Below are 456,023 nucleotides of genomic sequence, written 5' to 3'. Positions count from 1 at the left end.
GGTGGTCGACCTGCTGGCCAACGGCCAGGCCGACCTGGCCATCAGCAAGCTGTCACGCACGCTGGCGCGCTCGCAGACCATCGCGTTCAGCGACGCGTACCTCACGCTGAGCCACTCGCTGATCCTCAACCGCGTGAAGTTCGCGCAGCTCTCGCGCGGACGGCCGCTGCCCGAGGTCATCCGCAACTTCGACGGCAGCATCGGCGTGATCGCCAAGTCGTCGTTCGCCGACTACGCGCGCACCAACTTCCCGCACGCCAAGGTGCAGGAGTTCCCGACCTGGAACGACGTGCTGGTGGCCCTGCACAAGGGCGACATCGTGAGCGCGTACCGCGACGAGTTCGAGGTCAAGCGCGTGCTCAAGGCCGACCCCACCGTCTCGCTCGTGCTGCGCACCGTGACGCTGAAGGATCTGGAGGACACGCTGGGCATCGGCGTGGCCGTGACCGACACCACGCTGCTGGCCTACGTCAACCAGTTCCTCGCGCAGCGCGCCGAGAAGCTCGATATCCAGAAGGTGCTGCAGGCACTCGACCGCTGAGCGGCACAGGACGCGCAAACATCATGAACACCTCCAAGCTCTACGCCTTCGTCCTCAACCCGTGGGTCGTCATCATCAGCCTCGGGGCCGGCGTGGCCTTCGGCATGCTCGCGCCCCCGCTCGCCACGCCGCTGGCCTTCGTGGGCGACATCTACGTCGACCTGCTGAAGATGATCACGCTGCCCTTCATGGTCTCGGCCGTGATCTTCAGCCTGCAGCGCCTGTTCCGCGACGGCGGCACGGCCAGCCTGCTGGGCCGGGTGGCGCTCGTGTTCCTCGCGTTCTCGGCCTTCGTGGCCATCGCGGGCGCGGCCACGCTGCTGATCCTGCGTCCCGGCGAGAACCTGCCCAGCAGCACCATGCAGACCTTCGGCCAGATCGTGGGCGGCGATCTCAGCGCCAGCGACACGGCCATGAACCTGCGCGGCGTGGACGAGGTCAAGAAGACCGCCAGCTTCGCCGACATGCTGGTGAGCCTGGTGCCCGCCAACATCTTCTCGGCGCTGGCCAACGGCGACACGCTGAAGACGCTCGTGTTCGCGCTGCTCTTCGGCCTGGCGGTGGGTCACGTGCCCACGCGCATCTCCGACGGCCTCACGCAGGCGCTGGAGACCGTGTACCACGCCTGCCAGACGCTGATGCGCTGGCTAAGCTTTCCGCTGCCGGTGGTGCTGTTCTGCATGAGCGCGGCGCAGCTGGGCAAGACGGGCATCGAACCGTTGAAGGCGATGGGCGCCTTCGTGGTCGCCTTCCTCGTCGTGTCGGCGCTGCTGCTGGCGGTGGCGGCGGTCATCATCTGGAAGCGCTCCAACGGCACGCTGGGGCAGACGCTCAACGCGCTGCGCGGCCCCTTCGCGCTGGCGCTGGCCACGCGCAGCAGCGCCACCTGCATGCCGATCATGATCGAGAGCCTGGTCACGCGCCTGGGCTTCGCGCGCTCGCGGGTGGAGCTGCTGGTGCCGCTCACGGTGTCGCTGCTGCGCATCGGGCCGGTCGTGTACTACGTGTGCGCCACGCTCTTCATCGCGCAGATCTACGGGCGTTCGCTCACGCCGGTGGAGATCGGCATCGTGCTCACCTCTTCCGTGCTCGCGGGCTTCGCCTCTGCAGGCATGACGGGGCTGGTGACGGTGTCGCTCATCGGCATGACCTGCACCTACCTGGGCCTGCCCTTCGAGGCGGCCTTCATCCTGTTCCTGGCGGTGGACCCGGTGTGCGACATGCTGCGCACGCTGGTGCTGGTCATCGGCAACACCGCCGCAGTGGCCGTGGTGTGCCCGCGTCCGCTGAAGATCTAGGGAGCGCGCCTTCATGTCACGCATAGGCGTTCTCGGCGGCATGGGTCCATCGGCGACGGTGGACTTCATGGACAAGATCATCCAGCTCACGCCGGCCACGCGCGACCAGGAACACCTGCCGGTGATCGTCGCGAACCTGCCGCACGTGCCGGACCGTTCCAGCGCCATCCTGGGCACCGGGCCCGACCCGCTCGATGCGCTGCTCGCGGGCATCGACGTGCTCAACGACGCCGGCGTCGGCGTGATCGCGATTCCCTGCAACTCGTCGCACCACTGGTATGCGCAGATCGCGGCGCACAGCCGCGCGCCGGTGATCCACATCGCGCAGTCGTGCGTGGCCGCCATCGCGACGGCATCGGACGACCGGCCGGTGCGGGTGGCGGTGCTCGCCACGCGCGGCGCGCTGGCCTCGGGCTTCTACCAGCAGGCGCTGCGCGAGCGCGGAATCGATTTCATCGTGCCCGATGCCGGCACCGGCCAAGACCACGTGGACGCCTGCATCCGCTCGGTGAAGGGCGGCGACATCGACGCCGGCGCTGCGGCGTTCGGGCTCGCGCTGCAGGCGCTGGCCGCCACGGGCGCCACCGCCGTCATCATGGGCTGCACCGAGCTGCCCATCGCTGCGAAGGCCGCGAAGGTCGCACGGGCCACCGGTCACACGCCGCTGACGCTGGTCGACAGCTCGCTGGAACTGGCGCGCGCGACGGTCGCCTTCGCGCTCGACAAGGGATGGAACAGGCCGGCATGGCTTTCCTGACGCGCATGTCCCACAGCCTGCTCGCCCTGCTCCTGTGCATGGCGGCAGGCGCCGTCGCGGGCGTGTATGCGCCCGCGCTGGGCGACGTGGCGTACACGGCGGCGCAGGTCTACCTGGCGATCGTGAGCATGGCAGCCATTCCGCTGCTGGTGGTGGCGACCTTCTTCGGCCTGCGCCAGACCATGGGCCTGCCCTTTCCCGGAAGGCGCATTGCGATGATCGCTGGCCTCGCGCTGCTGCTGGTGGTGAGCTGCGCCGCCACCGGGCTGGCGCTGGGCTGGGTGAACGCGCCGGGCGCGCACCTGGACGCCGAAGCGCGCGAGCACCTCGGCGAACTGGTGCAGCGGGCCGGCGACGGCGGCGACATCGAGATGCGACTGCACGACAACGGCATGCAGGCCACGCCCATCGAACGCCCGCGCGCCACCGTGGTGCCCGACAACTTCTTCCGCGTGCTGGCCGAGGGCCGCTCGCTGGGCATCCTCTCTTGCGCACTGCTGTTCGGCCTGGCTTTCGCGGCGCTGGCGCGCACGCAGCACGCGGCGCTCAACCACATGTTCGAGGGCATCTACCGCACGCTCGAACTCATCATCGCGCGCGCCAACATCCTGCTGCCGGTGGTGGCCTTCGGCATGTCGGCGCACGTGCTGTCGCAGACCGATGCACTGACCATCCGCGCCATGAGCGGCTTCCTGCTGCACTTCGTCGTGCTGGTGGCACTGCTGGGCGCGCTGGCCATCGCGGTGATTCACCGACGCGGCAACCAGCCGCTGGCCGAGGTGCTGCAGCACCTGAAGACGCCGATGCTGGTGAGCCTGATGTCGTCGAGCACTACGGCCAGCATTCCGCACACCATCGAGACGATGAGCGCGCGCCTGGGCTTCAGCCGCGGCATCGTGGAACTGGTGGTGCCCACCGCCTCGGTGTTCCTGCGCGCGGGCTCGGCGCTCTACTACGTGCTGGCGGCGCTCTTCGTCGCCAACCTCTACGACCGCACGCTCAGCGCGGCCGACATCGGGATGATCGGCACGGGCGCGACCATCGCGGCCTTCGCCTCTGCCGGCAACAGCAGCCTCACCAACGTGGGCTACGCGGGCATCGTGCTGTCGATGCTGCAGCTGCCCATCGAGGCGGCGCTGGCGCTCTTCCTGGCCATCGACCTGATCTGCGAGGGCCCGCGCAACCTGCTGACGCTGCTGGCTACCTGCGCGCTGATTTCGATGGTGTCGGCCGGCTTGCCCTCTGAGCGCGTGGCGGCGCCGGCTGCCGAGATCAAGCCCGCCCAGCCGCTGCGCTTCGTGTTCGCACGCGGGCACGTCGCACTGCTCGCGGGCTGCAGCGTGCTGGCCTCCGTGCTGATCCTGCTGATGGGCATCGCGGTGGGCGTGCGGCAGGCGCAGTCGGCGGTCACGTACGCATCCCCCGCCGCGGCGAACACAGGAATTTCGCGATGAACCGGACGAAGAAGCTTCTCATCAAGCGGATGGCCGCGCTGCTGCTCATCGTGCAGCTGGCCGCATGCGGCAGCCTCTTTCCCAAGGGCACGCGCGTGAGCTGGAACGAGCTCACGCTGTCGGCCGCGCCCGGCGCCAACCAGAACAGCCCCGTGGCCGTCGACGTGGTGATGGTGCTCGACGACGCCATGCTCGCGCGCGTGACCGAGCTCACGGCCGCCAAGTGGTTCGGCGCGCGCGCCGACCTGCAGAAGACCTTTCCGCAGAGCCTGTCGTACCTCTCGTGGGAGCTGGTGCCGGGCCAGACGATCCGCGTGCCCGCCAGCGCCATCGGCTCGCCGCGCGTTTCGGCGGTGCTGGTCTTCGCGAACTACACCACGCCCGGTGCGAACCGCATCCGGGTGGAAGACCTCAAGGGCTCGATCGTGGCCCGCTTCGATGCACAGAGCTTCGACGTGTCGGCCGCGTCGCGCTGAACAACACGGATTCCTTCAAGTGAACCAACAACTCCAATCCAGCCGCGCGGGAGCACGCCATGTCTGACCTGCACCGCGCCGCCCCCGTCACCGACCGCGTCGAGTGGCATGAAGGCATGCTGCTGTCGCCGCAGCACTTCCAGCAGTTCTCCTCGCGCATGGACACCCTCGTGGCCTGGCAGACGCTGGCCGCCGCGCCCTTCGCCTGGGGCGTGCGCCGCCTGGTGTTCGACCAGGGCCTGCTGCCCGCCGGCCTGCTGCGCGTGCTGGCGCTCGAAGCCATCCTGCCCGACGGCACCGCGGTGCAGTTTTCGGCTGCCGAGGCCGCGCACGGCGCGCTGGAGCTTTCCCTCGCGCCCTACGCGGAGCGGTTGGCCAACGAGCCGCTGGACATCTACCTCACGCTGCCGGTCACCACGCCCAACCGGCATCGCGCCGCGACCGTGCGCTTCCGCTCGGTGGCCGGCGCGCCGGTGGAAGACGCGGTGTCCGACGCCGAGCCCGCGAACATCCCGCGCATGCTGCCGCGCCTCGCGCTCAGCGCCGGCGCGGTGCCGCCCGGCACGCACGTGCATCTGCGGCTGGGCCAGGTCTTCAAGGACAACGAGGTGGTGAAGCTCGGCGACGCGCAGCCGCCGCTGCTGGAAGTGGCGCGCGACAACCCGCTGTGGACCGCCGCGTCCGCCCTGCTCGGCCAGCTGCGCGGCAAGGCAGCCTTCGTCGCCAAGCAGACGGCCGTGCCTTCCTCGCGCATCGACGACCGCCTCGCGCACCTGGAGCTGAAGGACCGGCTGCGCAGCCTGCTGTCGGGCCTGCCGCATGCGGAGGCGGTGATGCGCACGCCGCACCTGCATCCGCTTCCGATGTACTGGTCCCTTTGTGCGCTGCTGGCCTCGCTGAGCCTGCTGCGCCCGGGCGGCGTGCCGCCTGTGCCGATGGACTACGACCACGCCGACCCCTCGCGCGTGTTCCAGCCGCTGCTGCTGGCGCTGCGCGACGCGGTGTCGGAGGTGAGCCAGGAGTATCGCGAGCACAAGTTCGATTTCCGCCAGGGCGCCTTCGAGACCACGCTGCAGCCGCAGTGGGTGGCCGGCGCGCGCATCGTGGTGGGCCTGCGCGGACAGTCCGACAAGGACCTGCTGGCCTGGATGGACAGCGCCATCGTCGGTTCGCAGTCGGCCTATCCCTCGCTGCGCGAGCGCCGCGTGCTGGGCGCGGTGCGCCGTTCCATCGAGTCGGCCGACGAGCTCGGCCTGCGCCCGGGCTCTGGCTACCTGCTCTACGCGATCCAGACCAGCGCCGCGCTGACCGTTCCCGGCGAGCTGCTGGTGATCGCCAACGCCAACGAAGGCGCCACCGCCCAGCCGCCACAGGAAATCGTCCTGTTCATCAAGGACTGAAGCCATGGCACGCAACCTACCCGAGCTGGCCGTCGACGACCACATCACGCGGCAGTTCCGCGCCTTCTACGACGAGATCGTGAAGGCACGCGACCGCACCGCCGAATCGCGCGAGAGCGACATCGACATGGTGGCGCAGACGCTGGCGCGCCACCTGGAGAACCTGCTGGAGCTGCAGTCGCTCGAATCGCGCCGCGAGAGCACGCGCTTCGAGCTCGAGAACGTGGCCGACGCGCGCTACCTCAAGGCCGCGCTGGCCGACGAGATCCTGCTGCACACGCCGTGGATCGGACGCGAGCGCTGGACGGCGCACCTGCTGGAGTCGTCGCTCTTTCGCACCAACATCGCGGGCGACCTGGTGTTCAGCCGCATCGAGGAACTGCTGTCAGGCCGCGAACCGTCGAAGCGCGACATCGCGCGGCTGTATCTCTTCGCGCTGGCGCTGGGCTTCCAGGGCAAGTACCGCGGCGCGGGCGAGGAAGCCCGCCTGCTGGGCTACCGCGAGGAGCTCTTTCAGTTCGTCTACCAGCGGCCGGCCGATTTCTCGGGCCGCGACCGCGTGGTATCGGAGCGCGCCTACGCGAGCACGCTTTCGCACATCGCGCCGCGCAAGCTGCCCACGCTGAGCCGCTGGACGGTGCTGTTCATGCTGGGCGTCGCCACGCTGCTGGCGGTGTCGGAGCTGCTGTGGCTGTGGCAGTCGTGGCCCGTGCGGCAGGTGCTGCAGCCGGGAGCGGTCGACGCATCGGGGGCCTACCAGCGATGAACGACCTGCGCCACCCAAGGAGCATCAGGAGGTCGTCGACATGCTGACTGACCAGCTCTTCCTCGTTTCCATCGCGGTGCTGACGCTGGTGGTGCTGCTCGTGCTCGGCATGGTGCTGTACTTCGCGGCACGCCGTTCGCACGCCAAGCCATCGAGCGATCCGAAGGTCGCGCGCATCCGCTTCGACTCGCTGCGCAGCTCGTTCCGCCAGGCGGTGGAGCTGATCGAGGGCAACATCGCCTCGCGCGCCGACCGCTACGGCATTCCGTGGATCATGCTGCTCAACGAGGGCGACGACCACCGGCAGCTGCCGATCGAGCAGTCGGGCGTGGCGAGCGCACTCAGCACCGAATCGGCCTCGGCCGCGGCCACGCAGGGCATCTCGTGGCACTTCTTCGACCGCGGTGTGGTCATCGACATCCAGGGCGCCTACCTCGGCTCGCCCGACGACGACGATGCCTCCGAGAAGCCGTGGGACGAGTTCCTGGGCATGTGCCGGTCGTACCGGCCGCAGCGGCCCTTCGACTCGGTGGTCATCACCATTCCGGCCGCGCTGCTGCTCGACGACAGTACCGACGGCCGGCTCGAGCTCTCCAAGCGCGCCAAGCTCGCGCACCGGCGCCTGTGGCTGGCGCAGAACCGCTTCGCTATGCGCTTCGCGGTGTACGTGCTTGTCACCGGCGCGGAGCACCTGGAGGGCTTCAGCGCCTTCGCGAGCGCCCTGCCCGAGCCGCTGCGCGCGAGCATGCTGGGCTGGTCCTCGCCCTACGACCTGTCGACCACCTACCAGCCCGCGTGGGTCGACGAGGCGGTGGGCACGGTGGTGCGCTCGGTGTCCGACGTATCGGCCGAGCTCTTCGCCACCGGCACTGAGCCGCAGGGTGCCGGCGCGCAACTGCTGCTGCCTTCGCGCATCGAGGCGCTGCGCGGCCAGCTGCAGCTGTACGTCGACGAACTGATGCGCCCGAGCGCGTACCACGAGCCCTTCTTCTTCCGCGGCATCTACCTCACGGGCGACAGCGGCGAATCGGCGCAGACCGTCGCGGCCATCGACTCGGAGCACGACGCCTACGGCCGGAAGGACCTGGAGCCCATCGGCGGCGACCTGATCGCGCAGCTGATGCGCCAGCCGGCCTTCCTGCGCGACCTGTTCGAGAAGAAGATCTTCCTGGAGTACGGCCTCACGCGGCCCTCGCGCACGCAGACGCTCACGCGGCCCGTGCTGCATCGCGCGCTGCGCTGGGCGGCGGTGCTCTTCCTGGGCGGCTGGGGCATCGGGCTTCTGGTGGCGACCTGGCAGCTGAACAGGCACAACGCGACGCTGGTTTCCGCGCTCTCGCAGCTGCAGCATGACGCGCAGTACCGCATGCGCGCGCTGCAGCGCGGCGAGACCATTCCCACCGCCTGGTACCGCAACAAGGCGCTGTCCTTGCTGGCCATGAACGAGCGGCTGCGCACTGACGGCACGTACTCCTTCTTCATGCCCGGCTCCTGGCAGCCCTTCGACGACCTGAACGAGCGCGTGATAGAGCGCATCGAGCGCGAGTTCGGCGACATCGCAGTGAGCACGCTGCGGCGCGAGCTGATGGCGCGCGTGAGCCAGCTCAGCGGCGTGGAGCAGGACGAGGCCACCGGCGAATTCATCACCGGCGCGAGCTGCGGACTCCCGCCGAGCTTCAAGACCATTGGCGACGCGCCACGCAAGAACGGCCTGCTGGTGGAAGACCAGCCGGAGTTCGGCGCGCTGCAGCGCTACCTGGGCTCGGTCGAGCAGCTCGATGCCGCACTGCAGGCGGTGGAGCGGCTGCGCCAGCCGGCCACCGGCAATGCGGAAGACCTTCGCGTGGCCGTGCGCTACGCGCTGGGCGCGGAGCTGCCGGCGGACCTGAGCCGCAACCTGCGCTACTTCAGGCAGGCGGCAGAGGGCAACGCGCTGGCCATTCCGCTCGCTCCCGTGCAGTCGGCGCTGCGCTGCGCGCTCGACAAGGGCACGGCACAGCTGGATGCACGGCTCTTCGTCAACAACGAGCTGCTGGTGTCGGAGCAATCGCTGGCACGGCTGCTGCCATCGCTGGCGAGCACCGGCACCTTCACGCGCACGACGGCCAGCTACCGGGAGGTGATCGCGGCCATCAAGGACCAGGAAGACCTGGTCGCCTCGGGCAAGGGCGGCTGGATGCGCCAGCCGGTGCTGGTGCTGGGCGCCTCTTACGACCGCACGATCGCGCGCATCGAGCAGAACCGGCTGCTGGGGCTGGAACCTGCGGACGCGGTGCGCTCGCGGGCGCAGGACGCCTTCCAGAAGTTCCGCGCCGAGTTCAACCTGCGCTTCGGCGGCGCGCAGCCGGGCCTGGTTTGGCAGGACAAGGACGGCCGCTTCGCGCTGGCGCCCGAGCGCATCGCGCTGCGCGACGCGCTCACCGCCCTGCTGGCGCAGCCTTTCATGGCCGCCGCGCGCGACCGCGAACTGCCGGGCGCCGGCATGCGCGGCCTCGCCGCGTGGGACCTGCCGCGGCTCGACCAGGCGCTGGCCGTTGGCGACATCCGCAAGCGCTACATGAGCGAGGGCATGCAGGCATTTCCGGCGGCGCTGCGCCCGGGCATCGAGGCCGCGCTGAACGCGCACTTCGCGCAACTGGTGGTCGACCAGGTCGCCGAAGCCGCGAACGGCATGGGCGACGGCGGCCGTGTCACCGACACGCAGGCATCGGCCTACGAAGCCTCGCGCCAGCGCCTCGCCAAGCTCCAGGCGCTGCTCTACGAGCTGGGGGCCGGCTCGCGCGCCGAAGACCTGCGCGCGATGGTCTCGCGCGACGCGCTGCTGCGCCTGGAGGCCGTCGACGACGCCTTCAACCAATCGGAGCTGTACGCCATGCGCGGACGCGACTTCCAGGCCTGGCGCGGCGAGCGCGGGCCGATGCTGGTGGCCTTCGGCGTCTCCGACGCGGGCTCGCTCGCGGCCTACCTGGGCCAGCAGTTCAATCGCACGGAGGCGCTGGGCAAGCTGGCCGACAGCTACATCTCGGCGCTCGACGGCGCGGGAGCGGGCTCGGTGCTCGCGCAGCGCTGGCAGGCCATCAACCGCGACCTGGAGCGCTACCGGCTGAAGAACCCGAACAGCAGCCTGCTGCTGCTCGAACAGTTCCTGGGCACGACCGGCGCCGAGATCGATCGCGAGTCCTGCGGCGCGAAGCTGGCCGGCAAGGCACCGGCCACGCGCATCGGCGACTACTTCGCCGACCGGCACCAGCAGATCTACAGCGCACTGCTCGCGCGCTGCCAGGAGCTGCAGTTCGGCGACCAGCAGGAGCTGTGGACGCAGTTCTCCACCCGTTTCAACCGCTCGCTGGCCGGCCGCCACCCCTTCGGCCCGGCCACCGGCCGCGCCTTCGAGCTGGCGGATCCGGCGGACGTGAACGACCTGGCCCGCGCCTTCGACCCGCTGGCGCGCGCGCTGAAGGAGAACCGCGCGATCGACGCGGGCGGCATGCGCGGCCCCGGCATGCAGGGCGCGGGCGCGCGCCGCTTCGCCGAACAGTTCGCCCGCGCGCGCGACTTCCTGCTGCCGCTCTTCCCCACAGAGGACGGCGCCGCGCCGGGCTATGACCTGAGCGTGGACTTCCGCGCGAACACCATGGGCGAAATCGAAGGCAACAAGATCATCGACTGGTCCTTCGAGGTCGGCGACCAGGTGCTCCGGCTGCGCGACGCGCCGCGCACGCTGCGCTGGGAATACGGCATGCCGGTGGCGCTGGTGCTGCGCATCGCGAAGGACTCGCCGCTGATGGCGCGCGCCGACCCGCAGCAGCATGCGCTGATCACCGACGGCCAGACCGTGAGCTTCCGCTTCGCCGACCCGTGGGCGCTGTTCACGCTGGCCCAGCGCCAGCGCGAAGGCGACCCGGCGCAGCGGCCCGACGGCCGCTCGCAACTGCTGAAGTTCGAGTTTCCGCTGGTGGCCCAGTCGGCCGGCGACGCCGCCCAGGCGCCAGACGGGGGACGCGCGCGCGTGTTCCTGCGTATCGCCGCCAGCCCCGCCGGAAAGAAGAACGCCCTGATCTGGCCCACCGCGTTTCCCGCGCGCGCTCCCGAATGGAACATGCCCTGATGGCCGCCCTGATGTCTCCCTTGAACGCCGATATCGACGAAGCCACCGGCGGCTTCGCGCCCGACCTCGCGGCCTTTCTCTCGCCGCTGGAGGGCCCCGAAGGCCCGGCCGGCCCGCCGCTGCGCTACGACCCGGTGTGCGCCCGCATTCGCGAAGCGCGCACCGAGGAAGACGCCAGCCTGCCGATGGGCGAATGGACTCGTCCGCTGAAGAAGGCCGACTGGCGTACCGCCGAAATGCTGTGCACCGAGGTGCTGCAGCGCCGCAGCAAGGACCTGCAGATGGCCGCCTGGCTCACCGAGGCCTGGGTGCACCGCCATGCGGTCGACGGGATGGCCGCCGGGGCGCGGCTGCTCGAAGGCCTGGCGCGCGAGTTCTGGGAAGACGTGCATCCGCGCATCGGCGACGACGGCGACGCCGACATGCGCACCGCCACCTTCGTGTGGGTCAACGACACCATCGCGCAGGCGCTGCTGATGCGCGTGCCGCTGCTCGAATGGCCGGATTTCTCGCCGCCCTTCATCACGCTGGGTGACTGGCAGCGCGCGCTGAGCAGCGAGTACGGCACGGGCGCGGCCGGCGTCGCGGGCAACGCCAAGGGGAAGGCGAAGGAAGTGGCCGAGGAGCCGAGCGCGCAGACGGTGTCGCGCCAGGACATCCTCGAGCGCGCCGCGCGCGACCTGCATGCGCTCGCCGCGCTCGACGACCGGGTCGCTGCGGCCGCCGATGCATGGCGCAGCCTGGAAGCCCTGCTCGACGAGCGGCTGGGCGTGGACGCGCCCAGTCTGTCGAAGCTGACGGAGATGCTCGCGCGCATGCGGCAGGCGCTGCGCAGCCTGCTGCAGGGGCGCGATCCGCGCGACGAAGAGAAACCAGTCACTCCGGCTCCGACCGGATGGGTGCCGGATGCCGAACCGCTGCCCACCGCAACCCCGATGGACGACAACGACATGAGCGACGCTCCTCCTGCCTCCTTTCCTCCCCCTCCCTCCGAGGCGCTCCCGCAGGTGCTGGCGGGCGGCCGCATCGGCAGCCGCGCCGAGGCCTATCGGCTGCTCGAGCTGGCCGCCGCCTACCTGATGCGCGAGGAGCCGCACAGCCCGACGCCCTACCTCGTGAACCGCGCCGTGGCATGGGGACGCATGCCGCTGCCGCAGCTGATGCAGGAAGTGCTGCGCGAGGACGGGGACCTGAACCGCTACTTCTCGATGATCGGCGTCAGGCCGGACCTCTAGGGTGAATCCGTTTTCTTGAATACGTCACGTCGTCAACCTCATGGCAACCTCCACTCCCCTGTTCAATGCGCTCGCGAGCGCCAAATTCACGCACAAGTACGAAGTCGTCTGGGCCGAGTTGCCCGGCGGCGAGTTCAACACCAAGACCAAGGCCTGGCTCAAGCAGCTCGGCAAGATCATCGGCGGCCCCTCCAGCAAGGAGCGCAAGGCGCTCGCGCAGGAGTTCCTGCAGTTCCTCTACGTCTACAAGCAGATGCTGGAGAAGCTCACGCAAGGCACTCACTCGCCGGAACCCGCGCTGGTGCTGCAGAAGATGAACGACTTCAACGCCGAGTACAAGCGGCAGTTCGGCGGCCTGCTGGACATGCCCATCCTGCGGCTGCCCAGCGAGCTCGCCTCGGTCGCGGACAAGATGGCGGTGAACGCGGTGCGCCGCGACCTCATCGTGCGCAAGAAGCAGCTGCTCAAGTTCTGGATGGACGGCCTGCGCAACGGCTCCGAGTACATGGAGGACGTCTCGCTCCCGCTGCAGTACATGGGCAACAACGAGCCCGCCAAGGTGCGCCTTTTCCTCGACGTGCTGTGCAAGGACCTCACCAAGATCAGGTTCGCCGATCCGCGCCCGTGGCTGCAGACCAGCGGCAAGATCGAGACCGGCCTCATGCGCGGCGGTGAGAACGGCAAGTTCGGCAAGGTGACCTGGACCAACGAGGAATTCAAGAAAGCGGTGAAGGCCGAGGCCTCCGTGGGCTACGGCGTGCGCGCCACGGGCGAGTGCGTGATCGAGATCACCGGGCTGCGCGCCGAGTTCAAGGCCGATGCGTTCGCCGGCGCCTCCGCGTCCGTGGAGGCCGAAGCGAGCTACGAGCGCGGCAAGGGCGTGACGGCCAAGGCGAGCGTCGAGGCGATGGTGGGCGTGAAGATCAAGCTCGACGCGAAGATCGACGTGGCCGACATCTTCCTGATCGAGGCCAGCGCCGAGGCCTTCGCGGGCGCCATGGCAAAGGCCGAGGTCGAGTTCAACGCCACGGTCGACGGCGTGAAGTTCAAGGTCGGGGCCGAGGCCTTCGCCGGCGCGCGCGTGAAGGGCGAGGCCTCGCTCTCGGTGCGCATGTGCGGCTACGACATCGTCAAGGGCACGGCCAAGGGCTCGCTGTCGGCGGGCGTGGGCGCGTCCTTCTCGCTGGAGTTCGAGTCGTCCGCGTTCGGCGGCTCCAAGCTCGGCATCGAGGCCGACGTGACGCTCGGCGTGGGTGCCGGCGGCGGCGGCGAGTTCACCGTCTACCAGGACAACATCGGCCGGGCCTTCAACTCGCTCTTCTACAGCGCCTATCTCACGCTGCTGGGACAGTCGAAGGAACGCGACACCTGGCGCACCTACTTCCGCGACCTGGAAGACAACCAGATCCTCTTCGAGCGGGCCGACAAGATCATCGACGAGGCGCTGACCGGCTGCTACATCGAGTACCAGACCAACTTCACGCAGCTGCAGGCCTGGAAGCAGATGGAGGCGCTGTCGTGCTTCAAGGCGAACAAGCCGATTGCGGATGTGATTGCGCTCTAGGACGAAGGCAGCCGGCCACCGGCACCGGCGCGCGCCCAGGTCAGACCGCCCCGTGCGCCTCCACATAAAGCGCATACAGCGAATGGCTGCTCGCCATGTAGAGCCGGTTGCGCTTCGGCCCGCCGAACTCCAGGTTCGCGCAGCGCTCGGGCAGGCGGATGAAGCCGATGGGCTTGCCCTGCGGGTTGAAGACCTTCACGCCATCCATTTCCTCCGACTTGCCGGTGGGCAGGTAGGCCTTCATGCCGCCGCCGACGTCGGTGGGCTCCGAAGCGATGGCGCCGGAGTGACCCCAGCCGCACCAGAGGTTGCCGTCGCGGTCGACGCGGAAGCCGTCGAGCGAGCCGGGGCCGTCGGCGTCGATGAGCTTGGTCTTGTTGGAGACGCTCGTGCCGTCCGGTGACACGTCGTAGCTCCAGATGCTGCGGTTGGGCGTTCCCTTCCACTCGACCACGTAGAGCTTCTTCTCGTCGGGCGAGAAGGCGATGCCGTTCGGATTGACGAGATCGGTGATCACCGCCGTGAGCTTGCCGTCGGTGGCGATGCGATACACGTTGGTCGTGGCCTGCTCCGGCGCGGCCCTGCTTCCCTCCCATTCGCCGTTGATGCCGAAGATGGGGTCGGTGAACCAGACGGTGTCGTCCGATTTCACGACGACGTCGTTCGGCGCGTTGAGGCGCTTGCCCTGGTAGCTGTCGGCCAGCACGGTCATGCGGCCGTCCTTCTCGGTGCGCACCACGCGCCGCGTCACCGAGTGCTCGCAGGTGACGAGGCGGCCCTGGCGGTCGCGGGTGTTGCCGTTGGCGTAGTTGACGCCGGTCTTGTGCACGCCGAACTTGCCGGTCTTCTCGTCGTACTTCATGAGCCGGTTGTTGGGAATGTCGCTCAGCAGCAGATAGCCGTGCTCGGGAAAGTACACCGGCCCCTCGGCCCAGCGCATGCCGGAGCCCAGCTGCTCCAGTGTGCTGCTGTAGAGCCTGTACTTGGTGAAGCTCGGGTCGAGGATCAGCACCGCCGGGTCGGGATAGCGCTGGCTGGGCTTGAAGTCGAAGGCCTGGGCGCCTGCGAGCGTGCCGAAGGCTGCGGTGCCGACACCCGCGGCTGTGCCCACGGCTGTCTTGAGGAATCGGCGGCGGTCGTCGTTCGTCTTGTTCTGCATCGGTTGTCTCCTTGGATTCTTGTCGGTTGCTCCTGGCCGTTGTTCCTGGCCGTTGTTCCTGGCCGTTGTTCCTGATCGTTCAGTCGGCGACGGCACCGGACTTCTTCACCAGCTCGGCCCAGCGCGGGATCTCCCTGGCCATGTGGTCGCGCAGTTCTTCGGGCGTGCTGCCCACGAGTTCCATCGCGAGCTGGCCCGAGAGCTTGGCCTGCACGTCGGGCTGGTGCAGGGCCTTCACGATCTCGGCGTTGAGGCGCTGCACGATGGGCTTGGGCGTGCCCTTGGGGGCATATACCGCTTGCCACGACGACATCTCGAAGCCGGGAATACCCGATTCGATCATGGTCGGCAGGTCGGGCACCAGCGCGATGCGCTTCGCGGTGGTCACTGCCAGCAGCTTGAGCTTTCCGCTCTTGACCAGCGGCAGCGCAGCGGTCACCTGGTCGAACATGAAAGGCACCTGCCCCGCGGCCACGTCGGTCAGCGCCGGAGGCGTGCCCTTGTACGGCACGTGGGTGAGCTTCACGCCGACGAGGTCGGCGAACATCTCGCCGGCCAGGTGCGTCGAGGTGCCGGCGCCCGAGGAAGCGAAGGTGCGCTTGCTCTCGTCCTTCTTCAGCAGCGCCACGAGCTCGGCCACGGAGTTCACGCCGAGCTGGCTGTTGACGATGAGCACGTTGGGCAGTCGCGCAACCAGCGAGACGGGCTCGAAGTCCTTCATCGGGTCGTAGGCCAGCTTCTTGTAGAGGCTGGCATTGATGGCGTGCGTGCTGATGGTTCCGCCGAAGAGCGTGTAGCCGTCGGGCGGCGCCTTCGCCACGTAGGCGGCACCGATGCCGCCGGCCTGGCCGGGCTTGTTGTCGACCACCACCGACTGCTTGAGGCTCTCGCCCAGCTTCTGGGCCAGCGTGCGGCCCACGATGTCGGTGGAGCCGCCGGGTGTGAACGGCACCACGTACACGATGGGCTTGGCGGCGGGCCAATCGGTTGCCTGGGCCGATGCGGCCAGAGGAACGAGCGCAGCCGAAAGCAGCGCCGCAGGGAGGAACGCCGCAGCGAGGCGGATGGAACGCATGTCTTGTCTCCTTTGTGTTCTGTGATCGGCGGGCCGGCTCAGCGGCCCCTGGCCTGGCGCCATGCCGCGAAGTCGGTGCGGCTCTGTTCGTCGGTGGGCGGATAGAGGCCCAGGATGGAGCGGCCTTCGAGCACCTTCTCCTGCACGAAGTCCTCGAAGGCGGTCATCTCGGTGGCCTCGGCGGCGATCTCGTCGGCCATGTGGGCCGGGATGACGACGACGCCTTCCGCGTCGCCCACCATCACGTCGCCGGGGAATACCGGTGCATCGCCGCAGCCGATGGGCACATTGATGTCGATGGCCTGGTGCAGCGTGAGGTTGGTAGGTGCGCTGGGGCGCTGGTGGTAGGCGGGAAAGCCGAGCTTCGCAATGTCGGGACTGTCGCGGAAGCCGCCGTCGGTGACCACGCCGGCCACGCCGCGCTTCATGAGCCGCGTGACGAGGATGCCGCCGGCCGATGCGGCGCGCGCATCTTTGCGGCTGTCGATGACGAGCACCGCACCCTCGGGGCACTGCTCCACGGCCTTGCGCTGCGGATGGTCGCGGTCGAGGAAGACGCCGATCGGGTTCAGGTCTTCGCGCGCCGGCATGTAGCGCAGCGTGAAAGCCTCGCCGACCATGTTGGGCAGGCCGGCATCGAGCGGGCGCACGTCCTGGATGAACTGGTGGCGCAGGCCGCGCTTGAACAGGGCCGTGCACAGGGTGGCGGTGCTCACCTTCATGAGCTGCTCGCGGGTGGCGGGATTCACGTGGGGTCTCCGTTGTCTGGAAGTGGGTGGAATCGGATGGCGGTCAGAAGATGTCCGGCTCGGGCACCGGCTTGCCGAAGCTGGTTTCGAGGAAGTCGAAGTCGCAGCCCTCGTCGGCCTGGCGGATGTGGCGGCCGAACATCCAGCCGTAGCCGCGTTCGTAGCGCGGCGGCGGCGGAGTCCACGCGGCCTTGCGGCGCGCGAGCTCCTCGTCGTCGATCTCCAGGTGGATGCGGCGCGCGGGCACATCCACCGTGATGCGGTCGCCGGTTTGCACGAGCGCGAGCGGCCCGCCGACAGCGGCCTCTGGCGAGCAATGCAGCAGGCAGCCGCCGTAGCTGGTGCCGCTCATGCGTGCGTCGGACAGGCGCAGCATGTCCTTCACGCCCTGCTTCAGCAGCTTGGTGGGGATGGGCAGCATGCCCCACTCGGGCATGCCGGCGCCACGCGGACCGGCATTGCGCAGCACCAGGATGTCGTCGCCGGTCACGTCGAGTTCCGGGTCTTCCACGGCCTTCTTGAGCGACGGGTAGTCGTCGAAGACCAGCGCACGGCCCGTGTGCTTCAGCAGATGCGGCGCGCAGGCGCTGGGCTTGATGACCACGCCGTCGGGCGCAAGGTTGCCGCGCAGCACGGCCAGCGCGCCTTCGGCGTAGATGGGGTTGGTCAGCGGCCGGATCACGTCGTCGTCGTACACCTCGGCGCCTTCGATGTTCTCTCCGATGCTGCGGCCGTTGACGGTGAGCGCCTCCGTGCGCAGGTGGCCGCGGATGCGCTCCAGCATCGCCGGCAGCCCACCCGCGTAGAAGAAGTCTTCCATCAGGTAGGCATCGCCGCTGGGCCGGATGTTGGCGATGACGGGCACGCGGCGGCTGAAGGCGTCGAAGTCCTCGAGGCTCACGGCGTGACCGGCGCGGCGCGACATCGCGATCAGGTGGATGACGGCGTTGGTGCTGCAGCCCATGGCCATCGCGCAGGCGATGCCGTTCTCGAAGTTGGCGCGCGTGAGCATCTTCGCGGGCGTAAGGTCTTCCCACACCATATCGACGATGCGGCGGCCGCAGTCGGCGCTCATGCGGATGTGGTTGGCATCCGCCGCGGGAATGCTCGACGCGCCGGGCAGTGTCAGTCCCACAGCCTCGGCGATGCCCATCATGGTGGCGGCCGTGCCCATGGTCATGCAGGTGCCGTGGCTGCGGGCGATGCCGGCCTCCATCTCGGCCCATGCCTGTTCGCCCAGGCGGCCGGCGCGGCGCTCGTCCCAGTACTTGAAGGCGTCGGAGCCGGAGCCCAGCACCTTGCCCTTCCAGTTGCCGCGCAGCATGGGGCCGGCCGGCAGGTAGATGAAGGGAATGCCCATGCTGAGCGCGCCCATCGTGAGGCCGGGCGTGGTCTTGTCGCAGCCGCCCATCAGCACGGCGCCGTCGATGGGGTGGCTGCGCAGCAGCTCTTCCGTCTCCATCGCGAGGAAGTTGCGATAGAGCATGGTGGTGGGCTTGACCATGCTCTCGGAAAGCGAGATCGCCGGCAGCTCGAGCGGAAAGCCGCCCGCCTGCAGCACGCCGCGCTTGACGTCTTCCACGCGCTGTTTGAAATGCGAGTGGCACTGGTTGGCGTCGCTCCAGGTGTTGACGATGGCGATGACGGGCTTGCCCATCCAGTCGGCGTAGCTGTAGCCCATCTGCAGCACGCGCGAGCGATGGCCGAAGGAGCGGAAGTCGTCGGGCGCGAACCAGCGGGCGCTGCGAAGGGATTCGTAGGGGCGTTTCGTCAAGGGGTTGTCTCCATGGCCGCTGCGTGGAAAGTGCGGCCTCGCCAGGCCTTGCCGGCGTCTTTCGTCGAATTAAAACACTAGTATATTAGTGCGTCAATGACACAATCGCCGGCGATGAGCGCCTCCCCGAAGATCCGACTTGACCGCACCCGCCTCGCCGCGCCACAGGTGCTTGAGAACCTGCGCGAAGCCATCCTCGCGCTCGAACTCGTTCCCGGCACCGTGCTGCAGCGGCAGGAGCTGGCCGACCGCTTCGGCGTGAGCCAGACCCCCGTGCGCGAGGCACTGCTGAGGCTCAACGAGGAAGGCCTGGTGGACGTGTTCCCGCAGCACGCGACGCTGGTGAGCCGCATCGACATCGCGGCCGCACGCGAGGCGCACTTCCTGCGGCGCTCCATCGAGCTGGAGCTGGTGCACCAGCTGGCCCTCGACGAAACACCGGGCCTGGTTGAGCAGCTCAAGGGCGTCATCGCCCAGCAGGCCGCGCTCGCGAACTCGCAGCGCTATGGCGACTTCGTCAACGCGGACCGCGCGTTCCACCGGCTGATGTACGAGGCCGGCGGCGTGCTGGGCCTGTGGGATCTGGTGGGCCGCGTCTCTGGCCACGTCGACCGCCTTCGCCGCCTGCACCTGCCGACCGCCGGCAAGACCGAGGCGATCCTGCGCGACCACCGCGCCATCGTGCGCGCCATCGAGGCGAAGGACCCGGACGCAGCCCAGGCCGCGTTGCGCAAGCACCTGTCGGGAACGCTCAGCGCCGTCAACGAGATCTGCAAGCAGTATCCCGACTACGTGATTCCCTGAAAGGGCTGCGCCGCCCCCTACTTCACCCCAGCGCGTCGTTCACCTGCTCCCTGAACTCGCTCAGGCTCACCGCCGCGCCGATCTCCCTCGGCAGCGCATCGCGCACCGAGAACACGCCGAGCACCTTCGCGCCCGACACCAACGGCAGATGCCGGAAGCCGCGCTCGAGCATCAGCACCACCGCGTCGGACACCAGCGTCTCGGGCGGCACGCAGATCGGGTTGGGCGTCATCACCTCGCGCACCGGCGTCGCGTCGGGATCGAGTCCCTTGGCGAGCACGCGGGTCATGAGGTCGCGCTCGGTCAATATGCCCAGCAGCGTGTCGGGCAGTTCCATGACGAGCACGCTGCCGCAGTTGGCGCGCGTCATCGCGCAGGCTGCGTCGCGCACGCTGGCCTGCGGTGCCAGGCTGAGCACGTGCGTGCGCGAAATCGATTGGAAAACGGTGCGCTCGGACATGATGCGCCCTCCGTGAGTCGAACCCTGAATGGTGCCGCCGCCGTTGCTCAGCGCAAGGAGGCGTTGAGCCGCTCCAGCGCCTGGGCGCCGGGGCACAGCTGTTCCGGCCCCAGTGCGTTGAGCGGCCGGTCGCAGGTGTTGAGTGCCGTATGAAGGTCGGTGGCCAGCGGGTCGACGTACAGCAGCCCCGTGACCACCTCGCCCATCTCCTGGTGCCGCTGCATGTAGGCCATGGCGGCGAAGCGGTCGCCCGGGTCGTAGTCGGGGTGCAGGCTGCGCAGGCGCAGCAGCGTGCCGTCGTGCTGGCGCACGTCCATCACTTCGCCGGGCTCCATGTCCACGGCGATCTCCTCCCGCCCGCTGATGAAGTCGATGCGGCTGACCGCCTCGTTGTGCTCGCGGATGTAGTCGTAGCTCTTGGTGCTGCCCGGATGGTTGTTGAAGGCCACGCAGGGGCTGATGACGTCGATGAAGGCGGAACCGCCATGGCTGATCGCGCCCTTGATGAGCGGCACCAGCTGCGCCTTGTTGCCCGAGAAGCCCCGGCCCACGTAGCTCGCGCCGAGCTGCAGCGCCATGGCCACCAGGTCCACCGGGCTGTCGGTGTTGACCACGCCCTTCTTGCTCTTGGAGCCCTGGTCGGCCGTGGCCGAGAACTGGCCCTTGGTGAGGCCGTAGACGCCGTTGTTCTCCACGATGTAGGCCATGCGCACGCCGCGCCGCATGGCGTGCGCGAACTGGCCCAGGCCGATGGAGGCCGAGTCGCCGTCACCCGAGACGCCCAGGTACAGCAGGTCGCGGTTGGCGAGGTTGGCGCCGGTCAGCACGCTCGGCATGCGGCCGTGCACGGTGTTGAAGCCGTGCGATGCGCCGAGGAAGTAGTCCGGCGTCTTCGAGCTGCAGCCGATGCCCGAGAGCTTGGCGACGCGATGCGGCTCGATGTCGAGTTCCCAGCAGGCCTCGATGATCGAGGCCGAGATGGAGTCGTGCCCGCAGCCCGCGCACAGCGTGGAGATCTTTCCTTCGTAGTCACGCCGCGTGTAGCCGACCTTGTTGGTGGCCAGCGTCGGATGCCGGAGCTTCGGCTTGGCGAGGTAGGTCATGCGGGCTCCTTCGCGCCGGTGATGGCGGCACCTTGCGCGTTCGCCTTGCCGACGTGCGCCTCTATCGCCTGCACGATGAAGCGCGCGGTGATGGGCGTGCCGTCGAAGTGCAGCACGCGCACCAGCTTGGCGGGATCGGCATCCAGTTCGTTGACCAGCAGGCTGCGCATCTGCGCGTCGCGGTTCTGCTCGACCACGAACACGCGCTCATGCTCGGCCAGGAACTGCACCACGCTCTCGGGCAACGGAAAGGCCCGCAGCCGCATGGCGTCGAGATGGATGCCGTGCTCTTCCAGCTCCTGCAGCGCCTCGTGCATCGACGGGCTGGTGGAGCCGAAATAGATCACGCCCAGGTCGGTCTTCCGTGCAGCGGGCCGCAGCACGGGCTGCGGCACCAGCGTGGCCGCGGTCGCGAACTTCTTCAGCAGCCGCTCCATGTTGTAGATGTAGTCCGGCCCGCGCTCCGAGTAGCGCGCATAGGCATCGCGCGTGGTGCCGCGCGTGAAGTAGCTTCCCTTGGTGGGATGCGTGCCGGGCAGCGTGCGCCACGGGATGCCGTCGCCGTCCACGTCCTTGTAGCGGCCGAAGTCGCGGCCCGCCTCCAGCTCCTCGGCGGTCATGACCTTGCCGCGGTCGTACACCTTGCTGTCGTCCCACTCGAAGGGCTTGCACAGGCGCTGGTTCATGCCGATGTCGAGGTCGGTCATCACGAACACCGGCGTCTGCAGCCGGTCGGCCAGGTCCAGCGCCGCTGCCGCGTGCTCGAAGCACTCGTGCGGGTCTTCAGGGAACAGCAGCACGTGCTTGGTGTCGCCGTGCGATGCATAGGCGCAGCAAAGAATGTCGGCCTGCTGCGTGCGCGTGGGCATGCCGGTCGAAGGGCCGCCGCGCTGCACGTTGATGAGCGTGACCGGAATCTCCGCGAAGTAAGCCAGCCCGATGAACTCCGTCATCAGCGAGATGCCCGGCCCCGAGGTCGCGGTGAAGGCCCGCGCGCCGTTCCATCCGGCGCCGACCACCACGCCGATCGATGCGAGTTCGTCCTCCGCCTGCACGATGGCAAAGCGGTGCTGGCCGGTGGACTGATCGACGCGGAACTTGGTGCAGTACTTCTGGAAGGCCTCGGCCACCGACGACGACGGCGTGATCGGATACCACGCCGCCACGGTCGCGCCGCCGTACACGCAGCCCAGCGCCGCCGCGCTGTTGCCGTCCACGAAGATCCTGTCGCCCACACGGTCGGCGCGCCGCACCTTCAGGCCCACGGGCTCGCGCAGGTTCTCGCGCGCGAAATCGCAGCCCAGGTGCAGTGCCTGCACGTTGGAGGCGAGCAGCTTCTCCTTGCCCTTGTACTGCTCGGAGAACAGCTTCTCGACCACCTCGGGCTCGATGCCCAGCAGGATGGCCAGCGCGCCTACGTAGACGATGTTCTTGAACAGCTGCCGCTGGCGCGGGTCTTGATAAACCGCGTTGCAGATCTCGGTGAGCGGCATGCCGATCACGCGGATGTCGTCGCGGAACTTCGAGGGCGGCAGCGGACGCGTGCTGTCGTAGAACAGGTAGCCGCCGGGCTCCAGCTCGGCGATGTCGGCGTCCCAGGTCTGTGGGTTCATCGCCACCATCATGTCGGTGCCGCCGCGCCGGCCGAGGTGGCCCTCTTCGGTCACGCGCACCTCGTACCAGGTCGGCAGGCCCTGGATGTTGCTGGGAAAGATGTTGCGCGGGCTCACCGGCACGCCCATGCGCAGGATGGCCTTGGCGAACAGCTCGTTGGCCGATGCGGAGCCCGAGCCGTTGACGTTGGCGAACTTGATGACGAAGTCGTTGACCGCCTCGATCTGCTTCATGCGGCCTCCTTCCGGACTTGCGGTTCCGTGGCCTTCTCCTGGCCCGCGAGCGTCATCTTCAGCAGGAACTTCTGCATGTCCCACGCGCCGGTCGGGCAGCGCTCGGCGCACAGGCCGCAGTGCAGGCAGACGTCTTCGTCCTTCACCATCACGCGGCCCGTCTTCAATCCGCCGGACACGTACAGGTCCTGCGCCAGGTTCAGCGCGGGCGCCTTCAGCCGCGGGCGCAGGCTCTCTTCATCGGCGTTTTCGACGAAGTTGATGCAGTCCATCGGGCAGATGTCCACGCACGCATCGCATTCGATGCAGGCGGGCTCGTTGAACACCGTCTGCACGTCGCAGTTGAGGCAGCGCGCGGCCTCCTTGAAGGCGGTGGCGGCGTCGAAGCCCAGCTCCACTTCCACGCGGATGCTCGCCAGCGCCGCCTCGGCCTTGGCCCAGGGCACCTTGTAGCGCAGGTCGTTGGAGGTGTCGTTGTCGTAGCTCCACTCGTGGATGCCCATCTTCTGCGACACCAGGTTGGTCATCGGCGGTGGACGGACCTCGATCGGCTCCGAGCGCAGCAGCTTGTCGATGGACACCGCGGCCTCGTGGCCGTGGGCCACCGCGGTGATGATGTTCTTCGGCCCGAAGGCCGCATCGCCGCCAAAGAACACGTTGGGCACCGTCGACTGGAAGGTGGTCGCATCCAGCAGGGGCAGTCCCCACTTGTCGAAGTCGATGCCGCAGTCGCGCTCGATCCACGGGAACGAATTCTCCTGGCCCACCGCCACCAGCACCTCGTCGCATTCGAAGTACGCCTCGGGCTCGCCCGTGGGCTCCAGCGTGCGGCGGCCCTTGTCGTCGTACACCGCCTTGACGATCTCGAAGCGCATGCCCACGAGCTTGCCGTCGTCGTGCACGAAGGCCTTGGGCACGTGGAAGTTGATGATCGGGATGCCCTCGTGCGCGGCGTCTTCCTTCTCCCAGGGCGAGGCCTTCATCTCGTCGAAGCCGCTGCGCACGATCACCTTCACGTCGCTGCCGCCCAGGCGCCGGGCCGAGCGGCAGCAGTCCATGGCCGTGTTGCCGCCGCCCAGCACGATCACGCGCCGGCCGATGCTGCTCACGTGGCCGAAAGAGACGGAGCTCAGCCAGTCGATGCCGATGTGGATGCTGGCCGCGGCTTCCTTGCGGCCCGGAATGTCGAGGTCGCGTCCGCGCGGCGCGCCGCAGCCGACGAAGATCGCGTCCCAGCCCTGGCCCATCAGCGCCTTCATCGAATCGATGCGCTCGCCGCCGCGGAACTCCGCGCCCAGGTCGAGCACGTAGCCCGTCTCCTCGTCGATGATCGATTCGGGCAGGCGGAAGCGCGGTATCTGCGTGCGGATGAAGCCGCCGGGCTTGGCCTCGCCGTCGAACACCGTGACCTCGTAGCCCAGCGGCGCCAGGTCGCGTGCCACGGTGAGCGAGGCCGGCCCCGCGCCGATGCAGGCCACGCGCTTGCCGTTCTTCGGCACGGGCTTGGGCATGCGTGCGCGCACGTCCTCCTTCATGTCCGCGGCCACACGCTTGAGCCTGCAGATGGCCACCGGCTCCGGCGCCTCTGTATTGCTTTCTTCCACACGCCCGCGCCGGCAGGCCGGCTCGCAGGGCCTGTCGCAGGTGCGCCCCAGGATGCCGGGGAAGACGTTGGAAACCCAGTTGACCATGTACGCATCGCCGTATCGGCGCTGCGCGATCATGCGTATGTATTCGGGGACGGGAGTGTGCGCCGGGCAGGCGTACTGGCAATCGACGACCTTGTGAAAGTAGGCCGGGTTGGCAATGTTCGTTCGCTGCAACACGTGTCTCCTGGCTGTCGCCCGGAACCCCGCAGGGGCCGACGAGTGGCTTGTGGCGCTTTTGGCGGAGTATGCGCCCCGCGCGCGGAAGCGCAATCTTGGTGGAATCCCGCAGCCGCGCGGGCCGGCCAAAGCATCTGCGCCGGGAGGGCGATTCCCCCGTTGCGGACTTCATGCGCTCACAATGTCCGCCGGTTACTCCACGGGACGACACCATGAGCGTTTTGCACATGTTTCTACCGGTTTGCGAGCCGGCGCGCAGCGAGGCGCTGGCCCAGTTGCGCAAGACTCACCACCTGCCCCGCCACCTCGTCAAGGGCATCGCGATAAAGCATCACGCCGAAAGCGAGCCGGTCGCTGGGTCCGATGCGCCCGACGCGCAGCAGACCCAGCAGCAGGCACAGACACCACCGCCGCAAGCGCAGGCACCGGCCTCGCCGCAATAGCTGCGGGCGCTTCGGCGGCTGCGAGAGCTTCGGCGGCTGCCAGGCCGAAGCCCGCTCACTGGCTCGCGTTCGGCGTCGCGCGCGCCAGCAGCCGGATGTGCTCGAAGTCGAGCAGGTCGAGTGCGTGCCGCACCGCCTCGACCAGCGCCGAATGGCGCGTATCGGCCGCGAGCCTGTCGGCCCATTCGTGCAGGTCGCTCCAGCGGCCGTCGCGCGCGAGCGTTTCGAGTTCGTCGAGCACCGCCGCGGGCAGCGGCGCGATCGCGGGTACCGGCACGCGCCTGGGCGCGGGGGCCGGGGCGGTCGCAGGCTGTGCGGGGCGCTGCGGCGGCTTCGCGACGAAGGGCACCAGCTCCTTCGGCGCCTCTCTCACGATCACCGAGAAGCGCACGCGCGTGCCCAGGTTGCGGCGGCTCTCCAGCTGCATCCGTCCGCCCATGTTCTGCACGATGCGCCGCGCGATCGTCAGCCCCAGGCCGTGGCCGTTCGAGCTGGGCGCGCCCTGCTCGAAGGCCCGCATGATGCGCGCCTGGTCTTCCTTCTCGATGCCCACGCCGCTGTCCCACACGTCGAACTCCAGCCGCCATGAATCCTGGCGCGGCCTAGCCTGCACGCGCAGGCCCATCTTGCCGTCGCGCGTGAATTTCGCGGCGTTCGACAGCAGGTTCAGCAACAGCTGCTGGAAGCGCTTGCTGTCGAGGTACACGGCGGTGGGCAGCGCGCCCAGCACGTCGAGCTCGAAGCGGTTGTGCTGGCGCTGCGCGAGGGTGTCGGCGTACTGCGCGACGTCGTCGATCAGCGCGCGCAGGTGCACCGCCTTCGACTCGAAGGAAAACGGCAGCAGCTCGCTCCTGGCGTAGTCGAGCAGGTCGTCGATGAGCGCGAACTGGTAGGCGGCGCTGCGCTCGATGGCCTGCAGCCGCTCGGGCTGCACGGAGCCGTCGTCGTTGAGCCGGCGCACGTTGCCGATGATGGTCGACAGCGGTGCGCGCAGGTCGTGGCTGATGTAGGCCAGCAGCTGCGTCTGCTCGCGCGACTGCTGCTCGGCCTGTTCCAGCGCCGCGTTCAGCGCGTGCGTCTTGCGCTCCACCTCCTCGCGCAGCCGCTGCTGCTCTTCCGCCTGCCAGTGCGCCAGCGAGCGCTGGGCGGAATGCCGCTGGCGCGAGAGGTGGTGCGCCCACACCGCCAGCGCCACCAGGCCGACCAGCATGCCCGGGAAGCCCAGCGCGTAGGCGTCGAAGCCGGGAATCATGTGCGAGGGCATCGTCAGCTCGACCAGCCGCAGGCACACGCCGACGGCGACGATGGTCATCACCGGGAACGCCAGCCGCCCGCCGGGCCCCGCGCGGCGCATGTAGATGAAGGTACTGACGGTCAGCGACAGCACCACCAGCGGCGCGCTCAGCGTGCCCGCCGTCGCGAAGGGCGCGTAGGGTCCGAAGAGCGTGCCCAGCACCACGACGCATTGCACCAGCGCGAGCACCACCAGCCAGCGAAGCCCGGGCACGCGCACCGGGCCGCGGCGCGACATGGTGTACAGGTAGAACATCAGCGACAGCACGCAGCAGCCGGCGGTGACGCCCGCCGCGCGGTAGCTCCACTCGATGCTCTCGGGCCACAGCGCGAGCCGCGCGTGGCCGCGGTAGGCGCTCTCGTAGAGCGCCACCAGCGCGAATCCCATGCTCTGCACCGCCATCGCCAAATTGCGCGAGATGACCCACAGCGACAGCGAATACACCGACAGCACCAGCAGGCCGCCGATGAGCAGGCCGTCGAGCAGCGCGCGGCAGCTTTCGGACGCGCGCCATGCGTCCGCCGAATACAGCCTCGGCACGAGCTTGACGCTGCTGTCCGTGCGCACGCGCACCAGCACGCGCGCCTGCTCGCCGGGGCGCAGGTCGAGGTTCAGCGTGGGCACGCGGTCACGGTCGCGCGCGCTGCTCGGACGCACAGACACGCCGGCCTGCTCGTGCGTCCAACTGGCCCAGCCCGCGAGTTCGCGGCGGGCATGGAAATCGACGTGCTGCAGCCATGTCGCGTCGAGCACCAGCCGCAGCGGCTGGATCGCGTCGGTGCCGTTCACCACGGTCAGCCGCAGCCAGAACGCCGACTTCGAAAAGCCCGGCCGCATGCGCGCGGGCGTGCCGGGCTGGAAGCCGGCGGGTGCGTCGCCCTGCAGCGCGTCGACCTCGTCCAGCGTCAGTTGCGCGCCGGTGTCCTCGAACACCTCGACGCGCGTGTCGAGCGCAATGGGCCAGCGGGTCTCGTCGTCGATGCGCAGCACGTCCGCGCGGGCCGCGGCCAGCGCCACCAGCCAGAAGAAGGCGAACAGCAGGAGCGCGCGAGTGCCGCGAAGGCCCGGGGTGGTCACCGCCTTTGCCGTGGCGCGTCAGGCCGAAGGCACCGACGGCGGCGCGACCGGGGCCAGCCGCGCCTGGCGAAAGGCGGTGGGCGTGCTGCCGAAGCGTTCGCGGAATGCGGTCGAGAAATTCGCTGCGCCCGAGAAGCCGACGGCCAGCGCCACTTCCTCCACGCTGAGCGCCGAGTTCGCAAGCAGCCGCTGCGCCTCCGCAAGGCGCGCCTCGCGCACGAACTCGAACACCGTGCGGCCCGTCCGCTCCCGGAACACGCGCGACAGGCGCTTCTCGTGCGTGCCCACGCTCGCGGCCAGCGCGGGCAACGTGGGCACCTTGGCCAGGTCGGCCCTTATCAGCCGTTCGACCGCCTGCGCGAGCACACGGTCAGCATGGTCAGCATGGTCGGCATGGTCGGCGCCAGGTTCGCCCCTGGCGTGCTCGAGCGCGCTGTCGGCCTCTTCCATGCAGGCCTGCGCCTGGTGCCTGCAGCTTGCGAGCGCAAGGTGCACGGCCACGCGCGCGAGCACTTCCGCCGGCTCGAAGGGCTTGAGGATGTAGTCGACCGCGCCTTCGCGCAGGCCCGTGAGGCGCTCTTCCACCGTGCTCGAAGAGGTCACGAAGATGACCGGGATGCGTGCCGTCGTGCGGTCGGCCTTCAGCAACCGGCAGGTCGCGAAGCCGTCGGTGGCGCCCATGCGCACGTCGAGCAGCACCAGGTCGGGCTGCAATGCGGTCGCCCTGCGATAGCCCTCCAGCGCATCGAACGCCAGGCTGATGCGGTGCCCCGCCTCGCGCAACACGCCGAGCAGCAACTGCAGCTCTTCGATGTTGTCGTCGATGACGAGGATGTGCGCGCGCCGGGGCGGCGTTGTCGACCAGTAGGACATGGGCGTCGAGCGTAGAAGTGCGTCGCCGAAACGCAGCGTGAATTAGTTCACATTTGGTTCACATTATGTTGCATTAGTAAACAAATGTCATCACTGGCAAAGCTTTCGTCCTGAATCGCAAAGGCGCCTCTCGGGGTGGCGCCGAAGAATCCCGCCCTTTCCGGAGCACCTGCCGCCTTCGCGGCGCCACAAGAAACGGTGCCCGGCCAACACAGAGCCATCACGAGGGACGGGATGTTCAGGACCCCATCGAATCTGTCGCACGCGCAGGCGCGGCGCGACGTGTCTTCCAGCGCCGCGAGTCCGCGGCACGGCCATTGGCGCCGCCGCACGGCGCACCTTGCCGCGCGGCTCGCAGCGCCTCTTGCGGCGCTGCTGCTCGCCACCGCCGCGCACGCGGTGCCGCAGGTGTCGAGCCTGGTGCATTCGCCGGACATCCTTCCCGCCGGCGGTACGGTGACGAGCACCGTCACCATCGCCGAGAGCGACAGCCTGCCGATCGGCGCGCCGGGCGCTTCGTTCACGTACACGATTCCCGCCAACAGCATCTACATGGGCACCGGCACTGTTCCCGTAGGCAGTTGCTCGGCCGACGTGTCCGTTGGCGCCGCCGGCCCCGGCACGCTGACCTGCTCGGGCATCACGCTCGCCGCGAACCAGCAGCGCAATTTCGAGGTGCTGCTGCGCACGGTCTCGCAGGGCACGCTGACAGTGAAGGCCGAGCCCAGCGGTGGCGGCTCCAGCGAGACCAAGATCATCACCGTGAACCAGGGCGCCGACGTGGCGGTGTCGATCAGCGCACCGGCCACCGCTCCGAGCGGCTCCACGGTGCCGATCGTCTTCACCGTCACCAACAACGGTCCCGACACCAGCACGGGCTCGACGCTGACCTACCCGATTCCCACGGGCCTGTCGGTCTCGGGCAGCGGCCTGCCTTCGGGCTGCTCGATCAGCGGCAGCCAGCTGACGTGCAACGTGCCGGCCACGCCCGCAGGTGCCGGCAGCAACACCCGCACCTACAGCATCAACGCCGTGGTCACCGCGGGCGCGGGCTCCACCATCACGCACCAGCCGGCCGTGGCGCCCGCGGGTTCGGTGGGCGACGGCGTTTCCACCAACAACAGCGCCACCGCCAACACGACCGTGACCGCGGGCTACGTGCTCGCGCTGGCCAAGAGCCATGACGGCGGCCAGCTGCTGGTGGGCCAGCACTTCAACTTCAGGCTGAGCCCGAGCTTCAGCGGTACCGCTCCCACGGGCGTGACGCTGACCGACACCATTCCCGCCAACTTCGCGATCCAGCCGCTGCCCGCGCAGTCCACCGGCTGGACCTGCTCCGTCAGCGGCCAGACGGTGAGCTGCACGCGCAGCAACATCGGCGGCAGCGGCGGCGCCAACGTGGCGCTCGGCGACGTCGTGGTTCCGGTCATCGCCATGACGGCCGGCACCGGCATCGTCAACGAAGCCACCGTGAGCGCGACCGGCCCCATCTCCAACTCGGCCACCGGCAGCGTACCGGCCGACGTGGCGGTGTCGGCCACCGACTTCCGCGCCGACAAGCGCCGCAGCTGGCCGCAGAACAACGTACCGCTGGGCCAGGCCTTCGACTACCAGGTCGGCAGCACCAACCTCGGCAGCACCCGCCTGCTGGCGGGCAGCACCATCCAGCTGGTGGACGACCTGCCGGCCGGCGTGCAGATCAACAGCGTCACGCAGCGCGACGGCTACACCTGCACGGTGACCAAGGGCGGCGCCACCGTCGTGCCGACGCCCGCGACGCCGGTGCCCGGCCCGGCCACCGTGACCTGCACACGCACGCTCTCGGCCGACATCAGCGTGGACACATCCAACGGCAGCAGCGCGCGCAACGGCGGCTACATCATCGTGAACGCCACCATCCCGTCGCTGCCGCCGGGCGGCCAGATCGTCAACAGCATGTGCGTGAACGTGGCGCTGCCCGCGGGCGCCCCCACGCTCGGCGCCGACCCCGACGCCAACACCGGCAACGACTGCGTGAGCCTTGGCACCGGCGCGAACGACGGCGCCACCGCGGCCGACGTGAAGGTGCTCAAGCGCGTGGTGGGCATCGGCGACAGCGCTGGCAACCGCCAGATCGCGGGCCAGGACGTCACCTGGCAGATCGAGGTGGTCAACACCGGCCCATCCGAGGCGCAGAACGTGGTCGTCACCGACGCCTTCGCGCAGGTCATCGGCGCAGGCAGCGTCTCGCAGACGCCCAACGGCGGCACCTTCGCGGGCACCTGCGCGCTGCCGGCCAACGGCAGCGGCTTCGGCCAGGCGTCGCTGTCGAACTGCACGCTGTCGACCTTGCCGGTCTGCCGCGCGAGCACCGACCCCGCCAGCGCCCTGCCGCTGTGCCCGGTCATCCAGGTTGTCGCAAAGCACTACGGCGATGGCGCCTCGGCCACCGACCACGGCTTCCAGATCAACAACACCGCCAATGCACTGGCGACCACGCCGGCCGATCCGGACCTGGGCAACAACAATGGCAGCGCCTCCGCCTTCCTGCTCGCGCGCACCGACGTGACGGTCACCAAGTCGGCCAGCCCCGCCTCGGTGCCCGTGGGCCAGCTGCTCACCTACACGCTGACGGCGCGCAACCAGAGCCTCGCGCAGGGCAGCCTCAGCCGCGCCTACGACGTGCACGTGGTCGACACACTGCCGGCCAACCTGATGTTCATCTCGGCCACCGCCTCGGGCGGCGGCAACTGCAGCACGAAGCCGAACACCACGCAGCCCACGGGCACCGGCACCACCAACAACCAGCTCGAGTGCGCCTGGACCTCGCTCGATCGCAACGTGCAGCAGACCGTGACGGTGCAGGTGCGGCCGCTGTATGTGCTCAACGGCTCCACGGTGACCAACACCGCGCAGGTCTCCACGGCCACGCCCGAGATCAACACGGCCAACAACAGCGCCGCCGTGCCCGCCACGATCACCGCACCGGTGTACGACCTGGTCGTCACCAAACGCGACGACGTCGACCCGGTGAACGTGGGCGATGACGTGGGCTACACCATCACGGTGTCGAACAACAGCGCCTCGACGGCGGAAGACGTGCGCATGGTCGACACGCTGCCGCTGCCAGGTCCGAACGGCGAGGCGCCGCCCACGCTGGTGTCCGTGAGCATTCCGGCGAATGCACCGGCAGGCACGACCTTCGCGCTGGCCAGCGGCGCGGCCATAGGCTCGGCCGGCGGACAGATCGTGTTCACCATTCCCACGCTGGGAGGCACCGGCGCCACTTCCACCGGCGACCTCAACACGCTGCAGTTCCGCGTCGTGCTGCGCGGCGTTTCTCGCGGCACCTTCCAGAACAACGCCAAGGTCGATTTCTTCGACGCCGCGCGCAACGCCTTCGACACCGTCCAGGGCAACAACGCGGTGGCCGAGAACACCACCTTCCGTTTCAAGGCCGACGTGCAGGTGGTCTCCAAGGCCGCCGTCTCCTCCGGCACTGCCGCGCCGGTGACCACCGCGTCCTCGGCCGTGCCCTTCGACTGGCTCGTGCAGCTGCGCAACAACGGCCCCGACAGTGCCGAGACCACCAGCTTCACCGACACCCTGCCCGCACCGCTGGTGCTGGCGGGCACCCCAGTGTTCACCGTGACCGGCGGCAGCTTCACGCCCGCCGCGCCCACCTGCACCGGCACGGCCGGCAGCACCGCCGTGAGCTGCGCCATCACCTCGATGCCGGCCAACGGCACGGCCACCGTGCGCATTCCGGTGCGCTTCAGCGGCGCGGCACCGGCCAACGGCACCGTGCTGACCAACCGCGCGCACATCGTCACCACCGGCTCGGGCGACACCAACGGCGGCACCGATCCGGACGGCGGCAACAACTTCAACGACGGCAGCGTCACCTTGCAGAACAGCGCGCTCTCGGGCCGCGTGTACGAAGACCTCAACGGCAACGGCCTGATCGACGGCGGCGAACCCGCCATCGCCGGCGTGACCATCCGCCTGAGCGGCACCGACAGCGCGGGCAACCCCATCGCCCTCACGACCACCACCGATGCCGGCGGCAACTGGAGCTTCACCGTGCCCGCCGGCACCTACAGCGTGGTGGAGGACCAGCCCGCCGCGTACCTGCCCGGCATCACCCGCGCGGGCACCGTCAGCGGCGCGGGCAGCACGCCCGGCACCGTGCCGCCGGGCACCGGCAACGGCCCGAACGGCTCGAACGCCAACCGCATCGACAACATCGTGCTTGGCACCGGCGGCGCCTCCAGCGCCAACAACTTCGGCGAGGTGCGCGCGTCCAGCCTGGCCGGCCGCGTCTACCAGGACGCCGATTACAACGGCTCCTCCAGTGCGGGCGACCCCAGCATCGCCGGCGTGACCGTCACCCTGACCGGCACCGACATGTACGGCAACCCGGTGTCGCTGACCACCACCACGGCGACGGGCACCGGCAACTACGCCTTCAACAACCTCACGCCCGGCAACTACACGCTGACCGAGACGCAGCCGGCCGGCTTCGTCGACGGCACCGACGCGGCAGGCTCCGCGGGCGGCACCGCGGGCAACGACGTGGTGAGCGCCATCACGCTGGCTTCCAACGTGAACGGCACCGGCTACAACTTCGGCGAGCAGCTCACCCGCATCACGACGCGCGTGTTCGTCGACGGCAACAACGACGGCGTCCCGCAGGCCGGCGACACCGGCATTCCCAACGTCGAACTGCGCCTCACGGGCACCGACGCCGCGGGCAACCCGGTGAACCTCCTCGCGGTGGCGACAGGCACGACGGGCGCCTACGAGTTCCGCAACGTGCCCCCCTCGGGCGCTGGCGGCTACACCATCACCGAGACGCAGCCGGCCAACTTCGCGCCCGGCAAGGCCAACAACAACGGCCAGCCCGGCACGCCCCAGGGCGGCGGCAACGTCATCACCGGCGTGACCGTCTCGGGCACCAACGTACCGTCGACGCAGGGCGAGTACTGGTTCGGCGAGCTGCTGCCCGGCGGCATCTCCGGCCGCGTCTACTACGACCGCGACGGCAACGGCGCGCAAGGCGCACCGGCCACGGAGCCGGGCCTGGCTGGCGTGACCATCACGCTCACCGGCACCGACGTCAACGGCCAGGCGGTGTCGCGCACCACCACCACCGACGCCAGCGGCGACTACAGCTTCCCGAACCTCGCGCCGGGCAGCTACGCCGTGACCGAGGCGCGGCCCGCGGGCTACCTGCCCGGCATCACGCGCGCCGGCACCGTCAGCGGCGCGGGCAGCACGCCGGGCTCGGTGCCCACCAGCGGCAGCGGCGTGACCAACGGCCCCAACGGCTCGACCGCGAACGTCATCCAGAACATCGTGCTGGGCGCCGCGGGCGCGGGCTCCGCCGGCAACAACTTCTCTGCCGTCAAGCCAGCGAGCCTCTCGGGCTACGTCTACGCCGACGTGGCGCCTTCCAACGGCACGCGCGACACCGGCGAGCCCGGCATCGCAGGCACCACCATCCGCGTGACCGGCACCGACTTCCAGGGCAACGCGGTCGACCGCACGGTGCAGACCGCCGCAGACGGCCGCTACCTGGTGGACGCGCTCACGCCCGGCACCTACCAGATCGACGAGACGCAACCCGCCGGCGTGGCCGACGGCCCCGAGTCGCTCGGCACGGTGGGAGGCGCGCCGCGCGGCACTGCCAACCCCGGCGGCACCAACGACCGCTTCGGCGGCCTCGCGCTGGTGTCGGAAGACGCGGGCATCGACTACAACTTCGGCGAACGCGGCGGCCAGATCGCGGGCTGGGTGTACGTCGACACCAACAACGACGGCGTGCGCCAGCCCACCGAGGCCGGCATTGCGGGCGTGACGCTCACGCTCACCGGCCGCTCCGCCAGCGGCCTCGCGGTGAACGCCACGGTGGTCACCGATGCGAACGGCCGCTACGTCTTCACCGGCCTGCTGCCGGCCGACGCGGCGGGCTACACGCTGCGCGAGACGCAGCCCGTGACCTACGCCGACGGCCTGGACGCCGTGGGCACGGTCGAGGGCGCGGCCACCGGCACGCTGGGCAACGACGTCGTCAGCGCCATCGCCTACCGCGGCGGCAACGGCGACAACTACAACTTCGGCGAACGCGGCGCATCGCTGGCGGGCACCGTCTACAACGACGCCAATCGCAACGGCAAGCGCGAGCCGCAGGACCTTCCGATCGCCGGCGTGACCATCACGCTCACCGGCACCGACGCAGCCGGCCAGCCGGTGACGCGCACCGCCGTCACCGACGCCAACGGCCGCTACGAGCTGCCCGGCCTGCCCCTTCCGGGCAGCGGCGGCTACACCGTCACCGAGACGCAGCCGAGCGGCTACGACGAAGGCATCGCCATCCCCGGCACGCTGGGCGGTACCGCGCAGGGCACCAACCAGATCCGCGTGAGCTTCACCGGCCTGGAAGCCAACGGCACCGGCTACGACTTCACCGAGCACAGCAACCAGCCCGCGTCGCTCACCGGCACCGTGTGGTTCGACCAGAACCACAACCGCAGCCGCGAATCGGGCGAGGGCCAGGGCGAAGGCTGGACGGTGGAGCTGATGCGCTGCGCCGACGGCGGCAACGCCTGCGCCGAGAACGCGGCCACCGTGCTCTACACCGTGACCACCAACGCCGACGGCAGCTACCGTTTCGGCGACCTGACGCCCGGCGAATACCGCGTGCGCTTCCGCTCGCCCGACGGCCGCGTGGTGGGCGGCGTGTGGCCGACCGATGCCGCGCAGAACGGCGCCAACGGTCCCTACCCGACGCCGGCCGCGAGCGACCCGCGCTTCAGCATCAAGGTGCGCGTGACCGCGGGCGCCAACATCCAGAAGCAGGACCTGCCCTACGACCCGGGTGGCGTGGTGTACGACAGCGTGGGCGGCACGCCCGTGCCCGGCGCCGTGGTGAAGCTGGTCGGCCCGCCGGGCTTCGACCCCGCGCAGCACCTGCTCGACGGACGCGACAGCTACACCACCGGCGCCAACGGCTACTACGATTTCTTCGTGCTGCCGGGCGCGCCGGCCGGCGAGTACCGCCTGGCCATCACCCCGCCGGGCGCCTACCTGCCCTCCACCATGTACCCGCCCGCGGCCGGCGCGCTGGGCACGCAGTCGTGCGCGGCGCCCGCCAACGGACCGGCGCCCGCGCAGACCAACCCCTGCGTGGTGAGCCCCGGCGCGGCACTGGTGACCGGTGCCGGCTACTACCTGGTGTTCAACATGCCGGGCGGCGGCGGCCAGCACGTGGTGGCCAACAACATCCCGCTCGACCCGTCGAACGCCACGCTCATCGAGCTGCGCAAGACCACCTCGAAGCTGACCGTGAAGAAGGGCGAGCTGCTGCCCTACCGCATCACGGCGCGGAACACGCGAAGCACCACGGTGCCGGGCGTGGCCGTGGTCGACACGCTGCCGCCGGGCTTCCGCTACATCCAGGGCTCGCTCAGCGTGCGCACGCTGCCCGGCGGCGTGGCGCTGCCGGTGATCCCGCAGGTCAACGGCCGCCAGGTCGTGGTGCCCGGCCAGAACTTCGCGCCCAACGAGACCAAGGAATACCTGATGGTCGCGGGCGTGGGCGTCGGCGTGGGCGAAGGCGAGTTCGTCAACCAGGTCGTCGCCACACAGGGCGTGGGCGGCCGGACGCTCTCGAACCTGGCCACCGCCGCCGTGCGCGTGGTGCCCGACGCCCTCTTCGACTGCACCGACGTGATCGGCAAGGTCTACGACGACAGGAACGCCAACGGCTACCAGGACGACGGCGAGCCGGGCGTGGCCAACGTGCGCATCGCCACCGTCAACGGCGTGCTGGCCACCACCGACGCCGAGGGCCGCTACCACATCGCCTGCGCCGCCATTCCGAAGGAAGGCACCGGCAGCAACCTGGTGCTCAAGCTCGACGAGCGCACCCTGCCCTCGGGCTATCGCACCACCAGCGAGAACCCGGCGGCCGAGCGCGCCACGCGCGGCAAGGTGCTGAAGATCAACTTCGGCGCCACCGTGCACCGCGTGGTGCGCCTCGCGCTGCAGGGCGCGGCCTTCGACGACGGCGCCGCCACGCTGCGCGCCGCCTTCGCAGGCGAGCTCGACCGCACGGTCGCCGTGCTGGCGGAGAAGACCTCGGTGCTGCGCCTGGCCTACAAGGCCGCGCCGGGCGAGCCCGCATCGCTGGGCCGCGACCGCACCGACGCGGTGAAGGCCGCGGTGCTCTCGCGCTGGAAGCAGCTCGGCGAGCAGCGCGCCTCGCGCAAGGAGCCGCCGCTCTTCAACCTGGACGTCGAGATCGAGCTGGTGCCTGCCGCCGCCTCTTCCGAAGAGGTCAAGCCATGACGCGAGGAAAAGACACCGCCGCCATGACCCGACAACAGACACCGAACCCGATCGAGCGAGCCGACATGAGAAGAAAGAAGAAGGCGCTTCCGAAGCGCATGGCCCTCGCGGGCGCCGTGGCCGCCGCCTGCCTGGGCATGGGTCTGGCCGCCGCGCAGGAAAGCGCCGTGCGCGGCCGCATGCTGGACCGCGCCGCGGCCGACCCGCGCGCGATCGACATCGACGGCGCGCGCCACCTGCCGCGCAGCAGCGAGCGCGAGCTGCCCAAGGCCACCTTCGTGCTCGGCGACGAGCGCGTGGCAGCGGCCGCCCCGGTTTCATCGCCAGTCGCCACGCCCGCCGAACGCAGCGACGCCAGCACGCCGCATTTCGATTCCGGCGCCGACGCACTCTCCCCCGCCGACCGCGCGCAACTCGACCGCATCGCCGAGCAGGTGAAGGGCCGCGACGGCCTGCGCTTCGAGATCGTCGGCCACACCGACACGCAGGCGATGAGCGCGAAGTCGCGCGAGCGCTTCGCCGACAACCACGCGCTGGGCCTGGCGCGCGCGCAGCAGGCCGCGCGCTATCTGACGCAGCGCCTCGGCTTGCCGGAGACCGCCGCGGCCGCGAGCTCGCGCGGCCCCGACGCGCCCGTCGCCACGCCAGCCACCGACCCCGCCAACTGGGCGGCCAACCGCCGCGTGGAGGTGCGCGTGTACTGGCGCGACGCGCCCGTCGCCGCAACCCCGGTCGCCGCGCCCGCCGACCCCGGCGTGTGCCGCACCTTCACCGCCTTCGGCACCGACGACGCGCCGCTGCGCCTGAGCGTGGACGGCCAGCTGCTGTCGCCCGACGGCAAGCAGGCTTCGGCGGACGGCACCACCAGCGCCGACCGCCAGCGCTGCGTCGACGTGCAGCTAGAGCGCAACCAGTTGCGCCTGCAGTACGACAACCTCTCGCAGCCACGCCGCCTGAGCGCCAGCGCCTGGCCCACCACCGTGGTGGCCGGCGACACGGTGCGCTTCGCGGGCTACAGCAACTACCTGCTCTTCACCTCGAAGGCCGAGCTGCGCGTGTACACCGCCAACGAGGCGATGCAGCGCCGCCTGCTGGCCACCGTGCCGCTGGACGCCGGCCTGCGCGGCGAATGGCAGGTGCCCGAGGGCCTGCTCGACCGCATGCCCGAAAGCGCGACCGGCAAGCTCTACTACCGCGTGCGCGTGTACGACCGCCAGGGCCGCTTCGACGAGACCGACGACCTCTCGCTCACGCTCGTGAAGCGCCACAAGCCCGAGACCGGCACGCCGCCCGATGCGGCGCGCGAGCTGCTGCGCGGCTACGGCCAGAACAACATCGCCATCGCCAACATTCCGCTGAGCGCGGGCACCGTCACCGCCAGCGGCGCGGCCATCCGCCCCGGCGAGAGCGTGCGCGCGCTGGGCTTCGCGGTGCCGGTGGACGAGAGTGGGCGCTTCGTGTTCCAGCAATTGGTGCCGCGCCGCGTGCAGACCGGCGAGATCGCCGTCACCGACGCGCAGGGCGCCACGCGCGCCTACCGGCGCGACTTCGACCTGCCCTCCAGCGACTGGTTCTTCGTGGGCCAGGCCGACCTCACCGTGGGCAGCAACAGCGTGAGCGGCCCGGCCGCGATCATGACCAACGACAAGAACCGCTACGGCGGTGGCGGCTGGAGCGAAGGCCGCATCGCCGGCTACGCCAAAGGCCAGCTCAACGACCGCTGGACGCTCACCGCCAGCGTCGACACGGAAGAGCGTCCGCTGAAGGAGTTGTTCCGCAACATGGACCGCAAGGACCCGACCTCCCTCTTCCGCCGCTTCGACCCGGAGGATTCGTGGAGCACCTTCGGCGACGACTCCACCACCGTCGAGGACGCGCCCACCCAGGGCCGCTTCTACCTGCGCGTGGACGACGGCCGCTCGCAGGCGATGTGGGGCAACTTCAAGCTCAACTTCGGCGACACCGAACTCACCCGCGTGAGCCGGGGCCTCTATGGTTTCCACGGCCGCTACCTGGGCGAGGAATCGACCTCCTTCGGCGAGGCGCGGCTGAAGGTCGACGCCTTCGCCGCCGAGCCCGGCACGCTGGCCGCTCGCGAAGAGTTCCGCGGCACCGGCGGCTCGCTCTACTACCTGCGCAACCAGGACATCACGCGCGGCGCCGAGCGCGTGACGCTCGAAATCCGCGACCGCGACTCCGGCCTGGTGCTCAAGCGCACGCAGCTCGTGCCCACCACCGACTACGAGATCGACTACCTGCAGGGCCGCGTGCTGCTGTCGGCGCCGCTGCCCAGCCTGTCGGACGACGGCTCGCTGGTGCGCGCCGGCGGCTTCACCGGCATGCCGACCTACCTGGTGGTGGACTACGAATACACGCCGCTGGCCACCTCGCTCGACACGCTGGCCGTGGGCGGCCGCGTCTCGTGGTGGGCCAACGACAACGTCGGCGTGGGCGTCACCGCCTCGCGGCAGGACCAGATCGGCGGCGACCAGCGCCTGGCCGGCGTCGACCTCACGCTGCGCAAGACCGAGAACACCTACGTCAAGGGCGAGTTCGCGCGCAGCAAGGGCCCAGGCACCAGCCAGCTCGACTCGACGGACGGCGGCTTCAGCTTCACAGGCCGCAACGGTTCCCTGACCAACGGACTGGGCAACGGCCCCACCGGCAACGCCAACGCATGGCGCCTCGAAGGCCAAGCCGACCTGGGCGACTTCGACATCCGCGGCGGCGGCCGCGTGAGCGCCTATGCGCAGTCGCGCGACGCCGGCTTCTCGGCACCGGGCCAGTACGCGAGCAACGCCACGCGCCAGGTCGGCGTGCAGGCCACCGTGCCCTTCGGCGAGAAGGCGGAGAACGGCGAGCTGCGCCTGAAGGCCGACCGCCGCGACGAACAGAACGGCTACAACAGCAGCGTGCTCGACGCGCAGTACTCGCTGGCGCTGTCGTCCGAGTGGAAGCTCGGCCTCGGCCTGCGCTACGACGACAAGACCGGCGACGCGCTCATCACCAGCCCTTCCTTGCCGACCACGCAGGCGGTGTCGGGCGAGCGCGCCGACGCCGCCGTGCAGCTCGAATACACCGGCGCCGACCGCTGGAGCGCCTACGGCTTCGCGCAGAAGACGCTGCGGCGCACAGGCACGCGGCTGGAGAACGACCGGCTGGGCCTCGGCGGGCGCTACCGCGTCAACGACAAGCTGGCGCTGCGCGGCGAGCTCTCCACCGGCGACGGCGGCTTCGCGGGCAAGGCCGGCGTCGACTACCAGTACGACGACCGCTCCAGCGTCTACATGACCTACGTGTCGGACACCGGCCGCACCGACGAGAACCTCATCGGCCGCGGCGGCAGCCTGGTGACCGGCGTGCGCTCGCGCGTGGGCGACGGCCTGACCATGTTCACCGAGCATCGCCAGGCCACCGGCGCGCAGCCCGGCCTCACGCATGCCTACGGCGTGCAGTACGCGCCCGACACGCACTGGACTTTCGGCGTCAACTTCGAGAACGGCTGGGTCGGCGCCGAAACGCTCGGCGCCACGCGCCGCCAGGCCGTGGCCTTCACCAGCGGCTATTCGAGCGAACGCCTGAAGTACAGCGGCGGCCTCGAATACCGCAAGGACCGCACCACCGCCGAGACCCGCACCAGCTGGCTGGTGAAGAACTCCTTCAGCTGGAAGGTGGACGACGACTCGCGCTGGATCGGCAAGTTCAACTGGGCCGACAGCGACAGCACCACCGGCACGCTGGCCGCGGCCAAGTACACCGAGGCCATGCTGGGCTACGCGCTGCGCCCGGCACTGAACGACAAGCTCAACCTGCTGTTCAAGTACACCTACCTGTACGACCTCTCGTCGCCGGGCCAGGTGGTGTCCGGCGGCGTCGACTCCACGCTGGGCACGGTCTCCACCACCGGCATCGACTACCAGCAGCGCAGCCACGTCTTCGCCATCGACGCCACCTACGACATCGACCCGCGCTGGACCATCGGCGGCAAGTACGCCTGGCGGCTGGGCGAGCTGCGCGCGAGCCGCGACAGTTCCGCGCCGTGGTTCAAGAGCTCGGCCGAGCTCGCGGTGCTGCGCGTCGACTGGAAGCTGGTGCGCAACTGGGACTGGATGCTCGAGTGGCGCACCCTGCGCGCCAAGGAACTCAAGGACCGCAAGAGCGGCTGGGTCACGGCCGCGTACTACCACGTCAACGAGAACCTGAAGGTGGGCATCGGCTACAACTTCACCGACTACTCCGACAACCTCACCGACATGAGCTACCGCAGCAAGGGGTGGTTCCTTAACGTGCTGGGCAAGTTCTGAAGGAGTCGGCCATGCATGAACGCAACGCCGGGATTCCCATCACCGTGCCGCTGGTCGACATCGCGCAGACGCTGGCGCGCGCAGGCTTCATCGACCCTCATGGAGAACGCTACAGGCTCTACGAGGAATGGGCGCGCGACTTCCAGGCCGACTTCGAGGCCCGCGCCGCCGCGGGCCGCAAGCCGGGGTGCACCTACCTGCGCGACGTGACCGCCTTCGCGCTGCGGCGCGCCGCGGCGTACGGTTTCGAGGTACGCTGCGAGGACTACGGTCCCCGGCTTTGCAGCGAAGTCCGGCTCATCGCCGGTGCGCGCTGAGGGCGATCGTCACCGGCGAACAATGCTCTACCCGCCCACCGGAAGCAGGACGAAATGAAGAAGACCGATGTTCTCGTGACAGTGATGGGAATGGCCCGATCGGGCCTGGGCTTCACGCCCACCGACGCACTCGCCTGCATCTCCGAGCTCATCGAGCAGGAGGACGCGCAAAGCCCCTACTACGACAGCAACGTCGAAAGGCTGCTGCGGCTGGGCGCCTGCGTGTGGAGCCTGAGGCACGGCATGCTGGCATCGCCGTCCTCCGGGATGCTGCCGAAGCAGTAAGCCCCCAGGGCGCCCCGCAGCCCCCGGGGCCCCGAAGCGTCCCATCACCCCGCGGTCTTGCCCGCCGGCGCATAGCCGCCAAGGAACACCTGCAAGGCACGCTGGGTCGCCTCGCGCAATTCCTTGCGGGTCATCGGCCCCTGGATGCCCAGCAGGCGCGGCTTGACGGTCTCCGAATCCAGCAGCGCCAGCAGGTGGTGCGCCGCCACCGTCGGGTCGGCCGTGCGCAGCCGGCCCTTGCGCATCTGCTGCTCCAGGAAGCCCGCCATCGCGGCGAGCCCCTGCCTTGGGCCGCCCTCGTAGAAGAGACGCCCGATGTCGCTGCGGCCGGACTCGGCGATCACGGCCCGTTGCGACTCGATGACTTCCTGCGAGCACACCACCGCCAGGACCTTCTCGCCGAAGCGCTGCAGCACGCGTTCGAGATCGTCGTCGGCTTCCTGGCCCAGTGCCTCGAAGATCGGATCGAAGTGGCTCTTCGCCGCGCCGAGCATCACCGCGACGAACAGTTCCTCCTTGGAGGCGAAGTAGCCGTAGAGCGTTGCCCTCGAGCCGCCCACGCGCGCGGCGATCTCCACCATGGAGGCGCCCTCGAATCCCAGCTCCCTGAAGACTTCCGATGCCACCTGGACGATGGCGTCGCGCTTCGCTTCGGTCTTTACCCGCATACGGTGTCCCTCCTTATTTCTGTACACGCCTGACTATTTTAATTGACAGCCCATTCAAGTCAAAATACATTTCAGTACAGCACTGTCTATTTAAACGCCGACTGAACCTACCTGCGTCCGGTCGTTTTCCCAGGAGAACCGCAATGCGCCCCCCTCTCACCTACGGCCTGACCTTTGCCGCGGCCGTCGTGTCCACCCTCATGCTCGTCGCCTGTGGCAAGCCCCCGGGCGGCCCGCCCCCGGCGGCAGGCACGCCCGAGGTCGGCATCGTCACCGTGCAGCCGCAGCGCGTGGCCATCACGACCGAGCTGCCCGGGCGCACCGTGCCCTTCCTCATCGCCGACGTGCGACCGCAGGTCGGCGGCATCGTGAAGTCGCGCAAGTTCCGCGAAGGCAGCGACGTGAAGGCCGGCGAGGCGCTCTACCAGATCGACTCCGCCACCTACCAGGCGACCTACGACAGCAACGTCGCCGCGCTCGCCAAGGCGCAGGCCAGCCTGGGCACCACGCGGCTGAAGGCCGAGCGCTACAAGGAGCTGGTGGCCATCAAGGCAGTGAGCCAGCAGGACTACGACGACGCCGCGGCCTCGCTGCGCCAGGGCGAGGCCGACGTCGCGGCGGCCAGGGCGAACGTCGAGACCAGCCGCATCAACCTCGCCTACGCGCGCATCGACGCGCCGATCTCGGGGCGCATCGGCAAGTCGTCGGTCACGCCGGGCGCGCTGGTCACGGCCAGCCAGTCGAGCGCGCTCGCCACCATCCAGCAGCTCGACCCGATCTACGTCGACGTGACGCAGCCCAGCGCCGCGATGCTCCAGCTCAGGCAGGCGATGGCGCGCGGCGATCTGCAAAAGAGCGGCGCCAACGCCGCGAAGGTGCGGCTGCTGCTGGAGGACGGCAGCACCTACGCGCTCGAAGGCAAGCTCGAGTTCTCGGACGTCACCGTGGACCAGAACACCGGCGCCATCACGCTGCGCGCGGTGTTCCCCAACCCCGACGCCGTGCTCCTGCCCGGCATGTACGTGCGCGCCGTGCTGCAGGAAGGCGTGAAGGAGCAGGCATTGCTGGTGCCGCAGCAGGCCGTGTCGCGCGACGGCGCCGGCAAGCCCACGGCCTACGTGGTCGATGCGCAAAGCAAGCTGCAGCGCCGCTCGCTCGAGACCGAACGCGCCATCGGCGACCAGTGGCTGGTGCGCGGCGGCCTGCAGGCCGGCGACAAGCTCGTGGTGGACGGCCAGCAGCGCGCGGCGCCCGGCGTCGCGGTGAAGACCGTGCAGTGGAGCCCCAAGCCGAAGACCGGCACCGACACGGCCAGCGCGGCCCCGGCCGGCACCGCCGGCGCGGCGAACTGATCGATCGGGAGAGACCTTCATGGCACGCTTCTTCATCGACCGCCCCATCTTCGCGTGGGTGCTCGCCATCATCGTGATGCTGGGCGGCGCGATGTCCATCGCCACGCTGCCGATCGCGCAGTACCCGAGCATCGCGCCGCCCGCCGTCGCGATCACCGCCAACTACCCCGGCGCTTCAGCGAAGACGCTGGAAGACACCGTCACCCAGGTCATCGAGCAGAAGATGAAGGGGCTGGACCGGCTGAGCTACATGGCCTCGACCAGCGAATCGTCGGGCTCGGTCACCATCACGCTCACCTTCGAGAACGGCACCGACCCCGACACCGCGCAGGTGCAGGTGCAGAACAAGCTCTCGCTGGCCACGCCGCTGCTGCCGCAGGAAGTGCAGCAGCAGGGCGTGACCGTCACGAAGTCGGCCACCAACTTCCTCAATGTGCTGGCCTTCACCTCCGAGGACGGCAGCATGAACGGCTCCGACCTGTCGGACTACGTGGCCGCGAACGTGCAGGAGGCCATCAGCCGCGTGGAAGGCGTGGGCGACACCACCCTCTTCGGCTCGCAGTACGCCATGCGCGTGTGGCTCGACCCGAACAAGCTCTCCAACTTCAGCCTCACGCCGCTGGACGTGAAGACCGCGATCCAGGCGCAGAACGCGCAGGTGTCCGCCGGCCAGCTCGGCGGCATGCCGGCGGCCGCCAACCAGCAGATCAACGCGACCATCACCTCGCAGACGCGCCTGAAGACCGCGCAGGAGTTCGAGGACATCCTGCTGCGCACCCAGACCAACGGCGCCCAGGTGCGCCTGCGCGACGTGGCCCGCATCGAGCTCGGCAGCGAGTCGTACAACACGGTCGGCCGCTACAACGGCAAGCCGGCCGCCGGGCTGGCCATCAAGCTGGCCGCGGGCGCCAACGCGCTCGACACGGTCAAGGCCATCGACGCGCGCGTGGCCGAGCTGGAGAAGTTCTTCCCGCAGGGCATGAAGGTGCAGAAGCCCTACGACACCACGCCCTTCGTGCGCATCTCCATCGAGGAAGTGGTGCGCACGCTGGTCGAGGCCGTGGTGCTGGTGTTCCTGGTGATGTACCTCTTCCTGCAGAACTTCCGCGCCACGCTCATTCCCACCATTGCGGTGCCGGTGGTGCTGCTGGGCACCTTCGGCGTGCTCGCGGCCTTCGGCTTCACCATCAACACCCTCACGATGTTCGCGATGGTGCTGGCCATCGGCCTGCTGGTGGACGACGCGATCGTGGTGGTGGAGAACGTCGAGCGCGTGATGACCGAGGAAGGTCTCTCGCCCAAGGAGGCCACGCGCAAGTCCATGGGACAGATCACCGGCGCGCTGGTGGGCGTGGCGCTGGTGCTGGCTGCCGTGTTCGTGCCGATGGCCTTCTTCGGCGGCTCCACCGGCGTGATCTACCGGCAGTTCTCGATCACCATCGTCTCGGCGATGACGCTGTCGGTGCTGGTGGCGATGGTGCTCACGCCCGCCCTGTGCGCGACGCTGCTCAAGCCCGTGCCCAAGGGCCATGCGATGGCGAGCACCGGCTTCTTCGGCTGGTTCAACCGCAGCTTCGACCGCGGCAACCGCCGCTACCAGGGCTTCGTGCGCCACATGATCGGCAAGGGCTGGCGCTACATGGCCGCGTACGCGGTGGTGCTGGCGCTGGTGGTGGCCGGCTTCATGAAGCTGCCGGTGGGCTTCCTGCCCGACGAGGACCAGGGCACGATGTTCGCGCTGGTGCAGCTTCCGCCGGGCGCTACGAACGCGCGCACGGAAGAGGTCATGCGCCAGATGGAGCACCACTTCCTGGTCGACCAGAAGGACGCGGTCTCGGGGCTCTTCACGGTGGCCGGCTTCAGCTTCGCGGGCAGCGGGCAGAACACGGGCTTCGCCTTCGTCAAGCTCAAGCCCTGGGACGAGCGCAAGGGCGAGGCCCTGAGCGTGAACGGCGTCGCGGCCAAGGCCGGCGCCTTCTTCAACACGATCCGCGACGCGAAGGTGTTCGCCTTCGCGCCGCCGGCCGTCGCCGAACTGGGCAACGCCACCGGCTTCGACCTGATGCTGCAGGACCGAGCCAACCTCGGGCACGACGCGCTCATGCAGGCGCGCAACCAGCTGCTCGCCACGCTGGGCAAGGACAAGCGCCTCGTGGCGGTGCGCCCCAACGGCCTGGAGGACTCGCCCGAATTCCGGCTGGAGATCGACCCGCACAAGGCGCAGGCCCAGGGGCTTTCGATGAGCGACATCAACGACACCTTCTCGGCCGCCTGGGGCAGCAGCTACGTCAACGACTTCATCGACAAGGGGCGCGTGAAGAAGGTGATGCTGCAGGCCGACGCGCAATACCGCATGCTGCCCGAGGACATCGACCGCTGGTACGTGCGCAACAGCGCCGGCACGATGGTGCCCTTCACCTCCTTCGCCAAGGCCGGCTGGAGCTCGGGCTCGCCGCGCCTGGAGCGCTACAACGGCGTTCCCTCGGTCGAGATCCTGGGCATGGCGATGCCGGGAGCCGCATCCAGCGGCGAGGCACTGGCCATCGTCGAGGAGGCGGTGTCGAAGCTGCCCGCGGGCATCGGCTACGAGTGGACCGGCCTCTCGCGGCAGGAGAAGGCCTCCAGCGGGCAGACCACCCTGCTCTACACGCTGTCGATCCTCATCGTGTTCCTGTGCCTGGCCGCGCTCTACGAGAGCTGGTCCATCCCGCTGTCGGTAATCCTGGTGGTGCCGCTGGGCGTGTTCGGTGCGCTGCTCGGAGCCTTCCTCACGTGGAAGATGAACGACGTCTACTTCCAGGTGGGCCTGCTCACCACGATCGGCCTCGCGTCGAAGAACGCCATCCTGATCGTCGAGTTCGCGAAGGACCTGCACGCGCAGGGCAAGGGGCTGGTCGAGTCGGCGCTGGAGGCTGCTCGGCTGCGGCTGCGACCCATCCTGATGACCTCGCTGGCCTTCATCCTCGGCGTGCTGCCGCTGGTGCTGGGCAGCGGCGCGGGAGCCGGTGCGCAGCACGCGCTGGGCACCGCGGTGATCGGCGGCATGCTGTCGGGCACCGTGCTCGCGATCTTCTTCGTGCCGCTTTTCTTCGTGCTGGTGCGCGGGCTCTTCAAGAGCGGTTCCGCCGAGCCTGCCGAACCCATCGCGCATGCACAACCGGCCACGGCCGCATCCTGAACGAGGCACATGCCATGAATCCATTTCGCCTTGCGCCGCTGTCCCTCTCCGTCTCGCTCGCCGCGCTCACCGCGCTGATGGCCGGCTGCAGCCTGATACCCACCTACCAGCAACCCGCAGCGCCGGTGCCCGGCAAGTTCGCCGGTGACACGGCGGACGCGGGCTCCTCATCCGCTCCCGTGGCCGACCTCGGCTGGCGCGACGTGTTCACCGATCCGTCGCTGCAGCGCGTGATCGAGATGAGCCTCGCCAACAACCGCGACCTGCGCGTGGCGGTGCTCAACATCGAGAAGGCGCGCGCCCAGTACCGCGTGCAGGACGCGGCGCTCTTCCCCACAGTGAATGCGAGCGCGGGCGGCAGCGGCAGCCGCACGCCGGCCAGCCTGTCGTCCACCGGCGAGACGCTCATCGCGCATCAGTACAGCGCCTCGCTGGGCTTCAGCTCCTACGAGATCGACCTCTTCGGCCGCGTGCGCAGCCTGGGCGAGCAGGCGCTGCAGCAGTTCCTGTCCACGGCGGAGGCGCGCCGCAGCACCCAGATCAGCCTGGTGGCCGAGGTGGCGACCAGCTATCTCACGCTCGCTGCCGACCAGGACCGGCTGAAGCTCGCGCGCGACACGCTGCGCAACCAGAGCGACGCCTACCGGCTCAACCAGCGCAGCTTCGAGCTGGGCACGGCCTCGGCGCTCACGCTGAGCCAGGCACAGACCAGCGTGGACAGCGCGCGCGTGGACGTCGAGCGCTACACCGCGCAAGTCGCGCAGGACCGCAATGCGCTGGTGCTGCTCGTGGGCGCGGACGTGCCCGACGAACTGCTTCCGCAGGCCCTGCCCGACGGTGCGACGGCGGCCACGAACCCGCTGGCGACCATACCGCCGGGCCTGCCCTCGGAGCTGCTGCAGCGCCGCCCCGACATCCTGCAGGCCGAGCGCGACCTCAAGGCCGCCAACGCCTACATCGGCGCGGCGCGCGCGGCCTTCTACCCGCGCATCAGCCTCACGGCCTCGGCGGGCTCGTCGAGCAGCGAGCTCTCCGGCCTGTTCAAGGGCGGCTCGGGCGCCTGGAGCTTCGCGCCGCAGATCTCGCTGCCCATCTTCGACGGCGGCGCCAACCGCGCCAACCTGAAGATCGCCACCGTGAGCCGCGACATCTCGGTGGCGCAGTACGAGAAGGCGATACAGACGGCGTTCCGCGAAGTCTCCGACGCGCTGGCGCAGCGCAACACGCTCGGGCGCCAGCTCGATGCGCAGCAGTCGCTGGTGAATGCCACCGCAGACAGCTACCGGCTGTCGCAGGCACGCTTCAGCCGCGGCGTGGACAGCTACCTCAGCGTGCTCGACTCGCAGCGCTCGCTCTACACCGCGCAGCAGGACCTGATCGGCACCCGGCTGTCGCGCTTCACCAACCTCGTGACCTTCTACAAGACGCTGGGTGGCGGATGGAACGAGACCACGGGCGCGGCCGTCCCCGTGGCTGCGGCGCCTTCGGAAAAGAGCTCCCGGCTCATGCCATGAGGACAGCCCATGGCACGCCGGACGGAACCGCTCGCGGATTCCCGGCCTGTCCAGCCGAAAGGCCGCAGAGGATTCTCGAAAGGAAAAGATGATGGCTTTCGCGAAGAAGCCGCAAAGGCTCTCGGGTCCGCCAAGGTGGTGGGAGACGATGGCGGGTGCACCGCTGGCCTACTTCCTGGTGCTGGGCGGGCTGTTCGGCGTGCTCTTTCTGCTCAAGGGCCTGTTCTCGGCCTGGTAGCGGAACCCGCCTGGGCCTCGCAAGGCCCAGGCTACTTTCCAGGCCGGTGTTGACCAGCCCCACCCTCTATTGGTGGCAGGCCGACAGCCGGCGCATTCGTCATGCGGCGGCTCCAGGCGCTGGCTCGGTTCACACCAGCGGCGGATCGGTTTCGCGCGCCAGGTGCCGGTGCATGCCCACTGCGGCGATGAACGCCAGGCCCGCATCGGTGGCATCCGCCGCGTCGGCCATGATCAGGCCGGGATCGGGGGAGCCGTCGGGCAGCATCGCCGGAATGCCGGCCTCGGTCAGCAAGGCCTGCGATGCACCGAAGGCCAGGATGGTCTTGCAGTGCCGGTACTGGTCCTTCACGAACTCCATCGTGTGGCCGTCCTGCGCGAGCCATTCCACACCGGGCAGGCCGTCGGGCAGTACTAGCGCGTCGAAGAGCACGCCGGGGCTGTTCTCCAGGCTGGCATCGGCCTCGAAGACGGTGCCGTCCGCCGCGGTGCAGCGCCCCAGGCGCGACGCCACGAGGCGCGGCACGGCGCCGGCACGCACGAGCACCGACACCAGCTCGGCCACTGGAGCGCCTTCGATCCCGTCGGCAATCAGGACGGCGATCTTGCGCGTGCGGATGCCGCCGTCGCCCGGACGCGCGAACAGCGACAGCGCGGGCGAGCGGTCGACCTCGGGCGCGGTCGGCTCGTCCAGCACGCGCGGCAGCGGCGCGGGCAGCTCCATGCCCAGCCCCGTCGCCACCTGCTGCGCCAGCTCCGGCGAGGCATTCAGCAGCCCGGCGACCATGCGCTCACGCACTGCGGGCACCGTCACCTTCGAAAGTTCGAAGCGGAACGCGGCCGCGATGTGCGCCTGTTCGGCCGGCGACTGGCTTTCGTAGAAGAGGGACGCCTGCGTGTAGTGGTCGGCGAACTTCTCGGGCTTGATGCGCACCTTGTCGCTCGACTCCTTCGCGTCGAGGCGGCGTGCCACGCTGACGAAGCCCTGCGCGGCGCCGGCCTGGAACGGGCAGCCGCCGCCGAGCGAGTTGGGCTCGTAGGCCGTGCGGCCGCGGTGGATGGCCTGCCGGTGCATGCCGTCGCGCTGGTTGTTGTGGACCTGGGCCACCGGCGCATTGATCGGCAGCTCGTGGAAGTTGGGCCCGCCGAGCCGGCTGATCTGCGTGTCGACATACGAATGGATGCGTCCGGCCAGCAGCGGATCGTTGGTGAAGTCGATGCCCGGCACCACGTGCGCCGTGCAGAACGCGACCTGCTCGGTCTCGGCGAAGAAGTTGTCGGGATTGCGGTCCAGCACGAGCCGCCCCACCACGCGCAGCGGCACCAGCTCCTCGGGCACGATCTTGGTGGCGTCGAGCACGTCGAAGCTGAACCCCGCCGCCTGCTCCTCGGTGAAGATCTGCAGCGCGAGCTCCCACTCGGGGTACTCGCCGGCGTCGATGGCCTCCCAGAGATCGCGCCGGTGGAAGTCGGGGTCGGCCCCGGCAATCTTGACCGCCTCGTCCCACACAAGCGAATGCGTGCCGAGCTTGGGCAGCCAGTGGAACTTGACCAGGCACGACTCGCCCGCGTCATTCACCAGCCTGAAAGTGTGGACGCCGAAGCCCTGCATGGTCCTGTAGCTGCGCGGAATGGCGCGGTCGCTCATCTGCCACATCAGCATGTGGGTCGACTCGGGCATCAGCGAGACGAAATCCCAGAAGGTGTCGTGCGCCGAGGCGGCCTGGGGCATGGCGTGGTGCGGCTCGGGTTTAACTGCGTGCACGAGGTCGGGGAACTTCATCGCGTCCTGGATGAAGAACACCGGCATGTTGTTGCCCACGAGGTCCCAGTTGCCCTCGTCGGTGTAGAACTTGACGGCGAAGCCGCGCACGTCGCGCGCCGTGTCCTTGGAGCCGCGCTCGCCGGCCACGGTGGAGAAGCGCACGAACACAGGCGTGATCTTGCCGGCCTCGCGAAACGGCGCCGCCCTGGTGTGGGCGGTCAGCGGCTCGTAGCACTCGAAGAAGCCGTGCGCGCCAGAGCCGCGCGCGTGCACGATGCGCTCGGGAATGCGCTCATGGTCGAAGTGCGTGATCTTCTCGCGCAGGATGAAGTCTTCGAGCAGCACGGGGCCGCGGGCGCCGGCCTTCAGCGAGTTCTGGTTGTCCGCCACGGGCACGCCCTGGTTGGTGGTGAGCCGCTGGCCGCTGGAATCGACACGCACGCGCTCGAGAGGACCGACCGTGGGATTGGTGCCCTCCGGCGCCATGCCACCGGTCTTGGCCGAGACATTGGCTTCCGAAGGCGTACTGGCGGTGGCGAGCCGCGATGCGGGCTGCGCGTGCTGGCCCTGCGGCGCGGAGAGCGCATTCGCGTCGCCGTGTTCCGCCGGCTTGCTGGCATTGGCCGGCATGGCGGCGGCCAGCGCCTGGGTCTCGATCGCCTTGCGCGCGGGCAGGTCGCCGCTGCCGGCTTCCGGCGGTGCCGCATGGGCAGGGCCGCTGTCGGTGTTGCGCGCCGCGGCGCGGGCGGCGTCGATGGCGACAGGCGTGGCGGAGGACGATGGAGCGGCGGCTGCAGGGGTTCGGCTGGAGGTTCGGGAAGTCTTGGGCATGGATGCTTTCGTGAGGTTGCGGGAGGGAAGGACAGGACCGGACGAGGCGGTGCGAGACGAGAGCAGGAGGAGACAAAAAAGGAGACGGAAAAGAAGAGCGCCGGGCCAAGCTAGAGCCACCGCAAGCTCGCGCCTGTAGGACTTCCCGCAGTGATGCGGTCGTTGTGGCGGTCGTTGCGCCGCCCGCCCCCTCTGGTTGCCTCACCGGTGCAGGCTTTCCAGCGAATGCGCGTAGAAGGCGGTCTCCTCGGGCGTCATCGCGTCCTCGAGTTCGGCCAGCTCCAGACGCTCGCAGTCGTGCGCCACCCACTCGAACAGGTGCGATGGCGGGATGTGGGCAAGGTCGCTGCGGTCGTCCCACGGCGCCAGGCGCGCGGCCGCGCTTTCGAGCATCCGGCGCAGGTGCAGCGCGCGGGCGACGCGCACCGCCGTCGCCAGTTCCGGGTTCACCAGTTCGGCACGGCAGTGCTCCCAGCTCGCTTCGCAGCCCCGAAGCCGACGACAGGCCGTGGACAGCTCGGGCGGCGACACGGCGCTGCCCGCATGCACCTGTCTCTGGCGATGAAACTCGCAGAGGATGCGCGCGTAGGCCAGTCGCTGCAGGACCAGCAACGCCTGGGTCAATCGGTTCGACATGAATCGGGATTTCGCTAGCGGCCGCGGCTCGCCGCGGTAGGACATGGCGCACAGCGCACGCCCGTCTGCACGCCCGTCTTGCCGAACGGACGAAAAAAAAGCCCGGCGTGGCCGGGCTCGAAACCTCATGCTTTCGCGCATCAGGCACCCGCTCAGGGAGGAAAGCGGGGATGGATCGCTCCATCGATGCGAATCGTCGGGCACCCGCCGCGCCCGCGGAACGGGAAGCAGCGCTCCTCCGTTCGTAGGACCCGGCGCACAGGACATCGCATGGGCGCCTCCATCGGACTCGCGGTGGTGTTCCCCGAGCTTGTGCAGAGCAACTTCATGCGGCCGAGGCATCCGAGGCACCCGAACAACCGAGCGGCGTAGCGGGTAGCGGAATGCGTGCAGACCGACAGCGCCCTCTCCTACACCCCGGTGCCCGACGCCGTTCGTAGCGTGGCCTTTCGCATCGGCAGCACAGCAAGCACAGCAGCCACAGCACAAGCACAGGCAGTCACGCGCCCGCAACGTCGCGGCACCGATCGCCTCCCGATTCAACCGAAGGAACCGACATGGCCACACACAACGTCACGGGCAGCGGCGACGGCACGCGCCCCACCACCAGCGGAGGCGTCGACAACATCGGCGGCGCGGAGCGGTTCACGCAACGGCGCAACGCCGAGGGCGAGGAGATCTCCGGTCCCGCGCCCAGGGAGCGCATGCAGGACAAGCGCAAGGACGTGGAAGCCACCAGGCACGACGGCTCCGACGCCTTCGGCCTGCACGAGGACCTGACGCCGGAGTCCAACCAGGATCCGGTACAGCCGCAGACTCCCGCGCAGAAGGCGATGAAGCAGTTCTCGAAGACGCCGGCCGAGCGCGGCGAGCCGGAAGGCGCCGCCGGAACGGCGCCCGCGCGCCCTCCCCCTTCGGCGGGCGACGCGCCGGTCGGCGAATCGGACAACCAGGGCAGTTCGCCCTACGCCGACCGCAGCCGCAAGGAAGCGCCGGAGCGCGATCGTTGACGACGCCCTCCCGGTGCCCATCCCGGCGCCCATGCCTGAAGCGCGGGAAGAAAACCGACACGCGCGAGGGGCCCGCTTTGCTACATTTTTCGGCCATGCCCCCGAAGATGCCGAAGAACCACAACCAACCCGGCCCAGAGGCCATCCGCCATGGCCGCTGAGACGCCCGTTCCTCCTGCTTCCGCCTCTCCTGCGCCTGCGTCTATTTCGCGGCGGCTCTCCCCCGACACCCTGTCCGATGCGGACTTCCGCCTGATGGTGGAAGCCGTCGGCGATCACGCGATCGTCATGCTCGATCCCGACGGGATCATCGTGGACTGCAACCCGGGAGCGCAGGCGCTGTACCGCTGCGACCGTGCCTGGGCGGTCGGGCAGCATGTCTCGCTGTTCTACACCCCGGAGGCGCTCGATGAAGGCCTGCCGGCGCGAGACCTGCAGCAGGCGCGCGAGAACGGCCGGGTGCACGGCGAAGGCTGGGAAGTGCGGCAGAACGGCCCCCGCTTCTGGGGCGACACCGTCATCACGCGGCTCGACGGCCCCGACGGCACCGTGCGCGGCTTCGTGAAGATCACGCGCGACTTCACCGAGCGCCGCCAGCAGGAGGAACTGCTGCGCGCGAGCGAGGAGCGCTTCCGCCTGATCGTCGAGGGAGTGAAGGACTACGCGATCTTCATGCTCGACCCCGGCGGTCACGTGGCGAGCTGGAACCTCGGCGCGCAGCACACCAAGGGCTATGCGGCCGAGGAAATCATCGGCCAGCACTTCTCGAAGTTCTATCCGCCGGAGGTGGCGGCGCGCGGCTGGCCCGCTGAGGAACTGCGCAACGCGCTGCGCGACGGGCGCTTCGAGGACGAGGGCTGGCGCGTGCGCAAGGACGGCAGCCGCTTCTGGGCCAGCGTGGTCATCACCGCCGTGTACGACCGCGCGGGGCGCCACAGGGGCTTTGCGAAGGTCACGCGCGACCTCACCGAGCGCCGCCGCATCACCGCGCTGGAGGACGAGGGCCGGCGCATGACCACCTTCCTGGCCATGCTGGGACACGAACTGCGCAACCCGCTCGCGCCCATCTCCAACGCGGTGGCGCTGCTCAAACGCGAGCAGACGGAGTCGCGCGTGCTGCGCAACACCCGCGACATCATCGACCGCCAACTCAGGCAGATGACGCGGCTGATCGACGACCTGCTCGACGTGGGCCGCATCACCAGCGGCAAGATCCAGCTCGAGGCCAAGCCGGTGCGGCTGCGCGACGCAGTGCTGGACGCGGCCGACGCCGTGCGTGCGCTGGCGGCGCAGAAGGAGCAGCGGCTCGAGGTGCAGGTGCACGCCGCCGACCCGTGGATCACCGGAGACCGCGCGCGCATCGTGCAGGTGGTGAGCAACCTGCTGCACAACGCCTGCAAGTTCACGCCCATCGGCGGGCAGGTGACGGTCACGCTGGGTGCCGGCGCGGCCGATGCCGCCACGGGCATGCCCGAGGCGGAGATCTCCGTGCGCGACAACGGCATGGGCGTGCAGCCGCAGGACCTGCAGAAGATCTTCGACCTGTTCGTGCAGGGCGAGCAGGACGTCGCGCGCAGCAGCGGCGGGCTCGGCCTGGGCCTGAGCCTCGTGCAGCAGCTGGTGTCGCTGCACGGCGGGCGGGTGAGCGTGTTCTCCAGCGGGCGCCCCGGCGAGGGCAGCGAGTTCCTGGTGCAACTGCCCGCCGCGGCGCCGCCCGAGCCCGGCGTCGGCCTGTCCCGCTCGCCGGAGGACAGGCTGGTGCTGGTGGTGGACGACAACAAGGACGCGGCCGAAACGCTGTCGCTGCTGGTGCAGTCGCTGGGCTACGCGACGCAGGTGGTGCACGGCGGACTCGCCGCGATCGAGGCGGCGAAGGAATTGCGGCCAGACGTGATGCTGATCGACATCGGCATGCCCGACCTCGACGGCCATGCGGTGGTACGCCGGCTGCGCGCCGAGCTGGTCGATCCGCCCGTGGCGATTGCCGTCACCGGCTACGGGCAGGCCGCGGACCGCGAGACCAGCTACGAGGCCGGCTTCCACAGCCACCTGACCAAGCCGGTGGACGTCGAGCGGATGACCGACATCCTCACGCACCTGCTGCGGCCGGTGGAGCAGCCGGGCAGCTGACGCGGCGCTCCGGTCGTCGCACCGCCGGATGTCATGACGCGGCAATCGCGGACGAAACGGAAGCGCTCCTACAGCCCGAGCCGAGCATTGCCGATGAGACGCGGCCTCGATAAGAGGGAGACCGGTGGCCTGGGCTCTGAAGCATTCGTCGATGCCCCCCAGACGCGTCGACAAGGAGAAAGCCATGGCCATTCCGGCAAACGTCATCTCGTCGGATCGGGTCGAGGGAACGACTGTCTACAACACCGCGGGCGACAAGCTCGGCAGCATCGACGACCTCATGATCGACAAGCTGTCCGGCCAGGTGCGCTACGCCGTGATGGAGTTCGGCGGCTTCCTCGGCATCGGCACCGACCGCTATCCCATTCCCTGGAGCATGCTGAAGTACGACACCGCCCAGGAAGGCTACGTGGTTCCGCTTCGGAAGGAAACGCTCGAAGGCGCGCCGAAGTACGACGACACCCGCATTCCGGACTACGACGAGAGCTACACCGCCAGCATCAACAAGTACTACGGCCTCTGAGCGATCGGGGGTTGCCAGCAGCCCCGCGATGCGGCTCTTGCTGATGGTGCCTTCTGGAAAGGTCCTCCACGAGCATGCCTTCGACCCGCCGCCTTTCCCTTTCCGCCAGCGCCTCGCCTTCGCGCGGCGCGCTGGCCGTCGAGGAGGCCAAGGGCGGCACCGCCCTGCTCATCGTCGACATGATCAGCTGCTGGGACTTTCCCGACGCCGACAAGCTGCTGCCCGCCGCTGTGGCGGTCGCCCCTTCCATCGCCGCGCTGAAACGCCGATGCAAGGCCGGCGGCGTGCCCGCGATCTACGCCAACGACAACCGGGGCCGCTGGCGTTCCGACTTCAGTGCGCTGGTCGAACTGTCGATGGCCGGCGGCGGGCCCGGCGCGACCGTCACCGCCAGCCTGGCACCCGACAACGACGACTACTTCGTGCTCAAGCCGCAGCAGTCGGCCTTCGTGGCGACGCCGCTCGAGCAGTTGCTGGGCGTGTTGAAGGTGCGCCGCCTCATCGTGACCGGGGTCGCCAGCGACCAGTGCGTGCTGAGCACCGCCAACGACGCGCGCATGCACGGCCTCGAGGTGGTGCTGCCCAAGGACTGCACCGCCACGCAGACGGCCCGGCGCCACGCGATGCTGCTGGAGCAATGCGCCACGGTCTTCGGCATCGCGACCACTTCCGGCTCCCGCATCCGCCTGCCCGCCGCGCGGGCGCGCAAGCGCTGACCGCCTAACTTCATTCAGTTGTCCTGCAGCGGTTTCGCGGCCCCTGCTCCGGCTTGCGCACGCCGTAGAAGAAGAGCGTGCCGCGAGGGCTGTGTCATCCACCCCGCAGGCACGCTGCCGCTCATTTGCCGCCGCTCAGGCCACTTCGACGTTGATCCGCCTCGGCTTCGCGTGCTCGGCCTTGGGTATCCGCAGCTTCAGCACGCCCTGCGCGAGTTCGGCGGAAACCTTCTCGGTGTCCAGTTCCTTGCTGAGCGTGAAGACGCGCTGGAATCGCCCGAGCCCGACTTCCGTGTGGCTGGTCTTCAGGCCATCGGGCACGCTCAGGCTCGACTCCGCCTCGATGGTCAGGGTTTCCGCTTCCACATGGAGGTTCAGGTTCTCGCGCGAGACGCCCGGAAGGTCGGCATAGAGGGTGATGCCGCCCGCGTCCTCGATCACGTCGACCGGAGGCGTGAGCGCGGCGCTGCCGTAGCGCGGCGCCTTCTCCTTCTGCCTGGCATCGGTGCTTCCCGGAGCACCGGAAGAACGAGTCTGGATATCGTTGCTCATGGTGTTCATCTCCTTGCTTTATTGGACTCACTGGACGGCGATGCGCCGCGGCTGTGCCGACGCGCGGCGGCGAACGGTGATGTGCAGCACGCCGTCGCGCAGCTTGGCGTCGACCGCCTCGGGGTCCGCATCGTCGGGCAGCGTGAGCATGCGGCGAAACGGCCCCTCGAAGCGCTCGTTGATGTGCACGGCCGCCTTCGCGTTCGCCTCGGGCAGCGCGCTCTTGCGCTCGCCGGCGATGGTGAGCAGGCCGCGCTCGAGATGGACCTCCAGCGTGGCCGGGTCGACGCCGGGCGCGAAGGCATAGATTTCCACCGCCTGCGGGGTCGCGCCTACGTTCAGCGCCGGAAAGCCGTTGCTGCCGAAGCCGCGGATGGTGGGGGCCAGATCGAACGCCTGCCGCATGTCCCGCTGCAGGCGATCCATTTCCGCGAGCATGTCGCGAGGGAAGAAAGATCGGTACATGGCTGAACCTCCAAAAAACATGGAACGAACGAAACCTGGAATGGGCCGCAGCCCTTACTGCGGCAGGTTGTGCACGCCGGCCGGCTGCGAGGAGCCGCCCGCGTAGGAGCGAAGCCGTGCGGTGATGCGCGGCAAACGGTTTCGCCAGCGCGGAGGTCGTGACTCCGGATAGTTGAATCTCGCCAGTTCCTCGCGCCCCTTCTGGGTGATGGCCAGGACCTGCGCGGCCTGGGCGGAACCGGACAGGGACACTGGGTTCGACGGCGATGGCACCAGGGCGACGACGAGCCCGGCGGCGCGCAACAGCCGGACCTGATCGATGTCCTGCGTGCGATAGAACGTGACGGGTAGGCGAGAGCCGGCGATTTGCTTGAGCAAGTTCATGGTCATTGCAGTACCTCCTTTTCGGTCGACCAATTTCCGACGGAGGTGAAGATAGGCCGCGCGCCGCCGATTTCAAGAGGGAATTTTTCGACACCCGGGCTCATGCGCAAGGCGTGCGGGCCACAAGAAAAAAAGCCCGGCCGCAAGGGCCGGGCTGAGGTTTACAGCAAGCCTGCGGGAGACCGCAGGAGCGGAAATTTACGACATGGCGGCGGCCTGCCGATGTCGGACGAATCCGACATCTGGAGCCCGGTGCTCGCCGGGACCCGCTCGCGCCGCAGTCGAGCCGCCGATATAGTTTTGCGCGCGCAACTGCAAGAGATCCAGCGCGGCTTCCCGCGTGGGTTGCGCCACGACGACGACCAAGATCAGTCCTCGATGCCGCAGGGGAAATGACAACGCTCTACCTCACCATGACCGAGAAGCTCTCCGAGCACTGGAAAGCCCACCACAACGTCTATCCGCGAAAGTTCGTGCTGTCGCCGGCGCTGCGCGACGAATACCTGAAGTGCCTCGGCTGGATGACCGGCAACCAGGGCCGCACGGTCACCCTGCCCGAGAAGCACATGGGCGTGCGCATCGAAGTCGACGAGAGTTCGCCGGGCGTCATGGTGGCCGCGGACGGCACCGAAGTCCTGCTGCGCCAGTGACGGCAGCGCCTGCTTGCCGGTGAGCTCGGGCTCGGCCCATCGCGGGCCGGTGTGGCGCCCGCGGTACTCGCGGTCGAATGCGTCCGCCCTCGGAGTGTTGCCACGCTGCCGCGTCTCACCCGCTCTGCTATGCGGAAACGGTGCTTTCCTACGCGAGTGCCCCGATCGCCGCTTCAACGTTCGGCATTCCACAACCCGATCAACCCAAGATCAACCCAAACCAACGGAGCCCACGATGCCAACTTCCCGACGCGCCGAACCCGATGCCTGCAGCCTTCTGGATGCCGACCATCGCAACGTCAAGAAGATGTTCAAGGAGTACGAGGAACTCACCCATTCGCGCGCCGCTTCGGCGCAGCAGAAGAAGCGCGAGCTCGCCAACGAGATCTGCATGGAGCTCACCGTCCATGCGCAGATCGAGGAAGAGATCTTCTATCCGGCCCTGCGCGAGGCGATCAAGGAAACGGACCTGCTCGACGAAGCCGAGGTTGAGCACGCGAGCGCCAAGGACCTGATCGCGCAGATCCAGGAAGCCACCGAGGTCGACGACAAGTTCGATGCCAAGGTGATCGTGCTGGGCGAGTACATCGACCACCACGTGAAGGAAGAGCGCAACGAGATCTTCGTGAAGGCGCGCGCCGCCCGGGGGCTGGACTTGGTCGCCATGCGCGAGCAGCTGGCCGCCCGCAAGGAGGAACTGATGGAGGAACTCGGCGCCACGGCCTGAGTTCGCCCGCGCCCGAAGACGCCGGCCGCGCGTCTTCGGGTCCATTCACCCAGCTTCACGCTGCCCTGACGTTCTGGAGGCCCTCGTGACCGGACTTCTTTCCCGACTTTTCCCGAGCGCGACGAACATGATCCGGCTGGATCACACGCACGTGCTTTCCACCTTCCACCAGTACAAGGCCAGCGCGCCGAGGCGCGTGAAGAAAGGCCTGGTCAACACCATGTGCACCGCGCTCGAAGTCCATGCGCAGCTCGAGGAAGAGATCTTCTATCCGGCGGTGCGCGCGGTCACGCAGAACGAACTCATCGCCAAGTCGCAGGAAGAGCACCAGGAGATGCGGCGCCAGATCGAGCTGCTGCGGCAGATGGAGCCCGAGGCGCGCGACTACGACGAGACGGTCGCGAACCTGATGCGCGACGTGATGCACCACGTGGCCGACGAGGAAACGCTCGTCATCCCAGAAGCCGAGCGGCTTCTTGCCGACCAGCTGGGCGAACTGGGCATGCGCATGACCAAGCGCCGCCTGCAGCTCGTGGGCCCGCGCAGCGGAGAGATCGCGCTCGACATGGGACGGGCCGCATCGGGCAACGTCCTGGGGCTCACGCTGCTCGGACTCGGCGCCATGGGCCTGCTGGCGGCGCAGCGCACAGGGCTTCTGGGCTTGCCGGCGCGCAAGCGCCGCGAGACGGCTTGAGGGGTCGGGTAGCTCGGCTGGATCGAAGCCGATGGAGAACGGCCTCCACCCGGCTCGCGCTGACGCATCTTCGAAGCTTTGCTGCAGGCTTCTCGCGGCGATGACCGACGCACGGACGCCGCGGCTTCGGCCAATCTCCACGGCAGGAGAGCTTCACCCAATGGACCAGATCTTCGCCCGCTTCGCCAACAGGATCGCGCATATCGCGGGGAGCCCCATCACCTTCCTTGCCTGCGTGAGCCTGGTGATCGCATGGGCCGTGGCCGGCCCGTTCTTCGGTTTCTCGGAAACCTGGCAGCTCCTCATCAATACCGGCACCACCATCGTGACCTTCCTCATGGTGTTCCTGATTCAGAACACCCAGAACCGCGACGGCGTGGCGCTGCAGACCAAGCTCGACGAACTCATCCGCTCGTCCGACGCGCAGGATGAATTCATCGGCATCGAGAAGCTCACCGACCAGGAATTGACGATCCTGCATGAAAGATGCGAAGCCGCGGCCAGGAAAAGCCGCGTCACGCTCGAACGCACGCGCGCCGAACGCCGCAGGCGCGGACACGAGCAGCCCGCCCGCAGGCATGAAGCACCCGAGGCCGGCCAGGGTTGAGTGGCCAGGCGGGCCCTGGCCGACGCCGGCCCGCCAGCCCGGTTGCCTCCTGCTACGAGGGTTGCCCGGGCTTTTGCTAAGCTGCCCCGCTCTGCATCCATCGCCAAAGCACAGCGAACCATGAAAATCGCCACCTGGAACGTCAACTCCCTCACCGCGCGCCTGCAGCACGTGCTCGACTGGCTCATTGCCAACCCGGTCGACGTGCTGTGCCTGCAGGAGCTCAAGATGACGGACGACAAATTCCCGCTCGACGTGCTCAAGTCGGCAGGCTACGAGGCTGCGGTGTTCGGCCAGAAGACCTACAACGGCGTCGCGATCCTGAGCCTCGCGCCGGTGCGCGACGTGGTGAAGAACATCACCGGCTTCAGCGACGACCAGTCGCGCGTGATCGCGGCCACGGTGGAGACGCCCTCGGGCCCGCTGCGCGTGGTCAACGGCTACTTCGTGAACGGGCAGGCGCCGGGCACCGACAAGTTCGAATACAAGATGAAGTGGCTCGATGCGCTGCGCGACGCGCTGCGCCAGGAGCTGGTGGCCAACCCCGACCTCGTGCTGCTGGGCGACTTCAACATCACGCCCGAGGACCGCGACAGCTTCGACCCCGTGGGCCTGAAGGAAACGATCCACCACACGACCGAGGAGCGCAACCATTTCAAGGCGCTGCTCGACCTGGGCCTGAAGGACAGCTTCCGCATGTTCGAGCAGCCCGAGAAGAGCTATTCGTGGTGGGACTACCGCATGCTGGGCTACCAGAAGAACCGCGGGCTGCGCATCGACCACATCCTGGTGAGCGAGCCCCTGGTGCCGCACGTGAAGGGCTGCGTCATCGACCGCGTGCCGCGCAAGTGGGAAAAGCCGAGCGACCATGCGCCCGTGGTGCTCGACCTCGACCGTGGTGCCTGACGCCATGCGCTCGACGCTCCTTCGGACCGGCCGCCGCCTGGCGATTGCAGCAGCCGCGCTGTCGCTCGCGGCATGCTCGCTGCTGAAGCCCGCCGACAAGGCTGAGGAAGGCGACAAGGGCACCGCGACCACACCCGCCGGCGAGACCGCGACGGACGGCCGCGAAGTGCCGACGGTAAGGCTCATCACCGCGCAGACGCCCGCGGTACGCACCTACCGCAAGATCGGCGCGCGCCACATCTACAACAAGTACGCAAGCCGCATCTACAAGGGCAAGCTGCCGCCGCTGGTGTATGCCGTGGTGGTGGTCGAGACCGACATCGACGCGACGGGCAAGGTGGTCAACGTCACCTTCAGCCGCACGCCGAGCCACGCGCCGGAGGTGGCGCCGATGATCGCGGAGATGATCAAGGCCGCGTCTCCCCTGCCCAACCCGGGCAAGCTGGGCGGCCATACCTACGTGGACACCTGGCTCTGGGACAGGAGCGACAAGTTCCAGATCGATTCGCTGACCCAGGGGCAGAGAAGCCGCTGAAAAGAAAAAAGGCCCGGAGAGGGCCTTTTTCATTCGATCCCGAGTTCCTGGATCTTCCGGGTGATGGTGTTGCGCCCGATGCCGAGCTTCTGGGCAGCCTCTATGCGGCGGCCTCGCGTGTTGGCCAGCGCGGTGAGGATCAGCCTCGACTCGAAGCGGCGCGAGAGCACGTCCCACACATCGGTGCGGCCGGCCGCGAGCAGGGCCTGGGCTTCGGCCTCGAGGCCGCCTTCCCAGCTGCTGGTGCCGGTTGCGGGAGCAGGAGTCTCGGCAGGCTCGGAAACGGCATGCGCCGGCGCCACCGATTCGCCACCCGACGTCGGGAACGAGGACACGGGCTGTGCCGTCACGGCCGACGCAGCGGCCGGCGCCTCCGACACCGCATGCGCCTCGGCGACGCTGCCGCCCGCCATCACCTCCGGCGGCAGGTCCTTCGCCTCGATCAACTGGGCCGGCGCCATCACCGTAAGCCAGTGGCAAATGTTCTCCAGCTGGCGCACGTTGCCGGGGAAATTGAATGCCGCGAGCTTCGCCAATGCGGCATCCGAGATGCGCTTGGGCTCCACGCCGAGCTGGCGCGCGCTCACCTGCAGGAAGTGGCGGGTGAGTGCGGGCACGTCTTCGCCGCGCTCGCGCAGGGCCGGCAGACGCAGGCGGATCACGTTGAGGCGGTGGAACAAGTCTTCGCGGAAGCCGCCGAGCTTCACGCGCTGCTCCAGGTCCTGGTGGGTCGCCGCAATGACGCGCACGTTGGCCTTCACCGAGTTGTGGCCGCCCACGCGGTAGAAATGGCCGTCGCTCAGCACGCGCAGCAGGCGCGTCTGCAGGTCGAAGGGCATGTCGCCGATTTCGTCGAGGAAGAGCGTGCCGCCCTCGGCCTGCTCGAAGCGGCCGCGGCGCATGGTCTGTGCACCGGTGAAGGCGCCGCGCTCATGGCCGAAGAGTTCGCTTTCCAGCAGGTCCTTCGGAATGGCGGCCGTGTTGATGGCCACGAAGGGCCCATTGGCGCGCGGCGAGTGCTTGTGCAGCGCGCGTGCCACCAGCTCCTTGCCCGAACCCGACTCGCCGGTGATGAGCACCGTGACGTTGCTCTGCGAAAGCCGGCCGATCGCGCGAAACACGTCCTGCATGGCGGGCGCCTGGCCCAGCATCTCGGGCGCGGCGACCATGCGCTCCTCGGCCACTTCCTCGCGCTGGCTTTCGTCGACCGCGCGGCGGATGAGCTCGACCGCGCGCGGCAGGTCGAAGGGCTTGGGCAGGTATTCGAAGGCACCGCCCTGGAAGGCCGAGACGGCGCTGTCGAGGTCGGAGAACGCCGTCATGATGATGACGGGCAGGCCCGGGTGCATGGCCTTGATCTTGTCGAGCAGGTCGAGTCCGGAACCGCCGGGCATGCGGATGTCGCTCACCAGGACCTGAGGTGCGAGTTGGTCGTCGTCGGCGGCCTGTTCGAGTGCTGCGAGCACCTCGCGCGTGTTGGTGAAACTGCGCGTGGGCAGGTCTTCGCGCAGCAGAGCCTTCTCGAGCACGAAGCGAATCGATTGGTCGTCATCAACTATCCAGATCGGCTTCATGCATCTCCTCTGTTGCCGGTGGCTGCGCTAGGGCAGCGGTATCAATATCTTGAAATCGGTTCGGCCCGGGACGCTGTCGCACTCGATCACGCCGTGATGCTGTTGCACAAAAGTTTGTGCGAGCGTCAATCCCAGCCCTGTCCCGCCTTCCCTGCCCGATACGAGCGGATAGAAGATGCGGTCCTTGATCGTGTCCGGCACACCCGGTCCATTGTCGATTACATGCAATTCCAGTGCCAGTCGATACCACTGCTTGTTGAAGATCACCTGACGGGCCACCCGCGTCTTGAAAGTGATCTGCGCGTCGCCCGCCGCGCGGCGCTCGGCCAGCGCCTGCGCCGCGTTGTGCGCGATGTTCAGCGTGGCCTGGATGAGCTGCTCGCGGTCGCCGCGGAACTCGGGAATGGAGACGTCGAAGTCGCGCTCGATGTGCAGGTCGCGCGGAAACTCCGCGAGGATGACCGAGCGCACGCGCTCGCAGACTTCGTGGATGTTGACGTCGCCCACCACGTGCGGGCGGCGGTGCGGTGCCAGTAGACGGTCGACTAGCGTCTGAAGCCGGTCGGCCTCGTGGATGATGACCTGGGTGTATTCGATGAGGTCGCGCGACTCGACCTCCATCTGCAGCAGCTGCGCCGCGCCGCGGATGCCGCCCAGCGGGTTCTTGATTTCGTGCGCGAGGTTGCGGATGAGTTCCTTGTTCGCCTGCGCCTGGTCGATGAGCCGCTCCTCGCGGTCCTGCCGCACCTGCTGCTCGAGCGGCGACATCTCGATGATGAGCTCGCCCTTCTTCTCGCCGTGGGCGAGCGTGACCTGCACCGGCATCAGCTCGTGGTTCACGCGGCGCAGGAACGCCTCGTAGCGCAGCGTGGCGAAGTCGTTGCTGCTGGCGCCGTCGATGGCCGTGCGCAGCACCTGCGGCTCATGGAAACATGCGCCGAACTGCGAGCCCTCGAGCGTGCGGCGCGAGGTGCCCAGTGCGTCTTCGAGGCCTGCGTTGGCGAACAGCACGGAGCCGTTGCTGTTGACCACGGCGATCATCGTGGACAGCAGGTCGAAGGACTGAAAGCGCGAATTGGCGCCGGCCGCCTTCTTACCGAACACCATGGCGTCTTACTGGGGCTGCTTGGCCGGCAGCCGGGCGATCTCGCGGCGGATGCCGGCGATGTCGCTCTCGTTGCGCGCCAGCTCGGCCTTCATCTCGGCGACGCGGTCCAAGTACTTCTGGTAGTTGCGGCCTTCGCTGCCCTGCTTCTCGGGCTCGCCGTTGTTGTATTCCTTCTGCAGCTCGGCCTGGCGCGCCTCGGCCTTCTTGAGCTCGGCCTCGAGCACCGATCGCGCCTCGCCGTCGCGGGCACGCTGGTCAACGCCTTCCACCCTCGGACTGCCCGCCGGCGAACGCGCGGCGGACGAACCGCCCGACGGGGAAGAAGCGGAACCGCCACCCGACGCCCGCGTGCCCTGCACGACCGTGACGTTGCCGCCTTCCATGATCTTGCAGCCCTTCTGCTGCGCGACGGTGGAATTGTTCGTGTACTCGTTGCCGCAACGCCAGACACGCTCCTGCGCGAGCGCCGGCAGCGCGATCAGTGAACCGGCCAGAAAGATGAGGGAAGCTGTCTTCATGTGTATCGGTGGGAAGCGGCGACAAAGGGGCATTTTCGTGCAATTCGACGGCAAAAGTGACCAGATGTTCCATCCCAAAGAAAAAGGACGGCCCAGCCGTCCTTCGTAACCCATCAGGCCTACAAGCCCCAAAAACCTCTTCCCGGGAGATACCGCGGAACCGGCTCTGCCGGGTCGCAGGTATCGCCCCCCGGTAGGGGGCTGGCGAAGCGACACGAAGTGCGCGAAGCCTGGGGGGCGAGCCAATTACAACGAGTAGTACATGTCGAACTCGACCGGATGGGTCGCCATGCGGAAGCGCGTGACTTCCTGCATCTTCAGTTCGATGTACGCGTCGATGTAGGCATCGGTGAACACGCCGCCCTTGGTCAGGAACGCACGGTCCTTGTCCAGGTATTCCAGGGCCTGGTCGAGGCTGTGGCAGACGGTCGGGATCAGCGCGTCTTCTTCCGGCGGCAGGTGGTACAGGTCCTTGCTGGCGGCTTCGCCCGGATGGATCTTGTTTTCCACGCCGTCCAGGCCGGCCATCAGCAGCGCGGCGAAGCCCAGGTACGGGTTCATCAGCGGATCGGGGAAGCGCGCTTCGACGCGGCGGCCCTTCGGGTTGGCCACGAACGGGATGCGGATCGAGGCCGAGCGGTTCTTGGCCGAGTAGGCCAGCTTCACCGGGGCTTCGAAGCCGGGCACCAGGCGCTTGTAGCTGTTGGTGCCGGGGTTCGTGATGGCGTTCAGGGCACGTGCGTGCTTGATGATGCCGCCGATGTAGTGCAGGGCGAAGTCCGACAGGCCTGCGTAGCCGTCGCCGGCGAACAGGTTCTTGCCGTCCTTCCAGACCGACTGGTGCACGTGCATGCCGGAGCCGTTGTCGCCGACGATGGGCTTGGGCATGAAGGTGGCGGTCTTGCCGTAGGCGTGGGCCACGTTGTGGATCACGTACTTCTGCAGCTGGACCCAGTCGGCGCGCTGCACGAGCGTGCTGAACTTGGTGCCGAGTTCCATCTGGCCGGCGTTCGCCACTTCATGGTGATGCACTTCGACCGGGATGCCGAGCGATTCGAGCACCAGGCACATTTCCGAACGCATGTCCTGGAAGCTGTCGACCGGGGGAACCGGGAAGTAGCCGCCCTTGACTGCCGGACGATGGCCGGTGTTGCCGTGCTCGTATTCCTTGTCGGTGTTCCACGAGGCTTCTTCGGATTCGATCTTCACGAAGCAGCCCGACATGTCGTTCTTCCAGCGCACGCCGTCGAACACGAAGAATTCGGGTTCCGGACCGAAGTAGGCGGTGTCGCCCAGGCCCGATGCCTTCATGTAGGCTTCGGCGCGCTTGGCGAGCGAACGCGGATCGCGCTCGTAGGCCTTGCCGTCGGCGGGGTCGATCACGTCGCAGGTCAGGATCAGCGTCGTTTCTTCGAAGAACGGGTCGATGTTGGCGGTGTTCGGGTCGGGCATGAGCTGCATGTCCGAAGCTTCGATCCCCTTCCAGCCGGCGATGGACGAGCCGTCGAATGCGTGGCCCGAGGTGAATTTGTCTTCGTCGAAAGCCGAGACCGGCACGGTCACGTGCTGCTCTTTGCCGCGGGTATCGGTGAAGCGGAAGTCGACGAACTTGACCTCGTTTTCCTTGACGAGCTTGAGTACATCGGCGACGGTCTTTGCCATCAGTTTCTCCTGAGTTGGATGGTGGTTAGGAATACAGGGACGTGGGATGCAGTTTCTGTGCCATTGTCGCCTCACCGGATGAGGCTTCGATGACCGCCTCAGAACCCAAATGAAGGCGGAAACTCACTATTTTGGTGCATTGATTTTTATCGCACCAATTCGGGGCCAAGCTTGGCGTCAAAAGTGTGCAGGCCTTCGATCAACTGGGCATAGGCGGCATCGAGCCGCTCGGCATCGCCCTTGACGCCCAGTTCGATGTGCCGGCCGTAAGTCGGATGGTCGACACTGGGCAGGCTGAACACCTTGATGCCGGCGTGATTGGCCTCGATCGCCTCCATGAGCGGCGTCAGCGTGGCCTCCATGGCACCGAAAACGATCACGGATTTCTCGGCGACGGCCTTGGTGGCGAACAGCCCGGCGTAGCGGCCGTCGAGCACGGATTCGATCATGGGCCAGGCCATGACGGGGAAACCGGGCACGAAGTGGACGTCGCCCACGCTGAAGCCCGGGATCTTGTTGTACGGGTTGTAGATGAGCGTGGCCCCCTGCGGAAACACGCCCATGTTGAGCCGGTGCACGTTGTCGGCCCGGTCGGGCTCGTAGGGCAGGCCCTGCTCGCGCGCGGTGTCCTGCATGCGCTCGCGGATCAGCAGCTCGGCCTCGGGGTGCAGCGCCAGCGGCACGCCAAGCGCCCTGGCGGCGCACTGGCGGGTGTGATCGTCGGGCGTGGCGCCGATGCCGCCGGTCGAGAAGACGATGTCGCCCGAGGCGAAGGCGCGCTGCAGCGCCGCCGTGATGCGATCGGGCTCGTCGCCCACGTACTCGGCCCAGCTCAGTTGAAGGCCGCGTGCGGCAAGCAGTTCGATGACCTTGGCCATGTGCTTGTCGGCACGCTTGCCGGAAAGAATCTCGTCGCCGACGACGATGAGACCGAATGCGCGTGTCATGGAGAACCCCATTGGGAAAGAGCGGCCTTGCTGGCTTCGTCGGCCTCGATGGCCGGCATGCCGCCGCCGGCAGCCGCTGCCTCGGCCGCCGCGCGCTGGGCGCGAAGCTGCGCAAGCGCATCGAGGCAGTAGTGAGCGAACCACACAGCCGAGAAGGCGAAAACCAGCGTGTAGATCCAGATCGCGATCGGCACCAGCACGAAGAAAGCGGCGGCGAACAGCAGGCCCGAGGCCCAGACGATGCTGGGCGCGGCGCCCAGGTAGCCGCACAGCACGCCGATGCAAAGCAGCGGCACCCGGTGCGCGCGGATGAGGGCGGCGCGCTCCTCGGGACTGGCGTGCTCGGCGAGTGCGTCGAAGCTCATCACGCGGTAGGTGAGCCAGCCCCAGATCAGCGGCGGCAATATCAGCACCAGCGGCGGAATGAGCCACAGCGGCATCGACACGACCAGCGCGATCACCGCCAGGATGGTGGCGCCCAGCGAGCGCGCCACGCTGCCGAAGAAGGAGGCGCCCTTCTTCTGCTCGAGCCCCGGAAAGCGCCGCTCGCCCACCAGCTTGGTGAGCGCGGGCGCCATGAATCCGGCGACGATCAGCAGGCAGACCACCACGATCACCGGCGTGGCCGCGAACACCACGACCAGCGAGGCCAGCACGGAAGTGACGTCGCCGGAGAAAAGCCGGCCGAGCCAGGACCAGAAGCTCGACAGCAGCGGCCAGGCGTCCAGCGCGCCGCGCGTCCAGACCACGGCCGCATCCCAGTAGAAGTAGCCCAGCACCGAGGCCAGCACGATCATCAGCGCCAGCGGGAGCAGCGACAGCACGATCACGCGCGGCAGCATGCAGTAGGCGACCGCGCGCCAGAAGGAGTCGAGGAGCAGGCGCATGAAGCAGCGAGGATAACGCCTCGGGCGGGCCGTCCAGGGCCCGTAGCCCCTCAGCCGCGGCCGACCATCCGCTTCAGCCCGAGCCACTGCTGGGCCCAGAAGCCCCGGCCGTACTCGCGCACGCGGCCGTCGGCGCCGGGCTCGACCTGGTCGCGGATGCCGGTCGGGTCGTAGCGGTCCTCGAAGTTGGCGGTGCGAAAGAGCATGTCCCACCAGGGCAGCAGCACGCCGAAGTTGTGGCCGCCGAGCGTGCTGCGGCCGTTCGATTCGTGGCCCAGCCCGATGCTGTGGTGCAGCCGGTGAAAGCGCGGGCTGATCCACAGCCGCTCGCCGATGGCGCCGAAGCTCAGCCGCAGGTTGGCGTGCTGCAGGCTCTCGCTGAGCTGGGTGAAGGCGACGAAGGCGATGAACTGCCCCGGCGCCACACCGATGAGCTGCGCCACGATGACGATCAGCGTGTCGTGGACGATGTCGTCGAGCAGGTGGTTGCGGTCGTCGCTCCACATGGTCATCTGGCGCTGCGAGTGATGTAGCGAATGCAGGCCCCACCACCAGTTGAACTGGTGCTGGCCGCGGTGGATCCAGTAGCCCACGAAATCGAGCACCACCAGGTAGATGGCGAAGGCCACCCACGGGATGTCCGTGACGCCGGGCCAGACCTCGTCGAGGTGGAAGGTGCCCCACCCCGCTGTTCTCAGCGCGCCCATGGCGTCGTCGAAGAAGGGCTGCAGCGTGAAGAAGATCGCCAGCCGGAACAGCCCCAGCCGGTGGATGAGCGTGTAGAGCACGTCGATGCGGATCGCGTGGCGGTCGACCACCGGCTCCACCGAGCGCCAGCGCTGCAGCGGGCCGATCACCGCGATCAGCACCAGGATCTGGATGACGCCCACCAGCAGCCAGCCGGTGGCGTCGAAGGCGTCCTCGGTCCAGCCGCCCAGGCCCACGGCGTAGACGAGCGGCTGCACGGCGGTTTCGAAGAACCAGCCCTGCAAGGCGGAAAAGGCGTCTGTCAGCCAGTCGATCACGATCAGGAAAACTCGTCGTTCAGTCGTTCAGGGGTGGGAGGCGATCCAGGCCTTGAAGTCGGGATGCTGGCGCAGCGTGCGGAAGCAGAAGCCCTTGGCCTTCAGTCCGACGATCAGCGGCTCGAGGTTGGCGGGCGCCCACGGGTCCTTGCGCGACCAGATGCCCAGGTGCGCGAGCAGGATGTCGCCGGGGCGGATGGTGTCCAGCGCCTGCGTCAGCAGCTTCGCGTTGCTGAATTTCTCGCTCGGCAGTTCGTCGCCGAGGAAGCCCGCCGGCGCCCATCCCACGTACTTGTAGCCGCAGCCTTCGGCCGCCGCCAGCAGCGCGGGCGAGGTCTTGCCGCCCGGCGCGCGGTACAGCGGCAGCGGCTTCTTGCCGGTGACCGCCGCCAGCCGGTCGGAAGCCTTCTTGATATTGGCGCAGTACTCGGCCGCGCTCCAGGTCGACTCCTTGCCGTTCTGGGGGCCGGCCGAGGGTTTGATGCGGAAGCTGGGCGGTGTGCCCTTCACGTCGCCGCGCCAATAGGCGTGGTCATAGGTGTGGGAGCCGAATTCGTTGCCTTCGGCCGCCCTCGCCTTCCACCAGGGCGCCCAATGGTCGTCCAGGCTGTCGCCGTCGGTCTGGGTGCGTTCGGCGGCGGCGAAGAAGGTGACGCGCACGTCCTGCCGCTTGAGCACGTCTGCCACCAGGGGCGCGATGCCCATGTGGCCGGTGTCGAAGGTCAGGTAGACGGGCTTCTCGCAGGCGGCCGGCTCCTGCGCCGCCCAGGCGGTTGGCGACAGCGCCGCCGCCAGGGCGAGCATGGAGGCGGCAGCGGCGGCGGCAATGCCGGCGCGCCTAGATGCGCTTCGCATGATCCAGCGTCCACACGCCGTGCGGCGAGCGGCCGACGTTGACCTGGCGCACGACCTTGTTGCTGGCCAGGTCGACCACGCTGAGCTTCTTGGCCCAGCGCGAGGTCACGTAGAGCGTCTTGCCGTCGGCCGAGACGTCCATGCAGTCGGGGCCGCCGGGCACCGGGTAGGTCGCGACCACCTTCAGCGTCGTCAGGTCGATGCGGCTGATGGAGTTGGCCACGCGGTTGCTCACGAACACGGTCTTGCCGTCGCCGGCCGAGCGGAAGGCATGGGCGCCCTTGCCGGTGGGAATCTTGCCGACCAGCTTGGGCTCGGCGCCGGCCACGTCGAACACCTGCACGCCATCGCTGCCGGTGAGGCCCACGAGCAGGGTCTTGTCGTTGTGCACGCCGAAGATGTCGGCCGGCATGGGGCCGGTGGCGGTGCGCCACTTGATGGTCTGGGTGGGCAGGTCGACCGCGATCATCTCGTCGCTGTCCTGCATCGTCACGTAGGCGATGGTGCTGGTGTTGTCGATCCAGATGTGGCTGGGCGTCTTGCCGCTGGCGATGCGCTTGGCCAGCTTCAGGTCCTTGCCGTCCCAGCGGTAGACGTCGACGTGGTTCAGCCGGTTGCCGGCCGTGACGAACCACTTCATGTCGCGCGAGAACTGCAGCTGGTACGGATCGATGATGCCGTAGACCACGCGCTGCACTTCCGCCGTGCGGGGGTTCAGGAAGGTCAGGGAGTCGCCCGCCGAATTGGCCACGATGACCGACTTTTCGTCGGGCGTCATGTAGATGTGGTGCGGCTCCTTGCCGGTGGGAATGCGCAGCTTTTCCGTCCAGTCGACGGGATTGATCACGCTAACGTTCGCGTCCAGCGAGTTGAGCACGAAGATCGGAGGGGGTTCCGGCGCTGCGGCGGCGGTGTGGGCCGCGAAGGCCGTCATGCAGGCAAGCAGGAAAGCCGCGATGCGGCCGTTCGGTCGGGCAGGGAGTCGCAAGGGAAGATTCCGGGAGAGAGTTCGGAATGTTAACGGCCGGCCCTTAAGACTGGCTGACCGGAGTCGTGCCCTTTTCCCTCGTTTCCCTGCGTTTTTCCCTTCTATTTCAAGGCCTTGGCGGGTTTGGCCGGGGCGCGCAGGCCCGCGACCTCGTCGGCCGTCAGCCAGCGCCACTGCCCGGGCGCGAGGTCGGCGGGCAGCGCCAGGTCGCCGATGCGCGAGCGGTGCAGCCCCTCCACCCGGTTGCCGACCGCGGCCAGCATGCGCTTGACCTGGTGGTACTTGCCCTCGGTGAGCGTCAGCCGCAGGTGCAGCGGGCCGTCGGATTCGCAGGCGGCGGCGCGTACCGGCTTCGGATCGTCGTCGAGCACCACGCCGGCCAGCAGTTTCGCGATCTGCGCCTCGTCCACCGGGTGCTTGGCCGTCACCTCGTAGACCTTGGGCACGTGGTGCTTGGGCGAGCCCATCTTGTGGATGAACTGGCCGTCGTCGGTCAGGAGCAGCAGGCCGGTGGTGTCCTGGTCGAGCCGGCCGATGGCCTGCACGCCCTGCACCGCGCCCTTGTTGGGCCGCAGCCGCAGCGGCGACGGCAGCAGCGTGTAGATGCTCGGATAGGTCGAGGGCTTCTGCGAGCACTCGGTGCCAGCGGGCTTGTGCAGCATCAGGTAGGCCTTCTCGTGGTACGCCCACGGGGTGCCCTGCACCGTGTATTGAAGGCCTTCGGGGTCGATGTCGGCGAACGGGTCGTCCACCGCCTTGCCGCCGATGAGCACGTGGCCCTGCTGGACCAGCCCCGCGCACACGCGTCGCGTGCCGAAGCCCTGGGTATAGAGGATGTCTTGCAGATGCATGGGAAAAGAAAAAAGCGGCCGCACCGCCAGGGGCACGACCGCCTTCGAGTTTGCCGCAGGATCAGTACCCTGCCGCCAGGCCCGTGTTGCGGCGCGGGTCGTTGGCGCCGTAGAAGCGGTTGTTGCCCACCGGCTTGCCGCCCAGCGAAGGCGCGCCGACGATGATCGCCGCCAGGTGGTTGGCCGGCTGCGGCACGCCCAGGTTGTGGCCCATGTCGGTCAGGATCTTGCGGGTGTCGGGGCTCAGCGCATAGGTCTCGACGTTGGTGACGTCGGGCAGCCACTGCTGGTGGAAGCGCGGCGCGTCGACGGCTTCCTGCACGTTCATGCCGTAGTCGATCGCGTTGATCATGGTCAGCATCACCGCGGTGATGATGCGGCTGCCGCCCGGCGTGCCGACCACCATCACCGGCTTGCCGTCCTTGGACACGATGGTCGGGCTCATCGAGCTCAGCGGGCGCTTGCCCGGTTCGATCTTGTTGGCCTCGCCCTGCACCAGGCCGTAGAGGTTGGGCACGCCCACCTTCGAGGTGAAGTCGTCCATCTCGTCGTTCAGCAGCACGCCGGTCTTGGCGGCCGTGACCTTGGCGCCGAACCAGTCGTTCAGCGTGTAGGTCACCGAGACCGCGTTGCCCCACTTGTCGGCGATCGAGTAGTGGGTGGTGTTGCTGCCCTCATGCGGCGCGACGCCGGGCTTGATGTCCTTGGAGACGCCGGCCTTCTTCGGGTCGATGACGGCGCGGATCTTCTCGGCGTAGCCCTTGTCGAGCAGCCGGTCGAGCGGGTTCTTCACGAAGTCGGGGTCGCCCAGGTAGCTGTTGCGGTCCACGTAGGCGTGGCGCATGGCCTCGATCTGGTAGTGCACGGCCTGTGCCGAGCGGTAGCCCAGGTCCTTGAGCGGATAGCCCTCGAGGATGTTGAGCATCTCGCAGATGATCACGCCGCCCGAGCTCGGCGGCGGCGCCGACACCACGCGGTAGCCGCGGTAGTCGCACTCCACGGGCGCCATCTCGCGCGTCTTGTACTGGTCGAGGTCGGCCTGCGTGATCAGGCCCTTGCCGGCCTGGCTGGAGGCCACGAGGGCGCTGCCGACCCAGCCCTTGTAGAAGCCGTCGGTGCCCTTGGCGCTGATCTCGCGCAGCGTCTTGGCCAGGTCCTTCTGCACCAGCTTGTCGCCCACCTTGTAGGGCTCGCCCTTGTTCAGGAAGATGGCCGCCGTGGCCGGGTCTTCCTTGAAGTCGGCCGTGGCGGTGCCGAGCAAGTCGACGTCGCCCTGCTGCAGCGCGAAGCCCTTCTCCGCCAGCTGGATCGAGGGGGCGAGCAGGTCGCCGCGCTTCATGGTGCCGTACTTCTCGCGCGCGTACTCCATGCCCGAGACGCTGCCCGGCACGCCCACGGCGAGGTGGCCCTTGGTGCTCAGGCCCTTGATGACGTTGCCGTCCTTGTCGAGGTACATGTTGGCCGTGGCGGCCAGCGGCGCCTTCTCGCGGAAGTCGAGGAAGGTCTTGCGGCCATCGGCCAGCTGCACGGTCATGAAGCCGCCGCCGCCGAGGTTGCCCGCCGCAGGGTAGACCACCGCGAGCGCATAGCCCACGGCCACCGCCGCGTCGACCGCATTGCCGCCGCGCTTGAGCACGTCGACGCCCACCTTGGTGGCCAGGTGCTGGGCGCTCACGACCATGCCGTTCTCGGCGGCGACGGGCGCCACCGACGCCGCGGTCGACGCGCCGGCGGCCGCCAGCGCGAGCACGGCCGCGACGGCGGTGCGCAGCTTGGGAGTCCAGTGGATTTGTTGCATATAAGAGTCTCCTCTAGAGCGTGATGAAGTGAAGGTGAGCGGACGAACGAATGAATGGAAGAAGGACCGACAGGCGACCGCGGTTCAAGCCGTGAGCAGTGCCTTGCGACGCAGGGCGTCGAGCGCCAGGGCCACCTGCCCGCGAGCGAATTCCCTGATCGCCGACGGCTCGGTCAGCGGCTTGTCGTCCTTGACGAAGCGCAGGCGGTCGCTGCGCACTTCGGCCTCGAGGTGCTCGGCCAGTGCCTCGTGCGAGTGCCTTCCATCGAGCAGCGGCAGCAGGCTTCGCTCGAGCAGCGACACCGTCACGTGCTCGTGCCACTGGTTGCAGGTGCTGACGGTGGCGGCGGAACCCTGCACCAGGCCCACCGTGTTGCGCACCGCGGGCAGCGCCCGAGGCAGGCCGGAAACCGCAACGGCCGCAGGCACCGGCGAGCGCCTGATGCGCAAGGCGCCGAGGATCAGCAGTTCCTCAACCATCCCCATCACGACCGGTTCGGCGGCCGCGAGCGGCTGCCCCGCCAGCCCGGCGGCGGCCTCGACGAGGGCCGATACGGACATCGAGGCGGGATAGCGGGTGTCGAGCAGGTGCGCCACGGCCTTCTGCACGGGCAGGCGCATCGTGACCTTCAGGTTCCGGATCGCGGTGCAGGGCTGCTCGCGGGCATCGAGCGTGAACGCGGCGCCATCGTCGGTCTTGAACATGCCGGCGAATTCGAGCTGGCGGATGCGCGCGGGGTCGAGCTTGTAGCGGATGCTCCCGGCCAGCGGCTGCCTGACGAGCAGGGTCTGGCGAAAGGTGCGGTTGACCAGGAAATCGAGGTACTGCTCCATCATCACCTGGCTGCCGCCGCATTCGCGCAGCAGCGGATCGCGCACCTTGTCGCCGTAGTTCTGCACGAACATCGTCGACGGTTCGGCATCGCACAGGTAGGCCAGGCCACGAGCCTCGGCGCGCGCGACGAATTCCTTGAAGTAGCAAGGCGCATTGCAGGGCTCGAGGAACTCGTGCAGCAGGTACGAACTGTTGGCGCTGCGCACGATGGGCATCGCCTCTTCGAGCGTCTTCTTGAGCACGCTGTCGGCGCGGGCCGACTGCTCGAGGAAGTCGAGCATGCCGCGCGCATAGGAGAGCTTTTCTTCCGGCGTGTCGCGCGGGCCGCCGCGCAGGATCATCGCGTCGCGCACGATCTCGCGCGCCTTCCAGCCGGGGTACACGTTGTAGCTCACGTAGGCCACGCCGTTCGGCGCGAGGTTCTCGCGGCAGATGCGCAGGATCGCGTCCTGTACCGGCCCCGGCACCCAGCTGTAGACGCCGTGGCACACGATGTAGTCGAACTCGCCGAACGAGGCATCGATGTCGGCGAGATTGAAAGCCTTGAGCTCGATGTTCGACAGGCCGGCGCGCCCGATGGCCGCCATGCCCTGGGCCACCTGCACCGTCGACAGGTCGACGCCGATCGCGCGCGCCTCGGGATGCCGTGCCGCAAAGGGAATCAGGTTGCCGCCGGCCGCGCAGCCGAGTTCCAGCACACTGGCTGTTGCGGGAGGAGGAACGTCGAGACCGAAGAGAAAAGCCAGCGCTTCCAGGTGCTCCATCGCCGACTGAGGGAACGGATGCGAGTCGTAGGGCACCGCGTCGTAGTAATTCGTCAACTCGGAGGTCAGGGAATCCGGCACGGGCGTCCTTTTCGGGATCTGGGCAGGCGGCAAGAGCGGGAGATTGCAGTGACTGCAATGTGACAGTGCCCGCCGACTATAGCCTTGCCCCCAGGCAAAAAGAAGCGCGGCTGCACGGGGCGGCACCACGGACACCGCATGCATAAAAAAAGCCCAGCACGAGGCTGGGCTTGAAAAGCCTATCTGCTTGGCAATGCATCAAGGCCCCCGCACAGGTTGACCAGCGGGGGACGGTTTACCCGTCAAGGAGAAATCAGAAAACCGGATGGACAGGCCGGACAGTCATCGAGCCGCGGGGGCGCGTTTGCGAACGGCGTGTTTTCCATGGGCATAGTTTACTGTATATTTGTACAGTCTTTTCAGCAAGGATGCCCGCCATGTCCCCAACCGAAGAAACAACCGCCCCACCCAATCATGCGCTCAAGGATGCGCTGGCCTGGATCTCCAAGTTCGCGCATGCCTGGAAGGCGATCGAGCCCTCCCCCAAGAGCCTCAGCATCGACGGCTTCATCATCTGGGGACCCGTGCTCTACGAGAAGCACAAGGGCGAAGACCCGGTCCAGCTGGCGCGGCAATTGTTCGGGCGGTCAGGCGAGTACTTCAAGTATCTCTACCCCGAGCGTGGGCGCAGCTCCAGCGATCCGCAGTCTTAGAATGCCCCGATGATTTGGCGCACACTGCTTCCGCTTGCTCTCCTGGTCCTGGCCGGCTGTTCGACCCCACCCAACGAAGTGATGCAAGTCCGCGAAGGCGTGCTGCGCGCCACGACCTATGTCCAGGCCTCCGACTATTGCGATGCGCGCGACAAGACGCCGCGCTGGCTTGGCAGGGCTCCTGCGGAACAAGGCGTGCTGTTCCAGTGCTACTGAGTTGAAGCCGGGCGTTCCCCGGCTCTGCGTTGGCTGCGAGTGGACTCCGTCGGAATCACTGGGCTCCCCGACTGGCGGAGGCGGACTGGCGATTTCCCAATGAAAAAGGGCGTTCACCGGACTTCAGTGAACGCCCTCGGACGTTGTGTGGTGGAGCTGGGGGGATTTGAACCCCCGTCCGCAAGCCTTCATCGCGCAGTTCTACATGTTTAGTGATCTGTTTTGAATCTCGCTTCCGGAGTCGCGCAGTCACACGCTAAACCGGACGCCAGCACCCTATTTTCTCGCCCCGACCCAAGGTACCCGGATCGGAGCCAGCCCATGTAGTTATCCTTGCAGCCGGGAGGTCAGGATTGCTCCAGACCCCCTTGCCCAGCCCATCGGCCAACTGTTGCAAGGCTCACTGGCAATTAAGCAGCGAGTGCGAAACGTTCGTCGTTTGCAGTTAGTTTGTTTGAATCTGTTTTACGAGCGCATTCAGCTCGACATGCCCCGCTGCGACTCCGAACCCACGTCGAAACCAGTGCAGCCCCAAGGGAGAGTATTTTAGGCGCTATCGAGCAACTTCAAGAGCTCGAGGGGTGAAGTTATCGAAGCATCGGCTTCCCAGAGCGTCGAATCGGCCTGGGTGCCCATGTAGCCGTATGTCGCCGCGACCGTGCGCATGCCCGCCGCGCGGCCCGCGATGATGTCGCGCTCGTCGTCGCCGACGTAGATGCAGGCCTCGGACGGCACCCCGAGCCGACGCGCAGCCTCATGCAGGGGCTCGGGATGAGGCTTGGCGAACGGCGTGGTGTCGCCGCTCACCACCGCACCCGCACTCCCGAAGAGCGGAATGGCCCGCGTGAGCGGGTCGGTGAAGCGCATCGACTTGTTGGTGACGACTCCCCACAGCAGCCCGCGCTCGCGCAGCGCCTCGATCAGCGCCTGGATACCGTCGAACACTTGGGTGTTGAGCAGCATGCGGCGTTCATAAGCCACGAAGAATTCTTCGCGCAACTCGGGAAATTCCGGCGATTCCGGCGTGATGCCGAACGCAACCCCGAGCATGCCGCGCGCGCCCGCCCCGGCCATGGGACGGTAGCGTTCCAGCGGGAGCGAGTCGAGGCCACGATCGGTGCGCATCTTGTCGGCAGCAGCTCCCAGATCGGGGGCGCTGTCGATCAACGTGCCGTCGAGGTCGAACAGCACGGCCTTTGTCTCGACGCCCATCATCCTTGCGATCCCGGCTTCTGCGTGGCGAACATGTAGTTGACGCTGGTGTCGTCGCTGAGCCAGTAGCGGCGGGTCAAAGGGTTGTGCTCCAGCCCGCGGGTGTGCCGCAGATCGAGGCCCGCCGCCCTGCAATAGCCGGCCAGTTCACTGGGCCGGATCAGCTTTGCATATTCGTGGGTACCGCGCGGCAGCATGCCGAGCACGTACTCCGCGCCCACGATGGCCAGCATGAAGGCCTTCAGGTTCCGGTTGATCGTCGAGAAGAACACCCATCCGCCCGGCTTCACAAGAGTGGAACACGCCTGGATCACCGAGGCCGGCTGCGGCACGTGCTCGAGCATCTCCATGCAGGTGACGACGTCGAAGCTCCCGGGCTGCTCCGCAGCCAGTGCTTCGGCGCTGATCTCGCGATACTTCACGCCCTTGGTGCCGGCCTCGAGCGCGTGCAGCTGCGCCACCTTGAGCGCCCTGCCCGCGAGGTCGATCCCCAGGACCTCGGCCCCCTTGCGAGCCATCGAGTCGGCCAGGATCCCGCCGCCGCAGCCGATATCGAGCACACGACGTTGCGAAATTGGCGCAATACCGTCAATCCATTCCAGGCGCAATGGATTGATTTCATGCAGCGGGCGAAATTCGCTTTCCAAATCCCACCAGCGATGAGCGAGCTCTGAAAACTTGGCCAGTTCGGCCGGGTCCGCATTCAGGTTTTCTGTCATGAAGCGATTATGAAACGGGCGATGTCCGATAAACACCGCAAGCCTTTACCGAAGATCAATCGCGAATTCGGCAGCCATAAAAAAACCCCGCCGAGGCGGGGTTTCATTGTCGATGGAATCGATCGATTAGTTGGCGCGGGTGCCGACCACTTCGATTTCCACGCGACGGTTCTTGGCGCGGCCTTCCTTGGTGCGGTTGTCAGCCACGGGCTGCTTCTTGCCCTTGCCTTCGGTGTAGACGCGGTTGCGTTCGATGCCCTTCGAGACCAGGAAGGCCTTGACGGCTTCGGCGCGACGCACCGACAGACGCTGGTTGTAGGCGTCCGTACCGATCGAGTCGGTGTGGCCGACAGCGATGATGACTTCCAGGTTCACGCCACGGATCTTCTCGACCAGGTCGGTCAGCTTGGCGCGGCCTTCGGGCTTCAGAACCGACTTGTCGAAGTCGAAGAAGGCGTCAGCAGCGAAGGTCACCTTCGAAGCGGCGACTTGCGCAGCGGGCGGGGGAGTCGGGGTACCGGGGGTCGGAGCCACGGCAGCCGGAGCGGGAGGAACCAGAGCGCCGTCGCAACCAGCAGCAGCCGTTGCGGGCGTCCAGTTGGCATCGCGCCAGCACAGTTCGTTCGTGCCGTTCTTCCAAACCAGTTCGCCGGTGCCGTTTTGCCAGTTGTCGATCGTAGGACCGCCGTCCGCAGCGGTGACACGGGTCTGCGCGCCGGCGGCAGTGGCGAGCGCAGCGACTGCAAACATCATCGCCACTTTATTCAGTTTCTTCATGGTTCTCCTCTTGGGGAAAAAGCCGCAGCCGCGCTGCGAATCAAGGACGCTTTAAGTGACCACCACCCAAAACGTTGAGGCGATTGTGCCATAGGGTCTTTGGCAAACAGGCCGCCGGACGGCCCGGAAGCGTAGGACGGAGGCGGAATAGGCGCCTTGTGTTGCGGCGGTGCGACACCCCTCACAGCGTAAAATTTCGCCTTCCTGCCGCCAGCCCCTTGCTCATGACCTCCTTCGCAAAAGAAACCCTGCCCATCAGTCTCGAAGAGGAAATGCGCAGCAGCTATCTCGATTACGCCATGAGCGTGATCGTGGGCCGAGCGCTCCCCGATGCCCGCGACGGCCTCAAGCCGGTGCACCGCCGCGTCCTCTACGCGATGCACGAGCTCAACAACGACTGGAACCGGCCGTACAAGAAGTCGGCCCGTATCGTCGGCGACGTGATCGGTAAGTACCACCCGCACGGCGACCAGTCGGTCTACGACACCATCGTCCGCCTGGCCCAGGACTTCTCGATGCGCCACATGCTGGTCGACGGCCAGGGCAACTTCGGGTCCGTCGATGGAGACAACGCGGCCGCAATGCGGTATACGGAAATCCGGCTGGCCAAAATTGCGCATGAAATGCTGGCCGATATCGACAAGGAAACTGTCGACTTCCAGGACAATTACGACGGCTCCGAAAAAGAGCCCAAGGTGTTGCCGAGCCAGCTGCCGAATTTGCTGGTCAATGGCTCCGGCGGTATTGCGGTCGGCATGGCCACCAATATCCCGCCGCACAACCTGAACGAAGTGGTGGACGCCTGCCTGCACCTGCTGCGCAACCCCGAGGCCAGCATCGACGAGCTGATGGAGATCGTGCCCGCGCCCGACTTCCCCACGGCCGGCATCATCTACGGCATCAACGGCGTGAAGGACGGCTACCGCACCGGCCGCGGCAAGGTCGTGATGCGCGCCAAGTGCCATTTCGAGGACATCGACCGCGGCCAGCGCCAGGCGATCATCGTCGACGAGCTCCCCTACCAGGTCAACAAGAAGACGCTGCAGGAGCGCATGGCCGAGTTGGTGCACGAGAAGAAGATCGAGGGCATCAGCCACATCCAGGACGAGTCCGACAAGTCGGGCATGCGCCTTGTCATCGAGCTCAAGCGCGGCGAAGTGCCCGAGGTGGTCCTCAACAACCTCTACAAGCAGACCCAGCTGCAGGACACCTTCGGCATCAACATGGTGGCGCTGGTCGACGGCCAGCCCAAGCTGTGCAACCTGAAGGACCTGATCGAGGTCTTCCTGCAGCACCGCCGCGAAGTGGTCACCCGCCGCACGGTGTTCAACCTGCGCAAGGCGCGCGAGCGCGGCCACGTGCTCGAAGGCCTGGCGGTGGCGCTGGCGAACATCGACGAGTTCATCCGCATCATCCGCGAATCGCCCACGCCGCCCGTCGCCAAGGCCGAGCTCATGACGCGCAGCTGGGACAGCAAGCTGGTGCGCGAGATGCTCACGCGCACGCGCGCCGATGGCGGCGTAGTCAACGCCGACGACTACCGCCCCGAAGGCCTCGAGCGCGAGTTCGGCATGGGCAACGACGGCCTCTACCGCCTGTCGGAAACGCAGGCCCAGGAAATCCTGCAGATGCGCCTGCAGCGCCTGACAGGCCTCGAGCAGGACAAGATCGTTGCCGAGTACAAGGAAGTCATGGCCGAGATCGACGACCTGCTCGACATCCTGGCCCGGCCGGAGCGCGTCTCGACCATCATCGGCGAGGAGCTCGGTGCCATCAAGCAGGAGTTCGGCCAGTCGAAGATCGGCGCGCGCCGCAGCCAGGTGGAGCACAGCGCCTACGACCTCTCGACCGAAGACCTGATCACGCCGACCGACATGGTGGTCACGCTCTCGCACAGCGGCTACATCAAGAGCCAGCCGCTGGGCGAGTACCGCGCGCAGAAGCGCGGCGGCCGCGGCAAGCAGGCCACCACCACCAAGGACGACGACTGGATCGACCAGCTCTTCATCGCCAACACGCACGACTACATCCTGTGCTTCTCCAACCGCGGCCGGCTCTACTGGCTCAAGGTATGGGAAGTGCCGGCGGGTTCGCGCGGCTCGCGCGGGCGCCCCATCGTCAACATGTTCCCGCTGCAGGAAGGCGAGAAGATCAACGTCGCGCTCGCGCTGACGGGTGAAAAGCGCAACTTCCCGGCCGACCAGTACGTGTTCATGGCGACCTCGATGGGCACGGTCAAGAAGACCGCACTCGACGAGTTCAGCAACCCGCGCAAGGGCGGCATCATCGCCGTCAACCTCGACGAGGGCGACTACCTGATCGGCGCGGCGCTCACCGACGGCAAGCACGACGTGATGCTCTTCAGCGACGGCGGCAAGGCCGTGCGCTTCGACGAGGAAGACGTCCGCCCGCTCGGCCGCAATGCGCGCGGCGTGCGCGGCATGTCGCTCGAAGCCGGACAGGGCGTGATCGCCATGCTGGTGGCCGAGGACGAGCAGCAGAGCGTACTCACCGCCACGGAAAATGGTTACGGAAAGCGAACAAGCATTACCGAATACACCCGTCACGGCCGGGGAACCAAGGGCATGATCGCGATTCAACAGAGTGAGCGCAACGGCAAGGTCGTTGCTGCGACTCTCGTGCACGCCGATGATGAGATCATGCTCATCACCGACAAGGGTGTGCTGGTGCGCACCCGGGTGGCCGAAATTCGTGAAATGGGTCGCGCGACGCAAGGCGTTACGCTGATCGGTCTCGACGAAGGCGCCAAACTCAGCGGGCTACAACGTATCGTCGAAAACGACGCGAACGGCGAAACCGAGCCGGACGCAGACGATACTTCCTCATCTTCAACGGAGAATCCTCAGTGAAAAAAATCAAACTCGCACTTCTGACGGTCGCCCTGGCGAGCAGCTCGATGGCAGCCCTGGCCCAGGACAAGGCCACGCTCATCAAGCAGTTCATCGACATCCAGCGTCCCGGCATCGAATCGCTGGCACGCGGCCTGGTCGAGCAGTCGAGCGCCCCGATCGCACAGGCGGGTTCGCAATACCTGCAGACGCAAGTGCCCGAAGCCAAGCGCGAAGCCGCCGCCAAGGCCGCCGACGCCGAGCTGAAGAAGTACTTCGACGAGACCTACCCCATCGTGCGCGACAAGGCCGTTCAGCTGGCACCGGGCGCTCTCACCCCGCTGATGGAGCAGAACTTCAACGAAGACGAGCTCAAGCAGCTGCTGGCCTGGATCAACTCGCCCCTGAGCAAGAAGTACCAGGAACTCAACCCCAAGATGCAGACTGCCCTGACGGAAAAGCTCGTGTCCGAGACGCGTGCAACCGTCGAGCCCAAGATGCAGGCGCTCGACACCGCCGTCGCCAAGGCCCTCGGCGCTCCGACCGACGGTGGCGCAGCCCCCGCCAAGGCACCTGCCAAGGCTCCAGCCAAGAAGTAAGGGCAACGTGACCCAGCAGCAGACCCCGACCGGCAAGCGTCCCTACAACTTCTCGGCCGGTCCGGCCGCCATGCCGGAGGCGGTGCTGCAACGTGCCGCCGCCGAAATGCTCGACTGGCAGGGCAGCGGCATGAGCGTGATGGAGATGAGCCATCGCGGCAAGGAGTTCGGCTCGATCTGCACGCAGGCCGAAGCCGACCTCCGCACGCTGCTGGCGATTCCCTCGAACTTCCACATCCTGTTCATGCAGGGCGGCGGGCTCGGCGAGAACGCCATCGTTCCGCTGAACCTGTCGCGCGGCAAGACCGCCGACTTTGTCATCACCGGCAGCTGGAGCACCAAGTCGCACAAGGAAGCGCAGCGCTACTGCAGCGCGCGCGTGGCAGCCAGCAATGCCGACGACCAGCACACGAAACTGCCCGATCCCGCGACCTGGCAGCTTTCCAAGGATGCCTCGTACGTGCACGTGTGCTCGAACGAGACCATCAACGGCATCGAATTCCAGCAGTTGCCCGACCTGGCCGCGCTCGGCAGCAGCGCTCCGCTGGTCATCGACTTCTCCTCGCACGTCGCCTCGCGCAGCGTCGACTGGAGCCGCGTGGGCCTGGCCTTCGGCGGCGCCCAGAAGAACCTTGGCCCGGCCGGCCTGACCATCGTGGTCGTGCGCGACGACCTGCTGGGCCACGCGCTCGATATCTGCCCGAGCGCCTTCAACTACAAGACGGTGGCCGACAACCAGTCCATGTACAACACCCCGCCGACCTGGGGCATCTACATGGCGGGGCTCACGTTCAAGTGGCTGCTGGAGCAGACCGAAGGCTCGCATACCGGTGTCGCCGCCATGGAGCAACGCAACATCGCCAAGGCGAAGCTGTTGTACGACTTCATCGACGGCTCCGACTTCTACGCCAACCGCATCGACCCGGGCTGCCGTTCGCGCATGAACGTGCCGTTCTTCCTGGCGGACGAAAGCCGCAACGAGGCCTTCCTGGCCGGCGCACGCGAAGCCGGGCTGCTGCAGCTCAAGGGGCACAAGTCGGTCGGGGGCATGCGCGCGAGTATTTACAACGCCATGCCGCTGGCAGGGGTGCAGGCTCTGGTGGCCTACATGCGAGAATTCGAGCGATCGCATGCCTAGGCGCATGCCCAGCCGCTCGCACCGATGACCGCCTCCGCCCCCACACCGCCCTCCTCCTCTCCCGACAATTCCGAAAGCCTGGCCGATCTGCGCGTGCAGATCGACTCGCTCGACCAGCGCCTGCTGAGCCTGCTCAACGAGCGGGCCCATGTGGCCGAGCTGGTCGGCGAGGTCAAGAAGCGCGAGGGCACGCCGTACTTCCGCCCCGACCGCGTGGCGCAGGTCATCGACAAGATGCAGAAGAGCAATGGCGGCCCGCTCAAGGACATCCATGTCGCCGCCATCTGGCGCGAAATCATGTCGGCCTGCCTGGCGCTCGAATCGCCTCAGCGCGTTGCCGTGCTCGGCCCCGAAGGCACCTTCTGCGAGCAGGCCGCCATCGAATACTTCGGCGGCGCCGCCGACCTGATCTACTGCGCCAGCTTCGACGAGGTATTCCACGCCACCGCCGCGGGCAGCGCCCAGTACGGCGTGGTCGGCGTCGAGAACTCGACCGAGGGCGTGGTCACGCGCTCGCTCGACCTGTTCCTGCACTCGCCCACGCACGTCGTCGGCGAAGTCAGCCTGCTGATTCGCCACCACCTGCTGCGCAGCAGCAACTCGCTCGAAGGCGTCGAGGCGGTGCTGGCCCATCCGCAGGCGCTGGCGCAATGCCAGACCTGGCTGTCCAAGCACCTGCCCAATGCCGAGCGCCGTGCCGTATCGAGCAACGCCGAGGGTGCGCGCCTAGCGGCCACCAATCCTAAATGGGCCGCGCTGGCCGGTGAACGCGCCTCCACGCGCTTCGGCCTGCACATCGTGGCGCATGCGATCCAGGACGACTCGTACAACCGCACCCGCTTCTCGGTGATCTGCCTGCCGCAGACGCTTGCCATGCCGCCGGCATCGGGCCGCGACTGCACGAGCCTGATCGTCTCGGTGCCCAACCGGCCCGGCGCGGTACACGACCTGCTGGTGCCGCTGAAGCTCAACAACGTCTCGATGACGCGCTTCGAGTCGCGCCCCGCGCGCACCGGCCAGTGGGAGTACTACTTCTACATCGACCTCGACGGCCATCCCTCGCAGCCCAACGTGGCTGCCGCGCTGGCCGAGCTGCGCGGCCTCTGCGCCTTCTACAAGGTGCTCGGCGCCTATCCCGTCAAGGCCTGAGCGGCAGGCAGACACACAGAGACAGCATGTTCGAACAACTGGGACTGATCGGCTGCGGCCTGATGGGCGGCTCCTTCGCGCTCGCACTCAAGCGCGCGAAGCTGGTGAAACGCGTGGTGGGGTACAGCAAGTCGCCCTCCACCACCGAACGGGCGCGCCAGCTCGGCGTGATCGACGTGGCGGCGCCCTCGGCGCTGCTGGCGGTGTCGGGCGCCGACATCGTGCTGCTGGCGGTGCCGGTGGCGGCCTCGGAGGCCACCTTCAAGGCCATCCGCCATGGCATCTCGAACGAGACGCTGGTCATGGACGTGGGCTCGACCAAGGGCGACGTGATCGAGGCCGCGCGCAACGGCCTGCAGCGCCAGTTCGCGAGCTTCGTGCCGGCGCATCCCATTGCCGGCAAGGAGCTTTCGGGCATCGAGCATGCCGAGGCGTCGCTCTTCACTGGCCGACAGGTGGTGCTGACCCCGGTGAAGACCACGCTGCGCTCCAACGTGCAGCGGGCCACGCAGGTGTGGAGCGGCATCGGCGCCAATGTCGTCACCATGACGCACGAGGAGCACGACGGCGCCTTCGCCGCCGTGAGCCACCTGCCGCACCTGCTGGCCTTCGCGTACATCAACGGCCTGGCCGCCCAGCCGCAGGGCGAGCGCTTCCTGAGCCTTGCCGGCCCGGGCTTCCGCGACTTCTCGCGCATCGCCGCGAGCGACCCGGTCATGTGGCGCGACGTGCTGCTGGCCAACCGCGAGCACGTGCTGGAGCAGTCCCGCGCCTTCCGCAAGGCACTCGACGACTTCGAGGCGATGATGACCGCGAACGACCTGCCCGGCCTCGAGCTGTCGATCGCCGCCGCCAGCAGGACGCGGGCTGCCTGGAAGCCGGCCACGGACACATCGTCGCAGCAGCAGGACAACTGAGATGTTCTCGACGACCTTCCTCGACCTCCCGCCGCTTGCCGGCGCGGCCGGCACGGTCCGGCTGCCGGGCTCCAAGAGCATCTCCAACCGCGTGCTGCTTCTCGCGGCACTCGCCAGCGGCACGACAACGATCCACGACCTGCTCGATTCCGACGACACCCGCGTGATGCTCGACGCGCTGCGCGCCCTGGGTTGCGGCATCGACCAGACGGGCAGCACGCTGCGCATCACCGGTCTCGGCGGCCAGCTGAAACCCAACGAGGCGCTGCTGCCGCTGTTCCTCGGCAACGCCGGCACGGCGATGCGCCCGCTGACGGCGGCACTGTCGCTGCTGGGCGGCGAATTCGAACTCAGCGGCGTTCCGCGCATGCACGAGCGCCCCATCGGCGACCTCGTCGATGCGCTGACCCAGCTCGGCTGCCGCATCGACTACCTCGGAAATCCCGGTTATCCGCCGCTGCGCATCCATCCGGTGCCGCACGGCGACCTGGCGCTCGACGCCCCGATCCGCGTACGCGGCGACGTGTCGAGCCAGTTCCTCACCGCCCTGCTGCTGGGACTGCCGCTGGCTGCAGCCAACGACATCGTGATCGAGGTGGTCGGCGAGCTGATCTCCAAGCCGTACATCGAGATCACGCTGAACCTGCTTGCACGCTTCGGCATCCAGGTGCATCGCGACGGCTGGGAACGCTTCACGATCCCCGCCGGCAGCCGCTACAGCTCGCCCGGCGACATCCACGTGGAGGCGGATGCCTCCTCCGCCAGCTATTTCATCGCGCTCGGCGCCATCGCCTCCGGCGTTTCCGGCAAGGAAGGCATCCGCATCGAAGGCGTGGGCGCCGACTCCATCCAGGGCGACATCCGCTTCATCGACGCCGCCCGCCAGATGGGCGCGCTGGTCGACAGCGGCCCCAACTGGCTCGAGATCCGCCGCGGCGCCTGGCCGCTCAAGGCCATCGACCTCGACGCCAACCACATCCCCGACGCCGCGATGACGCTGGCCGTGATGGCGCTCTATGCCGACGGCCCCACCACGCTGCGCAACATCGCGAGCTGGCGCGTGAAGGAAACCGATCGCATCGACGCCATGGCCAACGAGCTGCGCAAGCTCGGCGCCACGGTCGAGGCCGGGCCCGATTTCATCCGGGTGCATCCGCTGGCGCAGGCCGGCTGGCGCCCCGCGAGCATCCGCACCTACGACGACCACCGCGTGGCCATGTGCTTCTCGCTGGCGGCGTTCAACCCGGCGGGCGTGCCGGTGCGTATCCTCGATCCGCACTGCGTCGCCAAGACCTTCCCCGACTACTTCGAGACGCTCTTCTCCGTGGCCCAGGCCACCGAGGTGCCGGTGATCTGCATCGACGGCCCGACCGCCTCGGGCAAGGGCACGCTGGCGGCCGAAGTCGCGCGCCTTCTTGGCTACCACTACCTCGATTCGGGCTCGCTCTACCGCGTGACCGGCCTGGCGATGCGCCGCGCGGGCCTGAGCGCCGACCCGGAACACGAGACCGAAGTCGCCGCCCTTGCCGCCGCCCTGCCCCTGCAGTTCACCGAAGGCAAGGTGCTGCTCGACGGCGAGGACGTCAGCGACGAAATCCGTACCGAAGCCGCCGGCATGGACGCCTCCCGCGTATCCACGCTGCCGGCCGTGCGCGAGGCGCTGCTGGCCCTGCAGCAGCGCTTCCGCCAGCTGCCCGGCCTGGTGGCCGACGGCCGCGACATGGGCACGGTGATCTTCCCCGACGCCGCGCTCAAGGTCTTCCTCACGGCCAGCGCTGCCCAGCGCGCCGAACGGCGCCATAAGCAGTTGATTTCAAAGGGAATTTCGACTACACTCGACAGTCTTCGCTCCGACTTGGAGGCCCGTGACGCCAGGGATTCGTCCCGCAGCGTCGCCCCCCTGAAGCCGGCGCAGGACGCCCGCCACCTCGACAACTCGCAGTTGTCCATCGAGCAATCGATCGACACCGTGTTGGACTGGTGGCAGGAAATTCAGCCGTTCAAGTCCGCTTGATCGGCCTGAAGTGACAGCTCTTCAGGTCCGCTTGAAAAGCTGGCGCCCAACGGCATATCCGTAGGTGCATACCGCTCCAGCAGGCTCCTTCCGCGCGACAGCGCACCGGCCTGCTGGTTGTTCAACCAACCGGGCTCACGCCCACAAAACCGCCGTCTACAGACCCACAGCAGCCGCACGCAATTTCGCAAGAGCGCCTGCCAACCCTGCCTGACGGAAGGAAACTAAATGTCTGAATCTTTTGCCGATCTGTTCGAAGAGTCCCTGAAGCGTTCCGAAATGCGCACGGGCGAGGTCATCACCGCCGAAGTCGTGCGTGTCGAACACAACCACGTCGTCGTCAACGCCGGCCTGAAGTCCGAAGCGTATGTGCCGATCGAAGAGTTCAAGAACGACAAGGGCGAACTCGAAGTGCAGGCCGGCGACTTCGTTTCCGTTGCCATCGGCAGCGTTGAAAACGGCTACGGCGACACCATCCTTTCGCGCGACACCGCCAAGCGTCTGGCTTCGTGGCTGGCCCTCGAGAAGGCGCTGGAATCGGGCGACTTCGTCACCGGCACCACCAGCGGCAAGGTCAAGGGCGGCCTCACGGTCCTGGTCAACGGCATCCGCGCATTCCTGCCGGGCTCGCTGATCGACACGCGTCCGATCAAGGACCTGACCCCCTACGAGAACAAGACCCTCGAATTCAAGGTCATCAAGCTGGACCGCAAGCGCAACAACGTCGTGCTGTCGCGCCGCGCCGTGGTCGAGGCCAGCATGGGCGAAGAACGCGCCAAGCTGATGGAAACGCTGAAGGAAGGCGCAGTGGTGCGCGGCGTGGTCAAGAACATCACCGAATACGGTGCGTTCGTGGACCTCGGCGGCATCGACGGCCTGCTGCACATCACCGACATGGCATGGCGTCGCGTGCGCCACCCGAGCGAAGTCGTTCAGGCCGGCCAGGAAATCACCGCCAAGATCCTCAAGTTCGACACCGAGAAGAACCGCGTGTCGCTGGGTCTGAAGCAGATGGGCGACGACCCGTGGATGGGCGTTTCGCGCCGCTACCCGCAAGGCACCCGCCTGTTCGGCAAGGTCACGAACATCGCCGACTACGGCGCGTTCGTCGAGCTCGAGCCCGGCATCGAAGGCCTGGTGCACGTCTCCGAAATGGACTGGACCAACAAGAACATCGCTCCGAACAAGATCGTCTCGCTGGGCGACGAAGTCGAAGTCATGGTCCTGGAAATCGACGAAGACAAGCGCCGCATCAGCCTGGGCATGAAGCAGTGCAAGGCCAACCCGTGGCAGGAATTCGCGCAGAACACCAAGCGCGGCGACCGCGTCAAGGGCCCGATCAAGTCGATCACCGACTTCGGCGTGTTCGTGGGTCTGGCTGCCGGCATCGACGGCCTGGTTCACCTGTCCGACCTCTCGTGGAACGAAGCCGGCGAAACCGCCGTTCGCAACTACAAGAAGGGCCAGGAAGTCGAAGCGATCGTGCTGGCCGTGGACGTGGACCGCGAGCGCATCTCGCTGGGCATCAAGCAGCTCGACAGCGACCCGTTCACCACCTTCACCACGGTGAACGACAAGGGCCAGATCGTGACCGGCAAGGTCAAGACGGTTGACGCCCGCGGCGCTGAAATCGACCTCGGCGAAGACATCGTCGGCTACCTGCGTGCTTCGGAAATCTCGCGCGACCGCGTCGAAGATGCCCGCAACGTGCTGAAGGAAGGCGACGAAGTCACGGCCATCGTCGTGAACGTGGATCGCAAGACCCGCAACATCCAGCTGTCGATCAAGCAGAAGGACATGGTCGACGAGCAAGGCGCCATGGCCAGCCTGAGCCAGCAGTCGGCACGCGAGAACGCGGGCACGACCAGCCTGGGCGCCCTGCTGCGCGCCAAGCTGGACAACAACGACAGCAAGTAAGCTGAGCCGGAAGACAGAGCAGGCCCTTGGGCCGCTCTGTCTTTTTTTTCGTCCACGTTTTTCGTTTATGTTTGGCCTATGACACGCTCGGACCTCGTCGAAGAACTCGCAGCCCGCTTTGCACAGCTCACGCACCGCGATGCCGAATACGCCGTCAAGACCATCCTCGACGCCATGAGCGACGCGCTGGTGCGCGGACACCGCATCGAGATCCGCGGCTTCGGCAGCTTCTCGGTCAACCGGCGTCCGCCGCGCATCGGCCGCAATCCGCGTTCGGGCGAGAGCGTGCAGATTCCCGAGAAGCGGGTGCCGCACTTCAAGCCCGGCAAGGCGCTGCGCGAAGCCGTCGACGCAAAGACAGCCGAGCTCGACGTGGGCAAGGAAGCCAAGGGCCGCAAGGCCTGACGCGCGGACGATCTAAATGCCTGCAAACGTAGAATGCTCCCGGCAACGGGAACGGCTATGAAATACCTCCTGTGGCTGCTCAAGGCAGCCATTTTTTTTACGCTCTTCGCCTTCGCGCTGAACAACCAGCACGACGCGACCGTCTATTTCTTCTTCGGCACCTACTGGCGCGCGCCGCTGGTGCTGGTCGTGCTCGCGGCCTTCGCGGGCGGGCTCGTGGTGGGAGCGCTGGGCATGCTGCCGGGCTGGTGGAAGCATCGCTCCGCAGCGGCGCAGGCACCGGCCGCAGCCGACACCCAGCCGGCCACCCCTTCGGCCGCCACGGCCGCTGCCTCGGCAGCAGCACCGACCATCTCCGCCACCGATCTTCCGGCCGTACGTCAACATGGACTTTGATCCCAGCTGGCTGCTGATCAGCCTGCCCGTCGCCTTCGTGCTGGGCTGGCTCGCATCGCGCTTCGACATCCGCCAGCTCAAGCTGGAGAACCGGCAGGCGCCCAAGGCCTACTTCCGTGGCCTCAACTTTCTGCTCAACGAGCAGCAGGACCAGGCCATCGACGCCTTCATCGAGGCCGTGCAGAACGACCCCGACACGCAGGAGCTGCACTTCGCGCTCGGCAACCTGTTCCGCCGCCGCGGCGAATACCAGCGCGCGGTGCGCGTGCACGAACACCTGCTGGGCCGCGGCGACCTCAGCCGCAGCGACCGCGAGCGCGCGCAGCACGCCCTGGCGCAGGACTTCCTGCGCGCCGGCCTGCTCGACCGCGCCGAAGCCGCGCTGCAGAAGCTCGAGGGCACGCGCTACGAGAACGAGGCACGGCTCGCGCTGCTGGCCATCTACGAGCGCTCGCGCGAATGGGCGCAGGCCGCCGACGTGGCGCAGAAGCTCGACGAATCCGACCAGGCCAGCTACAGCACGCGCCGCGCGCACCATCTCTGCGAGCAGGCGACGGAGCGCGTCGCCGCAGGCGACCTGCCCGGCGCCGAAAAGCTGCTGGCGCAGGCCGTCGAACTCGCGCCGCAGGCACCGCGCCCGGCCATCGACACCGCCAGCCTGCAACTGCGCAAGGGCGAGGCGAGCGCGGCCTTCGACACGCTCGTGGCCCTGAGCGACACCGCGCCGCTGGCGCTGCCGCTCTATGCCGCCACGCTGCAGCAGGCCGCCGTGGCCGCGCATCGCGAGGCCGATGCGCTCGAGCTGCTGCAGCGCCGCTACGTCGAGTCGCCCTCCATCGACGTGCTCGAGGCGCTGATGGCGCTCGGCGGCAAGCCATCCGCGACCACGGAAGAACCGAACCCCACGCCGCGCGACGGCTACATCGCGCATCTTGCGCAGCAGCCTTCGCTGGTCGCGGCCTCGCGCTGGCTCGCGGGCGAGCGCTTCGAGCACGAGCAGTTCCATCCGCAGGTGCAGCGCGCGCTCGACCAGGCCACGCGGCCACTCATGCGCTACCGCTGCGCGGCCTGCGGCTTCGAGGCGCACCAGTACTTCTGGCACTGCCCGGGCTGCCAGGCGTGGGACAGCTATCCGCCCCGCCGCGTCGAAGAACTCTGATCACGTTTCTGAACAATGGTCACATGAAGGCCGGCACGGCTTTCATGCGTCAACGCCCTGCTTTCGTGTCTCGTTGAGCGCGGGCCGACATTTCCGTCGGCTGTCACTCATCAACAAAATACAGGGAGTTTTCATCACCATGTTCAAGAAGATCCTGGCCACCACGGCCATGCTGTTCGCGGTTGCTTCGTTCGCCGCGGTCGACGTCAACAAGGGCACGGAAGCCGATCTCGATGGCATCAAGGGCGTCGGCCCGTCGATGTCCAAGCGCATCCTCGACGCACGCAAGCAAGGCGAGTTCAAGGACTGGCCAGACTTCATGCAGCGCGTGAAGGGCGTAAAAGAGAAGAAGGCGGCCAAGCTCTCGTCGGAAGGCCTGACGGTCAACGGCAAGGGCTTCGGCGACGCGGCACCCGCCTCGTCGAAGGGAACAACGAAGAGCACGAAGGAAGCGAAGTCCGCCAAGCCCTGATCCCGCTCCGGTAGAAATATGCAAGGCCGCCTTCGGGCGGCTTTTTCATGCGCGCGAGCATGCACGCCATGGCAGGGAAAAGCCTCAGAAAGTGGCCCGGAATTTGCACGTAAGCTTCCTTTCGTTTTGCTTTCACTACATTCCGGAGCGAGTCAATGAATCACAAGTTCGGCATTGCCCTCGCGGGCCTGACCCTCGGCGCCGCGGCCTTCGCCCAGACCAAGTGGGACCTTCCCACCGCCTACCCGGCAACCAACTACCACACGGAAAACATCACGCAGTTCGCGAAGGATGTCGACGCGGCCACGGGCGGCAAGGTGAAGATCACGGTGCATGCCAACGCGTCGCTCTTCAAGGCGCCCGAAATCAAGCGCGCGGTACAGAGCGGCCAGGCGCAGGCCGGCGAGATCCTGCTGGCCAACTTCGCCAACGAGAACCCGATCTACGCGCTCGACGGCGTTCCCTTCCTCGCCACCACCTACCCCGAGGCACGCAAGCTCTACGACGCGTCGAAGCCCGCCATGGAGAAGCTGCTCGCGGCCCAGGGCATCAAGGTGCTGTTCGTGGTGCCTTGGGCGCCGCAGGGCATCTACACCAAGAAGGAAATCGGCTCGGTGGCCGACCTGCGCGGCATCAAGTGGCGTGCCTACAGCCCGGCCACGGCCAAGATCGCCGAACTCATCGGCGCGCAGCCGGTGCAGATCCAGCAGGCCGAACTCAGCGCGGCCATGGCCACCGGCGTGATCGAGAGCTACATGAGTTCGGGCTCCACCGGCTACGACACCAAGACCTACGAGCACATCAAGAACTTCTACGACACGCAGGCCTGGATCCCCAAGAACGCGATCCTGGTGAACGCGAAGGCCTACGACGCGCTCGACGCCACCACCAAGGCCGCCGTCGCCAAGGCCGCGGCCGATGCCGAAGCCCGCGGCTGGAAGGTGGCGCAGGAGAAGAACGAGGAATACAAGCGCCTGCTCGCCGAGCGCGGCATGAAGATCCACAAGCCCTCGCCCAAGCTCGACGCCGACATGCGCCAGGTCGGCGGCATCATGCAGGCCGACTGGCTGAAGGTGGCCGGCGCCGACGGCGCCGCCATCGTAGACAACTACAAGAAAAAGTAGGCGATGCGCCGCTTCCTCGACCGCCTGTACGACGGTGCAGGCGCGCTCGGCGCGCTCTGCGTGTTCCTGATCTTCGTGCTGATGATCCTGGCCGGCGTGGGCCGGCAGATGAACTGGCACGTGAGCGGCCTCAACGACGTGGTGGCCTGGCTGTGCGCCGCCGCCGCGTTCTTCGCGATGGCGCATGCCTTCCGCCACGGCGACTTCGTGCGCGTGACGCTGCTGCTCGAATCGGTGTCGCCGAAGATCCGGCGCGTGCTCGACGTGGGCTGCCTGCTGGTGGCCGCGGTGTCGGTGGCCTATCTCACCTACTGGGCCACCAGCTTCACCTACGAGAGCTACGAGTTCGCCGAGATGGCGACGGGCCTGGTCGTCATTCCGATCTGGATCCCGCAGTCGACCTTCGTGATCGGCTGCTGGCTGCTGCTGATCGCCATGATCGACGAACTGGTCGGCGTGGTGCGCGGCGAGAAGCCCAGCTACCAGCGCGCCATAGAGGAGCGCCACGCGGCGGGCGACTTCTCCTCCGACGTCTGAACAACAACAGCAACAAAGACACCCGATGTTCGAAAACCTCTGGATGGGCGCGCTGCTGCTCGCGATCATGCTGCTGCTCCTGGCGGGCGGCGTGTGGATCGCGATGACACTGGCCATCGTCGGCTGGGTCGGCCAGGCCTTCTTCACCAACACGCTGCCGGGCAAGAACCTGTTCTCGGCCTTCTGGGAAAGCAATGCGAGCTGGGAGCTCGCCGCGCTGCCGCTCTTCATATGGATGGGCGAAATCCTGTTTCGCACCAAGCTCAGCGAGGAGATGTTCGAGGGCCTGCGCCCCTGGCTCAACCGCGTGCCGGGCCGCCTGATGCACACCACCATCCTCGGATGCGGCGTGTTCGGCTCGGTCTCGGGCTCGTCGGCCGCCACCTGCGCGACCATCGCCAAGGTGGCGCTGCCCGAGCTCAAGCGCCGCGGCTACAACGAGAAGCTGGCGATCGGCTCCCTCGCCACCGCAGGCACGCTCGGCATCCTGATTCCGCCGTCGATCACCATGGTGGTGTACGCGGTGGCGGCAGACGCGTCGATCATCCGAATCTTCCTAGCCGGCTTCCTGCCGGGCTTCCTGCTGATGCTGCTGTTCTCGGGCTACATCGGCTGGTGGAGCCTGCGCAACCCGGGCCAGGTGCCGCCGGCCGATCCGCCGACCACCTTCATGGAGAAGATCAGGCTGTCGGGCAACCTCATTCCCTGTGCCTTGCTGATCGTGTTCATCGTCTGGGTGCTGGTGGCCGGCTGGGCCACCGCCACCGAGTGCGCGGCCTTCGGCGTGCTGGGCTCGCTGGCCATCGCAGCCTGGGGCCGAAGCCTCACCTGGAAGAACTTCAAGGACGGCATCATGGGCGCCACGCGCACCAGCTGCATGATCATGTTCATCCTGGCCGGCGCCGCCTTCCTCACCAAGACCATGGCCTTCACCGGCATCCCGCGCGAGCTGGCGGAGTGGGTCGACAGCATGCACCTGTCGCCCTACGCGCTGATCGGCGCGCTGGTGCTGGTGTACCTGGTGCTGGGCACCGCGCTCGACGGCATCTCGATGATCGTGCTCACAAGCGCGGTGGTGCTGCCGATGATCCAGAAGGCGGGCTTCGACCTGATCTGGTTCGGCATCTTCATCGTGCTGCTGGTGGAGATCGCCGAGGTCACGCCGCCGGTGGGCTTCAACCTCTTCGTGCTGCAGAACATGACGGGCAAGGACAGCAACGTGATCGCCAAGGCGGCGATCCCGTTCTTCTTCTGCCTGGTGCTGTGCATCGTGCTGATTACGCTGTTCCCGAGCATCGTGACGATCCTGCCGGACGTCGTGATGGGCAGGGAGAAGTAGCGCGGCCTGGCAGCCCGGCGGCATGCGGATAATCGCCGTCATGCTGCTGAACGTCATCGTCATCTGCCTCGCCGCATGCGTCGGCGCCCTCATGCGCTGGGGCTTCGCGCTCTGGCTCAGCCCCGGCGGCCTCATTCCCTGGGGCACGCTGGCGGTGAACCTGATCGGCGGCTACCTCATCGGCGTGGCCATCGGCGTCTTCAGCGGCCTGCCGGACATCAACCCCGCATGGCGGCTGATGGTGATCACCGGCTTCCTCGGCACGCTCACCACCTTCTCGAGCTTCTCGGCGGAAGTGGTGGGCATGCTGACCAGCGGTCGCTTCGGACTCGCAATGGGCACCATCGCGCTGCACCTGGGCGGTTCGCTGTGCATGACCTGGCTCGGGCTGCGCACAGTGCAGGCTTTCTCCTCCTGAATCGCATGAAAGCCGGGTGAAAAACTGCCTTATGTCTTGCGGTTATAGATAAGGCTTTCCATAGGGTCGGCCGATAGAATCGACCCCAATGCCCCTGGTCTTTCTCGTCGCCCTCCCCTTCATTGCCAGCGTGCTGGCCGCGTTGATGCCTTCCAACGCGCGCAACAGGGAGTCGACGCTGGCAGGGCTGGTCGCGCTGGGCTGCGCCATCCAGGCCGCATGGTTCTTCCCGCAGATCGCCAACGGCGGCGTGTTGCGGCAAGAAATCGAATGGCTCCCCGCACTCGGCCTGAACCTCGTGTTCCGCATGGACGGCTTCGCATGGCTGTTCTGCATGCTGGTGCTGGGCATCGGCGCGCTGGTGGTGCTGTATGCGCGCTACTACATGTCGGCCTCCGACCCGGTGCCGCGCTTCTTCTCGTTCTTCCTCGCGTTCATGGGCGCGATGATGGGCGTGGTGCTCTCGGGCAACCTGATCCAGATGGTGCTGTTCTGGGAGCTCACCAGCCTGTTCTCCTTCCTGCTGATCGGCTACTGGCACCACCGCCGCGACGCGCGGCGCGGCGCGCGCATGGCGCTCACCGTCACCGGCGCGGGCGGGCTTTGCCTGCTGGCCGGCGTGCTGGTGCTGGGGCGCATCACCGGCAGCTACGAACTCGACAAGGTGCTGGCCTCGGGCGACATCATCCGCGCGCACGCGCTCTACCCCGTCGCGCTCACGCTGATCCTGCTGGGTGCCTTCACCAAGAGTGCGCAGTTCCCCTTCCACTTCTGGCTGCCGCGCGCCATGGCCGCGCCCACGCCAGTGTCGGCCTACCTGCACTCGGCCACCATGGTGAAGCTGGGCGTGTTCCTCATGGCGCGGCTGTGGCCGGTGCTCTCGGGCACCGAGCAGTGGTTCTGGCTGGTGGGCGGCGCTGGCGCCATTACGCTGCTGCTCGGCGGCTTCATCGCGATGTTCCAGCGCGACCTGAAGGCGCTGCTGGCCTACTCGACCATCTCGCACCTCGGGCTCATCACGCTGCTGCTGGGGCTGAACAGCCCGCTGGCCGCCGTGGCCGCCGTCTTCCACGTGATGAACCACGCCACCTTCAAGGCGTCGCTGTTCATGGCGGCCGGCATCATCGACCACGAGACCGGCACGCGCGACATCCGCAAGCTCAGCGGCCTGATGCGGCTCATGCCGATCACCGGCACCCTGGCCATCATCGCCAGCGCCTCGATGGCCGGGGTGCCGCTGCTCAACGGCTTCCTCTCGAAGGAGATGTTTTTCGCGGAGACGGTGTTCATCCAGGCCACGCCGTGGGTCGACTTCAGCCTGCCGCTGATCGCCACGGTGGCCGGCATCTTCAGCGTGGCGTACTCGGCGCGCTTCGTGTTCGACGTGTTCTTCGGCCCGCCCTGCGGCGACGAGGTGCCCAAGCATCCGCACGAGCCTCCGCACTGGATGCGGGTGCCGGTCGAGCTGCTGGTGCTGGTGTGCCTGGTGGTGGGCGTGGCGCCGGCGTGGTCGGTGGGGCCGATGCTCGCCGCGGCTGCATCTCCGGTGGTCGGCGGCACGCTGCCCGAATACAGCCTGGCCGTGTGGCACGGCTTCAACCTGCCGCTGCTGATGAGCTTCGTGGCACTGGCGGGCGGCGCCGCGCTGTACCTGCTGCAGCGCCGCCAGCGCGAGCGCGGCGGCCTCGAGAACACGCCCCTGCTGCACCGCTTCGACGGCCAGGTCATCTTCGAACACATCATCGCGCTGCTGAGCGAGGCCGGCCGGCGCAGCCGCCGCCTCTTCGGCACGAAGCGCATGCAGTGGCAGTTGCTGCTGCTGGTGGTGGTGGCAGTGGCGGGCGCGACCGCTTCCCTGCAGCTCACGCCCGCCGCGCCCGGCACGCGCGAGCTGCTGCCCTTCTCGCCGATGTTCGCCATGACCTGGCTCATCGGCGGCACTTGCGCGGTGGCCGCCGCGTGGCAGGCCAAGTTCCACCGGCTGGCGGCGCTGATGCTGGCCGCGGGCGCGGGGCTGGTCTCGTGCGTCACCTACATCTGGTTCTCTGCGCCCGACCTGGCGCTGACGCAGCTGGTGGTCGAGGCCGTCACCACGGTGCTGATCCTGCTGGGCCTGCGCTGGCTGCCGATGCGCAGCAAGGACGTGGTGCAGCCCGCGCGCGCGCGGCTCAAGCCGTGGGGCCGGCGCGGGCGCGACCTGCTGATCGCCGCCATCGCCGGCAGCGGCATGGCCGCGCTCGCCTGGGCCATGATGACGCGCACCTTTCCGCAGAGCATCTCGCCCTTCTTCCTCGAACGTGCGCTCACCGAGGGCGGCGGCACCAACGTGGTCAACGTGATGCTGGTCGACTTCCGCGGCTTCGACACCTTCGGCGAGATCACGGTGCTCGGCATCGTCGCGCTCACCGTGTATGCGCTGCTGCGGCGCTTCCGCCCCGCCATCGAATCGATGTCCCTGCCGATCCAGCAGCGGCTGCAGGCCGACGACGGCAGCAGCGACCTGCTGAACCCGCGCCGCGCCAAGGACACCGCCGTGGGCTACCTGATGGTGCCGGCCGTGCTGGTGCGCCTGCTGCTGCCGGTGTCGGTGCTGGTGTCGGTCTACTTCTTCATGCGCGGCCACAACGCGCCGGGCGGCGGCTTCGTCGCGGGGCTGGTGATGTCGGTCGCGCTGGTGCTGCAGTTCATCGTCTCGGGCACCGAGTGGGTGGAAGAGCACCTGCGCATCTACCCGCGCCGCTGGATCGCCATGGGCCTGCTGCTGGCGCTGGCCACGGGCGGCGGCGCCGTGTTCTTCGGCTACCCCTTCCTCACCACCCACACCGCGCACCTGCACCTTCCGCTGCTGGGCGAGGTGCACGTGCCCAGCGCCCTCTTCTTCGACATCGGCGTGTTCGCGCTGGTGCTCGGCGCCACCATGCTGATCCTGACCGCGCTGGCCCACCAGTCGATACGCAGCCACCGCTGGGCCGACGAGCAGAAAGAAAAGGAAGCCGAGGCGACCGCCGCCGGTGCGACCGAGGGAGGAGCCGGCTGATGGAAATCGTGCTCGCGCTCGCCATCGGCGTGCTCACCGGCTCGGGCGTCTACATGCTGCTGCGCCCGCGCACCTTCCAGGTCATCATGGGCCTGACGCTGATCTCGTACGCGGTCAATCTCTTCATCTTCAGCATGGGGCGGCTCAAGGTCGACAGCGAGCCGGTGCTCATCAAGGGCCTGACCGCCACGCTGGCCAACACGGCCGACCCGATGCCGCAGGCACTGGTGCTCACCGCCATCGTGATCGGCTTCGCGATGACGGCGCTCTTCCTCGTCGTGATGCTCGCCTCGCGCGGCATCACCGGCACCGACCACGTGGACGGTGAAGAACGGCAGGAGGCGGAGTGAAGGAGGTTTTTCATCTGCTCGACCAGTTGCTCGAGTTCAGCATGCCGCACCTGGTGGCGGTACCGATCCTCGTGCCCATGCTCACGGCCGCGCTCATGCTGCTGCTGGGCGAGAACCGCCGGCGCGCCAAGTCGGCGCTGAGCGTGGTTTCGGGCCTGGTCGGCCTGCTGGCCGCGCTGGCGCTGCTGCGCTGGGTGAATGCGCCCGACACGGGCGGCGGCCCGGGCTCCATCGGCGTGTACCTGCCGGGCAACTGGCGCGCGCCCTTCGGCATCGTGCTGGTGGCCGACCGGCTCTCGACCATGATGGTGGCGCTCACCGGCGTCATCGCCTTCGCGGCGTCGATCTACTCCACCTCGCGCTGGGACCGCGCGGGCGTGCACTTCCATCCGCTGCTGCAGCTTCAGCTCATGGGCCTGAACGGCGCCTTCCTCACGGGCGACCTGTTCAACCTGTTCGTGTTCTTCGAGGTGATGCTCGCGGCCTCCTACGGCCTGCTGCTGCACGGCTCGGGCCGGCTGCGCGTGCAGGCGGGGCTGCACTACATCGCGATCAACCTCGCGGCGTCGTCGCTGTTCCTGATCGGCGCGGCCATCCTCTACGGCGTGACCGGCACGCTCAACATGGCCGACCTTGGCATGCGCATCGCCGAACTCGCGCCGGGCGACCGCGGACTGGTGCACGCGGCCACGGCCATCCTCTTCACCGCCTTCTTCGCCAAGGCGGGCGCGTGGCCGCTCAACTTCTGGCTGGTGCCGGCCTACAGCTCGGCGGTGTCGCCGGTGGGCGCGGTGTTCGCGCTGCTCACCAAGCTGGGCGTCTATACCGTGCTGCGGCTGTGGACGGTGCTCTTCGCGCCAGACACCGGCGCATCGGTCGCCTTCGGCCAGCCGGTGCTGGTGGGCGCGGGCATCGCCACGCTCTTCGTGGCGGCCTTCGGCATCCTCGGTACGCAGCGGCTTTCCAACCTCGCGGGCTTCAGCGTGCTGATATCGGCCGGCACGCTGCTCGCCGCCGTGGGGCTGGGGCAGCCGGCCGTGTGGGCCGGCGCGCTCTTCTACCTGCTGAGCTCCACCCTCGCGGTGAGCGCCTTCTTCCTGCTGATCGACATGATCGAGCGCTGGCGCAACGCAGGCATGAGCGTGGCGCCGCACGAGGCCGCCGGCACCGCGCCCTTCCTGGCGGAAGACCTGAGCGCGCTGAGCGACGTGAACCTCGACGACGACGCGCAGGCGCTCTATGGCCGCGCCATTCCGGCCGGCGTCGCCTTCCTGGGCCTGAGCTTCATGATCTGCACGCTGCTGCTGACCGGCCTGCCGCCGCTGTCGGGCTTCGTCGGCAAGTTCGCGATGCTCTCGGGGCTGATGAACGGCAGCGGCGGCAGCGGCGTGATCGGCACGACCGGCTGGACCTTCCTGGTGCTGCTGATCGCCTCGGGCTTCCTTGCGCTGATCGCGCTGAGCCGCACCGGCATCCGCCATTTCTGGACCCAGCCGCACGGCAACCTGCCGTCGCTGCCGGCGCTCGAAGTGCTGCCGGTGGCCGGGCTGATCGCGGCCTGCATTGCGCTCACGGTCTGGGCCGAGCCGGTGATGCGCCACGCGCTGGCCACCGCCGAGGGCCTGCGCGCGCCCACGGCCTATCGCGCGGCGGTGATGGAGGCGCGGCAGGTGCCGAACCCGGTGCCCACCGCCAAGGCCGAAGGAAAGGCAGGCGCGCAATGAAACGCCTGATTCCCTCTCCGCCGCTGTCGCTCGCGCTGTTCGTCATCTGGCTGCTGCTCAACCAGTCGCTCGAAGCGAGCACGCTGTTGTCGGGCGTGCTGCTCGCCATCGCCGTGCCGCTGCTGACCAAGGGCCTGCGGCCCGCCACGGTGCGCATGCGCCGCCCCGGCGTAGCGCTGCGGCTGTGCGGCGTCGTGCTCTACGACATGTCGGTGTCGGTGTTCGCGGTGGCGCGCGCGCTGCTCACGCGCCGCAGCGAACACATACAGGCGAGCTTCGTGCGCATCCCGCTCGACCTGCGCGACCCCAACGGCCTCGCGGTGCTCTCGATGATCATGTGCCTCACGCCCGGCACCGCCTGGGGCGAGGTGGCCTTCGACCGCAGCACCCTGCTGATCCACGTGTTCGACCTCGACGACGAAGCCGCCTTCATCGCGCAGATCAAGCGCCGCTACGAACGTCCGCTGATGGAGATCTTCGAATCATGACGCCCATCCTTTTCTGGTCGCTCAAGTTCGCACTGTTCCTGCTGGCGGTGGCGATGCTGTGCGCCGTCGCGCGCCTGCTGATCGGCCCTTCCGCCCAAGACCGCGTGATGGCGCTGGACTGCCTCTACATCAACGGCATGCTGATGATGCTGGTGCTGGGCATCGTCTACGCGAGCGACGTGTACTTCGCCGCCGCGATGCTGATCGCGCTGTTCGGCTTCGTGAGCTCGACGGCGATGGCAAAGTTCCTGCTGCGCGGGGAGGTGATCGAATGAGCGCCGCGCCGGGCCGCCACCAGCAAGCTCGCACCGCAGTGCGAAGCACGGAGGTATTCCGATGACCGATTTCATCGTGGGCCCGCTGCCGCTGTGGGCCGAGATCGTCACAGCCGTCTTCGCGGTGCTGGGCGCGGCCTTCGCGGCCATCGGGTCCTTCGGCCTGGTGCGGCTGCCGACCTTCTTCCGACGCATCCACGCGCCCACGCTGGGCGCCACCGGCGGCGTGTGGTCGATGACGGTCGCGACCATCGTGTATTTCTCGGTGCAGGGCCACAGCCTCTCGCTGCACGGCGTGCTGATCGTGCTCTTCGTGGCGCTCACTACGCCGGTCACCACCATCTTCCTGATGCGCGCCGCCTTGTTCCGCGAACGGCAGAAGAACGGCGACGTGCCGCCGCCAGCACCTTCGGACCAGGGGCCGATCCCGCCCTACGAGGGCTGATCGAACCGGGTTGCGGCCCCGGTCACGCGGCCAGCAGCCGCTCCTTGGCCTGCGCCACTTCCATCTCGCGCGGCAGCGTCACCGCGTTCTTCACCGCGAGGATCTCGGCCATCACGCTCACCGCGATCTCCGGCGGCGTCTTGCTGCCGATGTAGATGCCGATGGGCCCGCGCAGGCGCGCGAGCGACTCCTCGGTCTGGTCGAAGTGCTCGATCATGCGGCCGCGCCGGGCATCGGCATTGCGCCGCGAGCCGATGGCGCCGACGTAGAAGGCCTCGCTTTGCAGCGCCTCCAGCAGCGCGAGGTCGTCGAGCTTGGGGTCGTGCGTGAGCGCGACCACGCAGCTGCGGCGGTCGGGTTTGAAGGCAGTCACGGCGTCGTCGGGCATCTCGGTCGTGATCTGCACGCCGGGCAGCGACCAGGCCGTGCGGTACTCGGCGCGCGGGTCGCACAACGTGACTGCGAAGCCGCTGAACTTGGCCATGGTGGCGAGGTATTCGGCGAGCTGGCCGGCGCCGATCAGCAGCATGCGGTACTCGGGGCCGAAGGTGTTGGTCAGCTCGGTGTCGTTCACCGTGAGCTCGTCGGGCGCCTTGGCTTCGGCGAGCCGTACCGCACCGGTGGCGAGCGTCACCGTGCGCTGCATCAGCTTGCCCTGCTCCAGCTGCGCTACCAGCAGTTCGAGCGAGCCGGCGTCGGGCGCGTATTCGAGCAGCAGTTCCAGCGTGCCGCCGCAGGGCAGGCCGAAGCGATGCGCCTCGTCGGCGGTGATGCCGTATTTCACGAGCGAAGGCGGCGCGCCAAGCGGCACGTCTTCCGCCTTGCCGTGGGCATGGCTGTAGCGCGCGATCAGGTCGTCCTCGATGCAGCCACCGGAGACCGAGCCGACCACCGCACCGTCTTCCGCCAGGGCCATGATCGAGCCCACCGGGCGGGGAGACGAGCCCCAGGTACGCACCACCGTCGCCAGCAGCGCGCGCTTGCCGGCACGCCGCCAGTCGCGCAGCGTGCGCAGCACCATGACGTCGAGGTTTTCCATGACGCTGCCGTCCCGCGTTCAGGCCGCGTCGCCGCCGGGAGCGGCGGGCGCGTCCTTGTCGTCCTTCTTGCCGAGGCCGATCTTCTTCATGAGGCCGGACATCATCCCGCTCTTCTCGGCGGGCGCCTCGGCAGCTTCCGCGGCAGGAGCGGGCGGCGGGCCGTAGCGGCTCTGCATCTCGGCCTCGAAGCGCTTGAAGAAGTCGTCGGCCGTGGACTTGGCGGCGCCGTCTATCAGCCGCTGGCCGAGCTGGGCGATCTTGCCGCCGACCTGGGCCTGCACGGTGTAGTCGAGTTCGCAGCCCGTGGGGGCGGCGTCGGGCGGCGTTGCCGAATCGGCCTCGTGCGCGACGGCATCGCCGGCAGGAGCTGCTGCCGCTTCCACGGCAACCGGCTTGAGCGTGACGCTCGACGATCCCTTGGCGAATCCGGCCACGCCGCCCTGCCCTTCGAAGGTGAGCTTGTAGCCGTCGGGCGCCACGATGTCCGACAGCAGCACCTTGCCGTTGAACTTGGCCGAGACCGGACCGATCTTCACGGCCAGCGCGACGCTGTACTGGTTCTCGCCCGTGAGCTCGAACTTGTCGCAGCCGGGAATGCACTTCTTCAGCGTTTCGGGGTCGTTGAGCGCTTCCCAGGCCTGTTGTTGGGTGACGCCTAGGCGGCGGTTTCCGAGCATTTCCATGGTGGGTTTCCTTTATCTTCCTTCCCGTGCGCCGCTAGCGGCCCGACCGCATCAGGGCGGCGAGGCTCGCTGCGAGCTGTTCGAGTGCGCTGAGATTGTGAACCGCCAGCATCGCATCTGCTTGCCGGTGCAGCACGGCGGCCCCACGCGCCAGAGGGGCGTAGCCCTCGAAGCGCAGCAAGGGGTTGAGCCACAGCAGGCGGCGCGAATGGCGCTTGAGCCACAGCAGCTCATGCTCCAGCAGCGAAGGCTCGCCGGTGTCGAGCCCGTCGCTGATCACCAGCACCAGCGTGCGGCGGCCGGTCAGCCGGCGGGCATGCGCGTGGCGCAGCTCTGCCAGCGAGGCGCCGAGCCGGGTGCCGCCCGCGAAATCGTCGATGGCGAGGCTGGCGGCGCCCAGCATCGCGTCGGTGTCGGCCAGCCGGAAGGCCGGCGTCAGGTCGGTCAGCCGGGTGCCGAAAGCGAACACGTCGCGCCGACCCGCCCGGCGTGTAGAGGCATGCAGGAACGCCAGCAGCAGCCGCGCGTAGCGCTCCATCGAGCCCGAGACGTCGACCAGCACCAGCAGCGGCAATGGCTGCTCGCGCCGGGCCAGCCGTGGCAGCCGCATGATCTCGCCGCCGGTGCGCGCTGCCTCGTGCAGCACGCCCGGCCAGTGCATGCGGGCATGCTGCCGGCCCGCCTCGCCGGCCACGCGCAGGCGGCGCGACGGCAGTTCGGGAATGGGCAGGCGGATATCGCGCGCGAGCCGCTCCACCAGCCGGTATTCGGCGGCGCCGAGCGCGTTGAAGTCGGCGTGCTGCAGGCGCTGCCTGTCGCTCGACGTCATGGCGGCATCGAATTCGACTTCGCGATCGGGCTTGGCCGGCTCCACCGGCTTGGCAAACGCGCGCGGTGCGCTGAGGGCCTCGCGCACGCGCGGCCGGCGCTTCGAGGGCTCGGCCTTGCCTTCGGCGCTCGGCAGCATCTGGGCAAGCAGCTTGTTGGCCAGCTCCGGGTCGCGGAACCAGGCGTCGAAGAGTTCGCGGAACACCATGCGGTCCTGCTCGCGGCTGACCATCACCGCCTCCATGGCGGCGCTCAGATCGAGCTTGTCTTCCACGCCCACCAGCGTGGCGGCCTCGTCGGCCAGCGCGATACGCATCGCGTCGGTGCGCACGCCCGCCCGGCGCAGTGCGCGGCCGAAGGCGGCGATGTTGCCCGCGAGCTTGCCGCTGCGGACGTCGCCGAGTTGCTGCACGCCGGTGGTGGCCATCGACCGTTCACGCCTCGGGCTTGAGCAGATCCGACGCCAGCTCCTGCGTCAGCGCGGCCACGTCGTCGCGCTGCTTGAACAGGATGCCGGCGGTGTCGACCACCACCTCGGGGTCGAGCTCCACGGTGTCGAGCGCGATCAGCGCCCTCGCCCATTCGACGCTCTCTGCGATGCCGGGCGCACGCTGGAAGGCGTTGGCGAACGGCGTCTCGCGCAGCCGCGCGACGAAGGCCGCCACCTGGGCCGACAGCTTCTCGCCGGCCTCGGGCACCTGCGCGCGCACTATGGCGAGTTCGCGCTCGCGCTCCGGGTAGTCCAGCCAGTGATAGAGGCAACGGCGCTTCACTGCGTCGTTGAGTTCGCGCGTACGGTTGCTCGTGAGGATGGTGACGGGCGGCGCCACGGCGCGCACCGTGCCCAGCTCGGGAATGCTCACCTGGTACTCCCCCAGGTATTCGAGCAGGAAGGCCTCGAAGGGCTCGTCGGCACGGTCGACCTCGTCGATCAGCAGCACGGCGCCCGGCAGCGGCGTCTGCAGCGCCTGCAGCAGCGGGCGGCGGATCAGGTAGTGCGGCTGGTAGACCTCCGCCTCCACGTCGCGGGCCGCGCCGGTGGCCTCGGCGGCGCGCATGTGCAGCAGCTGCGCCGCGTAGTTCCATTCATAGAGCGCCTCGCGCTGCTCCAGACCGTCGTAGCACTGCAGGCGCAGCAGCTCTCGGCCCAGCGCCGTCGACAGCGCCTTCGCCAGCTCGGTCTTGCCGACGCCGGGCTCGCCTTCGAGCAGCAGCGGGCGCTGCAGCTTCAGCGCGAGGAACACGGCAGTCGCCAGCCGCCGGTCGGCGAAATAGCCGGCCTGCATGAGTCCGGCGGAGAGGGAGTCGATGCTCGGGAAGATCATGGCGAAGCGTAGCGGAAGACGCGAGGCTGTCGCGTCTTCCGGCAAGCGAACAGAACGCCTCCGGGCTTCTTTAGCCCAAGGCCTTGGTGACTGCGCGCTGCGTCAGCACGCTGATCAGGTTCGCGCGGTACGCGGCCGAGGCGTGCAGGTCGCTGTTCAGGTCGCTCGCGTCGATCTTCACTGCGGCGGCGGAAGCGGCGGTGAAGCTCTTGTTCAGCGCATCCTCCAGCCCTGCATGGCGGAACACGCCGTTGCCCGCGCCGGTGATCGCCACGCGAACGCCGCTGTCGTACTGCGCGAGGAACACGCCGACCAGCGGGAAGTTGGACGCCTTCTGGCGCAGCTTCTCGTACACGGCGCGCTTCGGGATGGGGAAGCGGATCGCGGTGATCAGCTCGTCCTCTTCCAGCGCCGTGGTGAAGAGGCCGAGGAAGAAGTCGTCGGCCGCGATCTCTCGCTTGGAGGTGACGATGGTCGCGCCCGAGGCCAGCACCGCGCTGGGGTAGCAGGCGGCCGGGTCGTTATTGGCCACCGAGCCGCCGATGGTGCCCATGGCTCGCACCTGCCGGTCGCCGATGCGCGAGGCCAGGTCGGCCAGCGCCGGATAGGCGGCCTTCACGTCGGCGTTGTTCGCCACGTCGAGGTGGCGCGACATGGCGCCGATGGTGATGGCATTGCCGTTCTTCGCGATGCCGGTGAGCTCCTTGATGCCGCTCAGGTCCACGAGCTGCTCGGGTGCCGAGAGCCGCAGCTTCATCGAGGCAAGGAGGGTCTGTCCGCCGGCCAGAGGCTTGCCGCCGGCGGCGATGAGCCTGGCGGCATCGGCCACGGAAGCGGGCCGTTCGAGTGTGAAGGCGTACATGGCGTGGTTCCTTCTTTGTTTTAGTTGATCAGGGTTTGGCGGCTGCGGCCTGCATAGCTTCCCAGACGCGGGCGGGCGATGCGGGCATGTCGAAATCCTTGACGCCCAGCGGCGCCAGCGCGTCGAGCACGGCATTGATCACGGCCGGCGGCGAGCCGATGGCCCCCGCCTCGCCGCAGCCCTTGGTGCCCAGCGGGTTGTGCGTGCACGGGGTGCACACGGTGTCGAGCTTGAACTGCGGGAAGTCGCCGGCGCGCGGCATGGCGTAGTCCATGAAGCTGCCGGTGAGCAGCTGGCCTGTTTCCTTGTCGTAGACGCAGTTCTCTAGCAGCGCCTGGCCGATGCCCTGCACCAGCCCGCCGTGCACCTGGCCCTCCACGATCATCGGATTGATGATGGTGCCGAAGTCGTCCACCGCTGTGAAGCGGTCGACACGGACCTCGCCGGTCTGCTTGTCGACCTCGACCTCGCAGATGTAGGTGCCGCCCGGGAAGGTGAAGTTGGTCGGGTCGTAGAAGGCGGTCTCGTTCAGGCCGGGCTCCAGCTTGTCGAGCGGGTAGTTGTGCGGCACGTAGGCCGTCAGCGCCACCTGGCCGAACGGGATCTTCTTGTCGGTGCCCTTGACCGTGAACTCGCCGTTGGCGAACTCGACGTCGGCGTCGCTCGCCTCCATCAGGTGCGCGGCGATTTTCTTCGCCTTGGTCTCGATCTTGTCCAGCGCCTTCATGATGGCCGCGCCGCCCACCGAGATGGAGCGCGAACCGTAGGTGCCCATTCCGAAGGGCACGCGGCCGGTGTCGCCATGCACCACGTCGACGTTCTCGACCGGAATGCCCAGTCGCGCCGCCACGACCTGCGCGAAGGTGGTCTCGTGGCCCTGGCCGTGGCTGTGCGAGCCGGTGAACACCGTCACGCTGCCGGTCGGGTGCACGCGGATCTCGCCGCACTCGAACAGGCCCGCGCGCGCGCCGAGGGCGCCCGCGATGTTCGAAGGCGCGATGCCGCAGGCCTCGATGTAGCTCGAATAGCCGATGCCGCGCAGCTTGCCCTTGGCTTCGCTCGCCGTCTTGCGCGCCGCGTAGCCGTCGACTTCGGCGAGCACCCGGGCCTTGTCCATGCAGGCATGGAAGTCGCCGGTGTCGTACTGCAGCGCCACCGGCGTCTGGTAGGGGAAGGCGGTGATGAAGTTGCGCTTGCGGATCTCGTCCTGCCCCAGGTTCATTTCCCAGGCGCAGCGCGACACCAGGCGTTCCAGCAGGTAGGTGGCCTCGGGCCGTCCTGCCCCGCGGTAGGCATCGACCGGCGCGGTGTTGGTGAACCAGGCATCCACCTCGACGTAGATCTGCGGCGTGGTGTACTGGCCCGCCAGCAGCGTGGCGTAGAGGATGGTGGGCACCGCGGTCGAGAAGGTCGACAGGTAGGCGCCCAGGTTGGCGTCGGTGTGCACGCGCAGCGCGAGGAACTTGCCGTCCTTGTCCATCGCCATCTCGGCGTGGCTCACGTGGTCGCGGCCGTGCGCGTCCGACAGGAAGCACTCCGAGCGCTCGGCCGTCCACTTGATGTTGCGGTTGAGCTGCCGGGCGGCCCAGGTCAGGCACACGTCTTCCGCATACAGGAAGATCTTGGAGCCGAAGCCGCCGCCCACGTCGGGCGCGATCACGCGCACCTTGTGCTCGGGCAGGCCCAGCACGAAGGCCGTCATCAGCAGGCGCTCGACGTGCGGGTTCTGGTTGGACACGTAGAGCGTGTAGTCGTCGCTCGCCCGGCTGTAGCTGCCGATGGCAACGCGCGGCTCGATGGGGTTGGGCACCAGCCGGTTGTTGACCAGGTCGAGCTTCGTCACATGCGCGGCGCTCGCGAACACCGCGTCGACCGCCGCCTTGTCGCCCAGCGCCCACTTGTAGCACTGGTTGTCGGGCGCCTCGTCGTGCAGGGTGACGCCGCCGGCCTTCTTCGCCGCGTCGGCCACGCTCACGAGCGCGGGGAGCACGTCGTAGTCGACCACCACCGCCTCGGCCGCGTTCTTCGCCTGCTCGACGGTCTCGGCCACCACCATGGCCACGTGGTCGCCGACGTAGCGCACCTTGTTGATCGCCAGGATCGGGTGCATCGGCTCCTTCATGGGGGTGCCGTCGGGGTTGTTGATGAGCCAGCCGCAGGGCAGCCCGCCCATCTTGCCCTCGATGTCCTTGCCGCTGAAGATGCCGATCACGCCGGGCATCTTCAGCGCCTGGGCGGTGTCGATCGATTTGATGGCAGCGTGGGCGTGCGGCGAGCGCACGAAGACCGCATGGCTCTGGTTGGCCAGCGTGATGTCGTCGGTGTAATTGCCGGCGCCGGTCAGGAAGCGATAGTCTTCCTTGCGCCGTAGAGCTTCGCCGATGTGCGGCAGGTTCGAGAAGTCGGAAGCACCCATGATGTCGCTCCCTTCATGCCGTGACGGTTGCCTTGACGGGAGTGCCCGAGGCCATCGCCTCGCCGCCCATCTTCACTGCCTTCACGATGTTCTGGTAGCCCGTGCAGCGGCACAGGTTGCCGTCGAGCAGCTCGCGGATCTCCGACTCGCTCGACTTGGGGTGGTGGGTGCACAGGTCGATGGCGCTCATGACCATGCCGGGCGTGCAGAAGCCGCACTGCAGGCCGTGGCACTCCTTGAAGGCCGCCTGCATGGGGTGCATGGTGCCGTCCGCCTCCGCAATGCCCTCGATGGTGGTGACTTCGGCGCCGGCCGCCTGGGCCACCAGCACGTTGCAGGACTTGACGGCCCGGCCGTTCACGTGGACGGTGCAGGCGCCGCACTGGGCGGTGTCGCAGCCGACGTGGGTTCCGGTGAGATGGAGGTGCTCGCGCAGAGCATGGACCAGGAAGGTGTTGGGAGGAGCGTCGACCGTGACCTGGCGGCCGTTGACCTTGAAAGCGACCTGCATTTGGCTGTCTCCGTAAAAGGTGATGGCTTGTTTGAGCGAAAGCATCTTGGATGCCGACCTTTCGCACTATCCTAGGCAAAACCCTTGACACTTGCACAGACCGCGCGAAATTCTCAAAATGAAACAGCTTGCCATCCGGCAGGCCGGGAAAAGCCTGCATACATGCGCGAAAAACCACGATGTCTGTATCAATCGTTTCGCAGCCTCCTGAGCGTTCCCTGGCCATTGCCCAAGCCCGCCGCGAACTGATCGAAGGCGAATCGCCCGCCCGTGCTCGCGGCGGCGCCTGCATCGATTCGTGGATCACCCGCTCCTGGCAGCGCTGCATCGAGGCTGGTCACAGTCCGCGGCAGCGCGTCAGTTTCGATCCGGTGAGCCGATCGGCCAGCATCGACGTCGCCGAGCGCAACCGGGCGCTGGTCTCCGCGGCCCGCCCGATCATCGACCAGCTCTCGCGCGCCATCGCCGACACCCGCTATTTCGCCGTGCTGACCGACGCCGACGGCATCGTGGTCGACGTGGGCAGGCTACCCGACGGTACCGACGCCGCCACCCGCTATGCGCGAGACCTCGCGCGCATCGGCGTCGACCTGTCGGAACGCGCCATCGGCACCAGCGCCATCGGTACCGCGCTGGCCGAGCAGGAATCGGTCTGGCTGCATCGCGGCGAGCATTTCTTCGACGACACCAGCGTCTACAGCTGCGCCGGAGCGCCGCTCTTCGGTCCCCGGGGCGACTGCATCGGCATGCTCGACCTGACCGGCGTGCAGGTGGTCGAGCGGCCCGAGCTTCGCCACCTGGCGACCCTTTCCGCGCGCAGCATCGAGAACATGCTGGTGAAGCGCGAGCCCTGCGAGCTGCTGCTGCGCCTGGCCTGGCCGGGCAACGCGGGCAGCGAAGCCACCGAGGGCCTGCTGTGCATCGACGCCGTGGGCAACGTGACGGGCGCCAACGCGGCGGCGAGGCAGATGCTGCACCAGCCGCTGCCGCGCAGCGAGCATGCGCTGAACTTCAACGACCTGTTCGCGCTGCCGCTTCACATGATGTTCGACGCGGCCCGCCGCGGCGACGCCGTGCTCGAGGTGCCGCTCTGGTCGGGCCTGCGGGTGCAGGTTCGGCCCCAGCGCGGCGGCAGCGGCGCCACGGCGCCCGCAAACGTTTCCGACAACCGGCCGCGGCTGCGCGACGTGGAAACGGCGCTGATCCGCAAGGCGGTGGCCGACGCGCGCGGCAACGTGGCCGAGGCCGCGCGGGCGCTGGGCATCAGCCGGGCGACGGTCTACCGCAAGCTGTGGCGCGGACGGGCCGCCGGCGCGCCGGACTGAAACGCCGGCTGGCTGTTCAGCCTTCGTTCAGCCTTCGGCATTCAGGCGCCGACCGGCACCTTGTCGAGGAAGCCAGTCACCGAACGCAGCTTGCCTGCATCGACCCGCGCGAAGTCGGTGCCCTGGATGAGATCTTCCGCGCCGCTGGGCCCCAGCGTCCACGAGAAGCGCAGGTGGTCGCCGTGCGAATCGGCCTTGCCCAGCAGGTTGAAGCGGAAGCCCGGATAGCGCTGGTGCACCGCGCCGACGAGAGCGCTGATCTGCTCGTGCCCGCTGGCCTGCGCCATCGGGTCGGCGTAGTGCGCGTCGGCGGTCCAGCCGGCTTCGATGAGTGCGGCGCGGCGCGCGGCATCGGTCTCGTTCCAGACGGCGATGTAGCGTTGGGCGATCGTGGTGGCGTCGTGTGCGGCGGCGTTCATGGTGACGATTCCTTTGGTGGGTTCCGACCCGCAACATCGCGGGGTGAAGGAATGGTCGCGTCGCACGCGATTTGCGTCGATGACGTCGCAGGTCATGGAACAGGGGCAGCAGCCCCCGCCAGTCAGAGTGCGTCGAGCGGAAAGACCGGCCGGCTCACCTTGCTGAACGGAAAGAGGCTGTAGTCCGAACTGGTGACACCGGGGCTGTCGCACTCCACCAGCGCGGCCGACAGCGGTTCGAACACGGGCCGGCAGTACATGCGCGACTTGAGCAGCAGAAAGCGCTCCTTGCGCGGATCGAGCCCCGCGCATTCGAAGACGCCGATGTCCCACGGCTCCTGCGTGCGCTCGGTCACCACGATGCGCGCCGCGCCGATGTCGAAGAGCACCGTGCGCCCCATGCTGCTGCGCTGGCCGGTGTAGGTGGGGCCTGTGATCACGTACTCGCCGTCGGAGATGGCGCGCACCGTGCCCGTCAGGCGCACCGGCGTCTTCTCGAGGCCGATGCCCGCGAGCGAGACCTTGTTGCCCAGCGCCACCGTCGCCTGCGCACCCTCGCCCGCCGCGATGAGCTGCGCCACGGCCTCGGGATCGCACAGCGGCCCCACGCCGATGCCGTGCAGGCCCTGCGCGAGCGCCTCCTGCAGCACGTCCATGGTGTCGCAGCTTCCGCCCGACATGCAGTTGTCGCCATGGTCGAGCAGCAGCACCGGGCGCGTCGCGCCCTCGGCAATCAGCTTCGCGCGCGTGACCGACTCCGCCAGCGGCTCGCTGCGATAGACGAAGGCTTCGCGCTCCGCCCACATCTGCGCCGCGATGCGGTCTGCCGTGGCCTGCGCTCGCTCGGGCGAATGCGCATCGACGACGATCACGCTCATGCACGGTGCCTCGATGTCCGACAGCGAGAAGCCGGCCAGGATCGACACCGCCAGCGACTCGGCCTTCTCGGCCTCGCACGCCGTCTCGATGGCGCGCTTCATCGCGCCGGTGAAGGAGGCGCTGCGCAGCGTGTGCGCCATCAACGGCAGCCGGTGCCAGCGCATCGCCGGCCTGCTGCGGCCGGCGAGCAGGTCGAGCAGCAGGCGGCCGGCGTGCTCGCCGGTCTCGTACATGTCGACGTGCGGATAGGTCTTGAAGCCGACGATCACGTCGGCGTTCTCCACCATCGCCGGCGTGACGTTGGCATGCAGGTCGAGCGCCACGCCGATCGGCACGCCCGGCGCGGCCGCGCGCAGGCGCACCAACAGGTCGCCTTCGCCGTCCACGCTGTTCTGCGCCACCATCGCGCCGTGCAGGTCGAGCAGGATGGCGTCGCAGCCCGGGGCCGCGTCGACGATGCATTGCGTCAGCACCGTGTACGCCTGCGCATCGACCGGCCCGCTCGGATTGGCCGAGGCCGACACCGGCGTGACGACCTCGGCGCCCGCCGCCTCGGCCAGGTCGATGAAGGCCGACATCGCGGTGCGCATGCCCTTGTTGTCGCGGTAGGCCTGCTCGCCGAAGGTCGGGCCGTCGGGGCCGAAGGCCGCGAGCGGCGTGGGCACCGGCGAGAAGGTGTTGGTTTCGTGGTTGAGACGTGCGATCAGTACTTTCATTGCGCAAACTTTCCACCGCTGGCCAGCATGGTGATGTCGCCGAAGCTGGAGCCGTTGCGGTTGTCGGGCCTGAAGGCGAGCGTGTATCCGCCCAGCTCCACGGGAGGCGAAGTCTCGATGCTGCGGCGAAGCGACTCGGTGGTCACCGGCCCCTTCACGCGCTGCAGCGCTTCGGCGAATGCCTTGGCCGTGATGTAGCCCTCCAGGCCCAGGTAGGAGCCCTCGCCCTCGCTGCCCGCAGCCTTGCGCGCGCGCTGGTACTCGTCGACGATGGGAAAGCGCGTCTTCCAGAACGGCGGCATCACCTGCGACAGCACGATGCCGCGGCTCTTGTCGCCCAGCTCCTTGTAGAGCAGGAAGGAGCTGGCCACCGAGTTCGTGTAGATCTGCGGATGCACCGGCGCCGCGACCAGCGCGCGGATGACGTTGATCGCCGGCATGCCCGCCGCGATGACGTACGCCGCCTGCGCACCGCTGGCAATCACCTTCTGCGCGACGCTCGCAAGCTCCTTCTCCTGCGGATCGAAGCGCAGCGACAGCACCGGGGACAGGCCGTTCTTCTGCAGCGCCTCCAGCGCGTCCTTCTCGATGCCCTTGCCGTAGGCGTCGTCGCTCGACACGATGGCGATGCGAACCACGCCCACGGTCTTCAGGTGATTCATCACGCGGTGCACCTCGTCGGCGTACGACTCGCGCACGTGGTAGATCGGCACCTTCGGCCCGCGCAGCACGGCCGCGCCGGTCAGTCCGCCGAAGATGAAACTGTCGTACTTCGCCGCGACCGGCACCATGGCCGCGCCGATGCCCGTACCCATGGTGCCGAAGAGGCAGACCACGCGGTCGGTGCCGAGCAGCTTCTCGGCGTTGGCCGCGGCCTTGTCCGGCGCATAGGCGTCGTCGTAGGTGATCAGCTTGACGGGCCGCCCGCCGATGCCGCCCGCCTTGTTCAGCTGGTCGAACACCAGTTTCTGGCCTTCCATGAACGCAAGGCTGTTGGGCGCCAGCGGGCCGGTCAGCACCGCGGACTGGCCGACAAGAATGGGCTCGGCGGCCGGTGCCGCCGCGGCCCAGGCCAGGCTGAACGCCGCCAGGGCGAAGCGCCAGCCCTTCACGATGCCACCCCCGCGCTTTGCAGCATCGCCTGCAGCAGCACGTTGCAGCCGGCCTCCAGGTGATCGGGCTGCGCGTCCTCGATCTCGTTGTGGCTGATGCCGTCGAGGCAGGGCACGAAGATCATGGCCGCGGGGCACACGCGAGCGAGATACACCGCGTCGTGGCCCGCGCCGCTGATCACGTTCATCCAGCTCATGCCCTGCGCCTGCGCGGCATCACGCACGGCAGACACCAGCTTGGGCGTGAAGGGCTGCGGCGGGAAGTACACCACCTGCTCCACCGACATCTCGACCTTGGCTTTGGCCGAGATGCGCTGCACGGTCTCCTTCAGCGCAGCGTCCAGCGCCGACAGCACCGTGTCGTCGGCCGCGCGCAGGTCGACGCTGAGCTTCACGCGGCCCGGGATCACGTTGCGCGAGTTGGGATAGTTGTCGATCCAGCCGACCGTGCCGCGCGCATGCGGCGCATGGGCCAGCGCGATGCGGTTGACCTCGATCACGAGTTCGGAGGCAGCCAGCAGCGCGTCCTTGCGCAGTTCCATTGGCGTGGGCCCGGCATGGGCCTCCATGCCCTGCACCACCACGTCGTACCAGCGCTGGCCCAGCGCACCCTCGACCACGCCGATCACGCGCTCGTTGGCTTCGAGCACAGGGCCCTGCTCGATGTGCGCCTCGAAGTACGCGCCCACGGGCGACGCTGCCGCCGAGACGGGTGCGCTGCCGGCATAGCCGATGGCAGCCAGCGCCTCGGACACGCTGATGCCGTCGTTGTCGCACTGCGCCAGCGCATGCTCCAGCGTGAAGGCGCCGGCGAACACGCCCGAGCCCATCATCACCGGCACGAAGCGCGAGCCCTCCTCGTTGGTCCACACCGCCACTTCGAGCGGCGCCTCGGTCTGCACCCCGGCGTCGTTCAGGGTGCGGATCACCTCCAGCCCGGCGAGCACGCCGTAGTTGCCGTCGAACTTGCCGCCCGTGGGCTGGGTGTCGATGTGGCTGCCGGTGGCGACCGGCGGCAGCGCGTTGTTGCGGCCGGCACGGCGCGCAAAGATGTTGCCGATGGCGTCCACGCGCACCTCGCAGCCGGCCTCGCGCACCCAGCGCACGAACAGGTCGCGGCCCTGGCGGTCGAGGTCGGTCAGCGCGATGCGGCAGACGCCGCCTTTCTCGGTGGCGCCGAGCTTCGCCAGCTCCATCAGCGAGTTCCAGAGCCGCTGGCCATCGATGCGGAGTTCGGTATGTGATGTCATGGTTTTGCGAGTGAGATGAGAAGTGCGGGAAGCCTCAAGCAAGGCCCACGCCCAGATAGCGGTCTTTCACTTCATGGTCGGCCATGAAGGCTTCGTTGCCGGCCTCGTGCACGATCACGCCCTGCTCCACGATGTAGTGGCGGTCGGCCAGCTGCACGCAGACTTCGAGGTTCTGCTCGACCAGCAAAATCGCCACCCCGGCGGCCTTGATGGTCTTGAGCTGCGCGACGATCTCTTCCACGATCACCGGCGCGAGGCCCTCCACCGGCTCGTCGAGGATCAGCAGGCGCGGATGGTTCATCAGCGCCCGGCCGATGGCCAGCATCTGCTGCTCGCCGCCCGAGAGCTGCCCGCCGCCGTTGCGCCGGCGCTCCTTCAGGCGCGGGAAGATGCGGTAGATGTCGTCCAGCTGCCAGGGCGACTGGCGCCGCAGGCCGAGCAGCAGGTTCTCTTCCACCGTCAGCAGCTTGAAGATGCCGCGGTGCTCGGGCACCAGGCACACGCCGCGCGTTGCGATACGGTGCGCCGGCATGCCCGCGATGTCCGCCCCCTGGAAGCGCACGCGCCCGCTGGTGGGCGTGACCGCGCCCGCGATGCTCTTGAGCGTGGTCGACTTGCCCGCGCCGTTGCGCCCGAGCAGCGTGACCAGCTCGGCCTCGCCCACGGTCATCGACACGCCCTGCAGCACGTGGCTCTTGCCGTAGTGGGCGTGCAGCTTCTCGACTTCGAGGATGTTGTTGCGGGCGCCGCTCATGCCTTGCCTCCGGTGATCATGTTGCCCAGGTAGGCGGTGCGCACGCGCGCATCGGAACGAATGTCGCCCGGCAGCCCCTCGGCCAGCACGCGGCCCAGCTGCATCACGGTGACGGTGTCGGAGATGTCCATCACGATGTTCATGTTGTGCTCGATGAGGACCACGGTGTGCGCGTCGCGCAGGCCGCGGATCAGCTGCTTCATGTCGTCGAGGTCGTCGATGCCCATGCCCGATGTCGGCTCATCGAGGAAAATCGCCTTCGGCCTCGCCGCAAGCGCCATACCCACTTCGAGCCGGCGCTGCTGGCCGTGCGAGAGCTCGGCGGCCGGCGTGTTCGCCAGCCGCTCCAGCCCGATGCGCTGCAGCACCTCGTCGACGATTTGCGTGCAGGCCAGTTCGCCGACCGGCGCGCGCCAGCAGTTCATGGCCTGCCGCGGCGAAACGCCCTGCGCCGCCACGCGCAGGTTCTCGCGCACCGCGAGGCTCGCGAACAGCGCCGTGACCTGGAACGAGCGCGCCATGCCGCGCTGCACGCGCTTGTGGTCAGGCTCGCGCGTGACGTCGTGGCCGTCGAACAGAATGCGCCCACCGGTGGTCATGCCGGTGCCGGTGAGCATGTGGAACAGCGTGGTCTTGCCCGCGCCGTTGGGGCCGATCACCGAATGCACCGTGTTGCGCCGGATCTTCAGGTCGACCCCGCCGAGCGCCGCGAACTTGCCGTAGTGCTTGGTGACGCCGACGGCTTCGATGAGAACGTCGCTCATGCTTTTTCTCCTTGCGCGGCAGGCGAGACAGCTGCGGCAGCTGCGGACGGAACCGCCGGTGCCTTGCGGAAGATGCGCTTCCACGCGCTCTCGCCCAGCCCCCAGAGCCCGCGCTGCATGCCGATGCTCACGCCGATCAGCAGGAGCCCCAGCAGCAGCAGCCAGCGCGGCCACAGCGTGGAGAGCCAGTCGGCCAGCAGCACGTAGAACGCCGAGCCCAGCACCGAGGCGAACAGGTTGCCGGTGCCGCCGATCACGGTGATGACCAGGATCATCTCGCTCGTGTGGTACTCGGCGTTCGACAGCGGCGCGATGCCGGTCATCATCGCGTGCAGCCCGCCCGCGAGGCCGGTGACGGCGCCCGAGATCACGAAGGCCAGCAGCTTGAAGCGCTTGAGGTCGTAGCCCACGGCGGCGGCGCGGTCCTCGTTGTCGCGGATGGCCAGCAGCGTGCGGCCGAAGACCGAATCGGTCACGCGCAGCAGCAGGCCGAAGGCGACCAGGAACACCACGGCCACGAAGGCGTAGTACTTCCAGGGCGTGTCCATGAAGCCGGGGCGCGGCACGTCGAGCAGGCCGTTGTCGCCGCCGGTGAGGCCGGTGGCGGTGTAGGCGATGAAATAGAACATCTGCGCGAAGGCCAGCGTGAGCATCACGAAGTAGGTGCCGCGCTGCCGGATGGCCACCCAGCCCACCACCGCCGCGCCCAGCGCGCCCATGGCCACGGCCGCGGCCAGCGCGAGCGGCATCGGCAGGCTCAGCCGCGTGAGCAGGATGGCGATGGTGTAGCTGCCCAGCCCGAAGAAGATGCCCTGCCCGAAGGACAGCAGCCCCGTGTAGCCTAGCAGCAGGTTGCAGCCCAGCGCGGCCAGCGCATAGATCAGCACCTCGCTCGCGAGCGAACCCGAGCTCAGCACCAGCGGCAGGCCCAGCACCGCGATGAGCGCCAGAAGGAAAGTGATTTTTCTCGGCATGGCTTGTCCGTTCATGCTTTCCGGCCGAGCAGGCCGTGCGGGCGCAACAGCAGCACGGCTGCCATCGCGATGTAGACCATCAGGCTCGCGCCCGGCGGCCAGATGGTGCTCATGAGGCTCTGCACGATGCCGATGAGCAGGCCACCCACGAGCGCGCCGCCGAAGCTGCCGAGCCCGCCGATCACGACCACCACGAAGGCCACGGCCAGCGCCTCCACGCCCATGAAAGGCTCGGCGCCGCGGATGGGCGCGGCCAGCACGCCCGCCAGCGCCGCCGTGGCCGCGCCGAGCGCGAACACCAGGCTGAACACGCGGAACACGTTGATGCCCAGCAGCGACACCATCTCCGTCGATTCGCTGCCAGCGCGCACCGCGCTGCCCAGGCGTGTGCCTTCGAGCACCCACCACAGCAGCACCGCGAGCACGGCGGTGAAGCCGATCACGAAGAGCCGGTATTTCGGATAGACGAACGAGCCCCACATGACCACGCCCTGCAGCAGGTCGGGCGTGGCGACGCTGTTGCCCAGCGGACCCCAGAACACGATCACCATCTCCTGCACCACGAGCGCGAGGCCCACCGTGACGAGGATGTGGAATTCATGCGCCTTGGCATACACGCGGCGCAGCAGCAGCTTTTCGGCCAGCCAGCCCAGCGCGCCCACGAAGAGCGGCACCAGCAGCAGCGCCAGCCAGAAGTTCAGGCCCCATTGCATGGCCTGGAAGCAGAGGTAGGCGCCCAGCAGGTAGAAGGCTCCGTGCGCGAAGTTCACGAAGCGCAGCAGGCCGAACACGATGGACAGGCCGACCGCCAGCAGGAAATACAGCATGCCGATGCCGATTCCGTTGATGGTCTGTAGCAGGTAGACGGACATAGATGAAGGTATTGGCGGAGTGCAGGCGCATACGCGCGGCCCCTTCCAGGAACACCGCGGAACCGGCTCGGCCGGGCCGCAGGTGTTGCCCCCTGCAAGGGGGTTGGCGGCCACACGAAGTGGGCAAGCCTGGGGGTCAGCCCAGCTTGCAGCCGGTCTTGTCCACGGCCAGGAAGGACTTGCCGGAACTGACCACGTCGACGTAGTCCGCAGCGTCCTTCATCTTCGACTTGGCCTTGCCCTTGAGCAGGTAGTAGTCCTTCACGACCTGGTGGTCGGCCTTGCGGATTTCCTCTGCGCCGGTGAGGCCGTCGTACTTCATGCCCTCGAGCGCGGCGATCACCGCCTTCTGGTCGACCGAGCCGGCCTTCACGATGCCGTCGATCAGGATCTTGGTGCAGATGTACGAGCCGGCGAGGCTGTAGTTGGGCACGATCTTGAGCTTGTCGGCCGTGCGCTTCACCAGGTCCTTGTTGAGCGGCGTATCGGCCGTGTGCCAGTACTGCGCGCCGAAGTAGACGCCGTCGCACAGGTCCGCGCCCAGTTCGTCGAACTGCTCCAGTCCCGAGGCCCAGGCCATGAGGATCGTCATGTTCTTGTGCATGCCGAAGCTCACCGCCTGGCGCAGCGCGGCCGACGACTGCGCGCCGAAGTTCAGCAGCAGCAGCACGTCGGGCTTGGCGGCCATGGCGTTGGTGAGGTAGCCGCTGAACTCCTTCTCGGTGAGCGAGTGGTAGCTGTTGCCCACGTGCTCGATGCCCTTCTCCTGGAAGATGTTCTTGGCGGCGCTCAGCAGGCCGTCGCCGAACACGTACTGCGGCGTGATGGTGTACCAGCGCTTGGCCTTGGGCATGGAGGCGATCAGCGGGCGCACCGTCTGCTCGATCGCACCGAAGGTGGGCACCGACCAGCGGAAGGTGGCGGGGTTGCAGTCCTTGCCGGTGATCTCGTCGGCGCCCGCGGTGGTGATGAAGAGGCCGCCGGCCTTCTCGGCTTCCTTGCCCATGGCCAGCGCTTCCGACGACAGGATGCCGCCCGCGAAGAACTTCGCGCCCTGCTGCTGCGAGGCTTCCTGCACCTTGCGCACGGCGGTGGCCGGCTTGCCTTCGGTGTCGAGCACCGTGTAGGCCAGCGGGCGCTTCAGTACGCTGCCGTATTGCTCGATGGCCAGCTTCATGCCCAGGTCGGCAAACTTGCCGTTGGCCGCGAAGGCGCCCGACATCGGGACCGGGCAGCCGAATCGGATCGCGTCCGCCGATTGGGCAAAGGCGGCGCGGCCGCCCAGGAGCGAGGCGGGGGCAGCCGACAGGGCGGCCAGCTGAAGAAGTTGTCTGCGTTGCATGAGTTCTCCGGTCGTGGTGGGGAGTAAGGAAAAAGGGATGCCAGCGATCGCGGCGAATTTAAGCGGATAAATTGGATTAATATGCTGGTAAAAACCCTCTAGCAACAGCCGTGCCAAAATCTGCGGCGCTCCCCTTGGGGCCCAATACCTGCTTACAGGTCACCTTCTGTTTTTCCATCGCTCCGAACGCATGAATTCGTCTCCATCTGATCGTGAAATGCCGCGGAACCGGCTTTGCCGGGCCGCTGGCATTGCCCCCGGCGAGGGGGTGGGCGAAGCGACACGAAGTGCGCGCAGCCTGGGGGTGAGCAAGTGAAAGTGGGGCAGAACCGTCCTAAGCGGCAGAAGCTCTCGGACGTCATCGTCGAAGACGTCAAGCGATGGATCGTGGCGGAGCGCAAGCAGCCCGGCGACCGGTTGCCGAACGAGAAGGAACTGATCGAACTCTTCGGCTATTCGAAGAGCACCGTGCGCGAGGCGCTCAAGGCGCTGGAGGTGCGCGGCCTGATCTCCATCCGCACCGGGCCGGGCGGCGGCGCCTACCTGCAGCAGGTGTCGGTGGAGCACGCGTCGGAGCCGCTGCGCAACTTCCTGCACTTCCACCATCTCGATGGCCATCACATCTACCAGCTGCGCAAGGCGCTGGAGCCCGAGTTGGCCGTGAGCGTGGTGGGCAAGCTGACGCCGGAGCAGTTCGAGAAGCTCGAAGAAAACGTGCGGCTGTGCACGATCGAGCCGACCGGCGAGGACGAACTGCGCATCCAGCGCGAGGCAGAGCTGGCCTTCCACACCATGCTGGCGGAGAGCTGTCCCAATCCGGTGCTCTCCTTCATGTGCCGCTTCCTCAACGACCTGCTGCGCGACCTCGTGGTCTACAAGAAGGCGCTCGACCATCACCACTTCGGCGAGGCGAACGTCGACTACCACACGCAGCTGCTGGCGGCCTACCGCAAGGAAGACGCCGAAGAGGTGCGCCGCCTGATGACCGAGCACATGGTCGATGCCGAGCAGCACATGCACGAGATGGAGGCGCACATCGGCGCCAAGCACCTGCTGCTGCCGAGCGGGCAGCGCTGACTTCTTTTACTTCTTCTTCCGGTGCGCCTGCTCCAGGCACTCCTGGAACGCCAGCACCGCCCGCGACGGCTTCGGAGAACGCCGCAGCAGGCTCACGAAGCGGCACGCGTAGTTGAAGCGCGCCGGCAGCACCGCCTTCATGAGCCCGCGCTCCTCGAACACCTGCGCGTAGTGGTCTGGCAGGAAGCCCAGGAAGCGCCCCGAAAGAATCAGCGTCGCAATCGCCTCCTGGTCGAAACCCGTGGCCATGCGCGAGAGCTTCGCGCGGTGGCTCAGCTCCATGTTGGGCGAGTGGTAGCCCAGCCCCGCGAAATGGTGCTCGCGCAGCCTGGCCCAGGTGAGCTTGTCGTGGCGCACGCCGAAGAGCGGATGCCCCGCGCCGCAATACAGCAGCATGGTCTCGTCGAACAGGTCGGCGTACACCAGGCTCTTGGAGGCGCGGTGCGCCGGGATGATGCCGATCTGGAAGTTGCCCTCCAGCACACCCTGCTCGATGGCGTTGATCGAGCCCACGTGCACGGCCAGCCGCACCTCGGGCGCGATCTCGGTGAAGCGCGCGATCGCCTGGCCGATGCGCGCCTGCGGGTTGGTGGCCGTCTTGTCGAACAGCGCCACGTCGAGCTGGCCGCCCATGCGGTTGTGGATGTCGTCGATGCTGCCGCGGAAGGCGTCGACCGAGGCCAGCAGGCGCAGCGTCTCGTCGTAGACGCGCTGCCCCTCGGCGGTGAGCGCGAAGCCCGCCCTGCCCCGGCGGCACAGCACCAGTCCGAGGCGCGTTTCGAGATCCTTCACGTGGCGGCTCACGGTGGAGGTGCCGATGTTCAGCTCCAGTTCCGCGGCCGCCATGCCGCCGCAGTCGACCACGCTCTTGAACACCTTGAGCAGGCGCAGGTCCATGTCGCTGAGCTGCCCCAGAACGGCGCGGTTGCGGGCACCGCTTTGGGTACCGTCTTCGGCTTTGGCCTTTACTTGCATGAAACGTCAAGTGAACATTGATATTGCGCCATTCTCCACACTGAAGGCTCTACGAACAATCGGCGCATTCCCATCACCCCGGAACCCGCCAGCGCGGGAAACGCCATGACCATCGCAACGCCCGTCACCGAACCGACGCCCGCCGTGCGCACCGACGCCGCCTGGCTCGACGCGCACTGGATGCCCTACACCGGCAACCGCAACTTCAAGGCCGATCCGCGGATCGTCGTGGAAGCCAAGGGCGCCTACTTCACCGACGCCGACGGCCGCAAGATCTTCGACGGCCTCTCGGGCCTGTGGTGCTCGGGCCTGGGCCACGGCCGCCCCGAGATCACCGAGGCGGTGAGCCGCCAGATCGCCAAGCTCGACTACTCGCCCGCCTTCCAGTTCGGCCATCCGCTCTCGTTCGAGCTGGCCAACAAGATCAAGGAGATGACGCCCGCCGGCCTCGACTACGTCTTCTTCACCGGCTCCGGCTCGGAAGCCGCCGACACCTCGCTGAAGCTGGCGCGCGCCTACTGGCGCACCAAGGGCCAGGCGAGCAAGACGCGCCTGATCGGCCGCGAGAAGGGCTACCACGGCGTCAACTACGGCGGCATCTCGGTCGGCGGCATCGCGGCCAACCGCAAGCTCTTCGGCCAGGGCGTGGAGGCCGACCACCTGCCGCACACGCAGCTCGCCTCCAATGCCTTCACGCGCGGCATGGCCGACAACGGCGTCGAGCTGGCCGACCGCCTGCTGGACATCATCGCGCTGCACGACGCGTCGAACATCGCGGCCGTGATCGTCGAGCCCTTCGCGGGCTCGGCCGGCGTGGTGATCCCGCCCAAGGGCTACCTGAAGCGCCTGCGCGAGATCTGCACCGCCAACAACATCCTGCTGATCTTCGACGAGGTCATCACCGGCTTCGGGCGTTGCGGCGCGCTCACCGGCGCCGAGGCCTTCGGCGTGACGCCCGACATCATGAACATCGCCAAGCAGATCACCAACGGCGCGCAGCCGATGGGCGCGGTGGTCGCGAGCAAGGACATCTACGACACCTTCATGGCAGCGGGCGGCCCCGACTACATGCTCGAGTTCCCGCACGGCTACACCTACAGCGCCCACCCGGTGGCCTGCGCCGCCGGCATCGCCGCGCTGGACGTGCTGCAGAAGGAAGACATGATCGGCCGCGTGCAGGCGCTGGCGCCGCATTTCGAGAACGCAGTGCACAGCCTGAAGGGCAGCAAGCACATCACCGACATCCGCAACTACGGCCTCGCCGCCGGCCTGACCATCGCCGCGCTGCCGGGCGAGCCCGCGCGCCGCCCGTACGAGATCGCGATGAACTGCTGGAAGAAGGGCTTCTACGTGCGCTACGGCGGCGACACCATCCAGCTCGCGCCGCCCTTCATCACGGAGAAGGCCGAGATCGACCGCCTGGTGAACGCGCTGGCCGACGCGCTGGCCGAGACGGCCTGATCTTCTAGCGTCTTTCAGCGGCTGTAGGCAGCGCCCGCGAGCGGCGCGGTCCTACACCTCGGCGCCCCGCAGGTTCGCAGAATCTGTCGGGCCGCCGATGACCACGCTGCAGACAGACATCCCCGCCCGCCTCGACCGCCTCCCCTGGTCGCGCTGGCACTGGCGCGTGGTGATCGCGCTGGGCGTGGCCTGGGTGCTCGACGGGCTGGAGGTCACGCTGGTGGGCTCCATCGGCGCGGTGCTGGAGCGGCCCGACACGCTGGGGCTCACGGCCGGCGAGATCGGGCTGTCGGGCTCGGTGTACGTCGCGGGCGCGGTGCTCGGCGCCCTACTCTTCGGGCGCATGACCGACCGGCTCGGGCGCAAGAAGCTCTTTCTCATCACGCTCGCGGTCTACACCGTCGGCACGCTGGCAACGGCCTTCTCGCCGAACTTCGCCTTCTTCGCACTGTGCCGGTTCGTCACCGGGCTGGGCATCGGCGGGGAGTACGCGGCCATCAACTCGGCCATCGACGAACTGATTCCGGCGCGGGTGCGCGGGCGCGTGAACCTCGCGATCAATGGCAGCTTCTGGATCGGTGCGGCGCTGGGCGCGGCGCTCAGCCTCGTGCTGCTCGACGCACGCGTGATCGGGCCGGTGTGGGGCTGGCGAGCCGGCTTCGCACTCGGCGCGGTGCTGGCGGTGGCCATCCTGCTGGTGCGGCGCCACGTGCCCGAGAGCCCCCGGTGGCTGGTCGCGCACGGGCGGGCCGACGAGGCGAAACGCATCGTCGAGCGCATCGAGGCGGAGGTCGAGGCGCAGCACGGCCCGCTGCCGGCGCCGCCGGGCTTCGTCGTGAACTACACGGCCGCGCGGCCCAACAGCCCGCCCATGCGCCAGGTGGCGCGCGTGCTGTTCAAGCGCTATCCGCAGCGCAGCGTGGTCGCGCTGGCGCTGATGATTTCGCAAGCCTTCTTCTACAACGCGATCTTCTTCACCTACGCGCTGGTGCTCACCCGCTTCTACGGCGTGCCCGAGGGCGACGTGGCGCTCTACATCTTTCCGTTCGCGCTGGGCAACGTGCTGGGACCGCTGCTGCTGGGACCGCTCTTCGACAGCGTGGGCCGGCGCCGGATGATCGCGGCGACCTATGTGCTCGCGGGCATCGGCCTCGCGCTGACCGGCTGGGCCTTCATGCAGGGCTGGCTCGACGCGCGCGGGCAGGCGCTGTGCTGGTCGGCGGTGTTCTTCCTGGCATCGGCCGCGGCGAGCTCTGCGTATCTCACGGTGAGCGAGGTGTTTCCGCTGGAGATGCGCGCGATCGCCATCGCCATCTTCTACGCGATCGGCATGGGCGCGGGCGGCTTCGCGGCGCCGCTGCTGTTCGGCCTGCTGATAGAGACTGGCAGCCGTGGTGCGGTGATGGTGGGCTACTGCATCGGCGCCGGGCTGGTCATCGTGGCGGGACTGCTGGCGCTGCGCCATGCGGCCGATGCGGAGCGCAAGCCGCTGGAGGAAGTGGCGCCGCCTTTGGCCTCCGAGGCCGGTGGGGAGCGGTGAGCGCCTGACTACCGGTCAGAGCGCGCAGGTCCGGAAACCGAAGAAACCGTCGTCGCGCCCGGGCAGCGCGAAACCGCGGCGGCGCAGCGAGCGCAGGCGCGCGCGCGTAGCGAACGAGGCCCCGCGCAGTACGCGCGCCCGTCCGAAGACCGCTGCCGGATCGAACTCGGTGCCCGCGCTCCACGGGTCGGCCCGATAGCCGGGCCAGGGCTGCAGGGTGCCGGCGGTCCACTCGTGCACGTCGGCCCAGCGGAAGCCGCGGCGCGCCGCCATATGCGCGGCGATCTCCCATTCGACCTCGGTCGCCACACGCCGCCCGGCCCAACGCGCCCAGGCATCGGCCTCCCACCAGCTCAGGTGCACGGCACTGTGGTGGCCCGCCGCGCGCACGGTGGCGCCAAAGCGCTGCTGCAGCACCGAGCCGCCCGTGCCGTTGCGCGCCGCGCCGATCTGCTCGATGTGGCGCGGCCCGCGCCGGCCCTCTACCTGCGCCGAGAGCCAGCGCCAGCCTTCGCCGTGCCAGAGCTCCTCGCGGTCGTAGCCGCCGTCCTCGACGAACTCGACGTACTGGTTCCAGGTGACGGGCTGGGCGTCGATCTCGAACTCGGGCACGTCCACCCGGTGCGCCGCGCGCTCCTGCGCGAAGGCGAAGCCGCTTTCGGGCATGCCCAGCTCCCAGCGCGTGGCCGGCAGCAGCAGCGGCTCGCGCGTGACGGCCATGGGCGCCTGCTCGACGCCCAGGGGCAGCCCCATGGTCTGCGCCATCACCACGAACTGCTCGCCGCGCATGTCCTCGTGGAACAGGGCGAGGCGGTAGAAGTACAGGCCGGCGTCGGTCTCGGCGGCGTTGTCCAGCAGCTCGAGCGTGCTTTCCAGGGTTTCGAGCAGGTAGGCCTTGGTCTGGGCGAGGTCCGGCAGGTCGGGCGGCCAGCGGCGTCCCGGGCCGGAATGGGCAGGGTTCCACCAGTCGTCCGCACCGGGGTCGATGGCGGCCAGCCGCGTGGGCCGCATCGGGCAGTCGGCGCCGAAGGCACGCTGGGTGTTGCGCCCGATCCACCATTCGGCGAACCAGCCGATGTGGCCGGCCAGCCAGGCCGCGGGCACCACGCCGTCTTCGTCGGACCCCGGCGGCCGGGCGAGCGCTTCGGCGCCCAGCGCCTGCTCGTAGAGCGACAGAAGGTGCAGCGTGTGGTTGCGCGCGTCGATCAGCGCCAGCGAAAGAAGCTCCCGGCCGGCCCGGCACATGTCGGGCGAATCGATCGAATGGGGCTGGCCAGCTGCGCCCGAAGGCGTGGAAGGCGGAAGGCGCGAGGACATGGACGATTATGGCGACCGGCTCCCCCGCGACGCCGGCCGGCCGGCCCGCATTCCGGGTAAACCCCTGCCCCGGTTGCAAGGCAATACAAAGGTTCACCGGGGTAACATCGCGGGCTTTGCGCAGCCCCCACCAGGGGCCGGCGCTCCACCTTCGGGATTCGTGGGAGACACCCCCTTGTCTGCATTCCTCAAGTTCGCGACCGGCATGGACTGGATCAGCGAAAAACTCGGCAAGATCGCTGGCTACGCCGTCCTGGCGGCATCGCTCATCTCGGCCGGCAACGCACTCATCCGCTACGGCCTCGATTTCAGCAGCAACGCCTGGCTCGAGATCCAGTGGTACCTGTTCGCGGCCACCGTGATGCTGGGCGCCCCCGTGGTGCTGCGCTTCAACGAGCACGTGCGCGTGGACATCATCTACGGCAAGCTCAAGGGCTACGGGCCGGTCTACGTCGACCTCTTCGGCCTCATCTTCTTCCTGCTGCCGGTGATGGGCCTCTTCACCTACCTCACTTGGCCCTTCTTCTGGAACATGTGGGTCACGGGCGAGATGTCGGGCAACATCGGCGGCCTCATCCGCTGGCCCGCGGCGCTGCTGATGCCCGTGGGCTTCGCGGCGATGTTCCTGCAGGGCGTCTCGGAAATCATCAAGCGCATCGCCTACCTGCGCGGCCTGATCGAGATGGACACGCACTACGAGAAGCCGGTGCAGTGACGGGCGCAGTTCCCCGCGCCCTTACGCCACCGCCCTCTCCCGCACCGCAGGACAAGTAGAAATGCACATGGAAAATTTCGCCCCGATCATGTTCGCGGGGCTCGTGGTGATCATGCTGATCGGCTTCCCGGTCGCGTTCTCGCTCTCGGCCCTCGGCCTGATCTGCGGCTTCTTCGCCATCGAGATGGGCTGGTTCCCGGCCGGCTTCATGGCCAACCTGCCGCTGAACGTCTTCGGCATCCTCTCGAATGAAACGCTGCTCGCCATTCCGTTCTTCACGTTGATGGGAGCGGTACTGGAGAAATGCGGGCTCGCCGAGGACATGCTCGACTCCATGGGCCAGCTCTTCGGCCCGGTGCGCGGCGGCCTCGGCTACTCGGTGATCATCGTGGGCTTCATCCTCGGCGCCATCACCGGCACGGTGGCCGGCCAGGTGATCGCGATGGCGATGATCTCGCTGCCGATCATGATGCGCTACGGCTACAACATGCGCTATTCCACCGGCGTGCTGGCGGCCTCGGGCACCATCACGCAGCTGGTGCCGCCCTCGCTGGTGCTCATCGTCATGGCCGACCAGCTCGGCACCGACGTGGGCCAGATGTACAAGGGCGCATGGGGCCCGTCGATCCTGCAGGTGATCATCTTCGCGATCTACACCTTCATGGTCGGTCGCCTCTACCCGAGCTACGTGCCGGGCCTGCCGGCCAGTGCGCGCACGCTCAACGGCTGGGCGCTGTGGGGCAAGTGCCTGCGCGGCATCATTCCGTCGGCCATCCTGATCTTCGCGGTGCTCGGCTCGATGGGCGGCCTGCCCTTCATGGACAAGGCCATCGCCACGCCGACCGAAGCCGGCGCCATGGGCGCGGTGGGCTCGCTGGTCCTCGCGCTGATCCACCGCCGCCTGAACTGGCAGCTGCTGAAGGACGCCATGGAAGGCACCATGCGCCTGACGGCCATGGTGGTGTTCATCCTGATCGGCTCGCGCGTGTTCTCGCTGGTGTTCCAGGGCGTGGACGGCGCCAAGTGGATCGAGCACATGCTCTCGGGCCTGCCCGGCGGCCAGGTCGGCTTCCTGATCGCGGTGAACATCTTCGTGTTCTTCCTCGCGTTCTTCCTCGACTTCTTCGAGATCGCCTTCATCATCCTGCCGCTCTTGGGCCCGGTGGCCCACAAGCTGGGCATCGACATGGTGTGGTTCGGCGTGCTGCTGTGCGTGAACATGCAGACCTCGTTCATGCACCCGCCCTTCGGCTTTGCGCTGTTCTATTTGCGGGGCATAGCGGACACGCTCTTCAAGAACGGGGCGCTGCCCAAGAAGGTGGAGTCGCGCGACATCTACCTGGGCGCGGTGCCGTGGGTGGCGATGCAGCTGCTGCTGGTGGCCATCGTGATCTTCTTCCCGCAGACGGTCACCGTGTTCCTCGAGAAGGAAAAGGTCGTCGACATCGACAAGGTCAACCTCGACATGCCGGTGGAAGAGCAGCCCAGCTCGCCCGACAACAACGGCGTGAACATGGAAGACCCGTTCGGCAACGAGAAGAAGGACGAGTCCTCCACGCCGCCGCCGTCCACCGATGCGCCGCCGGCTTCCGGTGAAGCCGCCAAGCCGTGAGCGACCGAGCCCACGGCCCCGCTGAAGAACCAAAACAACAAGACGACGACAACAGCCCCGGCGACGAAGCAGCCGGGGCAATCATCGAAAGCCCCGCCTTCCCGCCGCTGCTGCGCACGCTGGCGGTGGTGCTGGTCGTCGACCTTTTCGCCTTCGCGATCTGGAGCCTCCCCTCGCTGCGCACGGCCGACTGGTCGGCCAGCGCGCTGGTGGTGATGGGCATCGCGGCGCTGTGCGTGGTGTGGGTCGGCTACTGGATCGTCTACAGCCGCACCCGGCTCGAAGGCGACGTGCTGGTGCAGACCTGGCTCTGGGACAAGCGCGTGAGCGCGCAGGAAGTGGCGCAGCTCAAGCTGGTGCACATCCGCATGCTGGAGCGCGTGATCGCACCGCGCCTGCTGGTGCGCCGGCGCTTCGGCGGCATGACCTGGTTCCACTCGGCCGACGCCGCCGTGCTCGTGGCCTTCGGCGAGCAGGTGGCGAAGCGGACCATTCCGCCCACGCCGCCGCAGGCATAGCGAACCCTATCGGCGCAGCAGCCGCTGCATCGCTTCGCCGATGGCCTGCGGCTTGTCGGCGCCATCACCGGCCGGGCAAATGGCAGCCTGCTCCCTCTCCTTGCCCTTCGGACCCACCGCGGCGTGGAGCCGCTCGCAATCACAGCGCAGCCGGCCCTTCAGCGCCTTCGTGCGCGCATCGCGCAGTTCGGCCACCCAGCACGAATCGCCGCAGCCGCAGGAACGGTACTCCAGCACCTCGCCGGGCGTGTTCCACGGCAGCGTATAGCTGCCCGTGCCGCCGGCGGCCTGGGCGGCCGGAGCGAGCGCGGCCATGAAGAGCAAAGCGGCGAGGGACGACGTTCGGAGCATCGGGCGGGACCTGCTGGAAAGTGGAAAGCCGCGCATCGACGAAAAAAAGCCCCGCCGGGACCGGCAGGGCTTCCTGTTCGACGAGGCGAGGCCTCTTACAGCTTCTGCTGCTGCATGAAGCGGTCGAAGGTGCCTTCGGTGTAGCGGAACCAGGCGTTCTGGTCGGCCAGGAATTTCGACCAGTCGCCGTAGATCTTCTTCCACTCGGGGTTGGTGTTGTTCAGGTCCGAGTAGATCTGCTGGGCCGACTTGAAGGCGGCGTTCATCACGTCCTGCGAGAACGGGCGCAGCTTGGTGCCCGAGCCGACGAGCTGCTTCAGCGCGATCGGGTTCTTCGAGTCGTACTTGGCCGTCATCGTGATGTTGGCGTGCGAGGCAGCCGCTTCGACGATGGCCTTGTACTCGGCCGACAGGCCTTCCCATGCCTTGGTGTTGATGTAGAAGTCCAGCTCGGGGCCGCCTTCCCACCAGCCGGGGTAGTAGTAGAACGGGGCGATCTTGTTGAAGCCCAGCTTCTGGTCGTCGTAGGGACCGACCCACTCCAGGCCGTCCAGCGTGCCCTTCTCGAGCGCGGGGTACAGGTCGGCGCCGGGAATGGATTGCGGGATCACGCCGAAGGGCTCGAGCACCTTGCCGGCGAACGGGTTGGTACGGAACTTCAGGCCCTTCAGGTCGGCGACCGACTTGATCTCCTTGCGGAACCAGCCGCCCATCTGCGCGCCCGTGTTGCCGCCGGGCAGGTTGATGATGTTGTACTTGGCGTAGAAGGCGCGCATCAGCTTCAGGCCGTTGCCTTCGTACATCCAGGCGTTCTGCTGGCGGGTGTTCATGCCGAAGGGCACTGCGCAGCCCAGGCAGAAGGTCGGGTCCTTGCCGTAGAAGTAGTACGGAGCCGTGTGGGCCATTTCGACCGAGGCGTTCTGCACGCCGTCGACCACGCCGAACGCGGGCATCAGCTCGCCGCCGGCATGCACGGAAATCTGGAACTTGCCGCCCGACATGTCGCTGACGCTCTTCGCGAACACTTCGGCCGTGCCGTAGATGGTGTCCAGCGACTTGGGAAAGCTCGACGCCAGGCGCCAGCGAACTGCGGCTTGCGCGTGAACCGCGGGGGCGATGCCGGCAGCCAGAACGCCGGCGATGCCGGCGTTTTTGATGAGGGAACGACGATCCATTAGATAGCTCTCCGAGTTCTTTGAAAAAACGAAACGCGGCTTGTGACCGCGTTGGGGACTTTTGTGTAAGTCCCGGGGATTGTAAAAACGCGCTTACACGTCCCGGGGCGGGTTTACCCTGCGCTGTTGCCGCTATTGCGAACGAATCGCTCGCGGATCGACGCCTCGATGCCGATCGCATCCAGCCCGATGGATGCGAGCAGCCTGGCCGGATCGCCATGCTCGATGAAGCGGTCGGGCAGGCCCAGCTGCAGCACCGGCTTCTGCACGCCGGCCGCCTGCAGCGCCTCGAGCACCGCGCTGCCCGCGCCGCCCATGATCGCGCCCTCTTCCAGCGTGACGATGGCATCGTGCGTGCCCGCGACCTTCAGCAGCAGCTCGACGTCGAGCGGCTTGGCCCAGCGCATGTTGACCACCGTGGCGTCGAGCGATTCCGCCGCCGTGAGCGCCGGATACAGCAGCGTGCCGAAGGCCAGGATGGCGATGCGCCGGCCTTCGCGGCGGATCTCGCCCTTGCCGAAGGGCAGCGCATCGAGCGTGAGATGCGGCGCGGCGCCGGCACCCGAACCGCGCGGATAGCGCACGGCCACCGGATGGTTCTGCTCGTATGCGCTGGTCAGCAGCTGGCGCGTTTCGCGCTCGTCGGCCGGACAGGCGATGCTCATGTTCGGAATGCAGCGCAGGAACGGGATGTCGTACGCGCCCGCGTGCGTCGCGCCGTCGGCACCCACGAGGCCAGCGCGGTCGAGCGCGAACACCACCGGCAGGTTCTGGATGGCGACGTCGTGGATCAGCTGGTCGTAGGCGCGCTGCAGGAAGGTCGAGTAGATCGCGACCACCGGCTTCAGCCCTTCGCATGCGAGGCCCGCGGCGAAGGTCACGGCGTGCTGCTCGGCGATGCCGACGTCGTAGTAGCGGTCGGGGAAGCGCTTCTCGAATTCGACGAGCCCCGAGCCCTCGCGCATCGCGGGCGTGATGCCCACGAGGCGGCCGTCGGCCGCGGCGGTGTCGCACAGCCACTGGCCGAACACCTGCGTGAAGGTCTGCTTGGGTGCCGAGGCCGGCTTGACCAGCCCCACCTGCGGGTCGAACTTGCCGGGGCCGTGGTAGGCCACGGGGTCGGCCTCGGCCAGCTTGTAGCCCTGACCCTTCTTCGTGACCACGTGCAGGAACTGCGGGCCGTCGAGGTGCTTGAGGTTCTCGAGCGTGGGCACCAGCGAATCGATGTCGTGGCCGTCGATCGGGCCGACGTAGTTGAAGCCGAACTGCTCGAACAGCGTGGCCGGCACGACCATGCCCTTGGCATGCTGCTCGAGCCGCTTGGCCAGCTCGAACAAGGGCGGCGCATTGCGCAGCACGCTCTTGCCGACGTTCTTGGCGGCGGCGTAGAAGTTGCCGCTCATCAGTTGAGCCAGGTAGCGGTTGAGCGCGCCCACCGGCGGGCTGATCGACATGTCGTTGTCGTTCAGGATCACCAGCAGCTTGCAGTCGCACACGCCCGCGTTGTTCAGGGCCTCGAAGGCCATGCCGGCAGTAAGCGCGCCGTCGCCGATGATGGCCACGGTGTAGCGGTCCTCGCCCTTCTGCTTGGCAGCCATGGCCATGCCGAGCGCGGCCGAGATGCTGGTCGACGAGTGGGCGGTGCCGAAGGTGTCGTACTCGCTCTCGTTGCGCTGCGGAAAGCCCGAGATGCCGCCGATCTGCCGCAGCGTGGGCATGCGCTCGCGCCGGCCCGTGAGGATCTTGTGCGGATAGGTCTGGTGGCCCACGTCCCACACCAGCCGGTCGTGCGGCGTGTTGAACACGTGGTGCAGCGCGACCGTGAGTTCGACCGTGCCGAGATTGGAGCTCAGGTGGCCGCCGGTGCGGGAAACGTTGTCGAGCACGCAGGCGCGCACCTCGTCGGACAGCTGGCGCAGCTGGGCCCGGTCGTATTTGCGGATGGGCGAAGGGTCGTGGAGTGTGGGAAGCAGCGGAGCAGCCATGGGGGAGGTTTGTTCTTTTCTCTCAGCGGTCGCGGTCGACCACCATGTGGGCCAAGGCGCGCAACGCGGCGGTATCGGCCAGGCCGCTGCGCTCCAGCGCGGCGAGCGCGTCGGCCAGCAACTGGCGGGCCTGGGCGCGGGCGCCGTCGAGGCCGAGCAGCGACACGTAGGTGGGCTTGTCGGCCGCGGCGTCCTTGCCGGCGGTCTTGCCCAGGGTCTGCGAATCGGCCGTGACGTCGAGGATGTCGTCGACCACCTGGAACGCGAGGCCGATGGCCGCGCCGTAATCGCGCAGCGCGGCCAGCGCGGCAGCGCTCACCGTGCCGCAGGCGGCGCCCATCTCGACGCTGCCCTGCAGCAGCGCGCCGGTCTTCAGGCGGTGCATCTCGCGCAGTTGCGCTTCGTTCAAGGCGATGCCGACGCTGGCAAGGTCGATGGCCTGGCCGCCGGCCATGCCCTGGCTGCCCGCGGCGCGCGCGAGCAGGCGGCACAGCAGGGCCTGGGTGGCGGCGGGAATCTCGTCGCCTTCGGGGGTGAGCAGCTCGAAGGCCAGCGCCTGCAGCGCGTCGCCGGCCAGCAGGGCATCGGCTTCGCCGAACTTGACGTGCACCGTGGGCTTGCCGCGGCGCAGCACGTCGTTGTCCATGCACGGCAGGTCGTCGTGCACCAGCGAATAGGCGTGGATCAGCTCGGTGGCGCAGGCCGCGCGCAGGGCCGCGGCCTTGTTGCCTCCCACGGCCTCGCTGGCGGCCAGCACCAGCAGCGGCCGCAGCCGCTTGCCGCCGTCGAGCACGGCGTAGCGCATGGCGTCGCCCAGCAGCACCGGGGCATCGACACCGACCCAGCGCGACAGCGCAGACTCGACATTCGCCAGGTGGGGTTCGCTCCAGCCGGCGAGCGTGCGGGCGTCCCAGTGGCCGGAATTCAGCGTGGCGGCGCTCATTCAGGCGTCCAGACCTTCAGGCTGCCCGAATCGAGCACCTTGATCTGGTCTTCGACCGCCTGCAGCTTGTCGCGGCAGAAGGCCAGCAGCGCCGCGCCGCGCTGGTAACTGACTAGCAGCTGGTCCAGCGGCAGCTGGCCCGACTCGAGTTCCGCGACCAGTTGCTCCAGTTCCTGGAGCCCGGCTTCGTAACTGGCTGGCAGCGGACCCGTGTCGGGCGTTGCCGCCGGGCTGGACGAGGAAGGAGGGGGCACCTTGGGCATGCAAGCGAAACGTGGGTGAAACGAGGCATTTTAGGACCGTGACCGGAACAAGTGGCGGGCGGGCCGCCCCCTCCTCTGGCGGAGGCCGATCGCACATTGCGAAACGGCGCGGGAAGCCGGGAGGCCGAAAAAATGGCCCCGGGTACAATGCGAACTTCTCTCGTTGACGACGTTCAACACTGCTTCGGGCCGCCGAATCCTCCTGGCGGCGCCTTCCGTTCTTTTCTTCCTTTTCTCCCTGTGGGGAGCTTGGTCAGGTCCTCCATGTCTGATTTAAGTCTTCAACTGCAGCAGGCCGCGAGCCAACTTCCAGTTTCCGCGTATTTCGACGAGGCGCTCTTCGCCCGCGAGATGCAGAACCTTTTCTCGCGAGGGCCCCGCTATGTCGGCCATCGCCTGGCCGTGCCCGAGATGGGCGACTTCCACACCCTGCCCCAGGAGCACCAGGGCCGCGCCCTCGTCCACACGCCCAAGGGCGTGGAGCTGATCTCCAACGTCTGCCGCCACCGCCAGGCCCTGATCCTGCAGGGCCGCGGCCAGCTCGAGAGCCAGTCGGGCGGCAACATCGTGTGCCCGCTGCACCGCTGGACCTACGCCGCGGCCGACCCGCGCACCACCGGCACGCTGATCGGCGCCCCCCACTTCGAGCAGGACCCCTGCCTGAACCTGCACAACTACCCGCTCACGGAGTGGAACGGCCTGCTGTTCGAGAAGAACGCCGACGGCTCCGGCCCCGACGTGGCGGCCGACATGGCCGGCCTCGGCCCGCAGGCCGACCTCGACTTCTCGGGCTACGCGCTCGATCGCGTCGAGCTGCACGAGTGCAACTACAACTGGAAGACCTTCATCGAGGTCTACCTCGAGGACTACCACGTCGGCCCGTTCCACCCCGGCCTGGGCAGCTTCGTCACCTGCGACGACCTGCGCTGGGAGTTCAAGCCGCGCTATTCGGTGCAGACGGTGGGCGTGGCCAACCGCCTGGGCCGCGCGGGCAGCCCGGTCTACCAGAAGTGGCAGGAGCAGCTGCTCAAGTACCGCGAGGGCAAGCCGCCCAAGTACGGCGCCATCTGGCTGACCTACTATCCGCACGTGATGGTCGAGTGGTATCCGCACGTGCTCACGGTGTCGACCCTGCACCCCGTGAGCCCGACGAAAACGCTCAACATGGTCGAATTCTTCTACCCCGAGGAAATCGTCGCCTTCGAGCGCGAGTTCGTCGAGGCCCAGCAGGCCGCCTACATGGAGACCTGCGTGGAGGACGACGAGATCGCCGAGCGCATGGACGCCGGCCGCCGCGCGCTGATGCTGCGCGGCGACAACGAGACCGGCCCCTACCAGAGCCCGATGGAAGACGGCATGCAGCAGTTCCACGAGTGGTACCGCAGCGCGATGCAGAACGCCTGAGTCGATGACTGCCTCATCGACGGGTGTTTCAGGAACACCGCGGAACCGGCTTTGCCGGGCCGCTGGTGTTGCCCCCCGGCGAGGGGGTGGGAGAAGCGACACGAAGTGCGCGAAGCCTGGGGGAGAACCAATAGTGCAAGCCCTGTGGATGGTGCTCGGCGCCTTCTTGTTCGCCACGATGAGCGTGGTCGTGAAAGTCGCCTCGGCGTGGTTCAACAGCGGCGAGATGGTGCTCGGGCGCGGCCTGATCGGCATCGTCTTCCTCTGGCTGCTGGCACGCAACCGCGGCGTGTCGCTGGCCACGAAGTATCCCGGCATGCATGCCTGGCGCAGCACCATCGGCGTTGTGTCGCTCGGCGCGTGGTTCTATGCCATCGCCCACATGCCGTTGGCCACGGCCGTCACGCTCAACTACATGAGCAGCGTGTGGGTCGCGGCCTTCCTGGTCGGCGGCGCGCTGCTGGCCTGGGTGCCGGTGCCCGGACGCGACGGCCGCGTGGAGCGCCCGCCGCTGCAAGGCACGCTGGCGATGACCGTGCTCGCGGGCTTCGTGGGCGTGGTGCTCATGCTCAAGCCCACGGTGAACGGCAACGAAGGCTTCGCGGGCCTGCTGGGGCTACTTTCGGGGCTGACGGCCGCCTTCGCCTACATGCAGGTGGTGGCGCTCTCGCGCATCGGTGAGCCGGAGCTGCGCACGGTCTTCTACTTCGCGGTCGGCTCGGCCGTGGCCGGCGGCATCGCCACGGCCTTCACCGGGTTTTCGGGCGACAGCTCCTGGACATGGCAGCATGCGCTGTGGCTGCTGCCGATCGGGCTGCTCGCCGCGCTCGGCCAGCTGTGCATGACGCGCGCCTACGCCACCGCCAAGACGCAGGCCGGCACGCTGGTGGTCGCCAACCTGCAGTATTCGGGCATCGTCTTCGCGGCGTTCTACGGCGTGGTGCTGTTCCACGAACGCATCGACGCCGCGGGCTGGGCCGGCATGGCCCTTATCATCGCCAGCGGCATTGCTGCAACCGTGTTGCGACAACGGGCCGTGCCCAAGGCGCCGGCCGAGGAACACTGACGCAGGCAGCGTGCATTTCCAGATTCCCCAAGGAGCAAGCGCCATGTACGACACCCTCATCTCCGCCGAACAACTGCAGCAGCTGCAGGCCAGCGGCAAGCCCTTCATGGTGTTCGACTGCAGCTTCGACCTCATGAAGCCCGAAGCCGGCGCGCAGCAATACGCGGCCGCGCACATTCCAGGCGCGCTCTACGCCAACCTCGACACCGACCTCAGCGCGAAGCACGGTGCCCCCGGCGCGCACGGCGAAGTCGTCGTGGCAAAGGAAGACGGCGTGCCCGCATCGGGAGGGCGCCATCCGCTGCCCAGCCGCGAGAAGTTCGCCGCGTGGCTCTCCAGCATCGGCTTCGCCAACGACATGCAGGCCGTGGTGTACGACCGCAACGGCGCCAACTACTGCGGCCGCCTGTGGTGGATGCTCAAGTGGATGGGCCACGACGCGGTGGCCGTGCTCGACGGCGGCCTGCAGGCCTGGCAGGCCGCGGGCGGCGAGGTCACCGACCGCGAGGAGCCCGCGCGCTTCCAGTCGAACTTCGTCGCGGGCGAGCCCATCGCGAAGCTCGTCACCACCGACATGGTGGTGCGCCGGCTCGGCCAGCCTGACCAGAACCTGATCGACGCACGCGCCGGTGCCCGTTACCGCGGCGAGGTGGAACCTCTGGACCCGATCGCCGGTCACATCCCCGGGGCCCTCAACCGGCCTTTCGCCGACAACATCGGTCCCGACGGCAAGTTCAAGCCGGCATCGCAATTGCGTGCCGAGTTCGAAGCGCTGCTCGCGGGACGCGATGCGGCGACAGTCGTCCACCAGTGCGGCAGCGGCGTGAGCGCCGTGCCGAATCTGCTTGCCATGCAGATCGCGGGATTCGGGACGACCGCGCTCTATGCCGGCAGCTGGAGCGAATGGAGCAACACGCCGGGGCTGCCGACCCGGCAAGGCGCCGAACCATGAAGCACATCCGACTCCGACGCAACACCGGTCTCGCAATCGCAGCCGCCGCGCTCTTCGCGGCGGCCCCCTTCCTCACCGCCCAGGCCCAGCAGCAGCACGCCCACGTGCACGGCCAGCTCAAGCTCGACGTGGCCGTCGACGGCCCCACGGTGGTGATCGACATGGAATCGCCTCTCGACAACATCGTCGGCTTCGAACGCGCCCCCAAGACCGACGCCGAGAAGAAGATCGTGGAAGACGCCGTGGCCCAGCTGCGCGCGGCCGACAAGCTCTTCGTGGTCGACCCCGCCGCCAACTGCAAGCTGGGCCCGGTCGACCTGCGCTCCGGCGCGCTGGGCCTCGGCAACCCCGACCCCAGCGAGCCCGTCGGCCACGCCGACCTCGACGCCACCTTCTCCTTCAACTGCACCAACGCGGCCGCCGCGAAGTTCATCGACCTGAACCTGTTCGGCGCCTTCAAGGGCCTGCGCCAGATCGACTCGCAGATCGCCACCGCGCAGGGCCAGTTCAAGCGCCAGCTCAAGCGCCCTGCCGGCGCCCAGGCCTCGCAGCCCGCGCGCCTGAGCTGGGGCAAGTGACACCGTGAGCGACCTCCCTCCAGCGCAGGCCTCGTCGGCCCTGCGCGTCGTGCTCGCGGCCGAGGCGCTGCGCTTCACATGGCCCTCGGCCAAGACTCCGTGCATCGACATCGAGGCCTTCCGCATCACTGCCGGCGAATCGGTGTTCCTGCACGGCCCGAGCGGCTGCGGCAAGAGCACGCTGCTGTCGCTGCTGGCCGGCGTGCTGGTGGCCGACGAAGGCCGCGTCACGCTGCTGGGCCACGACTGGTCGAAGCTCTCGGGCACGCAGCGCGACCGCAGCCGCGTGGCGCACGTGGGCTACATCTTCCAGCAGTTCAACCTGCTGCCGTACCTGAGCGTGATCGACAACGTGCTGCTGCCCTGCCGCTTCTCGCAGCGGCGCGAGGCCAATGCGTCGCGCAACGGCAGCTCGCGCGGCGAGGCCGAGCACCTGCTCGACCAGATGGGGCTGGACCGCAACCTGTGGGGCCGCCAGGCGCTGCAGCTCTCGGTGGGCCAGCAGCAGCGCGTGGCCGCGGCGCGCGCGCTCATCGGCCAGCCCGAGGTGGTGATCGCCGACGAGCCCACCTCCGCGCTCGACGAGGACCGGCGCGAAGCCTTCCTCGACGTGCTGCTGACGGCCTGCGCCGAGCACCGCAGCGCACTCGTGTTCGTGAGCCATGACCAGCGCATCGCGCAGCGCTTCGCGCGGCATGTGCTGCTGCCTGAAATCAACCGCGCCGCCACCAACGCGATGGCGGTGGATGCATGAAAGCACTCTTTTCCATCGCATGGCGCAGCGCCTGGAACCGGCGCTTCACGCTCGCGCTGACGGTGTTCTCCATCGCGCTTTCCACGTTCCTGCTGCTGGGCGTGGAACGCATCCGCACCGAGCTGCGCGAGAACTTCGCATCGTCCGTCTCGGGCACCGACCTGATCGTCGGCGCGCGCACCGGCTCCACGCAGCTGCTGCTGTACTCGGTGTTCCGCATCGGCGCGGCCACCAACAACATCTCGTGGAAGAGCGTGCAGGCGCTGTCGGCGCATCCGGGCGTCGACTGGGTGGTGCCGCTGTCGCTCGGCGATTCGCATCGCGGCTTCGCGGTGCTGGCCACGTCCACCGACTACTTCACCCGCTTCCGCTACGGCGACAGGCAGACGCTGAAGCTGCGCGAGGGCAAGCCCTTCAGCGAGCTCTTCGACGCAGTGGTCGGCGCCGAGGTGGCCGACAAGCTCAGCTACCACGTGGGCCAGAAGATCACGCTCGCGCACGGCAGCGGCGAACTCAACGTGGCCGAGCATGCGGACAAGCCCTTCACCGTGGTCGGCGTGCTCGCGCGCACCGGCACGCCGGTCGACCGCACGGTGCACATCGGCCTCGCGGCGATGGAAGCCATCCACCTCGAATGGGTGGGCGGCGCGCCGATGCCGGGCGTGCACATCTCGCCCGAGCAGGTGCGCAAGTTCGACCTCACGCCCAAGAACGTGACGGCCGTGCTGGTGGGCCTGAAGAACCGCGCTGCCGTGTTCGGCGTGCAGCGCTGGATCTCGACCTACACCGGCGAGCCGCTGATGGCCATCCTGCCTGGCGTGGCGCTCGACGAGCTGTGGAGCGTGATCGGCATCGGCGAGAACGCGCTGCTGCTGATGTCGGCACTTGTCGCGCTGGTGAGCCTCGCGGGGCTGGTGTCGGTGGTGATGGCGGGTCTGAACGAGCGCCGCCGAGAGCTCGCGGTGCTGCGTGCGGTGGGCGCGGGCCTGCGCCATGTGCTAGCGCTGCTCGCGCTCGAAGGCGCGCTGGTCACGGTGCTCGGCGTGGTGCTGGGCTTGGTGATGGCGGTGCTTGGCATCGCCCTGCTCTCGCCATGGCTGCAGTCGCAGTTCGGGCTGACACTGAGCCTTTCCGAACCTACACTGAACGAATGGCTGCTGATGGCGAGCCTGCTGGCCGCCGGTTGGCTGGCGAGCCTGCTGCCCGGCATCCGCGCCTATCGCCTCTCCCTTGCAGACGGCCTCTCGCCGAGGATTTGAACCATGCCCATCGCACAGAAGACCTTGTCCACGAGCAAAGCTTTCACTCGGCTTTCAATGCTGATCGCAGGTGCCGGCCTCGCCGCCGCCGCATGGGCCGCCGAGCCTGCCCCCAAGGACACCACCGCCACCAATCCGCTGGGCGGAAAGGCATCGCCCGCAACGGCGGCCAAGCCCGCTACCGGCCAGCCGCGCCAGATCACCTGGGAAGAACTGGTGCCCAAGGACTGGGACCCGGCCAAGGAGTTCAAGGGCATGGACCTGAGCGCACTCGACGACGGCGACCCGCGCGCCAACGAGCTGCTCATGAAGATGCAGGAGGTGTCGAACAACGCGCCGACCAATCCGGCGATGAACGGCGCGGAGATCAAGATCCCCGGCTTCATCGTGCCTCTCGAAGAAGCCAAGGGCGAGGTCACCGAATTCCTGCTGGTGCCCTACTTCGGCGCCTGCATCCACACGCCGCCGCCGCCTGCCAACCAGATCCTGCACGTGGTGCCGCAGAAGGGCGCCAAGTTCCGCGCCATGGACACCGTGTGGGTCACCGGCAAGCTGCAGACGCTGCGCAACGATTCGATGATGGGCGTGAGCGGCTATCACGTGAGCGCGGCCACCGTCACCAAGTACACCGGCGGCTCCAAGTAGAAGGCTAGGAGGCCGCGGCCTCCGCCCCGTGTGGTTCTGCGCCGACAGGCTTGACGGCACGGAACCGACACAGACCGTTGCATCCGCGGCGCAAGCTCTGTCATCGCTTGCTGCCGAGTTCCGTTGAAGAAGTCCGGGCATGCCCCGGGCGTCTTCATGGAAATCCAGATGACAAAAAAACTCCCTACTGCCCCGCGGCTGTTGACGATCTCGCTGTGCATCGGCGCCCTCGTCCTCGCAGGCTGCGACAAGGGCCCCACGAACACTCCCGCCCCGCTCGCTTCGACGCAGGATCCGGCGACTTCCATCCCACCGCCTTCGGTGCCGCAGACGCAGCAGCAGCCTCCAGCCGCCGCGCCCGTGCAGGCCGCCTACACGCCACCGAGCGCCGAGCAGCTCTACCAGATGGTCGCACCCATCGCGCTCTACCCCGACAAGCTGGTGGCGCAGATCCTGGCCGGCGCCACCTATCCCGACCAGATCACCGCGGCGCACGACTGGCTCGCGCAGAACCGCAACCTCAGGGCCGGTCCGCTGGCCGATGCCGCCAACCAGCAGCCGTGGGACCCGAGCGTGAAGTCGCTCACCGCCTTCCGCCCCGTCCTCGACCAGATGGCCGGCAACATCCCGTGGACCCAGGCGCTCGGGCAGGCCTACTACAACGACCCGGCCGACGTCATGAACGCGATCCAGGTCATGCGCCAGCGCGCGGCGAAGGCGGGCCGCCTCAAGAACAACGACAAGCTGCGCGTGGCCACCGCCGCGCCGCCGCCCAACTACGCACCCGCTCCCGACGTGCAGCCCGTGTACGCGGGCCCCGCGGTGGTCGAACCGCCGCAGGAGTTCATCACCATCGAGCCGGTGCAGCCCGACGTGGTGTACGTGCCTGCCTACGACCCGCAGGTGATCTACGGCGCGCCGCAGCCTGTGTATCCGGGCTACGCGTACGCGCCGCCGGTGCAGGTGGTGTCTACGCCGGGCTACAGCGGCGGCCAGGTGCTGGCGGCCGGTGCGCTCGCATTCGGCGCGGGTGTGATCGTGGGCGCCGCGCTCGAGCGCCACGACTGGGGCTGGCATTCGTGGAACATGAACTGGGGCGCGCCGCGCTGGCGCGACCGCGGCCCCGCCGTGCAGCCGGCGTACGCGCGGCCGGCGGTGGTCTACAACAACAGCACCTACGTCTCGCGCTCGACCACGGTGGTCAACAACGTGCGCAACGTCAACATCTACAACAACAACGGCGGACCGCGCGGCGTGCTCCCGCCGGGAGCGCCGCCCAACTTCGCTGCAGGGCCGGGTGCCGCGCAACAGGTGCAGCAACAGCAGCAGCGGGCCCTCTTCGCCCAACAGCAGGCCCAGCAGCAGCAGGCCCAGCAACAAGCGCAGCAACAGCAACAACAGCGCCTCCAGCAGCAGGCCGCACTCGCGCAGCAGCAGCAGCAGCAGCAACAACAGCAGGCACGGGCGCAGCAGCAAGCCCAGCAGCGTCAACAGGAACAGATCCAGCGCCAGCAGGCCATGCAGCAACGGCAGGCACAGGACCAGTCCCGCCAGCAGCAACAGCAGATGGCCCAACAGGAGCAGACGCGCCGCCAGCAGCAGATGCAGCAACAGGCCCAGCAGCAGGCGCGCGACCAGCAGGCCCGCCAGGCGCGGGGACTGGTGCAGACCCAGCAACCCCAGCAGGCGCAACTCGCACAGCAGCGCCAGCAACAGCAGGCCGCGCAGGAGCAACAACGCCAGCAGCAGGCCCAGCTCGAACAATCACGCCGCCAGCAGACGCAGCAGGACCAGATGCGGCGCCAGCAGCAGGCGGATCAGCAAGCGCGTGCGCAACAGCAGGCCCAGCGGCAACAGGAGCAGATCCAGCGCCAGCAGGCCCAGCAACAGCAGCAGGCGCAGAACCAGGCCCGCCAGCAGCAACAGCAGATGGCCCAGCAGGAGCAGATGCGCCGCCAACAACAGGCGCAGCAGCAGGCACAGCAACAGGCCCAGCAGCAGGCCGCGCGCATGCAGCAGCAACAGCAGATGCAGGCCATGCAGCAACAGCGCCAGCAGCAGATGCAGCAGCAACAGGCCCGCGCGCAGCAGCAGGCGCAACAGCAGGCTCAACACCAACAGCAGCAGGCCCAGCAACAGCAGCAACGCATGGCCGCCGCGGCCGCGGCACGGCAGCAGCAGCAACAACAGCACCAGCAGCACCGGCCCGGCGACCCCAGGCAGCAGCAATAGTGCGGCGCCCGGCGGCGCCTGCCGCCGGTCTCAGTTCTTGCCGATCTCGGTCAGCAGGCGCGTGACGAGATAGATGCGCGGCACGATCGAGTCGACCTCGATGTACTCGTCGCGTGCGTGATAGCCGAAGCCCGCGAGGCCGAAGCTCTCGACCACCGTGGCCTTGCCCGAGCGGCCCGCAAAGCCCGCGTCGGTGCCGCCGCCGGTCATCGGCGTCAGCACGAGCTCGCGATCGATTTCCTTGTAGATGGCCTGCGCCTTCTCGGCCAGCGCGCGGCCCTTGTCTCCCGCGATGAAGGCCGGGCGGCCCACCTCCACTTTCACCGTGGTCTCTGTGTCGGGGATCAGCTTGCCGGAGGCGACCTTCGCCTGCAGCGCCTCGGCGAGCTTCTTCTCGGCGCCGGGCTGGGTGATGCGGATGTCGCCCTGGGCCTGCGCCTTCTCGGTGATCTGGTTGAGCGGGCCGGTGGCGCGCGCCACGGTCCAGTTGAGCGTGGCGCCGGGGATGTCCTTGGCGAGGTCCTTGGTCTGCAGCATCTGGTACGACAGCTCGTACAGTGCGTTGCGGCCCAGTTCAGGCGCGGCGCCCGCGTGCGACGCCCGGCCCTTCACCTCGAGCGTGGCGGTGGCAATGCCGGCCGCGCCGAGCAGCAGCGACTCGCCCTTGGCCACCGACTTCGCCGCCGTCGGCTCGAACGACAGCACCGTGTCGTGCTGGTCGGCAATCGTCGCGATCAGCTCGCCGGAGCCGACCGAGCCCACTTCCTCGTCGGGGTTCATCAGCACGGTGAGCGTGTCGTAGTCGCGCCAGCCGGCGTCGGCCAGGATCTTCAGCGAAGCCAGCATGACCGCGAGGCCGCCCTTGTCGTCGGCGATGCCGGGGCCGTAGATGCGGTTGCCGTCGACCTTGTACGGCTGGCTGCCCAGGATGCCCGCCGCGTACACGGTGTCCATGTGGCCCTGCAGCATGATCTTGCGCTTCCCAGTGCCCTTGAGGGTGCCGATCACGATGTCGGCGCCCGCGCCGGCCGTCGCCTTGCGGCGCTCGGTCTTGAAGCCGGCGGCCTTCAGCCTCCCCTCCACCACGTCGGCCATCTTGAGCAGGCCGTCGACGTTGAGGCTGCCCGATTCGATCAGCACCATTTCCTTGAGGTTGTCGATCACCGCCGGCTGCGCCTTCTCGGCCGCCGCGAGCAGCTTCGCATCGGGCGCGGCATGCGCGCCGGCGGCGGCACCGAGCGCGAGACCGCAGGCCAGGGCCATGGAACGAAGCGGGAAGGAGGGCAAACGCAAGGTCATGGTGTTTTTCTCGGGAGTGGATGACGGCGCACAGCATATCCAGCCCGACCCGCATGGCGAGCAAATCGGGGACACGCCGCGAAGGCGGCCGGGCCATGGCGCGCCGGGCTCCACTCCCGGCCCCGGTACTCAGTACTGTTCGAAGATGCGCTGCAGTTCCTTGGGATCGCTGGTCCTGGTCAGCCCCAGCATCAGGAGGATGCGGGCCTTCTGCGCGGTATGCATCATCGAGCTCACGAAGCCGGCTTCGGTGAACGGGCCGGTCGGCGTGACGATGCCGCTCACGGTGCGGGAACCGACGACGACGGCCACGCCCTTCTGCTGCGCGGCCTTCAGGCTCTGCATCGTGACCTCGGGCATGTTCGCATGGCCCACGCCAGCGTTGACGATGCCCCTGGCGCCGGCGGCCACGGCCGCGTCGATGAGCACGCCGTCCGAGCCCAGCGTCGTGTAGTTGATGTCCACGCGCGGCAGCTTCTGCAGACCGGAGACATCGAACTCGCTGTGCACGGTGTGCCGCTTCAGCGGCTGTGCGACGAAGAACGGCGTCGAGTTCTGCATGTAGCCCAGGTCGCCGCCGTCCAGGCTCTTGAAGGTGGCGACGTTGGTCGTGTTGGTCTTGGTCACGCTGAACGCGCTGCCGATCACCTCGTTCATGCTCACCATCACGCCCTTGTCGCGGGCCGAGGGGCTTGCCGCAAGCGCCACCGCGTTGACCAGGTTCAGCGGGCCGTCCGCGCTCATGCCGGTGCTGGGACGCATCGAGCCCACCAGCACGACGGGCTTGGCGCTCTTGACCACCAGGTTGAGGAAGTAGGCCGTTTCCTCGAGCGTGTCGGTCCCGTGGGTGATCACCACGCCGTCGACGTTCTTCGACGCGAGGATCTCGTTGGTGCGCTTCGCCAGCGTGAGCCAGTTGTCGATGCCCAGCTTGGAGCTGCCGACATTGAAGATCTGCTCGCCCGTGATGTTGGCGAACTTCTCGATCTCGGGCACGGCAGCCACCAATGCCTCGACGCCCACGGGCTTGAGACCCTTGCTCAGCCCGTAGTCGGTGAGCGCCAGGCTGTCCGCGCCCCGGCTGGCGATGGTGCCGCCGGTGGCCAGGATCACCACGTTGGGCTTGGCCGGGGTCTGCGTCTGCGCGCCTGCCTGCCCGGCGCCTCCGAGGAGGCCGATGGCTGACAGAAACGTCAAGGCGATCTTCTTGGGGTTCATGATTCGACGGTTTTGAAGGAAGGAGGAAAGAAAGAGAAATGCCGGATCAGTGCCGCTCGAGCACCCTGCCCGGCCGCAGGCCGGTGGGGCGCTGCCCGTCCCAGACCCGCTGTCCGTTGACCCAGACGCCCTCGATGCCGCGGCTGGCCTGCACGGGTTGGTCGAAGGTCGCGAGATCCGTCACGCGCTGCGGATCGAAGGCCACCAGGTCGGCCCGCAAGCCGGGTTGCAGCAGGCCCCTGTCGCGCAGCCCGTAGTTGGCTGCGGCCAGGCCGGTCATCTTGTGGACGGCGGCTTCCAGGGTCAGCAGGCCCTTGTCGCGAACCAGCCGCGACAGCACCCGCGTGAAGGTGCCCCATTGGCGAGGATGCGGGTGCGGGTCGAACGGCAGCCCGTCGGATCCGACCATGGTGCGCGGGTGCGCCAGGATGCGCTCGACGTCGCGCTCGTCCATCAGGAAGTAGATGGCGCCTGCGGGCGCGAGCCGCTGCAGCATGGCGTCGTCGTCCAGCCCCCATTCGCGCTGGAGCTCCGCGAAGTCGCGCCCCTGGGCGGACGGATCGCCCTTGGACCACGCGATGAGCGTGCGGCGCGCCAGCCGCACGCGGTCGAGCCGCAGCATGGTCGAGGTGGCCGGATAGGGATGGCAGTCGAGGCACACCGGCTGCATCGCACCGGCCTCTTCGATCCGCGCGAGCGTCTGCACGGAGCGGCCGTGGTTGCGCTCGCCCGCCAGCTTGTGGTGCGAGAACACGACGCGCGCCGCCAGCGCGCGCCCGATCTCCAGGGCCTCCTCGATGGCATCGTCGATCCGGTCGGATTCGTCGCGCAGGTGAACCGCGTAGACCATGCCACCACGGCCCCGCATGGTCTCGCCGATGTCGATGATCTCCTGCGTGGTGGCGTGCTGCGCGGGCGGATAGAAGGTGCCGGTGGACATGCCGAAGGCACCCGCGTCCAGCGCTTCGGCCAGCAGCCCGCGCATGCTTGCGCATTCCTCGGAGGTCGCGGGCCGCTGCAGGTCGTCCATCGTGCTCACGCGCAGGCTGGCGTGCCCCACGAGCGGAATCACGTTGACCGCCGCGGGCGCTTCCCGCAGGGCCTGCATCCAGGCGGAGAAGGTCGGGTAGCGGAACAGTTCGGGCGGCCCGAGCAGGTCCAGCGGCTGCGGCAGCGGGCAGCCAGGCGGAACGGGCGCCAGGCTCACGCCGCAGTTGCCGGTCACCACCGTGGTCACGCCCTGCGAGACCTTGGGCACCATGTCCGGATGCGCCAGCAGGTAGCCGTCGTCGTGGGTGTGGGAGTCGATGAAGCCGGGTGCCACGGCCAGTCCGTCGAGCTCGACGACCTCGGCGCCGGCAAGCTCGCTTCCCGGCGGCAGGATGTCCGCGATGGTGTCGCCTTCGAGCAGCACGTCCGCGCGGCGCGGCGGGGAGCCGCTGCCGTCGATCACCGTGCCGCCGCGCAGGAGCACCGGCGGCCGCGATGGCGTCGCGAGGCCCGCCATCAGTCGAGCTTCTCGATGCGGTTGCGCTCGATCAGCTCTCCCCAGCGCCTGGTCTCGCGGTCGATGGTGCGCTGGAAGTCGGCGGGCGTGCCGCCGGCCGGCACGGCGCCCAGCTTGGCGAGGCCCTCGCGCACGCTGGGGGTGGCCAGCGCGGCGTTGATGGCGGCGTTGAGCTTCTCGATCACCTCGCGCGGCGTGCCGCGCGGCGCGACCACGCCGCCCCAGGCCACGGTCTCGTAGCCCTTGATGCCCGCCTCGTCCAGCGTGGGCACGTTGGGCAGCATGGCGATGCGCCTGGCGCTGCTCACCGCGAGCGCGCGCACCTTGCCGGACGCGACCAGCGGACCGACCTCGGAAGAGTTGGCGAACAGGTAGTCGATGCGCCCGCCCATCAGGTCCTGCAGCGCGGCCGGCCCGCCGTTGTAGGGAACGAAGAGCACGTCGATGCCGGCCATGCTGCGGAACAGCTCGCCGCCCATGTGGCCGGTGGTACCGATGCCGGGTGCGCCGAAGGACAGCTTGCCCGGCTGCTTGCGCGCCGCGGCCACCAGCCCGGGCACGTCCTGGATGGGCGACTCCCTGGGCACGATCAGCACGTTGTAGAGGTCGAAGGCCTGGGCCACCGGCATCAGGTCGCGGTTCACGTCGTAGGGCAGCTTCTTGAACAGCGTGCGGTTGACCGCCAGCGTGTTCACGTTGCCGTAGCCGATGGTGTAGCCGTCGGCCGGCTTGCTCTTGATCTGCAGGATGCCGATGTTGCCTGCCGCGCCGGGGCGGTTCTCGATGACCACCGGCACGCCCAGCGACTTCGAGACCTCGTTGGTCACGAGCCGCGAGAGCACGTCGGGCGAGCCGCCGGCCGCCGAGGGCACGACGAAGGTGATGGGCCTCTCGGGCCACGCGGCCCAGGTAGGGGCCGAGCCTGCCAGCAGGCCGAAGGCGGCGGCCAGCACGGCCATCGGGCGGGAGAACTTGCGATGGGTCATCGGAAGGGGATCTTTCGTGGAAGTGGGAAAGGGATGGCGCCTCAGTGCCCCAGGCGGCAGTGCGCGATCGCGGCCAGGGCCAGCGCGTCGATGGAGTCCGTGAGCACGCAGTCGAACTCGCCGCGCCGGTGATGCGGAACCGCCAGCGGCAGCTCGGTGCAGCCGAGCACCACGGCCTTCGCGCCGCGTGCGACCAGCGCGCGGATGCCTTGTGCTGCAGGTTCCCAGGCGGCATCGACCTGCCCGGACTTGACCGCCGCGATGGCCGCCACGCAATGGCGCTGCACGTCGTCGGCTGCGGGCACGATCGCCTCGTACCCCGCCTGCTCCAGCGCCCGCTGGTACAGGCCGAGCGCCAGCGTGGCCGGCGTGCCGAGCACGCCCACCTTGCCCTGCAGGAGCCCGTGGCCCCGCAGGTCCTGCACCACCGCCTCGGCGATGTTGAGCAACGGCAGATGGGTGGCGCCCTTCAGGTCGTCGAACCAGAGGTGCGCGGTGTTGCAGGGCACGGCGATGCAGCCGGCGCCCGCTGCCTCCAGCAGCCGGATGCCGCGCTGCATGGCCGGCAGCGGGCTCTCGCCGCCCTGCAGCATGGCGCTCGAGCGATCAGGGATGCGCGGGTCGTTGCACAGGATCGTCGGGATGTGGTCCTGGTCGACGGCGGCCTCGGTCAGCTGCACCATCCGCAGCGCGAAGGTCGCGCCCGCCAGCGGCCCCATGCCGCCCAGGATGCCCAGCGCGCTCGGCGCCGGCTGACGTACGCTCACGGCAGCGGATCCCCCGCGCCGGTGCGCTCGACAATCAGGCGGTAGTGCTCCGGACGGCGGTGCTTGGCGAAGTTGAAGACGTGCTCGCGGAAGTGCGCGCCCAGCGCGAGGTCGGCGCGCACGCAGATCACTTCGTCCTCCTCGCTCACCGTGCGCGCGACGATCTCCCCGGTCGGCGCCACGATCACGGAGCTTCCGATCATGTGGTGCCCGTCTTCCGAGCCGCACTTGGCTGCCGCCGCCACCCAGATGCCGTTCTGGTAGGCATTGGCCTGCAGCGAGATCAGATGCGTGGTGGTGCGCAGGTGCGCCGGCTCGTTCCAGTGGATGTTGAGCGAGGGCGTGTTGTAGCCCAGCACCACCACCTCGGCGCCCTGCAGCGCCATCACGCGGTAGGTCTCGGGCCAGCGGCGGTCGTTGCACAGGCACATGCCAATGCGCACGCCATCGGTGTCGAAGGCGCGGAAGCCCAGGTCGCCGACCTCGAAGAACTTCTTTTCAAGATGCTGGAAGGGAGCCTCGGGCTTGTGTTCCGAATGGCCGGGCAGGTGGATCTTGCGGTAGCGGCCCGCGATGCCGCCGTCGCGCCCGACGATCACCGCCGAGTTGAAGCCGCGCCCGTCCCCGGTGAGTTCCGCGTAGCCGAGATAGAAGCCCACGCCGAGCCTGCGCGCCTCGTCGAACAGCGGCTGCGTCGCCGGACCGGGCATGCTGCGCTCGAAGAAGCGCTCGCGGGCTTCCTCCTCGGTCATCCAGTAACGCGGGAAGAAGGTGGTGAGCGCGAGCTCGGGGAAAGTCACGAACTCCGCGCCGCGGCTGTGGGCCTGGCGCAGCATGTCCACCAGGCGTGCCACCACGGACTCGCGGCTGTCCGACAGGTGGACCGGGCCCATCTGGGCGACGGCGAGGCCGAGAAAACGTGGGGGAGAGCCTGGGCGCGATGTCATCTGAACCTTCTTCGTTGCAGCCGTGTGACTGGTGCAATCGATTATTCGAAGCGGTTCGCGCGACGTCGAATTCCGATTTGTCGCTCGGGTTTAACAGCGTGCTAAAGGCCTGCCTTCCGATGGTGCGCAGGCGCCCCGCCGCACCGGCGCAGGGCGCGGCAAGCCCCTCGGGACGCGCTCAGCGCAGGATCTCGTCGTCGTCCGCCAGAGGCAGCGCCAGCCCGCGCTGCAGCAGCACGCTGTGCAGCGCGCGCAGCAGCGCCTGGGCCGCGGGCGACAGCGGCTCGGTCTGCAGGTACACCAGGTCGGCCACGATCGGCAGTGCGTCGCGCACCGGTATCGCCACGAAGTGCGAACCCAGCCAGCCCTGCAGCGAATACTCGTCCACCAGCGCCACGCCCGCGCCGGCATGCACCAGCGAGCAGGCGTACTGGGGCGAGGTGACTTCCACGCTGATGCGCGGCGAGGCATCGCGGGTCTCGAACATCTGGTCGATGCGCAGGCCCAGCGGCGAGCCGTGCGGATAGCCGATGAACTCGTGGGGCAGCAGCTCGTCCAGGCCGACTTCCTGGTACGCGGCCAGCGGGTGGCTGCGCGGGCAGATGCACATCAGGCGGCTGCTGGCCAGAGGTTTGGTGGCGAGGTTCGGGTGGTCGACCGGAAAGGTGGAAATGCCCAGGTCGGCCCGCTGCTGCAGGATGCGCTCCTTCAGCGCCTCGTGCGTGAGGCAGTGGAAATGGACCTGCACGTCGGGCATCGCGTTGCGCAGCTGCGCGATCGCCTGCGGCACCAGCGTCTGCCCGATGCTCGGGCTCGAGAGAATGCTCAGCAGGCTGCGCCGCCGCAGCGCGAGCTCGTGCGAAAGGCTGCCGATGCGCTGCACGCCGCCATAGACCTGCTCGACTTCCAGGTACAGGCGCCGCGCCTCCGCCGTGGCATGCAGGCGTCCCTTCACCCGTTCGAAGAGCAGGAAGCCCAGGCGCGTCTCGGTATGCGAGAGCAGCCGGCTGACGGCCGGAATGGAAACATGGAGCAGCCGCGCGGCGCCGCTGACGGAGCCGGTGATCATCACCGCGCGGAATACCTCGATCTGTCGCAGGTTCATGCCTGATTTTCCGATATCGGCGCGCCGACGATGTCCCCGCGCGCTTTCCTTTCTGTAGACAATGGCCCGATCCAAACCGGTGAAAGGTTCAAGATGTCAGCCGACGACTGGTGGAAGCACGGCATCGTCTATCAGGTCTATCCGCGTTCGTTCCAGGACAGCGACGGCGACGGCATCGGAGACCTCGACGGCATCCGGGCACGGCTGGACCACCTGGTCTCGCTCGGCGTCGATGCCGTCTGGATCTCGCCGGTCTACCCGTCGCCGATGGCCGACTTCGGCTACGACATCTCCAACTTCTGCGACATCGATCCGCGCTTCGGCACGCTCGATAGTTTCGATGCGCTGGTGCGGGAGGCCCACGCGAAGGGGCTCAGGCTCATCATGGACTTCGTGCCCAACCACACCTCCGATCGCCATCCGTGGTTCGTGCACAGCCGCAGCGCACGCAGCGATCCGCATCGCGACTGGTACATCTGGCGCGACCCCGCCCCCGGCGGCGGGCCGCCCAACAACTGGCTCAGCAACTTCGGCGGCCCGGCCTGGAGCTTCGATGCGGCCACCGGCCAGTACTACGCCCATTCGTTCCTGAAGGAGCAGCCCGACCTCAACTGGCGCAACCCCGAGGTGCGCGCCGCGATGTACGAGGTGATGCGCTTCTGGCTGCGGCGCGGCGTGGACGGGTTCCGCGTGGACGTGCTCTCCCAGATCGTCAAGGACGCGCAGTTCCGCGACAACCCGCCGAACCTGGACTTCGTCGAGGGCCAGGACCCGTTCCTGCGCTGGACGATGCTCTACAACACCGACCTGCCCGAGGTGCAGCCGATCGTGGCCGAGATGCGCTACGTGGTCGACGAGTTCAGCGACGCGCGCTCGTCGCGCGTGCTGATCGGCGAGCTCTACCTGCCGCTCGACCGGCTGGTCGCCTACTACGGCCCGAATGCGGAAGGCCTGCAGCTGCCCTTCAACTTCCAGCTGATATCGACCGAGTGGCAGGCGGCGCGCATCGACCGCTTCGTGCGCGACTACGAAGCCGCCCTGCCCCCCGGCGCCCAGCCGAACTGGGTGCTGGGCAACCACGACAAGTCCCGCATCGCGAGCCGCGCCGGGCCGCGCATGGCCCGGCTCGCGGCCATGCTGCTGCTCACGCTGCGCGGCACGCCGACGATCTACTACGGCGACGAGATCGGCATGGCGGACGTTCCCATTCCCGCCGACGAAGTGCAGGACCCGTTCGAGAAGAACAAGCCCGGCATGGGCCTGGGTCGCGATCCGGTGAGAACGCCGATGCAGTGGAGCGCCGCGGAACACGCGGGCTTCACGACCGGCACGCCGTGGCTGCGGCTGGCGGCCGACTGGCGAACGTGCAACGTCGAGGCGCAGTCGCGCGACCCGCGTTCCATGCTGGCGCTCCACGGGCGCCTGATCGCACTGCGCCGCGCGAAGCCCGCGCTGCACCGGGGCAGCCATGAAGCGCTCGAGGCCGGCGACGAGGTTCTCGCCTACGCGCGCGAGTGCGAGGGACAGCGGCTGGTGGTTGTCCTGAACTTCGGTGCCGCCGCAGCGCCCGTGCCGCCAGCGCTGTTGCCGCGGCAGCCTGTGGTGCTGGCATCGACCGATCCCGAGCGCGCCGGATCGATCGATGGCCCCTTGGTACTGGCGCCCGGCGAAGGCGTCGTGATCGGCACCTGAGCGCGACCGGGAAAGCGCGGCAGGGAATCAGGGCTTGCCGCCCTGGATCTCGATGTAGCTGCGCGCGTGCCAGCGCACGCGCACGGGCCATTTCGCGTCGGCGATGGTTTCGGAGTTCACGTCCTTGCCGCTGCCGTAGTTGACCTGCCTGTCGGCGCGCCGGTTGATGCCGACCACCAGCACGATGCGGCTGCCTGCCGAGAGCCTGCGAGCCGTCACGCGCTCGGTGGTGAACGCAAGCAGCTGCCGCTCCCCCGCCCGCAGGAGCCGCCGGCGCACGCGATGGCCGGCATAGCTGGCGCGGAAGTCGTAGGGATCGAACAGCAGCAGGTATTCGCCGCTCGCCGTCTGCTCGTACAGCGAGACGTTGAAGTCCATGTCCTGCCGCGACGGCGTGATGTCGAACACGCCGCGCAGGCTGCCGGCGATTTCGGTGTCTTCGGTCAGCGGATCGCTGGCGAAGCTGATGCCGTTGCGCGCCGTCAGCCGGTCCGCTCGCAACGCGTCCGGCCAGGGGATGCGCGCGTCTCGTCGATCGGCCAGATCGACCGCGAGCCGCGCATTGCCGCCGCCCTCGGAGGGCGATGGCAGCAGGCCGTGCGGTTCGTCGCGCCTGCGGGTGTCGAGGTACAGGCGCAGCCGGGGGCGCTCCGGCGCCTCCAGTGCCGGCACGTGGCGCCAGCGGTCCGCGCCCATCACCTGGTAATTGACGCGGTCCAGCAGCAGCGAAGGTTTGTCGGCGCCCTTCAGGACGTGGTCTAGCCATTGGTAGCGCAGCCCGGGCAGGTCGACGCGCGCGACGGGGTCGGTCGTGTAGCCGCGCAGCGTGGCCGCCGTGCCGCGCCGGATCGAACCCGCGTCGTAGGGGCCGAGCAGCAGCGTCGTGTCGGCCTGCGGCCGGTTGCGAAGATGCTCGTTGTGGAAATAGAGCGCGCCGGCATCGGCGCCGTAGTAGCCGGCGATGCCGAGCACCGGGATGTCGATGCGCGCGAACTGCTGCGCCGAGGGCAGGAACTTCTGCCAGAAGCGGTCGTGGCTCGGGTGCGTCAGCCAGGACCGGATCAGCCTGCTGCGCTTGCCCAGCAGCACGCGGTCGATGTCCCAGTAGGGTCGGTTGCCGCGGTGCCAGCGCGCGTCCAGTGCCTGCCAGACCGCATCGGGGCCCGCGTCGGCGTCGATGCCGGCGTGCAGCGGCTCGGCCAGCGCGTGCTCCTGCGCCCAGCGGACCATGGCGTTGCGGAAGATCTGCCCCGCCATCGGGAAGTCGATGCCCGGCGCCATCGGCGCGATGGTGGCGATGGCCTTGAGCGCCGGCGGCTTCCTGCGGGCCGCCGCCCAGGCGGCGTAGCCGGAGTAGCCTTCGCCGAGCATCGCGACGCGGCCGTCGCTCCACGGCTGCCGGGCGATCCAGTCGATGACTGCGGCGGCGTCATCGCCGTCGCGCACGAACGGCCACACCGCGCCCTTGCCGTCGGGCGTGCGCCCGCGCACGTACGCGGTGACGCCCACGTAACCCCTGGCGGCGCTCAGGCGGGCGTCGTCTTCCGAAGGGTCGAGCGTGAAGCGCAGCAGCGCCGGCAGGCCTCCATCGGCACGGCCGGGCCGGATCACGCTGGCATGGATGACGCCCCCGCGCACGGGAATCCTCACGTCGGCTTCCGCCACGTAGCGGCTGCCGTTCTGCGCCGCGAACAATTCGGGCAGCAGCGCATTGAAGCCGCGGCGCGACTGGTAGGACAGCCAGGTCCGCACCAGTGCCAGGGCATCGGCCTCCGGCAGGCTGCCCTTCGCGCGCCACTGGTCGAAAGCCTGGCGCAGCGGCTCCCTGAACGCCGCCGGCGGAATCTCCAGCCGCGCCATGACGGCCTGCGCCTGCGGGTTGTCGAGCGGCGACACCAGTTCGTGGAACGAGCGCGCATAGGCTTCGGCGAAGCCGGTGCGCCCGTCCGCCTCGAGCATGCGCGCGTTCGCATAGATGCCGTCGAGCACCGCCCGCTCGGCCAGCAGGTCGAAGGGCTTGCCCTGGCGCCGCTCGCGCAGGGACTTGCTGCTGCCAGCGGCCGCGCGGTAGGCGCCGCTGACGATCTGCAGGGCGGTCACGTTGGCCAGGAAGGAGTCGGTGTCCGCGTCCTGGTACACGGGCAGGATGCGCTCGGCCAGATCGCGCATCAGGCCCTCGGCGGCGGGATCGTCCGGATCGCGCGGCGGCCGGAAGCCGAAGTCCGCCGCCCAGGTCCACGAGGGCAAGGCAGGCAGCGCGAGACCCAGCCGCATGAGGGCGCGGCGCACGCGGCTGACGGTCGACACTTTGCGTCTCATGGTCGCGGCTCCTCGGGCACGTCGTGCGGCGCCTTGACCAGATGCACCACCTGCGTGAACAGCCGGTCGTGCGCCCCGCCGGCCGAGCCTATGTGAATGATGCCCGTGCGCGTGAGCTTGCCCAGCGCGCCGATTATCAGTTCGAGCGTGTCGTCGTCGAAGGCGCCGAAGGCCTCGTCCATCACCAGCCAGGGCGGCGCCTGCAGCACCACGCGGGCGAAGCCCAGGCGCAGCTGCTCGTCCATGCTGAGTTCGCTCTCCCAGCGGCCCGTCCTGTCCAGCAGGGGCTCCAGGCGGTGCAGGCCAACGCTCTGCAGCGCGGCCACCAGCGCTTCCCGCGGATAGGTCGCCGGCTCCATCGCATACGACAGCACCTCGGCCAGCGTGCCGCGGGGAATGTAGGGCGTGCCGCGCGGCATGTAGTGGATCGTCTCGCCGACGGGTCTTCGCACGGTGCCCGAGCCCCAGGGCCACAGGCCCGCGAGCGCCCGGAACAGCAGCGTCTTCTCGGTGCCCGGCGTGCCGAGGACCAGCACGCACTGGCCGGGCCGCACGGCGAGCCCCGGCACGTCCAGCCGGTCATGGCCGCTCCAGGAGCGGACCTCGAGCGCATCGATCGCGAGCGTCCCTTCTTCGCCCTCCTCGTAGGCGATGCGGCTGCCGCCCGCCTGCGATTCCAGGTCGGAGGCCAGCATCCGTCGCAGGTCGGTCACGCGCAGCAGCGTGGCGCGCCAGTCGGCAATGATGCTGAAGTTGTCGACGAACCAGCGCAGCGACGACTGCGCCTGCGTGAAGGCCGCGGCGGCCATCATCAGGCCGCCGAAGGACACCTTGCCCGAGAAATACAGCGGCGCCGCCACCAGCGTCGGCGCGATGACGGTGACCCAGCCGAAGCCCGCGGTGGCCCAGGTCAGGTTGGTCAGCCCGAGCACCACGCGCGAGGTGGCGCGCAGCACGTCGCCGAAATGCAGCGCGACGCGGCGCTTCTCGTCGGCCTCGCCGCCGGCCAGGGAGACGCCGTCGAGGTGCTCGTTGATGCGCGTGAGCGAGAAGCGCAGCTCGCCCTCGCGCGCGTAGCGTTCGGCGTTGCGCGAAATCAGGCCATTGCCCACCCAGTAGGTGACCAGCGAGCCGACGACCGCGTAGCCGATCGCCGCCCACAGCATGAAGCCCGGCAGCACGTGGTCCTGGCCGTTGAAGAAGATGCTGAAGTCCTTGGAGAGCACCCACAGCACGCTCGCGAAGCTGCCGAACAGCATCGTGGCCTGCAGCAGGCCCACGCCGAGGTTGACCGAGAGGTCGCACAGCTTCAGCGTGTCCTCGTGCATGCGCTGGTCGGGGTGAGCCCCCATCGGGCCGCTGGCCTGGAGCCAGAACGCACGGCGCGGCTGCAGCCACAGCCCGACGAGGTCGCTGACCACGGCCTCGCGCAGCCTCATCTGCAGGGTTTCGCTCAGCCACCGCTGCGCGACGTTCAGCACCAGCAGCGCGCCCGCGATCACCGCGAAGACGCCGACCTGCACGATGAATTCGTTCAGGTCGCGGCGCGAGATCGCGTCGTAGAAGGGCTTGTTCCAGCTGTTGAGCTCGATCTGCCCATACGCCGTGAGCCCGATCACCACGACGATCGCGGCCAGCAGGCCGACCAGCTTCTTCGCGACAGGAGACACGCGCAGGGCGCCGAGCAGCTCGCCGACCTGGCCGAAGACGCCGACCCTTGCGGCCGGCTCGGTGCGGTCGTCCGGGCTCGTGCTCATCCCTGCTGCGGCGCCTGGCTGGCGGCGAGCGCGGCGCGGCGCGCCGAGACGCACGAAATGAAGGCGGCATGGCTCCAGGCGAGCTGCTTCGCCGAGGTCTGCGCGCCGCTGCGCTGGTCGAACTGTTCCGACAGGTCGCCGCTTTTCGGCGTGTAGGCGCGCACGGTGGCGAGGTAGGCGTCGCCGCGCTCCAGCCACTGCCGCCGATGGCGCGCGTCGCCGCCCTCCGCCGCCGCGGCGCGGAAGCAGAACTCGGCGGCGCCGAGCGTCGAGAAGTAGTACGCGCCGCCCGAGCAGTACACGTCGCCGTCGTACCGCCCCATCGCAGCGCCATGGCCAGCAGCGCGGCCGTGGTTGATCGGGTAGGCCGCGTCGAACAGCGCGTCGAGCCGCGCCAGCGTGGCCTGCATGCGCGCATCGGTCGGGCCGTGCGCGGGCGCGGTGCCGAGACTGTGGATCGCGGACAGGATCACGGCGATGTCCAGCGCCTTCGGGCTGGGCTGCCCGTCCGGGAGCATGCGCGAACGGTAGTAGCCGCGCGTCCCGTCGCGGCCGCCGTCATCGGCTTCCTCGTCCACCCAGTAGCCGTCGAGCAGGCTCAGAACGGCCTGCGACTCCTCCCGGCAGCGCCGCGCCTCGGCCGTCTCGCCCAGTCCCTCCAGCCACGCCGCGCCTTCGGCCAGCGCGGCCGCCGAGACGCGCAGCGTGTAGTAGTGGTGGCCGCTTTCCTCCTCCCAGATGTCGAAGGAGGGCTCGCGCCAGTGGCGCAGCGTGAAGTCGAGGTCGAAGCGGATCAGCGACGCGACCTCGGCCAGCAGCGCGGCATCGAGATGCCCGCCGGCCACCCAGCGCAGCAGCGCCAGCGCGCGCAGCGGCGGTCCGTCGTGCTGGGGGCGCGCCCACCGCAGGATGTCGAGCGTGCCGTCGGGGTTCACCCGCGTCTCGGCGACGACTGCGTCGCCGTGCACGCCCGCGAGTTCATCGTCCTCGCGCAGGTACTGCAGCAGTCCGGGCGCCACGCGCGCCCTGCGGTCCTGCACCGCGACCACCGCGCGGCCGTCGAGTCCGTTCAGGGCAAGGCTGAAGCGGGTGAAGTCGCGCAGGTGCCGCAGGGCCTCGTCACCGATGCGCCGGTCGGCATGGAGCAGGCGCAGCGCATCGATGACGACGGCGGAATCGCGGAACCAATGGAAGAAGTAGTCCGGGTCGGGGTCGTAGTTGCCGAGGACGGGCGAGGCGACGATGGCACCGGCGACCGGCCGCACGGTCTGGCCGAAGCCGTCCCTGTGCTTGACGATCGACACCGGCGAGATGCTGCTCAGCATCGCGCTCGCCGAATGCGAGAGCTGCCGTTCGAGCCAGGACTCGAGCGCCGGGTCTTGCCGGTTCACCGCGCCGAAGCTCACGCAGGCGACTCCCACGCGGGCGACTCCAGATGCGGGCTGCTGAAGTCCAGGCGGCGCAGCCCGGCCTGCACCTCGGGCGCGCTCATGAACAGCTTCCACAGCAGGCCCGTGCGGTGGTTCTCCATCATCACCACGATCGGGCCCTGGTCGATGGCGAGGTAGGTGTCCGCGAACCAGCCGCGCGACTCGCAGAACGCGTCGACGAAGCCGTAGTCCCGCCAGAGCCGCTCGCCATGCGCGGTGAGGAAATGCCGCAGCACCTTCATCACCTCGGCGGGTGCGTACGGCAGGCTGGCCAGCGCGGCCGTGGGCGAGATGGTGCCGTTGTCGTTGTTCGGGTCGTGCGCGAGGTAGCCGTCGGGGTCGTCGCTCGCGGTCAGGCCCCAGCACGATTCGCCGTAGCCCTTGAAGCCGCGCGGATTGGCGATGCAGTGCGCGCGGTTGACCTGCACGTGGCGGCGGTTGAGCTCCCAGTAGTCGGCGTAGCGGTCCTTCAGCCCGCGCGGATCGAGGCCGCAGAACGAGTAGTGCGCGAAGAACAGCGGCCCGCCGTTCGGCGGTCCCAGCGGCAGTTCGATGCCGTGGTACGAGCGGCCATTGAGAAAGTCGGGGCCGGAGGCGTAGCCGCGGTGGTAGACCTTCGGATCGATCGCGTGGGTCGGCGATGCCGCGGCCATGAAGTAGGTGATGAGGCACTCGTTCCAGCCATGCACCTCGTGGTTCATCGCCCAGCCGTGGTTCGGGCTCCAGTGCCAGTACAGCACGTCGCGCCCGCCCTGGGTGAACCAGTTCCATTCGACCTCGTGCCACAGCGTGTCGAAGTCGGCGCGCAACCGGCGCACCATGGCCGTGTCCTCGTTGAAATACTGGCGCGCGCACAGCAGGCCCATGCAGAGGAACGAGGTCTCGACCAGGTCGCCCGCGTCGTCCTTCGGGCTCATCGGGATCGTCTTGCCGCTCGCCCCGTCCATGAAGTGCGGGAAGGTGCCGTGGTAGCGCCTGGCGCGAAGGAGCGCGTCGCGCATGCGGCCCAGGCGCTCCAGCGCCGCTTCTCGCGAGACCCAGCCGCGCTCCACCGCGACGATCAGCGCCATGATGCCGAAGCCCGTGCCGCCGATCGCCACCCTCTCGTCGGCCAGGTCTTCGCCCGTGGCGCGGACCAGCGTACGGCGGTCCAGCGCCAGGCCGCTGGCGGCATCCGCGCCGTCCCAGAAGTAGCGGAAGGTCTGGCGCTGCACGGCGTCGATCAAGGCTTCGTCGGGCAGGGCAGCCAGCGCCCCGGGGCTCTTGTCATCCTTCAGCACGAACGGTTCCTTTCGCAGTTGTCCGCAGTTGTCCCGGCCTGTCACTTCCGGTTTCATCGAGGCATCGGCGCCACACGGCCGATGGCCCTCACCCGCAGCATGCCATCATTAGGTCCCCTGGGTTCTATTCGAAATCCCTGATGAGCCGCATCGATACCCTCATGGCCCGGATGACGCTGCCCGAGAAACTCGGCCAGCTCACGATGACCGCCTCCAGCTATACGGTCACCGGACCGGTGCTCGCGGGAGACTCCACGCAGTCCATCATCGACGGCACCGTCGGCAACCTGCTGAACATGGTCGGCGCCGGGCCCACGCACGAGATGCAGCGCCTGGCCGTCGAGAAGTCGAGGCTCGGCATTCCGCTGCTGATCGGCCTGGACATCATCCATGGCCATCGCACGCTCTTTCCCATCCCGCTCGCGGAGGCCGGCACCTTCGACGAGGCGCTGTGGGAGCGCACGGCGCACGAGGCCGCGCGCGAAGGCGCCGCCGACGGCCTGGCGATGACCTTCGCGCCGATGCTCGACGTCTCGCGCGATCCGCGCTGGGGCCGCACCGCGGAGGGCCCCGGCGAAGACCCCTGGCTCAACGCGCGCATCGCGCAGGCCAAGGTGCGCGGCTTCCAGGGTGCCGACCTGTCGTCGGCCGAATCGCTGGCCGCGTGCGCGAAGCATTTCGTCGCATACGGCGGGGTCAACGCGGGGCGGGAATACGCCCCGGTCGACATCTCCGAGCGCACCCTGCACGAAGTGCACCTGCCGGGCTTCGCGGCGGCCGTGCGCGCGGGCGTTGCGACGCTGATGCCCGCCTTCACCGATCTCAACGGCGTGCCGATGACGGCGCACGTCCCGTTGCTGCGCGACTGGCTGCGCGGCGAGATGGGCTTCGACGGCGTCATCGTCAGCGACTACAACGCGATCGCGGAGCTGATCAAGCACGGCGTGGCCGCCGACCTGGTCGATGCCGCGGTGCTGGCGCTGAAGGCGGGTGTCGACATCGACATGATGGCCGACGCGTACCGCAAGGGCCTGCCCATCGCGCTCGAGCAGGGACGGGTGACGATCGAGGAGATCGACGCGAGCGTGCGCCGCGTGCTGCGGCTCAAGGAGCAGCTGGGCCTGTTCGACGATCCCTACCGCCGCGGCGCGACACCGGAACCCGCGGCGGTCGTCGCCGGGCGGCGCGACGTGGCGCGCGACGCCGCGCGCAAGGCAATCGTCATGCTGAAGAACGAGGGCGACGCCCTGCCCTTGCCCGCGAAGGCGAAAGCGCTGTGCGTCGTCGGCCCGCTAGCCGATGCGGTCACCGAGATGAAGGGTCCGTGGTGGGGCGCCGGCGAACACGAGCCGGCCGTCACCGTGCTTGCCGGCCTGCGCGCCGCATTGCCGCAGACCGATATACGCCACGCGCCGGGCGTCGCCATCGAGAGCGACGACGAGAGCGGCATCGAGGCCGCCGTCGCTCTGTGCGACGGTGCCGACGCCGTGCTGCTGTGCCTGGGCGAGCGCGCCACCATGAGCGGCGAAGCGGCCAGCCGCGCCACGCCCTCTCTTGCCGGCCGGCAGCAGGCGCTGGCCGAGGCGGTGACTGCGCGCGCGAAGGCGCAGGGCATCCCCGTCATCGCGATCCTGTTCTCGGGCCGGCCGCTCGTCGTGCCCTGGCTGGCCGAACACGCCGACGCGCTGCTGGCCGCGTGGTTCCTCGGCGTCGAAGCCGGCAATGCGATCGCCGACGTCCTCACGGGCCAGGCAAGCCCCGGCGGCCGCACGCCGATGAGCTGGCCGCGCGCCGTCGGCCAGGTGCCGGTCTTCTTCGGCCAGCGCCCTTCCGGCCGGCCGATGAGTCCCTCCGACTACTTCACGAGCAAGTACCAGGACGTCGAGAACTCGCCGCTCTATGCCTTCGGCCATGGCCTGACCTACGGCCGGTTTGTCTACGACGAGCTCCAGGTCGAGCCGCGCGGCGTGCACGAGCAGGGCACGCTGAAGATCGGCGTCAGGCTGCGCAACACCGGCGCACGCGAGGCCGAGGAAACCGTCTTCCTCTTCGTTCGCGCCAAGGTCGCCCGCGTCACCCGGCCCCTGCTCGAACTCAAGGGCTACGCGAAGCTGCGGCTGAAGCCCGGCGAAGCCGGTTCGGTAAACCTGGAACTGCCGGCGGCCGAGCTGCGCTATCTGGGGCCGGACCTGCAGCCCCTGTTCGAGGCGGGCGAGGTCGAGATTCTCGTCGGGCCTAGCGCCGAGCAATCAGGGTTGCTGCGCCAGACCGTCGAGCTGCGTTGAGGCCTGGGCCGCTCAGTTCCAGTTCTCCTGAACCCAGCTGCGCACCTGCGCCCACTGCGTCGATGTCTCGATGTAGTTCAGCGTCGCGCTCACCAGTTCGCCCACGTTCTTGTAGTCGTCCAGCCCGAACGGCTGGGCGAGCGGCAGGTTGGCGCGCATGTAGTTGCCGCCGAGCAGCTGGCCGGCCTGGGTCGCCGCCAGTTCCGCGGTGGCATCCATCGTGAGGTTGAGCAGCGCGGTGGCCGGCACCACGCCGTCGCTGAACGGCCAGAGCCAGTGCGTCACGCCCCAGTCGAGCGGATCGGACACGGAACTTGGCGGCACGCCCACCGGATTGGCGCCGGTGCCCAGCGACAGCATCACGATGTCGGACGTGCCGCTGGCATAGCCCTGGTAGATCGCTTCCACGATCGCCGTCATCGAGGGGTTGTTGGCGAAGGTGCCGCCATCGGCGAAGTAGCCGAAGCCGCCCACCTGGTACGGCGGGAAGTAGGTCGGCGCGGCCGAGGTGGCCAGCGCTGCATCCACCATGCTGATGCCGCGATAGGCGTTGCTCGGGCCGTTGGAGATGGTGCACGGCTCCCAGCTGTTCTGGCTCGCGTCCCACAGCCGCGCGGAGTTGACCGCCACGAAGCGGCCGGCGGAAGACAGCGCGCCGCTGCCCACAAGCTTCTGGGCGACCGACTGCAGGCCGGTGTTGACGTACTGGCACTCGAAGATGCCGGGGCCGCTGCCCAGCAGTTCTTCGGTCGACTGCGCGGGCGCCTTGTCCTGCTGCTTGGCCTGTGCATCCAGCAGCCAGCCGTTGGGCTTGAAGATGGTGGAACCCTCGTTCTCGTAGAGATCGACGATGGCGTCGATGCCCACGCCGTTCACGAGGCCCAGCGAGATCAGCCCGCCGGTGGAAGTGCCGGCGAAGCCGTTCGCGTTGGCGACGACGCCGAAACTCTTGTCCAGGTCCTGGATCAGCAGCGCCGTGATGACACCGCGAATGCCGCCGCCGTCGCAGCAGAGAATCTTGAAAGACATGGCTGTGCTCCTTGCTCGAGTGAATGAACGTCGGCGCGCCTTCTCTCCTCGGTTGCCTGCCTGCCTCCGCGCACCGACGGAAACTGGACACCGGGGCACTGTGGCGCCGCTTCACGCGCCGATCCATTGCGTTCCATTACATCGAACAGGAATGAGAACCTAAGAATTCCTGTGCCTGTCGAGCCCCGATGAAAGAGACAAGGAGGCATCGGTTCGACTACGGCCGAACGCCTTCCGCCCTCGCCGCCGGCTCACCCGATCGCGGCGCGAACGCTTCGCCAACAAGTCCGGAATGCCGCGCCGTTGCAGCAGCGACGTCGACGGGTGCATCCAGCAACGGCCCCGCGAGGAACGCGGCCAGCACGTCGTTGCCGGCCGCCTGCGTCCGCGCCGGGCCGCGCGACCCGCCGATGAGCGCGGCAGCCGCGAAGCGCGCCGGCGCCGACAGATACAGCGGCACGTCCGTGAAGCCGTAGTGATTCGCCTCGGCGATCTGGTAGCGATAGCCGCCGGCGCGCGCGTGCTGCACCAGCGCCAGGTTGCCTTGCAGGTAGTGCCGCGAATGCCGCGTCTCGCGGTGATCGCTTTCCAGCAGCAGGAACGGCACCGGCATCGGATCGGCGGCCGCGCGGCCGTAGAGCGTTCCGTCGATGTTGGCGACGGCGCGGATGCGCGCATCCTCCATGGCCGCCTCTACCGCACTCGCGCCGCCGAAGGAATGGCCGATCGCGGCGATGCGTTGCGCGTCGAGCCGCCCGGACAGCATCGGCCCGAAGGCGCCGGGCCGGCCGACCTGCCCGACGACGAAGCGCAGGTCGGCCGCACGCACCGACTGCCGTTCGCTCATGTAGCGCAGGCGATCCGGATCGTCGGGCAGGAAGCGCTCGGTTGGCGTCGCGAGCCGGCCGTCGGCCAGTTCGACCACCGGCGCCTCGTAGGCATGGTCCAGCGCGAGCACCACGAAGCCACGGCTTGCCAGGTCGGCAAGAAGCCCGGAATAGAACGCGCGCGACGCGCCATACCCCGGCGAGAACAGCACCACCGGCCAGCGCGCCCGTTGCGCAGCCACCGGCGCGTCGAGGCGCGCATGCGCGTCGATGCGGTCGTAGCGCTGCATCGCCAGCCCGGGGATGAGCGACACGAAGGACGGCAGCCTTCCCAGGCCGTCGATGTAGCGCGGCGCCACGCCCTGCCCCGGTTCTGCCGGATACCAGGCCTGGACCACGACGTTGCGCCGGTCATCCGGATCGGCGGTCGCATCTTCCGCCCGCTCGCCGTCCACCCATCGGAACACCTGGCTGCCGACCGCATAAGGTCCGTGCGGCGCGGGCAGCTCCGGCACCGGCACGAAGCTCCACGCGAGCAGCGCCGCCACGGCCAGCCCCGCGATGCCACTGCGCCCGAGCCATGCGAGCGCGCGCCGCGGCGCCGGCCGGCTTCGCCTCCATCCGAGCACCAGCAGCGCCGCAAGCAACGCATGGACGGGCAGGTATTGCCAATAGAGGCCATCGCGCCAGAGCTGGAAGGCGCAGGCGGCCAGCAACGCAGCCGACACCGCGAAGACCGCGCGCCCGCTCACCCGCCTCGTCGCCGCCGCGATCAGCCCCAGGCCGACCGCGACCAGGACGATCGCGCCATCGAGCATCGACATCGCCCGCGCTCCGTTGCCGTCCCGTCAGCCGGCGTAGCGGGCCAGCATGCCCAGCTTCTCGTTCAGCGCGGCCTGGAAATGCTCGCGCTGCGAGGGCACCCACATCGGCGCGTCGAAGGAGGCGACGACGCGATGGCCCTCGATGCGGATCGTGCCCGCCAGCGGCTCGCGCACCGCGAAGTCGTCGCCCTGCGGCTCGATCCTGAAACCCAGCGCCTCGACCTCCTTCAGCTGCGCCTTGAGCGCCTCGCGCAACACGGCCGGGCGACCGGCATGCGCAACGGCGATCTCGACCGGCCGCAGCTCCGGCAGCGGCAGCAGCACCGGCGCGATGAGCTTCGAGGGCCCGCCCGCGGCCGGAAAGCGCAGCTTCGCCGCCGCATCGAGCACCAGCGCGCGCGCCGCCGCGACCTCGTCGTTCGCTTCGTAGCCGCTTTGCGCGGTGACGAAGTTGTCGGTCAGCACCTCGACCGACTCCACGCCGCCGCCGGCCGCCACCGCGAGGCGGAAGCTCATCACGCCCTGCACGTCCCTGAGGGGCCTCAGCGGTTCGGCGAGCGCGCGATGGAATCCGGCGACCACTTCGCGCGCGGCAGCCTCGTCCAGCGGCCCCGCCACCACCGGCGAGCCGGCGCGCAGGTGACCGACCAGCGCGATGCGCGCTTCCAGCGGGTCCATGCTGCCCTGGATGGCCGGCGTGCCGTGGACGATGCGGTCGTCGAACAGCAGCAGCTGGTTGAACTGCGCCGGCACCAGCTCGTACAGCGCCTCGCCGTGCACGTGGTGTTTCTTGTAGCTGGGCACGCCGTCGCGCATCAGCAGCGTTTCGCCGCCGGCGAACTTGCGCGACTGCCAGCGCGTGAGCGAATAGACGAAGCCCAGCGTGCCGTTCTGGAAGTCGCTGTGCAGGCCCAGCGTGCAGCCATTGACCATCAGGTGCAGGTTGGGCTCGCCGGTCGGAACCAGCCCCGCGTGCTCCATGCACCACTGCCGCAGGTGCCGGTCGAAGCGCCGCCACAGCGGCTGCGGAAACACCTGCTGCGGCGTCGTGCGCAGGTAGGTGTACATGCGCGGATCGCAGAAGTACTGCCACTGGACCGACTGTCGGTAGGCGTTGCCCACCTTCTCGTCATAGGCCGCGCGCAGGGCCTCGGCTTCAGCAAAGAAGTCGGCGGCGACGTGCTGGCGGCGGATCACGCGGCCACCTCATGCATGTCGCCCAGCGCCACGCGCACCTGGCGGTTGCCGCTGTAGGGCAGGCGGCCGTGGGCCATCAGCAGGTTGTTGACCAGCAGCACGTCGTGGGCCTCGGTCGGGATGCGGACCGAGCATTCCAGCAGCACGCGGTCGATGGTGCGCACCCAGTCCGCCGGGATCGGGCTGCCGTCGCCGAAGAACACCGTGCGCGGAAACTCGTCGCGGCGGAAGTGCTTGCCCAGCATCGCATCGACCTCGGCCGGCAGCGCATCGGGGTGGTGCAGCAGGATCTGGTTGAACCAGGCCTCGGTGCCGCGCCCGGGAATCCGCAGCACGGCATGGGTGCGGTACGACACGGTGATGTCGTTCTCGGAGATGGCGTCGATCTCGTGCCCGCTGGCCTCGATCTTCCCGCGCAGCTCGTCCAGGGTCTGGACCTTGAAGAACTGCTGCCACGAGGTGTCCAGCCCGCGGATGAAGCGCCGCCGATACACCAGGCCCAACTCGCGGAAGCGCTCGAGCATCTGCGCGGGCAGCCGCTCGATCACCTGGCGTCCGTCGGACAGGGTCCACTCGCCGCCCTCGGAGGCCGGCTCCAGGCAGAAGAAGAGCTGGCGCGAAGGCCAGCTCTGCGTGTGCGAGGCCTCGTTGTGGAAGCGGATCTCCAGGTGCTTGGGATACGGCGTGGCGAAGTAGACGTTGTCGCCCGCGCTGGCCAGCGGCAGGTCGCCGTAGTGCCTGTAGAGCGCGTCGCAGGCCGAGGCCGCGCAGTCCTCGAAGCCCGGCAGGCCACCGACCTCGAAGCCGCGGAACAGCACGTGGCCGTCGCTCCACAGCGCCTCGTCGATGCGATCGCGGTTCTGCCGTATCCAGGGCGCCAGCGGCTCGCGGGATGTCGAAGTGATTTGCATGGGTTCTTTCACAGCTTCGTTCGTTGATCTCTTCAGGACATGGCCACCAGGATGCGGCGCGGCCCGTCGAAGGGCAGCCGCCCGTGCGCCGCCAGCAGGTTGTCCACCACCAGCAGGTCGCCCTGGCGCCACGCGAAAGTGCGCCGCTGCGCGCGCAACACCTCGCGCACGGCGGCCAGCGTGGTGCCGTCGATGCGCCCGCCGTCGCCGTAGTACGCCGCCATCGGCAAGCCGGCCTCGATGCGCGCATCGACCTTGGCGCCCGTCGGCGTATTGGAGGCGTGGAACAGGTGCACCTGGTTGAACCAGACGCGCTCGCCGCTCAGCGGATGCACGCGCGTGGCGGGCCGCCGCTCGTGGATGCGCAGGCCGCCGCCGGGCTGCCATTCGCAGCCGATGTCCATCTCGCGGCAATGGGCCTCGACCTGCTCGCGGTCGGAGGTCTCGAAGGCCTTGCTCCACGCGTTGTAGGGCGCATGCGCCGGCGCGAGGTTGCGCACGTACATCAATTGGCGGCGCTCGAACTCCTCGGCGATGGAGGCCGGCATCGCCTGCAGCACGCGCCGCGAATCGGCCAGCGGCGTCTCGCCGCCCGCCTGCGGCGCGGTCGCGCAGAAGAAGTAGAGGCGCTGCGGCCATCGCAGGCTGTACGACATCTCGTTGTGAAGCGGAATCTCCAGCTGCTTCGGATACTCGGTCGAGGTGTAGACGCCCTCGGCCACCTTGCTGCGCGGCGAGGTGCCGCCCGCGTAGTCGAGCAGCTGCCGGGGCGCCATCGCCGCGACCGCGCGGCGGAAGTCTTCGGCCTCACGCAACGGGAAACCGCGAAACAGCAGCGCGCCTGCGCGCAGCAGCATGGGCTCCAGGCGCGGCATCGCTGCGCCGAACCAGCCCTCGGCATCGGCCGTGCTGCCACCGGCCAGCTCGGCATCGGCGTGGATGAGATGCGGAAGGCCGTCCTCGAAGTCCTCGGCCTCGCGCGAGTCCGCGAGGGTTGCCGCCGCCCCGCTCATGCGCGCTGCCCCAGGTACCAGTGGCGCCCGACGATCTCGATCACGCGATCCACATGCGGCGGCCTGAGGATCGACAGGTGGTGGCTGCCGGGCAGGTCGAAGCTGCGCAGCCGGGGCTCGTGCGTGCGCCAGGCGTCGAGGTTCACGGCGTCGTCCTCGTCGCCGGAAACCGCGCGCAGCAGCAACGCCAGGCCGGTGAACTCGCCCTCGGGGCGGTAGCCGATCGCGCACTGGCGGCAGAACATCTCCAGCACCGGCGCGAAGTCCGCGCGCCGCGCGCTGGGCGGCAGGAGGCGGGCGCGCCGCATGGCCTCGAAGACCGATGCCGTCTGCTCGCCGGCCGGCAGCACGGCCAGCGTGCTGGCGTCGAGCCCGTGCTCCTTTCCGCCCTGCAGCCGGATCAGTGCCAGGTACTCGCGCAGCGCGTGGGCGCGGTCGCCGAAACCTTCGGTGCGCGGCGCATCGGTGTCGACCAGCACCACCGGCGCGACCGTCGCACCGGCTCCGGCCAGCTGCCGCGCCGCTTCCAGCGCGACCCAGCCGCCGAAGGAATGGCCGATCAGGTGATAGGGCCCCTGCGGCTGCAGCGCGCGGATCGCATCCACGTAGCGCCGCGCCGCCTCCTGCAGCGTGGGCGGCTCGCCGTCGCGGCCCAGCAGCGCGGGGGCTTCCAGGCCGATGAAACTGGCGTCGCCGGGGCTGCGCGAAGCGAACTCCAGGAACGAAGTCGCATTGGCACCCGCCCCCGGCAGGCAGAACACCTTGCGTGCCTGCGTGCCCCCGCTTCTGATCGTCACCGCCGCACCGTGCGCCGGTGGGCGGCCGGCCACGGCAGGCGCACTCGCCGTGCCATCGAGCCGGGCCAGGATCGAATCGATCGCGGCGCCGACACGCGCCGCGTGCCCGGTGTCCATCATGATGCTCCAGTGGTCGCCGCCCACCGGATGCACCTGCAGCCGGTTGCCGAAGACCGCGCCCCAGCCGTTGGTAGGGTCGCCCGCATCCCCCGGCAGTGCCGAGAACAGGTGCGCATCGAGCTCCAGCGGCCGCGCGTGATAGCGATGGGCTGCCGCGCGCAGCTCGAACCAGAGCCCCGCGCGCGCGTCGAACTCGGCCGGGCTCATGTCCTTCTTCAGCCACCCCTCTGCGCGCGCCAGCGCGATCGCCGCGGGCAGGCCGTCGGCCGCGAGAAGCCGCTCGATCTCGCCCGCCTCCAGCTTGCGCCCGTAGTACTCGGCGAAGGCCACCAGCAGCAGCTTGCGGTCCTGCTCGCCCAGTTCGGACACGCCGCGCTCGCCCGCGCCGGGGTGCCAGCTGTCGACGAGCCCGAGGAACTCGACCCGCTCGCCCGCCGCGATCAGCTGCCGCGCGACCTCGAAAGCCAGCACGCCACCAGCCGACCAGCCCGCGAGCCGGTAGGGCCCGCGCGGCAGCGCCTCGCGGATCAGCCGCACGTAGCCCGCGGCCAGGTCCTCGTAGCGGCTTCCGGCCTGCACCGCGTCGCGGTCGGCGCGGATGCCGTAGAGGCCGACTTCCGGATCGACGTGCCGCGCCAGCCGCTCGTACGACAGCACCTCGCCGCTGGGCTCGTGGATGAACACCAGCGCGCGCCGCGCGTTGCCGCCCTTGCGGATGGTCACCCACTGCGCATTTGCGTCCGCCACGTTCTCGCGCGGCTTGCCGATCAGCTCGGCCAGCGCGCTGAGCTGCTGCGCCAGCAGCACGTCCTGCAGCGCGACCTCGTAGCCCTTCTGCTTGAGCCCCTCGATGACCTGGAACACCATCAGCGAGTAGCCGCCCAGGTCGAAGAAGTTGTCGTGGCGGCCGATGCGCTCAATGCCCAGCAGCTCCGACCAGAGCGCGGCGATGGTGCATTCCGCCTCGCCCCGCGGCGCCTCGTAGCGGCCCAGCGCCAGGCCCTGCGCGTCGGGCGCGGGCAGCGCCTTTCGGTCGAGCTTGCCGTTGGGCGTGAGCGGCAGCGCGGCCAGCGCCACGAAGGCCGAAGGCAGCATGTACTCGGGCAGGTGCGCGGCCAGGCCGGCGCGCAGCTTCGCCGGATCGGGCGTTTCCGTGCCGGCCACCACGTAGGCGACAAGCCGCCTGTCGCCGGGAATGTCCTCGCGCACGACCACCGCCGCCTCGCGCACGCCCGGCAGCCGCGCGAGTTGGGCTTCGATCTCGCCGGGCTCGATGCGGAAGCCGCGCAGCTTGATCTGCTGGTCGTTGCGGCCGAGGTATTCGAGCGTGCCGTCCTCGCGCCAGCGGCCGAGGTCGCCGGTGCGGTACATGCGTGCCTGCGCATCGTGCACGAACGGATCGCGCGGAAAGCGTTCGGCGCTGAGGTCGGCCCGGCCGAGATAGCCGCGCGCGACGCCGGCGCCGCCGATGTGGATCTCGCCCGCCACGCCGACAGGCACCGGCTGCCCCGCCGCGTCGAGCACGTAGATCCGCGCGCCAGGCATCACCTGCCCGATGTGCGGCCGGCGCCCGTCGATGACGCCGCAGCTCGCATCCACGCTGCATTCGGTCGGCCCGTACATGTTGAAGAAGAGCCGCCCTTCGACGGCCGCCAGCGTGCTCCAGGTGGCCGCGTCGATCGCCTCGCCGCCGAGCAGCAGCTTGCGCAGGCTCGGCGCGCGCCCCTGCAAAAGGCCCGCACCCTGCATCAGCCGCAGGTGCGAAGGCGTGCACTCCATCGCCTCGATGCGATGGGTTTCGAGGAAGGCCAGCAGCTCCTGCGCGCCCAGCCGGTCGGCCTCGGGCAGCAGGAACACGCTGCGGCCGAAGGCCAGCTGCCCCCAGGCCTTCACGGCCATGTCGAAACCGAAGGAGGAGTTCCATGCCACGCGCCGGCAGTCGGGCGCCGTGCCGTGCACGCAGGCCTCCATCGCGCGCAGGAAGAAGGCCACGTTGCGGTGCTCGACCATCACGCCCTTGGGCTCGCCGGTCGAACCCGATGTGTAGATCACGTAGGCCAGGTGCGAGGGCCTGAGGCCGACGGCAGCCGGATCCGGGTTGGTGGACGGCGCCGCGGCCAAGTCCGGCAGCTCGGCGTCGAGCAGCACGCGTGCGCATCGCTGCGGCGCCTGCAGCCTTGCGTCGAGGCGCTGCTGGGTCAGCAGCACGATCGCGCCGCTGTCTTCCAGCATCTGCGCCAGGCGCTCGTCCGGATGGACCGGATCGAGCGGCACGAACGCGCCGCCGGCCTTGAGCGTGGCCAGCATCGCCACGACCATCCCGATGCTGCGTTCGGCGCAGATCGCCACGCGGTCGTCGGGCTTCACGCCAAGCGAGCGCAGGTGATGGGCGAGCCGGTTGGCGCGCTCGTTGAGCTCGCGGTAGCCCAGGCTTTCGCCCGCGTATTCGATCGCCGGCGCATCGGGCCGGCGCGCCGCCTGCTCCTCGACGAGCGCATGCACCAGCACGGGCTCGGCGGTGGCGGCATGGCTTTCGTTGAAGCCTTCCACGATCGACTCGCGCTCATCGGCATCGAGCAGGTCGATGCGGTCCACCGGCTGGCTGTCGTCGGCGACCATGGCGCGCAGCACCGCTTCCAGGCATTGCCATTGGCGGCGCACCGTGGCCTCGTCGAACAGGGCACAGGCGTAGTTGAGCTGGCCGGCAATGCCCTCGCCGTTCTCGCGCAGCTCCAGCGACAGCTCGAACTGCGCGCTGTCCGCGCCGCCGCCGAGGCTCTGCGCCTGCAGGCCGGGCAGGTCGAGCCCGGCCTCGGGCGTGTTGTGCCACGACAGCATCACCTGGAACACCGGATGGTGGGCCAGCGAGCGCGGCGGGTTGAGCGCCTCCACCAGCCGCTCGAAGGGCACGTCCTGCAGGCTCTGCGCCTGCACCGCCGTCTGCCGCGCCTGCGCCAGGAGCGCGCCCACGCTCGGGCCGTCCGAAAGATCGATCTTCAGCGCCTGCGTGTTGACGAAGAAGCCGATCAGCGGCTCCACCTCCACGCGGTTGCGCCCGGCATGCGAGCTGCCGATCACCACCTGCTCCTGTCCGCTCAGCCGGCCCAGCACCACCGCCCATGCCGCGAGCAGCGTCATGTACAGCGTGGTGCCATGGCGCTGGCCCAGCGCGCGCAGGCCCCGGCCCAGCGCCGCGTCGAGTTCGACCGCGATGTTGGCGCCGCGGTAGTCCTGCACCGGCGGGCGCGGCCGGTCGGTCGGCAGGTCGAGCAAGGCCGGCGCGCCGCGCAGCTGCCGCACCCATTGCTCCAGCTGCTGCTGCAGCAATGGCCCTTGCAGCCACTGGCGCTGCCACATGCCGAAGTCGGCGTACTGGATGGCCAGCGGCGGCAGCGGGTCGGGGCGGCCCTGGCGAAAGGCGCCATACAGCGCCGAGAACTCCTTCGCCAGCACCCCGCCCGACCAGCCGTCAGAGACGATGTGGTGCATCGTGACCAGCAGCACGTGGTCGTCGGGCCCCAGAGCCAGCAGCTGGCCCCGGATCAGCGGGCCCAGCGCAAGGTCGAAGGGCCGCAGCGCCTCCTCGCGCACGATGCGCTCCAGCGCCTCGTCCGTGATGCCGCGCCGGTCTTCGTGCAGCAGCGCGAAGCCGCGCGGCGCGTCGATGACCTGCCGCACCTCGCCGCCGATGCCGACGAAGCGGGTGCGCAGCACCTCGTGGCGCTCGACGATGCGGTCGAAGGCGGCCTGCAGCGCCACGGTGTCCAGCGGGCCGCGCAGCCGCACCGCGTCGGGCACGTGGTAGGCCTTGCTCGCCTCGGGATCGACCCGCGCGATGAACCACAGCCGCTGCTGCGCGAAGGACATCGGCAGCGGCGCCGAGCGGTCGGCGCGCGCGATCGTGCCCAGCGTGTTCTGGCTCGCCTGCGCCACCTCACGCGCCAGGTCGGCAAGCCGCGGATGGGTGAACAGCGCCGGCAGCGGCAGCTCCACGCCGAGCCGCTCGCGCAGCTGCGACACCAGCCGCACCGCGAGCAGCGAGTGGCCGCCCAGTTCGAAGAAGTCGTCGTTGCGCCCGACGCGTTCCATGCCGAGCAGCTCGCACCAGATCCGCGCGAGCGTGTCCTCGATCTCGCCCATCGTCGCCTCGTAGCTTCGATGGGCGAAGGCCAGGCCCTCGGGCGCCGGCAGCGCCTTGCGGTCGAGCTTGCCGTTCGGAGTCAGCGGCAGGGCCGCGAGCGGCACGAAGGCGCCCGGCAGCATGTGTTCGGGCAGACGGATTGCCAGCTGCCGGCGCAGTCCGGCAGGGTCGATGGCGTCCTGCGTGCCGTCCGCGACGACGTAGGCGACAAGGCGCCTCTCGCCGGGCACGTCCTCGCGCGCGACCACAGCCGCCTCGCGCACGCCGGGCAGCTCCGCGAGGCGCGCCTCGATCTCGCCGGGCTCGACGCGGTGGCCGCGGATCTTGAGCTGGAAGTCGTTGCGCCCGAGGTACTCGATCGTGCCGTCGTCGCGCCAGCGGCCGAGGTCGCCGCTGCGGTACATGCGTGCACGCTCGTTGTCCGCGAACGAATCGCGCAGGAAGCGCTGGGCGCTCAGCGCGGGCTGGTTCAGATAGCCGCGCGCCACCTGCGCGCCGGCGATGTGGATCTCGCCCGCCACGCCGCGCGGCACGGGCCGGCCCTGCGCATCGAGCAAATACAGCCGGCAGTTGCCGACCGGCGTGCCGATGGGCGGCAGGTCGTCCCATTCGTCCGGGGAGCCTGCGAGCGTGTACGTCGTGACCACGTGGCTTTCGGTGGGGCCGTAGTGGTTGTGCAGGCGCGCCGTACTGCCGCCATCGAACAGCCGCCGTATCGCCGGCGTGATGCGCAGCTGCTCGCCCGCGACGATCAGGTCGCGCAGCGTCGGCGGCAGCGCCGCGCCATGCTGCGACCACAGCTCGCTCAAGGCATTGAGCGCAATGAAGGGCAGGAAGAGCCGCTCGATGCCCTGCCCGCCGAGCCAGCCGGCTAGCGCGGGCAGGTCGCGCCGCAGCTCCTCGGGCAACGGCACCAGCGTGCCGCCCGTGGCCAGCGTCGAGAAGATTTCCTGGAACGCGACGTCGAAGCCCGGCGCCGCGAACTGCAGGGTGCGCGCCGCACCCGGCAACTGTTCGCGCTGCCAGGCCAGCAGGTTGACCAGCGCGCGGTGCGGCATCACAACGCCCTTGGGCACGCCGGTGGAGCCGGAGGTGTAGATCACGTAGGCCAGGTGCTCGCCGCGCAGGCCCAGCGCGTGCGGGTCGGGCCGCGGCGCGGCGGCCTGCGCCCATGGCGCCGCGGCGATGTCGTCGAGCAGCACGCGCTCGCAGGCAGGCGGCGCGGCGAGGCGCTGCACCAGCCGCTCCTGCGTGAGCAGCACGAGCGGTGCGCTGTCGGCGAGCATGTGCACCAGGCGTTCGCCGGGCAGCGCGGGGTCCAACGGAACGTAGGCGCCGCCGGCCTTGAGCGTGGCCACGATCGCGATCACCGATGCAGCCCCGCCCTCCAGGCAGATCGCCACGCGCTGGTCGGGCACCACGCCCAGCGTGCGCAGGTGCCGGGCCAGCTGGTTCGACCGGGCCTCCAGCTCGCCATAGCCCAGCCGTTCGGTGGCGGACTCCAGTGCGGGCGCCGAGGGGTCGCTGTCGGCCTGGCGCTCGAACAGCGCGTGCACCAGTTCGCCGATGTCGCCGCGGTCAACGCGGGTGGAGTTGAAGCCTTGCAGCACCTGCTCGCGCTCCGCCGCCGGCAGGGTCTCGATGTCGCGCATCGGCGTGTCGGGCGCCCGGTCGAGCGCACGCACGAGGTTTTCCAGGGTTTCGCGCATCCAGCCGGCGATGCGCGCGGCGTCCACCTGCTTCACGATCTCGGCGGTGATGGAGAAGCCCTCGCCGTGGTCGTCCACGTGCAGCACGAAGGGGTAGTTGGTGCGGTCGCGGCTCTCCAGGTGATGGATGCCGGTGACGCCCTGCTCACCTTGCGCCGCTGCTTGCTCGCGGCTGTGGCGGTAGTTCAGCAGCGCCGAGAACAGCGGCGTGTTCGCGGGCAGGCCGCTGCAGCGCTGCGCCAGCGTGAGCGATGCGTGCTCGTGGCGCAGCAGTTCCGCGAGCGCGGCGGCCGTCTCACCGAGCGCAGCGCCTGCGCCGCGCCCCTCCAGCCGCACCCGCAGCGGCAGGGTGTTGATGAACATGCCCATGGCGCGGTCGGCGCCTTCGCCGCCCTGCAGCCGGCCGAGCAGCACGGTGCCGAACACAACGTCGCCGCGGCCATTGCCGCTGCAGCGCGCGAGCACCTGCGCCCACGCCAGGTGGAACACGCTGGCGGCGGTGGTTCCGTGCCCACGGGCAATGCGCCGCAGGTCCGCGCACAGCGCCGGCGCCAGCCGCAGCTTCGCCTGCACCGCGTCGCTGCCGTTGCCCTGCACGTCGAGCAGGTCGAAGGGCGCGGTCGGCTGCTCGACGTCGCCCAGCATCGCGCGGAAGAACTTCTCGTGCTCGGCTTCGCGTGCGCCCAGCCGCGCCTGCGCGACGAAGTTGCGAAAGGGCACTGGCTGCGGCAGCTCGGCGCTGCGGCCCTGCATCACCACGGCCACCTCGTGGGCCAGCAGCTCCAGCGTGACGTGGTCCATCGCCAGGTGGTGATAGAGCATCTGCAGCAGCCAGCGTCCGCCTTGCGCTTCGTCGAAGGCCGCGAAGCCGCGCATCATCGGCGCGCGGCGCACGTCGAGGCGGTAGCGGGCCGGGTCGGCATGCGCCTGCAGCCGCGCCTGCACGCCATCGCCATCGCCATCGCCATCGCCATCGAACTCCAGCGTCTCGACTTCCAGCCGAGCCCGCCGCCACACCACCTGCACCGGCTCGGGCAGTCCGTCCCACTGCACGGCGGTCCGCAGCACGTCGTGGCGCGCGATGGCCTCGTTCATCGCGGCGACGAAGCGGTCCAGCAGCTCGCGGCTGTCGAAGGCCATCAGCAGCCGGGTCAGGTAGGCATCGCCCTGCTGCTGCAGCAGGTGATGGAACAGGATGCCCTCCTGCAGCGGCGCGAGCGGATAGATGTCCTGCACGTTGCCCGCACCACCGGGCGTGGCGGCGACGATGCGGTCGATCTGCGCCTGCTCCAGCCGCACCAGCGGCAGCATGCCCGGGGTGATGCGCGGCTGCTGCTCCTGCTCCTTCCCCTTCTTCTGCCGCTGTGTTGCCGCGGCAGCACGATCGTCGTTGGCGGCCACCCAGTTCATCAGCGCCTGCTTGTGCAGCTTCAGCGACGCCATCACGCCGGGCGTCAACACGCCGCGCGGCGCCTTGAGCACCAGCTCGCCCTGCTCGATCCGCGCCAGGACCCGGCGTTCTTCGAGCAGGCCGATCAGGGCCGGCGCGTCCATCGATTGCGTGCTCGCGACTTCCAGATTCACAGTCTGAACTCCTCGGTTTCCGATTCGGTTTCCCACTCCGCCTGCTGCTGTGCGAAGTGCGCCGGGATGGCGTTGTGCGGCACATGGATCTCGCCCGCGTCCGGCGCGGTGCGCACGGCGGCGGCCATCGCGGCCAGCCCCGGCCGGTCGAAGACCGCGCGCACGTCGATGGCCCAGCCGCGCCTGCGCAGTTGCTCCAGCATCTGCACCGCCAGCAGCGAATGCCCGCCGAGCGCGAAGAAGCTGTCGTGCCGGCCGATGCGCTCCACGCCGAGCAGCCGCGACCAGATCTCCGCCAGGGCCTGTTCCACCTCGCCCTGCGGAGGCACGAAGGCGCGGCGGTCGAAGGCTTCGCCGTCCGGCGCCGGCAGCGCCTTGCGGTCGAGCTTGCCGTTGGCGCCTAGCGGCAGCGCGGCGAGGCACACGTAGGCGGCGGGCAGCATGTGTTCGGGCAGGTGCTCGGCGAGCAGGCCGCGCAGCCGCGCGGGCTCCAATGCTTCATCTGGCGAGGCCGGCACCACGTAAGCGACGAGCGACGGCGTGCCCGACCGGTCCTCGCGCGCGAGCACCACGGCGTCGGTGACGCCGTCGATCGCGCGCAATCGCGCCTCGATCTCGCCGGGTTCGATGCGTTGCCCGCGCAGCTTGATCTGGAAATCGCACCGGCCCAGGTATTCGATCGCGCCATCGGCACGCCAGCGGCCGAGGTCGCCCGTGCGGTAGAGCCGGCCACTCCCGCCGAAGGAGTCGGCAATGAAGCGCTGCGCCGTCAGCTCCGGCTGGTTCAGGTAGCCGCGCGCCACCTGCACGCCGCCGATGTAGAGCTCGCCCGCAACGCCGATCGGCACCGGGCGCAATGCGTCGTCGAGCAGGTACAGGCGGGTGTTGGCGACCGGCCTGCCGATCGGCACCGAGTCGCCGTCGTCGCTGCCGCAGGTCCAGGCGCTCACGTCCACCGCCGCCTCGGTGGGGCCGTAGAGGTTGTGAAGACGCGCATGCGGCAGGCGCTCGCGGCACCGGCGCGCGAGCCCGGCGGAGAGTGCCTCGCCGCTGCAGACCACGCGCCGCAGGCTCTTGCAGGCGGCCACATCGCCGACGTCATCGAGCCGCGCAAGGAAGAGCTGCAGCATCGAGGGCACGAAGTGCAGCGTGGTCACGCCGCTCGCGCGGATCAGCTCGCAGAGGTAGGCGGGGTCCCTGTGCCCGTCGGGCCTGGCCAGCACCAGCCGCGCGCCGGCCATCAGCGGCCAGAAGAACTCCCACACCGACACGTCGAAGCCCAGCGGCGTCTTCTGCAGCACCACGTCGTCCGGCGTCAGCGCGTAGGCCTGCTGCATCCAGTGCAGGCGGTTGACGATACCCCGGTGCTCGTTCATCACGCCCTTGGGACGGCCGGTGGAGCCGGAGGTGTAGATCACGTAGGCGAGATTGTTTTCGTGGAGGCCTGTGCCGGGCGTGGTGCCTGCGAACGCCTCCAGGAGATCGTCGCGATCCACCGGCAGCGTGCGCACCGTGGCCGACAGCATCGGCGCGAGTTCGGCGTCGGCGAGCACGGCTACCGGACCGGCTTCTTCGATCATCTCCAGCAGCCGTTGCGGCGGATGCGATGGATCGAGCGGCAGGTACGCGCCCCCGGCCTTGAGCACCGCCAGCAACGCCACCACCAGCATCTCGCTGCGCTGCATGAAGATGCCGATGCGCGCGTCAGGCACCACGCCCAGCGCACGCAGTCGCCGCGCCAGCCGGTTGGCTCGTGCATCGAGCTCGGCGTAGCTGAGGCTGCGGCCCTCGAACACCAGGGCGGTCGCATCGGGGCGCTTCGCGGCCTGGCGTTCGAACAGCTGGTGCAGCAGCAGGCCGCGCGGATGGTCGGCGTCGGTGGCGTTGAAGTCGCTCATCACCCGCCGGCGCTCGTCTTCCGGCAGCACATCGATGCGCCGCAGCGACAACCCGGACCTGGCTTCCAGCGCATCGACCAGCGAACGCAGCGCCTTTTCGACGAAGCCGCGGATTCGCCGTGCATCGACGCAGCGGTCGATCTCGGCGGTGATGCCGAAGCCGTCGCCATGATCGTCCACGTGCAGCACGAAGGGATAGTTGGTGCGGTCGTGGCCGCCGAGCGATTCGATGCCCGGCACGCCCGTGATGCCGTCTTCGTCCTGGCGGGGGCTGTAGCGGTAGTTGAGCAGGCTGGTGAAGAGCGGCGCATCGGCCGGCAGCCCGCTGCAGCGCCGCGCGAGGCTCAGCGAGGCGTGTTCGTGGCGCAGCAGCTCGGCAAGATCCGCGTGCACGCGGCGCAGTGCAGCGTCGGCTTCGCCGTCGATGCGCACGCGCAGCGGCAGCGTGTTGAGGAACATGCCCATCGCCCGCGTCGCCTCCGCGCCGGCCTGCAGGCGGCCGAACAGCACCGTGCCGAACACCACGTCGTCGCGGGCGCTGCAACACGCCAGCACCAGCGCCCACGCCAGGTGGAACACGCCGGCCGCGCCCACGCCGCGCAGCCGCGCCTGTTCGCGCAGGCGCCGCGCGAGCCCGGGCTCCAGCTCGCCGCGCGACTGCAGCACGCCGCTGCCGTCGCCGCGCACCTCGTCCAGCCCGAAGGGCGCGGTGGTGGCATCCACGTCGCCCAGCACGCGGCGGAAATAGGCTTCATGGCCCGCTTCCGCCCCGCCCTGCCGCGCCTGCGCGACGAAGTGCCGGAACGGCACCGGCGCCGGCAATTCGGCGCGGCGCCCCTGCAGGATCAGCAGGACCTCGCTCACCAGAAGCTGCGAGGCCGTGTGGTCGAGGATCAGGTGGTGATGCAGCAGCTGCAGCAGCCAGCGTCCGCTGCCCTCTTCCTCGATGGCGTGGCCGCGCAGCATCGGGGCGCGCCGCACGTCGAGGCGGCAGCGGCGCGGATCGGCCAGCGCGCCCAGGCGTTCGCGCGCCTCTTCGACTGGCGCAGGAGCCAGCATCGCGATCTCCAGACCTGCCTCGCGCTGCACCAGCTGCACGGGCTGCTGCAGTTCCTCCCAGTGCACGCTGGTGCGCAGGATGTCGTGGCGCGAAATCACCTCGCGCAGGGCCTGCACGAACGCCTCCAGCCGCTGGCGGCTGTCGAAGCGCAGCAGCGTCGGCATGACGTAGGCGTCGCCCCCATCCTCGCTCTCGCGGTGCAGGCGGTGATGGAACAGGATGCCCTCCTGCAGCGGCGCGAGCGGATAGATGTCCTGCACGTTGCGCACACCGCCGGGCACCTTCGCCACCAGGCGGTCGATCTGGTCCTGCCCAAGCGCGAGCCCGAGCAGCGGCAGCATCTGCGGCGTGATCGTCTCGGCCTTCTCTTCGATGCGGTAGTCGATGCGGTAGTCGAGCGGATCGGCACGCCGGCCCTCGCGCAGCAGCGCGATCAGCTCCGCCTTGCGCTCGCGCAGGGCCTGCACCAGTGCCGAATCGGCGAGCAGCCGCGCATCGCCCTGCAGCGCCAGGCGCTCGCCGTCCAGGCGCAGCGAGAGGCCGCGCGAGGCCAGCGCGTCGAGCAACTCGGCCGGGGTCGCTGTCTGGTGGTTCACAGGACGATCTCCTCCATCTGCACGGTGGCCGCGGCAAGCTCGGCCAGCGTCGCGGCGTTGAACACCATCTGCACGTCGACCTGCAGCTGCTGCTCGCCCATGGCGTGGATCAGCTGAATCGCGAGCGCCGAATGCCCGCCGAGCTCGAAGAAGTTGTCGTGGCGGCCGACCTGCGCCACCCCGAGCAGTTCGCTCCACAGCGCCGCCAGCCGGGTCTCGATGCCGGCCTGCGGCGCGGCGTAGGTCCGGCGCGCGATGCCGCTGTCGTCGGGCATCGGCAGCGCCTTGCGGTCGAGCTTGCCGTTGGCGTTGAGCGGCCAGGCCGGGAGCACGACGTAGGCGGCGGGCAGCATGTAGTCGGGCAGCTGTGCGCCGAGCTGCGCCCGCAGCGCGGAAGGCTCCGGCGCCGCGCCCTGCTCCGCCAGCAGGTAGGCGATCAGCCTGGGCTCGCCGGGCTGGCTCGCATCGGCCACCACCGCGGCCTCGCGCACGTTGTCCAGCCGCGCGAGCCTTGCCTCGATTTCGCCAGGCTCGATGCGGTAGCCGCGGATCTTCACCTGATGGTCGTTGCGGCCGAGATATTCGATGCTCCCGTCGGCACGCCAGCGACCCAGGTCGCCGGTCCTGTACATGCGCGCGCCGCTCTCGGATGCGAACGGATCGGGCAGGAAGCGCTCCGCCGTGAGCTCCGGTCGCCCGAGGTAGCCCCGCGCGACGCCAGCGCCGCCGATGTGGATCTCGCCCGCGACGCCGATGGGCACCGGTTCGCCATGCGCATCGAGCAGGTAGACGCGCGCGCCCGGCATCGGCCGGCCGATGTGCGGCACCGCGCCTGCGACTGGCCCGCAGGTGGCGTCCACGCTGCACTCGGTCGGGCCGTACATGTTGTGGAACTGCACCGTGCCCGCTTCGGCAAGGCCTTGCCAGGTGTCGGCGTCGAGCGCCTCGCCGCCCAGCAGCAGCTTGCGCAGCGATGTGGCGCGCCGCTGCGGAAAGCCGGCCGAGCGCAGCATGCGCAGGTGCGAGGGCGTGCACTCCATCGCCTCGATGGCATGGCGCTCCAGGAAGTCGAGCAGCGCCTGCGCATCGAGGCGGGTGCGCTCGGGCAGCAGGAACACGCTGCGGCCGAAGGCCAGCTGGCCCCAGGCCTTCACGGCCATGTCGAAGCCGAAGGACGAGTTCCATGCCACGCGCCGGCAGTCGGGTGCCGTGCCGTGGATGCGTTGCTCCATCCCGTGCAGGAAGTTGGTCACGTTGCGGTGCTCGACCATCACGCCCTTGGGCTCGCCGGTCGAACCCGAGGTGTAGATCACGTAGGCCAGGTGCGCCGGGGTCAGCCCCACCGCTTCCGGATCGGGATCGTGCGCGGGCTCGTCCGTCCATGGCGATGTGGCGCCATCGAGCAGCAGCACCGCGCATCCTTCGGGCACCGCCAGGTGCGCCAGCAGGCGAGACTGCGTCAGCACCGCCACTGGCGCACTGTCGCGCAGCATGTGGGCGAGGCGGTCGTCGGGATGCACCGGGTCCAGTGGCACGCAGGCGCCGCCTGCCTTGAGCGTGGCCATGAGCGCCACGCCCAGATCCACGCTGCGCTCAAGGCACAGCGCGACGCGGTCGTCGGGGCGCAACCCAAGGCCGCGCAGGTGGTAGGCGATGCGGTTGGCGCGGGCGTTGAGCGTGGCGTAGTCCAGCGCTTCGTCTTCGCACGCAAGCGCCAGCGTGCCGGGCTGGCTTGCGGCCTGCAGCTCGAAGAGGCGGTGCAGCAGCTCGCCTTCGCCGCCTTCATCGACTTCACCGGCTGCGGCATTGAAGCCGTGCAGCGCCTGCTCGCGTTGCTGCGGTGCCATCAGGCCGATGCGGTCCACTGGCACGGCGGCATCGGCCACCATGCCTCGCAGCATCGCCACCAGCGCATGCCAGTGGCGCCGCACCGTGGCCTCGTCGTACAGCGCGGTCGCGTAGTTGACCTGGCCTTCGATGCGCTCGCCGGTCGGCTCCAGGTCGAGCGAGAGATCGAACTGCGCGCTGCCCGCGTGGCTCGCGAGGTTGTCGAACGCCAGCCCCTCCAGCGCCAGTCGCGCGCGCGGCGTGTTCTGCCAGGCCAGCCGGACCTGGTAGACGGGGTTGTAGGCGCTGGAGCGCTGCGGGTTCAGCGCCTCGACCACCTGCTCGAAGGGCACGTCGCGGTGCTGCTGGGCCTCCAGCGCGACCTGTCGCGCCTGCTGCAGCAGGCCGCTCACGTCGAGGCCCTCGTCGATGTCGAAGCGCAGGGCCTGTGCGTTGACGAAGAAGCCAATCAACGGCTCGAGCTCGGCCCGGTCGCGTCCGGCGACGGCGCTGCCGAGCACCACGCGCGGCTGGCCGCCCAGGCGCGCCAACACCGCCGCCCACGCCGCGAGCACCACCATGTAGACGGTGACGCCGTGGCGCCGTGCCAGCGCGCCCAGTTCGCGCGTCAGCGCCTCGTCGAGGCCGACCTCGATGCTGGCGCCGCGATAGTCCTGCTGCGGCGGGCGCGGCCTGTCGGTGGCCAGGCCGATCAGCGGCGGCGCGTCGCGCAGGCGGTCTACCCAGTAGCGCAGCTGCGCCTGCGCGGCCCCGCCCTGCAGGCGCCGCCGCTGCCAGGCGACGTAGTCGCCATACCGCACCGGCAGCGCCGGCAGCGGATCGGGTTCGCCACGGCTGAACGCGCCGTACAGCACCGAGAACTCGTGCGCCAGCACCGCCAGCGACCAGCCGTCGCAGACGATGTGATGCATCGTGAGCAGCAGCACGTGCTCGTCCGCGGCCAGCCGCAGCAGGCGCACGCGCAGCGGCGGCTCGCGCTCCAGGTCGAAGGGCGCGGCGGCCTCGGCCAGGCACAGCGCGCGCAGGGCGCTGTCGCCGAGCTCGTCGAGCGCGTCGACCCCCTCAATCTCCTGCAGGCTCAGCGCCACGGATTGCGCCTCTTCGATGCGCTGGCGCGGCTGGCCGTCGACCACGACGAAGCGCGCGCGCAGCGACTCGTGCCTCTCGACGATCCGGTCCAGTGCGCGCTGCAGCGCGACGCGGTCGAGCACGCCGCGCAGCCGCAGCGCGGCGGGCAGGTGGTAGGCCGCGCCGGCCTGCGCGTCGATGCGCGTCACGTACCAGAGGCGCTGCTGCGAGTGCGAGAGCGGCAGCAGCGCGCCGCGCTCCAGGGAGACGATCGGGTCGGCCCCGTCGGGCGCCGCGCGCGCCACCTCGGCGGCGAGCTCCGCGAGCCGCGGCCGCGCGAACACCGTCGTCAGCGCCAGCTCGACGCCAAAGCGCTGGCGCAGCTGCGAAACCATGCGCACCGCCAGCAGCGAATGGCCGCCGAGCTCGAAGAAGCCATCGTCACGGCCGATGCGCGCCACACCGAGCAGCGATTCCCATATCAGCGCCAGCGCCTGCTCGTGTTCGCCCTCGGGTGGTCGGTAGCCGCGCCGTGCATGGGCCTCATCGTCGGGCGCGGGCAGCGTGGCGCGGTCGAGTTTGCCGTTGGCGTTCAGCGGCAGCGCGTCGAGCGGCACGAAGGCGGCGGGGAGCATGTATTCGGGCAGGCGCTCCGCCAGGCGTGCACGCAGCTGCGCCGGGTCGGGCTGCGGTCCGGCGGGGTCGACGGCCACGTAGGCCAGCAGGCGTCTTTCCTCGTTGTGCTCCAGCGTGGCGATCACCGCCGCTTCGCGGATGCCATCGATGCGCATCAGCTCCGCCTCGACCTCGCCGGGCTCGATGCGGAAGCCGCGGATCTTCAGCTGCCGGTCGTCGCGGCCGAGGAACTCGATGGAACCATCGGCGCGCCAGCGGCCGATGTCGCCGCTGCGGTACATGCGCGGCGATGTGCCCGCGCAAGCTGGCGCGAACGGATCGGGCGCGAAGCGCTGCGCGGTCAGTTCGGGGCGATGCAGGTAGCCGCGCGCCACGCCCGCTCCGCCGATCCAGATTTCGCCGACAGCGCCGACCGGCACCGGCTCGCCATGCGCATCGAGCAGATAGATGCGCGCGTTGGCGACCGGGCGACCGATGTCCAGCGGCGAATCCCCGGCGCGACAACGCGCGACAGTCGCGTTGATCGTGGTTTCCGTCGGCCCGTAGGCATTGGCCAGCGCCGGGCGGTGGCCCTCGCGCCGCCACCAGGCCTCGAGCGCAGCCGCGCCGACTGTGTCGCCGCCGATCACGATCTGGCGCAGCGACGGCGCAAACACGGCTTCGCTCGACAGCGCCAGCCGCTGCCAGAACAGCGTCGGCAGATTGGCCACGCTGAGTCGGTGGTCGGCGCACAGCTCGCACCAGCGCGCGGGCTCGGCGAGCCACTCGTCGGTGCGCAGCACCAGCGTCGCGCCATGGCTGAGCGCGCCGAAGATCTCCTCGCCCGCGACGTCGAAGCTCAGGCCGGAGAACTGCAGCACCCTGTCCTGCGCGCCGAAGCCGTAGAGCGCCTGCAGCGCCGCGATCTGGTGGGAGAGCTGCCGGTGCTCGACCATCACGCCCTTGGGCGTGCCCGTGGAACCGGAGGTGTAGATCACGTAGGCCAGGTGCGCGCCGTCGCCGGGCAGGTCGGGCGATTCCATGGGCTCGCCTGCCGGCAGTGGGTGCGCGTCGAGCTCAATCGTCGTGCAGCGCGACGGTGGATGCAGGCGCATGCGCAAGGTGGAATGCGTCAGCAGCACCGCCGGTGCGCAGTCTTCCAGCTGCCAGGCCAGCCGCTGGTCGGGGTACGAGGGGTCGAGCGGCACATAAGCGGCCCCTGCCTTGAGCGTGCCCAGCACCGCGACGATCAGGTCGAAGCCGCGCGGCAGGCACAGCGCGACGCGGTCCCCGGCGCCGGAGCCCAGGCGGCGCAGGTGGTGCGCGAGCCGGTTGGCGCGCTGGTCGAGTTCGGCATAGCTCAGTCGTTCATCGTCGTGTTCGAGTGCGATGGCCTGTGGCCGCAGCGCGGCCTGCTGCTCGAAGGCGGCATGGGCGAAAGCGTGCGCGGGCAATGCAGGCGCGCTTTCGGAGAAGACGTGCAGCAGGCGGTGGCGCTCCGCATCGTCGAGCAGCGCGATGCGATCGACCGGCCGGCCCGCATCGCCTTGGGTCATGCCGCGCAGCATCGCCAGCAGCGCTTGCCAGTGCCGGCGCACCGTCGCCTCGTCGAATAGCGCCGTGGCGTAGTTGAGCTTGCCGGCGATGCGGCCGCCCTCTTCCTGCAGATCCAGCGCCAGATCGAACTGCGCTCCAGCCGGCAGGCTTTCGACCCGCTCGACTTCCAGTCCCGCGAGTTCCAGCGCGATGGGCGGCGTGTTGTGCCAGGCCAGCATCAGCTGGAACACCGGGTGATGGGCCATCGAGCGCGGCGGGTTCAGCAGCTCGACGAGGCGCTCGAAGGGCACGTCCTGGCGAGCCTGCGCCTGCAATGCCGTCTCGCGCACCTGCTTCAGCAAGTCGGCAACGCTCGGGCTGCCGTCCAGCGCGATCTTCATTGCTTGCGTGTTGATGAAGCAGCCGATCAGCGGCTCGACTTCCACGCGGCCGCGGCCGGCGTGCGAACTGCCGATCACCACCTGGCGCTGGCCGCCGTAGCGCGACACCACGGCGGCCCAGGCTGCCAGCACGACCATGTACAAGGTCGCGCCGTGCCGCTGGGCGAGCGCGCGCAGGGCCTGCGTGGTTTCGGCATCGATGCCGGCCTCGATGCTCGCGCCGCGATAGTCCTGCAGCGCGGGCCGCGGGCGGTCATGCGGCAGCTCGACCAACGCCGGTGCGTCGCGCAGGTGCCCGGCCCAATCCTGCAGCCGGGACTGTGGCGCCGCGCCCTGCAGGTGGGTGTGCAGCCACGCGGCATGGTCGGCGTACTGGATCGCCAGCCTGGGCAGGCGAGGCTCGTGCCCTTCGCGCAGCGCGCTGTAGGCGGCTGCGAACTCGCGCATCAGCACGCCCAGCGACCAGCCGTCGGAGACGATGTGGTGCATGGAGACCACGAGCACGTGCTCCTGCGCAGCGATGCGCAACAGGCGGCCGCGGATCGGCGGGCCGGCCGCAAGATCGAAGGGTTCCGATGCGGCTTCGCGGCACAGCGCTTCGATGCGCTTCGCGTCCGAAGAGCCCGCGTCCTGCTCATGCAGCTGGAAGCCGCGCGGCGGATCGATGTGCTGCCAGGGCTGGCCGTCCGTTTCGACGAAGCGCGTGCGAAGCACCTCGTGCCGGGCCACGACGTGGTCCAGAGCGGCGCGCAGGGCCGCACGATCGAGTTCGCCGCGCAGGCGCAATGCACCGGCGATGTGATACGCGACGCTGGCCTGCGCATCGACGCCGGAGATGAACCACAGGCGCTGCTGCGCCGGGGACAAAGGCAGCGGGCGGCTGCGGTCGGCGGGCCCGATCACACCCAGCGCGCCGGGGCTTGCTTCGGCTACGGCATCGGCGAGCGCGGCAAGGCGCGGCCGGGCGAACAGCGTGGCGAGCGGGAGTTCGGCGTCGAGGCGGTCGCGGATCCGGGAGATGAGCCGGATGGCCAGCAGGGAATGGCCGCCGAGCTCGAAGAAATCGTCGTCGCGGCCGATCTGCTGGATGCCGAGAAGCTCTGACCAGATATCGGCAAGGGTCTGTTCGACTTCGCCCTGCGGTGCTTCATACGTGCGTTGGCTGTGGCCTTCGGGTGCGGGCAGCGCCCTTCGGTCGAGCTTGCCATTGGGGGTCTGCGGCAATGCGTCGAGTGCGACATAGGCTGAAGGGACCATGTAGTCCGGCAAGCGTTCGCGCAAGGAACTGCGCAGTGACGATGTGTCCAATGCGCCGGCCAGGACGAGATAGGCGACCAGCCGCTTGTCGCCCGGCTGATCTTCACGAGCGATCACCGCCGCCTCTCTGACACCGTCGAGCTTCGCAAGCTGCGCTTCGATCTCCCCAAGCTCGACGCGATAGCCCCGCAGCTTCACCTGATGGTCGTTGCGCCCCAGGTACTCGATGCTGCCGTCGGCACGCCAGCGGCCGAGGTCGCCGCTGCGATACATGAGCGCGCCTGTGGAACCGAACGAATCGGGCACGAATCGTTCGGCGCTCAGTTCAGGCTGCGACAGATAGCCGCGAGCCACCTGGGCTCCGGCCAGGTACAGCTCACCCACGACACCCACCGGCACCGGATTGCGCTGCGCGTCGAGCACATGGATGCGGCTGTTGCCGACCGGCTTGCCGATCGGCGGCAGGTCCTTCCACTTTTCAGGAAGGCCACTCAGCGTGTGCGTGCTGACCACATGCGTCTCGGTCGGACCGTAGTGGTTGTGCAGTCTTGCCTGCGGATGCCGGGCGAACATCCGGCGGATTGCCGGCGTAATGCGCAACTGCTCGCCCGCGGTGATCACGTCCCTCAGCATCGGCAGCGGCGCACTGCGCTGCGACCACAGCTCGCAGAGGTTGTGAAGGGCGATGTAGGGCAGGAACAGCCGCTCGACCGACTCCTGCGCCAGCCACTCGGCCAACGCGGGAAGATCCTGGCGCAGTTCTTCGCGCAGCAACACCAGCGTGCCGCCGCTGGCCAGCGTCGAGAAGATCTCCTGGAAGGCGACATCGAAGCCCAGCGCCGCGAACTGCAGGGTACGCGCGGGTTCGGGCAACTGCTCTCTCTGCCACTCCAGCAGGTTGGCCAGCCCGCGATGAGACATCGCCACGCCCTTGGGTTCGCCCGTGGAGCCGGATGTGTAGATCACATAAGCCAGATGCGATGCCGCGAGCCCTTCGACCTGCAGGTTGCCGGCGGAGGCTTCGGCCCAGGCTTCGTCTGTTTCATCGAGCGGGACCGCTGCCATCTCCGGCGCGAGCCGTTCGATCGAGGCTTGCTGGCCCAGCACGACCATCGCCGCGCTGTCTCGCAGCATGTGGATCAAGCGCTCGTCCGGATACGCCGGGTCCAGCGGCACGCATGCGCCGCCGGCCTTGAGCGTGGCAAGAATCGCGACCACCATCGCGAAGCTGCGCTCGGCACAGATGGCGACGCGGACATCGGGCCCGACGCCAATTCCGCGCAGATGCCGCGCAAGCCGGTTGGCCTGTTCATTGAGCGCGCGGTAGCTCAGCTGCGCGCCGTCGAACTCCACGGCGATGCGCTCGGGATGCGCCACCGCTTGCCGCTCGAAGGCCTCGTGCACCAAGGCTGCCGTGTCATAGGCACGATGCGTGTCGTTGAAGTCATGGACCACACGCCGGCGTTCCCCGGCGGGCAGCACGTCGAGCGCCATCAGCGCCCTGTCCGGGTCCTCTTCCAGAGCCTGCGAGAGCGATTGCAGCGACTGCTGCACGAACTGCGCAATGCGCTGCGCCGATACCGAGGCATCGACCTGCACCGTCAACCCGAAGCCGCTGCCGTCGTCGTCCACGTGCAGGCCGAACGGGTAGTTGGTACGGTCTCGCACGTCGAGCAGGCGCACGCCGTAGAGCACATCGGTACGCGAGAAATGGCCATGCCTGTAGTTGAGCAGCGCCGAGAACAGCGGCACGTGCGCCGGCATCGCGCTGCAGCGTTGGGCCAGGGTGAGCGACGCATGCTCGTGGCGAAGCAGCGCGGTCAACGCTGCGTGCGTCTCGCGCAACCCCTGTACCGCACTTCGCTCGCCCATCGCAATGCGCACCGGCAGCGTGTTGATGAACATGCCCATCGCGCGGTCGATGCCCGGCCCGCCCTGCATGCGTCCGAATAACACCGTGCCGAACACCACGTCGTCGCGGCCGCTGCACACAGACAGTACGCGCGCCCAGGCCAGGTGGAACAGGCTGGCGGTGCTCACGCCGTGGCGCATGGCGAGTGCGCGCAGCTGAGACGACAGAGCTGGCGGCAACATCGACTTCGCCTGATCGACCCGCGATCCATCGCCCTGCACATCGAGCAGGCCGAAGGGCGCCGTCGGCTCTCCCACGTCGCCGAGCATCGCGCCGAAGAAGGCCTCGTGTTCGGCTTCGCTCACGCCCTGGCGCGAGCGCGCCACGAAGTCGCGGAACGGTACCGGCGCGGGCAGCCGGGCGGCATCGCCGCGTTCGACGGCCTCGATTTCCTCCACCAGCAGCTCCAGCGCGGTGTGGTCCATCACGAGGTGGTGATAAGACAGCTGCAGCAGCCAACGCCCGCTGGCTTCGTCGCGGGCGGCGAAGCCATTCAGCATGGGCGCGCGGCGCACGTCGATGCGCAGGCCGCGCACCCGCGGATGCTCGCGCAGGCGCTGCTGCGCAGGATTGGTGCCCGCGGCCAGCGTCAATTCCTCGGGCACGAATGCGACGCGCCGCCACACCACCTGCACGGGCTCCGAAAGGCCTTCCCAGTGGACCGCCGTGCGCAGGATGTCGTGGCGCTCGATCACGCGCGACAGCGCCGCGACGAAGCTGTCCATGCGCGGCCTGCTGTCGAACTCGAGCAGCGTCGGCAGCACGTAGGTGTCGGTGTCGCGCTCCAGCAGATGATGGAACAGGATGCCCTGCTGCAGCGGCGCGAGCGGGTAGATGTCCTGGATGTTGGCCGCGCCGCCCGGCGTGGCCTGCACGATCCGCGAGATCGCTGCGGCGTCGAGCCGGGCCAGCGTCAGCATCTCGGGCTCGATGACCAGGCAATCCGGCGGGATCAGGTTGGGCGGAACCGTTGCCGCGTCCTCTTCGCGCCGGATCGTGGTGGCGAATGCGTGCAGCTTCGGGTGCGCGAAGAGCGAGCGGATGTCGGTGGACCAGCCGCGCCGGCGCAGCTGTTCGAGCAACCGGATGGCCAGCAGCGAATGGCCGCCGAGTTCGAAGAAATCGTCGTCGCATCCGATCTGCTGGATGCCGAGAAGCTCTGACCAGATGTCGGCGAGGGCTTGTTCGACTTCGCCCTGCGGTGCCTCGTATGTGCGCTGGCTGTGGCCTTCGGGTGCGGGTAGCGCCTTGCGGTCGAGCTTGCCGTTGGGGGTCAGCGGCAGTGCGTCGAGTGAAACGTAGGCCGAGGGGACCATGTAGTCCGGCAGGCGTTCGCGCAAGGATCTGCGCAGTGATGATGCGTCCAATGCGCCGGCCAGGACGAGATAAGCGACCAGCCGCTTGTCGCCCGGCAGATCTTCACGAGCGATCACGGCCGCCTCTCTGACGCCGTCGAGCTTCGCAAGCTGCGCTTCGATTTCCCCAAGCTCGACGCGATAGCCCCGCAGCTTCACCTGATGGTCGTTGCGCCCCAGGTATTCGATGCTGCCGTCGGCACGCCAGCGGCCGAGGTCGCCGCTGCGGTACATGCGAGAGCCTTCCCGGCCGTCGAACGGATCGGGCAGGAAGCGCGCTTCGTTGAGATGCGGCTGCGACAGATAGCCCCGTGCGACCTGAACGCCGCCCAGATACAACTCCCCCACCACACCTGCCGGCACCGGATTTCTCTCGGCATCGAGCACGTAGACGCGGCCGTTGCCGACGGGTCGGCCGATCGGCGGCAGGTCTTCCCATTGCTCGGGTGCGCCGCTCAGGGTCTGCGTGGTGACTACATGCGTCTCGGTCGGTCCGTAGTGGTTGTGCAGCCTTGCCTGCGGATGCCGAGCGAACATCCGGCGGATTGCCGGCGTGATGCGCAACTGCTCGCCCGCGGTGATCACGTCCCTCAGCATTGGCAGCGGCGCACTGCGCTGCGACCAAAGCTCGCAGAGGTTGTGCAGCGCGATGTAAGGCAGGAACAGCCGCTCGACCGATTCCTGCGCCAGCCACTCGGCCAACGCGGGAAGATCCTGGCGCAGTTCTTCGCGCACCAGCACCAGCGTGCCGCCACCGGCCAGCGTCGAGAAGATCTCCTGGAAGGCGACATCGAAGCCCAGCGCCGCGAACTGCAGCGTGCGAGCGGGCTCGGGCAACTGCTCTCGCTGCCACTCCAGCAGGTTGGCCAGCCCGCGATGTGGCATCGCCACGCCTTTGGGCTCGCCCGTGGAGCCGGATGTGTAGATCACGTAGGCCAGATGCGATGCCGCGAGCCCTTCGACCTGCAGGTTGTCGGCGGAGGCTTCGGGCCAGGCTTCGTCCTTTTCATCGAGCGGGACCGCTGCCACCTGCGGTGCGAGCCCTTCGATCGAGGCTTGCTGGCCCAGCACGACCGCCGCCGCACTGTCTCGCAGCATGTGGCTCAAGCGCTCGGCCGGATACGCCGGGTCCAACGGCACGCACGCTCCGCCTGCCTTGAGCGTGGCGAGGATCGCGACCACCATCGCGAAGCTGCGCTCGGCGCAGATGGCAACACGGACATCGGGCCCGACGCCAAGTCCGCGCAGATGCCGCGCAAGCCGGTTGGCCTGCTCGTTGAGCGCGCGGTAGCTCAGCTGTGCGCCATCGAACTCCACGGCGATGCGCTCGGGGTGCACTGCCTCCTGCCGCTCGAAGGCCTCGTGTACCAAGGCAGCCGGGTCGTACGCGCGACGCGTGTCGTTGAAGCCATGAAGAACACGCTGACGCTCCTCGGCCGGCAGGACATCGAGCGCCGACAGCGCCCTGCCAGGCTCTTCTTCCAGGGCCTGCGCAAGAGCCCGAAGCGCCTGCTCCACGAGCCCGCACACGCGTTGCGCGGACACCGAGACATGAATCTCGGCGGTAAGCACGAAATCCCCGCCCAGGTCGTCGACGTACAGGCTGAACGGATAGTTGGTGAGATCGCGGCCGCCGACGTAGTGCATGCCTTCGGCGATCTCGATCTCGCCTTCGCCGGAAAAGCTGTCGCTACGGCTGTGCCTGTAGTTGAGCAGCGCCGAGAAGACCGGTGTGTTCGGCGCCAGGCCGCTGCAGCGCTGCGCCAGCGTGAGCGATGCGTGCTCGTGGCGAAGCAACTCGCTCAGAGCCGCATGGGTTTCGTGCAGCCCCTGCGCCGCAGCTCGCCCGCCAAGCCTGATGCGCACCGGCAGCGTGTTGATGAACATGCCCATCGCGCGGTCGATGCCGGCTCCGCCCTGCATGCGCCCGAACAACACCGTGCCGAACACCACGTCGTCGCGGCCACTGCAAACAGACAGTACGCGCGCCCAGGCCAGGTGGAACATGCTGGCGGTGCTCACGCCGTGGCGCATGGCGAGTGCGCGCAGCTGAGACGACAGGGCTGGCGGCAACATCGACTTCGCCTGCTCTACCTGCGAGCAGTCGCCCTGCACGTCGAGCAGGCCGAAGGGCGCCGTCGGCTCGTCCACGTCGCCGAGCATCGCGCCGAAGAAGGCCTCGTGTTCGGCCTCGCTCACGCCCTGGCGCGAGCGCGCCACGAAGTCGCGGAACGGTACCGGCGCGGCAAGACTTTCGCCGCGCCCCTGCAGCAGCGCTACCACCTCGTGCAGGATCAGCTCGGTGGTGGTGTGGTCCAGCGTCAGGTGGTGATGCAGCAGCTGCAGCAGCCAGCGGCGCGACACCGGGTCGAAGGCCGCATGGGCCTGCAGCATCGGCGCGCGGCGCAGGTCCAGGCGCACGGTCCGTGCATCGGCATGGGCCTGCAGCTGCGCCTGCACGTCGCCATTGGCCGGGTCGAAATGCTGTTCCTGCAGCGCCAGCGAGGCGTTGCGCCAGACCACCTGCACGGGCGTGTCCAGCCCCTCCCACTGCACGGCGGTGCGCAGGATGTCGTGGCGCGCGATCACCTGCTGCAGCGCGGCCGCGAACTGGTCGAGCCGCGCACGATCGTGGAAGCGCAGCAGCGCGGGCAGCACATAGGCATCGCCCTGCCCTTTCCCTTCGCCCTGCAGCAGGTGGTGGAACAGGATGCCTTCCTGCAGGGGCGCGAGCGGATAGATGTCCTGGATGTTGCGCATGCCACCCGGAACGCCGGCGGCGATCAGGTCGATCTGCGCCTGCGTCAGGCTCGCGAGCGGAAGCATCCGCGGCGTGATGCGCTCGCATTGCGCGGGAATCGCATTGGGCGGCACGGGCATCGATGCGGCGGGCTGCCCATTCCGCTCCACGCTGGCCGCGAGTGCACCCAGCGTCGGCTCGGTGAAGAGCTGGCGGATGTCGACCTCCAGCCCCTCGCGCTGCATGCGCTCGACCAGCCGCACCGCGAGCATCGAATGCCCGCCGAGCTCGAAGAAGTTGTCGCCGCGCCCTACCTGCCCGATGCCAAGCACTTCGGCCCACAGCCTTGCCAGCGCCTGTTCGACCGCGCCCTGCGGCGGCTCGTGCTCGCGCCGCCGGGGCCAGGCCTGAAGCTCGGGCGCGGGCAGTGCCTTGCGGTCGAGCTTGCCGTTGGGCGTCAGCGGCAGTGAGTCCAGTGGCACATACGTTGACGGGACCATGTAGTCGGGCAGGTTCCTGCCGAGCGCGGCCCGGGCGCCGGAAGGGTCGAAGGCGCCGCCGGCCCTGGCGTCGGCGAACACGAGGTAGGCGACCAGGCGCCGGTCACCCGGCAGGTCCTCGCGCACGATCACCGCCGCGTCGGCGACGCCGCCGAGTCGCATCAGCCGTGCCTCGACCTCGCCCGGCTCGATGCGGAAGCCGCGGATCTTGACCTGCTGGTCGTTGCGGCCGAGGTATTCGAGGCTGCCGTCGGCGAGCAGGCGGGCCATGTCGCCGCTGCGGTACATGCGCGCGCCCGGCACCTCGCTGAACGGGTCGGGCACGAAACGCTGCGCATCGAGTTCGGGCCGCCGCAGGTAGCCGCGCGCCACGCCCGCGCCGCCGACGTGGATCTCGCCCGCGCAGCCCACCGGCAGCGGCCGGCCGCGCGCGTCGAGCACGTACAGGCACAGGTCGGGAATGCGCGTGCCGATCGGGCTTGCGCCGGTGCGCCCGGCATCGTCCGGGCCGAGCACGCGGCAGGTGACGTGCACTGTCGTCTCGGTGATGCCGTACATGTTGACCAGGCGTGCGCGCCGGTTGCCCTCCTGCGAGAACCAGGGTTCGAGCGCGGCCGTCTCCAGCGCCTCGCCGCCGAGGATCACATGCCGAAGCGCGTGCGCCGGCAGCGCCTTCGCCGCGGCCCGGCATGCGGCGGCGAACTGGCGGAACGCGCTGGGCGTCTGGTTGAGCACGGTCACGCCCTGCTCGCACACCAGGCGATGGAATTCCTCCGGCGCGCGGCTGACCGCATGCGGCACGACGACCAGCCGGCCGCCATGGATCAGCGCGCCCCACAACTCCCAGACCGAGAAGTCGAAGGCGAAGGAATGGAACAGGGTCCAGACGTCGTCGCGGCCGAGATCGAACCAGCCGCGCGTGGCAGCGAACAGTCGGCCGACCTGCGCATGCTCGACCATCACGCCCTTGGGCAGGCCGGTGGAGCCGGAGGTGTAGATCACATAGGCCAGGTGCGATGGCGCGAGGCCCTCGACCCGTGGATTGCCGGTGGGCGCGTTGGCCCAGGGCGCTTCTTCCCATGGCCGGTCGAGGCGTATGCGCTGGCATGAAGCGGACGCCGGCAACCGATCCAGCGCAGCGCCGTCGCCGATCAGCGCCACCGGCGCGCTGTCGCGCAGCATGTGGGCGAGGCGCTCGTCGGGGTGCACCGGGTCCAGCGGCACATAAGCACCGCCGGCCTTGAGCGTGGCCAGGATGGCCATCACCACGCCGGGCCCGCGCTCCATGCAGATCGCGACGAGCGCGTCGGGGCCGACGCCCAGCTCGCGCAGATGGTGAGCCAGTTGATTGGCGCGGCGGTCGAGTCCGCCGTAGCTCAGCCGCGTGCCTTCGAACTGGACCGCGATGGCATCGGGATCGCGCTGGGCCTGCCGCTCGAACAGCGCATGGATCAACGAGGGCGCGCCGGTGTCGAGCAGCGGCCGGTTGAAGCCGTGCACCACAAGCTGGTGCTCGGCCTCGTCCATCAGCGGCAGGTCACCCACGGGCGTGTCCGGCGCATCGGTCGCGGCACGCGCCAGCACCTTCAGCCGCCGAAGGTGCACGGCCATCTCCCGCGCGGAGAACGCAGCCGGGTCGTGGTTGAACTCGATATGCACCGGTCGCCCCTGCTCGTAGTCGCGCACGTAGACCGCGAGCGGCTGGCGCTCGTGGCCGTTGTGCAGCGGGAGCACCGTGCTGCGGATGCCTTCGAGCCCGATGTCGCCCTGGAAGCTTTCGATCGACAGGGAGATGTCGAACAGGCCCCGCCGTTCGCCAACACCGGCCAGCAGCTCGCGGTGCAGGTCGGCCAGCGGATAGCGCTGGTGGCGGTAGCACTGCTTCAGCTCGCCCGCGACGCGGCGCAGGGTCTGCGCGAATGTCTCCCGCGTATCGACCGCGATGCCGACCGGAATTGCGCCCGAGAACATGCCCGGCATGCGCCTTTGCGCCGCGGTCGTGCGGTTGTGCACCGGCATGCCGATGACGACTTCGTTGCCCTCGCCGCGTTCGCGGCCGTGCAGGCGCGCGAAGTACACCGCCAGCAGCGCGGCGAGGAAATGCGTGCTCGATGCGCCCTGCGCCTCGGCCACACCGGTCAGGCGATCGTGATCCGCGCGCTCCAGCTGCCAGACGGCCTGCTCGACCCTGCTTCGGCCCGCATGGAGGCGCCGCGCAGGCGCTTCCTCGAACAGCGGCTGCGCAAGTCGTGCATGGCGCCGCAGCCAGAAGGCGCGGTCGCGGGCGTAGCGCGGCGAGGCCTGGTATTCGGCGTCCTGGCGGATGAAGCCGGCATAGCCGTCGCCCCCGTCCCCATCCCCTTCCTCATTTCCCTCTTCGACGGCGGCCTCGCCGCGCCCGAGCCGGTTGTAGGCCTCGGCGATGGCATTGCCGGTCAGCGAGACCGACCATCCATCCGCGATGAGGTGATGGAAACAGACCAGCCAGTAGCCGCGTTGGGGCGCGACCCGCAGCCATTGCATGCGCCAAAGTCGCTGGCCATGCAGATCAAAGGGAGCGAGGAAGGCTGCGCGCAGGTGCGCCCGGGCGCCTGCTTCCGGATCGGCATCGCCGCTGAAATCGAAGCGCTGCAATGCCGTGCCGGCGAGGACGTGGTCATCGGGCGCGGCGAAGCGCTGCATGGCCTCGCCGTTGCCGCCGCGCTCGAGCACGATGCGCAGCGCCTGGTGGCGCGCCACGACGGCACGTATCGCGGCTTCCAGCCGGTCGAGGTCGATGGGCCCTTCGAGGCTGGCCGCCACGCCGATGTTGTGGCAAGGCAGGTCGGGCGCCAGCGACTGGTCGAGCCAGACGGCCTGCTGGGGCGAGCTCAGGGCGTGAAGGATCTGGCCGCTCACGATTCGCCACCATCCGGTACCAGCGCTTCCAGCCGGCGCAGGCGCCGATGGAAGAGCGCGAAGACGGTCAGCGCGAGGCCCGCCGCGCCGGTCGCGAAGAACAGCAGGCCGATGCCACGGCCCGGCCCGGTGCCGAACCACACGCCCACCGCCGTATCGGCGAGCGAGCCGCCCTGGCGCAGCGCCGGTTCCAGCACCGCATCGGCGAGCCAGCCGCCGGCCAGCAGCACCACGCACATCACCAGCATGTTGGATGCGGCGATCAGGGCGAACACGCTGCCCTGCCGGCCCGCCGGCGCCTTGCGCATCCACAGTGCGTGCGAACACGCGACCGAGGTGCTGCCGCAGAACAGGCAGACGAAGGCCGCGGCGCACCACAGGGCCGGCGTGGTCACGCATCCCGCCACGAGCACGGCGGCGCACTGCAGCGCGTCGCATGCCAGCACCCATTGCATGAGCCCGTGCCGAAGCCGCGCGGTGGCGACCAGGATCGAGCCGAGCAGGCCGCCGACGATGCCCACCGACATCACGAGTCCCAGCACGCCGCTGGAATGCGTGGACAGCACCAGCGGCGTCACCATGGCGGTGGCCAGCACCATCAGGCACTGCACCAGCGCGCCGTAGCCGAGCAGCGCGCGCATCAGCGGCTGCTCGCGCAGGTAGGCGAGTGCGCCGGCGAAGCTCGTGCTTGCGCTGCGCCACAACGAGGCGTCGCGCACGGAATCACCGCCGGAGGCGCGCTGCCCGCCGCGCACCTGCGCCCCGGCGCGGGTCAGTGCCGCGAACACCAGCGCGGCCGCGGCCAGCAGCAGGCACAGCTGTGTCGCCATCACGCCCTGCAGGCCGCCCGTTCGCGCCATCAGGAAGCCGGCCGCGGCGGGCGCGCCGATCTGCACCAGCGCGCGAGAGATGCCGGTCAGCCCGCCGGCCTGCGCGAAGCGGTCCTTGGGCACGAAGAGGCTGACCGCCACCCGGATCGAGGGTCGGCGAAGCGCACCCGCCGCCGCCGCGACCGCGGCGTAGACATACAGCGCGCCGACGCCGAGCCGGCCCGACAGCAGCGCCATCACGATCGCGAAGGTGCAGGCAATGGCGGCGATGTCGCACGACAGCACCACCCAGCGCCGGTCGTGGCGGTCGGCAAGCGCGCCGGCGAAGGGCGTGACCAGCATCGCCGCCAGCGCGGCGGCCAGCACCGAGAACGAGTAGTCCTGCGCCGAGCCCGTGCGCGAGAAGATCCAGACCCCCACGGCGAAGCTGACCAGCGTGGTGCCGAGATCGAAAGCGGTTTCGCTCAGCCAGAGGAGCGCGAACGTCGATCGCGCGCCCCGCCGGCCCAATTGCAGCGGCAGTGGCAGCGGCGGCGGCCTGGCCGGGTCGTCACGGGTCGGGGGCGCAGCGGCTTCCACGGTCGTTTCCTGCATAACGGGCGCTCCCCGGGAGCCCGCGCTGTCAACTGGTGAAAGAAGAAAAAAGCGCGAATTCTGCGGGCGGCGGGATGGATTTTTTTCGCGGCAAAGCCGCGAGGCGATGCACGATTATTCCGCGCTGCAGCACTGTAATTGGCAGGCTGCACAAATGACGCATCATTTAAATTTGTTGACGCGCAAAGACGAGAACTTCGGAATTGGCAGGAGCCCCGAATTACGAAAATCTGTTCTGTTCCAGCGCATTGCATCGACGCGATCGGCACTGCGATGCCCGTCGAAACACCGGGTGTAAACCGAAGATGGCGCCCGAGTCAAATCGAAAATGAAACACCATGTCATCGCTGCGGTGTTCAGGTCGCCGCAAGCTATTCATATTCGGCTCGATCCGGATATAACTAATAGCTTATTTTCGATGGAAATGGCAAATCCGGGGCACCGCCGCCTCACGGACAATTTCAATTCAGGAAGAATCGAAAGAGGCCGGGCAACGCCTCTTTTTTGGAAATTCGCGGACTAAGGTTTTACGCGAATCGATCAATGACTCTCCTTGCCGGGTGCCGGCATGGGAGTTCGCGGAAATCGATATCCAGCTCGGGACCGGCCGGTCCCGCAGCATCAGGTCAGGGCTGTCCGCCCTTTACCTTCCCCGGCTTCCCGGAAGCCTTGGCCGGACGCTTCGCAGGCTTGCCCGCGGCCGGCACCGGCATGCTGCGCGCCTCGCCCTCGCGCGCCGACTTCATGTGCCCGCTCTCGCCGATGGTCATGCCGACGATGCGTGCGAGCTGCCGGCTCACGCTGATGTATGCGTGGCCCAGGCGGCTGTCGAAGTACAGCGAGTCGCCGCGCGCCATGTGCACCACCTCGCCGTTCTCGAAGTGCACCTCGATCTCGCCCGAAAGCACATAGGCGAACTCCTCGCCTGCGTGCCGCACGAAGTCTTCCGGCCCGTGGATCTGCCGCGCGTGCACCGTGCCGACGATGGGGCTCATCTGCTTGCCCGCCGCCGTGGTGCCGAGGAATTCATAGGCGATGGAAAGCCCCTTGTAGACCACCCCCTTGCCCGAGCGCGTGACCACCGGGCCGTCGAGCTGCGCGGGCTTGACGCCGGCGCCGGCGAACATCGCATTCATGTCCATCTCGAGCGCGCGGCCCAGCGCGGTGAAGTTCTCGTAGCCCAGCGCGAGTTGTCCGCGCTCGGCGCGCGAGATGGTGGTGATCGACACGCCAGAGCGCTCGGCCAGCTGCGCCAGCGTCCAGCCGAAGCGCTTGCGCGCGGTGCGCAGGCGGTTGCCGAAGGTGACGCGGTCCAGCGTGGGCGGCTCGTCCCTGGGCTTCGTGCCCGTCTTGGTCCCTGTGTGTGGATTCACGCTTGGCTTTCTCTTGTGATGCCGGTGGATTCTGCCAGCCGGCGCCTGCGCCATCCATGACGGCCCGCATGACGCGGGCCCGGAATTTGCGTATGCGCAAATTGCGTTAGCGCAAATTTCACCGATGCGGTGCACCATGGTTTCCCCTTGGTACCCTCGAATCAATTTGCGTATCCGCAAATTTCTTCCTACACTTTTCGCCGATGACTTCCAGCACTCCAGAGCCCATCGTGGCTGACTTCCTCGTGATCGGCGGCGGCATCGCCGGGGCCTCGGTGGCCCACTGGCTCGCCCCGCACGCACGCGTGATCCTTCTCGAACGCGAATCGCAACCGGGCTACCACTCCACCGGCCGGTCCGCCGCCCTCTTCATGGAAAGCTACGGCACCGCGCAGGTGCGCGCCCTCACCATGGCGAGCCGCGCCTTCCTCGAACATCCGCCCGAAGGCTTCAGCGAGCATCCGCTGCTCACCCCGCGCGGCGCGATGATGGTCGCCGGCGCCGAGCACATGGCCGAGCTCGAAGCCCACTGGGAAGTGCTGCGCGCCATGGACACCGGCGCCTCCCGCCTGAGCGGCGAGCAGGCGCGCGAGATGGTGCCCGCGCTGCGCCCCGAGCAGGTGCTGGGCGCCGTGTACGAGCCCGACGCCGCCGACATGGACGTGCACGCCATCCACCAGGGCTACCTGCGCGGCATGCGTCGCGCGGGCGGCAAGCTGGTGTGCGACGCGGGCGTGACAGCCATCGAGCGCGTGGGCGAGCGCTGGCGCGTCGAGGCCGGCGGCGCGGTCTACGAAGCGCCCGTGGTTCTCAACGCCGCCGGCGCATGGGTCGACACCATCGCGCGCATGGCCGGCGTGCCGCCGCTGGGCATCGAGCCGCGCCGGCGTTCCGCATTCATCTTCGCGCCGCCCGAGGGCCAGAGCGTGGCGCACTGGCCCATGGTGTTCGGCGCCGACGAGGGCTGGTACATCAAGCCCGACGCCGGCATGCTGCTCGGCTCGCCGGCCAATGCCGACCCGGTCGAGCCACAGGATGTGCAGCCCGAGGAGATGGACATCGCCATCGCGATGCACCGCATCGAGGAGGCGACCACGCTCACCATCCGCCGCCCCACGCGCACCTGGGCCGGCCTGCGCTCCTTCGTGGCCGACGGCGACCTGGTCGGCGGCTTCGAGCCCGGCGTGCCCGGTTTCTTCTGGGTCGCGGCACAGGGCGGCTACGGCATCCAGACCTCGGCCGCCATGGGCGAGGCCTGCGCCGCGCTCGCACGCGGGCTGCCGCTGCCGGAGCGCATCGCCTCCTTCGGGCTCACGGCGGAAATGCTGGGCCCGCAGCGGCTGCGCGCGGCCGCGGGCTGAGCCCGGCCTGTTTTCTCCCACACACACAGAACCACTCCACGAGGTCCGACCATGCGCGTCTTCAGTGCTTCCCTGGCCACCGAAACCAACACCTTCGGCCCGATGCCGACGGGCCTCGCCTCCTTCAAGGACCGCGGCTACTTCCCCGCCGGCAAGCACCCCGAGGCGATGACGCTCTTCTCGGGCCCGCTGTGGGCCGCACGCATGCGCGGCGCCGACAAGGGCTGGACGCTGTTCGAAGGCATGGTGGCCGGCGCGCAACCCAGCGGCACCACCACGCGCCACGCCTACGAGACGCTGCGCGACGAACTGCTGAACGACCTGCGCGCGGTGCTGCCGGTCGACATGGTGCTGCTCGGCCTGCACGGCGCGATGGTGGCCGACGGCTACGACGACTGCGAAGGCGACCTGCTGGCGCGCGTGCGGCAGATCGTCGGGCCCGACGTGGTGATCGGCGCGGAGCTCGATCCGCACAACCACCTCACGCCCGAGATGATCTCCAACGCCGACGTGATGATCTCCTTCAAGGAGTACCCGCACACCGACGTGCTCGAGCGCGGGCTGGAGCTGGTCGACATCTGCGCCGCCACGGTCGAGGGCAAGGTGCGGCCGGTGGCGGCGGTGGTCGACTGCGACATGATCGTCACCGTCCACACCTCGCGCCAGCCGGCGCGCGGCTTCGTCGAGCGCATGCAGTCGCTCGAAGGCAAGGACGGCGTGCTCTCTATCTCGCTCACGCACGGCTTCTCGTGGGGCGACGTGCCCGAGATGGGCACCAAGGTGCTGGTCTACACCGACGGCGACAAGGCGAAGGCCGACATGCTGGCGCGCCAGCTCGCCGACGAGGTCATCGCGATGCGCGACGGCCTCACCGTGAACTACCCCGGCATCGATGCATCGCTCGACGAGGCCCTGGCCTTCGACGGCGGCCCGGTGGTGATCTCCGACGGTGCCGACAACCCCGGCGGCGGCGCCGCGAGCGACTCCACATTCATCCTGCGACGCATGGCCGAACGCGGCATCGCCAACGCGGCGCTGGGCCCGCTGTGGGACCCGATCGCGGTGCGCATCGCCTTCGACGCCGGCGTGGGCGCGAAGCTGCCGATGCGCATCGGCGGCAAGATCAGTCCGCTGTCGGGCGACCCGCTCGACCTCGAATGCACCGTGAAGGCGCTCAAGCACGACCTGGTGATGACCGGCCTGGCCGGCACGCCCACGCTGATGGGCGACAGCGCGCTCGTCGAGGCCAACGGCATCGAAATCGTGCTGATCACGCTGCGTAACCAGGCGATGGGCACCGACCTGTTCACGCAACTGGGCTGCGACCTTGCCGCGAAGAAGATCATCGTCGTGAAGTCGTCGCAGCACTTCTACGCTTCGTACTCCAAGGTGGCGAAGCACGTCATCTATGCAGGCGCGCCGGGCGCCGTCACGCTCGACCTGAACACGCTGCCCTATCGCAAGGCCCGCCTGCCCAAGTGGCCGATCGGCGTCGCGGCCTGAGCCGCCCTTCTTTCGCCTCCTCTTTTTCCTGCTGCCTTCCCTCACCGGAGAACCGACGATGAAACGACGGACGCTTGGCGCTCTTGCCGCCCTGGCCCTTTCCACCGCCTTCGCGGCGAGCCTTCCCGCGCATGCCCAGACGCCGCAGCCCAAGACGCTGAAGGTGGTGGCGCATGCCGACCTGAAGATCCTCGACCCGACCTTCACCACCGCCTACATCTCGCGCAACTTCGGCTACATGGTGTACGACACCCTCTTCGCGCAGGACGCGAGCGGCAAGCCGCAGCCGCAGATGGTGGAGAAGTACAACGCCTCGAAGGACGGCAAGCAGTGGAGCTTCACGCTGCGCCCCAACCTCAAGTTCTCCGACGGCGGCGCCGTCACCTCGGCCGACGCGGTCGCGTCGCTGCAGCGCTGGGCCGCGCGCGACAGCCTCGGCCGCGCCATGACGGCCAGCGGCGCCGAGTGGAAGGCCACCGACGCGCGCAGCTTCACGCTCACGCTCAACGAGCCCTTCGGCATGGTGCTCGACGCGCTGGCCAAGCCCTCGGGCTTTCCGCCGGTGGTGCTGCCCGAGCGGCTGGCCAAGATGCCCGCCACCGCGCCGCTGACCGAAGTGCTGGGCTCCGGCCCGTACGTGTTCAAGCGCGACGAATGGGTGCCGGGCAACAAGGCCGTGTTCGTGCGCAACCCCAACTACGTGGCGCGCAGCGAACCGCCGAGCGGACTGGCCGGCAGCAAGAAGAGCAACTTCGACCGCGTCGAGTGGCTCTACCTGCCCGATGCCAACAGCGCGGTGGCCGCTCTCAAGCGCGGCGAGGTCGACATCATCGAGCAGCTGCCGCCCGACTACATCGCGCCGCTGCGCACCGATACGGGCGTGAAGATCGGCTCCGGCGGCGCCTACCAGGGCTTCCTGGTGATGAACCAGCTGCATGCGCCCTTCAACAACCCGAAGGTGCGCCAGGCACTGCTGCAGGCCGTGAGCCAGGAGCGCTTCATGGCGGCCATGGGCTTCCCGCTGGACATGCGCATGGCCTACTGCGCCACCTACTTCATCTGCGGAAGCCCCAACGACACCGCGGCCGGCGCCGAGCCCTACCGCAAGGCCGACGTCGCCAAGGCCAAGAAGATGCTCGCCGACGCCGGCTACAAGGGCGAGAAGGTGGTGCTGCTGGTACCCAGCGACGTGCCCTACCTGAACGCCGAGGCGCTGATGGCAGCACAGACCATGAAGAGCATCGGCCTGAACGTCGATGCCCAGACCATGGACTGGGCCTCCATCGGCGCACGCCGCGCCAAGCGCGATGCGCCCGACGCCGGCGGCTGGAACATCTACGTCACCGTGGCCGGCGAATTTGACGCCAACTCGCCCATCAGCAACGCCTACCTGAGCGCGGCCTGCGGCAATACCCTGCCCGGCTGGCCCTGCGACAAGCAGCTGGACGACTTGCGCACCGCCTGGCTGAAGGAAACCGTTCCCGCCAAGCGCAAGGAGCTGCTCGACGCCTTCCAGGCCCGCGCCTACGAGGCCGTGCCGTACATCAACGCCGGCCAGTACTCGGCCGCCTTCGCCGCGCGCACCAGCCTGAAGGGCCTGGACAAGCTCTGGTCCGGCATGCCGACGGTCTGGGCGCTCGACAGGCAGTAAGGGCCGGAGGGGCACCGCCATGGGCTACATCGTTCGACGCTTCATCGCGACCCTGCCCGTCATGGCGGTGGTGGCCGTGGTGGTGTTCCTGCTGATCCACCTCTCGCCGGGCGACCCGGCCGCACTCATCGCGGGCGACCTCGCCACCACCGAAGACATCGAGAAGCTGCGCGCCGCGCTGGGCCTGAACCTGCCGCTGTGGCAGCAGTTCGGGCTGTGGATCGGCAAGCTCTTCACCGGCGACCTGGGCACTTCGATCTTCACGCAGATGCCCGTCACGCAGCTGCTGGGCCAGCGGCTGGAACCCACGGTGTCGATCGCCGCGCTGACCATGCTCATCACGCTGGTGGTGTCGGTGCCGCTGGGCACGCTCGCGGCCTACCGCGCGGGCAGCTGGATCGACCGGCTGGTGATGCTCTTCGCGGTGCTGGCCTTCTCGGTGCCCGTCTTCCTGGTGGGCTACCTGTTGGTCTACAGCTTCGCGATCCAGCTGCCGTGGTTTCCGGTGCAGGGCTACGTGCGCTTCGCAGAGGGCCCGGGCGAGTGGCTGCGCTCGCTGGTGCTGCCCTGCGTGAACCTCGCGCTGGTCTACATCGCGCTGGTGACGCGCATGACGCGCGCCACCGTGCTCGAAGTGCTGCACGAGGACTACATCCGCACCGCCCGCGCCAAGGGCCTGGGCGTGCTGCCGGTGCTGGGCCATGCGCTGCGCAACGCGGCCATTCCCATCGCCACCACCGTGGGCGCGGGCATCGCGCTGCTGATCGGCGGCGTGGTGGTCACCGAGACGGTGTTCGCCATTCCCGGCGTGGGCCGGCTGGTGATCGACTCGGTGCAGCGGCACGACTACCCGGTGATCCAGAGCGTGCTGCTGCTGTCGGCGGGCGTGTACGTGCTGATCAACCTGCTGATCGACCTGAGCTACCGGCTCTTCGATCCGCGCATCCAGTACTGAACCACCCATGTCCTCCGTACTTCCCATGAGCGACATCGACGTGCCCGCGACGCCCGCCACCGCTGAAGTCGCACCGCCGGTCGAGCCGCCTTTCGGGCCGCCGCGCTTGCGCTGGCTGCGCAAGCACCCGACGCTGATCATCGGCGCGCTGCTGCTGATCGCGGTGGCGGCGCTTTCCATCGCCGCGCCCTGGATCGCTACGCACGACCCGCAGGACATCGACCCGCTCGCGCGCATGCAGCTGCCCTCGGCCGAGCACTGGTTCGGCACCGACGCGCTGGGCCGCGACGTGTTCAGCCGCGCCGTGTGGGGCGGGCGGGTGTCGATGATCGTGGGCGCGTCGGTGGCGCTGCTGGCCACCTTCTTCGGCGTCGCGCTCGGGCTGGTGGCCGGCTTCGTGCGCTGGGCGGACGGGCCGATCATGCGCGTGATGGACGGGCTCATGGCCATACCGGGCATCCTGCTGGCCATCGCGCTGATGGCGGTCACGCGCGCCAGCCTGACGACGGTGATCGTCGCCATCACGGTGCCGGAGATTCCGCGCGTGGTGCGGCTGGTGCGCTCGCTGGCGCTCACGCTGCGCGAGCAGCTCTTCGTGGAGGCCGCGCATGCGGTGGGCACGCGCCTTCCGGTGATCCTGGTGCGCCACGTGCTGCCGAACACCGTGGCGCCGCTGATCGTGCAGGCCACCTTCGTGGCCGCGGCCGCCGTGCTGACCGAGGCCGCGCTCTCCTTCCTCGGCGTGGGCGTGCCTTCGCAGACGCCGAGCTGGGGCAACATGATGGCCGAGGGCCGCAACTTCGTGGCCGTGGCGTTCCACATCATCCTGTACCCGGGCCTGCTGCTGGCGGCCACGGTGCTGGCCATCAACCTGCTGGGCGACGGCCTGCGCGACGCGCTGGACCCACGCCTGGCGCGCCAACTCTGAGCGAGGCAGCCCCATGACCATCGCCATGTCCCACGCAGCGCTGGCTCCCGGCGAGCCGCTGCTCGAAGTCGACGACCTGCGCACGCACTTCCTCACGCCCGGCGGCGTGGTGCGCTCGGTCGACGGCGTTTCCTACACGGTGCGCGCGGGCCGCACGCTCGGCGTTGTCGGCGAGTCGGGCTGCGGCAAGAGCGTGACCGCCCTGTCGATCCTGCGGCTGGTGCCCACGCCGCCCGGCCGCCACATGGGCGCGGTGCGACTGCGCGGCACCGACCTGATGCGGCTGAGCGAGCGCGAGATGCGCCAGATCCGCGGCAACCGCATCTCGATGATCTTCCAGGAGCCGATGACATCGCTGAACCCCGTGCTCACCGTGGGCCGGCAGATCGCCGAGACGGTGCAGCTGCACCAGAAGGCCAGCCGCGCCGACGCGATGAAGCGCGCGGTCGAGATGCTGCGCGTGGTGCAGATCCCGGAGCCCGAGCGCCGCGTGAACGAATACCCCCACCAGCTCTCCGGCGGCATGCGCCAGCGCGTGATGATCGCGCTGGCCCTGGCCTGCAACCCCGAGGTGCTGATCGCCGACGAGCCGACGACCGCGCTGGACGTGACGATCCAGGCGCAGATCCTCGACCTCATCAAGCGGCTGCAGAAGGAGCTGGGCATGGGCGTGGTGATGATCACGCACGACCTTGGCGTGGTCGCCGAGAGCTGCGACCGCGTGGTCGTCATGTACGCCGGAAAGAAGGTGGAGGAAGCCGACGTGATCGACCTGTTCGACCGCCCGCTGCACCCCTACACCCGCGCGCTGATGGCCTCGATGCCCGCCATGAACACCGCGAGCACGCGGCTCACCGAGATTCCGGGGCTGGTGCCGGCCGCGCACGAACTGGGCCGCGGCTGCGCCTTCGCGGCACGCTGCAGCCAGGCGCGCGAACGCTGCCGCGCCGAAACGCCGCGGCTGACGCAGCAAGGCGGCGACCATGTCGTGGCCTGCTTCGCCGTCGAGGAAAACTGGGCCGGTGCCGAGGAGATCGCCGCATGACGACAACCGCTGCAACGCCCTTGCTGAAGGTGCGTGACCTGCGCAAGCACTACACCACTCCCAAGCGCTGGCTGCGGCCGGCCAGGCCTCCGATCCAGGCGGTGAACGGCGTCTCCTTCGACGTCGCACGCGGCGAGACGCTGTCGCTGGTCGGCGAATCGGGCTGCGGCAAGACGACCACGGCCAAGTCGGTGATGCGGCTGGTCGAGCCTACCTCGGGCTCGGTGCAGCTCGAAGGCCGGGAGCTGCTGTCACTCTCCGCCGAGGACATGCGCATGCGCCGGCGCGACCTGCAGATCATTTTTCAGGACCCGTATGCCTCGCTGAACCCTCGGCTGACGGCCGGCGACATCGTGACGGAACCGCTGCGGAACTTTGGCATGGGCGCGGCCGCCGAGCGGCGCGAACGGGTGCAGTGGCTCTTCTCGCGCGTCGGGCTGCGGCCCGAAGCGGTGAAGAAGTTCCCGCATGAATTCTCGGGCGGTCAGCGCCAGCGCCTGGGCATCGCGCGCGCCCTTGCGCTGAATCCGAAGCTGATCGTGTGCGACGAGCCGGTGTCGGCGCTCGACGTGTCGGTGCAGGCGCAGGTGGTCAACCTGCTGATGGACCTGCAGGCCGAGTTCGGCATCGCGTACCTCTTCGTCGCACACGACCTCGCGGTGGTGCGCCACATCAGCCATCGCGTGGCGGTGATGTACCTCGGCCACATCGTCGAGATCGCCGACCGCGACACGCTGTTCTCGGCGCCGCTGCATCCTTACACCGAGATTCTTCTGTCGGCCGTGCCGGTGCCCAATCCGCGCACGCCGGCGCGCCGCATGCTGCTGCAGGGCGATCCGCCGAGCCCGGCCAATCCGCCCTCGGGCTGCCGCTTCCACACCCGCTGCCCGATGGCGCAGGCCGTGTGCAAGGAGAAGGCGCCGGAGCTGAGCGAGCGGCCTTCGTCGTCCGCGACCGGAAGCCACCTGGTCGCCTGCCATTTCCGCTGAAGAAAGGATTCCTCCCGTGTCCGAAAAGCTCCCCCACTACGAACTGCTGATCCGCGGCGGCACCGTGATCGACGGCACCAAGGCGCCGCGCTTCGACGCCGACGTCGGCATCGTCGGCGATCGCATCGTGGCCATCGGCAAGCTCGCCGGCCACACGGCGGAACAGACGATCGACGCCACGGGCCGCATCGTCGCGCCCGGCTTCATCGATTCGCACACGCATGACGACCAAGCGGTGCTTTCGCAGGCGCAGATGCCTTTCAAGGTGTCGCAGGGCGTGACCACGGTGGTGGCGGGCAACTGCGGCATCAGCGCCGCGCCGCTGCGCGCCGACATGGACCTGCCGATGCCGCTGAGCCTGCTCGATTCGCCCGCCGAAGGCCGTTTCACCAGCTTCGCTGCGTACCTCGATGCGCTGCGCGCCGCGCCTTCGTCGGTGAACGTGGCGGCGATGGTGGGCCATTCGACATTGCGCGCGGTAGCCATGGCTGACCTCGACCGCCCCGCGAACGAGGCCGAGATCAAGGCCATGCAGGCGATGGTCGAGGAAGCGATGCAGGCCGGCGCCATCGGCCTGTCGACCGGCACCTTCTACCCGCCCGCTGTGAAAGCGACGACCGAGGAGATCATCGAGGTCGGCCGCCCGCTGACCTCGCGCAAGGCGCTGTACGTGACCCACATGCGCGACGAGAGCGACCGCGTGATGGAGTCGCTGGAGGAAACCTTCCACATCGGCCGCGCGCTGGGCATTCCGGTGGTGGTGTCGCATCACAAGGTGCAGAACACGCGCAACTTCGGCAAGACGAAGGTCACGCTGCCCTTCATCCAGGAGGCGATGAAGCACCAGTGCATCGGGCTCGATTGCTACCCCTACACGGCCGGCTCCACCATGATCCGCACCGACCGCGGGATGATGGAAGGCCGCGTGCTCATCGCCTCCAGCGTGCCGCACCCCGAATGCGCGGGCCGCGACCTGAAGGACATCGCGGCCGAATGGGGCGTCTCGGGCGAGGAAGCGGCGAAGCGGCTGCAGCCCGGCAGCGCGATCTACTTCATGATGGACGAGGACGACGTGCAGCGCATCCTCGCCTTCGACGAGACCATGATCGGCTCCGACGGCATCCCGCTGGGCGACAAGCCGCATCCGCGGCTGTGGGGCACCTTCCCGCGCGTGCTGGGGCACTACAGCCGCGACGTGGGCCTGTTCCCGCTGGAAACGGCCGTCTGGAAGATGACCGGGCTCACCGCCCGCAACTTCGGCCTGCACGAGCGCGGCACGCTGAAGCCGGGCCACCACGCCGATGTGGTGATCTTCGATGCCGCGACGGTGCGCGACACCGCAAACTACGAATCGCCGATGCAGCCGGCCGAAGGCATCGACGCGGTCATCGTGAACGGCGCCCTGACCTGGCGCAACGGGGCGCACTGCGGGGTGCGCAACGGGCAGGTGATCACGCGGCGCAAAGTGGCTGCCTGAGCCTGGTGGGCCTGGTGGGCCTGGTGGGCGCGCTCAGTCGGGCGCGTTCATCACCCGGTCGAACTCTTCGTCGGCTGGCACGTTGTCCGCGTCGAGTTCGCTCGCGTCGGTGAGATCGATCCCCGTTTCCTCCGACAGGTCATCGGAGATATCGTCCTCGGGTTCCTCGAAATCGTCGGCGGGCGTGGTGTCCTCATCGTCTTCGGCGGGCGAAGCGGATCGCGCGGTGGCATTCATGATCTTTCCTCGGCTTGTTTCTGACACGCCCCCTATGGTGCGCCTGTTTCGGCCGTTCCGGTTCATCCGGCGCGAGGCGTCGGTGTCGGAAAGTTTCCCGCCGGTCCGGAAGATCAGTCCTTGTGCACGTGCCCATGCTCCCCGTGGCCGGGGTCGTCATGGCCGTGGTCGTGCCCGTGCTCGCCGTGCGCCAGGCGGCTCACCAGCGTGACCAGCACGATGCCCGCCGCCAGCCACAGGATCTGCGCGGCCGTCTGGCGCGCCGGCAGGCGCTTCTGCAGCTGCGGAATCAGGTCGGCCAGCGCCACGTAGACGAAGCTGCTGCCGGCCAGCACCAGGAAGTACGGCAGCAGGCCGTGCAGCTGATCGACCAGCCACCAGCCCACGATGCCGCCCAGCGCGGTCATGGTGCCGGCGAGCGACACCTTCACCAGTGCCGCGCGCTGGTTGGCCGAGCTCTGGCGCAGCACGACCAGGTCGCCGATGTGGTGCGGAATCTCGTGCGCCAGCACCGCGAGGGCGGCCACCAGGCCCAGGCGCAGATCGGCGGTGAAGGCGGAGGCGATCAGGATGCCGTCGCCGAAGCAGTGCACGCTGTCGCCGGTGAGCACGGCCCAGCCGCCGGTGCGGGGGCCCTGGTCGTGCGCATGGGAGTGGTCGTGGCCATGATCGTGGCCGTGCCCGTGGTGATGGTCGTGGCCCGCGTGCCCGTGGTCCTTCCCGCCGCCGTGGTGGTGTTCATGGCCGTGGTGCCACAGCTCGGCCTTGTCGAGCAGGAAGAAGAACACCAGCCCGAACAGCAGCACCCCGAAGAGCAGCGCCGGCTCGATGCGGCTCTCGAAGGCCTCGGGCAGCAGGTGCATGAAGGCCGTGGCGAGCAGCGCGCCGGCCGCCAGGCTCAGCAGGTGCTGCGGGTTCACGCCGCCCGAGCCGCTTCGCACGCCCACCTTCAGCAGGAGGGCCGCGAGCCAGACGCTCCCGATACCGGCAACCAGGGTCGCCACGATGATGACTATCAAATTCATAGCTGCTTGCGCAAGAAAGACGGCTCCCGGAGAAGTTCCGGCGGCCGTTGTCCGTTCATAAAAAGAGAAAGGCCGTCATTCGACGGCCTTCGGCGGGGGTGGCTACAGGGCGCCGTCTTCAGGCGACGCCATTGGCTTTGAACCAGGCCGCGGCGCGTTGCCAGCCGTCTTCCGCCGCGCTCTTGACGTAGCTGGGGCGGTAGTCGGCATGGAACGCGTGGCCTGCTTCCGGATACACCACGAAGCTCGACGCCTTGGCCGCCGGAGTTCCGTTGGCCAGAGCTGCTTTCATCTTATCAACCGTGTCAAGGGGGATGCCCTGGTCTTTTCCGCCGTAGAGGCCGAGCACCGGCGCCTGCAGGCCGGCGGCCACATCGACGGGATGCTTCGGCGTCAGTTCGCTGGCCTGGCCGACCAGCCGGCCGTACCAGGCCACGCCCGCCTTGACCTTGCCGGTGGCCGCATAGAGCCAGACGATGCGACCGCCCCAGCAGAAGCCGGTGATGCCCGCCTTGCTGGTGTCGCCGCCGTTGGCCTTGGCATAGGCCAGGGCGCCGTCGAGGTCGGCCATGACCTGCGCGTCGGGCACCTTGCTGACGATGTCGGCCTGCAGCTTCGGGATGTCGGTGTAGCCGCGCGGGTCGCCCTGGCGGGCATACAGCTCGGGCGCGATGGCCAGGTAGCCGAGCTTGGCGAAGCGGCGGCAGGTGTCGGCGATGTATTCGTGCACGCCGAAGATTTCCTGGATCACCAGGATCACGGGCAGGCCGGTCTTGCCGGCGGGCGCCGCTGCATAGGCGGGCACCTCGAAGTCTCCGACGGCGTACTTGATGGGGCCGGCCTTCAGGCCATCGGCCGGGGTGCTGATGGCGGTCTGCGCCATCACCGGCATCACCGCGGCCGCGTAGCCCACGCCGATGGCGGCCTTGAGGGCGGTGCGGCGCGTGGCGCCCTGCTCTGTGCTTTCGCCGGGGCGAAGCGAGTCGAAGTCGGAACGGCTGTCGTCGAGAGGCATGTAGTGGGCTCCGGTTGGATCGTCGTACAAGGGACGTTGCGCCATGGAAAAACGCACGCCGCAATGTAGGCGAAATCGGCCGGGGCCTGCATGCCCCCTGGTCTCAGTGGGGTTGCGGCGCCCCGTAGGCCCGTCGCGCCAGCGCGGCTGCCAGCACCTGCGCGGGGTCGACGAGATCGAGCCCGGCCACCGCGGCCGAGCCCTGCAGGCCCAGCGGCACCTCGGTGCAGCCCATGACGATGGAGACGGGGCCATGGCGCCCGGCCAGCCGCAGCGCCACATCGGAGAAGCACTGCTCGGCGAGCTGCATGTTGCCGGCCTTCACGCCCTCGAAGATGCCGCGCGTGATGATCTGCCGCTCCTCGGGCAGCGGCACATGGCATTCCAGGCCTTCCTCGGCCAGCGCCTTCTCGTAGAGGCGGATGCGGTAGGTGCCTTCGGTGGCCATCAGCGCCACGCCGGTCGCGCCCTGGCGGGTAAGGTGCTGCGCCGTCTCGCGTGCCATGTGCAGCAGCTCGACCTGCGGAAAGCGCTCCTGCAGGCTCGCGTGCCAGGCATGCGCGGTGTTGCAGGCGATGGCCACGGTGCGGCTGCCGAGCGCGGCCAGGCGGCCCAGTGCCTGCAGCATCGGCTCCAGCGGCTGGTGCGCGCCCTGATCGGCCGAAGCCAGTGCCTCGGTGCGGTCGGGCACCGGCACCTGCGCGAGCCAGTGCTCGGGAAAGGCCTGGTCGCGCACCGGCTCGCCGCGCGCACGCATCTGCTGCGTGCAGGCCTGCACGAAGAGCCGCACGAAGTCGGCACCCGCCGCGGGGCCCATGCCGCCAAGAATGCCAACGACGCTGGTCGAACTCATGATCTTTCTATCTCTGTTTCAGGAATACCGCGGAACCGGCTTTGCCGGGCCGCTGGCATTGCCCCGGAGGGGGAAGGCGTGCGCGACCCGAAGTGCGCGCAGCCTGGGGGATGAACTCAAGTCGCGGGCTTGTCGCTCAGGGCCTTGAGGTTTTCCTTGAGCTGCGGGCTCATCGGCAGGTTCAGCGGCACGTTCTTCGGCGGAATCGGCTGCATGAACCACTTGTCGTAGAGCTTCTCGAACTCGCCGCTCTTCATCATGCCGGCGAAGGTGTCGTCCACCAGCTTCTTGAAGGCCGGGTCGTCCTTGGGCAGCATGCAGGCGTAGGGTTCGACCTGCAGCGACTCGCCCACCACCTCGAAGTCGCCCGGCGCCTTGGCATTGGCGATCAGGCCGTACAGCAGGATGTCGTCCATGGCGAAGGCCGCGGCGCGGTCGCTCTCGACCAGCAGGAAGGAATCGGCATGGTCTTTGCCGAGCACGATGTCCATGCCGAGGTTCTTCTCGGCGTTGTACTTCCGCATGACCAGCGCATTGGTGGTGCCGGTGGTGCTGGCCACAGTCTTCTTCGCGAGGTCGGCGTAGTTCTTGATCTTCGACGACTTCTTCACCAGCAGGCGCGTGCCCGTGTAGAAGTGGTTGATGGCGAAGGCCACGTCCTTGCCGCGCGCGGTGTTGTTGGTGGTGGAGCCGCACTCCAGGTCGACCGTGCCGTTGGTGATGAGCGGAATGCGGTTCTGCGAGGTCACGGGCATGAGCGCCACCTGCAGGTTGGGCTTGTTCAGCTTCTTCTTCACCGCCTCGACCACGGCGTTGGAAAGGTCCACCGCCATCCCGATCGGCTTGTTGGGGCCGTCCAGGTAGCTGAAGGGCACCGACGACTCCCGATAGGAGAGCGTGATCTTGCCGGACTCGGCGATCTTGGCCAGCGTATCGGCGGCCTGCGCGCCCGTGGCGGTGAAAAGCACCGTGGCGGCCAGGGAAGACATCAGGACGGAGAGTTTCATTCGAGCCTTCATTCGGTTGGACTGAACAGGCGGCCAGTGTAGGAAGTAGCGACGCAAAACGACAATTCCAATTGAAACCTGGCCCATGCCCAAAGGTTATGGGCGGGGGTTCTTTTGGCATTTCCGCCCGCAGCCGAGCGCGCCTACAGTCCGAGCCTCGGTTCTCTAATCAATCTCCTTGCGGAAAGTCGCCCCATGCATGTGTGTGTGCTCGGCGCCGGCATCGTGGGCCTGGCGACCGCCTGGCAGCTCGAACGCCGGGGCCATCAGGTCACCGTGATCGACCGCGCCGCCCCCGGCTCGGGCGCGAGCGGCGGCAACGGCGCGCAGCTCAGCTATTCGTACGTGCAGCCGCTGGCCGACCCCTCGATCTGGAAGCAGCTGCCCAAGCTGCTGCTGTCGCCCAACTCGCCGCTCAAGCTGCGGCCGCAGCTCGATCCGCTGCAGTGGCGTTGGGGCATGGAGTTCCTTGCGGCCTGCAACGCGCGCACCTCGCGCGACACCACGGCCAGGCTGCTGGAACTGGCCGCCTCGAGCCGCGTCGAGTTCGAGGCGATGCGTGCCGAGCTTTCGCCCGACTGCGATTTCTCCGCCACCGGCAAGCTGGTGCTGTATGCGAGCCAGGCATCGCTCGAAGGCGCCCGCGCCCAGCTTGAACTGCAGCGCGCCATGGGCAGCGAGCAGCGGCTGGTGACGCCCGAGGAATGCATCGCCATCGAGCCCGCGCTCGCAAGCTACCGCGACCGGATGGCGGGCGCCGTCCATACGCCCAGCGAATGCGCCGCCGACTGCCTCAAGGTGTGCACCGAGCTGACGAAGGCGTTGGGCACGCGCGGCGTGGGCTTCATGTCCGGCGCCGAGGTGCAGGGCTTCGTGCGCAGCGGAAACCGCATCGCCGCGGCACGCACCGGCGACGGCGACGTGGAGGCCGACGCCTTCGTCATGGCGCTGGGCTCCGCGTCGCACAGGCTGGGCCGCGCGCTCGGGGCCTATCTGCCGGTGTATCCGCTCAAGGGCTACAGCATCACGGTGGACGTCGATTCCGCGCCGGGCGCGGCACCGCATGTGAACGTGACGGACAGCGCGCGCAAGGTGGTGTTCGCACGCATCGGCTCGCGCCTGCGCGTGGCGGGCATGGCCGAGCTGGTGGGCCACGACGCGAGCATTCCGGCCACACGCATCGAGACGCTGGTGGCCGCCACGCGCGCCCTCTTCCCGCATGCGAGCCGGCTCGAGGAACTGCATCCCTGGACCGGCATGCGCCCCGCCACACCCAAGGGGCTGCCGATCATCGGACGGCTCGGCAGCGCCCCGTCGAACATGCTGTTCAACACGGGCCACGGGGCTCTGGGCTTCACGCTGGCCTTCGGCTCGGCGCTGCGCGTCGCGCAGGAACTGCAGGCCTGACCAGGGCCCAGGGCCTCGCTAGGTCCTAGATCGTTTCCTGAATCGCTTCCTGCATGCAGCGCGTGATGCCGCGCACCGCCACCGAGTCGGGCCGCGCAGCGAAACGCAGCGCGCGGATAGGCACCGGGATCCGGGGCTCCAGCATCAGCACGTCGACCTTCTCGCGGTCGGCCGAGCGCGCCGTGCAGCCGTCCACCAGCGCGATGCCGATGCCGTGGTGCGCCATGGCCAGCGCCGCGTGGTAGGTCTGCACCGTCACCACCGCCTGCTGGAAGCCCACGCCCGCCTGCCGGCAGGCCTGGCTCAGGCTGGTGCCCACGGGGTCGCGGCTGTCCAGGCCGATCACCGGCCGGTCGACGAGATCGTGCAGCGCCACCGAGCCGTTGCGCACCAGCGTGCGCGGCAGCATGCCCTTGGGCGCGATGCACACCATGCGGCTGTCGGCCAGCGTCTCCTGCGTGAGCGAGGGATGCACCGCCGGGCTGAAGGCGAAGCCCACGTCGGCCTCCTGCAGCAGCAGCGCCGACATGATCTGCGGCGAATGCAGCGACTCCACCGTGATCGCATAGCCCGGATGCTTCTCGCGGAATGCCTTGAGCGCGCGCGGCAGGATGTCGTAGCTCAGCGCCAGCACGCTCAGGATGCGCAGCTCGCCGGTGTCGCCGGCCGTGCGCAGGTTGGAGGCCAGCCGCTGCACCTCGTCGAGCTGCGCGAACAGCCGCTCGATGTGCGGATACAGCGTGAGCGCCTCGGTGGTCGGCGTGAGCCGGCCCTTGGCCCGCTGGAACAGCGGAAAGCCCAGCTGCAGCTCGGCATGCTGCAGCGTGCGGCTCACCGCCGGCTGCGTGATGTTGATGAGCCGCGCCGCCGCGCTCACGCTGCCCGTGAGCATGATCGCGTTGAAGACCTCGATGTGGCGCAGTCGCATTGCGAGCGAAGGGTTCAGTTGCCCGAGGACGCCTTGCCTCGGGCGAGGTCCATCACTATGCGCGTGCCGAGGTACAGGCGCGGCTCGATCGAATTGACCAGCACGTACTCGGCATCGGCCGAGTGCGCGCCGAAGCCCTGCAGGCCGAAACGCTCGACAACCGGCGCCTTGGTCTTGAGCGCGGCGAAGGCCGCATCGGTGCCGCCGCCGGCGGCCTTGTCGTCGGCGCCCAGCGGCAGGCCGAGTTCGTCTTTGTAGATCTGCTGCGCGTGGCGTGCCATGGCGATCGAAGCGTCGGAGGACTCCAGCGGCGGACGGCGGCGCTCGAACTTCAGCTCGACCTTGGCCTCGGGAATGAGCTGCTTCTTCACGCGCTCGTTCACCTGCTGCTCGATGCGGTCGTAGTCGCTCACCTTGAGCACGCGCACGTCGGCCGCGGCGGTGGCGCTGGCCGGGATCACGTTGCGGTTGCTGCCCGACTTGGAGATGGTCCAGTTCATCTTCAGCCCCGTGGCCGGGTCGGACAGGTCGCGCATCTGCAGGATCTGGTGCGACAGCTCGTACAGCGCATTCACGCCCAGCTCGGGCGCCGAGCCCGCGTGCGAGGCCTTGCCGGTGACGTTCAGCGTGACCGATGCGATGCCCGCGGTGGCGAGCGAGAGCTTGTCTTCCTTCACCGAGGCACCTTCGAAGGACAGCACCGCGTCGTGCTCGCTGCCCATGCGCGTGATGAGCGCACGAGCGCCGGGCGAGCTGATTTCCTCGTCGCCGTTGATGAGCACGGTGAGCGTGCCGTAGTCCTTGAACTTCATCGCCTGCAGCATCGACACGATGTGCGTGATGACGGCCACGCCCTGCTTGTCGTCGGCGATGCCCAGGCCGTAGGCCCTGTCGCCCTCGATGCGGAAGGGCTGCTTGTTGAGCATGCCCACGGTGTAGACCGTGTCCATGTGCGCGATCAGCAGGATCTTCTTCTTGCCCGTGCCCTTGAAGGTGGCACGCACCGCGCGGCCGATCTTCTCGGGCGTGTCTTCCATGCGATAGGCCTCCGCGCTCGGATCGATCAGCTCGACCTCGCCTCCCAGCGCCTTGAACTTCGCGGCGATGAGGTCGGAGATCTTCTCCAGGCCGTCGAGGTCGCGGCTGCCGGACTCGATGGAGACCAGCTCCTTCAGCGTGTCGAGCAGGGCGGGCTTTTCCTTGGCGGCGAGCGCGGCGATCTTCGCATCGGGCGCCGCGAAGGCGCTGCCGAGGAAGGCGGCGCAGACGGCGGCGAGCAGGAATTGGCGGTGCGGGAATCGGTTCATGTTCTTGCGTTTCTTCCTTGTGTGGCTGACTGGTTGTCTCGTCCTTGTCCGTTCCCTGCTCTCTTCTTCTTGATGTTCTCTTTCAGTGCGCCTTGTCCCAGTTGGGACCGACGCCGATCTCGGCCAGCAGCGGCACCTTCAGCGAGGCAACGCCCGCCATGATGCGCGGGATCTCGGTGCGCACCCATTCGATCTCGGCCTCGGGCACCTCGAACACCAGTTCGTCGTGCACCTGCATGATCATCCGGGTGGCGCGCTTCTCTTCGTCAAGCACGTTCTGTACCTTGACCATGCTGAGCTTGATGAGGTCGGCCGCGGTGCCCTGCATCGGCGCGTTGATGGCCGCGCGCTCCGCGCCGCCGCGGCGCGGGCCGTTGGGCGAGTTGATCTCGGGCAGGTACAGGCGCCGGCCGAACACGGTTTCGACGTAGCCTTGCTCCTTCGCCAGCGCCTTGGTCTCGTCCATGTAGGCCTTCACGCCCGGGTAGCGAGCGAAGTAGCGCTCGATGTACGAAGCCGCAGCCTTGTTCTCGATGCCCAGGTTCTTGGCGAGGCCGAAGCTGCTCATGCCGTAAATCAGGCCGAAGTTGATGACCTTGGCGTAGCGGCGCTGCTCGCTCGACACCTGGTCGGGCGTGGAGCCGAACACCTCGGCGGCCGTCGCGCGGTGCACGTCGATGCCTTCGGTGAAGGCGCGCAGCAGCGATTCGTCGCCGCTGATGTGGGCCATGATGCGCAGCTCGATCTGCGAGTAGTCGGCGCTGGCGATCACGCTGCCCGCCGGCGCCACGAAGGCCTCGCGCACGCGCCGGCCCTCGGGTGTGCGGATCGGGATGTTCTGCAGGTTCGGGTCGTTGCTCGACAGCCGACCCGTGACTGCCACCGCCTGCGCATAGTGCGTGTGCACGCGGCCCGTGCGCGGGTTGGCGAGCTGGCCGAGCTTGTCGGTATAGGTGCCCTTGAGCTTGGAGAGGCTGCGGTGCTCGAGGATCTTGGCCGGCAGCGGATAGTCTTCAGCGAGCTTCTCGAGCACCTCTTCGTCGGTGCTGGGCGCGCCGCTGGGCGTCTTCTTGACCACGGGCAGGCCCAGCTTGGTGAAGAAGATCTCGCCGATCTGCTTGGGCGAGCCGAGGTTGAAGGGCTGGCCGGCGATCTCGTAGGCCTCCTGCTCCAGCTCCATGATGCGCTTGCCGAGCTCATGGCTCTGCGCGGCCAGCGTGGGCGCGTCGATCAGCACTCCGTTGCGCTCCACGCGGTAGAGGGCCTCGCTCGAATCCATCTCGAGCTGGTAGATGAAGAGCAGCTTCTCGTCGGCCTGCAGGCGCGGCCAGAGCGTGTTGTGCACGTCCAGCGTCTGGTCGCTGTCCTCGCACGAGTATTCGGCGGCCTTGGCGATGTCGACCTGGCTGAACGGGATCTGGTGCGCGCCCTTGCCGCACAGGTCTTCGTACGAGATGCCGCTGCGGCCCAGGTGGCGCTCGGCCAGGCTCGAAAGGCCGTGCGGCTTGTGCACTTCGAGCACGTAGCTCTGCAGCATGGTGTCGTGCGCGTAGCCCTGCACCTCGATGCCGTGGTTGGCGAACACGTGCCGGTCGTACTTGATGTGCTGGCCGAGCTTCTTCTTCGCGCCGTTCTCCAGCCAGGGCTTGAGCTTCGCCAGCACCTCGTCGATGGGCAGCTGCTCGGGCGCATCGGGGTAGTTGTGCGTGAGCGGAATGTAGGCGGCCTCGCCGGGCGTCACGCTGAAGCTGATGCCGACGATCTGCGCGACCATCTCGTCGAGCGAGGTGGTCTCGGTGTCGATGGCGGCAAGCTCAGCCGCCTCGAGCTTCGCGAGCCAGGCCTCGAACTGCTCCCAGGTCGTGATGGTCTCGTACTTCAGGTTGCTCGCGGGCGCGGCGGCTTCCAGCGCCTGCATGTCGGAGGGCTCGTCGAACAGGCCGCCCTGGTCGGTATCGACCTTCCCGGAAGCCGCCTTCTTCTTGAGGTTCTCCTCGATCAGTTCGGGCGGCACGGCCTGCGCCTCGAGCGCCTTGACCAGGCTCTTGAAGCCGAACTTCTCGTAGAAGGGCTTGAGCTCGGCCGTCTGCGGCGCGCCCACCGGCAGGCCATCGAGCGAGGGCAGGCCGGTGACGTGGCCGTCGAGGTCGCAGTCGGTGCGGATGGTCACGAGGCGCCGGCTCAGCGGCAGCTGCTCGAGGGCGTTGCGCAGGTTCTCGCCCGCGGCACCCTTCACCTCGGCGGCGCGCTCGATCAAGGCGTCGAGCGAGCCGTATTCGAGCAGCCACTTGGCAGCGGTCTTAGGGCCGACCTTCGGCACGCCGGGCACGTTGTCGACCGAGTCGCCCACCAGCGTCTGGTAGTCGATCATCAGGCTGGGCGGCACGCCGAACTCGGCCGTGACGCCGGCTACGTCGCGCCGCTTGCCGTTCATGGTGTCGATGATGGTGATGTGCTCGTCGACCAGCTGGCTCAGGTCCTTGTCGCCGCTGGAGACGATGACCTCGACGCCCTGCGAGGCGGCGATCCGGGCGAGCGTGCCGATGACGTCGTCGGCCTCCACGTCGGGCACGCTGAGCACGGGCCAGCCGAGCAGCTTCACCACTTCGTGGATGGGGTCGATCTGGCTGCGCAGGTCGTCGGGCATGGGCGAGCGGTTGGCCTTGTACTCGGGGTACCAGTCGTCGCGGAAGGTCTTGCCGGGCGCGTCGAAGATGCAGGCTGCGTAGTCGGCGCGCACCTCGCGGCGCAGCGCGGTCATCATGTTGATCATTCCGCGGATGGCGCCGGTCGCCGGGCTCTTCGGGTCGCCGGGCACGGCCCGCAGGTCGGGCATGGCGTGGAAGGCGCGGTAGAGGTAGCTCGAGCCATCGACGAGCAGCAGCGTTTTCTTGTCGGTCATCGGGGCATTTTGCCGTGCCCGCGACAGCCCCCGGAACCACGACGCCACGAGGTGCCAACCGACGCCCCGGAACCGGGCGCGCGCCTACAATGCCTGCATGCCTAGCTCCACACTCCTGGTCGCCCGCCGCATCCTGCTGGCGCTGGCCTTCGCAACCCCCTTTGCCGCCGTGCAGGCGCAACAAGCGGCGCCCGCCCCGGCGGCGGCTCCGGCCGAAGCGCTCCCAAATCAGGAGCAGGCCAAGGCCGAAGGCCGACGCAACCAGAAGGTCGAGCACATCCACACCGAGGACAGCGGCGCCTCGGTCGACGAAGTCCGCTACGGCGGCCGTACGCAGAGCATCAACGTCAAGCCCAAGTCGAACATGCCGGGCTACGAAGTGCTGCCGGCCGATGCCGCCACGGGCCGCCAGGGTTCGAGCGAAACGGGCGCCAACGGCCCCCGCGTCTGGAACGTGATGAAGTTCTGACCGTGATGGAGGCAGTCTCCCTTCCGGTTATCGCGGCAGCAATGCAGCGCTGAGTACCTCCATGGCAGTTTTTACCGAAGTCGGCTTCGGCGAGGCAGACGCGCTCGTCCAGAGCCTGGGCCTGGGCCCGCTGCGCGATCTGCGCGGCATCGAGGGTGGCATCGAGAACACCAACTACTTCGCGACCACCGAGTCCGGCGAGTTCGTGCTGACGCTGTTCGAGCGCCTGAGCGCCGAGCAGTTGCCTTACTACCTTTGTCTGATGAAGCACCTGGCGGACGCCGGCCTGCCGGTGCCCGCGCCTGTTGCGCTGCCCGAGGCCGAAGCTGCCGGCAAGCCCCGCAAGGGCCAGCAACCGCCGGTGCCCGCCGAGGCTTCATGCGACCTGCTGCACCTCGTGGCCGGCAAGCCGGCGGCGGTGGTGCAGAAGCTCTCTGGCCGCAGCGAACTGGCTCCAACCGCGGCGCACTGCACCGAGCTGGGATCGATGCTGGCGCGCATGCACCTCGCGGGGCGCGACTACCCCCGCATCCAGCCGAACCTGCGCGGGCTGCCCTGGTGGAACGAAACGGTGCCGGTGGTGCTGCCGTACATCGAGGAATCGCAGGCGAACCTGCTGCGCGCCGAGTTGGCCTACCAGAACCACGTCGCCGAATCGTCGGCCTATGCGGCGCTGCCGCGCGGTCCGGTGCACGCCGACATGTTCCGCGACAACGTGATGTTCGCAACCGACGGCGAGCCCGGCGCGGCGCCGCGCCTGACCGGCGTGTTCGATTTCTACTTCGCCGGCACAGACACCTGGCTGTTCGACCTGGCCGTGTGCCTGAACGACTGGGCCATCGACCTGCCCACCGGCCGCCATGACCCCGAGCGCGCCGACGCGCTGCTGTCGGCCTACGAGTCCGTGCGCGCGCTGAATGCCGCCGAACGCGCGCTGCTGCCCGCGATGCTGCGTGCCGCGGCGCTGCGCTTCTGGATCTCCCGTCTCTGGGACTTCCATCTGCCGCGCGAGGCGAGCATGCTCAAGCCCCATGACCCCACGCACTTCGAGCGCGTGCTGCGCGACCGCGCCACCCATCCGCATGCCGTGGCGCAGGCCCTCGAGCCGCTGCTGGCTGCCTGACCTTCACACATGAAACTCAACCTCGTGCCGGCGCGAACCGGCGTGGAATGGGTCCGCCTCGGGCTCAAGAACTTCTGGCGGCAGCCGCTGGCCTTCGTGTCGCTGTTCATGCTGTTCATGGCGCTGATCTCGACGATCTCTCAGCTGCCGGTGATCGGCAGGTTTCTTCCCTTCGTGCTGCTGCCCTTCTCCACGCTGGGCTTCATGGTCGCGGCCTCGGTGGCCGATGCCTCCGCCAGCGACAAGGCCGCGGCCGCTGACGGCACTCCCGGTCCCAGGAAGCCGACCGGCGCGCTCATGTTCCTGTCGGTCGCACAGGCCATGCGGGCGGAATGGCGCTCGCTGGCGGTGCTGGGCGTGATCTCGGCGGTGTACTGCCTGCTGACGGTGTTCGTGACCGCGGTCGTCGATGGCGGCCAGTTCATGCGCAGCTACTTCACCGGCGAGGCTCCCGCCAAGGAAGTTATGGAAAGCAGCCGCTTCCAGGTGGCCAACCTGCTGCAGATGTGCCTGACGCTGCCCCTGATCGCCGCCATCTGGCATGCGCCCGCGCTGGTTCACTGGCATCGCGTGGAGCCGGTGAAGAGCATCTTCTTCAGCCTGGTCGCGATGTTCCGCAATTTCGGCGCCTATGCGCTGTACTGGCTCGCATGGTGCGGCGTGCTCCTGCTCGGCCTGCTCGCGGCGGCGCTGGTCGGCACCGTCGTGATCGGCGTGGGCTCGCTGGGCTCGGGCACCGGCGCAATGACCGCCGGCAACATCCTGATGCTCGGCACGGTGATGACGCTCGCCGCGATGGCGCAGGCGTCGAACTGGTTCACCTTCCGCGACACCTTCAACCCGGACTGAGCGCCGCCGCGGCCGGCAGCGCTCCCGCCCGGCAGCCTCAGATCGGCGTGAGCTTGGCCACCGACAGCGCCAGCCACTTCACGCCGTGGCGCGCGAACTTGACCTGTGCACGCGCGTCGTCGCCGGTGCCTTCCAGTGCGGTCACCGTGCCTTCGCCGAACTTGTTGTGGAACACCTGCATGCCCGAGCGCAGGCCGTGCGAGGGCGCGGTCTTCTGCGGCGGCACGGGCGGGCTGGCGAAGGTGTCCTTGTCGCGGCTTCCGCCCGAACTGCCGCCGTAGCCGCCACCGTATCCGCCCGAGCCGCCGCGCGTGCTGCCGTAGCCGCCGCCATAGCCGAAGGCCGAGGGCGCGAAGCCCTGGTTCTTGGGCGTGAGCCACTTGAGGGCGCCCTCTGGTAGCTCGTCGAAGAAGCGGCTCTTGAGGTTGTAGCGGGTCTGGCCGTGCAGCATGCGGGTCTGCGAATGGCTCAGGTACAGGCGCTTGCGGGCGCGCGTGATCGCCACGTACATCAGCCGGCGCTCTTCCTCGAGGCTCTCGAAGTCGCTCATCGAGTTCTCGTGCGGGAACAGGCCCTCTTCCATGCCCGTGATGAACACGCAGTCGAACTCCAGGCCCTTGGCGGCGTGCACGGTCATGAGCTGCACCGCGTCCTGGCCCGCCTGCGCCTGGTTGTCGCCGGATTCGAGCGCGGCATGCGTGAGGAAGGCGGCCAGCGGGCTCAGCGTTTCGCCGGTCTCGGCGTCGGGCGCGAGCGGCTCGTCGAGCACCGGGCGGTTGGGGTCCAGGCCCTGGCTCGCGGGCGACTGGCGCAGTTCGTCCACAGGCAGCGCCACGGCGTCGCGGCCGAAGCCCTCCTGCGTGACGAAGCTCTCGGCCGCGTTCACCAGTTCGTCCAGGTTCTCGATGCGGTCGGCGCCTTCGCGGTCGGCCCTGTAGTGCTCGACGAGTCCGCTGTGGTCGAGAACCAGCTCGATGATCTCGCGCAGGCTCGCACCCTGGGTCTGCTCGCGCAGCACGTCGATCTTGGCGACGAAGCCCGTGAGGTTGGCACCGGCCTTGCCGCCGACCACGCTCACCGCGTCGTGCAGCGAACGGTTGGCTGCGCGCGCAGCGTCCTGCAGGGTTTCGAGCGTGCGCGCGCCGATGCCGCGCGGCGGGAAGTTGACGACACGCAGGAAGCTGGTGTCGTCGTCCTTGTTCTCCAGCAGCCGCAGGTAGGCCAGCGCGTGCTTGATTTCGGCACGCTCGAAGAAGCGCAGGCCGCCGTACACGCGGTACGGCACCGAGGCATTGAAGAGCGCGGTTTCGATCACCCGGCTCTGCGCATTGCTGCGGTAGAGCACGGCCATTTCCTTGCGCTCGTAGCCGTCGCGCACGAGCTGGCGCATTTCCTCGACCATCCACTGCGCCTCGGCGAGGTCGGTGGGTGCCTCGTACACGCGCACGGGCTCGCCGGGGCCCTGGTCGGTGCGCAGGTTCTTGCCCAGGCGCTTCTTGTTGTGGCCGATGAGCTCGTTGGCGGAATCGAGGATGTTGCTGTAGCTGCGGTAGTTCTGCTCCAGCTTGATCTGGTGGCGCACGTCGAACTCGCGCACGAAGTCGGTCATGTTGCCTACGCGCGCACCGCGGAAGGCATAGATGCTCTGGTCGTCGTCGCCCACGGCGATCACGCTGTTGTGCTGGCCCGGCACGAAGCGGCCCTCGACGGTGTTGCCCGCGAGCATCTTGATCCACGCGTACTGCAGGCGGTTGGTGTCCTGGAACTCGTCGATCAGGATGTGGCGGAAGCGCCGCTGGTAGTGCTCGCGCACCGGTTCGTTGTCGCGCAGCAGCTCGTAGCTGCGCAGCATGAGCTCGCCGAAGTCGACCACGCCTTCGCGCTGGCACTGCTCTTCGTAGAGGCGGTAGAGCTCGACCTTCTTGCGGTCGTCGTCGTTGCGCACCTCGATCGCGTCGGGGCGCAGGCCGTCTTCCTTGGCGCCGGCGATGAACCACTGGGTCTGCTTGGCGGGGAATCGCTCGTCGTCGACGTTGAACTGCTTCATCAGGCGCTTGATGGCCGAGAGCTGGTCCTGCGTGTCGAGGATCTGGAAGGTGGAAGGCAGGTTGGCGAGCTTCCAGTGCGCGCGCAGCAGGCGGTTGCACAGGCCGTGGAAGGTGCCGATCCACATGCCGCGCACGTTGACGGGCAGCATCGCCGTAAGGCGCGTCATCATTTCCTTGGCGGCCTTGTTGGTGAAGGTCACGGCGAGGATGCCGCCGGCGGAGACCTGGCCGGTCTGCAGCAGCCAGGCGATGCGGGTGGTGAGCACGCGCGTCTTGCCGGATCCGGCGCCTGCCAGGATGAGGGCGTTGCCTTCGGGCAACGTGACCGCGGCAAGCTGCTCCGCGTTCAGGTTCTGGAGCAGCGGCAGCGCTGGGGGATGGGCGTCGGCCGCAGGATCGTTAAACAACATCCTCCAATTGTAGAAACCACGGCGTATGCGGGTTATATAAAGAAGCGGAAGACCCGGCTTCGCGAGTCCGCGTAAAATCAATCACCGGGCCCAAGTTTCTTGCGCCCGGTTTTTTGTGGGCGTTTCCTTCGCGAAACGTACTGCAGAAGCCGGCCGGACCAAGCGCTCATTCGTTTCTTTCAACGATCCCGGCCGCCGCCGGGCCGCCCCAAGGCGGCTCGAGCCTCCCCCTCGGGGGGTGGCGAAGCACACGCAGTGGCAAGCCGGGGGGCCATATTTACTGGAGCCTGGTCATGCAGATTTTCGACTACGACAACATCCTCCTCCTCCCGCGCAAGTGCCGCGTGGAGAGCCGTTCCGAGTGCGACACCAGCGTCACGCTGGGCGAGCGCTGCTTCCGCCTGCCGGTGGTTCCCGCCAACATGAAGACGGTGGTGGACGAGTCGATCTGCCTGTGGCTGGCACAGAACGGCTACTTCTACGTGATGCACCGCTTCGACCTCGACAACGTCGAGTTCGTCAAGGACATGCAGGGCAAGGGCGTGTTCGCCTCCATCTCGCTGGGCGTGAAGAAGGCGGACTACGACACCATCGACCAGCTGGTGGCCCAGGGCCTCGTGCCCGAGTACGTCACGATCGACATCGCGCACGGCCACGCCGACAGCGTGAAGAACATGATCGGCTACCTCAAGCAGAAGCTGCCGAAGACCTTCGTGATCGCCGGCAACGTCGGCACGCCCGAGGCGGTGATCGACCTCGAGAACTGGGGCGCCGACGCGACCAAGGTCGGCATCGGCCCGGGCAAGGTCTGCATCACCAAGCTCAAGACCGGCTTCGGCACGGGCGGCTGGCAGCTGTCGGCGCTCAAGTGGTGCGCCCGCGTGGCGACCAAGCCGATCATTGCCGACGGAGGCATCCGCGACCACGGCGACATCGCCAAGAGCGTGCGATTCGGCGCGTCGATGGTCATGATCGGCTCGCTGTTCGCGGGGCACGAGGAGTCGCCCGGTAAGACCGTCGAGGTCGAGGGCAAGCTCTTCAAGGAGTACTACGGCTCGGCCAGCGACTTCAACAAGGGCGAGTACAAGCACGTCGAGGGCAAGCGCATCCTCGAACCCATCAAGGGCAAGCTGGCCGACACGCTGATCGAGATGGAGCAGGACGTGCAGAGCTCTATCAGCTACGCGGGTGGCCGCGCGCTGATGGACATCCGCAAGGTCAACTACGTGACACTCGGCGGCGACAACGCCGGCGAGCACCTGCTGATGTAACGGCCCTCCTCAGGCTTCCAGGAGCTGCACCGCGTGCCGGTGCAGCGAATGCGCCGGATCGGCGAGCGCGTCCACCACGTCGAAATGGTTGAGCCCCGGGAGCACCTCGCACACCGGCACGGTGTTGCGGCCCCACGCGTCGCGGATCATCGCGTTGTGGCGGATGAATTCTTCGCTCTCGCTGCCGCCGGCCACCGTGTACAGCTGGCCGCGCTTCGGCGCCGGCCACAAGGCGGGACTGGCGCGCAGGACATCGGCGTCGGTCAGCTTCAGCGTGTTCTCGAGGAACGGCGTGCGCTGCAGCGGACGAAGGTCGTAGAGGCCCGAGATCGACAGCGCGTTGCGCACCAGGCGCTCAGGCAGGTCGGGCGCGACGGCCTTCCAGTCGCAGGCCAGCAGCGCCGCCGCCATGTGTCCACCCGCCGAGTGGCCCGCGACGGTGATCCGTGCCGGGTCGCCGCCGTGATCAGCGATGTGGCGCCACGTCCATTCGAGCGCACGCACCATCTGCAGCAGGATGCCGGGTACAGTGACGGGCTGCTCCGAAGTGCCGGGGCAGAGCGCGTAGTTGGGCTGGACCACGCAGATGCCGCGGTCGTTGAAGGCGGGGGCAATGAAGGAATGGTCTTTCTTGTCCATGGCTCGCCAGTAGCCGCCGTGGATGAAGACCAGCACCGGCGCATCGGGCACCGGCGCGGGAAAGATGTCGAGCGTTTCGTTCACGCCCGGGCCGTAAGGCACGTCGATGCGGGCCGGGAGAGCTTCGCGCGCCGCAGCCGATTCCTTCGCCCAGCGCTCGAAATACGCGGGGTGGTTCCTGACCCGCGCGAGGTTGTTGTACATGCCTTCCAGCCAGGCGGGGTCGAACGAGGCCATGCAGTCTTTGCTCCGTGTTTCGCGAGGCGCGCATCTTGGCACGGCGGCATGCGCCAAAACGGGAGTTTTGGTTAAAATTCGCCTTGCGTTGGGGGGGTAGCTCAGCTGGGAGAGCGCCGCGTTCGCAATGCGGAGGTCGGGAGTTCGATCCTCCTCCTCTCCACCATTTCGCTAGCAACAACGGGCCTGGAAGGCCCGTTTTGCTTTCTACCCACCACTGAACCCGCCATGGCTGAGCAGCGATTCGAACCCCAGATGTTCTCCCGCGCAGCCGACGTGATGACGCATTACGTCATTCCTCTCTACATTGACAACTGGAACGGCTTGCCCGAGCAAGTTGGCACAGCGTTCTTGGTGCAGTTGGGGCCAGCCGACTACTTGGTTTCAGCCGCCCATGTCCTCGACCTGAGGTCGGAAGGGCGACTTTATTTTTATAGCGGATCAAACATCAGGACGGAAGTGCTCGGCCAGCTATGTCATAGCGGCAAAAATGTGCCCCGTGACCAAGACAATATTGATGTAGCAGTCGTGCGCCTCGCCCCCGGCACGCCGCGGCCGCCATACCGGGAGATCGAGCGACTCGCATTCGAAATCCATGAGCTTCGTCCTAGGTTGTTACCACGTATAGGGCGCGACTTTGCCGTTCTTGGTTTTCCCTCATCAAAGAACGAATTTCGTCGTGCGCACGGGGAGATCCGCGCAAAAGCATATGCCTACTTCGGTCACTCAGCGGACGAAAGTGTGTATTCCGAGTTGAATTTGCCCACCCAAGACCATCTGCTACTCAACTTTGACCGGAAATCGGGAATCAACGCTCAGAAGGAAGCGGTTGTGTTCCCGAAGCCCCAAGGCATGAGTGGGGGGCCAATATGGCAATTCCATAGCGAGGATGAAAACGACTTCAGATTCGGCTTCCCGGTTGTGGGTGTAGCCGTCGCCCACAAAGAGCGGCAGAAGTTGTTGCAGGGGACCGATATCTCTTTCGCTCTGCAGGCTATCGGCATACTCCAAACCGGCGGCTGACACACGAGAGCATCTATCGACTCGAACGCCTTGACGCGTACATCGGCTGTTGCAAGGTTTGCGATCAGCGTCATGCAACCACACCTCCGAAATCACGACTGCGCGCATACCGCGCGGCCTGCTGGTTTTGCACGACTTTCATGGCCTCAATCACCATGCTTCGTGGCCACATCGCCCACCGTTCGGTTGTAGATGGTGGTGCCGCCTCCGGCCGCGGCCATCGCGTGATTCGGAACGATCGTGCCGGGCACGCTGGGGATGAACAGCTCTGCTCCCCGCTCTCCCACCACGCTGTACGAGTGGCGAGCAGATGAATGCAAGCTCTTCGTCGGTGACATAGATGGGCAAAAAATTCATGCTCCGAGGCTACAGGTTTCGCGTGGAACGAGTTCCGGCGGCCTTGTCCATCCCCGAAACGGGCGAGAGGGTCGACCCTCTTCAACGGGTCCGCCTGCCGCGCGCACGATCTTCCCGCGCAATTTGGCGCGGAGGAGACATCATGGCTTTGTACAAGTACGGCACCCATCTGACTCAGTCTCAGCACGGAAACTTTGATACCGACAGAACACCCGGAACCGCGGCGCCTGACGCAGGGATTTACCGCTGCACAGGTTGCGGTGATGAGATTGGGATTGCGAAGGATCACGCCTTGCCACCGCAGAACCACCATCAGCACAACAACGGCAGCGCCGTTCGCTGGCGCCTCCTTGTTGCAGCCGTTCAGGTCTGAAACCGTTCGAAGTTGATCGGCTTGAGCGAACTGAGTTGCGGGTCGCGTTGCAGGCGTGCGATGCTTCGCACTCCCGACGAAGGGATGCAATGCCTGAGTGGTTCTTCGGTCTGCTCGTTTCTTACCCCGCCGCATTCAATGCGGTGGGCCGAGCGTTGTTCTCCCTGGCCGGGCTTCTCGCAGTGCTGGGCTTGCGTCTTGATCGCATCGGCGGAAAGGTCGAACGGATGTCCGCTCGCACCGGCATCGTCCCGCCGGACTTCTTGGCAGCGCTGCCTTGGTGGCTGCGAATGATGGTCCCCGAGACCGTCGCCGGCTGGGTCGCGTTGGCCATACTCGCCCTTTCGGGGATCTGTCTAGCACACCTCGGCAAGTGGGCCAAGAAGCTGCAAACCTGAGTGCCAAGGACGGGGGGTTGGCCCCGGGCGAATACCGGCCTGTCACGCCGGTATTGCCCGAGGCCGGAATCGAACCGGCACGCCTCGCGTGCGGAGGATTTTGAGTCCCCTGCGTTTCGCGTGGAACACGTTTCACAAGGCCGTCCCCAACACGCCGCCTCGAGGAGCTGGGAAGACCAGCTCATTGCCCTTAATCTGAGGCTGCACCTTGATGAGCGCGATGGCATGCGTCGAAAGCGGCACGCGATGCTCTTTCTGAGCCTTCATCCGAGTCGCCTGTACAGTCCACGTTCGAGCCACTCCACCAACCGACACGAAAAGGCCTTGGCATCCGCCAAGGCCATTTCTCTTTTCGCTCAGGCATCGAGCGTCAGGTGCTGCCCGTGCAGCGCAGCAGCGCCCGGCGACGCGAGGAATGCGATGGTCTGTGCGGCGACCGAGGTCGACACCCATTCGGCAGGATTCGCATCCGGCATCGCCTGCCGGTTCGCTGGCGTATCGAGCACGCTGGGAGCCACGCTGTTGACGTTGACGCCATGCGGCGCCGCTTCCGCCGCCATCGCTTCCACCAGGCGCTGCAGCGCGCTCTTCGAGGCGATGTACGCGGCCATCGCCGGCACGCCGCGCGCCGCCACCTTGGCGGTGACGGCAATGACGCTGCCGGCACGGCGCTCGATCATCGAGGGCAGCACTGCCTGCGTCACCGCGACGAACGACCAGGCGTTGAGGTTCATCATGCGGTCCCAGCTTGCTCGCGTGAGCGCGTGCGTCGCCTCGCCCATCTCGAAGCCACCCGCGATATGCACCAGCGTATCGATGCGCCCGAAGGACTTGAGCGCCTGCTCCGCAAGAGCCGCCATCTCGGTCGCGGAAGTCACGTCGCCGGACAACAGCAGGTGCCGCGAGTTGTCGAGTCCCGGGAACACTTCGGCCAGGCGACCCGCGTGGTGGTCGACCAACGCAAGGCGCGCGCCCTGATCGATGAAGTGCTGGGCCACCGCACGGCCCAGTGCGCCTGCGGCGCCGGTGATCAGGACATGTGGCGTGGTGCTGGCGTCAGTCATCGAAGTTCTCCTGGGTTGAGGGGCCCTGCCCCATCGTTGATGACGAATCCTAACGCTGCAAGTCACAAATTTTTTGGACAAGCTCGATTTCTGGGATATACTCGTGGTCTTGCCAGAAAACACTAAACGTTTTCAAGCAAGGGCTCTTAGCTCAGTTGGTAGAGCAGCGGACTCTTAATCCGTAGGTCGAGTGTTCGAGTCACTCAGGGCCCACCACCAACACTAAAAATAGCGCGGTCTCCGCGCTATTTTTTCGTCCAAGCCTCCTCATGATCTTCGTGAGGAGGCTTTTTCTTTCTTTGGCTGCGCCGGTCACCAGCCCGATTCGGGCTCAGCTCCCCCGCCGCGCAATCCACTCGTCGACGCAGCGCTCGAGCAAGTCATGTCGCTCGCTCACCTCGGCCACCAGGTACTGGCGCGCATGCGTCTGCGCAAGGCCGCTCGACAGGAACCACTGCTCTCGTTCCGGACTGCCCTGCGCCGGCGGCGCTCCCCAGGCGGCGCTGCCGAGAAAGGCTTCGGTGACGGGCAATCGCCCATCGGTCTTGCCGATGGCCGACAACGCATCTCGTGAGCCTCCGAGGACGATGCGCACCTGCACCACCTCTTCGTCCGCCTCGATCGACGCGCCGAGACCGCCCTCCTGATGCACCTGCCACAGCTGCGCTGCCGATGCATTGCGAACCCAGCTCTCCAATGCGCGCTTCAGGCTTTCGAGAATGATTTCTTTGTTCATAAGGAAATATTTCACGGTTTACTCCATCGGCTACATGCCGCTCGCCTTCGAGTTACAAGCTACCTCCATCCGACGTGGCATCTTGCACCTGCTGTCACGCATCGAACAAGAAAGACCCAGGGATAGCAAATTCGAAGCCGCCAAGGCTCGTTCGGCCCGCTCATGCGGGTATTTTTTTGTCCGGCCGCGGCCGGACTCGGGGACGATGCACCGAGGCGACAGAATGCGCCCGGTCCCGGACCACGCCTTCGGGCGTGAGCTATATTTCCTCCCATGGAAAAGGCGTCCGACATAGGCAAACCCACCGTTCCCATCGACCTGATCGGGCCGGACCACTGGCCACGCTCGAAGCGCGGCTCGGGCCGTGCGGCCAAGGTGATCCTGGCCATCGTGGGCGGCCTGGCAGCAGCCGGCGTGGTCGCCTACCGCTTCTTCGGCATCGGGCGCTGACCACTCGGCCCCGTCCATACGAGCAAAAGCCCGCCGTCCCGAGGACAGCGGGCTTTTTTCATGGGCGCAGGACAGGATCACGATCCAGCCCCTACTGAAGCCGCGAGCCCTTGGGCAGGCGCTTCGCCAGCCACTCGTGCACGTCCGCACGGATGTTGCGGCCTTCGAGCAGGAAGTTCTCGTAGCGGCTTGGCACGTAAGGCAGATACACCAGCGGCATGCCTGCCTCCTCCGGCGTGCGCGCGGCCTTGCGGTTGTTGCAGGCTGCGCATGCGCTCACGAGATTGGTCCAGGTCCACGGACCTCCGCGCGATTCGGGCAGCACGTGCTCGCATTGCAGCTCGCGCTCGTGGAAGACGCCTGCGCAGTAGGCGCAGGTGTAGCGGTCGCGGCGCAGCAGCTTGCTCTTGGTGACGCTCGGAATCACGTCGAAGAGGTTGATCTTCGACGCGCCGCGCAGCGCGATGATCGGTGCCACCTCGATGCGCGACTGCGCACCACGCGCCACGTTGAATCCGCCGCGCAGCGTGGCCAGCGGCTGGTCGCCGTCTTCCCAGGCGACCGAGCCGGTCGCGTAGTGCAACACCGCCTGCTCCAGCGAGATCCAGGCTTGCGGCGTGCCCTGAATATCGAGTTGCAGGACGTGAGGGTGCATGAATCGCCTCCTTTCGCGGCGACGGTTGCGGGGTTGTTGATGAATGAAGGCAAGAAGCCATGGGGTACACGAACGGAATCGAACCGTCGTCAGCGGGACCACAACCCGCGGCTCTGCCATTGAGCTACGCGCACCATGAAGACGAAGAACAGACGGGTGACCAGCTACCACTCGCCGACCGCGCGAACGCGCTGGTCGAGATCGAGTGCTTCAAGCGGCGACTCGCGCCCCTGCTCGCACGAACTCGGGGTGCGGGGACCGGCCATGAGGCCGAAGCGCCGAACCAGGCCCAGCACCGTGCTGCGCTCGCGCGGCTGTGCCGGGCGGACGGCGATCATCCGGATCGGGGTATTGCGCTTGCGCATGGCGATTGCTCCTCGGTGATGTGACAGCGAACAAAAAAGCGAAGAAATGGCCCCACGTGCACGACTCGAACGTGCAACCCCTTGCTTCGTAGGCAAGTGCTCTGATCCATTGAGCTAACGCGGGTCGTAAACAAAAAGTGTCCGGTTACGAGTTCCGGCGCCGCCCAATCTTTGCGGCCGGTTTCCGCGGGAGGGCCATCTGCATGGCCCTGTCCCGCTCGGGTTCTGTTGTCTTGCTCGAAAAACGGTGATTCGCTTTCCATTTCGGTTGTGTCCTCACGCGACGGACAGCACGCTGGGCGCTGTCCCGTACGACGTCGCTGCACAGGAGTGATCAGTTCCTGCACATCCCGCCAGACCGTCTACGCGGTGGGTTCTGGCGGTGTGGTGAAGGCACACCCGAAATGAAAAACCAAAACAAAAGGCCCGGAACCTTGCGGTTTCCGGGCCTCCACATGAGAGAGCTTGGAAGGTGTGCGCCTATGCGCAACCTCCACCCGGTAGCACCTGATCCTCGAGTTTTCCAAAACGCAGGCTGGCTGCGGCTTTCGTGGAATACGCGCGGCTCCGGTGCTGGCTCGATCGGACCGACGGCATGCCGACGAAACCACCGCACGCCCAGACGCGCACGAGCGAGCGACCCGAAGCGGGTCGAATGCTGGTGAGGTTCAGTGCGGTGTTCACGATGGGTCCTGAGTCAAAAATTGCCGCTGTCGGCCGTTAGGGGTTGGAAAAATGGTACGGCTTGGGGCCGCGATTGAGGGCAACTGTAAATAGTGTTTACGACTGCGTCAACAACCGGGACAATCTTTTTTTGTCTTGTTGTTGTTTTTGAACAGTGCCCAATATCACCGTCGCGCGTCGCCGCAATGCGCTTGCGCTGCACCGCCGCTTTCTCGAAGAGGCCGTTGCCGCAGGCTTGCCAGCCAAGGGGCTGGACCAGGCGTTCGCGAAGAAGATCGAGATTTCCCCCAGCATGTGGAGCCAGATCAAGAGCTCCCGTCCCATTGGCGACAACCTGGCGAGGCAGATCGAAAAGCACTGCGGCGTCGAGCTCGGCTGGCTCGACGAGGAAGACCGGCCCAGCGAAGTGCCGGATGCTGCCGAGGAACGCTTCGTCGCCGCGGCCCGCGAAGCCTGGCGCAATGCCAACGCCAAGGGAAAGAAGGAACTCGCGGGCTGGCTGAAGAAGCGCGCGCAGGACGCCGCTGCCGGCAGCGAGCCCGCGTCCTGAAGAAGCCTCAGCCCAGCTCGGGGGCGTTGCGCACGATGGCCGCGCGCATGTCGTCCGGAATTTCGACGGCCCGATGGGTCTCCAGCGACGTCGTCACCAGCACCTGCTGCATCTGCATGCGCACTTCGCCGCTCACCGGCTCGAAGCAGCGCACGCGCAAGGTCATCGAGCGGGAGCCGAGACGCTCCACGGCCAGCCCCAGCATCACCTGGTCGCCCATGCGGCTCACCGCGCGGAAATCGACCTCGAGCTTCACCGTGGGCAGGCCGATGCGCCGCTGCGCCACCAGCCCGTGGTAGCTCAGGCCCAGGCCTTCGTTCACCCAGTCTTCGACGAGGCCGTTAAGCATCACGAAGTACTGCGGATAGAAGACGATGCCTGCCGGATCGCAGTCCGAGAAGCGGATCAGCCGCGGCCTGCAGAACTCTTTTGCGCCGGCCACGCTCAGCCCTCCTCGCCTGCCGGCTCGCCGCGCATCACGTGCACGCGCAGCAGGCCCAACTGGGTGTGCAGCTGCTTAACGGTCTTCATGTCGAGCCCCGAGAACATCTCGAGGATCCACTGCTCGTGCTCGCTCGCCATGGTCTCGAAGGTGCGGCGGCCCGTGGGCGTGAGACTCACGATCCAGGCCCGGCGGTCGTCGGGGCTGGGCGAGCGCGCCACCATGCCTTCGCGCTCGAGTTCGTCGGTCAGGCCGGTGACGTTGCCGCCGGTCACCATCAGGTAGCGCGACAGCACGCGCATCTTCAGGCCGTCCTTGTAGCGGTAGAGCTGCGCCATGTAGTCGAAGCGCGCCAGCGAGATGCCGAACCGCTCGCGCAGCCGGCGGCGGATTTCGGACTCGATCTGCGTGGTGCTGGCCAGCATGCGCAGCCACAGCTTGAGCACCGCGTGATCGTCGTGGCCGGCGCGGGCCTCGTGGCCCAGCTCTTCCGCATCGCTCAGCACGGCATGCGAGGCGTCGTTGCGTGTGCTCATGTCACTTCTCCCCCTGAAACCGAGATCGACTGCCCGGTGACCGATGCGGCACCCTCGCCGCACAGCCAGCGAACGGCATCGGCCACTTCGGCCGGCTGCACGATGCGCTTCTGCGGATTGACGCTGGAGAACTCCGCCAGCGCATCGGCCTCGCTGCGCCCCGTCTTGCCGACCACGTTGGCGACGCTGTTGCGCAGGATGTCGGTGTCGGTATAGCCCGGGCACACGGCGTTCACCGTGATGCCCTTGCGCGCCACCTCCAGCGCCAGCGAGCGCGTGAGCCCGACCACGCCGTGCTTGGCCGCGGTGTAGGCCGCCACGTAGGCATAGCCCTTCTGCCCCGCCGTGCTGGCGATGTTGACGATGCGGCCCCAGCCGGCGTCGAGCATGTCCGGCAGCGCCGCCTGCGCGCAGAGGAAGCTGCCCGTGAGGTTGACCGACAGCATCCGCTGCCAGAGCTCGAAGGAGGTCTTGAGGAAGGGCGCGCTCTCCGCAGCGCCCGCATTGTTGACGAGCACCACGACCGGCCCGCGTGCCGCCCGGGCCTCGGCAAACGCCGCCTGCACGGCCTCCGGGCTCGCCACGTCCGCGGCGACGACGCCGTGCCCGCTGCCGGCCAGCGAATCCGCCACCCGCTGCAGCGCCTCGCGGTCACGACCCAGCAATGTCAGCGTGGCGCCTTCGGCAGCCAGCGTGCGGGCGATCTCCGCCCCGATGCCGCGTGCAGCGCCCGTGACGAGGGCGTGCCGGCCAGTCAGTGAATTTGATTGCATACCTGAATGATTTAGTTCTGAACCATTTTAACCGGATGGCCCGGCAAGCCTTGTCAGCGCATGAAACGGCCGCCGTTGAGGTCCAGCGTCGCGCCGGTCATGAAGGCCGCCGCAGGAGAAGCCAGGTAGACCACGGCCGCCGCCACCTCCTCGGCCAGCCCGAAACGCCCGAGCGGAATGCCCGCCTGCAGCGCCTGCAGCCGCGCAGGTTCCATTGCATCGAGCGCGGGGCTTTGGATCGCCGCCGGGGCCAGCGCGTTCACCGTCACGCCATGAGGCGCCAGTTCCTGCGCGAACGACCGCGTCAGCGCCAGCATCCCGGCCTTGCTCGCCGCGTAATGCACGCCTGTCGCGCTGCTCGCCTGCTGCCCGGCCATCGAACCGAGGTTGACGATTCGGCCCCCGCCGCGCTCACGCATGTGGCGCCCCGCGATGCGGCAGCCGAAGAAGCTGCCGCGCAGGTTGATGGCCAGCACGTCGTCCCACTCCTCGGGCGTGATGTCCCACAGCGAGGTCGATGGCGTGCGCGCCGCGTTGTTGACCAAGATGTCGACGCAGCCGAAATGCGCGACGGCCCTGTCGAAGCACTCGCGGAATGCCGCTTCGTCGCGCACGTCGAGCCGCAGCGCGAACCCGCCGATCTCGCCGGCCACGGCCCCGACCGCCGGCAGCTCGATGTCGGCCAGCGCCACCCGCGCGCCCGCCTGTGCCAGCCCTCTCGCGATGGCCGCGCCCAGGCCCTGCCCCGCTCCCGTCACGAACGCCACGCGCCCGGAAAGAGGAAGCTGCGGCGCCAGGTTCGTCATGCTCAGGCCTTCGCGGGCCGACCGTCCCAGGTCTGCGGCCCCACGCCGCGTTCCCGCAGCTTGAACTTCTGTACCTTGCCGTTCTCGGTGCGCGGCAGGTCGGCCAGCACATCGATGTAGCGCGGCACGGCGAAGTACGGCAGCCGGCCTTCGCAGAAGCGCGCGAGCTCGGCAGGATCGACGGTCGCGCCCTCGCGAACCACAAGCGCGGCCATCACCTCGTCCTCGGCGAGCTCGGAGCGCACCGGGTACACGGCGCACGAAGCCACAGCAGGGTGGCTCAGCAGCACCTGCTCGACCTCGAACGACGAGATGTTCTCCCCGCGCCGCCGGATCGCGTCCTTGATGCGGTCGACGAAACGGAAGGCTCCATCCGCATCGCGCACCACGCGGTCGCCGGTATGGAACCAGAGGTTGCGCCAGGCCTCGACGGTCTTCTCCGGCATGTTGAAGTAGCCGCTCGCGAAGGCGTAGGGCTCGTCGGCGCGCAGCAGCAGTTCGCCCGCCTCGCCGGGTGGGAGGGCCGCGTCGTCTTCGTCGGCCACGCGCGCCTGGAAACCCGGGCGCAGCCAGCCCATCACGCCGCCGCGCGGCGAATCGGGCGCGGTGGCGATGGCGAAGTTGGTCTCGGTCGAGCCATAGCCCTCCAGCAGCGACACGCCCGTGCGCGCCTTGAACGCGGCAGCGGCGGCAGCCGGCACGCCGGGCCCCAACCCGATGCGCACGCGGTGGTCGCGCTCCCCGGCCCCTTCGGGCTGGGCCAGCAGGATCGGCACCATCGCTCCCAGCAGATAGACCACCGTCGCCCCGCTCGCGCGCATCGTCGGCCAGAAGCCCGACGCCGAGAAGCGCGTCTCGAACACCACCTGCGAGCCCGTCAGGGCAGCCTGCGCGAAGGTGTTGAGCGCGTTGATGTGGAAGAGCGGCAGCGTGGTGCACAGCACGTCGTCGGTGCCCACGCCGAGCACCTCCGCGGTGTTCACACCCCACCAGAAATACTGTGCGTGCGGGCAGACCACGCCCTTGGCGGGCCCCGTGGTGCCCGAGGTGTAGAGGATCGCGAGCGCGTCCCCAGGCTGCACCGGCGCAGGCTCGACGGGTTCCCCATGCGCGGGATACGCCACGACGCGCACGCCCGCAAGTGCCCGCCAGGCATCCGAAGCCGTCTCGCCGACAACCCAGATCTCCCGCAGCGCGGTACGCCCCAGGTCTGCCGCCGCAAGCCGCTCCAGGAAGCCCGCTTCGATCACCAGCAGCTTCGCCTCGCTGTTCGCAAGGAAGTATTCGATCTGCGGCCCCATCGACGCCGTATTGACCGGCACCGTCGAAGCGCCCAGCCATCCCGCACCCAGAAAACTTTCGAGAAACTCGACGCGGTTGCCGCACATCACCGCGATGCGATCGCCGCGAACCACGCCGGCCTGCGTCAGCGCGCCGGCCCGCGCCGCCGCAACGCGAGCCGCATCGCGGTGCGTCCACGCGCTCCCCGCGATCTTCAGCAGCGTGCGCGCGCCGAACAGTTCGGCCTGCCGCTGCAGCATCACCGGCAACGTACGTTGCGCGGGCGGTACGGCGCGGGGCTCAGTCGTCATCGTGCGTGCCTCCGCCGAGGTAGGTGGCCTGCACGCGCGAGTCGCTCGCCAGTTCGGCCGAGGCTCCCGAGAGCGCGATCTCGCCCGTCTCCAGCACATAGCCGTGGTCGGAGCTTTCGAGCGCGGCGCGCGCGTTCTGCTCCACCAGCAGGATCGACACGCCGTCCTCCCGCAGCTTGCGCACGATCGCCAGGATGTCGCGCACGATCAGCGGCGCCAGGCCCAGGCTGGGCTCGTCGAGCATCAGCAGGCGCGGCGCCGACATCAGCGCGCGGCCCACGGCCAGCATCTGCCGCTCGCCGCCCGAGAGCGTGTCGGCTCGCTGCGAGCGGCGCTCGGCCAGGCGCGGAAAGCGGTCGTACACCGACTGCAGCCGCTTCTTCATCGCGTCGCCGCGCAGCCGCTTGGCATAGGCGCCGAGCTGCAGGTTGTCGAGCACGGTGAGCTCGCCGAAGAGCTCGCGCTTCTCGGGCACGAGGCACAGGCCGCGCTCCACGCGCGCCTCCACGTCGAGCCCCTGCAGGTCCTCGCCCTCGAAGCGCAGCGTGCCCTTGCAAGGCAGCAGGCCCATGGCGGCGGCCAGCAGCGTGGTCTTGCCCGCGCCATTGGGGCCGATCACCGAGATGATCTGGCCTGGCTGCAGGTCGAGCGACACGCCGCGAACAGCTTCGACCTGCCCGTATGACACATGCAGGTCGCCGATCTCCAGCATCGCGGTCATACCGACACCCCCAGGCTCGTCACTTCGTGTACTTCGCGCGCCCCCTGAAGGGGGCCCGCGCCTTCGGGCGGCCGTGCGGCGCTCATACAACGCTCCCCAGATAAGCCGCCTGCACGCGCTCATCCGCGCGCACCGCCGAGGGCACGCCCTCCACGAGCTTGGAGCCGAAATTCATCACCACCAGCCTGTCCACCAGTTTCATCACGAAGTCCATGTCGTGTTCCACGATGAGGATGGTCACGCCTTCCTCGCGCAGCTTGCGCAGAAGGTCGCCGAGCGCCATCTTCTCCTTGCGCCGCAGCCCGGCCGCAGGCTCGTCGAGCACCAGCAGCACCGGGTCGGCGGCCAGCGCGCGAGCGATCTCCAGGATGCGCTGCGTGCCCAGCGGCAGGCTGCCCGCCTGCTCGTGCGCACGGTCGCCCAGGCCGATGCGGTCGAGCTGGCGCTGCGCTTCCTGCAGGATCTGCTGCTCTTCCGTGCGATCGAGCCGCAGGCCCGCCTTCAGGATGCCCGAGCGCGTGCGCGAATGCGCGCCCAGCGCCACGTTGTCGAGCAGGCTCATGTGCGGGCGCAGCTTCACGTGCTGGAAAGTGCGCGCCAGCCCCAGCCGCGCCACCTCGCGCTGCGGCATGCCGGCGATGTCGTGCTCGAGGAAGCGCACCTGGCCCGAGCTCATCGGCAGCGTGCAGGTCAGCAGGTTGAACATGGTCGACTTGCCCGCGCCGTTCGGCCCGATCAGCCCGACGATCTCGCCGGCCTTCACGTCGAAGCTCACGTCGTTCACCGCCACCAGACCGCCGAAGCGCTTGACCGCGCCGTTCACCGACAGCACGGGCGAGCCGCGGGCGGGCAGCGTGCGGTTGGGCAGCGGGTCGACCGCGGGCCCTTCGTGGCGCGAAGGCCCCCGCGCGCCGGCGCGGCGTCGCGTCCAGCGGCGCAGCAGCCCCATCACGCCGCCGCGCGCGAAGTGCAGCAGCAGGATGAAGAGCGCGGCGAAGGCCACTGCCTCCAGCTGGCCGGCGCGCTGCGTGAGCATCGGCAGTACGTCCTGCAGGCCGTTCTTCAGCACCAGCACCAGAGCGGCGCCCACCAGCGCCCCGCCCAGCTGGCCCAGGCCGCCGGCCACCGCCATCAGCAAATACTCGATGCTGGCGCGCACGTCGAATGGCGACGGGCTCACGAAGCGGTTCATGTGGGCGTAGAGCCAGCCCGCCAGCCCAGCGAGCAGGGCCGCAGTGACGAAGAGCGAAAGCCGCACGCGGTAAGCGTCCGCCCCCACGCTCGCCAGCAGCGTCGCGCCGCCGCGCAGTCCACGGATGGCGCGCCCCGGCCGCGACTGCAGCAGGTTGTGGCTGAACAGGCAGGCCAGCCCCACCACCGTCCAGATCAGCCAGTACATCGCACGCGGATCGGCCAGCGACCAGCCCGCGATCTGCAGTGCCGGAATGTTCGACAGGCCCGTGTGCCGGCCCAGACCATCGACGTTGCCGAACAGCATCGCGATGGAGAGCCCCCAGGCGATGGTGCTCAGCGGCAGGAAGTGCCCGCCCAGCCGCAGCGTGAGCATGCCGATGGCCAATGCCGACAGCCCCGTGAGCAGCAGCGCGAACAGCAGCCCCAGCCAGGGCGACATGCCCTGCGCAGTGGTGAGCCACGCGGTCGCATAGGCCGCGATGCCCACGAAGGCCGCCTGCCCGAACGAGGTGGCGCCGCCCACGCCGGTCAGCAGCACGAGGCCCAGCGCCACGAGCGCGCCGATGCCGATGTCGTTGAGCAGCGAGACGGTGAAGCTGCCCGCGAACACCGGCACCAGCGCCAGCACCACGACCAGCCCGACGATCCACGCCATGCGTTTGCGATTGCCGTTCATTCGTCCACCTCGTCTTCTTCCTCTTCGGCATGCGCGGCCGCGAAGGAGCGCAGCATCAGCACCGGGATCAGCAGGCTGAACACGATCACGTCCTTCAGCGCGCCGCTCCAGAACGAGGCGAAGCTCTCCACCACGCCGACCGCCAGCGCGCCCACGGCCGTCATCGGGTAGCTCACGAGGCCACCGATGATCGCGGCCACGAAGGCCTTCAGGCCGATGATGAAGCCCGAGTCGTAGTACATCGTCGTCACCGGCGCGATCAGCACGCCGATCAGCCCCGCCAGCAGCGAGGCGCAGCCGTATGCCAGCAGCGCGGTGCGCACCGGCCGGATGCCGACCAGCCGCGCGCCCACGCGGTTCACCGCCGTCGCACGCAGCGCCTTGCCGGCCACCGTGCGCTCGAACACCAGGAAGAAGAGGCCGCTCAGCACGATGGCCGCCCCCACCATCAGCACCACCTGCCCGCTGACGGTGAAGCCTTCGCCCAGCGTGAACACGGCGCTGGTCAGCGGCGTGGTGCGCGAACCCTCGGGCCCGAAGAACAGCAGGCCCAGGCCCGACAGCAGGAAGTGCAGCGCGAGCGACACGATCAGCAGCACCAGCACCGAGGCATCGGCGATCGGCTGGAAAACCACCCGCGCCAGCAGCGGCGCGATGGGCACCACCAGCAGAACCGCCACCGCGATGTGCACCGCCACCGGCACGCCGGGCCGCGCCGCGAGCCACGCCAGCGCGCAGGGAATGGCTGGCAGCACGCCCCAGGTCAGCACCGCCTTCGGAATGCGCGCGGTCTCGCCGCGCCGCAGGAGGCTGCCGACTTCGGTGGCCAGCGCCAGCGCCGCGAGCACCGCGACCATGCCGATGGTCGGCGGCACGCGGCCGGTCTCGAAGGCCGCGAGCGACAGCGCCGCGAAGGCCGCGATGTCGCCGAAGGGCACGAACACCACCCGCGTGACTGAGAAGATCAGCACCAGCCCGAGGCCGGCCAGCAGATAGATGGCACCGTTGGCGAGGCCGTCGGTGATGAGGATGAGGGCCACGTCCCAGGTCATCGCGCGGCCCTCCACAGAGTCGAAGGCAAGAGGTTCAAGGTGCGAGCTTCCATTGGCCGTTGTCGAGCTTGACGATCACCCGGGCGCGTTCATCCACGCCGTAGAGGCTGCCGGGCTTGAAGGTGTAAACGCCGTGCGTGCCCACCACTTCCTTGGTGCTGAAGATGGCGTCGCGCAGCGCCACGCGGAACTCGGGCGTGCCCGGCTCGGCCTTCTTCATCGCGCGCGATGCCGCATCGGCGAACACCAGCCAGCCGTCGAAGGAATAGGCAGAGAAGGCATCGCTGGTCGGTGCGTTGTTGACCTTCTGGAAGACGGCACGGAAGTCGGTCGCGATCTTCTTCGTCGGGTAGTCGGCCGGCAGCTGCTCGGCCACGATCACCGGGCCCGTCGGCATCAGCGCGTTCTGACCTGCCGCGCCGACCACGCGCACGAAGTCGGGGTTGATGAGTCCGTGCTGGCCGTAAACGCCGCCCTTGAAGCCGCGCTCCTGCAGCGCCAGGAACGGCAGCGCGCCCGGCGTGCCGGCGCCGCCGGTCATCACCGCGTCGGGGCGCAGCGCCACGATCTTCAGCACCTGCCCGGTCACCGAGGCGTCGGCGCGCGCGTAGCGCTCGTTGCTCACCACCTTGATGCCGGCGGCGGGCGCGGCCTTCATCAGCGCCTCGTACACCAGGTCGCCCCAGGCGTCGGAGAAGCCGATGTAGCCCACGGTCTTCACGTTGTTGCGCTTCATGCGCTCGACCACCGCGTCGATCATGAGCTGCGTGGGCTGGGCCACCGTCATCACCCAAGGGTTCTCGTTGGGGTCGAGCAGGATGGGCGTGAGGCCGATCAGCGGCGTCTTCGCCTCCTTGCTGACCTGCGCCATGGCAATGGCGGCGGGCACGCCGGAAGTGCCCATGAGCACGTCGACCTTCTCCTCCTCGATGAGCTTGCGCGCATTGCGCCCGGCCGTGGTCGGGTCGGAGCCGTCGTCGAGCACGACGAGCTGGATCTTGCGGCCGTTCACCTCGCCCTTGTAGGCGAGTGCGGCCTGCATGCCCTTGGCGTAGGGCACGCCCAGCGAGGAGTTCGGCCCCGACAGCGACACGCTCAGGCCGACCTTGAGGTCGGCCGCGAATGCGCTGGCAACGCCACAGGCGGTCAGCGCGGCGGCAAGGGCGCCGCGCGTCAAGGTCTGCATCAGGCTCTTCATGTCGTAGCTCCGGTGAGGATGGTTGGAATGGACAACGGGTAACTCGGATGGATCAGATGAACAACTGGATGGCGGGCAACGCGCGCGGGGCGTTGAGCAGGTCGATGCGCTTCTCGCGGATCAGCCATCCCGTGGACGTGCGAACGAGGTGGTGGCGTGCGGTGCCGCTCAGCAGCAGTTGCCCTTCGCCGCGCGCCTCGACGTAGAGGAACGGCGTGCGCAGCCACGCTTCATCGCCCTCCTCGCGCTCGATGCGCGAGGGCTGCAGCACATGCTGGCTGTGGCTGGCCGGATGCTGCGAATGCGCGCGCGGGTTCTTCAGCCGCTCCACGCGAAGCTGCAGCAGCAGGCGGTCTTCGAAGGCCAGCGAGTTGTGCGAGAAGGGATCGGCCTGCGCCGCGCCGAGCAGCGGCACCCAGTAGTGGCCGTCTTCCGCGAACAGGGCCAGCCAGTCGTCGAAGCGGCGCTCGTCGAGCAGCGCCGCCTCATGGGCGACGAAATCGCGCGGATCCGTCATGCCGTGGCCTCCATGCCCGCCGCCATGGCCTTCGCCCAGGCGCGGAACTGGTTGCGCATCAGCAGTTCGTTGGTGCCGTTGGTGGTGATCGTGGCCTGCTGCTTCTCGGCCGGGTCGAAGTTGCGATGCAGGCTCACCCATTCGTTGCCGCCCGCGCGCAGGCCCTGCTGGATGCTCTCGAACAGGTGCACGTCGTCGTGCGCGACCACCGACATCGGCGAGAACACCAGCCGGTTGTAGCTCATGGCACGTTCGAAGAGCAGCGCAGGCGCGCCGGCCGCGCTGAAGCTCCACGCCTCGATCAACGTGCGGTCGGCCGCCAGCGGGCGGATCACGCGGATGGCCAGCGGCGAGCCCTTGACCGACAGGCTCGGAAAGAAAACCGAGTTCTGCGGCGAGCGCTGCAGGATCTCGGCCGCGCGCGCCTCGCCATGCGCAGCGCTCATGGCGGCTTCGTACTCGGGCAGCTGCGCGTAGTTGGAGTGGATGCTGAAGTTCACCCCCAGCACGCTGTGGCCGTTGGCGAACGCGCGCCCGCCCATCCTGTCGAAGAACTCGTAGCCCGCGCCGAAGGGCAGGATCTGCTCCATCGCCATCGGCTTGGGGTCGGAGGGCGCATGGCCCTCCCACAGCGCCTCGGCCGCCTTAGTGGCCGACTCGTGCGTGGACATCGGATGCACCGTGTCGTTGATGTTCTCCAGGTACATCTTCCAGTTGCAGTGGACGATGTTGCGCAGCACGCCGCCACCCACCGTGAGCTTGCCTTCGGGCGAACGGTCGACCATGTTGTCGATGGCGCCCAGCACCTCGCCGAAGTACTCGTCGAACGAAGGGCCGGTGTCGGAAAGGCGCACGAACACGAAGTCGCGGTACACCTTCACGTTCTTCACCACCGAGAGCCCCTGCCCCGACTCGCAAGCCTTGAGCTGCGTGCCCTCGTAGCCGTTCTTCAGCGGCAGGCCGAGCGGCGCGCCGTCGAGCTTGTAGGTCCAGGCGTGGTACGGGCAGCGGAAGAAGCGGCCGGTGTTGCCGCACTCGTCCGTCACCAGCTGCGTGCCCTTGTGGGCGCAGCGGTTGTAGAGCACGTGAACGTCGCCGTCGGGCTGGCGCACCATGAGCAGCGGCCGTCCGGCGATCTCCTGGGTCACGAAGTCGCCGGCCTGCGGCACCTGGCTCGCATGGCCCAGGAAGACCCAGGTGCCGGCGAACAGATGCTCCTGCTCCAGCGCGAAAAGCTCCTCGCTCAGGTACAGGTCGCGGTGCACCCGGTCGTCCTGCACCAGCGCCGCGACGAGATCGGGGCGATTGCGGTAGGTGGTCATGGCTGTGCTCGGTGGCCGGTCCGGGGGCTACGGGACCAATTTCCACTGGCCCTTGGTCATCTGCACGATGACCACGCCGCGCTGGTCGGAGCCGTAGCGGTCGTCGGGCTTGAAGGTGTAGATGCCGTGCGTGCCCACCAGCTCCTTCGTGCTCACGATCGCATCGCGCAGCGCCGTGCGGTAGGCCTGCGTGCCCGGCTCGCCCTTGGTGCGCGAGGCCGCGTCCGCCAGCAGCAGGAAAGCGTCGTAGGTGTACGACGAGAAGGCATCGGTCGGCACCGCGCCGTTGAGCTTCTGGTACGCATTGCGAAAGCCCATCGACACCTTCTTGATCGGGTTGCTGTCAGGCAGCTGGTCGGCCACCAGCACCGGACCGCTGGGCACTTGCAGGCCCTCGATGGAAGCGCCGCCCACGCGCACGAAGTCGGCGTTGATGAGGCCGTGCGTGCCGTAGATCCTGCCCTTATAGCCGCGCTCGGCCAGCGCGATGTAGGGCAGCGCGCCCGGCGTGCCCGAGTTGCCGGCGAACACCGCGTCGGGCCGGGCCGCGACGATCTTCAGCACCTGCCCGGCCACCGACGAATCGCTGCGCGCATAGCGCTCGTTCGCCACCACCTTGATGCCGGCCGCGTCGGCGCTCTTGACCAGCGAGTCGTAGGCCAGGTCGCCCAGCGCGTCGGAGAAGCCGATGAAGGCGACCGTCTTCACGCCCGAAGCTTTCATGCGCTCGACCACGCCCGCCACCATGAGCTGGAAGGGCTGCGACACGGTCACGGTCCACGCGCCCTCGGAGCCGGGAATGGTCACGGGCGTGGGCGAGATCAGCGGCGTGTTGAGCTCGCGCGCCACCGAGGCGATGGCCATCGCGCCGGGCACGCCGGATGTGCCGATGAGCACGTCGACCTTGTCCTCGGTCACCAGCTTGCGCGCGTTGCGGCCCGCCGTGGTGGGGTCGGAGGCATCGTCGAGCACGATGAGCTGCACCTTGCGTCCGGCGATCTCGGGACGTTCCGCGATCGCGGCGCGGATGCCCTTCTCGTACGGCACTCCAAGCGCGGCCACGGGGCCGGAGAGCGAGCTGATGAAGCCGATCTTCAGGTCGGCAGCCATGGCCTGCGCCGCGGCGAGGGCGGCGGCTGCAGCGACTGCCGTGGCGGCGAGGATGCGGGTGATCTTTTTCATGGGGGTCTTCACGTCGGGCGTTTCAGGGAACGAGCTTCCATTGGCCCTTGTCGAGCCGCACCACGACGCGAGAGCGGTCGTCCGAGCCGTAGCGGTCGGTCGGCTTGAAGTTGTAGACGCTGTGCGTGCCCACCAGCTCCTTGGTGCTCACGATCGCGTCGCGCAGCGCCACGCGAAACTGCGGCGTGCCGGGTTCGGCCTTGCTGGCCAGCGCGCGCTGCGCGGCGTCGAGATAGATCAGCCACGCATCGAAGCTGTAGGCCGAGAAGGTGTCGGTGGGCGGTGCGCCGTTGGCCTTCTGGAAGGCGGCGCGGAAGTCCATCGCGATCTTCTTCATCGGGTTGGCGTCGGGCAGTTGCTCGGCCACCACCACCGGGCCCGTGGGCGCCAGCAGGCCTTCGACCGACGCGCCGCCGACGCGGATGAAGTCGGGGTTGATCAGCGAGTGCATGCCGTAGATCTTTCCCTTGTAGCCGCGCTCCTGCAGCGCCAGGTAGGGCAGCGCGCCCGGCGTGCCCGATGCGCCGGTGATCACCGCGTCGGGGCGCAGCGCCACGATCTTCAGCACCTGGCCAGCCACCGACGAGTCGCTGCGCGCATAGCGCTCGTTGCTCACCACCTTGATGCCGGCGCCGGGCGCGGACTTCATGAGCGCGTCGTACACCAGGTCGCCCCAGGCGTCGGAATAGCCGATGTAGGCGACCGTCTTCACGCCCGACTGCTTCATCTTCTCGACCATCGCGCCCATCATCAGCGGCGCGGGCTGCGGCAGCGTCACCATCCACGCGCCGTCTTCGCCCGCCAGGTCGGCGTTGGCGATGGAGATCAGCGGCGTCTTCGTCTCGCGCGCCACGCCGGCGATGGCCAGCGAGCCCGGCGCGCCGGCCGTGCCGATGATGACGTCCACCTTGTCCTCCTCGATCAGCTTGCGCGCGTTGCGCGCCGCCGTGGACGGGTCTGACGCATCGTCGAGCTGGATCACCTGGACCTTGCGGCCGCCGACTTCCGACTTGTAGGCCACGGCCGCCTTCATGCCCTTGTCGTACGGAATGCCCAGCGACGACACCGGCCCCGACATCGAAGTGATGAAGCCGACCTTGAGATCGGCGGCCCACGCGCCCGCGGCGCCCGTCAGCGCGCCGAGGCCCGCGGCGATGGCCGCGAATGTGCGAATTCGGTTCAGTACTTTCATGGCGGTGCTCCAGAGGTGGTTTTTTTGAGGGACGAGAGAAAGCAGGAAAGGGAGAACAGGTTCAGAGGGCCAGGCTGCCGACGCTGGTGCCGCCGCACACGTACAGCACCTGGCCTGTGACGAAGCTGTTGTCGGCATCCGCGAAGAAACGCACGGCGCGTGCAACGTCGGCCGATTCACCGAGCCGCCTGACGGGCACCGACGCGGCGAGCGCGCGTTCCTTGTCGCTGCCGGCCTCGACCACGTCGTAGAACATGTCGGTGCGGATGGGGCCCGGCGCCACCACGTTCACCGTGATGCCGTCAGCCGCTAGCTCCAGCGCCCAGGTGCGCGCCATGCCCAGCATGCCGGCCTTGGTGGCCGAATAGCTGGTGCGCGTGGCCAGCCCCAGCGCGGCGCGCGACGACAGCAGCACCACGCGGCCGAAGCGCTGCGCACGCATCGCGGGCAACGCACCTTGCACGAGCTGGATCGCACAGCCCAGGTGCAGGTCGACCAGCGCGTCGAGGTCGTCGAGCTTCACGTCGGGCAGCAGCGCGGCGCGGATCACGCCCGCGTTGTGAACGATGGTGGTGGGCGAGAAGCGCTCGACCAGTTCGCGCACCGCCTCGCCGGTGGCGGCGCGGTCGCTCAGGTCGACCTCGATGTTGTGCAGCTTCGGGTGGTCGATCTCGGCCTTGCGGCGCGCGAGCGACACCACCTCGTAGCCCTGTGCGAGCAGGTCCTCGCAGATGGCCTTGCCGATGCCTGCGCTGCCGCCGGTGACGGCCGCGACCTTGGGGACGGCCGCGCTCATGCCTGCGCTCCCACCAGCGCCAGCACGCGCAGCGGACTGCCGCTGCCCTTCTCGATCTTCAGCGGCGGGCAGATCAGCACTGCGCCGGCCGGCGGCAGCAGGTCGAGGTTGCTCAGGCACTGCAGCCCATAGCGGCCCGCGCCATGCATGTAGTAGTGGCAGGGGTACGGCGGGCGCAGGTGGTAGCCCTGCCCGGCATCGGTGCCGATGGCCTCCGAGCCGAAGCCCAGCACGTCGCGCTGCTCGACCAGGAATCGCACGGCCGCCGTGCTCGGGCCCGGCGTGTGCTGGCCGGTCTCGTCGAAGTTCTGGTAGGCCTCGGGGTCGGTGCGCTTCGACCAGTCGGTGCGCATCAGCACCCACGCGCCCTTCGGGATGCGGCCATGGGCAGCCTCGTAGGCCTCGATGTCTTCCAGGGTCAGCAGGTAGTCGGGGTCGTCCTTCACCTGCGGCGAGCAGTCGATCACGCAGGCCGGCGCCACGAAGTGCTGCACGGGGATGGTGTCCACCGAGTTGTTCGGCAGGTCGCGGCCAGAGATCCAGTGGATCGGCGCATCGAAGTGCGTGCCGGTGTGTTCGCCGCAGGAAAAATTGTTCCAGTACCAGCCGGGGCCGCGTTCGTCGTACTTCGACACTTCCTCGATGCGGAAGGGCCAGCACTGGCCCATCTCGGGCGGCAGCGCGATCTGCGGAAACTCGGGCGTCAGCGTCTGCGTGAGGTCGATCACGCGGATGCGGCCGCTGGCCATGGCGGTCACCAGGCCGCCGAGGATTTCGGCGGTGGACATCAGTTCGGTCGTCGTGGTCATTCGTTTGGCTCCTGTCTCAACCGCCTGCGGCCAGCTCGCGCTCGAGCACCTTGGGGTTGTCGCGCCAGCGCTCCAGCCACTCCTGCGCGACGTCGCCGGGGTACACGTCTTCCACGCCGTCGCGCAGCGCCTTCACGATGGCGTTGGCCAGCGCCGAGGGCGCGAGCTTGGGCGGCGGCGTGTGCTGGTTCCATTCGTCGTCGATGGGACCGGGGAACACGTTGATCACGCGGATGCCGGCGGGCCGCATCTCCGCGCGCAGGCATTGCGCGAGCGAATGCGCCGCCGCCTTCGATGCGCTGAAGGTGCCGTGCGGCGGGAAGTTGCTCAGCGCGTAGATCGACAGCAGGTTGACCCACGCGGTCGCACCCGTCACGCCGTCGGCCGAGCGGCCTTTCAGCGCTGGGCCAAACTCCTGCGCGAGGCGCAGCAGGCCGAAGTAGTTGATGTCCATCTCGGCCTTCGCCACGTCGGTGCCGCGCCGCGCGCCGATGCCGAAGGTGCGGTGCACCTCCGCGTTGTTGATGACGATGTCGACCTTGCCGCCGATGGAGCCGGCCAGCTCAGTCACCTGCCGTCCGTTGGTCAGGTCCAGCGGCACCAGCGTGACCTGCGGCAGCGCCGAGATGTCGTCGAGTCCGTCGCCCATCTTCTTCCAGGGCTCGGCATGACCGACCCAGACGATGTCGGCGCCGGCCTTGACCAGCGAGCGCACGATGGCCTGGCCGGTCTCCGTCTTGCCGTCGGTCACCAGCACCTTGCGGAACTTGGGGTCGCTGGTCATCTCGCGCAGCATCTTGTCGTCGGCCATGTGGGGACTTCCTTCGTTCGGAAAACCAATGAGAACGGCCTGGCCCGCGCGGTCGAGCCGGGCGCCTACGCGCACGCGCTGCGGCGCGTCGCCGACCTCGCCATGCAGGTGGACCATGAGCGTGGGGCCGGCATCCAGGTGCACCAGGCCCAGCCGCCAGGGCAGCCGCTCGCGGAAGAACAGGTCGTTGCTGTGATGCAGCGTGGTACTGCCGAGCAGCTCGCCCTCGCCGCTTTGCTGCCGCCAGCGCAGCGCGGCGGAAAGACACTTGTGGCAGACCTCGCGCGGCGGGTACTGCACCGTGCCGCAGTCGTCGCAGGTCTGGAGCTCGAAGCGGCCTTCGGCCGCGGCAGCGGTCAGGCCCAGCGCGACGCGGCCGCGCGCGCCTGGCGGCAGGTTCATCTGCCGGGTGCGCAGCACCGGGTTCTTGCGCGGAGGGCGCATCAGGGGCATCGTCATGCGGGTCTCCCCAGAATCACCGCGCCCGTGCACAGGCAGCGGTCGTAGGTCACCATGCCGAAGCCGGCGACGAGGCCGAGCTGCGCATCGGGCACAGCGCGCGCGCCGGCTTCGCCGGTCAACTGGCGGATCGCCTCGACCATGCCGAGGAAGCCGCCCGCAGCCCCCGCCTGCCCCGCCGAGAGCTGCCCGCCGCTGGTGTTGTTCGGAAAGCTGCCGTCGAAAGTCATGGTGTTGGCCTGCACGAAGGCCGGGCCCTCGCCCTTCTCGCAGAAGCCCAGGTCCTCGAACTGCATCATCACGATGACGGGGTAGTCGTCATAGGTCTGCACGAAGTCGAGTTCCGCGGGCTGGATGCCGGCCTGCGCGTAGAGGTCGTCGCGGTCCTTGCGCCAGCCGCCCTGCACCATCACCGGGTCTTCGGCATAGGCGTTGTGGCGCTCGATGGCGCCGCGGATCACCACGTGCGCCAGTCCCAGGTCACGGGCGCGCTCCTCGCTCATCACGAGAAAGGCGTCGGCACCGGCGCAGGGCATCACGCAGTCGAACAGGTGGATCGGGTCGGAGATGGGCCGCGCGGCCATGTACTCGTCGAGCGTCAGCCCCTTCTTGAACATCGCGTTCGGGTTGCCCAGCGCGTTGGTGCGCTGGTCGACGCAGATGCGGCCGAAATCCTCGCGCCTGGCGCCGTAGGTGCGCATGTAGTTGGCGGTGATGAAGGCGAAGATCGAGTTCGGGCCGCCCGAGCCGTAGGGGTAGCTCGCATCGCGCGCGAAGTTGCTGAAGCTGCCCAGCGTCTGGCGGAAGGAATCGACGTGGTTGGTGTCGGCCCCCACGCAGGCCACGATGTCGGCATCGCCCGCCTGCACCGCGCGCGCCGCACGGCGCAAGCACATCACGCCCGATGCACCGCCGGTGGGCACGTGGTCGAGCCAGCGCGGCGACAGGCCCAGGTGCTGGGTGACGCCCACGGCCGTGTCGGGTGCGAGCGAGAAGCTGCTGAGGCACAGGCCGTCGATCTGTTCCTTGGGCACGCCGCTGGCCTTCACCAGCGCCTGGATGGCCTGGCCGACGAACCAGTGCGCGGTGCGCGTGGAGTAGCGCACGTAGGGCACGGTGATGGGCACCGCGACTGCGACGCCTTCGTACGAGAGCCGCTTCGCCGTCATGCCTGCCTCTTCTTCATCGAGCGGGTGTCGATGCAATGGGCCTGGCCGGGCAGCGACTGCGCCATGTCGCGCAGCTGCCCACGCTGGATCTTCTGCGACGGCGTGAGCGGCAGTGCATCGACGAAGGCCACGTAGCCGGGTGCCTTGTAGTAGGCCAACTGCGCCAGCGCGTGCTGGACGATGCTGGCCGCAGTCTGTTCGAGCTGCGAGGCATCAGTGCCCTCGCGCATCACGATGCAGGCCAGCACCTCGTCTCCGCGCACTTCGTCGGGCGTGGCCGCCACGGCCGATGCCTTCACCGCCGGATGCTGGTTGAGCACGCTCTCGACCTCGACGGCCGAGATGTTCTCGCCGCTGCGGCGGATCACGTTCTTCTTGCGATCGACGAAGAAGCAGTTGCCCTCGGCATCACGGCGCACCAGGTCGCCGGTGTGGAACCAGCCGTCGGCCCAGGCTTCGCGCGTGGCCTCGTCGTCCTTCAGGTAGCCGGAGAAGAAGTGGCGCCGCGGATCTGGGCCGGCCGAGCGCACCAGCAGTTCGCCGGGCGCATCTACGCCGACGTCGCTGCCGTCGTCGCCCACCAGGCGGATCTCGACGAAGTCTTCCTGCCGGCCGAAGCAACTGGTGCCCACCAGGCGCGGCTCGCGGTTGGCCATGATGCAGGCGGCCGCGCCGGTCTCGGTCATGGCCCAGGCCTCGACCAGCGGAAAGCCGAAGCGTTCCTCGAAGGGTGCGTGGTTCTTGCGGTCCACGCCGGCGCCGAAGCCCCAGCGGATGGCATGGTCGCGGTCGGCCGCCGATGCGGGTGCCGACAGCAGCATCGCGGGCATCACGCCCAGGTAGTGGACGATGGTCGCGCTGCTCTCCTTCGCGCTCGCCAGCCAGGTCTTCGGATGGAAGCGGTCGAGCTGCACCAGGCAGCCGCCCGCGACCAGCACCACCATGGTGGAGAAGGCCATCGCGTTCATGTGGTTGAGCGGCAGCGGCGTGATGACGCGCTCCTTGTCGGGTCGGATGCTGCACACGCCATCGAGCGCCGCGTACCACTCGCCCGCGCGCAGGAAGTAGGCATTGCTCAGGATGCAGCCCTTGGGGCGCCCCGTGGTGCCCGAGGTGTAGAGAAGGCCGCATTCGGTGTCGATGCCCACGGGCTCGCCAGCGCGCGGCGCGGCTGTCTTCGCGGGCGGCACCGCGTCGTCCGGGCCCATGGTCTCGAAGGCGATGCCTGCCTGTGCGGCCGCCGCGCGCAGATCGACCGCGCGCTCGGGCAGCGTCACGGCCAGGCCTATCTCGCTGTGGCCGATCAGGTAGACCAGCTCGGCCGAGCGCATCTCAGCATTGATCGGCACCACGCTCACGCCCAGTGCGTTCAGCGCGAGCCAATGGAAGATGAAAGCCGGCCGGTTCTCCAGCAGCAGGCCGACGCGATGGCCGTGGCCGTAGCCGGCGCGTGCGTAGGCCGCGCGCAGCCGCTCGATGCGCTCCGCAGCTTCGCCCCAGCGGATGGCGCCCGCTTCGATGCCGTAGGCGGCGGCGGTCACCGATTCGGTGAAAAGGAATTCGGCCTGCGGCGTGCGGGCCGCGGTGGCTGCGAAGACGTCGTGGACGGTGGCGTGCGGCATCTCGTCCCTGTCAGATGAAGAGTTGCACGGCCGGCAGGGCCGCGTCGCAGTTGAGGAGGTTGACGCGCTTGAGCGTCATGCGCAGCGCGCCGTCCTGCACCGTGAGGTGGTGGAAGAAGGTGCCCACGTAGAACTGGATCTCGTCGCCCTGCGACTCGGTGTAGTGGAACGAGGTGCGCACCACGTAGCGGCGGGATTCCGCGTCGAACTGCTCCACCACCGGCACCTGCAGCAGGTGATGGCAGCGGCTCGGCGGCTGCTGCGAGAAGGCGCGTGGGCTCTTCAGGCGCTCGATGCGCAGCTCGCGCAGGAGCTTGTCCTCATAGAGGTGCGAGGTGTGATTGAGACCATCCTCCTGATCGGGAATCAGCGGTATCCAGTAAAAGGCGTCGTCGGTGAAGAGCGCGTTCCACTCCTCGTAGCGGCGGGTGTCGAGCAGGTAGGCCTCGTTCACGACGAAGTCGATCAGGTGCTGGCGGGTGATTTCTGACGCGCTGCCGGCCATCACATCGTCTCCGTCATGCGTTGCACCCAGCTGCGGTATTGGTTGCGCATGGGCAGCTCGTTGGTGCCGCCGGTGGTGATCTCGCCGCCCTTCAGCTCGGTCGGGTCGTAGTCGCGGTGCAGGCTGACCCACTCGTTGCCGCTCGCGTGCAGGCCGGCCTGCATACCGCGATAGGCCTGCAGGTCGTCATGGCCCACCACCGAGAAAGGCGAGTTGATGAGGCGGTTGTACATCGCGGTGCGCTGCAGCAGTTCCGGCGGTGCGCCCTTGAGGCGGAAGGTCCAGCTCTCGATGAGGGTCTTGTCGGCCGAGATCGGCTTGACCACGCGGATCGCCTGGATCGCGCCCTTGATCGTGAGGTTCGGGTAGTAGACGGTGTTGTGCCGTGCCATGCCGAGGATCTGCGCGGTCTTCTCGTCGCCGTAGCGCGCCTTCATGGCGTTGTCGTACGCGGGGATCGCCTTGTACTTGCTGTGGATGCTGAAGTGCACGCCGGTGAAGCTGTGGCCGTTGTCGTACGTGCGGATGCCCATGTCCTCGAAGAACTTGTAGTCGGACATGAAGGGCACGAACTGCTCCACCGCCATGGGCTTGGGCTCGCTCTCGGGCTTGTCGGCCCACATGCGCTTGGCGGTGCCGGCCGAGGACTCGTGCGCCACCATCGGATGCATGGTGTCGTTGAGGTTCTCCACGAACATCTTCCAGTTGCACTGGTGCATGAAGCGCAGGCAGCCGCCGGCGATCTCCAGTTCGCCCTCGGGCGAGCGGTCGGCCATGTTGTCGATGGAGCTCAGCGAGTCGCCGAAGTACTCGTCGAAATCGGGGCCGGCGTCGTTGATCTTCACGAAGATGAAGCCGCGGTGGCTGCGCACGTGCTTCACGGTGGTCAGGCCCTTGCCCGATTCGCACTCGTGCAGCTGCGTGTTCTCGTAGCCGGTCTTCAGCGGAATGGCCAGCGGCGCGCCGTCGGTCTTGAAGGTCCAGGCGTGATAAGGGCAGCGGAAGAACTTGCCGGTGTTGCCGCAGGGCCCGTTGACCAGGCGCGAGCCCTTGTGGGCGCAGCGGTTCATCATCACGCGCACGCTGCCGTCGGAGTGGCGCACGACGATCAGCGGACGCCCGGCGATCTCGTTGCTGATCCAGTCGCCGGGCTTCGGCAGCTGGCTCTCGTGGCCGACGTAGTTCCAGGTGTTGGCGAAGAAGTGCTCCTGCTCCAGTTCGAAGAGTTCCTGGCTGGTGTATAGGTCGCGGTGCACCCGGTCGTTCTGCACCAGCGCGCGGATGGCATCAGGGTTGTCTATGTACGAGGTCATGGCGTTCATGTCTCCTTGCTTCAGATGTCCAGCACCAGGCGCGCACCCTTGGCACGCGAGATGCAGATCTGCATGACGTTGCCTTGCGCCTTCTCGCGGGCGGTGAGCACGTAGTCGCGATGGTCGATCTCGCCTTCGAGCACGGGCACCGCGCACACGCCGCATTCGCCGCGCTTGCAGTCGAACATCGGGTCGCAGCCGTGCTCGATGAGGCAGTCGAGGATGCTCTGGTCCGCCGGCACGGTGAAGCGCTGGCCCGACTGCGCGAGTTCCACCTCGAAAGGCTGGTCGCCCTCTTCCGCGACGGCCTCGGTGAAGAGCTCGAAGTGCACACGGTCGTGCTCCCAGCCGCGTGCCTGGGTGCGTTCGAGCACCGCGTCTAGCATGACCTTGGGGCCGCACACATACAGGCGGTCGCCGGCAGGAACGCTGTCGAGTAGCGCATCGATGGCCAGCGGCGCGCCTGCTTCGGCATCCGCGTGCACGTGCAGGTCGTCGCCCAGCAGCGCCTGCAGCTCGGGCAGGAAGGCCATCAGCTCGCGGCTGCGGCCGGCGTAGTGCATGCGCACGGCCGCGCCTTCGGCACGCCGGCGCGCGGCCATGGTGGCCAGTGGCGTCACGCCGATGCCGCCCGCCACGAGCACCGAACCGCCCGGGCCGGTGTGCAGCGGAAAGTCGTTCTTCGGCGGCTCGATGGCGATGGTGTCGCCCTCTTTCAGCCCCTCGTGCATGAAGCGCGAGCCACCACGGCCTTCGGCCTCCTTGCGCACCGCGATCACGTACTCGGTCGGTGCGTTGGTGGCGTTGCGCGCGGTGTCGAAATTGATGAGCGAGTAGTGGCGCCAGTCGGTCTTGCCGCCCGGCAGCGACACCTGCACGCGGATGTGGGCGCCCGCGGCAAAGCCGGGCAGCGCGCGGCCGTCGTCGGCGCGCAGGCGCAGCATGCGGATCAGCGGATTCAGTTCGCGCGCCTCGGCGACGCGCAGCGAGAGGGTGGCTGAAGTTGTGCTCATCGTCGTTTTCGTCTCTTCAGGCCAGCGCATGCTGCGCGAGCGCGGCCTGCAGCTTGTGGCCGTGCTCGTCGGCCAAGGCGGCATCGCGCAGTTCGCGCAGTGTGGCCGGTGCCAGGGCATTGCCCGCGCGCTCGAAGGCGCGCATCACGGTGTCGTAGTTGCGGATGCCGCGCTCGTGCGTGTCGCTGTAGCCCTTGACCAGGCGCTGGCACTGGGCGAGCTCGACGGCAAGTTCCGGATTGCGCTGCGCCGTGGAGGCGATGCGCTGCAGCCACTCCTCGATGCGGCGGTTCTCCTCGGCGTAGCGGATGGTCGACAGGCGCCAGCGCCTGCATGCCGCCACCATGCGCAGCATCAGGTAGCCGCGCAGCGAGCTGGTCTGGATCACGCGGCCGTGCTGCGTGAAGCGCTCGACGATCTTCTTCGGCAGCGTGGAGTTCATGAGCCAGCGGCCGATGCCGCCAGGCAGCGTCTCGCAGATCTCTTGCAGGCGCGGATGCATGTATTCGTTGATGGCGAGCACCTGGCCGGGCTGCACGCGCACCTCGCCGCGCACGCGCTCGAAGCGGGTGGCGCGGGTCTTCAGGGCCGCGACGCGGGCAGTGTCTTCGTAGGACATCCAGAGCGCGAGGTGCCGCGCAGTTTCGCGCAGCAGGCGGTGGTCGCCCGCAGGCAAGGCCGCGATGGAGGCCATGCGGTCGAGATACAGGCCGGCATAGGCCGGGTCTTGGTAGTCGATGAGGCGGCGCACGCCTTCGAGCAGCAGGTCTTGCGCTTCGGCCGGGAAGCTGCTCTGCACGCGCTCGACCAGTGCGCGCACCGCAGGGTGGCGCGGCTGTGGTGCGGGGGCGGCGATGGGTGATTCCTTCACCGGCTCGCCGTCGTCGCCGCCCTGCGCGCGTTCGAACGCCGCACCGAAGGCCTTGAGGCTGGGCTTCACGCCCACGCCACCGCGTTCGATGGTCGCCTCGAACTGCGCGCGGCTGAAGGGCAGCACGCCCGAGCCCGCCAGCGCACCGAAGAGCACCGCGCTGATCACGCTGCCCGAAGCCTCGGCGGCCTGGGCCATGTCGAAGCGGATGAAGCGCTTGGCGGCGTTGGCCGTGTGGGCGAGGAGCTGGCCGCTGTCGACGCGGCCGTCGCCCATCGCGCTCTTCTCGGCAATGGAGAACACGCGATGCGTGGAGGCGATCAGTGTGGTGCGCTGGCGCGTGACCAGGCCGCGCTGCACGGCTCGGCCGGCTTCCATCAGCTCGGATGCGAGCACCACGTCGACGTCGCCCGGCAGCGGCATCAGCGCGAGCACCGGCGTGCCGCCGTCGGCCTCGGCCTGCGCGGCGGGGTACAGCTCGACGTAGTAGATGGTCGCGCCGGTGCGCTGGGCCACGCCCGGCACGGAGGTGGTCTGGGCGACGTAGCCGTTGGCCTCGCCCATGTCGACAATCCAGTCGGCGAGCACGCCGCCGCCCTCCCCGCCCATGGCGAGGATCGCGATCTTTATAGGTTGGGCCTTGCTGTTCGTCATCGCTTCAGAAGGCATAGGCTTCACGGCGGCGAGCCTCGCCGCGCTGCATCCAGCCGATGACGGCCGCGCGCACGCGCTCGCGCAGCTGGTCCCAGCGGCTGGGGTTGCTCACGATCTGCGCCTTGTAGAAAGAGGGGCACAGCACGGCGGCGTGCGAGACCTCGCCGCACACGCCGCAGCCCACGCAGCTGTCGAGCACCGCCGCGACCGGGTCGGTGCGCAGCGGATCGGGATTGGGCTTGATCGACAGCGACGGGCAGCCCGAGAGGCGGATGCAGGAGTGGTCGCCGGTGCAGGTGTCGGAGTCGACGCCGAACTTCTCGCGCACCATGCGCTTGCCGTCGGCGATGGCCCTGCGCACCAGCGGCTTCTCGCGGCGCTGCTTGTTGAGCATGCACTCCGACTGCGCGATCAGGACCTTCGGGCCTTTCTCTTTGGTGGTCAGCGCTTCCTTGAGTGCATCGCGCATGCCGGCGATGTCGTAGGTGCGACGCATCGTCTTCACCCACTTCACGCCCACGCCGCGCACGGCGCTCTCGATCTCGTGGCCGGTGCTGCGCGTCTTGTTGACGGCGTTCGACGAGAGGATGTCCTGCCCGCCGGTGGCCGAGGTGTAGTTGTTGTCGACGACGATGGTGAGGTTGTCGCTCTTGTTGAAGACCGCGTTGGCCACGCCGCTGGTCAGGCCGTTGTGCCAGAAGCCGCCGTCGCCCATCATCGAGATCGCGCGCTTGCCTGCAGGCGCGTTGAGCGCCGCGGCGCCCGCGCCGCCCAGGCCGTAGCCCATGGTGGTGTTGCCGATGTTGAAGGGCGGCAGGATGGAGAACAGGTGGCAGCCGATGTCGGCGCTCACGTGGTGCGGACCGAGTTCGCGCTCGACCAGCTTCATCGCGCTGAAGATGGGACGCTCGGGGCAGCCGGTGCAGAAGCCCGGCGGACGGGCGTGGACCACCTCGCCGAGCGGCGCGACAGGCTGCGCGGGCTCAGCCGCGACTTCGGTCAGCGGAATCACCTTGCGCACGGGCGCGGGCACCGGTAACGGCGCAAGGCGCTCGTAGCGTTCGCAGAAGCTGCGCGTGCCCTTGAGCAGCTCGGCGGCCGTGTATTCGCCGGCCACCGGCAGCATGTCCTTGCCGTGCAGCACGGTGGAGGAGCCGGCCTGGCGCAGGATGGTCGCGAGGTTCTGCTCGACGAAGTTGGGCTGCCCCTCTTCCACCACGAGCACCGCGCGCTTGCCTTCGCAGAAGCGGATCACCTCGCTCTCGATGACGGGATAGGCCACGTTCATCACGTACAGCGGCACCTGGGTGTCGCCGTAGACGTCCGCGAGGCCCAGGCGTTCGAGCGCACGCACCAGCGTGTTGTAGCTACCGCCCTGGACGATGATGCCGATGTCGTCGGCGTCCTCGGAGAAGAACTCGTTGAGCTTGCGCTCCTCGATGAAGCGCACGGCCGCGGGCCAGCGGTCCTTCACCTTCTCTTGCTCATGCACGAAGCTCGCGGGCGGCAGCACGATGCGGCCCACGTCGCGCTGCGGGTTCTCGAGCGCGTCCTTCAGCGTGAACTTCGCGCGCTTGTTGTCGCCCGCGACGAAGTGGCCGTGCACGTGGCAGGCGCGGATGCGCAGCTGCAGCATCACAGGCGTGTTGCTGGCTTCGGAGAGATCGAAGCCCTGCTTCACCGCATCGACGATGCTGGGCAGGTTAGGGCGCGGATCGAGCAGCCAGATCTGCGACTTCATCGCGAAGGCGTGGCTGCGCTCCTGCATGATCGACGAGCCCTCGCCATAGTCCTCGCCCACGATGATGAGCGCGCCGCCGGTCACGCCGCCCGATGCCAGGTTGGCCAGCGCGTCGGACGCCACGTTGGTACCCACGGTAGCCTTGAAGGTGACGGCGCCGCGCAGCGGGTAGTTGACGGAGGCTGCGAGCGTGGCAGCCGCGGTGGCTTCGCTCGCACTGTTCTCGAAGCGAATGCCCTGCTCGGCGAGGATGTCCTGCGCATCGGCCAGCACGTCCATCAGGTGCGAGATGGGCGCGCCCTGGTAGCCCGCCACGTAGGAAACTCCCGACTCCAGAAGGGCCTTGGTGACCGCCAGAATGCCCTCACCGCGGAAGACTTCCCCACCAGAAAGCCGCAGTTTCTTGACTTCTTCAACGAATGAACGCTCTGCCATCGGGGTCCTTGTTGTCTGTCGTGGGACGATGCGACCAGGAGGTTGCATCGTGCTTTCTATAATGTTGACAAATGAATGTATCCACAATCATGAATTACCCTAGACATGCAAGCAGCGTGCCCGTGGCGACTGTGAGGTGCCTTCATGGCTGATCAACCCGTCGAATCGCATCGCTTCGTCGATGACTACCTTCCTGCGCTGCTGGCGCAGGCCAGCCAGCTGATCTCCTCGGAGTTCCACGAGGTGGCGCGCCAGCAGGGCTTCTCCGTATCGGAGTGGCGCGTGATGGCTTCGCTCGCGGGCAGCGAGCCGGTCAGCATCGGCCAGCTCGCGCAGGTCACCGTGACCAAGCAGCCCACGGTTACGCGGCTGCTGGACCGCATGGAAGCACGAGGACAGGTCGAGCGCCTGCCCCATGAGAGTGATCGCCGCATCACGCTGGTGCGCATCACGCGCAAGGGACTCAAGGCTGTCGAGCACCTGATGGAACTTGCGCGCGAACATGAGCGGCGCGTGCTCGAGCCCTTCGGGCTGCGCCGCGCGGAAGAGCTCAAGCAGACGCTGCGGCAGATGATCGACCTGCACATGCGACTGCCGGCCGACGAGCGAGAAGAAGACTGAGCCCTCGGGCCCCGCAGCTCAGAGGCGGGGCACGAGAACGGCGCGTCCGCGATGGCCGCGCTGCGCGATCCAGTCGAGTGCGGCAGCGGCATCCGCAAGCGCGAAGGGCCGCACTTCGAGTTTCAGGCGCCCATCGGCAAGCCGCGCTAGCAACTCGGGGACCGCTGCGCGGCCTTGTGCTTCGCGCCGGAACATGTTCAGGGGCAACAGGGCCACGTCGCGCTGGAGGAAGTGCGCGATGTCGAGCGACAGCGTCGGCCCCGCGGTGTAGCCGATCAGCACGGCCCGCCCACCGGGGCGCACTGCAGGCAGCGTTCGCGCGAGCACGTCGCCACCGACGGTATCGATCAGCAGATCGGTGCTGGCCACCGCAGGCGGTTCCGCATCCGCAGCGACCGCGACGGCCGTACAACCGGCATCGCGCGCAAGCTGCATCACGAGCGAGCCGACGGCGCCGCTGGCCCCGGTCACCAGGACCTGCTCTCCCGCCTGCAGCTTCGCGACTTCATGCAGCGCCACCCACGCCGAGGTCGTGGGAGAGAAAAAGGCCGCGCCCAAGGTCATCGGCACGTCGTCGGGCAACAGGCCCAGCGCCTCGTCGGGCGCATCGATCTGCTCGCACCATGTGCCGTCGAAGAGCGTGCCCAGGCCGCTTCCTCGCAGCCAGACGCGCTGCCCCGCCTGGTAGCGACCGCTCGCGATGACGACGCCCGCGGCCTCCACGCCCGGCGTGTAGGGCAAGGGCGGATGCTTGAGGAAGCTGCCGCGCCACACGGTGCGGTCGATGTGCCCGACCGTCGCAGCCTCCATGCGCACGATGGTGCGCCCGGGCCGCGCCGTCGGCTCGGCGATCTCTTCCAGCACGGGCACGGCATCGAATCCATGGATGCGCACAGCTTTCAAGGCAGGTTCTCCAGAAAATCGAGCACCGTGCGCGCGAAGGCGTCGGGCATCTGATCGGGCAGCGGCACCATGCCGCCTTCGATGTCGGCGATGCGCGCCTGCGGAAGGTGGTGCTGCAGTTCGGCGGCATGGGGAGCAGCGAAAGGGTCGTCGGTCGCACGCACGATCAGCACCGGCTGCGCGATGCCGCCGATGCGCTCTTCCATGCGGTACGACGCCACGGCACGGTGCCCTTCCTCGACACGCGCGACCTTCAATGCGTCGAGCACGAAGGCTTCGAGCAGCTCAGGACGACCGGCCGGATAAAAGCCCTGGCGCTTCTGCCAGAGCGCGGCAAGATGCGTTCCGTCTTCGCTCGGCGCGACTTCGTCGATGGGCGGACGCTGCGCACGCGCCTTGCGAAAGGGCTCGTCGGTGTAAGGCGTGGATGACAGCACCAGGCTGCGAACGCGCTGCGGAAACGCCGCGGCAAGCTCGACCGCGATGACGCCGCCAGTGTGATGCCCCACCACGTCGACCTTCTCGATGCCGAGCGCATCGAGCAGCTCGCAGGCCACGCGCGCCCATTGCTCGATGCTCGCCGGCACGCCGCCATCGGCGGAATCGCCGAAGCCGGCCGTGTCCATCGCGATGGCCCTGCGGCGCACGCCGATCAGCGGCAGCACCGCGCGGTATTCGGTCCAGCTGCGCGGCGACTGGTGCAGCAGCAGCACGGCCGGTGCCGTCGGGTCGCCACATGCCGCGTAGTGCACCTGCCCCACAGACAGATCTGCGAATGCGCGGCGGATGCTGATGCTCATGACAATGTCCGGTCGGCAGGTGCGCGCCACAGGCCCGCATGCCGCAGCTCGCCGAGCGTGCGCGAGAGTACGTCGCGACGATAGGCCGCGACGTCGCGGCCCTCGTAGTCGTAGAAGCCGCTGCCACTCTTGAGGCCCAGCCGCCCCTGCTCGACCATCTGCCCGACGATCGCCGGCGCGGTGTAGCGGCCGGCGTCGAGCGAGGCGGACATCTCGCGGCTCGCGTGATGCAGGATGTCGCAGCCGCCGAAGTCGATGAACTCCACCACGCCGAGCGCCGCGAAGCGCAGGCCCAGGCCGTAACGCGTGGCCTTGTCGATTTCTTCCGCCGTGGCAGCGCCCTCCTCGATCATCCGCGCGGCCTCGTTCATCACCAGCGCCTGCAGGCGGGGCACGATGTAGCCGGGCGACGCGCCGCAGACCACAGGCAGCTTGCCGATCTCTTCCATCAGCGCCTTGGTGCGTGCGAGCACCGCGGCGTCGGTGCCGGGGTGGCAGCTCAGCTCGACCACGGGGATCACGTAGGCCGGGTTGAGCCAGTGCATGTTGAGAAAGCGGCCGGGCAGCCGCACCAGCGACGCGAGTTGCGTCACCAGGATGCTGCTGGTGGTCGAGGTGAGGATCGCGTTGTCGCGGCAATGGCGGTTGAGCTGCTCGAAGGCATCGCGCTTGGCCTCCATGGTTTCGGGCACGCCCTCGAACACGAGCTCGGCTGCGGCCAGCGCCCGCGGGGCGGCGGCGGCATCGACGAAATCGACGCGCGCAGCGATGTCGGCGATCTGCGACTTGCCGATCACGCCGAGCTGCGCGAGCCCCGAGAGGCTGGCGTCGATCTCGGCCTTCGCTTCGTCGCGCAGCCGCTGCCACGCTTCGTCGGTGCGCTGGCGCAGGTCGATCAGCGAGATGCGGTGGCCGGCATAGGCGAACGCGATGGCGATGCCGCGTCCCATGCGGCCCGCGCCCACGGCCGCGAAGCGAGGCAGCGAGGCGGTTTCATTCGCCATCGTGGAGCCTCTGCTTGAGCTGCGCGGTGCTCAGGCCGGCGAAGCCCAGGCTCTCGAAGGTACGGGGGCCGCGCCGCAGGTCGCGCCCGAGAAAGCCGCCGACGATGGCCAGCAGACCGTGCGCGATGGGCGCATCCACGCCCGCATGGCGCGCGGCGGAGGCGAGGAAGGCGAGGCCGAGTTCTGTGTCCTCGGTGATGTAGCGGTGCGTGTGCAGGTCGATGTTCTCGCGCCAGTCGCCCGACTTGACGAGCTGCTTGTGCGCATCGCCGTACATCCAACGGTCGTTGTTGTAGTGGTCGGCCAGCGGATAGTGCGGCGCTCCCTGCCCGAAGGCTTCGCGCACCGCGATGCGCTCCTGGTCGAGCCGGTCGGTCACGTCGCGCACGGCGCGCTGCGTGCCTTCGTTGTGGATGTCCCAGCGCTCGAAGTGCTGCAGCGGCGCGGCGTTCATCACCATCAGCGGCGGGTGGATGACGGGGCCCGCGTTCATCAGCGCGCCCGAGAGCGCATCGCCGCAGCCGTGCACCGCCGGATAGGCCCTGCGGATCACCTCGATCGCCTGCGCCTCCTTGCGGGCCGGATAGACGCCGGTCGGCAGGCGGATCGCGCGGATGGTGACGTTCACCTCGCGCTCGCCGTGCTTGCGCGCCAGGTAGGGCAAGGTGCCGGTTTCGGCCCAGGCGACGTCGGCGCGGCTGCCGGCGTCCTTCACGGTGCGCGCCATCACGTAGCTGCCGAAGGTGCCCGGAGGCAGGAAGACGACCTGGCCGTCGACCAGATGCGGCGCCATGGCAAGAGCGATGTCGTGCTGGGCGATGGCGGGGGTCGGGATGACGATCAGCTCGGCGCCCTGCATGGCGGCGCCGATGTCGGCGGTGGCGAGCGCGATGGGCACCTCGCGCGAGCCGTCGGCGTCCTTCAGCGTGATCGCGCCGGCGCGCGTCAGCGGCTGGAGCGCTGCGGCATCGCGGCGCCACAGGCGCACTTCATGGCCGGTTTCAGACAGGTCCGCGGCAGCCGCGTAGGCGCCATGACCACCCCCAAGAATCGCAATTTTCATGTCGAAAGTCGAAAAGCAGGTGTCGATGAACCGGCGGCCGCGGGGCGACTCCGGGGAAGCAATGCGCCATTACATTACTTTTCATCGATTCAGATGTCAATCAAACTCGACGAGATCGGCGTGCTCGGAAACCCGGAACGCGCCCGAAACGAAAAAAGCCCGCGCTCGTGAGAACGCGGGCTTTCGCAAGGATGGTGCAGCCATCAGGCTGCGTGCCGGGACGGATCAGCGGCTGGGCTTGAACGCACGCTTCTGGGCGTCGCGGGGCACGAACACCTTGCCCGGGCCGCCATGGCCGGCGCCATTGCCACGGGGCGCGAAGCCGCCGTCGCCACGGCCGCCGCCGTGACCGTGGCCACTGCGCGGAGCGCTGTCGCCCCAGCCCGGCTTGCGGCCGTAGCCGCCGCCGTTGCCGCCTTCTTCACGGCCGCCGCCGAAACCGGCGTTCTGGCCCTGATAGCCGCCGCGCGGGCCCGATGCACCCGGGCCACGCGAGTTGCGGTCGTTGAAGCCGCTGGCGCCGGCATAGCCGCCGCCGTTGCCGCCACGGTAGCCACCACCGCCACCGCCGAACTTGCGGTCGCGCGAATGGCCGTCACGGCCGCCGCGGCCACCGAAATCAGGGCGCGACTGCGGCATGCGCTGCTGCGGTTCCATGCCCGGAATCACTTCGGCCTTGAACTGCTGGCGGCTGTAGTGCTCGATGTCCATGATCCGGCGGCGATCGCGGAACTCCGCGAAGGTGACGGCGATGCCGTCGCGACCGGCACGGCCGGTGCGGCCGATGCGGTGGGTGTAGTCCTCGGCCTTCATCGGCAGGCCGAAGTTGAAGACGTGGGTGATGGTCGGCACGTCGATGCCGCGCGCGGCGACGTCGGTGGCCACCAGGATCTGCACCTGGCCGTTGCGCAGCGCCATCAGGCGGCGGTTGCGCAGGCCCTGGCTCAGGGCGCCGTGCAGCGCGACGGCGCTGAAGCCGTCCTGCTGCAGGTCATTGGCGAGGCCGTCGCACTCGACCTGCGTGCTCGCGAACACGATGGCCTGGTTGATGCTGGTGTCGCGCAGCCAGTGGTCGAGCAGCTTGCGCTTGTGCTGGGCGTTGTCGGCCCAGAACAGCACCTGCTTGATGTTGGCGTGCTTTTCCTGCGGGCTGTCGATGGTCACGCGCTGCGGCTCGCGCATCACGCGGGCGGCCAGCTGCTGGATGCGCGGCGCGAAGGTGGCGCTGAACATCATGGTCTGCTGGCGCTCGATGGTGAGCTGGTTGATTTCGGCCAGGTCGTCGGCAAAGCCCAGGTCGAGCATGCGGTCGGCCTCGTCGACCACCAGGAACTTGACCTGGTCGAGCTTGATCTGCATCGAGCGCTGCAGGTCCAGCAGGCGGCCCGGCGTGGCGACCACGAGGTCGGCGTTCTGCAGGCGGGCGATCTGGAGCTGGTAGGGCATGCCGCCCACCACGTTCGCGATGCGCAGGCCGCGGCAGTGGCGAACCAGTTCGATGGCGTCGTGCGCGACCTGTTGCGCGAGTTCACGCGTGGGGCACAGCACCAGGGCGCCGGGCGTGGCCGCCTTGAAATGGCGGGCGTTGGTCGGGTCCTTGCGCTTCGGCTTCTTGGGAGGAGCTTCGCCGCGGGCAGCGGCCTCTTCGGCCAGGCGCTGGAACTCGGCCTTCGCCTCTGCTTCGGCTTCGGCCTGGCGCTTGATGAGGGTGTGCAGCACGGGCAGCAGGAAGGCTGCGGTCTTGCCCGAGCCGGTCTGGCTGGAGACCATCAGGTCGACGAAGCGCGCCGACTTGGCTGCGCCGTCCTGGTCGCCCATGGCGATGGGAACGACCTTTTCCTGCACGGCGGTGGGCTGGGTGAAGCCCATGTCCGCCACGGCGGCGATCAGCTCGGGGGCGAGGCCCAGCTTGATGAAGCCGTTGGGAGCGGCGGGTTCTTCGGCCGCAGCAGCTTCGGGAGCGGCGCCGTCCAGCGCTTCGAGGATGGGCGCCTCGGAAACAGTGTCCGTGGCGGCGGTGAATTCGTTGTGGGTAGCGGATTGCACAGGCGCGAACTCGCCCTGCGCTTCAAAAGCGTCGGTCATGAATTTCAATCTCAAACGCGAGCGCCGCCGTGGACGGCGCCCCGTTGGGTGGTTAAAAACATCAACCATCCAACGACATTCAACTCCGGGCGGGTGCCCGAGGCTGCGGCCCTTTTTGATCAGCGAATGCGATCGGGCGCGGTGTGCAAGATAGGGAGATGCGAGAAACGCTCACCGGGCCAAAAATACCTGCCCTGTCAGCGAAGCCCGCAATTATGGCATGGATTCGGGTTTTTACCTAATCCCTGCTCTTTACTCAGTCCGTGAGGCGCAAAAAGGTCTCGCGGTAGTGCGCAAGCTCCTCGATGGACTCGTGCACGTCAGCCAGCGCCGTATGCGCCTGCTGTTTCTTGAAGCTGTTGTAGGCGGCAGGCTTCCAGCGCTTGGCGAGCTCCTTCAGCGTGCTCACGTCGAGGTTCCGGTAGTGGAAATAAGCCTCCAGCTTGGGCATGTACTTGACCAGGAAGCGCCGGTCCTGCCCGATGGTGTTGCCGCACATGGGCGAGCCGCTGCGCGGGATGTATTTGGCGATGAATTCCAGCAGTTGCTGCTCGGCGGCGGCCTCGTCGAGGGTGGAGGCCTTGACCTTGTCGATCAGGCCGCTGCGGCCATGGGTGCCCTTGTTCCAGGCATCCATGCCGTCGAGCACGGCGTCGCTCTGGTGGATGACGAGCACGGGGCCGTCGATGCGGGGCGTGAGGTCGGGGCCGGTGACGACCACGGCGATTTCGAGCAGGCGCTCTTTCTCGGGGTCGAGGCCGCTCATTTCGCAGTCCAGCCAGACCAGGTTCTGGTCGCTCTTCTTCAATGTCGGCGGGGCTGCGAGGGGCGTCGGTTCAAGGGATTCGGGCATCGCAGGATTGTCGTCGAAGGGCTGCGGCCCCGGATAGCGAGGGCTAAACTCGCCGATCCATGTCCTATTCGCTCATCTTCACCATCGCCTTCGCGGCAGCGATCGTCGCGGGCCTGCTCGTGAAGTTCTGGCTGGCCACGCGGCAGGTCCGCCACGTGGCACAGCACCGAGGCACCGTGCCGGCCGCTTTCGCGCAGACCATCACCCTCGCCGCCCACCAGAAGGCGGCCGACTACACCATCGCCAAAGCGCGCTTCGGCCTGGTCGAGATGGCATGGAGCGCGGCGCTGCTGCTGGGCTGGACCCTGTTGGGAGGCCTCGACGTGCTCAACAAGCTCCTGCTGGGCTGGATCGGCGGCGGCATGGTGCAGCAACTGGTGCTGCTGGCGGCCTTCGCGGCCATCGGCGGACTGCTCGAACTGCCCTTCACGCTCTGGCAGACCTTCAGGCTCGAGGAGCGCTTCGGCTTCAACAAGATGACCTGGAAGCTCTGGCTGGCCGACACGCTCAAGTCCACGCTCCTGGGCGCGGTGATCGGCCTGCCCATCGCGGCATTGATCCTCTGGCTCATGGGCGCGGCCGGCCAACTGTGGTGGCTGTGGGCCTGGGGCGCGTGGATGGGCTTCAACCTGCTGCTGATGCTGATCTACCCGACTTTCATCGCGCCGCTGTTCAACAAGTTCCAGCCGCTGGACGACCCCACGCTCAAGGAGCGCGTGACCGCCCTCATGAAGCGCTGCGGCTTCGCGGCCAAGGGCCTGTTCGTGATGGACGGCAGCACGCGCAGCGCCCATGCCAATGCCTACTTCACCGGCTTCGGCGCCAGCAAGCGCGTAGTGTTCTACGACACGCTGCTGCGCCAGCTCAATGCCGGCGAGGTGGAGGCGGTGCTCGCGCACGAACTGGGCCATTTCAAGCATCGCCACATCGTGAAGCGGCTGGTCGCGATGTTCGCGCTGAGCCTGGCCGGCTTCGCGCTGCTGGGCTGGGTGTCGACGCAAGCCTGGTTCTACACGGGCCTGGGCGTGCAGCCCAACATGGCTGCGCCCAACAGCGCGCTGGCGCTGCTGCTGTTCATGCTCGCGGCGCCTGTGTTCGGCTTCTTCGTCGCCCCGCTGCCCGCGCGGCTGTCGCGCAAGCACGAGTTCGAGGCCGATGCCTACGCGGTGGCACAGACCAGCGGCGCCGACCTGTCGGCAGCCCTGCTCAAGCTCTACCAGGACAACGCGTCGACGCTCACGCCCGACCCGGTGTTCGTCAAGTTCTACTATTCGCACCCCCCGGCTTCCGAGCGCCTCGCCCGCATGGCGGCGGCAGCATGACCCGACCAACCCTCGCATTCCGAAGAAGCCCATCATGAGCAGCATGTTCAAGCCCAAGGACTGGAAGAACCTCCCTCCCCGCAACGCGCTGAGCGCCACCGAGATCGTGTCCGCCCTGGCGCGCCTCGACGGCTGGAAGCTCACGGGCGACGGCGCCGATGTCGCCATCGAAAAGACCTTCAGCTTCGCCGACTACTTCGAGACCATCGCCTTCGTGAACGCGCTGGCCTTCGTGGCGCACACGCAAGACCATCACCCCGACCTTTCGGTGCACTACAACCGCTGCGTGGTGCGCTTCAACACGCACGACGTGAACGGTCTGTCGGTCACCGACTTCGACTGCGCCCGCCAGGCCGACGCGCTGGTCGGGGCCGCGCCCGCCGCCTGATGACGGATCGCGCCCTTGGCTAAGCCTGGCCGCGCCGCGCCCGCAGCCGCCGCTGCGAAGGCCCTCCACGAAGGCCTCGTTGTTGCCAGCCACGGGCGCCACTGCATCGTCGAAACGCCCTCCGGCGAGCGGCTGATCTGCCATCCGCGCGGCAAGAAGAGCCAGGCGGTGGTCGGCGACAGGGTGCGCTGGCAGCCCAGCGAGGACGAAGGCACCATCGAGCAAGTACTGCCGCGCCGCAACCTCTTCTACCGGCAGGACGAGATCCGCACCAAGTCGTTCGCGGCCAACCTCGACCACGTGCTGATCCTGATCGCGGCGGAGCCGGAGTTCTCCGAGCACCAGCTGGCCCGCGCGCTGATCGCCGCCGAGGCCGAGCGCATCGCGCCGATCATCGCGCTCAACAAGAGCGATCTGGTCGAACCCTTCGAGCGCGCATGGGCCAGGCTCGCGCCCTATCGGCGCATGCACCACGGCGTGCTGCCGCTGTCGCTGAGGGCCTCGGCGGAAGCGGACCACGCCTCGCTGATGAAACTGCTCGCAGGCAAGTCCACCCTGGTGCTGGGCCCTTCGGGCTCTGGCAAGAGCACGCTGACCAACCTGCTGGTGCCGGGTGCGGCCGTGCTGACGCAGGAGATCTCGCAGGCGCTCAACTCGGGCAAGCACACGACCACCAGCACCACCTGGTACTGGATCGACGAGGCCCGCACCACCGGCCTGATCGATTCGCCGGGCTTCCAGGAATTCGGCCTGAACCACATCGCGCCGATGCAGCTCGCCAGCCTCATGCCCGACATCGCCGAGCATGCCGGCGACTGCAAGTTCTACAACTGCACGCACCTGCACGAGCCGGGCTGCGGCGTGATCGCGAACGTGGAAACGGCCGCGGCGCCGGGCGCCATCAGCGCAAGCCGCTACAGGATCTATGGCGAGCTCTTCGCCGAGCTGAGCCAGAAGCGCTACTGAACGGAGGCGGCTTCGTCCCGCCCGTCAGCCGAGCCAGACCCGGTAGGACTGCCAAGTGGGATCGAAGACGAGTTCCATCTCCACCGCCACATCCATGTCTTCCTGCAGCGATTGCGCCTGCGAGATCGCGCTGTCGGGGTCGGCCACCTGGAAGTGAACGGTGCGCACGCCCTCCTCCAGCACCACGTGCGTGCAGCAGCCGGCCTCGTGCACCTGCAGCCGCGCAGTCAGCCGGTCTTCGTAGGCGCGCGCCTCGTCCAGTTCCTCGCCCGACTCGACCGGCATCGCCACCGACAGACGGTGGCACAGGTCGGCCCGCCCCACCAGCGCGGTCGCCACGTCGTTGCGCATGACGATCATCTCGATCTCGCGGCCGTCCTCGGCGGTGCGCGTCGCGCTCAAGCCGGACCACGCGTGCTCGCCCGGAGGAAACACCCCGGTGTGGCCGAGCTCGTCGCGCCAGCAGGCGTCGAACAGCGGCACGAAATCGTCGAGCGGCACGCCGTCGAAACCGGCCTGCGCGTCGGCCTCGCAATAGTCGACCGCGCCCACCTTCACCGCGAAGTCGTACTCGCCCAGGATGTGGTCGAGCATGATGAGGCTCATGTGGCGGGCGTGGTCCTGCATGTCCATCGGAATCGGCTTGGCGAAGCCGATCTCCAGCGCCACCCGCCCGCGGTAGCTTTGATGCTTCACCAGGACTTCGGAGCTCGCCAGCTCGAAGTTGTTCATGCGCATGCCGAAGCCGTCGCGCGATCGCTGGCGAAAGGCCTCCACCTCGACCTTCGGCAGCTTCGGGCTGCTCTGCACCAGCATCATCAGGTCTTCGAAATCGTCCACCGATCCGTGTGCCGTGAGCACCAGCTTGAACACGGGCGGATCGCCGGCCACCTCGGCGGCCAGTCGCGGAAAGTGAGGCTCCAGCAGCGAGTTCAGCCCTTCCATCAGTTCGCGGGCAGGCAAGGCGCGAAGGCTCTCGAGCCGGGTGCTCACGGCCTGCCAGAAGCTCGCACAGGCCTCGGCGCGTGGATCGGTGTCGTAGGTCGACATGCCAGTGAGTCCTTCAGGCGGATGGATTGAGGATGTCCTGCAGGTGCCGCACCAGCGTGCTGCACTGTTCCCGCGTGCCGATGCTGATGCGCAGGTATTGCGCGATGCGCGGCTGCCTGAAATGCCGCACCAGCACCGCGCGCTGGCGCAGCAGCGAGGCCAGTTCCGCCGCATCGCGTTGCGGATGGCGTGCGAAGACGAAGTTGGCCTGCGACGGCAGCACCTCGAAGCCCAGATCCTCGAGCTGGAGGCAGAGTCCTTCGCGGGTATCGACGATCTTGTTCCGGGTACTGCGAAACCAGTCCTCGTCGTCGAGCGCGGCGACCGAGCCGGCGGATGCCAGCCGGTCGAGCGGATACGAGTTGAAGCTGTCCTTCACGCGCACCAACGCATCGACCAGGTGCGTCTGCCCGCAGGCGAAGCCGACGCGCAGGCCGGCCAGCGAGCGAGACTTGGAGAGGGTCTGCACCACCAGCAGGTTCGGATACCTGTCGATCAGCGGCAACGCGCTTTCGCCGCCGAAGTCGACATAGGCCTCGTCGACCAGCACCACGCGATCGGGACAGGCTTCGAGCAACTGCTCGATGCGCGACAGCGGCAGGCCGATGCCCGTCGGCGCGTTCGGGTTCGCGATGACGATGCCCGCGCAGCCCTGGCGCGCACGCGCCGCGAGCGCGTCGACGTCGATGCGCAGCCCCTCGTCCACAGGTAGCTGCTCGCAGGCAATGCCGTAGAGCTGCGCGTAGACCTTGTAGAAGCTGTAGCTCACGTCTGGCATCAGCAGCGGCTCGGCCTGCTGGAAGAACGCGAAGAACGCGTGCGCCAGCACTTCGTCGGAGCCGTTGCCGGCGAACACCTGGTCGGCGCTCAGGCCGTGCCGCCGCGCCACGGCCTCGCGCAGGGCCAGCGAGGCGGGGTCGGGATAGAGCTGCAGGCCGTTCTCGGCCGCGCGGCGGATGGCCTCGATGGCCATTGGCGACGGCGGATACGGGTTCTCGTTGGTGTTGAGCTTGACGAGGTTGTCGATGCGCGGCTGTTCGCCGGGCACGTAGGGCTCGAGCGCGGCAATGCGCGGGCTCCAGAAGACGGGCGCCGGTTGTCCTTCTTGCGTCATGGCTTGGCGTTCTCCTTGCCGCTCAGCCGAGCAGGCGAGCCAGCGTCAGCAAGGCCAGCAGCACCATCCACATCACGACGGAGCGCCAGACCAGGCCCACCACGCTGCGCAGGTGGCCGGGCTCGGGCTCTCGTCCAGGCGTGCTGCCGCTGTCGGTGCGGCGGCCGTCGGCCAGCGATTCGCCTGCCTGGGCGCGCGGAAGCGGATCGGCGACCGGGATCGGACGCAGCGAGCCGCCGCCCAGGCGCACGTTCACGGCCCCGGAGGTGGCCGCGAGGATCACGCCGTCGTTCTCGTTGGGAAAGCGCTGTGCGTCGTTGCGCCAGCAGTCGATCGCTTCCTCGAAGCTGCCGACCACCGCGAAGCCCAGCGCGGTGATGCGCGCGGGCAACCAGTCGATCGCGTGCCATGCACGATCGGCCGCCTCCTGCACCGCGACACTCGAGGGCTGAACCGCGGCGCCGTTCTTGTGCGCCCAGTAGCGGGAGACGAATTCGCTCATGCGGTAGAACACCGCGCCCGCCGGGCCGAGCCCGATGGCCGCGATGATGGAGAACCATGCAAGCACGCCGAACACATGGCGATGCGCGGCGATCACCGAATGCTCGATGACATGGCGCACGATTTCGCTGCGCGGCAGGTCTGCCGCGTCGACGCCCTGCCAGTGCGCGAGCAGCGAGCGCGCCAGCGGCTCGTCGCCTTCGTCGAGCGCATCGCGGATGTCGGTGAAGTGGTGGCTGAACTGCCGGAAGCCCAGCGTGACGTAGAGCACCGCAATGCTCCAGAGCACCGCGAACGGCAGGCCCAGCGTGAGCACCAGAAGCCAGTGGATGCCCAGTGCGCCGATCGTGGGCACGAACACCGCGAGACCCCAGGCGATCCATCCGTGGTGCGGCTTGCCCGCATCGAAGTTGCGGCTGGTCCAGCGTGTCCACGCCAGCACCGCGCCGTACACGGGGTTGTGCGGGCCCAGGGGCCGCACCTGCTCGATCAGCAGCGCGCACAGGATGGCAAAAAAGCTCATCCTTCGATGATAGCGAGCGCGCCTGAAGGTTCAGGCCGCATTCAGGCTCTTCTCAGGCGGCGAGGAAACGGTAGAGATTGCGCAGCATGCCCGCGGTCGCACCCCAGACGAAGCGCTCGTCGGCACCGTCCTGATAGGGCATCGAATACCAGTGGCGCCGTGTGCCGTCCGGTGCGGGCACGGTGTGGTGGCGGTGATTGGCCGGATCCATCAGCCACGCGAGCGGCACCTCGAAGGCCTGCGCTACTTCATAAGGATTAATGGTGAGTTCGAAGTCGGGCTGCACCAGCGAAACCACCGGCGTCACGATGAACGAAGTCACCGTCGTATAGGTAGGCAGGCTGCCGAGCACCTCGATGTACTGCGCGGAGAGGCCGACTTCCTCCCAGGCCTCGCGCAACGCGGCGGCCGCGATGTTGGCGTCCTCGGGGTCGACCCGGCCACCGGGAAATGCCACCTGCCCCGAATGCGTCGACAGGTTCGAGGTGCGCTCGGTCAGCAGCACCGTCGCGCCCTGCGGGCGCTGCACGATGGGCACCAGTACGGCAGCCTGCGCGGGAACGCGATCGCTCATCCTCGGCTCGCGGCGCAGCTCGGGCGTCCAGTCGGGCGGGTTCGCGAAGCGCGAGCGCAGTGCCTGGGCCGTCAATTGCGAGGCCGGTACCGCCGGCAGCCCCTGGACCTCCCCAGCCACGAAAGGCACCTTGCGCGGGTCGAACTGCATCAGCGTGGGCGGCGCCACGGCATTGACGATTTCGGCGGAAGCGGCCTGCGGGGAGGTGGATGAGTTGGTCAAGAGATGAAAGGTACCGGAGTCGGGGTAGACGAAGTAGAGCGGAAAAAGGGAAAGTTGTCGCCGAGCGGGGGCAACAACGCAAAAAGCCGCCAGAGCGGCGGCTTTTTTGCACGGCAGGAAGGCTGCTTTACGCGGCCGTCGAAGCCGTCGACTTGCTCGGCAGCTTTTCCTTGATGCGTGCCGAACGGCCGCTGCGGTCGCGCAGGTAGTACAGCTTGGCGCGGCGCACATCGCCACGGCGCTTGACTTCGATGCCGGCGATCAGCGGGCTGTAGGTCTGGAACGTACGTTCCACGCCTTCGCCGCTGGAGATCTTGCGCACGGTGAAGCCGCTGTTCAGGCCGCGATTGCGCTTGGCGATCACGACGCCTTCGTAGGCCTGCACGCGCTTGCGGGTGCCTTCGACGACGTTCACGCTGACGATGACCGTGTCACCGGGCATGAAATCGGGGATGGTCTTGCCGAGACGGGCGATTTCTTCCTGCTCGAGGGTCTGGATGAGGTTCATGATTTCCTGATATTCGATCTTGCCGGGCTGCACAAAAGGCGCCTTTGGCTTTCGCGGGGAGAACCGCAAGAAGACCGGGCGCGGCCGGACAGAGGATCGGGGAACCCGGGATTATAGCTTTTTTTTGAGCGCAGCCTCATCGGCCTTGCCAAGCCGTCCGGCGGCACGCGCCGCCTCGACCAATTCCGGCCGCCGGGCAGCCGTGATTGCCAGCCGCTGATCGCGGCGCCAGCGCTCGATCTGGGCGTGATGACCCGAGAGCAGCGGCGCCGGCACCCCCTGCCCGTTCCACTGCTCGGGCCGCGTGTAGTGCGGGCAATCGAGCAGGCCATCGAGCGCGGGGTTGAAACTGTCCTGCACATGGCTGGCTTCGTCGCCCAGCACGCCAGGCTGCAGCCTGGCCACGGCGTCCAGCAGGGCCATCGCCGCAATCTCGCCGCCTGAAAGCACGAAATCGCCAAGGCTGATCTGGTGGGTGACGCGCGCGTCGATGAAACGCTGGTCGATGCCCTCGTAGCGCCCGCAGATCAGCACCGCCCCTTCACTGGCCGACCAGCGCTCGACCGCTTCGTGCCGCAGCGCCTCGCCAATGGGGGAAAAAAGCACGACCGGCACATCGCCGGCGGCGCCACGCGCCGCGAGCGCCGCGTCGAGGCAAGCCGCCAGCGGCTCCGCCATCATCACCATGCCGGGGCCGCCGCCGAACGGCCGGTCGTCCACGCGCTTGTAGTTGCCCTGCGCGAAGTCGCGCGGATTCCACAGCACCACCTCGACCTGCTTCGATTCGTAGGCACGGCGCGTCACGCCGCTGGCCACGAAGGGCGCGAACATTTCGGGAAAGAGCGTGAGGACGTCGAAGCGCATGCCGCGCGGGCGCCGGTCAGTAGTCCGGCTGCCAGTCGACCGTGATGAGCCGCCCGGGCAGGTCGACCTTGTCGACGAAGGCGGAGACGAAGGGCACCATGCGCTCGATCGCCTTGCCGCCCTCTTCGGCGGCCAGCACCAGCGTGGTCTGGGGGCCGGTCGCGAGCAGCTCGCGCACGGCGCCGAGCGCCACGCCTTCACGATTGACCACCGACAGGCCGATCAGGTCGACCCAGTAGTACTCGTCGTCGCCGGCGGTGGGAAAGCTGGAGCGCGGCACGAACACGCGCGCCCCGCGCAGCGCCTCGGCGGCGTTGCGGTCAGGCACGTCAGCGGACGTGGCGACGATGCAGTCGGAATGTTCCTTGGCTTCGCGGATCGCGAGCCGGAAGGCTGTGCTCGCCGAGGCTCCGGGAGCCTGCAGGAACCAGCGCTTGGAAGAAAAAAGCGCCTCGGGCCGGGCGCTGTGGGGCAGGACCTTGAACCAGCCCTTGATGCCCCAGGCGTCGGCGATGCGCCCTACTTCGATCGCATCCGCCGGCAATTCGGCGGCTTCGAGTGCAGGCAGCATCGCCGTGCGGGCGGCTTAGGCCGCCGCCTTGGGAGCTGCCGCGGCGGCTTGCTTGATCAGGCGCAGAACGGTGGGCGAAGCTTGTGCGCCGACGCTCTTCCAGTACGCCAGGCGGTCCTGGGCGATACGGATGCTTTCTTCGTTTTCCTTGGCGGTCGGGTTGTAGAAGCCCAGGCGCTCGATGAAACGGCCATCGCGGCGAACGCGCTTGTCCGACACGACGATGTTGAAGAACGGACGGCCTTTGGAGCCGCCGCGGGAGAGTCGAATGACGACCATGATTTATCCTTGGGTGGTCAGCAAGCCTAGTGGATGAAAAGAAGGCCTGCTCACAATGTTCTTCCAGCGTCGAGACACGCGACATGGCCACCCGGCCAGCGACACGCTGAAAAGCCCGCGATTATAGCCCGACAAGCGCTTTCCCCCAATTCCGGCCCTGCGCCATTCGTTTCCATCCGCATGCCCCTCGCCATCCGCCCCAGCCGCGAAGAAGACGTCGCAGCCATCACCGCCATCTACGCTCACCACGTGTTGCACGGCACCGGCACCTTCGAGACGGAGCCGCCCTCCCCCACCGACATGGCGTCACGCCGCGCCGACGTGCTGGCCAGGAACCTGCCTTACCTGGTTGCCGAGGAAGACGGAAAAGTGTTGGGTTTTGCCTACTGCAACTGGTTCAAGCCGCGCCCGGCATACCGTTTCTCTGCAGAAGACTCGATCTACGTGTCCGAGTCAGCGCGCGGCAAGGGTCTGGGCGCCAAGCTGCTGGCCGCGCTGTCGCAGGCCGCCGAGGCAGCCGGCGTGCGCAAGCTGATCGCGGTGATCGGCGACTCGGCCAACGCAGGCTCCATCGGCGTGCATCGCAGCCAGGGCTTCACGCACGTCGGCGTGCTGAAGGACTGCGGCTGGAAGTTCGGCGAATGGCGCGACGTCGTATTGATGGAAAAGGTGCTCGGCGAAGGCAGCACCACCAGACCCGAATGAAAAACAAGACCGTTGCCGCCTGGCTCTCCTTCCTCGGCGGCCCTCTGGGGCTGCACCGCTTCTACCTGCGCGGCCTGGGCGACTGGCTAGGCTGGCTGCTGCCCATTCCCACCGCGCTGGGCGTCTACGGCATCGAGCGCGTGCGCATGTACGGCGTGGACGACGGGCTGAGCTGGGCGCTGATACCGCTGCTGGGCTTCACCATCGCAGGCTGCGCGCTGATGGCGATCATCTACGGCCTGATGACGCCCGAGAAGTGGAACGCCCGCTTCAACACCAGCGCCCCGGCCGACGCCGAACCCGGCCGCACCAACTGGTTCACCATCGGCGCCGTCGTGCTGGCCCTTTTCTTCGGCAGCACGATCCTGATGGCCAGCATCGTCTTCAGCTTCCAGCGCTACTTCGAGCACCAGATCGAAGAGGGGCGGAAGATTTCGCAGTAGCCGCCGTCAGAACAGCTGCATGCTGATCCAGTAGGCAATAGCCGCCACGAACGCCGAAGCCGGGATCGTGAAGATCCAGGCCCACACGATGTTCCCCGCCACGCCCCAGCGCACCGCGCTTGCGCGCTGCGCGGAGCCGACACCGACGATGGCGCCGGTGATGGTGTGCGTGGTCGACACCGGAATGCCCAGCGCAGTGGCCAGGAACAGGGTCAGTGCCCCGCCGGTCTCGGCGCAGAAGCCGCCCACGGGCTTGAGCTTGGTGATCTTCTGGCCCATCGTCTTCACGATGCGCCAGCCGCCGAACATGGTGCCCAGCGCGATCGCGGCGTAGCAGCTCACGATGACCCAGTTCGGGGGCGTCGCGTCGCTGGCGGAGGCATACCCCGTCGCGATCAGCAGCATCCAGATGATGCCGATGGTCTTCTGCGCGTCGTTGCCGCCGTGGCCCAGGCTGTAGGCGCCGGCCGAAACCAGCTGCAGCCGGCGGAACCAGCGGTCGATGCGCGACGGCGTGGCACGGCGGAAGCCCCAGGCGACCAGGATCATCATCAGCGAGCCGAGCAGGAAGCCCAGCAGCGGCGACACGAAGATGAACGCCACCGTCTTCCAGATGCCCAAGGCCACGAGCCCGCTGGTGCCGGTCTTGGCGATCACGGCGCCCACGATGCCGCCGATCAGCGCATGCGACGAGCTGCTCGGGATGCCGTAGTACCAGGTCACGAGGTTCCAGCTGATGGCGCCCACGAGCGCGCCGAACACCACGTGCACGTCCACCACCCCGGGCTGGGCGATGCCCTTGCCCACCGTGGCGGCCACGCTCAGGTGAAAGATGAAGATCGCGACCAGGTTGAAGAAGGCCGCGAAGACCACGGCCTGCCCCGGCCTGAGAACCCCGGTGGACACCACCGTCGCGATCGAATTGGCGGCATCGTGGAATCCGTTCATGAAGTCGAACAGGATCGCCAGAGCGACCAGCACCACAACCACCCAGAGGGCGACCTGAACCGTTGCCATCGGTCGCTGCCCGCTTACGAGTTCTCGAGGACGATGCCCTCGATCACGTTGGCCACGTCCTCGCACTTGTCGGTGATCGTCTCGAGCAGTTCGTAGATCGCCTTGAGCTTGATCACTTCGCGCACGTCGGGCTCCTCGCGGAACAGCTTGCTCATGGCGCTGCGCATCACGCGGTCGGCGTCCGATTCCAGGCGGTCGATCTCCTCGCAGGTCTTGAGCGTGGCCTCGGCCACGGCGGGGTCGGCGATGCGGCCGAGGAACTTGACGGCGTCCTTCAGGCGGTCGCAGCACTTCACGCTCAGCGAGGTGAGGCGCACGATCTCTTCCGTCATGTGGCGCACGTCGTACAGCGCCATGGTCTCGGCCGAGTCCTGAATGAGGTCGGCCACGTCGTCCATCGTGTTGATGAGCTTGTGGATCTGCTCGCGGTCGATGGGGGTGATGAAGGTCTTGTGGATCAGCCGGTTGACGTCGTGCGTCACGCGGTCGGCGGCGCGCTCGGCGTTGTCGACGTCGCGGTTGTACTGCTCGCGCAGGTGCACGTCGTTGTAATTGGTCACCAGTTGCTCGAACGCCCGCGCCGCCTCGACGATGCGCTCGGCGTGCTGGTTGAACATCTCAAAAAAATTCCCCTCGCGGGGCAGCAGCTTGCCGAACATGGAAACTCCAGGCTGCGCCAATCACAATTTCATGACGCCTTGATGAAAACCCGCGAAGTTTAACGGCCGCGCGGCCCCGACCCGGCCCGACCGGCTTTTCAAGCCCTCGGAGCACCTGCAATTCAGGCCGGCAGACGCAGCACCGGCAGGTGCCAGCCGCCGTAGATCCCGCCAAGACGAAGCGCCACGATCAGCAGCACCCCGGCATGAAAGGCCCAGCGACGCGGCGTTTTGGCAGCCTGCAGCAGCAGGTAGGCAGCGATGCCCGCAATGGCGGCCGAGCCATAGATGCCGCTGCTCAGCAGCAGCGGAACGCGGGCGGTGAACACGTCGCGCAGCAGCCCGCCGGCCGCCCCGGTCATGGTGCCGACCAGCAGCACGATGACGGCCGACAGGCGCCGCTCCTCGGCCACCTGCGCACCGGTGATGGCGAACAAGCCGAGCCCCAGCGCATCGGCAACGGCCAGCGCGTGCTCGGGCAACGGCATCAGGTGCACCCAGCCAATCGTGAACGCCGCCGCCGCGAGGATCACGTAGACATACCGGGTGTCGCGAATCCAGAACACCGGGTGGCGGTCGAGCAGCAGGTCGCGCAGCGTGCCGCCGCCCACCGCGGTGACCGAAGCGATCACCACCACGCCCAGCCAGTCGAGGCCCGCATGGCCGGCTGCAAGCGCCCCACTGACCGCGAAGACCGCCACGCCGGCGAGATCGAGGACGTAGAGCAGCACGGCCTTCAGAGGATGCGCTTGACCACCTGGCCCGTGACACGCGCCAGCGCGGCGCGCGGCACCTTGTCGGGTGCGATCTCGGCGAGCGGCTTCAGCACGAAGGCTCGCTCGCGCATGCGGGGATGCGGCAGGGTCAGCGTCGGCGTGTCGATCACCGAGTTGCCATGCATCAGCAGGTCGAGATCGAGCGTGCGCGGCGCGTTGGGAAACGGTCTTTCGCGGCCGGCCAGCGTCTCCAGGCGCTGCAACGCAACGAGCAGCTGCTCGGCATCCAGGCCGGTGCGCACCGCCACCACGGCATTGATGAAATCGGGGCCTTCGGCATCCACCGGCTCGCTGCGATAGAGCGACGAACGGGCCGTCACCACGGTTCGCTGGAGTGCGCCGATGTCGGCCATGGCGGCCTTCACGGATGCCTCGGCATCGCCCAGGTTGGCGCCGATGGCGATGAAGGCCTGTACCGTGGGGTAGTCCTCCCGCGGGCCGCGCGGGCTGCGCGAAGGGGCACGGGTAGGGGTACGGGTGGGCGCACGGCGCGCAGGCGGCCCGCTCTTTGCGCCTGCAGACGGAGGCTTGGCGCCTCCGCCCGCGCGCGGCGGTACAGCCTTGGCCTTGGGGCCCGGCTTGCCGTCCTTCGGCCGGTCTGGCGTGCTCATGCGCCCTCGGCGCTCCGGCCGCCCTCACCGCCAGCACCACCGCCGCCTCCGGTTCGGGGCTTGCGGCGACGCCGGCGCTTGCGCGGCGCCGCCTCGCCATCGGGCGGGACGGCACCGGCCTCCACTTCAGCCTCTTCGACCTCGGCGTCCTGCTCCGAATCGGGAGCCCGACTCTTGCGCGCAGCCGGTTCACCGCCGCGCGGCTTCGGCGCGGGCGTCTCGCGCACCCGCACGCGCTGGCGCACCTTCTGCTCCTCGCGCACCTGCTCCAGCAGATCCTGGCGGCGCGTGTCGTCGGCGGTGCTGAACTCCTGCCACCACTCGGCGATGGCTTCGCTCACCTCGCCCACGTCGGCGCGCAGGCGCATGAAGTCGAAGGCGGCGCGGAAACGCGCCTGCTCGACCAGGCTGTAGGGCGTGGAGCCGGTGCGCTTGTCGAAGCGCGGCTGCATCATCCAGATCTCGCGCATGTCGGCCGCCAGCTTGCCGCGGCCCGACACGTCGCCGATGCGCGCGTTGAACACGTCGTCGATGGCGTCCTGCAGCGCAGGGAACGGCGCCTGCGCGCGCTGGCCGTTGCGGCCTTCCTGGCGCTGGGCCCAGCCGTCGCGCACGTCGGCCCAGAGCACGCAGGCCAGCAGGAAGCTGGGCGCCACGGGCTTGCCCTCGCCCACGCGGCGGTCGGTGTCCTGCAGGGCGGCCTTCACGAAGGGCTGGTCGGCGCGCTCCACCACCACGTCGAGCAGCGGGTAGATGCCGCGGGCCAGGCCGAGCTTGTTGAGTTGCTCGACCGTGGCGATGGCGTGGCCGGTCTGCAGCAGCTTGAGCATCTCGTCGAAGAGGCGGCTCTGCGGCACGTCGGCCAGCAGCTTGCTCGATTCGACCAGCGGGGCGGCCGTCTTGGCTTCCATCTTGAAGCCCAGCGCCGCGAGCTTGGCCGAGAAGCGGATGGCGCGGATGATGCGCACCGGGTCTTCGCGGTAGCGCGTGGCCGGGTCGCCGATCATGCGCAGCGTGAGCTTCTGGGCGTCCTTGATGCCGTTGTGATAGTCCACCACCACCTGGTTGGCCGGGTCGTAGTACATGGCGTTCACGGTGAAGTCGCGGCGCGCGGCGTCTTCTTCCTGCGGGCCCCACACGTTGTCGCGCAGCACGCGGCCGCTGGCGTCCACCGCGTGCTTCATGCTGGCAAGCTCGCCCTTGCTGGTGCGCTCGTTGCCGGCCACCTGCTCGGCGGCGGCGTTGTCCATGTAGGCCCGGAAGGTCGAGACCTCGATCACCTCGTGCTCGCGCCCGCGGCCGTACACCACGTGCACGATGCGGAAGCGCCGCCCGATGATGAAGGCGCGGCGGAACAGCGCCTTGACCTGCTCCGGCGTGGCGTTGGTGGCCACGTCGAAGTCCTTGGGCCGCAGGCCCAGCAGCAGGTCGCGCACCGCGCCGCCCACCACGTAGGCCTCGTAGCCTGCCTGCTGAAGCGTGGTGACCACGTTCTTCGCACGCTCGTCGACCAGGGCCGGATCGATTCCGTGGACCTCGGCCGGCACCTCCTGGCGCTTGCCGAAGCGGCTCTTGCCCTGCGTGCCGCCGGCACCCTTGCCGAGCAGCTTGTCGATGAATTTCTTGATCATTGTTGTTGGAAGCCTTGTTCGCTCTTCTATTCGTTCTCGAGCATGGAGCGGATCAGCGGAATGGTGATCGCGCGTTGCGTCTGCAGGGCGTAGCCGTCGAGCTGCCCGAGCAGCTCCATCAGGCTGCCGAGGTCGCGGCTGAAGCGGTGGAGCATGTAGTCGAGCACGTCGTCCGACAGCATCACGCCGCGCGCGTCGGCCGCCTGGCGCAGCACCGCGCGGCGTTCGCTTTCGCTCAGCACCTGCATGTGGAAGACATGGCCCCAGCCGAGACGGGTGCGCAGGTCCTCGCGCAGCGGCAGGTCGGCCGGCGGCAATGCACCGGCGGCGACCACGCCGCGCTGCAGGGTCTGGGCGTTGACGAACCAGTTGAAGGCCGCGTGCTGCTGCACGGCGGTGTAGAGGTGCACGTCGTCGAGCAGGACGGCGCCCCAGCGCTCGTCGAACTCGGGCGGCTCCAGCAGGCCCGCATGGAGCCAGCCCACGCTGGCGCCCTGCTCGCGCAGTGCGACGCGCACCGATTCGAGCAGATGGGTCTTGCCGCTGCCGCCGTCGCCCCACAGGTAGGTGGGCACCGGCGAGTGCAGCACGGGGCTGCCGGCGCCGCCCACCCACACTTGCAGGTGCCGCAGAGCCGCCTCGTTGGGGCCGGCGAAAAAGGCGTCGAAGCTGGGGCCCGTCGCAATGCCGATATCGAGCGCGAGCTGTTTCATCCCGGGAAGGTTCATGGAGGGGGCCGCGGGGGCCCTTAAAATCATCGGGAATTCTATCGGCCCGGCCACCACGGTTACCGGCGCCCCTTCCGCCCCCACTCTTTGCGTCCCTTCCGACCTCGACCACCCATGACTTCCTCCACGCCCACCCCGCTCAGCTACAAGGACGCCGGTGTCGACATCGATGCAGGCGACGCCCTGGTCGACCGCATCAAGCCGCTGGCCAAGAAAACCCTGCGCGAAGGCGTGCTGGCCGGCATCGGCGGCTTCGGCGCCCTGTTCGAGGTGCCCAAGCGCTACAAGGAGCCCGTGCTCGTGAGCGGCACAGACGGCGTGGGCACCAAGCTCAAGCTGGCCTTCGAATGGAACATGCACGACACCGTCGGCATCGACCTGGTGGCCATGAGCGTCAACGACGTGCTGGTGCAGGGCGCCGAGCCCCTCTTCTTCCTCGACTACTTCGCCTGCGGCAAGCTCGACGTGGACACCGCCGCGGCGGTCGTCGGCGGCATCGCCCGCGGCTGCGAGCTCTCGGGCTGCGCGCTGATCGGCGGCGAAACGGCCGAAATGCCCGGCATGTACCCCGCTGGCGAGTACGACCTGGCGGGCTTCGCGGTCGGCGCGGTCGAGAAGTCGAAGATCCTCACGGGCCAGAACGTCAAGCCCGGCGACGTGGTGCTGGGCCTGGCCTCGGCCGGCGTGCACTCCAACGGCTTCAGCCTGGTGCGCAAGGTGATCGAGCGCGCCGGCACCGACCTGCCCGCCACCCTCGACGGCAAGCCCTTCCGCGAAGCCGTGATGGAGCCCACCCACCTCTACGTGAAGCCGGTGCTCGAGGCGCTGGGCAAGCACCCGATCAAGGCGCTGGCCCACATCACCGGCGGCGGCCTGCTGGAAAACATCCCGCGCGTGCTGCCCGAAGGCACCGCCGCCCACCTGAAGAAGGGCAGCTGGCCGCAGACCGAGCTGTTCGCCTGGCTGCAGAAGGTGGCCGGCATCGACGACATCGAGATGAACCGCACCTTCAACAACGGCATCGGCATGGTGGTCGTCATCGACGCCGCCGAAGCCGCGGCCTGCGCCGCCACGCTGCGTGCCGCCGGTGAAACGGTGCACGAAATCGGCGTGATCGCCGAGCGCGGCGAAGGCGCGGCCGTGGTCGTCGGCTGAGCGCCGGCTGCTGCGTCCACTTTTTTCGAAGAATAGAGCACGCACCCGCACCGGATGGCCAACAAGCCGCAGCCCTCCCCCATCGCCTCATCGGCGTCTTCCACCATCCGCCCCGCGGCCTCGCGCGGCGTGACCATCGCCAGCTACCTGCTGATGCTGGGCGCCCTGATGCTGGTGATGTGGGAGCACCTGCTGCCGGGGCTGCTGTGCGTTTGCATCGGCTTTCTCGTCACGCGCTGGTTCGCGCGCCTGCTCGCCTCGGGGCTGGGGCGCATCCCGGCGCTGGCCAGGCGGCCCGGCAGCGCCCAGGGCTGGGCCGGCGTGGTGGCCGTTACGGTCGTGCTGCTGGCGCCCATCGCGCTGATCACGCTGGGGCTGTCGCAGGCCCGCGAATACATCGTCGATGCGCCCGACCAGTACCGGGAGCTGCTCGACTACACCGCGCGCACCGTGCTGGAGCTGCGCTCCAAGCTGCCGGTGGAGATCGCGGTCTACCTGCCCGAGGGCGCGGCCGAGGTGCAGCGCGTGATCGCCAATTACCTGCGCGCGCAGGCCGGCTCGCTGGCCGTGGCAGGACGCGCGTGGCTGCACGGCATTCTTTTCTCGTACGTGGGCCTGATCATCGGCAGCCTGGCCGCCGTGGCCCACGCGCCGATGCGGCGCCTGCCGCTGGCCGAACAGCTCCACCGGCGCGTGCAGACCTTCGGCGAGGCCTTCGCCCAGATCGTGGCGGCCCAGTTCTGGATCGCGGCCTTCAACACGCTGCTGACGGCCATCTTCCTGCTCTTCATCATGCCGCTGTGGGACGCGCACCTGCCCTACACGCCGGCGCTCATCACCCTCACCTTCCTGGCCGGCCTGGTGCCGATCGTGGGCAACCTGGTGTGCAACTCGGTGATCACGCTGGTGGGGCTGTCGGTGTCGCCGGTCACTGCCGCGGCCTGCCTGATCTTCCTGATCGTGATCCACAAGGCCGAGTACGTCATCAATGCCAAGGTGGTGGGCGCGCGCACGCAGATGAGCGTGTGGGAGCTGCTGGCGGTGATGTTCGTGGCCGAGGCGGTCTTCGGGCCCGCGGGGCTGGTGGCGGCACCCCTGTACTACGCGTACCTGAAGAAAGAGCTGCAGGCGGCTTCGCTGGTCTGACGGGGCTTTCGCCCTGGCCGATGTCCTGATCTGATCGATTCTGGTCCGGTGCCGAGCGGACCGGAAGTTGGCGTAGCGAAAGAATGAGCGGCATCATCCCCTCCGCTCCCGCCTGCGAGCCCCGCCATGAAAACCTGTCTGATAGTGATCGACGCCCAGGAGTCGTTCCGCCAGCGCGCCTACTGGAACGAAAGCCAGGCCGCGCCCTACTTCGCCGCGCAGAACGCGCTGATCGAAGGCGCCGCCGCCTCGGGCATTCCCATCGTGCGGGTCTTCCACACCGACGAACCCGCCGATGCCAGCAACCCCTTCGCGGTCGAATCGGGCCATGTGCGCCCCATCGGCGGGCTGGCCGCCTTCGATGCCGCCGCCACTTTCACCAAGCACCGCCACAGCGCGCTGGTCAACAGCGGGCTGGACGTGTGGCTCACGCAGAACGGCATCGGCCGGCTGATCGTGAGCGGCATCCGCACCGAGCAATGCTGCGAGACCACCACCCGCCACGCCTCCGACCTGGGCTGGGAGGTCGACTACGTCACCGACGCCACCCTCACCTTCGACATGAAGCATCCCGACGGCAGCCCGCTGGCCGCCGCCGACATCAAGGCCCGCACGGCCGCCGTGCTGCATGGCCGATTCGCCACCGTCTGCACCGTGGCGCAGGCGCTAGAGCGGGCCGTGGCATGAACGGCATGAACGGCATGACCAGGCGCGTTCTGATCCTCGCGTTCGACGGCGTCGAGGCGCTGGACTTCGCCGGCCCCTTCGAGGTGTTCACCACTGCGAGCCGGGTCGGGCAGCGGCTGCGGCCGGGCTCGCCGGCGCTGTTCGAGGTCGCTTCGGTGGCCCACGCCGCCGCAGGCCAGCCCATTCAGGCGCGCGCCGGCCTGCAGTTGCTGGCCAACCACACGCTGGCCGACAGCCCGGCGGCCGACGTGCTGATCGTGCCTGGCGGCGTGGTCGATGCGCCCATGGCCAGCCCGCAGACGCTGCGCTGGATAGCCGATCAGGCGGACCGCGCGAAGATCGTCGCCTCCGTCTGCACCGGCGCCTTCCTGCTGGCCCAAAGCGGCGTGGTGACCGACGACCCGGTCACGACCCACTGGGAAGACATCGCCGAGCTGCGCGAGCGCTTCCCCTCGCTCGACGTGCGCGAGGACGTGCGCTGGGTGGACAACGGCCGCATCGTCAGCTCGGCAGGCATCAGCGCCGGCATCGACATGAGCCTGCACCTCGTCGAGCGGCTGGCCGGGCTCGAACTCGCCGAGCGCACCGCGCACCAGATGGACTACGAATGGAACCGCAGCAATCCGAGCCAGCCCCCATCCGCGTAGTGTTCGTCCTCCTGCCCGGGAGCCTCGTGCTCGACTGGGCCGGGCCGGCGGAGGCGCTGCGCATCGCCAACCAGCGGCTGCGCGCGGCGGGGCGGCCCGAGCGCTTCGCCATCGAATTCGCCAGCCCCCGGCCGACGGCCATGGGCTCGGTGGGCGTGGCGCTGGCCGGGCTCTCGCCGCTGCCCACGGCCTGGGACGGCTCCGGCTGGGTCGTGCTGGTGGGCCTGCCGGGCGACACCATCGCCATCGACAACCCCGAGACACAGGACCTGCTGCACTGGCTGCGCGGCCTGCGCTTCGAGCGCGGCCGGCTGGAGCTGGTGACGGTCTGCGCCGGCGCCGTGCTGGCCGCGTACGCCGGGGCGCTGGCGGGCCGTCGCGCCACCACGCATCACCATCACCTGGGCGAATTGCGCGAGGTGGAGCCGCGCTGCGACGTGGTGAGCAACCGCGTATTCGTGATCGATCCGCCGCTCTACAGCAGCGCGGGCGTGACCACCGGCATCGACCTGATCCTGCACCGCATCGGCGAGCTGTGCGGCGAGGCGCTCGCGGCGCAGGTCGCGCAGTCGATGGTGATGCCGCTGCGCCGCGGGCCGCACGATCCGGAGCTCTCGCCCTTCCTCGCATACCGCAACCACCTGCACGCCGCCCTGCATCGCGTGCAGGACGCCGTGAGCGAACGGCCGCAGGCCGACTGGAACGTGCCGCGCATGGCCGAGGTGGCGCATACGTCGGCGCGGCACCTCACGCGGCTCTTCGTCGAGCATGCGGGCGTGGCGCCGCTGGCCTACCTGCGGCGGCTGCGGCTCGCGACGGCCCAGCTGGCGCTGGCCTCGGGCGCGAGCGTCACGCGGGCGGCGGAGCAGTCGGGCTTCGGCTCCGACACGCAGCTACGCCGCGCATGGCACCAGTTCGGGCTGCCGGGATCGCCGTCGGAAGCGGGTTCGTCTTCCCGCGCCTGACGCCGCTCAGTGCCAGACGCCCGCGGGCGCCGGACCCGGCACGCGCAGCAGCCTGTCGTCGCCGATCTCCAGCAGCCGGTTGGCCGCGTAGCTGTTCTGCGAATCGGGCTCCAGCGCGGCGCTGACCAGCGGCGACAGCGGCTGCGCCAGCGACACGTAGAAACTGCCCGGCTGCACCACCGCACGGCCGTGGCGCAGCCGCACGCGGAAGCTGCGGATCGCCTCGCCGTCCTCGATGGCGCCACGCGCATCCTGCCGCTGGCCGTCGGCCTGCGAGAGGATCTCGTAGCGCTCCACCGACCACGGCGCCGCGCCGTCGATGCGCTCCACGCGCACGCCCAGCATCTGCAGGCGCTGCACGGCCACGGTCTCGCTCGACGCGAGCAAATAGCCGCAGGGGCGCGGGCGCGCATTGACGATCTTCAGCGGCTCGGCGGCGCGCCAGTCGACGTCGACGGCCTTGTCCTCGCCGGTTTTCGCATCGAGGAATTCGAGGCGCTGCTTCGCCGGCGTCTGCCAGGCCTCGACCACCAGGTCGCCACGGCAGGCGTCGGCCTTGGCGCGCTGGCCGGCCTGCGCGGTGAGCTGCATCAGCGCCGGCCCCTGCTTAGCGGCCGTCTCGATGACCGTGGTGGCCGCCAGCACCTGCGTGTGCACGCGGCGCGCGAAATGCGCCCGGCCCAAGCCCACTCCGCGCACCTCGAGCAGCAGGCTCACGGCCTGGTGCAGCGCGCTCACGTTGCGGCCGGTGTCGGGCTGCACGCCGCCCATCGACACCGTGCGATCGTCAGACTTGCCACCGGAGGTGGTGTGGTACTTGAAGCCCTGCAGCCCGGCCCGCGCGAAGGCCGACTGGATGGCGTCGACGTAGTCGCGCTGCGCGCTCGCGGCGATGGCAGCGTCGAGGTTGCCCACGGTGGCGGGCTGCAGCAGGCCGTCGTATTTCATGACGGCGCCGAACTTGTCGATCCAGCGCCCGCCGACGGTGAACTCGTGCAGGTCGAGCACCACCTGCGGCGCGTAGCGCAGGGTGGCCGCTGCGATCACGCGTGCCTCGGGCGTGCGCAGCAGCAGGTGGTCGCGGTTCACGTCGATGCCGTTGGCGGTGACGCGGGTGAAGCGCTCGGCGCCGTCGGGGTTGCCGCGCGGCACCAGCACGAGGTTGACCTTCTTGAGCAGCGCCGAGCCCGGCTCCGTGGCGAACTGCTGCGCCAGCGCCAGCACCGCCTCGCCGCCGGCCGGCTCGTTGCCGTGCTGCTGGCCGATCACCATCACCGTGGGCCGGGCCGGATCGACGCGGCCCTGCTCGGCCAGCACCACCAGCGGCATCTCGCGGCCCTGCTGCGACATCCCGATGCGCTCGACGCGCACGTTGGGCGACTGGCGCGCCAGCTCGTCCAGGAAGGCCAGCACTTCGGCATGCGAGGGGAAGTCGGTGCGGCCCGCGCGAAAGCCCGGCGTGGCGTAGCTCACCGGCGGATCGGGAAAGCGCGCGGCGATGGCCGGCGGCTCGACCCACGACTTGGAAGGATCGAATTGCGCCTGAGCCGAGGCGGCCGGCAGCAGAACGAGACCGAAGGCGCACAGGCGCTGGAGGGAGGGGGCACGCAGCATGGCTGCGCATTCTGCTCCGGCGCGGCCCTGAATGGGTTCAGATGGGGTTCAGTTCGTCGCTCAGTTCGCAGCGGACGTGCAGGCCCGGGCGCGCGCCAGCAGCAGCGCTCGCTCGCGGGTGTTGCGAGTGAGCGTCGCGGCGCGGTCGAACTCCCTGCGCGCCTCGTCGAAGCGGCCGAGCTTGAAGAGCAGGTCACCGCGCACCGTCGGCAGCAGGTGGTAGCCCTTGAGCGCAGGCTCGTCGAGCAGCGCATCGGCCAATTCCAACCCGGACGCCGGGCCGAAGGCCATCGACAGCGCCACCGCCCGATTGAGTTCGACGATGGGCGACGGCGCGAGCTCGGCCAGCGCGTCGTACAGGGCGGCGATACGGCCCCAGTCGGTCTCGCCGGCGGTGCGGGCGCGGCCGTGGCAGGCGGCGATGGCGGCCTGCAGCGCATAGGGGCCGAGCGCTTCGCCCAGCGACTCGGCTCGCGCGAGCGCGGCGAGGCCGCGGCGGATCAGCATCTGGTCCCAGCGCGCGCGGTTCTGCTCCAGCAGCAGCACCGGCTCGCCCGAGGGCCCCATGCGCGCGGCCGTGCGCGAGGCCTGTATCTCCATCAGCGCGACCAGCCCGTGCACCTCGGATTCCTTCGGCACCAGCTCGGCCACGATGCGGCCCAGGCGCAGCGCTTCCTCGCACAGCGAGGGGCGCATCCAGTCGTCGCCGGCGGTGGCCGAGTAGCCCTCGTTGAAGACCAGGTAGATCACCTCAAGCACCGAGGCAAGCCGTGCCTCCAGCTCGTGCCGGCGCGGCACCTCGAAGGGCACGCGCGCCTCGGCCAGGGTGCGCTTGGCGCGCACGATGCGCTGCGCCACCGTGGCCTCGGGCACGAGGAAGGCGCGGGCGATCTCGTCGGTGGTCAGGCCGCCCATCACCCGCAGCGTGAGCGCCACCCGCGCCTCGGTCGAGAGCACCGGGTGGCAGGCGGTGAACACCAGCCGCAGCAGGTCGTCGCCGATGTCGTCGTCCAGCGCGGCATCGACGGCCTCGGCGAAGTCATCCTGCGCCATCTCGTGCTGCGCGTCGATCTCGCGACCGATCTCACCGGCCTTGTGCTCGGCCAGCTGCAGGTGGCGCAGGCGGTCGAGGGCGCGGCGCTTGGCCACGGCCGTGAGCCAGGCGGCGGGGTTGTCGGGCACGCCCGATTCGCTCCATTGCTCCAGGGCCGAGACCAGCGCGTCCTGGGCCAGCTCTTCGGCCAGGCCCACGTCGCGCACCATCCGCGCGACGGTGGCGATGATTTTCGCGGACTCGATGCGCCACACCGCCTCGATCGTGCGGTGGATGGCGGCAACCTCGGCGCGGCCCTCGGCCTGGCTCATGCCCCGGGCTTCTTCACCGTCTGCATCGAGGTGAATTCGCCGGCCACCGCCTGCACGTCGGCCGGGAAATCTTCCATCTCCTGGATCTGGCGCACCTCGATGACCTCGTTGTCGCCGCCCGGGCAGCGGCTGGCCCACTCGATGGCGGCGGCGCGCGAGGGCACGTCGATGATCCAGAAGCCGCCCAGCACCTCCTTCGCCTCGGCGAAGGGGCCGTCGACGACCTTGGGCTTGCGGTTCTTGAAGCTCACGCGCGCGCCCATCGAGGGCGGGTGCAGGCCGTCGCAGCTGACCAGCACGCCGGCCTTCTGCAGCGACTCGTTGTAGGCCATCATGGCCGACACCGCCTCGACGTCGGGCGCGGTGCCGGGCGCGGCGTTCTCGTAGCCGTGGGGAATCATCAGCATCATGAATCGCATGGTGTGTCTCCTTCGGTGCGGGGGCGGGGCCGGCTCAGCCGCCAGCCTTGGTGCGGGCCTCGGTCTCGGCGCGCAGGCGGTCTTCCTGGGCGAGCAGCTCGGGGGTCATGGAGTCGCCGAAGTCGGCGGCCTCGAACACCTGGCGGATCTCGATCTCGCCTTCCTGGAATGGGCTGCGCTTGATCCACTCGATGGCCTCCTCCTTCGACTTGCACTGGAACAGCCAGAAGCCGGCCAGCAGCTCCTTGGTCTCGGCGAAGGGGCCGTCGATGACGGTGCGCTTGGCCGGTCCCTCGCAGCGCACGCGCACGCCCTTGGAACTGGGGTGCAGGCCCTCGCCCGCCAGCAGCACGCCGGCCTTGACCAGTTCCTCGTTGAACTTGCCCATGGCGGTGAGGATTTCGGTGCTGGGCATCACGCCGGCTTCGGAATCCGCGTTGGCCTTGACCAGAATCATGAATCGCATCTCGTTTCTCCTGAAGGTTGATGGTGGTGAAGCGGCGTCGGAAATTGCCTGCTCCTGTTCACACGTCGGACGAGCTGAAGCCGGATCGACACGGATGTGCCGATCTATTTGTAATTTTGTGTTTCCGAAATTCGGAGGGCGGGCACCGGGATTCAGGGCAGATAGCCGCAGAAGCGCAACACATGGCCGTCCGGCTCCCGGATCGCGAATTCGCGCAGCCCCCACGGCTGGGAGACGGGCGGCTCGATGACCGTCACGCCGCGCTTCACATAGGCGGCGTGCAGGCCGTCGATGTCCTTACCGACGTGGATCACGATCTCGCCGCGCCAGGGTTTCGCCTCGCGCGCGTTGCATTGCCACAGCCGCAAGTAGACCGGGTCACCGTAGCTGCGGTCGCCCTTCTTCACCCGGGCGTAGCTGGGCGGCTCGCCGGCAATGAAGTCGAGCTCGAAGCCCAGCACGTCGCGGAACCACCGCGCGGCGCGGGTGACGTCGGATACCGGCAGCACGGGCTGCACGCCGTGGAACTGATGCAATGTGCCCAGGTCGGGCGCAGGGCTGACGCCGGCCTGGGTGCTCATGCGGTTCAGCTGGCCAAGCGGCGCAGCGTGGCGACGCGCTCGGCGATCGCGTCGAGGTCAAGCGCGTCCTCGGCCTTCGCGAGGTAGGTTTCGAGGTCGCGCACGGCCGATGCGGTATTGCCCTGCTCGGCGTGCGCGACACCGCGGTCGCGGTACTCGCCCCAGGCGCTGGGCAACAGGGCGATGAGGCGGTCCTGCACGGCGATGACGCGCTGCCAGTCTTCCTGCGCGTGATGCACCTCCTTCAGGTTGCGCAACATGCGGGCGATGATCTCGCGCGGGCTCGCGGGCTGCAGGTAGAGGCCCAGCGGCACGTCGAAGTCGCCCACCAGCCCGTTGCCGCGCTTGTAGGGCTCGAGCCGCTCGCTCAGTTCCTCGCGCGAGAGCGACTTGCCGGTGAACGGGTCGATCACCACCTGCCCCTTGGGCAGCGTCACCTTGAGCATGAAGTGCCCCGGAAACCCGATGCCGCGCGCCTGCAGGCCCAGGCCCTGAGCCAGCTCCATCCACAGCACGGCCAGCGAGATCGGGATGCCGCGGCGGGTGCGCAGCACGGCGTTCAGGTAGCTGTTGTCGGGGTCGTAGTAGTCGTTGACGTTGCCGCCGAAGTTCAGGTCGTTGAAGAAGAACTGGTTCAGCGCCCGCAGGCGGGCCAGGGGCGCCGCGTCGGCGGGCAGGCGGCGCTTGAGACGGGCCAGGAGCTGGTCGACGTCGCCCAGCACCTGTTGCACGTCGAGATCGGGGTATTCGTCCTGCGCCAGGCTGGCGGCGGCCTCGAGCAGCGGGAACTGGTCGTCGCTGCGGACCAGCGATTCGAAATACTCCAGGGCGGTGGGAACCTGAAAGCTGAACGTCATGTGGCTTTGTAGAGGAGCAATTCGGGAGCGTCAAGGAGGGGCACACGCGTATTGCGCCCGCCTGAAAAGCCCCGGCAGGGCCTCAGCGGCGGACGAAGCTGCGCAGCCGAACGCCGACCGCCGCCAGTACGCCGAAATACAGCAGCGCCGAGCCGGCGACCAGCGCGGCCAGCAGGCCGATGCGCAGCAGGCGCTGCTCGCGCAGGGCGACCCAGTCGAAATGCGCCGAGCCCCAGACCAGCAGCCCCGCAAGCACCGCCGTGCCGGCAACGACCTGGAACGCGAACCTGCCCCAGCCCGGCTCGGGCTTGTAGCTGCCCCGCCGGATCAGCCCGACCAGCAGCCACGCCGCGTTGACCAGCGCGCCGATGGCGATCGTCAGCGTGAGCGCCGCGTGCTGCAGCACCGGCACCAGGAAGACGTTGAGGATCTGCGTCAGCACCAGCACGCCCACCGCGATGAGCATCGGCGTGCGCGTGTCGTGCTTGGCGTAGTAGCCCGGCGCGAGCACCTTCACCGCCACGATGCCGACGAGCCCGACGCCGTAGCCCATCAGCGCCAGGGTGGTGCGGCCCACGTCCTCGCCGGAATACGCGCCGTTGTGGAAGAGCACCGCCACCAGCGGCTTGGCGAACAGCAGCAAGGCGATGGCGCATGGCGCCGACAGCAGCACCACGAGGCGCAGGCCCCAGTCGAGCAGCGAGGAATAGCGCGCATCGTCCTTGGCGGCGCGGGCGCCGGCCAGCTGAGGCATCAGCACCACGCCCAGCGCCACGCCCAGCATGGCGGTCGGGAACTCCATCAGCCGGTCGGCATTGGTGATCCAGGTGACGCTGCCCACCGCAAGGTGCGAGGCGATCTGCGTGTTGATGAGCAGCGAGATCTGCGCCACGCTCACGCCCAGCAGCGCCGGCAGCATGAGCTTGAGCACCTTGCGCGTGTTCGGGTCGGTCCAGGCGGTGCGCAGCGCCCGCAGGCTCATGCCCAGGCGCGGCAGCAGGCCCAGCTTGCGCAATGCGGGAATCTGCAGGGCCAGCTGCAGCACGCCGCCGGCCATGACGCCCACGCACTGGGCGTAGATCGGCTCGATGCCCCAGTGCCGGAAAAGCGGTGCCCCGACCACGATCGACAAGATCAGCGCCACGTTGAGCAGCACCGGCGACGCCGCCGGCACCGCGAACTTGCGCCAGGTGTTGAGGATGCCGCCCGCCAGCGCCACCAGCGACATGAAGCCGATGTACGGGAACATCCACCGCGTCATGACCACGGCGGCGTCGAAGCCGGGCAGCCCGCTGGCCATGGCCCAGACCAGCAGCGGCGCGCCGGCCACGCCGGCCACGCAGACGATCACCAGCGTCCAGGTCAGCAGCGTGGCGACGTGGTCGATGAGCTGGCGGGCGCCCTCGTCGCCCGCTTCGGTCTTGCGGGCGGCCAGCACCGGCACGAAGGCCTGGCTGAAGGCGCCCTCGCCGAAGACGCGCCGGAACAGGTTCGGGATGCGGAATGCGACGTTGAAGGCGTCGGTCAGCGCGCTGACGCCGAAAACCGAGGCGAAGAGCACGTCGCGCACGAGGCCCGTGATCCGCGAGGCGAGGGTCAGCAGGGAGACGGTGGAGGCGGATTTGAGCAGGGACACGGGGGCCGAGTTTAGGCCCCGCCGGAGCCCCGAAACGCCCGGATTCGGCGGAAAAGCCAACCCAGCCTATAATGGAGGGCTTTGCTGCATCATCCTCAGACACCTAAGGACATAAATCATGGCATCCGCCAAGCCCAAGAAAAAGAACCCGCGCCTCGCCTCCGGCCGTAAGCGCGTCCGCCAGGACACCAAGCTGAACGCTGCGAACACCTCGCTGCGTTCCAAGTACCGTACCGCTGTCAAGAACGTCGAAAAGGCTGTTCTGGCTGGCGACAAGACCAAGGCAAGCGAGCTGTTCGCGAAGGCCCAGAGCATCGTCGACGCGATCGCCGACAAGGGCATCTTCCACAAGAACAAGGCCGCCCGCGACAAGAGCCGCCTGTCGGCCAAGGTCAAGGCCCTCGCCCTCGCGCCTGCAAAGGCCGCCGCCTGACACCTGTCAGGCAAGCCCGGACCGGAATCCTCCGGTCCGCCGTTTGATCGGGGTGCGCTGCAGCAAAAGTGAAAAACCGCCTTCGGGCGGTTTTTTCATGCCCGAACGTTTCGCGAGCCAGGGAAGTCAGGCGAGGAACGGGCAAAGAAAAAGGCCTGTCAGGCCTTTTTCGGGGGGATGGGTGCGTCGGGCACCAGGCAGGCTTCGGCCACCTGCAGGTCGTTGTCTCTCGCGAAGTTCACGCAGAAGTCCCAGGCCATCGGCTCGGCGTCGCGCAGGGCGCGGTTCACGACCACGCACTTCACGCCGTTGATGGTCGTCGGGATGCACCAGGGCGAATAGCTCAGGTAGCTGCCCGGAAAGGCGCCGCCGGGCCGGAAGGAGCTCATCACGCCGGCCAGACGCTCGGCCCAATCGCTCGGGCGAAAGGTCCGGCCATCCTTGGTGATGCCCTGGATGAAGATTTCTTTGGCTGTGGGGGAAATCATCGTTGAATGAGGCGACCGGAGCAGGTGCTGCGGTGCAGCAAGCGATTCTATCCGCGCCCCTTTTTGCATCCTGAACATGGGGCATTGCTGTGATGCGCAATCCTCAACGAAGCCGTCAAACCACGCGCCTAGAATCCGCCTTCCCTATCTGGAGAACCTGAATGAGCGCTACCGCCCAGCCCACCTCGCCCCACGTCATGAACACCTACGGTCGCCTGCCGATCGCGCTGTCGCACGGTCAGGGTTGCCGAGTCTGGGACACCGCGGGCAAGGCGTATCTCGACGGCCTCGGCGGCATCGCGGTGAACACGCTGGGCCACAACCATCCCGAGCTGGTGCCCGCGCTGCAGGACCAGCTGACCAAGCTGATCCACAGCTCCAACTACTACCACGTGACCGGCCAGGAACAGCTCGCCACCAAGCTGACCGAGATCTCCGGCCTCACCAATGCCTTCTTCTGCTGTACCGGCCTCGAAGCCAACGAAGCCGCCCTCAAGCTGGCGCGCAAGTTCGGGCACGACAAGGGCATCGAGCGCCCCGAGATCGTCGTCTACGAAGCCGCCTTCCATGGCCGCAGCATCGCCACCCTCTCGGCCACCGGCAATCCCAAGGTGCAGGCCGGCTTCGGCCCGCTGGTCGAGGGCTTCATCCGCGTGCCGCTGAACGACATCGAGGCGCTGAAGAAGGCCACCGAAGGCAATCCGAACGTGGTCGCGGTGTTCTTCGAGACCATCCAGGGCGAAGGCGGCATCAACCCGATGCGCTGGGAATACCTCCAGCAGGTGCGCAAGCTGTGCGACGAGCGCGACTGGCTCATGATGATCGACGAGGTGCAGTGCGGCATGGGCCGCACCGGCAAGTGGTTCGCCCACCAGTGGGCGGGCATCAAGCCCGACGTGATGCCGCTGGCCAAGGGCCTGGGCTCGGGCGTGCCGATCGGCGCCGTGGTGGCCGGCCCCAAGGCCGCCAACATCTTCGGCCCCGGCAACCACGGCACCACCTTCGGCGGTAACCCGCTGGCCATGCGCGCCGGCGTCGAGACCATCCGCATCATGGAAGAGCAGAACCTGCTCGAGAACGCCGCCACCGTGGGCGCCCACCTGAAGTCGGCGCTGGAGCGCGAACTCGGCGGCCTGTCGGGCGTGAAGGAAATCCGCGGCCAGGGCCTGATGATCGGCATCGAGCTCGACCGCCCCTGCGGCGTGATCCTCAACCGCGCGTGCGACGCCGGCCTGCTGCTGAGCGTGACGGCCGACAAGGTGATCCGCCTGGTGCCGCCGCTCATCCTGAGCGTCGCCGAGGCCGACGAGATCGTCGCGATCCTCGCGCCCATCGTCAAAAACTTCCTGTCGGAGCCTGCTGCCCAATGACGACGACCGCGCCCGCCATCAGGCACTATCTGCAGTTCTCGGACTTCACGGCCGACGAATACGCCTACCTCTTCGATCGCATGGCGATCATCAAGAAGAAGTTCAAGACCTACGAGAAGCACCAGCCGCTGGTCGACCGCACGCTGGCCATGATCTTCGAGAAGGCCAGCACGCGCACCCGCGTGAGCTTCGAGGCGGGCATGTACCAGCTCGGCGGCAGCGTCGTGCACCTGACTACCGGCGACAGCCAGCTCGGCCGCGCCGAGCCCATCGAGGACAGCGCCAAGGTCATCAGCCGCATGGTCGACCTGGTGATGATCCGCACCTACGAGCAGACCAAGATCGACGCCTTCGCCGCGCACTCGCGCGTGCCCGTCATCAACGGCCTGACCAACGAGTTCCATCCCTGCCAGATCCTGGCGGACATCTTCACCTACATCGAGCATCGTGGGTCGCAAGGCGCCGGAGGCGACGTGCTTTCCTGCCTCAGGGGCAAGACGGTCGCGTGGGTCGGCGACGGCAACAACATGGCCAACACCTGGCTGCAGGCGGCCGAAATCCTGGGCTTCACGGTGCACGTGAGCACGCCCAGCGGCTACGAGGTCGACCAGTCGATCGCCGGCATCCGCTCGGGCGACAGCTACAAGGTCTTCAAGGATCCGATGGAAGCCTGCCGCGGCGCAGACCTCGTCACCACCGACGTCTGGACCAGCATGGGCTACGAGGCCGAGAACGAGGCGCGCCGCAAGGCCTTTGCCGACTGGTGCGTCGACGAGGAAATGATGCGCGCGGCCCAGCCCGACGCCCTCTTCATGCACTGCCTGCCCGCCCACCGCGGCGAGGAAGTGCAGGCCGAGGTCATCGACGGGCCGCAGTCGGTGGTGTGGGACGAGGCGGAGAACCGCCTGCACGCCCAGAAAGCGCTGATGGAGTTCCTGCTGCTCGGCAGGCTCTGATCCGGCGGGCGCCGCAACATGTCCGATTGCCAGCAATGCGGCGCCTGCTGCGCCAGCTATCGCGTCGACTTCAGCGTCTACGAGCTCGACGAGAACGGCGGCAAGGTGCCCTCGGGCCTCGCCGTCGAGGTGAACGACGCCATCTGCCGCATGCGGGGCACCGACCACGCATCGCCGCGCTGCGCGGCACTCACCGGCAAGATCGGCCAGTCGGTGGGCTGCGGCATCTACGAATGGCGGCCGAATCCGTGCCACGAGTTGGAGGCCGGCAGCGACGCTTGCGAGCGTGCGCGGGCCCGGCACGGGTTGCCGGCGCTGCACTGATCACGGCCCCGGCTTCAACTCGTCACGCCTGGTGTTGGAAATAACCGACACCACGACCCCTCGCCCGGCGCTAACTTCGCGCCATGCGTTCACAGCAACCCCGCCTCCAGATCTGGGACATCTCGCCGCCCGTGCATGAAGGCGCGCCGGTCTTTCCCGGCGACACGCCCTACCAGCAGCGCTGGGCCGCGACCATTTCGCCGGGCAGCCCGGTCAACGTCAGCGAGATCAAGCTCTCGCCCCACGTCGGCGCGCATGCCGACGCCCCGCTGCACTACGACCCCGAAGGCCAGACCATCGGCGACGTCGACCTGACGCCCTTCCTCGGCCCCTGCCGCGTGATCCACGCCATCGACAAGGGCCCGCTGATCGAGTGGGAGCACATCGCCCACGCCGTCGACAGCACCCTGCCGCAGCGCGTGCTGGTGCGCACCTACGCCGCCATGCCGGTCGGCCGCTGGGACCCCGAACTCGCCGCCTACGCGCCCTCAACCGTCGAGCGCCTGGCCGCCATGGGCGTGAAGCTCATCGGCATCGACACCGCCAGCATCGACCCGGCCGACAGCAAGACGCTGGAAAGCCACCAACGCATCCGCCGCCTCGACCTGCGCGTGCTCGAGAACCTCGTGCTCGACGACGTGCCCGAAGGCGACTACGAACTCATCGCGCTGCCGCTCAAGCTGGTGAGCGCCGATGCCTCCCCCGTTCGCGCCGTGCTGCGCGAACTTCCTCGCTGAAACCTCCGCCATGACGACCCTTGAAGACTGCCGCGCGCTCGACGCGCAAGACCCGCTGCGCGCCCTGCGCGACCAATTCACCATTCCCGAGGGCGTGCTCTACCTCGACGGCAACTCGCTCGGCGTGATGCCCAAGGCCGCGCCGGCGCGCATCGCCGAAGTGGTGACCCAGGAATGGGGCGAAGGCCTCATCCGCTCCTGGAACACCGCGAGTTGGTTCGACCTGCCCCAGCGCCTGGGCGACAAGGTGGCCCGCCTGATCGGCGCCGCGCCCGGCGAGGTGGTGTGCACCGACAGCACGTCCGTCAATCTCTACAAGGTGCTGTTCGCCGCGCTTTCGCAGCAGAAGGACAGCGGCCGCAAGCTGGTGGTCAGCGAGCGCAGCAACTTCCCGACCGACCTCTACATCGCCGAATCGCTGTGCCGCGAGCGCGGCTTCACGCTGAAGCTGATCGACGCGACCGAATTGCCCGGCGTGCTGACAGAGGACGTGGCCGTGCTGATGCTCACGCACGTCAACTACCGCACCGGCGCCATGCACGACATGAAGGCCGTCACCGCCGCGGCGCACGCCGTGGGCGCGCTCACCGTGTGGGACCTCGCGCACAGCGCGGGCGCCGTGCCCGTGGCGCTGAACGAGGCCGACGCCGACTACGCCATCGGCTGCGGCTACAAGTACCTCAACGGCGGCCCCGGCGCACCGGCCTTCGCCTGGGTGCACACGAAGCACGCGGGCCAGTTCGAGCAGCCGCTGTCCGGCTGGTGGGGCCACGCGGCGCCTTTCGAGTTCACGCCGCACTACCGCCCTGCTCCAGGCGTGGGCCGCTATCTGTGCGGCACGCAGCCGATCATCGCGCTGGCGGGGCTCGAATGCGGTCTCGACACGGTGCTCGCGGCCGAGTCGTTCAACGGCGACCATGGCCCGATGTCGGCGCTGCGCGCCAAGTCGCTCGCGCTGACCGACATGTTCATCAGGCTGGTCGAGGAGCGCTGCGCCGGCCACGGCCTCTCGCTGGTCACGCCGCGCGACCATGCCCGGCGCGGCTCGCAGGTCTGCCTGAGCAGGGAGGAAGGCGCCTACGCCATCGTGCAGGCACTGATCGCGCGCGGCGTCATCGGCGACTACCGCGCCGGCGACTCGCAGATGCCCGACATCCTGCGCTTCGGCTTCACGCCGCTGTACATCGGCTTCGAGGACGTGTGGGACTCGGTCGAGCACCTCGTGCAGGTGCTCGAAACGGGCGAATGGAAGCGAGCCGAATTCAACCGCAAGAACGCAGTCACCTGAGCAACGCCCCATGAACCACCGATTGATCGCTTTCTTTGCATCGCTCCTGATGCTGGCTGCCCCGGCATTTGCGCAGCAGCCGAGCTTCACCTTGCCCCAGCTCAAGGCCTTCGTCGCCATGTCTCCCGACGCCTTCCGCCAGGAGATCAAGCGCCAGGGCTTCTCTTACCGCGACAAGACCACGACCGAGTGGGTCAGCATGATCGAGTACGACAAGTTCGCCGACGACCACACCACCAACGTCATGAAGTCCACCTATGTGGAAAGCCGCGCCGCCGAGAACAGCATCCAGCTCTCGACGACCGACAAGGCTGCCTTCGACGTGCTCGTCAAGGAAGCTCGCGCCACGGGCTACGCACCGGGCGAGAAGGGCCGCATTCCCGGCGGCGAGACCTACCAGGAGTTCAAGCGCAAGGACGAAGTCGTGCGCTTCGTCTATCCGAAGAAAGAATCCGGCATGGGCCGGGTCTCCTACACCGCCGTGGTCTGGCGATGACCCGCCAGCAAGCATCATGAGCACCGAAAAGACAACCACAGAGAACATCGTCCACGAGGAGAAGGCCCAGCTGGACTTCAGCAAGTCCATGAGCTACGGCGACTACCTGCACCTCGACGAGATCCTCAACGCGCAGCATCCGCTGTCGCCCGCGCACGACGAGATGCTCTTCATCGTGCAGCACCAGACCAGCGAGCTCTGGATGAAGCTGATGCTGCACGAGCTGCACGCCGCCATCGCCTGCATCGCGCAGGAAAAACTGCCTGACGCCTTCAAGATGCTCGCGCGCGTGAGCCGCATCATGGAACAGCTGGTCAACGCATGGACCGTGCTGTCGACCATGACGCCGCCCGAGTACACGGCGATGCGCCCCTACCTCGCCAACTCCAGCGGCTTCCAGAGCGCGCAGTACCGCTGCATCGAGTTCGCGCTCGGCAACAAGAACGCCGCCATGCTCAAGCCGCACGCGCACCGCGCCGACCTGCTGGCGCAGGTCGATGCCGCATACCGCGCGCCGTCGCTCTACGACGAGTCGCTGCGCCTGCTCGCGCGCCACGGCCTGCCCGTGCCCGCCGACCGGCTGGAGCGCGACTGGACCCAGCCCTATGAGCCGAGCGACGGCGTGGAGGCGGCCTGGCTCACGGTCTACCGCAACCCGCACGACCACTGGGACCTCTATCAGCTCGGCGAGAAGCTCACCGACCTGGAAGACGCCTTCCGCCTCTGGCGCTTCCGCCACGTGACGACGGTGGAGCGCGTGATCGGCTTCAAGCGCGGCACCGGCGGCACCGGCGGCGTGAGCTACCTGCGCAAGATGCTCGACGTGGTGCTGTTTCCCGAGATCTGGAAGCTGCGCACGGATCTGTAGCCTTCGTCCACTGCAAACGCCCTCATGAAGCTGGGGTGGCCCGGATTGCTCCGCGAGCGCAAAGCGCTACATTTTTGGAAAACAACGGAGGCCCCAGCCATGAACGACATCCGGTTCACACCCGACGAGCTCTCCACCCTGCGCGAACACGGCATCGTGCTGTTCGCCGAGCGCGTGATCTTCGACGCGCAGCCGCCGATGCCGCAGCAGCAGGTCGATGCGGTGCAGGCCCTTTGCTCAGGCCCTCTTCCCGAAGCGCTGGTCGCGCTCTGGCGGGAAACCGCCGGCGGGCGTCTCGACTACGACCTGTCGCTGGAGATGAACGGCAACCTCGAGGGCATCAGCTGGAGCGAGCTTTTCTGGAACGGCAGCGACGGCTACAACGACCTGCAGGGCTGGATAGAGCACGAGCAGGAACTGGCCGAGGAGGCCGCCGAGGAAAACGGCACGCCCTGGAGCGGCAAGCTCACGCACCTGCCCTTCGGCGGCTTCGAGTACACCGACCGCATCTACGCGGTGGTCGAGCCCGGCGCCGGACACGGCCAGATCGTCGCCTGGAAGAAGGGGCTGCCGCCGGCCTGGACGCACGCGCTTCACGAAGACAGCGTGAACACCGTCGCGCCGGACCTCTTCGGCGCCTTCGCTGCGCTGCGGCTGGACGAAGACCCGCTCGCGCCCACCAGCGACTACTTCTCGGGCCAGACGCTGCTCGGCTACCTCGACGACCGGCACGAGGAACACGGGCTCGACCTCGACCTGATGGACAAGCTGGTGACCTTCTATTGCCGCGCGGTCGTCGACTGGCGCACGCCGCTGGCCGAAGGCACGCTGCGCCACAAGCCGCAGCTGGCGCGCGTGGCCCTGCGCCACGCGATCGCCACCGACGACGCGAAGCTGGTGGCCGAGCTTGCAGCTGCCGGCGTGGACTTCGGCGGGCCGCAGCAAGGCAGCGCGCTGGCCACCGATGTCGCGGTGAGCCACGGGGCCTTCGCGGCCGCCGCTGCACTGGTGCGCGCGGGCGCGCCGGTGGCGGCCGATGCGCTGCGCAACATCGACGGGCAGATCTCGCCCGAGCTCACGAGCGCCCTGCTGGAAAACGGTGCCGAGCCCAGCGTGGCGGCGATCGTCAAGTGCGCGGCCTGCGGCGCGCCGGCGAGCGCCCACCTGATCGCGGAGGCCTGCGCGAAGGCGGGCATCGACGTGCCTGCCGCGTTCATCGCGGAGCGCGACGCGATGCTGCTCGAGCTGGAGAACTCGCTCGCGAAGATGCAGGGCGGCAAGTACGGCCACTACCTCGGGCAGGAAGGGCTGGCCGAGCGCATCGACCACCTGCAGACCTTCAGCTTGTAAAAGGCTCTCCCCCAGGCTTCGCGCACTTCGTGTCGCTGCGCCAACCCCCTCACCGGGGGCAACACCTGCGGCCCGGCAAAGCCGGTTCCGCGGTGTTCCTGGCATCAGGGGCGCTGCCTGGCGCCGATCGGATCTCAGCCGCCGTATAGCCAGGGCTGGTCAAGCAGCTTCGCACCGAGCAGGCGCATCGCCATGTCGCGGCCCAGCCGCACCGGGCCTGTGGCATGGAATATCTCGCCGTTGCGGCGCGCGCGGGCCTGCACCTGTGCGTTGCGAGCCCAGCGCGCCTGGGCGTAACGCGCAAAGGCGGCCGGCACGTCGGCCGCATCCGCGTCGGCCATCGCATCGGCGAGCGCCACCGCGTCTTCGATGGCCATGCCCGCGCCCTGCGCGAGGTACGGCACCATGGGGTGCGCCGCGTCGCCCACCAGCGCGACGCGTTCGTGCGCCATGTCGGCGGGCCCCGTCATCGGAGCGCGGTCGCCCAGCGACCATGCGCGCCAGGCGGGCATGGCGTCGAGCAGCGACTGCAGGCCGGCGCAGCTTCGGCCCATGGCCTGCTTCAGGGCGGTGATGCTGGTGGACTGGTCCCAGTCGCGCGCATCGCCGGCGGGCGCGGACTCGGCGATCACGACCACGTTGAGCCATTCGCCGCGGCGCACCGGATAAGTCACCGCATGCAGGCGCGGACCCAGCCAGACATCGACGCGGCCGCGTCGCAACGCGGCCGGCAAGGCGGATTGCTCGACCAGCGCACGCCAGGCCGTGTGGCCGGTGACGCGCGGCGGCTGCGCGGCGCCGGGGCTGTCAAGCTGCCGCCGCACCATGCTCCACAGGCCGTCGGCCCCGACGACGGCCTCGCCCTCCCAGGCGCGCGCGTCGGTGCTCGAAAGGCAGACGAGGTCGTCGCTGGTTTCCACTTGCCGGATCTGGGCACCGGTCACCAGCGTGCCGGTGCCGCGCGTGCGCACGGCCTCGAGCAGCAGGCCGTGCAGGTCGGCGCGATGAACGCAGAAGTAAGGAGCGCCGTAGCGCTGCTGCATGGCGTCGCCCAGCGGCATGCGGGCCATCTCGGAGCCGCTTTCGGCGCTGTGGACCACCAGCGCCTCCGGCCGCGCCGCGATGGCGGCGAGCCCGGCGCCCAGGTCGAGTTTCTGGAGCCGGCGCGTGACGTTGGGGCCCAACTGCACGCCGGCGCCGATCTCGCCGAAGGCCGCAGCCTGTTCGAACACGTCGGCCCGATGCCGGCCCCGAGCGAGTGCCAGCGCAGTGGCCAGCCCCCCGATGCCGCCCCCGGCGACGAGGATGTGCGCGGGCATCGGTCTCAGCGGCCGTGCGTGGACGGGCTGGGGCTGATGGCCTGGTCGGCTTGCGGTTGCTTGAGGGGGGTCTTGGGAGCGCAGCTCCCGCAGGTGTCGCATGAGCCGCAGCCCGATGTCTTGGCGAGCGAGGCGGCGAGTTCCTTCGCGCGGTCCTCGTCGATCAGGCCGGCGCGCTGCGTGCCGGCCGCAAGCTTCTGCGCGGCGCCGCGGCGCCATCCCGCGGGCATCCAGCGCCAGACCGCGTAGAACGCGGCGGCCGCGACGATCAATCCGACGATCAGTTGTTGCGTCATATCTCAAATACTCCAATCCCGAAGCCTACACCGCGGGGAATACCGCGGAACCGGCTTTGCCGGGCCGCAGGTATTGCCCCCGGCGAGGGGGTGGCGGCCACACGAAGTGGGCAAGCCTGGGGATGTGCTTTTTTACCCTGCTCCGAGTGCCACCGCAACGTGGTAGGTGATGAAGCAGGCCATGTAGGCCAGCGCGAAAAGATAGCCCGCCATGATCCAGACGTACTTCCACGAGCCGGTCTCGCGCTTCACGGCCGCCAGCGTCGAGATGCACTGCGGCGCGAACACGTACCAGACCAGCAGCGACAGCGCGGTGGCCAGCGTCCAGCTGCCGGCGATCAGCGGCTCCAGCGCACCCGCCACGTCGTCGCCCGTGGCCGACAGCGCATACACCGTGCCGAGCGCGCCCACGGCCACCTCGCGCGCCGCCATGCCGGGCACCAGCGCGATCGAGATCTGCCAGTTGAAGCCGATGGGCGCGAAGATGTGCTCCAGGCCGCGGCCGATCATGCCGGCCAGGCTGTACTGGATGGCCGGGCCGGTCGCGCCTTCGGGCGGCGACGGGAAGGTCGACAGGAACCACAGCAGGATCGTCAGCGTGAGGATGATCGTGCCCACGCGCTGGATGAAGATCCACGCGCGTTCGTACAGGCCCAGCGCCAGGTTGCGCAGGTTGGGCCAGCGGTAGGCCGGCAGTTCCATCAGCAGGGGCGAGTGCTGCGCGTTGTCGCGGAAGCGCTTCATGACCCAGGCCACGGCCATGGCCGAGACGATGCCGAACACGTAGAGCCCGAACAGCACCACGCCCTGCAGGTTGAAGATGCCGCCCACGGTGCGCGCCGGGATGAAGGCCGCGATGAGCAGCGCATACACCGGCAGCCGCGCCGAGCAGGTCATGAGCGGCGCGATCATGATGGTCGTGATGCGGTCGCGCCAGTTGCTGATGGTGCGCGTGGCCATCACGCCCGGAATGGCGCAGGCGAAGCTCGACAGCAGCGGAATGAACGAGCGGCCCGACAGCCCCACCGTGCCCATCACGCGGTCGAGCAGGAAGGCCGCGCGCGGCAGGTAGCCCGAGTCTTCCAGCGCGAGGATGAAGAGGAAAAGAATCAGGATCTGCGGCAGGAAGACGATCACGCCGCCCACGCCCGCGATCACGCCGTCGACCAGCAGGCTCTGAAGCATGCCCTCGGGCATGTAGGTCTTGAGCAGGTTGCCCAGCCCCTCGGTGCCGGCCTTGATGGCGTCCATGGGGACGTTGGCCCAGCTGAACACGGCCTGGAACATCAGGAACATGGTGACGGCCAGCACCAGCATGCCCCACACGGGGTGCAGCACCACGCGGTCGATGCGGTCGCTGGTGGCGAGGCTGCCGACCGGCTCCTTCACCGCGAGGCCGAGGATGCGGCGCACCTCTCGCTGGGTGGCCAGCACGTCGTCGAGGTCCGGCGCCTGCCAGGGTTGCGGCGCGGCGGTGGCCACAGGCGTGTCGAGCGCCTGGAGTAGGCCCTGCGCGCCGCCGGTGTGCACGCCGACGGTCTCGACGACCGGCACGCCCAGTTCGCGCGAGAGCACGGCCGTGTCGACCGCGATGCCCTGCTTCTTCGCCATGTCGGTCATGTTGAGCGCCACCACCATCGGCAAGCCGAGGCGCCTGGCCTCGAGCACCAGCCGGAGGTTCAGGCGCAGGTTGGTGGCGTCGGTGACGCACACCAGCAGGTCCGGCAGCGCTTCCTTGCTCTGGCCGGTGACGATGTCGCGGGTGACGGCCTCGTCGGCGCTCAGCGCATTCAGGCTGTAGGCGCCGGGCAGGTCGAGCACGAAGACACGGCGGCCCGAAGGCGTGCGCAGCGTGCCTTCCTTGCGCTCGACGGTCACGCCCGCGTAGTTGGCGACCTTCTGGCGGCTGCCGGTGAGGAGGTTGAAGAGCGCGGTCTTGCCGCAGTTGGGATTGCCCAGCAGCGCGATGCGCCCCGGCTGGGCGGTGGGTGCGAGGCGGCCCGGGCCCTGGATGACGGCTTCAACCATGGTTGGCGGCTCCCGGCGTGACGTGGATCAGCGCGGCCTCGTGGCGGCGCAGCGCGAAGGTGGTGTGTCCCAGGCGCACCGCCAGCGGCTCGCGCCCCGGGATGCCGCTGGCGACGATGCGCACCGCCTCGCCCGGCACGAAGCCGATTTCGGTCAGGCGCAGCACGAGCTCGCGGTCGTCGGCGTCGGTGGGGCGCGCCACGTCGAGCACGGTGGCCCACTGGTTGTTGGGAAGCTGGTCGAGGCTCAGGGCGACGGTGGCCGGCGCCGTACCGAAATCGTTGGTTCGCACGGTGAGGGGATGCCCTGAATATCGGGCACGCCATTAAGCAAAACCTAGATGCTATCAATTCTCACTCGCGTAAACCTGACCAAATCCCTTCAAAAGCGTCCGAGCATGCCCAAACAGGGGTTTTCGAGCAGTCCGGACGCCGTTTAGCGCCTAAGGATCGAGCAGGACGATGCGCGCGGTCACCGCCGCGCCGTCGACGATGAGTTCGGCCACCGAAATCGGCAGCCTGAACCGCCGCGGCCCCGCGCTGCCCGGATTGACGTAGAGCACGCCCTCGCGCTCCTCCACCTTCGGCTTGTGCGAATGGCCCGAGACCACCACGCGCACGCCGGCCGCGCGCGGATCGATGTCGAGCTGCGCGAGGTCGTGGATGGCGTAGACGCTCACGTCGCCGAACTTCGCGAGCTCGGTTTCCGCGATGCGATCGGCCCAGGCTTCGCGGTCGTTGTTGCCGCGCACGACCGTCAGCGGCGCGATGGCCGCCAGCGCCTCGAGGATGCCGGCGTTGCCGATGTCGCCGCCATGGACGATGAAGTCGCTGCCCTCCAGGAAGGCGAGCGCCTCAGGCCGCAGCAGTCCGTGGGTGTCGGAGATCAGGCCGATGCGAAGCATTGCTGGAAGGGAGGGAAGGAAAAAGTCGTGCGGGAAACAGTCCTGGCAAAGGCATCATCGACGCCATGCCCGAAGACATCATCGCACCGCAGCAGGCTCCTGGGAGCGCCGAAGAAACACCCGTTCCGCGGCCGCCCCGCGCAAGCCTCTGGCGCTGGATCGCCGGCGGCCTGCGCGCCTCGATGCTGCTGCAACCGCGCGTCGATGCGCAGCCCGCCCCCTGGCAGTTGCTGGCGCTCGTGCTGGTGCCCGAGCTGGTCTGGGTCGGACTGTCACGGCTCGAGATCGCCGGCCCCGCCACGCTGTATGCCAACGTCGGCCTCAACACCCTCTGGGTGCTGGCGGTGCTCGCCTGGCTGGGCTGGTTCGCGCTTTCCGGCCGGGCGCATGCTGGCGGACTGGCGCGCTGGTTCGCGCTGGCCACCTGGACGATGTTCCCGGCCAACCTGCTGCTGTCGCTGCTGGCGCTGGGCTACACGCGCGGCTGGCTGCCGGCGGCGATTTCGGTCTCGCCGGGATACTGGGTCGTCTTCGGGCTGGGCTGCGCCTGGATGATCGTGGCGCTGGTGCGCCTCACCGCGCGCGATGCCGGCGCCCGCTGGCGGGTCGCGCTCTTCGCGCCCGCGTTCGTGGTCCTGCTGGCTGCCACCTTCTGGCAATCGCTCTACACGCAGGAGCGCATGTGGCAGCCCGACGCCAGCGCATCCACCGAGCCCGAGCGCCCCCGGATGCAGCTCACGCAGGAGCTCTTCGAGCAGCAGCAGGCGCTGTGGGAACGCACGGTCGAGTCCCTGCCCGCCGGCAGGCCGGGTCAGACCAACGTCTACGGACTGGTGTTCGCGCCCTATGCGTCGGAAGACGTGTTCCTGCGCGAAAGCAACATGGTCACGCAGGTGCTGGAGGAGCGCTTCGACGCCAAGGGCCGCGTGATCCATCTGCTGAACAACCCGGCCACCGCCGAGACGCTGCCCTGGGCCACGCCGCTCAACCTGCGCCGAGCCATCGCAGCACTGGCCGCGCGCATGGACCGCGAGAACGACGTGCTGGTGGTCTACCTCACCTCCCACGGCGCGCGCGACCACAGGCTGGCCGCCGCGCACTGGCCGCTCACGGTGCCCTGGCTCACGCCGGAAGAACTGCGCGAGGAACTCGACGGCGCCGGCATCCGCCATCGCGTGGTGGCGGTCTCGGCCTGCTACTCGGGCGGCTGGATCGAACCGCTGGCCAGCGAAGACACGCTGGTGATGACCGCCGCCGACGCCACCCACACCTCGTACGGATGCGGCCGGCTGTCGGAGCTGACCTTCTTCGGCCGCGCGATGTTCGACGAGCAGCTGCGCAAGACCCGCTCCTTCGAAACCGCCTTCGCCGCCGCCGTGCCGGTAATCAAGCAGCGCGAGATCGATGGCGGCAAGGAAGACGGCTTCTCGAATCCGCAGATCAGCGTGGGCGAGAAGATCCGCCCCGTGCTCGACCGCCTTGCGCAGCGGCTCGACGCCGCCGGCAAGTAGTCAGGGCAATTCGGCCCCTGCCGCTCAGGCAGCCAGCAGCTGGCGCAGCACGAAGGGCAGGATGCCGCCGTGCTTGTAGTAGTCGACCTCGATCGGCGTGTCGATGCGCAGGCGCACCGTCACCTCCTGGTGCGAGCCGTCGGCGCGGTGCACCACCAGCTTCACGTCCATCTGCGGCTTCAGCTCGCCGCCGATCACCACGTCGATCTGCTCTTTGCCTGTGAGGCCCAGCGTCTGCCATGAGTCGGCGCCGCGGAACTGCAGCGGCAGCACGCCCATGCCGACCAGGTTGGCGCGGTGGATGCGCTCGAAGCTGCGCGCCACCACGGCCTTGATGCCAAGCAGCTGCGTGCCCTTGGCGGCCCAGTCGCGCGAGGAACCGGTGCCGTATTCCTCGCCGCCGAACACCACGGTCGGCACGCCCTGCTCCATGTACTTCACGGCGGCGTCGTAGATGAACATCTTCTCGCCCGAGGGCTGGAACAGCGTGACGCCGCCCTCTTCCTGGGTGCCGTTGGCATCCGGCGGGATCATCAGGTTCTTGATGCGCACGTTGGCGAAGGTGCCGCGCACCATCACGTCGTGGTTGCCGCGGCGCGAGCCGTAGCTGTTGAAGTCGGCCTTGGCCACGCCGTGCGCCTTGAGCCAGATGCCCGCGGGCGAGCTTTCCTTGATGGAGCCGGCCGGCGAGATGTGGTCGGTGGTGATCGAGTCGCCGAACAGCGCCATGATGCGCGCGCCCTTGATGCCCGCGTCCGACGCGTGCGGCTTCATCTTGAAGCCTTCGAAGAACGGCGGCTCGGCGATGTAGGTCGACTCCGGCCAGTCGTACACCTGGCCGGTGGTGCCCTTGATGCTGCTCCAGAACTTGCCCGGGTCGGTCTTGACCTTGTCGTAGTTCGCGCGGAACGACTTGGCGTTCATCGCATAGCGCAGATTCTGGTCGATTTCCTTCGGCGTGGGCCAGATGTCGCCGAGGTAGACGTCCTTGCCGCCCTTGCCCTTGCCCACGGGCTGGGTCATCAGGTCGGTCATCACGTTGCCCGCGATGGCAAAGGCCACCACCAGCGGCGGCGAGGCCAGGAAGTTGGCCTTCAGGTTCGGATGGATGCGCGCCTCGAAGTTGCGGTTGCCCGAGAGCACGGCCGCGCCGATCAGGTCGTTCTTCGTGATGGCTTCGTTGATCTCGGGCGTGAGGTCGCCGGCGTTGCCGATGCAGGTGGTGCAGCCGTAGCCCGCGAGGTAGAAGCCCAGCTTCTCCAGGTACGGCAGCAGGCCGGCCTTCTCCAGGTATTCGGTGACGATGCGCGAGCCCGGGGCCAGCGAGGTCTTCACGTGCGGCTTGACCGAGAGGCCAGCCTCCACCGCCTTCTTGGCCAGCAGGCCGGCGGCCAGCATCACGCTGGGGTTGGAGGTGTTGGTGCACGAGGTGATGGCCGCGATCAGCACGTCGCCGTTGCCGATGGTGACCGCGCCCTTGGGCGCCGCGGGCGCGCTGGCGCTCACGTGCGCGGCGGCCTTGGTCGAGCGGTTGGCCACCATCTCGACCACGTCCAGCGGCGCACCGGCGGGCGGCGGGGCGGCTTCCTCGTCGCCGCTCTTGCCGGCGGCAACCAGCGGATAGCGCAGCTTGAGCTTGTCGGCCGGCTGGTTGAAGCCGTTGGCGTCGTTGGGCTTGCTGTAGAGCTCCGAGAACTTGGTGGACAGGTGGCCCAGGTCGATGCGGTCCTGCGGGCGCTTCGGGCCGGCCAGGCTGGGCGACACGGTGCTCAGGTCGAGCCTGACGACCTTGGTGTAGTCGATGTCACCGGGGTTGGGCATGCCGAACAGGCCCTGCGCCTTGTAGTAGGCCTCGAAGCGCTCGACCTCTTCCTTGGTGCGGCCGGTGCCCTCGAAATACGCTACCGTCATCTCGTCCACCGGGAAGAAGCCCATGGTCGCGCCGTACTCGGGTGCCATGTTGCCGATGGTCGCGCGGTCGGGCACCGCGATGGATGCGGCGCCCGGGCCGAAGAACTCGACGAACTTGCCCACCACTTTCTCGGCGCGCAGGATGGAGGTGACGTACAGCACCAGGTCGGTCGCGGTGACGCCCTCGCGCAGCTGGCCGGTGAGCTCGAAGCCCACCACGTCGGGCGTGAGCATGTAGACCGGCTGGCCCAGCATGGCCGCCTCGGCCTCGATGCCGCCGACGCCCCAGCCGACCACGCCGATGCCGTTGATCATGGTGGTGTGGCTGTCGGTGCCGACCAGCGAGTCGGGGTAGTAGGTGGGCTTGTCGCTCTTGTCGTTCGGGCTCTTGTAGACGCCGCGCGCGAAGTATTCGAGGTTGACCTGGTGCACGATGCCGAAGCCCGGCGGCACCACGCCGAAGGTGTCGAAGGCCTGCATGCCCCATTTCATGAACTGGTAGCGCTCGTTGTTGCGCTGGAATTCCAGCTTCATGTTCAGGTCGAGCGCCTTGGGCGTGCCGTAGTAGTCGACCATCACCGAGTGGTCGACCACCAGGTCGACGGGCACCAGCGGCTCGATGGTCTTGGGCGACTTGCCCAGCTTGGCGGCCACGCTGCGCATGGCGGCCAGGTCGGCCAGCAGCGGCACGCCGGTGAAGTCCTGCAGCACGACGCGGGTGACGACGAAGGGAATCTCGTCGACGCGCTCGGCGTTCGGTGCCCAGTTGGCCACCTCCTCGACGTGCTTGGCGGAGACTTTCTGCCCGTCGCAGTTGCGCAGCACCGACTCCAGGACGATGCGGATGGAGACGGGAAGGCGATCGACGGACGGGTATTGCTTGGCCAGCTCCTTCAGGGACCAGTACTTGCCGGACTTGCCCGACGGGGTCTTGAAGGTCTTGAGGGTGGACGCAAAGGCATGCGCCGGGGCTTTGGCCATAGGGAGACTCCTGTGTGTTCGTGGAAGCCTCTCAAGGATAGCGGGGATCAATGTCAACAAGCGTAGTCGGTCTTCCCTGTCATCGTCTTGTCGCGCCACGTTCCTCATCGCGAAAAATGCCGGGTACAACGGCGTCGCCGGCATTCCTCACGAACTCCTCAGGCAAGGGCCATGTTCGCGCTGCGGCGGCTGCGGCGCAGCCCGGTCCACTGCAGCTCGGCCAGCACGATCACGCACACGGCCTGCGCCAGCACCCAGGCCACGCCCACGGCCGTCACCGGGAACATGCCGCTCACCAGCAGCGCGACGCAGGCCACGGCCCAGCCGAAGTTGCCGGCCACCACGAGCCCGATCAGCGTGCGCGGCGGCGTGCTTCGGCTCGCCATGAAGGCCGCGGCGGCCGCGTAGGCCAGAAGAAACACACCCGTGCCCATGAGCAGCGGTGCCGGCAGCCCGGTCAGGCGAGCCAGCGCGTCGGTGAAGGCTACCTGCAGCGCGCCGGTGGCGGCGCAGGAGGCGGCGTCGGCCCACATCACGTTGGGCAGGAAGCGGGGGGATGCGAAGACGGACATGGCGGACATGGAATCTCTCCTTGGTGGTTGACTACGCTGCAGGCCGGTCCTGCCGCGTTGGGGTCGATGATTCCGGGCGGCGTGCATCGGGTCGATGACCTGGGAGGTCATGGCGGCGCGGCCCGGCCACGCCAGAATGCGGCCTCATGAGCACAACCCACTCCCACTCGTCCAAGGCCGGCCAGCCCGGCGCGCGCGACCCCTTCGGCGTCCACCTGCGGCACTGGCGCACCCATCGGCGCCTGAGCCAGCTCGACCTGGCGCAGGAGGCCGAGGTCTCGACCCGCCACCTGAGCTACGTGGAAACCGGCCGCGCCGCCCCCAGCCGCGAGATGGTGCTGCGCCTGGCCGAGCGGCTCGAGGTGCCGCTGCGCGAGCGTAATGCCCTGCTGGTGGCCGCCGGCTTCGCGCCGATGTACAGGCAGCGCTCCCTGGATGATCCGGCGATGGCCTCCGCGCGCCGCGCCATCGACCTGGTGCTGAAGGGCCACGAGCCCTTTCCGGCGCTGGCGGTGGACCGCCACTGGAACCTGGTCGCGCACAACGCGCTGGTGCCGCTGCTGATGGAGGGCGCCTCGCCCGAGCTGCTGAAGCCGCCGATCAACGTGCTGCGCCTGAGCCTGCACCCGGAAGGCGTAGCGCCGCGCATCGCCAATCTGGCGCAATGGCGCATGCACCTGCTGGAGCGGCTGCAGCAGCAGATCGCCGCGACGGGCGACGCGGTGCTGCAGGCTCTGCACGACGAGCTCGAGGCCTATCCTCCGCCGACCGTGAGCCACGACGCGCCCGTCATCGACACCGCGCTGTCGGCGGTGGCCGTGCCCTTTCAGGTGATGATGCCCAGCGGCATTCTGAGCTTCATCAGCACCATCACCATCTTCGGCACGCCGGTGGACGTCACGCTGCAGGAACTCGCGGTGGAGTCGTTCTTTCCGGCGGACGAGCAGACGGCGGCTGCGCTGGCGGCGCTGGCGGCACAACAACAGCAGCAGCCGGCTCGCTGAAGTCCGCTCTGCCCTGCCCGTCGCGCGGCGGGCCTTCGAAATCGTCCACCTGGATGACCTTGTCGGCAGCCTTCAGATAGGCCAGCGCCAGCTCAGGGTCGGGTGAAGAACACGCCGCCTCCTCGAGCGAATTCGTGCGGCGCAGCACCTTGTTGAGCGCGGCCGTGCCGTCGCCGAGCTTCGCGCCCAGTTCCAGCGCGTGCATCAGGTCGAGCAGGCCACCCGAAGCGGGCTCGCTCAGGTCAGGCGCCAGGCGCGCGACGATGCGCGGCTCCTTGCGCAGCAGCTCCGCCAGTTCGAGCAGTTGCACGTCGCGCAGCGGCGCCAGGTGACCCGTGCGGCGCAGCACCAGCGCGCCGATCAGGCGCCGCCCCGGCGTCGGCAGGTTCGCGTAGAGATCGCGCAGGATGCTGCCGGCCTCGTCGATCTGCAGGCGGATCGCCGCCCGCGCGAAAGGCAGCATCTCGGGTGCCGCCTCGACCCGGTAGCGCCACACGCACGCGCTGGCCAGGTAGAGATGCGCGAGCACGTCGCCCAGGCGCGCCGACAGCAGCTCCATGCGCTTGAGCTTGCCGCCGAGCAGGCCCATTGCGAGGTCGGCCGTGAGCGCGTACTTGGCGCTCATGCGAGCGATGAGCCTCGCCTCGTGCGCGAGGTCGTCGGGCGGCGAGCCGAGCACCGGCGCGCCGAAGAGGCTGCGCCACAGGTTCAGCGCCACGTGCCTGCCGTGCGCCAGCAGCGCCTTGCCGAGTGCCGTCTCGTCCCTGGCCTGCACGGCCGCCATTTCGTCGAGCACGTGCGGATGGCAGCGCACCGCGCCCTGCCCGAACACGATCAGCGCGCGCGTGAGAATGTTCGCGCCCTCCACCGTGATCGCGATCGGCGCCTGCCGGTAGGCCACGCCGAGCAGGTTCGACGGGCCCGAGATGATGCCCTTGCCGCCGAGGATGTCCATGCCGCGGTTCACCGCGCGCCGCCCTGCCTCGGTCAGCTGCACCTTGAGGATGGCGCTCGCCACGCTGGGCCGCTCGCCCTTGTCGAGCGCGGCGGCGGTGAAGCGCCGCGCCGCATCGCTCGCGTACAGTTCGGCCGACATCTGCGCGACCAGCCCCGCGACCGCGTGGAACCGGCCCACCGGCATGCCGAACTGCTCGCGGATCCGGCCGTAGCCGTTGGCCACGTACAGCGCGGTCTGCTGCATGGCCGAGCCCAGCGCCGGCAGCGATATTGCGCGGCCGGCCGCCAGGCATTCCATTAGCATGCGCCAGCCCTGGCCGACCTGCTGCTCGCCGCCGATGATCCAGTCCATCGGCACGAACACCTGGCGGCCGTGGATCGGGCCGTTCATGAAGGCGCTGTCCATCGGGTGGTGGCGCCGTCCGATCTCCATGCCGGCCTGCGGGACAGGAATGAGCGCGCAGGTGATGCCCAGTTCGCGCTTGCCTTCGGGCCGGCTTTCATCGACGGCATGGAAGGCCAGCCCGACCACGGTGGCGACCGGCGCGAGCGTGATGTAGCGCTTGTCGAAATCGACGAGGAAGCCGCGCACCCTGCGCCCGTCGACTTCGCGCTCCACCAGCACGCCTCGGTCGGGGATCGAGGCCGCGTCGGAGCCCGCGTAGGGCGAGGTCAGCCCGAAGCACGGCAGCTCGCGGCCGTCGGCCAGGCGCGGCAGGTAGTGGGCCTTCTGGGCGTTGGTGCCGTAGCGCAGCAGCAGTTCGGCCGGGCCCAGCGAATTGGGCACCATGACCGTGACGGCCGTCGCCACGTTGACGGTCGCGATGCGCGCCACCACGGTCGCGTGCGCATGGTGGCCGAAGCCGAGGCCGCCGAACTCCTGCGGAATGATCATCCCGAAGAAGCGCTTCTCGCGCAGGTAGCGCCACACCTCGGGCGGCAGGTCTTGCGCCTCGTCGATGGCGTGGTCGTCGAGCATGCGGCACAGCTCGCGCACTTCGTTGTCGAGAAAGGCCTGCTCGCGCTCGTTCAGGCGATTCGGGCCCATGGCTGCGAGCGCGTCGAAGTCAGGGTGCCCCGCGAAGAGCCTTCCCTCGAAGCCGACGGTGCCGGCCTCCAGTGCCGCGCGCTCGGTGTCGCCCAGCGGCGGCAGCGCCTTCGAGAAAGGCTGCATGGCCCATCGGCCGATCAGTGAAGCCAGAGGCATGTGCGTCTCCTTCCTTCCGCCGCGGGTTCGCATGCGGATCGGCTCCATTCTTCGGGTTTGGGGCCGACTCGGGGGGCCGGCCGAGGGCGTCCCTGCTTGTCGGAGACGAGCGCCTGTCGCTCCTGTGGCGCCTGCCGTGCCTGGTGCCTATCGCTTCTTCGCCGGCTGGGCCGCACCGGCACCAGCGGGAGCCGCGCCCGGCGCAGCTGCCGGATCGCGCCAGCCGTATTCCACATAGCGCCGGATGATCAGGCAGCCCGGCGGCGAGTCGATGAGCGACACCGACGAGGTCGGCTCCTTCTCGTCGGTATAGACGGCGTAGTTGGGCAGCAGCCGCGTCATCTTGTAGCTGGCCAGTTCCTGCTGGCCGACGCTCGCGCAGGTGAAGGGCGCCACCGAGATGCGCTCGGCCGACACGGTGCATGCACCGCTCTCGTCGGGAATCGCGGTGATCGACGCCGCCACGCCCGCGTTCGGAAACTCCATGCCGATCAGCGAGAACATCGGGCCGGCGTCGGGGCGCTTGCGGTCCCAGTCGAGCAGCACGTCGTGGCTGCGGCTGCCCTGCACGGTGAGCGTGGACAGTCGCGTGATGGCCGGCAGGCAGCGCTTGACGCCCACGCTGGTGGCGGCGCGCGTGAGCGTGTCCTGCGGCGCGGCGGGCGGCGCCTGCGGCACCAGCACGCCCTGGGCGAACGCGGCACCGGCGGCGGCCCATGCCAGGGCGGCGGCCGGCAGGCGGGGGAATCGTGGGGTCGGCTTCATCGCGGTCCTCATGCGTAAAGGTTCTCGATGGCGGCGGTGTAGACGCGCACGTTCTCCTCGCCCTCGGGGTCGAGCGTGGCGATGAAGCGGCGCGCGCGCTCGCGGTAGGCCGGCAGGTCGGCGTCGTGCTCGGCGAAGGCGCGCCGCAGCGCGAGCCCGCCCTCCTCGCAGTCGAAACCGTGATAGCGATAGCCGCAGTCGCCGATGAGGTGCGAGTTGTGGATCAGCGGATAGCCGCCGTACAGCGCCTCGTAATAGAGGTAGTTCTGCGCGTTCTCCCAGTGGTGCGCGAACACCGCGTCGATCTTGCCGGGCATCACCTGGTAGACGGGAAAGCGCCCTTCGAAGGTGGCCAGCCCGTGCTGCACGATGTCCAAGCTCTGCGCGAAGCCGACGAAGAGCGGCTTGTCCTTCAGGTGGAAGCTGTTGAAGACCCACATTTTCTCGATGAGCCTGGGCTGCGCACGGTGCGCGGCCTCGCAGCCGAGCATCGGGATGAAGCTGGTCTTCACCATGCAGATGTTGGGCTCGAAGATGGCCACGCGCCACTGCCTGCGGCCGGGCTCGTAGGCGAAGGGCGGGCTGTCGGGGGCACGGGCCATGGCGCGCTCCAGCACCATCGGGCTCCACAGGTGCGGCATGAGGCGCACGGGCGCGCGGAAGGTGCTCTCGAAATAGGGCTTGCACGACACCTCGTACTCGGGAATCGTCCACACCTCGTCGTAGGGCGCGCCCGAGATCAGCAGGCCGTGCGGCTTGTCGAAGATCATGCGCTCGATGTCGATCACGTAGTCGTTGCCCACGCGCATCGAGACGATCTTGCCGCCCCGCTCGCGGAAGGCCACCGACCACGGCATGGCGAGCTGGGCGCTCATCTCGATCATGAGGTCGAGGTGCTGCCCTGCCGTGGCCATGTCGATGATGGGCACCGGCGAATCGGCGAGGAAGCTGGTGGCGTCCGCCGGGCCGCCGTCGCCGCCGCCGGCCACCAGCACCGCGCTTTCGACGCGCGGCGAGCGCAGCAGCAACATCACCAGAAACAGGCAGTTCTGGTAGACGCCGTTCTCCCACAGGCTCTGCTCGCCCTTGCGGATGAAGATGGAGACGCCAACCCTGAGCTTGGCCGGCATCATGCGGCAGCCCTCGCGGCATCGGCGCGGAAGCCGGCGTTGCCGCCCACCAGGTGCAGCAGCCGCTGCGCGTAGCCCTCGACGTTCGCGGGGCTGAAGGGATCGACCGACTGGAACACGCGCTGCGCACGGGCGCGATAGTCGTCGAGCTGCAGGTCGTGCGAACGCACGGCCTCCCGCAGCTGCGCCGCGCCGGCGGCGATGTCGAAGTCCGGGTAGTAGTAGCCCGCGTCGCGCAGCCAGGGCGAGTTGTGCACCAGCGGGTAGTTGCCGTAGAGCGCGTCGAGGTAGCCGTAGTTCTGGTCGTTCTGCCACTGGTGCGAGACCACCGCGTCGGCGAACTGCACCATGAAGCCCGCGAAGTCGTGCCGGCCATGGAAGACCGCCTTGTGCTGGCGCACTATGTCGAGCGAGTTCGCCAGGTAGAGCATGGTCGGGTGGTCTTTCAGGTGCAGCGTGTTGAGCACCTGCATCGAGGTCACGGCCGACGGATCGGCGCGATAGGCGCCGTCGCAGATCAGCATGGGTACGCTGCTGCACTTCACCACCGAGATGTTGGGCTCGAAGATCGCCACCCGAAAGCCCGGCTGCGCTGCCGTGCGGGGCACATAGCCGAAGCGGTGGCCCGCGGCCTCGACCTCGGCAACACGCTGGGCCAGGAACTGCGGCGACCAGAGGTAGGGCACCTCGAACACCGGGCAGCGGTGCATGGTGCGCATCATGGGCGCGAAGGCGGCGTCCTTGGGCAGCAGCCACACTTCGTCGCAGCGGTCGGGCCTGCTGAAGTGACCCTTGTCGGTGAAGACGATCGGCTCGGCCAGCGCCGCGAAAGGCTGGCCCACGCAATGGAACACCACGCGGCCGCCGCATGCGCGGAAGTAAGAGAGCCACTGCACGTCGAGCGCGCCGGCCATCTCGATGACCACGTCCAGCGAGCCGGTGAGCTCGCGCGCGCGTCCGAAGGCCAGGCCCATGGCGGCCGTGTCGACCTGGGGCGGCATGCTCTGCTGGTCGCCCGCGTCGATGAGGGTCACGGACTCGACGAAGCCGATGCGTTGCAGCAGCCGGGCCAGGAACAGGACGTTCTGTCCCATTCCGTTCTCCCAGATGTTCTGCCCCGCATGGGTAAGGACTGAAATACCGATGCGCATGAGGCGGAGTGTGTACCAAAAAGAAGGAACGGCCCCCACGCCGTGAAGCGCGGGAGCCGCCCGTTGGAGGGCCGGCCCGTCGGCCTTTCAGAGGCTTACTTCCACTTCCAGCCGATGCCGGCGTTGATGCCCCATTCCTTGCCCGTGGTCGTCAGGCCCGCGCCCCACGACATCTTGCCGTCGTCCGACAACGCCTTGAAGGTCAGCGCCACGGCGCTGTAGCCCTTGTAGCTGCCCAGGCCCACGCCCACCGTCTTCTCGCCGGGGTACAGCGTCGGCAGGTAGGTGCCCGACATCGCGAACGCCATGGCCGTGCCCGAGTAGGCGATGCGCGCCACGTCGCCGACCTGGCCCTGCACCTGGTTGAGCTGCTGCACGTTGACCGCATCGCCCGGCAGGATGCCCGGCGCCACGTTGCTGATGCGCGTGCCGCCCGGGGCCTGGCCGCCGCCCAGCGTGATCTGGTTGTAGTTGACCGACCCGTCGGGGTTGGTCGCGTACTGCACGCTGCTGGCCTTCGATGCCGCCGAGGCCGCCTTCAGCTGGGCCACGTTGGTCGCATCGCTGTCGGCCGTGCCCGCCGCCACGCCGGTGATCTGGCGGTACTGGCCGTTGGCCGCATCGCCCACCGACACCGCGGCCTGTGTGCTGGTGGTGGCCCTGATCGCGGCCTCCTGCTGCGCCGTCGCGCCGCCCGGCACGTAGCCGGCCATGCCCGCCGCGGTGGAAGCCACCGAGCCCGAGCCCAGCGCCACGCCGCCGCTTTGCTGCACGATTGCGCCGAAGCCGATCGCCGTGCCCTTGGAGACGTTCTGCGCCTGGCTCAGCGGCGTGCCGCCGGCATCCGCGTTGTCGCCCAGGGCCACGCCGCCGCCGCCCGCACGTGCATTGGCGCCGATGGCCTGCGAGCCCGTGGCCAGGGCGCCGCTGCCGATGGCGATCGCGTTGGTGCCCGTCGCCTGCGCGCCGAAGCCCACCGCCACCGCACCGTCGGCCGTGGCCTTCGCACCGTTGCCGGCGGCGAAGGAGTTGGCGCCGCTGGCCACCGACTGCGGCCCGATAGCCACCGCCTCCTGGCCGCTGGCCACCGAGTCGCCCGCCGTCGACTTGGCGTGGAAGTACTTGGTGCCGGTGTTGTAGATGTTGTTGACCGACGTGCTCAGGCTGTTGAGGTTGATGTTGGTCGTGCTCAAGCCCGTCGACAGGCTGCCGATGCCGCTGGTTGCCGTGCTCAGGCCGGTCGAGGTGGAGGTCGACAGGCTTGCGACGCTGCTGTTCGTGGAGCTCAGGCCGGTCGAGAGGCTGCCGATGCCGCTGGTCGCGGTGCTCAGGCCGGTCGAGGTCGACGTGGACAGGCTGTCGATGCTGCTCGTGGCCGTGCTCAGGCCCGTGGAGGTCGAAGTCGACAGGCTCGCCACGCTGCTGTTGGTCGTGCTCAACCCCGTCGACAGGCTGCCGATGTTGCTGGTCGTGGTGCTCAGGCCGGTGGACAGGCTGTCGACCGTGCTCGATACCGTGCTCAGGCCGGTGGAAAGGCTGGCGACGTTGCTGTTCGTCGTACTGAGACCCGTCGACAGGCTGCTGATGCCCGTCGAGGTGGAACTCGACAGGCTCGCGACGTTGCTGTTCGTGGTGCTCAGGCCGGTCGAAAGGCTGTTGATGCTGCTGGTGGCGGTGCTCAGGCCCGTCGAGGTGGACGTGGACAGGCTGTCGATGCTGCTCGTGGCCGTGCTCAAGCCTGTGGAGGTCGACGTCGACAGGCTGGCCAGGCTGCTGTTGGTCGTGCTCAGGCCCGTCGACAGGCTGCTGATGCCCGTCGATGTGGAAGTCGACAAGCTGTTGATGCTGCTGGTCGCAGTGCTCAGGCCGGTCGAGGTGGACGTGGACAGGCTGTCGATGCTGCTCGTGGCAGTGCTCAGGCCCGTGGAGGTCGACGTCGAGAGGCTTGCCAGTCCGCTGTTCGTCGTGCTCAGGCCGGTCGACAGGCTGCTGATGCCAGTCGACGTGGAGGTCGACAAGCTCGTGACGCTGCTGTTGGTCGTGCTCAACCCCGTCGACAGGCTGCTGATGCCCGTCGAGGTGGAACTCGACAGGCTCGCGACGTTGCTGTTCGTGGTGCTGAGGCCGGTCGACAGGCTGCTGATGCCCGTCGACGTGGAGGTCGACAAGCTGGCGACGCTGCTGTTCGTCGTGCTGAGACCGGTCGACAAGCTGTTGATGCCGCTGGTCGCGGTGCTCAGGCCGGTCGAGGTGGACGTCGACAGACTGTCGATGCTGCTCGTGGCCGTGCTCAGGCCTGTGGAGGTTGACGTCGACAGGCTGACCAGGCTGCTGTTGGTCGTACTCAGGCCGGTCGACAGGCTGCTGATGCCCGTCGAAGTGGAAGTCGACAGGCTTGCGACGCTGCTGTTGGTGGTGCTGAGGCCCGTCGAAGTCGATGTGGACAGGCTGTCGATACTGCTCGTCGCTGTGCTCAGCCCCGTGGAGGTCGAGGTCGACAGGCTGGCCACCGCACTGTTGGTCGTACTCAGGCCTGTCGACAAGCTGCCGATGCTGCTCGTCGCAGTGCTAAGGCCGGTCGACAGGCTGCTGATGCCCGTCGAAGTGGAAGTCGACAGGCTTGCGACGCTGCTGTTGGTGGTGCTGAGACCCGTCGACAGGCTGTTGATGCTGCTGGTCGCAGTGCTCAGGCCCGTCGAAGTCGACGTGGACAGGCTGTCGATACTGCTCGTCGCTGTGCTCAGACCTGTGGAAGTCGAGGTCGACAGGCTGGCCACCGTACTGTTGGTCGTGCTCAGACCCGTCGACAAGCTGCCGATGCTGCTCGTCGCAGTGCTCAGGCCCGTCGACAGGCTGCTGATGCCTGTCGATGTGGAGGTCGACAGGCTGGCGACGCTGCTGTTGGTGGTGCTGAGGCCGGTCGACAGGCTGTTGATGCCGATGGTCGCCGTGCTCAGACCCGTGGAGGTCGAGGTTGACAAGCTGGCCACCGCACTGTTGGTCGTGCTCAGGCCAGTTGAGAGGCTGCTGATGCCATTAGACGTGGAGGTCGACAGGCTTGCCACGCTGCTGTTGGTTGTACTCAGACCCGTGGACAAGCTGCCAATGCTGCTCGTCGCCGTGCTCAGGCCAGTCGACGTAGAAGTCGACAGGCTCGCCACGCTGCTGTTCGTCGTGCTCAGACCCGTCGACAGGCTGCCGATGCTGCTGGTCGCAGTGCTCAGGCCGGTCGATGTGGAAGTCGACAGGCTCGCAACGCTGCTGTTGGTCGTGCTCAGCCCCGTGGACAGGCTGCCAATGCTGCTCGTCGCGGTGCTCAGGCCAGTCGACGTGGAAGTCGACAGGCTCGCGACACTGCTGTTCGTCGTGCTGAGGCCCGTGGACAGGCTGTCGATGCTGCTGGTCGCGGTGCTCAGGCCAGTCGACGTGGAAGTCGACAGGCTCGCAACGCTGCTGTTGGTCGTGCTCAGCCCCGTAGACAGGCTGCCAATGCTGCTGGTCGCGGTGCTCAGGCCAGTGGAAGTCGAGGTCGACAAGCTCGCGACACTACTGTTCGTCGTACTCAGACCGGTCGACAGACTTCCGATGCTGCTGGTCGCAGTGCTCAGCCCGGTGGAAGTCGACGTCGACAGGCTCGCCACACTGCTGTTCGTCGTACTCAGGCCCGTGGACAGGCTGTTGATGGCGCTCGTCGAGGAACTGAGGCTCGTCGAGAGGCTTGCGACGGTGCTGTTGGTCGTGCTCAGGCCAGTCGACAGGCTGCCGATGCTGCTCGTTGCCGTGCTCAGGCCAGTCGACGTGGAGGTCGAGAGGCTGACGATGCTGCTGGTGGCCGTGCTCAGGCCGCTGGACAGCGACGCGGTGACCGTCTTCACCTGCAGCACGTTGACCGCGTCCTGGTCCGCCGTGCCGGGCGCCACGCCCGTGATCACGCGGTTGCCTACGTTCACCTCGCCGGCAGCGGTCTGCTTGCTCGCCAGTCCGAAGGCGTCGTAGTTCGTCATCTCCGCGGCGCTGCGGCTGGCCGTGGAGTTCGCGCCCAGCGCCACGCTGTTGTCGCCATTGGCGACGGCGTTCTGGCCGATGGCCACGCTGTTGGCGCCGATGGCCTGGCTGTCCGCGCCGGTGCTGTTGGCGTGGAAGTACTTCGTGCCCGTGTTGTAGATGGAGCTGACCGTCGAGCTCAGGGTGCCCAGGTTGCTGTTGGTCGTGCTCAGGCCGGTCGAGAGGCTGGTGATGCCGGTCGAGGTGGAGGTCGACAGGCTGGTCACCGCGCTGTTCGTGGTGCTGAGGCCGGTCGAAAGGCTCGTGATGCCGGTCGAGGTGGAAGTCGACAGGCTGGTCACCGCGCTGTTCGTGGTGCTGAGGCCAGTCGACAGGCTCGTGATGCCCGTCGAGGCGGAAGTCGAGAGGCTGGCCACTGCGCTGTTCGTGGTGCTGAGGCCGGTCGAAAGGCTCGCAATGCCGGTCGAGGTGGAGGTCGACAGGCTGGTCACTGCGCTGTTCGTGGTGCTGAGGCCAGTCGAAAGGCTCGTGATGCCCGTCGAGGTGGAAGTCGACAGGCTGGCAACTGCGCTGTTCGTCGTGCTCAGGCCCGTCGACAGGCTGGTGATACCGGTCGAGGTGGAGGTCGACAGGCTGGTCACCGCGCTATTCGTCGTGCTCAGGCCAGTCGACAGGCTAGTGATGCCCGTCGAGGCGGAAGTCGAAAGGCTTGCGACGGCGCTGTTCGTCGTGCTCAGGCCAGTCGACAGGCTGGAGACAGCGCTGTTCGTGGTGCTCAGGCCCGTCGACAAGCTGGTGATGCCCGTCGAGGTGGAACTGGACAAGCTCGCAACGGCGCTGTTGGTGGTGCTCAGGCCTGTCGAAAGGCTGTTGATGCGGCTGGTCGCAGTGCTCAGGCCGGTGGAGGTGGAGGTGGAGAGGCTGCCGACAGCGCTGTTGGTGGTGCTCAGACCGGTGGACAGGCTGGTGATACCCGTCGAGGTCGAGGTCGACAGGCTGGAGACAGCACTGTTGGTGGTGCTGAGGCCTGTCGACAGGCTGGTGATGCCGGTCGAAGTGGAAGTCGACAGGCTCGCCACGCTGCTGTTCGTCGTGCTCAGCCCGGACGACAGGCTGGAGACCGTACTGTTCGTGGTGCTCAAGCCGGTGGACAGGCTGGTGATGCCGATCGAGGTAGATGTAGACAGGCTGGAGACAGCGCTGTTGGTGGTGCTCAGGCCCGTCGACAAGCTGGTGATGCCCGTCGATGTGGAAGTCGACAGGCTCGCGACACTGCTGTTCGTCGTGCTGAGGCCCGTCGAAAGGCTGTTGATGCGGCTGGTCGCGGTGCTCAGGCCGGTCGAAGTCGAGGTCGACAGGCTGCCGACCGTGCTGTTGGTGGTGCTGAGGCCGGTCGACAGGCTGGCGATGCCCGTCGAGGTCGAGGTGGAGAGGCTGGCGATGCTGCTCGCCGTGGTGCTCATGCCGGTGCTCAACTGGGCCACCGTCACGGCGTCCTGGGCGGCGGAGCCGTCGGCCACGTTGGTGATGCGCCGCAGGGCGGACGACGAGCCGACCGAGACTTCGGAGGCGGGCGCGGCGGATCCGGTGAGGAAGCCCTTGCCCGTGGGAGCGGCCGCGCCGGTCACACTGCCCGCGCCGAGCGCGACGCTGTTGGTGTACGCGGCGTTGGCCTGGCCGCCGATCGCTATCGCGTCGTCGGCGAGGGCCTTGGCGCCTTGGGTGCCGTTGTTGCCGATCGCGATGGCGCCCTTGCCCGTGGCAAGCGCCTGGGTGGTCGGCGCGGTGGCGGTGGAGCCGCCGATGGCGATCGAGTTCAGCCCGGCGGCGTTGGCCATGCTGCCGACTGCCGTGGCGAAGTTGCTGGATGCGACCGCCGACTGGCCGAGTGCAACGCCTGCCGCGCCGGAAGCATTCGCGGAGCGCCCCATCGCCAGGCCGTTGCTGTTGGCCGCCGCGCCGCCGCCGATGGCGGTACTGCTGTTGCCGTAGGCGTTCGCGGTGCTGCCGATCGCCGTCGCCCAGGCATCGCTGGTCGTGGCTCCTGCGCCGATGGCCGTGGCGTTGTTGCTGGTGGTGCCGGATCCGGCGCCGATGGCGACGGTGCTGGTGCTGCCTGCCTGGGCGCCGCGGCCGAGCGCCACTGCATCCGAACCGAGCGCATTGGCGCTGGCGCCGATCGCGATGCTCGAAGTCGACCCCGCGCTGACCGTCGCACTGTTGCCCAGCGCAATGGCGGAAGCGGCCAACGCGTTGGCGGAACTGCCGATGGCCACCGTATCCGACTGGGTCGCCTGTGCATTGATGCCGATGGCGGAGCTGTTGGCGCCCGAGGCGCTGGTAGCGCTGTTGCCCACCTGGAAATGGTTGGCAAGTATGGTCGTGGTGGAGTTGGTGGTGCTCGCGTCACCCAGCGTGATGTTCGTGGCGTTCGCGATGTCGGCATTGCCGACGAAGTAGTTGCGAACCGGCGTGCCCGCGCCTCCCCCGCGCAGCACCATGCTCTCGCCGCTGCCCGTCGAGTCTGGGTTCGCGACGAAGGTCAGGCCCTGGTTGCCCGCGGGCTGGCACACGAGAGTGCCGGTACACGACAGCTGCGCGAACGCATTCGGACTTGCCAGCCCGAACGCGAGCATCAGCGAAGCCGACAGCATGCTGACCCGCAGGAACCCGCCGCTGATGCCGCTCCTGCTCGCCTTGCCCCTGCTTTTCTCGAGCTCGCTGACCGCCACCCATGCTCCCAGGGCTTCATTCCATATGCTTCTGTATGACTTGTTCATGTTGACGTTCGGCTCGCGGTGAAGGTGAATGGACGGTTTCGAATCAGCTGAAATGCGATGCTTCCTGCGCCAGGTTTCATCGCGGAAGCGCCGGTCCGGCGCAGCGCTCAATTACAGGAATGCTGGAATGTACGGAGTTGTTTACATTTCAGGGACGCCGCAACAATCTTCAAAATCCGCTCTGATGATTTAGTTCACAAAATTTTTCAAAAAGCAGCCGGTATTGCGGAGATTGCAATCAGCTTAGGCTCATGGAAGGAGGTTCCAATTGATCACTCGAAGGCCTTCCACCGCCCTATCTGCAACGAACTACGCCTATCAGCCCGCCTTCTTGCCGCCTTCGACACAACGCCATGCCGGCGCTTGTTTTTTTGCCAAAAAGTTCACAGGGTGATTTGAGATCGTGAAATTAATCACGGCGCCATTAATCAAATCCCGTGATCTTTTTCACGTAAAAACAGCCCTCGGCTTGAATTAACATTTAAGAAAAAATTCAATGCCTCACGCATCCAGGCTCCGCATTGGAATCACCATCGGCCTCCATCACGAGGCCGAAACGCTCTGGAACAACGGCATCAAGCAGAACGCCGTTTTCCTGGCAGAAGCGCTGAAGCACTGTCCGGTGGTTACATCGGTGGTGCTCGTTAACACGACGGCAGTCCCCATCACCCCGGCCCTGCCCTGGGACCAGGCGCGCTGGCCGACCGTGACCTTCGAGGCGGCCAAGGACAGCGTCGATGTGCTGATCGAACTCGGCGGCCAGATCGACGCGGCGCAGACCGACTACCTGAAGCAGCGCGGCGCGCGGCTGGTGTCGTACTGCTGCGGTTTCGAGTACGTGCACGCCATGGAGTCGATGCTGTTCGGCAAGCCGCTGTGGGGCCAGAACCTGTTCGTGAACCAGCGCTACGACGACATCTGGATGGTTCCGCAGGTGGCCAACATCAGCCAGCCCTACTTCGAGGTGCTGCGCCGTGCCGAGGCGCGCGCCGTGCCTTTCGTGTGGAGCCCGGTCTTCCTCGACGAGCGCACGCGCGGCCTGCCCGATGCAGGCGTCTACCAGCCGCATGCCGGCGCGCGCCGGCTCAGCGTGATGGAGCCGAACATCAACGTGGTGAAGTTCTGCCTCTATCCGGTCTTGATCGCCGAACTGGCGTATCGAGCGCGGCCCGAGGCCATCGCGCTGCTGCAGGTCACCAATGCCGAGCGGCTGGCGAAGGAAAACATGGAGTTCATCACGCTGATGAACCAGCTCGACCTGGTCCGCGAGCACAAGGCGGTGTTCCTGGGCCGGCACGAGACGCCGGTGTTCCTTGCTCAGAACACCGACATCGTGATCTCCCACCAGTGGGAGAACCCGCTGAACTACTTCTACCTGGAGACCTGCTGGCAGGGCTACCCGCTGGTGCACAACGCGCACCTGTGCGCCGACCTCGGCTACTACTACCCGGGCAACGACGTGGCCGCGGGCAGCACCCGCGTGCTCGAGGCCGTCGACACGCACGATGCCGGCGCGGCAAGCTACCGCGCGCGCCAGCGCAGCCTGATCGACCGCTACCTCCCTGGCAACGCCGCGGCCACCGAGGTCTACGACAAGCTGCTGCTCGGCCTGATGCAGCGCCCCGCCCGATAGGCACACGGAGCCCGACATGCTCGATCCATCCGAACTCCGGCAGATCTTTCCCGTGATCGTCACGCCGAGCCACGACGGCAAGGTCTTCCTGAACTACCTCACCTCGATACTGAATTTCACCGTCCAGGCCGAGCGTGCCGGCATGCGGCTGCAGGTGCTCACGCACCAGGGCGAAAGCCTTGTGACGCGCGCGCGGAACAACTGCGTGGCCCAGTTCCTCGCCAACCCGCAGTGGACGCACCTGTTCTGGATCGACGCCGACATCGGCTTCTCGGCGCAGGCGGCCTTCCGGTTGCTGCTCTCGGGCTACGACGTGGCGGCGGGGGTCTATCCGCTGAAGCGGGAGAACTGGCCCGAAGGCGGCGTGGCAGAGGGCACGACGCAGCAGCAGTTCGAATCCACCTTCACCCGCTACACCGTCAACGCCGAGGCCTCCCAGGCCACCTCGCGGGTCGAGCTCGAAGTGCAGCCCGACGGCTTCATGAAGATGACCGAGGCGCCGACCGGCTTCATGGTGATCAGGCGCTCGGTGTTCGAGCGGCTTATGGCCAGCTACCCAGAGCTGCGCTACGTGCCCGACAGCATCGGCGAGGCCGACCTCGGCCTGCACTACCGCTTCTTCGACGTGATGGTCGATCCGCAGACGCGCCGCTACCTGTCGGAGGACTACGGCTTCTGCCGCCTCTGGACGGGCCTGGGCGAGTCGATCTACATCGACGCCAACTCCAACCTGACGCACCAGGGCGCGAAGCTGTATCGCGGCGATTTCGCGAACTCGCTGCTGACTTCGCTGCCGCATGCGGTCGGCGGACCGGCCGGCGCGGCGATGGTGCTCGCGGGCCGGGAGCACCTGCAGTCCAACCAGCCGCCGCTTTGAAAAAGACACAAAAAAACAAAGCCCCGCCAAAGCGGGGCTTGTTTCATCGGGGCGATCCGCAGATCACCCGGGAGAGCCGGAACCCGGATCAGGCCGCGACCGTATCCGCCACGCCCTTGTAGTCCTCGATCTTGTCGAAGTTCAGGTATTGATAGATCTTGTCGCCGTTGCTGTTGATCACGCCGATGTCGGCCATGTACTCCTCGCGCGTCGGGATGCGGCCGAGCTTGGAGCAGATGGAAGCCAGCTCCGCCGAGCCCAGGTACACGTTGGTGTTCTTGCCCAGGCGGTTCGGGAAGTTGCGGGTGCTGGTCGACATGACCGTGGCGCCTTCGCGCACCTGGGCCTGGTTGCCCATGCACAGCGAGCAGCCCGGCATCTCGGTGCGGGCACCGGCATTGCCGAACACGCCGTAGTGGCCTTCCTCGGTGAGCTGCTGCGCGTCCATCTTGGTCGGCGGCGCGATCCACAGCTTCACCGGGATGTCGCGCTTGCCTTCGAGCAGCTTCGACGCGGCGCGGAAGTGGCCGATGTTGGTCATGCACGAGCCGATGAACACTTCGTCGATCTTGGCGCCGGCCACGTCCGACAGCGTCTTCACGTCGTCGGGGTCGTTCGGGCAGGCCACGATGGGCTCGTGGATGTCGGCCAGGTCGATCTCGATGACGGCCGCGTAGTCGGCGTCGTCGTCGCCCTTGAGCAGCTGCGGGTCCTTCAGCCAGGCTTCCTGCGCGGCAATGCGGCGCTGCAGCGTGCGGGCGTCGGCGTAGCCTTCGGCAATCATCCACTTCATCAGCGTGATGTTGCTGTTGATGTACTCGATGATCGGCTCCTTGTTCAGGTGCACCGTGCAGCCGGCGGCCGAGCGCTCGGCCGAGGCGTCGCTCAGCTCGAAGGCCTGTTCCACCTTCAGGTCGGGCAGGCCCTCGATCTCGAGGATGCGGCCCGAGAAGATGTTCTTCTTGCCCTTCTTCTCGACCGTCAGCAGGCCGGACTTGATGGCGTACAGCGGAATCGCGTTGACCAGGTCGCGCAGCGTGACGCCGGGCTGCATCTTGCCCTTGAAGCGCACCAGCACCGATTCAGGCATGTCCAGCGGCATCACGCCGGTGGCGGCCGCGAAGGCCACGAGGCCCGAGCCGGCCGGGAAGCTGATGCCGATGGGGAAGCGGGTGTGGCTGTCGCCGCCGGTGCCCACGGTGTCGGGCGTCAGCAGGCGGTTGAGCCACGAGTGGATCACGCCGTCGCCCGGACGCAGCGAAACGCCGCCGCGGGTGCTGATGAAGTCGGGCAGCTCGTGGTGCATCTTCACGTCCACCTTCTTGGGGTAGGCGGCGGTATGGCAGAACGACTGCATCACGAGGTCGGCCGAGAAGCCCAGGCAGGCCAGGTCCTTCAGCTCGTCGCGCGTCATCGGGCCCGTGGTGTCCTGCGAGCCGACCGAAGTCATCTTGGGTTCGCAGTACGTGCCCGGGCGCACGCCCTGGCCTTCGGGCAGGCCGCAGGCGCGGCCGACCATCTTCTGTGCGAGCGAGAAGCCCTTCTTGGTGTCGACCGGGCTTTGCGGCAGGCGGAACAGCGTCGAGGCGGGCAGGCCCAGGGCCTCGCGCGCCTTGGCCGTCAGGCCGCGGCCGATGATCAGCGGAATGCGGCCGCCGGCGCGCACTTCGTCGAACAGCACGTCGCTCTTGACCTTGAATTCGGCGATGACCTTGCCGTCCTTCAGCGCCTTGCCTTCGTAAGGGCGCAACTCGACGACGTCGCCGGTGTCCATCTGGCTCACGTCGAGCTCGATGGGCAGCGCGCCTGCGTCTTCCATGGTGTTGTAGAAGATCGGGGCGATCTTGGTGCCCAGGCACACGCCGCCGAAGCGCTTGTTGGGAATGAAGGGGATGTCTTCGCCGGTGAACCACAGCACCGAGTTGGTGGCTGACTTGCGGCTGGAGCCGGTGCCGACCACGTCGCCCACGTAGGCGACCTGGTGGCCCTTGTCTTTCAGCGACTCGATGAACTTGACCGGGCCGCGCTTGCCGTCTTCCTCGGGCTGGAACGCGGTGCCTTCACGCTTGTTCTTGAGCATGGCCAGCGCGTGCATCGGGATGTCGGGACGCGTGGTGGCGTCGGGCGCGGGCGAGAGGTCGTCGGTGTTGGTTTCGCCGGGAACCTTGAAGACCGTGATGGTCAGGCTCTGCGGCACTTCGGGGCGGCTGGTGAACCACTCGGCATCGGCCCAGCTCTGCAGCACGCCCTTGGCGTTGGCGTTGCCCTTGTCGGCCTTTTCCTTGACGTCGTGGAACTGGTCGAACATCAGCAGGGTCTTCTTCAGGCCTTCGGCCGCCACGGCGCCCACTTCGGCGTCGTCGAGCAGGTCGATCAGGGGGCTGATGTTGTAGCCGCCGAGCATGGTGCCGAGCAGTTCGGTGGCGCGGGCGCGCGAAATGAACTCGCTCTTCTCGGTGCCGTGGGCCACGGCCGCGAGGTAGCTCGCCTTGACCTTGGCGGCGTCGTCGACGCCGGCAGGCACGCGGTAGGTGAGCAGGTCCAGCAGGAAGGCGCCGTCCTTCGCGTTCGCGCTCTTGAGGAGCTCGATCGCTTCGGAAGTCTGCTTCGCGCTCAGGGGCAGCGGCGGGATACCGAGCGCGGCGCGTTCGGCAACATGGTCAACGTAGGCTTGCAACATCTTCTTTTCTCCGGAAACTGATCTGGCGGGCGTGCGAGGCGGCTCTAGCGGTCAAGCAAGAGCCGCGCCGCACGCCGGTAGGGGCGCTTACTGGCGCTTACTTCTTCTCGCCGTCGGCGCCGTCGAACAGGGCCTTGGGCGGGTTCTTCTTCATTTCTGCAGCGAACGCGATCTGTGCGTCGGTCTGGCATTCGTCGGCGATGCGCAGGCCGGCCTTCTGGTTCATCAGCATCGACTTGTTGCCGAGCTGGAGCCACATGGCGCCGGCGCGCGGGTCTTCGAGGCGGATGGCGCCGGTACGGCTTTCGACCGGGTGCATGCGGTACTTCTGGCCCTTGGTGCTGACGGTGAAGAAGCCGGGCTTCTTCTCGTCAGGCGTGACGGTCACGTCGGCGCCGAGTTCGCACTGAGCCTTGCCGATCGACACGCGCTTGGCGACCTCGAGGTCGGCGTCGGTGAGGACGATGTTGGTGTCGTCGCTGATCGGCGTGACTTCTTCCACTGCCTTGGCGGCCTTGCGGGTGACCTGGCGCTTCGGGGGCGCCTTCTTCGCCGTCTCGGCCTTGGCCGCAGGCTTGGCCGGCGTCGTGCTCTGTGCCACGGCCGCGAGCGGCAGGGCCATTGCGACAGCGGCGATCAGGGCAATTTTCTTCATGTGTGGGTTTCCTTGAGGCTGGGTTCGAAGGTTTCGTTTCAGGAGGCCGCGAGTGCAAACCAGGCTTTCGCCTCGGAGGGCAACGCGCGCCCTGTTGCGTGGGCACGCGTCAGTACCTGCCAGAAGTGGCGGTAGCTCGCGCGGTCGTGCAATGTGCCATCAATTTGTGTCGGAGCCCAATCCGCGGCCGCCGCCTTTACAAGGATTTTTGTGGCAATTTGAATCTGCGACTCGTCCGGCGCGAAGGCTTCCAGGATCGGCCGGATCTGGTTCGGGTGGATGCTCCACATGCGCGTGTAGCCGAATTCGGTGGCCGCCCTGCGCGCGGCCGTGCGCATGGCGCCGGTGTCGTTGAACTCGGTGACCACGCAGTGCGAGGGCACCTTGCCGTAGGCGTGCGCGGCCGAGGCGATGGCCAGCTTGGCGCGCACCACCAGCGGGTGGCTGAACTGCCCTGCCGCGCCCATGCCGTCGGCCGGGATGGCGCCGGCATGCGCCGAGACGAAATCCATGAGCCCGAAGCTCAGCGACTGCACGCGCGGATGCGCGGCGATCTCGAAGGCGTTGTGCACCGCCAGCGGCGATTCGATCAGCACGTGCAGCGGCAGCGCGCCGGCATCGGCCGCATCGAGCGCTGCAACGGCCTGATGCACATCGGCCACCGATTCGACCTTGGGCACCATCAGGTGGCTCAGGCGCGAACCTGCCCGGCCGGCGATGGTGACCACGTCGCCCGCGAAGGCCGGATGGTCGACCGGGTGCACACGAACGCCGACGCGCATGCCGGGCTTCGCGGCCAGCGCGAGTTCGGTGACGAGCGCTGCGTGATCGGCCTCGCCGCCCACGGGCGCGCCGTCCTCGCAGTCGAGGGTGACGTCGAACACGCAGGCGCCGAACTCCTCGGCCATCTCGGCCTGGAGCGCGAGGCTCTTCTTCATGCGCGCCTCGACGCCGCTGTAGTGGTCGCAAACGGGCAGCGCCACCGCACCGGCCTGTGCGCCGAGCAGCACTTCAGCGGGATGGGCCGTGTTCGTCATGCCTGGTTCTTCTGCGCGACGATGAACATGCGCGGGAAGGCCAGCAGCCGCTTGCCGTCGGTGCGCACCGGGTACGCCTCGTCCACGCGCCGCTGGTATTCGGCGAGGTAGCTCGCCTGAAGGTCGGGCGGCAGGCGGTCGACGAAGGGCTTCAGGCCGGTGCCGCGCACCCATTCGACGATGGACGCCGCATCAGCCATGCGGTGCTGGTAGATGGTGTGCCAGACATCGACGTGCGGCGCGAGCGGCGCCAGCAGGTCGTAGTAGCCGCGCAGGTCGAGCAGCAGCGTGCGCAGCTTGTCCGCGTCACCGATGGGCTCGGCCCACGGCGCCTCGGCCGCGAGCGCGCGCATCAGGCGGTGCGTGGGCTCCTGGCGGTTGTCGGGCATCTGGATGGCGAGCACGCCACCCGGGGCCAGCGCGTCGAACAGGCGCGGGATCAGCTTCTCGTGATCGGGCACCCACTGCAGGGACGCGTTGGCATAGATGAGATCGGGCGCTTCTTCTTTCGATCGCGGCGCCCAGGTCGCGATATCACTCAGCTCGAAGCGCGTCTGCGGCAGGCGCTCGCGCGCGCTGACCAGCATGGCTTCGGAGTTGTCGGTCCCGACGACCTGCGCCTTCGGGAACCGGTTGACCAGCAGCTCGGTGGAGTTGCCCGGGCCGCAGCCGAGGTCGACCACGCGGGCCGCTTCGGTCAGCGGCACCCGCGCGAGGAGTTCCTGCGCGGGACGGGTGCGCTCGTCCTCGTAGCGACGGTAGAGCGCGGGGTTCCAGTCGAGCATGCTGGCCTGCAGTGGTTTACAGCAGGTGGGCGACGCCGGCCTGCTCGTCCTGCAGTTCCTTCAGCGTCTTGTTGATGCGTTCCTGGCTGAATGCGTCGATTTCCAGGCCTTCGACGATCTTGTACTTGCCGTTCTCGGTGATGACCGGGAAGCCGAAGATCACGTCCTTCGGAATGCCGTATTCGCCGTTTGACGGGATGCCCATCGTGACCCACTTGCCGTTGGAGCCCAGGGCCCAGTCGCGCATGTGGTCGATGGCTGCGTTGGCGGCCGAGGCAGCCGACGACAGGCCGCGGGCTTCGATGATGGCGGCGCCGCGCTTGCCCACGGTGGGCAGGAAGGTGTCGGCGTTCCAGACCTGGTCGTTGATCAGGTCCTTGACGCTCTTGCCGCCGACAGTGGCGAAGCGGTAGTCGGCGTACATCGTGGGCGAGTGGTTGCCCCAGACGGTGAGCTTCTCGATGTCGCCCACTGCGGTGCCGGTCTTCGCGGCGATCTGGCTGGCGGCGCGGTTGTGGTCCAGGCGCAGCATGGCGGTGAAGTTCTCGCGCGGCAGGCTGGGGGCGCTCTTCATGGCGATGTAGGCGTTGGTGTTGGCGGGGTTGCCGACCACGAGCACCTTGACGTTGCGGCTGGCGACCTGGTCGAGGGCCTTGCCCTGTGCCGTGAAGATCTGCGCGTTGGCGGCCAGCAGGTCGGCGCGCTCCATGCCGGGGCCGCGGGGACGGGCACCGACCAGCAGGGCGTAGTCGGCGTCCTTGAAGGCCACCAGCGGGTCGCCGGTGGGGATCACGCCGGCCAGCAGCGGGAAGGCGCAGTCTTCGAGCTCCATGATCACGCCCTTGAGCGCCTTCTGGGCCTTCTCGTCGGGGATCTCGAGCAGTTGCAGGATGACCGGCTGGTCTTTGCCGAGCATTTCACCGGAGGCGATACGGAACAGCAGGGCGTAACCGATTTGACCGGCGGCACCGGTGACGGCAACGCGGACGGGCTTTTTGCTCATGGGAAGACTCCAGAAGGTAATGAAACGGTGTCGGCGCTCTCGTGGGGCGCCAGGGGTTCTGCGGGATAAAACACCTTCCCGCAGCGCGAGACCGGCAGCATTTTAAGCCGATTCAATGAGCCTCGTCTTATGTCTTATATAAGATATCCTCTCGGGGTCCGCCAAGGCGCACCCCACCGCTGCCATGAACACGCCCACCCCATTCGACGAGCCCGCGACGCCGTCCTTCAGTCCGCTCTACCAGCAGATCAAGACCCTGATCCTGCAGAGCCTGCAGGCGGGCGAGTGGAAGCCGGGCGAACCCATCCCCAGCGAGATGGACCTGGCCGTGCGCTACCGCGTGAGCCAGGGCACGGTGCGCAAGGCCATCGACGAGCTCTCCGCCGAGAACCTCGTGGTACGCCGCCAGGGCAAGGGCACCTTCGTCGCCACCCATGCCGAGCAGCATGTGCAGTACCGCTTCCTCAAGCTCGTACCCGACGAAGGCGACCCGAGCACCGAAGGCCCGGCCGTGCGCACCATCGTCGACTGCAAGCGCCTGCGCGCATCCGCCGACGTGGCCCGAGCGCTCGGCCTGCGCACCGCAGACGCCGTGCTGCAGGTGCGCCGCGTGCTCGCCTACGGCGGCGTGCCCACCATCCTCGAAGACCTGTGGCTTCCCGGTGCGCCCTTCAAGGGCCTCACCGCCGAGCGGCTGCGCGCATGGCCCGGCCCGATGTACGCGCTCTTCGAAACGGAATTCGGCGTGCGCATGGTGCGTGCCGAGGAAAAGATTCGCGCCGTGCTGCCCGACGCCGAACAGGCCGAGCTGCTCGACGTGCCTCCGCAGATGCCCCTGCTGAGCGTGGAACGCGTTGCGCACACCTACCATGACACGCCGATGGAACTGCGCCGCGGCCTCTATCGCACCGACACGCACCACTACAGGAACCAGCTGGGCTGATCCCGATGCAGATGAACGCCGAACACAGGCGCGCCAGCGCGCGCATGCAACGTGAGCATTGCGCTACGAAGTCAATAGCATCCGACTGCAACGGTGCAGTGACTCGCATGCGTCCGCAGCGTGATGGTGCATTGCAATAGAATTTTGCGTTGTTTGCACTTCCCCATAAGAAACAAAAGCGTTCGCTCTCAGAACAAGCAACAAGCCAACAGTCACAAAAGCCACGAAAGCCCATCCCCCAATGACAGAGCTTGCAACTCCTCCCCGGCCCAAGCGTCGCGAATTCCGCAACATCAACGCCTTCACCGACCTCACGACCTACCGGCTGCCGCCGGCGGGCATCGTGTCGATCCTGCACCGCGTCAGCGGCGTGCTGATGTTCCTGCTGATGCCGTTCATCATCTGGATGTTCGACACCTCGCTGTCCTCCGACTATTCGTTCGCCCGCTTCAAGGCCGCCTTCAACAGCGGCCTTGGTTTCGTTCCGGGGTGGTTCTTCAAGCTCGTCGCGCTCGCGCTGATCTGGGCCTACCTGCACCACTTCATCGCCGGCCTGCGCCACCTCTGGATGGACGTGAGCCATTCGGCGGTGAACAAGGAATTCGGCAACACCTCGGCCATCGCCACGCTGGCACTGAGCATCCTGCTCACCGTCGTGCTCGGCGCCAAGCTGTTCGGCCTGTACTGAGAAGGAGCCAACCATGTCTGTGAATTACGGCTCCAAGCGCGTCGTCGTCGGCGCCCACTACGGTCTGCGCGACTGGCTCAGCCAGCGCATCACGGGTTGCCTGATGGCGCTCTTCACGATCATCCTGCTCGCGCAGCTGATCTTCAGCCGCGGCCCCATCGGCTACGACCTGTGGGCCGGCATCTTCGCCGCGCAATGGATGAAGGTGCTGACCTTCTCCGTGATCGTCGCCCTGCTCTACCACGTCTGGGTCGGCATGCGCGACGTCTGGATGGACTACATCCAGCCCGTCGCCATCCGTCTCGTGCTGCAAGTTTTCACCATCGTCTGGCTTGTCGGTTGTGCGGGTTGGGCCATTCAAGTGCTTTGGAAGATCTGACCCACCATGACCTACACAAAAGAAAAAATCACCAAGCGCAAGTTCGACGTCGTGATCGTCGGTGCCGGCGGATCCGGCATGCGCGCCTCGCTGCAACTCGCACGCGCCGGCCTCAATGTGGCCGTGCTCTCCAAGGTGTTCCCGACCCGCTCGCACACCGTCGCCGCCCAGGGCGGCGTGGGCGCGTCGCTCGGCAACATGAGCGAGGACAACTGGCACTACCACTTCTACGACACGATCAAGGGCTCCGACTGGCTCGGTGACCAGGACGCGATCGAGTTCATGTGCCGCGAAGCACCGAAGGTCGTGTACGAGCTCGAGCACTTCGGCATGCCCTTCGACCGCAACCCCGACGGCACCATCTACCAGCGCCCGTTCGGCGGCCACACGGCCAACTACGGCGAGAAGCCGGTGCAGCGCGCCTGCGCCGCGGCCGACCGTACCGGCCACGCGATGCTGCACACGCTCTACCAGAAGAACGTCGAGGCACGCACCCAGTTCTTCGTCGAATGGATGGCGCTCGACCTCATCCGTGACGAAGAAGGCGACGTGGTCGGCGTGACCGCGCTCGAAATGGAAACCGGCGACCTGCACATCCTGCAGGCCAAGACCGTGCTGCTGGCCACCGGCGGCGCCGGCCGCATCTTCCAGGCTTCCACCAACGCCTTCATCAACACCGGCGACGGCCTCGGCATGGCTGCGCGCTCGGGCATTCCGCTGCAGGACATGGAGTTCTGGCAGTTCCACCCGACCGGCGTGGCCGGCGCGGGCGTGCTGCTGACCGAGGGCTGCCGCGGCGAAGGCGCGATCCTGCTGAACAGCAATGGCGAACGCTTCATGGAGCGCTATGCGCCCACGCTGAAGGACCTGGCGCCGCGCGACTTCGTCTCGCGCTCGATGGACCAGGAAATCAAGGAAGGCCGCGGCTGCGGTCCCAACAAGGACTACGTGCTGCTCAAGCTCGACCACCTTGGCGCGGACACCATCCACAAGCGCCTGCCCTCGGTGTACGAGATCGGCGTCAACTTCGCCAACGTCGACATCACCAAGGAACCGATTCCCGTCGTGCCGACCATCCACTACCAGATGGGCGGCATCCCGACCAACATCCACGGCCAGGTCGTGGTGCAGAAGGGCGAGGACAACAGCGCCGTGGTGAACGGCCTGTACGCGGTGGGCGAATGCTCCTGCGTGAGCGTGCACGGCGCCAACCGCCTGGGCACGAACTCGCTGCTCGACCTGCTGGTGTTCGGCCGCGCGGCCGGCAACCACATCGTCGAGTTCAACGACAAGCTCAAGGAACACAAGCCCCTGCCCAACGACGCTGCCGACCGCACGCTGGAGCGCCTGAACCGCCTCGAAGCCACCACCGGCGGCGAATACGCGCAGGACGTGGCCGGCGAGATCCGCGCCGTGATGCAGCAGCATGCGGCCGTGTTCCGCAAGCAGGCCTCGATGGACGAAGGCGTGACCAAGATCGCCGCCGTGCGCGAGCGCGTCAAGGCCATCGGCCTGAAGGACAAGTCGAAGGTGTTCAACACCGCCCGCATCGAAGCGCTGGAAGTCGACAACCTGATCGAAGTGGCGCAGGCCACCATGGTCTCGGCCGCCGCCCGCAAGGAATGCCGCGGCGCCCACACGGTGGAAGACTACGAGCGCCCGGCCGACGACCCGGTCGCACCGCTGGGCCGCGACGACGCCAACTGGATGAAGCACACCCTCTGGTACAGCGCCGACAACCGCCTCTCGTACAAGCCGGTCAAGCTGCAGCCGCTCACCGTGGCCTCGGTTCCGCCGAAGGTCCGCACGTTCTAAGCGAGCGGCTCACAGTCAGCTCATACAAAGCATTCACAAGGTCACTACGATGAAGCGCACATTCCAGATCTACCGCTACGACCCGGACAAGGACGCCAAGCCCTACATGCAGACGGTCGAGATCGAACTCGACGGCCACGAGCGCATGCTGCTCGACGCGCTCATGAAGCTCAAGGCGCAGGACCCGACCCTGTCGTTCCGCCGCTCGTGCCGCGAAGGCGTCTGCGGCTCCGACGCGATGAACATCAACGGCAAGAACGGTCTGGCCTGCCTGACCAACATGAACACGCTCAAGGGCACCGTGGTGCTCAAGCCGCTGCCGGGCCTGCCCGTGATCCGCGACCTGATCGTGGACATGACCCAGTTCTTCAAGCAGTACAACTCGATCAAGCCGTACCTGCAGAACGACACCGTGCCGCCCGAGAAGGAACGCCTGCAGTCGCCCGAGGAGCGCGAAGAGCTCAACGGCCTGTACGAGTGCATCCTGTGCGCGAGCTGCTCCACGAGCTGCCCGAGCTTCTGGTGGAACCCCGACAAGTTCGTGGGCCCCGCCGGCCTGCTGCAGGCCTACCGCTTCATCGCCGACAGCCGCGACGAAGCCACCGCCGAGCGCCTGGACAACCTGGAAGACCCGTACCGCCTGTTCCGCTGCCACACGATCATGAACTGCGTGGACGTGTGCCCCAAGAGCCTGAACCCGACCAAGGCCATCGGCAAGATCAAGGAATTGATGGTGCGCCGCGCCATCTGAGCCCCGCGGTCCAGCCGTTCTTCAGAAAGTCATCATGCAATCCGCCGTCGACTCCCAGGAGCTGCTCAGCGAACGCGCGCTGAGCAAGCTCAAATGGCGCTGCCGGCGCGGGCTGCTCGAGAACGACCTGTTCATCGCCCGCTTCTTCGAGCGGCACGAATCCCGCATGACCGTGGGTCAGGCGGGAGCGATGGAGACATTGATGGACCTGTCGGACAACGATCTCCTCGACCTCCTTCTGCGCAGAAAGGAGCCCGAGCCCGAATGGGCCGGGGCCGAGGTGGTCGCTTTGCTGCAGCTCATGCGCACCGACGGCGCGCAGCGCCCTGCAATTTCTCCTTCGTCCTGAATCCACCTCTGAAAGTAAACCGAAATGAAAGCATCCGATACCAAGGCCACGCTGTCGTTCAGCAACGGCGGCGACAGCGTCGAACTGCCGATCTACAAGGGCACCGTTGGCCCCGACGTGATCGATATCCGCAAGCTGTATGCGCAGACCGGCATGTTCACGTACGACCCGGGCTTCATGTCGACCGCCGCCTGCCAGTCGGCCATCACGTACATCGATGGCGACAAGGGCGAGCTGCTGTACCGCGGCTACCCCATCGAGCAGCTCGCGACCAACTGCGACTTCCTCGAGACCTGCCACCTGCTGCTGTACGGTGAACTGCCGGACGCCGCCAAGAAGGCCAACTTCACCAAGCTCGTGACCAACCACACGATGGTCAACGAGCAGATGCAGTTCTTCCTGCGCGGCTTCCGCCGCGACGCGCACCCGATGGCCATCATGACCGGCCTGGTGGGCGCCCTGTCGGCCTTCTATCACGACAGCACGGACATCAACAATCCCGAGCACCGCGAGATCGCCGCGATCCGCCTGATCGCGAAGATGCCCACGCTCGTGGCCATGGCCTACAAGTACACGATCGGCCAGCCGTACATGTACCCGAAGAACGAGCTCAGCTATGCAGGCAACTTCCTGCACATGATGTTCGCCACGCCGTGCGAGGAGTACAAGGTGAACCCGGTGCTCGAGCGCGCGCTCGACCGCATCTTCATCCTGCACGCCGACCACGAGCAGAACGCCTCGACCTCGACGGTGCGCCTGTGCGGCTCGTCGGGCACGAACCCCTTCGCGGCCATCGCGGCCGGCGTTGCCTGCCTGTGGGGCCCTGCCCACGGCGGTGCCAACGAAGCAGCACTCAACATGCTGTACGACATCCAGAAGGAAGGCGGCGTCGAGAAGATCGGCGAGTTCATCAAGAAGGTCAAGGACAAGAACTCGAACGTCAAGCTGATGGGCTTCGGCCACCGCGTGTACAAGAACTACGACCCGCGCGCCAAGCTGATGCAGGAAACCTGCAACGAAGTGCTGACCGAACTGGGCCTGGAAAACGACCCGCTGTTCAAGCTGGCCAAGGAACTGGAAAAGATCGCCCTGGAAGACGAGTACTTCGTGTCGCGGAAGCTCTACCCGAACGTCGACTTCTACTCGGGCATCGTGCAGCGCGCCATCGGCATCCCGGTGCCGCTGTTCACCGCGATCTTCGCGCTGGCTCGCACGGTCGGCTGGATCGCCCAGCTGAACGAAATGATCGGCGACCCCGAGTACAAGATCGGCCGTCCGCGCCAACTGTTCGAAGGTTCGCCCAAGCGCGACGTGAAGCCGATCTCGGCTCGCTGATCCGCGTCTTGCGACTTCACTCACGAAAGCTGCCTTCGGGTAGCTTTTTTTTGGCCTGTAAATTGCGGTCTCCTTCTTGTTGTTCGACGAAAAAGGAGAAAGCAGATGGCAGTTTTCAGCCCGGTAATCAGTTTGTCTTCAAGGGCGGCATGCGTGGCCCTCGCCGCGTCGGCCCTGTTCGGCTGCGCGAGCGATGCGAGCCGATCCACGTCGCCTTCGGCCACACAAGGTGCGCAACAACAGGTGGCCGTGAAGGTTCTCATCATCAGCATGTTCAAGCCCGAGGCCAACGTCTGGCTCGAGCCGCTGAAGCTGAACCGGGAGATCAAGGTGCCGGGCCTGTCCGCCGACGATCCGGCGGTGCGCTGCAATGCCGACTCGGTGTGCCAGGTCACCACCGGCATGGGCCACACCAACGCCGCAGCCTCGGTCACGGCGCTGGTGTTCAGCGGCAAGTTCGATCTCTCGAAGACCTACTTCCTGGTGGCCGGCATCTCGGGCGTCGACCCGAACGTCTCGACCATCGGCTCGGCCACCTGGGCCCGGTACCTGGTCGACTTCGGCATCGCCCACGAGATCGACGCGCGCGAGATGCCGCCGAGCTGGCGCACCGGCTACTTCGGCATCGGTGCCAAGGACCCGGACTCCAAGCCCAAGTTCGAGTACCGCACCGAGGTCTTCCGCCTCGACGAGAAGCTGCTGCAGAAGGCCCTGAAACTGTCGGCCAACGCACCGCTGGCGGACAGCGACAAGGCACGCGCCTATCGCGCGAGGTATCCGCAGCCGGCGGCCAGGGCGCGGCCCTCGGTCCTGCAATGCGACACCGCAGCCGGTGACACCTACTGGCACGGCAAGTACCTGGGCGAGACGGCCACGCGCTGGGTTTCGCTCGTGACCGACGGGCAGGGCAAGTACTGCACCACCCAGCAGGAGGACAACGCCACCTACGAGGCACTGAAGCGGGGCGCCAGCGCCGGCCTGCTGGACCTGAAGCGCGTGGCCGTGCTGCGCACCGCGTCGAACTTCGACCGGCCCCACCCGGGGCAGACCGCCTATGCCTCGCTGTCGGCCGAGTCGGGCGGGTTTCCGATCTCCACCGCCAACCTGCTGATCGCGGGCCGCCCCCTGGTCGATGCCATCGTCGGCAACTGGGCGGCCTGGAGCGCCGGGGTCCCTGCGGACTGAGCGCAGCCCGTCACCACTTCACGCGCACGCCGATCGACCCGTTGATCGAACTCTTCACCCTGGCGTCGCCGCCGCTCGCCCAGAGCTTGCCGATTTCGCCGTAGAGGCTGGTCGACGGGCCCAGCGCGAGCGTGAAGCCGCCCGCGAGTTCGGTGCTCGTGCCGCCCGTCGGCGCCGCGATGTCGGTGGTGGTGACGCCGTTCACGAAGCGCGCGATGTCCGCGCCGCTCGATGTCCGGTAGACGTTGAAGCGGCCGTATGGCTGCAGCGTGCCGAGCCCCGTGGCGATCTCGCCCTTGACCCGCACGCCCGCGCGCGCGATCCAGCCGCTGTCGGCCTGCGGCTGGACGATGGCGCCGAGGATGGCGGAGTTGCCCAGGTCCATGTGCTGGTGGATCAGCTGCAGCTGCGGCTCGATGCGCCAGCCGCTGCCGCCCAGCGCGAAGGACTGGCCCACCTCGATGGACCCCAGCAGGCTGTTGCCCTTGCCGCTCATGCCCTGGCTCGCCAGCGGCTCGACGGTGTAGCGGTGGCGGCCCGACTGCACCACCGCGTCGGCGTAGAAGCCGCTGTCGTTGGTGTAAGTGCCGTACACGCCCAGGTACTGGCTGCGCAGGTCGTTGCGGCCCACGGACAGGTTCTGGATGCCGCTGGCGAAGCCGCGCACGCTGGCGTCGCCGTCGAGCTGGCCGACGTAGAGGCCTGCGCGCCAGTTGGGCGTGGCCAGCAGGTCGGTGCCAGCCTGGAAGCCGGTGAGGCGGCCCTTGCTAGATGGCGATACCACGCCGCCCTGCTGGATGTCGATGTCGGCGGAGAGCACGCGGGCCCAGGCGCGGCGATCGGAGCCGACAGCGTTGGTCGAGGTGGTCGCGGTGCCCTTCACGTCGTCGTCGCCCACGCGCTTGCGCAGGTCGCCGAGCATCGCGAGGTTGCCCTGGCGCAGCTGGCCGGAGAGCGCGGAATAGAGCGAGGCCTCGGCGCGGTAGGTGATCACCGGCGTGGCAGGCGTGGTGGGTGTGGGAGGCGCGGGTGATGCGGTAGTGCTCGAACGCAGGTACCAGTTCTCGCCCGCGCCGCTCGCGTCCGCGGCGTACAGGCGGTACTCGTAGGCGCCGGCATCCACATGGCCGTTGGCCAGGCTGAAGGCGTCCTTGGTGGTCTGGGCCGTGGTGGTGGCGCCGTTCTTCGCGGTGACCACCTCGATGCCGTTGCCGCTGGTGAGCGCGCCCAGGCCGCCGAGGTTGGTGACCTGAACTGTGGTCTTGCCACTGGCGGACGCGGCGGCGCCGTCGAGCACCAGCCGATCCGAAGGTCCCGTGCCGTTGAGCGCGGTGCCGAGCCTGAGCACGCCGTTGTTGCCGACGTACGCGCCCGTCACCGTGAGCGCGGTGCCTGCGGCCGCGCCCGCGAGCGAGACGGTGCCGCTGTTGGCGAGCGAAGCGACCGTCTGGCTGAAGCCCGCAAGGTCCAGCGCGGCGCCCGCGGCCACGCTGTAGGCGGATGCCGCGCTGAAGGTGTTGGCGGCGCCCGCCTTGAGCGTGCCCTGCGCGACGTTGGTGGCGCCGGTGTACACGTTGGCGCCGGACAGCGTCAGCGTGCCCGAGCCCTCCTTCGTGATGAAGCCGCCGCCGCTGATCGCGCCGCTCAGGGTCGCGTTGAAGGCGCCGGTGTCGATGACCGGATCGGTGCTGCCCGTGAGCTGGATCGCATTGGCGATCGTCAGCCCGTCGGCGCTGAAGCCCAGCGTCGTGTCGTCGTCCATCGACAGCGTGCCGGTGCCCAGCGCCTGGCTGTTGCCGAGGTTCAGGCGCCCCTGGCGCAGTGCGGTGCCACCGGTGAATGTGTTCGCGCCCGTAAGCGTCAGCACGCCTGCGCCGGTCTTGATCAGCCCACCACCGGCTCCGCCGTTGGTGCCACCGTCGCTGACGATGCCATCGAACTGCATGTCGGTACCCAGCGCGCCGAGCGTGGCGAAGTTGGCCCCCAGCAGGAGTTGCCCTTGACCGGACAGCGAGCCTATGCCGATGCCGCCGCTGTGGGCCGAGATGTCGACCCGGCCGTTGGCCTGGTTCACCAGGGTCGCACCATCGGCCGTGCTGTTGCCTACAAAAAAGCTCGCACCGCCATTGCGGTTGATGATCGTGGCCGATCCAGCGCTGCTGTCATTGGTGAAGTACGCGGCTCCGATGTCGTTGTCAATGACCGCATGGCCAGCACTGCTGCTCTGGTAGAAGAAGGTGGTGCCCGTGCTGTTCTTGATGCGCGCATTGCCCGCCGAAGTGTTCTCCCGGAAATTGGTGAACGATGCGTCGTTGTTCGTGATCGTGGCGTTGGCACCCTGGCTCGTGCCGTAGAAGTCGGTGCCGCTTGCGTTGTAGTTCGTGATGGTGGCACTGCCTGCCGTGCTCGCACCGAGAAAGGTCGTGTAACCATTCTGATTCGTGATGGACAGCGCGCCCGCATCAACCCCACTTTGGAATTCAAGTGATGCGTTCACGGTAACCGGCCCACTGCCCAAGGCGCCGTTGACGGCTGCACTCAGTCTGCCGCCATCGATACGGGTTCCCCCGGAGTAGGCATTGCTCGCCGAGAGCACCAGCGATCCACCGCCGGTCTTCGTCAGGCCGCCCGCGCCGCTGATGGCGCTGGCCAGCGTCACGTTGTTGCCGTTGGTGTCGAAGGTGCCGCCGTTCGCGCCCAGCGCATTCAGCCGGCCGGAAATGTCCGTGGTGTTCGCCGCCGCCCATTGCAGGCCGCCGCCGTTCAGCGTGATGTTGCCGGTGCCGAGGTTGGCGCCGTTGCTGAAGTTGATCAGCCCGGCATTGACGGTCGTGCCGCCCGAGTAGGCATTTGCGCCGGTCAGGAACGTGATGCCGCTGCCGTTCTGAACCACCGTGCCGGTTCCCGAGATGGCCGTGGCGAAGGTGTAGGTGGCATCGGACTGGTTGAAGTTGATCCTGCCCGCGTTGTTGATGCTGCCGGCCAGCCCGGTGACGATGCCTGCAGTCGTGCCGTTGGCCGTGGCATTGCCGATATTGAGCGTGCCGCCTCCGTTGATGGTGAAGGCGGCGCCCGCCAGGTTCAGCGTGCTGCCATCGCCCAGGTTGAGGACGCCCGTGCCGCCCGCCCCGCCGTTGCCGGCACAGCCGCAGTTGCCCCCCGTGCCGCCCAGGCCGCCGAGATAGAGCTGTGTGCCGACCGTGATGGTCGCCCCGCCGGTGGCAGTGAGCGTCCCGGTGCCGCCCGTGCCGCCGTTGCCGCCTCGGAGAAAGGGGGCTCCGCCGGAACCGCCGCCGCCGCCGGCGCCGCCGATCAGCAGCGTGTTGCTGACTGTCAGGGCCGTGCCACTGAGGGTGAGTTCCCCAGCTCCCCCGGCGCTTCCATCGATGCCGACCGTGCCGGTGCCGAGGTTGCCACCGTCCCCGCCGCCACCACCGCCGCCGATCCCGACGTATTCATAGGTCGGCAGGAGGCTGCTGCCGCTGGCCGGGCTGGAAAGAGTCTGCGTCGGAGCGGGAACGAAGCCGGCACCGCCAGAGCCCGGCAGGTAAAAGTCTGCCCCGCCACCGCCGCCGCGGATGCTGCCGTTGCCGCCGTCACCGCCTCCCGCGCCGCCGGCGCCTATGAGGAGCACGTCGGCCGCGTGCGCGAACGGCGCGGCCAGCGAAAGCGCCAGCACCGCGCCCACTGCGATGCGTCGCCGGGCACTGGAGCTTGCGCCCACTGCCGAGCCCCTGACGGCCGACACGGCCAGTTCCGACACGGCCTGCCAGACGCCCAGCCGCCTGTTCCAGACGACCCTGAAAGTGCGATTCATCCTGTTGGTCCCGTATTTGTTCTGTTGAATCCGGCTGCATGGCCGCAGCCGCGTCTCGCGGAACGCCGCTCGATGAAAGTACCGCCCGCGCTGGCAATACCCGCATTCCGGAGACATCGAGGCGCCACTGTAAGATTTGCAACAGGACGCTTCAATTACCCGAAAGAGTAGTCATGAACACCGACCCGATCCTGCTGCAGGAAATAGTTCGCCTCTACGAGGCCGAGCCCGACCTGCTGACCCTTCCGCCCCTGCTCTTCGAAAGCGTGGTCCGCCTGACGGACTCCGACGTAGTCGCCTGGACCGAGGTGCACCATCGCAGCGGCGAGATGCGCGCGCTGCTGTCGGTCGAGGACGATCCGGCTCGCCGCGCCACGGCGTTCCAGGCCTATGCGCGCCATGCCGCCAGCCATCCGTTCTGGCAGAAGGACCCGGCCTTCTTCGGCGAGCGTGCGGTGCGCGAATCGGACGTCTTCACCGACGAGGAATTCATGGCGCTGCCCATGGCCCGCGAGGTGTTCCTGCCGTCGGGCGCCCACCGCATCATGGGTGTGCTGATGCTGCACGGCGAGTACTCGCTGGACCTGAGCGCGCACCGCGTCGTCGGGCGACCCGCATACAGCGACGCCGAACGCGACCGGCTGCAGATCTATCGGGGGCACGTGCTGCGGGCCTACCGCCAGGCGCAGCAGCGCACCGTCGGCAAGCTCCCCGCAGCCGACCGTCTGCGCTACGCCTTCCCGGAACTGACGCAGCGCCAGGTCGAGGTGGCCGTGTGGATCGCGGAGGGCCGCTCGAACGAGGCCATCGCCAGCGCCATGAGCGTCAGCCAGGACACCGTCAAGGCGCACCTGAAGGCGATCTTCAGCAAGATCGGCACCGACAGCCGGCTGGCCCTGGCCAAGCTCGTCCACACCGTGCCGCCGTTCTCGCAGATGCCGCCCTTGTGGAAGCTGCCGCTCGAAACCTGGAGAACGCAGACCAGGCCGGGCGCTGCTGCGGAAGCCTCCGGCGACGCGATGGCCTTCGCGCGGTAGGCCGCAGAAGCCCTCCGGGCAGGCGTCCCGTCGCCACCCGGCAACGAGGCCATCGCGCATCGCGATGGATGCGGCGTAAAAACAAGGGGAAAATAGCGATCTCATCGCAAAACACGATGACTCCTCGCAGCCCCATGAGCACCTCCGAACGCAACTTCGCCCGCCGCATCGACCTCACGTCGCTGCAGCTGTTCGTTGCCGTGTGCGAGCTGGGCAGCATCGGGCGCGCGGCGGAGCGCGAATTCATCGCGGCATCGGCCATCAGCAAGCGGCTGTCGGACCTCGAGGCCACGCTCGGCACCACCCTGCTGTACCGCCATGCGCGCGGCGTCGACCTCACGCCCGCCGGCGAAAGCCTGCTGCACCACGCGCGCTCGGTGCTCTACAGCCTCGAGAAGATGCAGGGCGAGCTCAGCGAATACGCCGACGGCGTGCGCGGCCACGTGCGGGTGCACGCCAACATCTCGGCGATCGTGCAGTTCCTGCCGGAAGACCTGGGCGTGTTCACGCGCGCCCACGAGGCCATCAAGATCGACCTCGAGGAGCACCTCAGCAGCGAGGTGATCCGGGCGGTGCAGGAAGGTGCGGCCGACCTGGGCGTGTGCCACGTGGCCGGCGGCGCGGGCGAGCTTCAGAGCCTTTCTTATAGGCACGACCGGCTCGCGCTGATCGTGCCCACGGGCCACGCGCTGGCGGCCGAGGGAAGCATCGACTTCATCGACTCGCTCGACTTCGACCACGTCGGCCTGCACACCAACAGTTCCATCTACGTCGCGATGCACGAGGCCGCGCTGAACGCGGGCCGCAGCATCAAGCTGCGCATCCACGTCACGGGGCTCGATGCCATGTGCCGGATGATCGAGAACGGCCTGGGCATCGGCGTGATGCCGCAGCGCGCCTTCGAGCTCATGCGCAACGGCATCGGCCACGGCCTGGTGAGCATCGCGCTCAACGACGCCTGGGCCGCGCGCGAGATCAGGCTGGTGGCACGTGATTTCTCCACCCTGCCCGTCGCGGCGCGCTCGCTGGTGAACCACCTGCACGCGGCCGCAGACGGCGGCGAACAGCTCGCGGCCTAGGCCGCAACCACGGACAATTCCATTTCCCCACGAAAGACAGAAGAGACCGACATGGCACGCACGCTCTACGACAAGATCTGGGACGAACACGTCGTCCACACCGAGGAAGACGGCACCGCGATCCTCTACATCGACCGCCACCTGGTGCATGAAGTGACCAGCCCGCAGGCATTCGAAGGCCTGCGCGAGGCCGGCCGCAAGCTGTGGCGCATCAGCTCCGTGGTGGCCACCGCCGACCACAACACGCCCACCACCGGCTGGGAGCGCGGCTACGAAGGCATCGCCGACCCGACCAGCAAGGAGCAGGTCACCACGCTGGACCACAACATCGCCGAATTCGGCGCGGCCGCGTTCTTCCCCTTCCTGAGCAAGCGCCAGGGCATCGTGCACGTGATCGGCCCCGAGTCGGGCGCGACGCTGCCGGGCATGACCGTGGTGTGCGGCGACTCGCACACCTCCACGCACGGAGCCTTCGGCGCGCTGGCGCACGGCATCGGCACCAGCGAGGTCGAGCACGTGATGGCCACGCAGACGCTGCTGGGCAAGAAGGCGAAGAACATGCTCGTGAAGGTCGAGGGCAAGCTGCCCCTGGGCTGCACGGCCAAGGACATCGTGCTGGCCATCATCGGCAAGATCGGCACGGCCGGCGGCACGGGCTACACGATCGAATTCGCCGGCTCGGCCATTCGCGACCTGAGCATGGAAGGCCGCATGACGGTGTGCAACATGGCCATCGAGGCCGGCGCGCGCGCCGGGCTGGTGGCTGTCGACGAGAAGACCATCAGCTACGTCAAGGGCCGCCCGCTCGCGCCCACCGGCGTGGAATGGGACCAGGCCGTGGCCTACTGGCGCACGCTGCAGTCCGACCCGGACGCGAAGTTCGACGCCGTGGTCGAGCTCGACGCGGCGCAGATCCAGCCACAGGTGACCTGGGGCACCTCGCCCGAGATGGTGGTCGAGATCAACGGCCGCGTGCCCGATCCCGACAAGGAAAAGGACGCCAGCAAGCGCGGCGCCATCGAGCGCGCGCTGGTCTACATGGGCCTGGAGCCCAACAAGGCCATGAACGACATCTTCATCGACAAGGTGTTCATCGGCTCGTGCACCAACAGCCGCATCGAAGACATGCGCGAAGCCGCTGCGGTCGTGAAGAAGCTGGGCCAGAAGGTCGCGAAGAACGTGAAGCTCGCGATGGTCGTGCCCGGTTCGGGCGTGGTGAAGGAACAGGCCGAGCGCGAAGGGCTCGACCAGATCTTCAAGGCCGCGGGCTTCGAGTGGCGCGAGCCCGGCTGCTCGATGTGCCTGGCGATGAACGCAGACCGCCTGGAACCCGGCGAGCGCTGCGCATCCACCAGCAACCGCAACTTCGAAGGCCGCCAGGGCGCCGGCGGCCGCACCCACCTCGTGAGCCCGGCCATGGCCGCCGCCGCCGCGGTGCACGGCCACTTCGTCGACGTGCGCACCTTCGCCTGATCTGGAGACATCACATGCAGAAATTCACCGTGCACAAGGGCCTCGTGGCCCCGATGGACCGCGAGAACGTCGACACCGACGCGATCATTCCCAAGCAGTTCCTCAAGTCGATCAAGAAGACCGGCTTCGGCGTGAACCTGTTCGACGAGTGGCGCTACCTCGACCCGGGCCTGCCCGGCCAGGACCCGGCCAGCCGCAAGCCGAACCCCGACTTCGTGCTGAACCAGCCGCGCTACGCGGGCGCCTCGATCCTGCTGGCGCGCCAGAACTTCGGCTGCGGCTCGTCGCGCGAGCATGCGCCCTGGGCGCTCGACCAGTACGGCTTCCGCGCGATCATCGCGCCGAGCTACGCCGACATCTTCTTCAACAACAGCTTCAAGAACGGCCTGCTGCCGATCGTGCTGCCCGAGGCGCAGGTCGCCCAGCTGTTCGACGAGACCTTCGCCTTCCCAGGCTACACGCTGACCATCGACCTGGAACGCCAGGTGGTGGTGAAGCCCGACGGCCAGGAATTCGCGTTCGACGTGCAGGCCTTCCGCAAGTACTGCCTGCTCAACGGGCTGGACGACATCGGCCTCACGCTGCGCCACAAGGACAAGATCAAGGCCTTCGAGGCCGAGCGCCTGGCGCAGAAGCCCTGGCTGGCGCATACGATGATCTCCTGATCGATCGCGCGCATATCGTTTTCAAGAAACCTCAGACCAACTTATGAAAATCGCAGTTCTCCCGGGTGACGGCATCGGCACCGAAATCGTGGCGGAAGCCGTCAAGGTGCTCGACGTGCTCGACCTGAAGTTCGAGACGGAATCGGCGCTGGTCGGCGGCGCGGCCTACGAGGCGCACGGCCATCCGCTGCCGGAATCGACGCTCAAGCTCGCCAAGGAAGCCGACGCGGTGCTCTTCGGCGCTGTCGGCGACTGGAAGTACGACAAGCTCGACCGGCCGCTTCGGCCCGAGCAGGCCATCCTGGGGCTGCGCAAGAATCTGGGCCTGTTCGCGAACTTCCGCCCGGCCATCTGCTACGAGGAGCTGGTGGGCGCCTCCAGCCTGAAGCCCGAGCTGATCGCGGGCCTGGACATCCTCATCATCCGCGAGCTGACCGGCGACATCTACTTCGGCCAGCCGCGCGGCCGCCGCGTCGCGACGGACGGGCACTTCCCGGGCGCCGAAGAGGCTTTCGACACGATGCGTTACTCGCGCCCCGAGATCGAGCGCATCGCGCGCGTCGCCTTCGAGGCCGCGCGCAAGCGCAGCAAGCGCGTGACCAGCGTGGACAAGAACAACGTGCTGGAAACCTCGCAGCTGTGGAAAGACGTGATGCTCGACGTTGCGAAGGAATATCCGGACGTCGAACTCGACCACATGCTGGTCGACAACGCGGCCATGCAGCTCGTAAAGGCGCCCAAGAAATTCGACGTGGTGGTCACCGGCAACATGTTCGGCGACATCCTCTCCGACGAGGCCGCGATGCTCACCGGCTCCATCGGCATGCTGCCCTCGGCGTCGCTCAATTCGAGCAACCAGGGCCTGTACGAGCCCAGCCACGGAAGCGCCCCCGACATTGCCGGCAAAGGGGTTGCCAATCCTTTGGCTACAATCCTGTCCGCTGCCATGATGCTCCGTTTCTCCCTCAACCAGCCCGAAGCTGCCGACCGTATCGAGTCGGCGGTCAAGGACGTGCTCGCCTCCGGGCTGCGCACGGGCGACATCTGGTCTGAAGGCACCAAGCGCGTCGGCACCCGCGAGATGGGCGACGCGGTCGTTGCAGCAATCACCAAAAAGACGATTACCGGCTAACCGCAGCCCGCTTCGTCACGCCCCTCCCCGGCTCGACGAGTCGGGCGCAAAAAAGACAACTTTTCTTTTTTTCATAAGGGCAAACTGAAATGGCGAACGCATCTCAACCTCTGGTCGGCCTCGTAGGCTGGCGCGGCATGGTCGGCTCGGTCCTGATGGACCGCATGCAGGCCGAAGGCGACTTCGGTCTCATCGAGCCGGTCTTCTTCTCGACCTCCAACGCCGGCGGCAAGGCCCCGGCCATGGCCAAGAACGAAACCGCGCTGAAGGATGCGAACGACATCGAGGCACTGAAGAAGTGCGACATCGTCATCACCTGCCAGGGCGGCGACTACACCAGCGAGGTGTTCCCCAAGCTGCGCGCCGCCGGCTGGAACGGCCACTGGATCGACGCCGCCTCCACCCTGCGCATGAAGGACGACGCGATCATCGTGCTCGACCCCGTCAACCTGCCGGTGATCGAGAACGCGCTCGCCAAGGGCGGCAAGAACTGGATCGGCGGCAACTGCACGGTGAGCTGCATGCTCATGGGCGTGGGCGCCCTCTACAAGGCCGGCCTGGTCGAGTGGATGACCAGCATGACCTACCAGGCAGCCTCGGGCGGCGGCGCGCAGCACATGCGCGAGCTGCTGACCCAGTTCGGCACCCTCAACGCCGAAGTGCGCGCCCTGCTGGACGACCCGAAGTCGGCCATCCTCGAGATCGACCGCAAGGTGCTGCACAAGCAGCAGACCCTCAGCGCGGCTGAAACCGCCAACTTCGGCGCGCCGCTGGGCGGCTCGCTGATCCCCTGGATCGACAAGGACCTGGGAATCGGCAAGAGCCAGGACGACGCCGAGTGGGGCATGTCCAAGGAAGAATGGAAGGGCGGCGCCGAGACCAACAAGATCCTCGGCCAGGGCGCGGGCTTCGGCACCGCCGCCGTGCCGGTCGACGGTTTCTGCGTGCGCATCGGCGCGATGCGCTGCCACAGCCAGGCCCTGACCTTCAAGCTCAAGAAGAACGTGCCGCTGGCCGACATCGAGGCGATGATCGCCGCCGACAACCCCTGGGCCAAGGTCGTGCCGAACACGCGCGAAGCCACGGTCAAGGACCTGACGCCGGTGACCGTGACGGGCACCATGAACATCCCGGTCGGCCGCATCCGCAAGCTGGCGATGGGCCCGGAATACGTCGGCGCCTTCACGATCGGCGACCAGCTGCTGTGGGGTGCCGCGGAACCGCTGCGCCGCATGCTGCGCATCCTGCTCGAGGCCTGATGCGGGGTGCTCAGGCCCTTTTGAAACATGAATTGTTGCCATATGGCAACAGAAGATGTGTGCGTAAGTATGCGCGCACTGGGTAGAACAAGCGCATTGCCTTGTCAGTGCTCAGTGATGATGCTAACGTCCTCTTACAAATTCCGGGCCTGAGCCGCCCCCTATCAGCATGACAAGACATCTGTTGCCTGCGGCCAGCCCATCGGCCGCTCGCCCGCCTCTGCCGTCGAACGGTTGGCGCCTTTCCATTCTTGGCGCGGCGGCAGCCGTGGCCATGGGCCTCGCTAGCACCGATGCCAGCGCATTCACGCTGGGCCAGCTGAAGGTGCAGTCGGCTCTGGGCGAGCCCTTGCGGGCCGAGATCGATGTGACCGAAATGGCCGCCAATGAAGCGGATGGCCTGAAGATCAACATCGCCACGGCCGAAGCTTTCAGAAACGCGGGTGTCCCCTACAACTCGGCGCTCAGCGACGTCAAGGCAACGCTGCAGCGCCGCGCAGGCGGCCAGTACGTGGTCCGCCTGAGCGGCAGCCGCCCGCTGAACGATCCGTTCGTCGACCTGCTGCTCGAAGCCAACGGCGCCTCCGGCCGCATCGTGCGCGACTACACGGTGCTGCTCGATCCGCCGGCCACGCGCCAGGCTGCTACACCGGCTGCCCCAATCTCTCCCCAGATCTCGGCTCCGGCCGAGCGCACCGCCCCGGCGGCACGCGCACGCCGCGAACGCGCCCCCGTGGTGGCCGCTCCGGCGGCAACGGCCCCGGCACCTTCCACGGCACCCGCAGCCGCGGCTCCTGCCCCTGTCACGGCCGCCGCCCCTGCCCGCAGCGCCGGCGGCGGTGAACAGGTCACGGTGCAGCGCGGCGACACCGCCGGCAAGATCGCCGCCACCTACAAACCCGCCGACGTGTCGCTCGACCAGATGCTGGTCGCGCTGCTGATGGCCAACCCCGACGCCTTCGTCGGCGGCAACGTCAACCGCATGCGCGCAGGCGCCGTGCTCGACCTGCCGAGCGCTGCCGAAGCATCCGCCGTTCCGCCGGCCGAAGCCCGCCGCACGGTCACCGCACAAAGCCGCGATTTCGGCAGCTACCGCCAGCGCCTGGCCGACAACGCACCTACCACCAACGTGGCCGCCGCGAGCCGCAAGGCAGCGGGCAAGGTGCAGGCCAACGTCGAGGACCGCAATGCAGCGGCCAACTCGCCCGACAAGCTCACGATCTCGCAGGGCAACGCAGCCACCCGCGCCGCCGACGAGAAGGTCGCGCAGAACCGCCAGGCGCAGGACAACAGCAACCGCGTCGCGGAACTGTCGAAGAACATCAGCGAGCTGAACAAGCTCAAGGCGGCAACGGGCACCGGCTCGTCCGCGGCCGCACCCGCCGCCGCTCCGGCACCGGCAACGCCGGGCATTCCGGTTCCAGCCCCCAACACCAGCGCGACGGTCGTGCCTCCGGTCGCGAGCCCCGCACCGGCTCCTGCCCCGGCTGCAGCTGCTCCGGTCACGCCTCCGGCTCCGGCCCCCGCCGCCGCGGCGGCACCTGCCGCTCCGGCGGCAGCGGTGCCCAGCACTCCCCCGACGCCCGAAGCCACGGCGCAGGCAGCTCCCGCTGCAGCAGCAGCCACTCCTGTAGCCGATGCACAGGCCGTGGCCGCACCCGCCGGCACGCCTGCGGCCGCCGATGCCACCGCCACTCCCGCAGCCGCGGCAGCGAGCGCCGCAGCGGCTGCCGCGCCGAAGCCGGCTGTGAAGAAGCCCGCTCCGCCGCCCCCGCCGCCGGAGCCCACCTTCTTCGAAGAACTGATGGACAACCCGCTGATGCTGGCGGGTGCCGCGCTGATCGCGCTGCTGGTCGGCTTCCTGCTGTACCGCGTGCTGGGTCGCCGTCGCGAGGAAATGAGCGAAAGCGTGTTCCTCGAAAGCCGCATCCCGAAGGATTCGTTCTTCGGCGCCAGCGGTGGCGAATCGGTGGACACCAAGCACCGCGGCGACTCCACCGTCTCGTCGCTGTCGTACTCGCCGAGCCAGCTCGACGCGGGCGATGTCGACCCGGTCGCCGAGGCCGACGTGTACCTGGCCTACGGCCGCGACCTGCAGGCGGAGGAAATCCTGCGCGAGGCGCTGCGCCTGAACCCCGATCGCACCGCCATCCACCTCAAGCTGCTCGAGATCCACGCCAAGCGCCGCGACGTGCGTGCCTACGAAAGCCTGGCCACTGAAGTGCACAAGCTGACCGGCGGCCTGGGTTCCGACTGGAACCGCGTGGTCGACATGGGCAAGGACCTCGATCCGGGCAACCCGCTGTACGAATCTGGCTCGCCCCGCAGCGGCGGCAGCGGTGGCGCCAGCGCCGCCGAAACGGCAGCCTTCGCCGGCGCCCTGGCGGCGGCAGCCAAGCCGGCACCGGCGACGCCTGCTCCGGTGGTGTCGCCCCCGGTGGCCGTCGCACCGCCCGCCTTCGTGCCCTCGGTCGCACCGCTGGACTTCGACCTCGACCTGACCACGCCGCCGGCGCCCGCTCCGGTCGCGGCTCCGGCTGTGCAGCACGCGCCGGTCGGCGCCAGCCTGCCGAAGTCGGCCTACGCGCCGGCTCCGACGACGGCGCGTCCGGCGCCGCCGCTGTCGAACGGCCACGCAACGCCCGTCGACCTCGAGAACGACTTCGACACCGCCCCCGGCGCCCTGTCGGCCGACACGCTCCCCGGCTCGCTGAGCCTGAGCGATCCGGAGCACAACACCCGCCCCGCCATGCTGCGCAACGCGCTGCCGGCCGACTCGGGCTTCATCGAGTTCGACATGAGCGCGCTGGCCGGCCTGCCGGCAGCACGCCCGGTCGAAGCCGCCAAGCCGGCGGCAACGGCGGCCGCGCAGAATGACGAAGGCGACGACAGCCCGCATGCCGTCAAGCTGTCGCTGGCTCGTGAGCTGCAAGCCATCGGCGACGTCGAAGGCGCCCGCTCGCTGGTCGAGGAAGTCGAAGCCGAGAGCGCCGGCGACCTCAAGTCGCAAGCCCGTCAACTGCTCGCGGAACTGCGCTGAACGAGCTTCGCCGCTCGCTCTTCCTCGGTCCCCTGAATTCGTGAGGCTGGCGCTCGGCATCCGGTACAACGGCCAGGCGTACGACGGCTGGCAGAGCCAGCCCTCCGGCCGCACGGTGCAGGACAAGCTCGAGGCGGCCCTCGCGAAGTTCACCGCGCAGCCCATCCGGACGCTGTGCGCCGGGCGCACCGACGCGGGTGTCCACGCCCTCATGCAGGTGGTGCATTTCGACACCACCGCGCAGCGCGAACCCTTCTCCTGGATGCGCGGCACCAACCGCTTCCTGCCCGACGACATCGCGGTGCAGTGGGCGCATCCGGTGCCCGACGAATTCCACTGCCGCGCCAGCGCCCTGGCGCGTCGCTACGTCTACGTGCTTTCGCAGTCGCCCGTGCGGCCCAGCCTCGATTCGGGCCGGGTCGGCTGGTCGATGCATCCGCTCGATGGCGACGCGATGCGCGCCGCCGCGGCGCTGCTCATCGGGCAGCACGACTTCAGCTCGTTCCGCGCCTCGGCCTGCCAGGCACGCTCGCCGGTCAAGGACCTGCGGCGCATCGAGATCACGCGCGTCGGCAACGGCGAGCGCTGCCGCTGGCATTTCGAGTTCGAGGCCGACGCCTTCCTGCACCACATGATCCGCAACCTGATGGGCAGCCTCCTGCGCGTCGGCCGCGGCGACGAGCGACCGGAGTGGATCTCGCAGGTGCTCGAGGCACGCAGCCGCGATGCGGCGGCGCCCACCTTCTCGGCGGACGGCCTGTATTTCATGGGCCCGTTGTACGACGCCAAGTGGGGTCTGCCGGCCGAGGCCACGCTGCAGGCCGGCAGGGCTACGTATGATGGCCCGCCATGAGCGCGCCCTCCCTGCCCCGCACCCGCATCAAGATCTGCGGCCTGACCCGTGAAGCCGACGTCGACGCGGCGGTCGAAGCCGGTGCGGACGCCATCGGCTTCGTCCTGTATCCGAAGAGCCCGCGCGCCGTAACGGTCGACCGGGCGGCCGAACTGGCCTCCCGCCTGCCGCCGTTCATCACGCCAGTCCTGCTGTTCGTGAATGAGGATGCTCCCAAAGTCATAGCATCGCTCGCTCAGGTGAAGGGCTCGATCGCGCAATTCCATGGTGAAGAGACGCCGCAGCAGTGCGAGGAAGCCGCCGGTCCGGGCCGATTCCGCTACATGCGCGCAGCCCGCATTCCGCTGGGGGATGCCGGGGCCGGCTTCGACCTCGTAAAATACGCGTCCGATTACTCCCACGCCCAGGCCATCCTGCTCGACGCGCATGTCGAAGGTTATGGCGGTGGCGGCAAGGCATTCGATTGGTCACTTCTTCCACCCGCCGTCGACGCTCACCTCGTCTTGAGTGGTGGGCTCACACCTGCAAGCGTGGGCGATGGCATTCGCATCCTGCGGACGCGCTGCAAGTCGCTGTCCGTTGATGTGAGCTCGGGCGTCGAAATCGACGGTCCCGGGAACAAGGGCCTCAAGGACGCCGGAAAGATCCGGCAATTCGTCGCAGCCGTCAGGGCTGCCGACGCGTCCTTCTCCAGTTAGCCGCCGCAGCCGATCGTTTGTCGGGCTGCGGCCCACCGATCGAGAATCATGCAAAGCCAATTCCAGGACTACCAGCAACCCGATGCCACCGGCCACTTCGGCAACTACGGCGGCACCTTCGCGAGCGAGACGCTCACCCACGCGATCAACGAACTGCGCGACGCGTACGCGAAGTTCAAGGACGATCCGGCCTTCCTCGCGGAATTCCACTACGAGCTCAAGCACTTCGTCGGCCGCCCCTCGCCGATCTATCACGCGGCACGCACCAGCCGCGAAATGGGCGGCGCGCAGATCTACCTGAAGCGCGAAGACCTGAACCACACCGGCGCCCACAAGATCAACAACGTGATCGGCCAGGCGATGCTCGCGCGGCGCATGGGCAAGCCCCGCGTGATCGCCGAGACCGGCGCCGGCCAGCACGGCGTGGCCACCGCCACCATCTGCGCGCGCTACGGCCTCGAGTGCGTGGTCTACATGGGCAGCCAGGACGTGAAGCGCCAGAGCCCCAACGTCTACCGCATGAACCTGCTCGGCGCGACCGTGGTGCCCGTCGAATCCGGCAGCAAGACGCTGAAGGACGCGCTCAACGAGGCGATGCGCGACTGGGTCACCAACGTGGAGAACACGTTCTACATCATCGGCACCGTCGCCGGCCCGCACCCCTACCCGACCATGGTGCGCGACTTCCAGAGCGTGATCGGCACCGAGTGCATCGAGCAGATGCCGGCCATGCTCGCGGCCGACGGCATCACCGGCGAGGCGGAGGGCAAGCAGCCCGACGTGGTGATCGCCTGCGTGGGCGGCGGCAGCAACGCCATGGGCATCTTCCACCCCTACATCCCGTTCGCGGGCACGCGCCTGATCGGCATCGAGGCCGCAGGCGAAGGGCTGGACAGCGGCAAGCACTCGGCCTCGATCCTGCGCGGCAGCCCCGGCGTGCTGCATGGCAACCGCACCTACCTGCTGCAGAACGAGGACGGCCAGATCACCGAGACGCACAGCATCAGCGCCGGCCTCGACTACCCCGGCGTGGGCCCCGAGCACGCGTACCTGGCCGACATCGGCCGCGCCGAGTACGTCGGCGTCACCGACAAGGAAGCGCTCGATGCCTTCCACTACCTGTGCCGCACGGAGGGCATCATCCCCGCGCTCGAATCCAGCCACGCGGTGGCCCACGCGCTGAAGCTCGCCAAGACCATGCGCCCCGACCAGTCGATCCTGGTGAACCTCTCCGGCCGCGGCGACAAGGACATCGGCACCGTCGCCGACCTGTCGGGCGTCGACTTCTACGACCGCCCCTCGATGCGCGGCCTGAGCGTGAAGGGAGGCAAGTGATGAGCCGCATTGCAGCCACCTTCGAGGCCCTGAAGAAAGACGGCCGCCGCGCCCTCATTCCGTACGTGACCGCGGGCTTCCCCTTCGCCGACATCACGCCCGAGCTGATGCACGGCATGGTCGAGGCCGGCGCCGACGTGATCGAGCTGGGCGTGCCTTTTTCCGACCCGATGGCCGACGGCCCGGTGATCCAGAAGGCCGGCGAGGCCGCGCTGGCGCTGGGCGTGGGCATGAAGCAGGTGCTCGCCATCGTCGCCGCCTTCCGCCAGAAGGACACGACCACGCCCGTCGTGCTGATGGGCTACGCCAACCCGGTCGAGCGCTACGACCTGGTGCACGGAAAGAAGTCCTTCATCCGCGACGCGGCCGCAGCCGGCGTCGACGGGCTGCTGGTGGTCGACTATCCACCCGAGGAATGCGAGGCCTTCGCCGCCGAGCTGAAGGCCGCCGGCATCGACCTGATCTTCCTGCTGGCCCCCACCAGCACCGACGAGCGCATGGCGCAGGTCGCGCGCATCGCGAGCGGCTACGTCTACTACGTGTCGCTCAAGGGCGTGACCGGCGCCGGCCACCTCGACACCGAGGCCGTCGGCCGGATGATCCCTCGCATCCGCGAGCACGTGAGCATCCCGGTGGGCGTGGGCTTCGGCATCCGCGACGCCGCCACGGCGCAGGCCATCGGCTCGGCCGCCGACGCGGTCGTGATCGGCACGAAGATCATCCAACTCATCGAGGACCAGCCCCGCGACAAGGTCGTGCCGGCGGTGCGCGAATTCCTCGCGGGCATCCGCGAGGCGCTCGACGCCCTGCCCGCCGCGACGGCCAAGAACGCGGCTGGTCGATAATCACCGCCAACACAAGGAGCCCCCATGAGCTGGCTTGAAAAACTGCTACCCGCCAAGATCGCCCAAACCGACCCGTCCGAGCGCCGCCAGGTGCCCGAGGGCCTGTGGATCAAGTGCCCCGCCTGCGAGACCGTTCTGTACAAGACCGACCTCGAGCACAACCAGAACGTCTGCCCCAGCTGCAGCCACCACCACCGCATCGGCGCCCGCGCGCGGCTCGACGCGTTCCTCGACGCCGAGGGCCGCTATGAAGTCGGCCAGGAAGTGCTGCCGGTCGACGCCCTGAAGTTCAAGGACAGCCGCAAGTACCCCGAGCGCCTGAAGGAAGCCCTGGAAAACACCGGCGAGACCGACGCGCTGGTCGTCATGGGCGGCTCGGTGCACAGCATCAGCGTGGTCGTGGCCTGCTTCGAGTTCGAGTTCATGGGCGGCTCCATGGGCAGCGTGGTCGGCGAGCGCTTCGTGCGCGGCGTCGAGACCGCCATCGAACAGAAGGTGCCGTTCATCTGCTTCACCGCCACCGGCGGCGCGCGCATGCAGGAAGGCCTGCTCTCGCTGATGCAGATGGCCAAGACCAACGCCGCGCTCACGCGCCTGGCGAAGAAGGGCCTGCCCTACATCAGCGTGCTGACCGACCCGACCATGGGCGGCGTGTCGGCCGGCTTCGCCTTCGTGGGCGACGTGGTGATCGCCGAGCCCAAGGCGCTGATCGGCTTCGCCGGCCCGCGCGTGATCGAATCGACCGTGCGCGTGACGCTGCCCGAGGGCTTCCAGCGCGCCGAGTTCCTGCAGACCAAGGGCGCCATCGACTTCATCAGCGACCGCCGCGAGCTGCGCAAGACGATCGCGAACACGCTGGCGATGCTGCTGCGCCAGCCGGCCGATGCGGTGAGCTGACCGAACGAACGGCAATCGAAAGCAAAAAGGGCCCGGGTGCGATGCATCCGGGCCCTTTTTGTATTCAGGAGATCAGAACGTCAGCTGATAAGCAAAAACCAGCAGATTGCCCAGCACGATCGCGATCACCTGCAACACGACGATGGCAGCCAGCGGCGACAGGTCGACCCCGCCAATCAGCGGAATGAAGCGGCGGAACGGCCGCACCAGCGGCTCGGCCAGGCGGGAGATCAGGTCGAGCAGCATCGGCGAGGCATTCGGAATCCACGACAGCACCGCATAGACCACCAGCAGCGCCGTCAGGCCCGAGACCGCCAGCTGCATCAGCCCCACCAGCGACACCAGCGGCAGGGTCGCGATGCGCCCCAGGTTGCCGACCAGCAGCCACAGCAGCAGGAACTTCAGCATCACCAGCAGCCATGCCGCGATCAGGCTGGCCAGGTCCCAGCGCTTCACCCCGGGCACGATGCGCCGCAGCGGCAGCACGATCCAGTCGGTGATGGCGAACACGAAGCGCCCGAGCGGGTTGCCGAAGGGCACGCGGTGGTACTGCATGTACAGGCGCAGCAGGCAGGCGCCGCCGAGCAGACCGACGATCACGTCGAGAAGGAACGAGGGAATCTGGTAGAGCATGAGACGCGGCCGTGAGGGGAATGCGATGATAGCCACGCAAGGCTCTTCGATGACGACACAACCCCTTTTGCATTCACTGCCATTGTTTCCGCTCGGTACGGTGCTCTTTCCCGGCGGCCTTCTTCCATTGCGCATCTTCGAGGTCCGCTACCTCGACATGATCGGCAAGTGCCGCAAGGCCGACGCGCCCTTCGGCGTGGTGAGCCTCACCAGCGGCAGCGAGGTGCGCAAGGCCGGCGCCGATGCCGAGAGCTTTGCAGCTATCGGCACGCTGGCCGTGATCCGCGAGTTCGAATCGCCGCAAAGCGGCCTGCTGCAGATCGAATGCGTCGGCACGCAGCGCTTTCGCGTCCGCAGCAACGAGCTGCAGAAGCACGGCCTCTGGGTCGCCGAGGTCGAGGCGGTGAACGACGACATCGCGCTGGAGATTCCCGACGACCTGCGGCACACCTCCACCGCGCTGCAGCGCCTCGTCGGCACGCTGGAGGAGCGCAAGCGCGCCCAAGGCGGGGCGGTGCGCCTGCCCATCGCCGAGCCCTACCGCTTCGACGATTGCGGCTGGGTGGCCAACCGCTGGTGCGAGCTGGTGCCGATGCAGCTCGAGCTGCGGCAGCGCCTGATGGAGCTCGACAGCCCGCTGATGCGGCTGGAGCTGGTCAGCGATCTGCTCGCACGCACCGGCATCACTGAATAGATCGCTATCCTTTTTGTAGCTTATCCCGCAGGATTGGCGGGCGCTGTGGGCGGGTTTTATTCGAACCCGATCGGCTAAAATGCCGGGCCCGCGCACGCTCCCGGTTGCGCGCCACCCGTCTCCCATGTCCGATCAAAAGAACTCCCCGCCTCCCACGCCCCCCGTCGACGAAAACCAGCTCATCGCCGAACGCCGCGAAAAGCTCAAGCTGCTGCGCACGGCACAGGCCGAGGGCAAGGGCGTCGCGTTCCCCAACGACTTCAAGCCGGGCCATCGCGCCGCCGCACTCGTCGAGGCGCACAGCGCCACCGAGGCCGACGCGCTGGAGGCGCAGGCCGTCGAAGTCAGCGTGGCCGGCCGCATGATGCTCAAGCGCGTGATGGGCAAGGCCAGCTTCGCCACCCTGCAGGACGCCACCAGCCGCATCCAGCTCTACGTGACGCGCGACGCTGTCGGCGAGGAAGCGTATGCCGAGTTCAAGCGCTGGGACCTGGGCGACATCCTCGGCGCAGAAGGCACGCTGATGAAGACCAAGACCGGCGAGCTGTCGGTCAAGGTCACGAAGCTGCGCCTGCTCACCAAGAGCCTGCGCCCCCTGCCCGACAAGTTCCACGGCATGGCCGACCAGGAGCAGAAGTACCGCCAGCGCTATGTCGACCTGATCACCGACGAGACGGCGCGCGTGCGCTTCACCGCGCGCAGCAAGGCCGTGAGCGCCCTGCGCGAGTTCATGGTGGGCAACGGCTTCCTCGAAGTCGAGACGCCCATGCTCCACCCCATTCCCGGCGGTGCCAACGCCAAGCCCTTCAAGACGCACCACAACGCGCTCGACCAGGAGATGTTCCTGCGCATCGCGCCCGAGCTGTACCTCAAGCGCCTGATCGTCGGCGGCTTCGAGCGCGTGTTCGAGATCAACCGGAGCTACCGCAACGAGGGCATCTCGGTGCGGCACAACCCCGAGTTCACGATGATGGAGTTCTACGCGGCCTACTGGAACTACCGCGACCTGATGGACTTCACCGAGACGCTGATCCGCACCATCGCCGACAAGGCCGTGGGCACGCAGCAGCTCACCTACCAGGGCAAGCCGGTCGACCTGACGCAGCCCTTCCAGCGCCTGACGATCCGCGAGGCGATCCTCAAGTACACCGAGGCTGAAGGCGTGGCGCAGGGCGTCGACGACAGCGCCTGGCTCATCGCCGCGTTGCGCAAGCTCGGCATGAACGAGGAAAAGGACAAGCTCTCGCAGCGCAGCCTCGCCAGCCTGCAGGTGCTGTACTTCGAGGAAACCGTCGAAGAGAAGCTCTGGCAGCCGACCTTCATCATGGAGCACCCGACCGAGATCTCGCCGCTGGCGCGCGCCAACGACGAGCGCCCCGAGGTCACGGAGCGCTTCGAGCTCTACATCACCGGCCGCGAGTTCGGCAACGGCTTCAGCGAGCTGAACGACGCCGAGGACCAGGCCGCGCGCTTCAACGCGCAGGTGGCCGCCAAGGACAGCGGCGACGACGAAGCCATGTTCTACGACCACGACTTCGTGCGCGCCCTCGAATACGGCATGCCGCCCACCGGCGGCTGCGGCATCGGCATCGACCGGCTGATGATGCTGCTGACCGATTCGCCGAGCATCCGCGACGTGATCCTGTTCCCGGCGCTGCGCAGGGAATCCTGATCGTGAAGGCACCGTCGTCGTTGCCGACGATCGGCATCGACTTCGGCACATCCAACTCCGCTGTCGCCTGCCGGATCGGCACAGAGGCCCGCCTTCTGCCCATCGAGGGCGCGGCCACCACACTGCCCACCGCGATCTTCTTCAACGCCGAAGACCGCACGACGCACTTCGGCCGCGATGCCATCGGCCAGTACCTCTCGGGGACCGAAGGCCGGCTGATGCGCTCGCTCAAGAGCCTGCTCGGCAGCGCGCTGATGCAGGAGAAAACGGCGATCTACGACGGCCTCGTGAGCTTCGAGGACATCATCGCGCGCTTCCTGCGCGAGCTGGCGGTGCGCGCCAGCCGCGAACTCGGCCAGGTGCCCGAGCGCGTAGTGATCGGCCGGCCGGTCCATTTCGTGGACGACGATTCCAAGCGCGACGAGCGCGCGGAAGAAAGCCTGCGCGTCGCGGCGCGCGCGGCAGGCTTTCGCGACATTTCCTTTCAGCTCGAACCCATCGCGGCCGCCTTCGACTACGAACAGCGCGTTGCCAAAGAGTCGATCGTGCTCATCGTCGACATCGGCGGCGGCACCTCCGACTTCACCGTGGTGCGCGTCGGCCCCGAGCGCGCCGCGCGGGAGGACCGCAGCGACGACGTACTGGCCACCAGCGGCGTGCACATCGGCGGCACCGATTTCGACCAGCGCCTGAACCTCGAGCGCGTGATGCCGCAGTTCGGCTTCCGCCACCACGGCCCGCAGGGGCGCGAAGTGCCGAGCAAGGTGTTCTTCGAGCTGTCGTCCTGGCACCTGATCAACTGGCTCTACGCCGCCAAGGCGCTGCGGCAGGCGAAGGATCTGCGCACCAGCTACGCTGACACGCGCCTGCACGACCGGCTGATGGCCGTGCTCGAGGAACGGCACGGCCACCGCATCGCGAGCGCGGTGGAAGCGGCCAAGATCGAGGTGTCGCTGAGCGATGCCACGACCGCCATCGACCTGGATTGCGCCGAGCGCGGCCTCGTCGCCTCGCTCACGCCGGACGACATGGCGCAGCAGCTGGCCGCGCCGCTGGAAAGCGTGATCGCCTGCGCACACGCCTGCGTCAAGCGCGCGGGCCTGCGCAGCAACGACCTCGACGCGATCTATCTCACCGGCGGCTCTTCCGCGCTGCGGCCGTTCCAGCACGCACTGCGCAGGAGCTTCGCGGGCGTGAACCTGGTCGAAGGCGACCTGTTCGGCGGCGTGGCCACGGGGCTGGCCTGCGCGGCCAGCGCGCAACTCGGGGCCTGATGATGAAATACCTGGCGGGTTATCCGGCATCCCTGCTGGAACAGGTCCGCCAGCTGATCGCCGGGGACAAGCTCGGCGCCCTGCTCGGCCAGCGATATCCCGACGGCGTGCACGGCATCCAGACCGATCGCGCGCTCTACGACTACGTCACCGATCTCAAGAGCGAGTTCATGCGCAAGGCCGAGCCGCTGTCGAAGGTGATGTTCGACAACAAGCTGCACGTGATCCGCAACGCCCTGGGCACGCACACCACCGTGTCGCGCGTGCAGGGCGGCAAGCTCAAGGCCAAGCGGGAGATCCGGGTGGCGAGCCTGTTCAAGGAAGTGCCGCTGGCGTGGCTGAGGATGATCGTCGTGCACGAGCTGGCGCATATGAAGGAACGCGAGCATGACAAGGCCTTCTATGCGCTGTGCATGCATATGGAGCCGGACTACCACCGGCTCGAGTTCGACCTGCGGCTCTACCTGACCCACATGGAGACCGGCGGCCCCAGGCTGTGGGGCTCTGAGGGCCACAGCGAGACCCGGGTACAGCCTCAGGGGAGTTTGTAAACTTTTCCCCGACAACGCTTGGAAGTTGGGACCGCTCCACGAAATTCAGCCAGGCCAGCTACTAAACTGCCGGCTTTCCGCTCCGAAGGCCCACCATGTCGCACCCCCAGCAACTGTTCTTCGTAGGCGGTATCAAGCAATTCCTGGGTGAACTCTTCCAGCGCAGAAAGGTCCTCGAGATCGGCAGCTTGGACATCAACGGCTCCGTTCGAACCTACTTCGAGGAGTGCGAGTACATCGGACTGGACGTGGGCGAAGGAAATGGTGTCGATCTCGTCTGCTACGGCGAGGACTACGGTGGCAAGGCCAACGAGTTCGACGTCGTGATCTCGTGCGAGGCCATGGAACACAACCCCGGTTGGCGCAAGACCTGGCTCAACATGCTCCGGCTGGTCAAGGAATCTGGCATCGTCGTGATGACCTGCGCCACCACGGGGCGGAGGCAGCACGGCACGGTCGAATACGCGCCGACCGATTCGCCGCTGACCATGCAGAACAACCAGAACTACTACCGGAACCTGGTCGAAGATGACTTCAAGGCGATCATTCCGTTCGACGCCTGGTTCTCGGTCTGGTCGTTCTACTACGACCACACCAGCCACGACCTCTACTTCTTCGGCCTGGGCAAGGATGCATTGCCGGAGACGATCCAGAAGGCGACCGAGCTCAAGGCCGCGCTCTCCGACTACTATCACAAGCGGAACATCCTGGGCCTGCAGTAGTCGGCGACCGTCGGAAACAAGCAGCACTCAAGATGGAACGCCCGGTACCTCTGCATTTCACCTCGCTTGGGGAGCCGCACATGGTCGGCGACGTGGTGGCCACCTTCGTCGTTGCCGCCAGGAAGCTCGGGTACGAGGTCAGCACCGAGCACGCCGCCGTGCGCCGTGACGCCATCAACATCGTCTGCTTCGCACACCACCTCGCTCCGGAGACCCTGCAAGGCATGGGCGCCAACTGCATCGTGCTGAACTTCGAGCAGATCGTCGCAGGCTCGCAGGCGTTCAACGAGTCCTACTTGACGCTGCTGCGAAACCATTACGTCTGGGACTACAGCCAGCACAATCTGGCCCGCTACGCCGAGCTGGGAATTCCAAACGGCCACCACGTCCCGCTAGGCTATGAAGAAGAATCCGGAGACAACCTTCGGGTCGAAGACGTGCTGCCCGAAGCCCTGCAGGACATCGACGTGCTCTTCTTCGGCTCGCTGAACCAGCGGCGAGCACAGGTCATTGATGCCATGCGAAGAAAGGGGCTGCACGTGGCCTGCAATGACAACGTGCTGTGGGAAACGACGCATCGCAACCTGATGATCCGGCGCGCGAAGCTGGTGCTCAACATGCACTTCTTCGATAACTCCCGCATCGTCGAGATACCGAGGCTCGCAATGCTTTTCAGGCAGCGCAAGGCCGTGCTGTGCGAACTCTACGCGGACAGCGAGATCTTCTATCCGGAGCTGCGACAAGCCGTCGCCGGCGTCTCTTGCGATCACCTGGCTGACATGGCCGTGATGCTCATGAGCGCCCCACAACTGCGCCAACGGCTGGCGCACCAGGGCTTCGAGGCCTTCAGTGCGCACAGCCAGACAGCTGTGCTGGGCCCTGCGCTCGACGCGTTCTTTGCGTGGCGCGCCAAAGTGCTCGAGGTTGGCGCCCCGCGCTGATCCACTCAGTTGAAGAAGGCGGACAGTTCGCGTACCAGCGCCTCGACCTCTTCCTGGGACATGCCCTCGATGGCCTGCGGCGCCCGCAGGTTCTCCGTGTCGCGGATGCTCTCGATCAGCTCCGTGCGCGAACCCGAGTCGTGATGCAGGTGAAACATCGGCACGGCAAGGGAGTGCCAGCGCACACCCATCCTGCCCGCACGGCGCAGCAGTTCATCGTCCTCGCCGCCCCACCCTTCGAGACGCGCGTTGTAGCCGCCGACCCGGATGTACTCGCTGCGCTTGAACAGCACGATGCCGCCGTTGGCATTCGAGTAAAGAATGCCCGCGTCCGGTGGAAGCCGCTGCGGGTCGATCGAGGCGAGCCGGCCGTAGTCAGGCGTTTCCATGAAGCCCTGCTTCAGTTCGCCGGTGACGTTGATGACGTTCCAGTAGGGGCACATCGCGTCGCTTCCATCACCGTCGAGCAGCCCGTCGACGCACATGCGCAACGCCTGGGGCTGGGCGATTGAGTCGGCATCATGAAAACAGATCACAGGGCTGCGCGCCAGCCGGACGCCGGTGTTGTAGAGCATTGACTTGGGAAACGGCCCTTCATGATGAATGAAGACGTGGCGGATCCTGGGATCGCCCAGCCGCTGCCAATCGAAGCGCGGGACCGGCGCCGCCTCCATCAACCACAGCCGGTATTCGGTATAGGTGCAGGCCAGATGCGCCAGCACGGCGTAGAGATTCTCGCGCCGCTCCTCGGTCGCCTCCCTGTACGAAATGACGATGTCGATGTCGCGAAGGGAGATCTTTTCTGCAGCTTCTTCGGCCATGAGGCAACCTCCATCAGAAGGGGCGGTACAGCACGCAATTGTGCTCGTCGGTCGTCTCCTTGTAGCGCGTGTCGCGGATCGTAAGGTTGACGGGCTCCTTACGGCCGCTGGAATGCTCGTTGAAGATCCCTGCGCCGTTGACTGCGCCCACCACCTCGGCCAAGCCGGGTCCGGCCCAGTTGTCGTGACCCCTGAGCAGATAGAAATGCATCACGCCGCACTGCTGGTGTGCCCAGTAGTCATGCCAGGCGAAGGAGTCCGGGCGCCACAGCGAGTTGTGGCCTTCGAAGAAGATGGGACGGCTCATCGGCATGCACTCCGGCGTGGAGATGATGAGATAGCGCGATCGGTAGTTGAGGAATTCGAGCAGGTCACGGCCCTGCGAATGGAGCATGTGCTCGATGACATCGCCCAGGATCACCACGTCGTAAAGCTCGCCGCTGCGCTCGTAGAGCTTGTCCGCCGTGATCTGGAGAATCTGGTGGTAGCCGACCTCGCGCAGTTGGGGAAACGCCATTTCGTCGCACTCCAGCGCGGTCAGCTCGCATTCGGGCACGATGTTCTTGAGCAAGGCGCCGTATTTGCCGCCCCCCGCGCCGATGTCCAGGATGCGCTTCGGATCGATCGCCTTGACGACGTGTTGCGTCAAGCTGTCGAAAGTCAGCCAGGATTCGCCGATGTGCGCCATGAAAATGCCCCCCAGACCCCTTGATTTAGGACATTTGACTTTACAGGACGGTTCAACCGGCTTGCCGGGCATATCTGCCAGCTTGTTGGCAAAACCGGCGACTGGTTGCTTCTGCGGCAGGCCGGCCAGCCTCGCTACCGCGTCTGCTGCGACGCGGCATCCATCGCCGCCATGTACACCGACCGGTAAGGCTCGGCGAGGCTCACGAAGTGCACGAGCAGCGTGTCCCCGCTTGCGAACAGAGGTGGCGTGTTGATGCTCAGGTTGTCCAGTACGCTGCCTTCGTCCAGCAGCCCTTCCTGCTTCAGCACTTCGTTGGTGTAGTACTGGTCGCCCATGCTGCTATAGACACCCGACTTGTCGGCCACCTCGCCGATGCGCGACCAGATGCGAGCCAGCAGTTCGAGGTTGCGCGGCGTATTGCGGAATCCCATCACGCCGGAATTGAACAGCCAGGCGCCCACGTCCTTGGCCAACAGCAGGTCGCGCCCTTCCAGCAGGGGTTCGATCGGGCGGGACTGATTGAAGAAAAGGACGTCTGCATCGACCCAGATCACCCAGTCGTGATCCGCCAGATGCTGCTGCAGCAGCCAAGTCCGGACCCAGGAGCCGTTGATGCCCGGCCCGATCCCCTCGGGAATCTCGCGGTACACGTGGTACGCGTACCCGTGCCTTTCGCTGTAACGGCGCACGTTGTGCTCGGACACCCTTGCGTAGGTTTCGACATGATGGGTGTAGAGCGTCACAAACGCGATGCGTGCGCCAGGATTGAAGCTGCTCAGCGGCTCGTTGCCGAGCGCTGGGTACCGGGGCGGCTGCAGCACGGGCCGTCCGTGCATCAGGGCGCCGTTGACCTCCCGCACCAGCAGGGACTGCAGGTGCGCGTCGTGCAGGACCTCGTCACGCCATCCACCACCGGGCAACGGCACCGGCGGCGAAGCCAGGTTGACCACGAAGACCCGTGCGTCATGCCATTGCGCAATGCGCCACGACACGTTGACGTAGACATCGGCCAGCACCCCGTTGCACTCGAGCAGCAGACCTGCCGGACGAAACCGCGCGGATTCGTCGAGCCGGTCGGACTCCAGCGCGACGACATGACCCGCATCCACGATCAACTGGTACAGCAGCGCGCGATTGGCCTTGGTGTTGCGCACGACCATCATGTTCGTCATGGCCGGGCCGGGCTGCCCTTCGGGTCTCGGGCCTTCAACGGCGAGCAGATCGCGCCCCCGCATCAGGGCATCGACTGCCACAGGATGGAAGACCACGGAGTCGCCATCGAGGAACAACAGCCAGTCGCCTTCGGCAAGCGAACGCAGGTACCGCAGGATCTGGCTGTACTTGGCACTGGCACGCAGCGCCGGATGAATCAGCTTGTCGCTCTCGACCCATTGGTGCGGATACCCGAACAGGCGGCAGTAATGCGCGTGGTTACGCAACACGGCCTCGTCCATGCGATGGAAGAGGCTGAGGCACAAGGGCATGACAGGCTTCGGGTTGGTTGAGCGGCTCTCAGACGTCAGCCATCCGCCTCGCATCGCGGTACGCGCGCGAAGCAACGAGCATCTGCCAATCGGGCGGAGCGCATTGCGGCAGCAGCGCCCGTCGGCGCGCTTCGCTGCTCGCGTCCGGCCGCCACCCGCCTGCGCGCGCGGCAGCCTCGAAATCCTCCAGAAACTCATCGAGCAGGCGTCCATCGCCAATGCTCTGATTGCACAGCAGCGCCATGTCGCACCCGGCCTCCAGCGCCGCCAGCGCCGCATCGGTGAAGCTGAGCAGCTTGCCGTCGATGTAGCGCCCGGCCTCCATGCTCAGGTCGTCGCTGAACACCGCCCCGTCGAAGCCGAAGCGATTGCGCAGGATCTCGCCGAGCCACTTCGACGAAAAACCCGCCGGCCGCCTGTCGACCTTCGGGTAGATCACGTGCGCCGGCATCACGGCCGCGAGCGAGCCCGACAGCCAGTCGTAGGGCTTGGCGTCGTCGGCCAGGATGGCCTTGAGGCTGCGCTTGTCCACCGGGATCTCGACGTGCGAGTCGGCCTGCACGAAGCCATGTCCCGGAAAGTGCTTGCCGCAGTTGCGCATGCCCATCTGCAGCATGCCGTGCATCACGCTCTTGGCCAGCAGCGCGACCACGCGCGGGTCGCGGTGGAAGCTGCGGTTGCCGATGACGCTGCTGCCGCCGTAGTCGAGGTCGAGCACCGGTGCGAAGCTGAAGTCGACGCCGCAGGCGCGCAGTTCGCCCGCCAGCACCTGCCCGACCGCCGTCGCGGCCTGGGTGGCGCGCATGGCGTCGCGCATCCAGAGCTCGCCGAGCGCGCGCATCGATGGCAGGTGGGTGAAACCGTCGGTGCGGAAGCGCTGCACGCGGCCGCCTTCGTGGTCGACGCAGATCAGCAGGTCGGGCCGGATCGACTTGATCTCGGCGTTCAGCGCGGTCATCTGCGCGCGGTCTTGCCAGTTGCGGGCGAAATGGATCACGCCGCCCACGAGCGGATCGGCGAGGCGCCGGCGGTCGGCGTCGGTGAGTGCCGTGCCGGCAACGTCGATGATCAGTGGCGCATGGGGGCGGTCGGCTAGCCCGGCGGTCATATCTATATCTTCTCCACCACCACGAAGCTCGCGGCGTATTCGGTTTCGTCGGTCACGGTCACGTGGGCGGTGAGGCCCTGCGCCTCGAACCACTCCTTCAGGCCGCCATGCAGCACGATGACCGGCTTGCCGCTGCGCAGGTTGGCGATCTCGCACAGGCGCCAGCTCATGGGCATGCGCATTCCAAGCCCGATGGCCTTGCTGAAGGCCTCCTTGGCGGAGAAGCGGGTCGCCAGGTAGCTCAGGCCGCGCTTCGGCCAGCGTGCACTGCGGGCCTGCCAGACCTTGAATTCAGCGTCGCTCAGCACCTTGCGGGCAAAGCGCTCGCCCTGGCGCTCGAAGGTCGCGGCGATGCGACGCAGGTCGCAGATGTCGGTGCCAATGCCGTAGATCATGCGGCGTCGGCGTTCATTGTTGTTGCTGCTGCTGTTGCTGCCGGCCCGCCTCGGCGATGCAGCGCAGGTAGTCGCGCGTGGCTGCCGTGTAGCCGAGCTCGAGCGCGTCGGCGACGAAGGCGTGGCCGATGGAAACCTCCTGCACGCCCGGCACGGCGCGCAGGAAGGCCGTGAGGTTGTCCCGGCTCAGGTCGTGCCCGGCATTGACGCCCAGGCCCGCCGCGAGGGCCGCGCGCGCCGACTCGGCATAGCGCGCGAGCACGGCCTGCTCGTTCGGGGTGCCGCGCGAGGCCGCGTAGCCTTCGGTGTAGAGCTCGACGCGGTCGGCGCCCACGGCCTTGACCGCGGCCATCATCTCGGGAATCGGGTCCATGAACAGGCTGACGCGCACGCCCAGCGCCTTGGCTTCGGCGATCAGCGGACGCAGGCGTTCGGCGTCGTCGGGAAAGGTCCAGCCGTGGTCGCTGGTGGACTGGGTCTCGCTGTCGGGCACGAAGGTGGCCTGGTGCGGCTTGAGCGTGCGCACGAAGTCCATCAGGTTCTGGAAGGGGTTGCCCTCGATGTTGAACTCGACGCCCGGCCAGTCCTTGGCGAGCAGCGCTGAAAGATCGCTCACGTCGTGCGCGCGGATGTGGCGGGCATCCGGCCTCGGGTGCACCGTGATGCCGTGCGCGCCGGCGGCCAGGCAGGCCTGCGCGGCCTTCACCACGCTCGGGATGCCCAGGTGGCGCGTGTTGCGCACCAGGGCGACCTTGTTGAGGTTGACGGACAGCGAGGTGGCGGCGTTGGCGCCGGCTTGGCCCGGAGTGCTCATAATGCTTGCAGGTCTCTCATCATTTGCCGCGTGCGCAGCGTGGACACGCCGCAATGGTAGTTGAGCAGTGCACGCAGCTGGTTTCTCAGGGCACTGTTGCCGCCGGCGCTCATCGTGGCAATTTCACGCAATGTGGCGGTAAATGGGGCCCGGTCGTCCAGAACGGCCTGCAGGGCCAGCCAGTCGGCACCGGCCAGCGCGGCCTCGTCGTCTCCGGCCTGGCGCAGGCCGGCTTCGGGCACGAGGCTGTAGCGCCCATCGGCGGCAAGCGGCTCCAGCGTGAGCGTCTGGACGTCGAGCGAGGGCAGCAGGCCGACTTCACGCAGCAGCAGCAGCTCGAAAGCCCGCAGCGCGGCAGCCTGGGTCGCGGCCTGGGCGCCGGCGTGCTCGCTCGCCAGCACCTGGACAACGCCGGCGTAGGCATCGAACAGCGCCTCGTGGGCGTCGTCCCGGGCCAGCAGGCGCAGCAGCAGTTCGTTGACGTAGTAGCCCGACAGCAGCGCCTCGCCGGTGGGCATGACGTGTCCACCCATCCATTCGGCGCCCTTGAGCGTGCGGATCTCGGCATCGCCGCCGTAGTTGAGCTGCAGCGGCTGCAGCGGCAGCAGCACCGGGCGGAAGTTGGAACTCGGCCGCTTCGCCCCCTTCGCCACGAGCGCGATGCGCCCATGGTGGCGGGTGAAGACTTCGAGGATCAGGCTCGACTCACTCCAGTCGTAGCGATGGAGGACGTAAGCCGGCTCGTGCGAAACGCGATGGGTGGCCATGTCAGTGAGCAATCGAGCATCGAGGCTTGAGACCAGCAAACGCCGCGGAACCGGCTTTGCCGGGCCGCGCGCGTTGCCCCCGGAAAGGGGGTTGGCGGCTACGCGAAGCGAGCAAGCCTGGGGGTTTGCCTATTCATAGCCGAACGAGCGCACGCGGGCTTCGTCGTCGGCCCAGCCCGAACGTACTTTCACCCACAGCTCGAGGAACACCTTGGCGTCGGCCAGCTTCTCGAGCTCGACGCGGGTTTCCATGCCGATGCGCTTGATGCGCTCGCCCTTGTCGCCGATCACCATGGCCTTGTGGCCGTCGCGCTCGACCACGATGGTGGCGGCGATGCGCAGCAGGCGCTTCTGGCCCTTCTTCTGCGGCGGCTCCTCGTCGAACTTGTCGATGACGACGGTCGAGGTGTAGGGCAGCTCGTCGCCGGTGAGGCGGAAAAGCTTCTCGCGCACCAGTTCGCCGGCGAGGAATTTCTCGCTGCGGTCGGTCAGCTCGTCCTCGTCGTAGAACCAGGGCTGCTCGGGCAGGTATTTCTCGCAGATGCCGAACAGGCGCTCGACGTCTTTCGGGTTCTTGGCGGACATCGGCACGTATTCGGCGAACTCGTGCTTCTCCTGCATGCTCTTGAGCCAGGGAGCGATGTCGCCGCGGCGGTGCACGTTGTCGAGCTTGTTGGCCAGCAGCACCGTCGGAATGCCCTTGCCGAGCAGCTTGAGCACGCGCTCGTCGGCCGGCGTGAAGCTGCCGGCCTCGACCACGAACAGGATCAGGTCCACGTCGCCGACCGCGCCCTGCACGGTCTTGTTGAGCGACTTGTTCAGCGCGTTGGCGTGCAGGGTCTGGAAACCCGGCGTGTCGACGAACACGAACTGCGTGGCGCCCAGCGTGCGCATGCCGGTGATCCGGTGGCGCGTGGTCTGCGCCTTGCGCGAGGTGATGCTGATCTTCTGGCCGACCAGGGCGTTGAGCAGCGTCGACTTGCCCACGTTGGGCTTGCCGACGATGGCGATGAGGCCGCAGTGCTGGGGGCCTTGGGGACCAGCGGTACCCTCGCCGCCTTCGGCGTCTTCGGGTTCCGCTACGGGATTGATAGCGTCGTTCATTCTGGATTTCACGCGCCGCCGCGTGCCTTGAGCCGGATCAACATGGCCGCCGCGGCAGCCTGCTCGCCGGCGCGGCGCGAGCCGCCGATGCCGCGTTCGCGAAGGCCCAGTTCGGGCACTTCGCACTCGACATCGAAAGTCTGCTTGTGCGCTGCGCCCAGTGTGGCGGCCACGCGGTACACCGGCAGCTTCATTTTGTGACCCTGCAGCCATTCCTGCAATTCGGTCTTCGGGTCCTTGGCCGCGGCTTCCATGCGCGGGTTGATCTCGACCGACTCGTAGAGCCGGTGCACCAGCGCCTGGGCGGCGGCAAAACCGGCGTCGAGATACACCGCGCCGATCAGCGCCTCGAGCGCGTCGGCCAGGATCGATGGCCTGTTCGGACCGCCCGAACGGGCCTCGCCCTCGCCCAACCGCAGCAGCGGCGACAGCGCCAGCCCCACGGCCAGGCGGTGCAGGGTGTCCTGCTTGACGAGGTTGGCCCGCACGCGCGACAGGTCGCCCTCCGGCAGGGCCGACAGGCGCATGTAGAGCAGGTGCGATACAGCCAGGTTCAGCACCGAGTCACCGAGGAACTCGAGGCGCTCGTTGTGGTCGGCCGAGAAGCTGCGGTGCGTGAGCGCGAGCTGCAGCAGCCGCGGATCGGAGAAGGTGTGCTGCAGGCGCGCCTGCAACGCGGCCAGGCTGCCGTCCACCTTTTTGGGTGCCGTGTTCAGCGGGTTTCGCCCTTGTACTTGAGCGTCAGGTAGGCCGGGCCGAAGAGCGGGATCTCGCGCTCGTACGAGTACGAAACCACCACCTTGTCGCCGACCTTCTTGATCTCGAGGTCCTTGCCGCTGACCGACTTGAAGTCGTCGATGGCCTGGGCCCGATCGAAGATGGCGCGCACTTCGGGCACGGTCGTGCCCTCCTTGGCCTTGTTGGCGGCCTTGTCGATGGCCTGCCACTCGATCAGCGTCGGGATGACCTGCGCGATGACCACGCCCAGGCACCCGAGCACGGCTGCGACGAACACCAAGCCGATGAACGAAATGCCACGTTGCTGCGCAGCGCTGCTGCGAACGGACCGATGTGCTCTCATGCCCTCATACCCCTCGAACCAAGCTTGTTGGCTATTGCTTATTGAAACGGACCGATGCGTCCCAGGTCACCGAAGTTCATCCAGACGAAGAAGGCCCTGCCCACGATGTTCTTGTCCGGCACGAAGCCCCAGAAACGCGAATCGGCCGAATTATCGCGGTTGTCGCCCATCATGAAATAGTTGCCGGGCGGGACTTTGCAGACCACCCCTTCGGCCGTGTAGCGGCAGTTCTCGATGCCCGGGAAGTTGAAACCACCCGCGCCGGGAATGAACGACGGCGTGGTTTCGTCGTTGAGGATCTTGTGCTCCTTGTCGCCCAGCTTCTCGTCGTATTGCTTGAGCAGGCGCATCGACTCGCTGTCGAGGTAGTCGGCGGCCGGGCTCTTGGAAACCGGCTGGCCGTTGATCGTGAGCTTCTTGTTCAGGTAGGCGACCTCGTCGCCGGGAACGCCGACCACGCGCTTGATGTAGTCCATGCTCGGCTTGGGCGGGTAGCGGAACACCACCACGTCGCCGCGCGCCAGCGGCGTGCCTTCGGTGATCTTGGTGTTGACCACCGGCAGGCGCAGGCCGTAGGTGAACTTGTTGACCAGGATCAGGTCGCCGGTCAGCAGCGTCGGCATCATCGAACCCGACGGGATCTTGAAGGGCTCGTAGAGGAACGAGCGCAGCAGGAACACCACCAGGATCACCGGGAACAGGCCGGCGGTCCAGTCGAGCCACCAGGGCTGCATCAGCAGGCGCTCGCTCGCCTTCGCATCGGCCGTGTCGACCTGCTTGATGCCCTGCTCGGCCAGGCGCGCATTGCGGTCGATCAGCGAGGCCTCCAGCTTTGCGGCGGCCTGCTCGCGCCGGGGCAGGAAGTAGAAGCGCTCGGCCAGCCAGTAGAGGCCCGTGATCACGGTGGCCAGGAACAGCAGCAAGGCGAAGTTGCCTTCGATCGCGTTGAAGTACCAGGCGCCGACATAGGCGGCGAAGGCCGCGAGGACCAGGGAGGTGATGAATGCCATTTTTCGATCAGTCTTCGACTTGCAGAATGGCGAGGAAGGCCTCTTGCGGGACCTCGACGGAGCCGATCTGCTTCATTCTTTTCTTGCCCGCCTTCTGCTTCTCGAGCAGCTTCTTCTTGCGGGTGATGTCGCCGCCGTAGCACTTCGCCAGAACGTTCTTGCGAAGGGCCTTGATTGTCTCACGCGCAATGATGTTGACCCCGATGGCGGCCTGGATCGCCACGTCGAACATCTGGCGCGAAATGATCTCGCGCATCTTCGAGACCACCGCCCGGCCGCGGTACTGCGACTGGGTGCGGTGCACGATGATCGACAGCGCGTCGACCTTGTCGCCGTTCAGCAGGATGTCGACCTTCACCACGTCGGACGCGCGGTACTCCTTGAACTCGTAGTCCATGGAGGCGTAGCCGCGGCTCACCGACTTGAGCTTGTCGAAGAAGTCGAGAACGATCTCGCCGAGCGGCATCTCGTAGGTCAGCATGACCTGGCGGCCGTGGTAGGCCATGTTCATCTGCACGCCGCGCTTCTGGTTGGCCAGCGTCATGACGGCGCCGACGTATTCCTGCGGCATGTAGAGGTGCACGGTGACGATCGGCTCGCGGATTTCCGCCATCTTGCCGACCTCGGGCATCTTGGATGGGTTCTCGACCATGATCACTTCGCCGTCGTTCCTGACCACCTGGTAGACCACGCTCGGCGCGGTCGTGATCAGGTCCTGGTCGAACTCGCGCTCCAGGCGCTCCTGCACGATTTCCATGTGCAGCAGGCCGAGGAAGCCGCAGCGGAAGCCGAAGCCGAGCGCCTGGCTCACCTCGGGCTCGTAGCGCAGCGACGAATCGTTGAGCTTGAGCTTCTCGAGCGCGTCGCGCAGCGAGTCGTACTCGCTCGCCTCTGTCGGGTAGAGGCCCGCGAACACCTGTGGCTGGATCTCCTTGAAGCCGGGCAGCGCCTCGGTCGCCGTTGCCGCGGCGCCGCCGGTACCTGGCTTGATCAGCGTGACGGTGTCGCCGACCTTGGCCGCCTGCAGCTCCTTGATGCCCGCGATGATGTAGCCCACCTCGCCCGCTTCGAGCGAATTGCGGGGTTCGTTGGCCGGCGTGAAGACGCCGATGCTGTCGGCGTTGTACATCGCACCGGACGCCATCATCTTGATGCGATCGCCCTTCACGAGGCGGCCATCGACCACGCGCACCAGCATGACGACGCCGACGTACGGGTCGAACCAGCTGTCGACGATCATCGCGCGCAGCGGGCCATCGGCGTTGCCGCGCGGCGCGGGCATGCGCGCGACGATGGCTTCGAGGATCTCGTCGATGCCCACGCCGGTCTTTGCCGAGCACGGGATCGCATCGGTCGCGTCGATGCCGATCACGTCTTCGATTTCGGTGCGCGCGTTGTCGAGGTCCGCGTTGGGCAGATCGATCTTGTTGAGCACCGGCACCACCTCGACGCCGAGGTCGAGCGCGGTGTAGCAGTTGGCCACCGTCTGCGCTTCGACGCCTTGCGATGCATCGACGACGAGCAGCGCGCCTTCGCATGCAGACAACGAACGGCTCACTTCATACGAGAAGTCGACGTGGCCCGGCGTGTCGATCAGATTGAGGTTGTAGACCTGCCCGTCGCGCGCCTTGTAGTGCAGCGCCGCGGTCTGTGCCTTGATGGTTATCCCACGCTCTTTTTCGATGTCCATCGAGTCGAGAACCTGCGCTTCCATCTCGCGTTCCGCGAGGCCGCCGCAACGCTGGATCAAACGGTCTGCGAGCGTCGACTTGCCATGGTCGATGTGCGCAATGATCGAGAAATTTCTGATGTGATTCATCAACGGGAACGCTTAAGTACTTGAATTGGCTCGTACGCAGAGTGCGACAGGCAAGAAAAAAGGGCGCGTCTTCTGGAGACGCGCCCTGAACCAACAAGCAATGGCAACTGCAGTAGTTGGAGCTTCATTGTAGGCAAAAAGGGAAGCGCGTACATCCAGGAACGGGGTCCAAAGGGGTCGTTGCAGGTCCACAACATCAAAGATATGAACAGGTTATCAACAGGATCGGTGAAGCAGTTACTGAACAACTTGTGGGCGATCTGTGGAGCACCGGTGGACTGCCATCTGACATCTCGCATCGTGAAGGCCGGGCCATTCTTTATGCGCCGACCAGCCGCCGAGGGTGTCCTATTCTACCGAAATCCGTCCTTAGGCCTTCTGAAAGTTAGTGAACGCAAACAAAATCAGGCATTTTCGACGCCTCCGATTTTTTTAGAGGCCGGCGTCAGAACGTCGTAAACACCTCAAAAAAACGGCCCCAAACCCGACTGCCGGGTGGGGCCACTTGACGCCAGGGCCGGATCAGCGTGTCTGCCGGATCAGCGCGTACTGCGCCCAGTCGCCGCGCCGAAACAGGATGCTGAGCGACTTGCCCTTGTCGGACTTGGCAACGGCAGACTCGAATTCGCGCGCATTCGACACCTCGACATTGCCGACCGCCATGATGATGTCGCCCTCGCGCAGGCCCGCACGGGCCGCGGCGTCGCTGGCGGCATCGACCTTCACGCCGCCCTTGACCTTCAGCTCCTTCTTCTGCGCATCGGTCAGATCACTCACGGCCAGGCCCAGCGACTTGGCAGCAGCCGATGCCGGCGGCTTCTGTGGCTGCTCGTCGCGGTCGCTCGCGCGCTTGCCGGGCTTGTCAGGCTCGATCTCGGCGATGGTCACGCTGAGATCGCGCGAGGCACCGCGGCGGAACACCGTGAGCGTGCTCTTCGTGCCCGGCTTGGTGTTGCCCACCAGGCGTGGCAGGTCGCTCGGCTTCTCGATCGGCTTGCCGTCGAACTTGGTGATGACGTCGCCCGGCTCGACACCCGCCTTCTCGCCCGGCGAGCCCGCCTCGACGCCGCGCACCAGCGCGCCCTGCGCCTTGCCCAGGCCGATGGCCTCGGCCACGTCCTTGGTGACCTGGTCGATCTGCACGCCGATGCGGCCACGCGAGACGCGGCCCGAAGTGCGCAACTGGTCGCTCACGCGGATCGCCTCGTCGATCGGGATCGAGAAAGAGATGCCCATGAACCCGCCCGAGCGCGAGTAGATCTGGCTGTTGATGCCCACCACCTCGCCGCGCATGTTGATCAGCGGACCGCCCGAGTTGCCGGGGTTGATGGCCACGTCGGTCTGAATGAACGGCAGGTACTCGCCGGTGTCGCGCTGCTTGGCGCTCACGATGCCGGCGGTGACGGTGTTCTCGAGTCCGAACGGAGAGCCGATGGCCATCACCCATTCGCCCACGCGCAGCTTGGAGATGTCGCCGACCTTCACTGCCGGCAGGCCGGTCGCCTCGATCTTCACGACGGCGACGTCGGTGCGCTTGTCGGCTCCGACGATCTTGGCCTTGAACTCGCGCTTGTCGGGCAGCGTGACCAGCACCTCGGAGGCGTCCTCGACGACGTGCGCATTGGTCATCACATAGCCGTCGGGGGTCAGGATGAAACCGGAGCCGACGCCGCGCGGGCGCTCTTCCTCCTGCGGCTGCTGTGGACGATTCTGGCGCGGTCCCTGGCGCGGCTGTCCGGGCAGCGGCTGGCCGAAGAAGCGGCGGAAGAACTCCTGCATCTCCTCGTCCATCTCGCCGTTGCCGCCGCGCTGCACCACCTTCTCGACGGTGCGGATGTTGACGACGGAGGGGCCGACCTGGTCGACCAGGTCGGTGAAATCGGGCAGCGTGCGCGTCTGCGCGTGGACCGGCTCGGCCGGCAGGAATGTGGCGCTGGCGGTCAGCGCGAGCGCGCAGGCCATCAGGCCGGAACGAAACTTGTGTCCCTCGACTTTGAAGATCATCGGCTTTCTTTCAAAAGAACAGAGCGGCGAAAAACAGGTCTATGAGTCTGCGCCGTCGGCTTGGTTCAGCGCAATTGGCGCTTCTCAAGCCCATCAGCGCGTGCGCGCGAGACTTTGTGCGAATGCGTTGAGCGTCTGCTGGGGTACTTCGCCGACCGCGGTCAGCCACCAGTCGCTGGCAGGCTCGGGCAGGCGCCTGCGGATGGCGTTGGTCGCGCCGATGGTCAGCACGCCATCACGGGGCGAGCGCGCAGGGTCGTAGCGTTCGATGAAGAGCGACACCGAAGCAAGGCCATCGGAGAAGGTCCACTGGACCGTGGCCGCATCCTGCTTCGACTTGCCGCCGCCGTCGTCGCCCGCCACGGGACGACGGAAGAAGCTTCGGGGCTTGAATCCGGCCACGGGCGTGCGCAGGGTCCAGCCTTCGTCCTGCGCGCTGCTGCGCTCCAGTTCGAGCTTCTCGACGCGATAGCCCGAAGTGTTGGACATCATCTGGGCGAGCGCCTGCGCCTTCACCGGTGCATCGAGCTGCAGTTCGGAGAACGCCGATTGCTCCACCACGCGGGAATCGCTGTCGACGGTCTGGAGCTTCACCACCAGGCCGGAGCGGCGCTCGCTCCAGATGCGGTAGCCGAAGCGCAGCCCGTCATGAGGCACCAGTTGCACCACGTCGGCATCGAAGCCGGCGACCCGGTCCTTGCCGATCGCGCGCACGTCGTAGAAATCGCCGATGGACGAATCGGGCTTGTCCGGCAGGTTCGGGAAGAGATCGAGGTTCTCGCGCTTCTCGACCTTCACCACCTTCGCCTCCGGCAGGAAGGTCATGACGTTGCGGTTGCGCCGGAAGGTCGAGCGCGGCGGCCCCGACAGGGCCTCGATGCGTTCGATCTGGTGCTCGCCGTCGCGCACATGCCAGATGCGCGCGCTCGACAGGTCGCCGCCCGGCGCCGACACGACGAAGGTGCCCACGTAGTTGCGCTGCCGGGCGCCGGTGTGCATGCGCTGCAGCCACTCGGTCACGCTCATCGCCGGCGGCTCGTCCGTCTGCGCCGTCGCCGCGCTCTTCGCATTCGCGGTGCCCGAGCGGGTCTGCGCGGTGGCGGCCTGCGCCAGGCAGAAAGCGGCAAACACAAGCACGAAGGCGCGTGCGGAAATCGGCATCGGAACGGTCATTACGGGCAGCTGGAGGTACGCGCTCTCAGCGCGTCGGGCCCTCGAAGGTGGCATTGCGCAGGAAACCGGAAGGCATCTGCGAAGCGCCGCCAGCCTGCTGGTGCGCTTCGAGGAGCTGATCGAGACGAGGGTCGCGCAGCATCACCTGCGGGTTGCCGTTGCCCACGATCACGCGCGTCGGAGTCAGCGTACTGCTCGCAGCCTGCGGGCCGTTGACCGCGGCAGCCGCCAGCACCGAATTGACGGCCGGCTGCTGTTGCTGCTGGACGGAAGCCAGCTGCGCACCGCCCTGCTGCACGGGCGAGCCGTTGCCGACCAGGGTCCAGCTGATGGCGGCAACAGCCATCAGCGATGCGGCGCCCGCCACCAGCTTCCAGCGGAACACCGGCTCGTTGGCCGCTTCCGCCCTGCGCTGCACGGGTACCGCCACCGGAACGGCGACGGGCTCCGACACCGGGGCCGCCATCACCGGCTCCGCCGCCAGCCGCTGTTGGAAGCGCGCCAGGAACGCGGAGGTATCGCTGCACGGCGAATGCGAACCGGAACGCAGCACGTCGCCCACCACGTGGTAGGCCTGCCAGGTCGCGCGCGATTCGCCTTCGGCGCAGGCAGCCTCGATCGCCTGCGCGAACGCCTCGCCCTGCAAATGACCATCCGCAAGTGCGGACACCTGTTCCCGAACCGTCATCGTCTGATTCATTTCATTCACCTGCTTACTTACCAACGCTTGCCGGACTGGTTGTCCAGCAACGGCTTGACCCTGGCCGAAATGGCCTCGCGCGCCCGGAAAATACGCGAACGCACCGTGCCGATGGGGCAATCCATGACCTCGGCAATCTCTTCGTAACTCATGCCCTCGATCTCGCGCAGCGTGACCGCCTGACGCAGCTCGGCGGGGAGCGCTTCCATGGCTGCCTCGACGGCTCCGGCGATTTCGTTCGCCGCCATGACCGATTCGGGGGTTTCGTCGCTGGTTGGTTCGTTTCCGGGACGGTAAGTTTCATCCTCGTCCTCGGAAGAAGGCCTGAGCGCGGCCTCGGAAACGGTCGGATCGCGCTTCATGTCCACCAGCGCCTTCTTGGCGGTGTTGACGGCGATCCGGTAGAGCCAGGTATAGAACTGCGCCTCGCCGCGGAACTGGTGCAACGCGCGGTACGCGCGGATGAAGGTTTCCTGCGCGATGTCCTCGATCAGGTCGACGTCGCGCACCATCCGCCCGATCAGCCGCTCGATGCGGCGCTGGTACTTGATGACCAGCAGCTCGAACGCCTTCTGGTCCCCCGCGACGGTGCGCTGGACCAGCTGGAAATCGACGTCGCCCGGACGCGGCGCCACGGCGGGCGCGTCGGTCAGGCCGGAATCCGGCGGCACGGGCGGGGAAGTGGTCATCGAGGAAGGTTCAGGGCGCGTCGGCCGGAGCGGTCGCGCGCCAGGGGTCGGCTGCGCGGGCGGCAGCCGGGGGGCGCGAATATACCGCGCGACGCAGGTCGCGCCAGCGCTCCGGCATGAACCGCTGCTCGATCCAGATCCAGCGGCGGGCGCGGCCCGGCTCGCTGAGGCACAGCAGCATCAACGACTGGAAATCGAGCGCCACTGACGCCCGCGCCGCATGCACTCCGCGGGAGGCGCGGTTGCCCGTCAGCGACCAGAAGAGGCCGTCGAAGTGCAGGACGCCGGCGCCCTCCTGCCGCAGGCCGAAGCCCGCGGCCACACCCGCGAAGCCGACACTGAGGACGAGCAGCAGCTGGCGCCATCCGACGCTATCGAAGAGATAGCAGGACGCACCCGCGCAAAGCGCGCCCAGGGCCCAGAGAACGACAAGGATCCGGGTTGCGCCACGCGAGCGCCCCACCGGATAGGTCACCGACGGCGCGCTGTGCATGACAGAGCGACGCTCAAGCGCGCTTGAACACCAGCGTGCCGTTGGTGCCGCCGAAGCCGAAGTTGTTCTTGACCGCGACGTCGATCTTCAGATCGCGCGCCTCGTTGGCGCAGTAGTCGAGATCGCACTCCGGATCCTGGTTGAAGATGTTGATGGTCGGCGGGCTCTTCTGCTCGTGCAGCGCCATCACCGTGAACACCGACTCGATGCCGCCCGCGCCGCCCAGCAGGTGGCCGGTCATGGACTTGGTCGAGTTGACGACGAGCTTCTTCGCGTGATCGCCGAAAGCCAGCTTGACCGCATTGGTCTCGTTGACGTCGCCGATCTGCGTGGAAGTACCGTGCGCGTTCAGGTACTGCACCTGGTCGGCATTGACGCCCGCATTCGACAGTGCCATGGCCATCGAGCGGCGGGGGCCGTCGACGTCGGGCGCGGTCATGTGATACGCGTCGCCCGTCAGGCCGAAGCCCGCGACTTCCGCGTATATCTTGGCGCCGCGCGCCTTGGCGTGTTCGTACTCCTCGAGCACCAGCACGCCGGCGCCCTCGCCCAGCACGAAGCCGTCGCGGTCCTTGTCCCACGGGCGCGAGGCCGTGGCGGGATCGTCGTTGCGGGTGCTCAGCGCGCGAGGCGCGGTGAAGCCGCCGATGCCCAGCGGAGAGATGGTCGACTCGGCGCCGCCCGCGATCATCACGTCGGCGTCGCCGTACTCGATCATGCGAGCCGAGGTGCCGATGGCATGCAGGCCGGTGGTGCAGGCGGTCACGACCGCGATGTTCGGGCCCTTGAAGCCGTACTTGATCGAGACGTGGCCCGAGATCATGTTGATGATCGAGGCCGGCACGAAGAACGGCGACACGCGGCGCGGGCCGCGGTTCATCAGTTCACCGTGCGTTTCCTCGATCATCGGCAGGCCGCCGATGCCGGAGCCGATGTTGCATCCGATGCGCACGGCCTGCTCATAGGAGAGCGCTTCGCCGGTCGGCAGTCCGCTGTCCTGCACCGCCTGGATGGCGGCGGCAAGCCCCAGATGAATGAAGCGGTCCATGTGACGCGCTTCCTTCTCCGAGATGTATTGGGTGATGTCGAAACCCTTGACCTCACCTGCGAACTTGCAGGCGAAGGCGCTTGCATCGAACGCGGTGATGTTCGCAATGCCCGACTTCCCGGCCAACAGGTTGGCCCAGGATTCGGCAACGGTGTTTCCGACAGGAGCGATGCAACCGAGTCCGGTAACGACGACGCGGCGTTTGGTCATGCCGGCAAACCTTTCTGGAAGCGCTGAACAGTTGCCTGCCGGCGCGTGCGGTTCAAGAAAAAGCCGCCGGCCGCAGTTGCAATCTTGTCAGCTGGCCTATCAGGCCTTTTGATTCTTGGTGGCGTAGTCGACGGCGTTTTGCACCGTGGTGATCTTCTCGGCATCTTCGTCGGGAATTTCGATGCCGAATTCGTCTTCGAGTGCCATCACGAGTTCGACCGTGTCGAGAGAGTCGGCGCCGAGGTCGGCCACGAAAGCCTTTTCGTTCGTCACCTGGGACTCTTCCACGCCGAGCTGCTCGGCGATGATTTTCTTGACACGTGCTTCGATATCGCTCATTTGGTTCCCTCTGAGGGTTGTAGGTAATCGGTGGATTTTAGCCGGGCGCATTGTGGCATTTGCCGTGCCCCCGGGACGGAGAAAACTTGCGCCTTGCGGCTACATGTGCATGCCGCCGTTGACGTGCAGCTCCTGCCCCGTGACGTAGGACGCCTGGGGCGATGCGAGGTACGCCACCGCGTGCGCGATGTCGGCCGGCTTGCCCAGGTGGCCCAGCGGGATCTGCTGGAGCAGCGCCTGTTGCTGGGCTTCGGGGAGGCTGGCCGTCATGTCGGTCTCGATGAAACCGGGCGCGACGCAGTTGACGGTGATGTTGCGGCTGCCCAGTTCGCGGGCCAGCGCGCGGGTCATGCCCGCAACGCCTGCCTTGGCGGCCGCGTAGTTGGCCTGGCCGGCATTGCCGGATGCGCCCACCACGCTGGTGATGCTGATGATGCGGCCATAGCGCTGCTTCATCATCGGGCGGATCACCGCGCGCGAGAGCGAGAAGACGGCCTTGAGATTGGTGTCGAGCACCGCGTCCCAGTCGCTGTCCTTCATGCGCATGGCGAGCGTGTCGCGCGTGATGCCGGCGTTGTTCACCAGCACGTGGATGGCGCCGTAGGCCTGCACGATCTCGTCGATCAGGGCCTCGACGGCGGCGCCGTCATTGACGTCGAGCGCACGGCCGCGGCCGTCGTAGGCGCTCAGGGCGGCGGTGATCTTGGCCGCGCCGTCGTCGGTGGTGCCGGTGCCCACGACCTTGAGGCCGCGCTGGGCCAGCTCCAGCGCGATCGCCGCGCCGATGCCGCGCGTCGCGCCGGTGACCAGGGCAACCTGCCCTTCGAATTTGGGAATGCTCATAAGAAAAGTATGGAAGCCTTGGCGCCGTCAGCCGGCGAGCGATTGTCGGGTGTCCGCGAGCGTTGCCGGGTCGTACACCGACGCGGCTTCCAGATCGGGGGCGATGCGCTTCACCATGCCGGCCAGCACCTTGCCGGGGCCGCACTCGATGATGGCGGCTACACCGCGCAGTTTCAAGGCCTGCACGCTCTCGACCCAGCGCACCGGGCCGGCGGCCTGGCGCACCAGGGCGTCGCGGGTGCGGTCGACGTCGGTTTCGACGGCGACGTCGACGTTGTTCAGCACCGGAATCTGCGGCGCGGCCAATGTGACCGAAGCCAGCTTCTCGCGCAGCGCTTCCGCGGCGGGCTTCATCAGGCTCGAATGGAACGGGGCCGAAACCGGCAGCAGCAGGGCTCGCTTGGCGCCATTGGCCTTCAGCAGCTCGCAGGCCTTGTCCACCGCAGCTTTGCTGCCGGCGATCACGGTCTGCATGGGGTCGTTGAAGTTCACCGCCTCGACGACCTCGGCGCTGCCGGGGCCGAAGCTCGCCGTGGCCTCGGCGCAGCCAGCCACCACCTTGCTCGACTCCATGCCGAGCACCGCGGCCATCGCACCGACGCCGACAGGCACCGCCTGCTGCATCGCCTGCGCGCGGAAACGCACGAGCGGCGCCGCCTGCGCGAGCGTCAGCACGCCCGAAGCCACCAGCGCCGAATACTCGCCGAGCGAATGCCCCGCCACGACGGAAGGCGTTGCGCCGCCCTCGGCCAGCCAGGCACGCCATGCGGCCACACCGGCCACCAGCATCACCGGCTGGGTGTTCGTGGTGAGCGCCAGTTCTTCCTTCGGGCCGTTCTTGATCAGGGCGCCGACGTCTTCACCGAGCGCCTCGGATGCTTCGCGCAGCGTTTCGACCACTGCGGGGTGATCGCCCCAGGCGTCGAGCATGCCGACTGCCTGCGAGCCCTGCCCCGGAAAGACAAATGCAAAGGATTTCATTGTTTACGCGTCGTCTCGCATTGCCGGCGCCCTTCCAGGGCACCGCAACACACTAGCTAACTACAGATTCAACAGCACCGCGCCCCAGGTGAAGCCGCCACCCACGCCTTCGAGCATGAGCGTTTCGCCTTTCTTCACCTTGCCGGAGCGCACCGCCTCGTCGAGCGCCAGCGGGATCGACGCGGCCGACGTATTGCCGTGCTCGTTGACCGTGACGATCAGTTTCTCGCGCGGAAGCCTCAGCTTCTTCGCCGTGCCTTCCATGATGCGGATATTGGCCTGGTGTGGAATGAGCCAGTCGATGTCGGTGTCGACCTTGCCGGCCTTCGCCAGCGTGGCGCGCGCCGCTTCTTCCAGCACGCGGACCGCGAGTTTGAAGACGGCCTGGCCGTCCATGTGCAGCAGCGGCGTGCCCAGCACGTTGCCGCCCGACACATGGCCCGGCACGCAAAGAATGCCGACGTGCTTGCCGTCCGCATGCAGGTCGCTGGCCAGGATGCCGGGCTCCTCGCTGGCCTCGAGCACCACCGCGCCCGCGCCGTCGCCGAACAGCACGCAGGTGGTGCGGTCGTTGAAGTCGAGGATGCGGGAGAACACTTCGGCACCGACCACCAGCGCGCAGCGCGCGGTGCCGGTGCGGATCATCGCGTCGGCGACGGTCAGCGCGTAGACGAAGCCGCTGCAGACCGCCTGGACGTCGAACGCCGGGCAGCCGGCGATGCCGAGCTTGTTCTGCAGGATGGCGGCCGACGACGGGAACACCATGTCGGGCGTGGAAGTGGCGACGATGATCAGGTCGACATCGCTGGCCTTGCGGCCGGCGGCTTCCAGGGCATGCCTGGCGGCCTGGAGACCGAGGTCGCTGCTCGTGACGTCCGGTGCGGCGAAATGCCGGGCGTGAATACCGGTGCGCTCGACGATCCACTGGTCGGAGGTCTCGATGCCTCGCGTAGCCAGATCCTTGGCGAGATCGTCATTGGTCACGCGGCGTGGAGGCAGGTAGCTGCCGGTGCCGGTAATGCGTGAGTAAGGAGTCATCAAACGTGAAGGGCCGTCGCGTCGACCGGCGCCGCCGGTTCCTGCCGTGCGAGCAAAGGCGCGGCGTGGGCGATGCGGGCCCGCACGCGATCGAGCAGGTTGTTGCGAGCGGCATCATAAGCGCGATCCAGAGCATGGCCGAAAGCCACTTCGTCGGCCGAGCCATGGCTCTTGAAAACCAGCCCGCGCAGGCCCAGCAAGGCCGCGCCGTTGTACCGACGGTGATCCAGGCGACTTTTGAACGCTTTTAGGACCGGATAGGCAACAATTGCCGCCAGCTTGGTGAAAACACTCCGCGAAAATTCGACGCGAATGAATTCGCCGATCATCGATGCCACGCCTTCGCTGGCCTTCAACGCCACATTTCCGACAAAACCGTCACAGACGACGATGTCGGTCGTGCCCTTGAAAATATCGTTGCCTTCCACGTTGCCGTAGAAGTTCAGATCCTTGGAGTTGGCAGCCGTACGCAGCAGTTGGCTTGCCTTCTTGATCGTTTCGCTGCCCTTGATGGCTTCTTCGCCAATATTGAGCAGCCCGACCGAAGGCGCCTCATTGCCGGTCAGCGCCGACACCAGGGCCGAGCCGAGCACGGCGAACTGGAGCAGGTCTTCGGCGTCGCAATCGACGTTGGCGCCCAGATCGAGCACGGTCGTCGCCCCGCCCTTGGCATTCGGAAGCTGCGGCGCGATGGCCGGGCGATCGATGCCTTCGAGCGTCTTGAGCAGATAGCGCGCGATCGCCATGAGGGCGCCGGTGTTGCCGGCCGAGACGGCCGCCTGGGCGGCGCCGTCCTTGACCTGCTGGATCGCGACGCGCATCGAAGAATCCTTCTTCTTGCGCAGGGCGATTTCAACCGGGTCGTCCATGCCCACGACCTCGCTGGCGGCGACGATGCGGGCACGCGGGTGGGCGGCGAACCCCGCCAGCGCAGCCGGCGCGCCGACGAGCAGCAACGAAGCGTCGCTGTGCCGCTCGAGAAACGCGCGGCAGGCCGCGAGCGTGACGCGCGGCCCATGGTCACCTCCCATGCAATCCACGGCAAGCGTGATCGCGGAAGGCGCAGCGGTGTTTTCGGAGAAAGAAGGCGTAGCCATCAAAACAAAGGCCCGACGCTACGGCAAAAGTAGCTTCGGGCCTTGGCCTTGGGATGCGAAATCAGGCTTCGGACTTGTTCTTGAGCACCTGGCGGCCACGGTAGAAACCGTTGGGGCTGATGTGGTGGCGCAGGTGGGTTTCGCCAGTGGTCGGCTCCACGGCGATGCCGGGAACGACCAGGGCGTTGTGGGAACGGTGCATGCCGCGCTTGGAAGGCGACTTCTTGTTTTGCTGGACGGCCATGATGGCTCCTGGACTGTAAGGTTGGTGATTGGATGCGGGCTCAAGCGGTGGCGATACAAGAAACCGGGCGGCATGCATGGAATGCCCTTTTCCCCTTGGTCGTTTCGTGTACCGCTGCTCACGGCGGCGCGCGCGAAGCCCATGATTATAGCCCAGCCTGCGGGAAAGGGCTACTTTCCCTCTTCCGGCTTGCGCGAACGCAACGCGCCGAGCACTGCGAAGGGATTCGGCTTGGCCTCTTCGGCGGCCTTGAAGTCTTCGTCGCTCGACGAAAGCTGCACGGGCGTCGGACAGACGTCGTGGGCCGGCATGACGGGGATTTCCATCAGAAGCTCGTCCTCGATCAGGGCATGCAGGTCGAAATCCCGGCTGACGACGAGCAGGTCTTCCTCAGATTCCTCGTCTTCCGCCTCGGCGACTTCCTCGTTGGCCACGAAGCGGAACCAGCGATCCACGCCAAGCGAGGTATCCACCGGCGACAGGCAGCGCTGGCAGACCAGCGGCACGGTGGCCTCCGCCTCGAGGTGCATCCAGGGTACCGGCTTGCCGTCAGCGCCAGGGCGCTCCTCGCCATGGGCCGTCCAGTTCACCACCGCGTCGGGTGCGGGAGCGGCCAGTTCGGCGACCAGGCGTTCGTATTTCGGGACCGGATCGGCGGCTTCCAGCGTGGCTGCCGCAGCGGCGAAACCGGGCACATTGAGCCGTTCGGGGGCGAATTCTCTCTTCATCCGCGCCAGTCTAGCGCGCCGGCCGCCCTGTCGGCATGGGGGGAATGGGGCATGACCGAGGGTTTTGGACGCCTCACGCACAATCGCCCCCATGCAACGCACCGTGATCCTCGCCTCGACCTCGCGCTACCGCCGCGAACTGCTCTCCCGCCTGCACCTGCCCTTCGACGTGCACTCGCCGGAAGTAGACGAAACGCCATTGCCCGGCGAAACACCGCACGACCTCGCCGTGCGCCTCGCGCTCGAGAAGGCCAACGCCGTGGCCACCCGCTTTCCCGAAGCCGTCGTCATCGGCTCCGACCAGGTGGCCGACCTCGCCGGCGAAGCGCTGGGCAAGCCCGGCGACCACGCCCGGGCCACCGCCCAGTTGCGCCGCATGCGCGGCCAGACGCTGGTCTTCCAGACGGCCGTGGCCGTCGTCTGCAAGGCAACCGGCTTCGTCCAGCGCGACATCGCCCCCGTGCGCGTGGTGTTCCGCGACCTCGGCGATGACGCCATCGAGCAGTACCTGCAGGCCGAACAGCCCTACGACTGCGCCGGCAGCGCCAAGAGCGAAGGCCTGGGCATCGCGCTGCTGGACTCCATCGACAGCGACGACCCGACCGCGCTGGTCGGCCTGCCGCTGATAAGAACGTGCCGGATGCTGCGCGCCGCGGGGGTCGACCTCCTATGACGCAGAAGGAAAAGGGCAAGCTCTACCTCGTTCCCGCGCCGCTCGACTTCGGCTGCGAAGCGCAAGCCCCGCTGCAGGACGCCGTGCCGCTGGGCACCTTGCAGACCGCCGCCAAGATCACGCACTGGATCTGCGAGAACGCCAAGTCCGCGCGCGCCTACCTGAAGCGCATCGACGCCGTCGCGCCGCTCGCCGCCCCCCTGCAGGCGCAGAACATCCAGGAACTGCCGCGCGAAGTGCACAAGAAAGGCGATCACGCCGGCCAGTTCGACGCCCGACCGCTGCTCGCCGCAGCCCTCGAAGGCCACGACGTCGGCCTGATGAGCGAAGCCGGCATGCCGGCCGTGGCCGATCCGGGCTCGTCCGTGGCGCGCGCCGCGCACGACCTCGGCCTTGCCGTCATTCCGCTGACCGGCCCCGTCTCTCTGCTGCTCGCGCTGGCCGCAAGCGGGCTCAACGGCCAGAACTTCGCCTTCGTCGGCTATCTGCCGCAGGACGCGGGCGAGCGGCAGGCCCGAATCCGCGAGCTGGAGACGCTGGCGCTCAAGTCGGGCCAGACGCAGCTCTTCATCGAGACGCCCTATCGCAACGCCGCACTGCTGCAGGCGCTGGTGCAGACGCTGCAGCACAACACCCGCCTCGCCGTGGCGCGCGGACTGACGCTCGCCAACGCCCAGGTGCGCAGCGAGACAGTCAAGTCCTGGCGCGCCGTGAAGCCCCAGCCCACGACAGACGAACGCCTGCCCGCCGTGTTCGCGATCGGCCGCTGACCATGGTGGCCATCACTTCAGCCACGCGGTGGGCTTCGCGTGCGCAGTTCTTCGCAGCCGGCTTCATCTTCGCGACCTGGGGCGTGCACGTGCCCACGGTCAAGGCGCACTACGGCATCGACGAGGCACAGCTGGGCCTGGCCATGCTCGCAGCCGGCGCCGGCGCCATGTTCGGACTGACCAGCGCGGGTCGCTGGATCGGCCGCCACGGCCCGCGCCGCGTGGCCGGCATCTGCGGCACCGTTTACGCACTGCTGCTGGCCGGCCTGATCGTCATGCCGGGCTATGCCGCCCTGCTGCTCCTGCTGGCCGCGTTCGGGCTGGTGACCAGCGTGTTCGACGTGTCCATCAACACCGAGGCTGCACAGCTCGAACTTCACGGAGACACGCCGCTGATGAGCGGCATGCACGGCATGTTCAGCCTCGGCGGCATGGCCGGCGCCGCCAGCGGCAGCGCCGCGCTCGCGGCCGGCCTGGGTGCGCAGGCGCACCTGCTGCTGGTCGCGGCCGCGATGATGCTGCTCGTCGCCCTGGCCTCGCTGCGCATGCTGCCCCGGCCGGCTACCAGCGGCGCAACCGAGGTCGACCACGGCTTCCTGCTGCCCAAAGGCACGCTCGCGGTGCTGGGTGTGCTCGCCGCGCTGGGCCTGATCGCCGAAGGTGCCATTTACGACTGGAGCGTGCTCTATATGCAGCAGGAGATCGGCAGTCCGCAGCAACAGGCCGCGCTGGCCTACGCGAGCTTCTCGGCCGCGATGGCCGCCGCGCGCTTCGGCGGCGACGCACTGCGCGCCCGCTTCTCACCGGCTGCGCTGCTTCTGGGCAGCGGCCTGCTGGCGGCGGTTTCCATGGCGATGGTGCTCATCACCGACCTGCCCTGGCTGGCGCTGGTCGGTTTCGCCGGCGTGGGCGTCGGCTTCGCGAACGTGGTGCCAATCCTGTTCTCCGCCTCGGCAAAGGTGCCGGGCATCGAGCCCGCGCGCGGCATCGCGTCGGTCTCGGCCTTGGCCTATCTGGGGTTCATGGCGGGCCCGGCAGTGATCGGGCTGCTGGCGCGGGCGACCTCGCTGACGGCCGCGCTCTATGTGGTGGTGGTCTTCGCCGCGGCGCTGGCGGCATCGGCGCGCTACACGGCCGCTGGCAACCACACTAGCCAATAGGGAAACTGAATCCTTCGCGAAACACCGAGGAGCCGGCTTTGCCGGGCCTCTGGTGTTGCCCCCTGCAAGGGGGGTTGGCGAAGCGACACGAAGTAGTGCGCGAAGCCCGGGGGTCTACCTAAGCGCCGGGGTGGTGTGCATCAGGCGCACGGTGGTCTCGGCCATCGCCGCGCCGAACTTCTTGGCCAGCTTCTCGGCCACGTTGTCGCGCCGGGTGTAGTCGATCACCTCTTCGGCCTTGATCACTTCGCGCGCCACGTAGTCGACGTTGCCGAGTTGGTCGGCCAGGCCGTACTCGACGGCCTGCTCGCCGCTCCAGAAGAGGCCGCTGAACAGGCCGGGCGTGTCGAGCTTCAGGCGATCGCCGCGGCCGGCCTTCACCACGTTGATGAACTGCGTGTGGATCTGGTTGAGCATGGTCTGCGCGTGCGCGCGCTGCGCGTCGCTCATCGGGCTGAACGGGTCGAGGAAGCCCTTGTTCTCGCCGGCCGTCAGCAGGCGGCGCTCGACGCCGACCTTTTCCATCACGCCGGTGAAGCCGAAGCCATCCATCAGCACGCCGATGCTGCCGACGATGCTGGCCTTGTCGACGTAGATCTTGTCGGCCGCCGCGGCGATGTAATAGGCCGCCGAAGCGCAAGTTTCCTCGACCACGGCATACACCGGCTTCTTGTACTTGGCCTTCAGGCGCTTGATCTCGTCGTTGATGATGCCGGCCTGCACCGGGCTGCCGCCGGGCGAGTTGATCAGCAGCACCACGCCCTTGGCGCCCTCGTCCTCGAAGGCCGTCTTCATCGCGGCAACCACGAACTCGGCGCTCGCGTCGCCGCCGTTGGCGATCTCGCCCTTGATCTCGACGACGGCCGTGTGGGCCGTGCTCTTGGCCGCGCTAGGCGTGCTGCGCGAGAACGCGGCCCAGGCCAGGAAGACGAAGAAGGCCAGCCAGGCCAGTCGCGTGAAGGTCTTCCAGCGGCGCGCGGCCTTCTGTTCGTTCAGCGATGCGAAGGCAAGCTTCTCGAGAGTGGCGCGCTCCCAACCGGGACGCTGCGTGGGATCTTTGGCCATGTTCGTGGAAGGGGCCCGCTCAAATGGTTCGAACCCCGAGGGTTCGGTTCGGTTCGGGTCGGTCATGTCAGAAAGTCAGGGGGTGGAGGTTCCAGTCAGTATGCCAGTGCACCACGCCGTCATGCTCGCTCAGCGCGATCTTCACGAGGCCGCCGCGGCACGGGCCGCCCGCGCATTCGCCGGTGTCGGGCCTGTAGACCGCGCCGTGCGTCGCGCACAGCAGCCACTGGCCCGTGTCGTCGAAGAAGCGGTCGGGCTGGAAGTCGAGTTCCATCGCGACGTGGCTGCAGCGATTCAGGAACGCATGCGGCTGGCCCTCGAAGCGTATGGCGAAGGCCCGGCAGGTCTCGCCGCCATAGACCACGTCGAAGGGCACCGCCAGGCCGCCTTCGGCCAGGTCGGAGGCGTTGCACAGCGGAATGCGTTCCTGATCGCTCATGGCGGCATCTTCATTCAGGCGTTGTCGAGGAGCCAGCGTTCCAGGTCGGCCACCGAGTGCGCGACGTGCAGCGGCTTGAATTCATCGAAGCTCGCCGGCTCGTGCGCACCGTAGCTCACGCCCACGCTGGAGCAGCCGGCGTTCTGCGCGAGCTGCAGGTCGTGCGTGGTGTCGCCGATCATCAGGGTGCGCTCGGGCGGCACGTCGAGCTCTTCCATCAGCTCCAGCAGCATGCGCGGATGCGGCTTGCCGAAGGTTTCGTCGGCGGTGCGCGAGGCGTCGAAGCGGTCGCGCAGCGCGACGGACTTCAGCGCCTCGTTGAGGCCGCGGCGCGACTTGCCGGTGGCCACGGCCAGCTTGTGGCCGCGCTCGCGCAGCGCATCGAGCATCTGCAGCACGCCGTCGAACAGCACCAGGTCGTCCTGGTGCTGCAGGTAGTGATAGCGGTAGCGCGCGCCGAGCTCGGGGTATTTCTCCTTCGGCACGTCGGGCGCCGCGCGCGCGAGCGCCTCGGCCAGGCCGAGGCCGATCACCCAGGCTGCGTCGTTCTCGCTCGGCTTGGCGCCGCCGACGTCGATCACCGCCGCCTGGATGCAGCGCACGATCAGGCGGGTGGAGTCATAGAGCGTGCCGTCCCAGTCGAATGCGATCAGGTCGAAGCGTAGGGGTCTGTTGGAATCAGTCATGAGCCGTGGGAGTGGGGTGTCGGGCCATCGCCTCGAGGGCGGCTGGCGGCATCAGCGCGAGCAATTCGGGCGGCAGGCCAGCCTGCAGCGCCACGCGTTCGCCGCTGGCCGGGTGATTGAATTGCAGCCGCCACGCATGAAGGAACATGCGCCTGAGGCCGAGCTTGTGAAGCGCGCGCTGGCGCGCGGATTCGCCATATTTGTCGTCACCCGCGATCGGATGACCGGCCGAGGCGAGGTGCACGCGGATCTGGTGGGTGCGGCCGGTCTTGATCGTGACCGCCAGCAGCGACATCGGAGCCGACTCGCCCGGCAGCGAAAGCCGCGCGAGCACTCGCACCAGCGTGACGGCGCGCATGGCGTCCGGGTGATCCTTGGCGACCACGCGCACGCGGCGCTCGCCGGCGCCGGCCGAACCGTCGGGCAGCAGATATCTGGCAAGCGGCGCGTCGAGCACCTTCTTGTTGGCCGGCCAGTCGCCTTCGACCAGCGCCAGATAGGTCTTGCCGGTCTCGCGCTCGCGGAACTGGTCCTGCAGCGCGACCAGCGCGCTGCGCTTCTTGGCCAGCAGCAGGATGCCGGAGGTCTCGCGGTCGAGCCGGTGCACCAGTTCCAGGAATTTCGCCGCGGGCCGCGCCGTGCGCAGCTGCTCGATCACGCCGAAGCTCACCCCGCTGCCGCCGTGGACGGCCACGCCGGCCGGCTTGTCGACGGCCAGCACGAACTCGTCTTCGAGCAGCACCGGGAATTCGCGCGCCGGCGCGGGCGGGGCCGCATCCTCTTCCGCGCGCGGCGAGATGCGGATCGGCGGCAGCCGCAGCACGTCGCCGGCCTCGATGCGGGTTTCGGCCTGCGCCCGGCCCTTGTTGATGCGCACCTCGCCCGACCGGATGATCCGGTAGACGTGCGTCTTCGGAACGCCTTTCAGATGGCGGAAAAGGAAGTTGTCCAGCCGCTGCCCGGCGGATTCGGCGTCGACCGTGAGGAATCTGATGGCCGAATGCGGCGCCCCTGGCTCGCCTGAGGCCTCGCGGCCTGCGGGATTTCGAGCAGCCGCGGGGCTTTGCTTCGCACCTATAATGTTTTTCACCAGCGCGGTCGTGTAAGTGCTTGATTAGACAGAAGTTTAGTCCACTGCCATCAAATACCCAGGGCGGCGCAGGTAGGTCGATGCCGCTTTGGCGCCGAGCTGCAAACCCCGCGCAATCGCGCAAAGTGGCAGACCAGGCGCCCAAGTCAAGCCGACACCCACGAAACACCGATACGGAATACCCCAGCCTGCAGCTTCCAAGCTGTCGGCGGATCGAAGCGAGTCCCTTGTTGTGTTGATGCTGCTGATTCGAATGTGCCTGCACTGGCTTGCGCCAGTGGCTTCGGCCATTCCATCGTCCGCAGCGCGCTCCACCCTTGCGCAACCGGCTATCAAAAAGATAGCCACCCAACACCGAATCTGGCTCGCGCCCATCCACGCGCCCCCACCCCGGCTGTCTTCTTGAGCTAACGCTCGAGGGGCCTGCCCGCGCCCTGCGCGGCAGCGACAGCATCCGGGGCCCAAGCGGCAATTCCCTGGTTTCGCGGGCGTCGTCCGTGCATCGTTGGCTCGTCAAGGGCCTGTAGAACGATACATATAAGGACAACGCATCATGAAGCGGATGCTGATCAATGCCACGCAGGCCGAAGAACGCCGCCTGGCCATCGTCGACGGGCAGAAACTGCTCGACTACGAAATCGAAATCGAAGGGCGCGAACAGCGCAAGGGCAACATCTACAAGGCGGTCGTCACGCGCGTCGAGCCCTCGCTCGAAGCCTGTTTCGTCGACTACGGCGAAGACCGCCACGGCTTCCTGCCGTTCAAGGAAATCTCCAAGCAGTATTTCGCTGAAGGCGTGTCGGCCAGCCAGGCTCGCATCCAGGACGCGATCCGCGAAGGCCAGGAACTCACCGTCCAGGTCGAAAAGGAAGAACGCGGCAACAAGGGCGCCGCCCTCACCACCTTCATCTCGCTGGCCGGCCGCTACGTCGTGCTGATGCCGAACAACCCCCGTGGCGGCGGCGTCTCGCGCCGCATCGAGGGCGACGACCGCGCCGAACTCAAGGAGGCGATGGACCAGCTCGAGTACCCGAAGGGCATGAGCATCATCGCGCGCACCGCCGGTATCGGCCGCTCGGCGCCCGAACTCCAGTGGGACCTGAACTACCTGCTCAAGCTCTGGAGCGCCATCGACGGCGCGGCCAAGGGCGGCAAGGGCGCCTTCCTGATCTACCAGGAATCCTCGCTCGTCATCCGCGCCATCCGTGACTATTTCAATCACGACATCGGCGACATCCTGATCGACACCGACGACATCTACGACCAGGCCCAGCAGTTCATGGCGCACGTCATGCCCGAGCATGCCTCGCGCGTGAAGCGCTACCGCGACGACGCGGCGCTGTTCAGCCGCTTCCAGATCGAGCACCAGATCGAGTCGGCCTACGCCCGCACCGTGCAGCTGCCCTCGGGCGGCGCCATCGTCATCGACCACACCGAGGCGCTGGTCTCGGTCGACGTGAACTCGGCGCGCGCCATCAAGGGCGGCGACATCGAGGAAACCGCCACCCGCACCAACCTCGAAGCCGCCGACGAAGTAGCCCGCCAGATGCGCCTGCGCGACCTGGGCGGCCTGATCGTCATCGACTTCATCGACATGGACGAGTCGAAGAACCGCCGCGAAGTCGAAAGCCGCCTGCGCGACGCGCTCCGGCAAGACCGCGCCCGCGTGCAGTTCGGCTCGATCAGCAAGTTCGGCCTGATGGAAATGAGCCGCCAGCGCCTGAAGCCGGCGCTGTCCGAAGGCTCGTCGATCCCCTGCCCCCGCTGCGGCGGCTCGGGCCACATCCGCGACACCGAATCGAGCGCGCTGCAGATCCTGCGCATCATTCAGGAAGAGTCCATGAAGGACAACACCGCCGCCGTGCACGTGCAGGTGCCGGTGGAAGTGGCGTCGTTCCTGCTGAACGAAAAGCGCACCGAGATCGCCAAGATCGAACTCAAGCAGCGCGTGAGCGTGCTGATGGTGCCCAACAAGACGCTCGAGACGCCCAACTACAAGCTCGAGCGCCTGAAGCACGACGATCCGCGTCTCGACCACATCGAGGCCAGCTACAAGATGGCCGACGAGATCGAGGACCCGACCTCGGTCACCCGCCGTTCGCAGGAGCCCACCAACAAGCAGACGCCGGTCATCAAGGGCGTGCTGCCCGACGCGCCGGCTCCCGTGGTGCCGCCCAAGCCCGAAGCCGTGCGCGCTCCCGCCGCACCGGCACCGGTCGCTCCGCCCGTGGTGAGCGCGCCCGTTCCGGCGCAGACCGGCTTCTTCGCCTGGATCAAGAACCTGTTCGGCGGCACGCCGGCTCCTGCCGCCGCTCCCGCGCCGGCCCCCATCCCGGTCGAGGCACCGAAGCCCCGCCGCGACGGCCGCCCCGGCCGTGACGGCGAAACCCGCGGCGGCGCGCGCGACGGCGAACAGCGCCGTGGCGGCCGCAACGGCGAAGGCCGCGGCGAACGTGGCGAGGGCCGTGGCGAGAACGGCGGACGCCAGGGCGGTCGCGACGGCGAACAACGCCGCGGCGGCCGTGGTGGCGAGCGCCGCGAAGGCCGCGGCGAGGGCCGTGGCAACGAACAGCGCAACGAAGGCGCCAACAACCAGTCGCGCGAACAACGCGAGCCGCGTGAAGCACGTGAGGCACGCCCACCGCGCGACGGCGAACAGCGCCGCAACGGACGCGGCGAGCGCCGCGAAGGCGAAGGTCGCGAGGGCCGCAACAGCGTGCTGCCGGCCGATGCGCTCGATGGCACCAACCTCGAAGCCCAGCAACTGGCAGGTGCTGTCGCAGGCGAGGAAGGCAACGCAGCTGAGCGCGCACCGCGCGCCCGTGGCGAGCGTCGCGAACGCGGCGAGCGCAATGAGCGCAATGAGCGCGGAGAGCGTGGCGAACGCACTGGCGACCGCGAACGCAACGCCGCCGAAGCCGGCGAAGGCGCCGCCCAGGGCGAGCAGCAACGCCAGCCCCGCAACGGCCGCGACGAGCAGCGCGGACCGCGCGGCGAACGCAACGACCGCAACGACGGCCGCCGCGAACGCCGCAACGATGCCGTGCAAGCCGAAGCGGATGCACGCGGCGCCGAAGCCGCCGCAGCCGATGCCGAGCAAGGCAGCGAAGCCGCCGTCAACGGCAGCGGCGAACAGGCACCGCGCCGCGACGGCGAAGAGCGCCGCGACGGCGAAGAGCGCCGCGGCCGTTCGCGCGACCGCTACGGCCGCGACCGCCGCGAGCGCGGTCCGCGTGAAGAAGCCGAAGCAGGCGCAGCCGTGGCTGCCGAAGGCTTCTCCTCTTCGCAAGAGCCCGAGCAGCAACTGCCGCTGGCGTCCGAGCGCATCGAAGTGGCCGAGACCGTTGCCGTCGCCGCGGAAGTCCGCGAGGCACCGCAGCAGCAGGTTCGCGCCGAGCGCCCCGCGCCTGTCGTCGCAGCTGCTGCGGCCGAGCAGATCGTGGTTGCCGAAAGCGCCTCCGCCAAGGCCCCCGCAGCCGCCAACGGCCGTGCCCTGCCCAAGGTCCAGCCTTTCGAACTGCCGCTGGCCGAGCTCGCGCAGATCGCCGAGGGCTCTGGCCTGCAGTGGGTCAACTCCGACGCCGAGCGCATCGCCCAGGCGCGCGCCGCGATCGAGGCCGAGCCGAAGCCGGTGCACGTGCCGCGTGAGCGCCCGCCGGTGGTCGTGCTGGATGAAGGTCCGCTGGTGCTGGTCGAAACCCGCCGCGACCTCGGTTCGATGTCGCTGCCGTTCGAACAGCAGCAGCAAGGGCAGCGTCCGCACTGAGCGACGCACCCTCGCAAATGAAGAACGGCGCCCGTGGCGCCGTTTTTTTATGCCCTGCTAAACCTTGTCTCGTGCCGCCGGTTCCGGCAGCTCCGGCATCTCCAGGATCAGCTCGCCGAACCTGCAGGCGCATTCGGTCCTGCCGTTCTCGCTCCAGATCAGCGAGAAGTCCACGCTCGGCAAAGTCGGCAGGCCGTAGCGGCCGTCGACGATCTTCATGCCCGGCTCCACGTCCTCGCGCGTGAGCACCGTGACGGCCAACCCGGCCAGCACTGCCGCGCGAATGCCGTGCTGGCTCGCCGAAGTGAAGACCACGTGCCAGTCGCGCGAAGTGGCATCCAGCGCGCCGGCCGCCACCTCGCGGTTGACGCAGGGCTTCGGAAAGAAGGCCAGCGGCAGCGATGCGCCCGGCTTCGGCTCGAAGCATTCGGCCGCCGCCCACACCAGCTGCGTGCGGCGCAGCCGCGTGCCCTCCTCGCAGCCCGGCGGCGACATCACCACCGCCAGGTCGAGCTCGCCCGCGCGGATCATGGCGCGGAAGTCGAGGTGCATGCTCACGCTGACCTCCATGCGCGTGGCGGGAAAGGAGCGCGCGAACTGCGACAGCAGCGGCGGCAGCCGCTCGCCCATGAAAGTGTCCGGGGCGCCGAAGCGCACCACGCCGGAGATCGGCGAAGGCTGGAAGCGCCGCGTCATCGCATCCAGCGTTTCGAGGATCTGCTGCGCGTAGCGCAGGAAGTCCTCACCGTCCTCCGTCACCGTGAGGCGGCGCGTCGTGCGATGCAGCAGCGGGCGGCCCACCTGTTCTTCCAGGCGCCGGATCTGGTGGCTCACGGCCGACTGCGTGAGATGCAGGCGCTGGGCGGCACGCGTGAAGCCGCCGGTTTCCTTGACGGCCACGAAGGCGCGCAGCAGTGCGGGGTCGAAATCCATGGCGTCAGATAAATGATGACTGTTCATGGATTCTAGGAAATTAAATCATTTCCATCATGAAGAGACTTTCCACAGAATCGCCCGGACTTCCCGACCAGGGACTCTTCGAAAGACTCCGATGCCTCTCTCCCACACCGGCAAGAACCGCGTCGCGCTGGCCGCGATCTGCCTCATTGCCATGATGTTCGGCCTGGAGATCTCCAGCGTGCCGGTCATCCTCCCCACGCTCGAGAAAACACTGCACGGCGACTTCAGCGACATGCAGTGGATCATGAACGCCTACACCATCGCCTGCACCACGGTGCTGATGGCCGCCGGCACGCTGGCCGACCGCTACGGCCGCAAGCGCATCCTGGTCGTCAGCGTGGTGCTGTTCGGCTTCGCTTCGCTGGCCTGCGGGCTCGCGCAGAACGCGGCGGTGCTGATCGTCGCGCGCTTCCTCCAGGGCCTGAGCGGCGGCGCGATGCTGATCTGCCAGCTCGCGGCGCTCTCGCACCAGTTCCAGCAAGGCAAGGAGCGCAGCCGTGCCTTCGCCACCTGGGGCGTGGTCTTCGGCATGGGCCTGGGCTTCGGGCCGATCATCGGCGGCGCGATCGTGGCGCTGTCGAGCTGGCAGTGGGTGTTCCTGGTCCATGCGCCGCTGGCCGTGCTGGCGGTGGCGCTCGTGCTCGGCAGCGTGCAGGAGTCGCGCGACCCCGATGCACAGCGGCTCGACCTGCCCGGCATCGTCACGCTGTCGCTCGCGGTGCTGGGGCTGACCTGCTTCATCACGCAGGGGCCGGGCCTGGGCTTCACCAGCCCGCTGGCCATCGGCATCGCCGTTGCGTCGACCGCGAGCTTCGCCCTCTTCCTGTGGGTGGAAAAGACCAACCCGCATCCGATGTTCGATTTCTCGGTCTTCAGGATCCGCAACTTCTCGGGCTCGATCATCGGCTCCATCGGCATGAACTTCAGCTTCTGGCCCTTCATGATCTACCTGCCGATCTACTTCCAGGGCGCGCTGGGCTACGACGCGGTCGTCGCCGGCTCGGCGCTGCTGGCCTACACGCTGCCCACGCTGGCGCTGCCGCCGCTCGCGGAGCGGCTGTCGCTGCGCTATCGGCCGGGCGTCGTCATCCCCGCAGGCCTGTTCGTGATCGGGCTGGGCTTCATCGCGATGCGCTACGGCAGCGGCGTGAGCCACGCGAGCTGGATGACGATGCTGCCGGGCTGCCTGCTGGCCGGCATCGGACTGGGCCTGACCAACACGCCCGTCACCAACACCACCACCGGCTCGGTGCCGAGCGCGCGTGCGGGCATGGCGTCGGGCATGGACATGAGCGCGCGCCTCATCACGCTGGCCATCAACATCGCGCTGATGGGCTTCGTGCTGCTCGAAGGGATTCATGCGCATCTGCGTGGCGCGCTTTCCGCGTCGCTCGACGCGCTCCAGCTGCGCTCGCTGGCGGAGAAGATCGCGGCCGGCAGCTTCGCGTCGCTCGGCGAAGCCTTTCCGGTGCTGTCGCAGGCCGACCCGTCGGGTGCCACGGTGCACGCGGCGCTGGTGCACGGCTTCGGGCTGGTGATGCTCTACGGCGGCGTCGGCGTGTGGGTGCTGGCCGGCGTCAGCTGGCTCGTGTTCGGTAGCGGAAAGCGGTCGACGCAACCGGCGCCGGGCCTGAAAAAGCCCGCCTGCCCCTGACGGGGCCCGGCGGAGATTCAGCTGTTCTCGACCTGCGCCGCGCGCTTCCAGGCCTCAGCCGCCTGCTCGGCGTCGTCGCGGTCTTCGGCCAGCCTGGCGAGCGCCAGCCAGGCGCGGCGATACAGCTCCGTGTCCTGCAGTCCGAGCCCGGCCTGCATCAGCAGCTGCTGTGCCTTGCCCCAGAGCTGGCGCTTCATGCAGGCCATGCCGGCGAGGTACTGCAGGTTCGGGTCGCGCGGGTTGCTGCGCTGCGCTGCTTCGATGCGCGCCAGCCAGTCGGCATCCACCGAGTCGAGCCCCGCTTCGAGCGCGCGCGCCAGCTTGACGCGCAATGCGTCGCCCAGGCCGCGCGGATTGGCCACCATGCGTTCCCATGCCGGCAGCAGCCAGCCGCGCGCGAGCGCAAGGTCTCCACGCAGCGCGACCATGCGCTGGGCGGCGTGGATCGCCACCTCGGGCATCCCGCGCTCGTTGGCGTCGAGCTCGCTCCACGCACGCAGCAGCTGCGCGGGATCGTGCGCGCCCGACAGCAGCTCGGTGGCGAGGCCGCGCACGATGCTCTGCGCAGCCGCATCTGAGAAGGCACGGTGCTTGGCCAGCAGGCGCGCGGTTTCGAGCGCTTCGAGCGTGCGGCGATCCTGGCGCGCCGCCTTCAGCCGCAGGCGCAACGCGAGCGTGCGGCGCTGGGCGCCCTGTGGCAGCTCTTCGAGCCGTGCGAGCGCGGCGGCTGCGTCGCGGTCTTCGAGCGCCCAGCGCGCCGCGCGCAGCTGCACGCCCTCGCGCGTCTCGGGGCTGGCGAGCACGGTGCGGTCGACGCTTTCGTTGAGGGCCTGCTGCAGATGCGCGTCGCGCGCCGCCTTGTCCTGCAGCGCCTGCGCGCTCTCGGCGGCGAGCAGGTGCGACAGCACGCGAACCTGCTGCGCCTGCGGCAGGCTGGCGCCGAGCGCGGCCAGCGTCTTCTCCTGCGTGAGCGCCGCCTGAGCGGCCTTGCGCGCGCGCGAGAAGCGCCCGGAAATCAGCTGCACCATCGCGTCGAGCAGTGCCGCATGCAGCGTGCGCTCCTTCTGCTGCAGCCGCCACTGGCGCGCCTGCTTCGGCAGCGAGAACAGCGCGGCGAGCGCACGCAGCGCCGCATGCAGCAGCACGAAGACCACCAGCAGGATCACGAGCACGAGGTTGAGCGAAAGATCGACACGCCACGGCGGCCAGAACACGGTGATCGTGCCCTGGTTGTTGCCTGCGAAGAGAGCGACTGCCGCGGCGACGGCGAAGAGGGCGAGAAGCCAGATTGCTGCGCGCATGGATGTCCGATCACCGTCCTGCCGCTGCGGTGGCAAGTGCCGACAGCGTGTCGTCGATGCGGACCGGCTCGGTCGTCTTCACCAGGGACTGCAGCTGCTGCAGCAGCGTGGCCGCGGCCTGGGTGCGGCGCGACGCGGGGTCGAAGTAGCGGTTGAGCGAAGCCGTCACCTGCGACAGCTCGCTGCGCGTGGCTTCCATCTGCCGCGACAGCAGCGACAGGCGCGCATTGAGCAGCTTCAGCTTGAGGTTCTCGCGCAGGAAGTACGACTGCTCGGGCGCCAGCAGGATCGCCTCGGGGGTCTGGATGCGGCCGACGCGCACCAGCGAGCGGGCCTCGCCCTGCACGGTGAGCAGCACGCGGCGCCACCAGGGCGCGTCGGCGGGAATGGGCTCGGGCTGCCAGGCGTTGGTGCCGGTGCCGCGAACGGCCACCGCGTTGAGCGTGGGCAGGTCGTCCACGTTGCGCATCAGTTCGTCGAGCTTCTGCAGCGCCTCGCCGCCGTCGTTGCTGGCGCTGGCGCGCAGGCGGTCGGCGTCGCGCTGCATGGCGCGCTGCAGGGGAGCGAGCCGCGGCTGCGCGGCGCGTGCGATGCGGGTGTCGCCGGCCTTCAGCGCGGCCAGCAGCGGCTCGACGCTGCCCGTGACCTGCGCCTGCTGCAGGGCGAGGCGCACGGCCGACTCGATGTCGACCACGAGGTTCTCGTCGCGCGAACGCGAGAGGCTCTGGATGAGTTCCTCGAGCTGCGAGCGCTGCAGCGCGATTTCGGTCACGCGGGTCTCGACCAATGCGACGCGCGCCGAGGCATCGCGCACCGTGTCGCTGGCCTGGCGTGCCAGCGTGCGCGCTTCCATCGACTGCGCAATGGCGTCTGCGCTCTGGCGCGCGAGCTGCTCCTTCATGCCGCCGACCTTCTGCCACAGCGCGATCGACATCAGCAATGCGGCCAGCGCCACGAGGGCCACGAGGCCGAATCCGATGCGGGAGAGAAGCAGCGCGCCCGCGGCCTGCGCGGCAGGTGCCTGGTGGGGTGCCAGCGGGGCGGGCACCGGCGCCGTGGCAGCGGATGGGGAAGAAGGAAGATCGTCTGTGGGGGACGCGGCGCTCATGCCAAGGATTCTATAGACGCGACCAGCGCCTCCAGCAGCGGTGTGCATACACGCAACGTCCCGAAACCCGCAGCCCGCGCGGCTTCGCCGATGCGCGCATGCGTGGCGACCGCGCTCGCGGCATGCCATTGCACGCCGGGCATCGCGCGCTGCAGATTGCCGATGGCCTCGGAGCTGCTGAAGAGCCAGATCGCGCGGCCTTCGGCGCCGTCGGTCGCGAGCGTGCGTTGTACGACATCCAGCGATGGCGGCAGCCGGCGATAGGCCACCACGGTGTCGCGAAGGCAGCCCGCTGCATCGACCTCGTTGGCAAGCCAGTCGCGTCCCGCGGGCCGTCCGGCTTCGTCGCCGCCGCGCACGATCAACATGCGAACGCCCTTCGACACCTGCGCGTGGACGCGCTCCCACAGCGCCTCGGAATCGAAGCGCGTGGCCTCGGGCGGCGGTGCGTCGATGGACTCGGGCGGCACGCCCGCACGCAGCAAGGCGCGCTTCGTACCGGGGCCCGTGGCCCAGAAGCGGCGACCTGCCAGCGAATCGGCGGCTCCCCTGTGCTGGAAGAAATGCTCGACCGCCGTGGCGCTAACGAACATCAGCGCGGCGTAGTCGGCGATCTGCCGCCATGCCGCGCGCAGCGGCTCGACGTCGGTGGCGGGTTCGATCACGATGAGCGGCAGCGCCACCGCGTCGATACCTGCACCGCGCAGATCGCTCACCCATTGCGCGGCCTCGCGCGCCGGCCGCGTGACGATGACGGGACGGCCGGTCATACGACGACCACCGGTATCAGTGGGCCCCGGCTGCGCGCAGCAGCGCCGCGGCATGCTGGCCGAGCGCGTCGGCCTCGGCGAAGTCGCCGGCCTGCGCCAGCGCATGCACCTTCACCAGCGGCACGTTGCCTTCGGGATCGCCCCAGGCGGCATCGATGCGCAGCGCGCCGTCGGCCTGCCAGCGCGCATGGGCCGCCAGCGGCATGGAGCAGCTGCCGCCCATCGCGCGGCTCACGGCGCGCTCGGCGGCGGTGGAGAGCCAGTCGCCCCTGTGGGCCAGCGAGCCCAGCAGTTCGATGAGGTCCTTGCGGTCGGCGCGCACTTCGACGCCGAGCGCACCCTGCCCCGCGGCGGGCAGCATGGTGTCGGCGTCGAAGGCCACGCGGATGCGGCTTTCCAGCCCCAGGCGCTTGAGACCGGCCGCCGCCAGCACGATGGCGTCGTACTGGCCTTCGTCGAGCTTGCGCAGGCGGGTGTCGAGGTTGCCGCGCAGCGGTTCGATGCGAAGGTCGGGCCGCAGCGCGCGCAACAGTGCCACGCGGCGCAGGCTGGAGGTGCCGACCACGGCGCCCTGCGGCAGCGCGTCGAGCGAATCGAAGCGGGGAGAGACGAGCGCGTCGCGCGGGTCTTCGCGCTCCAGCACGCAGGCCAGCACGAAGCCTTCGGGCAGGTCCATCGGCACGTCCTTCAGCGAATGGACTGCGATGTCGGCGCGCCCTTCCTCGAGCGCGAGTTCGAGTTCCTTCACGAAGAGCCCCTTGCCGCCCACCTTGCTGAGCGTGCGGTCGAGGATTTGGTCGCCGGTGGTGGTCAGCCCCAGCAGGCTGACGGCGTGGCCTCTTTCTTGCAAAAGCGACTGCACGTGTTCGGCTTGCCACAGTGCCAGTCTGCTTTCGCGCGTGGCGATGACGATATTGCTCAAGACCGGTCCCAAAAGTACGTGTTCCAAACCGAGGGAATGCTAGCATGTTGCGCCGCAACAACGAAGACGGCACTCCATTCAAGAAGTCCAGGACAAACATCGAATGAAAGCCAGCAAGACACCTGCTCCGCCCAAGCGCCGCCAGGCCGAAGACCAGCCTCTGATCGAAGACATCCGGCTGTTGGGCCGGATCCTCGGCGACGTGATCCGGGAGCAGGAGGGAGAAGAGACATATGCACTGGTCGAGAAGATCCGCACTCTCTCCGTGGCTTTCCGCCGCGATGCGGATCAGGCGGCCGACCGGGCGCTGAAGAACCTGCTCAAGGGGCTGAGCGCCGCCGAGACGGTGCGCGTGATCCGCGCCTTCACCTACTTCAGCCACCTGGCCAATCTTGCCGAGGACCGCCACCAGATCCGCCGCCGCACCGAGACCGAGCGCGCCGGCGAAAGCGTCGAGGGCGACCTGCAGACCGCGCTCGCGCGCATCCGCAAGGCCGGCGTGAAGCCCGACGAGATCGTCGCCTCGCTGGCCCACAGCTATGTCTCGCCGGTGCTCACCGCGCACCCTACCGAAGTGCAGCGCAAGAGCATCCTCGATGCCGAACGCGCCATCGCCCAGTTGCTGACGGTGCGCGACGAGATCCGGCTGCGCCAGAGCGCCTATGCCTCGGGCAAGGACACGCTCACGCCGCTGGAGTTTGCCGAGAACGAAACGCAGATCCGCACCCGCGTCACGCAAATCTGGCAGACGCGCATCCTGCGCTTCTCCAAGCTCACCGTGGCCGACGAGATCGAGAACGCGCTGAGCTATTACGAAGCCACCTTCCTGCGCGAGATTCCGCGCGTGTACGCCGACCTCGAAAAGGCGCTGGCACAGGGCGGCCATGTGCCGTCGGTCGCGCCTTTCCTGCGCATGGGCCAGTGGATCGGCGGCGACCGCGACGGCAACCCGAACGTCACGGCCGAGACGCTCGAATACGCGCTCAGCCGCCAGTGCGAGCTGGCGCTGCGCTACTACCTCACCGAAGTGCACTACCTCGGCGGCGAGCTGTCGCTGTCGGCCACGCTGGTCGACGTGTCGGTGGAAATGCAGGCACTCGCAGAGCGCTCGCCCGACACCAGCGAGCACCGCAAGGACGAGCCCTACCGCCGCGCGCTCACCGGCGTGTATGCGCGCCTGGCGGCCACGCTGCGCGAGCTCACCGGCGGCGAGGCCGCGCGGCACGCCGTCGCACCGCAGAACCCGTACAAGAGCGCGGAAGAATTCCTGGCCGACCTGCGCACGGTGGCCGAGTCGCTGGAGGAAAAGCACGGCAGCGTGCTGGCCGCGCCGCGCCTCCTGCCGCTGATCCGCGCGGTGGAGGTGTTCGGCTTCCACCTGGCCACGGTCGACCTGCGCCAGAGCTCCGACAAGCACGAGGCCGTGATCGCCGAGCTGCTGGCCACCGCGCGCATCGAGCCCTCGTATGCATCGCTGGCCGAAGAGGCCAAGCAGACGCTGCTGCTCAAGCTGCTCGACGACGCCCGGCCGCTGCGCGTGCCCGATGCCGACTACTCGCCGCTCGCGAAGAGCGAGCTGGCCATCTTCGCGGCCGCGCGCACCGCGCGTGCGCGCTACGGCGCCGCCGCCATCCGCCACTACATCATCAGCCACACCGAGACGGTGAGCGACCTGCTCGAAGCCCTGCTGCTGCAGAAGGAAGCGGGCCTGCTGCGCGGCGCGATGGACGGCAAGGCGACCTGCGACCTGATCGTGGTGCCGCTGTTCGAGACCATCGAGGACCTGCGCAACGCCGCGCCCATCGTGCGCGCCTTCTATGCGCTGCCGAACATCCAGGCGCTCATCGAGCGCTCGGGCGCCGAGCAGGACGTGATGCTCGGCTACTCCGACAGCAACAAGGACGGCGGCATCTTCACCAGCAACTGGGAGCTGTACCGCGCGGGCATCGCGCTGGTGTCGCTCTTCGACGAACTGAACAAGAAGAAGGCCAACCCGATCCGCCTGCGCATGTTCCACGGCCGCGGCGGCACGGTAGGACGCGGCGGCGGTCCGAGCTACCAGGCCATCCTCGCGCAGCCACCCGGCACGGTGCGCGGCCAGATCCGGCTCACCGAGCAGGGCGAAGTCATCGGCTCGAAGTACGCCAACCGCGAGATCGGCCGGCGCAACCTCGAAACGCTGGTGGCCGCCACGCTCGAAGCCACGCTGCTGCCGCAGGGCAAGTCGGCGCCTGCCAATTTCCTCTCCGCCGCGAGCGAACTCTCGGCCGCGAGCATGGCGGCCTACCGCAAGCTGGTCTACGAGACGCCGGGCTTCGGCGACTACTTCTTCGGCTCCACGCCGATCCGCGAGATCGCCGAGCTCAACATCGGCTCGCGCCCCGCCTCGCGCAACCCCAGCCACAAGATCGACGACCTGCGCGCGGTGCCGTGGAGCTTCAGCTGGGGCCAGTGCCGCCTCACGATTCCGGGCTGGTTCGGCTTCGGCTCGGGCGTGGAGCAGTTCCTGGCCGCAGCGGGCAACCCGGCCGGCCGCAAGGAGCGCCAGGCGCTGCTGCAGCGCATGTACGCGCAGTGGCCCTTCTTCCGCACGCTGCTGTCGAACATGGACATGGTGCTCGCCAAGAGCGACCTCGCACTGGCCTCGCGCTATGCCGAGCTGGTGACCGACCGCAAGCTGCGCCAGAAGGTGTTCTCGATGATCGATGCGGAATGGCACCGCACCTCCGACGCGCTCTCGCTCATCACCGGCGCGAAGCAGCGGCTCGAAGGCAACGCCGAGATGCAGCGATCGGTGCGCCATCGCTTCCCCTACATCGATCCGCTGCACCACCTTCAGGTGGAGCTGATGCGGCGCTATCGCGCGGGCGATGGCGGCGAGCGGCTGCAGCGCGGCATCCACATCTCGATCAACGGGGTGGCGGCGGGGCTGCGCAACACGGGCTGACGCCACCGCGCGAGCCGGGACGGGCCCTTCGGGGCCCGTCGTCGTTTGCGGCGCGCATAGACTCGCAGCCCCATCCACCGAAAGAGAACGCCATGAAAGGCTCCTGCCTCTGCGGCACCGTCCGGTACGAAGCCGCGCGCCTCGCCGGCCCCATCGCTCACTGCCATTGCCAGACCTGCCGCAAGGCGCACAGCGCCGCGTTCACCACCACCGCGCGCGTCGACCGCGCCGACTTCCGCTGGACCGCCGGCGAAGAAGCCATCGGCTCCTTCGAATCGACGCCCGGCAAGCTGCGCCACTTCTGCACGCGCTGCGGCACGCACCTCGTGGCCGAGTGGGTGGACAAGCCGCAGGTCATCCTGCGCCTGGGCTCGCTCGACGACGACCCGGGCCAGCGCCCCGCCTCGCACATCTGGACTTCGCACGAGGTGCCGTGGCTCGACCACGCGAGCGAGATTCCGTCTTTCCCCGAGGCGCCGCCGGCCAAGGCATGAACGCATGAGCACGAAGATCGGTTCTCGCCGCAGGCTCATCGTCGCCATCCTGCTGTGCGTGGCGGTGGGCGGCGCGGTGGTGCGGCACTACGCGGCACCGGGCTCCACCACGCGCGACATCGCGACGCTGCTGATGGTGCTGTGGGTGCCGATCATCGGCAACGTGATCGCGTGGCTGATCGGCAAGTGGCCGCGCCGCAAGCCGCCGGCGGCACCTCCCGGCTTCGATGCGCTGGGTGCCTTCACGCCGGCCGCGCTCGCGGAGATCACCTTCCGCAAGCCTGCCCTGCCCTCGCAGGACACGCCCATTGCGCCGGGCGAATACCGCTGCGCGCTGGTGCTCGACAAGGAAGGCTTCTCTGCGCGCTGGATGGTGCCCGCGGGCGATGCGCTGGAGCGCGGCAAGCCGGCCGCGCTCGAGGTCGAGTTCCTCTCGCCAGCCGCCGCGCTGTCGCGCTTCCAGCCCGGTACGAACTTTCGCGTACTGATCGGCGATTCCTTCGTGGCCGATGGCCGCATATTGGAGCTGCGGCCCGCGCTGGCTTAGGCCGTCGCAACGGCCCCGTGGATGGCGATAGCCATCAAAAGGGCCCATTGTTCGTCCCCGGGAAACTGTCTGCTGCCGCACGGCCCCTTTGTCGCGCAGGCGCCGGCTCGCACACTCGACGCCTCTTCAACGGCATCGGTGCGCGCGCCGGCGCCGACGCTCCAAAGGACAACCCCCATCATGATGAATTCACCCAGCAGCAACCCGTGCATCGACGAGCTCGGGGCGCCTGCGCCGTCCGCGGCAGCGCCCGTGCCGGCCTCGCGCTCCGCATGGCTCGCCGTCGGCTCCATCGCCGTCGGCACATTCGCGATGGTGTCGACCGAGTTCATGCCCATCGGCCTTCTCACCGACATCGCACGCGGCCTCAACGTTTCCGACGGCACGGCCGGCCTCATGGTCACCATGCCCGGCGTACTGGCCGCCTTCGCCGGGCCGGCGCTCATCGTCGCTTCGGGCAAGCTCGACCGCCGCACCGTGCTGATCGCGCTCACCACGCTGCTGATCGCGTCGAACCTGCTCGCGGCCTTCGCGCCCAATTTCGCCACCATGCTGGTGGCCCGCCTGCTGCTCGGCCTGTGCGTGGGCGGCTTCTGGACCTTCGCGCCCGCCGCCGCCACGCAGCTGGTGCCGCATGCCTCGCAGGCGCGCGCGATGTCGATCGTGCTGGCCGGCGTGTCGGCCGCCACGGTGCTCGGCGTGCCCGCCGGCTCCTTCCTGGGCACGCTGTTCGGCTGGCGCGCATCGTTCGCGGTGACGGGCGCGCTCGCCGCCGCGGTGCTGCTGGTGCAGCTGTGGCTGCTGCCGTCGATTCCGCCGGTGCGCGCCATCGGTGCGCGCGACCTGCTGACGCCGCTCACGCGCCGCATGGCGCAGGTGGGTCTGCTCGCGGTGCTGTTCTTCATCGCCGGCCACTTCGCGGCCTACACCTACCTGAAGCCGCTGCTGCAGCAGGTGTTCGGCCTCGCGCCCAACTCGGTGTCGACGCTGCTGCTGGTGTACGGCGCGGTGGGCTTCGTCGGCACCTTCCTCGGCGGCAGCCTGGTGGCGCGCAGCGTGCGCGGCACCACCCTGCTGGCGGCGCTGATGCTCGCCACGGCGCTTCTGCTGACGACGGTGATCGGCTCGGGCTTCGTGCCCGGCGCGGTGGTGGTCGTGATCTGGGGCGTCGCCTTCGGCCTGATCCCGGTGGCGCTCACCGGCTGGATGATGGAAGCGGTGCCCGACGCACCCGAAGCCGGCCAGGCCCTGCTGGTGAGCGGCTTCCAGGTGGCGATCGCCTCCGGCGCGCTGATCGGCGGCGTGACGGTCGACAACTTCGGCATCTCCAGCGCGATGGTGCTCAGCGGCGTGCTGGTGCTGATCGCGGCGCTGATCGTCGGCACGCTGGGCCGTGCGCGCGGCGGCGCTGCACTTGCCGCCGTGCCCGAGTAAGCACGAGCAGCAGCTACTTCGCAGTCAGCGGCGGCCGGGCTTCCCGGCCGCCGCGATCGCATCCAGCACCACCCGCAAGGCCTTGCTGACGGGCTTGTCGCGCCGCACCACGATCGCCAGCGCGCGGTGCATGCGCGGATTCAACTGGCTGGCCTTCAGCTCCGGGTGCGCACCGCGCCCCGTCATCGCCATGCCGGGCACGATGGCGTAGCCCAGCCCCGCAGCCACCATCTCCTTCATCGCCTCCACGCTGCCCAGTTCCATCACCGGCTGCGGCTGCAGGCCCTCGGCGGCGAACCAGCGGTCGACCAGCTTGCGCGTGTTGGCCGCGGGCTCGAAAAGCACCAGCGGCAAGCCGGCCAGATCGTGCGGCGAGACCTTCGCCTTCAGCGGTGCGAGGTCGTGCCGGCCGATGGCGACGAATTCGTCGTCGAGCACAGGCATCACCGCCAGAGAGCGCCCGGCCGCGGGCAGCGTGACCAGCGCGAGGTCGAGGCTGTTCTCCTCCACCTTGCGCGCCTGGTCCTCGGTGTTGCCGGTGCTGACCACCACGCCGAGCTCGGGAAAGCGCTCGCGCAACCCGCGCAAGACGGCAGGCAGGAAATGCAGGCAGGCCGTCGCGCCCGTGCCCAGCCGCACGCGACCGGCAACGCCGCTGGCGTGGTCGGCGAGCGCGTCGATGGCGTTCTCCACCGCGGTCTCGATGTTTTGCGCATGGCGCAGCAGCTCCATGCCCGCCGGCGTGGCCTGCGCGCGCTTGCCGACACGCTCCACCAGGCGCACCGCCAGACGGCGTTCGAGCTGGCGGATCTGCAGGCTCACGGCCGGCTGCGAGAGGCCGAGCCTGTCGGCGGCGGCCGAGAAGCTGCCGGTTTCGATGACCAGCGCGAAGGACCGCAGCTGGTCGAGGTTGAGCGATTTATCCAAAGTTTTTCTCATGCCTTGCATAGGCTGGCGAAGCTTCACTTATCGATGAGGCATCGTCAAGATCGGGGCCATGTCATCGCCATCCCCTGCTCCGCTCGCTTCCGCCACGGTCGAGATCCTCGACGCCATGCCGCATCACATGGCGGCCGTTCAATCCATCTACAGCCACTACGTGCTGCACGACCTGTGCTCCTTCGAGGAGGAAGTGCCCTCCGTCGAACAGATGCAGCAGCGCCGCGCCGACGTGATCGCGCGCGGCATGCCCTACCTCGTGGCGCTGCTCGACGGCGAGGTCGCCGGCTATGCCTACGCCACCGCCTACCGCGCCCGCTCGGCCTACCGGCACTCGGTGGAAGACTCGGTCTACGTCGCGCAGGGCATGCACGGCCACGGCATCGGAAAGGCGCTGCTGCGCGAAGTGATCCGGCGTTGTACCGACGCCGGGTTCACGCAGATGGTCGCCTGCGTGGGCAGCAGTGCCAACACGGGCTCGCTGCGGCTGCACGAGAGCCTGGGCTTCGCGCAGGTCGGCGTGCTGCGCGACATCGGATTCAAGTTCGGGCGCTGGGTCGACACCGTGCTGATGCAGCGCGCCCTGCGCTGAGGCCCGCCGTCATGTCGGGCGACACCGCCGGCCCCGCGCGCGGCTGGCTGGCGCTGCTGTGCGCGAGCCGGCTGCTGCAGTCGATGATCGTCACCGCCTACTCGGGTGTGCTGCCGTTCGCGATGGCCGACTGGCACATGACGGCTGCGCAGGCCGGCTCGATCCAGAGCGCCTGGCACGTGGGCTACATGAGCTCGCTCTTTGCGGCGGGCCTGCTGGCCGACCGCTACGGGCCGCATCGCATCTTCCTCGCGGGCAGTGCGGTGAGCTCGGCGGCTGCGCTCGCCTTCGCGCTCTTTGCGCACGACCATCTCTCGGCCATGCTGCTCTACGGCCTTGCCGGGCTGTGCGCGGGCGCCTCGTACACGCCAGGGCTGCAGCTGCTGGCGCACAACACCGAGCCCGCCGTGCGCGGGCGCGCGATGGGGCTCTTCATTGGATCGTCGTCGATGGGTTACGCACTCTCGCTCGCGGTGGTGGCGACGTTCAGCCATCTGCAGCAGTGGCGGCTGGGGCTGCTGGCGGCGGCGGCCTGCACCGTTGCGGGCACGGTGCTCACTGCGCACGCGCTGCGCCGCATGCGCCGGCCGTCGCCACGAGCGCCCGGCGCGGTCCGCGAAGGCACCCTGCACGCCCTGGCCGCCACGGTGCGCGACAAACCCGCGATGGCCGGTAACTGGGCCTACGCCTTCCATTGCTGGGAGCTCATGGCGCTGTGGGCATGGCTGCCGGCGTATCTGGTCGCTTCCTCAGGCATGGCGTCGTCGTGGCAAGGCGCCGGCATCGCGCTGGCGGCACTGGCGCATCTGGTGAGCGTGTTCGGCAGCATCGCGGGCGGCGCGGCTTCCGACAGGCTGGGGCGTGCGCGGGTGATGATGATCGCGACCGTCGCGAGCCTTTGCATGTCCTTCGCCTTCGGCTGGATGTGGAGCTGGCCGCTGTGGCTGCTGGCGGCGGCCGCGGCGGTCTACAACCTGCTGGCCATCGCCGATTCGTCGGTCTACTCGACCGCGCTGGCCGACGTTGTGGCGCCGCACCGGCTGGGCGTGGCCTTCTCGGTGCGCTCGGTGATGGGCTTCGGCGCGGGTGCGCTCAGCCCCTGGGTGTTCGGCCTTGCGCTCGATTGGGGGCAGGCCAGCTTCGGCATCGGCAGCACGCAGGCCTGGGCCGCCGCATGGAGTTCGGCCGGGCTGGGCGCGCTGCTGGGTCCACTGATGATCGCGCGCTTCGCCCGGCTGCATCGCGCGCACGTCGCTGTCCGATAGGGGGCCTTTCCGTCTGGGTTTTAAAATAAAACCGAATGGCAGTATCGACCGAACCTGCCCTGCTTCGGAAAGAAACCCATGGCCCAACGAAAAAGCCTCAAGGCCGATGCATGCCCGATGGCACGCGCGCTCGACATCGTGGGCGACCAGTGGTCGCTGCTCGTGATCCGCGATGCCTTCGACGGCATGAAGCGCTTCGGCGAGTTCCAGCAGAGCCTGGGCGTCGCCAGGAACATCCTGTCGGACCGGCTGAAGAACCTGGTGCAGGAAGGCGTGCTCGAACTCGTGCCCGCCTCCGACGGATCGGCCTACCAGGAATACGTGCTCACGCCCAAGGGCAAGGGACTGTTCCCCGTGGTGGTCGGCCTGCGGCACTGGGGCGAGGCGCACCTGTACGCCAGGGGCGAGCCGCATTCGGTGCTCGTCGAGCGCGACAGCGGCAAGCCGGTGCCGAAGGTCGAGCTGCGCACGCGCGACGGCAGGCCGCTCGATCCGGACGCGACCTTCGTGAAGAAACTGCCCTCGACCGCCAGGGTGACGAAGCCGCGAAGCCCCTCGATGTAGAGCAGCCCGCCCGGGCTACTCGCCCAGCAGCTCCCCGATCGGCTGCAGGTCTTCCACCCGGTCGCAGATCGACTTGATCACCATCGTGATCGGAATGCCCAGCAGCAGGCCCCAGATGCCCCAGAGCCAGCCCCAGAAGATCACGCCCACGAACACCGCGACCGGGTTCATGCGGCTGGTACGGCCGGTGAGCCAGGGCATCAGCAGGTTGCCCACGACGGTGTGGATGCCCAGCGAGATGCCGGCCACCACGAGCCCCATCTGCAGGCTGTTGAACTGCAGGAAGGCCACCAGCCCGGCCGCCGCCAGCACGATCACCGAGCCGATGTAGGGAATGAGGTTGGTCACGGCCGCGATGATTCCCCACACGGCCGCGTTCTCCATGCCGACGGCCCAGAACGCGAGGCCCGTGGCCACGCCCACGATGGCGCTCACCAGGATCTGCACCAGCAGGTAGCGTTCGATGTTGCGCGTGATGTCGTCGAGCACATGCACCGTCACCTTCTTCTTCTGCAGGCTCGAGCCGGTGATCTTGATGAGCTTGCGCCGGAAGGTGTCGCCCGAGCACAGCGCGAAGTAGGTGAGGAAGGCCACCAGCGTGAACTGCCCCATTGCGCTCAGCAGCCCGACAGTGCCGGTGAGCAGGTAGTCGCGCACGTTGAAGCTCGGGCGCTCGATGATGACGCGCGCCACGCCCTTGCGCGAGGCCACGCGGGCGGAGTTCTCCTCGGCGGCCTTCTCGAGCTGCGCCGCCGCCTGCTGCACGTTGTCCAGCGGCGTGGCGCTGGCGCCCCGGTCGCGGCGCATGGCCTGGCCCAGCTTCTGCGCGGCCACCGGCAGCGAATCGAGCAGCTGCGTGGCGCTGCCGGAGAGCGAATAGCCGGTCCAGCCCAGGCCGCCGAAGAGGCCCAGGAGGATCAGCCCCGCGCCGATCCAGCGCGGCAGCTTCCAGCGATGCAGCAGTTCGACCAGCGGCGACAGCGCATAGGTCAGCAGCAGGCTCAGCATCAGCGGAATGAAGACGGCCTGCCCCCACTGCAGCGCGAACACGCTGGCCAGCACCGCGAGCACCACCAGGGACGCGCTGCGCACGTCGACGGGCATGTGCAGCAGCAGGCGCTCGCGCGCCGGCGGGGGTGGGGGCGGCTCGGGTTCGGCCTCGGGCGGCTCTTGCGGAACGGGCGCCGGTGCCGGCTCGGGTTCCGGTTCGGCTCCGGCCGGTAGCGGCACGTCGGCCGCCTGCTCCGCCGGCGGTGCTTGCGTGGATGCGGGCTTGTCGTCGCTCATCGCGATTCCTTCAGCACTTCGCGCACCGCGGCGAGCTGGCGGCGCGACACGGCCACGGGCTCGGGAACCGAGTCCAGCCGCAGGGCCCAGCCCTCGGCGTCCTCGCCGTCGTCGTATTTCTCCAGCGCGCGGATCGCCGCGCGCGCCACCAGCGCATTGCGGTGCACGCGCAGGAAGCGCTGCGGGTAGCGCTCCTCGAACTCGTTGAGCGAGCCGTCGAGGATGTGGCTGCGCGTGGCTGTGCGCACCGTGAGGTACTTGTATTCGGACTTGAGGTAGAGCACCTCCGACAGCGGCACCCGTTCGGCGCGGCCCCGGTCCTGGATCAGCACCGTCTCCGGCGCCGCCTCGGCCTGCAGCGCGCGGCGCTCCTTCAGGAAGCGTTCGGCCTTCTGCAGCGCCTGCTGCAGGCGTTCGACGCGCACGGGCTTCGTGAGGTAGTCGACCGCGTCGAGATCGAAGGCCGTCACCGCATGGGCCGCGTGCGCGGTCACGAACACCACGGCCGGTGCGTCGGCGCGGCTGCGCAGCGCGCGCGCCACCTCGATGCCGTCGATGCCGGGCATGTGCACGTCGAGCAGCACCAGGTCGAGCGCCAGCGTGCCCAGCTGCTGCAGCGCCTCGGCGCCCTGCGAGGCTTCGGCCACCACTTCCGCGGCGGGCGAGGTGCAGTCGCGAAGCAGCGTGCGCATGCGCGAGCGCGCCAGGGCTTCGTCGTCGACGATGAGTGTCTTGAGGGTCATGATTCGGCGGGAATGGCTATGCGTACTCTGTAGCTTTTCTGGTCCATGCCGGCGCTGAACTGCATCTGCATGTCGTGCAGCAGCCGCAGCCGGTCGCGCACGTTGGCCAGCGCGATGCCGTGGCCGCGCGGCAGCGGCTCGTCGGCCCAGCGCAGCGGCGGAAGGCTGTTGACCACCTCGATCACCACCATGCTGCCGCGCCGCTCGGTGCGGATGCGCAGCTTGGCGCCCTCGGGACTGGGCTCCACGCCGTGCTTGATGGCGTTCTCGACCAGCGGCTGCAGCAGCAGCGGCGGCAGGCGCGCGTTGCTGGCGGCGGCATCGAGGTCCCAGCGGATGCGCAGCCGGTCGCCGAAGCGCACCTGCTCGATGGCCAGGTAGCGCTCGGCCAGCGCGATCTCGTCGGCCAGCGTGCCCGATTCGCCCGGGTCGGCCAGCGCCTGGCGGAACAGCTCGGCCAGGTCCTCGAGCATGGTCTCGGCCTTGGCCGGCTCCTCGCGCACCAGGGCGATGGCGCTGTTGAGCGTGTTGAAAAGAAAGTGCGGGCGGATGCGCGACTGCAGCTCCTCCAGCCGCGCCGTGGTGGCGGCCGGCGTCTGGCCCCGGGCGCGCAGCACCATCGCGGCCATCACCAGCCCCGCGAACAGGGCTCCGGTGAGCGCACTGGCGAGCCACGGCGCGCTGGCCAGCACGCCCGTCAGGCGCAGCAGGCCGCAGCCGTAGGTTGCCGACAGCGCGCCGAGCAGCGCGCCGGCCGTGTACTGCCAGTGCTTGGGCAGCCGCCGCAGCGGCTTCTTGAGGCCGCAGGCGCTCACCAGCCACAGCAGCGTGGCGGGCAGCGCCCCGCCGGTGATGGTGGCGGTCTGCACCAGCCATTCGCCGGGCGTGGAGACCACGAAAAGGGCTGCGATGGCCACCACCGCCTCGACGAACACCACCGTGCGCAGCACCACGCCGATCTGGCAGGCGTCGAAGATCGACGGCCCGCCGCGCGCCGGGGACGCGGCCGCGCGCGCCCTTTCCGACGACGGCGGGGGCGTGGGGGAAGAGCTGGCCGATAAAATCGCCGGGTTGCGCATCGCAGACATCTGATCCATCGGGTAACCAACCCATTATTGCCTCCAGGACGGCTCCCATGACCCAAAACCAACTCGACAAGAAATCCGAAGCCTGGTCGGCCCTTTTCTCCGAACCGATGAGCGACCTCGTGAAGCGCTACACCTCCAGCGTCTTCTTCGACAAGCGCCTGTGGCAGGCCGACATCCAGGGCTCGCTGGCACACGCCGGCATGCTGGCGGCACAGGGCATCATCAGCGTGCAGGACCACGCCGCAATCGAGCGCGGGATGGCGCAGATCCGTTCCGAAATCGAATCCGGCGCCTTCGAGTGGAAGCTCGACCTGGAAGACGTGCACCTGAACATCGAGGCCCGCCTGACCCAGCTGGTCGGCGACGCCGGCAAGCGCCTGCACACCGGCCGCAGCCGCAACGACCAGGTCGCCACCGATGTGCGCCTGTGGCTGCGCGGCGAGATCGACCTGATCGGCGACCTGCTGGTCGACCTGCAGAAGGCGCTGGTGGACATCGCCGAGAAGAACGTCGACGTGATCCTGCCGGGCTTCACCCACCTGCAGGTGGCGCAGCCGGTGAGCTTCGGCCACCACATGCTGGCCTACGTGGAAATGTTCAGCCGCGACGCGGAGCGCATGAGCGAGGTCCGCAGGCGCGTCAACCGCCTGCCGCTGGGCGCCGCCGCGCTGGCCGGCACCAGCTACCCGCTGGACCGCGAGCTGGTCGCCAAGACCCTTGGCATGGACGGCGTCTGCCAGAACAGCCTGGACGCGGTGAGCGACCGCGACTTCGCCATCGAATTCACCTCCGCCGCCAGCCTGTGCATGGTGCACGTGAGCCGCATGAGCGAGGAACTCATCCTGTGGATGAGCCAGAACTTCGGCTTCATCAAGATCGCCGACCGCTTCACCACCGGCTCGTCGATCATGCCGCAGAAGAAGAACCCCGACGTGCCCGAACTGGCGCGCGGCAAGACCGGCCGCGTGGTCGGCCACCTGATGGCGCTCATCACGCTCATGAAGGGCCAGCCGCTGGCCTACAACAAGGACAACCAGGAAGACAAGGAGCCGCTGTTCGACACGGTCGACACGCTCAAGGACACCCTGCGCATCTTCGCCGAGATGATCGGCGGCATCACCGTGAAGCCCGAGGCCATGGAAGCCGCCGCCCTGCGCGGCTACGCCACCGCCACCGACCTGGCCGACTACCTCGTGAAGAAGGGCCTGCCCTTCCGCGACGCGCACGAGACCGTGGCCCACGCCGTGAAGGCCGCCACCTCGCACCAGGTCGACCTGGCCGAGCTGCCGCTGGCGGTGCTGCAGCAGTTCAACCCGAGCATCGAGAAGGACGTGTACGACGTGCTGAGCCTGCGCGGCTCGCTGAACGCGCGCAACATCCTGGGCGGCACGGCGCCGGCGCAGGTGAAGGCGCAGGTCGCCCGCCACCGCGCCCGCCTGGGCTAGAAATGTCGGCCCCCCGGCTTTTCACTCGCTTCGCTCGTGTAACTCCACCCCCCAGGGGGGAGGCGCGGCTCGCCTTGGGGCGGCCCGGCGGCGGCCGCATCTAGACGGCCCCACCCGACGCACCGGAGACGCACCGTGTTCTACGCAATCCCGCTCGAGAACAAACCGAGCTGGCGCAACCCACCGTGGATGACGGTGCTGCTGATCCTCGTGAACATGATCGTGTTCTGGGGACCGCAGCGCAGTGAAGAGAAGGGGCAGGAGCGCGCCGCCGCCTACTACGTGAAGAGCGCGCTGCCCCAGCTGGAGCTGCCGGCCTTCGTGGAGTGGCTCGAGAAGACCGACCCCAAGCGCGGCAAGCTCGCACGCCGCATGCTGCGGCACGAGGAGGCCTATCCGCAGCTTCTCGAAGGCCTGCAGAACGATCGCAAGTTCCTGCAGAAGCTGCGCGCCGACGAGGTCATCAAGCCCGACAACCCGCAGTACGACGAGTGGAAGCGCGCCCGCCAGCAGTACGAGTCGATGCTGCCCGCGCCCTTCACCGAGCGCTGGGCGCAGAGCTACGCGACGGACGCCGAGTTCAGGCCCTGGACCTGGATCACCAACGCCTTCCTGCACGGCAGCACCGGCCACCTGCTGGGCAACATGCTGTTCCTGTTCCTCTTCGGCTTCTCGGTGGAGCTGGCGCTGGGGCGCGGCACCTACCTGGCGTTCTATCTGCTGGGCGCGGTCGGCGCCTCGGTGCTGGCCGGCTGGGCCTATGCCGGGGGCACCTACGGGTTGGGCGCCTCGGGTGCGGTCTCGGCGCTGATGGGCATGTACGCGGTGATGTACCGCCTGCGGCGCATCCGCTTCTTCTACCAGCTGTTCTTCTATTTCAACTACGTCACCGCGCCGGCCCTGCTGCTGCTGCCGGCCTGGATCGCCAACGAGCTGATGCAGCACTGGCTGGGCGGCCAGGGCATCGCCTACATGGCCCACCTCGGCGGCCTGCTGACCGGCGCCACGCTGATGTACGGCGCCATGCTGCTGGGCCGCGTGAAGACGCCCGAGACCGTCAAGTCGGAGATGGTGCGCGACGACGACCGCTTCGACGAGCACGTGGCCGCGGCCCGCAGGTTCGGCTCGGCGATGAAGTTCGACCGCGCCTGCGCGGAATGGCGCGCCGCCGCCGCGCTGCGTCCCAACGACGCCGAGACGCTGCGCGCCTGGTTCAACACCGCGCGGTTGCAGCCCGCGGGCGACGACTTCCACCAGGCCGCGCGCCGCATCTTCCGCCTGCCCGCCACCGATGAAGACACGCTGGCGCTGCAGCACGCCAGCTTCCAGACCTACCTCGACCAGGCGCGTCCCGGCGTTCGGCTCAAGCCGGAAGACATGGCCCGGCTCGCGCGCCGCTTCGCCCGCATCCGCCAGTTCGACGACGCCGACCGGCTCTGCCGCATCCTGCTGAAAACGGCGCCCGACCACCCGGAGCTGGCCGACACGCTCTCCACCTGCGCCAACGGCCTGCTGCATGCGGGCCTGCGCGACAAGGCGCTCGGCCTGCTGCCGCATCTGCTGCGGCTTGCGCCGAACGACATGGTGACGCGGGCGCTGCAGAACGCCTGAGGGCGCCTGCGCTCGGTGCCGCCTATGCCGTCTGCGCCGGCGGCGCCGCCGGCCGCAGCAGCCAGCGCACTTCCTGCGTCTGCTCGCTGTCGGGGTAGCGCGCTTCCATGGTCGTGAGGATCGGCTGCGCCATGTCGGCGCGGCCAAGCCCCTGCACCAGCGCGCGCGCCGCGAGCTCGTAAGCCTGCGGAATGGCCTCGTGCCCGCGGAAGCGCTTGTCGAAGCCCGACAGCAGCGCCAGCGTGGCGTGCGCGTCGCCGTTGCGCCATTCGGCGCGGGCCATGGCAATGACCATGGCCGGGTCGTCGAGCGCAAAAGCCTTGTCGCGCTCCTTGCAGGCCTTGAAGACCTTGAGCGCCTCGGAGCCCAGGTCGCGCCGCATCAGCAGCGGTATGAAGCGCTTCGCCTGGTCGAGCATGGTGTCTTTTTTCTCGGGCATCAGCGCCAGCACGCGGTGGTAGCGGCGCTGCGCCGAGAGGTCGTTGGAGTCGGCCGTGCGCTGTGCCTCGTAGGCCGTGCCCAGCGCCGCGGCGAGGTCGCCTTCGGTGATGAACTGAGCCACCTCGGCGTCGATGCGCTGCGCCTCGATCTGCGCGGGCGTGCGGCGGTCGGCCGGCGCGCCGTCGGGCAGTTCGCTGCCCGGCACAGCGTCGAAGCCGAAGGCGTCATGGTGCTGGAACATCACGTAGCCCAGCAGGCTCGCCATCACCCAGCCGAAGTAGATGAAGGCGAAGTTGACGATCGGCAGCACGATGCGCCCGTCGAACATCGGCAGCACCATCGCCAGCGCCACCTGCGCGCCGGTGCTCAGCAGGAACAGGAAGAAGCACAGCAGCGCGTAGGGCCAGCCGATGGTGCGCATCGCGTCCATCACGTGGCCGGGGTTCATCGCCTGAAAGAAGCTGGCCGACTGCACCAGCACGATCACCGCCGCCGGGAAGGTGAAGGACATCACGAAGAGCCCCACCGTGCCCAGGATGGGCGCGTACCAGGCGAGCCAGCCGATCAGGAAGGCCTGCACCAGCGAGATGGCGAAGAGCTTCCAGGGCATGTAGATCCAGTCGTCGCTCGACTCTCGGCCGAAGTCGGCCGAGTCACGGATGCCGCGCGCGCCCAGCGCGATGATCTTGAAGCCGTAGCGGCTGGCCGCCAGCATGATGCCGACCTCGATCACGAAGAGCGCCAGCGCATCGGGCAGGAAGAAGATCGCGTCGAAGAGCAGGCTGCAGAACGACAGCAGCAGGCCGTAGGCCAGCGGCCGCATCTGGAAGGGAAAGGCGAAGAAGCTGTTCAGGCGGTGCCAGAAAGGCGGTGGCGACCGCAGCGCATCCTTGACGACGATCATGGCAACTCCCCTGCTTCCTTTTCTTTTCTTCTTGCTACTTGCGGAAGAAATCGCTCTGGCTCATGGCGCCGGCGCCGCCCATGCGCATCACCGTGGCCTCGTCGGCACGCACGAGGCGCATCTGGCCGAGTTCGCGCTCCAGGCGCTGGGTGAAGCTGGTCTTGTACTGCAGCAGCGACTCGCCCATCTTCAGCACGCTGGTGCCCTTGACGGTGGCGCTCTTGCGGTCGGGGGCCACCTCGATGCCGTCGATGTGGTACTCGTACTCGATGGTGAGGATGCCACCCATCCGTTCGCCGACCTTGCTGAAGGTCTCGAAGGCATCGCGGGTCGCCTGGCAAGCCTCGTCGCGGTTGTGGGAGCTCTCGACCGTCTTCCCCATCATCGTGGTCTTGCTCTCGATGCGGGCCTTGCGGCTGAGCTGCTTGCACAGCGCCTCGGCATCGCGCGAGTAGATGGCGTGGGCTTCCTTCTGGTAGTAATCGCGCACCATCGGCTCGTCGAGCTTGCGCCCGCCGATAAAGAAGTACCACGCGCCCACGCAGAGCGCGATCACGATCGCAATTTGCTTCATTCTTCTCCGTCCGCGCGTGCGCGGTCCCTCGGTTTTTGCAAGGCAGTATACGGTCACAAATGTTTCCAAAAGACTTCATTCGCGCGGCACATTGAATCCGGCCGCCCTGCCGCTCCGTATACCGGGCATGCGCATCGATGCTCCACAATCCGCGGATGCCAGCACCCAGCCCCGACGCCGAACTGATGGCGCTGATCGAGCGGATCGGCCATCGCGACGAAGCCGCCCTGCGGCAGCTCTACGACCGGACCTCCCCCCGGCTGATGGGCCTGGCGATGCGTGTGGTGCGTCAGCGCGAATGGGCGGAAGACGTGCTGCAGGAGAGCTTTCTGACAGTCTGGCGGGTTGCCGGCGACTACCGCGCCTCGCTGAGCCCGCCGCTGGCCTGGCTCGGGCTCATCGTGCGCAGCCGGGCGCTCGACCTATTGCGCCGCCGCGCCGCCGACCGCGCCCAGCTGACGCAGGAATTCGACGAGCAGATGGCCGACCAGCTCGAATCGGACGCACCCAGCCCGGCCGACACGGCCGATGCCAGCGAGCAGGCCTGGGCGCTGCACCAGTGCCTGAGCCAGCTAGAGGGCCGCCAGCGCGAGGTGGTCAGCCTGGCCTACCTGCGCGACATGAGCCATGGCGAGCTGGCCGAACAGCTCAGGCTGCCACTCGGCACGGTCAAGACATGGATACGGCGCGGGCTGGAGAAGCTGCGCGTCTGCATGGGGCGCTTTGCGTGAGAGCGATGGCGACGAAGAAAAAGACTGTCTCCCCATGAACCTCCTCGCACACCCCGAACTGCTCGAGCTGCTGGCGGCGAGCCACGCGCTGGGCACCCTGCGCGGCGGCGCCCGCCGCCGCTTCGAGGCCCTGGCGCGCGAACAGGCGCCGGTGCGCGCCGCCGCGCTGGTCTGGCAAGGCCGGCTCGCGAGCATGACGGAGCTGCAGCCCTCGGTCGCGCCCGATCCGGCCGTGTGGACCCGCATCCGCAACATGATCGACGCCGAGCAGTCGGCGCTCGCCCTGGAACGCCAGCGCGAAGCGGCCCGGGCCGCCGGCGAATCCCGCCAGGGCGGCTGGCTGCGCAGCCTCGCGCTGTGGCGAACCGCCACGGCCGCCGGCGCGCTGGCCACCGTGCTGGCCGTGGCGGTCGGCCTGAACCTGCGCGATCAGCTGCAGAACGCCCCCGCGGTGCAGTACGTGGCCGTGCTCAGCGACGACAAGGACGCGGCCTCGATGCTCGTGACCTTCGATCCGAAGAAGAAGCAGCTGGTGCTGCAGCGCGTGGGCAGCTACCGCGAAGGTGACGACAAGTCGCTGCAGCTCTGGGCCCTGCCACCGGGCGGCGCGCCGCGTTCGCTGGGCGTGCTCGGCAACGCGCCGGGCCTGCGCCTGGCGGCGTCGGAGTCCGACGTGGCCGTTCCGGCCCTGGCCATCTCGCTCGAAGCCAAGGGCGGCGTGCCGCCGGGCAGCGGACCGAAGGGGCCCATCCTGTTCAAGGGCGCGCTCATCGAGAAAACCCTCTAGGCGGGGCCCAGGCTGTCAACGATCGCGGCTGCTGGAGCGTCGTGAGGGAAAATCCGCCCAACAGTCGCCTTCCGCCCTTCATTTCCGTCTTTCCGATGCATCCGATGAAAACCGCGCTCGCCGCGGTCGCACTGCTGACCGCGGCGCTGGCCGCGAATGCCCAGTCTTCCTTCTTCCCCCAGGAATCCGAGACGGCCGCCGCCGAGGCAGCGGCCGCGCGCGACTACCTGGCCGCCAAGGACCGCTGGCACAACGAGCTCGCGGCCTTCGCGCGCGCCGACCAGGAGCGCTTTCCGGCGCCCGGCGGCGTGGTGTTCGTGGGCAGCTCCACGGTGCGCATGTGGAGCCGGCTGCAGCAGGACTTCGCGCGCGTTCCCGGCGGCGTGGTCAACCGCGGCTTCGGCGGCTCCACCCTGGCCGACTGCGCCCTGTTCGCGCGCGACCTGGTGGTGCGCTACAAGCCGCGCCAGGTGATGGTGTACGCGGGCGACAACGACCTGGCCGAAGGCCGCACGCCGCTGCAGGTGCTCGACAGCTTCGCGCGCTTCGCCAACGCGGTGCGCGCCGAGCTGCCCGACACGCGCATCAGCTTCATATCGGTCAAGCCCAGCCCTTCGCGCGAGCAGCTGATGCCGCAGATCCGGGAGACCAACCACGTCGTCGCGGCCTACCTGAACCTGCTGCCCAACAGCGAGTTCATCGACATCTACACGCCCATGCTGGGCGCCGATGGCCGTCCGCGGCCGGAGCTCTTCCGGGCCGACAGGCTGCACATGACGGATGAAGGCTACCGGCTGTGGCATGCGGTGATCGCGCCGCATCTCCCGGCCCCTCCGGCAACGCCGACGGCCGGGCTGCCCTGACCGGGCCGGACGAGGTTGGGTTCAGGCCGAGTTCAGGCCGGCGCGGGCTCCGACGGCACGTCGTCCGCCGGCGGCGGCACGTCGGCACCGCGCGTGAAGCGCGCCACGAAATACATCCCCGAGAACACCGCCGCCAGCAGCAGGCCGTCGCCCCACCAGGGCCGCGCCGTCTGGCTGTCGCCGTAGAAGGCCAGCACCAGCAGCACCGCCACGAGGTGCGCGCAGAACACCGGCAGCGAGGCCGAGCCCATCGCCTCCAGCCAGCGCAGCCGCGGGATGCGGCGCATCAGCCAGGGCCCGAAGCGCACCGCCAGGATGCCCAGCGCCACCAGGTTCACCAGACGCAGCGGGCCGAGCTGCCACTTGTCGAACAACAGGTTCAGCTCTACGTCGCCGCCGAACGGCGCCTGCCCATTGATGCCGGTGTGGCGCCAGTAGAGGCCGTAGAGCGCGATGCCCGCCGCCAGCGCCACCAGCCAGACCGGAAAGCGCAGCGGCCGCGCGCCCGGATCGTTGCGGGTCGCGCCGATGCACAGTCCCGCGAACCACAGGAACTGCCACGCATAGGTGTTGAACGCGCCCATCTCGTGGAAGGGCACCGGCACGCCCAGGTAGTGCACGGCCAGCCCGTAGACCCATTCGCTGATGCCGAACTGCGCCGCCGCCCAGACCGTGGCGCTCGCCACCATCACCCAGGTCCAGCCGTGGCGCATGGCGAAGGCCAGCACCCAGGGGCTCATGAGCATGAAAAAGATGTACATCGGCAGGATGTCGAGCAGCGCCGGCTCGTAGATGAGCAGCAGCCCGTAGATGAAGCCCTCGCGCGGCTCGGCCAGGTAGTAAGACACCAGGTTCTTCACCGCCGGCTGGTCGATGTGCAGGCCCACCGCGGTGATCACGGTGAAGAGGAACAGCAGGGTCGCCGCCTGGGCCAGGTAGACCTTGAGCACGCGCCGCCAGAAGGCCTGGCGCATCGAGTCGACGCCGCGCACGTGGCCGATGCGGCTGTACACCAGGCCGGCGACGAAGGCCGACAGCAGCACGAAGCCCTCGGCGGCCGAGACGAAGCCGAAGGGCTGGCCCAGCGGATCGGTCAACCGCGTGGGCAGGTGGGTGACGGTCATCAGCACGAGCATCAGCCCGCGCAAGGCGTCTATTTCCCAGTAGCGTTTCATCGGTCGGCGGCGAGGTCTTGATTGCGGTCCGCGCGGCGCACGCACGACGGCCCCGATTGTAAGAAGAGCTGTGTAAAGCCCACGGTGCCCCCCGCGCCCGGCGACCGGGCCAACGGCCTATGACTGTTGGCACTCCCGAACCGTCGTGCAAATCGGCTACGCTGCGCGCTGCCTCTCAGGTGGAGATATAAAAAAGTGAACCGTTTCCTTCCAACATTGCTCCTGGCCGGCGGCGTTCTTGCGTCCGGCCCGGGCCATGCCCTCCAGATCGTCAGCCTCTCGCCACAGGGCGAAGTGGCGCGCGTGCGCCAGGTGGTCGCCAAGTTCGACCAGCCCGCCATCAACTTCGGCGACCCCAAGGCGCCCGCTCCGCTCGCGGTGAGCTGCAACGACGCCCAGGCCGCCAAGGGCACCGGGCGCTGGACCGACGCCAAGGCCTGGGTCTACGACTTCGAGAACGACCTGCCGCCCGGCGTGCGCTGCACGGTCACCCGCATTCCCACCTTCAAGCCCGCCAGCGGCGAGCTCACCGGCCCCGAGCGCTACCAGTTCAACACCGGCGGCCCCTTCGTGCGCAACTACATGCCGGGCAGCTACAGCCGCATCGACGAGCAGCAGATGTTCATGCTGGAGCTCAACGGCGCGGCCACGCTGGAGAGCGTGCGCCAGAACGTCTGGTGCACGGCCGACGGCGTGGGCGAGCGCATTCCCGTGAAGCTGCTCGACGGCGAGCAGCGCGCCGGCCTGCTCAAGGCCTTCGGCCGCGACAAGGCCGCCGAGAAAGATCCGCTGCGCTTCGTCACGATGCAGTGCAACCGCACGCTGACGCCCGGCGCCAAGGTGCAGGTCGTCTACGGCAAGGGCGTTGCCACGCCCTCGGGCGTTGCCAACAACGTGGAGCGCCGCATCGAGTTCCAGGTGCGCGAGCCCTTCGCCGTCTCCTTCAGCTGCGAGCGCGAGAACGCGCAGGCCGCCTGCCTGCCGCTGCGCCCGATGCAGCTGACGTTCAACGCGCCGGTCACGCGCAAGCTGGCTTCGCAGATCGAGCTCAAGGGCAACGGGCAAACCGTCAAGGCCCAGCTCGAAGGCGGCACGCAGAGCGACGACGACGTGGTCAACGGCGTGTACTTCGGCCCGCCGCTGGCCGAGAGCACGCAATACAGCATCGAGCTGCCCTCGAAGTTCGAGGACGCCTCGGGCCGTCCGCTGGCCACGCCCGGCAACTTCCCGCTGAAGGTGGCCACCGGCGCGATGCCGCCGCTGGCCAAGTTCGCCGCCTCGCCCTTCGGCGTGGTCGAGCGCCTGGCCGAGCCCGACACGCCGGCCATGATGCCGGTCACCGTGCGCCGCGTGGAACCGAAGCTGATGGTGAACGCGCTCACGCCCGGCAAGGTGAGCGACATGAACCCGAAGACCGACGCGGAAATCATCGCGTGGTTCCGCAAGGTCCGCCGCTACGACAGCTTCACCGTCTCGCGCGAACAGGCGCGCAAGGACGTGAAGGGCCCGCTGCCCCCGGTCATCGACAAGGACGACCGCACCACGCTGCAGACCCGCATGCTGTCGCTGCTGGCCGGCCAGCCGGGCGTGAAGGCGCTCGACATGCCCAAGGCCGACGGCGGCGATCCGCGCCCCTTCGAGGTCATCGGCATCCCGCTGACGCCGGGCTTCCACGTGCTCGAAATCGCCTCGCAGAAGCTGGGCGAGGCGCTGCTCGACGAGCGCTACAACGCCGGGCGCACGATGTACGTGCGCACCACCGCGCTGGCCACCAACCTGGCGGTGCACTTCAAGCTGGGCCGCGAGAACTCGATGGCCTGGGTCACCACGCTGGACAAGGGCAAGGTCGTGGCCGGCGCCGAAGTGCGCGTCTCCAGCTGCGACGGCAAGGCCGTGGCCACCGGCACCACCGACGCCAACGGCGTCGTCATGCTCAGCGGCGTCTCGCCGCAGGCGCCCTCGTGCAACGGGCCGAACGAATACGACAACGGCGCCTGGTTCGTCAGCGCCCGCGCCAAGGACGAGAAGGGCGTGGAAGACCTCGCCTTCACCTGGAGCGACTGGCAGCGCGGCATCGAGCCCTGGCGCTTCAACGTGCCGACCAGTCTGCAGGCCGAGGCCGACCGCGTCGCCCACACCATCTTCGACCGCACGCTGCTGCGCGCCGGCGAGACGGTGTCGATGAAGAGCCTGATCCGCACGCAGACCAGCAAGGGCTTCGGCTTGCCCGAGAACCGCCCCGACACGCTGGTCATCACCCACGTGGGCAGCGGCCAGCGCTTCACGCAGCCGCTGAACTGGCGCAAGACCGCCACCGGCGGCCTGAGCGCCGAGAACAGCTTCGCCATTCCACCGGCCGCCAAGCTCGGCGTGTACGCGGTGATGCTGCGCACCGGCGGCGGCAAGGACGCCAACGGCGAAGATGAAGGCGATGGCGACGACGGCTACGGCCGCAGCTTCTCCACCGGCAGCTTCCGCGTCGAGGAATTCCGCCTGCCCGTGCTCGAAGGCCGCATCGCGCCCACCGAGAAGAAGCCGCTGGTGGCCGCCACCAGCGTGCCCGCCGACGTGCAGATCAACTACGTCTCCGGCGGCGGCGCGGCCAACCTGCCGGTGCGCGTGTCGGCCATGGTGCGCGGCAAGAGCCTGAGCTTCCCCGACTACGACGCCTTCAGCTTCAACCCGCCGCGCGCCACGCAGGGCGAAGGCAGCGAGGCTGCAGCGCCCGCGTCGGATTCGAACGCGGGCGAGGAAGACCTCAACAGCGTGAACGACACCCGCGTGATCGCAGACAAGCTGCCGCTCACGCTGAACAAGGACGGCGCCGGCAAGGTCACCATCGACAAGGTGCCGAAGGTCAAGGCCGCGCGCGAGCTGCTGCTCGAAGCCACGTACGCCGACCCGAACGGCGAGGTGCAGACCATCCGCAGCACGCAGACGCTGTGGCCCGCTTCGGTCATCGCCGGCATCAAGACCGAAGGCTGGGTCTCCACGGCCCAGAAGCTGAAGTTCCAGGCGCTGGCGCTCGACCTCTCGGGCAAGCCCCAGGCCAACGTGACGCTCAACGTGCGCGCCGTGGCGCGCATCACCACCACCAGCCGCAAGCGCATGGTGGGCGGCTTCTACACCTACGACAACAAGACCGAGACAAAAGACATCGGCACCGTCTGCAGCGGCAAGAGCGACTCGCGCGGCCTGCTGCTGTGCGAATCGGAGCTGAAGGAAGCGGGCGAGGTCGAACTCATCGCCAGTGCCACCGACAGCGAAGGCCGCGACGCCCGGGCCGTGAGCTCGGTCTACGTGACCAAGCAGGGCGAACTCTGGTTCGGCGGCGAGGACAACGACCGCATCGACGTGCTGCCCGAGAAGAAGAGCTACCAGCCCGGCGAGATCGCCAAGTTCCAGGTGCGCAGCCCCTTCCGCTTCGCGACCGCGCTGGTCGCGGTGGAACGCGAAGGCATCATCGAAACCCACGTGGTCAAGCTCGACGGCAAAGACCCGACCGTCACCCTCGAAGTGAAGCCCGAGTGGGGCCCGAACGCCTACGTGAGCGTGCTCGCGCTGCGCGGCCGCCTGCGCGAGGTGCCGTGGTACAGCTTCTTCACCTGGGGCTTCAAGTCGCCGCGCGAGTGGTGGACGGCCTTCTGGTACGAAGGCAAGGAATACGTGGCGCCGACCGCCATGGTCGACCTGAGCAAGCCCGCCTACCGCCTCGGCATGGCCGAGATCCGCGTCGGCACGCGCGCCCACCAGATCGACGTGACCGTCACCAGCGACAAGCCCAGCTACCCCATTCGCAGCAAGGCGCAGATCACCATCAGCGCCAAGCTGCCCGACGGCAAGCCCGCGGCCGGTGCCGAAGTGGCGCTGGCAGCGGTCGACCAGGCCCTGCTGGAGCTGATGCCCAACGACAGCTGGAACCTGCTCAACGCGATGCTGCAGCGCCGCAGCTGGGGCGTGAGCACATCCACCGCGCAGATGGAGATCGTCGGCCGGCGCCACTACGGCCGCAAGGCCGTGCCCGCGGGCGGCGGCGGCGGCAAGGGCCAGACGCGCGAACTGCTCGACACCCTGCTCGTGTGGAACCCGAAGGTGGTGCTCGACGCCAACGGCCAGGCCGTGGTGACGGTGCCGCTGAACGACGCGCTCACCACCTTCAAGATCGTGGCGGTGGCCGATTCGGGCGCCAACCTGTTCGGCACCGGACAGGCCAGCATCCAGGCCACGCAGGACCTGCAGATCATCAGCGGCCTGCCGCCGCTGGTGCGCGAGGACGACCAGTTCCGCGCCCAGGTCACCCTGCGCAACACCACGCAGAAGCCGATGAAGGTCGAGGCCACGCCGCGCGCCACCCTGCTCACGCTGGAGCCGCAGACGGTCGACATCCCGGCCGGCGAGGCACGCGAGGTGGCATGGACCGTGACCGCGCCCCCGCAGCTCGGGCAGACGCGCGCCGAAGCCATCCTGTGGGAGATCGAAGCCAAGGACATCAGCGGCGGCGCCCAAGGTGCGAGAGACGCGCTGAAGGTGCGCCAGCGCATCGTGCCTTCCGTACCGCTCACGGTGCAGCAAGCCACGCTGGTGCAGGTCGACGGGCCGTTCACGCTCGACGTGGCGCCACCCGCCGACGCCCTGCCCGGCCGCGGCGGCCTCAAGCTCTCGCTGCAGCCCAAGCTGGCCGAAGGCCTGCCGGGCGTGCGCGACTGGTTCGCGAACTACCCCTTCATCTGCCTCGAACAGAAGACCAGCAAGTCGGTCGGCCTGCGCGACGCGAAGATGTGGCAGGGCGTGCTGGCCCAGCTGCCGACCTACCTCGACAGCGACGGCCTGGCCAACTACTTCCCGCCGCGCGACGGCGAGGCCAACCGCGGCAGCGACATCCTCACCTCGTACCTGCTCGCGGCAACGGATGAAGCGGCCCAGCTCAACCCCGCCTTCGCGCTCGCCGACGACGTGCGCGCACCGATGGAGTCGGGCCTGATCGCCTTCGTCGAAGGCCGCATCACGCGCGACTTCTGGAGCCCGCGCAAGGACCTCGACGTGCGCAAGCTGGCTGCGCTCGAAGCGCTCTCGCGCTACGGCAAGGCCCGTGGGGCAATGGTCGGCAGCATCACCATCGCGCCGAACCAGTGGCCCACCAGCGCAGTGATCGACTGGCTCAACATCCTCAAGCGCGTGAACGACGTGCCGCAGCGCCAGCAGCGCCTGGACGAGGCCAACAACGTGCTGAAGGCGCGCCTGTCGTACCAGGGCACCAAGCTGATCTTCAGCACCGAGCAGGACGACTACTGGTGGTGGCTGATGACCAACGGCGACGTCAACACCGCCCGCCTGCTGCTCAGCGTGATGGACGACCCGGCCTGGAAGGACGACATCGGCAAGCTCGCCAACGGCTTCATCGGCCGCCAGCAGAACGGCGCCTGGCACACCACCACCGCCAACCTGTGGGGCGGACTGGCGCTGGAGAAGTTCAGCAAGGTGTTCGAGAGCACGCCGGTAGCCGGCGTCACCGCCGCCACGCTCGGCGCGGTGAAGGCGCAGGTCGACTGGAGCAGGGTCGACCGCGTGAAGACCAGCGACGCGGCCGGCGCGCCCAACCAGAGCACCTTCTTCGGCGCACCCGCCTCGCCGGGCAACCTGAAGAACAACACGATGTTCCTGCCGTGGGCCGCGTCGCCTTCGGGCGCCCCCGTGCGCGACACGCTGCTGGTGACGCAGCAAGGCACCGGCAAGCCGTGGCTCACGCTGCAGTCGATCGCCGCCGTGCAGCTGAAGGCGCCGTTCGCGGCCGGCTACGCCATCAAGAAGACCATCACCCCGGTCGAGCAGGCCACCGCCGGCAAGTACACGCGCGGCGACGTGCTGCGCGTGACGCTGGAGGTGAACGCCAGCGCCGACATGACCTGGGTCGTCATCAGCGACCCGATCCCGGGCGGCGCCACCATCCTCGGCGGCGGCCTGGGCCGCGACTCGCAGATCGCCACCCAGGGCGAGAAGAAGTCGGGCGCCGGCTGGCCGGCCTTCGAGGAGCGCAGCTTCGAGGCCTTCCGCAGCTACTACGAGTACCTGCCCAAGGGCGTGGTGAAGATGGAATACACCGTGCGCCTGAACAACGTCGGCGACTTCGCCCTGCCGCCGAGCCGCGTGGAGGCCATGTACGCGCCCGAGATGTTCGGCGAGACGCCGAACGCCCGGGTGAAAGTCGAAGCAGCCAAGTAAGGAAACACACCGTGGGCCTTGCCATCAGCGTCGGCGTGCTCGTCGACCTGCTCCAGAACGATCCCGAAGGGGCCGAATGGCTCCAGCAGGGGCTGACCGTAGCGAACGAGGTGCTCGCAGCGGCGGATCTTCCGCCGCACCACGAGCCCCGCGAGCTGCCGCCGATGCACTCGCGCGCGTCGATCGGCGGCTTTCCGTACTCGTTCATCCACTACCTGCGCCGGGCCTATGCAATCCGCGCGGCCGAGCCCGGCTGGGTGGCGACGCCGGTGGAAGACGACGTCGATCCCTCGCAGGATCCGGCAGTCGACGACGCGCTGTCGGACATGCAGAGCCACTTGGTCTGCCACTCTGACGCGGAGGGCTACTACGTGCCGGTCGATTTCGACGAAGTCCTGTATGCCGAACCGGGCCAGGAACTGCCCGGCGGCATCCTCGGCTCGTCCTACCGCCTGCGCGACGAATTGGTGCTGGTGGCGCCCGCCCTCGGCATCGAACTGGCCGACGGCGAGCTGTCGGACGAAGAAGCCGCGCGCATCGCACGCCTGATCGATGCCGACGGCGGCCTCTACCGGGAATACGTGTCGTGGCTGCGGCTCTACGAATCGGCCCGGCTGAGCATTGCGCACAAGACGGCGATCGTCTTCAACTGAGCAGTTCGCCCGCTCCGGCTGACATGAACGACATCCGCCTGGCGCTCGCAGGACTCCTGCTGCCCTTGTCGGCGCTGGCCGCATCGGGCGATGCGCCGGTATCCGTCGACTACCGCTGCCTGACGGAATCCTCCGGGCAATCGATCCGCCTGGAGTGGCGCGTGTTTTCCGACCCGAACAGCAACTGGTCGGGCGGCTACGTCAGGTACAAGGGGTCGTCGCGCGTGATCACCATCGTGCCGGTGAAGAACGAGGTCGGCGACAAGCCCGAGGGCCGGCCGTGGGAGTACATCACCACCTGGGCAGAGATCGTCGACGGCCGCATCGCAGGCCAGTACGTCGTGACGACCCAGGGCGCCAACATCTACGGCTTCGACTACAAGAACCTGCGCAGCGGCAAGCAGTATTCGTTCTCGCAGGACATCGGCTCCGACGACGGCAAGAAGTGCAGCTGGTAATGCTGGCGATGCCCGAGCCCGTCTTGTCGAAGCCTTTCGCGGCTGCGGCGACTACCTGTGCAGGACGGGAGCGCTGAAGAAGCATCAATCGGTCATCGCTCCTTCACCGGCCGCCCTCACCATCGCGGCGAACCCACAACCTGGAGGACAACATCATGGGCCTGGCTGTCTGCGTCGGCATGCTCGCCGAACTGCTGGAAGACGATCCCGAAAGCGCCGAGGGCTTCGAGGAGGAACTGGCCGAAGTCAACCGCGTGCTCGCAGCCGCGGGGCTTCCCCCGCACACCGAACCGCGCGGGCCGCTCGAACTCGACTCGCGCGCGTCGATCGACAGTTTTCCGTACTCCTTCATCCACTACCTGCGCCGCGCCTATGCGCACCGCGTGCTGTCGCCCGACTGGGTGGCCACGCCGCTGGCCGACGACGTCGACCCCACGGCCGATCCGAAGATCCAGGCGCTGCTCGACGGCTGCGAGAGCCATCTGCTGTGCCATTCGGATGCGGAAGGCTTCTACGTTCCCATCGATTTCGACGAAGTGCTGTTCGACGAGGAAAGCGGCAGCGGCGAGGATGAAGAAGCCGGCGGGCTGCCCGGCGGCATGCTCGGCTCGTCCCAGCGGCTGCTCGACGAGCTGGTGTTCGTCGCCCCCGCGCTGGGCATCCGCCTCGAGAACGGCAAGCTCTCCGACAAGGAAGCCGAACGCATCGACGACCTGGTCGAGGAAGACGACGGCCTGTACCGCGAGTACGTGTCCTGGCTGCTGCTGTACGAATCGGCGCGGCTGAGCATCGAGCACAAGACGGCGATCGTCTTCTGCTGAATCGGTTCAGAATGCGCGGCCTGGAGGCTCCCCGACATCCCGCATGAGTTTCGCCGCCGAACTGCGCAGCTATTTCTCCCTGGCCTTCCGCTGGCAGCGCGGACGCCAGGGCTCGGGATACGACAAGATGCTGCTGCTCACGGCGCGCTGGCCGCTGCCGTTCGACAGCTACCTCATCCGCTACCCCGAGGGCTCGGAGATTCCGCCGCATACCGACCCGGTGCAGGCCGGGCGGCACTACCGGCTGAACATCGTGCTGAAGTCGCCGCGCTCGGGCGGCGAGTTCGTCTGCGCCACGCCGATCTTCGCGACACGGCGCATCAAGCTGTTCCGCCCCGATGCCTGCGAGCACAGCGTGACGCGGGTGGTGGGCGGCAGCCGCTATGTGTTCTCGCTCGGCTGGGTGTTGCGGCCGGGCAGGTCCGACGCTGGAGAAAGGCCGCCGCCATGAAGCAGATGCTGCTGGAGATCCGAACCTACCGGCTCAAGCCCGGCACCCTCGATGCCTTCCACCAGGCCATGCACGAACGCGCGGTGCCGATGCTGCGCGACAGGGGCATGGACGTGGTTGCCTACGGCGGGTCGGACCACGAGGAGGAGACCTACCACCTCGTGCGCGCCTATGCCGACCGCGCAGCGCTCGAAGCCGAGCAGGCCGCGTTCTACGGCTCCCCGGAATGGCGCGACGGACCGCGCGGCGCGCTGGTGGATCGCATCGAGACCTACCTGAACACCTTGCTGTGGGCCTCGCCCGAAGCCGTGGACAGCATGCGCGCGCTCAACGGCCCCGATTCCCGCTGAGAAACAAAAGCCGGGAAAAGACAGGCACCGCAGGCCTAAACTGCGCCCCCGGTCTTCGTTCGTTCGCTCGTTCCCTCCCAACGTTCGCAGGAGAAACTCATGAACACCAAGGAAATCGCCGACAAGCTCGTGGCGCTGTGCAAGGACGGAAATTTCGAAGGCGCCCAGGTGCTCTATGCACCCGAGGCCGTGAGCGTCGAGGCCAGCGCCCCGCCCGGCCAGGCGCGCGAGGCGGTCGGGCTCGCGGCCATCAGGGCCAAGGGCGAATGGTGGACCGCCAACCATGAAGTGCATGCCATGCAGGTCGCCGGCCCGTGGCCTCACGACGACCGCTTCATCGTCGGCTTCCGCTTCGACGTGACGATGAAAGCCACCGGCCACCGCTTCACCATGGAGGAAATGGCGCTCTACACCGTCAAGGACGGGAAGATCGTGCGGGAAGAGTTCTTCTACGACGCCGGCTAGCAAGCGGCAGCGGTAGGACGCAAGTTCTCGTGCAGGCGCGATGCGGGCAGAATGGCCCGCAGGTGCCCTCATGAACACAAGATTTGTAGAAGCCTTTCTCTGGGCCGCGCGGCTGGGCAGCTTCCGCGCCGCGAGCGACCGGCTCCACATCACGCAGGCGGCGGTGTCCAACCGCGTCGCCTCCCTCGAAGAAGACATCGGTGCGCGCCTGTTCGAACGCGACGCGCGCGAGCTGCGGCTCACGCCCGTCGGCGTGCGGCTGATGGACTACGGCGAGCGGCTGCTGGAGCTGCGCCGCGAGATCGTCTCGCTCGGCCGTCCACGGGAGGACATCCTCGGGCTGGTGCGCATCGGCGCCATCGAGACCGTGGTTCACACCTGGCTGCTGGGCTTCCTGACCAACCTGCGCTCCACCTATCCGGGCATCGAGGTGCAGCTGACCTCCGAGACCACTCTGGCGCTGCACCGCGGGCTGCGCGAAGGCGCGCTCGACATCGCGCTGCAGACCGACCACATCGCCGGCGCGGGCATCGTGAGCACGCCCTGCCTGCCGATGCCCATGGGCTGGGTCGGGCCGCCCGGTGCCGAGGGCACGCAGACCGTCGAGCAGCTGCTGCGCCAGCCCGTGCTCACGATGAGCCCCGGCTCGCAGCCGCACGAGGCGCTGAAGAACCTCTTCCGCGCGGCGGGCATTCCGCTGGGCAAGGTGCACTGCGTGAGCTCGATCTCGGCACTTGCGCGGCTGGTGAAGGCGGGCTTCGGCAACGCGCTGGTGCCTCTGCCGCCCTGCTATGAATACGTGGCCACCGGAGACGTGCGGATCATCGAGTGCGATGCGCTCATCTCGCCCCAGCGCATCGTCGTGAGCCACCTCGAAGCCGCCGACTCCGATGCCATCCGGCTCGTGGCCGAGCTGGCCTGCCGGGCCTCCGACCAGTTCACGACCTCGGCCGTCGCACCAACATGGAGCGCCTCCACAGAGGGTTAACCCTCGAAATGGCGCATCCAGGCCCCGAAAAGGGGCCAGTAATTCTTGTGGCTGTCGCCCAGAAAAACTCGTTTGTGACAGTCCGACCCTGCGACGGAAGATCGCGCCTTCATTTTTTCGAAGGCCCGACGCTCTTCCGCCGCCATGAACACCACTGACTCCCCTTCTTCCGCAGCAGCGACGGCAAACGGCATGCTGTTCGTCGCGTCCGACGTGGAGCCGGCCGACGAGGTCGACTTCAACCGCTGGTACGACCAGGAGCACGTGGAAGAGCGCGTGCGCATTCCAGGCTTTCTCTCGGGCGCGCGCTACTTCTCGCTCGAGGGCGGGCGCAAGTACCTGGGCCTGTACCGCACCGAATCGCTCGCGGTGTTCGGCTCGCCCGGCTACCGCGCCGCGTTCGAGAAGCAGACGCCGTGGTCGGTCGCCAACCTCGAGCGCATGCGCCAGCCGGTGCGCCGCGTGTGCGCCGTGGGCGCGGTGACGGGCTTCGGCAGCGGCAGCCACGTGGTCGTGCTGCCGCTGGCCGCAGCCGCCGATGCCGGGGCTCTGGTGCAAGGCGCCGAGCGCATCGGCCAGCAGCTGAGGAAGGAGCAGGCAGGCTTCGTGCAGTCGTACCTGCTCGTGCCCGATGCCGCGCTGAGCACGCCGCTGCCGCGCGAATCCACCGAAGGCCGCGTGCTGCAGCCGCTGCTGGTGATCGAGACCAGCAGCGAAGCCGCGGCCCGCGCCGCGCGCGCCGCGGCCGCCTCCGCTCTAGACGCCGATCCCGCCACCGGCTGGCTGCTCTCGCTCGGCTGGAAGCTGGGCGCGGGCGAGCTGGCCTGAACCGACTTCCATGTCTTCACCGAACAAAGGTATTTCCATGACCGAACATGTTCTCTCCGCTGCGGCCACCGCAGCCACGCCGCCTGCGCACGGGTCCGCGAAGATGGGCCGGCTGGCCATGGCCAGCTCCATCGGCACCACGCTGGAGTGGTACGACTTCACCGTCTACAACATCATGGCCGCGCTGGTCTTCAACGCGGTGTTCTTCCCGTCGTTCGACCCGCTCACCGGCACCATCCTCGCGTTCTCGACCTACGCTGTCGGCTACATCTCGCGTCCGCTGGGCGGCGTGGTGTTCGGCCACCTCGGCGATCGGCTGGGCCGGCGCTTCGTGCTGGTGGCCACGCTGGTCATCATGGGCGTCTCCACCGGGCTGATGGGCCTGCTGCCCACCTACGCGAGCTGGGGCATCTGGGCGCCTGTCGCGCTGGTGGCGCTGCGCTTCGTGCAGGGCGTGGCGCTCGGCGGCGAATGGGCCGGCGCGGTGCTGCTGTCGATGGAGCACGGCAAGCCCGACGAGCGCGGCCGCAACGCCTCGTTCACGCAGGTGGGCCCCTCGTGCGGCACGCTGATCGGCACCGGCTTCATCGCCGCCGTGTCGGCCTGGCTGAGCCCGGAAGACTTCCAGAACTGGGGCTGGCGCATTCCCTTCATCTCCAGCGTGGCGCTGGTGCTGTTCGGCCTGTGGCTGCGCCGCGGCGTGGACGAGACGCCGGTCTTCCGCGAGATGGAAGAGAAGAAGGCCACGGCCAAGACGCCCATCAAGGAAGTGCTTACCCAGCACTGGCGCCGCCTGCTGGTGGCCGGCGGCTCGCGCATCGGCTCCGACGTGCTGTATGCGCTGGTGGTGGTGTTCACGCTGACCTACGTGACGACGGTGCTGCACCTGTCGCGGCCGCTCGCGCTCACCGCCACGATGATCGGCGCGGCCTGCAACGCGATCGCGGTGCCGTGGTTCGGCAGCCTCTCCGACCGCATCGGCCGCCGCCCGGTCTACATCGCCGGCGCGCTGCTGGGCATGGTGTGGGCCTTCGTGTTCTTCGTGCTGATGGACAGCGCGCACCCGGTCGCGATCTGCGCGGCGGTGGTGGTGGGCCTCCTGATCCACGCGATGATGTACGGCCCGCAGGCCGCCTTCGTCACCGAGCAGTTCCCCGGCCGCGTGCGCTACGCCGGCGCCTCGCTGGCCTACACGCTGGCGGGCATCGTGGGCGGCGGCTTCGCGCCGCTGATCATCGCGAGCCTGTTCAAGTCCTGGGGCAGCACGGTGGCCGTGTCGTTCTACGTGGTGGCCGCGCTGGGCGTGACGCTGATCGCCCTCGCGGTGGCCCGCGAAACCGCCAAGCGCCCGCTGGAGAGCTGATCGATGGCGAGCACGAACAACATGAATTCCCTGTTGCGCTTCGCCTGCGAGAGCATCGCCGACGACGGCACGCACTCCGCGGCCATCCACCTCGTCGCGCCCCGCGCGCTGGTGGTGGCCGGCTGGACCGGCCGCGACATTGCCGCCATCGAGCACCACATCGAGGAGCTTGCGGCGCTCGGCGTGCCGCGCCCTTCGAGCGTGCCGCTGTACTACCGCGTGGCGGCCCAGTTGCTGACGCAATCGCCCGCCATCGAGGCGCTGGGCGACCAGAGCTCCGGCGAGGCCGAGCCGGTGCTGTTCTTCTCGCAGGGCGAGTGGTGGCTGAGCGTGGCCTCGGACCACACCGACCGCCAGGTCGAGAGCTACTCGGTGGCCGTGTCGAAGCAGATGTGCGCCAAGCCCGTGGCCGAGACCGCCTGGCGCTGGCGCGACGTGCAGGCCCACCAGGACACGCTGGAGCTGCGCTCGCGCATCCTCGAAGACGGCCGCTGGATCGACTACCAGCGCGGCACGCTCGCCTCGATCCGCCCGCTGGCCGGCCTGCGCGACGGCATGCCCGGCGCAGGCTCCGCGCCCGAGGGCCTCTTCATGACCTGCGGCACGCTGGGCGCGCTGCCCAACGCGAAGGGCGAAGGCATCCGACCCGCCGCGCAGATGGAAATCGAACTGCACGACCCGAAGCTCCGGCGCCGCATCGTGCATCGCTATGCGGTGGAAGCACTGCCGGTGGTGGCGTGATGACGACGAAGAACGGCTTCACCATTCCGGCCCTGCGCGAACGCATCGCGCGCGGCGAGTTGTCGCACGAGGCGCTGGTCGAGCAGGTGCTCGATGCCGCAGCGCAGCCCGCCGCGGCCCATGTCTTCACGCGGCTCTACGCCGACGCGGCCCGCGCCGCCGCGCGCCATGCCGACGCCGCGCGCAAGGCGGGCATCGAGCTCGGCCCGCTCGCGGGCCTGCCCGTCTCGGTCAAGGATCTCTACGACGTGGCCGGCGAGACCACCATGGCCGGCTCCGCCGTCTGCGCGGGCGAGCCGCCGGCCGCGCGCGACGCGGTTGCCGTGGCGCGGCTGCGCGCGCAGGGCGCGGCCATCGTCGGCAAGACCAACATGACGGAGTTCGCGTTCTCGGGCGTGGGCATCAATCCGCACTACGGCACGCCGCGCAATCCGGCCGATGCACAGACGGCGCGCATTCCGGGCGGTTCGTCGTCCGGCGCCGCGGTGTCGGTGGCGCTGGGACTCGCGGTGGCGGGGCTGGGCTCGGACACGGGCGGCTCGATCCGCATTCCCGCCGCGCTGTGCGGGCTGGTCGGCTTCAAGAGCACGCAGTCGCGCGTGCCGCGCACGGGCGCCTTCGAACTCGCGCGCTCGCTCGACACGGTGTGCGCCATGGCGCGCAGCGTGGAAGACTGCCTGGCCGCCGACGCCGCCATCGCCGACGCGCCGCTCGCGGTGCGCCGACGCTCGCTGCAGGGCACGCGCCTGGCCGTGCCGCGCACGCTGATGTTCGACGACATCGAACCCGCCGTCGCACGCGCCTTCGACGGTGCGCTGCAGGCGCTGTCGGCCGCGGGCGCGCAGATCGTGGACATCACGCTGGCCGAGCTCGCGGAGATCGCCACCGTCAACGCGCCCGGCGGCTTCTCGCCGGTGGAGGCATCGGCCGTGCATCGCGAACGCTTCGCCGCCAAGCGCGACGGTTTCGACTCGCGCGTGGCCGCCCGCATCGCCCTCGGCACCGAGGTGCGCGCGGCAGACTACATCGCCATGCAGGACCGCCGGAGAAACTGGATCGGCCGCGTCGAGCGCGCCATCGAGGGCTTCGACGCACTTGTGTGCCCGACCGTGCCGATCGTCGCGCCGCCCATTGCGGCGCTGGCGGAAGACGCGGCCTTCTTCAGGGCCAACGGCCTGCTGCTGCGCAACACCTTCGCGATCAACCTGCTCGACGGCTGCGCCTTCAGCCTGCCATGCCACGCGCCGGGCGATCTGCCGGTGGGGCTGATGCTGGCATCGGTGCGCGGCGACGACGCGCGGCTGGCCGCGGTGGCGCTGGCCGCAGAGGCGGCGCTGCAGCAACGCGCGCCGGGCTGACGGCCGATCCGCTCAAGCCGTGGCCATGCGCTGGCATTCGGCTTCGCACTGGTTGCAGGCCTCCGCGCAGCGGCTGCAGTGCGGCTGCGAATGGCTGGCGCATTCCGCGGCACAGAGCCTGCAGATGTCGGCGCACAGGCTGCAGATGAGGCCAGCGTTCTCGCTGTTCCTTGCCATGATGCCGGCGGCAGCGGTGCAGATCGCCGCGCAGTCCAGGTCCAGCAGCACGCAGCGGGCCATGCGCGCGCCCGCCCCTTCGGCGATGCACGCCGACGCGCAGCGTTCGCATGCCACGGCGCAGGCATTGCACAGCGCGATGCAGCGGTTGAGGCGGCCGGCATCCGCTGCGGACCCGGTGGCCCCGGTGCCGCGTTCCGCTGCTTCTTCGATGTTGGTGTTCGACATGGTGGGTGTCCTTTCGCGTTCGTTCTCCGCCCGGGCGCCGCGACAGGCTGTGGGAGATCGCCGCCCCGCGGCGTCGTCTCTCAGGCGATGGTGCTGGCCAGCGGCTTGGTGAGGGTGGCCGTGGCCTTGGCGCCCAGCGTCATCTCGGTGACCCACGACACCAGCAGCGAGCCGTAGGCCTGGCGCCACTCCTGTTTCGACAGCGCGTGGTCCGCGCCGGAAAGCACCCGGTAGGTCACCGACTTCACGCGCTTGAAGGCGCCCAGGTAGTTCTCGACCACCGGGTGCGGCACGATCTGGTCGTGCTCCGATTCCACGATGAGCACGTCGCCGGCGAAGTCCGCGCAGGCGGCCAGCGCGCGGTTGTCCTTGGGGCCGACCAGCGAGCGGCGGTAGGCGACGAGGTCGGAGCGGCTGAGCTGCCCCTTGGGCGTGTCCCACTCGCCGTCGCGGTAGAGCGCCGGCGCGCGCAGCGCCAGCCAGCGCACCGGCCGCATGGCGGTGACCAACGCGGCCAGGTAGCCGCCGTAGCTGCTGCCGACGATGGCGACCGCCTCCGGATCGACCGCCGGGTGGCCGACCAGCGCGTCGTAGGCCGCCAGCACGTCGCGCAGATTGTCCTCCCGGGTCACTTCCATGCGCTGCGCGGCGTGGCGCGCGTGGCCGCGCAGGTCGAAGGTCAGGCACACGCAGCCCAGCGCCGCGAGCTCGTGCGCACGCTTGGCGTACTGCTCCCGGCTGCCGTCCCAGCCGTGGACCAGCAGCACGCCGGGCACCGTCGTCGAGGCCGCGAACAGCGTGCCCTCGATGTGCTGGCCGTCCACCGGAATGTCGATGGTGCTATGGCGCGTCGGCATGGCGGTCTTCGGGAAGGATGGTGTACTTCACCAACGGCCCGACCCGGCTGTCGGTCCCCTGGTAGGCCACGATGGCATCGGCGGGCACCAGCACGGAGGGGCCGTACACCTCGAAGCACGAGGCGCGCACCTCGCCGCGCGCCGGGTCGCGGTGGAACACTTCGAGCCCCGCGATCTCGGCGCCGGTGGCGCCGCCCACGCGCCACGACTGCTCCAGCACGCCCGAGCGCCACTCGCCCCGGCCATCGACGCCCTGCGCGACGTCGTAGTTCACGCGCGAGGCGAAGAAGCCGGGGTAGCAGTCGATCACGGCGCGGTGGTAGCGCCGCGCCTGTTCGATCGCGCGGCGCAGCGAGGGCGACGCGACGCCGGCGATCAGCACGTCGAAATCGCCGCGCACCATCATCAGGTCGGAGCCGCCGTACACCTCCTGGCCGGCGTTGTCGCCGGTGGTGCGCTGCACGCCGCAGTAGCTGACGACCATGCCCGCCACGAGCACCTGCCCGACGCTCCAGGTGACCGGGTCTTCGAGGTTCGCTTCCAGGACCAGGCCGGTGCGTGCGATCTCGGCCGGGTCCATGGCGCCGATGCTGGCTTCGAGCGCGCCGGCGCTCTCCGCCACGATCTGCCCGCGCCCGCCGGTCGCGGTCACCGGCTTGAGGCGCACGGCGCCCGCTTCGAGCATCGCGTGCCCCGCCCTCGCCGCCTCGTCGGCGGAGAAGCACGAGTAGCCCGGCAACACCGCCTCGCCCACCTCCGATGCAAAACGGGTCGACCAGCCCTTCGGCCTGGCGGCGCTGCCGTCGTCGATCAGCGGATGGGAGATGACCTTGGTGGCGACGAAGGCGTGCGGCACCACGCCGCCGAACAGGTCGTCCACGCCGGCGATGCCCATGGCCCGCGCACGGACGGGGTCGGAAAGGGTGTCGCTGGGCACGAAGTAGTGCCGCGAGGCCGGGGACGCCGAAGAGCCGCCGGCTTGCCGGGCGCCGCCGTATTCGTCGTATTCGCCGGCGAAGGCGCAGTCCATCAGCGCCGCGAGCCGCTGTCCGTAGTTGGCGCGGGTGGCGTGCTCGTGCTCGCTGCAGTAGCCGCGCGGGTCCACGTCCCAGGTGAGGACGCTGCATGGCCCCGGGGCAAGGCCGGCCTCTTCCGGGGCATCCACGGGGCCGGCCCCTTCCTGGTCTCGGGGGAGCGCTTGCACGGCGGCTTCAGCCCTTGGAGCCGGCGTTCCTGCCAGCCTTCTTCTTTTCCGCGTCCTCCTTCTCATCGGAAGAAGGAAGCTTCACCTTCGTCACGGTCACGGAAACCGGGTCGCTGGCCGGAAAGGACTCCTCCACGCCGCTGTCCAGGGCCTCCTCGCTGGAGGGCTGCGGCGTGGGTTTGGCGATCTCGGCCTTTCCCTTCTCGGGGTCGCCGGACGTGGGAAAGGGGAACTTGCCCGGCGATTCCGGCGATTGCTCTGATTTCTGTTCTGGCTGCTGCTGCTTCGAAGTCATGGATGGGCCTCCTGGCTTGTTCACGGCCCCATGTTCAGCCGGCACGCGCCGCCGACGGTGGGAAGGAAGTGCCGATGCGTGTGGGAACAGTCCGGCGCGCGGGGCCGTCCATCGGCTATCGTGCGGCCCATGTCGATCGCACAACCATCGCTGACCGGTCCCCGTCTCCTGCTGCGCCCGCTCCTCGCATCCGACGCGCCGGCGCTCGTGGAGGCCGCCTCCGACGGCGAGCTCTGGAAGCTGCCCTTCACCGTCGTGCCTTCGGCCGAAACGGTCGGCGCCTACATCGGCAACGCTCTCGCGGGGCGCGACGCCGGCACGGTGATGCCCTTCGCCACCGTGGTGCGCGAGACGGGCAAGGTCATCGGCTCCACGCGCTTCTGGAAGATCGACCGCGTCAACCGCAAGCTGGAGATCGGCAGCACCTGGATCTCGGCCTCGTGGCAGAAGACCTTCGTCAACACAGAGGCCAAGCTGCTGATGCTGCGCTACGCATTCGAGGAGCTGCAGTGCGTGCGCGTGCAGCTCACCACCGACGAGATCAATGCCAAATCGCGGGCCGCCATATTGCGGCTGGGTGCGAAGCAGGAAGGCATCGTGCGGAACGAGCGCATCATGCCGGACGGCCGCAAGCGCAACTCGGTGCGCTTCAGCATCATCGACGACGAGTGGCCGCAAGTGCGGCAGCAACTGGAGGCGCGGCTTTTTCGCTCGTGAACGATTTCGGAACGACCGGGGAACGACCAGCGACCGACCACGCAACGGAGAGATTCCATGTGCCGCAGCATCAAGACCCTCTACAACTTCGAGCCGCCCGCCACCGAGCAGGAAATCCGCGCCGCCGCGCTGCAGTTCGTGCGCAAGCTCAGCGGCTTCAGCGTGCCCTCGAAGGCCAATGAGGAAGCCTTCGGCCGGGCGGTCGACGAGGTGGCGGCCACGGCGGCGCGGCTGATCGACTCGCTGGTCACCACGGCCGAGCCGCGCGACCGCGCCGTGGAGGCCGAGCGCGCCAAGGCCCGGGCCGCCATCCGCTTCGGCGGCGGCCCCGCCTGATCGGATGCGGCGGGAGAACCGAGCCCCGCCAATGACCTCTGCGCAGCGCCGCGGCATCGCCTTTGATATGGTGCCATCCAGCACCACCATGCGAATTCCGAGCGTATGAAAAAGACCTATACAGGAGGCTGCCACTGCGGCGCCGTGAGATTCGAGGCCGACATCGACCTGAGCCTTGGCACGCTGCGCTGCAACTGCGCGATCTGCACCCGCACCCGCTTCTGGCCCGCCATCGTCGCGACCGACGCCTTCCGGCTGATCGAAGGGGAATCCGAACTCAGCGAGCAAATGCTCGACACCCGCAACAGCCACTACATCGTCTGCAGGCATTGCAGCGTGCGCTCCTTCGGCGTGGGCCACTCGCCCCAGACCGGCGAGAACGCCTACGGCGTGAACGTGACCTGCCTGGACGACGTGGACCTCGACGACCTCGCCCGCTCGCCGATCAGCTACGTGGACGGACACCGCGGCACCTGGCACGTCGCGCGCACGGCCATCGGCATCTGACGACGAAAGAACCGCTTTCCGCAACAACCACCATCTGGAGACAAAAGCACATGCCCATCGAACTCTGGCTCGCCTTCGTCGCGGCCTCCGCCGTCATGCTGATCATTCCGGGGCCGACCATCCTCACGGTGATCAGCTATTCGATGTCGCACGGGCGCCGCGCCAACCTGCCGCTGGTGGCCGCCGTGGCGCTGGGCGACTCCACCGCGCTGGTGGTGTCGCTGCTGGGGCTGGGCGCGCTGCTCGCCACCTCCGCCTTCTGGTTCACGGTGGTGAAGTGGGTGGGCGGGCTGTACCTGCTGTACCTCGGCGTGAAGCTGCTGCGCGCGGGCATCTCGTCGTCCGAGATCGCTGCGCCGGCCGCGCCCGCCTCGCGGCTGCGCCTGTTCGCCAACACGTACCTGGTGACCGCGCTGAATCCCAAGGGCATCGTGTTCTTCGTGGCCTTCCTGCCGCAGTTCATCAGCCCGGCGGCCGACGTGACGCGCCAGCTCTGGGTGCTGGCCGTCACCTTCGTGGTGCTGGCAGCGACCAACGCCACGCTCTACGCGGTGTTCGCGGGATCGGCGCGCAGGCTGCTGTCTTCGCCGCGCGCCCAGCGGCGCTTCAACTTCGCGGGCGGATCGCTGCTGAGCGCGGCCGGCGTCTGGGCGCTGATGGCGCGCCGGCCGGGCTGAGCTCCGCCCCCCAAAACGAAAAAGGCCGCGAAGCATTGCGCTTCGCGGCCTTTTTCGTTGTTCCGCGAATCAGCTGCAGATCAGTTGCGGTAGGGGTTGTTGGGATTGCGGTCGTAGCGGTTCGGAACGCCGTCGCCGTCACGGTCACGGTCGTAGCGGTTGGGCACGCCGTCGCGGTCGCGGTCGCCGTAGCCATAGTGCGGGCGCGGCGGCGGCGGGCGGTCGTAGGGTGCGACCACGCAGCCGGCCAGGATGGCCGATGCGGCCAACAGGATCGCCAATGTCTTCGTCATGCGAGTTCTCCTTGGAATGTTTGTGAAACCGGGGTTCGCCTCCTGCGAGCCGGTATTGCATTGAAGGCCACGCCGGTACGCGCCGGGTTTCCGCATTGAAGCCCTCGCGTGAAGTTCGTTACCGGATGTGGTCCCGGGCTTGAACTCTGGCCCTCTGCGGCGCCGGCACGAGGCGGCCGGCGGCGCATTGCGCGGTAGGCGGGGTTCCCGTGGTGCATCGCCGAGAGAGAATGCCGGCACCCACGCTTTTGCTTCTGGATACCGGTGTTCCCTTCTTCTCCGATGCAGTCCGCGCCCTTCGCCCTCGCCTTGTCCCGCAAGACCCTAGCAGCCCTGCTGATCGTCGCGGCATGGTCGCTTCCGGCCCGGGCCGTGGTGAGCTTCGAGGAAGTGAAGCGCGACTTCCGCTCCTCCGACACCGCCGTGCTCGACCGCAACGGCGAGCTGCTGCAGCGCGTGCGCACCGACCCCACGGTGCGGCGCGGCCAGTGGACCGCGCTGGCCGACGTGTCGCCCGCGCTGCGCACGGCCATGGTGCTGAGCGAGGACAAGCGCTTCTACGAGCACAGCGGCATCGACTGGCGCGCCGTCTCCGCCGCCGCCTGGGGCAACCTCTGGAACACGCGCACGCGCGGCGCCTCGACCATCACCATGCAGCTGTCGGGCCTGCTCGACGAGGAGCTGCGCCGCAGCTCGGGCGGTCGCAGCTTCACGCAGAAGATCGGGCAGACGGTGGCGGCCGCTCAGCTGGAGCGCAACTGGCGCAAGGACCAGATCCTGGAGGCGTACCTCAACACCGTGCCGTTCCGCGGCGAGATCGTCGGCATCGACGCGCTCTCGCGCACGCTCTTCGGCAAGGCGCCCAGCGGCCTCGACGCGCGCGAGGCCAGCGTGGCGGCGGCGCTGGTGCGCGCGCCCAACGCCAAGCCGGCCGTGGTGGCGCAGCGCGCCTGCGAAGTGCTGCGCACGATGGAACCGCAGCAGAAGACCGATTGCGAGGCGCTCGACATGTTCACCAGCGCGGCGGTGCAGCGGCGCGCCTTCGAGCCCAACGAAGGGATCGCGCCGCATGCCGCGCGGCGCGTGCTGCGCGAGCTGAGGGATGCGAACGCGGGGGCGGCGCCCGTTGCCGCCGCCACGACGACTTCCTCGAAAGGCAAGGAGAAGGAGCCCGGCGTGCGCACCACCCTGCGCGCATCGCTGCAGCGCTTTTCGCTCGACACCCTGCAGCGCCACCTGCGCGAGCTACGCGACCGCCACGTGGAAGACGGCGCCCTCGTCGTGCTCGACAACGCGACGGGCGAGGTGCTCGCCTGGGTCGGCTCCTCCGGTCCGCTGAGCCAGGCCGCCGAGGTCGACGGCGTCACCGCGCTGCGCCAGCCCGGCTCCACGCTCAAGCCCCTGCTCTACGCCCAGGCGATCGCCGAGAAGCGCATCACGGCGGCCTCGCTGATCGAGGACTCGTCGGCGCAGATCAGCACCGCCAGCGGCCTCTACATTCCGCAGAACTACGACCGCCGCTTCAAGGGCCCGGTGTCGGCGCGCACCGCGCTGGCGGCCTCGCTCAACGTGCCCGCCGTGCGCACGCTGGTGATGGTGTCGCCCGAGGCCTTCGCGCGCGAGCTGCGCGCCGCCGGCCTGCCGCTGCGCGAGAGCGGCGACTACTACGGCTACAGCCTCGCGCTCGGCAGCGCCGAGGTGTCGCTGCTGTCGCTCACCAACGCCTACCGCATGCTGGCCAACGGCGGCCGCTACGCGACGACGACGCTGATGCCGAGGCCCGCGGAGAAACCGAAGAGCGCGCCGGCCGCGCCCGCGCCGCTGCTCGACCCGCGCGCCGCCTTCATCGTCGGCGACATCCTTTCCGACCCCAACGCCCGCACGCGCACCTTCGGGCTCGACAGCATTCTTTCCACCCGCTTCTGGACCGCCGTGAAGACCGGCACCAGCAAGGACATGCGCGACAACTGGGCCGTGGGCTGGTCGCAGCGCTACACGGTGGGCGTGTGGGTGGGCAACGCCAGCGGCGAATCGATGTGGGACGTGAGCGGCACCAGCGGCGCCGCGCCGGTGTGGGCCGAGGTGATGCGCTTCCTGCACGCGCGCGAACCGAGCCGCGCGCCCGCGCCGCCGCCGGGTGTTGTCGAGGCGCGCGTGAGCTTCGGACCCGGCGCGGACGGCAACCCGCTGGAAGCGGCGCGCAGCGAATGGTTCCTGCAGGGCACGGAGCAGCCGCTCTTCGCGCTGGACACCGGCATGGCGACCGATGCCTCCGGCTCCGCGCGCATCACCGCGCCGGCCGACGGCACCATCATCGCGCTCGACCCCGACATCCCGCCGCAGCGCCAGCGCGTGCGCTTCGACTCCGAAGGCCGCGGCGTGCAGTGGCGCATCGACGGCAAGCCGCTGGCGCGCGGCAACAGCGTGCAATGGTTTCCCTGGCCGGGACGGCACGTGATCGAGTTGGTGGACGCGAGCGGCAAGGTGGTCGACCAGCGCAGGCTGGAAGTGCGCGGCGCGGGCGTGGTGGCGAAGAACACCCGGCGCTGAGGCCGCCTGCGGGTTTCAGGCCGACCTGAAGACGTCCAGGAAGTAGTCGACGAAGATCTTGATCTTCGGCGTGTTGCGGCGCGCGGGCAGGTAGCTCAGGTCGATGTCGTGCGGCTTCAGCGCCAGCGAGGGCAGCACCGGCACCAGCGTCGCGCCGTCGATCTGGGGCCGCGCCAGCGACACCGGTAGCAGCGCGATGCCCCGGGCCGACAGCGCCAGCCGCAGGACCATTTCAGGGTCGTCCGAGCGGAACACGCTTTCCACGCGCATCCGGTGCGTCTTCTCGACGGTCGCGAGGCTGATCTCGCGCTTGCGCCCATCGGCCTCGGTGGTCAGGAAGCGATGCGCCGCCAGGTCGGGCAGGTTTTGCACCGGGGCGTGCCGCGCAAGGTACGCCGGCGCGGCGCACAGCATGAGCGGCTCCTGCTTCAGGTGGCGCACCACAAGCTCGTCGCCATCCTCGCGCCCGCAGCGGATGGCCACGTCGGCCCCGCCGTGGAGCAGGTCGGCGCGGTCCCTGCCGGTCTCGACCGTCACCTCCAGCCGGGGGTAGGCGGTCATGAAGGCCGGGAGGTGGTTCATCAGCAGTTCCCTGCCGTAGTAGTGCGGCACGGCGATGCGCAGCCGCCCCGTGACGGCGCCGCCTTCCGACGACAGGTCGAGCATGACGTCGTCGAGGATGGTCAGCGCATGCTGGGCCGCCGCGAGGAACTCGCGGCCTTCCTCGGTCAGCGCGAAGCGGGTGGCGCCGCGATGCAGCAGCAGGTGCCCGACGGTGGCCTCGAGTCTCTGGAGCTGGCGCGACGCGGACGCCTTCGGCACGTTCAGCAATTCGGCGGCCGGGGTGAGCCCGCCAAGCTGCGCGGCCTTGGTGAAGAGCCGCACGTCCGACAAAGAAAAGTCCTTCATTTCGCTTCGACGGGGTCCGTTTTTCTTGCTCTCCCTGAACGCTCCGTCCAGCGGTCGGGGAAGGGAGTGCCGAACCAGGGAGCAGGGCGACTTGCGGATTCACAAGCTACCTTTAGTTTCATTCTCTGACAGTCCGCTCCCGACGAATCACACTTTCGGCAACAGATGGCCAAGGCCGGGAAAAATTCACTTAATGCGGACAAATCCGCGAAATCGCCTTGCGCAATCCTCGAACAGGGTTGCGGTTTTTGCGAAGGCATCATGCGAATCAATCGCCGCGTGCCTGGCCCGGTCTCTGTTTGGTAGCAGAATTCATCCAATCATTGAACGTCCAGACTTCACCCTGATGCTTGCCCAAGCCCCCCGCACTTCCCTCGCAGACACCGCCGCCGACAGCATCCGCGGCGAAATCTCCGCCGGCCGCTGGGCCGTCGGCTCGCGCATTCCGATCGAGCCGCAGCTCGCGCAGCTGCTGGGCGTGAGCCGGGGAACGGTGCGCGAGGCGGTCAAGACGCTGGTGTCGCGCGGCCTGCTCGAGGTGCGCCAAGGCTCGGGCACCTATGTGCGCTCCGGCTTCGATCCTTCGTCCAGCCTGCAGAAGATGCGCCTGGCCAGCCTGCGCGACCAGTTCGAGGTGCGCCAGGCGCTCGAGGTGGAAGCCGCCCGGCTCGCGGCGGTGCGCCACACGGCACGCGACCTGCGCCGCCTGCACACCCTGCTCGACAGGCGCGGCGTGCCCGACGAGGCCGACAACGGCGCGGCCTTCATCGAGCGCGACCTGGCGTTCCATCTGGCCATCGTCGACGTGTCGGGCAATCTCGCGCTGGCCGAGACCTGCCGCTTCATCACCGGCTACATCAAGGAAACCATCGCCAGCTCGCTGGGCACCGCCCTGCCCGAGCCCGACGAGGCCGCGCATCGCGCCGTCATCGAAGGCATCGCCAGCCGCGACCCCGACGTGGCCGCCGCCGCGGTGCGCACCTTCATGGCGCCGATGATCAACGCGCTGGCGCTGGGCTCGTGATGAGCACGGCCACCGCCGCCACGGCGCGTCATTCCGGCGACGAACTGCTGATCGACGCCGAAGCCGACACCCTGCCCGCGCCGCGCCCCACGCCCGCGCCCACCCTCGCGCGCCGCATCCTGCTGGGCGCCAGCGTGGTGCTGATCGCCTTCAACCTGCGCCCGGTGTTCGCCAGCCTCTCGGTCGTGCTGCCGGAGATCATCAAGGCCACCGGACTCTCGGCCACCGCCGCCAGCCTGCTGACCACGCTGCCGATCGTCTGCCTGGGTGTGTTCGCGCCGCTCGCGCCGGGCCTGGGCCGGCGCTTCGGCACCGAGCGCACGCTGCTCGGATGCATGGTGCTGATCCTCATCGGCACGGTGCTGCGCGGCACCGGCAACATCCCGCTGCTGTTCTTGGCCTCGGCTATCGCGGGCAGCGGCATCGCGGTGTCGAACGTGCTGCTGTCGGGCCTGGTGAAGCGCGACTTCGCCTCGCAGGCGGCGCTGATGATGGGCCTCTACACCATGGCCGTGTGCGGCGGCGCGGCCAGCGCGGCCGGGCTCACGGTACCCATCGAGCATGCGCTGGGCGGCGGCTGGACCATGGCGCTCGCGATGTGGGCGCTGCCGGCCGCGCTGGTCACGCTGATCTGGGCACCGCAGGCGCTGCCGCTGAAGCCGGTGGCTAGCGAATCGGGCTTCACTGTGCGCGGGCTCTGGAGCGACCGGCTGGCCTGGCAGGTCACCTTCTTCATGGGCCTGCAGTCCGCCCTCGCCTACATCGTGATGGGCTGGCTCGCGCCGATCCTGCGCGAGCGCGGCCTGGGCAGCGAGACGGCCGGCTACGTGGTGTCTCTTTCGGTCATGACGCAGGTGGTGACCTGCCTCGTGGTGCCGGCGCTGGCGGTGAGGCTGCGCAACCAGCGCGGGCTCGCGGTCGTGCTGGCGCTGCTCACTGTGGGCGCGATGCTGGCGATGCTGTTCGCACCACTGGGAGGCGTGTTCGGCGTGTGGGCGTGGGCGGTGCTGCTGGGCATCGCGCAGGGCGGCACCTTCGCGCTGGCGCTCACGATGATCGTGCTGCGCTCGCCCGATTCGCACGTGGCCGCGCACCTCTCGGGCATGGCGCAGGGCGTGGGCTACATGGTGGCGGCCTTCGGGCCGCTGGTGGCCGGGCTGCTGCACGGCTGGACGGGGAGCTTCCGCGCCTCGTCGTGGCTCTTCATCGGCCTGGGCATCGCGCTCGTGATCGCGGGGCTCGGCGCGGGCCGCACGATGCACGTGGGCACGACGACCGTGCCGCGCCACTGAGGCGCGGGCTCGCTGCCTACTGCGGCCCGCCGCAGAAGCCCGCGCGCTCGGTGGTCTTCGCGGTGAACAGCACGCGCGTGGTGGTCGCCGCGCTGCGCGGCTCGTTCTGCGGCCACTCGGTCTGCACCCAGGTGTATTGCCAGTCGTAGGGCGCGCCGGGCTTGAATGTCTCGCCGTAGGCGATGCGCAGGCTGCCGAAGCTCTCGTCGTGGCAGTGCTTCGAGGTCTTGTATTCCTTCTCGCTGAAGCAGGCGCGGATCATCTTGGAGCACGAGAACGGGATGTCCTCCTGCACGGCCTTGCCGCCTTCGAGCGGCACGAAGTCGGCGGTGTCGAACGACGCGCCGCCGCCCGAATAGCCTTCCGACACCGTCTGCAGCACGGCCACGGCCCATTTGCCCTCGGCCACCGGGTAGAGCGCCGGCGCGAGCGAGAGGCGCGCCTCGGAGCGGCTGGCGTCGCTGTCTTTCTTCTGGGCCTGCGCGTAGTCGGAGAAATCGTGGAGGCGGTCGAGCTTCCAGCTCCTGGCATCGGCCCGGCTGATGCGCGCCATGGCCAGCGGCTCGGCCGAGAGCACCACGTAGTCGTTGGGCGCGGCGCCTCGCGGGCGATACAGGCCGAGCTGCTGCGCATTGCAGGGCTGCGGCAGCAGGCTGCAGAGATTCGCGCGCCACTGCGCATCGATCGACTCGGGCTTCTTCACCGCATCGAACACCTGCGCCGACGGCGCGGCGAACACGGGAACGGCGAACGACAGGACGAGCAGGAACGACTGTTTTCTCATGGAGCCGGATGGTAGCCACCGGCGGTGGCGGGCGGTTGATAAAGTCGCACGCGACCATGAATCCCTCTTCTCCCGCCCTCCTCCGGATCGACGCGCTGAGCTTCGCCTACCCCGACCAACCCGCGCTGGTGTCCGGCTGGAACGCATCCATCGGCCCGGGCGTCACGCTGCTCTACGGCGACACCGGCACGGGCAAGTCGGCATTGCTGCAGGTGATTGCCGGCACGCTGCCCGCCTCTTCGGGCCGGCTGACGGTGGCGGGCGCGAGCCTCGACGCCACGCCGGAGGCCTATCGCCGCCAGGTGTTCTTCGTCGACCCGACGACCGACCGCTTCGACCAGCTCACGGCCCGCGAATGCACCGCCTCGCTCGCCGAGGGCGACGCGGGCTTCGACCAGGCGAAGTGGCAGGCCATCGCCGACGGCTTCTCGCTGGCGCCGCACCTGGACAAGAAGATGTTCATGCTCTCGACCGGCTCGAAGCGCAAGGTGTGGATGGCGGCCGGGCTCGCATCGGGCCGGCCGCTGGTCCTGCTGGACGAACCCACGGCCGGCCTCGACATGCCCTCGACGCGCTGCCTCTGGAGCACGCTTTCCGGCTTCGACGGGCGGCAGGGCCGCGCCGTCCTCGTGGCCAGCGCGGCGCGCATCGACACCGTGCCACTCGCGGCCACCATCGAACTGCCCCTCGCCTGAAGCCCGCCTTCAGGCCGCGTCAAAGTTCGTGCTGCGGCTCACGGACTCCCAGGCCTCCATGTCCTTGAGCATCGCCTGCGCATGGGCGCGCACGGCATCGACCGAATCGTCGCCGAGCTGCAGGCGAAGCGGCGTGTGCTCGGCGTCCAGCGCCTTCTCGATGGCCACTGCGGCCTTGCGCGGATCGCCGACCTGCGTGTTGTGCATGCTGTGCGCGAACTCGCGGGTGGCGCCCACCACCGGCTGGTAGGCCTCGATCACCGGCATGTGGCGCATGCCGCTGCCCGCGAGCTGGGTGCGGAACTGGCCCGGCTCGACGATCAGCACCTTGACGCCGAAGGGTGCCACCTCCTGCGCCAGCGCCTCCGAGGCGCCTTCCAGCGCGAACTTGGAGGCCGAATAGGCGCTGAAGCCAGAGAACGACAGCTGCCCGCCCAGGCTGGAAATATTGACGATGGCGCCCGACTTCTGCGCGCGCAGCACCGGCAGCGCGGCGCGGGTGACGGCCATGGCGCCGAAGAAGTTGGTGTTCATCAGCGCGCGCAGCTCGGCGTCGAGCGTCTCCTCGAGCGCGCCGACCACGCCGTAGCCCGCGTTGTTGACCAGCACGTCGATGCGGCCGAAGCGCTCGACCGCGGCCTGCACGGCGGCTTCGGCCGCGCCGGCCACGTCCACGTCGAGCGGCGTGGCCAGCACGCGGTCGGGCGCCAGCGCCACGAGGTCGGCCAGGCGGCTCGCGTCACGGGCGGTGGCGACCACGTTGTGGCCCCGGGCCAGCGCATGTTCGGCGAAGGCATGGCCGAAGCCGGAGGCGGCGCCGGTGATGAACCAGGTCTTGCGGATTTGCGAAACGGTGTTGGCGGCGGTGGTCATGAGGCTTGCTCCTTGAGGGTTGATGGGTTGCCGTGAAGGCATGGCGTGACTGTTCCACCAACGCCACTCATCGACTAGATGGCTCAAATCGAATGCACTGTGCGATACCATGCATGAATGGACCGCTCCCTGCTCCCGCATCTCGCCATCGTGCTGGCGGTGCACCGGCGCGGCGGTTTCGCGGCCGCCGCGGCCGAACTGGGCATGAGCGCCTCGGCCGTGAGCCATGCGGTGCGCGCCGTCGAGGACCACCTGGGCCAGCCGCTCTTCGCGCGCACCACCCGCAGCGTGCGGCTCACCGAGGCCGGCGCCGGCTTCATCGGCCTGCTCGCGCCGGCCATGGGCGAGATCGCCGACGCGGTCGACCGTTTCGGCGAGTCGTCGGGCCGCGTGGGCGGCGTGCTGCGCATCAACGCGCCGCATGTGGCACTGCCGCTCGTCATCACGCCGCTGGTGGCCGAAATGGCGCGCCGCCACCCCGGAGTGACGATGGAGATCACCTGCGAAGACGGGCTGGCCGACATCGTGGAAAGTGGGCACGACGCGGGTGTACGGCTGGGCCACACCGTGGCGCAGGACATGGTGGCCGTGCGGCTCACCCCGCCCTTCCACGCCATCATGGTTGCGACACCGCGCTATCTGGAAACGGCCGGCGAGCCGCACAGCATCGAGGCGCTGCAGCAGCACAACTGCATCGGCTTCCGTTTCGTGACCTCGGGCGGCGTCTACGCCTGGGACCTGCGGGACCAGGGCGGCGCCCATGTGTCCGTCGAGGTGCCGGGCACGGTGCGCGTCACCGACGCCCTCTACGCCCGCGACCTGGCGCTGGCCGACGTGGGCATCGCCTACATCTTCGAGCCGCTGGTGCGCGCCGAGCTGCGCAAGGGCCGCCTGCGCCAGGTGCTGCCGCGCTCGGCATTCGAGGAGCCGGGGCTGTTCCTGTACTTTCCGCGCCGCGCGGCCCAGGCGCCCAAGCTGCGCGCCTTCGTCGACCTGGCCCGGGAAATGCTCGAAAAAGAGGCATCCGGTCGGCCGGAACCCCGTTAAGACGCGCTTCGCGCCGGGGGCTTGGCAACCCGCATGGCGAAACACGGTCCCGGCGGGCGACAATCGGGGATTCCGGAAAAAAGCGGGCTACCTCCCGACCGCCGGAAGTTCCAGCCACCCCGACAACCAGGATCTACGGAAGAAGCGCATGAGCTCGAAGCAACCCACCATCGTCTACACCCTCACCGACGAGGCGCCCCTGCTGGCGACCTACGCCTTCCTGCCCATCATCCGCGCCTTCACGAATCCGGCCGGCATCAACGTCGAGACCAGCGACATCTCCGTGGCGGCCCGCATCCTGGGCGAATTCCCCGAGCTGCTGAGCGACGAGCAGAAGGTGCCCGACAACCTCGCCGAACTGGGCAAGCTCACGCTCAAGCCTGAAGCCAACATCATCAAGCTGCCGAACATCAGCGCCTCGGTCTCCCAACTCAAGTCGGCGATCAAGGAACTGCAGGGCAAGGGCTACAAGATCCCCGACTACCCCGAGAACCCGACCACGGACGAAGAGAAGGACATCCGCGCGCGCTACAACAAGTGCACCGGCAGCGCCGTGAACCCCGTGCTGCGCGAAGGCAACTCCGACCGCCGCGCGCCCAAGGCCGTGAAGGAATACGCGCGCAAGAACCCGCACAGCATGGCCGAGTGGAGCCAGGCCTCGCGCTCGCACGTCTCGCACATGCACGGCGGCGACTTCTATCACGGCGAGAAGTCGATGACGCTCGACCGCGCGCGCAACGTCAAGATGGAGCTCATCACCAAGAGCGGCAAGACGATCGTGCTCAAGCCCAAGGTCGCCCTGCTCGACCGCGAGATCATCGACTCCATGTTCATGAGCAAGAAGGCGCTGCTGGCCTTCTATGAAAAGGAGATCGAGGACGCGCACAAGACCGGCGTGATGTTCTCGCTGCACGTGAAGGCCACCATGATGAAGGTCTCGCACCCCATCGTGTTCGGCCACTGCGTGAAGATCTTCTACAAGGAAGCCTTCGAGAAGCACGGCAAGCTGTTCGACGAGCTGGGCATCAACGTCAACAATGGCATGGTCGATCTCTACAACAAGATCGCCACGCTGCCGCAGAGCACGCAGGACGAGATCAAGCGCGACCTGCACGCCTGCCACGAGCACCGCCCCGAACTGGCGATGGTCGACTCGGCCAAGGGCATCACCAACTTCCACTCGCCCAACGACATCATCGTGGACGCCTCCATGCCCGCGATGATCCGCAACGGCGGCAAGATGTGGGGCGCCGACGGCCGCCTGAAGGACGTGAAGGCCGTGATGCCCGAATCGACCTTCGCCCGCATCTACCAGGAGATCATCAACTTCTGCAAGTGGCACGGCGCCTTCGACCCCAGGACCATGGGCACCGTGCCCAACGTGGGCCTGATGGCGCAGAAGGCCGAGGAATACGGCTCGCACGACAAGACCTTCGAGATCGCCGAGGACGGCGTCGCCAACATCACCGACCTGGACACCGGCGAAGTGCTGATGAGCCAGGAAGTGGAGCAAGGCGACATCTGGCGCATGTGCCAGGTCAAGGACGCCGCGATCCGCGACTGGGTGAAGCTGGCCGTCAACCGCGCGCGCAACTCCGGCATGCCGGTGGTGTTCTGGCTCGACGCCTACCGTCCGCACGAGGCGCAGCTGATCACCAAGGTCAAGATGTACCTGCACGAGCACAACACCACGGGCCTGGACATCCAGATCATGAGCCAGGTGCGCGCCATGCGCTACACGCTGGAGCGCGTGGTCCGCGGCCTGGACACCATCAGCGCCACCGGCAACATCCTGCGCGACTACCTGACCGACCTGTTCCCCATCATGGAACTGGGCACCTCGGCCAAGATGCTGTCGATCGTTCCGCTGATGGCCGGCGGCGGCATGTACGAGACCGGCGCGGGCGGCTCCGCTCCCAAGCACGTGCAGCAACTGGTGGAAGAGAACCACCTGCGCTGGGATTCGCTGGGCGAATTCCTCGCGCTGGCCGTGAGCCTGGAAGACCTGGGCCTGAAGACGAACAACAAGAAGGCGGCCATCCTCGCCAAGACGCTGGACACCGCCACCGGCAAGCTGCTCGACAACAACAAGAACCCCTCGCCCAAGACCGGCCAGCTCGACAACCGCGGCAGCCAGTTCTACCTGGCGATGTACTGGGCGCAGGAACTGGCCGCGCAGACCGAAGACAAGGAACTGCAGGCCGCCTTCACGAAGCTGGCCGAGACGCTCACCGCCAACGAGCAGAAGATCGTCGACGAACTCGCCGCCGTGCAGGGCAAGCCGGTGGACATCGGCGGCTACTACCTGGCCGACCCGGTCAAGTTCTCGGCCATCATGCGCCCGAGCGCCACGCTGAACGCGGCGCTGGCTTCGGCGTAAGAAGGCCGATCGAGATCGTGCGGATGGCAGTCGTCATGAAGCCCTTCAGGCTCGCGTTGCTTCCCGCCGTGCTGGCCCTGGCCGGCGCGGCGGGCACAGCCCATGCGGCCGAAGACTGCGAGGCCCTGCGCACCCGCATCGAACAGAAGATCGCCGCGAGCGGCGTGGCGCGCTTCACCGTCACCGTCATCGATGCGAACGCATCGGCGAACGGCCAGGTGGTGGGCAGCTGCGAGCTCGGCACCAGAAAGGTCGTCTATCTGAAGGACGCGGGGGCCGCACCGGCTCCTGCTCCTGCATCCACCCCTGCATCTGCCCCGACGCCGAAGCCGGCCCAGGGCACGAACGAACCCATGATCACCGAGTGCAAGGACGGCACAGTGACCATGGGCAACTGCAGAAAGCAGTAGCGGCAACCCGGCGGCGCCTGCCGCCGCCCAGCCCTGCCCCATCCATTGATTGTTGCGGCCGGAGTCTTCCGGCTCGTCAGCCCTTCGCCACCACCCGCGCGATCCACGCGAGCAGCACCGCCTCGACCTCGTCGCGGTTGGTCTCGTTCAGCGCCTCGTGGCGAGCGCCGCCGAACACGTGGCACGACACGTCGCGCAGCCCCGCCTCGCGGTAGCGCTCCACCAGCGGGTAGAACCATTCGGCCTTGTTGCTCACCGGGTCTTCGCCGCCGATGAAAAGGTACAGGGGCAGCTCGGGGCGGATGGTCTTGCGCATCGCCTCGGGCGTGAGGTCGCCCAGCTTCGCGAACATCGAGCCCAGCCCCTCCGGGGAGACCGTGAAGCCGCACAGCGGATCGGCGATGTACGCATCGACCTGCGCCGGATCGCGGCTGAGCCAGTCGAAGGGCGTGCGCACGTCGGGCAGCGCGGCGTTCATGTCTTCCAGTTTGAAGCCCGACTGCAGCGCGGTTCCCAGCAGGTCGAGCGCCGAAGTGCCGGACAGCGCAGCACCCGCGAGCAGCGAGCCGTGCTCGACGAGGTAGTACTGCAGCGCGAACGAACCCATGCTGTGGCCCAGCAGGATCAGCGGCAGCCCGGGGTGCACGCCGCGCACATGGCGGCTCAGCAGCGCCATGTCGTCCACCAGCCCGGCGAACGCGCGCGGCCCGAACTCGCCCAGCTCGCCGCGCGCCTGCGCACCCTTGCCATGGCCGCGATGTTCGTTCGCATAGACCACGTACCCAGCGCGCACCAGCGATTCGGCCAGATGCCGATAGCGCAGCGAATGCTCGCCCATGCCGTGCGCGAGCTGCACGATGGCGCGCGGCACCGTCGCCGTGCCCAGCCACCGATGGACCTCCACCGTGACGCCGTCGTTGGCGGTGAGCTCGAAGTGGGTCTCGGTGGTCGGCATGCAGTGCTCCATACAGTGATCGATGGAGCCGATCCTAGGTGCTGACGCGCGGCGATTCGATCAGGGGTTTCCTGCTTTTGTCGCGCGGTGGACAGCACAACGTTGTGTTCATCCTTACCGCTCGCACAAGGAGTTCTAGGCTCCTATCGCGTGGATATACTGCCGCGTCGCGCCGATTTGGCGCGATCGGGTTTGGAAGCCCGCTTCACCTCTGCGACGAGAGCCGCAGCCATGAACTGACCCCAAGAAGTTGGACAGTTAGAAGCTAATGGCACAAGGCCTGAGTTCGGTACTGTACTGGGCTCAGGCCTTTGAGTTTGAGCTTGA

388 protein-coding genes, 5 tRNA genes, 1 other RNA gene and 3 pseudogenes (1 of these 397 running past the window's edge) are annotated in these 456,023 nt (G+C 68.3%); 182 read left to right on the top strand and 215 right to left on the bottom strand.

Annotated features, from left to right (window positions below; translation table 11 throughout):
• The 10 genes in view from FHT32_RS11425 to FHT32_RS11380 are tightly spaced (at most 59 nt apart) and all read left to right on the top strand, a layout consistent with a single transcriptional unit that may run on beyond the window.
• Positions 1–541 carry the 3' portion of an ABC transporter substrate-binding protein gene (locus FHT32_RS11425; RefSeq protein ID WP_176664737.1) on the top strand. The gene continues 494 nt to the left of window position 1, outside the view, so only the last 541 of its 1,035 coding nucleotides appear in the window; the start codon falls outside the window, past its left edge; the stop codon is at positions 539–541.
• A gap of 23 nt (positions 542–564) precedes the next feature.
• Entirely contained in the window at positions 565–1,839 is a 1,275-nt protein-coding gene (locus tag FHT32_RS11420; protein WP_176664736.1) for a dicarboxylate/amino acid:cation symporter, read from the top strand.
• 13 nt (positions 1,840–1,852) lie between these two features.
• Positions 1,853–2,596 (top strand): aspartate/glutamate racemase family protein, encoded by a 744-nt coding sequence (locus FHT32_RS11415; protein ID WP_176664735.1) that lies wholly within the window; start codon positions 1,853–1,855, stop codon positions 2,594–2,596.
• Positions 2,584–4,050, top strand: coding sequence for a dicarboxylate/amino acid:cation symporter (locus FHT32_RS11410; protein WP_176664734.1), 1,467 nt, complete (start codon positions 2,584–2,586; stop codon positions 4,048–4,050). Before FHT32_RS11415 ends, FHT32_RS11410 begins: the two co-directional genes overlap by 13 nt.
• Positions 4,047–4,526 carry a hypothetical protein gene (locus tag FHT32_RS11405; protein ID WP_176664733.1) on the top strand — a complete coding sequence of 160 codons (480 nt, stop codon included), beginning with the start codon at positions 4,047–4,049 and terminating at the stop codon, positions 4,524–4,526. The genes FHT32_RS11410 and FHT32_RS11405 overlap by 4 nt, the downstream gene beginning before the upstream one ends.
• A gap of 59 nt (positions 4,527–4,585) precedes the next feature.
• Complete coding sequence (gene tssK, locus FHT32_RS11400) at positions 4,586–5,926, top strand: type VI secretion system baseplate subunit TssK (protein WP_176664732.1); 1,341 nt, start codon at positions 4,586–4,588, stop codon at positions 5,924–5,926.
• Positions 5,927–5,930: 4 nt separating this feature from the next.
• On the top strand, positions 5,931–6,692 hold the full coding sequence (locus FHT32_RS11395) for a DotU family type IV/VI secretion system protein (protein WP_176664731.1): 762 nt from the start codon (positions 5,931–5,933) through the stop codon (positions 6,690–6,692).
• A gap of 40 nt (positions 6,693–6,732) precedes the next feature.
• Positions 6,733–10,800: a type VI secretion system protein gene (locus tag FHT32_RS11390; RefSeq protein ID WP_176664730.1), complete on the top strand. Its 4,068-nt coding sequence runs from the start codon at positions 6,733–6,735 to the stop codon at positions 10,798–10,800.
• 11 nt (positions 10,801–10,811) lie between these two features.
• The gene (gene tssA, locus FHT32_RS11385) at positions 10,812–12,035 is read left to right on the top strand and encodes a type VI secretion system protein TssA (RefSeq protein ID WP_176664729.1); all 1,224 of its coding nucleotides are present in this window, start codon (positions 10,812–10,814) and stop codon (positions 12,033–12,035) included.
• A 40-nt stretch (positions 12,036–12,075) separates the two neighbouring features.
• A complete protein-coding gene (locus FHT32_RS11380) occupies positions 12,076–13,599 on the top strand; it encodes a hypothetical protein (protein WP_176664728.1) in 1,524 nt (507 codons plus the stop codon).
• A gap of 40 nt (positions 13,600–13,639) precedes the next feature.
• On the opposite strand, the gene FHT32_RS11375 is transcribed toward FHT32_RS11380, so the two are convergent.
• The 4 genes from FHT32_RS11375 to araD form a co-directional block, all read right to left on the bottom strand.
• Complete coding sequence (locus FHT32_RS11375) at positions 13,640–14,758, bottom strand: SMP-30/gluconolactonase/LRE family protein (RefSeq protein ID WP_176664727.1); 1,119 nt, start codon at positions 14,756–14,758, stop codon at positions 13,640–13,642.
• A gap of 79 nt (positions 14,759–14,837) precedes the next feature.
• The gene (locus FHT32_RS11370; RefSeq protein ID WP_176664726.1) at positions 14,838–15,833 is read right to left on the bottom strand and encodes a tripartite tricarboxylate transporter substrate binding protein; all 996 of its coding nucleotides are present in this window, start codon (positions 15,831–15,833) and stop codon (positions 14,838–14,840) included.
• A gap of 38 nt (positions 15,834–15,871) precedes the next feature.
• The gene (locus tag FHT32_RS11365) at positions 15,872–16,582 is read right to left on the bottom strand and encodes a ribonuclease activity regulator RraA (protein WP_176664725.1); all 711 of its coding nucleotides are present in this window, start codon (positions 16,580–16,582) and stop codon (positions 15,872–15,874) included.
• A gap of 43 nt (positions 16,583–16,625) precedes the next feature.
• Complete coding sequence (gene araD / locus FHT32_RS11360) at positions 16,626–18,356, bottom strand: L-arabinonate dehydratase (protein WP_176664724.1); 1,731 nt, start codon at positions 18,354–18,356, stop codon at positions 16,626–16,628.
• A gap of 114 nt (positions 18,357–18,470) precedes the next feature.
• On the opposite strand from araD, the gene FHT32_RS11355 reads away from it, so the two are divergent.
• A complete protein-coding gene (locus FHT32_RS11355; protein WP_176664723.1) occupies positions 18,471–19,160 on the top strand; it encodes a GntR family transcriptional regulator in 690 nt (229 codons plus the stop codon).
• A gap of 22 nt (positions 19,161–19,182) precedes the next feature.
• On the opposite strand, the gene FHT32_RS11350 is transcribed toward FHT32_RS11355, so the two are convergent.
• The 4 genes from FHT32_RS11350 to FHT32_RS11335 are packed head-to-tail and all read right to left on the bottom strand — an operon-like array spanning position 19,183 to position 24,393.
• Complete coding sequence (locus FHT32_RS11350; protein ID WP_176664722.1) at positions 19,183–19,620, bottom strand: CBS domain-containing protein; 438 nt, start codon at positions 19,618–19,620, stop codon at positions 19,183–19,185.
• 47 nt (positions 19,621–19,667) lie between these two features.
• Positions 19,668–20,723 carry a 2-oxoacid:ferredoxin oxidoreductase subunit beta gene (locus tag FHT32_RS11345; RefSeq protein ID WP_176664721.1) on the bottom strand — a complete coding sequence of 352 codons (1,056 nt, stop codon included), beginning with the start codon at positions 20,721–20,723 and terminating at the stop codon, positions 19,668–19,670.
• On the bottom strand, positions 20,720–22,570 hold the full coding sequence (locus FHT32_RS11340; RefSeq protein ID WP_176664720.1) for a 2-oxoacid:acceptor oxidoreductase subunit alpha: 1,851 nt from the start codon (positions 22,568–22,570) through the stop codon (positions 20,720–20,722). The genes FHT32_RS11345 and FHT32_RS11340 overlap by 4 nt, the downstream gene beginning before the upstream one ends.
• On the bottom strand, positions 22,567–24,393 hold the full coding sequence (locus FHT32_RS11335) for an FAD-dependent oxidoreductase (RefSeq protein WP_176664719.1): 1,827 nt from the start codon (positions 24,391–24,393) through the stop codon (positions 22,567–22,569). Before FHT32_RS11335 ends, FHT32_RS11340 begins: the two co-directional genes overlap by 4 nt.
• 215 nt (positions 24,394–24,608) lie before the next feature.
• Between FHT32_RS11335 and FHT32_RS11330 the strand changes: the two genes are divergently transcribed.
• A complete protein-coding gene (locus FHT32_RS11330) occupies positions 24,609–24,839 on the top strand; it encodes a hypothetical protein (RefSeq protein WP_256098963.1) in 231 nt (76 codons plus the stop codon).
• A gap of 55 nt (positions 24,840–24,894) precedes the next feature.
• Here the strand turns inward: FHT32_RS11330 and FHT32_RS11325 are convergent, their stop codons facing one another.
• Together FHT32_RS11325 and FHT32_RS11320 are read right to left on the bottom strand one after the other, a co-directional pair.
• Entirely contained in the window at positions 24,895–27,210 is a 2,316-nt protein-coding gene (locus tag FHT32_RS11325) for a sensor histidine kinase (RefSeq protein ID WP_176664718.1), read from the bottom strand.
• Positions 27,211–27,228: 18 nt separating this feature from the next.
• On the bottom strand, positions 27,229–28,083 hold the full coding sequence (locus FHT32_RS11320; protein WP_176664717.1) for a DNA-binding response regulator: 855 nt from the start codon (positions 28,081–28,083) through the stop codon (positions 27,229–27,231).
• Positions 28,084–28,317: 234 nt separating this feature from the next.
• Here FHT32_RS11320 and FHT32_RS11315 point away from each other — a divergent pair, with 234 nt between their 5' ends.
• From FHT32_RS11315 to FHT32_RS11300, 4 genes are read left to right on the top strand one after another with little or no spacing between them, the layout of a single operon-like run.
• The gene (locus FHT32_RS11315; RefSeq protein ID WP_176664716.1) at positions 28,318–36,414 is read left to right on the top strand and encodes an SdrD B-like domain-containing protein; all 8,097 of its coding nucleotides are present in this window, start codon (positions 28,318–28,320) and stop codon (positions 36,412–36,414) included.
• On the top strand, positions 36,411–40,718 hold the full coding sequence (locus tag FHT32_RS11310; RefSeq protein WP_176664715.1) for an OmpA family protein: 4,308 nt from the start codon (positions 36,411–36,413) through the stop codon (positions 40,716–40,718). Before FHT32_RS11315 ends, FHT32_RS11310 begins: the two co-directional genes overlap by 4 nt.
• An 11-nt stretch (positions 40,719–40,729) precedes the next feature.
• Positions 40,730–41,035, top strand: coding sequence for a hypothetical protein (locus FHT32_RS11305; RefSeq protein WP_176664714.1), 306 nt, complete (start codon positions 40,730–40,732; stop codon positions 41,033–41,035).
• A 54-nt stretch (positions 41,036–41,089) separates the two neighbouring features.
• Positions 41,090–41,320, top strand: coding sequence for a hypothetical protein (locus FHT32_RS11300; protein WP_176664713.1), 231 nt, complete (start codon positions 41,090–41,092; stop codon positions 41,318–41,320).
• A gap of 44 nt (positions 41,321–41,364) precedes the next feature.
• On the opposite strand, the gene FHT32_RS11295 is transcribed toward FHT32_RS11300, so the two are convergent.
• Positions 41,365–41,988 (bottom strand): TetR/AcrR family transcriptional regulator, encoded by a 624-nt coding sequence (locus FHT32_RS11295; protein WP_176664712.1) that lies wholly within the window; start codon positions 41,986–41,988, stop codon positions 41,365–41,367.
• 143 nt (positions 41,989–42,131) lie between these two features.
• Between FHT32_RS11295 and FHT32_RS11290 the strand changes: the two genes are divergently transcribed.
• From FHT32_RS11290 to FHT32_RS11275, 4 genes are all read left to right on the top strand, one after another.
• Positions 42,132–43,340: an efflux RND transporter periplasmic adaptor subunit gene (locus tag FHT32_RS11290; RefSeq protein WP_176664711.1), complete on the top strand. Its 1,209-nt coding sequence runs from the start codon at positions 42,132–42,134 to the stop codon at positions 43,338–43,340.
• A gap of 19 nt (positions 43,341–43,359) precedes the next feature.
• Positions 43,360–46,518, top strand: a complete 3,159-nt coding sequence (locus FHT32_RS11285) for an efflux RND transporter permease subunit (RefSeq protein ID WP_176664710.1) — start codon at positions 43,360–43,362, stop codon at positions 46,516–46,518.
• A 14-nt stretch (positions 46,519–46,532) separates the two neighbouring features.
• Complete coding sequence (gene adeC, locus FHT32_RS11280) at positions 46,533–48,032, top strand: AdeC/AdeK/OprM family multidrug efflux complex outer membrane factor (protein ID WP_176664709.1); 1,500 nt, start codon at positions 46,533–46,535, stop codon at positions 48,030–48,032.
• A gap of 91 nt (positions 48,033–48,123) precedes the next feature.
• Entirely contained in the window at positions 48,124–48,270 is a 147-nt protein-coding gene (locus FHT32_RS11275) for a hypothetical protein (protein ID WP_176664708.1), read from the top strand.
• 129 nt (positions 48,271–48,399) lie between these two features.
• Here FHT32_RS11275 and FHT32_RS11270 read toward each other — a convergent pair whose 3' ends face one another.
• Positions 48,400–50,865, bottom strand: coding sequence for a catalase (locus FHT32_RS11270; protein WP_176664707.1), 2,466 nt, complete (start codon positions 50,863–50,865; stop codon positions 48,400–48,402).
• 201 nt (positions 50,866–51,066) lie between these two features.
• Complete coding sequence (locus FHT32_RS11265; protein WP_176664706.1) at positions 51,067–51,501, bottom strand: hypothetical protein; 435 nt, start codon at positions 51,499–51,501, stop codon at positions 51,067–51,069.
• 557 nt (positions 51,502–52,058) lie between these two features.
• Here FHT32_RS11265 and FHT32_RS34980 point away from each other — a divergent pair.
• The 4 genes from FHT32_RS34980 to FHT32_RS11245 all read left to right on the top strand — a co-directional run bounded on the left by FHT32_RS34980 (position 52,059) and on the right by FHT32_RS11245 (position 55,880).
• Entirely contained in the window at positions 52,059–52,511 is a 453-nt protein-coding gene (locus FHT32_RS34980; protein ID WP_256098962.1) for a hypothetical protein, read from the top strand.
• Positions 52,512–52,661: 150 nt separating this feature from the next.
• A complete protein-coding gene (locus FHT32_RS11255) occupies positions 52,662–54,641 on the top strand; it encodes a PAS domain S-box protein (RefSeq protein WP_176664705.1) in 1,980 nt (659 codons plus the stop codon).
• A gap of 184 nt (positions 54,642–54,825) precedes the next feature.
• Positions 54,826–55,164, top strand: coding sequence for a PRC-barrel domain-containing protein (locus FHT32_RS11250; protein WP_176664704.1), 339 nt, complete (start codon positions 54,826–54,828; stop codon positions 55,162–55,164).
• Between the two features lie 74 nt (positions 55,165–55,238).
• Positions 55,239–55,880, top strand: a complete 642-nt coding sequence (locus FHT32_RS11245) for an isochorismatase family cysteine hydrolase (protein WP_176664703.1) — start codon at positions 55,239–55,241, stop codon at positions 55,878–55,880.
• 135 nt (positions 55,881–56,015) lie between these two features.
• Here FHT32_RS11245 and FHT32_RS11240 read toward each other — a convergent pair whose 3' ends face one another.
• From FHT32_RS11240 to FHT32_RS11230, 3 genes are read right to left on the bottom strand one after another with little or no spacing between them, the layout of a single operon-like run.
• Positions 56,016–56,432 carry an Hsp20/alpha crystallin family protein gene (locus tag FHT32_RS11240; protein ID WP_176664702.1) on the bottom strand — a complete coding sequence of 139 codons (417 nt, stop codon included), beginning with the start codon at positions 56,430–56,432 and terminating at the stop codon, positions 56,016–56,018.
• A 27-nt stretch (positions 56,433–56,459) separates the two neighbouring features.
• On the bottom strand, positions 56,460–56,897 hold the full coding sequence (locus FHT32_RS11235) for an Hsp20/alpha crystallin family protein (protein ID WP_176664701.1): 438 nt from the start codon (positions 56,895–56,897) through the stop codon (positions 56,460–56,462).
• Positions 56,898–56,951: 54 nt separating this feature from the next.
• Positions 56,952–57,287, bottom strand: coding sequence for a hypothetical protein (locus FHT32_RS11230; RefSeq protein WP_176664700.1), 336 nt, complete (start codon positions 57,285–57,287; stop codon positions 56,952–56,954).
• Positions 57,288–57,503: 216 nt separating this feature from the next.
• Here FHT32_RS11230 and FHT32_RS11225 point away from each other — a divergent pair, with 216 nt between their 5' ends.
• From FHT32_RS11225 to FHT32_RS11195, 7 genes are all read left to right on the top strand, one after another.
• On the top strand, positions 57,504–57,677 hold the full coding sequence (locus tag FHT32_RS11225; protein ID WP_176664699.1) for a hypothetical protein: 174 nt from the start codon (positions 57,504–57,506) through the stop codon (positions 57,675–57,677).
• Positions 57,674–57,931: a hypothetical protein gene (locus tag FHT32_RS11220; protein ID WP_176664698.1), complete on the top strand. Its 258-nt coding sequence runs from the start codon at positions 57,674–57,676 to the stop codon at positions 57,929–57,931. The genes FHT32_RS11225 and FHT32_RS11220 overlap by 4 nt, the downstream gene beginning before the upstream one ends.
• Positions 57,932–58,166: 235 nt before the next feature.
• Positions 58,167–58,658 (top strand): hemerythrin domain-containing protein, encoded by a 492-nt coding sequence (locus FHT32_RS11215; RefSeq protein WP_176664697.1) that lies wholly within the window; start codon positions 58,167–58,169, stop codon positions 58,656–58,658.
• Between the two features lie 85 nt (positions 58,659–58,743).
• The gene (locus FHT32_RS11210) at positions 58,744–59,352 is read left to right on the top strand and encodes a hemerythrin domain-containing protein (protein ID WP_176664696.1); all 609 of its coding nucleotides are present in this window, start codon (positions 58,744–58,746) and stop codon (positions 59,350–59,352) included.
• 160 nt (positions 59,353–59,512) lie between these two features.
• Positions 59,513–59,959 (top strand): low affinity iron permease family protein, encoded by a 447-nt coding sequence (locus FHT32_RS11205; RefSeq protein ID WP_176664695.1) that lies wholly within the window; start codon positions 59,513–59,515, stop codon positions 59,957–59,959.
• 120 nt (positions 59,960–60,079) lie between these two features.
• Positions 60,080–60,865 (top strand): exodeoxyribonuclease III, encoded by a 786-nt coding sequence (gene xth, locus FHT32_RS11200; RefSeq protein WP_176664694.1) that lies wholly within the window; start codon positions 60,080–60,082, stop codon positions 60,863–60,865.
• Positions 60,828–61,400, top strand: coding sequence for a hypothetical protein (locus FHT32_RS11195; RefSeq protein WP_256098961.1), 573 nt, complete (start codon positions 60,828–60,830; stop codon positions 61,398–61,400). The genes xth and FHT32_RS11195 overlap by 38 nt, the downstream gene beginning before the upstream one ends.
• Before the next feature lie 29 nt (positions 61,401–61,429).
• Here FHT32_RS11195 and ntrC read toward each other — a convergent pair whose 3' ends face one another.
• The 12 genes from ntrC to FHT32_RS11135 all read right to left on the bottom strand — a co-directional run bounded on the left by ntrC (position 61,430) and on the right by FHT32_RS11135 (position 75,293).
• Positions 61,430–62,974, bottom strand: coding sequence for a nitrogen regulation protein NR(I) (gene ntrC / locus FHT32_RS11190; RefSeq protein WP_176664692.1), 1,545 nt, complete (start codon positions 62,972–62,974; stop codon positions 61,430–61,432).
• Positions 62,975–63,001: 27 nt separating this feature from the next.
• Positions 63,002–64,081, bottom strand: a complete 1,080-nt coding sequence (gene glnL, locus FHT32_RS11185; protein ID WP_176664691.1) for a nitrogen regulation protein NR(II) — start codon at positions 64,079–64,081, stop codon at positions 63,002–63,004.
• Between the two features lie 6 nt (positions 64,082–64,087).
• The gene (locus tag FHT32_RS11180; protein WP_176664690.1) at positions 64,088–64,600 is read right to left on the bottom strand and encodes a hypothetical protein; all 513 of its coding nucleotides are present in this window, start codon (positions 64,598–64,600) and stop codon (positions 64,088–64,090) included.
• A gap of 246 nt (positions 64,601–64,846) precedes the next feature.
• A complete protein-coding gene (glnA, locus tag FHT32_RS11175; protein WP_176664689.1) occupies positions 64,847–66,262 on the bottom strand; it encodes a type I glutamate--ammonia ligase in 1,416 nt (471 codons plus the stop codon).
• A 146-nt stretch (positions 66,263–66,408) separates the two neighbouring features.
• The gene (locus FHT32_RS11170) at positions 66,409–67,209 is read right to left on the bottom strand and encodes a molybdopterin-binding protein (RefSeq protein WP_176664688.1); all 801 of its coding nucleotides are present in this window, start codon (positions 67,207–67,209) and stop codon (positions 66,409–66,411) included.
• Positions 67,206–68,096 carry an EI24 domain-containing protein gene (locus FHT32_RS11165; protein WP_176664687.1) on the bottom strand — a complete coding sequence of 297 codons (891 nt, stop codon included), beginning with the start codon at positions 68,094–68,096 and terminating at the stop codon, positions 67,206–67,208. Before FHT32_RS11165 ends, FHT32_RS11170 begins: the two co-directional genes overlap by 4 nt.
• 50 nt (positions 68,097–68,146) lie before the next feature.
• On the bottom strand, positions 68,147–69,121 hold the full coding sequence (locus FHT32_RS11160) for a sterol desaturase family protein (RefSeq protein ID WP_176664686.1): 975 nt from the start codon (positions 69,119–69,121) through the stop codon (positions 68,147–68,149).
• 27 nt (positions 69,122–69,148) lie between these two features.
• Positions 69,149–69,976, bottom strand: a complete 828-nt coding sequence (locus tag FHT32_RS11155) for a polysaccharide deacetylase family protein (protein WP_176664685.1) — start codon at positions 69,974–69,976, stop codon at positions 69,149–69,151.
• Positions 69,960–70,964: a beta-propeller fold lactonase family protein gene (locus FHT32_RS11150; RefSeq protein WP_176664684.1), complete on the bottom strand. Its 1,005-nt coding sequence runs from the start codon at positions 70,962–70,964 to the stop codon at positions 69,960–69,962. Before FHT32_RS11150 ends, FHT32_RS11155 begins: the two co-directional genes overlap by 17 nt.
• A gap of 101 nt (positions 70,965–71,065) precedes the next feature.
• The gene (locus tag FHT32_RS11145) at positions 71,066–71,815 is read right to left on the bottom strand and encodes a pseudouridine synthase (protein ID WP_176664683.1); all 750 of its coding nucleotides are present in this window, start codon (positions 71,813–71,815) and stop codon (positions 71,066–71,068) included.
• A gap of 61 nt (positions 71,816–71,876) precedes the next feature.
• Positions 71,877–73,613: a gamma-glutamyltransferase gene (gene ggt / locus FHT32_RS11140; protein WP_176664682.1), complete on the bottom strand. Its 1,737-nt coding sequence runs from the start codon at positions 73,611–73,613 to the stop codon at positions 71,877–71,879.
• Between the two features lie 84 nt (positions 73,614–73,697).
• On the bottom strand, positions 73,698–75,293 hold the full coding sequence (locus tag FHT32_RS11135; RefSeq protein WP_176664681.1) for a class I SAM-dependent methyltransferase: 1,596 nt from the start codon (positions 75,291–75,293) through the stop codon (positions 73,698–73,700).
• A 377-nt stretch (positions 75,294–75,670) separates the two neighbouring features.
• Here FHT32_RS11135 and FHT32_RS11130 point away from each other — a divergent pair, with 377 nt between their 5' ends.
• Positions 75,671–75,946 carry a hypothetical protein gene (locus tag FHT32_RS11130; protein ID WP_176664680.1) on the top strand — a complete coding sequence of 92 codons (276 nt, stop codon included), beginning with the start codon at positions 75,671–75,673 and terminating at the stop codon, positions 75,944–75,946.
• Positions 75,947–76,027: 81 nt separating this feature from the next.
• The gene (locus FHT32_RS11125; protein WP_256098960.1) at positions 76,028–76,162 is read left to right on the top strand and encodes a hypothetical protein; all 135 of its coding nucleotides are present in this window, start codon (positions 76,028–76,030) and stop codon (positions 76,160–76,162) included.
• 148 nt (positions 76,163–76,310) lie between these two features.
• Here the strand turns inward: FHT32_RS11125 and ssrA are convergent.
• The 4 genes from ssrA to ompA all read right to left on the bottom strand — a co-directional run bounded on the left by ssrA (position 76,311) and on the right by ompA (position 78,870).
• Positions 76,311–76,695: a transfer-messenger RNA gene (ssrA, locus tag FHT32_RS11120) on the bottom strand.
• A gap of 13 nt (positions 76,696–76,708) precedes the next feature.
• A complete protein-coding gene (locus tag FHT32_RS11115) occupies positions 76,709–77,377 on the bottom strand; it encodes an HAD family hydrolase (RefSeq protein ID WP_176664678.1) in 669 nt (222 codons plus the stop codon).
• Positions 77,374–78,093: a bifunctional 2-polyprenyl-6-hydroxyphenol methylase/3-demethylubiquinol 3-O-methyltransferase UbiG gene (gene ubiG, locus FHT32_RS11110; RefSeq protein WP_176664677.1), complete on the bottom strand. Its 720-nt coding sequence runs from the start codon at positions 78,091–78,093 to the stop codon at positions 77,374–77,376. The genes FHT32_RS11115 and ubiG overlap by 4 nt, the downstream gene beginning before the upstream one ends.
• A 126-nt stretch (positions 78,094–78,219) precedes the next feature.
• Positions 78,220–78,870 carry an outer membrane protein OmpA gene (gene ompA / locus FHT32_RS11105; protein ID WP_093199080.1) on the bottom strand — a complete coding sequence of 217 codons (651 nt, stop codon included), beginning with the start codon at positions 78,868–78,870 and terminating at the stop codon, positions 78,220–78,222.
• A 224-nt stretch (positions 78,871–79,094) separates the two neighbouring features.
• Between ompA and gyrA the strand changes: the two genes are divergently transcribed.
• The 21 genes from gyrA to mnhG all read left to right on the top strand — a co-directional run bounded on the left by gyrA (position 79,095) and on the right by mnhG (position 101,622).
• The gene (gene gyrA / locus FHT32_RS11100) at positions 79,095–81,740 is read left to right on the top strand and encodes a DNA gyrase subunit A (protein WP_176664676.1); all 2,646 of its coding nucleotides are present in this window, start codon (positions 79,095–79,097) and stop codon (positions 81,738–81,740) included.
• A complete protein-coding gene (locus tag FHT32_RS11095; protein WP_176664675.1) occupies positions 81,737–82,318 on the top strand; it encodes a DUF2059 domain-containing protein in 582 nt (193 codons plus the stop codon). The genes gyrA and FHT32_RS11095 overlap by 4 nt, the downstream gene beginning before the upstream one ends.
• A gap of 70 nt (positions 82,319–82,388) precedes the next feature.
• Positions 82,389–83,456 (top strand): 3-phosphoserine/phosphohydroxythreonine transaminase, encoded by a 1,068-nt coding sequence (gene serC, locus FHT32_RS11090; RefSeq protein ID WP_256098980.1) that lies wholly within the window; start codon positions 82,389–82,391, stop codon positions 83,454–83,456.
• 24 nt (positions 83,457–83,480) lie between these two features.
• Positions 83,481–84,605: a prephenate dehydratase gene (pheA, locus tag FHT32_RS11085; RefSeq protein ID WP_126022918.1), complete on the top strand. Its 1,125-nt coding sequence runs from the start codon at positions 83,481–83,483 to the stop codon at positions 84,603–84,605.
• 26 nt (positions 84,606–84,631) lie between these two features.
• On the top strand, positions 84,632–85,522 hold the full coding sequence (locus tag FHT32_RS11080) for a prephenate dehydrogenase/arogenate dehydrogenase family protein (protein ID WP_176664673.1): 891 nt from the start codon (positions 84,632–84,634) through the stop codon (positions 85,520–85,522).
• Between the two features lies 1 nt (position 85,523).
• Complete coding sequence (locus FHT32_RS11075; RefSeq protein ID WP_176664672.1) at positions 85,524–87,536, top strand: bifunctional 3-phosphoshikimate 1-carboxyvinyltransferase/cytidylate kinase; 2,013 nt, start codon at positions 85,524–85,526, stop codon at positions 87,534–87,536.
• A 228-nt stretch (positions 87,537–87,764) separates the two neighbouring features.
• Positions 87,765–89,453 (top strand): 30S ribosomal protein S1, encoded by a 1,689-nt coding sequence (rpsA, locus tag FHT32_RS11070; RefSeq protein WP_019654767.1) that lies wholly within the window; start codon positions 87,765–87,767, stop codon positions 89,451–89,453.
• Positions 89,454–89,531: 78 nt separating this feature from the next.
• The gene (locus FHT32_RS11065; RefSeq protein WP_176664671.1) at positions 89,532–89,858 is read left to right on the top strand and encodes an integration host factor subunit beta; all 327 of its coding nucleotides are present in this window, start codon (positions 89,532–89,534) and stop codon (positions 89,856–89,858) included.
• 57 nt (positions 89,859–89,915) lie between these two features.
• Positions 89,916–90,254, top strand: coding sequence for a lipopolysaccharide assembly LapA domain-containing protein (locus FHT32_RS11060; protein ID WP_176664670.1), 339 nt, complete (start codon positions 89,916–89,918; stop codon positions 90,252–90,254).
• Positions 90,244–91,413 carry a lipopolysaccharide assembly protein LapB gene (lapB, locus tag FHT32_RS11055; RefSeq protein WP_176664669.1) on the top strand — a complete coding sequence of 390 codons (1,170 nt, stop codon included), beginning with the start codon at positions 90,244–90,246 and terminating at the stop codon, positions 91,411–91,413. The genes FHT32_RS11060 and lapB overlap by 11 nt, the downstream gene beginning before the upstream one ends.
• A 139-nt stretch (positions 91,414–91,552) precedes the next feature.
• Complete coding sequence (locus FHT32_RS11050; RefSeq protein WP_176664668.1) at positions 91,553–91,885, top strand: helix-hairpin-helix domain-containing protein; 333 nt, start codon at positions 91,553–91,555, stop codon at positions 91,883–91,885.
• Between the two features lie 155 nt (positions 91,886–92,040).
• Entirely contained in the window at positions 92,041–93,009 is a 969-nt protein-coding gene (locus FHT32_RS11045) for a TRAP transporter substrate-binding protein (protein WP_176664667.1), read from the top strand.
• 3 nt (positions 93,010–93,012) lie between these two features.
• Positions 93,013–93,546, top strand: a complete 534-nt coding sequence (locus FHT32_RS11040) for a TRAP transporter small permease (RefSeq protein ID WP_176664666.1) — start codon at positions 93,013–93,015, stop codon at positions 93,544–93,546.
• 25 nt (positions 93,547–93,571) lie between these two features.
• On the top strand, positions 93,572–94,885 hold the full coding sequence (locus FHT32_RS11035) for a TRAP transporter large permease (RefSeq protein WP_176664665.1): 1,314 nt from the start codon (positions 93,572–93,574) through the stop codon (positions 94,883–94,885).
• A 40-nt stretch (positions 94,886–94,925) separates the two neighbouring features.
• Complete coding sequence (gene crcB / locus FHT32_RS11030) at positions 94,926–95,303, top strand: fluoride efflux transporter CrcB (protein WP_176664664.1); 378 nt, start codon at positions 94,926–94,928, stop codon at positions 95,301–95,303.
• Between the two features lie 88 nt (positions 95,304–95,391).
• On the top strand, positions 95,392–98,340 hold the full coding sequence (locus FHT32_RS11025) for a monovalent cation/H+ antiporter subunit A (protein WP_176664663.1): 2,949 nt from the start codon (positions 95,392–95,394) through the stop codon (positions 98,338–98,340).
• A complete protein-coding gene (locus FHT32_RS11020; protein WP_093199043.1) occupies positions 98,340–98,690 on the top strand; it encodes a Na+/H+ antiporter subunit C in 351 nt (116 codons plus the stop codon). The genes FHT32_RS11025 and FHT32_RS11020 overlap by 1 nt, the downstream gene beginning before the upstream one ends.
• 41 nt (positions 98,691–98,731) lie before the next feature.
• On the top strand, positions 98,732–100,414 hold the full coding sequence (locus FHT32_RS11015) for a monovalent cation/H+ antiporter subunit D (RefSeq protein WP_176664978.1): 1,683 nt from the start codon (positions 98,732–98,734) through the stop codon (positions 100,412–100,414).
• The gene (locus FHT32_RS11010; RefSeq protein ID WP_176664662.1) at positions 100,411–100,902 is read left to right on the top strand and encodes a Na+/H+ antiporter subunit E; all 492 of its coding nucleotides are present in this window, start codon (positions 100,411–100,413) and stop codon (positions 100,900–100,902) included. Before FHT32_RS11015 ends, FHT32_RS11010 begins: the two co-directional genes overlap by 4 nt.
• Positions 100,899–101,177 carry a K+/H+ antiporter subunit F gene (locus FHT32_RS11005; RefSeq protein ID WP_019654754.1) on the top strand — a complete coding sequence of 93 codons (279 nt, stop codon included), beginning with the start codon at positions 100,899–100,901 and terminating at the stop codon, positions 101,175–101,177. The genes FHT32_RS11010 and FHT32_RS11005 overlap by 4 nt, the downstream gene beginning before the upstream one ends.
• A 61-nt stretch (positions 101,178–101,238) precedes the next feature.
• Positions 101,239–101,622, top strand: a complete 384-nt coding sequence (mnhG, locus tag FHT32_RS11000) for a monovalent cation/H(+) antiporter subunit G (protein ID WP_176664661.1) — start codon at positions 101,239–101,241, stop codon at positions 101,620–101,622.
• Between the two features lie 22 nt (positions 101,623–101,644).
• On the opposite strand, the gene FHT32_RS10995 is transcribed toward mnhG, so the two are convergent.
• The 7 genes from FHT32_RS10995 to FHT32_RS10965 all read right to left on the bottom strand — a co-directional run bounded on the left by FHT32_RS10995 (position 101,645) and on the right by FHT32_RS10965 (position 109,287).
• Complete coding sequence (locus FHT32_RS10995) at positions 101,645–102,661, bottom strand: XdhC family protein (protein ID WP_176664660.1); 1,017 nt, start codon at positions 102,659–102,661, stop codon at positions 101,645–101,647.
• Between the two features lie 18 nt (positions 102,662–102,679).
• Positions 102,680–103,345 (bottom strand): CoxG family protein, encoded by a 666-nt coding sequence (locus FHT32_RS10990; RefSeq protein WP_176664659.1) that lies wholly within the window; start codon positions 103,343–103,345, stop codon positions 102,680–102,682.
• Between the two features lie 34 nt (positions 103,346–103,379).
• On the bottom strand, positions 103,380–104,600 hold the full coding sequence (locus FHT32_RS10985) for a VWA domain-containing protein (RefSeq protein WP_176664658.1): 1,221 nt from the start codon (positions 104,598–104,600) through the stop codon (positions 103,380–103,382).
• Between the two features lie 7 nt (positions 104,601–104,607).
• On the bottom strand, positions 104,608–105,498 hold the full coding sequence (locus FHT32_RS10980; protein WP_176664657.1) for a MoxR family ATPase: 891 nt from the start codon (positions 105,496–105,498) through the stop codon (positions 104,608–104,610).
• Between the two features lie 70 nt (positions 105,499–105,568).
• Positions 105,569–106,360, bottom strand: a complete 792-nt coding sequence (locus FHT32_RS10975) for a xanthine dehydrogenase family protein subunit M (protein ID WP_176664656.1) — start codon at positions 106,358–106,360, stop codon at positions 105,569–105,571.
• A gap of 28 nt (positions 106,361–106,388) precedes the next feature.
• Complete coding sequence (locus tag FHT32_RS10970) at positions 106,389–108,776, bottom strand: xanthine dehydrogenase family protein molybdopterin-binding subunit (protein WP_176664655.1); 2,388 nt, start codon at positions 108,774–108,776, stop codon at positions 106,389–106,391.
• 13 nt (positions 108,777–108,789) lie between these two features.
• Positions 108,790–109,287 carry a (2Fe-2S)-binding protein gene (locus FHT32_RS10965; RefSeq protein ID WP_176664654.1) on the bottom strand — a complete coding sequence of 166 codons (498 nt, stop codon included), beginning with the start codon at positions 109,285–109,287 and terminating at the stop codon, positions 108,790–108,792.
• A 179-nt stretch (positions 109,288–109,466) separates the two neighbouring features.
• Between FHT32_RS10965 and FHT32_RS10960 the strand changes: the two genes are divergently transcribed.
• Complete coding sequence (locus FHT32_RS10960; protein ID WP_176664653.1) at positions 109,467–110,612, top strand: helix-turn-helix domain-containing protein; 1,146 nt, start codon at positions 109,467–109,469, stop codon at positions 110,610–110,612.
• 41 nt (positions 110,613–110,653) lie between these two features.
• Here the strand turns inward: FHT32_RS10960 and FHT32_RS10955 are convergent, their stop codons facing one another.
• From FHT32_RS10955 to FHT32_RS10915, 9 genes are all read right to left on the bottom strand, one after another.
• Complete coding sequence (locus tag FHT32_RS10955) at positions 110,654–111,031, bottom strand: nuclear transport factor 2 family protein (RefSeq protein WP_176664652.1); 378 nt, start codon at positions 111,029–111,031, stop codon at positions 110,654–110,656.
• A 122-nt stretch (positions 111,032–111,153) separates the two neighbouring features.
• On the bottom strand, positions 111,154–112,626 hold the full coding sequence (locus tag FHT32_RS10950; RefSeq protein ID WP_176664651.1) for a M81 family metallopeptidase: 1,473 nt from the start codon (positions 112,624–112,626) through the stop codon (positions 111,154–111,156).
• Complete coding sequence (locus FHT32_RS10945; protein WP_176664650.1) at positions 112,623–113,738, bottom strand: ABC transporter substrate-binding protein; 1,116 nt, start codon at positions 113,736–113,738, stop codon at positions 112,623–112,625. The genes FHT32_RS10950 and FHT32_RS10945 overlap by 4 nt, the downstream gene beginning before the upstream one ends.
• Complete coding sequence (locus tag FHT32_RS10940; RefSeq protein WP_176664649.1) at positions 113,735–114,988, bottom strand: Zn-dependent hydrolase; 1,254 nt, start codon at positions 114,986–114,988, stop codon at positions 113,735–113,737. The genes FHT32_RS10945 and FHT32_RS10940 overlap by 4 nt, the downstream gene beginning before the upstream one ends.
• A gap of 34 nt (positions 114,989–115,022) precedes the next feature.
• Positions 115,023–115,742, bottom strand: coding sequence for an ABC transporter ATP-binding protein (locus tag FHT32_RS10935; protein ID WP_176664648.1), 720 nt, complete (start codon positions 115,740–115,742; stop codon positions 115,023–115,025).
• Positions 115,739–116,506: an ABC transporter ATP-binding protein gene (locus FHT32_RS10930; protein ID WP_176664647.1), complete on the bottom strand. Its 768-nt coding sequence runs from the start codon at positions 116,504–116,506 to the stop codon at positions 115,739–115,741. Before FHT32_RS10930 ends, FHT32_RS10935 begins: the two co-directional genes overlap by 4 nt.
• Positions 116,503–117,480 carry a branched-chain amino acid ABC transporter permease gene (locus FHT32_RS10925; RefSeq protein ID WP_176664646.1) on the bottom strand — a complete coding sequence of 326 codons (978 nt, stop codon included), beginning with the start codon at positions 117,478–117,480 and terminating at the stop codon, positions 116,503–116,505. Before FHT32_RS10925 ends, FHT32_RS10930 begins: the two co-directional genes overlap by 4 nt.
• Positions 117,481–117,491: 11 nt before the next feature.
• On the bottom strand, positions 117,492–118,352 hold the full coding sequence (locus tag FHT32_RS10920; RefSeq protein ID WP_176664645.1) for a branched-chain amino acid ABC transporter permease: 861 nt from the start codon (positions 118,350–118,352) through the stop codon (positions 117,492–117,494).
• 136 nt (positions 118,353–118,488) lie between these two features.
• Entirely contained in the window at positions 118,489–119,694 is a 1,206-nt protein-coding gene (locus FHT32_RS10915; protein WP_176664644.1) for an ABC transporter substrate-binding protein, read from the bottom strand.
• A 312-nt stretch (positions 119,695–120,006) separates the two neighbouring features.
• Here FHT32_RS10915 and FHT32_RS10910 point away from each other — a divergent pair, with 312 nt between their 5' ends.
• Positions 120,007–120,771, top strand: coding sequence for a FadR/GntR family transcriptional regulator (locus FHT32_RS10910; protein ID WP_176664643.1), 765 nt, complete (start codon positions 120,007–120,009; stop codon positions 120,769–120,771).
• Between the two features lie 6 nt (positions 120,772–120,777).
• On the opposite strand, the gene FHT32_RS10905 is transcribed toward FHT32_RS10910, so the two are convergent.
• The gene (locus FHT32_RS10905) at positions 120,778–121,746 is read right to left on the bottom strand and encodes a LysR family transcriptional regulator (protein ID WP_176664642.1); all 969 of its coding nucleotides are present in this window, start codon (positions 121,744–121,746) and stop codon (positions 120,778–120,780) included.
• Positions 121,747–121,851: 105 nt separating this feature from the next.
• Here FHT32_RS10905 and FHT32_RS10900 point away from each other — a divergent pair, with 105 nt between their 5' ends.
• Positions 121,852–123,207 carry an aspartate aminotransferase family protein gene (locus tag FHT32_RS10900; RefSeq protein WP_176664641.1) on the top strand — a complete coding sequence of 452 codons (1,356 nt, stop codon included), beginning with the start codon at positions 121,852–121,854 and terminating at the stop codon, positions 123,205–123,207.
• Positions 123,208–123,304: 97 nt separating this feature from the next.
• Positions 123,305–124,747: an MFS transporter gene (locus FHT32_RS10895; protein WP_176664640.1), complete on the top strand. Its 1,443-nt coding sequence runs from the start codon at positions 123,305–123,307 to the stop codon at positions 124,745–124,747.
• Between the two features lie 15 nt (positions 124,748–124,762).
• Here FHT32_RS10895 and FHT32_RS10890 read toward each other — a convergent pair whose 3' ends face one another.
• Positions 124,763–126,064, bottom strand: coding sequence for an SUMF1/EgtB/PvdO family nonheme iron enzyme (locus FHT32_RS10890; RefSeq protein ID WP_176664639.1), 1,302 nt, complete (start codon positions 126,062–126,064; stop codon positions 124,763–124,765).
• A 175-nt stretch (positions 126,065–126,239) separates the two neighbouring features.
• On the opposite strand from FHT32_RS10890, the gene FHT32_RS10885 reads away from it, so the two are divergent.
• The 3 genes from FHT32_RS10885 (at position 126,240) to FHT32_RS10875 (ending at position 128,909) form a co-directional block, all read left to right on the top strand.
• Positions 126,240–126,779, top strand: coding sequence for a TRAP transporter small permease subunit (locus FHT32_RS10885; RefSeq protein WP_176664638.1), 540 nt, complete (start codon positions 126,240–126,242; stop codon positions 126,777–126,779).
• Positions 126,780–126,840: 61 nt separating this feature from the next.
• Complete coding sequence (locus tag FHT32_RS10880; RefSeq protein ID WP_176664637.1) at positions 126,841–128,391, top strand: TRAP transporter large permease subunit; 1,551 nt, start codon at positions 126,841–126,843, stop codon at positions 128,389–128,391.
• Positions 128,388–128,909: a hypothetical protein gene (locus tag FHT32_RS10875; RefSeq protein WP_176664636.1), complete on the top strand. Its 522-nt coding sequence runs from the start codon at positions 128,388–128,390 to the stop codon at positions 128,907–128,909. The genes FHT32_RS10880 and FHT32_RS10875 overlap by 4 nt, the downstream gene beginning before the upstream one ends.
• 6 nt (positions 128,910–128,915) lie before the next feature.
• Here the strand turns inward: FHT32_RS10875 and FHT32_RS10870 are convergent, their stop codons facing one another.
• The 5 genes from FHT32_RS10870 to xseB form a co-directional block, all read right to left on the bottom strand.
• Complete coding sequence (locus FHT32_RS10870) at positions 128,916–129,260, bottom strand: hypothetical protein (protein ID WP_176664635.1); 345 nt, start codon at positions 129,258–129,260, stop codon at positions 128,916–128,918.
• Between the two features lie 95 nt (positions 129,261–129,355).
• Entirely contained in the window at positions 129,356–130,435 is a 1,080-nt protein-coding gene (locus FHT32_RS10865) for a TRAP transporter substrate-binding protein (RefSeq protein ID WP_176664634.1), read from the bottom strand.
• A 113-nt stretch (positions 130,436–130,548) separates the two neighbouring features.
• Positions 130,549–132,420: a 1-deoxy-D-xylulose-5-phosphate synthase gene (dxs, locus tag FHT32_RS10860; protein ID WP_176664633.1), complete on the bottom strand. Its 1,872-nt coding sequence runs from the start codon at positions 132,418–132,420 to the stop codon at positions 130,549–130,551.
• Positions 132,421–132,442: 22 nt separating this feature from the next.
• On the bottom strand, positions 132,443–133,363 hold the full coding sequence (locus tag FHT32_RS10855) for a polyprenyl synthetase family protein (RefSeq protein ID WP_176664632.1): 921 nt from the start codon (positions 133,361–133,363) through the stop codon (positions 132,443–132,445).
• Positions 133,360–133,626 carry an exodeoxyribonuclease VII small subunit gene (xseB, locus tag FHT32_RS10850; RefSeq protein WP_007829283.1) on the bottom strand — a complete coding sequence of 89 codons (267 nt, stop codon included), beginning with the start codon at positions 133,624–133,626 and terminating at the stop codon, positions 133,360–133,362. Before xseB ends, FHT32_RS10855 begins: the two co-directional genes overlap by 4 nt.
• A 264-nt stretch (positions 133,627–133,890) precedes the next feature.
• On the opposite strand from xseB, the gene FHT32_RS10845 reads away from it, so the two are divergent.
• The 8 genes from FHT32_RS10845 (at position 133,891) to FHT32_RS10810 (ending at position 142,516) form a co-directional block, all read left to right on the top strand.
• Positions 133,891–135,030 carry an aromatic ring-hydroxylating dioxygenase subunit alpha gene (locus FHT32_RS10845; RefSeq protein ID WP_176664631.1) on the top strand — a complete coding sequence of 380 codons (1,140 nt, stop codon included), beginning with the start codon at positions 133,891–133,893 and terminating at the stop codon, positions 135,028–135,030.
• Positions 135,031–135,178: 148 nt separating this feature from the next.
• The gene (locus FHT32_RS10840; protein WP_176664977.1) at positions 135,179–136,096 is read left to right on the top strand and encodes a DMT family transporter; all 918 of its coding nucleotides are present in this window, start codon (positions 135,179–135,181) and stop codon (positions 136,094–136,096) included.
• Between the two features lie 43 nt (positions 136,097–136,139).
• The gene (locus FHT32_RS10835) at positions 136,140–137,048 is read left to right on the top strand and encodes a sulfurtransferase (RefSeq protein WP_176664630.1); all 909 of its coding nucleotides are present in this window, start codon (positions 136,140–136,142) and stop codon (positions 137,046–137,048) included.
• A complete protein-coding gene (locus FHT32_RS10830; protein WP_176664629.1) occupies positions 137,045–137,626 on the top strand; it encodes a DUF2796 domain-containing protein in 582 nt (193 codons plus the stop codon). Before FHT32_RS10835 ends, FHT32_RS10830 begins: the two co-directional genes overlap by 4 nt.
• A gap of 4 nt (positions 137,627–137,630) precedes the next feature.
• On the top strand, positions 137,631–138,380 hold the full coding sequence (locus FHT32_RS10825) for an ABC transporter ATP-binding protein (protein WP_176664628.1): 750 nt from the start codon (positions 137,631–137,633) through the stop codon (positions 138,378–138,380).
• Positions 138,377–139,639: an ABC transporter permease gene (locus FHT32_RS10820; protein ID WP_176664627.1), complete on the top strand. Its 1,263-nt coding sequence runs from the start codon at positions 138,377–138,379 to the stop codon at positions 139,637–139,639. The genes FHT32_RS10825 and FHT32_RS10820 overlap by 4 nt, the downstream gene beginning before the upstream one ends.
• A gap of 3 nt (positions 139,640–139,642) precedes the next feature.
• Positions 139,643–140,284, top strand: coding sequence for a DUF3299 domain-containing protein (locus FHT32_RS10815; protein WP_176664626.1), 642 nt, complete (start codon positions 139,643–139,645; stop codon positions 140,282–140,284).
• 168 nt (positions 140,285–140,452) lie between these two features.
• Entirely contained in the window at positions 140,453–142,516 is a 2,064-nt protein-coding gene (locus FHT32_RS10810; protein ID WP_176664625.1) for a DUF3300 domain-containing protein, read from the top strand.
• 30 nt (positions 142,517–142,546) lie between these two features.
• On the opposite strand, the gene FHT32_RS10805 is transcribed toward FHT32_RS10810, so the two are convergent.
• The 7 genes from FHT32_RS10805 to FHT32_RS10775 all read right to left on the bottom strand — a co-directional run bounded on the left by FHT32_RS10805 (position 142,547) and on the right by FHT32_RS10775 (position 150,345).
• Complete coding sequence (locus tag FHT32_RS10805; protein ID WP_176664624.1) at positions 142,547–143,815, bottom strand: glutamate carboxypeptidase; 1,269 nt, start codon at positions 143,813–143,815, stop codon at positions 142,547–142,549.
• A 129-nt stretch (positions 143,816–143,944) separates the two neighbouring features.
• A complete protein-coding gene (locus tag FHT32_RS10800) occupies positions 143,945–145,033 on the bottom strand; it encodes an asparaginase (RefSeq protein WP_176664623.1) in 1,089 nt (362 codons plus the stop codon).
• A gap of 46 nt (positions 145,034–145,079) precedes the next feature.
• Positions 145,080–146,540 (bottom strand): amidohydrolase family protein, encoded by a 1,461-nt coding sequence (locus tag FHT32_RS10795; RefSeq protein ID WP_176664622.1) that lies wholly within the window; start codon positions 146,538–146,540, stop codon positions 145,080–145,082.
• Positions 146,540–147,526: a tripartite tricarboxylate transporter substrate binding protein gene (locus FHT32_RS10790; RefSeq protein ID WP_176664621.1), complete on the bottom strand. Its 987-nt coding sequence runs from the start codon at positions 147,524–147,526 to the stop codon at positions 146,540–146,542. The genes FHT32_RS10795 and FHT32_RS10790 overlap by 1 nt, the downstream gene beginning before the upstream one ends.
• Before the next feature lie 41 nt (positions 147,527–147,567).
• Complete coding sequence (locus FHT32_RS10785; RefSeq protein ID WP_176664620.1) at positions 147,568–148,293, bottom strand: amino acid racemase; 726 nt, start codon at positions 148,291–148,293, stop codon at positions 147,568–147,570.
• Positions 148,290–149,240 carry an N-carbamoyl-D-amino-acid hydrolase gene (locus FHT32_RS10780; RefSeq protein WP_176664619.1) on the bottom strand — a complete coding sequence of 317 codons (951 nt, stop codon included), beginning with the start codon at positions 149,238–149,240 and terminating at the stop codon, positions 148,290–148,292. Before FHT32_RS10780 ends, FHT32_RS10785 begins: the two co-directional genes overlap by 4 nt.
• 178 nt (positions 149,241–149,418) lie before the next feature.
• Entirely contained in the window at positions 149,419–150,345 is a 927-nt protein-coding gene (locus tag FHT32_RS10775; RefSeq protein WP_176664618.1) for a LysR family transcriptional regulator, read from the bottom strand.
• Positions 150,346–150,438: 93 nt separating this feature from the next.
• Here FHT32_RS10775 and FHT32_RS10770 point away from each other — a divergent pair, with 93 nt between their 5' ends.
• A complete protein-coding gene (locus tag FHT32_RS10770; RefSeq protein WP_176664617.1) occupies positions 150,439–152,037 on the top strand; it encodes an alpha-amylase family glycosyl hydrolase in 1,599 nt (532 codons plus the stop codon).
• A 27-nt stretch (positions 152,038–152,064) separates the two neighbouring features.
• Here FHT32_RS10770 and FHT32_RS10765 read toward each other — a convergent pair whose 3' ends face one another.
• Genes FHT32_RS10765 through FHT32_RS10750 form a run of 4 tightly spaced genes read right to left on the bottom strand, consistent with a single transcriptional unit; the run spans position 152,065 to position 158,823 of the window.
• Entirely contained in the window at positions 152,065–154,356 is a 2,292-nt protein-coding gene (locus FHT32_RS10765) for a CocE/NonD family hydrolase (RefSeq protein ID WP_176664616.1), read from the bottom strand.
• On the bottom strand, positions 154,353–156,113 hold the full coding sequence (locus tag FHT32_RS10760; RefSeq protein ID WP_176664615.1) for an ABC transporter ATP-binding protein/permease: 1,761 nt from the start codon (positions 156,111–156,113) through the stop codon (positions 154,353–154,355). The genes FHT32_RS10765 and FHT32_RS10760 overlap by 4 nt, the downstream gene beginning before the upstream one ends.
• Positions 156,110–157,534, bottom strand: coding sequence for a glycoside hydrolase family 15 protein (locus FHT32_RS10755; protein WP_371132163.1), 1,425 nt, complete (start codon positions 157,532–157,534; stop codon positions 156,110–156,112). Before FHT32_RS10755 ends, FHT32_RS10760 begins: the two co-directional genes overlap by 4 nt.
• Positions 157,516–158,823: a glucoamylase family protein gene (locus FHT32_RS10750; protein WP_371132162.1), complete on the bottom strand. Its 1,308-nt coding sequence runs from the start codon at positions 158,821–158,823 to the stop codon at positions 157,516–157,518. The genes FHT32_RS10755 and FHT32_RS10750 overlap by 19 nt, the downstream gene beginning before the upstream one ends.
• Before the next feature lie 140 nt (positions 158,824–158,963).
• On the opposite strand from FHT32_RS10750, the gene FHT32_RS10745 reads away from it, so the two are divergent.
• The gene (locus FHT32_RS10745) at positions 158,964–161,108 is read left to right on the top strand and encodes a glycoside hydrolase family 3 N-terminal domain-containing protein (RefSeq protein ID WP_176664614.1); all 2,145 of its coding nucleotides are present in this window, start codon (positions 158,964–158,966) and stop codon (positions 161,106–161,108) included.
• Positions 161,109–161,120: 12 nt separating this feature from the next.
• Here FHT32_RS10745 and FHT32_RS10740 read toward each other — a convergent pair whose 3' ends face one another.
• The 10 genes and pseudogenes from FHT32_RS10740 to FHT32_RS10695 form a co-directional block, all read right to left on the bottom strand.
• On the bottom strand, positions 161,121–162,137 hold the full coding sequence (locus FHT32_RS10740) for a patatin-like phospholipase family protein (protein WP_176664613.1): 1,017 nt from the start codon (positions 162,135–162,137) through the stop codon (positions 161,121–161,123).
• Between the two features lie 217 nt (positions 162,138–162,354).
• Positions 162,355–163,788 (bottom strand): hypothetical protein, encoded by a 1,434-nt coding sequence (locus tag FHT32_RS10735; protein ID WP_176664612.1) that lies wholly within the window; start codon positions 163,786–163,788, stop codon positions 162,355–162,357.
• Positions 163,789–163,812: 24 nt separating this feature from the next.
• Positions 163,813–164,985 (bottom strand): hypothetical protein, encoded by a 1,173-nt coding sequence (locus FHT32_RS10730; protein ID WP_176664611.1) that lies wholly within the window; start codon positions 164,983–164,985, stop codon positions 163,813–163,815.
• On the bottom strand, positions 164,982–165,896 hold the full coding sequence (locus tag FHT32_RS10725) for a TauD/TfdA family dioxygenase (protein ID WP_176664610.1): 915 nt from the start codon (positions 165,894–165,896) through the stop codon (positions 164,982–164,984). The genes FHT32_RS10730 and FHT32_RS10725 overlap by 4 nt, the downstream gene beginning before the upstream one ends.
• Before the next feature lie 32 nt (positions 165,897–165,928).
• The gene (locus FHT32_RS10720) at positions 165,929–166,909 is read right to left on the bottom strand and encodes a TauD/TfdA family dioxygenase (protein ID WP_176664609.1); all 981 of its coding nucleotides are present in this window, start codon (positions 166,907–166,909) and stop codon (positions 165,929–165,931) included.
• A 41-nt stretch (positions 166,910–166,950) separates the two neighbouring features.
• A pseudogene (locus FHT32_RS10715) lies at positions 166,951–175,002 on the bottom strand (amino acid adenylation domain-containing protein); the annotation flags it as partial.
• Between the two features lie 254 nt (positions 175,003–175,256).
• Positions 175,257–178,814, bottom strand: coding sequence for a non-ribosomal peptide synthetase (locus FHT32_RS10710; RefSeq protein ID WP_176664607.1), 3,558 nt, complete (start codon positions 178,812–178,814; stop codon positions 175,257–175,259).
• Positions 178,811–194,944, bottom strand: a complete 16,134-nt coding sequence (locus tag FHT32_RS10705) for a non-ribosomal peptide synthetase (protein ID WP_176664606.1) — start codon at positions 194,942–194,944, stop codon at positions 178,811–178,813. The genes FHT32_RS10710 and FHT32_RS10705 overlap by 4 nt, the downstream gene beginning before the upstream one ends.
• Positions 194,941–196,368 carry an MFS transporter gene (locus FHT32_RS10700; RefSeq protein WP_176664605.1) on the bottom strand — a complete coding sequence of 476 codons (1,428 nt, stop codon included), beginning with the start codon at positions 196,366–196,368 and terminating at the stop codon, positions 194,941–194,943. The genes FHT32_RS10705 and FHT32_RS10700 overlap by 4 nt, the downstream gene beginning before the upstream one ends.
• Positions 196,369–196,994: 626 nt before the next feature.
• Positions 196,995–197,741 (bottom strand): XRE family transcriptional regulator, encoded by a 747-nt coding sequence (locus FHT32_RS10695; RefSeq protein WP_176664604.1) that lies wholly within the window; start codon positions 197,739–197,741, stop codon positions 196,995–196,997.
• A gap of 203 nt (positions 197,742–197,944) precedes the next feature.
• Here FHT32_RS10695 and FHT32_RS10690 point away from each other — a divergent pair, with 203 nt between their 5' ends.
• The 8 genes from FHT32_RS10690 to FHT32_RS10655 are packed head-to-tail and all read left to right on the top strand — an operon-like array spanning position 197,945 to position 207,650.
• Positions 197,945–199,102 carry an FAD-binding oxidoreductase gene (locus tag FHT32_RS10690; protein WP_176664603.1) on the top strand — a complete coding sequence of 386 codons (1,158 nt, stop codon included), beginning with the start codon at positions 197,945–197,947 and terminating at the stop codon, positions 199,100–199,102.
• Between the two features lie 51 nt (positions 199,103–199,153).
• Positions 199,154–200,605 (top strand): M81 family metallopeptidase, encoded by a 1,452-nt coding sequence (locus FHT32_RS10685; RefSeq protein WP_176664602.1) that lies wholly within the window; start codon positions 199,154–199,156, stop codon positions 200,603–200,605.
• Between the two features lie 58 nt (positions 200,606–200,663).
• Positions 200,664–202,256 (top strand): ABC transporter substrate-binding protein, encoded by a 1,593-nt coding sequence (locus FHT32_RS10680; protein WP_176664601.1) that lies wholly within the window; start codon positions 200,664–200,666, stop codon positions 202,254–202,256.
• Between the two features lie 19 nt (positions 202,257–202,275).
• Positions 202,276–203,211 carry an ABC transporter permease gene (locus tag FHT32_RS10675; RefSeq protein WP_007831166.1) on the top strand — a complete coding sequence of 312 codons (936 nt, stop codon included), beginning with the start codon at positions 202,276–202,278 and terminating at the stop codon, positions 203,209–203,211.
• 7 nt (positions 203,212–203,218) lie between these two features.
• Complete coding sequence (locus FHT32_RS10670; protein WP_256098957.1) at positions 203,219–204,139, top strand: ABC transporter permease; 921 nt, start codon at positions 203,219–203,221, stop codon at positions 204,137–204,139.
• Positions 204,140–204,152: 13 nt separating this feature from the next.
• Entirely contained in the window at positions 204,153–205,184 is a 1,032-nt protein-coding gene (locus FHT32_RS10665) for an ABC transporter ATP-binding protein (protein ID WP_176664600.1), read from the top strand.
• Positions 205,181–206,173 carry an ABC transporter ATP-binding protein gene (locus tag FHT32_RS10660; RefSeq protein ID WP_176664599.1) on the top strand — a complete coding sequence of 331 codons (993 nt, stop codon included), beginning with the start codon at positions 205,181–205,183 and terminating at the stop codon, positions 206,171–206,173. Before FHT32_RS10665 ends, FHT32_RS10660 begins: the two co-directional genes overlap by 4 nt.
• Before the next feature lie 16 nt (positions 206,174–206,189).
• Complete coding sequence (locus tag FHT32_RS10655; RefSeq protein WP_176664598.1) at positions 206,190–207,650, top strand: D-aminoacylase; 1,461 nt, start codon at positions 206,190–206,192, stop codon at positions 207,648–207,650.
• Positions 207,651–207,683: 33 nt separating this feature from the next.
• Here FHT32_RS10655 and FHT32_RS10650 read toward each other — a convergent pair whose 3' ends face one another.
• The 5 genes from FHT32_RS10650 to FHT32_RS10630 form a co-directional block, all read right to left on the bottom strand.
• Positions 207,684–207,887, bottom strand: a complete 204-nt coding sequence (locus FHT32_RS10650) for a hypothetical protein (protein WP_176664597.1) — start codon at positions 207,885–207,887, stop codon at positions 207,684–207,686.
• A 113-nt stretch (positions 207,888–208,000) separates the two neighbouring features.
• On the bottom strand, positions 208,001–208,912 hold the full coding sequence (locus FHT32_RS10645) for a ZIP family metal transporter (protein ID WP_176664596.1): 912 nt from the start codon (positions 208,910–208,912) through the stop codon (positions 208,001–208,003).
• Between the two features lie 118 nt (positions 208,913–209,030).
• Positions 209,031–209,927, bottom strand: coding sequence for a dienelactone hydrolase family protein (locus tag FHT32_RS10640; protein ID WP_176664595.1), 897 nt, complete (start codon positions 209,925–209,927; stop codon positions 209,031–209,033).
• Positions 209,928–210,030: 103 nt separating this feature from the next.
• Positions 210,031–210,780, bottom strand: coding sequence for an aspartate/glutamate racemase family protein (locus FHT32_RS10635; protein WP_176664594.1), 750 nt, complete (start codon positions 210,778–210,780; stop codon positions 210,031–210,033).
• A 116-nt stretch (positions 210,781–210,896) separates the two neighbouring features.
• Positions 210,897–211,787: a transporter substrate-binding domain-containing protein gene (locus FHT32_RS10630; protein WP_176664593.1), complete on the bottom strand. Its 891-nt coding sequence runs from the start codon at positions 211,785–211,787 to the stop codon at positions 210,897–210,899.
• A gap of 195 nt (positions 211,788–211,982) precedes the next feature.
• Between FHT32_RS10630 and FHT32_RS10625 the strand changes: the two genes are divergently transcribed.
• Positions 211,983–213,194, top strand: coding sequence for a D-amino acid dehydrogenase (locus FHT32_RS10625; RefSeq protein ID WP_176664592.1), 1,212 nt, complete (start codon positions 211,983–211,985; stop codon positions 213,192–213,194).
• Between the two features lie 25 nt (positions 213,195–213,219).
• On the opposite strand, the gene FHT32_RS10620 is transcribed toward FHT32_RS10625, so the two are convergent.
• From FHT32_RS10620 to polA, 3 genes are all read right to left on the bottom strand, one after another.
• On the bottom strand, positions 213,220–214,122 hold the full coding sequence (locus tag FHT32_RS10620; protein WP_176664591.1) for a LysR family transcriptional regulator: 903 nt from the start codon (positions 214,120–214,122) through the stop codon (positions 213,220–213,222).
• A 14-nt stretch (positions 214,123–214,136) separates the two neighbouring features.
• Positions 214,137–215,429, bottom strand: a complete 1,293-nt coding sequence (locus FHT32_RS10615) for a M20/M25/M40 family metallo-hydrolase (RefSeq protein WP_176664590.1) — start codon at positions 215,427–215,429, stop codon at positions 214,137–214,139.
• A gap of 82 nt (positions 215,430–215,511) precedes the next feature.
• Positions 215,512–218,331 (bottom strand): DNA polymerase I, encoded by a 2,820-nt coding sequence (gene polA, locus FHT32_RS10610; protein ID WP_176664589.1) that lies wholly within the window; start codon positions 218,329–218,331, stop codon positions 215,512–215,514.
• 97 nt (positions 218,332–218,428) lie between these two features.
• Between polA and FHT32_RS10605 the strand changes: the two genes are divergently transcribed.
• The 3 genes from FHT32_RS10605 to FHT32_RS10595 all read left to right on the top strand — a co-directional run bounded on the left by FHT32_RS10605 (position 218,429) and on the right by FHT32_RS10595 (position 220,772).
• Complete coding sequence (locus FHT32_RS10605) at positions 218,429–218,800, top strand: hypothetical protein (RefSeq protein ID WP_093198812.1); 372 nt, start codon at positions 218,429–218,431, stop codon at positions 218,798–218,800.
• A gap of 61 nt (positions 218,801–218,861) precedes the next feature.
• Complete coding sequence (locus tag FHT32_RS10600; protein WP_176664588.1) at positions 218,862–219,923, top strand: homoserine kinase; 1,062 nt, start codon at positions 218,862–218,864, stop codon at positions 219,921–219,923.
• 9 nt (positions 219,924–219,932) lie between these two features.
• Positions 219,933–220,772 carry a BPSS1780 family membrane protein gene (locus tag FHT32_RS10595; protein ID WP_176664587.1) on the top strand — a complete coding sequence of 280 codons (840 nt, stop codon included), beginning with the start codon at positions 219,933–219,935 and terminating at the stop codon, positions 220,770–220,772.
• 37 nt (positions 220,773–220,809) lie between these two features.
• Here the strand turns inward: FHT32_RS10595 and FHT32_RS10590 are convergent, their stop codons facing one another.
• Positions 220,810–223,230, bottom strand: coding sequence for a UvrD-helicase domain-containing protein (locus tag FHT32_RS10590; RefSeq protein ID WP_176664586.1), 2,421 nt, complete (start codon positions 223,228–223,230; stop codon positions 220,810–220,812).
• Positions 223,231–223,523: 293 nt separating this feature from the next.
• Between FHT32_RS10590 and FHT32_RS10585 the strand changes: the two genes are divergently transcribed.
• A complete protein-coding gene (locus FHT32_RS10585; protein WP_176664585.1) occupies positions 223,524–224,501 on the top strand; it encodes a GMP reductase in 978 nt (325 codons plus the stop codon).
• A 9-nt stretch (positions 224,502–224,510) separates the two neighbouring features.
• Here the strand turns inward: FHT32_RS10585 and FHT32_RS10580 are convergent, their stop codons facing one another.
• Entirely contained in the window at positions 224,511–225,377 is an 867-nt protein-coding gene (locus tag FHT32_RS10580; protein WP_176664584.1) for an alpha/beta hydrolase, read from the bottom strand.
• 90 nt (positions 225,378–225,467) lie between these two features.
• On the opposite strand from FHT32_RS10580, the gene FHT32_RS10575 reads away from it, so the two are divergent.
• From FHT32_RS10575 to FHT32_RS10560, 4 genes are all read left to right on the top strand, one after another.
• Positions 225,468–225,543 (top strand) — tRNA-Ala (locus FHT32_RS10575).
• A 62-nt stretch (positions 225,544–225,605) separates the two neighbouring features.
• Positions 225,606–226,400, top strand: coding sequence for a serine protease (locus FHT32_RS10570; protein WP_176664583.1), 795 nt, complete (start codon positions 225,606–225,608; stop codon positions 226,398–226,400).
• A 499-nt stretch (positions 226,401–226,899) separates the two neighbouring features.
• The gene (locus FHT32_RS10565) at positions 226,900–227,130 is read left to right on the top strand and encodes a hypothetical protein (RefSeq protein WP_176664582.1); all 231 of its coding nucleotides are present in this window, start codon (positions 226,900–226,902) and stop codon (positions 227,128–227,130) included.
• Positions 227,131–227,219: 89 nt separating this feature from the next.
• Positions 227,220–227,528 carry a hypothetical protein gene (locus FHT32_RS10560; protein ID WP_176664581.1) on the top strand — a complete coding sequence of 103 codons (309 nt, stop codon included), beginning with the start codon at positions 227,220–227,222 and terminating at the stop codon, positions 227,526–227,528.
• 57 nt (positions 227,529–227,585) lie between these two features.
• Here the strand turns inward: FHT32_RS10560 and FHT32_RS10555 are convergent.
• Together FHT32_RS10555 and FHT32_RS10550 are read right to left on the bottom strand one after the other, a co-directional pair.
• A tRNA-Leu gene (locus FHT32_RS10555) sits at positions 227,586–227,690 on the bottom strand.
• Positions 227,691–227,884: 194 nt separating this feature from the next.
• Complete coding sequence (locus FHT32_RS10550) at positions 227,885–228,592, bottom strand: SDR family NAD(P)-dependent oxidoreductase (protein WP_176664580.1); 708 nt, start codon at positions 228,590–228,592, stop codon at positions 227,885–227,887.
• Positions 228,593–228,732: 140 nt separating this feature from the next.
• On the opposite strand from FHT32_RS10550, the gene FHT32_RS10545 reads away from it, so the two are divergent.
• Positions 228,733–228,808, top strand: a tRNA-Lys gene (locus FHT32_RS10545).
• A 115-nt stretch (positions 228,809–228,923) separates the two neighbouring features.
• Here the strand turns inward: FHT32_RS10545 and FHT32_RS10540 are convergent.
• Positions 228,924–229,328 (bottom strand): hypothetical protein, encoded by a 405-nt coding sequence (locus FHT32_RS10540; RefSeq protein WP_176664579.1) that lies wholly within the window; start codon positions 229,326–229,328, stop codon positions 228,924–228,926.
• Between the two features lie 273 nt (positions 229,329–229,601).
• Between FHT32_RS10540 and FHT32_RS10535 the strand changes: the two genes are divergently transcribed.
• Positions 229,602–229,778 carry a hypothetical protein gene (locus tag FHT32_RS10535; protein WP_176664578.1) on the top strand — a complete coding sequence of 59 codons (177 nt, stop codon included), beginning with the start codon at positions 229,602–229,604 and terminating at the stop codon, positions 229,776–229,778.
• A gap of 91 nt (positions 229,779–229,869) precedes the next feature.
• Here the strand turns inward: FHT32_RS10535 and FHT32_RS10530 are convergent, their stop codons facing one another.
• From FHT32_RS10530 to FHT32_RS10515, 4 genes are all read right to left on the bottom strand, one after another.
• The gene (locus FHT32_RS10530) at positions 229,870–230,433 is read right to left on the bottom strand and encodes an HNH endonuclease (protein WP_176664577.1); all 564 of its coding nucleotides are present in this window, start codon (positions 230,431–230,433) and stop codon (positions 229,870–229,872) included.
• A 60-nt stretch (positions 230,434–230,493) separates the two neighbouring features.
• Positions 230,494–230,567 (bottom strand) — tRNA-His (locus FHT32_RS10525).
• Positions 230,568–230,597: 30 nt separating this feature from the next.
• A complete protein-coding gene (locus FHT32_RS10520; protein ID WP_176664576.1) occupies positions 230,598–230,798 on the bottom strand; it encodes a short-chain dehydrogenase in 201 nt (66 codons plus the stop codon).
• 47 nt (positions 230,799–230,845) lie between these two features.
• A tRNA-Arg gene (locus FHT32_RS10515) sits at positions 230,846–230,922 on the bottom strand.
• 714 nt (positions 230,923–231,636) lie between these two features.
• Here FHT32_RS10515 and FHT32_RS10510 point away from each other — a divergent pair.
• The gene (locus FHT32_RS10510; protein WP_176664575.1) at positions 231,637–232,032 is read left to right on the top strand and encodes a hypothetical protein; all 396 of its coding nucleotides are present in this window, start codon (positions 231,637–231,639) and stop codon (positions 232,030–232,032) included.
• A gap of 7 nt (positions 232,033–232,039) precedes the next feature.
• Here the strand turns inward: FHT32_RS10510 and FHT32_RS10505 are convergent, their stop codons facing one another.
• The 23 genes from FHT32_RS10505 to FHT32_RS10395 all read right to left on the bottom strand — a co-directional run bounded on the left by FHT32_RS10505 (position 232,040) and on the right by FHT32_RS10395 (position 257,433).
• Complete coding sequence (locus tag FHT32_RS10505) at positions 232,040–232,474, bottom strand: thioesterase family protein (RefSeq protein ID WP_176664574.1); 435 nt, start codon at positions 232,472–232,474, stop codon at positions 232,040–232,042.
• A gap of 2 nt (positions 232,475–232,476) precedes the next feature.
• The gene (locus FHT32_RS10500) at positions 232,477–233,010 is read right to left on the bottom strand and encodes a MarR family winged helix-turn-helix transcriptional regulator (RefSeq protein ID WP_176664573.1); all 534 of its coding nucleotides are present in this window, start codon (positions 233,008–233,010) and stop codon (positions 232,477–232,479) included.
• Complete coding sequence (locus FHT32_RS10495) at positions 233,007–233,783, bottom strand: SDR family NAD(P)-dependent oxidoreductase (RefSeq protein WP_176664572.1); 777 nt, start codon at positions 233,781–233,783, stop codon at positions 233,007–233,009. Before FHT32_RS10495 ends, FHT32_RS10500 begins: the two co-directional genes overlap by 4 nt.
• A 53-nt stretch (positions 233,784–233,836) precedes the next feature.
• A complete protein-coding gene (locus FHT32_RS10490; RefSeq protein WP_176664571.1) occupies positions 233,837–234,589 on the bottom strand; it encodes an SDR family NAD(P)-dependent oxidoreductase in 753 nt (250 codons plus the stop codon).
• Positions 234,590–234,591: 2 nt separating this feature from the next.
• Positions 234,592–236,181 carry an ATP-dependent acyl-CoA ligase gene (locus FHT32_RS10485; RefSeq protein ID WP_176664570.1) on the bottom strand — a complete coding sequence of 530 codons (1,590 nt, stop codon included), beginning with the start codon at positions 236,179–236,181 and terminating at the stop codon, positions 234,592–234,594.
• A complete protein-coding gene (locus tag FHT32_RS10480) occupies positions 236,171–236,902 on the bottom strand; it encodes an ABC transporter ATP-binding protein (protein ID WP_126022780.1) in 732 nt (243 codons plus the stop codon). Before FHT32_RS10480 ends, FHT32_RS10485 begins: the two co-directional genes overlap by 11 nt.
• Positions 236,903–236,984: 82 nt before the next feature.
• Complete coding sequence (locus tag FHT32_RS10475) at positions 236,985–238,772, bottom strand: ATP-binding cassette domain-containing protein (RefSeq protein ID WP_176664569.1); 1,788 nt, start codon at positions 238,770–238,772, stop codon at positions 236,985–236,987.
• Positions 238,769–239,824, bottom strand: coding sequence for a branched-chain amino acid ABC transporter permease (locus FHT32_RS10470; RefSeq protein WP_176664568.1), 1,056 nt, complete (start codon positions 239,822–239,824; stop codon positions 238,769–238,771). The genes FHT32_RS10475 and FHT32_RS10470 overlap by 4 nt, the downstream gene beginning before the upstream one ends.
• Positions 239,825–239,858: 34 nt before the next feature.
• A complete protein-coding gene (locus tag FHT32_RS10465) occupies positions 239,859–241,022 on the bottom strand; it encodes an ABC transporter substrate-binding protein (protein WP_176664567.1) in 1,164 nt (387 codons plus the stop codon).
• Positions 241,023–241,074: 52 nt separating this feature from the next.
• Positions 241,075–241,539, bottom strand: a complete 465-nt coding sequence (locus tag FHT32_RS10460) for an aromatic-ring-hydroxylating dioxygenase subunit beta (protein ID WP_176664566.1) — start codon at positions 241,537–241,539, stop codon at positions 241,075–241,077.
• A complete protein-coding gene (locus FHT32_RS10455; protein ID WP_176664565.1) occupies positions 241,536–242,861 on the bottom strand; it encodes an aromatic ring-hydroxylating dioxygenase subunit alpha in 1,326 nt (441 codons plus the stop codon). The genes FHT32_RS10460 and FHT32_RS10455 overlap by 4 nt, the downstream gene beginning before the upstream one ends.
• 27 nt (positions 242,862–242,888) lie before the next feature.
• Positions 242,889–244,043, bottom strand: coding sequence for an ABC transporter substrate-binding protein (locus tag FHT32_RS10450; protein ID WP_176664564.1), 1,155 nt, complete (start codon positions 244,041–244,043; stop codon positions 242,889–242,891).
• Between the two features lie 22 nt (positions 244,044–244,065).
• Positions 244,066–245,235, bottom strand: coding sequence for an ABC transporter substrate-binding protein (locus FHT32_RS10445; protein WP_176664563.1), 1,170 nt, complete (start codon positions 245,233–245,235; stop codon positions 244,066–244,068).
• 61 nt (positions 245,236–245,296) lie between these two features.
• On the bottom strand, positions 245,297–246,031 hold the full coding sequence (locus FHT32_RS10440; RefSeq protein WP_176664562.1) for an SDR family oxidoreductase: 735 nt from the start codon (positions 246,029–246,031) through the stop codon (positions 245,297–245,299).
• Complete coding sequence (locus FHT32_RS10435) at positions 246,028–246,840, bottom strand: cyclase family protein (RefSeq protein WP_176664561.1); 813 nt, start codon at positions 246,838–246,840, stop codon at positions 246,028–246,030. The genes FHT32_RS10440 and FHT32_RS10435 overlap by 4 nt, the downstream gene beginning before the upstream one ends.
• A 16-nt stretch (positions 246,841–246,856) precedes the next feature.
• A complete protein-coding gene (locus FHT32_RS10430; RefSeq protein ID WP_176664560.1) occupies positions 246,857–248,110 on the bottom strand; it encodes an SDR family NAD(P)-dependent oxidoreductase in 1,254 nt (417 codons plus the stop codon).
• Positions 248,107–249,279, bottom strand: coding sequence for a thiolase family protein (locus FHT32_RS10425; protein ID WP_176664559.1), 1,173 nt, complete (start codon positions 249,277–249,279; stop codon positions 248,107–248,109). The genes FHT32_RS10430 and FHT32_RS10425 overlap by 4 nt, the downstream gene beginning before the upstream one ends.
• On the bottom strand, positions 249,276–250,901 hold the full coding sequence (locus FHT32_RS10420) for an AMP-binding protein (RefSeq protein ID WP_176664558.1): 1,626 nt from the start codon (positions 250,899–250,901) through the stop codon (positions 249,276–249,278). Before FHT32_RS10420 ends, FHT32_RS10425 begins: the two co-directional genes overlap by 4 nt.
• Before the next feature lie 10 nt (positions 250,902–250,911).
• Positions 250,912–251,406, bottom strand: a complete 495-nt coding sequence (locus FHT32_RS10415) for an aromatic-ring-hydroxylating dioxygenase subunit beta (RefSeq protein WP_176664557.1) — start codon at positions 251,404–251,406, stop codon at positions 250,912–250,914.
• On the bottom strand, positions 251,406–252,719 hold the full coding sequence (locus FHT32_RS10410) for an aromatic ring-hydroxylating dioxygenase subunit alpha (protein WP_176664556.1): 1,314 nt from the start codon (positions 252,717–252,719) through the stop codon (positions 251,406–251,408). Before FHT32_RS10410 ends, FHT32_RS10415 begins: the two co-directional genes overlap by 1 nt.
• Positions 252,720–252,739: 20 nt before the next feature.
• Positions 252,740–253,732, bottom strand: coding sequence for a PDR/VanB family oxidoreductase (locus tag FHT32_RS10405; protein WP_176664555.1), 993 nt, complete (start codon positions 253,730–253,732; stop codon positions 252,740–252,742).
• Positions 253,733–253,748: 16 nt separating this feature from the next.
• Positions 253,749–255,257, bottom strand: a complete 1,509-nt coding sequence (locus tag FHT32_RS10400; RefSeq protein ID WP_176664554.1) for an indolepyruvate oxidoreductase subunit beta family protein — start codon at positions 255,255–255,257, stop codon at positions 253,749–253,751.
• Positions 255,258–255,261: 4 nt separating this feature from the next.
• Positions 255,262–257,433 (bottom strand): indolepyruvate ferredoxin oxidoreductase subunit alpha, encoded by a 2,172-nt coding sequence (locus FHT32_RS10395; protein WP_176664553.1) that lies wholly within the window; start codon positions 257,431–257,433, stop codon positions 255,262–255,264.
• Between the two features lie 144 nt (positions 257,434–257,577).
• On the opposite strand from FHT32_RS10395, the gene FHT32_RS10390 reads away from it, so the two are divergent.
• Positions 257,578–258,054, top strand: coding sequence for a MarR family winged helix-turn-helix transcriptional regulator (locus FHT32_RS10390; RefSeq protein WP_176664552.1), 477 nt, complete (start codon positions 257,578–257,580; stop codon positions 258,052–258,054).
• An 18-nt stretch (positions 258,055–258,072) separates the two neighbouring features.
• Here FHT32_RS10390 and FHT32_RS10385 read toward each other — a convergent pair whose 3' ends face one another.
• The 4 genes from FHT32_RS10385 to FHT32_RS10370 are packed head-to-tail and all read right to left on the bottom strand — an operon-like array spanning position 258,073 to position 261,824.
• Positions 258,073–258,948, bottom strand: a complete 876-nt coding sequence (locus FHT32_RS10385) for a zinc-binding alcohol dehydrogenase family protein (protein ID WP_371132173.1) — start codon at positions 258,946–258,948, stop codon at positions 258,073–258,075.
• A 5-nt stretch (positions 258,949–258,953) separates the two neighbouring features.
• Entirely contained in the window at positions 258,954–259,757 is an 804-nt protein-coding gene (locus FHT32_RS10380; protein ID WP_176664550.1) for an alpha/beta fold hydrolase, read from the bottom strand.
• Positions 259,754–260,761: a 3-hydroxybutyryl-CoA dehydrogenase gene (locus FHT32_RS10375; protein ID WP_176664549.1), complete on the bottom strand. Its 1,008-nt coding sequence runs from the start codon at positions 260,759–260,761 to the stop codon at positions 259,754–259,756. The genes FHT32_RS10380 and FHT32_RS10375 overlap by 4 nt, the downstream gene beginning before the upstream one ends.
• Positions 260,751–261,824, bottom strand: a complete 1,074-nt coding sequence (locus FHT32_RS10370) for an NAD/NADP octopine/nopaline dehydrogenase family protein (protein WP_176664548.1) — start codon at positions 261,822–261,824, stop codon at positions 260,751–260,753. Before FHT32_RS10370 ends, FHT32_RS10375 begins: the two co-directional genes overlap by 11 nt.
• Between FHT32_RS10370 and FHT32_RS10365 the strand changes: the two genes are divergently transcribed.
• Positions 261,795–261,995, top strand: coding sequence for a hypothetical protein (locus tag FHT32_RS10365; protein ID WP_176664547.1), 201 nt, complete (start codon positions 261,795–261,797; stop codon positions 261,993–261,995). The genes FHT32_RS10370 and FHT32_RS10365 overlap by 30 nt on opposite strands.
• 54 nt (positions 261,996–262,049) lie before the next feature.
• Here the strand turns inward: FHT32_RS10365 and FHT32_RS10360 are convergent, their stop codons facing one another.
• Both FHT32_RS10360 and orn read right to left on the bottom strand, forming a co-directional pair.
• Positions 262,050–263,909 carry a DEAD/DEAH box helicase gene (locus FHT32_RS10360; RefSeq protein ID WP_176664546.1) on the bottom strand — a complete coding sequence of 620 codons (1,860 nt, stop codon included), beginning with the start codon at positions 263,907–263,909 and terminating at the stop codon, positions 262,050–262,052.
• Positions 263,910–264,165: 256 nt separating this feature from the next.
• On the bottom strand, positions 264,166–264,762 hold the full coding sequence (gene orn / locus FHT32_RS10355; protein WP_176664545.1) for an oligoribonuclease: 597 nt from the start codon (positions 264,760–264,762) through the stop codon (positions 264,166–264,168).
• Between the two features lie 59 nt (positions 264,763–264,821).
• Between orn and FHT32_RS10350 the strand changes: the two genes are divergently transcribed.
• The 3 genes from FHT32_RS10350 to rsgA are packed head-to-tail and all read left to right on the top strand — an operon-like array spanning position 264,822 to position 267,438.
• Positions 264,822–266,084, top strand: coding sequence for a M48 family metallopeptidase (locus tag FHT32_RS10350; RefSeq protein WP_176664544.1), 1,263 nt, complete (start codon positions 264,822–264,824; stop codon positions 266,082–266,084).
• 34 nt (positions 266,085–266,118) lie between these two features.
• Entirely contained in the window at positions 266,119–266,472 is a 354-nt protein-coding gene (locus FHT32_RS10345; protein WP_176664543.1) for a 4a-hydroxytetrahydrobiopterin dehydratase, read from the top strand.
• Positions 266,473–266,487: 15 nt separating this feature from the next.
• Positions 266,488–267,438 (top strand): ribosome small subunit-dependent GTPase A, encoded by a 951-nt coding sequence (rsgA, locus tag FHT32_RS10340; RefSeq protein ID WP_176664542.1) that lies wholly within the window; start codon positions 266,488–266,490, stop codon positions 267,436–267,438.
• 24 nt (positions 267,439–267,462) lie between these two features.
• Here the strand turns inward: rsgA and FHT32_RS10335 are convergent, their stop codons facing one another.
• The 8 genes from FHT32_RS10335 to rpsP all read right to left on the bottom strand — a co-directional run bounded on the left by FHT32_RS10335 (position 267,463) and on the right by rpsP (position 273,644).
• The gene (locus FHT32_RS10335) at positions 267,463–268,488 is read right to left on the bottom strand and encodes a hypothetical protein (protein WP_176664541.1); all 1,026 of its coding nucleotides are present in this window, start codon (positions 268,486–268,488) and stop codon (positions 267,463–267,465) included.
• A 13-nt stretch (positions 268,489–268,501) separates the two neighbouring features.
• Positions 268,502–269,602: a histidinol-phosphate transaminase gene (gene hisC / locus FHT32_RS10330; protein WP_176664540.1), complete on the bottom strand. Its 1,101-nt coding sequence runs from the start codon at positions 269,600–269,602 to the stop codon at positions 268,502–268,504.
• 22 nt (positions 269,603–269,624) lie between these two features.
• On the bottom strand, positions 269,625–270,626 hold the full coding sequence (locus FHT32_RS10325; RefSeq protein WP_176664539.1) for a CobD/CbiB family protein: 1,002 nt from the start codon (positions 270,624–270,626) through the stop codon (positions 269,625–269,627).
• A gap of 52 nt (positions 270,627–270,678) precedes the next feature.
• Positions 270,679–271,422, bottom strand: coding sequence for a CoA pyrophosphatase (locus tag FHT32_RS10320; RefSeq protein WP_176664538.1), 744 nt, complete (start codon positions 271,420–271,422; stop codon positions 270,679–270,681).
• 127 nt (positions 271,423–271,549) lie between these two features.
• Positions 271,550–271,930: a 50S ribosomal protein L19 gene (rplS, locus tag FHT32_RS10315; RefSeq protein ID WP_176664537.1), complete on the bottom strand. Its 381-nt coding sequence runs from the start codon at positions 271,928–271,930 to the stop codon at positions 271,550–271,552.
• Positions 271,931–272,041: 111 nt separating this feature from the next.
• A complete protein-coding gene (gene trmD / locus FHT32_RS10310; protein ID WP_176664536.1) occupies positions 272,042–272,794 on the bottom strand; it encodes a tRNA (guanosine(37)-N1)-methyltransferase TrmD in 753 nt (250 codons plus the stop codon).
• Between the two features lie 16 nt (positions 272,795–272,810).
• Positions 272,811–273,365, bottom strand: coding sequence for a ribosome maturation factor RimM (gene rimM / locus FHT32_RS10305; RefSeq protein ID WP_176664535.1), 555 nt, complete (start codon positions 273,363–273,365; stop codon positions 272,811–272,813).
• Between the two features lie 15 nt (positions 273,366–273,380).
• On the bottom strand, positions 273,381–273,644 hold the full coding sequence (rpsP, locus tag FHT32_RS10300) for a 30S ribosomal protein S16 (protein ID WP_007831311.1): 264 nt from the start codon (positions 273,642–273,644) through the stop codon (positions 273,381–273,383).
• Positions 273,645–273,824: 180 nt separating this feature from the next.
• On the opposite strand from rpsP, the gene FHT32_RS10295 reads away from it, so the two are divergent.
• Together FHT32_RS10295 and FHT32_RS10290 are read left to right on the top strand one after the other, a co-directional pair.
• Positions 273,825–274,349: a GNAT family N-acetyltransferase gene (locus tag FHT32_RS10295; protein WP_176664534.1), complete on the top strand. Its 525-nt coding sequence runs from the start codon at positions 273,825–273,827 to the stop codon at positions 274,347–274,349.
• Positions 274,346–274,792, top strand: a complete 447-nt coding sequence (locus FHT32_RS10290) for a TM2 domain-containing protein (RefSeq protein WP_176664533.1) — start codon at positions 274,346–274,348, stop codon at positions 274,790–274,792. The genes FHT32_RS10295 and FHT32_RS10290 overlap by 4 nt, the downstream gene beginning before the upstream one ends.
• A 6-nt stretch (positions 274,793–274,798) precedes the next feature.
• Here the strand turns inward: FHT32_RS10290 and FHT32_RS10285 are convergent, their stop codons facing one another.
• The 6 genes from FHT32_RS10285 to hda all read right to left on the bottom strand — a co-directional run bounded on the left by FHT32_RS10285 (position 274,799) and on the right by hda (position 280,199).
• Positions 274,799–275,809 carry an inorganic phosphate transporter gene (locus FHT32_RS10285; RefSeq protein WP_176664532.1) on the bottom strand — a complete coding sequence of 337 codons (1,011 nt, stop codon included), beginning with the start codon at positions 275,807–275,809 and terminating at the stop codon, positions 274,799–274,801.
• Positions 275,810–275,823: 14 nt separating this feature from the next.
• Positions 275,824–276,468, bottom strand: coding sequence for a DUF47 domain-containing protein (locus FHT32_RS10280; RefSeq protein ID WP_176664531.1), 645 nt, complete (start codon positions 276,466–276,468; stop codon positions 275,824–275,826).
• 122 nt (positions 276,469–276,590) lie between these two features.
• Complete coding sequence (locus tag FHT32_RS10275) at positions 276,591–277,199, bottom strand: trimeric intracellular cation channel family protein (protein WP_176664530.1); 609 nt, start codon at positions 277,197–277,199, stop codon at positions 276,591–276,593.
• Positions 277,200–277,204: 5 nt separating this feature from the next.
• The gene (gene folK / locus FHT32_RS10270) at positions 277,205–277,855 is read right to left on the bottom strand and encodes a 2-amino-4-hydroxy-6-hydroxymethyldihydropteridine diphosphokinase (protein WP_176664529.1); all 651 of its coding nucleotides are present in this window, start codon (positions 277,853–277,855) and stop codon (positions 277,205–277,207) included.
• The gene (pcnB, locus tag FHT32_RS10265) at positions 277,852–279,486 is read right to left on the bottom strand and encodes a polynucleotide adenylyltransferase PcnB (RefSeq protein ID WP_176664528.1); all 1,635 of its coding nucleotides are present in this window, start codon (positions 279,484–279,486) and stop codon (positions 277,852–277,854) included. The genes folK and pcnB overlap by 4 nt, the downstream gene beginning before the upstream one ends.
• A gap of 26 nt (positions 279,487–279,512) precedes the next feature.
• Complete coding sequence (gene hda / locus FHT32_RS10260; RefSeq protein WP_305144331.1) at positions 279,513–280,199, bottom strand: DnaA regulatory inactivator Hda; 687 nt, start codon at positions 280,197–280,199, stop codon at positions 279,513–279,515.
• Positions 280,200–280,328: 129 nt separating this feature from the next.
• Here hda and purM point away from each other — a divergent pair, with 129 nt between their 5' ends.
• From purM to FHT32_RS10235, 5 genes are all read left to right on the top strand, one after another.
• Entirely contained in the window at positions 280,329–281,369 is a 1,041-nt protein-coding gene (gene purM / locus FHT32_RS10255) for a phosphoribosylformylglycinamidine cyclo-ligase (RefSeq protein WP_176664526.1), read from the top strand.
• Between the two features lie 54 nt (positions 281,370–281,423).
• Positions 281,424–282,515 (top strand): AI-2E family transporter, encoded by a 1,092-nt coding sequence (locus FHT32_RS10250; RefSeq protein WP_176664525.1) that lies wholly within the window; start codon positions 281,424–281,426, stop codon positions 282,513–282,515.
• A gap of 126 nt (positions 282,516–282,641) precedes the next feature.
• Entirely contained in the window at positions 282,642–283,202 is a 561-nt protein-coding gene (locus FHT32_RS10245; RefSeq protein WP_176664524.1) for a cysteine hydrolase family protein, read from the top strand.
• Positions 283,203–283,216: 14 nt separating this feature from the next.
• Complete coding sequence (locus FHT32_RS10240) at positions 283,217–283,849, top strand: DJ-1/PfpI family protein (protein ID WP_176664523.1); 633 nt, start codon at positions 283,217–283,219, stop codon at positions 283,847–283,849.
• Positions 283,810–284,814 (top strand): GlxA family transcriptional regulator, encoded by a 1,005-nt coding sequence (locus FHT32_RS10235; RefSeq protein ID WP_176664522.1) that lies wholly within the window; start codon positions 283,810–283,812, stop codon positions 284,812–284,814. The genes FHT32_RS10240 and FHT32_RS10235 overlap by 40 nt, the downstream gene beginning before the upstream one ends.
• Positions 284,815–284,820: 6 nt before the next feature.
• Here the strand turns inward: FHT32_RS10235 and FHT32_RS10230 are convergent, their stop codons facing one another.
• From FHT32_RS10230 to murJ, 7 genes are all read right to left on the bottom strand, one after another.
• Positions 284,821–286,428, bottom strand: coding sequence for a M14 family metallocarboxypeptidase (locus FHT32_RS10230; RefSeq protein WP_176664521.1), 1,608 nt, complete (start codon positions 286,426–286,428; stop codon positions 284,821–284,823).
• A gap of 60 nt (positions 286,429–286,488) precedes the next feature.
• The gene (locus FHT32_RS10225; RefSeq protein WP_176664520.1) at positions 286,489–287,793 is read right to left on the bottom strand and encodes an RNA polymerase sigma factor; all 1,305 of its coding nucleotides are present in this window, start codon (positions 287,791–287,793) and stop codon (positions 286,489–286,491) included.
• Positions 287,790–288,212, bottom strand: coding sequence for a YciI family protein (locus FHT32_RS10220; protein WP_176664519.1), 423 nt, complete (start codon positions 288,210–288,212; stop codon positions 287,790–287,792). Before FHT32_RS10220 ends, FHT32_RS10225 begins: the two co-directional genes overlap by 4 nt.
• A 34-nt stretch (positions 288,213–288,246) precedes the next feature.
• Positions 288,247–288,678, bottom strand: a complete 432-nt coding sequence (locus tag FHT32_RS10215; protein ID WP_176664518.1) for a YciI family protein — start codon at positions 288,676–288,678, stop codon at positions 288,247–288,249.
• A gap of 152 nt (positions 288,679–288,830) precedes the next feature.
• Positions 288,831–289,259: a VOC family protein gene (locus FHT32_RS10210; RefSeq protein WP_176664517.1), complete on the bottom strand. Its 429-nt coding sequence runs from the start codon at positions 289,257–289,259 to the stop codon at positions 288,831–288,833.
• A gap of 5 nt (positions 289,260–289,264) precedes the next feature.
• Positions 289,265–290,116 (bottom strand): SirB1 family protein, encoded by an 852-nt coding sequence (locus tag FHT32_RS10205; RefSeq protein ID WP_176664516.1) that lies wholly within the window; start codon positions 290,114–290,116, stop codon positions 289,265–289,267.
• Positions 290,117–290,198: 82 nt separating this feature from the next.
• A complete protein-coding gene (murJ, locus tag FHT32_RS10200) occupies positions 290,199–291,752 on the bottom strand; it encodes a murein biosynthesis integral membrane protein MurJ (RefSeq protein WP_176664515.1) in 1,554 nt (517 codons plus the stop codon).
• Positions 291,753–291,870: 118 nt separating this feature from the next.
• Between murJ and rpsT the strand changes: the two genes are divergently transcribed.
• Positions 291,871–292,185 carry a 30S ribosomal protein S20 gene (rpsT, locus tag FHT32_RS10195; RefSeq protein ID WP_019654625.1) on the top strand — a complete coding sequence of 105 codons (315 nt, stop codon included), beginning with the start codon at positions 291,871–291,873 and terminating at the stop codon, positions 292,183–292,185.
• Positions 292,186–292,343: 158 nt separating this feature from the next.
• Here the strand turns inward: rpsT and FHT32_RS10190 are convergent, their stop codons facing one another.
• Positions 292,344–292,673, bottom strand: coding sequence for a DUF3579 domain-containing protein (locus FHT32_RS10190; RefSeq protein ID WP_176664514.1), 330 nt, complete (start codon positions 292,671–292,673; stop codon positions 292,344–292,346).
• A gap of 161 nt (positions 292,674–292,834) precedes the next feature.
• Between FHT32_RS10190 and FHT32_RS10185 the strand changes: the two genes are divergently transcribed.
• The 8 genes from FHT32_RS10185 (at position 292,835) to FHT32_RS10150 (ending at position 300,062) form a co-directional block, all read left to right on the top strand.
• Complete coding sequence (locus FHT32_RS10185) at positions 292,835–294,043, top strand: aspartate aminotransferase family protein (RefSeq protein WP_176664513.1); 1,209 nt, start codon at positions 292,835–292,837, stop codon at positions 294,041–294,043.
• A complete protein-coding gene (gene argF, locus FHT32_RS10180) occupies positions 294,040–294,999 on the top strand; it encodes an ornithine carbamoyltransferase (protein WP_176664512.1) in 960 nt (319 codons plus the stop codon). Before FHT32_RS10185 ends, argF begins: the two co-directional genes overlap by 4 nt.
• An 18-nt stretch (positions 295,000–295,017) precedes the next feature.
• Positions 295,018–295,323 carry a YkgJ family cysteine cluster protein gene (locus tag FHT32_RS10175; RefSeq protein ID WP_176664511.1) on the top strand — a complete coding sequence of 102 codons (306 nt, stop codon included), beginning with the start codon at positions 295,018–295,020 and terminating at the stop codon, positions 295,321–295,323.
• 83 nt (positions 295,324–295,406) lie between these two features.
• Positions 295,407–296,060: an arylformamidase gene (kynB, locus tag FHT32_RS10170; RefSeq protein ID WP_176664510.1), complete on the top strand. Its 654-nt coding sequence runs from the start codon at positions 295,407–295,409 to the stop codon at positions 296,058–296,060.
• A gap of 10 nt (positions 296,061–296,070) precedes the next feature.
• The gene (gene kynU / locus FHT32_RS10165; protein ID WP_176664509.1) at positions 296,071–297,348 is read left to right on the top strand and encodes a kynureninase; all 1,278 of its coding nucleotides are present in this window, start codon (positions 296,071–296,073) and stop codon (positions 297,346–297,348) included.
• A 10-nt stretch (positions 297,349–297,358) separates the two neighbouring features.
• A complete protein-coding gene (locus FHT32_RS10160) occupies positions 297,359–297,844 on the top strand; it encodes a hypothetical protein (protein ID WP_176664508.1) in 486 nt (161 codons plus the stop codon).
• 16 nt (positions 297,845–297,860) lie between these two features.
• Positions 297,861–298,712, top strand: coding sequence for a tryptophan 2,3-dioxygenase (gene kynA / locus FHT32_RS10155; RefSeq protein ID WP_176664507.1), 852 nt, complete (start codon positions 297,861–297,863; stop codon positions 298,710–298,712).
• Positions 298,713–298,811: 99 nt separating this feature from the next.
• Positions 298,812–300,062: an SMI1/KNR4 family protein gene (locus tag FHT32_RS10150; protein WP_176664506.1), complete on the top strand. Its 1,251-nt coding sequence runs from the start codon at positions 298,812–298,814 to the stop codon at positions 300,060–300,062.
• Between the two features lie 134 nt (positions 300,063–300,196).
• On the opposite strand, the gene FHT32_RS10145 is transcribed toward FHT32_RS10150, so the two are convergent.
• From FHT32_RS10145 to FHT32_RS10125, 5 genes are all read right to left on the bottom strand, one after another.
• Positions 300,197–301,381 (bottom strand): FAD-dependent monooxygenase, encoded by a 1,185-nt coding sequence (locus FHT32_RS10145; protein WP_176664505.1) that lies wholly within the window; start codon positions 301,379–301,381, stop codon positions 300,197–300,199.
• Between the two features lie 5 nt (positions 301,382–301,386).
• Positions 301,387–301,677 (bottom strand): DUF6587 family protein, encoded by a 291-nt coding sequence (locus FHT32_RS10140; RefSeq protein ID WP_176664504.1) that lies wholly within the window; start codon positions 301,675–301,677, stop codon positions 301,387–301,389.
• Positions 301,678–301,809: 132 nt separating this feature from the next.
• The gene (locus tag FHT32_RS10135) at positions 301,810–303,705 is read right to left on the bottom strand and encodes a ferrous iron transporter B (protein WP_176664503.1); all 1,896 of its coding nucleotides are present in this window, start codon (positions 303,703–303,705) and stop codon (positions 301,810–301,812) included.
• Positions 303,698–303,997, bottom strand: a complete 300-nt coding sequence (locus FHT32_RS10130) for a FeoA family protein (RefSeq protein WP_176664502.1) — start codon at positions 303,995–303,997, stop codon at positions 303,698–303,700. The genes FHT32_RS10135 and FHT32_RS10130 overlap by 8 nt, the downstream gene beginning before the upstream one ends.
• A 150-nt stretch (positions 303,998–304,147) precedes the next feature.
• A complete protein-coding gene (locus FHT32_RS10125; protein ID WP_176664501.1) occupies positions 304,148–304,609 on the bottom strand; it encodes a metallophosphoesterase family protein in 462 nt (153 codons plus the stop codon).
• Between the two features lie 65 nt (positions 304,610–304,674).
• Here FHT32_RS10125 and FHT32_RS10120 point away from each other — a divergent pair, with 65 nt between their 5' ends.
• Positions 304,675–306,120 (top strand): C13 family peptidase, encoded by a 1,446-nt coding sequence (locus FHT32_RS10120; RefSeq protein ID WP_176664500.1) that lies wholly within the window; start codon positions 304,675–304,677, stop codon positions 306,118–306,120.
• A gap of 24 nt (positions 306,121–306,144) precedes the next feature.
• On the opposite strand, the gene FHT32_RS10115 is transcribed toward FHT32_RS10120, so the two are convergent.
• Entirely contained in the window at positions 306,145–309,012 is a 2,868-nt protein-coding gene (locus FHT32_RS10115; RefSeq protein WP_176664499.1) for an aconitate hydratase, read from the bottom strand.
• A gap of 158 nt (positions 309,013–309,170) precedes the next feature.
• The gene (locus tag FHT32_RS10110; RefSeq protein ID WP_176664973.1) at positions 309,171–309,584 is read right to left on the bottom strand and encodes a hypothetical protein; all 414 of its coding nucleotides are present in this window, start codon (positions 309,582–309,584) and stop codon (positions 309,171–309,173) included.
• Positions 309,585–309,730: 146 nt separating this feature from the next.
• Here FHT32_RS10110 and FHT32_RS10105 point away from each other — a divergent pair, with 146 nt between their 5' ends.
• Positions 309,731–310,588: a helix-turn-helix domain-containing protein gene (locus FHT32_RS10105; RefSeq protein ID WP_176664498.1), complete on the top strand. Its 858-nt coding sequence runs from the start codon at positions 309,731–309,733 to the stop codon at positions 310,586–310,588.
• On the opposite strand, the gene FHT32_RS10100 is transcribed toward FHT32_RS10105, so the two are convergent.
• From FHT32_RS10100 to FHT32_RS10080, 6 genes and pseudogenes are all read right to left on the bottom strand, one after another.
• Positions 310,482–312,752 carry an acyl-CoA dehydrogenase gene (locus FHT32_RS10100; RefSeq protein WP_176664497.1) on the bottom strand — a complete coding sequence of 757 codons (2,271 nt, stop codon included), beginning with the start codon at positions 312,750–312,752 and terminating at the stop codon, positions 310,482–310,484. The genes FHT32_RS10105 and FHT32_RS10100 overlap by 107 nt on opposite strands.
• Before the next feature lie 147 nt (positions 312,753–312,899).
• Complete coding sequence (locus FHT32_RS10095; RefSeq protein WP_176664496.1) at positions 312,900–313,517, bottom strand: hypothetical protein; 618 nt, start codon at positions 313,515–313,517, stop codon at positions 312,900–312,902.
• Positions 313,518–313,525: 8 nt separating this feature from the next.
• Positions 313,526–314,650, bottom strand: a complete 1,125-nt coding sequence (locus FHT32_RS10090) for a DUF2827 domain-containing protein (RefSeq protein ID WP_176664495.1) — start codon at positions 314,648–314,650, stop codon at positions 313,526–313,528.
• The gene (locus FHT32_RS10085; RefSeq protein ID WP_176664494.1) at positions 314,647–315,798 is read right to left on the bottom strand and encodes a DUF2827 domain-containing protein; all 1,152 of its coding nucleotides are present in this window, start codon (positions 315,796–315,798) and stop codon (positions 314,647–314,649) included. Before FHT32_RS10085 ends, FHT32_RS10090 begins: the two co-directional genes overlap by 4 nt.
• A gap of 95 nt (positions 315,799–315,893) precedes the next feature.
• A pseudogene (locus FHT32_RS35400) lies at positions 315,894–316,385 on the bottom strand (YadA-like family protein); the annotation flags it as partial.
• 186 nt (positions 316,386–316,571) lie between these two features.
• Positions 316,572–322,583, bottom strand: a pseudogene (locus tag FHT32_RS10080) (ESPR-type extended signal peptide-containing protein); the annotation flags it as partial.
• 496 nt (positions 322,584–323,079) lie between these two features.
• On the opposite strand from FHT32_RS10080, the gene FHT32_RS10075 reads away from it, so the two are divergent.
• Both FHT32_RS10075 and FHT32_RS10070 read left to right on the top strand, forming a co-directional pair.
• On the top strand, positions 323,080–324,216 hold the full coding sequence (locus FHT32_RS10075; RefSeq protein ID WP_176664493.1) for a DUF2827 domain-containing protein: 1,137 nt from the start codon (positions 323,080–323,082) through the stop codon (positions 324,214–324,216).
• Positions 324,217–324,232: 16 nt separating this feature from the next.
• Positions 324,233–325,093 carry a hypothetical protein gene (locus FHT32_RS10070; protein ID WP_176664492.1) on the top strand — a complete coding sequence of 287 codons (861 nt, stop codon included), beginning with the start codon at positions 324,233–324,235 and terminating at the stop codon, positions 325,091–325,093.
• A gap of 88 nt (positions 325,094–325,181) precedes the next feature.
• Here the strand turns inward: FHT32_RS10070 and FHT32_RS10065 are convergent, their stop codons facing one another.
• The 5 genes from FHT32_RS10065 to FHT32_RS10045 form a co-directional block, all read right to left on the bottom strand.
• Complete coding sequence (locus FHT32_RS10065; RefSeq protein ID WP_176664491.1) at positions 325,182–327,773, bottom strand: bifunctional aconitate hydratase 2/2-methylisocitrate dehydratase; 2,592 nt, start codon at positions 327,771–327,773, stop codon at positions 325,182–325,184.
• A gap of 97 nt (positions 327,774–327,870) precedes the next feature.
• Positions 327,871–328,428, bottom strand: a complete 558-nt coding sequence (locus FHT32_RS10060; RefSeq protein WP_176664490.1) for a hypothetical protein — start codon at positions 328,426–328,428, stop codon at positions 327,871–327,873.
• 38 nt (positions 328,429–328,466) lie between these two features.
• A complete protein-coding gene (locus tag FHT32_RS10055) occupies positions 328,467–329,465 on the bottom strand; it encodes a CoA ester lyase (RefSeq protein WP_176664489.1) in 999 nt (332 codons plus the stop codon).
• A complete protein-coding gene (gene tam / locus FHT32_RS10050) occupies positions 329,462–330,250 on the bottom strand; it encodes a trans-aconitate 2-methyltransferase (protein ID WP_176664488.1) in 789 nt (262 codons plus the stop codon). Before tam ends, FHT32_RS10055 begins: the two co-directional genes overlap by 4 nt.
• 16 nt (positions 330,251–330,266) lie before the next feature.
• On the bottom strand, positions 330,267–331,253 hold the full coding sequence (locus tag FHT32_RS10045; protein ID WP_176664487.1) for a malate dehydrogenase: 987 nt from the start codon (positions 331,251–331,253) through the stop codon (positions 330,267–330,269).
• Positions 331,254–331,437: 184 nt separating this feature from the next.
• On the opposite strand from FHT32_RS10045, the gene FHT32_RS10040 reads away from it, so the two are divergent.
• From FHT32_RS10040 to FHT32_RS10005, 8 genes are all read left to right on the top strand, one after another.
• Positions 331,438–332,196, top strand: a complete 759-nt coding sequence (locus FHT32_RS10040; RefSeq protein WP_176664486.1) for a GntR family transcriptional regulator — start codon at positions 331,438–331,440, stop codon at positions 332,194–332,196.
• A 241-nt stretch (positions 332,197–332,437) separates the two neighbouring features.
• Complete coding sequence (sdhC, locus tag FHT32_RS10035) at positions 332,438–332,884, top strand: succinate dehydrogenase, cytochrome b556 subunit (RefSeq protein ID WP_019654079.1); 447 nt, start codon at positions 332,438–332,440, stop codon at positions 332,882–332,884.
• 13 nt (positions 332,885–332,897) lie between these two features.
• Entirely contained in the window at positions 332,898–333,263 is a 366-nt protein-coding gene (sdhD, locus tag FHT32_RS10030; RefSeq protein ID WP_176664485.1) for a succinate dehydrogenase, hydrophobic membrane anchor protein, read from the top strand.
• A gap of 6 nt (positions 333,264–333,269) precedes the next feature.
• Positions 333,270–335,078 carry a succinate dehydrogenase flavoprotein subunit gene (gene sdhA, locus FHT32_RS10025; RefSeq protein ID WP_125947844.1) on the top strand — a complete coding sequence of 603 codons (1,809 nt, stop codon included), beginning with the start codon at positions 333,270–333,272 and terminating at the stop codon, positions 335,076–335,078.
• A 49-nt stretch (positions 335,079–335,127) separates the two neighbouring features.
• Complete coding sequence (locus tag FHT32_RS10020; protein ID WP_093049529.1) at positions 335,128–335,829, top strand: succinate dehydrogenase iron-sulfur subunit; 702 nt, start codon at positions 335,128–335,130, stop codon at positions 335,827–335,829.
• A gap of 34 nt (positions 335,830–335,863) precedes the next feature.
• On the top strand, positions 335,864–336,178 hold the full coding sequence (locus FHT32_RS10015) for a succinate dehydrogenase assembly factor 2 (RefSeq protein ID WP_176664484.1): 315 nt from the start codon (positions 335,864–335,866) through the stop codon (positions 336,176–336,178).
• A 24-nt stretch (positions 336,179–336,202) separates the two neighbouring features.
• The gene (gene gltA / locus FHT32_RS10010; RefSeq protein WP_176664483.1) at positions 336,203–337,513 is read left to right on the top strand and encodes a citrate synthase; all 1,311 of its coding nucleotides are present in this window, start codon (positions 336,203–336,205) and stop codon (positions 337,511–337,513) included.
• 105 nt (positions 337,514–337,618) lie between these two features.
• Entirely contained in the window at positions 337,619–338,698 is a 1,080-nt protein-coding gene (locus FHT32_RS10005; RefSeq protein ID WP_218088171.1) for a purine nucleoside permease, read from the top strand.
• Between the two features lie 10 nt (positions 338,699–338,708).
• Here FHT32_RS10005 and FHT32_RS10000 read toward each other — a convergent pair whose 3' ends face one another.
• Entirely contained in the window at positions 338,709–342,515 is a 3,807-nt protein-coding gene (locus FHT32_RS10000) for an autotransporter outer membrane beta-barrel domain-containing protein (RefSeq protein WP_176664482.1), read from the bottom strand.
• Positions 342,516–342,688: 173 nt separating this feature from the next.
• Between FHT32_RS10000 and FHT32_RS09995 the strand changes: the two genes are divergently transcribed.
• The 12 genes from FHT32_RS09995 to accD all read left to right on the top strand — a co-directional run bounded on the left by FHT32_RS09995 (position 342,689) and on the right by accD (position 356,828).
• Entirely contained in the window at positions 342,689–343,552 is an 864-nt protein-coding gene (locus tag FHT32_RS09995; RefSeq protein ID WP_176664481.1) for a helix-turn-helix transcriptional regulator, read from the top strand.
• A 134-nt stretch (positions 343,553–343,686) separates the two neighbouring features.
• Positions 343,687–344,631, top strand: a complete 945-nt coding sequence (locus FHT32_RS09990; RefSeq protein WP_176664480.1) for a LysR substrate-binding domain-containing protein — start codon at positions 343,687–343,689, stop codon at positions 344,629–344,631.
• Between the two features lie 51 nt (positions 344,632–344,682).
• Positions 344,683–346,104, top strand: coding sequence for a 3-isopropylmalate dehydratase large subunit (gene leuC / locus FHT32_RS09985; RefSeq protein WP_176664479.1), 1,422 nt, complete (start codon positions 344,683–344,685; stop codon positions 346,102–346,104).
• 14 nt (positions 346,105–346,118) lie between these two features.
• Positions 346,119–346,769, top strand: a complete 651-nt coding sequence (gene leuD, locus FHT32_RS09980) for a 3-isopropylmalate dehydratase small subunit (RefSeq protein WP_176664478.1) — start codon at positions 346,119–346,121, stop codon at positions 346,767–346,769.
• Positions 346,770–346,812: 43 nt separating this feature from the next.
• On the top strand, positions 346,813–347,901 hold the full coding sequence (leuB, locus tag FHT32_RS09975; RefSeq protein ID WP_176664477.1) for a 3-isopropylmalate dehydrogenase: 1,089 nt from the start codon (positions 346,813–346,815) through the stop codon (positions 347,899–347,901).
• Positions 347,902–347,990: 89 nt separating this feature from the next.
• Complete coding sequence (gene asd, locus FHT32_RS09970; protein WP_176664476.1) at positions 347,991–349,160, top strand: aspartate-semialdehyde dehydrogenase; 1,170 nt, start codon at positions 347,991–347,993, stop codon at positions 349,158–349,160.
• 169 nt (positions 349,161–349,329) lie between these two features.
• Entirely contained in the window at positions 349,330–352,200 is a 2,871-nt protein-coding gene (locus FHT32_RS09965) for a FimV/HubP family polar landmark protein (RefSeq protein ID WP_176664475.1), read from the top strand.
• 40 nt (positions 352,201–352,240) lie between these two features.
• The gene (gene truA, locus FHT32_RS09960; RefSeq protein ID WP_176664474.1) at positions 352,241–353,053 is read left to right on the top strand and encodes a tRNA pseudouridine(38-40) synthase TruA; all 813 of its coding nucleotides are present in this window, start codon (positions 352,241–352,243) and stop codon (positions 353,051–353,053) included.
• Entirely contained in the window at positions 353,050–353,751 is a 702-nt protein-coding gene (locus FHT32_RS09955; RefSeq protein ID WP_176664473.1) for a phosphoribosylanthranilate isomerase, read from the top strand. The genes truA and FHT32_RS09955 overlap by 4 nt, the downstream gene beginning before the upstream one ends.
• A 48-nt stretch (positions 353,752–353,799) precedes the next feature.
• Positions 353,800–355,086 carry a tryptophan synthase subunit beta gene (trpB, locus tag FHT32_RS09950; RefSeq protein ID WP_176664472.1) on the top strand — a complete coding sequence of 429 codons (1,287 nt, stop codon included), beginning with the start codon at positions 353,800–353,802 and terminating at the stop codon, positions 355,084–355,086.
• On the top strand, positions 355,086–355,931 hold the full coding sequence (gene trpA, locus FHT32_RS09945; RefSeq protein ID WP_176664471.1) for a tryptophan synthase subunit alpha: 846 nt from the start codon (positions 355,086–355,088) through the stop codon (positions 355,929–355,931). Before trpB ends, trpA begins: the two co-directional genes overlap by 1 nt.
• Before the next feature lie 24 nt (positions 355,932–355,955).
• Positions 355,956–356,828, top strand: a complete 873-nt coding sequence (accD, locus tag FHT32_RS09940) for an acetyl-CoA carboxylase, carboxyltransferase subunit beta (protein ID WP_019654097.1) — start codon at positions 355,956–355,958, stop codon at positions 356,826–356,828.
• Between the two features lie 72 nt (positions 356,829–356,900).
• Here accD and FHT32_RS09935 read toward each other — a convergent pair whose 3' ends face one another.
• Positions 356,901–357,461, bottom strand: a complete 561-nt coding sequence (locus tag FHT32_RS09935; RefSeq protein ID WP_176664470.1) for a YggT family protein — start codon at positions 357,459–357,461, stop codon at positions 356,901–356,903.
• Positions 357,462–357,510: 49 nt separating this feature from the next.
• Between FHT32_RS09935 and FHT32_RS09930 the strand changes: the two genes are divergently transcribed.
• From FHT32_RS09930 to FHT32_RS09905, 6 genes are all read left to right on the top strand, one after another.
• Positions 357,511–358,155: an LON peptidase substrate-binding domain-containing protein gene (locus FHT32_RS09930; protein WP_256098956.1), complete on the top strand. Its 645-nt coding sequence runs from the start codon at positions 357,511–357,513 to the stop codon at positions 358,153–358,155.
• A 124-nt stretch (positions 358,156–358,279) separates the two neighbouring features.
• On the top strand, positions 358,280–359,827 hold the full coding sequence (gene lysS / locus FHT32_RS09925) for a lysine--tRNA ligase (RefSeq protein ID WP_176664468.1): 1,548 nt from the start codon (positions 358,280–358,282) through the stop codon (positions 359,825–359,827).
• A gap of 2 nt (positions 359,828–359,829) precedes the next feature.
• The gene (locus FHT32_RS09920) at positions 359,830–361,101 is read left to right on the top strand and encodes an Hsp70 family protein (RefSeq protein ID WP_176664467.1); all 1,272 of its coding nucleotides are present in this window, start codon (positions 359,830–359,832) and stop codon (positions 361,099–361,101) included.
• Positions 361,102–361,103: 2 nt separating this feature from the next.
• On the top strand, positions 361,104–361,652 hold the full coding sequence (locus FHT32_RS09915) for a YgjP-like metallopeptidase domain-containing protein (protein ID WP_176664970.1): 549 nt from the start codon (positions 361,104–361,106) through the stop codon (positions 361,650–361,652).
• 95 nt (positions 361,653–361,747) lie between these two features.
• Positions 361,748–362,374, top strand: coding sequence for a class I SAM-dependent methyltransferase (locus FHT32_RS09910; protein ID WP_176664466.1), 627 nt, complete (start codon positions 361,748–361,750; stop codon positions 362,372–362,374).
• 32 nt (positions 362,375–362,406) lie between these two features.
• A complete protein-coding gene (locus FHT32_RS09905) occupies positions 362,407–363,315 on the top strand; it encodes a hypothetical protein (protein ID WP_176664465.1) in 909 nt (302 codons plus the stop codon).
• A gap of 5 nt (positions 363,316–363,320) precedes the next feature.
• Here the strand turns inward: FHT32_RS09905 and FHT32_RS09900 are convergent, their stop codons facing one another.
• The 25 genes from FHT32_RS09900 to FHT32_RS09780 form a co-directional block, all read right to left on the bottom strand.
• Positions 363,321–364,136, bottom strand: coding sequence for a glycosyltransferase family 2 protein (locus FHT32_RS09900; protein WP_176664464.1), 816 nt, complete (start codon positions 364,134–364,136; stop codon positions 363,321–363,323).
• A gap of 13 nt (positions 364,137–364,149) precedes the next feature.
• Complete coding sequence (locus FHT32_RS09895; protein ID WP_176664463.1) at positions 364,150–364,824, bottom strand: class I SAM-dependent methyltransferase; 675 nt, start codon at positions 364,822–364,824, stop codon at positions 364,150–364,152.
• 134 nt (positions 364,825–364,958) lie between these two features.
• On the bottom strand, positions 364,959–366,281 hold the full coding sequence (locus tag FHT32_RS09890; RefSeq protein ID WP_256098955.1) for a galactosyl transferase GMA12/MNN10 family protein: 1,323 nt from the start codon (positions 366,279–366,281) through the stop codon (positions 364,959–364,961).
• Positions 366,282–366,339: 58 nt separating this feature from the next.
• Entirely contained in the window at positions 366,340–367,419 is a 1,080-nt protein-coding gene (gene nagZ, locus FHT32_RS09885; RefSeq protein ID WP_176664461.1) for a beta-N-acetylhexosaminidase, read from the bottom strand.
• Positions 367,420–367,421: 2 nt separating this feature from the next.
• Positions 367,422–367,814 (bottom strand): holo-ACP synthase, encoded by a 393-nt coding sequence (gene acpS, locus FHT32_RS09880; RefSeq protein WP_176664460.1) that lies wholly within the window; start codon positions 367,812–367,814, stop codon positions 367,422–367,424.
• Between the two features lie 13 nt (positions 367,815–367,827).
• Entirely contained in the window at positions 367,828–368,628 is an 801-nt protein-coding gene (locus FHT32_RS09875; protein WP_176664459.1) for a pyridoxine 5'-phosphate synthase, read from the bottom strand.
• Complete coding sequence (gene recO / locus FHT32_RS09870) at positions 368,625–369,395, bottom strand: DNA repair protein RecO (RefSeq protein ID WP_176664458.1); 771 nt, start codon at positions 369,393–369,395, stop codon at positions 368,625–368,627. Before recO ends, FHT32_RS09875 begins: the two co-directional genes overlap by 4 nt.
• A gap of 129 nt (positions 369,396–369,524) precedes the next feature.
• Positions 369,525–370,499: a GTPase Era gene (gene era, locus FHT32_RS09865; protein WP_176664457.1), complete on the bottom strand. Its 975-nt coding sequence runs from the start codon at positions 370,497–370,499 to the stop codon at positions 369,525–369,527.
• An 8-nt stretch (positions 370,500–370,507) separates the two neighbouring features.
• Complete coding sequence (gene rnc / locus FHT32_RS09860; RefSeq protein ID WP_176664456.1) at positions 370,508–371,194, bottom strand: ribonuclease III; 687 nt, start codon at positions 371,192–371,194, stop codon at positions 370,508–370,510.
• 17 nt (positions 371,195–371,211) lie between these two features.
• The gene (locus tag FHT32_RS09855) at positions 371,212–371,580 is read right to left on the bottom strand and encodes a DUF4845 domain-containing protein (RefSeq protein ID WP_126022651.1); all 369 of its coding nucleotides are present in this window, start codon (positions 371,578–371,580) and stop codon (positions 371,212–371,214) included.
• Positions 371,581–371,618: 38 nt separating this feature from the next.
• The gene (lepB, locus tag FHT32_RS09850) at positions 371,619–372,590 is read right to left on the bottom strand and encodes a signal peptidase I (protein ID WP_176664455.1); all 972 of its coding nucleotides are present in this window, start codon (positions 372,588–372,590) and stop codon (positions 371,619–371,621) included.
• 7 nt (positions 372,591–372,597) lie between these two features.
• A complete protein-coding gene (gene lepA, locus FHT32_RS09845) occupies positions 372,598–374,409 on the bottom strand; it encodes a translation elongation factor 4 (protein WP_176664454.1) in 1,812 nt (603 codons plus the stop codon).
• Between the two features lie 522 nt (positions 374,410–374,931).
• Positions 374,932–376,413: a DegQ family serine endoprotease gene (locus FHT32_RS09840; RefSeq protein WP_176664453.1), complete on the bottom strand. Its 1,482-nt coding sequence runs from the start codon at positions 376,411–376,413 to the stop codon at positions 374,932–374,934.
• Between the two features lie 93 nt (positions 376,414–376,506).
• Entirely contained in the window at positions 376,507–377,586 is a 1,080-nt protein-coding gene (locus tag FHT32_RS09835) for a MucB/RseB C-terminal domain-containing protein (RefSeq protein WP_176664452.1), read from the bottom strand.
• Between the two features lie 25 nt (positions 377,587–377,611).
• Complete coding sequence (locus FHT32_RS09830; protein WP_176664451.1) at positions 377,612–378,286, bottom strand: sigma-E factor negative regulatory protein; 675 nt, start codon at positions 378,284–378,286, stop codon at positions 377,612–377,614.
• A gap of 17 nt (positions 378,287–378,303) precedes the next feature.
• Complete coding sequence (gene rpoE, locus FHT32_RS09825; protein WP_256098954.1) at positions 378,304–378,975, bottom strand: RNA polymerase sigma factor RpoE; 672 nt, start codon at positions 378,973–378,975, stop codon at positions 378,304–378,306.
• 10 nt (positions 378,976–378,985) lie between these two features.
• On the bottom strand, positions 378,986–379,468 hold the full coding sequence (locus FHT32_RS09820; RefSeq protein ID WP_176664450.1) for a hypothetical protein: 483 nt from the start codon (positions 379,466–379,468) through the stop codon (positions 378,986–378,988).
• A gap of 13 nt (positions 379,469–379,481) precedes the next feature.
• Positions 379,482–380,726, bottom strand: a complete 1,245-nt coding sequence (gene fabF / locus FHT32_RS09815) for a beta-ketoacyl-ACP synthase II (protein ID WP_019654120.1) — start codon at positions 380,724–380,726, stop codon at positions 379,482–379,484.
• Between the two features lie 99 nt (positions 380,727–380,825).
• Positions 380,826–381,065: an acyl carrier protein gene (acpP, locus tag FHT32_RS09810; protein ID WP_007830471.1), complete on the bottom strand. Its 240-nt coding sequence runs from the start codon at positions 381,063–381,065 to the stop codon at positions 380,826–380,828.
• Between the two features lie 99 nt (positions 381,066–381,164).
• Complete coding sequence (fabG, locus tag FHT32_RS09805) at positions 381,165–381,908, bottom strand: 3-oxoacyl-ACP reductase FabG (RefSeq protein WP_093205043.1); 744 nt, start codon at positions 381,906–381,908, stop codon at positions 381,165–381,167.
• A gap of 27 nt (positions 381,909–381,935) precedes the next feature.
• On the bottom strand, positions 381,936–382,889 hold the full coding sequence (gene fabD, locus FHT32_RS09800) for an ACP S-malonyltransferase (protein WP_176664449.1): 954 nt from the start codon (positions 382,887–382,889) through the stop codon (positions 381,936–381,938).
• A gap of 60 nt (positions 382,890–382,949) precedes the next feature.
• On the bottom strand, positions 382,950–383,927 hold the full coding sequence (locus FHT32_RS09795; RefSeq protein WP_126022640.1) for a beta-ketoacyl-ACP synthase III: 978 nt from the start codon (positions 383,925–383,927) through the stop codon (positions 382,950–382,952).
• Positions 383,927–385,024 carry a phosphate acyltransferase PlsX gene (plsX, locus tag FHT32_RS09790; protein WP_176664448.1) on the bottom strand — a complete coding sequence of 366 codons (1,098 nt, stop codon included), beginning with the start codon at positions 385,022–385,024 and terminating at the stop codon, positions 383,927–383,929. Before plsX ends, FHT32_RS09795 begins: the two co-directional genes overlap by 1 nt.
• Positions 385,025–385,085: 61 nt before the next feature.
• Complete coding sequence (gene rpmF / locus FHT32_RS09785) at positions 385,086–385,268, bottom strand: 50S ribosomal protein L32 (RefSeq protein ID WP_007830466.1); 183 nt, start codon at positions 385,266–385,268, stop codon at positions 385,086–385,088.
• A gap of 170 nt (positions 385,269–385,438) precedes the next feature.
• A complete protein-coding gene (locus FHT32_RS09780) occupies positions 385,439–385,996 on the bottom strand; it encodes a DUF177 domain-containing protein (RefSeq protein WP_176664968.1) in 558 nt (185 codons plus the stop codon).
• Between the two features lie 91 nt (positions 385,997–386,087).
• On the opposite strand from FHT32_RS09780, the gene FHT32_RS09775 reads away from it, so the two are divergent.
• The 3 genes from FHT32_RS09775 to FHT32_RS09765 are packed head-to-tail and all read left to right on the top strand — an operon-like array spanning position 386,088 to position 388,599.
• The gene (locus tag FHT32_RS09775; RefSeq protein ID WP_176664447.1) at positions 386,088–386,669 is read left to right on the top strand and encodes a nucleoside triphosphate pyrophosphatase; all 582 of its coding nucleotides are present in this window, start codon (positions 386,088–386,090) and stop codon (positions 386,667–386,669) included.
• Entirely contained in the window at positions 386,666–387,439 is a 774-nt protein-coding gene (locus FHT32_RS09770) for an SAM-dependent methyltransferase (RefSeq protein ID WP_176664446.1), read from the top strand. Before FHT32_RS09775 ends, FHT32_RS09770 begins: the two co-directional genes overlap by 4 nt.
• 2 nt (positions 387,440–387,441) lie before the next feature.
• Entirely contained in the window at positions 387,442–388,599 is a 1,158-nt protein-coding gene (locus FHT32_RS09765; protein WP_176664445.1) for an MFS transporter, read from the top strand.
• Between the two features lie 114 nt (positions 388,600–388,713).
• Here FHT32_RS09765 and FHT32_RS09760 read toward each other — a convergent pair whose 3' ends face one another.
• Genes FHT32_RS09760 through FHT32_RS09745 form a run of 4 tightly spaced genes read right to left on the bottom strand, consistent with a single transcriptional unit; the run spans position 388,714 to position 391,879 of the window.
• Positions 388,714–389,730, bottom strand: a complete 1,017-nt coding sequence (locus tag FHT32_RS09760) for a S49 family peptidase (protein WP_176664444.1) — start codon at positions 389,728–389,730, stop codon at positions 388,714–388,716.
• Between the two features lies 1 nt (position 389,731).
• The gene (locus tag FHT32_RS09755) at positions 389,732–390,103 is read right to left on the bottom strand and encodes a Rieske 2Fe-2S domain-containing protein (protein ID WP_176664443.1); all 372 of its coding nucleotides are present in this window, start codon (positions 390,101–390,103) and stop codon (positions 389,732–389,734) included.
• Positions 390,104–390,117: 14 nt separating this feature from the next.
• On the bottom strand, positions 390,118–390,789 hold the full coding sequence (locus tag FHT32_RS09750; protein WP_176664442.1) for an HAD family hydrolase: 672 nt from the start codon (positions 390,787–390,789) through the stop codon (positions 390,118–390,120).
• Positions 390,782–391,879, bottom strand: a complete 1,098-nt coding sequence (locus FHT32_RS09745; protein ID WP_176664441.1) for an RluA family pseudouridine synthase — start codon at positions 391,877–391,879, stop codon at positions 390,782–390,784. The genes FHT32_RS09750 and FHT32_RS09745 overlap by 8 nt, the downstream gene beginning before the upstream one ends.
• 553 nt (positions 391,880–392,432) lie before the next feature.
• On the opposite strand from FHT32_RS09745, the gene FHT32_RS09740 reads away from it, so the two are divergent.
• Positions 392,433–395,645 carry an Rne/Rng family ribonuclease gene (locus tag FHT32_RS09740; protein ID WP_176664440.1) on the top strand — a complete coding sequence of 1,071 codons (3,213 nt, stop codon included), beginning with the start codon at positions 392,433–392,435 and terminating at the stop codon, positions 395,643–395,645.
• Positions 395,646–395,702: 57 nt separating this feature from the next.
• On the opposite strand, the gene FHT32_RS09735 is transcribed toward FHT32_RS09740, so the two are convergent.
• Positions 395,703–396,578: a LysR family transcriptional regulator gene (locus FHT32_RS09735; RefSeq protein WP_176664439.1), complete on the bottom strand. Its 876-nt coding sequence runs from the start codon at positions 396,576–396,578 to the stop codon at positions 395,703–395,705.
• 118 nt (positions 396,579–396,696) lie between these two features.
• Between FHT32_RS09735 and FHT32_RS09730 the strand changes: the two genes are divergently transcribed.
• On the top strand, positions 396,697–398,259 hold the full coding sequence (locus tag FHT32_RS09730; RefSeq protein WP_176664438.1) for an MFS transporter: 1,563 nt from the start codon (positions 396,697–396,699) through the stop codon (positions 398,257–398,259).
• Positions 398,260–398,276: 17 nt separating this feature from the next.
• On the opposite strand, the gene FHT32_RS09725 is transcribed toward FHT32_RS09730, so the two are convergent.
• Genes FHT32_RS09725 through hemC form a run of 4 tightly spaced genes read right to left on the bottom strand, consistent with a single transcriptional unit; the run spans position 398,277 to position 402,360 of the window.
• Positions 398,277–399,560, bottom strand: coding sequence for a heme biosynthesis protein HemY (locus FHT32_RS09725; protein ID WP_176664437.1), 1,284 nt, complete (start codon positions 399,558–399,560; stop codon positions 398,277–398,279).
• A 10-nt stretch (positions 399,561–399,570) separates the two neighbouring features.
• On the bottom strand, positions 399,571–400,668 hold the full coding sequence (locus FHT32_RS09720; protein ID WP_176664436.1) for a uroporphyrinogen-III C-methyltransferase: 1,098 nt from the start codon (positions 400,666–400,668) through the stop codon (positions 399,571–399,573).
• Positions 400,665–401,438: a uroporphyrinogen-III synthase gene (locus FHT32_RS09715; RefSeq protein ID WP_176664435.1), complete on the bottom strand. Its 774-nt coding sequence runs from the start codon at positions 401,436–401,438 to the stop codon at positions 400,665–400,667. Before FHT32_RS09715 ends, FHT32_RS09720 begins: the two co-directional genes overlap by 4 nt.
• A gap of 16 nt (positions 401,439–401,454) precedes the next feature.
• Positions 401,455–402,360 (bottom strand): hydroxymethylbilane synthase, encoded by a 906-nt coding sequence (gene hemC, locus FHT32_RS09710; RefSeq protein WP_256098953.1) that lies wholly within the window; start codon positions 402,358–402,360, stop codon positions 401,455–401,457.
• A 103-nt stretch (positions 402,361–402,463) separates the two neighbouring features.
• Here hemC and ppc point away from each other — a divergent pair, with 103 nt between their 5' ends.
• From ppc to FHT32_RS09690, 4 genes are all read left to right on the top strand, one after another.
• Positions 402,464–405,307 carry a phosphoenolpyruvate carboxylase gene (gene ppc, locus FHT32_RS09705; protein ID WP_176664433.1) on the top strand — a complete coding sequence of 948 codons (2,844 nt, stop codon included), beginning with the start codon at positions 402,464–402,466 and terminating at the stop codon, positions 405,305–405,307.
• A gap of 92 nt (positions 405,308–405,399) precedes the next feature.
• The gene (locus FHT32_RS09700; RefSeq protein WP_176664432.1) at positions 405,400–405,801 is read left to right on the top strand and encodes a GFA family protein; all 402 of its coding nucleotides are present in this window, start codon (positions 405,400–405,402) and stop codon (positions 405,799–405,801) included.
• Positions 405,802–405,805: 4 nt separating this feature from the next.
• Positions 405,806–406,348: a hypothetical protein gene (locus tag FHT32_RS09695; RefSeq protein ID WP_176664431.1), complete on the top strand. Its 543-nt coding sequence runs from the start codon at positions 405,806–405,808 to the stop codon at positions 406,346–406,348.
• 180 nt (positions 406,349–406,528) lie between these two features.
• Positions 406,529–407,782: an MFS transporter gene (locus tag FHT32_RS09690; protein WP_176664430.1), complete on the top strand. Its 1,254-nt coding sequence runs from the start codon at positions 406,529–406,531 to the stop codon at positions 407,780–407,782.
• 24 nt (positions 407,783–407,806) lie between these two features.
• Here the strand turns inward: FHT32_RS09690 and FHT32_RS09685 are convergent, their stop codons facing one another.
• A complete protein-coding gene (locus tag FHT32_RS09685) occupies positions 407,807–408,730 on the bottom strand; it encodes a LysR family transcriptional regulator (RefSeq protein WP_176664429.1) in 924 nt (307 codons plus the stop codon).
• A 49-nt stretch (positions 408,731–408,779) separates the two neighbouring features.
• Here FHT32_RS09685 and FHT32_RS09680 point away from each other — a divergent pair, with 49 nt between their 5' ends.
• The 3 genes from FHT32_RS09680 (at position 408,780) to FHT32_RS09670 (ending at position 411,142) form a co-directional block, all read left to right on the top strand.
• Complete coding sequence (locus FHT32_RS09680; RefSeq protein WP_218088170.1) at positions 408,780–409,313, top strand: GNAT family N-acetyltransferase; 534 nt, start codon at positions 408,780–408,782, stop codon at positions 409,311–409,313.
• An 11-nt stretch (positions 409,314–409,324) separates the two neighbouring features.
• The gene (locus FHT32_RS09675; protein ID WP_176664428.1) at positions 409,325–410,578 is read left to right on the top strand and encodes an MFS transporter; all 1,254 of its coding nucleotides are present in this window, start codon (positions 409,325–409,327) and stop codon (positions 410,576–410,578) included.
• Positions 410,579–410,656: 78 nt separating this feature from the next.
• Positions 410,657–411,142, top strand: coding sequence for a helix-turn-helix domain-containing protein (locus FHT32_RS09670; RefSeq protein ID WP_176664427.1), 486 nt, complete (start codon positions 410,657–410,659; stop codon positions 411,140–411,142).
• A gap of 15 nt (positions 411,143–411,157) precedes the next feature.
• Here the strand turns inward: FHT32_RS09670 and FHT32_RS09665 are convergent, their stop codons facing one another.
• Genes FHT32_RS09665 through FHT32_RS09655 form a run of 3 tightly spaced genes read right to left on the bottom strand, consistent with a single transcriptional unit; the run spans position 411,158 to position 414,251 of the window.
• The gene (locus FHT32_RS09665) at positions 411,158–412,429 is read right to left on the bottom strand and encodes an AI-2E family transporter (protein WP_176664426.1); all 1,272 of its coding nucleotides are present in this window, start codon (positions 412,427–412,429) and stop codon (positions 411,158–411,160) included.
• Positions 412,426–413,172, bottom strand: a complete 747-nt coding sequence (locus tag FHT32_RS09660; RefSeq protein ID WP_176664425.1) for a LytTR family DNA-binding domain-containing protein — start codon at positions 413,170–413,172, stop codon at positions 412,426–412,428. The genes FHT32_RS09665 and FHT32_RS09660 overlap by 4 nt, the downstream gene beginning before the upstream one ends.
• Positions 413,169–414,251: a sensor histidine kinase gene (locus FHT32_RS09655; protein ID WP_371132172.1), complete on the bottom strand. Its 1,083-nt coding sequence runs from the start codon at positions 414,249–414,251 to the stop codon at positions 413,169–413,171. Before FHT32_RS09655 ends, FHT32_RS09660 begins: the two co-directional genes overlap by 4 nt.
• Before the next feature lie 56 nt (positions 414,252–414,307).
• On the opposite strand from FHT32_RS09655, the gene argH reads away from it, so the two are divergent.
• Positions 414,308–415,705, top strand: coding sequence for an argininosuccinate lyase (gene argH / locus FHT32_RS09650; RefSeq protein ID WP_176664424.1), 1,398 nt, complete (start codon positions 414,308–414,310; stop codon positions 415,703–415,705).
• A gap of 135 nt (positions 415,706–415,840) precedes the next feature.
• The gene (locus FHT32_RS09645) at positions 415,841–417,316 is read left to right on the top strand and encodes a rhomboid family intramembrane serine protease (RefSeq protein ID WP_176664423.1); all 1,476 of its coding nucleotides are present in this window, start codon (positions 415,841–415,843) and stop codon (positions 417,314–417,316) included.
• A 22-nt stretch (positions 417,317–417,338) separates the two neighbouring features.
• Here the strand turns inward: FHT32_RS09645 and FHT32_RS09640 are convergent, their stop codons facing one another.
• Positions 417,339–418,661, bottom strand: a complete 1,323-nt coding sequence (locus FHT32_RS09640) for a hypothetical protein (RefSeq protein WP_176664422.1) — start codon at positions 418,659–418,661, stop codon at positions 417,339–417,341.
• A gap of 34 nt (positions 418,662–418,695) precedes the next feature.
• Positions 418,696–419,235 (bottom strand): hypothetical protein, encoded by a 540-nt coding sequence (locus FHT32_RS09635; protein WP_176664421.1) that lies wholly within the window; start codon positions 419,233–419,235, stop codon positions 418,696–418,698.
• A gap of 155 nt (positions 419,236–419,390) precedes the next feature.
• Here FHT32_RS09635 and FHT32_RS09630 point away from each other — a divergent pair, with 155 nt between their 5' ends.
• The 3 genes from FHT32_RS09630 (at position 419,391) to FHT32_RS09620 (ending at position 421,616) form a co-directional block, all read left to right on the top strand.
• Complete coding sequence (locus tag FHT32_RS09630; RefSeq protein ID WP_371132161.1) at positions 419,391–419,966, top strand: RNA polymerase sigma factor; 576 nt, start codon at positions 419,391–419,393, stop codon at positions 419,964–419,966.
• A 34-nt stretch (positions 419,967–420,000) separates the two neighbouring features.
• The gene (locus tag FHT32_RS09625; protein ID WP_176664419.1) at positions 420,001–420,753 is read left to right on the top strand and encodes an anti-sigma factor domain-containing protein; all 753 of its coding nucleotides are present in this window, start codon (positions 420,001–420,003) and stop codon (positions 420,751–420,753) included.
• Positions 420,754–420,857: 104 nt separating this feature from the next.
• Positions 420,858–421,616 (top strand): SGNH/GDSL hydrolase family protein, encoded by a 759-nt coding sequence (locus tag FHT32_RS09620; RefSeq protein ID WP_176664418.1) that lies wholly within the window; start codon positions 420,858–420,860, stop codon positions 421,614–421,616.
• Positions 421,617–421,648: 32 nt separating this feature from the next.
• Here the strand turns inward: FHT32_RS09620 and opgC are convergent, their stop codons facing one another.
• Positions 421,649–422,791 carry an OpgC domain-containing protein gene (opgC, locus tag FHT32_RS09615; protein WP_176664417.1) on the bottom strand — a complete coding sequence of 381 codons (1,143 nt, stop codon included), beginning with the start codon at positions 422,789–422,791 and terminating at the stop codon, positions 421,649–421,651.
• Between the two features lie 195 nt (positions 422,792–422,986).
• Between opgC and FHT32_RS09610 the strand changes: the two genes are divergently transcribed.
• The 12 genes from FHT32_RS09610 to FHT32_RS09555 all read left to right on the top strand — a co-directional run bounded on the left by FHT32_RS09610 (position 422,987) and on the right by FHT32_RS09555 (position 437,486).
• Complete coding sequence (locus FHT32_RS09610) at positions 422,987–429,010, top strand: MG2 domain-containing protein (protein WP_176664416.1); 6,024 nt, start codon at positions 422,987–422,989, stop codon at positions 429,008–429,010.
• A gap of 11 nt (positions 429,011–429,021) precedes the next feature.
• Positions 429,022–429,663 (top strand): hypothetical protein, encoded by a 642-nt coding sequence (locus FHT32_RS09605; RefSeq protein ID WP_176664415.1) that lies wholly within the window; start codon positions 429,022–429,024, stop codon positions 429,661–429,663.
• 23 nt (positions 429,664–429,686) lie between these two features.
• A complete protein-coding gene (locus FHT32_RS09600; RefSeq protein WP_176664414.1) occupies positions 429,687–430,121 on the top strand; it encodes a hypothetical protein in 435 nt (144 codons plus the stop codon).
• Between the two features lie 155 nt (positions 430,122–430,276).
• The gene (locus tag FHT32_RS09595) at positions 430,277–430,942 is read left to right on the top strand and encodes a hypothetical protein (RefSeq protein WP_176664413.1); all 666 of its coding nucleotides are present in this window, start codon (positions 430,277–430,279) and stop codon (positions 430,940–430,942) included.
• 43 nt (positions 430,943–430,985) lie between these two features.
• Entirely contained in the window at positions 430,986–431,393 is a 408-nt protein-coding gene (locus FHT32_RS09590) for a 2OG-Fe(II) oxygenase (RefSeq protein WP_176664412.1), read from the top strand.
• A complete protein-coding gene (locus FHT32_RS09585) occupies positions 431,390–431,743 on the top strand; it encodes an NIPSNAP family protein (protein WP_176664411.1) in 354 nt (117 codons plus the stop codon). The genes FHT32_RS09590 and FHT32_RS09585 overlap by 4 nt, the downstream gene beginning before the upstream one ends.
• 99 nt (positions 431,744–431,842) lie before the next feature.
• Entirely contained in the window at positions 431,843–432,208 is a 366-nt protein-coding gene (locus tag FHT32_RS09580; protein ID WP_176664410.1) for a nuclear transport factor 2 family protein, read from the top strand.
• Between the two features lie 70 nt (positions 432,209–432,278).
• On the top strand, positions 432,279–433,196 hold the full coding sequence (locus FHT32_RS09575; protein WP_176664409.1) for a LysR family transcriptional regulator: 918 nt from the start codon (positions 432,279–432,281) through the stop codon (positions 433,194–433,196).
• Between the two features lie 144 nt (positions 433,197–433,340).
• A complete protein-coding gene (locus tag FHT32_RS09570) occupies positions 433,341–434,024 on the top strand; it encodes a DUF4286 family protein (protein ID WP_176664408.1) in 684 nt (227 codons plus the stop codon).
• 37 nt (positions 434,025–434,061) lie between these two features.
• Entirely contained in the window at positions 434,062–435,387 is a 1,326-nt protein-coding gene (locus FHT32_RS09565) for an MFS transporter (RefSeq protein WP_176664407.1), read from the top strand.
• A gap of 21 nt (positions 435,388–435,408) precedes the next feature.
• On the top strand, positions 435,409–436,128 hold the full coding sequence (locus tag FHT32_RS09560; protein WP_256098951.1) for a DUF2848 domain-containing protein: 720 nt from the start codon (positions 435,409–435,411) through the stop codon (positions 436,126–436,128).
• A complete protein-coding gene (locus FHT32_RS09555; RefSeq protein ID WP_176664405.1) occupies positions 436,128–437,486 on the top strand; it encodes an amidase in 1,359 nt (452 codons plus the stop codon). Before FHT32_RS09560 ends, FHT32_RS09555 begins: the two co-directional genes overlap by 1 nt.
• 12 nt (positions 437,487–437,498) lie before the next feature.
• Here the strand turns inward: FHT32_RS09555 and FHT32_RS09550 are convergent, their stop codons facing one another.
• The 4 genes from FHT32_RS09550 to FHT32_RS09535 form a co-directional block, all read right to left on the bottom strand.
• Positions 437,499–437,891: a four-helix bundle copper-binding protein gene (locus FHT32_RS09550; protein ID WP_256098950.1), complete on the bottom strand. Its 393-nt coding sequence runs from the start codon at positions 437,889–437,891 to the stop codon at positions 437,499–437,501.
• 80 nt (positions 437,892–437,971) lie between these two features.
• A complete protein-coding gene (locus tag FHT32_RS09545) occupies positions 437,972–438,748 on the bottom strand; it encodes a S9 family peptidase (protein WP_176664404.1) in 777 nt (258 codons plus the stop codon).
• On the bottom strand, positions 438,732–439,952 hold the full coding sequence (locus FHT32_RS09540) for a DUF3182 family protein (RefSeq protein WP_371132160.1): 1,221 nt from the start codon (positions 439,950–439,952) through the stop codon (positions 438,732–438,734). The genes FHT32_RS09545 and FHT32_RS09540 overlap by 17 nt, the downstream gene beginning before the upstream one ends.
• Positions 439,953–439,959: 7 nt before the next feature.
• Complete coding sequence (locus FHT32_RS09535; RefSeq protein WP_176664402.1) at positions 439,960–440,247, bottom strand: hypothetical protein; 288 nt, start codon at positions 440,245–440,247, stop codon at positions 439,960–439,962.
• A 129-nt stretch (positions 440,248–440,376) separates the two neighbouring features.
• Here FHT32_RS09535 and FHT32_RS09530 point away from each other — a divergent pair, with 129 nt between their 5' ends.
• The 4 genes from FHT32_RS09530 (at position 440,377) to FHT32_RS09515 (ending at position 442,484) form a co-directional block, all read left to right on the top strand.
• Entirely contained in the window at positions 440,377–440,964 is a 588-nt protein-coding gene (locus FHT32_RS09530; RefSeq protein WP_176664401.1) for a GNAT family N-acetyltransferase, read from the top strand.
• Positions 440,965–441,021: 57 nt separating this feature from the next.
• Entirely contained in the window at positions 441,022–441,300 is a 279-nt protein-coding gene (locus tag FHT32_RS09525; RefSeq protein WP_176664400.1) for a DUF2277 domain-containing protein, read from the top strand.
• Positions 441,301–441,405: 105 nt separating this feature from the next.
• Positions 441,406–441,807, top strand: a complete 402-nt coding sequence (locus tag FHT32_RS09520; RefSeq protein ID WP_176664399.1) for a GFA family protein — start codon at positions 441,406–441,408, stop codon at positions 441,805–441,807.
• 50 nt (positions 441,808–441,857) lie between these two features.
• Positions 441,858–442,484, top strand: a complete 627-nt coding sequence (locus tag FHT32_RS09515; RefSeq protein WP_176664398.1) for a LysE family translocator — start codon at positions 441,858–441,860, stop codon at positions 442,482–442,484.
• 80 nt (positions 442,485–442,564) lie between these two features.
• Here the strand turns inward: FHT32_RS09515 and FHT32_RS09510 are convergent, their stop codons facing one another.
• Positions 442,565–442,777, bottom strand: coding sequence for a hypothetical protein (locus FHT32_RS09510; protein WP_176664397.1), 213 nt, complete (start codon positions 442,775–442,777; stop codon positions 442,565–442,567).
• Positions 442,778–443,059: 282 nt separating this feature from the next.
• On the opposite strand from FHT32_RS09510, the gene pbpC reads away from it, so the two are divergent.
• A complete protein-coding gene (pbpC, locus tag FHT32_RS09505; protein WP_176664396.1) occupies positions 443,060–445,327 on the top strand; it encodes a penicillin-binding protein 1C in 2,268 nt (755 codons plus the stop codon).
• A 15-nt stretch (positions 445,328–445,342) separates the two neighbouring features.
• Here pbpC and FHT32_RS09500 read toward each other — a convergent pair whose 3' ends face one another.
• Positions 445,343–446,236, bottom strand: coding sequence for a LysR family transcriptional regulator (locus tag FHT32_RS09500; protein WP_176664395.1), 894 nt, complete (start codon positions 446,234–446,236; stop codon positions 445,343–445,345).
• A 346-nt stretch (positions 446,237–446,582) separates the two neighbouring features.
• On the opposite strand from FHT32_RS09500, the gene FHT32_RS09495 reads away from it, so the two are divergent.
• Both FHT32_RS09495 and FHT32_RS09490 read left to right on the top strand, forming a co-directional pair.
• Complete coding sequence (locus FHT32_RS09495) at positions 446,583–447,260, top strand: FadR/GntR family transcriptional regulator (protein ID WP_176664394.1); 678 nt, start codon at positions 446,583–446,585, stop codon at positions 447,258–447,260.
• On the top strand, positions 447,260–448,552 hold the full coding sequence (locus FHT32_RS09490; protein WP_176664393.1) for an MFS transporter: 1,293 nt from the start codon (positions 447,260–447,262) through the stop codon (positions 448,550–448,552). Before FHT32_RS09495 ends, FHT32_RS09490 begins: the two co-directional genes overlap by 1 nt.
• Before the next feature lie 16 nt (positions 448,553–448,568).
• Here the strand turns inward: FHT32_RS09490 and FHT32_RS09485 are convergent, their stop codons facing one another.
• Entirely contained in the window at positions 448,569–449,336 is a 768-nt protein-coding gene (locus tag FHT32_RS09485) for a hypothetical protein (RefSeq protein ID WP_176664392.1), read from the bottom strand.
• Positions 449,337–449,392: 56 nt separating this feature from the next.
• On the opposite strand from FHT32_RS09485, the gene FHT32_RS09480 reads away from it, so the two are divergent.
• Positions 449,393–450,031: an ATP-binding cassette domain-containing protein gene (locus FHT32_RS09480; protein ID WP_176664391.1), complete on the top strand. Its 639-nt coding sequence runs from the start codon at positions 449,393–449,395 to the stop codon at positions 450,029–450,031.
• A 9-nt stretch (positions 450,032–450,040) separates the two neighbouring features.
• Here FHT32_RS09480 and FHT32_RS09475 read toward each other — a convergent pair whose 3' ends face one another.
• Entirely contained in the window at positions 450,041–450,904 is an 864-nt protein-coding gene (locus tag FHT32_RS09475; protein WP_176664390.1) for an oxidoreductase, read from the bottom strand.
• Positions 450,905–451,021: 117 nt separating this feature from the next.
• Here FHT32_RS09475 and FHT32_RS09470 point away from each other — a divergent pair, with 117 nt between their 5' ends.
• The 3 genes from FHT32_RS09470 (at position 451,022) to FHT32_RS09460 (ending at position 454,741) form a co-directional block, all read left to right on the top strand.
• Positions 451,022–451,951: a LysR family transcriptional regulator gene (locus FHT32_RS09470; protein ID WP_176664389.1), complete on the top strand. Its 930-nt coding sequence runs from the start codon at positions 451,022–451,024 to the stop codon at positions 451,949–451,951.
• Positions 451,952–452,099: 148 nt separating this feature from the next.
• Positions 452,100–454,331, top strand: a complete 2,232-nt coding sequence (locus FHT32_RS09465; RefSeq protein ID WP_176664388.1) for an NADP-dependent isocitrate dehydrogenase — start codon at positions 452,100–452,102, stop codon at positions 454,329–454,331.
• A 23-nt stretch (positions 454,332–454,354) separates the two neighbouring features.
• Positions 454,355–454,741: a DUF1161 domain-containing protein gene (locus FHT32_RS09460; protein ID WP_256098949.1), complete on the top strand. Its 387-nt coding sequence runs from the start codon at positions 454,355–454,357 to the stop codon at positions 454,739–454,741.
• Between the two features lie 76 nt (positions 454,742–454,817).
• Here the strand turns inward: FHT32_RS09460 and FHT32_RS09455 are convergent, their stop codons facing one another.
• The gene (locus FHT32_RS09455) at positions 454,818–455,696 is read right to left on the bottom strand and encodes an alpha/beta fold hydrolase (RefSeq protein ID WP_176664387.1); all 879 of its coding nucleotides are present in this window, start codon (positions 455,694–455,696) and stop codon (positions 454,818–454,820) included.
• Positions 455,697–455,961: 265 nt separating this feature from the next.
• On the bottom strand, positions 455,962–456,023 hold a 62-nt coding region (locus tag FHT32_RS35395; protein ID WP_371132171.1), incomplete at its 5' end, for an IS3 family transposase.

Source organism: Variovorax sp. SG517, from assembly GCF_013376045.1.
Classification (GTDB): domain Bacteria; phylum Pseudomonadota; class Gammaproteobacteria; order Burkholderiales; family Burkholderiaceae_C; genus Variovorax.
This window is presented reverse-complemented; position numbering and strand designations above follow the sequence as displayed.

Excerpts from the sequence above, each read along its gene's own strand:
- FHT32_RS10905 (WP_176664642.1), bottom strand. The coding sequence starts at position 121,746 with ATGCAAGTAAAGGCCAAAGCCGAAGACGGTACCCAAAGCGGTGCCCGC.
- FHT32_RS11165 (WP_176664687.1), bottom strand. The coding sequence starts at position 68,096 with ATGCGCCTGCTCCTCGACTCCTTCTGGCGCGCGGTCGCCTACTGCATG.
- FHT32_RS10980 (WP_176664657.1), bottom strand. The coding sequence starts at position 105,498 with ATGATCTTCCCGAGCATCGACTCCCTCTCCGCCGGACTCATGCAGGCC.
- FHT32_RS10930 (WP_176664647.1), bottom strand. The coding sequence starts at position 116,506 with ATGAGCGACGTTCTCATCGAAGCCGTCGGCGTCACCAAGCACTACGGC.
- FHT32_RS10280 (WP_176664531.1), bottom strand. The coding sequence starts at position 276,468 with ATGTTCGGCAAGCTGCTGCCCCGCGAGGGGAATTTTTTTGAGATGTTC.
- FHT32_RS11395 (WP_176664731.1), top strand. The coding sequence starts at position 5,931 with ATGGCACGCAACCTACCCGAGCTGGCCGTCGACGACCACATCACGCGG.
- gyrA (WP_176664676.1), top strand. The coding sequence starts at position 79,095 with ATGACCTCCTTCGCAAAAGAAACCCTGCCCATCAGTCTCGAAGAGGAA.
- lapB (WP_176664669.1), top strand. The coding sequence starts at position 90,244 with ATGGACTTTGATCCCAGCTGGCTGCTGATCAGCCTGCCCGTCGCCTTC.
- FHT32_RS11035 (WP_176664665.1), top strand. The coding sequence starts at position 93,572 with ATGTTCGAAAACCTCTGGATGGGCGCGCTGCTGCTCGCGATCATGCTG.
- FHT32_RS10020 (WP_093049529.1), top strand. The coding sequence starts at position 335,128 with ATGAAGCGCACATTCCAGATCTACCGCTACGACCCGGACAAGGACGCC.
- FHT32_RS09875 (WP_176664459.1), bottom strand. The coding sequence starts at position 368,628 with ATGAGCACTCCGGGCCAAGCCGGCGCCAACGCCGCCACCTCGCTGTCC.
- FHT32_RS10535 (WP_176664578.1), top strand. The coding sequence starts at position 229,602 with ATGGAAAAGGCGTCCGACATAGGCAAACCCACCGTTCCCATCGACCTG.
- FHT32_RS10465 (WP_176664567.1), bottom strand. The coding sequence starts at position 241,022 with ATGAAGAGCCTGATGCAGACCTTGACGCGCGGCGCCCTTGCCGCCGCG.
- FHT32_RS11245 (WP_176664703.1), top strand. The coding sequence starts at position 55,239 with ATGCCTTCGACCCGCCGCCTTTCCCTTTCCGCCAGCGCCTCGCCTTCG.
- FHT32_RS10920 (WP_176664645.1), bottom strand. The coding sequence starts at position 118,352 with ATGTCCGTCTACCTGCTACAGACCATCAACGGAATCGGCATCGGCATG.
- FHT32_RS11410 (WP_176664734.1), top strand. The coding sequence starts at position 2,584 with ATGGCTTTCCTGACGCGCATGTCCCACAGCCTGCTCGCCCTGCTCCTG.
- FHT32_RS11215 (WP_176664697.1), top strand. The coding sequence starts at position 58,167 with ATGCCAACTTCCCGACGCGCCGAACCCGATGCCTGCAGCCTTCTGGAT.
- FHT32_RS10845 (WP_176664631.1), top strand. The coding sequence starts at position 133,891 with ATGTCTGATTTAAGTCTTCAACTGCAGCAGGCCGCGAGCCAACTTCCA.
- FHT32_RS09525 (WP_176664400.1), top strand. The coding sequence starts at position 441,022 with ATGTGCCGCAGCATCAAGACCCTCTACAACTTCGAGCCGCCCGCCACC.
- FHT32_RS09930 (WP_256098956.1), top strand. The coding sequence starts at position 357,511 with ATGACGACACAACCCCTTTTGCATTCACTGCCATTGTTTCCGCTCGGT.
- FHT32_RS10760 (WP_176664615.1), bottom strand. The coding sequence starts at position 156,113 with ATGAGCACGAGCCCGGACGACCGCACCGAGCCGGCCGCAAGGGTCGGC.
- mnhG (WP_176664661.1), top strand. The coding sequence starts at position 101,239 with ATGACCGATTTCATCGTGGGCCCGCTGCCGCTGTGGGCCGAGATCGTC.
- FHT32_RS11285 (WP_176664710.1), top strand. The coding sequence starts at position 43,360 with ATGGCACGCTTCTTCATCGACCGCCCCATCTTCGCGTGGGTGCTCGCC.
- FHT32_RS09460 (WP_256098949.1), top strand. The coding sequence starts at position 454,355 with ATGGCAGTCGTCATGAAGCCCTTCAGGCTCGCGTTGCTTCCCGCCGTG.
- FHT32_RS11125 (WP_256098960.1), top strand. The coding sequence starts at position 76,028 with ATGCAAGTCCGCGAAGGCGTGCTGCGCGCCACGACCTATGTCCAGGCC.
- FHT32_RS10430 (WP_176664560.1), bottom strand. The coding sequence starts at position 248,110 with ATGACGATGCCCCTGATGCGCCCTCCGCGCAAGAACCCGGTGCTGCGC.
- FHT32_RS10870 (WP_176664635.1), bottom strand. The coding sequence starts at position 129,260 with ATGCTCCGAACGTCGTCCCTCGCCGCTTTGCTCTTCATGGCCGCGCTC.
- FHT32_RS10935 (WP_176664648.1), bottom strand. The coding sequence starts at position 115,742 with ATGAGCGGCGCCCGCAACAACATCCTCGAAGTCGAGAAGCTGCACGCC.
- FHT32_RS10335 (WP_176664541.1), bottom strand. The coding sequence starts at position 268,488 with ATGTCGACCTACGACACCGATCCACGCGCCGAGGCCTGTGCGAGCTTC.
- FHT32_RS10500 (WP_176664573.1), bottom strand. The coding sequence starts at position 233,010 with ATGAGCACACGCAACGACGCCTCGCATGCCGTGCTGAGCGATGCGGAA.
- FHT32_RS09455 (WP_176664387.1), bottom strand. The coding sequence starts at position 455,696 with ATGCCGACCACCGAGACCCACTTCGAGCTCACCGCCAACGACGGCGTC.
- FHT32_RS11045 (WP_176664667.1), top strand. The coding sequence starts at position 92,041 with ATGAATCACAAGTTCGGCATTGCCCTCGCGGGCCTGACCCTCGGCGCC.
- FHT32_RS10550 (WP_176664580.1), bottom strand. The coding sequence starts at position 228,592 with ATGACTGACGCCAGCACCACGCCACATGTCCTGATCACCGGCGCCGCA.
- FHT32_RS11025 (WP_176664663.1), top strand. The coding sequence starts at position 95,392 with ATGCCCCTGGTCTTTCTCGTCGCCCTCCCCTTCATTGCCAGCGTGCTG.
- lysS (WP_176664468.1), top strand. The coding sequence starts at position 358,280 with ATGTCCGATCAAAAGAACTCCCCGCCTCCCACGCCCCCCGTCGACGAA.
- FHT32_RS10645 (WP_176664596.1), bottom strand. The coding sequence starts at position 208,912 with ATGAATTTGATAGTCATCATCGTGGCGACCCTGGTTGCCGGTATCGGG.
- FHT32_RS10125 (WP_176664501.1), bottom strand. The coding sequence starts at position 304,609 with ATGCTTCGCATCGGCCTGATCTCCGACACCCACGGACTGCTGCGGCCT.
- FHT32_RS09765 (WP_176664445.1), top strand. The coding sequence starts at position 387,442 with ATGGTGGCCATCACTTCAGCCACGCGGTGGGCTTCGCGTGCGCAGTTC.
- FHT32_RS11320 (WP_176664717.1), bottom strand. The coding sequence starts at position 28,083 with ATGTCCTACTGGTCGACAACGCCGCCCCGGCGCGCGCACATCCTCGTC.
- FHT32_RS10900 (WP_176664641.1), top strand. The coding sequence starts at position 121,852 with ATGACCATCGCAACGCCCGTCACCGAACCGACGCCCGCCGTGCGCACC.
- FHT32_RS10460 (WP_176664566.1), bottom strand. The coding sequence starts at position 241,539 with ATGACGGATCCGCGCGATTTCGTCGCCCATGAGGCGGCGCTGCTCGAC.
- leuC (WP_176664479.1), top strand. The coding sequence starts at position 344,683 with ATGGCACGCACGCTCTACGACAAGATCTGGGACGAACACGTCGTCCAC.
- FHT32_RS10650 (WP_176664597.1), bottom strand. The coding sequence starts at position 207,887 with ATGAATGCCACCGCGCGATCCGCTTCGCCCGCCGAAGACGATGAGGAC.
- FHT32_RS09590 (WP_176664412.1), top strand. The coding sequence starts at position 430,986 with ATGAGTTTCGCCGCCGAACTGCGCAGCTATTTCTCCCTGGCCTTCCGC.
- FHT32_RS09670 (WP_176664427.1), top strand. The coding sequence starts at position 410,657 with ATGGCCCAACGAAAAAGCCTCAAGGCCGATGCATGCCCGATGGCACGC.
- FHT32_RS10100 (WP_176664497.1), bottom strand. The coding sequence starts at position 312,752 with ATGCCTCTGGCTTCACTGATCGGCCGATGGGCCATGCAGCCTTTCTCG.
- FHT32_RS11065 (WP_176664671.1), top strand. The coding sequence starts at position 89,532 with ATGACACGCTCGGACCTCGTCGAAGAACTCGCAGCCCGCTTTGCACAG.
- nagZ (WP_176664461.1), bottom strand. The coding sequence starts at position 367,419 with ATGACCGCCGGGCTAGCCGACCGCCCCCATGCGCCACTGATCATCGAC.
- FHT32_RS09535 (WP_176664402.1), bottom strand. The coding sequence starts at position 440,247 with ATGACTTCGAAGCAGCAGCAGCCAGAACAGAAATCAGAGCAATCGCCG.
- FHT32_RS10425 (WP_176664559.1), bottom strand. The coding sequence starts at position 249,279 with ATGACGGCGAAGCGGCTCTCGTACGAAGGCGTCGCAGTCGCGGTGCCC.
- ggt (WP_176664682.1), bottom strand. The coding sequence starts at position 73,613 with ATGCAACAAATCCACTGGACTCCCAAGCTGCGCACCGCCGTCGCGGCC.
- dxs (WP_176664633.1), bottom strand. The coding sequence starts at position 132,420 with ATGGCTGCTCCGCTGCTTCCCACACTCCACGACCCTTCGCCCATCCGC.
- FHT32_RS10085 (WP_176664494.1), bottom strand. The coding sequence starts at position 315,798 with ATGCGCATCGGTATTTCAGTCCTTACCCATGCGGGGCAGAACATCTGG.
- FHT32_RS09905 (WP_176664465.1), top strand. The coding sequence starts at position 362,407 with ATGGAACGCCCGGTACCTCTGCATTTCACCTCGCTTGGGGAGCCGCAC.
- pcnB (WP_176664528.1), bottom strand. The coding sequence starts at position 279,486 with ATGATCAAGAAATTCATCGACAAGCTGCTCGGCAAGGGTGCCGGCGGC.
- FHT32_RS09495 (WP_176664394.1), top strand. The coding sequence starts at position 446,583 with ATGCTTGCCCAAGCCCCCCGCACTTCCCTCGCAGACACCGCCGCCGAC.
- FHT32_RS09830 (WP_176664451.1), bottom strand. The coding sequence starts at position 378,286 with ATGAATCAGACGATGACGGTTCGGGAACAGGTGTCCGCACTTGCGGAT.
- FHT32_RS10485 (WP_176664570.1), bottom strand. The coding sequence starts at position 236,181 with ATGACGACTGAGCCCCGCGCCGTACCGCCCGCGCAACGTACGTTGCCG.
- FHT32_RS34980 (WP_256098962.1), top strand. The coding sequence starts at position 52,059 with ATGGCCACACACAACGTCACGGGCAGCGGCGACGGCACGCGCCCCACC.
- FHT32_RS10765 (WP_176664616.1), bottom strand. The coding sequence starts at position 154,356 with ATGAGACGCAAAGTGTCGACCGTCAGCCGCGTGCGCCGCGCCCTCATG.
- FHT32_RS11420 (WP_176664736.1), top strand. The coding sequence starts at position 565 with ATGAACACCTCCAAGCTCTACGCCTTCGTCCTCAACCCGTGGGTCGTC.
- opgC (WP_176664417.1), bottom strand. The coding sequence starts at position 422,791 with ATGAAACGCTACTGGGAAATAGACGCCTTGCGCGGGCTGATGCTCGTG.
- era (WP_176664457.1), bottom strand. The coding sequence starts at position 370,499 with ATGAACGACGCTATCAATCCCGTAGCGGAACCCGAAGACGCCGAAGGC.
- FHT32_RS09900 (WP_176664464.1), bottom strand. The coding sequence starts at position 364,136 with ATGGCCGAAGAAGCTGCAGAAAAGATCTCCCTTCGCGACATCGACATC.
- FHT32_RS09755 (WP_176664443.1), bottom strand. The coding sequence starts at position 390,103 with ATGAGCGATCAGGAACGCATTCCGCTGTGCAACGCCTCCGACCTGGCC.
- FHT32_RS09575 (WP_176664409.1), top strand. The coding sequence starts at position 432,279 with ATGAACACAAGATTTGTAGAAGCCTTTCTCTGGGCCGCGCGGCTGGGC.
- FHT32_RS09555 (WP_176664405.1), top strand. The coding sequence starts at position 436,128 with ATGACGACGAAGAACGGCTTCACCATTCCGGCCCTGCGCGAACGCATC.
- FHT32_RS10240 (WP_176664523.1), top strand. The coding sequence starts at position 283,217 with ATGACCAGGCGCGTTCTGATCCTCGCGTTCGACGGCGTCGAGGCGCTG.
- sdhA (WP_125947844.1), top strand. The coding sequence starts at position 333,270 with ATGACCTACACAAAAGAAAAAATCACCAAGCGCAAGTTCGACGTCGTG.
- sdhD (WP_176664485.1), top strand. The coding sequence starts at position 332,898 with ATGTCTGTGAATTACGGCTCCAAGCGCGTCGTCGTCGGCGCCCACTAC.
- FHT32_RS10560 (WP_176664581.1), top strand. The coding sequence starts at position 227,220 with ATGCCTGAGTGGTTCTTCGGTCTGCTCGTTTCTTACCCCGCCGCATTC.
- FHT32_RS10225 (WP_176664520.1), bottom strand. The coding sequence starts at position 287,793 with ATGAGCCAGGCCGAGGGCCGCGCCGAGGTTGCCGCCATCCACCGCACG.
- FHT32_RS10415 (WP_176664557.1), bottom strand. The coding sequence starts at position 251,406 with ATGGCCGGCAGCGCGTCAGAAATCACCCGCCAGCACCTGATCGACTTC.
- FHT32_RS10725 (WP_176664610.1), bottom strand. The coding sequence starts at position 165,896 with ATGCAAATCACTTCGACATCCCGCGAGCCGCTGGCGCCCTGGATACGG.
- FHT32_RS10250 (WP_176664525.1), top strand. The coding sequence starts at position 281,424 with ATGGCCAACAAGCCGCAGCCCTCCCCCATCGCCTCATCGGCGTCTTCC.
- FHT32_RS09760 (WP_176664444.1), bottom strand. The coding sequence starts at position 389,730 with ATGACCGACCCGAACCGAACCGAACCCTCGGGGTTCGAACCATTTGAG.
- FHT32_RS11005 (WP_019654754.1), top strand. The coding sequence starts at position 100,899 with ATGACGCCCATCCTTTTCTGGTCGCTCAAGTTCGCACTGTTCCTGCTG.
- FHT32_RS10040 (WP_176664486.1), top strand. The coding sequence starts at position 331,438 with ATGAACACGCCCACCCCATTCGACGAGCCCGCGACGCCGTCCTTCAGT.
- FHT32_RS09890 (WP_256098955.1), bottom strand. The coding sequence starts at position 366,281 with ATGGACGAGGCCGTGTTGCGTAACCACGCGCATTACTGCCGCCTGTTC.
- FHT32_RS09545 (WP_176664404.1), bottom strand. The coding sequence starts at position 438,748 with ATGCCGACGCGCCATAGCACCATCGACATTCCGGTGGACGGCCAGCAC.
- FHT32_RS11250 (WP_176664704.1), top strand. The coding sequence starts at position 54,826 with ATGGCCATTCCGGCAAACGTCATCTCGTCGGATCGGGTCGAGGGAACG.
- FHT32_RS09690 (WP_176664430.1), top strand. The coding sequence starts at position 406,529 with ATGATGAATTCACCCAGCAGCAACCCGTGCATCGACGAGCTCGGGGCG.
- FHT32_RS10520 (WP_176664576.1), bottom strand. The coding sequence starts at position 230,798 with ATGCGCAAGCGCAATACCCCGATCCGGATGATCGCCGTCCGCCCGGCA.
- FHT32_RS09595 (WP_176664413.1), top strand. The coding sequence starts at position 430,277 with ATGGGCCTGGCTGTCTGCGTCGGCATGCTCGCCGAACTGCTGGAAGAC.
- adeC (WP_176664709.1), top strand. The coding sequence starts at position 46,533 with ATGAATCCATTTCGCCTTGCGCCGCTGTCCCTCTCCGTCTCGCTCGCC.
- FHT32_RS11380 (WP_176664728.1), top strand. The coding sequence starts at position 12,076 with ATGGCAACCTCCACTCCCCTGTTCAATGCGCTCGCGAGCGCCAAATTC.
- FHT32_RS11205 (WP_176664695.1), top strand. The coding sequence starts at position 59,513 with ATGGACCAGATCTTCGCCCGCTTCGCCAACAGGATCGCGCATATCGCG.
- FHT32_RS10745 (WP_176664614.1), top strand. The coding sequence starts at position 158,964 with ATGAGCCGCATCGATACCCTCATGGCCCGGATGACGCTGCCCGAGAAA.
- FHT32_RS11155 (WP_176664685.1), bottom strand. The coding sequence starts at position 69,976 with ATGCGAAGCGCATCTAGGCGCGCCGGCATTGCCGCCGCCGCTGCCGCC.
- acpP (WP_007830471.1), bottom strand. The coding sequence starts at position 381,065 with ATGAGCGATATCGAAGCACGTGTCAAGAAAATCATCGCCGAGCAGCTC.
- FHT32_RS10490 (WP_176664571.1), bottom strand. The coding sequence starts at position 234,589 with ATGACGAACCTGGCGCCGCAGCTTCCTCTTTCCGGGCGCGTGGCGTTC.
- FHT32_RS09665 (WP_176664426.1), bottom strand. The coding sequence starts at position 412,429 with ATGAGCGACGACAAGCCCGCATCCACGCAAGCACCGCCGGCGGAGCAG.
- kynA (WP_176664507.1), top strand. The coding sequence starts at position 297,861 with ATGAGCACCGAAAAGACAACCACAGAGAACATCGTCCACGAGGAGAAG.
- FHT32_RS10690 (WP_176664603.1), top strand. The coding sequence starts at position 197,945 with ATGACTTCCAGCACTCCAGAGCCCATCGTGGCTGACTTCCTCGTGATC.
- FHT32_RS09520 (WP_176664399.1), top strand. The coding sequence starts at position 441,406 with ATGAAAAAGACCTATACAGGAGGCTGCCACTGCGGCGCCGTGAGATTC.
- recO (WP_176664458.1), bottom strand. The coding sequence starts at position 369,395 with ATGGCCACCCATCGCGTTTCGCACGAGCCGGCTTACGTCCTCCATCGC.
- glnL (WP_176664691.1), bottom strand. The coding sequence starts at position 64,081 with ATGGTGTTCGGTAAGAAGGCGGCCGGCGCCAATTCGCGCTTTCAGTCC.
- trpB (WP_176664472.1), top strand. The coding sequence starts at position 353,800 with ATGCAAAGCCAATTCCAGGACTACCAGCAACCCGATGCCACCGGCCAC.
- FHT32_RS11290 (WP_176664711.1), top strand. The coding sequence starts at position 42,132 with ATGCGCCCCCCTCTCACCTACGGCCTGACCTTTGCCGCGGCCGTCGTG.
- polA (WP_176664589.1), bottom strand. The coding sequence starts at position 218,331 with ATGACCGACAAGAAAACGCTGCTGCTCGTCGATGGCTCGAGCTACCTC.
- sdhC (WP_019654079.1), top strand. The coding sequence starts at position 332,438 with ATGACAGAGCTTGCAACTCCTCCCCGGCCCAAGCGTCGCGAATTCCGC.
- FHT32_RS11350 (WP_176664722.1), bottom strand. The coding sequence starts at position 19,620 with ATGTCCGAGCGCACCGTTTTCCAATCGATTTCGCGCACGCACGTGCTC.
- FHT32_RS10675 (WP_007831166.1), top strand. The coding sequence starts at position 202,276 with ATGGGCTACATCGTTCGACGCTTCATCGCGACCCTGCCCGTCATGGCG.
- FHT32_RS09475 (WP_176664390.1), bottom strand. The coding sequence starts at position 450,904 with ATGACCACCGCCGCCAACACCGTTTCGCAAATCCGCAAGACCTGGTTC.
- FHT32_RS10220 (WP_176664519.1), bottom strand. The coding sequence starts at position 288,212 with ATGCGATTCATGATGCTGATGATTCCCCACGGCTACGAGAACGCCGCG.
- FHT32_RS09820 (WP_176664450.1), bottom strand. The coding sequence starts at position 379,468 with ATGCACAGCGCGCCGTCGGTGACCTATCCGGTGGGGCGCTCGCGTGGC.
- rpsA (WP_019654767.1), top strand. The coding sequence starts at position 87,765 with ATGTCTGAATCTTTTGCCGATCTGTTCGAAGAGTCCCTGAAGCGTTCC.
- FHT32_RS09730 (WP_176664438.1), top strand. The coding sequence starts at position 396,697 with ATGCCTCTCTCCCACACCGGCAAGAACCGCGTCGCGCTGGCCGCGATC.
- FHT32_RS10915 (WP_176664644.1), bottom strand. The coding sequence starts at position 119,694 with ATGCAACGCAGACAACTTCTTCAGCTGGCCGCCCTGTCGGCTGCCCCC.
- FHT32_RS10060 (WP_176664490.1), bottom strand. The coding sequence starts at position 328,428 with ATGAAGAAAATTGCCCTGATCGCCGCTGTCGCAATGGCCCTGCCGCTC.
- FHT32_RS11405 (WP_176664733.1), top strand. The coding sequence starts at position 4,047 with ATGAACCGGACGAAGAAGCTTCTCATCAAGCGGATGGCCGCGCTGCTG.
- trpA (WP_176664471.1), top strand. The coding sequence starts at position 355,086 with ATGAGCCGCATTGCAGCCACCTTCGAGGCCCTGAAGAAAGACGGCCGC.
- FHT32_RS09990 (WP_176664480.1), top strand. The coding sequence starts at position 343,687 with ATGAGCACCTCCGAACGCAACTTCGCCCGCCGCATCGACCTCACGTCG.
- FHT32_RS10700 (WP_176664605.1), bottom strand. The coding sequence starts at position 196,368 with ATGCAGGAAACGACCGTGGAAGCCGCTGCGCCCCCGACCCGTGACGAC.
- FHT32_RS11255 (WP_176664705.1), top strand. The coding sequence starts at position 52,662 with ATGGCCGCTGAGACGCCCGTTCCTCCTGCTTCCGCCTCTCCTGCGCCT.
- hisC (WP_176664540.1), bottom strand. The coding sequence starts at position 269,602 with ATGACGCAAGAAGGACAACCGGCGCCCGTCTTCTGGAGCCCGCGCATT.
- argF (WP_176664512.1), top strand. The coding sequence starts at position 294,040 with ATGACGACGACCGCGCCCGCCATCAGGCACTATCTGCAGTTCTCGGAC.
- FHT32_RS09725 (WP_176664437.1), bottom strand. The coding sequence starts at position 399,560 with ATGCGCGCAGCAATCTGGCTTCTCGCCCTCTTCGCCGTCGCCGCGGCA.
- FHT32_RS09855 (WP_126022651.1), bottom strand. The coding sequence starts at position 371,580 with ATGAGAGCACATCGGTCCGTTCGCAGCAGCGCTGCGCAGCAACGTGGC.
- FHT32_RS10800 (WP_176664623.1), bottom strand. The coding sequence starts at position 145,033 with ATGAACCCCAAGAAGATCGCCTTGACGTTTCTGTCAGCCATCGGCCTC.
- FHT32_RS11300 (WP_176664713.1), top strand. The coding sequence starts at position 41,090 with ATGAAGAAGACCGATGTTCTCGTGACAGTGATGGGAATGGCCCGATCG.
- FHT32_RS09680 (WP_218088170.1), top strand. The coding sequence starts at position 408,780 with ATGTCATCGCCATCCCCTGCTCCGCTCGCTTCCGCCACGGTCGAGATC.
- FHT32_RS09660 (WP_176664425.1), bottom strand. The coding sequence starts at position 413,172 with ATGACCCTCAAGACACTCATCGTCGACGACGAAGCCCTGGCGCGCTCG.
- ompA (WP_093199080.1), bottom strand. The coding sequence starts at position 78,870 with ATGAAGAAACTGAATAAAGTGGCGATGATGTTTGCAGTCGCTGCGCTC.
- FHT32_RS09510 (WP_176664397.1), bottom strand. The coding sequence starts at position 442,777 with ATGACGAAGACATTGGCGATCCTGTTGGCCGCATCGGCCATCCTGGCC.
- FHT32_RS11010 (WP_176664662.1), top strand. The coding sequence starts at position 100,411 with ATGAAACGCCTGATTCCCTCTCCGCCGCTGTCGCTCGCGCTGTTCGTC.
- FHT32_RS10790 (WP_176664621.1), bottom strand. The coding sequence starts at position 147,526 with ATGACCCATCGCAAGTTCTCCCGCCCGATGGCCGTGCTGGCCGCCGCC.
- FHT32_RS10570 (WP_176664583.1), top strand. The coding sequence starts at position 225,606 with ATGGCTGAGCAGCGATTCGAACCCCAGATGTTCTCCCGCGCAGCCGAC.
- FHT32_RS11170 (WP_176664688.1), bottom strand. The coding sequence starts at position 67,209 with ATGACACGCGCATTCGGTCTCATCGTCGTCGGCGACGAGATTCTTTCC.
- FHT32_RS10235 (WP_176664522.1), top strand. The coding sequence starts at position 283,810 with ATGGAACCGCAGCAATCCGAGCCAGCCCCCATCCGCGTAGTGTTCGTC.
- FHT32_RS09735 (WP_176664439.1), bottom strand. The coding sequence starts at position 396,578 with ATGGATTTCGACCCCGCACTGCTGCGCGCCTTCGTGGCCGTCAAGGAA.
- FHT32_RS09965 (WP_176664475.1), top strand. The coding sequence starts at position 349,330 with ATGACAAGACATCTGTTGCCTGCGGCCAGCCCATCGGCCGCTCGCCCG.
- FHT32_RS09580 (WP_176664410.1), top strand. The coding sequence starts at position 431,843 with ATGAACACCAAGGAAATCGCCGACAAGCTCGTGGCGCTGTGCAAGGAC.
- FHT32_RS09915 (WP_176664970.1), top strand. The coding sequence starts at position 361,104 with ATGAAATACCTGGCGGGTTATCCGGCATCCCTGCTGGAACAGGTCCGC.
- FHT32_RS09720 (WP_176664436.1), bottom strand. The coding sequence starts at position 400,668 with ATGAGCGCCGCGTCCCCCACAGACGATCTTCCTTCTTCCCCATCCGCT.
- FHT32_RS11130 (WP_176664680.1), top strand. The coding sequence starts at position 75,671 with ATGTCCCCAACCGAAGAAACAACCGCCCCACCCAATCATGCGCTCAAG.
- FHT32_RS11240 (WP_176664702.1), bottom strand. The coding sequence starts at position 56,432 with ATGAGCAACGATATCCAGACTCGTTCTTCCGGTGCTCCGGGAAGCACC.
- hda (WP_305144331.1), bottom strand. The coding sequence starts at position 280,199 with ATGAAACAGCTCGCGCTCGATATCGGCATTGCGACGGGCCCCAGCTTC.
- FHT32_RS09500 (WP_176664395.1), bottom strand. The coding sequence starts at position 446,236 with ATGAAGGACTTTTCTTTGTCGGACGTGCGGCTCTTCACCAAGGCCGCG.
- FHT32_RS09935 (WP_176664470.1), bottom strand. The coding sequence starts at position 357,461 with ATGCTCTACCAGATTCCCTCGTTCCTTCTCGACGTGATCGTCGGTCTG.
- leuB (WP_176664477.1), top strand. The coding sequence starts at position 346,813 with ATGAAAATCGCAGTTCTCCCGGGTGACGGCATCGGCACCGAAATCGTG.
- FHT32_RS10890 (WP_176664639.1), bottom strand. The coding sequence starts at position 126,064 with ATGTCCTCGCGCCTTCCGCCTTCCACGCCTTCGGGCGCAGCTGGCCAG.
- FHT32_RS10615 (WP_176664590.1), bottom strand. The coding sequence starts at position 215,429 with ATGAACCGATTCCCGCACCGCCAATTCCTGCTCGCCGCCGTCTGCGCC.
- FHT32_RS10530 (WP_176664577.1), bottom strand. The coding sequence starts at position 230,433 with ATGCACCCTCACGTCCTGCAACTCGATATTCAGGGCACGCCGCAAGCC.
- FHT32_RS11040 (WP_176664666.1), top strand. The coding sequence starts at position 93,013 with ATGCGCCGCTTCCTCGACCGCCTGTACGACGGTGCAGGCGCGCTCGGC.
- FHT32_RS10120 (WP_176664500.1), top strand. The coding sequence starts at position 304,675 with ATGCCCGAAGACATCATCGCACCGCAGCAGGCTCCTGGGAGCGCCGAA.
- FHT32_RS11265 (WP_176664706.1), bottom strand. The coding sequence starts at position 51,501 with ATGTCGAACCGATTGACCCAGGCGTTGCTGGTCCTGCAGCGACTGGCC.
- FHT32_RS10325 (WP_176664539.1), bottom strand. The coding sequence starts at position 270,626 with ATGAGCTTTTTTGCCATCCTGTGCGCGCTGCTGATCGAGCAGGTGCGG.
- FHT32_RS09715 (WP_176664435.1), bottom strand. The coding sequence starts at position 401,438 with ATGACCGGCCGTCCCGTCATCGTCACGCGGCCGGCGCGCGAGGCCGCG.
- FHT32_RS10205 (WP_176664516.1), bottom strand. The coding sequence starts at position 290,116 with ATGACGTTCAGCTTTCAGGTTCCCACCGCCCTGGAGTATTTCGAATCG.
- FHT32_RS10070 (WP_176664492.1), top strand. The coding sequence starts at position 324,233 with ATGCTCGATCCATCCGAACTCCGGCAGATCTTTCCCGTGATCGTCACG.
- FHT32_RS10740 (WP_176664613.1), bottom strand. The coding sequence starts at position 162,137 with ATGTCTTTCAAGATTCTCTGCTGCGACGGCGGCGGCATTCGCGGTGTC.
- FHT32_RS09530 (WP_176664401.1), top strand. The coding sequence starts at position 440,377 with ATGTCGATCGCACAACCATCGCTGACCGGTCCCCGTCTCCTGCTGCGC.
- FHT32_RS10350 (WP_176664544.1), top strand. The coding sequence starts at position 264,822 with ATGTCCTATTCGCTCATCTTCACCATCGCCTTCGCGGCAGCGATCGTC.
- FHT32_RS09480 (WP_176664391.1), top strand. The coding sequence starts at position 449,393 with ATGAATCCCTCTTCTCCCGCCCTCCTCCGGATCGACGCGCTGAGCTTC.
- FHT32_RS10105 (WP_176664498.1), top strand. The coding sequence starts at position 309,731 with ATGAGCACAACCCACTCCCACTCGTCCAAGGCCGGCCAGCCCGGCGCG.
- FHT32_RS10245 (WP_176664524.1), top strand. The coding sequence starts at position 282,642 with ATGAAAACCTGTCTGATAGTGATCGACGCCCAGGAGTCGTTCCGCCAG.
- FHT32_RS10990 (WP_176664659.1), bottom strand. The coding sequence starts at position 103,345 with ATGGAAATGCTCGGAAACCGCCGCCTAGGCGTCACCCAACAACAGGCC.
- FHT32_RS10985 (WP_176664658.1), bottom strand. The coding sequence starts at position 104,600 with ATGGCCACCACCGGCGTGCAGCAACTCGGCGACGTCCGCAGCGGCAAG.
- FHT32_RS09700 (WP_176664432.1), top strand. The coding sequence starts at position 405,400 with ATGAAAGGCTCCTGCCTCTGCGGCACCGTCCGGTACGAAGCCGCGCGC.
- FHT32_RS10405 (WP_176664555.1), bottom strand. The coding sequence starts at position 253,732 with ATGAGCACAACTTCAGCCACCCTCTCGCTGCGCGTCGCCGAGGCGCGC.
- FHT32_RS11235 (WP_176664701.1), bottom strand. The coding sequence starts at position 56,897 with ATGTACCGATCTTTCTTCCCTCGCGACATGCTCGCGGAAATGGATCGC.
- FHT32_RS11195 (WP_256098961.1), top strand. The coding sequence starts at position 60,828 with ATGCGCCCGTGGTGCTCGACCTCGACCGTGGTGCCTGACGCCATGCGC.
- FHT32_RS11415 (WP_176664735.1), top strand. The coding sequence starts at position 1,853 with ATGTCACGCATAGGCGTTCTCGGCGGCATGGGTCCATCGGCGACGGTG.
- FHT32_RS10290 (WP_176664533.1), top strand. The coding sequence starts at position 274,346 with ATGAAAAACAAGACCGTTGCCGCCTGGCTCTCCTTCCTCGGCGGCCCT.
- FHT32_RS10000 (WP_176664482.1), bottom strand. The coding sequence starts at position 342,515 with ATGAATCGCACTTTCAGGGTCGTCTGGAACAGGCGGCTGGGCGTCTGG.
- FHT32_RS10375 (WP_176664549.1), bottom strand. The coding sequence starts at position 260,761 with ATGGCGAATGAAACCGCCTCGCTGCCTCGCTTCGCGGCCGTGGGCGCG.
- argH (WP_176664424.1), top strand. The coding sequence starts at position 414,308 with ATGACCCAAAACCAACTCGACAAGAAATCCGAAGCCTGGTCGGCCCTT.
- FHT32_RS09685 (WP_176664429.1), bottom strand. The coding sequence starts at position 408,730 with ATGCAAGGCATGAGAAAAACTTTGGATAAATCGCTCAACCTCGACCAG.
- FHT32_RS11370 (WP_176664726.1), bottom strand. The coding sequence starts at position 15,833 with ATGCGTTCCATCCGCCTCGCTGCGGCGTTCCTCCCTGCGGCGCTGCTT.
- acpS (WP_176664460.1), bottom strand. The coding sequence starts at position 367,814 with ATGATCTACGGCATTGGCACCGACATCTGCGACCTGCGTCGCATCGCC.
- FHT32_RS09835 (WP_176664452.1), bottom strand. The coding sequence starts at position 377,586 with ATGACCGTTCCGATGCCGATTTCCGCACGCGCCTTCGTGCTTGTGTTT.
- FHT32_RS10075 (WP_176664493.1), top strand. The coding sequence starts at position 323,080 with ATGCCTCACGCATCCAGGCTCCGCATTGGAATCACCATCGGCCTCCAT.
- fabD (WP_176664449.1), bottom strand. The coding sequence starts at position 382,889 with ATGAAATCCTTTGCATTTGTCTTTCCGGGGCAGGGCTCGCAGGCAGTC.
- tssK (WP_176664732.1), top strand. The coding sequence starts at position 4,586 with ATGTCTGACCTGCACCGCGCCGCCCCCGTCACCGACCGCGTCGAGTGG.
- FHT32_RS09620 (WP_176664418.1), top strand. The coding sequence starts at position 420,858 with ATGAAAACCGCGCTCGCCGCGGTCGCACTGCTGACCGCGGCGCTGGCC.
- folK (WP_176664529.1), bottom strand. The coding sequence starts at position 277,855 with ATGAGCACGCCAGACCGGCCGAAGGACGGCAAGCCGGGCCCCAAGGCC.
- accD (WP_019654097.1), top strand. The coding sequence starts at position 355,956 with ATGAGCTGGCTTGAAAAACTGCTACCCGCCAAGATCGCCCAAACCGAC.
- FHT32_RS11115 (WP_176664678.1), bottom strand. The coding sequence starts at position 77,377 with ATGATGGGCGTCGAGACAAAGGCCGTGCTGTTCGACCTCGACGGCACG.
- FHT32_RS10680 (WP_176664601.1), top strand. The coding sequence starts at position 200,664 with ATGAAACGACGGACGCTTGGCGCTCTTGCCGCCCTGGCCCTTTCCACC.
- FHT32_RS10600 (WP_176664588.1), top strand. The coding sequence starts at position 218,862 with ATGGCAGTTTTTACCGAAGTCGGCTTCGGCGAGGCAGACGCGCTCGTC.
- ubiG (WP_176664677.1), bottom strand. The coding sequence starts at position 78,093 with ATGACAGAAAACCTGAATGCGGACCCGGCCGAACTGGCCAAGTTTTCA.
- purM (WP_176664526.1), top strand. The coding sequence starts at position 280,329 with ATGACTTCCTCCACGCCCACCCCGCTCAGCTACAAGGACGCCGGTGTC.
- FHT32_RS10590 (WP_176664586.1), bottom strand. The coding sequence starts at position 223,230 with ATGTTGTTTAACGATCCTGCGGCCGACGCCCATCCCCCAGCGCTGCCG.
- FHT32_RS09675 (WP_176664428.1), top strand. The coding sequence starts at position 409,325 with ATGTCGGGCGACACCGCCGGCCCCGCGCGCGGCTGGCTGGCGCTGCTG.
- fabF (WP_019654120.1), bottom strand. The coding sequence starts at position 380,726 with ATGACCAAACGCCGCGTCGTCGTTACCGGACTCGGTTGCATCGCTCCT.
- FHT32_RS10215 (WP_176664518.1), bottom strand. The coding sequence starts at position 288,678 with ATGCGATTCATGATTCTGGTCAAGGCCAACGCGGATTCCGAAGCCGGC.
- FHT32_RS10840 (WP_176664977.1), top strand. The coding sequence starts at position 135,179 with ATGGTGCTCGGCGCCTTCTTGTTCGCCACGATGAGCGTGGTCGTGAAA.
- FHT32_RS10285 (WP_176664532.1), bottom strand. The coding sequence starts at position 275,809 with ATGGCAACGGTTCAGGTCGCCCTCTGGGTGGTTGTGGTGCTGGTCGCT.
- plsX (WP_176664448.1), bottom strand. The coding sequence starts at position 385,024 with ATGGCTACGCCTTCTTTCTCCGAAAACACCGCTGCGCCTTCCGCGATC.
- lepA (WP_176664454.1), bottom strand. The coding sequence starts at position 374,409 with ATGAATCACATCAGAAATTTCTCGATCATTGCGCACATCGACCATGGC.
- FHT32_RS10185 (WP_176664513.1), top strand. The coding sequence starts at position 292,835 with ATGAGCGCTACCGCCCAGCCCACCTCGCCCCACGTCATGAACACCTAC.
- FHT32_RS10585 (WP_176664585.1), top strand. The coding sequence starts at position 223,524 with ATGCAGATTTTCGACTACGACAACATCCTCCTCCTCCCGCGCAAGTGC.
- FHT32_RS10540 (WP_176664579.1), bottom strand. The coding sequence starts at position 229,328 with ATGAACAAAGAAATCATTCTCGAAAGCCTGAAGCGCGCATTGGAGAGC.
- FHT32_RS09995 (WP_176664481.1), top strand. The coding sequence starts at position 342,689 with ATGAACACCGACCCGATCCTGCTGCAGGAAATAGTTCGCCTCTACGAG.
- FHT32_RS09630 (WP_371132161.1), top strand. The coding sequence starts at position 419,391 with ATGCCAGCACCCAGCCCCGACGCCGAACTGATGGCGCTGATCGAGCGG.
- rimM (WP_176664535.1), bottom strand. The coding sequence starts at position 273,365 with ATGCTGCCTGCACTCGAAGCCGCCGAATTGCCGGCGGATGCGATCGAA.
- FHT32_RS10160 (WP_176664508.1), top strand. The coding sequence starts at position 297,359 with ATGAACCACCGATTGATCGCTTTCTTTGCATCGCTCCTGATGCTGGCT.
- FHT32_RS09770 (WP_176664446.1), top strand. The coding sequence starts at position 386,666 with ATGACGCAGAAGGAAAAGGGCAAGCTCTACCTCGTTCCCGCGCCGCTC.
- FHT32_RS09775 (WP_176664447.1), top strand. The coding sequence starts at position 386,088 with ATGCAACGCACCGTGATCCTCGCCTCGACCTCGCGCTACCGCCGCGAA.
- FHT32_RS10210 (WP_176664517.1), bottom strand. The coding sequence starts at position 289,259 with ATGAGCACCCAGGCCGGCGTCAGCCCTGCGCCCGACCTGGGCACATTG.
- rpoE (WP_256098954.1), bottom strand. The coding sequence starts at position 378,975 with ATGACCACTTCCCCGCCCGTGCCGCCGGATTCCGGCCTGACCGACGCG.
- FHT32_RS10955 (WP_176664652.1), bottom strand. The coding sequence starts at position 111,031 with ATGAACGCCGCCGCACACGACGCCACCACGATCGCCCAACGCTACATC.
- FHT32_RS10970 (WP_176664655.1), bottom strand. The coding sequence starts at position 108,776 with ATGGGTGCTTCCGACTTCTCGAACCTGCCGCACATCGGCGAAGCTCTA.
- FHT32_RS10410 (WP_176664556.1), bottom strand. The coding sequence starts at position 252,719 with ATGACCTCGTACATAGACAACCCTGATGCCATCCGCGCGCTGGTGCAG.
- FHT32_RS10735 (WP_176664612.1), bottom strand. The coding sequence starts at position 163,788 with ATGTCGATGCTCGATGGCGCGATCGTCCTGGTCGCGGTCGGCCTGGGG.
- pbpC (WP_176664396.1), top strand. The coding sequence starts at position 443,060 with ATGCAGTCCGCGCCCTTCGCCCTCGCCTTGTCCCGCAAGACCCTAGCA.
- ppc (WP_176664433.1), top strand. The coding sequence starts at position 402,464 with ATGAAAGCCAGCAAGACACCTGCTCCGCCCAAGCGCCGCCAGGCCGAA.
- FHT32_RS09840 (WP_176664453.1), bottom strand. The coding sequence starts at position 376,413 with ATGATCTTCAAAGTCGAGGGACACAAGTTTCGTTCCGGCCTGATGGCC.
- tam (WP_176664488.1), bottom strand. The coding sequence starts at position 330,250 with ATGCTCGACTGGAACCCCGCGCTCTACCGTCGCTACGAGGACGAGCGC.
- FHT32_RS10065 (WP_176664491.1), bottom strand. The coding sequence starts at position 327,773 with ATGTTGCAAGCCTACGTTGACCATGTTGCCGAACGCGCCGCGCTCGGT.
- FHT32_RS10295 (WP_176664534.1), top strand. The coding sequence starts at position 273,825 with ATGCCCCTCGCCATCCGCCCCAGCCGCGAAGAAGACGTCGCAGCCATC.
- FHT32_RS10685 (WP_176664602.1), top strand. The coding sequence starts at position 199,154 with ATGCGCGTCTTCAGTGCTTCCCTGGCCACCGAAACCAACACCTTCGGC.
- FHT32_RS10145 (WP_176664505.1), bottom strand. The coding sequence starts at position 301,381 with ATGCCCGCGCACATCCTCGTCGCCGGGGGCGGCATCGGGGGGCTGGCC.
- FHT32_RS10420 (WP_176664558.1), bottom strand. The coding sequence starts at position 250,901 with ATGCCGCACGCCACCGTCCACGACGTCTTCGCAGCCACCGCGGCCCGC.
- FHT32_RS09740 (WP_176664440.1), top strand. The coding sequence starts at position 392,433 with ATGAAGCGGATGCTGATCAATGCCACGCAGGCCGAAGAACGCCGCCTG.
- FHT32_RS09465 (WP_176664388.1), top strand. The coding sequence starts at position 452,100 with ATGAGCTCGAAGCAACCCACCATCGTCTACACCCTCACCGACGAGGCG.
- rplS (WP_176664537.1), bottom strand. The coding sequence starts at position 271,930 with ATGAACCTCATCCAGACCCTCGAGCAGGAAGAAATCGCCCGTCTCGGC.
- FHT32_RS09895 (WP_176664463.1), bottom strand. The coding sequence starts at position 364,824 with ATGGCGCACATCGGCGAATCCTGGCTGACTTTCGACAGCTTGACGCAA.
- FHT32_RS10640 (WP_176664595.1), bottom strand. The coding sequence starts at position 209,927 with ATGCCTCTCGACGACAGCCGTTCCGACTTCGACTCGCTTCGCCCCGGC.
- FHT32_RS11355 (WP_176664723.1), top strand. The coding sequence starts at position 18,471 with ATGAGCGCCTCCCCGAAGATCCGACTTGACCGCACCCGCCTCGCCGCG.
- FHT32_RS09750 (WP_176664442.1), bottom strand. The coding sequence starts at position 390,789 with ATGACTGATTCCAACAGACCCCTACGCTTCGACCTGATCGCATTCGAC.
- FHT32_RS10480 (WP_126022780.1), bottom strand. The coding sequence starts at position 236,902 with ATGACCGCGATGCTGGAGATCGGCGACCTGCATGTGTCATACGGGCAG.
- FHT32_RS11225 (WP_176664699.1), top strand. The coding sequence starts at position 57,504 with ATGTCGGACGAATCCGACATCTGGAGCCCGGTGCTCGCCGGGACCCGC.
- kynB (WP_176664510.1), top strand. The coding sequence starts at position 295,407 with ATGCGTTCACAGCAACCCCGCCTCCAGATCTGGGACATCTCGCCGCCC.
- FHT32_RS10450 (WP_176664564.1), bottom strand. The coding sequence starts at position 244,043 with ATGAAAAAGATCACCCGCATCCTCGCCGCCACGGCAGTCGCTGCAGCC.
- serC (WP_256098980.1), top strand. The coding sequence starts at position 82,389 with ATGCCGGAGGCGGTGCTGCAACGTGCCGCCGCCGAAATGCTCGACTGG.
- FHT32_RS09570 (WP_176664408.1), top strand. The coding sequence starts at position 433,341 with ATGAACACCACTGACTCCCCTTCTTCCGCAGCAGCGACGGCAAACGGC.
- FHT32_RS10865 (WP_176664634.1), bottom strand. The coding sequence starts at position 130,435 with ATGGATCGTCGTTCCCTCATCAAAAACGCCGGCATCGCCGGCGTTCTG.
- FHT32_RS10895 (WP_176664640.1), top strand. The coding sequence starts at position 123,305 with ATGACCACGCTGCAGACAGACATCCCCGCCCGCCTCGACCGCCTCCCC.
- xseB (WP_007829283.1), bottom strand. The coding sequence starts at position 133,626 with ATGCCCAAGGTGCCCCCTCCTTCCTCGTCCAGCCCGGCGGCAACGCCC.
- trmD (WP_176664536.1), bottom strand. The coding sequence starts at position 272,794 with ATGCGCTTCGACGTCCTCACGCTCTTTCCCGAAATGTTCGCGCCCTTC.
- FHT32_RS10390 (WP_176664552.1), top strand. The coding sequence starts at position 257,578 with ATGGCTGATCAACCCGTCGAATCGCATCGCTTCGTCGATGACTACCTT.
- FHT32_RS10605 (WP_093198812.1), top strand. The coding sequence starts at position 218,429 with ATGCCTAGCTCCACACTCCTGGTCGCCCGCCGCATCCTGCTGGCGCTG.
- gltA (WP_176664483.1), top strand. The coding sequence starts at position 336,203 with ATGAAAGCATCCGATACCAAGGCCACGCTGTCGTTCAGCAACGGCGGC.
- FHT32_RS10940 (WP_176664649.1), bottom strand. The coding sequence starts at position 114,988 with ATGACATCACATACCGAACTCCGCATCGATGGCCAGCGGCTCTGGAAC.
- FHT32_RS09560 (WP_256098951.1), top strand. The coding sequence starts at position 435,409 with ATGAATTCCCTGTTGCGCTTCGCCTGCGAGAGCATCGCCGACGACGGC.
- FHT32_RS10360 (WP_176664546.1), bottom strand. The coding sequence starts at position 263,909 with ATGACCGACGCTTTTGAAGCGCAGGGCGAGTTCGCGCCTGTGCAATCC.
- FHT32_RS10190 (WP_176664514.1), bottom strand. The coding sequence starts at position 292,673 with ATGATTTCCCCCACAGCCAAAGAAATCTTCATCCAGGGCATCACCAAG.
- rpsT (WP_019654625.1), top strand. The coding sequence starts at position 291,871 with ATGGCATCCGCCAAGCCCAAGAAAAAGAACCCGCGCCTCGCCTCCGGC.
- pheA (WP_126022918.1), top strand. The coding sequence starts at position 83,481 with ATGACCGCCTCCGCCCCCACACCGCCCTCCTCCTCTCCCGACAATTCC.
- FHT32_RS09635 (WP_176664421.1), bottom strand. The coding sequence starts at position 419,235 with ATGAAGCAAATTGCGATCGTGATCGCGCTCTGCGTGGGCGCGTGGTAC.
- FHT32_RS11060 (WP_176664670.1), top strand. The coding sequence starts at position 89,916 with ATGAAATACCTCCTGTGGCTGCTCAAGGCAGCCATTTTTTTTACGCTC.
- FHT32_RS10815 (WP_176664626.1), top strand. The coding sequence starts at position 139,643 with ATGCCCATCGCACAGAAGACCTTGTCCACGAGCAAAGCTTTCACTCGG.
- FHT32_RS09655 (WP_371132172.1), bottom strand. The coding sequence starts at position 414,251 with ATGCGCAACCCGGCGATTTTATCGGCCAGCTCTTCCCCCACGCCCCCG.
- FHT32_RS11075 (WP_176664672.1), top strand. The coding sequence starts at position 85,524 with ATGTTCTCGACGACCTTCCTCGACCTCCCGCCGCTTGCCGGCGCGGCC.
- FHT32_RS10110 (WP_176664973.1), bottom strand. The coding sequence starts at position 309,584 with ATGTCCGTCTTCGCATCCCCCCGCTTCCTGCCCAACGTGATGTGGGCC.
- FHT32_RS10090 (WP_176664495.1), bottom strand. The coding sequence starts at position 314,650 with ATGATGCCGGCCAAGCTCAGGGTTGGCGTCTCCATCTTCATCCGCAAG.
- FHT32_RS11295 (WP_176664712.1), bottom strand. The coding sequence starts at position 41,988 with ATGCGGGTAAAGACCGAAGCGAAGCGCGACGCCATCGTCCAGGTGGCA.
- FHT32_RS10820 (WP_176664627.1), top strand. The coding sequence starts at position 138,377 with ATGAAAGCACTCTTTTCCATCGCATGGCGCAGCGCCTGGAACCGGCGC.
- FHT32_RS10580 (WP_176664584.1), bottom strand. The coding sequence starts at position 225,377 with ATGGCCTCGTTCGACCCCGCCTGGCTGGAAGGCATGTACAACAACCTC.
- ntrC (WP_176664692.1), bottom strand. The coding sequence starts at position 62,974 with ATGAAGCCGATCTGGATAGTTGATGACGACCAATCGATTCGCTTCGTG.
- FHT32_RS09515 (WP_176664398.1), top strand. The coding sequence starts at position 441,858 with ATGCCCATCGAACTCTGGCTCGCCTTCGTCGCGGCCTCCGCCGTCATG.
- FHT32_RS11330 (WP_256098963.1), top strand. The coding sequence starts at position 24,609 with ATGAGCGTTTTGCACATGTTTCTACCGGTTTGCGAGCCGGCGCGCAGC.
- FHT32_RS09955 (WP_176664473.1), top strand. The coding sequence starts at position 353,050 with ATGAGCGCGCCCTCCCTGCCCCGCACCCGCATCAAGATCTGCGGCCTG.
- FHT32_RS10670 (WP_256098957.1), top strand. The coding sequence starts at position 203,219 with ATGTCCTCCGTACTTCCCATGAGCGACATCGACGTGCCCGCGACGCCC.
- FHT32_RS10395 (WP_176664553.1), bottom strand. The coding sequence starts at position 257,433 with ATGGCAGAGCGTTCATTCGTTGAAGAAGTCAAGAAACTGCGGCTTTCT.
- asd (WP_176664476.1), top strand. The coding sequence starts at position 347,991 with ATGGCGAACGCATCTCAACCTCTGGTCGGCCTCGTAGGCTGGCGCGGC.
- FHT32_RS10475 (WP_176664569.1), bottom strand. The coding sequence starts at position 238,772 with ATGAACGGCAATCGCAAACGCATGGCGTGGATCGTCGGGCTGGTCGTG.
- fabG (WP_093205043.1), bottom strand. The coding sequence starts at position 381,908 with ATGAGCATTCCCAAATTCGAAGGGCAGGTTGCCCTGGTCACCGGCGCG.
- FHT32_RS10140 (WP_176664504.1), bottom strand. The coding sequence starts at position 301,677 with ATGACGCAACAACTGATCGTCGGATTGATCGTCGCGGCCGCCGCGTTC.
- FHT32_RS10660 (WP_176664599.1), top strand. The coding sequence starts at position 205,181 with ATGACGACAACCGCTGCAACGCCCTTGCTGAAGGTGCGTGACCTGCGC.
- FHT32_RS10595 (WP_176664587.1), top strand. The coding sequence starts at position 219,933 with ATGAAACTCAACCTCGTGCCGGCGCGAACCGGCGTGGAATGGGTCCGC.
- FHT32_RS09585 (WP_176664411.1), top strand. The coding sequence starts at position 431,390 with ATGAAGCAGATGCTGCTGGAGATCCGAACCTACCGGCTCAAGCCCGGC.
- FHT32_RS10780 (WP_176664619.1), bottom strand. The coding sequence starts at position 149,240 with ATGACATCGCGCCCAGGCTCTCCCCCACGTTTTCTCGGCCTCGCCGTC.
- FHT32_RS09780 (WP_176664968.1), bottom strand. The coding sequence starts at position 385,996 with ATGAAGAGAGAATTCGCCCCCGAACGGCTCAATGTGCCCGGTTTCGCC.
- xth (WP_176664694.1), top strand. The coding sequence starts at position 60,080 with ATGAAAATCGCCACCTGGAACGTCAACTCCCTCACCGCGCGCCTGCAG.
- FHT32_RS11315 (WP_176664716.1), top strand. The coding sequence starts at position 28,318 with ATGTTCAGGACCCCATCGAATCTGTCGCACGCGCAGGCGCGGCGCGAC.
- FHT32_RS10995 (WP_176664660.1), bottom strand. The coding sequence starts at position 102,661 with ATGGAAAACCTCGACGTCATGGTGCTGCGCACGCTGCGCGACTGGCGG.
- glnA (WP_176664689.1), bottom strand. The coding sequence starts at position 66,262 with ATGGCAAAGACCGTCGCCGATGTACTCAAGCTCGTCAAGGAAAACGAG.
- FHT32_RS10810 (WP_176664625.1), top strand. The coding sequence starts at position 140,453 with ATGACAAAAAAACTCCCTACTGCCCCGCGGCTGTTGACGATCTCGCTG.
- FHT32_RS11145 (WP_176664683.1), bottom strand. The coding sequence starts at position 71,815 with ATGCATCTGCAAGACATCCTCTATACCCAGGGCTTCGGCACGCGACGC.
- FHT32_RS10950 (WP_176664651.1), bottom strand. The coding sequence starts at position 112,626 with ATGAAAGTACTGATCGCACGTCTCAACCACGAAACCAACACCTTCTCG.
- FHT32_RS11305 (WP_176664714.1), top strand. The coding sequence starts at position 40,730 with ATGCATGAACGCAACGCCGGGATTCCCATCACCGTGCCGCTGGTCGAC.
- FHT32_RS10115 (WP_176664499.1), bottom strand. The coding sequence starts at position 309,012 with ATGGCCAAAGCCCCGGCGCATGCCTTTGCGTCCACCCTCAAGACCTTC.
- FHT32_RS09910 (WP_176664466.1), top strand. The coding sequence starts at position 361,748 with ATGTCGCACCCCCAGCAACTGTTCTTCGTAGGCGGTATCAAGCAATTC.
- FHT32_RS09485 (WP_176664392.1), bottom strand. The coding sequence starts at position 449,336 with ATGAGAAAACAGTCGTTCCTGCTCGTCCTGTCGTTCGCCGTTCCCGTG.
- rpmF (WP_007830466.1), bottom strand. The coding sequence starts at position 385,268 with ATGGCCGTCCAGCAAAACAAGAAGTCGCCTTCCAAGCGCGGCATGCAC.
- FHT32_RS10830 (WP_176664629.1), top strand. The coding sequence starts at position 137,045 with ATGAAGCACATCCGACTCCGACGCAACACCGGTCTCGCAATCGCAGCC.
- FHT32_RS11345 (WP_176664721.1), bottom strand. The coding sequence starts at position 20,723 with ATGACCTACCTCGCCAAGCCGAAGCTCCGGCATCCGACGCTGGCCACC.
- FHT32_RS10440 (WP_176664562.1), bottom strand. The coding sequence starts at position 246,031 with ATGAGCGCGGCCGTCCCCAAGGTCGCGGCCGTCACCGGCGGCAGCGCA.
- FHT32_RS10620 (WP_176664591.1), bottom strand. The coding sequence starts at position 214,122 with ATGCGACTGCGCCACATCGAGGTCTTCAACGCGATCATGCTCACGGGC.
- FHT32_RS10975 (WP_176664656.1), bottom strand. The coding sequence starts at position 106,360 with ATGTACGCCTTCACACTCGAACGGCCCGCTTCCGTGGCCGATGCCGCC.
- FHT32_RS09600 (WP_176664414.1), top strand. The coding sequence starts at position 429,687 with ATGAACGACATCCGCCTGGCGCTCGCAGGACTCCTGCTGCCCTTGTCG.
- FHT32_RS10635 (WP_176664594.1), bottom strand. The coding sequence starts at position 210,780 with ATGAGTTCGACCAGCGTCGTTGGCATTCTTGGCGGCATGGGCCCCGCG.
- FHT32_RS10175 (WP_176664511.1), top strand. The coding sequence starts at position 295,018 with ATGTCCGATTGCCAGCAATGCGGCGCCTGCTGCGCCAGCTATCGCGTC.
- FHT32_RS10015 (WP_176664484.1), top strand. The coding sequence starts at position 335,864 with ATGCAATCCGCCGTCGACTCCCAGGAGCTGCTCAGCGAACGCGCGCTG.
- FHT32_RS10960 (WP_176664653.1), top strand. The coding sequence starts at position 109,467 with ATGTCTGTATCAATCGTTTCGCAGCCTCCTGAGCGTTCCCTGGCCATT.
- FHT32_RS10720 (WP_176664609.1), bottom strand. The coding sequence starts at position 166,909 with ATGAGCGGGGCGGCGGCAACCCTCGCGGACTCGCGCGAGGCCGAGGAC.
- FHT32_RS10095 (WP_176664496.1), bottom strand. The coding sequence starts at position 313,517 with ATGAAGCCGACCCCACGATTCCCCCGCCTGCCGGCCGCCGCCCTGGCA.
- kynU (WP_176664509.1), top strand. The coding sequence starts at position 296,071 with ATGACGACCCTTGAAGACTGCCGCGCGCTCGACGCGCAAGACCCGCTG.
- FHT32_RS10495 (WP_176664572.1), bottom strand. The coding sequence starts at position 233,783 with ATGCAATCAAATTCACTGACTGGCCGGCACGCCCTCGTCACGGGCGCT.
- FHT32_RS10795 (WP_176664622.1), bottom strand. The coding sequence starts at position 146,540 with ATGGCGGGCCTCGCGACGCCATCGCGGCCGCCGGTGCTCCTGCGCGGC.
- FHT32_RS10470 (WP_176664568.1), bottom strand. The coding sequence starts at position 239,824 with ATGACCTGGGACGTGGCCCTCATCCTCATCACCGACGGCCTCGCCAAC.
- FHT32_RS10445 (WP_176664563.1), bottom strand. The coding sequence starts at position 245,235 with ATGAAAGTACTGAACCGAATTCGCACATTCGCGGCCATCGCCGCGGGC.
- FHT32_RS09470 (WP_176664389.1), top strand. The coding sequence starts at position 451,022 with ATGGACCGCTCCCTGCTCCCGCATCTCGCCATCGTGCTGGCGGTGCAC.
- FHT32_RS11220 (WP_176664698.1), top strand. The coding sequence starts at position 57,674 with ATGACAACGCTCTACCTCACCATGACCGAGAAGCTCTCCGAGCACTGG.
- FHT32_RS10370 (WP_176664548.1), bottom strand. The coding sequence starts at position 261,824 with ATGAAAATTGCGATTCTTGGGGGTGGTCATGGCGCCTACGCGGCTGCC.
- FHT32_RS10965 (WP_176664654.1), bottom strand. The coding sequence starts at position 109,287 with ATGCAGGTCGCTTTCAAGGTCAACGGCCGCCAGGTCACGGTCGACGCT.
- FHT32_RS09695 (WP_176664431.1), top strand. The coding sequence starts at position 405,806 with ATGAGCACGAAGATCGGTTCTCGCCGCAGGCTCATCGTCGCCATCCTG.
- FHT32_RS09490 (WP_176664393.1), top strand. The coding sequence starts at position 447,260 with ATGAGCACGGCCACCGCCGCCACGGCGCGTCATTCCGGCGACGAACTG.
- FHT32_RS10625 (WP_176664592.1), top strand. The coding sequence starts at position 211,983 with ATGCATGTGTGTGTGCTCGGCGCCGGCATCGTGGGCCTGGCGACCGCC.
- FHT32_RS10565 (WP_176664582.1), top strand. The coding sequence starts at position 226,900 with ATGGCTTTGTACAAGTACGGCACCCATCTGACTCAGTCTCAGCACGGA.
- FHT32_RS10230 (WP_176664521.1), bottom strand. The coding sequence starts at position 286,428 with ATGCTGCGTGCCCCCTCCCTCCAGCGCCTGTGCGCCTTCGGTCTCGTT.
- FHT32_RS10005 (WP_218088171.1), top strand. The coding sequence starts at position 337,619 with ATGGCAGTTTTCAGCCCGGTAATCAGTTTGTCTTCAAGGGCGGCATGC.
- FHT32_RS11080 (WP_176664673.1), top strand. The coding sequence starts at position 84,632 with ATGTTCGAACAACTGGGACTGATCGGCTGCGGCCTGATGGGCGGCTCC.
- FHT32_RS11275 (WP_176664708.1), top strand. The coding sequence starts at position 48,124 with ATGGCTTTCGCGAAGAAGCCGCAAAGGCTCTCGGGTCCGCCAAGGTGG.
- FHT32_RS10665 (WP_176664600.1), top strand. The coding sequence starts at position 204,153 with ATGACCATCGCCATGTCCCACGCAGCGCTGGCTCCCGGCGAGCCGCTG.
- FHT32_RS11050 (WP_176664668.1), top strand. The coding sequence starts at position 91,553 with ATGTTCAAGAAGATCCTGGCCACCACGGCCATGCTGTTCGCGGTTGCT.
- rpsP (WP_007831311.1), bottom strand. The coding sequence starts at position 273,644 with ATGGTCGTCATTCGACTCTCCCGCGGCGGCTCCAAAGGCCGTCCGTTC.
- FHT32_RS10775 (WP_176664618.1), bottom strand. The coding sequence starts at position 150,345 with ATGAACCTGCGACAGATCGAGGTATTCCGCGCGGTGATGATCACCGGC.
- FHT32_RS11180 (WP_176664690.1), bottom strand. The coding sequence starts at position 64,600 with ATGAAGACAGCTTCCCTCATCTTTCTGGCCGGTTCACTGATCGCGCTG.
- FHT32_RS10835 (WP_176664630.1), top strand. The coding sequence starts at position 136,140 with ATGTACGACACCCTCATCTCCGCCGAACAACTGCAGCAGCTGCAGGCC.
- FHT32_RS10770 (WP_176664617.1), top strand. The coding sequence starts at position 150,439 with ATGTCAGCCGACGACTGGTGGAAGCACGGCATCGTCTATCAGGTCTAT.
- crcB (WP_176664664.1), top strand. The coding sequence starts at position 94,926 with ATGCTGCTGAACGTCATCGTCATCTGCCTCGCCGCATGCGTCGGCGCC.
- FHT32_RS11230 (WP_176664700.1), bottom strand. The coding sequence starts at position 57,287 with ATGACCATGAACTTGCTCAAGCAAATCGCCGGCTCTCGCCTACCCGTC.
- FHT32_RS10400 (WP_176664554.1), bottom strand. The coding sequence starts at position 255,257 with ATGACGAACAGCAAGGCCCAACCTATAAAGATCGCGATCCTCGCCATG.
- leuD (WP_176664478.1), top strand. The coding sequence starts at position 346,119 with ATGCAGAAATTCACCGTGCACAAGGGCCTCGTGGCCCCGATGGACCGC.
- FHT32_RS10855 (WP_176664632.1), bottom strand. The coding sequence starts at position 133,363 with ATGAGCGCCGCCACGCTGAATTCCGGCCACTGGGACGCCCGCACGCTC.
- FHT32_RS09550 (WP_256098950.1), bottom strand. The coding sequence starts at position 437,891 with ATGTCGAACACCAACATCGAAGAAGCAGCGGAACGCGGCACCGGGGCC.
- FHT32_RS10150 (WP_176664506.1), top strand. The coding sequence starts at position 298,812 with ATGAACGACATCCGGTTCACACCCGACGAGCTCTCCACCCTGCGCGAA.
- FHT32_RS10435 (WP_176664561.1), bottom strand. The coding sequence starts at position 246,840 with ATGACCACGACGACCGAACTGATGTCCACCGCCGAAATCCTCGGCGGC.
- FHT32_RS10805 (WP_176664624.1), bottom strand. The coding sequence starts at position 143,815 with ATGACCTTGCGTTTGCCCTCCTTCCCGCTTCGTTCCATGGCCCTGGCC.
- FHT32_RS11310 (WP_176664715.1), top strand. The coding sequence starts at position 36,411 with ATGACGCGAGGAAAAGACACCGCCGCCATGACCCGACAACAGACACCG.
- FHT32_RS10380 (WP_176664550.1), bottom strand. The coding sequence starts at position 259,757 with ATGAGCATCAGCATCCGCCGCGCATTCGCAGATCTGTCTGTGGGGCAG.
- FHT32_RS10630 (WP_176664593.1), bottom strand. The coding sequence starts at position 211,787 with ATGAAACTCTCCGTCCTGATGTCTTCCCTGGCCGCCACGGTGCTTTTC.
- FHT32_RS10455 (WP_176664565.1), bottom strand. The coding sequence starts at position 242,861 with ATGACCACCTACCGCAATCGCCCCGATCTCGTCGCGGCGCTGGTGCAG.
- tssA (WP_176664729.1), top strand. The coding sequence starts at position 10,812 with ATGTCTCCCTTGAACGCCGATATCGACGAAGCCACCGGCGGCTTCGCG.
- FHT32_RS11020 (WP_093199043.1), top strand. The coding sequence starts at position 98,340 with ATGGAAATCGTGCTCGCGCTCGCCATCGGCGTGCTCACCGGCTCGGGC.
- FHT32_RS10135 (WP_176664503.1), bottom strand. The coding sequence starts at position 303,705 with ATGGTTGAAGCCGTCATCCAGGGCCCGGGCCGCCTCGCACCCACCGCC.
- FHT32_RS11375 (WP_176664727.1), bottom strand. The coding sequence starts at position 14,758 with ATGCAGAACAAGACGAACGACGACCGCCGCCGATTCCTCAAGACAGCC.
- FHT32_RS11015 (WP_176664978.1), top strand. The coding sequence starts at position 98,732 with ATGCCGCACCTGGTGGCGGTACCGATCCTCGTGCCCATGCTCACGGCC.
- FHT32_RS11390 (WP_176664730.1), top strand. The coding sequence starts at position 6,733 with ATGCTGACTGACCAGCTCTTCCTCGTTTCCATCGCGGTGCTGACGCTG.
- FHT32_RS10365 (WP_176664547.1), top strand. The coding sequence starts at position 261,795 with ATGACCACCCCCAAGAATCGCAATTTTCATGTCGAAAGTCGAAAAGCA.
- FHT32_RS10925 (WP_176664646.1), bottom strand. The coding sequence starts at position 117,480 with ATGCCGAGAAAAATCACTTTCCTTCTGGCGCTCATCGCGGTGCTGGGC.
- FHT32_RS11270 (WP_176664707.1), bottom strand. The coding sequence starts at position 50,865 with ATGCCCAAGACTTCCCGAACCTCCAGCCGAACCCCTGCAGCCGCCGCT.
- FHT32_RS09640 (WP_176664422.1), bottom strand. The coding sequence starts at position 418,661 with ATGATCGTCGTCAAGGATGCGCTGCGGTCGCCACCGCCTTTCTGGCAC.
- FHT32_RS11340 (WP_176664720.1), bottom strand. The coding sequence starts at position 22,570 with ATGAAGCAGATCGAGGCGGTCAACGACTTCGTCATCAAGTTCGCCAAC.
- FHT32_RS10055 (WP_176664489.1), bottom strand. The coding sequence starts at position 329,465 with ATGACGAACACGGCCCATCCCGCTGAAGTGCTGCTCGGCGCACAGGCC.
- FHT32_RS10345 (WP_176664543.1), top strand. The coding sequence starts at position 266,119 with ATGAGCAGCATGTTCAAGCCCAAGGACTGGAAGAACCTCCCTCCCCGC.
- FHT32_RS09565 (WP_176664407.1), top strand. The coding sequence starts at position 434,062 with ATGACCGAACATGTTCTCTCCGCTGCGGCCACCGCAGCCACGCCGCCT.
- FHT32_RS10045 (WP_176664487.1), bottom strand. The coding sequence starts at position 331,253 with ATGAGCAAAAAGCCCGTCCGCGTTGCCGTCACCGGTGCCGCCGGTCAA.
- FHT32_RS09795 (WP_126022640.1), bottom strand. The coding sequence starts at position 383,927 with ATGACTCCTTACTCACGCATTACCGGCACCGGCAGCTACCTGCCTCCA.
- FHT32_RS10880 (WP_176664637.1), top strand. The coding sequence starts at position 126,841 with ATGCACATGGAAAATTTCGCCCCGATCATGTTCGCGGGGCTCGTGGTG.
- lepB (WP_176664455.1), bottom strand. The coding sequence starts at position 372,590 with ATGGCATTCATCACCTCCCTGGTCCTCGCGGCCTTCGCCGCCTATGTC.
- orn (WP_176664545.1), bottom strand. The coding sequence starts at position 264,762 with ATGCCCGAATCCCTTGAACCGACGCCCCTCGCAGCCCCGCCGACATTG.
- FHT32_RS09625 (WP_176664419.1), top strand. The coding sequence starts at position 420,001 with ATGAACCTCCTCGCACACCCCGAACTGCTCGAGCTGCTGGCGGCGAGC.